The organism is Aminipila terrae (assembly GCF_010120715.1).
GTDB classification, from domain to species: domain Bacteria; phylum Bacillota; class Clostridia; order Peptostreptococcales; family Anaerovoracaceae; genus Aminipila; species Aminipila terrae.
In genome coordinates, this window is record NZ_CP047591.1 from 403,700 (window position 1) to 865,072 (window position 461,373).

The following is a 461,373-nucleotide window of genomic DNA, read 5'->3' on the forward strand; positions in this document are numbered from 1 at the left end:
GGTTTCTCAAATTCATTACCAATTACATCAAGCCAGTCGTTACTAATCTTTGGCATGATTATTTCTCCAATCTATATAAATTATAACTTTAATTTATTATACCATTTTGTTTTATGTTATAATAGTACAAACATGAATGCTAAAAGTCATAAACAGGTCATGTGCTTGAGATTCATGTTAAATTGAAAGTTTATTATATTATTAAGGATAGAAACTATATGAGTATTATCTATATATCAGAAAATGCCCACGAAATACTTTTGGACTATCTTCAGAATTCAGGGCACAAACTGGTTTTCATAAAAGACACAGGTTTAGTATATCCGGAAGTGGCTGCACATGCAGATATTTATATGTGCAAATTAGGTGCAGAACCGGAATCCCCTGTTTTCCATGCTGGGCCCCCATCACAGTCAGGTCTGGGTTATCAATATCCGGAAAATGTGAAATATAATGGGGTTTGTATGGGAAATTATTTTATTCATAATTTAAAATATACATCTCCAACTCTGCTGGAACAAATAAAGCATTCAGGTTTCCGGCCAATACAGGTCAGTCAGGGCTATACAAAATGCAATATGGTGGTTGTTAATCCCTTTTCTGCTATTACTTCTGATGAAGGAATCTATAAAAGTGTAAACCATTATTTTGATACTTCAGAATTCCTGTCTCGCCAATCTGCACCAGGTTCCTGGGCCGACAAACTTAATCTCCTTCTTGTCAGACAAGGTCATGTAAAACTGGGCAGGTTTCCCTATGGATTTCTAGGGGGAGCTTCCGGCAGAGTAGGAAATGAAATACTCTTTAATGGAAATTTAGAGGCACATCCTGATTTTGAAATAATCTCAGAATTTATAGAATCCCAAAATCTGAAAATAAAGTACTTTGAAGAATATCCTCTTGAAGATATCGGATCAATCATTGAATGGAGAGATAAATGAAAAAACACGCAATCATACCTATTTTTATCCCACATGAAGGGTGTCCCAATGACTGTGTCTTCTGTAACCAGAAAAAAATCACTGCAAGGCAGAAACCCGTTCACCCAGAAGATGTAAAAAATATTATAGAACAATATCTGACTACATTAACGGGACGAGGTCTTGAAACAATTGAAGTTGCCTTTTTCGGAGGCAGTTTTACAGGAATACCCCTTCTGGAGCAGAGTGCCTATTTAGCTGTTGCAAAGCAATTTAAGGATAATGGATTCATTGATAAGATTCATCTTTCTACCCGGCCAGATTATATAAATGAGGAAATTCTGGACAATCTAAAGTATTATGATACAGATATCATAGAACTTGGTGTTCAATCTTTTGACGATTCAGTGCTCAAAGCATCAAACCGTGGTCATAACAGTGAAATAGTCTATTCAAGCTGTGAGTTGATAAAATCATACGGTTTCCAGCTGGGAATCCAGTTAATGATTGGTCTTCCCGGAGATACGCATGAAAAGTCCCTTTACTCAGCCAGAGAAACTGTGAAAATAGGGCCATCCATTGCACGCCTTTATCCAACTATAATCATTGATGACACAGAACTTCTGGCTATGTACAGGCAGGGAGCCTATCAGCCCCTTTCTCAACAGGAAGCCGTTTTTACCACGAAAGAAATGTATAAAATATTAAACACGGCAGGAATAAATATCATTCGGGTAGGTCTTAAAAGTACGGATATTATCAGCGAAAACGGGGCCATTACGGGAGATACCTACCATCCCGCATTCAGACAGCTGGTGGAAGCAGAGATTGCCAAGGAAGTCCTTGAAGATAAATTAGTAAAGCTTTTATCTTCTTCTGAGCAATACTGCAGCAAATCTACAATGGAAAAGCAACACTTCACCTTTGAAAGTAATTCCAGATGCTTTTCAAACATGATTGGTAATAAACGCAGCAATAAAGAATACTTTTCTAGAAAATATCCCAATTTACGAATCCGTTTTGCTGAAAATACTTTACTTGCGGACAACCATTATAATGTGTTAAAATAATAAAATATTATATACAAATTTGTTAAAATTCACAATAGGAGGATTAAATATATGAAAGCAGTAGTAACAGTAATAGGGAAAGATATGGTTGGCATCCTGGCAAAAGTCAGCACTACCTGTGCAGATGCCAATGCAAATGTACTGGAAGTAACCCAGTCCGTCCTTCAGGAATATTTTGCCATGATCATGCTCATTGATATATCAAAAATGAACTGCGAATTAGATTCATTAAGAGAAAATCTGCAGAAAAATGTAACAGGCATGACCATTCACGTTATGCACGAAGATATTTTCAATTCAATGCACAGAATTTAATTTATGGGGAGGAACATGTAATGCTGAATATGACAGACATCATGGAAACCATCACCATGATACAGGATGAAAATCTGGACATTCGAACAATCACTATGGGTATCTCACTGCTTGACTGTTGCGACAGTGATATTGATAAATCATGTGAAAAAGTATATAACAAGATTTATAATTATGCTAAGGATCTTGTAAAAACAGGAGAAGATATCGAAAAGAAATATTGTATTCCAATTGTAAATAAAAGGATTTCAGTAACACCTATCGCCATGCTTGTGGGTGCATCCGGCGGAGATCCGGTAAAATACGCAAAAACGTTAGATAAAGTTGCAAAAGATGTAGGGGTCAACTTTATCGGTGGTTTTTCTGCTTTAGTCCACAAAGGTTTTTCTCCTGGGGATAAAGAGCTCATCGAAGCCATTCCAAGAGCCCTTGCCGAAACAGACTTCGTTTGCTCTTCCATAAATATTGGTTCAACAAAAGCCGGAATAAACATGGATGCTATTAAAATTATGGGTAATATAGTAAAAGCCACTGCAGAAGCAACAAAAGACAATCAATGTATTGGTGCTGCAAAACTTGTAGTCTTCTGCAATGCTCCCGAAGATAATCCTTTTATGGCTGGTGCCTTTCACGGTCCTGGAGAACCAGACTGTGTTCTAAATGTGGGAGTGTCAGGTCCGGGTGTGGTACGTGCAGCTCTTGCAAAAATGCCTGATGATGCAGATCTGACTGAAGTTGCTGATATGATAAAAAAGACTGCTTTTAAAATTACCCGAATGGGACAGCTTGTTGGTTCAGAAGCTTCAAAACGTCTTGGCGTACCTTTTGGTATTATTGATTTATCTCTTGCGCCAACTCCAGCTATCGGAGATTCTGTTGCTCATATATTAGAAGAAATCGGACTGGAGCAATGTGGTACCCACGGAACTACTGCTGCTCTGGCAATGCTTAATGATGCAGTCAAAAAAGGTGGTGTAATGGCTTCCTCCAACGTAGGTGGTCTGTCTGGAGCGTTTATTCCGGTGACTGAAGATGCAGGCATGATTGACGCTGCCAGAGCCGGAAGCCTGACTATAGAAAAACTGGAAGCCATGACCGCTGTGTGCTCTGTGGGCCTGGATATGATAGTAATTCCTGGGGATACCACTCCGGAAATAATCTCTGCTATTATCGCCGATGAAGCAGCCATAGGTATGGTAAACTCAAAAACTACTGCTGTAAGAGTGATCCCTGCTGTGGGATTAGCGGAAGGTGAAGAATTGGATTTTGGAGGTCTTTTAGGGAATGGTCCTGTTATGAAACTTCATTCCAAATCTCCTGCTAAGATGATTAACAGAGGTGGAAGAATACCTGCCCCTCTTCAAAGTTTAAAAAATTAAAAATTCAAAATAAAAATTAAAATGCTAAGGATAAAAATCCTTAGCATTTTTTAAAAAGTTAATTATTCAAGTTAACCCATAAGGAAGTCTAAAATATTCCATCCTGTGGAAGCGCCTGCCTTATATAACTCCGTATAGCCACACTGGGTGCAGCTAATTGTGATAAACTTCTTATTTTGTACATCAAATATTTTTGCGAAATTTCCTCCTGTGGCCTGAAACTGATCATGTTCATATTCGTGACATCCGCATTTAGGACATATGTATTGCTTTTTTTCCATTATTAAATCCCCCTATATATTAATATTATCATATTCATACTTACTAAATCATATTATCACATCATTCTTAAAGAATTATTAACACCAAGTTAAAATTACATGAACATACATAATATAATTAAAAGCAGTCCCGCTCTGTACTTCCTACTATAATAGCTACTGTGTTTATAATGACTGCAAACAAAATTTTGCCTCTTTTTTGTGTAAAATACTTAACCAATTCTACAAAAAATATTTCCTCAGTTATTATTTTTTTGGCATTATGTAAACTTCCCTTTGTAAAATAAAGTCGTTTTCCACAACCTATAAATCCCAGATTTTTAAACAATTCGTCACTTTTCCACATAGTTCGCAAAAATTGTATACAATTTTATCCCATAGTACCTGTGAATAACTACATTCTACACATCCTTTGATATTACTTTATTCCAGCTTTTTTTACATTTGTCAACAAGAAGTTATCCACAGGTTTACTCCCTTTGTGCGTACTATGTTTTTTCAAAAAAACTTGACATTCGACAGCAAATTTCTATCTTCATATTATATGAATTTTTCTGCAATTTCCTCAATCTTTTTCAGTCGGTGATTCATCCCGGATTTTTTCAGTGGTGGCTCCATCATATCAGCCAGTTCCTGCAATGTGGCATCAGGATTTTCCAGGCGAAGTAATGCCACTTCCTTTAATTTATCATTTAAGAAATCCAATCCCTTTTTACTGTCTATTAATTTTATAGCTTCCACTTGCTTTTCAGAGGCATTTAAGGTTTTATCCAGATTGGCACTGTCACAATTATTGATTCTGTTTGTTTTGTTACGCATTTCTTTCATTATTCTTATATCTTCAAATTTAAGTAACTGTCCATGCGCCTTTAATATATTTAAAATGTCTGCTATCTGTTCAGATTCCTTCACATATACAACATAACTTTTCTTTCTTTGTACCTGCTTTGCATGTAAATCAACAAAACTGTTAATCATTTTTTTACGTCATTTGACAAGGTCTGGGTGTTACACACAAATTCAATATGATATCCCTTTTCTGGATCACTAATGGTGCCTGCACCTAAGAATACTCCTCTTAAGTATGATTTTCTGCAGCACTTGGTTTTTATTAAACCTTCATAAATTCCGTCACTTATAAAGTTCATACCCTCTCTGACCATTAAAATTCCTGTTTCACGTAAAATCTGTTCACTACGTTCTTCTGGTCCTATATTAAGTAAATATACATGTCCTTTTTTTAATGTGGTTCCCTGTCCTATTTCAAGATTTGCATCCACATCAAAATACTCTTTTATTATTATTTTAAAATGTCTTGCCACAGCTGGATTTTCTGTAGTAATTATAATATTGAATTTACCGCCACCTGCCAGCCTTATACTTCCACACATACGAATAAAGCCTGCAATTTCTGCAAGCATGCAGCATTTTTTCTCCGGCTCCAATCGGGCCAGTTCATTTTTTGTATCAACTGAAAATGACATATTATCCCTCTAACTATAAATTTACTAAAAAAGAGCGCTGCAAACCTAAAAAAGCTTGAAGCGCCCCCATTTATGCATCTATTACTATTTCTGCTTCATTCCTAAGATTTCTCTTGCTTCAGTAGGATTTGCAACTTCTCTTCCAAGAAGCTTTGCAATTTCTACAACCTTAGCAACCATTTGTCCATTGCTCTCTGCAAGAACACCTTTTTCCATATAAAGGTTATCTTCAAAACCTACTCTTACATGTCCGCCTAAAGAAATTGTGGCAGCAGCAATGTGCCAAGCATTCTTACCAAGTCCTGTAGCAGTCCATGTTGAACCAGCAGGAAGGCTTTCTACCATAAATAACAGGTCACGAATTGTAGCAGTCATCTGAACTCCAAGTACAAAGTCAAAGTGCATTGGGTGTTCTAATAAACCTTTTTTATCTGCTTTTAATGCAGTGTCAATCATTCCCTTATCAAATACTTCTAATTCAGGCTTGATTCCTCTTTCCTGCATAATCTTTGCAAAGTTAAAGATAGTGTTGTCTGTATTTACGAAGATATCATCTCCACCAAAATTGCAAGTACCACAATCTAATGTAGCAAATTCTGGAGTTGGTACAATCTCAGTTGACTGTAATCTTTCTAAGTCAGTCATACCAACTGCTCCACCTGTTGAAGGCTGGATAATAGCATCTGGGCATTCTTTTCTGATAGCATCAACACATACCTGGAATCTATCCTTACTCTGAGTTGGAGTACCATCATCTTCTCTTACGTGAAGGTGAATTACTGAAGCACCTGCATCATAAGCAGATTTTGCTTCTCTAACAATTTCTTCCACTGTGTAAGGAACAGCAGGGTTCTGTTTTTTGGTTACTTCTGCGCCACAAATAGCAGCAGCAATTATTAATTTTTCCATAAGTATTTTTCCCTCCTAAATTAATTAATAAAAATTCAGCATAGCCAATCTCTCAGCATGAAACTAGCCACTATATAGTATACCACTAGAGGTCCCTATGCTCAATAGTTATTCGTAAACCTTGTTCTTTAAATTTTTTCGCAAAAACATTAGCCATGGTTACAGATCTGTGCTGTCCGCCTGTACATCCAAAAGCAAGATTTAAATGATATTTTCCTTCTCTGATATAGCAGGGAATCATCTCAGTTATCATTTTATCTGCATTTTCAATAAAATTCTGTGTTTCCGTAAATTTCAGCACGTAATCCTGTATTTTTTTGCTGTTCCCTGTTAATTTTTTTAAACTTGGTACATAATATGGATTTGGTATAAATCTCATATCAAAAACCATATCTGCTTCAAGAGGTATTCCATGTTTAAAACCAAAAGAAGATATGTTAATGATAAACCCAGCATCCTCTCCCTTTGTAAAAATGTCTTTAATTTCTTCCCTGAGTCTTGCAGATTTCATATTAGATGTATCAATAACAAAATCAGATATGGCTCGTATTTCCTTCAGAACCTCTCTTTCCCTTCTTAATCCGGATAAGGTTTCTCCACCTTCTGCTAAAGGATGCTGCCTCCTTGTTTCATTAAATCTTCTAATTAAAACTTCATCTGACGCTTCCAGAAACAAAACTTTAAAGTTAAGTCCCATCAACCTTAAATCCTGCAGACAGGGTTTAATTTCATCGAAGAATTCTCCTCCGCGAATATCGGTAACAAAAGCAGCTTTCTCGATAGAACTTTTTTCATTCATTGCTAAAGTAATGAAATTTCTTATTAAGGCAGGGGGCATATTATCAATGCAATAGTACCCTAAATCCTCCAGGCAGTTAGCTGCCTGAGATTTGCCTGCACCAGATAAACCTGTTATAATTACTGCTTCCATTGTAGATTTATATCCTTTCTATATTAACAATTCTGGCTAAATCAATACCAGCTTCTATAGCTCGATCCAGCCCTCCTTCAAAGTCCCCTATTCTGCTTGGATGATGAGCATCACTGCTAATGATAAATCCCACGCTGGTAAGCGCAGCAGTTTTTATTTCCTCAACAGTCAGATGATCATGCCATGTGCTGATCTCCATCAAAGTACCACGTTCAGCGCATGCTTTTGCAATTTCCAACAGATCAAAGGGACCTTTATCTCCGGGATGCGTTAATATTTTCAAATTATTCTCATAAACCGCCTTTACGGTCATTTCAGTATTCTTACGTCTAAGCTTTTTTACGGATTTTGAATCCATCAAACTTTTTTTCTTCATATGGTTGTCCAGATAGTTACTCACACAGTATCCATTTAGCACCCCATAGTGATATCCACCAATAACAAAATCATATTGTAAAAATTCATCTGGTGTTACATCCAAATAAAAGCCCTTATTTATGATATTGGCTTCAACCCCAAGACATATATCTATCTGAGGAAATTCTTTCTTTAAGGATTCAATCTGCGCCCTCATTTCTGGAACAGCTTTTCTCTTTATGCCATAAGTCAGGTGTCCTGGTCCATGGTCTGTAATGGCTACTTTATTTAATCCTCTGCTCAGAGCTGCCAGAACATTTTCTCTTATAGTGCCCTTTCCATGTGAAAACACCGTATGAGTATGTAAGTCATACGTCATTCTATACCCTTTATATACTTTAATTTCTTTATTTTCTTCCACTGCATTTCACCCCTTCTGCTTCGATCAATCTCCAAGAATTCTTACTTCAGGCTCTAATCTTACACCAAACTTTTCAAAAACAGTATTTTGTATAAGTTTCATTAATTTCAAAATATCTCCTGCAGTAGCGTCTCCATTGTTTACAATAAAACCAGCATGCATCGGTGATACTTGTGCTCCGCCAACACTTAATCCCTTCAGCCCAGAATCCTGTATCAGTTTTCCTGCATAGTACCCTTCAGGTCGTTTGAAAAAACTCCCTGCACTAGGTAAATTAACAGGCTGTTTCTGATTTCTTTTCTCCATAAGTTCTTTCATTCTTTCAGCAATGATATTCTTTTCTTCCAGTTTCAACTGAAAAGTAGCATAAATAATAATATCTCCGGTTTTCTGAAATGAACTGGTTCTGTAACCCATCAGCATTTCTTCTCTTGATATTTCATATTCCCTGCTTCCGTCTTTGGTGATTGCCTGTACTGATACAATTATATCTTTTATCTCTCCCCCATAAGCTCCTGCATTCATAAATACGCCGCCGCCAACACTTCCGGGTATACCGCTGGCAAATTCCATACCGGAAAGTCCATGTTCCATAGCCGCTTTTGCTACTGCGGTTATTTTGGCACCAGCATATGCTGTTATTTTATTTTCTTCCACTTTGACTGTATTAAAACTGTTACCCAGTTTAATAACAATTCCCTTATATCCTCCATCTTTAACAAGGATATTGGAACCATTGCCCAGCAGAATATGGGGAACTTGTTCCTCTGTCAATAAGCATAATAATTTTTTAAGTTCCACAATATTTTCCACTATTACCATTGCAGAAGCATTTCCACCGGTCCTGAAGGATGTATATTTACTCATGGAAGCATTTATGATTATCCTCTCAAAGTTCACAAATTCTTTAATTTTCAAACATAAATATTCTATATCAATCTGTTTTTCAGATTTCATTCAGTCAGTTCCTCCCCAACTCATTATAAATTATTATAAACCTGTCATCCTTACTATTTGTGCATTACACTATATAAATAGTAAATTCATATCTACAGATAAGTATATCATATTTTTCCTGTTTCTACATCGTTTTATCCTGCTGCATATTTCTTTTTTATATACATCCATTTTTTGTATGTCAAACACACTATTTTTCTATTTGAACCAAAAAAAAATATTTTTTTGGTTTTAAATCACAAAAAACCACTTGATTTTTGTAATTCACCAGCGTATAATCATCTTAAATTACGAATAATTAATGATTTTTATGTATAAATTTTAGGAGGCACACTTAATGAATAAAGAAAAAATCGTATTGGCGTACTCAGGGGGATTAGACACATCCATTATCCTGACCTGGTTAAAAGAAAACTATAATTGTGATGTTATTGCCGTCTGCTGCAATGCTGGACAGAGAGAAGATTATGAGGCTATAGAGAAAAAAGCATACGCAACAGGTGCATCAAAATCATACATTTTAGATATACAGCAGGAATTTGTCACAGATTTTATATGGCCCACTTTAAAAGCTGGCGCTATTTATGAAAATGACTATCTTCTGGGAACATCTATGGCAAGACCTCTAATGGCCAAGAAACTTGTAGAAATTGCAGAAGCAGAAGGAGCTTACATAATTGCTCATGGATGTACCGGCAAAGGAAATGACCAGGTTCGTTTTGAAACTACTATTAAAGCATTAAATCCTGCTATCCGAATCATTGCCCCTTGGAGAACCTGGAATCTGGAATCAAGAGAAGATCTAATTGAATATGCCAAGGCCCATCACATTCCAATTGCACAAACTACCGAAAAGATTTACTCAAGAGATGAGAACATCTGGCACATCAGTCATGAAGGCGGAAATCTTGAAAATCCCTGGAATGAACATAAAGATGATATTCACGTTTTAAGTGTTCCGGTGGAACAGGCACCTGACAATCCAGCTTACGTGGAAATTAGCTTTGAACAAGGTATTCCTGTGGCCGTTAATGGTGAAAAAATGACTGGTGTTAAGATCCTTGAAACATTAAACAGCCTTGGCAGTGCCAATGGAGTTGGAACCATAGATATTATAGAAAACCGTCTGGTGGGAATGAAATCCAGAGGTGTATACGAAACTCCGGGGGCACAATCCTTTATAAAGCCCACTCAACGCTGGAAAAGCTCATTCTTGACAGAGATACCATGCAATATAAAAATATAGTTGCTCAAAAATATGCCCAGCTGGTTTATGATGGATTATGGTTTACACCAGTTCGAGAAGCCATTGCAGCTTTTGTAAATTCAACGCAAAAAGATGTAACTGGTACAGTAAAAATAAAACTATACAAGGGCAGTGCTATCCCTGTTGCATCCAAATCACCTTATTCTCTTTACAGCGAAGAATTCGCAACGTTCAGTAAAGATGAAGTATACGATCAAAGTGATGCAGAAGGTTTTATCAACTTGTTCTCTCTGCCTCTGAAAATCAGAGCCATTCAAAAACAACAGCAGTCTGGCGAAGTAAAAGGCAGTGGTACTTTAGAGAAAAAAATCCTTAAGGGTGGAGATTTCATCCGCTAGTGCAAAAAAAGAACTGATGCAAATCAGTTCTTTTTTATTCTTCTTCCTCTGTAATTTGCAGAAGTACATCAAGTTTATTGTAAATACCACGCTCTACAGCCTTGTAGAATGGTTCTATCTTCCTGTGTTTTAAGTATTCCAGGATTGATGTATTATACTCCGTTTCACTTAAACGTAGCTCAAACACCGGATATCCATCTCTCAACAGGGAGTAATACATAATCAGTCTGGCCGTAGATTCACAGTTATATTCAAATGGATAAATTTCAATGATTTTATTATGTAAATATGCCGCTTTTAAAAGTTTATTACCCTCCAGTTCTTCATCTGCCCTGTATGTCCATTTTATAAACTCCTCTATTTTTTCTTTCACATCCTGCCAGTGTGGAGGATTGTAATCAAGGGTATAAAGCACTGGATTACTTTTACGCCAGAGGGTTTCCGTTACCCCGCAGCTTACATTATGAAGATCTTCCATTATTTTAAGACTGATATCACTTTTAAGGTCAATAAAATTTTCCATCACAGATAATGTGTTTATATAATTTTCAATGGCCATGTGATCATTTAAAGTAGCTTCTGCCACAACCTTACCTGCTAAAATTGGTTTAATCTGCTCCTTTTTTATGATGCTTCCATCTAAATGAAGTGAAGTGTATAATAGTTCGCACAAATCCATTTCTTTTATTTGCTTTCTTATTCCTATGCTATACGGTTTTCTGCTATCTAAAATCAAACTTTTTTTCAAAATATCTTGATACATATTAGACCTCCGCATATATAAATAAAAAAAATACTTTCTTTTGTATATATTAACACATTATGGTACAATTACATATACTTAAATATTACATATCACTAAAAAGGAGTTGCTTTTATGCTCGCATTTCAATTGCCACATTACTTTTATGATGTAAATATTATATCTGTTGCTACCAGACTGCTGCTTGCAGTAGTATTTGGCGGTATAATTGGTCTTGAGCGGGGTGCTAACAATCATCCTGCCGGATTCAGAACGCACATTCTGGTTTGCGTAGGCGCTACACTGGCCATGCTTACCAATCAGTATATAAGTCAGTACCTGACCCCGGGGGCAGACCCTGCGCGATTGGGTGCCCAGGTTATTACAGGTGTAGGTTTCCTTGGTGTTGGTACCATTTTTGTAACAGGAAAACATAAAATAAAAGGTCTTACTACCGCTGCCGGTCTTTGGGCATCCTCCTGTCTGGGTCTTGCTCTTGGGATTGGATTTTACTCTGGTGCTTCCATTGCTGGCATACTTATTTTTATCAGCCTTGCACTTCTGCCTAAAGTAGAAAACTATTTCTATCAGAATGCACGTATGATTAATTTATATGTGGAAATGGATTCACTGCAAAATTTTAAAGATTTTGTATCTAAAATAAAAAGTATGGACATTGCTGTTCTGGAAACCCATGTCAGTAGCTCCGGACCTGTTGCTTCCAGTGGCATGGCATTCCATCTTTCGATTAAACTTCCTAAAAATCTTAAATTTGCAGAAGTAAGTATGATGTTTAATGACTTTAAGGGAATGCTACTATTAGAAGAAATCTAAATTAAAATGTGAGGTGATACTGTGAATCTGACAGATGCGAAACTTAAAAACATAATCTCTTTCCTACTTAAAAACAAGAAAGAATTAATTACTTTAACGGATTACTTTGAATACCAGGATATTGAAAATGGTATGCTGAAAATACCAGATTATTTAATCAATGTGGGTATAAAAGATAAAATAATGGGTTTGAAAGATGTTCAGAATTATTTAAAAGATTACACGGTTTTATTTCAAGGTGGTTGCATCATGCTGGATTTAAAACTTCATATAAAACAGTTAGGACCCGTATCCGCCAAGTATATGTTCTCTATTAAAGATTTCAGGTTTTCAGAAGACAGCACGCGTATCTATGCCACCTTTCAGGAAGATGTTAAATCCTTAGGTAATATCATGCAGTCTATGGCGTTAAAAGCAGCTATTTCAGGGGGTACTGCACTGCAAAAGGCTGTGAAGCTTACAAATTGCGATTTTATTTTCATTGACCAGCATAACGTAATGATTGATTTAAAGAAATTTGATATGATAAAAAAAATATCTGAGCTTTTTGAAATAAATTATGTAGACAGCAGCGAAGGCTGTCTGAAGTTCAGTTTTTATTATACAGGAGGACAAAAAGGTTGAAGTTATTTGTAATAAGTGATACACATGGAGAATTAAATAAAGTATATGAGGTATATAAGACGCTTACCTCTATTGATGCCATTATTCATTTAGGGGATTATTTTCAGGATGCTGAAGAACTGAAAAGTAACCTGGGAATTGATGTTATTTCAGTAAAAGGTAATATGGATGGATCCTACAGCCAGTCGGATTTTAAAATATTAACTACAGAATGCGGCAAACTATATTTATCTCATGGACACATGGAAAACGTAAAAATGAAATACCAGAATATTTTTTACAGGGCAGAAGAAGAAGGCTGTGTTGCTGCACTTTTTGGTCATACACATAAACCTGTCTTTTCCGAATTTAACGGGATATATCTGATAAATCCCGGCAGTCTGAGTTTGCCTGCAGATGGTACAAAAGGTTCTTATGCAATTGTAAATACTTCTCCTGAAGGTATCCAGGGTTCCATTGTGTATTATGGCGGAGAGAAAAAAAATACCGCCTCAAAAACTCCTAAGGTCCAAGGCGGTTACATACGCAGCCTCTTAAATTATAGCGATAGATTTTAATTCTATTGCTATAATGTTATAAGGCTAATCATCTTCCATAATCTCTTCAATATTATTTCTGAGTTCAATAAAAACTTTTGCAATTTCAGGATCAAAGTGAGTCCCACTGGATGCTTCTATTATTTTAAAGGCCTCTTCACTATCCATAGCCTCCTTATAACATCTCTTGGATACAAGAGCATCAAATACATCTGCAACAGCCATGATTCTGGCACTTAAAGGAATGTTTTCCTGGGTCAGCCCCTGTGGATATCCATTACCATTCCATTTCTCATGATGATAGGTAGCAATGTCAAAAGCAATATCAACAAATTCCTTCTTTTCTATCTTTGCCATTGTTGAACTTATAACATTTCCTCCTTGTTCAGCATGTTTCTTCATAATTTCAAATTCTTCCTCTGTGAGTCCCCCTGGTTTTTTTAATATAATATCAGAAATACAAATCTTTCCAATGTCATGCATAGGCGCGGCCTTACACAGATTTTCTATGTATTCGTCACTAAGTATGTCTGTAAACTTTCCCTTATCTCTTAAAGACCGGGCAATTAATTCCACATACTGGCTTGTCCTTTTTATATGCCCGCCGGTGCTATCGTCCCGACCTTCAATAAGATTTGCCATGCCTATTATAACTTCCTGCTGAATAGACATCAGTTCCTGCTGCTTGTGTGCCAATTCTTCTGCCTGCTGCAGGATTTGCTTGGATTGATGTCTTACGGCATCTTCCAGATTTTTTCTGTATGCCTGTAACTCCAGTGTCCTGTTTATCCTGTTTCTTATCACTTCAGGAACAAAGGGTTTGGATATGAAATCTACTGCCCCCATCTTAAAGCACTTTGCTTCTATCTGTGGTTCCGCATTAGCTGTCAAAAAAATTATAGGTATGTTCTTCCATTTTTCATTTTGTTGTAATGCTTCCATCACTTCAAAGCCGCTCATCTGTGGCATATTAATATCCAGCAAAATTAAATCCGGGACCGCCAAAGACAGAAATTGTAATGCCTTCCTCCCCGATAATGCCGCTCCAACTCTATAATCTTTTTCTAAAATGGTCTGAGCTATCTTTATATTTGACCGATTATCATCTACAATCAGGATCATTTGCTGCATATGCCTACCTCCAGAAACAAATTAATAAGTGTACCTGTCTAATCTAATTGAAATTATAACTGCCTGAGCATTATACTTATTGCCCTTTTTGCTTCTTCATACTCAAAGTCCTCCAGTTTTTCACAAATGTCTTTAATATATGGCTTTAGCTGTTCCCCTTTATAAGTATCATAAGAAAGTTCTTTTATGATTTTTTGTGCTTCTATAATTTCAAAGTTGCTGATTTTCTCATCCAACTCCATCAATAAGTCTTTTAGTATGTCTTTTTCTATTTCCTTTTCAGGTATATCCTGTCGTATATCAATATTTTCATTGCATTTCAGATTTTTATCAAATCGTTCCAAATATCTGGCAATGTCAGAAACCACCTTCTCATATAATTTTAATAATTGTTCATGATTATGTAAGATATAAGCTTTATCATTGGACTGACCTGCACATTCCAAAAGCCTAGCCTTCTCAGACAGGACTTCAGCGCCAATCCCCAGGGATGTACTTTTTACAGCATGAACTAATGTTGTATACAGGTTCCAGTCTTCATCTTCATAAGCCTCCTGAATTTTATCCATTGACTCTCGTCCAATATTTTTATATATTTTTAAAAGTGCATGATAGTTTTCAATATCTTCGCCAGAGTAAGACAGCCCCATTCTTACATTAATATAATCTCCCAGTTGTTTTTCTAAAATAGTTTTTTCCTTGTTTAACTCTTTATTCTGATTTTCAAGTTCGGAGGTTTTATGTACTATTTCAGGAGGCAGATATTTAATTAATAAACGCTCTAACCTGCTTCCCTCAATAGGTTTGGAAATGTAATCTGAAAATCCATAATCAAGATACATTTTCTTGGCATTGGATATGGCATTTGCTGTCAATGCAATCACCGGCGCTGATTTGCACAAATTATCATTCATGGATTTCATACATTCAAAGGTCTCAACCCCGTCCAGCCCAGGCATCATATGATCCATAAAGATTATATGATACACATTCTTTGTAATCTTATCCAAACACTCTCTTCCACTCACCGCAGTATCTATTTTAAGTTCTGTATTCTTCAAAAGTCCTGTGACTACAGCAAGATTCATAACATTATCATCGACAATGAGAATTCTCCCTTCTGGAGCGATAAAACTCTCTTTATAATACTTTCTTTGCTGTATACTTTTCTCATATTGCTCCTGAAAATCTCCAATTGCCTCATGACTGACAACAGTCTGAGGTATCTTCGCAGTAAATACAGAGCCTTTTCCATAAACGCTTTTAATGATTAAGTGCCCGTTCATCATATCTAACAGACTCTTGGTTATATTCAATCCTAGCCCGTGCCTTCAATGCTGCTATTTCTCTGCGTATCTAACCGGGCAAACGATATAAACAGTAAGTTTATCTCTTCTGCTTTAATCCCTATTCCTGTATCCTCTACTTCTACAATCAATTCTATATTTTCTTTATCAATTTTATTCCATTTAATACGTAGAGTAACAGAACCACGCAAAGTATATTTCACTGCGTTGGTTAAAAGATTCCCAACTATCTGGGTGATTCTTCTTTCATCTCCATTTAATCTATGGGGAATATCCTGTGCAATATCCAGCTTTAAAGAAAGTCCTTTTTCTTCAGCCTTCTGAGCAATCATATTAACTAAATCACTAAGCATAGAACTTAACTCATAATCAATAGGGGCAATTTCCATTTTTCCTGACTCTATTTTGGAAAAATCCAGAATATCATTCACCAGTGAAAGCAGCATTTTCCCTGCATTCTGTATATTTACTGCATATTTAGCAATATTTTCGTTGGCCGTCTCCCTTAGAATCAGTTCGTCCATCCCCAGCATTGCATTAATAGGTGTTCGTATTTCGTGAGACATATTTGCCAGGAAATCCGATTTTGCCTGGGATGCAGATTCCGCCAGGCTGACAGGTTTAAGAAGTGCTTTCACTACTACAGATATACTTATGGCACTGATACAAAAACACAGCACAGCCATTATCAGTGCAAATTCAATTAACAGATTTTTAACATCCTTTGCCCATACACTCTCTGCAATAGCAATTCCCACATGCCATCCACAACATTCTACATTGCTGATAAAAAAAGCCCGTTTCTTTCCGTCATAGTCATTAATCCATAATAATTCTTTTGACTTTGTCCCTTTTTCAATCTGTCTGATTAATGGCTTATAAGGGTTTCCCTTCAAATCCTGTAAAGCAACAGGCGCATTGTTTACATATCCATATTTCTCGCTTGGATGTACTACCAGCCCATTATTGCTATCCAGTAAGAAGCCATAGGAATCTTCAGGTACTTCCATGGCATTTATAGTATGTATCATCTGGTCCACAAAAATATCAATGGCAAGAACACCCTCCAGCTTACCGTCAATAATAATTTCTCTTGAAATAGTTATAATCTGCCTTCCGGTATCTGTATCTTTATATGCTGTCTGAACAGATAACTTATGTGTACTGGTTGGAACTGTATACCATTTTCTCTTTGTATAGTCCATACTTCCATCTGGTACAAAGTCTGTGGCACATACCATATAACTGTCTGGATATTGAAAGAATAAATCATAAACAGTATTATTCATATTTGAGTTTTTTAGAATCTGATTAAAATACGAGTGTAAATAATTTCTGTCCAGGTTCTTAACTAAAATCATTGATTCCGCAACTGTATTTAAAAAAACTGCTTTTTCCCATATCCAATTATTAATCTGATTAGCATAATCAGAGGCCAAAATCGAAGCATTTTCAGTACTTTTAGCCTTTAGTTCACTTGAGGCCGCAGAATACCCAATAAATGAAGTTAAAGTTATGCAAATTAAACAGATTGAACAGATGATAATTATAAACTTCTTTTGTACACTCATACGAAACCTCTTGATGTTTTTAACATTAGTACAATTTGCCAAACATATTTTTTTTATTATACCATTAAATTACATCCAGAAATATACTTTATTATTTTTATTTAATACTTTTTTATAAAAAAGTCTGCATCAGAATTTAAGACATTTGCCATAAATTATTTTGATACAGACTTACAATTATACAAATAAAGATTTACATTTAAAATAGTTTTGTAATATCTTGTTCCAGTCTACCACATTAAACCAGTCCTCAATATAATCAGCTCTTTTATTATAATGCTTTAAATAATAAGCGTGTTCCCAAACATCTATATTTAAGATGGGGCATAGATTTAACGGAAACGGAGTATCCTGATTTGCTGTAGTAATAATCTGCAAATCTTGATTTTGGTTTAAGACCAGCCATGCATAGCCAGATCCGAATACAGATAATGCTGCATTTTTAAATCTGCTTTTAAATTCCTCAAAACTGCCAAACTGGCTGTTTATATCTAAAGCCAAATGGGCAGTTGGTTCTTTATCGTTTAAACGATTTAACTGACTAAAATAAAATTCATGGTTAAAAACTCCCCCTGCATTGTTTAATATGGGTACCCGTATACATTCAGGAAATAAATCTGCATTACAAATAAGCTGGACTAAAGTCAAGTCCTGCAATTCCGGGCAATCTTCAAGAATTTTATTTAAATTATCAATATACGTCTGTAAGTGCCTGTCATGATGCAGTTCCATAGTCTTTGCATCAATGTAAGGTTCCAATGCATCATATGGATACGGCAAAGGAGCATTCTCAAATTTGTAGTGCTGGGTTTGCTGATTCATTATCTCACCTCCCTTTCACCAAAGGTATTCTAAATTGATAGATTCATAAAAATCTTGTGACACAATTTTTCTCTTTTAAAAACTTATTATTGCTATAAGATAAATATACCTAAACCCTTTCCTATTATTTGTCAGAAATTTTTTTATTTTTATTTCAGTAAAATTTGTTTGTCTTATCTATATACATAATTTTCCTTATATGGTATCCTTTAAGAGTGTGACTATACAAGTAATTCATTTAAACTAGGAGGAAACCATGAAAAAAATTTTATCTTTATTATTAGTATTCGTTATGTGCTTATCACTGTTTTCTTGTGCCAGCACTCCAGCTCCTACAAAAGTTGCTGATACATATTTATCCGCAATAAAAACCAATAATACGGAACAGCTTTCCAAGGTTTATGCGGGAGATGCTTCTGACCTGAACTTTAAAGAAGAATATGGGGAAATGTCAGATGAAGTAAGCGAAGACTTTTTAAAATCTTTCGCAGAAAAACTTACTTCATTTGAATATAAAATTTCAAATGAAGCAATTAAGGATGATAAGGCTACAGTGGATGTAGCTATAAAAACCTATGACTTAGGGAAAGCCTTTACATCTGCGATCACTGAATATATGCAGGATGGATTTGGACTAGCCCTTTCCGGAGGTTCTGAAGAAGAACTGAATAAAATGATGCAGGATAAGTTTACCACTGCCCTTGACAATGCTACCTTTGACTATGAAAGCACTGTAAAATTGCACCTTTCAAAAACAGATAAAGGATGGGTTGTAGATAAAATTGGCCATAACTCAGAATTTGCAAATGCACTAACCGGCGGAATTGCTGACGCCAGTAAAGAATTAACCGATGCATTTCAAGACGAAGAAACTGAATAATCACACTTACGAAAAAGCCGCCCTGGTTTAAGGAGCGGCTTTTTTTGTGTTAATAAAAGTTACACTAATTGAAAGGACTAAAATCTGTTTTTATCATCATCTACTTTTTCTTTCATTTCATGTACCTTTTCTTCAGTCTTATCTAAAATATCTTCTCCCATTTCTCTGAGAGACTCTGAAGTAACTTTTCCTAAATCTTTTAATTTTACGTCACCTAAGTTCATTTTTATCACCTCAAGAGTATTATGAGCAACTCCAAAGAAAATATGTATTCTTTATGATTTTTGCCCAGAAAGTGATTTATTTTTTAACAATATACATTTTCCCCGTTTTGGGATCCTCATAAACAAAACCCTTTGAATTATAATCTTCAGACAATGTACCATTTTCTATAGCTTGATCTAAATTTTTCACCTGCATCAAATCTTCTTTTGTGATGATATCCGAAACTTTGGAAAGATCTACATTCCAGTTAAGAACCAGTGATACCATCAATCCGCATGAAAATACCAGCATGATATCTACCAGATTTGCTACCCCGTCCAAAGGATTAATTTCCTCTTTTTTTGAGCGTAAACTACGCCTGCTCCCGAGTCCACTGTTTCTGATCATCGTTAGTTACCTCCTCTAAAACACATTCCATAACTGCCTCAAAACTGATCATATAATCATCGTACCAACGTTTACGGATATTTGAAATAACAAAACAGACAGCAGCAGTAATAACCCCTACAATAGTACTGTCAAAGGCTGAAGCAAAAGACATGGACAAGGTCTGTATGTCTCCTTTTCCTAAAGCCATAACGCCAGGGCCCAGTGGGATTAAAGTTCCAAGCAGTCCGAACATTGGTCCCAGCTTAGAGACCAGATCTGTAATAGCTGTTGCTTTTTCATATCTTCCTTCTTCTGTTGCCAGAAGCCTCTGAGCCATTGCAGTCAATGAGGCCCTGGACATATCTCCGGACTCTGTCAACATAAATAAGGCTTCCTTTTGCCTTTTTATTAGAACACTGTTTTCTATTATGTCTCTAAGGTTTACAGCTCCATCTGCATGGATTTTCCTGATTAGCCCTGGAACATTTTCCCGGGCTTCAGTCTCTCCATGAAAAATTCCACTATTAGATTGCCAATCTCCCATATAGTAGCTATGATTAAAATAATTAATACAATTGAGCAAGGTATTATAAGTTTCTGTCCTACAATATGCAGGATATAGCCTAGTGATAGTTCCATTTTATAAAATCAATCCTTTTCTAATAATTTATTTTTTCTATTATGCATAGAGCTTTATTATATCATTACTGATATTCTCCGTATTCTGAATGTTTTAAGGTTACAAACTGTTCTCAATAGTTCGTGCTACTGCCTCTGCTGCTTGTCCTCTGGTGACATTGCCCTTTACGCTTATCACACCACTTGCGGTCTTGTTCTTTTGTTTTTCAATATTAAGCATGTAATTATCCAGCATTACCTTCATTTCTTTACCACTAACAAAAGCCCCAGGATGAAATTCATTTTTGTCAAGGGTAATAATTCCCTCGTGGACTGCCCATTTTTCTGCCTGATAATACCAAGGTTCACCAGTCTGCTGGAAAAAAGTTTCTCCTGAAAGATTGGCTAGCATTTGCACGAATTCTGCTCTGGTAATGAATTTATCCGGATAATACTTCTGTTCTTTATTTTCTTTTATTACATTTCGCTGTAATAACCAGTTGATATATCTTTGTTGAGAGCTTTTACCAGTGTCCGAAAATGAAGATTTAGAAGTTGCAAATACATAATTGCTGGTCTTATTGTCCATAATGGTAAATGCATTTCCCTGATCATTCCATTTTCCAAACACTACCGGTTTTTTTTCAGGATTAGTTATATATAAATTATTGCCGATGTCACATAACATGGTATCCTTTGTACTTTTACCACTAAAAGGAATATTCATGGTCATTGGATAAATAAAATCTGAAACCTCTGTCCCTCCTATTTTGGCATGGGTACTATAAATAACTTTATCTCCCGCTTCGCTTTTTTGTACTGACAAAGTAAGATTATCTCTTATCTGCTTTTCAGTACCTACAGATTCCAAAGCTTTTACAGCATTATCAATTTCACTCTGACTACTATCAATTTTTTTTAGTACTTCTACTGCCTGATCATATTTGCTTTTATTATCAGATAAGGCAAGTACAGCTTGCCTGCAGGATAAGTTATTGATTGCTGCGATTTTTTGGATTAGTGCATCTTTATTTCCCAGTTCCTTTAGGTTCTTTTGTCCCCATTTTTCATCTCCGGCTCCAATATCCGAGCCATATCCATAGAGAGAGAACTGCCAGCGGACCACATCTCCATCTGACAATTCATAATCTGAAGAACCTTTGGATGGGAATGTATTGTTTACACAATACATCCATCCGCTCCATTTCGAGTAATCGAACTCTCCTAAATAGTTTTTGTCATTTCTGCTTGTCAGACTATTTCCGACAGCCTGCTTTATATAATCCGGAATATTTATGTTACTTTCAGTATCACCAATAGCGGAAACATAAAACTGGCTTTTTATGGAACCTGTATTTTTATAAGGAATGGATTTTTTCTCTAAAACCTTCAGCAGCGCATCTGCTGCAGAAGAGCCTTTGGGAACCGTTATCTCATAGGGCTCCAGTATAAAGCCCTGTCCCAGTGAAAATTTCTCCAAATCCATAAATACCTTAATATCTGGCTGCAACTCCTCATTCTCATTATTTTTTGACACTGTTGCAACTTTTGGCTCTTTTGCTAATTTTTCTTTAATATTTTTGTCTACAAGATAATAAATCTGTGGTTCACAGTTTCCTTCCTGCAAAATCACTCTGATGATGCCCTTTTTAGGCAGGGAAGTAAAATTAACTGCAGAAGTATAATTTTCATTAATATAGACATTTGTCCTGGAATCAGTTTCTACTGCAATGCGCATTTTGGAAGACATGTCTACATCATATACGTTTTTATCCTCCTGTAGCAGGATTTTACTGTCATTCACCGTTATTGCTTTTGGGGCTTTAGTTTTATGTATTACTTCTTTATCTGATTTAGTTCCTATCACAGCATTAATTTCTGGTGACTTTTCTCCTAATGAACCTGCATCCTTAAAAACTGCATTCTGAACTTTCACGTAACTGATTTTATCAAGTTTTACAGGCAATCCATTCTCATCAACAGCCCAGGAAATATCAATAGGGTCTCCCTGAGGATCTTTATACTGATTTTCCCTGTATGGATTTGACTGCACTACATCGAATTTATCAGTAAAGATGTTTATGTGTGTGTCCCCATATCCAAAAGCCCAACTTCCTACTTTGGAATCATCGTAATCTAAGAAGATGCCTTTCACTGTGTTTTTCTGATTATTTTGAACAGCAGGGCTAGTAGTATAAGGTGAACTGGTAACCGTGCTCACCGGCTTTGGACTTGTAACTCCCTGATTATTTGTATAATTGGAAATATTCTTCCCCGTATTATAATAGGTCATCTCATAGTCCCAAATGGTTGAGTCTTTATAATGGTCGCTACCAGCGATAGCATACCATTTTTCTCCGTCCTGAGAAACCCAAACCTGCGCCGGCTCAGCAAATGCCATAGAGTTTCTGCCATCATTATTATAAGCGCTTGAATTGCCATAAACAATGAAGTCTATCCCGTAGGGGTTTTTATCGCTATTGTCAATAGCATCGTCAAAATGATAGGTAACATATCCGCCGAAGTTTCCCAATGATGCACCATTTTGCCAGGACTCTCCTATCTTTCCCTGATACTGAGTACCTGTACAGCTTCCCAGCAGGGAAAGAGGCCCCAGATAACTCAGTGTTTTATCAAAGTTTCCACCACTGAATTGTCCTGGTGCCAACCAGTATCCTGACACTGCATCAGGTAAATGATAGCCTCCTTTATCGGTTTTGGTCTGTGTAGTTTCTGCTGACTTATCACCGGTTTGCGCATAACAGAATGCCGTTGACGACAAGGAGCTTGAAATTATAAAACAAAGGAGTAAAACCCATATAAAAAGTATTCTAGGATTATATTTTTTTATCACTTTTCTTTCCTTCTTTCTATTGCTTTTTTATATGATAGAATCTTCTCATTGCGCCCATGGCGAAGATTGCACCTATTGCAATCCAGACGATGGCCATGGCAACAGGATTCTCCTTAGCAACCTTCTTTATGATTTCAAAAGCTTTTATTGGCGTTATTTTCTTTGTATCGCCATTGCCTCCTCCTTCATGTCCGCCTTTTTCCAATCCCCTGAATTTTTATTTTCCAAGCTATCCTCACTGGTCTTTTTTGCCTCGTTGCCTACAAGCACCTGAGATTGAGGCACTTCTTCATGACTGATACTTGCATACACATCTTCAGCATTTGTGGCCTCTTTTCTTCCTTCATTGGATCTGCCCCCAGAAGTAGTTCCTGCTGCAGTCCCTTTTCCATCACCTAATCCATCTACTGTACCTTGTGTTCCGGAGCCTTTTCCTATTCCATTTCCAGTTCCAGTTCCATCTCCAGTGCCTGTACCAGTTCCATTACCATCTCCGTTACCGTTACCTGTACCGTTTCCATTGCCATTTCCGGATCCGCCGCCGCTGTGATGTTTTCCTGGATTATTATCGGAAGGCTTAGGTTCAGGTTTAGGCTCTGGCTCTATAGGCTTTTCGTCCGTTTTAAAGGTAGCCGTAACTACATCATTTCCTGTGGATTTAAAGGTTTTAGAAACCGTAATATCCTCTGTTCCTCCCTTAGCATATGTAACTATAATGGATTCTAAAGTATTTTCTGTGGTCTTACCAGGCTCCTTACTGCCTTCTACTTTTGCTGGAACAGCGTTTACCGTAATAGTAGTTCCAACTGGATTGTACACTGCTTTGTCTTCACGCTTTCCATCTGACAGAGTTATAGTTCCACTGCCTTTTACTTTTCCTTCACTAATATAAATAGAAGGTTTTCCGAAAACAGGATATTTGTCGCCAGTGGTCCAGATATTGCTATGACTGCCCTGACCACCATCCAATAAGTAAGCAACCTCACCGTTTTCAAAAGCCTCTGCTGGCTTTAATTTGAAAGCCTCTTCAGCGTTGAAGGAAGAATCATAATTCTTACCAATGCCTCCGATGCCTTTTAAACTTTCATCTGATGACTTATAATAATTATTCTTTAAAATATAACAATTAAAAACTGCCTTATAATAGCCTGCAATTCCACCTATATAGCTACCATTAGATGAAATAGAAGCTCCATTCCAATAGCAATTTTTTATGGTAGGTAATAACCTGTCACTTGCTAATGAATCCTTTTTCTCACACCCAATTATTCCACCTACATAATTTCCTCCACTTATCACAGCGGTACTGTAACAATTTTCTACTGCAACACCTATAGGTGTAGAAGATACGGTATAACCTGCTCCGACGATACCACCTACATAATCGCCAGTACCAGTTACTGTCCCCCTGAATAGCATTCACGTACTTCGCAGGGCCTCATAGCTGCATATTTTGTGCCAACGAGTCCTCCTACAAAGTTCCTCCCATATACATCTGCTTCGCTTACACATTGCTTTATCTCACAGCTAGCACTTCCTGCAAGACCTCCGATATTATCCTGATCTTTTGTATAACCTACAGTAACTCCTTTTTCCACTACACAATTTTGAATAAACACTTCTGAATCAGGTTCATTCCCCATACCATTTCCTACAAATCCAGACCCTTTTAATTTAGTTCCAGCCTTTATAGTACAATTATCTATTCTAACTTGATTCGTATAAGAATCAATAAGCCCACTACTTTCAATCTGCTTCCCGAATATATCTAGATTTGTAACCTCTGCTGATGTAACATCTCCAAATATTGCCGTCCCTCCGGGAGCAATTGTAAGGGTATGTCCATTTCCATCAAAATGAGCAGAAAAAGTTCGGTAAGGATCACTACCTGATTTACGTTCTATACCAATGGGAACCCAGTCCTTTGGCAGTGTAATATCTTTTACCAGTTTAAAATACAAATCTGTGAAACGATTTTGTGCATCATTTACACAATCACGAAGTTCAAGAAGTTGATCCAAGTCCTCTATTTCCATTGGATTCTCTTCTGTTCCTCCTATGATAGCCGGCTTATCACCGTCCCAGTGTGCATAGAGTGTCTTATTTGATGTGACTGCATCCACAAAGTTCCATTTGTTTCCTGTATTTGGATCACTGTACCAGCCACGGAAATTTAAATCTTTGGTTTTTTTACCATCTTCAATAGTTATTTTCTTTGTAACCGTATATCCTTGCTCCGAAGGAGACTTTAATACTGTATTCTTTGGAATTATTACTCTATACAGCTCAGTATCTTTACCTTTTTTGCTTAATTTCCCTCCGTTTGCATCAAAAGTAATCTGCACACATCCATTGGGTACCCATCCAGCATAAATTGTTATATCATCTGCCACTTTATTGCTAAAGTTATATGGAATAAAACAGTCGTCCTTGTCTGTGTACCAACCTGCAAATTCATAACCGTTTCTTACTGGATTTACTACTGGGACCGTTGCTGCCGTATTTGGTGCAACTTTAATGAAAGATTTTGTCTGATCTTGCCAGTTACCTTCATTTGGATCGAGAGTTACTTTATAATAAAGATCCCATTTAGCATAAAGTGTTAAATCTGACTGTAAGGCACTTGAGAAATTATATAAAGTTTTGCCCTCTTTCTCTAAATACCATCCTTTAAATTCTCTTGCCCCCCAAATTGGATTCTCTGGTTTAGTAATACGTTTATATGCATCTACCCCATTTATTACTTTGGTTTTTTCAGTACTATTCCATGTTCCTCCATTAGCATCAAAAGTGATATTGAATTTTTGTCCAGCTTTTTGTGTGGAATCTATGAAATCAGTATTTATAACAACACCTATATCAGGCATTGTAAATTCAACAATACATATATGATTTTCATCTTCTGACAATTTAGTTTCAATATTTTCTCCCAGGATACTTTTAATAGTATATTTCCCCATAACATATCCACTCTTTGGTGTTATTGTAATGCTTACTTTTTTTTCTGCTTCTAAGTATTTTTTACTATCTGTGCAATCCGAAAAAGCAACCTTTCCATTTGTTTGATTAATGGAAGAAATATCTACCTTATGCAGAAGAGTTCCTGTTCCACTTGCAAATACTGGATAGTTTTTTCCGCTTGACCATACGCCACGGTTTCTTACAGTATCTTCCCTAGTATTAAGTGTATAAATAGTATCGTCTTTTTTGAAATTATCTGCGCTTATCTTTTGTGCTTTTAAATCTGAAGAAGGCACAACAAGCCCTTTTTCATTTTTTATTATTGTTTCATCAAGATAGTAACATCCTAATATATTACTATTATTTCCACCAACTATAGCTCCTATATTAGTGCCGGCTCCTCTTACGTTACCACCATAGTTAAAACAACTTTCTACATTACTTGTAGCCGTATCAGCTTTACTACCTGCTATTCCACCGGTATTGCCTGCCCCATTAACATCACCTAAACTATAACAATCTACTACAGAACTATTTGCCTCAATAAATCCGGTAATTCCACCAGTATTCATTGCTGTGCTGTAGATACTTCCCTCATTCCAACAATGATGAATATTCGCACCATAATTAGCACCTATGCATCCAAACACACCACCGGTTCCACCATTGCTTGTATCTAAAGAATTATTTACTATTTTTCCTTTATTATAGCAGTAAGTAACAGTAGTAGTTTTAGTATCCGCCGGTGAGCCTAAATCACCTGTGATACCTCCAACCTTATAGGCACCATTTCCTGTTTGTGTAATATCACCAGTATTAAAACAGTTTTTCATTTCTACCAGATTTGAATCGATTCCTCCGGCTATACCACCTAAATACTGATTATTACCATATACCTTACCTGTGTTAGTACAGTTTCTGATTGTTACATAGCTGCAGGGATTACCAAATAAACCACCTGTGTAAATTCCATTACCTGTTATAGTACCTGAATTTAAACAATTTTCTGCATTTACATAATTATTAAAAAGCCCTACAATTCCTCCAACATAAGCTTTATCTCCATTCCCTCCACTAATTTCTCCGCTATTTGAGCAGTCTTTTATATTTCCATTTTGGGCTATATTTCCTACTATGCCTCCTATATAGTTTACTCTTCCTATTATGATTCCTGCATTGGTACAATTTAAAATTGTACTTTTTTCACCCAAGTACCCGACGATACCACCTACACTTTCACCACCTGACACTTTTCCATCTACCTTAAGGTTTTCAATAGTTGCGGTACCAGCATATCCAAATAAGCCTTTGTTATCATCTAAACTGTCTATTTTATAATTGCTTACACAATAACCACCGCCATCAAATATACCATTAAATGGAGTCTGCTTTGTTCCTATTTCAATCCAGTCCTGACCTATAACATCGATATCTGAATGAAGCTTTATTGTTTTCCCACTAAAATCTTTAGGCGCAATTGATTTATTCTCCTTATCTTTTGCAAGACCGTTTACTAATAAAGCAAGTCCTCTCAGTTGGCCTTCTGTTCCAATTATATATTCTTTTGCCATTGCATCCTGTGTATACCAAGCTATATCCGGTCCTACAGAAGGAGCAAACCGATATAATATATTTAAATCTGATTGCGGATTACTAACACTGTAAATATCTCCTTCAGATTTCACTGTATTCTGTGGGTAAAATAGTGGTGCAAATACTGCATCATTTGAGGAAACTGACAGTTTCACACTCTCACTGCTTAATAAATACGTATACGATTCTCCCTTTTCTCCAGTATACACTTTATATGGTGCTCCCTGATCGGGATCTGCAATTTTTACTGAATTGCCTTCCTGAACTTCTTTTGGCGCTACACTTATACGATATACAGTATTTGTACCAAATTCTGGATAATTCTGACCCAGCTGCCATACTTTATTGTGAATTCCGTCTACTGTATCTAATAAGTAAGACATCTCCTTTTCCGTAAACTGCTGCTCCGTCATAAAATGACCAGCAGCACCTGCTATTTCCGCATCTGCAAGATAATAACTGTTCTTAACTTCTACAGCAGTTCCTGCAACAGCTATATGCTGATCTTTATTATAACAAAAACAACTTTTAACAATATTAGCTGAGCCGACCACGCCACCCTTGTGATCTTCTTTGCCAGCAATAGTTCCAAGGCAGTAGCTATCAGATACTGAGGATGTATTAACGCCTGCTATACCTCCCACAAATCCATCTACTGAATTTACATTTACACTTTTATCACATATACATTTAGATATACTTGATGCAGAATTACCGACTATACCTCCTACATTTTGCTGGCCGGCTATTGTACTATTTCCCGTTAAACTGCAATTTATTACTTCTGTACTTTGTGCATCCCCTACAATTCCGCCAACATTATTTTTACCTTTTACATTACCTTCTACTTTTAAGTCTTGTATTGTTCCCTCTGAAGTACATCCGAATAATCCTTGATTGTCCAAAACACTGTTAATACTTACGCCAGATATAGTATAATTGTTTCCATAAAAGTTACCCTTAAATGGTTTATTTGAAGTCCCTATGGGTTCATAGCCCTGAAGTTCTTTATATTGTGATAAAGTACTCAAATCTATATTATCTTCCAAATTTATTGTTTTCTGGGAAAAGTTTAAAGGGGCATAGCCTTCAATCTTACCATTTACCAGAGCCATTAACCCCCATAAATCAGTTACTGTTTTTATTGTATATTCGTCAGCATCCGGATTGTCTGTATACCACTTTATACTAGCCTCTATTCCTGTTGCCTTGTCCAGTTCAGCTTTAATTCCGCACTGATAAGTCAAATCATTCTCTAGTTTTACAACATAACTTCCATTTTCACCAGTAAGCGTTGGGGTAAACTTAAAATCCAAAAAAGGAGTTGCTGTTATTTTTATTTGACCCTTGGTAACATAGATACTGCTAATATTATTATTAGTAAAAACCTGTTCTTTTGGAATTATTACATTGTCCTTTGAATATGAAAGGTTCACTGTTTTAGAGGAATAATTCGCTATCTTTAACCTATAAATATTGTTTTCACCAAATTCAGGTCCATTAATTCCCTGTTTCCAAACTCCAACATTATTGGAGTTTTCTCCACTGGTATTAAGCTGGTAAACTACATAAGCACAGTATTGAGATTTTAACTGTGTATCAGTTAAAACCGTCCCATTTTTACCGTTCATGCCTGTCACTTTTCCAAGGGAGTAACAATTAACAATCTTAGGTGAATCTTTATCTGAAGACCCCGAAATATCCCCTACATTCTTAGACTCTTGTTTTATACTTGTGACTATGACATCACCATTACTGTAACAATCTGTTGCACTGCCAGATCCTACGATACCTCCTGCATAGCAATCTGTAGCGCTTGTTATTTGTCCTTTATTATAGCATCCCTGAACCGTTGCCTTAGTACCCCCTGCTATTCCTCCTGTCCGTAACCCACCTTTTATGGCGGCATCATTTTCACAATATTTTATATCAGCTGAAGATTCCGCCTTTCCGGCAATTCCACCTGTATACTTAGAATCGATGGGATTACCATCCTTATCTATCGTCAATTTTCCTGTAATCATTGCTTTGTTGGCGCATTTGGTAATTTGACTATTTCTTCCACCCCCAAATATTCCGCCTGTACCATTATTTCCTGTTATTTCTCCACTATTTTCGCAGGAAGCAATTGTTGTCTGGTTAACATAACCAACTATGCCACCTATATTAGTATCACCCTTCACCGCTTCTTGGTTTTTACAGTTTGTGATTTCTGTGCTCCAATTTGCATTACCAGCTATTCCCCCAATTTTATCACTTCCTGTAATCTGGGCCTTATTTACACAAGCATCGATTTTGGTGCTGGACACACTACCAACCACACCACCTACACTATTACTCCCCGTAAGTACTCCTTCGTTGCTACACTTTTTAATTATTGAGTCAGAGGAAGTGGAACCTGCTATGCCCCCAATACATCCACCACCCGTGATTTGTACTTTATTTACACAATTCTCAATCGTTGAACCACTTGCATTACCTATTATGCCTCCAACTTTGCTATTTGAATTATTTCCTGAACTGTCAATAGTACCTTCAACAATTAGATTCTTAATCACTGCTGAATCAGTATCGCCAAATAAGCCTTTATCTGTTAATTCTTTGTCTGAAACTTTAATTACTGCATTGCTGATATATAGTCCTTTAATCGTATGGTTCTGTCCATCAAATGTACCGCTGAAACAGTGATTCCATGTATCATATCCCATTGGTGTCCAATCTATATTTTGAAGATCTATATCTTTATTTAATGTAATTGTTTTTCCATCAAAACTAACTGGCGGAATAACCTCTCCCTTGCTGTCTTTTGCTACACCGTTTACCAGTTTGGCTAATCCTGTTAACTGTTTAGCATTTTCTAAAGTATAAGTAGCTGCATCTTTGTTTTCTACATACCATTTAATTTCATTTTCAGCAAGTTCACTTGGCAGTTCTCCATATCCAGCCTCTATATAAATGTTTTTATCTAATGTTACCTTATATGTTTCTCCGCTTTTTGCTAAAACATTATCTGGCCTGAAATGAAATCCCTCTTTATGCTCCTTTTCCGTAATCTGTATAGACAGCTCGCATGCAGGAGCATAAACTGTTTCAATTCCGTTGTCTTTGAAAACACCAGAATCAGAAATTTTTTCTCCATCTTTAAAATAAGTTATTGTTATATTATCTGCTGAATTATTATATAAACTAAACTTGTATAATGCTTCACTCCCAAATACAGGTAACTCTGCTCCCTGCGCCCATCTATTAGTACTTTCAGCCGTATCCCCACTAGTATTAAGCTGATATGCTATATACCCGTATTTTAACTGGGCTTCTGTACATTGTTCCTTAGAATAACAGTTGGTCACTGCTCCTTCTGGTGAAACTCCGGATACATGATCTCCTGTACCAGTAAAGCTTCCTAAAGACAAACTGTTTTTTACTTTCCCTTTTCCATTTATACCTCCAACGTAATTTACTCCACTGATGTTTCCTTTATTTAAACAATCCTGTGCAAGTCCATAATTAAGACCTGCAACTCCCCCGATAAAGTTTTTATTGCCTGAAACATCTTTATTATTAATGCATAAAGTGGTATAACCCGTCGCGCATCCAGCAATACCTCCCACATAGCTTCCTCCATCGGAAATCACTACGTTACTGGTACATCTGGTAATATCAGTACAGTTTGCATACCCAATGATTCCCCCTATATAATCACCGCTGCATTTTATACTTCCACTCACCGCCAAATCTTTTACTTCACCATTTAGCGTATATCCAAATAATCCCTGATAACTGTCGCTGGTAACGATATTTAAACCATCTAATGTATGATTTTTCCCATCAAAGGTTCCCGAAAATGGTGTTTTTTCTGTTCCGGCAGGCTTCCATCCCAGAGATAGGGTTATATCTTTTTCCAAACGTACTGTATCTTCGTCAAAATCCACAGAAACCGCTTCTCCTGTGGTATTTTTAAATTTACCATTTACTAAATCAGAGAATCTGTTAAGTTCCTCCGTTGTACTGATTGTAAAAGTACTTCCTTTTTCATATAGCTTGTTTACATCATAATCACTAATAGAAAAAGTTCCTGCACTCTCCATTAAAGTCATCATAAGTGGCTCTATGGCTGCTGTTGTTGTAGCATCTGTTACAGCACTGTCAGTGGTCACCTCAGTTTTACTATCTGTAACTGCACTTCCAGTAGTTTCGCCAGTTTTTGTGCTATCCGTTACAGCACTATCGGTAGTTTGACCTGTTTTCGTATCATCCGTGGTCTTACTATCAGTTGTTTCTCCTGTTTTCGTATCACCCGTAGCTGCACTATCGGTAGTTCCACCTGTTTTGGTATCACCCGTGGTTGTACTGTCAGGGTTTCCTCCCGATTTCGTATCACCCGTGGTTGTACTGTCAGTTGTTCCTTCTGTTTTCGTATCACCCGTGGTTATACTGTCAGTGGTTTTTCCTGCTTCCGTACCACCTGTAGCGGCACCATCCGTTATAGTGCCATCGCTGTTTTCTTTTGCTGTCGCCTGACTTTCGGAAACTGAGTTTCCTGTAGCCTGACTAACCGAATTCAACTCATCTCCTGCATAAGCAATCGCTGTAAACTGCGATATAATCATAGTCATGCAGAGAATTGCGCATAAAAAATTCTTTCTTTTTGTCAATTCAGTCTCTCCTCTCTAAAAACTTCAATAATAATAAATAAAAAAGGTCCTTTACTATAGTTTTTTACTATAATAAAGAACCTCCAGTTTTCTGGTCAGCTCTAACCATAATTACAATTTTATACTTCTCCTGACTTCTTCCAGCCGTATAGGCTTCCCATCGTTGATTATGACTTTTATCTCTCCAAAACCGATTTGATGAATAATCTTCAGCAGTTTTTGTTCCTGCTCATTTGGAATAACATTTTTCTTTTCTGCCTCTACTGACATTTCTTTTTCCTCCTGCATTTACTAACATTAGATTATTTCTCATCAATCCCACTTTTATGTTTATCCCTTATATACAGCAGTTACTGCTACATATTTTTTCTGATTAAATTCACATAAAAAAAGCTGTAGCATTATTGCTACAGCCCGTATTTCTGTATAATTTTAATCATTTGTATTACAAGAATTGCCGAATACCCGTCGGATTCTGTCTTCATTTTAAGCAGGTATTCTGGCTTACGCATTATCATCCTTACCAAGCCTTCCCAAGAAATTACTCAGTGGCTCACCCATTTATCTTTGTATGACAGGCAGGACTCCTCGTTTACAGCGGCGGGACCGCGCAGGACTTGAACCTGCTTCCCTCTTAGCTATCCGCCAAAATCCCCTTAGATTCCAGCGAACAGAACATAAAATGATCTATTAAATTTCACCACAATCATGTTATCATTGATTTTCCTCTACGTCAACACCCTGAAGAAATTTTATGTAAAATAACAGTTTAAGTTGTCGAAAAATGTTTTTACTGAACTAACTGATATAAATTCGTTTCTATTCCACCAATCTGGTTATTGTAAAAGGGACACTCTGGGCGGCCTGGGAACTGTATGTTAGATTTATCCCTCCATCACAGGTCACCAAATCTCCAACAATAGACCCATAAAAAATACCACTGTTACCATTTAGTCTTACTGTGCCTTTCGGGGCATAAAGAATTCCTGTCACATCACCACTGCCACCATTAAATGTGATATTTCCGTTCATTGAGTAAAAGCATACCGAATCTGACGCATTCATGCTTACGTTACTACCGTTAAATGTCATATCTCCAGTTGCTAATATACTTCCATTAGAATGAATCCCACTACCGTTTATAGTGAGATTTCCATTAATAAACACCGTAGAATAGACGGAAAGCATGGCATTTAGCTGCTCAGCTGACATGGTATACTGATTACTGCTAGCTTTAAAGGATGCACCAAAAACATTGATTAAAGTACTTTGATTAACCGTAGTTGCCAGAGTTAAAACATCAGAAAAATCAGGCATAGAGACATACGGAGAATTTTCTATTTTCCCTGATGAAGCATTAACCTTGGCATCAATAGTATTTACAGCAGTAACAACTCCAGTTACCGTGGCAGCATTTTTTATGCTATTATTAGAGTGAACATTGCCATCAATTATGTTCTGTCCTTTAAACTGCAATAAATCCATTTCACTACCAGAGAATAGTGCATACTTAAAAGGTCCAAAAACACTGCTGCACTCCGCTGCTGCACTTACAGACACTTTTGTATTATCTTCTCTTTTGAATATTTTTGCAAAAGTATATTCAACCGGATGGCTGGCAGTTATTCTTATCCTCTTATTTGAATTCACAAATTCTATTTGGTCAATTTCCTCTTCATCAAATCCATTTTCCTCAAAATACATAATCGACTTTTGTTTTGCCGCTACAATACTGTCTGGCAATTCCTGTGCCCCTGCAAGGCAGGCAGCATCTACTGCGCTCTGAAGCTGCTGCTTTTCTAGTGCAACTCTTCCCACATCAATTACTATTGCTGTAAAGGCCATCAGTACAGTAATAAATAATGCCACCATAATGGTAACTGAACCTTGTTCTTCTCTGTACCCACAATACTTAAAAACATTCATGAGCCATCACACTTCCATTTCATGCTCTTCAGTTTTTTTGATATCATTGGACTTACTTAGCGCTTTCAGCTTTATTTCCAACATAGCAAGATTTGAATTTGCCTCACTAAGTTTTTGTTCTACAATAATTTTTTCCATTGTAATATCAGATTTTTCATTAATAAACTGTACTATCTTTTTAGTATTCTCCTGCAATTCTTTTTCCATCAAATTGTTGGCATTTAATATCTTTTCGTTTTGTGTTTCAAGCTTTTCCACTGTTTTATTCAGGCTTTCTATGATTTGTTTTTGTAATTTAGTTTCAGCCGTTAAATCCGCTAAAGATTGCTCTTTTATGGCTGCCTGTGAATTTAAAGCAGACATCACTTCCGTCTGCATCATCAGCTGATTGGTCAAATTCTTTACATGGGCAGTTAATTCTGCAGTCTGGCCGTCAGATTGCACCGTTTTTAGATATTTAAGTTCTTCTGTTTTGTCTTCTATATTAATGGTCAGCTCTACCAGCTTATCTCTTATTTTTTGGGATTCTTGTTTTTCTGCAATAAGCATTTCTTTGGAAGCTTTTATTTCCTGACAATAATCCTCGTTCAGTTCGGTCAAGTCATTCATAGAAACCTTCAATCGCCTGATTTCATTCTCCAGTGAGATTTTGTCAAAATTGTGTTTCTTGTTTTCTTCCTCCAAAGCTATACATTTATTTTTCATAACAAGGACATCCTGCATGGTCATTTCTGAGTCTTCCTGTTGTACACATGACATAGATTCACAAAGATTTTTATACTCCAGCTCAATTTTATTTATTTGATGTTTAAGGGATTCATTGACATTATTAAGTTCCTCTTTTTCATTATATATCGTCTGTAAATTCTCATAAAAAGTATCTGCCATTGTCTGCTGCTGCTTACGTATAATGCTTAGATATTCCAAAACCGACTGTTTGGTATATCCGCCCATTCTTGTCTTTAAATATTGATTCATATCAATTTCTTCGGTTTTTAAACGTAATGTTTCAACCATACTTAGTCCATTCAACCTATCTGCCATGACAAATCACTTCCTCCTTATTTTTCTATCCTAAAAAGAATAGTGTCTCCAGCCTTTATATTAAATGCTGTGCCTTCTTTCAGCTCCAGAATATGCCTTGTTTTTTTGATATATTTTCCTATACTCCATGGTCTCAGTGTTTCAATTCCCAATACTTTAAAATTCTTTGAAAGATAAATTACGTCAATGGACATTCTCATAAAAAAGCAATGTATGGATGGAGAATTTAAAAGAAGCAATCCTTCCCCATGTCCAAGGCTTTTTTTACCCATAAGACCCAGAAAACGCTCTATAAAATTATCTGCAATACATACTTTATCTGCCAAAATAATGTTATTACAATATACAACCATAAATACACCTCACCCAAATTGCTGGAAAACCTTTAAAACAGCTGGCCCCATTAGAATAATAAATATAACAGGAAAGATAAATAAAACCATAGGGAGTAAAATTTTGATAGAAATTTTTTGTGCCCGCTCCTCAATTTTATTTCGTCTGTTCTGCCGCATTCCCGCAGCCTGAGCCCGAAGAACATTTTTAATGGATATTCCAAGCTCCCCTGCCTGTACAATTGCTCCAGTAAAAGTCCTGACTTCCCCAATTTCACACCGTTCTCCTAAAAATAAGAGAGCATCACGTCTTGATCTGCCCATGGACATTTCTCTATACGTCACAGCCAGTTCATCAATAAAGGTTCCCTCCATATTTTCAATTACATGAAAGATTGCCTGTTCAAATCCCAGCCCTGCTTCTACATTCACACTAATAAGATCTAAAACTTCAGGTAACTGCTGTTCCATAGCTTTATGCCTTTTACTTATCCTTGTAGCAAGATGAAACCTTATGGCTGCATACCCCACATAAATACCAACCGCTGCTGAAAGTAAACAATGTAAGGTATTTTGCCTGAGCAGTAAAGCTATTGCAATGAATGCCAATGAAATCCCTAAAATAACCATAATACGTATCATTTGATATTCATGTAGTTCCAACTTTAACCCAGCCCGATAAATGTTTTTTTTCAGTTTGTCATTTTTTAGATTTTTGAATAAAAGCTCTGAAGTCGAATATTTACCTATAGATTTCTTTATATTTACTATTATTGGCCGGAAAACCAGCTTCATAATTCGCTTGGAAAAAGGCAGACAGAGTTCTTCATCATGAACATAATCTCTTTGGAATCCACTGTTTATGTTCTGAAGACGTCTTTTAATCGCATTATTTTGTTCTTCATAGGGTTTTAAAACAATTATAATGCCGCAATAGATAAAAGTTCCTAATAAAACAGCAATCAAATACACCATATCATCTTCCTCAATACTCAATGTCTACAATTTTATTAATAATGACAAAACCAATCAGTTCCATTAATATAGAAACACCTATCATGATTTTCCCAATAGACGTTTCAAAGAATGACAGAAAGTATTGGGGATTTAAAATCATAAGAAGAATTATAATAAAAATTGGTAGCAATCCAATTACTATTCCTGACATCCTCCCCTGTGCAGTCAATACACGCACTTCCTGTTTAATGCGTATTCTGTCCTTAATGGTATCTGAAATTGTGTCCAGAATTTCAGATAAGTTTCCTCCCACCTGCTCTGAGGTTATTACTGCAGACACCAGTAAACCCAGATCATTATTTTGTACACGATTCACCATATGGTGCAATGCATCATTTTTATTTACACCAAAGCGCATTTCTCGCAGAGTCTTTGTGAATTCAACAGATATGGGAGGCTGCATATCATTTGCGATACTTTCCATGGATTGCTGAAATGTGAAACCTGATTTTATACAATTGCTCATAACTACCAGTGACTCTCCCAGCTGCTTATTAAATTCTGTTTGACGCTTTCTCCTGGATTTGTGTATGAACAATGGAGGAATGATAAAACCCACAATTGCAAAGCCGGCGGCGGTAACTATGCTCAGGCCAGAAAGTGAAATAATTAAAATGGGCAGGTAGGTCATAATAATCCAGATGTAAATAAACTCTGACGCCCTTAGTTTAATTCCCGACATAGCCAAATAATCACTAAATTCTTTACTGGCAATTTTAAAGTTTCTATCTTTTTTCTTCTTGTACTTTTCAATTTTTTCTTTATAAAACTGATCTTGTATACGGGAAATGGCATCCTTATTCAGATATTTATTTAATCGATTTTCAATAAATTCTCTTCCAGAATTTTTTTTTATTAAAAGAATAATAAAATAAGTGAGAATAGCTGCAAAAAAAGCAATAAAGTAAGTTAGCATAATTTCACCTCATTTCTTAAACCAGTCGTCTCTCACAAGCACTCCATTTGATACCAATTTCTCTAAGAAAGTGGGACGTATTCCCATTGAAACAAAATTACCTGTGATTTTTCCTTCTGAATCCAATCCCTGCTGTCTGAATACAAATAAATCCTGAAGAGTAATCGTATCTCCTTCCATTCCCACTACCTGAGTGATATTTATCACCTTACGGGAACCATCTTTCATTCTCGCCTGTTGAACTATTACATCAAGAGCTGAAGCGATCTGTTCCCTGATTGCTTTAACTGGTAGCTCCATCCCAGACATAAGTACCATGGTTTCAAGCCTTGACATAAGATCCCTGGGAGAGTTGGCATGTGCTGTGGTCAGAGATCCATCATGCCCTGTGTTCATAGCCTGCAGCATATCCAGAGTCTCACCGGAACGTACTTCGCCGACTATAATACGGTCAGGCCTCATACGCAACGAATTTCTTACCAATTCTCTGATAGTAATCTGACCTGCACCCTCCAGATTTGCAGGACGGCTTTCCATGGTGACTACATGATTCTGTCTTAGCTGAAGCTCTGCAGCATCTTCTATGGTAACAATTCTTTCTGTATCCGGAATATATCCAGATAAAACATTGAGTAAAGTTGTTTTTCCACTGCCTGTACCACCAGAAACAATAACATTTAATTTACCTTTCACACATGCTTCTAAAAAGGACATCATCATAGGAGATACAGATGATTTTTTTATTAAATCACTCACACTTAAAGGATTTTTGGAAAACTTTCGTATGGTTAAACTTGGACCATTCAGTACAATGGGAGGAATAACAGCATTTACTCTTGATCCGTCTGCAAGCCTTGCATCAACCATAGGGCTTGTTTCATCAATCCGTCTTCCTACAGAAGAAACAATACGGTTGATAACATTTAGTAAATGTTGATTATCTTTAAAAACAGTAGTACTTAATTCCAGCTTTCCTCTACGCTCTATGTACACGTTATACGGCCCATTGACCATTATTTCACTGATTTCTTCATCTTCCAGAAGGGGCTCTAAAGGGCCTAACCCCACAACGTTATTATAAATCTCCTTTTGAATTCGCAAGCGGTCTGACCGGGATATTCCAGATACACTTACATCAATTAATCCTTCTATTGACTTTAATAGATATTCCTCCTGATTTTCTGTAATATCATTACCCCTTGCGGCTTCATTATTGATTAATTCAATAATTTCCGTATGCACTTTTTCTTTTAAGTCAGAATAATCATCTACAAATGTTACATTTCCTTTGTTTAAACTGTTCACCTTTTCTGTAACAGCCTCCGTATGCTGCTTCATTTTCTGTTTTTCCAGTTTTTCCAGCAAACTCATAGGATTCCTTCTTTCTAAACCATTTTATTTTTTCTTTTGAACAACTTAAAATGCTTTTCTCCATCCCCTATAGCTTTTATCTTTTTATTTGAAATGGTTTCAATATCAAAATTATCTGAACCAGATAATAATGCATCTGCCACAATAGAAATTGATTGACTGAGCATACTACCAGGTGAGCTTATAACAAAAGGAACTCCACGATTTAATGCTGTAACCGCAACCATGTAATCGCTTGGGATTTTAGCCCATATAGGGCAACCTATTATGCTCTGAACATCTGCCACAGTAATGGAGCTTATGTCGACAGCCCGATTAACAATCAGCCTTACTTTATCCTTCTGCTGAAGAGAATCCATAAGGGAAAGGCTGAGTTTTGAGTTTTTCAGAATGGATATATCCAATCCTGTAACAAAAAGAATAGTGGATGAGGATTCAATGGCTGTAATTGTCACATCAGTAAAAGACGGTGGTGTATCAATAATCACATAATCATAATAATTGCGTAGCACACTTAACAGACTCTGTACCTTTTCTGCAGAAACCAGTTCAGCATATTCCGGGCTTTTTGGTGCACACAAAACATGAACACCACTGGAATGTACTGTCATATAACTCCTGACCGCATCAATGTTTGGGGTAAATACTTGTTGTACAAATTCTGCTATTGTATCTGCAGGTTCTATATCAAGAAATATATGAATATCTCCAAACTGTAAATCAAGATCAACCAGGGCAACTTTTTTACGTTTTTCTGCCAGTTTTACTGCAAGATTCGTAGCAATTGTAGTTTTCCCAAGGCCTCCTTTGGCTCCAAATACAGTCACCACTCTTGACATCCATGCGATATTTTCTTTTTCATTAAGAGAATTGATACGTATGGATTCATTATGGTAAACTGATTTAATATATTCTGCAAATTCTTTAGAAGAGGCTGGAAAATCTGTGACATTATGAGCACCTGCTCTAATTGCTTTCTGTAAGATTTCTAAATCCATGTGTTCCACCAGCAAAATAACATGGGTCCTTGGTCTATGAAAAATTATACGCTCTGTCAGGCTTAATACGTCCGTATCTCCAGCACTAAGAAACATAATAACCATATCAGGAGATACATTTTCAATTTTATTCAATGCCGGAGTCCCTCCTGATGATTCTCCAAGAATTACAATTTCCTCATCATCTATCATACTCTTTATCTCAGCCAGCTTTTTTTCCAGCTTGCTGATAACCATAACATTAATCTTCACTACTTATTCTCCTTTACCTTATATGGAAATTACTACTGTTTTATTGGCAAATTTATCAGTTTCCCATCTAATGGGGACCTTACTACAACACATAGATGACCTGTAAATTCATAATAGCCCAGATCCAACACCTGTTCTGGAGAGACCTGAAGTGTAATGGTTGAATAGGCTGCATTTTTTTCACTGGCTTTATCTTTGTTGGATAAAGCAGAATCTACTGCCAGTACTTTCACATTCTGGGCAATAAGCTTAGTAAATGCGGTTTCCTGCTGATTATACTGAGCAAGAATATCTACATGATTACCTGGTTCAATCATATATCCCACCCCGGAGACCCCGTCCACTGCAATGGTCATAGCACGCATTCCAGGCTTTAAAATATAACTTAAGCTTGCTCCAGCTGTGTCACCAGCTGTCACAATCTTGGAGGCCAAAATTTGTTCACCAGTCATAATTTCAGAATTGGCAACTTTACCAATCACCAATGATGTATCAGAAATTGCGTCGGACAAGATTGCTTCCCTGGGTAATTGAGAAACTTTTACCATAGAGTCAGTAATTGGTGTATCAGCAGGAATATCCTGTATGGCTACAACAATGCCTGCCCGATCTGTTTCGTTATGATTGCTAAGGGTATTAAAAAAAATAAAAACCAGAACTCCAGTTAATATTGCTGTTATTAATGCCAGTAATTTTGTCTTCTTCAATATTTCACCCCTCTATACAGTTTGTTCATTCTATTCTCATGGTACATTGCGAAGTAAGATTAATATAACCGCCCCCATCATCTAAGAATTTAAAAAAAGGCGTAAGTAATTGTACTCTTATGGTAAGTACCACTTTTATTTCTTCTTCTTTTGGAATTGTAATCTGTTCATTAAAATTGCTTGAATTTTTTTGTATTATAGTTTTGACTTGCTCTTCAACAGCAGATGCTCCGTCATCCTTATAATGAACGGCAGCGTATCTGGCTGCTTCGCGGCAGGTATTATTTGCAAGAATCTGATGTGAAAAGAGATACCCAAATTCACAAATACCACAGAGAAGTAATAATAGTAGAGGTAAAACCAGTGCAAATTCCACCATGGCCTGCCCCTTTTCCTTTTTAATGCGCAACCCCTTTCACCACCTCTCTGTTTATCCTTTAATTCTGATTCCATTTAAAATGTTTAAATGGCAGGACCCGTGCATATGGGTAATTCCTGCCATTATATTACAATTTATAAAAATTGTAGGGGACAAGTGTTGATTTATTCAATAAGTCCTGATTATTAAAGGCTGGCGCCAATATTAGTAAACATTGCAGCAACTTTTCCTCCTAATGGGGTCAAAGTAACGATGGCAACCACTGCAATAGCTGCAATAATCAACCCATATTCTACCATTCCCTGTCCACTCTCTTCGCTCTTTAACCATCTAAGTAAATTTTTCATATTCTTTCCTCCTTTACAATAAAAAACGTTATATTGGGATTCTTCATTTAAAGTGGATAACTGGAACTATTCCTCCTTTCCTTTTCAATCCAGTTATCAGCCAGGATATATTCATTATTTATAAGACAAGCGTATATATTTTAAAATATTACGCTAACTTACCAACCTATAATGTAAATAAGGGAACAGATTGTCCCAAACATAATAAATGGAGCAAGCGGAAAAAAACTGTACATAGTTAGCTTTTTAATAGTCATTCCTCCAAGACAGAAGGCAATTAATGCCCCGCTCATTCCAATCAAACCAATCTTTATATCTGGATATCCAAGTATCAATCCCATTGCTGCAGCCAGCTTCACATCACCTGCTCCCACTTGTTCTAAGCCAACAAGTTTTCCTGCCATAATAAACATAAATCCAACTGCAACCATACAAATAAGCGCGTATAATAAAGCCATCCATCCAAAATACAGGATTTGAAATACTGCCCCTAAAAAAAGGATAAAAAGAACTAATTCATTAGGAATCAGCCGTATTTTCAAATCAATTAAAGAAATAAGTATGGCAACTGTAAAAAGCAGCGATACTAAAAGTGTTATAAATATATTTTCTGTTTTGCTTCCTGCATAACTCCATAAAACTCCATTTAAAACCACCACTAGACCGACAGTCCTTATATCACAATTCTTAACTACAATTTCACTGTTATTTCGTAATTTTTTATAAGTTACAAAGCCATTAGATATATGTGGAATTACCATTCCAAAACTAATGCCTAAAATACCAAAAATCAAAGTCAAATAAATATTCATCATCAGCCTCCAAACATGTCACCAAGAAAAATATAATAAAAAAAAGCACGCTTCCTCTTTTTTTGTTAATTAAAAGGCGCGTGCAAGCAAAACTACCATATAGACACAAGAGTCCCTATGAACATAATAGTTTTTTAAAGTGTTTGCAACTGGCTGGCATAGTGATTCCCTCACCTTAGCCCCTATAGCTTTGCGTCATCGCCTTTCAACGACTATGCCTTTAAAAACAAATATAATATTAAATTTTTCATATCAACAATTAAGTATAATTAAATACTGCTATAAAAAAATGCCACCTTAAGTAAATTCATTAAGGGGCATTGCAGTAACTCACATCAAATAAACCTATATCAGGTATATAATCTTATTTCAAATGTTTGCAACTGGCTGGCATAGTGATTATTCTCACCTTAGCCCCTATAGCTTTGCGTCATCGCTTTTCAACGACTATGCCGAAAATACATATTAAATTATTCTTAATTATACATACTAATTTTAGTTAGTCAATAGTCCATTTTTTTCCATATATTGAATTTATGCTCCTTATAAACAAAAAAATCCTTTAAAGCCTTGAATTTCCTTAATTATCGCTTTATACATATTTATTTGCAATGACGAAATTATTTTTATTTTACGCATCTATCCATTCAAGTATATATAATTTTAAAGACATAAAAAAAACTTACACAATACTGTGTAAGTTTTCTATGGTGCGCGATGAGGGACTCACACAGTCTCGCTTCGCTCGCCTGCCGTTCTTCGCTTTTATTCCATTCCAGCTCGAACCAGTCGCTATTCAAAAGTACACTGTACTTTCTCATTTACGCTCCTGCCCTTTCGGGTTCAAGTCCCATTTTAATACATAAAAAAAATGTACATCTTTCAATGTACATTTTCTGTGGTGCGCGATGAGGGACTTGAACCCCCACGGTCGCCCGCTAGATCCTAAGTCTAGTGCGTCTGCCAATTCCGCCAATCGCGCATATTTTGGTGACTCCACCGGGAATCGAACCCGGGTTACCGCCGTGAAAGGGCGGTGTCTTGACCGCTTGACCATGGAGCCATTTTAAACCGGCGACGTCCTACTTTCCCAGGCAGCTGCCCGCCAAGTATCATCGGCGCTAAGGAGCTTAACTACTGTGTTCGAGATGGGAACAGGTGGAGCCTCCTCGCTATTGTCACCGGATTTTGTCTATTCTTTTTTTGAGAGTGTACTCTCAAAACTGGATAACATACTTTTCTATCAGTTTTATTCCTTCTTGAAACCATTTTGGTCAAGCGTTCGACCTATTAGTATCGGTCAGCTCAATACATTACTGCACTTACACCTCCGACCTATCAACGTGATAGTCTCTCACGGGTCTTACCATTTCTGGAGGAAATCTATTCTTGTGGGGGGCTTCGCACTTAGATGCTTTCAGCGCTTATCCCGTCCATACGTGGCTACCCAGCTATGCTCTTGGCAGAACAACTGGTGCACCAGAGGTATGTCCATCCCGGTCCTCTCGTACTAAGGACAGCTCCACTCAAATTTCCAACGCCCACAGCGGATAGGGACCGAACTGTCTCACGACGTTCTGAACCCAGCTCGCGTACCTCTTTAATGGGCGAACAGCCCAACCCTTGGGACCTACTTCAGCCCCAGGATGAGACGAGCCGACATCGAGGTGCCAAACACCGCCGTCGATGTGGACTCTTGGGCGGTATCAGCCTGTTATCCCCAGGGTAGCTTTTATCCGTTGAGCGATGGCCCTTCCACTCGGAACCACCGGATCACTAAGCCCGACTTTCGTCCCTGCTCGACCTGTTTGTCTCGCAGTCAAGCTCCCTTCTGCCTTTACACTCTTCGCGCGATTTCCGACCGCGCTGAGGGAACCTTTGGGCGCCTCCGTTACTCTTTAGGAGGCGACCGCCCCAGTCAAACTGCCCGCCTGACACTGTCCCAGTACCGGTTCACGGTACATGGTTAGAACTTCAACGTTACAAGAGTGGTATCCCAACGGTGGCTCCCCCAATACTGGCGTACTGGGTTCGTAGCCTCCCACCTATCCTGTACATGCAACGCCGAAATCCAATATCAAGCTGCAGTAAAGCTCCATGGGGTCTTTCCGTCCTGCTGCGGGTAACCGGCATCTTTACCGGTACTACAATTTCACCGAGTCTATTGTTGAGACAGTGCCCAGATCGTTACGCCTTTCGTGCGGGTCGGAACTTACCCGACAAGGAATTTCGCTACCTTAGGACCGTTATAGTTACGGCCGCCGTTTACTGGGGCTTAAGTTCTGTGCTTCGGTTGCCCTAACACTTCCCCTTAACCTTCCAGCACCGGGCAGGCGTCAGCCCCTATACTTCAGCTTTCGCTTTAGCAGAGACCTGTGTTTTTGGTAAACAGTCGCCTGGGCCTTTTCACTGCGGCCTGCTTTCGCAGGCACCCCTTCTCCCGAAGTTACGGGGTTATTTTGCCGAGTTCCTTAACAATAGTTCTCTCGCTCACCTTAGGATTCTCTCCTCATCTACCTGTGTCGGTTTACGGTACGGGCACCTACATTCTCACTAGCGGCTTTTCTTGACAGTGTGAAATCAGCTGCTTCGGTACTCTAATTTCCCTCCCCATCACGCCTCAGAATTGAACCGGCGGATTTGCCTGCCTGTTCTCCCTTGACGCTTAGACGCACTCAACCAACGGTGCGCTCAGCTTATCCTTCTGTGTCCCCACTTCGCTCAAACGAATTTCGGTGGTACTGGAATCTCAACCAGTTGTCCATCGCCTACAGCTCTCGCTCTCGGCTTAGGCCCCGACTAACCCTGAGTGGACGAACCTTCCTCAGGAAACCTTAGATTTTCGGTGGACAGGATTCTCACCTGCCTTACGCTACTCATGCCAACATTCTCTCTCGTATACAGTCCACCAAGACTTTCATCTCAGCTTCTGCCCGTATACGATGCTCCTCTACCAATTACATTACTGTAATTCCAAAGCTTCGGTAGTAAGTTTTAGCCCCGTTTATCTTCGGCGCAGAGCCACTCGACTAGTGAGCTATTACGCACTCTTTAAATGAGTGGCTGCTTCTAAGCCAACATCCTAGCTGTTTATGCAGCTCCACATCCTTTTCCACTTAACTTACATTTTGGGACCTTAGCTGTTGGTCTGGGCTGTTTCCCTTTCGACTATGAAACTTATCTCACATAGTCTGACTCCCAAGTATAATACTTCGGCATTCGGAGTTTGATAGTTTTCGGTAACCGGTGAAGGCCCCTAGAACATTCAGTGCTCTACCTCCGAGTATCTCAATCTTGAGGCTAGCCCTAAAGCTATTTCGAGGAGAACCAGCTATATCCGGGTTCGATTGGAATTTCACCGCTATCCACACGTCATCCCAGCCTTTTTCAACAGACATGAGTTCGGTCCTCCACGAGATTTTACTCTCGCTTCAACCTGCACATGGATAGGTCACCCGGTTTCGGGTCTACAGCATATAACTTGACGCCCTGTTCAGACTCGCTTTCGCTTCGGCTCCAGTGCTCCAGCACCTTAACCTTGCTACATACCATAACTCGTTGGCCCGTTCTACAAAAAGTACAAGGTCACTTGCGCTCCCTTTGCTTGTAAGCATAAGGTTTCAGGTTCTTTTTCACTCCCCTCCCGGGGTTCTTTTCACCTTTCCCTCACGGTACTATTCTCTATCGGTCACTAGGTAGTATTTAGGCTTGGGGGTGGGCCCCCGGCTTCCCACCGGGTTTCACGTGTCCGGTGGTACTCTGGATCCACTCTGCATTTTGTGCATTTCGTCTACAGGACTTTTACCTTCTTCGGTCTGCCTTTCCAAACAGCTTCGACTATACACGCCATACGTGATGAGTGTCCTCAACCCCATAGTAAACTATGGTTTGGCCTCTTTCCCGTTCGCTCGCCGCTACTTAGGAAATCGATGTTTCTTTCTCTTCCTCCGGGTACTTAGATGTTTCAGTTCCCCGGGTTACCTTCTCTGTGACTATTTTATTCATCACAGGATACTTACGCATTACCATAAGTGGGTTTCCCCATTCGGACATCTGCGGGTTGTCGGATGTTTGCTCCTAACCGCAGCTTATCGCAGCTTGCCACGTCCTTCTTCGGCTCCTAGTGCCAAGGCATTCACCTTATGCTCTTATTCGCTTGACCATAAGCGTTTTGCTTATCTAGCGTTAGATAAGACTTATATTTTTTAGACTTACTTGTTAATTAACTCGTAATTCTCTGGTTTCTCGGTTGAAATCGTAGTTATTTTACACCCGACATCATTCTTTTAGACATCTCTGTCCGAAAAGACTTTTGTCTTAGTTCTATAACTGTTTGTTATCTTTCGATAACCTCGATTTCGTTGTCATATTTGTGTTTTTAACACTTTCTGATATTTTGCATATTATCCAGTTTTCAAAGTACATTTAGAACCCTTTTAAAAGTTCTGGTGGGCTTGGGAGGACTCGAACCTCCGACCTCACGCTTATCAGGCGTGCGCTCTAACCACCTGAGCTACAAGCCCATATAAACTCATAGTGCAAAAGTTATAGTCTCCTTAGAAAGGAGGTGATCCAGCCGCACCTTCCGATACGGCTACCTTGTTACGACTTCACCCCAGTCATTGGTTTTGCCTTAGGCAGCCTATTTGCTGGCCAACTTTGGGCACCCCCAACTTCCATGGTGTGACGGGCGGTGTGTACAAGACCCGGGAACGCATTCACCGCAGCATTCTGATCTGCGATTACTAGCAACTCCAACTTCATGTAGGCGAGTTGCAGCCTACAATCCGAACTGGGACTGGTTTTGGAGATTTGCTCCACCTCACGGTCTTGCGTCTCTCTGTACCAGCCATTGTAGCACGTGTGTAGCCCAGAACATAAGGGGCATGATGATTTGACGTCATCCCCACCTTCCTCCGTGTTATCCACGGCAGTCTCAATAGAGTGCCCATCTTACTGCTGGCAACTATTGACAAGGGTTGCGCTCGTTGCGGGACTTAACCCAACATCTCACGACACGAGCTGACGACAACCATGCACCACCTGTCTCCTCTGCCCGAAGGAGGGACCTGTTAAAGTCCTGTCAGAGGGATGTCAAGTCCTGGTAAGGTTCTTCGCGTTGCTTCGAATTAAACCACATGCTCCGCTGCTTGTGCGGGTCCCCGTCAATTCCTTTGAGTTTCACACTTGCGTGCGTACTCCCCAGGCGGAGCACTTAATGCGTTAACTGCGGCACCGAAGCCTTGCGGCCCCGACACCTAGTGCTCATCGTTTACGGCGTGGACTACCAGGGTATCTAATCCTGTTTGCTCCCCACGCTTTCGTGCCTCAGTGTCAGTTACAGTCCAGAAAGCCGCCTTCGCCACTGGTGTTCCTCCTAATATCTACGCATTTCACCGCTACACTAGGAATTCCGCTTTCCTCTCCTGCACTCAAGTCTCACAGTTCGCAGGGCTTACAATGGTTAAGCCACTGCCTTTCACCCCACGCTTACAAGACCACCTACGCACTCTTTACGCCCAATAATTCCGGATAACGCTTGCCCCCTACGTATTACCGCGGCTGCTGGCACGTAGTTAGCCGGGGCTTCCTCAGAAGGTACCGTCATTTGTTTCTTCCCTTCCGACAGAGCTTTACGACCCAAAGGCCTTCTTCGCTCACGCGGCGTTGCTGCATCAGGCTTTCGCCCATTGTGCAATATTCCCCACTGCTGCCTCCCGTAGGAGTTTGGACCGTGTCTCAGTTCCAATGTGGCCGATTACCCTCTCAGGTCGGCTACTGATCGTTGCCTTGGTAGGCCGTTACCCTACCAACTAGCTAATCAGACGCAGGCCCATCCCTTACCGATAAATCTTTGACATCTCAAACATGTGTTTATGATGTGTTATGAGGTTTTAATCCCGGTTTCCCGAGGCTATCCCTCTGTAAGGGGCAGGTTGCCTACGCGTTACTCACCCGTCCGCCGCTTTCCATTTAATCCCTAGACCGAAGTTTCGTTCATAAATTTCTCGCTCGACTTGCATGTGTTAGGCACGCCGCCAGCGTTCATCCTGAGCCAGGATCAAACTCTTTATTAAATGGTATTTAAATCAGATTTCTCTGAATCAAATCAAGTTTGAGCTTCTGCTCGGCTGAAACGCTTCGCGTTTCGCTTCTCTATTCTTTATGCAAAACATAAATCCTAGAATTATTGTTGTTTTTTAAGAAATTGTACGTTGACTTCCAAAACAAGTTTGGTTATCTTACCAATCGTTATGATTGTTTGTACTTAGTATCGAGAACAACTTAATGTCCTCTTGACTAATTCTTTTACACTATGAAGTTTTCAAGGTTCTTGCGCTTCTGCAGTTTTCACTGTCAGCGCCGTTCCGTAAGGAACTTTTATATCATAATACTATTCCGCAAGTTTGTCAACATCTTTTTTCGTTTTTTTCAAGTTTATTCATTAATTCGAGTTTTACTATCAAAACAAAATATTGTTGATATTGTTGTCTGCTCGTAAGCAAAACTACAATATGTGGTACATTCTTTTTCAAGGATGTAACCCCTGCCTCACGGGACAGCTTATTTAGAATACCAAAATATCATCTGGCTGTCAACACTTTTTTACCTTTTTTCTTTTATTTTATTTTACATAAATATCTAATATAGGTATGTACATTTTAGAAATATATGTTATAATAGACATCGTGATTAAGAATGGCTCCATGGTCAAGCGGTCAAGACACCGCCCTCTCACGGCGGTAACTCGGGTTCGATTCCCGATGGAGTCACCAAAATTAAAGAACGTAATCAATTGATTACGTTCTTTTTATTTTAATTAATTGGGTTCTTTATAAGTCATAGCTCTTACACTATCTTTTATACCACTAGTAGTCGGGTCTACAACAACACCAAGAGTGACAAGTATATTTATAAGCAGGCTGATAATCTGCATCACAGCTTCTTCAGTAACAGACGGAGCAATTCCTAGTATTGCTAATATCTGATAGATGAATGCTACAATGCACGCGATTAAAGATACTAGTGTAGTCTTATTTTTCAAACGTAACTTCCAATTAATGGTCAACGCCTTTCGCCCCCTTAAAGTATATTTACTCATTAACCACCCTTACCTTTAAAATATTCATAAAACCATAAAAATGTTAACCCTCTATTACATTTTATTCTCTCTGGCAAATAACATAACTAGTGATTAATTAATTTTAATTATAAAGTTATTTTTCTTGTAGCAATCTTTTCACAGAAAGTGCTGTCGTGTTCAACAAAAATAATAGTTGGTGTATATTCAAGTAATAAGTTTTCAATCTGCATGCGTGAAATAACATCAATATAATTAAGCGGTTCATCCCAGATGTATAAATGGGCTTTTTCACAAAGGCTTTTTGCAATTAAAACTTTTTTCTTTTGTCCCCCACTGAAATCTGCCATATCCTTTTCAAACTGTATTCTGGAAAAGTCCAGTTTTCGGAGTATTGCCTTAAAAAGACTTTCATCCAGCTTATGCTCTTCCCCATAATCTGATAAATTTCCATGGAGAGAAGATGCATCCTGGGGAACATACGAGAGTATAAGCTGGCTTTCTTTTCTGAATTCACCTTTATATTGTAGATTTTCTCCACATATCAATTTTAAGATGCTTGATTTTCCAGAGCCATTTTTACCACATAAGGCAATTCTGTCGCCTTGGTCTATAGTAAAACTCACTTGCTGACAAGCAACCTTTTCATCGTAACATATAGAAACTTTATCAAACTCTATTAACCTTCTGGAATGAAAAGGCAACTGATGTATTTTTAAGTTATCTGGATTTTCCATATTACTAAGAAGTTTTGATTTTTCTTCTACAGCAGCTTCTCTTCTTGCTTCAATGGATTTGGAACGTTTCATCATCTTTTCGGATTTATGCCCAATATATCCTTTGTCTGGCTTTATACCTGAATTTTTTGTGCCAAACTTGGTCTTTTCCACTTTATCTGACCAGGTAGCAGTCCTTTTTGCCGCAGTCCCCAGATGTTTAATATCCTTTTTTAGCTTTTCATTTTTCATCTGTTCAAAATTATCCTGCATTTCCTTGTTCGCCCACCATGAAGAATAATTACCTCTTTGAACTTCAATATTTGTTTTATTAAATGAAAGAATATGATCAATACAATAATCCAGAAATGCTCTGTCATGGGAAACTAATATAAACCCTTCTTAGAGTTCAGATAATTGCTCACAACTTTTCTGGCTCTTATATCAAGGTGGTTCGTTGGTTCATCAATCAATAAAAAGCTGTTTGTTTTTAAAAATAAGGCTGCAATCAGGATTTTCGTCTGTTCACCATTACTCAGCGTACAAAATGGACGATATAAAACATCATCAGAAACTTCAAGTAAGGATAATTCTCGTATCAGTTCCCAGTGAACATAATCGGTACAGATATTATCAATAATTTCTAAAGTATCCATTGTATTGTCTTTTACTTCATAAGGAAAATATTCAAATTCTACATTAGCAGAAATCTTCCCACCATAATCATATTGCCCAAGAAGCAGCTTGAGAAAGGTTGTCTTTCCTTTACCGTTTCTCCCAATGAAGCCCAGTTTCCAATCCGTGTCAATTTGAAAACTGGCATTTTCGATAATATTGTCGTAGCTGCCATCATAAGCAAAAGTTAATTTAGAAATGTTTATTTGAGACATAGATATGCCCTCCTGTATTTAAATTATGAAAGCTGCAAGAAAGTTCATTTCCTGCAGCTCAAAATACAGTAAAGCACACCTATTTTCAGAAAAATAGGAAAGCTAAAGATATATTATTTATTGAGCGGAAAATATGAATAACTTTCTTGCATAAGCACAACAAAACAGGCGGTATGACATGGGGTCATATTTAGTATTTTATTATGCTTTAAATAATTAGCAAGAAAAATTACGCATCTTTTCAACTCCTCTCATTATAAATTCTATGGCGATTTTATCACATACTAAAATAAAAATCAAACAATATCCAATAATAAACAGCCTAAATTTTATTTCATAGATTCTATGATGCTGTCCACAAGGGTATCTAAGTCAGGAAGTTTATCTTCAGACATTGCTGAATTTAAAGTGAGCCTGTCATTTAATACATTTATTTTCTTCATTTCATTCTCCAGAAATTCCTGCATTAAAGTTCCAGATTTGCATGCCCAGGACCCATTCTCAACTATAGCAAATGTGCGATTCTGAAGATTTAAAGCCTTCATATCCATAAGGTAGTTATGCATTGGCGGATATATCCCTAAATTGTATGTCACTGAAGCCAAAACCACATGACTTAAGCGGAAAGTCTCTGAAATCAAATAAGAAACATGAGTTTTAGAAACATCATACATACAAACATTAGTTATACCCTTTTCCACCAATTTAGTTGCCAGTGCGTTTACAGCACTTTCCGTATTACCGTACATGGAAGCATATACTACCATTACCCCTTTTTCTTCTGGCTCATATCTGCTCCACTTATCATATTTATCAATGAAATATCCTAAATCACTTCGCCAAACAGGTCCATGGAGTGGACATATGATTTTAATATCAATTCCCGCTGCTTTCTTTAATAAAGCTTGAACGTGAGGTCCATATTTTCCTACTATATTAGTGAAGTATCTTCTTGCATCATCAATCCAGTCACGATCAAAATCCACTTCATCATTAAATAGCTTTCCATCTAAAGATCCAAAGGATCCGAAGGCATCTGCTGCAAATAGAACTCCGTTTGTAGTATCAAAAGTGACCATAGCTTCCGGCCAGTGAACCATTGGTGCTGATACAAATGTCACTGTATGCTTTCCAAAATTTTTTGTATCTCCTTCTTTAACTTCTTCGATTTTTCCGTCAATGTGGAATCCAAACTGCCTCATAAGCATAAATGCCTTTTCATTACTTATAATTTTAACTTTTGGATAGCGAAGTAATATTTCTTCTATGGAAGCACCGTGATCAGGTTCCAAATGGTTAATTACTAAATAATCTAAGTCTCTTCCATTAAGAACATGTTCTATGTTTTCCAGGAACTGTCGGCAAACTGCCCAATCCACCGTGTCAAACAGAACAGTCTGTTTGTCAAGAAGTAAATAGGAATTATAAGACACCCCTCTAGGAATCGGGTGAATATTTTCAAATAACTCAAGCCTGCGTTCATTTGCTCCAACCCAATAAAGATTATCTGTTACTTTTCTTACACAATACATTTTTTATCCTCCTCATAAAAAGAATATTTCCAACCAAATGGTCTATTAAACTTCTATAAAACTTTCTTTTTCCTCTCCACACTCAGGACATGTCCATCCTTCTGGAAGTGCATCAAAAGTGGTACCTGGGCGTACATCATTTTCCAAATCCCCAACAGCCGGGTCATATTCATATCCACAACCATTGCACACATAAGTTTTCCAGGAAGGAGTTGTCTTTTTAGGGATGGCTCTTTTCATTTTCTTCATAGGAGGTGCAGGTTTTTTAGGTTCACCGTTATCTAATGCATTGGTTAAAAGCGGCAGTATTTCCAACACGTCACCCACTATTCCATAATCACAGTTTTTAAAGATAGGTGCATTCTGGTTATTGTTAATAGCAACAATAGTAGTTGCATCTTTAATTCCCTTTAAATGCTGTCCTGCACCAGAAATTCCACAGGCAATGTAAAGATTACCATTGAATTTTTGTCCGGACATACCTACATAACGATTTAAAGGGACATATTTCAGAGTTTCGGCTACAGGACGTGAAGATCCTACAGCTGCTCCTGCCTGTAGTGCCAGTGCCTTAATAAGTTCCATATTTTCCTTATCTCCTATACCTTTTCCCGCACTGACTACTCTTTCGGCTTTTGTTATTGGAGTATCTATATCAATACCTACAGTAAAATCATATCCATCAGCCTTCAACGCTTCTACTAATGCTGTAACTTTCTCCTCTGCTGTTCCTTCTTTTAAAATGACTTTTTTACGAATACCAGTAAGAGGTCCTCTTTTTGCTCCTGCAGGCACATCTTCTTTTGGCATTTTTCCTATAATATGTGAAGCAATAACTAGTCGTTGAATTTCATTAGTGCCTTCATAAATCGTACAAATCTTTGCATCACGATATGCCCGTTCCACTTCCATCCCCTTCAGATATCCATTACCACCAAATATCTGCAGTGCATCATTTACAATTTCAAGACATCTGTCCGAAGTATACTGTTTTGCCATGGCTGATTCCATTCCATATGGTTCATGGTTTTCCTTAAGCTCTGCTGCACTATAGATTAAAAATCTTGAAGTACGAAGTTTCGTTGCCATATCTGCTAATTTAAAAGATATTGTCTGCTGCTGGCATATTGGCTTTCCAAATTGAACACGTTCTTTAGAATATTCCAAAGCACTTTCAAATGCTCCCTGGGCAATTCCTAAAGCCTGGGAAGCAATTCCGATACGTCCGCCATCAAGAGTGGACATAGCAATTTTGAATCCCTGTCCTTCTTCCCCAAGAAGATTTTCTTTCGGAATTTTAACATCATTAAATATTAATTCCGCTGTAGAAGATGAACGTATACCCATCTTGTCGTAGTGATCACCAAAGGTAAAGCCTTCCCAACCTTTCTCCACGATAAAAGCACTTATTCCTCTAGTGCCTATATCAGGAGTTGTTACTGCGAAAACCACATAAGTATCGGCTTTATCTGCATTGGTAATAAAAATTTTTCCACCGTTTAGTATGTAATAATCTCCATCCAGAACAGCAGTTGTTTCTGTTCCCCCTGCATCACTTCCTGCATTTGGCTCCGTAAGTCCAAATGCTCCTAATTTTTCTCCACTAGCCAGTGGAATTAGGTATTTCTTTTTCTGTTCTTCAGTACCATATGCAAAAATAGGCCATGAGCCCAAAGAAACATGAGCTGAAAGGATTACGCCAGTTCCGCCATCAACCCGTGAAAGTTCTTCTACTGCTATAGCATAGCTAAGTACATCCAGCCCCATGCCACCGTATTCTTTTGGATATGGAATACCAAGGATACCCATTTTACCAAGCTGTTTAACAATCTCCGTTGGAAACTGATTTTCCTTATCCAGTAGAAAAGTCTGTGGTTTCAGTTCAGTTTCAGCAAATTCCCTGATTTTTGCACGTAAGGCTTCGTGTTCTTCTGTAGTTTTAAACAACATATTCTATCCTCCCATTATATTAATTTATAATTTATAAACACTCTATCAACTAATCCAATTTTTAGCATTTTGTATACTTGACAATTTTAGTCCAGTTTGTTGGTAAAAAATTAATTCTATCCATATAAGATAAAACTAATTACTATCTTCAAACAATATTTTATAGATGCTGTAAGATTTCAGTTGTTGATTCAATGCTTCCTGTATTTTTCCTAAATTACCGTGAACCTTACATCGTTTGCCATATTTCTGTCTCCATGCGCAGTTAAAATTGACATCCATACAACTGCTTATATCTTTCTTTGTTTCTATAATCTCCATAAGGTCATATAAACTTATTTTTTTAAGTCTGCAGTAAGCTTGCAACCACCTTCTGCCCCCCTTGCTATATAAACAATTCCTGACTTATTTAACTTTTTTAAAATTTTATATACAAAATTCTGTGGGAGAATCTCCCTTTGGCATATATCTGCAGATGTCAGCTGTTGTCCATCTGCCAGTGCCCTCAGTATTCGTAAAGCATAATCCGTTTCTCTTGTAATCAGCAGATTCGTTTCCTCCTGTTAATAATAATCTTCTATATACACTATATTATTCTGGACTAATTTTGTCAAGTTTAATTTTATTAATATTGTTTAGACTATAAGCTCTATATTCCTAAAATCATTGAAATTTAAAGTTTTTACTTTACGCTCCTGCCCTTTCGGGTTCAAGTCCCATTTTAATACATAAAAAAAAATGTACATCTTTCAATGTACATTTTCTGTGGTGCGCGATGAGGGACTTGAACCCCCACGGTCGCCCGCTAGATCCTAAGTCTAGTGCGTCTGCCAATTCCGCCAATCGCGCATATTTTGGTGACTCCACCGGGAATCGAACCCGGGTTACCGCCGTGAAAGGGCGGTGTCTTGACCGCTTGACCATGGAGCCATTTAAAACCGGCGACGTCCTACTTTCCCAGGCAGCTGCCCGCCAAGTATCATCGGCGCTAAGGAGCTTAACTACTGTGTTCGAGATGGGAACAGGTGGAGCCTCCTCGCTATTGTCACCGGATTTTGTCTATTCTTTTTTTGAGAGTGTACTCTCAAAACTGGATAACATACTTTTCTATCAGTTTTATTCCTTCTTGAAACCATTTTGGTCAAGCGTTCGACCTATTAGTATCGGTCAGCTCAATACATTACTGCACTTACACCTCCGACCTATCAACGTGATAGTCTCTCACGGGTCTTACCATTTCTGGAGGAAATCTATTCTTGTGGGGGCTTCGCACTTAGATGCTTTCAGCGCTTATCCCGTCCATACGTGGCTACCCAGCTATGCTCTTGGCAGAACAACTGGTGCACCAGAGGTATGTCCATCCCGGTCCTCTCGTACTAAGGACAGCTCCACTCAAATTTCCAACGCCCACAGCGGATAGGGACCGAACTGTCTCACGACGTTCTGAACCCAGCTCGCGTACCTCTTTAATGGGCGAACAGCCCAACCCTTGGGACCTACTTCAGCCCCAGGATGAGACGAGCCGACATCGAGGTGCCAAACACCGCCGTCGATGTGGACTCTTGGGCGGTATCAGCCTGTTATCCCCAGGGTAGCTTTTATCCGTTGAGCGATGGCCCTTCCACTCGGAACCACCGGATCACTAAGCCCGACTTTCGTCCCTGCTCGACCTGTTTGTCTCGCAGTCAAGCTCCCTTCTGCCTTTACACTCTTCGCGCGATTTCCGACCGCGCTGAGGGAACCTTTGGGCGCCTCCGTTACTCTTTAGGAGGCGACCGCCCCAGTCAAACTGCCCGCCTGACACTGTCCCAGTACCGGTTCACGGTACATGGTTAGAACTTCAACGTTACAAGAGTGGTATCCCAACGGTGGCTCCCCCAATACTGGCGTACTGGGTTCGTAGCCTCCCACCTATCCTGTACATGCAACGCCGAAATCCAATATCAAGCTGCAGTAAAGCTCCATGGGGTCTTTCCGTCCTGCTGCGGGTAACCGGCATCTTTACCGGTACTACAATTTCACCGAGTCTATTGTTGAGACAGTGCCCAGATCGTTACGCCTTTCGTGCGGGTCGGAACTTACCCGACAAGGAATTTCGCTACCTTAGGACCGTTATAGTTACGGCCGCCGTTTACTGGGGCTTAAGTTCTGTGCTTCGGTTGCCCTAACACTTCCCCTTAACCTTCCAGCACCGGGCAGGCGTCAGCCCCTATACTTCAGCTTTCGCTTTAGCAGAGACCTGTGTTTTTGGTAAACAGTCGCCTGGGCCTTTTCACTGCGGCCTGCTTTCGCAGGCACCCCTTCTCCCGAAGTTACGGGGTTATTTTGCCGAGTTCCTTAACAATAGTTCTCTCGCTCACCTTAGGATTCTCTCCTCATCTACCTGTGTCGGTTTACGGTACGGGCACCTACATTCTCACTAGCGGCTTTTCTTGACAGTGTGAAATCAGCTGCTTCGGTACTTTAATTTCCCTCCCCATCACGCCTCAGAATTGAACCGGCGGATTTGCCTGCCTGTTCTCCCTTGACGCTTAGACGCACTCAACCAACGGTGCGCTCAGCTTATCCTTCTGTGTCCCCACTTCGCTCAAACGAATTTCGGTGGTACTGGAATCTCAACCAGTTGTCCATCGCCTACAGCTCTCGCTCTCGGCTTAGGCCCCGACTAACCCTGAGTGGACGAACCTTCCTCAGGAAACCTTAGATTTTCGGTGGACAGGATTCTCACCTGCCTTACGCTACTCATGCCAACATTCTCTCTCGTATACAGTCCACCAAGACTTCCATCTCAGCTTCTGCCCGTATACGATGCTCCTCTACCAATTACATTACTGTAATTCCAAAGCTTCGGTAGTAAGTTTTAGCCCCGTTTATCTTCGGCGCAGAGCCACTCGACTAGTGAGCTATTACGCACTCTTTAAATGAGTGGCTGCTTCTAAGCCAACATCCTAGCTGTTTATGCAGCTCCACATCCTTTTCCACTTAACTTACATTTTGGGACCTTAGCTGTTGGTCTGGGCTGTTTCCCTTTCGACTATGAAACTTATCTCACATAGTCTGACTCCCAAGTATAATACTTCGGCATTCGGAGTTTGATAGTTTTCGGTAACCGGTGAAGGCCCCTAGAACATTCAGTGCTCTACCTCCGAGTATCTCAATCTTGAGGCTAGCCCTAAAGCTATTTCGAGGAGAACCAGCTATATCCGGGTTCGATTGGAATTTCACCGCTATCCACACGTCATCCCAGCCTTTTTCAACAGACATGAGTTCGGTCCTCCACGAGATTTTACTCTCGCTTCAACCTGCACATGGATAGGTCACCCGGTTTCGGGTCTACAGCATATAACTTGACGCCCTGTTCAGACTCGCTTTCGCTTCGGCTCCAGTGCTCCAGCACCTTAACCTTGCTACATACCATAACTCGTTGGCCCGTTCTACAAAAAGTACAAGGTCACTTGCGCTCCCTTTGCTTGTAAGCATAAGGTTTCAGGTTCTTTTTCACTCCCCTCCCGGGGTTCTTTTCACCTTTCCCTCACGGTACTATTCTCTATCGGTCACTAGGTAGTATTTAGGCTTGGGGGGTGGGCCCCCGGCTTCCCACCGGGTTTCACGTGTCCGGTGGTACTCTGGATCCACTCTGCATTTTGTGCATTTCGTCTACAGGACTTTTACCTTCTTCGGTCTGCCTTTCCAAACAGCTTCGACTATACACGCCATACGTGATGAGTGTCCTCAACCCCATAGTAAACTATGGTTTGGCCTCTTTCCCGTTCGCTCGCCGCTACTTAGGAAATCGATGTTTCTTTCTCTTCCTCCGGGTACTTAGATGTTTCAGTTCCCCGGGTTACCTTCTCTGTGACTATTTTATTCATCACAGGATACTTACGCATTACCATAAGTGGGTTTCCCCATTCGGACATCTGCGGGTTGACGGATGTTTGCTCCTAACCGCAGCTTATCGCAGCTTGCCACGTCCTTCTTCGGCTCCTAGTGCCAAGGCATTCACCTTATGCTCTTATTCGCTTGACCATAAGCGTTTTGCTTATCTAGCGTTAGATAAGACTTATATTTTTTAGACTTACTTGTTAATTAACTCGTAATTCTCTGGTTTCTCGGTTGAAATCGTAGTTATTTTACACCCGACATCATTCTTTTAGACATCTCTGTCCGAAAAGACTTTTGTCTTAGTTCTATAACTGTTTGTTATCTTTCGATAACCTCGATTTCGTTGTCATATTTGTGTTTTTTAACACTTTCTGATATTTTGCATATTATCCAGTTTTCAAAGTACATTTAGAACCCTTTTAAAAGTTCTGGTGGAGAATAAGGGGATCGAACCCTTGACCCCCTGCGTGCAAGGCAGGTGCTCTCCCAGCTGAGCTAATTCCCCATATAAACTCATAGTGCAAAAGTGTTAGTCTCCTTAGAAAGGAGGTGATCCAGCCGCACCTTCCGATACGGCTACCTTGTTACGACTTCACCCCAGTCATTGGTTTTGCCTTAGGCAGCCTATTTGCTGGCCAACTTTGGGCACCCCCAACTTCCATGGTGTGACGGGCGGTGTGTACAAGACCCGGGAACGCATTCACCGCAGCATTCTGATCTGCGATTACTAGCAACTCCAACTTCATGTAGGCGAGTTGCAGCCTACAATCCGAACTGGGACTGGTTTTGGAGATTTGCTCCACCTCACGGTCTTGCGTCTCTCTGTACCAGCCATTGTAGCACGTGTGTAGCCCAGAACATAAGGGGCATGATGATTTGACGTCATCCCCACCTTCCTCCGTGTTATCCACGGCAGTCTCAATAGAGTGCCCATCTTACTGCTGGCAACTATTGACAAGGGTTGCGCTCGTTGCGGGACTTAACCCAACATCTCACGACACGAGCTGACGACAACCATGCACCACCTGTCTCCTCTGCCCGAAGGAGGGACCTGTTAAAGTCCTGTCAGAGGGATGTCAAGTCCTGGTAAGGTTCTTCGCGTTGCTTCGAATTAAACCACATGCTCCGCTGCTTGTGCGGGTCCCCGTCAATTCCTTTGAGTTTCACACTTGCGTGCGTACTCCCCAGGCGGAGCACTTAATGCGTTAACTGCGGCACCGAAGCCTTGCGGCCCCGACACCTAGTGCTCATCGTTTACGGCGTGGACTACCAGGGTATCTAATCCTGTTTGCTCCCCACGCTTTCGTGCCTCAGTGTCAGTTACAGTCCAGAAAGCCGCCTTCGCCACTGGTGTTCCTCCTAATATCTACGCATTTCACCGCTACACTAGGAATTCCGCTTTCCTCTCCTGCACTCAAGTCTCACAGTTCGCAGGGCTTACAATGGTTAAGCCACTGCCTTTCACCCCACGCTTACAAGACCACCTACGCACTCTTTACGCCCAATAATTCCGGATAACGCTTGCCCCCTACGTATTACCGCGGCTGCTGGCACGTAGTTAGCCGGGGCTTCCTCAGAAGGTACCGTCATTTGTTTCTTCCCTTCCGACAGAGCTTTACGACCCAAAGGCCTTCTTCGCTCACGCGGCGTTGCTGCATCAGGCTTTCGCCCATTGTGCAATATTCCCCACTGCTGCCTCCCGTAGGAGTTTGGACCGTGTCTCAGTTCCAATGTGGCCGATTACCCTCTCAGGTCGGCTACTGATCGTTGCCTTGGTAGGCCGTTACCCTACCAACTAGCTAATCAGACGCAGGCCCATCCCTTACCGATAAATCTTTGACATCTCAAACATGTGTTTATGATGTGTTATGAGGTTTTAATCCCGGTTTCCCGAGGCTATCCCTCTGTAAGGGGCAGGTTGCCTACGCGTTACTCACCCGTCCGCCGCTTTCCATTTAATCACTCCACTAAAAGCTTCGTTCATAAATTTCTCGCTCGACTTGCATGTGTTAGGCACGCCGCCAGCGTTCATCCTGAGCCAGGATCAAACTCTTTATTAAATGGTATTTAAATCAGATTTCTCTGAATCAAATCAAGTTTGAGCTTCTGCTCGGCTGAAACGCTTCGCGTTTCGCTTCTCTATTCTTTATGCAAAACATAAATCCTAGAATTATTGTTGTTTTTTTAAGAAATTGTACGTTGACTTCCAAAACAAGTTTGGTTATCTTACCAATCGTTATGATTGTTTGTACTTAGTATCGAGAACAACTTAATGTTCTCTTGACTAATTCTTTTACACTATGAAGTTTTCAAGGTTCTTACGCACCAGCCTCATTTATCAAGGAAATGAGATGTGCGTCGTTCCGTTATAAGGAACTTTTTTATCTTATCACTGTTCCGCAAACTTGTCAACATCTTTTTTCATTTTTCTACAATGTTTTAGCTGATAGTTTACTTAGATTGCCTCACGGGACAGCTTATTTAGAATACCAAAATATCACTTAACTGTCAACAACTTTTTTATGTCTTTTTCAAACTAATTTTTATAGCTAAATCTATTAAATCTTCCATGCCTATTTTAAGTATAAGGTCTATGAAATTTGTACAAAATAAGATGACTGTAAAAATTTGTTTTAGAATATCAGGAGGTACTATAATTGACTATTATCTTAATACGAACCATCGTTTTATATTTAATGGTTTTATTCGCTATTCGTATTATGGGAAAATCCGAGTTATCTAAGCTTTCCCCATTTCAACTGGTGGTGCTTTTTATGATTGCCGAATTGGCTTCATTACCTATTGAAGATACAAACCTATCTTTAATAAACGGTACTACTGCAATTTTCACTTTGCTGTTTCTTCAGGTTACAATCTCCTATTTATCACTAAAGTGCGAATGGTTCAAAAACTTTATAAGCGGTAAGCCAAGCGTTTTAATCGAAAACGGAGTAATTAATGAACTGGAATTAAAAAGACTTCGTATCAATATTAACGATTTAACAGAACAGCTCAGATTAAAAAACTCTCCATCTCTGTCCGATGTAGCTTATGCTGTAATCGAATCTAACGGGGATCTATCTGTTATACCTAAGCCTGACAAAAAACCTCTTACCCCTAGTGACATGGGTATAACAAAACCGAAAGAAATCATGCCCTTAATTTTAGTATGCGATGGGGTTCTATATAAAAATAACCTTCACAAAATCGGCTGGGATGAAGAGTATTTAAAATCCCTTTTACTTCCAATGAAGATTTTCTCCTATAAAGAAATTCTCATGGCGTTTTGCGATGAACAGAAACAATTGCATGTATACCAGCCTTCAGGAGATGGAAAGGTTTCTGTGGAGGTGATTGTATGAGATCCTTTTTAATTTCCCTTGTCTGCCTCTTTCTCTTAATTGGCACTTGGTCGGCCTATACAAATTACTCTGATGAGAAGATTCATGAATTTATAAACGCCATAGATGAAAAAATTTTAGTGGAAGTGGAAGATGGAAACTGGAAGCAGGCAACAGATAATTTTGAAGAACTTAAAGATAGTTGGCATGATTACAAAAAAACTGCCTGCTTCTTTTTTAGTACGGATAAAATCAATGAAGCTGACTATTCAATTGCCAGAACAGAATATTACATCAAATCTAAAGATGACTCTAACTCCTCTGGGGAATTATCCTGCTTAAAGGAGCAGCTAAAATTTCTCCATGAAAACGAAAGCCTTTCTTTGTCAAATCTTCTATAAAAAATATTTTTTGTTCATTGAATATGGATTGCATCTGTGTAGGAACTATGTTATATTGTCTTGAAAAGTAGAGTAAATATTGTGCGTTAAGTGTCATAAGATGGGATGTTGCTTATGAACGAAAAACAACTAGCTAGTTGATTTGCGGTACAATATTGCGTCCGCTACTACATAAAGAGACTTTTGCTCTTTTCTCTTTAATGTAGTTAACTACTTAAATTAATAGAGAAAGGAGTTTTTTTATGGAAAACGGCTCAAAACTCAGACGACTGATTATTATTGGTCTGTTTATTGCGCTAGAAGTTATTTTAACTCGGTTCTGCAGTATAAACACCCCTATATTGAGAATAGGGTTTGGATTTCTGCCAGTTGCAATGCTTGGGATAATGTTCGGACCTCTCTGGGCTGGAATTGCCTATGCGCTGGGAGATTTTATAGGAATGATGATTTTCCCCACTGGTGCATATTTCCCAGGTTTTACTCTGACAGCCTTTTTAACAGGTGCAACCTTCGGCATCTTCCTGCATAAAAAAAGCATTACTTATAAACGTGCCTTTTTTACTGCATTACTGGTATGCTGCCTATGGAACCTGTGTCTGGATTCTTACTGGCTGTACATAATGACAGGGAAGGGTATCATGGTATTATTACCTGCGAGACTTGTAAAAGTTGCCTGCGCCATACCTATACAGACACTTTTAATTCCACTGGCATGGAACAAATGTCTGAAAAGAATAGTTTAACGTAAAAAGCTTGTATTCACAGAATACAAGCTTTTATTTTATTATAGGTAAATATCTTAGCTACTGAATTATCTCATACATAGTCGCCGCGTCTTCTTTTTTACAGGATTCTGATAATACCAGTACCCTGGCTTTTATAGAGCTGTTGCCAAACTGGATATGTATGATATCCCCAGGTTTCACTTCACTTCCTGCTTTAGCTATTTTATCATTAATAGTAATGCGTTCCTGATCACATGCTTCCTTGGCAATAGTTCTTCTTTTTATCAATCTGGAATTCTTTAAAAATTTGTCAATTCTCATATGCCCTTTTCCCCTCTTTGGAATATTAAAAAAAGGTAACCATAAAGGCTACCTTTTATTTGTATATTTAAGCTTATTTGTTTACAGCGTCCTTAAGTGCCTTACCAGCTTTAAATACAGGAGCCTTTGCTGCAGCGATTTCGATAGTTTCTCCAGGCTTTCTAGGGTTTCTTCCCTGTCTTGCCTTTCTCTGACGAGTTTCAAAAGTACCAAATCCAATTAACTGTACCTTTTCGTCTTTTACTAGTGCTTCTTCAACACTTGCAACAAACGCATTTACTGCTGTTTCTGCATCTTTCTTTGTAAAACCTGTTTTCTCTGCTACGCTAGCAACTAACTCAGCTTTGTTCATGAATAAAAACCTCCTTAAATATAAACGTGACTAAAGTAACTCGAAATTATTCAGCATTATGCTTTCTTTTCTAACATCTTTGCCATATCCCACAGCTTGTCCATCTCTTCTAAAGACATGTCCTCAAGTGAAACTTTACGAGCCCTGGCAGTGTCTTCAATAAAGCCAAACCTCCTAATAAACTTTTCGGAAGTAAGATTCAACGCCTCTTCCGGGTCTACCTTTAGAAATCGGGCAACATTCACAACGGAAAAAAGCAAATCGCCTAGTTCTTCAGCAATGCTGTCCTTATCATCCCTGATATAAACCTCTACTAGTTCTTCAGTCTCTTCTCTAATTTTGTGAAAAGCGCATTCCACATCATCCCAGTCAAAACCAACTTCTGCAGCTTTGGCCTGAACTTTATAACTTCTCATCAAAGCAGGTAATGCTCTTGGAACATTTTCCAGCCTTGATTTGCAATCTGTGGTCCCCTTCTCATTTCTTTTCACATTTTCCCATTTTTCAAGGACTTTGTCAATAGTTTTAATTGTTTCTTTTAAAAAAACATGTGGATGTCTCCTCAGCATTTTCTCACATTCTCTGTTAGCAACCTTAATAAAATCAAAATTGTCGTTTTCCTCAGCTAAACTACTATGGAAGACCACTTGAAGAAGAACATCACCCAGTTCTTCTTCTAGGTTATCCAAATCCTCATTATTTATAGCTTCAACTGCTTCATAAGCCTCTTCAATCATACATTTTCTAAGGCTTTCGTGAGTTTGCTCTTTATCCCATGGACACTCTTTTCTTAAAATCCTGATAATGTCAATTAAACGTGTAACCGCCTCTCCCGCGTTTCCTGCAGTTTTGTATAAATGTCTGTATTCTTCCAAAACTTCCTGTTTCTGTTCCATTCTCTATCTCCAACTTAAATCTATCTTTTGAATTTATCTGCAATCCTGAGTAACGTTTTCCCTTTCGGTAAATTACCAATTTCTTCTCTTTTAATGGATTTAGTTACAAAAAGCATTACACAATAAACTGCTCCTGCTACGCAGACAGCACATAAAGTAGCCAGGGCATTTCCAGTAATTCCAAACAGGATGCGATGAACCAATAAAGCTGCACCTGCCATAAACAAAGTAGCAATCACAGGCTTTACATAAGTAAGCATAAAATCAAATCTGGCACCAGTGTATTTTTTCACCGCCATAACATTTAATGTTGCTGCAATCATGTATGCCGCAACGGTACCTATAGCTGCACCCTTAACATTTATCATTTCAACCCCAGTTAAAGTATACGTAATAATTACCTTTGCTATAGCTCCTATAAAAAGATTTCTCACAGGGACCATCTGCTTTCCTACACCCTGTAATACGCCAGTAAGAGTCTGTACAGTAGATAAGAAAATAACTCCAAATGCCATGATAAACAGACATGGTGCTGCACCCAGAGCGCTTGCTCTCTGCATTGGATAAAGTAATAACATAATCGGTTCCGATAAAGCCATCAGCCCAAAGGCACAGGGCAATCCAATAATAATTGCCATCCTGAGTCCCGTTTGAACATTTTCCCGAAGGAAATGCATATCCTTCTGCTTATAGGATGCCGCAACAGCCGGAACTAAACTCATGGCAACAGCCTGAGTCAGAACCTGAGGAAAATTAATAAGAGGTCCTGCCATACCGGTCAACTGTCCGTACATACTGTTAGCCGCCCCATAAGTCCAGCCTGTCTCCTGTAGTCTGCGCATAACAATACTAACATCTATCGCATTCATAATAGGCATAATAGCTGCCCCGATAGTAACTGGTATAGCTATAATAAAAATCTTGGCTAAAATGCTGCTACTCTTTTCAGTGTTACGCTTTTTAGTTCTCTGAATATTATGTTCTAAGGAACCTCTCTTGTACAAATAGACTACTACAACTGTCAGCACGCCTCCAATAGCACCTGCTGTTGCTCCAAAAGAAGCACCTGCTGCAGCATACTGCCTGCCAAACCTTACAAGGAAGTATGCAAGAGACAGACCGGCAGCAACTCTGCAAAATTGTTCTGTAACCTGGGAAACTGCTGTAGGCTTCATATCCTGCATGCCTTGGAAATATCCTCGGTAAGCTGCCTGCATAGGTACAAATAGCAGGGCTGGTGCAACGGCCATCATGGCCAGCTTTGCACCTGGATTTCCCATTGCACCCACAAGCATTTCTGCCCCAAAGAAACATATTGCAGCCGAAGTAATGCCTATACAAAAAAGCAGAATAAAAGAAACTCTGAAAACTTTATGAGCTTCATAATAATCATCAACAGCAATTCTCTCTGAAACCATTCTGGAAATAGCTATAGGAATTCCTGCAGTTGCCAGCGTTAAAAATAAAACATATATTGGGTATGCGGTCTGATAGTACCCCATACCCTCGGATCCTATTAAGTTTGCCAAAGGAATTCTAAAGAATGCCCCCAGAACTTTTATTATTATACCCGCAATCCCAAGGATTACGGCACCTTGAACAAAGGATTTTTTTGCCATTTTAAACTCCTTTATAGCTGACTTAAAATTTTCTTTGTGGCCTTGTTTGTCTCAAATATTGTCTTTTCAATATCTATAGTTGTATAAACTCCATCTTTATAAAGGACTTTTCCATCAACCACTGTCATCGAAATGTCACCGCCACATGCTGAATATACTATATTGTTTGCCATGTTATGCACAGGGGCAAAATTCGGCCTCATAATATCAAGAACAATCAGGTCTGCTTTATATCCGACAGCTAGTTTGCCGCAATCATCCCTTCCCTGGGACAGTGCACCTGCTCTTGTTGCCGCATAAAGAGTTTCCATTGGGGTAACAGCTGTAGGGTCCTGATATTTTTCCTTTGAAGCAATAGCAAAGACTTTCATTTCTTCTATAAAATTCAAGCTGTTATTGCTGGAAACACTATCTGTTCCTATAGCAACATTGATTCCTCTCCTTAGTAATTCAGGTACATTGCAGACACCACTGGATAATTTTAAATTACTGATAGGATTACTTGCCACAGTAACACCCTTTTCCTTCATTATATCCATATCCTCTGGTTCTACCCATACACAGTGAGCTGCTGTTGTTTTGGTATCTAGCAGCCCAAGGCTGTTAAAATACTGTATAGGAGTCATGCCATTGTGTCTTGCTTTACATTCTTCATGTTCTAATTTTGTTTCCGAAACATGTACATGCATATTAGCACCAATCGCCTTTGTATATGCTGCCATCTGTTGTACAGTTTTAAGATTTGAAGTATACTCGGCATGAAGACTCATATCTACTTTTATTTTACCTCCTGCCGCATTATGATAATTTCCGAATAATGCTTTCATTTCAGAAAAACTTTCCAAATCATATAAATCCGAATCCGTAAAGTTGGTCACACCTCTGCCCACATTATCTTTTGCTCCTGTCTGTTCTATGGCTTTAACCATATCTTCACAAAAATAATACATATCTGTGGTGGATACGATTCCGAATCTGAGAGATTCAGCCATAGCCAGCATAGTTCCCCAATAAACAGCATTCCCGTCTAGCTTTGCTTCAAAAGGAAAAATTCTATCATTAAGCCATGCCTGTAACGCAAGGTTTTCTCCATATCCTCTAAGCAGAGTCATAGGTGAATGAGCATGGGTATTATAAAATCCACTCATTAGAAGCTTGCCTTTTCCATTATAGCTTTCACCATAATCAATAAATGGCATCTCTTTACCAATATAATCGATTTTCTCATTTTTTATTCCTACATACATATTTTCTTGCAGCTGCATATTCTCATCTAAAATTGATATATTTGTAAAAATCATTTTGAAACCTCCTCAATTAAGTAATATTATTACATGGACATTATATTATATCACACGAGTATATCTATTTCATCCTTTTTCTTGTAATGCCTACAAATTATTGCCAACTTTTGTTAGCATGATTTTTCTTAATCTTAGTATAAATTTTCCTCAGTTACAAACAATATGAATGAAAATTTAGCAAGAATTAAAAACAACTTGCATTTTAATCCATAATAGTATTTAGGAGGAATCATTTATGAAAGCAACAGGCATAGTCAGAAGGATAGACGACCTCGGTAGAGTTGTTATACCTAAGGAAATAAGAAGAGTCCTCAGAATCCGTGAGGGAGATCCTCTCGAAATTTATACTAGCAAAGATGGCGAGGTAATATTGAAAAAATATTCTCCAATTAACGAGCTTAGCCAATTTGCAGGCGAATATGCAGAAACAGCATCTAGCGTTTTGGGGAGCACCGTTGTTGTATCAGATACGGATCAGATTATTGCTGTATCTGGTGGAATGAAAAAAGATTTGTTAGATAAAAAAATCGATCACGAACTGGATCGGCTTATTCAGAGTAAAAACAGACTAATGGAACAGGACAAAATAGTTGTACCTATTATTTCTCAGGGAGATTCCATTGGATCTATTACTATCCTGCCAAAAGACGATAAAGTATTAGGTGATGTGGAACTGAAAGCCGCTGAAATAGGGGCCACTTTCCTTGCAAGACAAATGGAAAGTTAAAAAGTGAAAACCTGGCTATAAATAATTTAAGCCAGGTTTTTTACTGTTATTCTTCTTTCATCACATCAAGTACTCTGATGGTCTCTTCAAGCTTATTGGTCTTTTCCATGGTATATCTCACCATGGGCTTCACTCCTCCATGAATAAAGATTCTCATGCCGAAACTTCTTGAAAGCCTTGCATAAGCCTGTGCCTTAAGGGGATTTTCCGGAGCAAAATCAAAAATAATCTTATTTCCATCCTCATGTATTCTCGTTATACATAATGCTTCAGCCATAGAGCGTATTCTTGAGACTTTTATTAAGTTTACCGTCTCCTTCGGAATTTCTCCAAATCTGTCTATCAATTCATCAATAATCTCTTCTTCGCCATCTACGCTATCAACAGCCGCAATCTTTTTATACATTTGCAGTTTAAGGACTTCATCTGCAATGTATCGATCTGGAATATAAGCTGTAACCTGAAGTTCAATAGATGCTTCTTCCCTGTCAGGATTTACAATTTCACCACCTAAGGCTCTTACAGCATCATCTACCAGTTTACAATAAAGTTCATAGCCAATCATCATCATATGCCCATGTTGTTCCATTCCTAAAAGGTTTCCTGCTCCTCTTATTTCCAGATCCCTCATAGCAACTTTAAATCCAGCACCAAATTCAGTAAACTCTTTAATAGCCCTCAGTCGTTTTTCTGCTACTTCTGACAGAACTTTATTTTTTTGGAACATCAGATATGCATAAGAAAGTCTGGTACTTCTTCCAACCCTTCCCCTTAACTGATATAGCTGTGCCAGGCCCAGCCTGTCAGCATCAAGCATGATGATGGTATTGGCATTTGGAATGTCTATTCCAGATTCTACAATAGTGGTAGCTACCAGCACATTACTTTCATTATTGATAAACCGAATCATAATATCTTCCAGCTCATGTTCATTCATCTGACCGTGAGCAACCTCTACTTTTGCATGGGCAACAAGCCTCTTAATCTGCGCTGCCACTTTGTTAATACCAAGCACTCTGTTAAATATCACATATACCTGTCCGTCTCTTGCCAGTTCCCTTTCAATGGCAGTTCTGATCAGTTCATCCTCCTGTTCCAGTACATAAGTCTGTACCGGGTACCTTTCTTCTGGAGGCTCCTCTATGAGGCTCATATCCTTTATACCAACTAAAGACATATGAAGAGTCCTTGGGATTGGCGTGGCAGACATAGTCAGAACATCAACGTTCTTTCTTAGTTGCTTTATAGCCTCTTTATGCTGAACCCCAAATCGTTGTTCTTCATCTATAACCAGCAGCCCTAAATTCTTAAACTGTACATCTTTAGAAAGCATTCTATGGGTACCAATAACTAAATCTACAGTACCTTTTTCTATCTGGGTTACAATCTCATCCTGCTGTCTGTCACTCCTGAATCTGCAAAGCATTTCAACTTTAAAAGGAAATTTTTCAAACCGGTCCTTCAGAGTCATATAATGCTGATTAGCCAATATGGTAGTAGGCACCAAAACAGCCGCCTGCTTTCCCTCTGCTACACATTTGAACAAAGCTCTTGCAGCCACTTCTGTTTTACCATATCCCACATCTCCACAAAGCAGTCTGTCCATGGCAATAGGCCGTTCCATATCAGATTTTATCTCACTGATGGCTCTTAACTGGTCTGAAGTCTCCTGATAAGGGAAACTATCCTCAAATTCCTTTTGCCATACCGTATCTTCCGAAAAGGCATACCCCTTCTCAATTTGCCTTGCTGCCGAAAGCTCCAACAGTTCTTTTGCCATATTAGCAATGGCTGCTTTTGCTTTTGCCTTGGTTTTTTTCCATTCACTGCCGGATAACTTATTTATCTTTGGTGTGGCACCATCTGCGCTGACGTACTTCTGAATTAAGTCCATCTGCTCTACAGGGACATAAAGCATATCTTCACCGGCATATTTTATTTTTAGATAATCCTTTTTTACATTTTGTACTACCAGCTGCTCTATACCAAGAAATTTACCAATTCCGTGGTTATCATGTACAACAAAATCCCCTTTATGCATATCAGAAAAGCTTTGTATAGCCTTTCCTTTAGGTTTACTTTTTTGACTTCTGGTTTTTCCCTGTTTCTGGTTTGTAAAAATATCTCCATCCCAGATATAACAAACCTTTTCTTCAGGAAATTCCATGCCACCTGTTATGCTGCCTTTTTTAAAGGTAATTTTTCCTGTTAATTCGTTTCGTTCTATAAATTCTGTCAGATTTTCAACTCGTTCATCCGTTGAACACACAATGGTTATCTGATAGTTTTCGTGAACATACCTTTTCAGTGCTTCTGCCAACAGGTCCATCCTGCCATTAAAAACAGGTCCCTGTTTACTTACAACATTATGGATTTCTGTAAGCTTTACATCACCTTTTATTCTCTTCTGAAAAGGGGTGAACAAATATACCAGAGGCTGTTCATATAATTTAAAGTAATCTTTTTCATCAGAAAAAGACTGGTAATCTTTTGGTATAACATAGCCAGTTTCAAGCAGCACTTCAAAATCCATTTTAAACTCTTTTATTCGCGTTTCCAGTGCCTCAATGACTCTGTCTGGATCATCAATCATAACTATCGAATTTTCCGGAAGATAATCCCACAAGTATACTGTTTCCTCGTAAAAATAGTGAATATAATTCTCTAATAACTGGATATTTGTATTATTTTCAACATATTCAAGCAATTCATTTTTTCTTTTCTCAAGTTGCTCAATTTTATGAATTTCTTCTTTACTTTTTTCCTGTTTATTATATAAGCGTTTTATATACGCAGAATATTCTTTATCAATTTTTCTGGCAGCTTTATCAAAAACCTCCTGATCATTCTGCAGGAGTTCAGCCGGAAAGATTTTTATGCTGTCTAAGTTCTTTGAGGCACGTTGGGTGTCTAAATCAAAACTTCTTATAGAATCAACTTCTATATCAAAAAGTTCTACTCTATAAGGATTTTCAGCATCTGCAGTAAAAACATCTATGATACTTCCCCTGACGCTGAATTGTCCTTTGGCATCAACCATCGGGACTCTTTCATATCCCATGGATACTAATTTTTGCTTGATTTCCTCCAGGTTTATTTCATCCCCAAGGTTTAAATTTATAATGTTGTTTTTAAAAAGATCAGCAGAAGCCATTTTTTTTAATGCAGCAGAAACCGGGGCCACAACAAAACAGTCTTCTCCCATAACCATTGCCTTTAAAATTTTCAAACGATCCAGAAGTTCATGATGTGTTTTTGCTTCATATCTAAGAAAAATTTCACCTGCATCAGGCATTACATAAACATTTTTATGCCCAAAAAAAGACAGGTCTTCCCCCAGTCGTTTTGCTTTGATTGCAGAAGAGGTAACTACTAACGTAGGTCCCACATTTTTCCCTGCAATATTAGCACCGACAGGCGCTACCCGTCCCTCTGATATTCCGGATATATTTATGATTTTATTATCATTCATTACCCTTTTCTTCTCCTACAGCTCCTTTTGTATTGTATTCATTCATCGCCTTATCTATGCCAAATTGCAAGAAACATTCTATGGCATCAGCTGTATGAACAACTGCCCTTTCAAAAACTTCTTTTTCCCCTTTTGAAAAACCACCAACAACAAAATCTTTTAAATCTGCATTTTTACTATTGCCCATGCCGATTCTTATTCTCGGAAACTGATCTGACTGTATATCATACACTACAGATCTCATACCATTATGTGTACCTGCACTTCCTTTTTTCCGAATTCGTACACTTCCTGCTGGTATATCAATATCATCATAGATAACCAGCAGATTTTCTATATTAACTTTGTAATATTCCATCACTTCACGCACAGAATTACCACTTAAATTCATATAAGTCTGTGGTTTGACCAATAAAACTTTTTGGCCGGAGATGTTTCCTTCTCCGACCAAAGCTTTATGTTTTATTTTTGTAATTTTAATTCCATGCCTGTCAGCCAGATAATCCAAGGTGATAAACCCAATATTGTGTCTTGTATTTTCATATTTCTTTCCCGGATTTCCAAGTCCAACAATCACATACATATTTTATATTTTCCTTTTACTTTTATAATTAATCAAAAAGCTTGCTGATTGAGTCATTTGTAAATATTCTCATCATAGCTTCAGCGAATAGCGGTGCTACAGAAAGTACTTTTATTTTATCTATTACTTTTTCTTCAGGAATAGGTGTAGTATTTAGAAGAACAAGTTCTTTAATAGCAGAATCGGCGATTCTTTCAATGGCTGGGCCAGAAAGAATTGGATGTGTTGCACATGCATATACTTCTTTTGCCCCAAGCCCTTTTAAAGCATTAGCAGCATTGGTAATAGTACCGGCTGTGTCAATCATGTCATCCACAAGAATGGCAGTTTTTCCGTCAATATCACCAATAATATTCATAATTTCTGACTTGTTTGGTTCCGGTCTCCTCTTATCAACGATAGCAATGGGAGCATTTAAAGGCTGTGCCATATTTCTTGCTCTTGTAACGCTGCCGTGGTCCGGAGATACGATAACCAAATCCTCAAGATTTTTTTCCTGAAAGTACTTAACTAATATTGGCATTCCCACTAAATGGTCTACTGGAATATTAAAATATCCCTGAATCTGTGCTGCATGTAAATCCATAGTCACAACTCTGTCAGCTCCTGCTGCAACAAGAAGATCCGCTACCAGTTTTGCTGTAATCGGGTCTCTCGCCTTTGCTTTTCTGTCCTGACGAGCATAACCATAATAAGGAATAACTGCATTAATTCTGCCTGCTGACGCTCTTTTCATTGCATCAATCATAATTAAGACTTCCATCAGGCTGTTATTCACAGGATTGCAAGTCGGCTGAACAATGTATGTGTCAATGCCTCTTACTGTTTCCCAGAGATTTACTGATATTTCTCCATCACTAAAGGTACTCACTGTGGCCTTGCCTAATGGTTTTCCCATTATTTTGGCAATCTCCTCAGCCAATGCCGGGTGTGAATTACCCGTAAAAATCTTAAAATCTGAAAATGCTCCGCTCTTCATTTGTTTTCTACACCTCTTTCTGTTTATTCAATAGCTTCTTTGTAATAATGTCCAATTTCTAAATAAAACCAAACTTCATTTTCTTCATAATTAATATTATTTATTTTTATTTAATAACCCTCTGCGTTCTACCCAGCCTTCAATTATTTTATCTTTAGCACGAGCCACATATAGTGACCCTTTTGGAACATTTTTTGTCACTGTACTTCCTGCTGCTACATAAGAGCCTTCTTCAACTGTCACTGGTGAAATAATATTTGTATTACAACCAATAAAAGCACCATCTCCAATCACAGAGCGATGTTTGTTCTTTCCATCATAATTTACAAATACAACCCCGCATCCCAGATTCACATCTTTTCCTACATCCGAATCACCAATATAAGTCAGATGAGAAGCCTTTGCTCCATCTCCCATGCTGGAATTTTTAACTTCAACAAAATCTCCCACCTTGCAATGACTTCCAATAGTACTGTTTGGTCTGAGATAGGCAAAGGGACCGATTTTAGTGTCACTCCCCACTGAACTTTCAGTGATAACTGAGCTCTGAATATTCGTACGGTCGCCTATGGTTGAATCCTCAATTCTGGTGTTCTGCCCAATAACGCAGTCAGTTCCGATTATAACTCTTCCCTCCATTGTAACACAAGGATAAATTACAGTCCCTGCTCCGATTTTCACCTCGGATCCTATGTAGGCAGTTTTTATATCAATAAACTTTACTCCGTTTTCCAAATGTTTTTTATTAATTTCCAGTCTTTCCTTTTCCAAATCAAGACATTCTTCAATAGTCATAATCTTACATTATCTCCTTCTGTCTTTTTCTAAAATAATTTCTGCTACTTTATAAATGTCTCCTGCTCCCATTGTAATGACTAAATCACCACTCTGGGCATTATTAATTACAAAATTGGCTATTTCATCAAAATCGCTGAAGTAATAAACATCTTTTGTAGGATTTGCTCTTTTTATCTCATTTACCAGCTCTTTTGAGCTTATTTTATATACATTTTTCTCTCTGGCAGCATAAATTTCTGCCACTACTATCTTGTCCGCTTTATCAAAGGATTCAGCAAATTCATCAAATAAGGCCAGTGTCCTTGTATACGTATGCGGCTGGAATAAACACCATAAATCTTTATGAGGTATATTTTGTGCTGCAGCTAATGTAGCTTTAATCTCTGTTGGATGATGTGCATAATCATCAACAATCTGTACATTGTCCGAAGTAATGCCGATAATGTCAAATCTGCGCTGGGTACCAGAATAACTTTCTAATGTAGATACAATATCTTCAATTTCTACCCCAAGTGAATGACAGCACGCAAAAGAAGCCAGTGCATTCAGAATATTGTGCTCTCCTGGTATAGATAATTGTATGGTACATAACCTGTTCCCGTTGTGGTTCACATAGAATTGTGGCATTCCGAAGGAATTAAAAGTTATATCAGTAACATAATAAGTGCAGTTTTCATTGTATCCAAAGGTTACTGCATTGGGTAAGTCTTTTATAATACCATTCACGAAAGGATTTGCCTCATAGGCGACAATCATCCCCTCTTCCCCTACGAGATCCGCAAACTTTTTAAAAGAACTGACGATATGGTCTATATCTTTAAAGTAATCTAAATGGTCGGAATCTATGTTAAGAATAATCTCAATTTTAGGTCTTAGATTTAAGAAACTATCCATGTATTCACAAGCTTCTGTTATGAAAAATTCGCTTTTTCCAACTTTCACGTTTCCATTAATTTCAGACAGATTCCCCCCTACCAGAATGGTAGGATCCTTCTGTGCTTTCTCCAGAATCAATGAAATCATTGATGTTGTAGTTGTCTTACCATGAGTTCCGGAAACAGCAATACTGTTTTTATACTCAGACATCAAAACACCCAATATAGTGGCTCTGGTTACAGCCGGAATATTTAACTCAGCAGCTCTTATCATTTCAGGATTATCCTGAGTAACTGCCGAAGAATATATGATTAAATCAGCCCCATCAACATTTTTTTCTCTTTGCCCCAAAAAAATATGGGCACCCTTTGCTATCAGTCTATCTGTTATTTCACTTTCTTTCATATCAGATCCTGAAACAGTATACCCTCTATCCAGTAAGATCTCAGCAATAGCACTAAGTCCTATGCCTCCGATTCCTATACAGTGTATATGATTATAATCGGATAAATTTATCACAGTTTATGCCTCCAAAATATATATTTAATGTTAAACAGGCCCTAATAAACCCATCATGGTTCATTATACCATAAATTGTGCAAAAAAATCCCACATTTTATTAAAATATTATTTGATTTTATTAGTTTATGGTATAATAGAAAATATGTATACTTTAATATATTAGGAGGGAATTCATGAAAAGAGCTGAACGTGTTGCAGCTATCATAAAAATTTTATCTGAAACCCCAAACAAATCATATAGTCTGAATTACTTTTGTAAACTGTTTGGAGCGGCAAAATCCAGTATAAGCGAAGATTTGCAAACTGCAAGGCAGACACTTCAGTCCGTAAACCTGGGAATTATACAAACTACCTCCGGAGCTGGAGGCGGAGTAAAATATATACCTTATATATCTGACCAAGACTGTGCACTTCTTCAGGAAGAATTATGTGAAAAACTCAGAGACAGCAGCAGAATTTTAGGAGGGGGTTTTTTATACACCTCTGATATTATGTTTGATTCCAATGTAGCCAGACAGGTTGCAACGGTTTTTGCCAGAAAATTTCAGGATTATAAGGCAGAATATGTTGCAACTATCGAAACAAAAGGCATTCCCATTGCTACCATGACTGCACATATGCTAAATGTTCCTATGATTGTTATCCGGCGTGAAAGTAAAATATCTGAAGGCTCTACTCTAAGTATAAATTATTTTTCCGGCTCCTCTGACAGGGTGCAAAAAATGTCTGTATCCAAACGAGCTGTGGTTCCTGGTTCAAAAGTCTTAATTATTGATGATTTTATGCGGGCAGGAGGCAGTGTAAAAGGAATTAAAGACATCTTAGGAGAATTTGATATGGAAATTGTAGGCACGGGAATAGTCATCGCTTCCACCGAACCTGATAAAAAGAAAATACAGGATTATTGTACATTACTGTATCTTGGAAAAGTGGACGAAAACACTAAGGAAATTGAGGTCTACAGTAATTGTCAGATTTTTTAAAAAATACTTATTTTTTAGTCAAAACCCCTTGTATTTTTTTGGTTGTTATTGTATAATACTGGCAAATATCTATTTTATTAAAAATGCGCAGCAGATTGTTTTGTGGCATGAAAGGATGGTGACCAGATTTGAATATTACTGATGTAAGGGTTCGTAAGGTTAATGACGATGGAAAGATGAAGGCTGTTGTTTCTGTTACCTTTGATGATGAATTTGTAGTACACGACATAAAAATCATTGAAGGCCAAAACGGATTATTTATTGCAATGCCTAGTCGAAAGATGGGTGAGGGGGACTTTAGGGATATTGCTCATCCACTTATCTCAGAAACCAGAAATAAAATTAAAGACGCAATCTTTGCCGAATATGAAAAAGTTCTGGAAGAAAAAGTTGACGTTGCACCTGTAGAGTAATCCTTCAGGGCAGGTTACATAGGTATTATACAATTTTAGATCTATCGATAGAGGAGCATTTTACAATTGTCTCCTCTTTTTCTTTTATTCATTAAACGATGCTTCCTGTATGATTTATATATTACGGTTATGGCAATTAATTTTAAATTATAAATTCTTATCCCATTACTGAATATTATGGATTGTTTTTAAGAAAATAATATTATAGTTGAGTTTTTTTATTTATTTATAGTTTAATATGGTTATAAATTTTATTTTTCCGGGTAGATATGATATTAGTTTTAAAATAGAAAGGTTTAGGCGGGTTATGAAAAGTATAATAATTATAGGCAATGGGCCTGCAGGTATTTCGGCAGCATTATATACTGTCAGAGCCGGAATTAACACAACTGTTATAGGAAGCGGACTTGGCTCTTTAGGTAAAGCTGATAAAATCGAAAACTATTATGGGTTTGAGTATCCCGTATCAGGTACCAGATTAGTAGAAAACGGTATTACCCAGGCCAAGAGACTGGGAGCAAAGATTATTAAAGAAGAAGTAGTTGCAATCAGCAGTATTAATCTAAATCCAGATTCTTCAGCAATAAGCAATGGATTTTCTGTCAGAACAGACAAACACGAGTATTTATCAGATGCTGTTATTCTAGCCACAGGAACGTCCCGTACCTCTCCTCCAATCAAGGGTTTGCAGGAACTGGAGGGAAAAGGAATCAGCTATTGTGCCATATGTGATGCCTTTTTTTACAAAGGTAAAAATGTGGCCGTCCTAGGCAGTGGCGAATATGCTTTAAATGAGGCAAAAGAACTTCTTCCCGTTGTAAATTCTGTAACGGTGCTCACCAATGGTACAGAACCTGCTGTAAACTTTCCAAAAGAAGTTAAAATTGAAAAGCAGGCTGTTGCCAGTTTCAATCCGGGACCTTCCAACCCATTACTTGGTGGAATTGGGTCACTGGAATCTGTAACTCTGAATGGTGAAGATAAAATTAAATTAGACGGTGTCTTTGTAGCTTATGGCACTGCAGGAAGTACCGCTTTAGCCAAAAAAATAGGAGCTTTCACGGAGGGGAACAAAATTATTGTAAACTCTGACATGTCCACTAATGTTCCAGGTTTATACGCTGCAGGAGATTGCATTGGCGGCCTTTTACAAATATCTAAAGCTGTAAGTGACGGTGCCATTGCTGGGACTTCTGCCATAAAATTTCTTCGTAAATAACTTCAATTTAGTGATAAAGTCACGGAATATGGGTATAAAAAGTATTATAATGGCAACATAAACTAACACATTTTGATTATTTAAAATATAAGATAAGAAGGAGAAAAAAGTATGTCAGTATTAACAGTAACAAAAGATAATTTTCAAGCAGAAGTTATGGAATCGGATAAACCAGTATTAATTGATTTCTGGGCATCCTGGTGTGGTCCATGTAAAATGGTGTCACCTATTGTAGATGAGATTGCAAAAGAAGTATCAACCGCAAAGATCTGCAAAGTAAATATTGATGAACAGCCAGAACTTGCCAGTGCTTTCAATGTAATGAGTATTCCTACTCTGGCAGTAATAAAAGAAGGTAAAGTTGTAAATGTGGCAGTAGGTGCCCGTCCAAAACAAGATATTGTTTCAATGTTAAATGATTAAGCCTGTTTTTTACGGCAGTAATAAAAAACAGAAGCCCGAAGCTTCTGTTTTTTATTTTTTTATTTTGTATAATTATCAAAATATCCCTGGATATAAACAATTGGCGTACCTTTATCCCCACTTCCTGAAGTAAGATCACATAGAGAGCCAATTAAGTCCGTTAATCTCCTTGGTGTTGTTCCCTGTGCCACCATTGAGCCGCTCAAATCACTGTCTTTATTCTTTATAAATTCTGAAATGGCATTTTTAAGAGCTTCTCCACTTAAGTCAGCAAAGTCATTATCTGCCAGATACTTGATTTTTACTTCATTTGGAGTCCCTTCAAGACCATCTGTATACCCTGGGGAAACCACTGGGTCTGCAAGCTCCCATATTTTACCTACCGGATCTTTAAATGCACCATCCCCATAAACCATTACCTCAATAGTCTTTCCTGTTTTTTCCCTGATTTCATTTTGAATGCTTTTCACAAATTCAGTGCAATCACATGGAAACAGCTTCACCGTGTCTTCCGTTGCTTTATTGGATCCAAGTAAACCATATTTTGTGTTGAATCCACTTCCTGATACGCTTTCATTCATCAGGTCATCCAAGCCTAATACCACATCTGCACCTGCATCTTTTAATCTTCTCTTGCTTCTTTCTCTTGTATGAATATCACAGGTTAAAACATTTTTGGTATAGTCCAGAATTGTTTTTGGATTGTTTGAGAAAATAATTTCTGCCTCTGCGCCTTCTTCTTCAATAAGCTGCTTGTAATAATTTACATAGTCCATCCCTGTAAAAGTATGTTTTGATTTTCCAAAAAGATTTTCAAACTGTTCCTGACTTAATACATCAGTATATGGATTAATGTTTTTTTCATCCAGTAAATCAATATCTACCAGATGATTTCCTACTTCATCGCTAGGATAGCTAAGCATCAATACAATTTTTTTAACTCCCTTTGCAATGCCCTTTAAACAAACAGAAAATCTGTTTCTGCTTAAAATGGGAAATATAACTCCTATAGTCTCTCCACCAAGTTTTTCTTTAACATCTTCTGCAATTTGAGATACCGTTGCATAATTCCCCTGGGCTCTTGCTACTACAGCTTCTGTAACAGCCAGAATATCTTTATCCCTGATTTCAAAATTATCACTTTCAGCAGCTCCAAGCAGTACCTCAACTACAATTTTTTTCAAATCATCTCCCTGTCTGATAATCGGTGCTCTTAATCCTCTGGAGACTGTACCAACTCTTCTTTCCATCAATGATGTCCTCTCTTTAACCGTATTTTTTATGTCTGTATCTATCATTTACAAATTTTTTAATGAATTTATCAGCTGACCGGCACTTATATCATAATTATTATTGTCGTCGCTGTCTTCATCCCAGGATGCAAATAACTCCTGCATGTCAAGCTGATGTCGTAATATCTGCAATCTGGCTGCCAGATATGCCTTATCCGTACCCATTTCGGAAAACGATTGGGTCCCTGATAAAAGTCCGTCTGTTTCATTATTTGAATCAGAAGAAGTACGGGTAATCTGATCAGGCAGTTTTATATCTTCTCCCATATACCCATAAATCTTTTTTATATAATTCTGGGTCTCTGCGAATGGGGGTACGCCACCATATTTAGCCACGTTTCCCGAGCCTGCATTGTATGCAGCCAGTGCCAAAGTAATATCCCCATTGTATGCTTTCAGCTTTTGGGAGATATAATTTGCTCCCCCCATAATATTTTGTTCCGGATCATATGCATCAACTACCCCTAACGCTTTAGCGGTGCCTGGCATTAACTGCATGATGCCCATTGCTCCACACTTTGATACGGCATTGGGATTAAAGCCTGATTCTGCTTTTGCCACTGCTTTTAATAATTCCACCGGAACATCATAAGTTTCTGCTGCTTTTGTAAATATATCATCTAATTTAGTATCAGAAGTTGTATTATATTTATAATCAGACGAATTTACAGCATTTGAAAGCAATCCATTTCTTTGATTGTCTGAAACGATTTTTTTCAAAGTCTGTTCAAAATCACTTCCTGTCTTGTCAGGCACAGCGAAAGGCACTGTTCCCTGATTTATTCCATCAAGATATTGATTTTTTAAATTAACTCTATCAATACTCATACCAAGCTCCTATCATTGCTTATAAATATCATATACTTTATTGTACCACATTTTCTAAATATCTCCAAATAAAAATAAAGAACTGACTTAAAGCAGTTCTTTATAGTAAGCTTAAAAAATCATTGTAATAATTCTTAAGATAAACAATGCGCTGCTTATCCACATGACAGCTGGTATTGTCCTGGCTTTACCCTGACATATTTTCATAACTGCCCAACTTAAAATACCAAACATAATACCATTTGCAATAGAGTAAGTGAAAGGCATCATGATAATCGCAATAAAGCCTCCAATAGAATCAGCCGGATCCCCATCAAAGCTCATTTTTTTGATAGAATTCATCATGAGCCAGCCTACAAACATTAAAGCCGGAGCTGTTGCAAACCCTGGTATTGCTATAAATACTGGAGAAAAGAACAAAGCAATGATAAAAAACACAGCAGTGGTAACAGAAGTTAAGCCTGTTCTTCCCCCTGTCCTACTCCAGCACAGCTCTCCATATAAGCCGTAACCGTGGAAGTGCCCAGACAAGCCCCTGCAACTGTTCCAACAGCATCTGCCATTAATGCTCTGCTGGCTTTAGGCAGTTTTCCTTCTTCATCTAAAAGATTTGCTTTATCTGCAATGCCAATCAGGCCACCAACCGTATCAAAGAGTTCCACAAATAAAAATGAAAAAACTATTACAGCAAACTGCATAAAGTTCTTTGTAATGAAACTAAAATCAAAGGCAAAAATCGCCGGCTTTGCCGGAATAAAACTTGTCCCTTTAAAATCTGGAAAAACAGAAAAATGTCCCACGTCAGGATTAACTGTATACCACCCAATATGCTGGGCAATCATACCTAATCCCCAAGTAGCCAGTATTCCCCATAATATGGGACAAATAACTTTATAGTGGTGCAACACACATATAATCAGAAAACCGGAAAAAGCCAAGGCAAATGGTGCAGAAGGAACAGACCCAAGATCTACCAGAGTAGAGCTGCTGGATATTACTATTCCTGCATTGCTTAGCCCAATTAAAGTTATAAATAGACCAATTCCAACTGTGATACCATATTTCAGGTTTTTAGGTACATCGTTTATGAGTTTTTCTCTGAATTTACAGAGTGTCAATAATATAAATACTATTCCTTCTACAAATACAGCTGCTAAAGCAATCTTCCATGGATCATTAATTCCCTGCTCTGCCAAAGGTATGCAAACAGAGTAAGTAAAATACGCATTCAGACCCATGCCCGATGCCAGTGCCACAGGATAATTCGTAAAAAATGCCATTATCAATGTGCCTATTGCTGCAGAAATAGCTGTAGCAGTAAAAACTCCGCTGCTACTCATACCAGCATCCGCCAGCATACTGGGATTGACTGCCAAAATATACGCCATAGACAGAAATGTGGTAACTCCTGCAGTGATTTCTGTTTTTATATCTGTATTATTTTCCTTTAATTTAAAAAACTTTTCCATCTTATTCCTTTCCCGTCAGATTCTCATAATAAATAAACACTATTACCGATTTTGCATGAAATAATTAAATTTGTCAATACAATAACCTGCCTTCCTATGTTATACTATTAAATTAGTATATTATTACGTACAACAGGAGGTAATAAGTTGTCCGAATTTATGAATAATATTGGTGAGATTTTTTCAGATTTTATGTCCCGCTCCATTGAAATAATGCACTACTCCTTTCAATGGATTTCGGAAAATCCCACAACAGTTGCAGACTGGTATGGAGGATTGGTAAGGTGGATTTTTCCTGTCCTAGCAATGGGTATCCTTTTGTCTGTACTTCATGACATGCTCAGAGTAAAAAACCCAGAAGAAACCTGGGGTTATCTGGTATCCCCTGAGCTTGGCAAATTTCCTATTCATCACTGGGAATGTACAGTAGGCCGTGCCCGTCACTGTGATGTGGTCATTAATTTCCCCACTATTTCCAGAACCCAGTGCTCCCTTATACGTGATGATGATGGGGATTGGAAAGTCTACAGTCTGTCAGAAAAGAATCCAACCCTTTGCAATGGACATCAGGTAAAGGATTATACTTCAGTAAAGCCTGGGGAAACTATCATGTTTGGTGGTGTCATTCTTACTTTAGAGCCAGTTTCAGAAACAGAACATGAGAAACAGCAGCAAAACAGACTGGCGCAAAGCCGTCCCGCTCCTCCCTGGAGTTCTTTTGCCATGTTGACGCTTTTTCAGATATTAACCATATTCCAGTTAGTAATAACACGGCCAGATTATGCAAATATCATCATTTTATGCTATGGGATTCTGTTAGGTTCTATGTGGGCTTATGTCATGTTCTCAAAAATAGCCAAACGAACGGGTTTCGAACCAGAGATTCTGGCATTCTTTGCATGCACACTAAACCTTGCGGTCACAGCATCTTCTGCTCCGGGCGCTCTCTTAAAGCAGACTTTTACCATCTTGTTAGGTATCGCTGTGTTTTTAGGATTAGGATGGTATCTAAGAGATTTAAAAAGAGCAGTCAAGGCAAGATATTTCATGGCTCTTGCTACCATAGGCCTTCTTTTAATTAACCTAGTATTTGGTTCTGTTATACATGGGGCTCAGAACTGGATTTCCATAGCTGGAATATCCATTCAGCCATCTGAACTTGCAAAAGTATGCTTTATTTTTGCTGGTTCAGCAACTCTGGACAGACTCTTTGTAAAAAGGAATGTATGGGGTTTTATGTTACTGTCAGGTTTTTGCTTACTTGCTCTAGCGATCATGAGTGATTTCGGAACTGCTGCAATTTTCTTTGTGGTGTTCCTTGTAATAGCATTTTTACGTTCTGGAGATTTTGCCACTTTGTCATTGATTTGTGGTGGTGCTGTGGCAGGTGGAGGTTTAGTCCTGAGATTTAAGCCTTACATTGCTTCCCGTTTCTCGGTCTGGGGCCATGCCTGGCAGAATGCAACTGGTTCTGGATATCAACAGGTTCGCACCATGTCCGCTGCTGCCAGTGGTGGTCTGATTGGTGTGGGAGCAGGTAATGGCTGGCTTCATAACATTGCTGCAGCAAATACGGACCTGGTTTTTGGCATGTTGTGTGAAGAATGGGGTCTTATCATAGCTCTGTTAGCCGTTGCCAGTATAGTAACTTTATCCATATTCGCTTTTAGAGTTACTAAAACAGGCCGTTCTGCTTTTTATACTACAGCTGCTTGTGCCGCCACCTCTCTTCTGGTATTCCAGACAATATTAAATGTATTTGGCTCGGTGGATTTATTGCCCCTGACTGGGGTTACCTTTCCCTTTATTTCCTGCGGGGGTTCCAGCATGATTAGTTCGTGGGGATTACTGGCATTTTTAAAGGCCGCTGATACCAGGCAGAATGCAAGTTTCGCTGTTAGAAGTCTTCCTAATCTGGGTGAAGATGTGACTCATTCCCAGAATACATATACTGAAGCATGTAATGAAAGCAAACAAAAACCATATAAAAAACAAACTAGTGAAGATACAATTGACTCCTTTTTAAAACAATTTGATAATATTGATTCTGAACAAAAGAATTATGATATGAAACAAAATCAAATCAATGACTTTTTAAGCCAGTTTGATCAGCTTGATGATAATGAGGAGGTAAAGAAATGAAAAAAATAACCTCTCGGACTATAGTATGCTTTTTCCTTGCTCTGGTTTTAGTTGCCGGTACAGGAGTATTTACCTTTAAATTTTTTATGGAAGGTGATACCTGGTCTGCTTTTTCAGCAAATCGCCATTTATATACCAATAACGTTTTAAATACTGGCAGAGTACTGGATGAAACAGGCAAAGTTCTGGCTGATTATGACGATTCTGATAATAAGTGGCATTATGCAGACAACATATATGTTCGTAAAGCTACACTTCATGCAGTTGGTGACTCAACAGGAATGATAGGAACAGGTGCGTTAACCCGCTTTGCTGATAAATTAACCGGCTATAATATCATTACTGGTGCAAAACCAATTTTTTCCAACGGCAGAGACTTATATCTGACCTTAAATGCTGATGTATGCCAGGCAGCATTTAAAGCACTGAATGGGCACAAAGGTACGGTTGGTGTGTATAATTACAAGACTGGAGAAATCATATGTATGGTAAGTGCCCCCACCTATGATCCTGCCTCACCACCTACTATCAAAGACGGAGACGAAAATTATGAGGGAGTCTATATGAACCGGCTGCTCTCTGCAACTTTTATCCCTGGCTCCACCTTTAAATTAATTACAGCTACAGCTGCACTAGAAAAACTGGATGGAATAGAAAGCAGAAAGTTCCACTGCAGTGGAAAGACTACCATTGACGGCCAGCTTATTACATGCCCCAGTGCACATGGAGATCTGACTATGGAACAGGCTCTTGCGGTATCCTGCAATTGTGTTTTTGGTCAACTGGCCACTGAAATTGGCAGCGACCAGTTAAATGAATATGTAAAAAAAGCCGGGCTCACTGAAAGTATGTCTATAAATGGCATTCAAACTGCAAAATCTACCTTTGATTTTGCTGCTGACGATAAAGGCAGCCTTGCATGGTCTGGCATCGGTCAAGGCAAAGACCTTGTAAATCCGTGTGCACTAATGGTTTATTCAGGAGCCATTGCCAACGGAGGTTCTGCTGCAAAGCCACAGATTATCTCACACACTGCTCTGAAAAAAGGAGTTCGGACCAGCTTATATTTAAGGCATTCCACTGGAGAACTAATTAATGAGGATACCGCATCGAAACTGGCCTCAATGATGAGAAATAATGTTATCAGTAATTATGGTCAGAGCAATTTCCCTGGCCTTAGTATAGGGGCCAAATCAGGAACAGCACAAAGTGATAATTCTGATTCTGATAATGCCTGGTTTACAGGTTTTCTTCAGGATGAAGATCACCCCTATGCTTTTGTGGTTTTAGTTGAAGGCGGTGGAAGCGGCAGCAAGGTTGCCGGAAAAGTTGCCAACACGGCATTGCAGGCAGCCGTTAAAGCCCAATAGATAAATCTTAATTAATTGACTGTTCTGCCGATATATGAATCAACAAGGATGTTACTATAAAAGAAAGGGAGTGTTCTTAAATGATTCAATCGGCAAGCAGCAAGGTCATATCCGACATAAAAGATTTAAAAAAGAGTACCATGCAAAAAAGTACTCAGCCTGCTGGTACGGTTTCCAATGGGACTGCAGAAAACGTTCTGGTACCAAAAAAAACAGATTCTTATGTGAAAGCTTCTGACTATACCAGTCTGGATCAGATTACCTATTCAAAACCTAAGAAAGATTACTCCAGTGAAGTAAATGCTTTACTGGAAGACCACGCCAGACAAATGGAGGATTTTAAAAATAATATCCTCTCCATGATTTCCAAACAGGGTGAAAAATCCAATGCAATTATTTTTGGTCTTGATTTAACTGTCAGCAACGATGAAATAGAGACTGCAAAACAGTCCGTTTCCAGTGATGGTGAATGGGGTGTAGATGCAGTTGCTGGAAGAATCATGGATATGGCGTATTCCCTTGCAGGAGGGGATAAATCAAAGCTGGAACTTTTAAAAAATGCTGTTAAGGATGGTTTTAAAGCTGCAGGTTTTAATCCCGATCATCGTGAAGACTCTCAAATGCCAGAAATTACAGGCCAGACTTATGATGAAATAATGAAGAGATTTGACGATTGGGAAAATGGCACTGATTCCAGTGCAGAAACAAAAGAATAACCCTTTATACATCCTGAATAGTGTGTGTTTTTACCATAAAAAATTGCTCCTGAGATTGGAGCAGTTTTTTTTATTTTAGGCTATGTTTTAAGATAAATGTTGAAAATTGATATTTTCTGAATAGTTGGGTATAAATTAGGGAAGCAATTTATATATAACTATGATAAATATTTAAACAATTATTATATTCTGTTGTATAATTTAGTACAGTCGCAATTGTAAAATAAAGAGAACTGGTTAACAGTGATTATATTAAATATGGGCAAGTTATTGGAGGATGTCAATGATGAATATGAATATTAATTTAAATGAATACTTTAAAAAACAGAAAAGATTTAGTGGAAATGTATTGTTATCAAAAAATAATGAAATTATATTTAATGAATCATATGGATATTCAAATAAGGAAAAAGGAATAAAAAATACACCTCAAACAAAATTCATGATTGGCTCTATGACAAAGGCAATAACTGCATTATGTATTATGCAGCTATCAGAAAAAGGTATGCTTTCAACACAACAGAATGTTGAAGATTATATTCCAGACTTCTACAAGGGCCGTGGAATTACAATTCATCATCTTCTGACTCATACTTCTGGGATACAGAACTACACAATGCTAAAAAAACAAATAAAATGGGGAGAACGTTATACACCCCAAGAAATACTGAAAATTGTAAAAGAGTATAAATTGAAATTCCCTGCTGGTGAAAAATGGTCCTACAGCAATACTAATTATCTTATTCTTGGCTTGATAATTGAAATGGTTTCTGGAATGGATTATCACCAATATGTTAAAAATTATATATTTATTCCTGCTGAAATGAATCATTCAGGTTTTATTGATGAAGAACAAAAAAATGTAGCCAATAATTATATTAAGGGTGAAAAAGGGTTCTATATGGACCCATTAATGTTCTTTGCTTGTGGTGATATTGTATCAACTGTTGGTGATTTTTATTTGCTTGATAGAGCAATTCAGGATGGTAAACTATTGAAAATCCAAACAGTAAAGGAAATGCAAAAGCCTCACTATGACGGCAAATATGTAAAATATGGATATGGATTGTTTGTAAAAAACCATTTTGATTGTAAAAGTATATGCCATGGTGGGTCAATCCCAAATGGTTACACTTCTCATTTTGAGAAATATATGGATGACCATATTACCATTGTTGTATTAAGCAATGATTTAGTAAACTACCAATTCTTATCAGTGAAAGGGGCTGGTGGTACATATATAAGTAGAGAGATTGCTTCATTAATTTATGGTAAAAAGTTAGGTACTTTAAAGAAGATATTCTAAAAGAGATTCTTAATTTAGGTAGTTACTGCACATCTTTTATAAAATGTGAATTAAGGGAAGCTTAAAATGACTTCCCTTAAAAATTATCATATTATCAACACTGCTATTAAACATAGCATAATTTTAAAGCACACAATACTGAGACAAGTACTCTTCCATTCTTTCTTTCATGGCATCATCTATAATGATTTTTCCATCAATGGTATTGTTGTGCATAGTATCTATTATTTCTCTTACGGTTACAAGAGGATAAGTTTTAATGCCGAATTCCTCTTCAATTTCCTGGATAGCAGTCTTCTGCCCCTGTCCTCTTTCCATACGATCTACAGAAATAATCAGGCCTTCTACTTTTACTGATGCCGCTGCCATAAGCTGTGGCAAGGTTTCTCTGACAGCAGTTCCAGCAGTAATAACGTCCTCAACCATTAAAACAGAGTCCCCATCCTGAAGCTTATACCCTACCATTTTGCCGCCTTCGCCGTGGTCTTTCTCCTCTTTCCTGTTAAAGCAGTAATTAATGTCTCTGTCAAAGTCCCTGGACATGGCAATGGCAGTAGCCACCGAAATAGGTATTCCCTTATAGGCTGGTCCAAATAATGCTGCAATATCTTCACTTATATTACCGTTTTTTATATTTTCTGCAATACAGCTGGCGTAAAAATGTCCCAGCTTATCTGCCTGTGCACCAGTTTTATAATTTCCAGTATTAACAAAATAAGGTGTTTTTCGCCCACTTTTCGTGGTAAAATCACCAAAGGTTAATACTCCCGATTTCACCATGAATTCAATAAATTGTTTCTTATAGCTCATGTCCATCTCCTTAAATATTTCTAATAGTTTAATTTAAATAGGTATTTTTATTATTATACCAAAAAAAGGGCCATTGCGACACAGTAAATTAAGTACAATTTATACTGTGGGCTTAGCCCTTAAATTCAGACTTATCTTATTTTTTTATTTCAAATTCCTGTATACCCATATAGCCTGGGGCGATTTCATATTTGTTAAATACAATCACAGGATTACCCTTTTTATTTACATAAAACTGCTGATTTTCTTTAATAGTCTTAAAGGCATCCTGTTCCATACCTTCACAGTTATCCCAATAAGTATTATCCGGATTTTTTGAACGCTCTGCAATCTGCTCTTTTATCTGTTTGTTTGCGATTTCTTTATAATCATTGCCCAGCAAATCTTTTAGAGTAAGGGGCTGACCAGTTGTTAAATCATAATTATAATAAAACATATCAAAGTATGCGCTTGCTAAAGTTTCCGTTTTATATACAGAAAATGACAGGATTTTATCATTAAGGCACATAACATCATAGTCAACACTTATTTCCTGCTGCATGTAATCCTCTTCCTTGCCGCCGGTTTCTAAAAATGCCTTTTTATTTTCTTCCATTATTACTTTTGTGTCATTTACTGCTGCAGTAACCTGCTTATGCACCAGTTCATTAATCCTTTGCTGAAGTTCTTTATCCTTGAGACCTTCAATTCCAGGAATTTTCATATCTGCCACATAAGAATCTGTTTCTTCATGAACCTGCTCTATAGTAAATACTTTTGCCAGACTTCCCAAAACCGGAATATCGGAAACTGTATCTGCAAAGGCTTTATTTGTGTTTACACCTAATCCAAAAGACCCTATTACTATAACTAACGCCGCTGCAACACTTCCAATTCTTTTTTTCATCTTTTTACCCCTTTTTATTTTTTCTGCTTTTTCCTGTAATAATTCTGTCTCAGCCTGATTAATTGTATTCCATACGATTTGCTGCAATTGGTCAGGAATTTCCACATCTTCATAACCTTTTTTTAATTCCAAAACTTTTTCCTCATTCAGCATCTCCAGAATCCCCCTCTCTCATTTGAAATTTCAATGATCGCAGACCCCTATAAAGCCTGCTTTTCACAGAGTTAATATTTTCTTCAAGCACTCCTGCTATTTCTGCCAGTTTCATGTCTTCGAAATAGCGCAACACAATAACTGTTTTGGTTTCAGTATCAAGTTCTTCCAGTGCTTTATGTAAAACCATATGCTCAGCTTTACTAGACAAGCTGTCCACAGCTTGGTCCGGAATATCTTCTGGTGGGACTGTAACAATACGATTGCTTCTTCTCAACTCATCCAGACAGGTGTTTACCAATATTTTATAAAACCAGGATTTTACATTGCTCTGATCTTCAATTTTTTCATAAGCCTTTATTGCCTTATAAATTGATTCCTGAACCATATCAAGTGCTGTATCCTGACTTTTTACATAACTGTAGGCCAGCCGATAGATACTGTTCTGATTTTTTTCAATAAATTCAATTAAGGCTGCATAAATTTCATTTTCTAATGTCGACATTCTTTTCTCCGCCTCCTTACACTAATATAACGGAATAGCTCAATAAAAAGTTTCAATAATTTAGAATTTATTTCTTATTATCTGATAAAAAATAGTCTTTTGAGCACCCTGCCTTTTACCAATGCATATATTAAATCAAAAAATGATTTAGAAATGAGGTTTTTGTATGTCACAAAGCATTGAAAGTCCTAAAATGCAGATTGCCAGAATCAGAAGTAATCTGAAATCCAAAACAGACATAATTAAAAATTCTAACACAAATTTTCAATACATAAACGAATTTTTTCATTCGCAAGTGGGACGCTATGTGCAGATTGACTGCTTTGTCGGGTCGGATGAAATCCTTTCAAAGTATGGGTACCTTGTGGGAGTAGGATCAGACTACATCCTGTTGCAAGATATTGAATTCAATCAAATTATTTCAATAGACTTGTGGAGTATAAAATTCATGTATGTTTATTATGATGTTGAAAAATTAGACCAGTCCATGTTTCTCTTAAAATAGGATAAAAAATGAGGAAGCATTTATTAAAAAATGCTTCCTCATTTTTTAGTTAGGTTATTCGTTCCCTTCGCCACTCCCCTGCTTTTTATAACACCAGTACCAGTCATTACAAATCAGCCCTAATGCTTCTGCATTATTTTTTCGTTCTTCTAATTCTGCGTATGTATTTGGAGGCGGAACTAAAACAGGGTTGCCAGGTTTCCAGTTAGCCGGAGTCAGTACTTTTTCTGCATCGGTAGTCTGAATAGCTGTCACCAGCCTGAATATTTCGGGGATATTTCTGCCATTTGTCAAGGGATAGGTTAATATTGCCCTGATTTTTTGATCTGGATCAATGATAAACACACTTCTCACAGTTGTCTGTGTGCTTACATCCGGAGCAATCATGCCGTATTCACGGGCAATATCTCCAATACGGTCCACCACTATTGGAAACGGTATTTGAATACCTGATATCTCATATATAGAGTTAACCCATGCAAGATGTGATGGATTACTGTCTATGCTCAATCCCAGAAGTTCTGTATTTATTTGTTTAAACTGATCATATGCCTGAGCGAATGCAACAAACTCCGAAGTACATACTGGGGTAAAATCCCCGGGATGACTAAAAAAAACAAGCCACTTTCCCTTATAATCAGACAGGCTTAAAGGTCCAAAAGTAGAATTAGCAGTAAAATCAGGTGCAGTCATACCAAGAGTCAGATTATCAGCCATTATAAAATCTATAGCCTCCTTAATATATAAAAGTAATAACCACTTATACTTTAATATGCACGCCTGCTCCAGGCTATTACATAAAAAGTATAAAAACCTGTTCATTTCATTTATTAATTTTTTATTATATACTCCTCCAAAATGTTTTTTTACTGTTAAGTTATGGTATACTGTCTAAGGCTTATCAGCTAAATATCAAACAAAAGGTGAATTAATTATGGAATCAGATTACAAATTTTTAAACAAAAAGGCCAAAAGCTGTATGAGACTTTCATCCTTTATTGGAATTACAATATTTCTTTTCATACTGGGAGTTGTCAGAGCAGTTCTTCATTTCCGAAATGTAATGCTTCCCGACTGGGTAGATTTTGTATTTGCATTCATTATCCTGCTCTGCATATTAGAGATTATTTTTGCACCCACCATCCGATATAAACGATATAAATACTATATCGATGAAGAAAAGATGATTGTTATAGAAGGGCTCTGGTTTATTACTAAGACTATTGCTCCCATAGAACGTGTTCATCAGATTGCCATTGAAAGAGGGCCTGTTGATCGTTTATATGGTCTTAGTAAAGTGGTGGCAACCACTGCCGGTGGCAATGTTACCATCAGTTTTTTAGAAGATAAGATTGCCGGGGAAATTGCGGAAAGCCTTGGAATCAGGATTGGTACTATCGTAAAAGCACAAAGGAGTGATAAAAATGCCTAAAGTCAGATGTCACTTCATTTCTGTGATTATGAATACTTTTAAAGCCATCTGGTATATTATAGCTATGTTTGTTTTCCAGTTTTTAGATGCATTAAAGGATATAAAAATGCAGTCCATTCCTTCAAAATCTGTTTTATTCGGGCTTATTATCTTTTTTGTGGTTATTATGTTTTTTTTCACTTTTAATTTATTAAAATGGTGGAAGACTAAAATATACATTGAAGGAGATACTTTTATTCTGGAAAGAAATCAACTTTCACAAAGTAAAACTACGGTGAAACTTTCCAGTATTTCCACAGTAAATTTACAGCAGAATATCTTTGAGAAAATATTTGACGTTTATACCCTTCAATTAGATATAAATTCTTCTGTTACAGCCAATAAAACTGACTTTAATTTAGTTTTTGATGATAAAACTGCTTTTGCTTTCAGAGACTACATACTTGCATCTTTGGACAAGGAAAATTCTCACGGAAATTTAGATTCAGAACAACATTCAGTTAATACAATGAATCAGAAATCAGAGACCAAACCAATCATCAGTTTCGGCTTTAAGGACGTAATGAGGCATTGTGTTTTAAGCTTTTCCTTTTTAGGGGGCATTTATGCTACAGCCATTGTTATTGTTGCAATAGGGGCGTTTTATACATCAAATGAAAAAATGCATCATGTCATCATGCCTGCGATTTTTTCCCTGCTTATTGCAGTTGTACCTTTTATTTATAAAAGTGTTACAGCGTTCCTGTTATATCATAATTTTGTACTGGAGAAAAACGGTGATAAGCTGATTGTGTCCTATGGACTATTTACAAGAAAACAGTTTACCTTACCATTAGATAAAACTAATGCTTTAATAATTAAGCAGCCTTTCCAGGCAAGATTTTTTAATCTTTGTTATGGAGAAATTATTAATGTAGGCATGGGAGATGCCGGAGAGAATCAGTCCCCTATTTTCTGCCTTCTGGTAAAATACGAGACTCTACAGTCTGTAATCAGGCAAATTGCACCCCAATTTGTTATGGAAGGAAAAGAACAAAAATCTCCAAAACCAGCCATCGTTCCAGTTTTAACAAAATGGGCACTATGGGGGATTTTATTTCTTGCAGGGTTTATTATTTTTTATAAATGGTGGATTGGACTTATTATTTTAATCTTTTTCATAATATGTGGAATCCTTTCACATGCCACAAAAGGATTAAACATAGATGAAAACAAATTGTCCATAACCACAGGTGTATTTGATAAAAGAACCATAACAACTGCCTACAGTAAACTTCAGAATGCTACTGCAAAATACGGTCCTATCAGCCGTCGTTTAGGTATAGCTCATGGAAGTGTATCTATTTTGTCTTCTTCAGCAAATCAGATCAATGATATTGGTTACTTTCCCAAGGAACAATTTGATATCATTTCCCAGCAGATAATATCTCACGACAGCATTAACTAAAGAATGAATTCCCTCCTTGGGTTTTATGAATTTATTTTGTAAAAAAAGGCATACTATTCATAAACAGGAGGGATTTTTTATGCAGGTAAATAATTTTTGGGCAGAGACTTTGAAAAGCGCCCTGCCAGTTGGAGAAAGCTTTGATATTCTCGCAAGAGAAATTCAGATTGGAGACAAAAACGCTGTTATGTTTTTTGTAGATGGTCTTGTAACAAATCAGCTGATGCCTGTTGTTATGTCTTATTTACTCAAAGTTGATTCCAATAACACCAGAAACGTTACAGATTCTAAAGAATTTATAAAAATAAACTTACCTTACCTGAGTACATCCACAGAATCAAAAGTTGAAAACATTTTAAAAGCTGTTTTTTCAGGCTTAGTAGCCATAGCTGTTGAGGGTTTAATGAGGTTATCATTATTGATGTCAGATCCTATCCAAACAGAAGTGTTGAGGAACCTACCAAGGAAAAAAGCCTCAGAGGTGCTAAAGATGGTTTTACAGAAGCTTTTATGACAAATATCGCTTTAATCCGGAGAAGAATACGTGACCCAAAGCTTATTTTTAAATCCCATACCATAGGAAATTCAACCAAAACAGATGTAAGCCTTGTATATCTCAAAGGAAAGGCAGATGAGGCTTTGGTCCAGAAAATTTCTGATAAGTTGAATTCTATTTCCATAGAAGCCATATCTGTAGCAGATCAGACTATTGCAGAGCATATTGTACAGGATCCTAGCAACAAAAGTTTCCTTGGATGGTTAAATCCCTATCCCAAAGTCAGATATACCCAGCGGCCAGATGTTGCTGCAGCGCATATTTCAGAAGGAAAAATTGCAATAATTGTTGATACCAGTCCAACTGTTATATTGCTTCCTACAGGCATATTTGATTTTTTACAGGATGTAGATGATTATTATTTTCCAGCTTTTACTGGTAACTATTTTCGTTTATTAAGAACCATTAATTTTGTAGGAATTATATTTATTACGCCCCTCTATCTGTTATTCGCACAGCAATATTTACCTGTTTATAGTGGTTTACAATTTTTTATCCCTCAGGGTCAATTTGCCATATCTTTGTTCTGGCAGTTTATATTGCTGGAGTTTGCTATAGATGGTTTAAAACTGGCTTCGCTAAATACGCCCGATTCCCTGGGAATGTCCTTATCGGTAATAGGAGCTTTAATATTAGGTCAGTTTTCAGTCTCTTCAGGCTGGTTTATCCCTCAGACCATTTTATGCATGGCCGTAGTGGCACTTGCCAGTTTCACACAGCCCAGCATCGAACTGGGATATGCTATAAAATATATGCGCATCCTCATACTTGTTGGCATTCAGATTGGAGCACGTCTTGGTGAAACATCTGTAGCCATGGATTTATTGGGCCATAACGCTATTTCTATTTGTGCAATATCCGGAGCTTTAATTGCAACTGCAGTGGATTTTATATCCATTGCCGCTACGAAAACCCTTGCTGGTACATCTTATCTGTACCCACTTATGCCTTTCAACGGTAATGCTATGAAGCATCTGCTGTTCCGTACAAAAGCATAAATCTATTTATAGCAAAAGAACCAGAACATATATTGGCCTGTACCCAAAATTGTTTCTGGTTCTTATTTTGTTTTAAATTTAACGTCTGTAAATTTAACCTTCTCTGTTTTCATTAATATTATGCATTAAAGGCCCCTCTGATATCGGCAATGGTTTTAAAACCCTGTTCCTGCATATATAGTTTAAGTTCCTGCAATATATCTACTGGAGCAGTTGGATTTACAAGAGCAGCTGTTCCCACAGAGATTATATCTGCACCTGCCATAATAAATTCAGCCGCATCTTCTCCAGTCATGATTCCTCCAAGTCCCATAATCGGTATATTAACTGCTCTTCTGACCTGATATACCATTCGTACTGCTACTGGCTTAACTGCCGGACCTGATAAACCGCCCATGATATTGGCAAGTACAGGCTTTTTTCGCTGAGTATCTATCTTCATACCAAGCAGTGTATTAATCAGTGATACACCATCGGCCCCTTCTGCTTCCACAGCCTTAGCAATTTCAGTAATGTCTGTTACATTTGGTGTCAGTTTAATAATAATGGGTTTCCTGCTGATGGCTTTTACGGCTTTTGTTACCTCTGCTGCCATTCTGGGATCTGTACCAAATCCAATGCCGCCCTTTTTTACATTGGGGCATGAAATATTAATTTCCATCATGGCTACATCTGTTTCATTAAGCATTTCTACCACAGAACAGTATTCCTCTATGGTCCTTCCTGCCACATTTGCAATAATCCTGGTGTCAAAATCTTTTAGATAAGAAATCTCTTGCTCTATAAAAGCGACAGCCCCTGGGTTTTGCAGGCCCACAGCATTTAGCATACCGCCATAAGTCTCGGCAATTCTCGGGGTAGGATTTCCTGCCCACGGTTCACTGGCTACCCCTTTAGTAATAACTGCACCAAGTTCATTGATATCATAGAATTCCCCGCTTTCTCTTGCGGAAAAAGTTCCAGAAGCTGTTGTAACAGGATTTTTCAGAGTTACACCAGCAAAATCTACGCTTAAATCCAGATTATTCATCCCAGGCAACCTCCTCTCCGAAAAATACAGGTCCATGTTTGCATACACCTCTCTGTTGTATTTCCGTACCTTGCTCCGTTTTGACTTTAACCTTGCAGGTACAACCGACACAGGCTCCATATCCGCATCCCATTCTTTCCTCTAAGGAAACCTGACATGGAATATCCTTTTCTGCACAAAAATCACTTAGTGCTCTAAGCATTACTTTTGGGCCGCAGGAGAAATATTCATCTGAACAGATATTTTTCTCTCTTATCATCTGTACGGCATTACCCTGAAATCCTGAAGTCCCATTATCCGTTGCTACATAAACTTCACTGCAATATTTTCCAAGTTCTTCAACTAAAAAGGGTTCTTCCTGGAATCCTATAGCTGCAGTCACCTGGGCGCCCTTTTCCTTCAGCTTTCTGGCTAAAAGTACCATGGGAGGAACACCAATGCCTCCTCCTACTACAGTCACTGTTTTTCCCTTATAATCATCTGTTTGGCCGCCGAATTTTTTCCCATCTATGAAATATCCATTTCCAAGGGGAGTACTTACTCTCACCTTTTCATTGGTCTTATATGCTGAAAGTTCCTTTGTGCCTTTTCCTACTACTTTATAAACAATAGTTATACTGTTTTCATCTGCATCGCAGATGCTGATTGGCCGAGGCAGTAACAGACTTTTATCCTCCAGATAAATATTTACAAACTGACCTGCTCTTATTGTTCCCATATGAGAACTGCTAATCTGCATCTTATATATATCATTTGCAATCTGATCATTGCATATAACATTCCCTGTTAATATCTTTTTCATAACTACTCCTAATACTGAAGATCTGCCTTCATGGCAAGTGCAGCATCTCTTGCCGCTTCTCCTACATTTTCTCCGTATTTGTCATTTTTCTTGTAAGCTGCTATTATTCCCCTTGAAGAATTAACAATACACCCTCTTTTATCTTTGTCGAAGAACCCTTCTAAATCGGTTCCCGTACCGCCCTGAGCTCCATATCCAGGCACTAAGAAGAAGGTGTGCGGCATCATCTTTCTTAATTTCTCACCCTGTTCTTTATGAGTCGCCCCGACTACTGCACCAATTCTACTGTAGCCCATGGTTCCCATGGACTGCATGCCCCATTCCGCAACAAGTTCTGCTACTCTTTCATAAATAGTCTTTTCATTTACGAGAATGTCCTGAAGCTGGCTGCTGGAAGGATTACTCGTCTTTACCAGTATAAATACACCTCTGTCTTTTTTATTGCATTCATCTATAAAAGGCTGGATACCATCTATCCCCAGATATGGGTTAACTGTAATCCAATCTTCTTTCCATAAATCAAACGCTTGTCCTTCTATTTCAGTGCCACCGATATGAGCCGCATAAGCTGCTGCTGTTGAAGAAATATCTCCTCTTTTTATATCACCGATTACAGCCATCCCTTTTTTGCTGGCATATTCTATGGTTTCCAGATATGCCTTAATTCCTTCTATTCCATACTTTTCATACATGGCAATCTGAGGTTTTACTGCAGGAACAATATCTTCGACGCTATCAATTATTTCTTTATTAAATTTTATAAACATCTTTCCCACAGCTTCAGGATTCTTGCCATATTTTTCGAACATTTCTGCTTTCATGGATGCTGGCATCATTTCCAGGGTTGGGTCCAGACCTACCACTGTTGGATTTTTCATAACATCAATTTTCTTCAATAATGAATCAATCATCTCTTACCTCTGTTTTCTTTCATATAACTTTTTAACTTTATCTTTTTATAAAATTTATGCGACTTATTCAGCCGCATAAACTATTCTGCCATTTACTAATGTGTATAATATTTTACCATAAACCCGCATTCCTAAGAATGGTGAATTTTTCCCCTTGGAGACAAAGTCCTCTGAATTAATTTCATATTCTTCATCTATATCTATGATAGCAAGATCTGCCGTCTTTCCGACTTCAATATTTCCTCTGTCAATGCCTAATATTTCTGCCGGCCTGCAGCTCATTTTATCAATCAGCTCCATGGCAGTCAGAATCCCGGTTTTCACAAGAAACGTATAACTCATAGCAAAAGAAGTTTCAAGTCCTACCACACCATTTAATGCTTTCTCATAGCCGCAGTTTTTTTCATCGCTGCTATGGGGTGCATGATCAGTAGCAATTACATCCAGGGTTCCATCCTGTAATGCTTTTTTTACTGCTTCCACATCCTCTTCTGTTCTTAGTGGGGGATTCATCTTCTTATTACCGTCATTACCTGTACAATTTTCATCCAAGATGAAATAATGGGGTCCCGTTTCCGCTGTAACATTTAATCCTTCAGCTTTAGCCTTTCTAATGATGTCCAGGCTTCCCTTTGTACTGATATGGCACAAATGAATGGGGGAGCCTGCTTCTTTAGCCAGCATAATATCTCTTGCAACGATTAATTCTTCCCCAATTGAAGTTCCTGCCAGGCTTCCGTCTTCCGTATGGGAGAATACCATCAGGCCGTTTGCTTTTCCTTCCAGTATTCCTTTCAGCATTAACCCTGCATTCATAACAGAACGTCCGTCTTCACTTATGGCGCAAATTCCTTTTCCCATCAGGTCTTTAGAACGGGTTTCCAAAAGAGACATTTCGTGAATCTGGGCTAAGGTTTCTCCCTTTTGTCCCTGTGTAATGCTTCCTACAGATAAAACATTTACACCGTTGGCTTCTTTCGCCTTTTCATCAATATATCTTACCACTTCCGGATTGTCTATAACAGGTTTTGTATTTGGCATGCAGCATACGGTGGTAAAACCACCTCTTGCCGCTGCCCTGCATCCAGAAAAAATGTCTTCTTTATATTCCAGTCCCGGATCCCTGAAATGTACATGAAGATCTATCAGTCCTGGTATAATCCATTTGCCTTTAGCATCTATCCTAGTAATGCCATCTGTCCCCGAGTCACTGTTTCCCCATGCTGGTATTAAACCATAGACTCCTGTTTCCGTCTCTATACAGACAATTTTTTCATCTTCTACGTAAAGATTTCCTACAGCTTGTAATCCAAAATCCGGATTAATTATAAGCCCATTCTCCACCAGAACTTTCATGAATTAATATGCTCCCTTCATGGATACAATTTCATCACAGTATTCACATCGGTACTCTCTGTTGTCAGCATCAATTAAGTGGAAAATATGTGGTGCATTTGCTTCTACTGAAGTTACACATCTTGGATTTTTACATTTAATAACGTTTGTTACTGTTTCAGGCATCTGCAATGCAATCTTTCTGACAATCTCGCCGTTCTCTATTACATTTACTGTAGCGTTTGGCTCAATTAACCCTAGTACATCTAAATTTACATCTATTACATTTTGAATCTTTACAATATCTTTTTTACCATGCTTTTTGCTGCATGCATTCATAATAAATGCAACGGTATTAGTAGTCAGATCAATATCAAGATATTCTAAAATCTTAGCACCAAGACCAGCAGTGATGTGATCAATAACGATTCCTTTTTCTATACTGTTTACTAACATATTTTCTCCTCCTAACCTTCAATTCCAAGCAGGCTCATGATAAGAGCCATTCTAACAAACATACCATTCTTGGCCTGAACAAAGTACATTGCCCTTGGATCGTCATCCACTTCAACTGCAATTTCATTTACTCTAGGAAGTGGGTGAAGGACAATCATGTTCTCCTTTGCCAGTTTCATTTTTGACTTATCTAAGATATAAGTGTCTTTTAATCTTATATAATCTTCTTCATTGAAGAATCTTTCTTTCTGTACTCTTGTCATATAAAGTACATCCAGCTTTGGCAGTGCTTCCTGCATACTTCTTACTTCTTCAAACTCAATACCATTCTTTACAAGGATTTCTTTTCTTACATATTCTGGAATCCTCAATTCTTCTGGTGAAATAAGCACGAATTTTACGTTCTTATATCTTGAAAGTGCTTTGATAAGAGAGTGGACTGTTCTGCCAAATTTCAGGTCTCCGCAACATCCTACTGTGATATTATCAAATCCCCTAAAGTCCTTCTGATTGTCAGAAGATCCGTAAGAGTCTGTGTAGGGTGCTGATGTCCTCCATCTCCTGCATTTATTACCGGCATTTCTGTACTATGGGCAGCTACTTTTGGAGCTCCTTCTTTTGGGTGTCTCATTACTGCCAGGTCTGCATAACATGCAACCGTTTTAATAGTATCTGCAATGCTTTCCCCCTTAGCCACTGAACTGGAATTAGGTTCTGAGAATCCTATAACCTGTCCCCCTAATCTCAGCATGGCTGCCTCGAAACTGAAACGTGTTCTTGTGCTTGGTTCATAAAATAAAGTAGCAAGCAGCTTACCATCGCAGGCATGTACATATTTTGAAGGTGCTTCAATGATTCTGTCAGCTAAATCAAATATTTCTTCCAGCTCCTCTAAAGAAAAGTCCATTGGTTCTAATAAATTTCTTCCTTTTAACATAATTTCAATCTCCTTTCAGGCAAAAAAAAATCTTCCACTAATGGAAGATTAAATAATACAATCATCTAAAGAAAAAGGCGCTTCTAACAAAGTTGATTTTCTGGATAATGGGAGTAAACAAATCAATTCAAAAACTGAAGGGTAAGAGGCCAGATTTTCAAATTCTTTTGTAAACTCGTAGTTCTCACTCATATATTTTTCAAAACTCATTAGCATATGTAGGGTTCCTTCCTTAATACAAATTTACAATAGAATACTAAATTTGGGTTTTTAGCAGCTGACCATCCAGCAGGTGTTACTGAAGAATCCAGATGAATTTCATACAGTATATCTCTACCATAAATTCCACAAAATCGCACTTTTCACTTTTTGGCGTGCCTAAATCTTCAATATAATACCACGCATATAAGCATGTGTCAATAGAAAATTCGGTGGCAAAACTATGTATTTTTTATTTTTGTTTTTTTAATTATATAACACATAAATTTAGTTTTTCACGAAAAGGTTCTTCCCCAGCTAGCAGATCTTCATATTGCTGGGGCCTTTTAATCTGTTTCACAGTACCATTCTTCTTAATCATTATAACCCCGGGCCTTGGTCTTCCACTAAAGTGAGAGAGATGGGTATTACTATAAGCTCCCGCATTAATAAATGCGATGAAATCACCGGCTGTTATGCTGTTAGGAAGTCGGATGCAATCAGAAGAGTCATAGGACAGTCCGCTGATTTTATATGGCATATTATGTTGCTCAGTAATTTTATTTACACATATCATCTGATCATATTCCAAATTTTTTTCAGCCTCAGCCCCAATGTTCAGACCTTCATCCAGTACTAACCAGTTTTCATTCAGATTCTTTCTATATTTTTCATTTACTATACTGGTTAAAAGGATGCCTGCAGAAGCTGCAATTTTTCTACCCGGCTCAATAATTAATTCTATGCTGTTAAAGAACTCTTTATATTCTTTTCCCGCCCATTTTTCCACCTTATCCGTATTTAATTCCTGGGATACCGCCTCTGCAATCTGCCCCATATTTTCAGATGAAATGCCTCCTCCGATATTTAAGCTTTGGGGAATAAATCCTGTGAGCTGATGCATTTTTACTGCTGTTTCAAGCATGGTAACAAAAGCCTCCCGAACAGATTCCGTTTTATATAATCCGTTCTGGATATGAAAATGATAGCCTTTTAGTTTTATGTATTTCTTATTTTTCTGAGACATTCTGATAGCTGTTCTGAGCTGTTCAAAGGTTATTCCAAATTCTGCCTCCTGTACAAGCAATTTATTCTGATTAGAGTTATAATAAGAGATTTCAGGGGCTACCATTAAAGCAATGTTCACTGGAGTATTTAAAGCCTCAGCAATTTTAACAATTCTTGTCAATTCGTAGATCGAATCTATATTAATAGATTTAACCCCGCTTTTTATGGCAAATTCAATCTCTTTAGTGGTTTTACATGCTCCCGTAAATATAATCTGCTCCCCCTCAAAGCCTGCCTGTAAACCTTTAAACAATTCTCCTCCGGAATTAACCTGCAAATTACAGCCTGCATCTCTGATAACCTGAAGATTAGCAAGAGTTGATTCACATTGAGCTGCATAATGTATACTGGTCTTATCATAGAAGGTTCTAAAGGCCACTATAACTTCGTTTACATTTTTTCTTAATTCTCTTTCTGAAAAAATATATAATGGTGAACCATATTCTTCAGCCAGTTTTGTCAAATCCCTTCCATCAAAGTATAAATGTTCTTTTTCAACTTTAAATATTTTGTTTTCAAAAATATTCATTTACAAACCTCCCAGTTAAAATAACTGTAATATAACTGCTGCCAGACTGTTTTTATAATAAAAAAAACTGCGACAAAAATCGCAGTCCGTTTTACTGTTTCACTCTATTATTCCTGCCAATTATCCATACTACCCGTGGATTGGCGTGCTCCTCATGCAGGTCTCCTGACTCGTGCCTCAACATTTCTTTTAACCTTCCCGAATGGTAATTCAGTGGTTATCTATCCTCTTCAGAATATTTCTAAAAGAAACTCTTCACTCACAGTGGCGGGTCCGCTCTGGTTTTTCACCAGATTCCCTCTTAGTCGTACTCTACTTATACGTAAAGTCGAAACATGGAAGTAATATAATTTGTTTTTTATAGTCTATCATACAGGAATTATTATTTCAAGGTATTTTAGCTAATAAAGGACAGCTGCAGAATAATTATTTTCCGCAGCTGCTTGCTTTAAAATGTTTAGAGCTAACTACAAAATTTTCTGTTATTTAACTATTTTGCTAACTTCTGAAACAGTGAAGCCATCATGGATGATGCTTCCGCTCTTGTTGCATACCCTGAAGGTTTAAAACTATACTTTCCGTCTGCTCCTTTATAACCATTTATTATGCCGCCTGTCTGCATGATTTCTATGGCTCCCCCAGCATAAGGACTGATTTTACCCTTGTCTGAAAATTCCTGTTTAAGGGCTGTCTTGGTTATTTCTTTCTTTTCAATATTTTCTAGATAGTTTTTAAGCATTACAGCCATATCCTCTCTGGATATGTTGGCATTTGGATTAAATTTGCCCTTAAATCCTTTGGAAATATTTTTTTCTGCAGCCCAGTTTACCGCTTTTGCATACCATGCATTATCTGACACATCCGTAAATACTGCACTATTGGTCACTTGGGGAGCACCAGCCTTGCTGTAAAGAATCTGTACAAATTCAGCTCTGGTTACACTTCCATTGGGATCAAAGGTAGTCTTTGTCTTGCCTTTTACTATTCCTTTATTGGCAAGATACATAACACTGTCATAGAACCATTTTCCGCTGGTCACATCTGAAAAGGCCACATTGTTATAAGTGACAGCATAATATGAAAAGTGGTTGGTTTCTCCCTTCATTGCTTTCTTTGCTTCGTCATAAGAAGCACCCTCCACCGTTTGCTGTTCTCCTTTATCACTGACATAAATAATTTTCAGGTTTTCCTTCTTCTCATTTGCTCCTAAAGAATATGGAAGATAGAAGGTCACCTTCCCATTCTTAAAATCAGTGATTGCTTTGTCGTTGGAAACGGCGGAAAGATTAAACACAGGACGGCCTGCAAGCTCTGGTATATTTGTAGTAACAGGATTTGAAGAAGCGTCAACTTTTTCAATAGCCAGCTTGATATCGCTGCCACCAGCCTCTGCAACCAACGCAGACAGGGCTTCCTGACTAAACCTCATATCCCCTGTAGGCGTAGTGATGCTTAATATACCTTTTTCCTTTACTATGTCTTTTGCAGAGGACGTTGGTAAAGTAGTAACCACTGCATCGGCTTTGTCATCTGCTTTTACCACAATCGATACTTCTGGTATTAACTCCTTGCTTGAGTTTTTCACCGCTTCCATAGCCTTTTTCAATGCTTCTGTCATGTCCTTTGAAGAAACAGCAGCTGCCGCTTTTCCGTCGCGATCTGGTTTGGCAGTAACCTGAACAGTCTCTTTAGCTGAAGCCTTTTGATCGTCGGTTTTAGTTGCTGAATTTTCATGATCCCAATTTCCCTCATAGCCAGTTTCTTTTTTATAATCATCTGTATAGAACCATAAGATTTCATCATTATTTTTTAATTTTCTTTTTGCATATCCTTGATCAGCAATCTTTCCATTTTGTCGATACATCCATCCACTATTGGGACCGTTATCAAATTCACCCAGCCATCCAACTCCAGGCCCTTTGATTTTTGAAATATAATTACCATCCGTATCATCAAAGTCAATCCCGGCATTGTATAACATCATATCGGTCAAATATTTTACTGTGGACCCTTTGGGTACTTCTACTGCCGTGGTTTTAATCCACACCTGTTCCTTATGTTTTCCTTTTTCTCCATGTTTATCATCCCCGGTCAACGTGAATGAAACCTTCAGGTTGTCCAGGTTCTCCGTGCTTTCTTTTGTCTGCCTGTTTACCTTAATTATGTATTTGTTTTGAGTTTTTTGATCCGTTGAAGTTGCTGTTATGTCGAAGCAGTTTTCTCCTTCTTTTAAGCTTATATTATCCGATATAATACCAGATTTTAATTCCACATCACTTCCGCTGATTCCACTTACTCTCATTGATATATTCGGGTTTAACGCATTAAGTTTCAATTTTATATTCTCTATGTTATTAGCAACATTAAAAGAGTATATATTATTTTCTGCCTGTTCCGCCGTTATTGCCTGATCACCTGGGGTTAAAACTATAGAGCTCAAGTCTGCATTTGTTGCAGGATCTCCGCCTCCAGTACATTTTATTACATAAATAACAGGTTCTTTCCTGCCATTTTGAAGTATGACACGAAGCATCCGACTACCGTCGGATTTTAACAAACCTGTATAATTGGCTTCACTTTGGTAAATTTCATTATTCACTGAAATATTATCTCCTGAAGCTCCCTTTACTGAAACTTTAACTGTTGCCTTTGACTGATCATTTAAGTCCATTTCATAATACTTTGTATTATTTTCTTCTATAGCTGCAACGGGAGTCAAAGCAAGTACATCTTTACCATTTATGGTTAATGAAGAAGCTTCGCTTGTTTTTCCCACTGCTTCATTATCCGTCACCGCTCTGGCTAAAGTTCCAACTTCTACAGAATTTTCTCCAAGGACTTTGTTTACAATATCTACAGCGGACTGAACACGAACATACTGAATGCTGTTTAATTTTACGGGTTTACCATCTTGATCCACAGCCCAGGACAGGTCAAAACAATCACCAATATTATTAACATGCTCTTTTGAATAAGGATTTCCTGCTTTAGCTGTAATGGTATACTCTGTCTCAGCATCTTTAGTTTCAGAACATTTATGATAATCTGCGTAACCAAAAACAGCCTTTGGTGCTATATCCTCAATGTTGTTTTCTCCTTTTTTTGCTAAAAGAACAGCATTGATTTTAGAGCCATCCTTTAAGGTAGCTTCCCTGTTCCAGTCCGTCATTAATTCATAATGCCTGGAACCAGCCAAGGTATACCAACTTTCTCCGTCTTCTGATACCAGAACATTTCCCAGCTCGGGAGCAGTACTGTTAGCATATGCAAATCCATTCCCATAAACAATAAAATCAACCCCATACGGGTTAGTTTCAGAATTCAAAATAGGTTCTTTGAATTTAAATGTTATATATCCCCCAAATCCACCAAGAGATAGATACTTATCAAACCTGGTTGTTGGCTTCAGCAGGAAGTCTGCTTCACCATTTTTTATATCCAGCCTTCCTACCTTTTTAGTTTTAATCATTCCTACGAATTGACCCACGGCCGGTTTATAGTCAACTACCTCCATGGCTGCATCTGATGGAACTGTAGTATCTTTCTTTATAAATGAAAATTCATATTTATTTTCTTTTCGTATTCCAAGATCTTCATTAGTAAATGAAGCAATAATATTCGCTTTTTCAAAATTCTCTGTTTCGTATATGTATTTTCCTTCTGGAGATTTTGATAATTCATTTTCCTCTGAAACGGTTTCCTTATACAATTTTACACCGTCATAAGTATTAAAACACAAATTAGCCTTGTCTGTATTCTGCGGCAGGTAAATCCGGTTAATAAATTCACCAGAATTCCATGATAAATTATAATAATCAGCAGGATCAACGGTTAATCCCTTAATAAAAGGATCCTGTACATTTGTATTTACACCATAGACTATAACTTTATATGTATGTCCATTTGTAAATTCAAAATTTACAATAGTGCCTTCTTTATTTGCAGTTAAATTTTTACCCTTTAAGTAAAAAGAAACGCTCATTGCGGAGGAGATTTTTTTACCTTCATCATCGTTAATCTTAATTGTTAGCCCAACATCTTTGCTATTCCAATCTGAAGAAGACATCTGAAAAGAAAAAATTTTATCACTGTCAGAAGTAGTATAAGCATGATACTCTAAACATTCTGAAGAAAATCCAGTTAAACCAGTCTCTTTCCCTGATCCATCAACTTGAAATAAAGTACCTGCCGGTTTTTCTTTTATTTTAACATTAATACTAGGTGTAGTTATAAATTTTCCTAATCCTTTTACAACACTATTATTTGCAAATGAAATAGTTGGCAAAACTGCCAAACCACCAGCCATTAGTAAAAAAATTAGTAACCAGGCTATTAATCTTCTGTGATTCATTCTTATAATGTTCAAAATAATTACCTCTTTTTTCATAATTAAAATTGGCGGAAATCAAGTGATTCCCGCCATTCCAGCTTCCGTGTTTGTTATTTCCAACGATATTCCAGTGCTTCAAAACTTAATGTAACTGATGCATCTGATGTCAGTAACTTTTCACCCATAGAAACGGTTGGATAATCATTTGTACTCTGTGGCATATTGTCTGGAGTATTAACAAAATACATCCATGAAAGACCATCATAAACGTTTTCATGAGTTGTCTCATCATATGAATAGGAATCTTCATTTATATAGTTAACTCCGTCATAAGTAGCTGATTTAAGGAAATTTCCAGTCCATTCAGCTGTTGTCAACAGTCCTGATTTTTCTGCTACAGCTTTATTTATTGCATCTTTCACTGACTGTCCAGACTGAACAGTAACCTGTATAGGTGTTGTTGTTAATACTGTCTGCACGGGGCTGGTACCCATTCTATCTACTTCCTGCACATAAATATTCACATGTACGGTACCATTTGTCTTTTCTGCTGCAAATGACACACTTGCCATAGCGAAAACCATTACCAATGCCAAAGCTACGGCAAAGATTCTTTTGTTTAATAGTTTTTTCATTTTGTCCTCCTTTGAATCACGCCTTCTCTGATAACCTTATTGTCCTCAGAAAAAAATAATAAATTATTTATTTCAAACCCCTTTTGAGGCCTAAAATCCAAATAAAAAGACTGTGGTATCTCTACCACAGTCCGTTTCTACTGTTTATATTTGCAGTTGTTTGTCACACCGCTATCAACGCTTGCCATTTTACCCTTGACACGTTTTCTTATTCATGCAGGTTTTCTGACTTGTGTTTCTGCATTCTTTTCAACCTTCCCAAATAAAACATACTCAGTGGTCATTTGCTCTCACAAATTCAGAAAAGAACTCCTCACTTACAGCGGCGGGTCCGTGCCGGACTTAAACCGGCTTCCCTTTTAACTGCCAACTTCCGTTAACAGACATGAATAACTATTAAATTATTTCCTATATCCATAATATAATATTTTATTCGAGATTTCAAAGGTGTTTTAATTACTTATTTCTACAGATTTCGACAAGTTATAATTGCATATTACTTTTTTCGTTCTTGTTCAATTATAAATAATTCTGCATTAAAACAGAAATCATTTTCGAACACTCTGCTCTTGTTGCATTTTCTTTTGGAGCAAAGTTGTACGCAGTTTTCCCACTAATGATTCCTGCCTTTTGCAGTTCTGCTACTGCTGATTCTGCATAACTTCCGATTTGATCTTTGTCAGAGAATTTCACTTCTTTATTAACTTCGCTGAGTTTTTTTTGCTCAATCTTAGTCATATATCTTGAAAGGATTACAGCCATATCCTGTCTCGTAATGCTTTCATTTGGATTAAATGATACCGTACCATCATTGTTTGAATTTCCTGTTACCAGCCCCGTCTCAGCTGCCCATGCTGCTGAGTTTGCAAACCAGACTCCTTTTTTAGCATCTTTAAATTTAGAATCATCATATTTACTTAAATCGGCCCCTGACAGGTTGGCAAGTATTTGAACAAATTCAGCCCTGGTAACCTTATCATTTGGCGCAAATCCTGCATTATTTACACCTTTTACCACATCTCTTGCTGCTAAGTATACAATCTGATCCTTTGCCCAATGTTTTGATATATCATCAAAGGAAATGTTATTATAACCTACCGCGTAATTAGAAAAATGATTGGTTGAAAAAGTCAGTATCTTTGTCTTGGAATCATATTTGCAGTCTTTAACTGTTTGTAAATTTCCACTGTCGTTTATATAATAAACAACAATTCCATTTACATTTTCACTCTCTGCTGCTGTATACGGTATTGAAACTTGTACATTATTTGCAAAATTAGAGATTTTCTTATCTCCTACCGTTAAATTAAAGTCAAAAATTGGTCTGTTGCCGACTTTCTCCTTAATTTTACTCTTACTTTCTTCTGAAATATTTCCTTCTTTAGCAATGTCTATTTTTCTTACTGACAGCTTGGCATCCCCATTGATGTTCTTTGACATAAGCTCTAAATTCTGTTTATCAAAAACAATATCTGCAAGAGGGGTTTGCACAGTTACAACATCAACCTTCTTATTTAGTTCCACCATAGAGTCTTTAGGCAGTTTGGTTTCTACCTCTTTTGCCTTATCATCTGCCTTTACCACTATCTTCACTTCTTTTTTAGCTGTAGAACCTGATTTTTCTGAGGCTTTTACAACAGCCTCTATAGCATCACTAATATCTTTTGTCTTTACTTCTGCCAATGCCTTTCCATCTTTATCTGTTGTGGCTTGCACTTCAGTTTTTCCTGTGGCTTTATCTTTTTCAGTTTCTTCCAGAGCCTTAATAGCTGATTTTCCTCCAGCTGCCTCTACTGCATCCGGATCTTTTGTCCAGTCCGTGGTATAGTACCATACGATATTATCTCCATCGTATAAATTACACTTGGTCAATGCATTAGCAGGAACTTTACCATTCACACTATAAAGCCATCCTGAATTTTTTCCTTTGTCAAACTCAGATAAACACTTGCCTGATGGGTTAGTTATAGAAGATACGTAGTTTTTATTTGATATTATATAATTAAATCCCTTTTCATTTAAAACTTTAGTAAATGCATGATATACGGTTGCATCTGACTTCACAGTAGTAGTTGTCTTAGGAATCCAGGTTCCTGCATCTGATTTTAATATAAATGACACATTAATTTCTTTATCAGACACTGGATCTTTAGGCGTTTCTTCCTTTCCCCCTGTTCCATTGGCATAGGCATCCGTTTTAGCTATTTTTGAGAAATCATACACATTGTATGGCTGACCATTTTCCATCACTTCTGATGCAGCAATCAATGCCAGAAAGCCCTGGACTGTGGCATATTCATCATACTTACCTTCAGTAACGTAAAATCCGTCATTTGAATCTAATTTATAACTCAAAAGACCATCAACTACACTTTTCCCATTTTTTATGAATCGACTGTCTGTATCAGGATTAATACCTAGTTGTGCCAGAGTGATGATAATAGAAGCATCACTGTAAGGATTCCCGTAACTTCCATTAATGTCCTGTTTCTCAGATAAGGCTAATATTATCTTGTCTATTTCAGGTTTTACATCCTCTCGGTTGTAGTATGGAGCTAATCCCTGCAATACCATTGCCGGGGTGTCTACTCCCCAACTCCAGTCCGCATTTTTTAGTTGATCAATCAAATAGTTTATATATATTATTTTTAAGTCATCAGTATTGTAGTTTCCCTGATTTAATGACAACAGCACATAAGGGGCTATTGTCGAATACCAACCCTGCTTTGCATCTTCCAGCTTAATATTTTTTAATTGACTGACCGCATCTATTTTAGTTTTGTTTACTGTCCATAGCGCTGTAGGATCACACCCAAAAGCACTCATTCCATTGATGGCGTTTGCAAACTTATTGGCATTGACAGATGCTTTTTTATCAAGAGTTGTAATATCAGAAACGGTCTTGTTGATAAATGCCTGCTTAGCATCTGGGGATACGACCTTAATTGTATCTGAAGAAGTATTTTTATAGGCACTCATTCCCACGGCTTGCCACCATGTTGCAGAAGATCCCCACCATTCAGAATTTTTAGCTGCATAAACTGATGCAATCTTGTCTTTTATTTCTTTCATCTGTGCTTCATCTTTGACAATCTTCGGATCCTTAGCTGCTTTAACTGTAATATTAAAAGATTTCGTATCTGATACACTTCCATAAGCAATATTAGCTGTTAGCTTAACTGTCTTTTTTTCACCTATGGTTTGAGTAACCGTTCCATCATTACTTATAGTGGATTGATCATTTGAGGTCCAAGTAATAGTAGTGTTGCCACTTTTCCCGTTGGCAGGTAGGTTTAAATTTTTATCTATATCATCTATTGAAGTATTTTCTCCTCCAAAATTACTAAAAGTGAGTTTCTCTTTATCTTCACGGACATATTCTTCTTTGTCTTCATTACTTACAGGATCAGTAACAATCACCTTACAGATTGGAGGAATAATATTTACCCCTTCCTTTTGAGCTGAAACATAATAAACCCCTGGATTTTCAAAGGAAATAGTAATTTTTCCATCTTTATCAGTAATCCACTCTGCACTTTCGTTAGCAGGTATATTAGCAGTACTCAGATCACCAATTAAAATTTTAGCTTGTGCAAGAGGCTTATTTACAGTCTCCTTATTCATCATTCCATTAGGTCCATTGATAATATCATTATATTTTAAAGTCAAAGACAACTCACTATTTTTATCAACAGTAACATTTTGCTTATCAAAACGTGCATAGATGTCCGTTAGATAATCATTATAAATTGTCCCTTCTATATCATCCCCCTCAAACACTGGATTCTGTCGATTTAGTACCATCTTACCATTAACAAAATAGCCAATGTCCATAGTATTGTTTCCCCAGAATCTTGAAAATACTTTATCTTCAGAAGCAACATAATCTCCTTCATAATATTTATTATGTGCTGCTACAAGTGCATCAAAGGCAGTAGCTCCTTTTGATACTGTAATAGGTACTCGTACCATACCAGTTTCACTATCTTTTGAAAATTGAAGTTGACCTTCCGCGCTTATGGTCACATAAACTGTTATCAAATCTGCACTATCTGCAAAAGCAGTCATGGGTATCGTGGTAAATGTCATAATTAATATTAATAAAAATGACATAGCCCTTTTTAGTAATTTATTTGTCTTTTTCATATGATTTTCATTTTCTCCTTCATTAACATTATTTATTTCTATAAATCATCGCGTAAGCGTTATCAAGTAGTTATTTACCTGTTTTCATCCCATAAAAAGGTAACAAAAAAACTGCAGCATTTCTGCTACAGTCCGTTTTCTCTGTAATATCCCCCTTATTGTCTGTGCCTAATATTTAAATTTCCTTATTATCAACAACAAAAACAAGAGAATTAATAATACAAAAAAACTGTAGCATATTGCTACAGTCCGTTTTTCTCTGTATGTAGTACGTTTAATAGTATAAAGAAAATACAAATATTTTCATCACTCTGCCGATTAACCGTCGGTTCGTTTCTAACATCCTATGCAGGTCTTCTGGCTCACGTATCAACGTTTCTTCCTGCCTTCCCGAAAACATTTCAGTGGCATATAGGAGAAACTACCCGTTTACAGCGGCGGTACCGCGCAGGCTTTTAACCTGCTTCCCTCTTAGCTGCATAGCTTATGGTCACCTTAGTTACAATTAACATGTTAGACATTTTAGCCTCGCAGAACATAAATGCTTTATTAAGTTTTACTATTAAATGGTAACATTAATATGTAATCATTGTCAAGATATCTTCTACATTATTCTACAAATTTCTACACAGTATCTTTATCTGATTTATCTATTGTTTTATGTAATCATTCCTGTATCAGCCCATATTTTACTTTAATTCGGTCCAGCTTTTCAAGCATGGCTTCTGCCATAATCCACAGAAAAAATACCGTTGACGTAGCATGGACCAGATCCACTGGAACTCCTCTCATATAGGCTAGTATAAACATTTCCACTGTTGGCTTTGAATAAAACATAAGAACCGACGCAGGATTTAAAATCCCCCATAAATAAAAAACGTAGCCAGGCCTCCAAAAATAGCCAGAGATATTTTATTACTTCTCAATATTCCCTTCCGGAAAAGCACCCCTGCCGTAAACCCTATTACACCGAATCCAAACATCTGCCACGGAGTCCAGGGGCCTTGTCCAAAGAAAATATTGGAGGCAAAGGCTATTAAAGCCCCTACCAGGAAACCGGTTTCACCCCCAAAGGCTACCCCCGCAATGATAACAATAGCTGCAATCGGTTTAAAATGGGGAAGCATAAAAAAGGCACATCTTCCAGCTACGCCTATAGCACAAAGTATAGAAATAACAATGAGCTCTCTTGCCTGAGGCTTTCTGTCCTCAAACATCATTACAAAGGGCAACATAGTTTCCAATATAATCAGCATGGAAATAAAATAATATTTACGGTCATTCAAATAATAGATACCAATAAAAATGGTAAGTGGTATCAGTAGTAAAATCATTGTTGCTGCTACTTTAGTTCTCTTAGAAAGCTTTCTCTCATTTAAAGCCACCTGATCACAAATGGTTTGTCTCTTTTTGGCTGCCTGTGCAGATTGCTGTTTTTTTTTCTCTAAGAACTTAAGCTTATTCTTTGATATATTCTGGCTGTTAATTTTGTCTCCTTTTGAATTTTTATACGAAGTGAATAAATCAAAGAAAGAATTCATTTGCTGATTTATTTCACAGATCTCAAGTTTTTTCTTTCCACCACAGACTTGAATGATATCATCCGCAGTAACCGCCTCCGGAACCAGATGTCTTGCCATACGGTTAGCTTCAGTAGTATAAAAACTGTTTCCGCTAAAAAACTCCCTGGGTGTTCCCTCTGTTACTATGTTTCCGTCAAAAAACATGGCACATCGGTCTGCGTACTTTGCGCAGAATTCCACGTCATGACTTACCATGATGATAGTAATGCCCTGTGCCTTTAAGCCTTTTAAAATACCCGCAAATATTTGTTTAAATTCCGCATCCAGACCTTTAGTCGGCTCATCCAGCAACAGGATTTTTGGTTTTAAAAGAAGAACCTTTGCCAGAGCTGCTCTCTGCTGCTCACCACCGGACAAGTCATAAGGATGTTGTTCTAAAAGGCTATTTAGCTGGCATAATCCAGCCACCGCATTTATTCGCTGCTCCTTTTCCTCCTTAGAAATTTGAACTGAAGAAAGCATTTCCTGTAAGTCCTTTTTCACAGACTTTTTCACAAACAGAGCCTGGGGATTCTGGGGTAGTACCCCTAAAAGGCCTCCAAATTTTTCATTATCCGGTATATCCGATAGAACTTTCCCCTCTATTTTTACAGATCCACGGTATGGTTTATTAATCCCTGACAGCAAGGATAAAGTCGTACTCTTACCGGTTCCATTTCCTCCTAAAAGAGTAAATAGTTCACCTTTTTTTACCTGGAGACTTACACCTTTCACTACATCCGGCAAGTCTTTTTCATACTTGAACCATACCTGATCCAGCTCTACCATCCATTGTTCTCTATTAGCATTCTTACTTTCTTTATCATTTTTTGATTTCTGTTCAATTAAAGGCAACAGAGGTTTACTCTCTTTAAATGTGTTTAGCCACACTCTGCCTTCTCTAACGGTAATAGGACATTCTAAATTATTAGGAACTGCTGCATAAACCTGCATAGGAACAGGCATTGCAGAAAACATTTTATGTTTCATCTTACTAAGTTCCTGCCCCACGTTCTTTGGGCAGTCATCTGCAATCACACTGCCTTCATCCATTACTATAACCCGATCGGACAAGGGTAGTACTTCTTCCAGGCGATGCTCTGTCATGATTACTGTAGTCCCCAGTTCTCGGTTGATTTTCCCTATGGTTGCCAGAAAGTCTGACGCTGCAATAGGATCCAGCTGGCTGGTAGGCTCATCTAAAATCAGTACAGAAGGCTGCATTGCCATGATTGCAGCCAGATTCAGTAACTGCTTCTGTCCACCAGACAGTTCAGATACATTTTTGTAAAACCAGGTCTGTATTCCAAAGAATGAAGCCATTTCTGCCACCCGGAGCCGAATGGTAGGTGTATCATATCCAAGACTTTCTAACCCAAAGGCCAGCTCATGCCATACCTTATCAGTAACAATCTGGTTATCTGGTGACTGCAGCACAAATCCAATTCTGGAACTTTGCATTCGCTGGTCTAAATTTTCAAGTTCTTCTCCTTCAAACAATATCTGGCCGGCCCGGACACCATGAGGTGACAAAATAGGTTTTAGCTGACGAAGTAAAGTGGTCTTACCACAACCGGAAGGTCCGCATAATGTAACAAATTCTCCTTGAGAGATGGTTAGATTAATGTCTTTTAATATCTGTTTCTGTGATTCAGGATAAGAAAAATTTAACTGTTTAATTGAGTAGCTGTCCACTGTCTTTTCTCCTGTTCATTAATAATAATTGGTACGATACATAATCCGGCATAAGCAATAAAAGGAAAATATGAAAATATTTCTAAGGGATTCCCTTTCATAGAAGGATAATATCGGAAATAGAGAATTCCAAAAATCTGACCTGCCAGTACGCAAAGTCCTAATCCTGCTATGGCCGCTAATGCCTTTTTATCTCTGGAGTCAAGATGAAATATAGAAAATGCCGTTCTTCCCGGCAGTCCATAGCCTCTGCTCCTCATGCTGTCTGCCGTCTCAATGGCATTTTCCAAGGCCCATGTCACCATAATAGATAAAATAGTTATCCCGTTTTTTGCCCGTTGTATAACGCTTCCATTAGAAACATCTCTACCAACACATTTTTGTGCATTAGATATTACTTTTATCTGGGCTTTAAACCGGGGCACAAACCTGAGTATCATAGAAAGTATCAATGACAATGCAGGAATAATCCTGCCAAATAAATATACAAATTTATCGGAAGTCATGACCTCATTGTAACAGGAAAACCAGCATATAACCGCCGCCAGCATAGTAGCTGCTGCGACTCCATATAAAATTGACTCCAGAGTCAAGGGATTTCCATTAGGCAAATAGGTTAAAATGGTAATACCCGCATGGTTAAATGCCGGATTAATAATAGCCGTTACAACCAACATAGGAAGGAGTATTAAAAAATTAAATCTTGCCGCTTTTTTACCTTTAATATAAATTGAATACCAAAATGCTGCAATCAGGGAAACCGTTAAGCAGACAGGATGCATCAATACCATAGAAAAAAATAGTACCAAGGCAAAGTATAAAAAATTTACAAAGGGATGATAAGAAGAAAATGCATCTGCATAGCATTTATTTTTCATCAAATCCGCCCCAACATCGCGGCCCAGATCACAGGTATAAACCCATTCAATCACATCTCCCTGCTTTATCTGATATCGGCTGCATCCATAATTAGGGAACCATCCATTCACTTTATACATCCATCCTGATAATTCTCCGCAATCAAACTCATAGAGATTATGTATTCCTTCTATATAAGCGGAATTATAAATTGGAGTATTGGAAAACTCCATATGTATTTTGTTCTTTTTGGTCTCTCTCTGAAGCAGATTAAATACACTTTCCCCTTCATAAAAAGTTACAGTGGTAGCAGGCATGATAACCCCGTCTTTTGGGACTAATTCCACTTTTTCTTTATTCAGATTGTTCATATTGTCCAAAATAGTCTTGCATTCAATAGACATAGTACAAGTCTTTGCATTCTTAGTCACGCTAACAGACCCTGGTTCTACTGGTACAGGTTTTCCGTCTGGTACTGGATCCGTCTGGTATTTGTCTTTTCCCGTTGATGGATCAATTGCCATTCCTTTGGATTCACTATAAGCCACATCTTTTTTATTCACTTTAACTTCTGCAGTTTTTACCGCAGGCTTTGTTGTTTCTACTGCCTTTTCAGTTTTTAAGGCTTCTTGTGTTGTAACCGTAGCGACCTTTTTTTCTGTGTCTACAGCGACCGCACCCTTGCTCACTTCATCTTGTTTCGATGCTTCTACAGTGGCTTTACTCTTTAAATCAGAGGAAGGGCTGCCTTTAGCAAACCCTCCGCCCCACAAGAATGTAATCGACAATACAGCAATGATGGCAAGTGCTGCATAGATTTTATTCTTAGTAATTTTCACAATCTTATCTCCTACATTAAATCAGCTTTACCTAACATACGATATAACATTTCTGCAATTTCACAGCGTTTAATTGGTGCTTTAGGGGAAATTGTCAAATCAGATTTGTCTAAAACATCATTGCTATAACAGAATGCTAATGCACTATTGGCCCATGAGGCTGCATCCACATAGTCCGTAAACTGTGCAAGTGTATTCTGTATGGTTGCTGCATCCATATTTGTATTCATGCCGCACAAAGCAGCCGCACGGGCTACCATGCTTGCAGCTTCCTGTCTTGTAATACTTCCATTTGGATTGAAATCTGTTGCAGATATACCACTTACAATTTTATATTTGTATGCAGTCCCTACATAGCCTGCATACCATGCCTTATCGGGCACATCTTTAAATACATTGTCAGCTTTTGGGGTAAGTCCAAGTGCCTGTACCACAATAGTTGCAAATTCTGCCCTAGTCATAGTTGCATCTGGTTCAAAAGCAGTATCGGTTTTACCGTTAATAATACTCCTGGAAGCTAAAGCTTCAATTGCTTTTTGATTTTTATGCCCCTTAATGTCTGTAAAAGTCCTGCCTTCTTTAGTAACTGGCATTGCTTTCACATCGGCATTCTTATCTTTTAATCCTGATACCGTTTTATCAGTACCAGTAGCCTGAGTTGATGCTTCCGCAGTTTTCCCATCAGTCATTCTGTACATGCTGCTTTTTCCATCTAATTGTCTCTGAACAGAAACTAACGCATAAAATCCCTGCTCTGTAGCCATTTGATTAGCACTGGTCTCTGAAAGAATGTGCTTAAATCCGTTTCCTTTTATGTTGAACTGTAATATATTTTCTACTAATGTATGTCCATTTTTTACAAATCGGCTGTCATCCACAGAAACCCCCAGTTCAGTAAGAGCCACAATAACCTGGTCCGCACTTTCAGAATTGACTGTTCCCCATGAGCTGAATCCACCGTTTTCATTTTGTAGTTTAGACAGACATGCCAGAGCTTTTTCTGTAGCTGCTTTTACATCTGTGCGATTCTGGTATTTTGCCAGTGCCTGCAATGCCATTGCAGTAATATCCGTATCTGCAATTTCATCTCCTTTAGCTGCTCCTGTAGTTCCTCCTGTCAGTGAAAAACCACCATCAGCCAGTTGCCTTTTTAATATTTCATTTACATACATGTCTCTTGTAGCCTGGACTTCAGCATCTTTGTTTTGCGGCACAGGATAGTTTTTTGAATCCAGTGCTATAAGTGCCCAAATAGGTCCATTAATGCCCTGCCATATAGTTTTATTAAAATCCCCAAGAGGAGTAAGCAGATTATACCCAGCTACATTGGCTGGATCTTTGCCAATTGCACTCAGTGCAATAATAGTTCGTGAATAATCAGAATATTTCTTGTCATGTAAAATTCCTTTACATTCTTTTACATGCTTTTCCAGTGCAGTATAATAACTGTCATAATAACTTTGAGGAACTTTATAATCACTGCGGGCAAGGGCCATTACCACCCAGTCTCCTCCTATTGATCCGGGTTGGGGATCCATTACTGTCTGCTGTAAATATTTTGCTGTCTCGGTCAATGCCTGATTAACCGAGGTTTTCTCAGTAGCCGCAAAAATACTGGTCATGTTACCAAATACCATAATCAGTACTAAGAAAATTGACAGCATGCTCTTCTTCTTTTGTTTCATTTTCCCTCTCCATTTCTTTTTTCACACAAAAAAAACTGCGGCAGCCTGTTAAAACTGCCACAGCCGTATTTCTGTGCACATTATTTATTTACACCCATGACTCGTGGGTTAAATTCTGAACTATTGCGAAGATATTCTGACTTACACTTTCAGGACTCATATCCAGCGTACATGTTTGGCCTTCCCGATTTCTCAGTGGCTGACATTGTCAAAAACATGTACTTAGTGCTTACAGCGGCGGTACCGTCCGAGACTTACACTCGATTCCCTATTACAGCTCCCTGTCCATTGGACAGAAAGAAAACACAAAAGCAACATATTAAATTATTCATGGATCAAATATCCATATCTACTTAAATATTTTATCACCAAAGCATTTCCTTGTAAATACATATGTGGCTTATTACCCTAAATGCTTCATCTTTTATTGGTCTGCTGCCTCCAGCCATCTGTCAGGATAGGCAGGATGATTTTGCTCCTGTCCATCTACCGTATAGATAGTTTCTTTCGTATAATCATCAACATAATGCATTATAATCTGATCACTATCCTTCAGTACTATCCCCTTAATTCCAGAGTTAGGATGCTGTCCGTTTATAGTAAACATCCAGCCTGAATTTGGGCTGTTATTGTCAAATTCCCCCAACCAGTAGCCTCCATATTTTAGTGGTGCTTTTACTGATTTTATATATCCCGATTCAGCGCCTTTCTGAGACAGCTTATTATCATTTACTGCCTTCATAAAAATATCATAAACCGTACTTCCTTCTGTTACCTTATAGCTTGTCGTCTTAACCCAGTTTACATATTTCTGGTGCTTATCAAAACCGTCGTGCTGGGTATCTCCAATAAGTCTGAAAGTTACGGTCATGTCACCTTTATCTGCATCCTTACCTGCTGCAGCTTTTGTAATAGCATTATTATCTTTATAAGCTTTTGCTTTGGTTTTATCAAACAGCCACCATGCACCATTCCTTCCCTGTTCAACCTCCATTACAGAAATTAAAGCTTCTGCATGCTGGTTAGACAGGCTGGGCTGTGTTATTTTCATGTTATTTAAATCAAAACCATCTTTTAAAATTGCATCGATGGCTGACTCTCCATCTTTGATAAATCTTGTATCATCCAGGAGGTTAACCCCCAAAGCAGAAAGCAGTATAACTACCTGATCTGTGGTCCAGATATTACCAAACCTTCCATCCCATTGCTGGGCTCCTGAAAGCTGTGAAATAACATTTTCCCAGTTCTGCCCGGCATAAGGGGCAGCAGACTGCATAGGCATAGACACGAAATCTGATACGGTGGTATTCTGAGGCAGATAAAAATCCGCTTTTGGGGTGAAACGCTTAATCAGTTCTTCTCTTGTGGCATACTGGCTTCCCGTCCTGAATGCATAATTGCCACTGTCCATGGCCATCAATCCGTAACAGGCTCCCATGAATTGTCCATCCTGACCAAAATTCTTATCCGATATAGTGCCAATAAAATCGAACTTTGATCCCTTTTCCTCTTCAGATTTCACAAAATCTTCCGGATTATAGCCCATAGCTGTCATAGCCATTAAGATACGGTCATATTTGGTTGATTTAAAATCATTGTTAGGTATTGCATGAGTTTCCATATAGGCACGTAATGATTCGATGTAGTGCTTACGGTAATCATCAATTTTCTGTTGTTCTTCCTTACCCACCGGATAAAATTCATTTATGTAGGCAAGATCCATCATGATCCACTCATCGCCTTTGTTGGGATCATATTCACTATCCGTATTTAATCGATTGTCTATTATATCTTTATAATAAATAAAAAGAGCTTTTTTAATCTCTGCTATTTTCTTCTGCTTTTCCTGTGCTGTAGGAGCAGAATTTCTGGAAAGGATATCCCCTGTAGCAACATACTGATTCGTTGGCAAAAGTTCATATTTTAAATTTAATTCAGGATTATTATACCGTAACTCCAGTTTATCAAAGGTTACGTTTACCTTCTTATTCATACCAGAATACGGAGAATCATACGCTGCAGACTTCACCTGATAATTCAGCGAAACATTCTTTTTATCCTGATTCTCCAGTCCAGTTAACTGAATATTACTTATTGCTGCTCCAGTAGTTCTGTCAAAGTATTTCTGATTCAGCTGGATATCCAGTCCTAAAGTGACAACTGGCTTTGCATCTTTCCCTGCAAACAATTTCAAAACAGGTTTTTCCGGGTTGTTTAAATCCCAATATTTACAATCTAGTTGTTGAGAATGCTGATCAGGGTTTTTTCCCTGGTTCACACCTGCATAACAGCAATTTTCCAGAGTTCCCTTTCCCACAGGACCCTTCAGAGAACCCTTATAACCAATATCTGCATAACAATTTTCTATTTTGCCGTTATTTTCAGCAGCAAAAGCATATACATCAGATTCTGTTTCAGATTTATTATTTACACTACCTCTAACTTCGCAGTCATAAATAATCCCTTCATTCTTTCCTGTAAGAGCGGCTATATTTTTTCTATTACTATTCTTATCAGTAATATCTCCACTAAATACAAGCTTAAGATTCTTAACACCTCCAGAAGCTTCTATCTCTTCAAAGAAGCAACAGCTTTTATTGTCTTTGTCCTGAAACTCACTGGCTGTATCATAATGCAGTCCGGAAATTGTATGTCCATTTCCATCAAACTCTCCAGAAAAACCAACATAGTCATTATTACCACACCATGATGGAGATACAACTTTCATTTTATCTCCCATAGGTTTCCATGTTTCTCCTTGTTTTCCTGATAAATCAATATCAGCCATTAACTTAATTTTTTTTCCAGCGAAACTGTTCCATTTTTCATATTCAGAAGTAAATTGCTTAAAATCTTTTAAGGAAGAAATAGTATAGGCACCTGCTGCTGAATCATAAGGTAATTTTGACTGATTTTCTACCGTTTTCACTTCAGCCGAATAAACTGCATCTGGATACAACTCATATTTATCTGCATCTTTTCCTGTTAAATATAGTGTTTTGAATTTAACCGCGGCAATGTCGGTTCCTCCGGGTCTGCATGCTTTTACATTCTGCCCTTGAATTTCTGAAGAAACAGTTTCAAAATGAACACCTACCTGATCGCCATTTTCTACATTATTCAGTTTTACTTCCTTTACAACAGCATCCTTGCTTCGATCATAAGGCTTATCTTCCATAACTGGTGATGCCATCACACTTTTTGTGAGAGGCTCCTCATGGGTTTCAAATACCCGTAAATATGGATACCCTTTATTTATTTTTGGATTCATGTTCCAGACAGAATTAAAGTTAAATCCAGGGTAAGTTGTTTTTTCCTTTAATTCCTGTGTAGTTCTTCCCTGCGCACAGTAAGCAGTATTATTTTTCCCAAATAGAGCATTATCCAGATAAATATGACTGTTTCCATATATTCCAACTTTGTTGCTGGCGGCACTTTCATTGCCAAAAAACCATCTGTCAGAGATATTCTCCGGAATATTTCCAAGAGCCAGCACATTCATCAGCTTGCCAAAGCCCTTGTCGTATGCTGCTACGGAGGTAAAGCCGCATGCAGTTCCCTTTACTGTCTTTATTCCTGACATTGGAACAAAGTCAACATCTGAATAACAGTCTTTAATGTATTGAGTGTCGGTGCATAAAGCTGTACTTGTGTTATCATAAACAAAGCCGGCTCCATCAAACAAATTTCCATACTGTATGTTTCCTGAAGTATAGCAGCGTGAAATCAGTCCCCCATTATTAAAAGCAAACATTGCGCCCTTTGCCCCACCAGAAAGTTCCATGGTGCCATCTATCCCTACATTTCGGATTTCTCCGTCAGCAGCAATGTCTCCAAAAAAACTAATCTGGTCATCCGCCTTTGTTCCGTTCATATATACATTATAAAGTTTGTATCCCTGACCATTGATTGTGCCCCTGAAAGAGGTAGCAAATGGGTGCCATACATTTGCTCTGGAACCCTTCATATCAATATCCCTGGCCATAAGGAATGTCTTTCCCTGGAACTGTTCTCCTCTTGTTGAGCAGTACTGCATCCATACCAAATCCTGAGGGGAATCCAATATATAATTGCCTTTTTCATTTATTTCCGGCTGAGGAAAGACTTTATTCACCGCTTTTTCTAAAGATGTAAGTTGTTCTTTTATTCCTTCAACGGTCTGTCCATTTCCACAGAGATACTGCTTTGCTTTGATAATTGCGTTTTTTACTTCGGGTACGTTATTTACCCCTTTATCTCCTTGAACTTGAAAAACCTTTTGAAAAAGCTTAGTCATGGATGTAGAAGTATCTGTTTTATTACACTGGGGAAACCCCACATCGGTTCCTCCATCTTTTGAAAACATAATACGTACTACATCTCCATCATTAAGAGCATTTTTGTCCACACTATTTACTTTCGTCCCATTAATTGACACAATCCATTGGGATTGCGGACCATAATCACCATTTTGGAGGAACCCGCCCTTTTCATTTTTCTGATATAATCCTGTTAAGCAAGTATCCTGCTTAATACTGGACTCTTTTATCTTAACCTTGTCTTTACCCATTAACTTCTCTATTAGAATTCCAACGGTTTCCCCCATAGAAATTTGTGCGGTCTGAGGCATTAAATAATAACTTTTATCTATGGCGGACTGTTCTATGGATATGATCGCTGTCCCTGCAGGCTTATAAAACTGCGTCTTATACATAGCATACACTTGTTTTTCTATGCTGACAGAAGTTCCATCTGGTGCTTTACCCTCAATGCGGATTTTATATGGTGCATAAGTATTCTCCATTTGAGAATCTAAAAATCCATTAATATCAATTGAAATATCCCATCTTTTTGTTTTTGCATTGTAATTTCTATAATTACCACATGAATTATTTTCTTTATCCAGCCACCCTTTAATCTGGCACTCATTTTTTAATGAATTGGATGTGCTTTGCAGATATATCTCCGGAGCAACTGGCTTTCCTTTATCATCTACAGCTCCATTGTTAATATCAACAGTAAAGTTCAGCTTGCTACTAGTGTCAAATGCCTTGCATACGAAAATCTGTCCATCCGAGAGACTGGTACCCATATGTACGGAATTCTCTTTCTTTATGGTATCTGCTGAAACAAAAGACGATGAACTGATAGTGGTAAATAGTACAGTTAGCGTTAATAAAAGTGCAAATATTTTATTTATATTTCTTTTATACATTTAATCATTTCCTCAATTTTCTCAGTTCTTTTTCAATCTCTTTCTCCTTGGATTTTTCAAGAGGTTCAAGATTTATCTGATATAAAATATTTCTGTAATTTACACATTGTCCAATCAGATTGTTATATACTTCCTTTGGTATTTCTGATTTCACCAAAGGTCTGTTAATTCTCGTGGCTTTGGTTTTCAGTGCTTTTAACTGCCTTACTGTTTCAGCATTGGGATTAACAAGTTTAAAAACACTTCCCTCTAAAAGTTCGTTATGCTTAATAAGTTTATTTCTTCTTCCGTCCAGGTAGGTTGCATTAAAAGGTTTTATTTTTTGAATGGGTTCCAGCCCTATCTGGAACAATATATTTCTCCAGGTACCACAACGTTTTTTTAACTTTTCCCTGATTTCATTCCTTATTTCCGTACGCATAGGAGGTCTTCCCAGTTCAATTGCCTTTTCACGTATACACTGAAGGAGCTTTTGTTCCTCCTCCGTTAAGTCGTCCAATTTATATACAGGCTGCCAGTTTTTCCACTGGTTATCAATACCTGCTGCATCAAGAAGCTCTGCCCATGTATCAAACTTGTATTTAAAGCTTTCAGCTATTTCTCCCATTTCATGCATATGAGGGGGTCTGCCTAATTCTTCAGCCTTCTTCCTTAGATTGCTGAGTAATTCTTTTTCAAGCTCTTTATCCATTTTGACCTTTTCATAGGTATCCCCGCATTTTCCTGCTTTTTTTGAAAGCCCTGCGGTGATCAGTGCCTTAGGCCAGTTCCCAAACCGCCTCTTTATGTATATCCTATATAACCAGTAAAGTTCTCTCTGTGCAGGAACATGCCCCAGCTCTCTGGCTTTACGTGTCAATATTTTACATAAATCCTCATCTGAGAAGCTGGAATAAACAAGTCTTCCTTTCCCAGAATTGGTCTGGGAGAATTCAAATATACGCTCTGCATTTTTAATGCCCTCATCATACTCCAGGTTTCCTGATTTAATGCCTTCGTCTACTATTTCATAAAATTCTTTTATATACTTTTCTGCTGCGCTCTCCTGATGCATTTTAGTTTCCTTTCTTACTGTTCAGACAACACTCTTTTTCCTCTGATAATTTACCACACCAATATAAAACATCAGGGTCTCTTCAAGGTTTCTGTCTGTATGTGCAGGACCTGTTCCTTTTCGTTTCTGTCAGAGGCTGCCAGTTCATGGACCAGATAGTCGGGGTTTATTCTGTCTATGACACTTTTTATCCCAGAATCCGTTACAGGCCTGTGAGTGTCTATATTCAGAATATGCTTATACCCAACACTGAACTTCTCAAAATAATCCTCTGGCAAATCAGGTGCTATGCAAAGATGTTGTTTAACATATTCGCCACTCAGGGACTGATGTAAATGAATTCCCTTTATATATCTGCACAATATATCATGTTCATCTAGCATCCTGTGAACATATTCTATTGCCTGCTGCTCACTTTTTAATTCCAGATTCGTGCACATGAGATGTCCTATATCCAGCATTATTCCTTTGTTTTTATAGTGTACTTTTTTTAGAAGCCTTTTAGTTATCTCTGGCCGTGTAAAATCCAGGCCTGCCCAGTTTAAGTTTTCCATTAACAATTTAAACTCGTATTTCTGGCCATCAAATAACAAATTAATTAATTCTGCCGATCTATCTACTACCTCTTCATCTGTATGAAGCCATTTATATGTATATCCTTCTTCTATGGAGACATCTGAAACATGGAAAACTACGTATTCCGCACCCGCACGGCTTGCCCTGTCCAAATCCTCACGCAGCATTTTTATAAGTGCCTCCCTGTTTTTTCCACCATAAAACATTTCCCAGGTTTCTGCATTTTTAAATTTATGAATTAACTCAATTTCGTTTTCATTCCAAAAATCCAACCAATCGCAAAAAAAAGCTAAATGCCAGCCCTTAATGAGAGTTTTATCTACTTTAAATTTACATTCCTGTCCCCCCATATGGCTTCGATTCCATGGCAGCCATATTTACTGCATACTTTTTCCAGCTCGCTGCTGTCTTTGTACTCCTTTAATACTTCATCTACAAGAGGCATATTTATCAGTTGAATCATATATTACTTTAATCCTTTCTACGTAAAAAAAATCCCTTAGCGAGCACTTGAAAAACTAATTCCTGTTTTACTCAACTAAGAGACTTCTGTATTTTATTTATTACAGTTTTAGTTAATACAAACAATAGCTTTCATAGTTTTCTCCCATGTAAATCCATACATTTTCTCCCATTTCTATTTTTTCATTAAACGTCAGATTTGGTACTAAAAGTTTTACACTTGTTCTTTTTCTTCCAATGACAGTGACTCCATCTGCAGTTGGAGATTTTTTAAATTCTTCGATTTTTTCTGCCAGATTAGAAATCCCTGTTTCTTTAGAAAAATTGTCCACAAATTCCTGAGTATTTGCATAAACTATATTGTCCTGATTTTTGAACCAATTAACATTCATGGCGTTCCTCCTTGTATCTAACTATATTTAATTAATATTTAAAAAGTATATTTTTAACTTTAAGTCCAAAAAAGGATGAGGGTTATAACAAATCTGCATATCTTGCAAATCTGTTACACCCTCAGGAATGAAAAGACTTCTTCATACGAATGAAAACAAACAAAAAAAACTGTAGCAAGATTGCTACAGTCCGTTTTTCTGTAATATTTATCATTCTTAAAAGCCCCTAAGGCCTATAAGCATCACCGATTACCCGTCGGCTACTCCAACAATTTATGCAGGTCTTCTGGCTTGTGTATCATTGTTCCTGTCTGCCTTCCCAGTTAGAAAACCAGTGGCTTATAGAAAGGAACTCCTCACTTACAGCGGCGGGACCGCGCAGGACTTTGACCTGCTTCCCTCTTAGCTGCATAACTTACCGCCAAATCAATTTGCATGGTTTCAGTTTGCAGAACATAAATGTTTATTCAGTTATTAGCCTAATGGTATCATCTTTAGGTAAGTTTTGTCAACCCTATACTCATTAATAAATATTTTTTATTTCAGCCAATTCATAACTTTCTATTTTGTAACCCACATTAATTCTTTTCAATAGTTACTAAATGAGTATCAGGATTACTTCCATTGTAGTTTACTTTATATCCCAATTTTTCAAAATCCCGGGCTTTCACAAACACTGTCTCAGTATCATAAATGCCATTAATCTTGATTTTTTTCCCGTCTCGGACAACATATGCTATTTTGTTTTGATTGTCCCAGCCAACCTCTTCTCCAAAGTACTCACAGATTTGTCTCAGTGGAACGTACATTTGTTTATTTAAATTCTGATATTCGCCCCAGTCATAATCTTTTTCCTGGGATAATGGAGACGCACTTTTTCTTGTATAATAAATGTCACAATAATCATAACCATCTTCCGCTGTCTCTCTGGACTTTTCCCATGAAATTTCAACTTTTTTAACCGGGTTGTATTTATCCTCTAACTTTGAAATATTTTGAGAAATAGCACTTATATCTGTCCCCTGTACAGGAAATTTCATATCTACTTTTTTTGATTCCATAGTAGATTTACTTTTTATGTAAAATAAATCCTTACTATTCGTATTCATTGAAAGGTTTTGTTCACAGGTATAAACGTTTCCAGATTTTTTAACAGTCTGATTATAGCTAAACGGTTTAATAAAGTCCAATTCACCTTTTTTATGCATATAGTCCAGCTGCGTTTTAATTGCTGCAATCTGTCCAGCCATTTCTGCCCTATCTGCATCACTGATTTTCATATTCTCTTCATCACTTTCAATACCTTGCAGTTTTTCCATATAGGATGTAAACTCCAAAAAGCTGTTAATGATATCATCTATATTGCTGCCCATATAGCCTAAACACTCTGATGCAATCTGAATCAACCTGTCACCATCTGCAGAAACACTGTACCCTCCAGGAATACTTGTTACTGTGCCTGAAGTATATCCTTTAAATATGTCTTTGATGAATTCCATTGTTTTATTGGTAAAATCTGCACTGTTATATACGCTTGAATCGAATGAACTTTCGTCTTCAAGTTCAAGTGCATCTTCAGGATTAAACAACTGGATATATTCTGACGTACCAAGTGCATTTCTTAATTCTTTTTCGTAAGCTGTGCTATAAAAATAGGAATTTTTATAATCAGTAAACAAGTCTCTTGACAGCTGATATAAATTAATAAGCATATCTCTTTCTATATAAATGCCTTCTGTGGAGCTTATGTAAAGTTTTCCCAGTTTTCCTTCCCTACCATCAATTCTGGCCTTGATATCAAGCTCATATTTACCTTCAGTGTCACTGGTTTCTCCACTTCCACTGTAAAGGAGCTCAATTTTTTTCTTTCCAGTAAATTTGCTGAAATCCTTTTCTAAATCCTCCGTTAAATATTCATCTTCCGCATATTTAGCTATAAATTCTTTTATAGCATCTGCATCGTAATAAATTTCTGCAGTCCCAGAGAACTGACATGATTTTATATTACTCATCTCTTTGCATAGATCTAAATACCCCAGTTCATTACTGGAGCATCCAAAGAAAATCACTGAGCATAACAACATACATAAAGCAATCTGAATTTTTCTTTTCATAATTTCCTCCCGTTATAACGATTCACACACTTTTAAGTAAAATAAAGACCTTTTAGGTCACGCCAAAAAGGTCTTACATTTCCACTTCTTTCACTTTTTCTTTTATGTATTGTATTTACACAATAGTATAATTTTGTAATCCATTATATCATTAAAATTTTCTCAATACCAGCATTTATTATATTTTTTCTATTGTTTATGTTTCTTACAAAACACTGTTTACTATGAAATCTATCAATTGAGGAAGTCTTTCAAAAAGATCCTTTTTATAAACTCTTTCTGTATATTTATGTAAGTCTTTTCCCCATGGTCCCACATTTAATACTGGCATGGATTGCTCTCTTATGGTATCAAGTGGTATATAATACATATCCCCCAGAAAAGCATATTATCCTGAATATAGTCTATATTCTCCTTATTTGCTGTGAACATAGCATAACTTAAATCCGAAATACCTGTGAAATAATTCTGGGTATAAATCCCGTTTCCTGTTTGCTTTCTTGCATATTTATCCAGTTCAAATATTAATTCATTAATCTCTCTGCCACTATCAAGCATGGCGTTATTGGTACTTGGATAATAGGGAGGTGCCAGAGCAATCACCACAACTGGGGATAAATCGCTATAGTATTCCAGAGTTTTTTCCATTAAATGGTACGCTCCGTCTATTCTGGTTAATTCACCCTTATCTATTTTTTCTTCAAGCTCTTTCTGAAATTCCGCTATTTCTTTTTTAAATAGTTCGCCTTTTTCTTCCAAAATTTCATTGTAGATTTCACCATAATATTTTACATTTGGCTTCCAGTCCATTTCTCCATAATCCATGTCCGTCAGGCTTCTGTATTTTTCATAGCTTAACTCCATATCTGAAATCACTTCTTTAAATGCTTCCTCACTAATGGCTTTTAATCTGTCTAAAATTTCCTTGGGTGGCTTATTAAGAGATAATACAGACATATATCCACCTGCTAAAAGGGGTAACGAAACATCATATACATCTTTTCTGTCCTTAAAATATAACCAGGCTGGTGGAGGGGTGACAGTGTTTCCTGCCTTTTCAATGAATTCTGGGTTTAATTCCGTCTTTCTTACAATAGCAGACAATAAATTAACCGGATTTAGCCCTTTATAAATTTGTCCCACATGTGCAAGTTTTCCTCTCACCAGAAAAATAGGCATAATTTTACCGACAGAACCATCATAGATGGTTATGTTATTTTCATCAATTCGGTCATGAGGTTCCACATTTAAAAGTAATACATACTCCAATCCATGCTTTTCCTTTAAGTCTCTCAGCAGGTTAACAGCTGACCTCATACCCGCAGACAGATTCTCTTCATCCGGGACACCAATCAGAAGAATATTTCCGCTAAATTCTTCCCGCAGGCTATATTCCTCAAAAAGAGACAGATGGATGCACCCTCCGCCTTTCATGTCAGAAACACCTCTGCCAAATAACCACTCACCAGAGTTTAAATCCTTCCTGGTAGCCTCATCTAATTCAACTTTTCCTTCAAGGAATAATTCTTCCAATTCAGAAGGTTTATAAGCATACTCTTTATACTTCCCAAAATCATCAATATCTACAGTATCCGTGTGATGCAGCATAACGATAGTCCTGTTTCCCTGTCCTTTTAATAAGGCCCAGGGAATCCGCCTTTTTAAACAATCCTTTTCAATATCATAAAATCCGCATAGTTCTGGATTCCTGTTCAAATATGGAATCGAATCAAACCATTTTTTAAAAAAGTTTTCATTATTCCTTTCCAGCTCTGTTCCAGTATGGGTAATTTCTTTTAGATAATTTAACAAATTTTTTTCAATTCTATCTGCTCTGTTCATTATTTTCCCCCCTTTACTCTACGCCTGATTTTCTGAGTCTCCGTTTTGTCTAAAGGCACTGCGCCCACTTGAAACAGCACATTCCGATAGCTTCCACAGGTTTTCATCAATCCATTGTAAACGGCTTCTGGCAATTCTTCCTTAATGGGAGTACGTCCCAGTTCGTTAATAATTAGTCTTAATGCCGTTAAATCTTCCTTTTCTTTTTTGTTTAGTTTAAGTACTTTATATAAACCATTACTTAAAATTTCCTTATGTTGTCTGCCTTTATTTTTTTTATCATCCAGATATGTTTCTGTAAAAGACTTTGGCTTTTCTATTGGTTTCATGCCTATCTGATATAATGTGTTACGCCATGTTTTACATTTTATTTTTAGTTGTTCTCTTACTTCCTCATCAACTTCCTTTCGGAGGGGAGATCTTCCAAGTTCAAGGGCTTTATCTTTTATTTTTTCCAGCATAGCTTTTTCTTCATCTGAAAAGTCTTCCACTAAAAAAAGCATGTGCGTATTTTTCCATTCCTGATTTATGCCCGCAGCATCAAGCACCTGATTCCAAGTATCAAACTTATATTTTAGTGCTTCAACATAATTTTGCATTTCAGTTAAGTGAGGTGGTCTATGAAGTTCATCTGCTTTTTTGCGTATCAGCTCAAGAGTTTCCTGGCATTGTTTTTCTCTTTCTTCAATAATCTTATAGCTATGCCCTCCACTGCCAGCCTTCGTAGACATAACTGCTGCTTTTAATGCTTTTGGCCAGTTTCCAAACCGATGTTTAATATACATGTGATAAACCCAGTAAACTTCTTTCTGGGTAGGCACATGATCCAACTCTTTTGCCCTGTTCCTGATATAATTGCAAAGTTCTTCATCTGAAAAGCTTTCATACAACTCTTTCCCTATTGCGGACTTTATCTTGTAAACACTCATCAGTTCCTTATGTTCTGCAGATTGTAAATCGTATTGTAATCCACCATGTGCTGCAGCATTGGATGCAAGGTTCTCCAGTTTTCTTTTATATTCGTTGATTTCATTTAATTCTATGGCCATTTTATCCCTTTTCTCATATTATATGTTTAACTTTTATATTGAACGGTGTGACAGTTCATCCTGCACAAATTTCTTTCATTTTTCAAAAATCTCAATAGATTTGCATTTACTTCATCATTTTTTTGTACTGCACGGAGCTTCCCCTCTTCGTTGGCACATTCCCCGCAAAGATCAATGCCAATTATATTTTGCTTGGGAATAATCCCATGAAGAATACTTTTCAGTTCCGTCAGTTTCATATCTCCCTGACTCCAGTTTGTTTCCAGTATATTTCTGCTCAACACATCTTTATCTATAGATATATAAACCGGATACTTTCTGTTCAATCCTTGTAATTCTAAAAAATCGTCTTTCTTTATTTGTTCATTATCAATGCAAATCAGCCTGTCTTTATATTTTCCAGTTAAGGCTTTTTTCTGTTCTTTGCTTATGCCCATTAAAATAATTTTATCAATATATGTATTGTTCTCCAGGCACTGTGCAATCCATGAGCCACAACTGAGAATGCTATAAAATGCAGGCTGCTGCATATCTGAATGATAGTCAATCACAATCAGGTTAAACTTTTCTTTTATCTTGTCTATCCAGAATTTTGTGGCATAATGGTAATTACCTGAATCAATAAAATGTAACCCTTGGGGAGACATATTTTTGATTCTTTCTCTGATAAGCTTTTCCGCTGAATCGTCACAATAACAGTTTTTTCCCTGAAGACCGGAAAAATCCAGCCATATGACATTTTCATCTTTATAAAACTTCTCGTATTTGTAAATTCCTGAAAAGTTCATAATTGTTATATAGTTTCTTTTCTCACTCATATTCAATTATAATCCCCGCATTCATCAAATAAATATATGCATCCTTTACCTTTACACCTTTCACTACTTCTATGGCTTCACGGTAAAGTTCAATCTGTTCCCTGTAAGTTTCCTTAAGATAGATAATTTCATCCGGATCATGAGGGTTATTGACCTTATTGGTTTTATAGTCCAGTAGTATGTATTCATCTCCTTCTTTAAAATAGCAGTCGATAATACCCTGTACGATTATATCTTCCCCTTTAATTTTTTTCATTAAGTTAAAGGGGGTCTCTCTATATATTTCATCTGCTTGGGCCATTCTTTTGCCTAAAGATGAGCATTGAAACTCCACTATCATTTTTGCATGTTTTCTGGCCTCATCCGCTTCTTCTTCAGTAAGCAGCTGCCTTTCTTCAAGTTCTGTAACAAAACATCGGACATAATCCAATGCCTTATTCCCCTTCTCTAAACATTCAACGTAACCTTCTCTGAAATTCCAATGTTCTAATACATTATGCATAATAGTCCCACGTTCTGATGCACTAAATCCAGTTTTAATGTCTTGTGCAAATTGAGGAACTGCCAATGCTGCTTCATAAGAAGTTTCATAATAAAGTCGTTCATATTGTTCGGGAGTGATGCTTTCTTCCGACAAAAATCCGCTTATCTTGTTAAGCTTGCTAACAGAGAATTTTGATTTTAACAATCTGGCATAGTCAAATCCATATTTGAAAGATAACTGTTTATCAATCTGGGCATAAATCTCCGCAAAACCTGCCATCTGTTCATTCTTCACCTGTTCTTTTTCTATGTTATTGAGGAATTCCCTGAGTTGCTCCCTGTTTACATGGTTTCTCACATTATCAAATGAAATTTCCTGTGCATTATGGTGATATACTGAAATACTGCTCTCTGAAATAACTGGCATAATCATATCCAGGTAACTGGATGCTCTGAATACATCCGGTCCATCCATACCAGTCTTTGCTTCCTGGTATTTCTCCAGATCCTTTACACAACCCAGTAATACAAGCTTATCCTGTGCCCTGGTCAGTGCCACATAAAGAATTCTGACCTCTTCCTCCATGTCCTCCTGTTTTCTCTTGTTGTCAATAGCCATCTGAAGTAATGTTTTTTTATAAAAATGTTTTTCTCTTTCTATGTAACGAATACCAAGTCCAATGTTTTTATGCAAATCAATTGGCTTTCTGGAATTGGCATTATTAAACCTTTTTCCCATACCCGCTACAATAACCATTGGGAACTCCAATCCCTTGCTCTTGTGAATGGTCATAATCCTGACAACATCATCATTTTCCCCTACAAGAGTTACCTGGCCCATGGGGACTTTTTTATCTTTGACAGCATCAACATAGGTAATAAAGCCGTAAAGACCTTTCATCTGGGATGATTGAAACTGAACAGCCTTATCTATTAAGGCTCTGAGATTTGCCTGTCTTTGTCTGCCCCTGGTAATGCCCCACAAAGGTAAAGTATCCAGTATCCCATAACAACTTCCAGATTAATTCATCTAGTGGCATGAATTCAGAAACCTGTTTCCACTCTGCCAGTTTTTTTAGTACGTCAATACATTTTTCTGATAAAGTGCTATGAATATGCGGATTTATGGCTGCATATCTGTAAAATGCCTCATAATAGGATGTATTCTTGCAGTTACTTCTTATCTCTGCCAGTTCTTCCACAGTAAAATCAAAAATGCAGGAATGTAATACACTTATTAAAGGAATATCCTGTCTTCTGTTATCAATAATTCTTAATAAGTTTAAAAATATCTGAATTTCAAGGGTATCAAAATATCCGTCACTGTCATTTATATGGGATGGTATATCCATCTCTGTAAGCACCTGCTGGAATTTATCCGCATAGTTTTTCTGTCCTCTCATAAGTATGACAATATCCCGCTTTGTCATAGGTCTTTCTATATTGTTCTTTGCATCAAAGATGCTTTTGCCTAAAGATTCTTTGATAAGTTTTCCAGCTATGAAAGCTTCCATTTCTGCAGACTTCAGTTCACGGATTTCTTCATCAACATCCATATCCTCCGTAATTTTCTGATCTACCAGATGTAATTCTGCCGGATAATCAAGCTCTCCCTCATAGGATACCCCTTTATACAGGGCTGCATCACCATCATAGCCTTCCATGAGTCTTGCGAATAAATCATTTACCGCTTTTATAACATTACCTTTACTTCTAAAGTTTACATTTAAGTCTATCTTCTCATCCTGTTGGTTTTCCTGTTTCTTGAAACGTTCATATTTTTCAACAAAAATTTCCGGTTCTGCCAGTCTGAATTTGTAGATACTCTGTTTTACGTCACCAACCATAAATAAGTTATTTTCACCTTTGATAGCAGCGATAAGGGTATCCTGTATAACATTGCTGTCCTGGTATTCATCAATAAAGATATATTTAAATTTATTTCTGTATTCACACGCTGCCTGTTCATTCTTTAATATTTTTAAAGCATAATGTTCTATATCATTGAAATCAATCAGTTTTTTCTCTTCTTTTTTTTGCCTGTAATGCTCACTGAACCTTTTTACCAACAGCGCCAGTGTCTTTGCATATGGATGAACTTTATTCATATCTTCAATGTACTCATGCAAAGGCCGTGAAAAATAGTTCTGCTTTATTTCCTTCAGCGCATCTTTGCATCGTTCACGGTATATTGCTGCGAACTCTTTAACTTCATCAAAGGGCTCTTTTTCATCCTTCGTGGTTACCATTCTTGCATAAGAAATTTTGCCAAGATTTTCACCAAACTTCTGAAAATTACCTGATTCAAAAGTTTCAATGGCTTCATCAATAGCTGCTAAGTCTTCCCTGCACTTTACCGCAAACTTTACTGCTCCCGCTTCTTCAAAAATTTCAATAGATTTATCGTAGTTTGTTCTGGCATAAAAAAGTTCTTTTTCTACATATTCCTTTATCTCTTTGAATAAACCGGATTGTAAAAAATTTTCTTCATCCATGGCTAAATTTTCTACACTATTTTCAAGCCATTCCCACGGTTCGGGTACACTTTGTATAGTCTGGAATACTTCCCGTATCATTTCTTTTACTGCATTTTCATTTTTGCTGGAAGCATAATTGTTCAAGAACGTTGTAAAATCAACATTATCCTTTTCAAACATTTCTTCAAACAGCTCATCCATTGCATCTGCCTGAAGTATGATCTGTTGAGCTTCATCGCAGATCTTAAAATCAGGATCAATTCCAATCACATGAAAAAATCTTCGTATAACTTCCAGTGCAAAGGCATGGAAAGTGCTGATATTGGCCTTATATATTATGTTCAACTGCCTACGCAAAAAAGCTGTATCTCCTGAATTCTTTTCAATCTCAGAGGTTACAGCCTGAACGATTTTTTCTCTCATTTCTGCTGCTGCTGCATTAGTAAAGGTGACTACCAGCATCTCATTGACAGAAACACCTTCATCTATGATTAATTGTTTAATCCTTTCAACTAAAACAGCAGTTTTACCAGAACCTGCCGCCGCCGCAACCAGCATATTTTTATTTCTAAGCCCGATGGCTTCGGCCTGCTTTTCAGTCCATTTCATATCCAACCTAACCTTTACATTTGCTTAACTTAATCTTTTTTGTTTTATTTAAGTCTCTTTTATTCTATAAAGAATTTTTGGATATTTCAACAACTAATTATATTTTTATCCTGATTCTGGGTTAAAATAAATTTTTATTACTCACTCGGTTATATATCCTTGCTGGTTCTATTTCTTTAACGATAAGATCTTTGGTCTTTTGAACAAGTTCGAACATCTCCCCTTGTTTCATGTATCCCTTCATTATATCTGCAACTCTTGGGAACAGTTCCTTCTTTTCCCCATAAAAATCAATGAGCAGCATCCAATGCTCTCCATATGCATTTTCTCCCATGACTTTCATTAACCAGGCAGCCTCAACCTCAAGACTTCTTTCAAAAAACCGTTTTAAGGCTGATGTCATTCCGCTGGGTACACTGTCTGGCATTCTCAGGCTCATTTGCCCAGTATATTCTTCTCTTCGAACATTCATTCCTGTTGCCTGGGAATCTATTATATCCATTAAATTTTTGTCCAGAACTATGTTTTCTTCATAAGGAGCAATGGCAATTCCATTTATCTCTGGTTCAGCATCGATTATAATATATTTAAGCTTGTTATAGGGTATTTGTATCAATTGCTCTTCTTTAAATCTGCCCAAATTTGACTTCTTATGTAAAAAAGCTGGAATTAATTTTTTTCCATCTGCAGTCATTAACAGAGCAAAAGTCTTCTTGTTGTTTCCATGCCCAGAAGAAACATCAGGTACCCATAGCATCGTTTCATTGAGTTCTTTATAAAATTCCATCTCCGTTTTAAGAGATCTTTCCTGTGTCAGCTTTTTAAAGAAATCCATCAGTTGTGTTTTGCTTTCCAGCATATTATCCTTCCTCCCTTTTTTCCTATATTCAAACCTCATCTTTAATATTATTAATTTATATACGATTACAAAAAAACTGTGACTAATAAAGTCACAGTTCCGTTTTTAACTGTATATGTTTTAATGGGCTCTATACATGCTAAAATTGCAGCATATAAGCAAGCCTTCACCCTTACCGAAGTATATTCAATTTATGTTTGTCTTCTGACTTATGTATCATCACCCTTTGCCAATCTTCCCAAGTTTTCACTCAGTGACTGCTCTTTCTAAAGAGCTGCGGCTCGGACTCCTCACTTACAGCGGCGGTACCGTCCCGGATTCTAACCGGAGTTCCATCTTAGCCATTAACAGCATCAACTGTTAACGGAACATAAATTACATTATTTATTAATTTCTCTTTTCCCTATTTATTTCATATTATCAACAAATTTTACCTTTGTCAATTAGAAGAGAGAAGAAACACCCTAAGTCTGATAAAACAAGCTTAAGGTGTTTAAAATGATTACTTCATATAATTTGCAATCATGGCAGTTGCTTCTGCTCTGGTTGCCTTGTTCTTTGGATTAAAGTTATATGATCCTAAGTTATTCTTCTCTCCGTTTATGATACCTGCTTTCTGCATGACCGTAACAGCATCTTTTGCATAGCTGGCTATCTCATAATCATCAGCAAACTTCAAGGCTTTATTCGTTTCTGGAAGAGTTTTCTTAGAAATACTGGCGACATATTTTGAAATCATTACAGACATATCCTGCCTTGTAATATTTGCACATGGTGAGAATTTCTCGTTTCCTGTACCACCTGCAATGCCATTTTCAACTGCCCATGCCACAGCATTTGCATACCATGCATTTTCCCATACATCTTTAAATTTTGAACCAGTGTATTTACTCAAATCAGCTCCACTCATGTTAGCAAGAATCTGTACAAACTCTGCCCTTGTTATATTGCTGTCTGGTGCAAATACTGTGTCACTTTTTCCTTTAACGATATCTCGGGCTGCCAGATATAAAATCTTGTTTTTCGCCCAATGATTAATAGTATCAGCAAATTTTATTTCATTGTAACCAATCACATAGGTGGACCAGTGATTATTTTCCATAACAAAATACTTGCTGTCATCTGTCATGTGACCATTTTTAATAATTTCAAGCTTTCCATCAGGATTTAACCAATACGCCACAACACCTTCTGCTTTTTCACCATTTCCAAGAATATATGGAAGAGTGGCAGTGGCTGTTCCACCCAGTTGAGAAACGGTCTGACTTCCGTTCCGAGCGGTAAATTCATACACGGGTCTGCCTTTTAATTTTGCCTTGACTTCATCGGTTGCAGATGATAGCTTAGCCGTAGCACTTCCTTCTTCTGCTTTTGCCACACTAATGCTCAAATCTCCTTCCACATTCTTAGTCAGGCCCTTTATAATATCTTTATCAAAAGTTATTTCACCTATGACCGTATTTAAAGTGATTGCCTCCACAAAACCATTTGACAGGGTAACTATTGAAGACTTAGGTATAATTGTTTCTATTGATGAAGCCTTACTGTCTGAATTTACGTCTATTCTCAATTCTGGTACAACTTCAGTTTTTCCGTCTTTCTGCGCACTTTTTACTTTATCCTGTAATTCTTTTAGTGCCTTGGTTATATCATCTGATTTTAAAACAGCCTTCGCTTCGTTTGTTGTATCATTCAGAGTTGCTGTGGCTGTAGTTGTAACTGTGACATTATTGGTATTTTTTTGTGTTCCTCCTGTTATAGAACCTTTACTCCCTTCTACTCCAGGAATATACCCCCAACATCACGTCCTAAATCCTTTGTATAAAGCCATTCCACATAATCATTCTGGTAGACTCGTTCCAGAGCAGCTGAATGTCCTGGGAACTTTCCGTTTACCCGATACATCCATCCACTTTGATTGCCCCTGTCAAATTCAGACAGCCCATTAATTCCTCTTATGTAAACACCATATTTAGTATTTTTGTCTACCTTTAATGATGCTCCTGTTTTTTCTAACAGACTGAAAGCCGTCTCACCGGATTCAATCTCTATTTCGGTTTTAGCGTATTTGCCACCCCATTTTTCACCTACCGGACCATCTATACTGATATATGCTTTTTTTGAAGTTGGTACAACCGGAGAATCACCATTTAAGGATTTTACCTTTACTGTAAATTGTTTCTGAGTGCTTGTCCCATTTAAATATATTTTTGCGGTCAATAGCACAATGATATCTTCTTTGGCATCCCTAGTTACTTTACCGTTCTCATTAATGGCAAACAACTTATTTGGAAGCCATGTAACAGAAGTACCAAATAATCCGTCATTGGTTAGAAGTAAATCTCCTGTGACCTCATTGCTCGAATCAATGGCCCCACCAATCTTCAATGCTTGAGCTGCATCGTATACCAAATGCTGATTTAAAGTTGAATTATCTGGTAGTTTTGAAGGGTCTTCACAATACTTAAATATTAAATAACTTCCTTCTTCCACATTATACTGGTTTAATGGCTCTGTAATCCGGATACCATCTCCATCTTCTGTTTTTTTGTAAACATACCACTGCCCTTTACCATCAGTTTTAACACCTCCCAGCTCCTGAATAGCTTTATCGCCAGCAGTAATGCTTATCTTATTTTCCAAAGCTGTCTGCTGTAACACATCCAATATAGTTCCGCTTTTGTGTACAGAAGCATTCTCTAAAATCTTGCTGTTTCCTGTTTTACCGTAAATGGATATCTCTGCAGTGCCTTTTTCTTTCAGTCCGTCAACTGCATCTTTTAAGTTAAAATAACTTTGTCCAAAATAGTAATTCTTCATTCTATCTGCATCATTTTTAACCTGTAATGCAGCCTCATAAGCATTCTTTAAAGTGTCAAAACTTTTTGTTGTATATTTACCGTCACCATCTGTCACAAGGGTTCCTGCACTTTTTATTGTTTCTTCAAATTGTTCAGGTTTAACCCCTATTCTTCTCCATACACTATCACCGTAATATACATCTCCAAATTCAATGGCTATCTGTGTATTCACATCAGTTTTCCCAGCAACCTCTTGGTTATACAGCGTATCAAGAACTCCAGTGCCATCTTTTTTCCATTCTTCGTTAGTCAAATCAAAACCTGGCACACCAGCCTTCTGCATAGCCGTAAAGCCACTTACTACGCAGCCATTGGATAATGCAATACTTCCGCCATCTACTCCACCTGTATTAAACAAGCCTTTATTTATCCCCGTTTTTTCTTGCTTTTCCTTTAATGTTGCGATGAAGTTATTTAATTCATCTGTTGTATCGGAATTTCCATTACGCATCATAGTGGTTGCCATTGGAATTAAAGACCATCCTGCAAGGTCTGGACCATACTGCAAATCACCTAGTTGACTTTTGAAAAAACCTTCTATACTATTTCTATTGTACTTATGTGCCTGTGGATCAGCTGCCGCTGCGTCTAAAGCCATAGCTGCCCAAATAGGGCTGCCCCATGCTCCCCAGCTTTTTTCATCTAGAAATTTCTGTAATTTTTCAACATAGTTTTCTCCCTGATAATTATAGGGTTATCTCCCTGAGCTAAAATCTGCAGAACAACAGCCCCATAATCTGTTCCCTGCCAAGTAGAAGAGGCTCTATGACTTTTTACATCATATAATTTAAAGTTATAATTATCAAAGTCATCGCCCAAAACGGATTTAGCTGCAAAAATATCCCAATAAGAGCTTGTCAAATCTCTGTTATGATTGTAGTAGGAGCGAAGTTGAGCAACAGCCTTATCCACCACGTCATCTGACAATTGCCTGGATACAGTCACTTGGAATTCTTTTACCTTAATAAAAGTTCCATTTGTTACAGTTGCCTTTAGTGTTAATTTTGTGTCTGTATCTCCTAAAGTTACTCTACCTTCATTTGTAATAGTCTCAAGTTTAGAAGACTCCCACACAATATTACTTCCATTTTTCCCAGTTGTAGGCAGCTCTATATCTCCTGTAACAAACAGTGGTATAGATAATGAATCATAGTCTTCTGTTCCTTTTTCATTGTTTTGGTCAGCAATTGCCAGCACTTTTACAAGAAAAGTTTTTGTCTGGGATGCTTCTCCTCGCTTAATATTAGCGGTTAACGAAACGACTGCATCCATTTGGCCTTGCTCTGGTCTGACTATATTCCCTGTGGAAGAATTGATTACATCTGAATTGGATGATTCCCATACTATAGTACTCCCGTAATACCCTTTTACAGGCAGGGAGATTTTTTCTGTTGCAATGTCTGGAAGTTTGATATTGTTGGTATCTTTCTGTACAGCCTCTGCATCAGTAAGTATGGAAGTATCATAAGTCATGGAAGCCAAAATAGACTTGCCATTCTGGTAATCTCCCATGGCCATGGCAACCCCCATGGTTGCAGGATCCCACGGCATATCATCATGTACTGGGTTTATATAAAATGCTCCATTATCTGCTCTTCCGTTACGAAGTTTGTTCCAAAGTCCGTATTCATCCACTTTATCTTTGTGACCACTGGCAACTAAAGCTGAAATATAATAGGCATATTCCTCTGTTCCATAATTTTTTGAGTTATCCAAATCATAAACGAACTTTAAAGTCTTTAAAATTCCATCTATTTCTTTTTGCGCAAATTCTTTTAACGGCTTTGTCTCCCCCTTAACGGTAATTTGCGTACCATCATTTAACCAGCGGCTGAATAGAATAATCGCAAGACTCTGATCTACCTGCCCATCAATTTCTAAAGATCCATCCCTGTCAATCTCAGCTAAAGCCCGCCCACCTTCTACATTTATATCCTGACGTTCCTCTGCATACTTGTCATCTTTTGCATCTATCATGTGCGAGAATATGTCTTCAATAGCTCCTATTCTGCCATAATGGGTTCCTGCCTGCTGCTCATTTCCCCAGTCTTTTCCCCCGAAGTAAGCCTCTAGTGCCATTGTGTTTACAACACAATTTCTTACAGGATATCCGAGTGTTGAAGAAGGATTAGAAAAACTCCCATTATCGTACTGTCCAGATATCATTTCACTAATTAAATCTGCCTGCTCTGTCAATCCTGTGCTGGGATAAACCTTTATATACTGCCTTGGATCTTTGTCCATGGCAATCCAGTCAAGCACCGCACTTGCTTCAGGGTTCCTAAAAGTTACATCATCGCTATAGTACCCACCTGTGCCATAGAACTGTGTATTGTCCGCTATACCTCCAAGCTGGGGATCATTCATTAACGAAGCCAGCGAAAATGCCTGATGGCATTTGTTAATGCCTTTGCTTGCTTTATCCAGCGGATAGCTTTTATAGTACTGTTTTAACAGTTCCATATTTTTTCCAAAAGGAAATGTTTTATCCTCTGGTTCTATATTAAAAACTTTTGTCCGGATTACCGTTGCACAGTTACCACTTTTGATGATAATTTTTAGCTGAACCGTGTTATCCGGCTCCCCCGGTTGGAGTGGATGAACCTCTTTATCTGCAGAGGAAACCACTTTTTCATTAGAGGATACTAAGGAAACAGTATCTTCTTTTTCTTTAATAAGAGCAACAATATCATCTACTGTTGCCGCAGAATCCACGGTGGTTTTTAAATCTGCCACAGTTTTAAAAACTGCTTCTTCTGCTTCTTTTCCAGCGGTACGGTCTGCCTGATTTGCTTCTGCCAGTCTTAGAAAAACTGATTTTGCGTTTGCATCACTTTCCAGTCGTTTTCCATAATCCAAAGCAATGGCAGCCATAGCAGTAGCTTCTCCATTTGCTGATGAAGCACTTGCCGTGCGCTTATACTGCCCGTCTTCCATCTGGAAACCCGCCAGTTTCTTCCACTCATCTTCACTAACCGCTTGCCCTGTTGAAAGTTTTGCAACGATATAGGCTGCCATTGTCTCACATTGAGAAGTATAAACAGTTTTTCCTGAAGCTTTTAGTGTTGCTAAAGCAGTTGCTAACTTACCAGTACCCGATTTTGCTTCTTCCGAATTGTCTAAAGAAAGTCCCTGTGTCAGCCAGAAGTTATTGTAAAAGGTAATGTTTTGAATCTTATTGCTTAGTCCCCATTGCGCTGTTCTAAAGCTATTGATTTCCCCTGCAGAAGAGTTTGAAGCAGCAAGGGCAGTAGTTGCCTTTATTTTATATTATTTAAACAAATATTTTTACCTCTATCCACTCCATATGCAGGCCAGGTATCGCCCCAATATGCATTTAGTGCTAATAAAGCCAGACCATCTGCGGCTTTAGGATTAGTATTATTTTCAATATTTGTAAAATATCCTGTTTCCCCAGACTGAGAACTCAGCAGTTCATGTATATAGTTATGCCCCTGAAAATCTGCAGGATCTCCACCTGCTGCCAGGATATCCAATATAATCTGTGCCAGCCAGGTTTGCGCATTTACTCCATTTGTCGTTTCAGATAAAGTATCCGAAGCGTTAGCTTCTCCAAATTTTAAGTCACTTATTTCACGATATTTTAAATGGTATTGCTCTTCCATCTGCGATGCTGTTTTTAAAGCCTTCATACTGGCTCTTTCGCCAACCGCAAAACGGGCTACACCTTCCATGGGTGTTGAGAGTTCTGTGTCCTGTCCCAAATTTTTATAATATGCTGTCACTTTATCCAGCTGACTTTCCAGCACGTTTCCTTCCTGTGGTGCCTCTTCTGACAGCAACTTTATTTTTTCATTTGACTTTATATCTGAATTATCTGTTTCCCCTGTTTTTTGTATATCAGTTTCTCCAGAAATTTTATTTTCATGCTCATCTTGTATCTGTTCATTTTTTTCCTTATCTGTGTCCTTATTTTCCCCAATATCTTTAGTAGCTTCTTTCTCTATATTCCCTTGTTTGATTGTTCCATCTCCACATTATCCAAAAGAACAGTATTCTGATTTTCTACAGACTCATTTTCTAGCTTACTTTCTGCAAAACTAAATCCCATACCCAACTGTGATATCAGCATTACAACAATTAATACCACTGCTATTTTTCGTTTTATCATATTCTAAAACCTTTCTAGAATTTCAATCTGATTTTTATCTTAAATTATATCTAAAAGAGACGGCAGTTATAAAAATCTGCCGTCTTCCATATTGGGATAAAATCTTAGTAATACTACTTCGTTGTAGGTCCGTCAATCTTCCAAGTGTAATCATAAGTACTGTAATCGAATCTGATTTTATCTCCCTCATGAAGCTGGATTCTGCTTAAGTATTCAGCTGCAGATGTTTCTGTACCACCAGCTGGTGTAATATATGCACTCCAGCCTGCTCCAACAGATTCACCCCACCACTGTCCATTATCATCCTTGTATTCATCATACTGATTGTAAGAGGTATAGCTTCCTACATCTTTAATATATGCACCTGGATTTCCATACTTTGGCGCTAAATCAACACCGGTAGTTACGGCTTTGTTAGGAATATAAGTTTTTGTTGCTGCAATAATAGCATCCATAACGGATGACTTTGTCCCCAAAGGATTGATTGTAGCAGAATTAAACTGATCTGCTGTAAAATAGGATTTTGTTGCCAGAGTTATGTTAATACCCATAGGTACATTTATTGGTGTACTTGTATTCCAAATGGGATTTCCCTGAGACGTAAACTGCACTTTTACATTCACCGTGTTTGTATCAGCAAATGCAGTTACGGACATGGCAAATACCATGGCAACAACTAAAACTAGCATCATGATTCTAGAGTTTAAAAACTTTTTCATCTTAAATACCTCCACTTTTAATTAAAATTTATCCTATGTTTTATCAGCCTTATTCAAACTAGCTCTGTATAGATTCCTCCCCTTTCTGTAAATTTATTTTCAAGTGTAAGAAACACCTGTTAACATTTTTCCTTTTCTTTTTAAGTCAAAATAGATTTTTATTGCTTAACCTTGTATAAATTCTGGTAGTTTCTAGCTGGTTTGTATCAAACTCAGGTGACTTCTGTATTAATTCAAATTTTTCTCCTGGTTTCATATAAGGTTTCATTATTTCTGCTACCTGAGGGAATAATTTTATTTTTTCTCCATAAAAATCAACTAACAGCATCCAATGTTCTTCACATTCAGTCTCTCCTATAGCCTTTAAAATCCAAGCAGATTCCACCTCAATACTATTGGCAAAAAACTGCTTTAAATTTCTTGTTAAGCCTTCTGGAACTTTCTCTGGTTTCCGAAGCTTAAGCTTTCCCGAGTGTTCTTCTCTCCGCAGCATCATACCCATTGTACGGGAATCAATAATTTCCATAATCTTCCTGTCTAATACAATGTTTTCTTCAAATGGGGATATGACAATACCATTTATCTCAATAGCTGAGTCAATTACCAAATATTTAAGTCTGCTATAGGGTATCTGCACAAGCTGCTCTTCTGTAAATCTGCCTAGTTTTGATTCCTTATGTAAAAAAGCAGGAATAAACTGTTTCCCGTCTCCAGTCATAAGCATTGCAAAATTCTGTCTGTTATCTTCCTGGATTTTACCCAGACTAGGTATCCACAATGTAGTTTCAGTAAGCCTCTTAAAAAACTGATTCTCACTTTCTGAAGATTTTTCATTTATCAGCTGCTTAAATAAATCAATTAACTCTGTATTTCTTTCTTCCATGTTATTCTTTCTCCTCTTCACACTTGATGTTTTCCCTTTTTATCCATTAAAAAAACTGTGACGCTTATCGTCACAGTTCCGTTTTTAACTGTATTCTAATGTACTTTAAACCGACACTAAACCACGCTTTTTTATAAGCGCGTTGTTAGCCCCCACCTTTACCGAGGTATGCTTAAAATTTATGTTTGTCTTCTGACTTGTGTATCTTCATCTTTTGCCTGCCTTCCCAAGTATACACTCAGTGGCTGCTCTTCACAAGAGCTGTGGCTCAGACTCCACACTTACAGCGGCGGTACCGTCCCGGAATCTCACCGGAGTTCCATCTTAGCTATTAACATATTTACTGTTAACAGAACATAATACATAATTTCCAAATTTTCACTTTTATTTTTTATTTCATCCTATCAACAAATTTTCCTATTGTCAATTATTTGTTTTATTGATTTCATCGTCATTTTTCTCTCTTTTTCGACCTTGATATTTACATTTTAATCCGTAAAACCATGTATTAATAGCACCTTTCCAGAATTACACGGGTAGTTTGTCTATCAATATTTTCTAATACATTTTTGTCCAGTACAATGTGTTCTTCAAAAGGAGCAATAACAATCCCGTTTATTTCTCCCCTGAATCAGCTACTAAACCTACCAGCCTTTTATATGGTATTTGTATAAGCTGTTCTCCCTTAAACCCTCGTAAACTGGATTCTCCCTGAAGAAAAGCTGGCACAAACTTCCTTCCATCTGAGGCGGTAAGCCATACCCGTTTATCTTGTTCGTTACACTTGAAATCTAGTGCTCTCGGTATCCAGAATTTAATGTCAGCCAACCTTTTAAAAATGTAGTATCTCTTGCTTCAATTTTTTCTTTAATCAACCTTACAAACAATCTGGTTAAATTTGTATATGATTCTTCCACGTTTCTTTCCTCCTTTACTCACAAAAAAACTGTGACCAATCAAGTCACAGTTCCGTTTTCAACTGTATTTTAATGTATCTTAAACTCACGCTAACCTACGCATTGCTTATGGTTATATCTTTTTCCATAAAAGCACGTTTAACTCTTATGTTTGTCTTCTGACTTGCGTATCATAATCTTTTGCCTGCCTTCCCAAGTTTCCTCAGTGACTGCCCCTTTTCAGGGCTTTGGCTAAAAACTCCTCGCTTACAGCGGCGGTACCGTCCCGGATTTTCACCGGAGTTCCATCTTGGCCATTAACAGTATATCTGCTAACGGAACATAAAATACATTATTTTTATTTATTCATTTTTACTCTAAATCATATTATCAATAAACTTTCGTTTTGTCAAATACAGGATAAAATCTTTCTGTTCACCCCAACTCTTTTTCGCAGGTATTTCTTATACTAATTTACATTTTCTAAGTAACTTAACTAAAGCTTCACCCTTTGGCAGCATACCAATTTCATTTTCTTCTATAGCTTTTATTTTTAGCAGCACCATTCCGTATGCTACCGCTCCAATACCAATGGCAACTACAGTGGACATGCTGTTACCGATAAATCCAGCCAGTCCCTTATAGGCACAAAGAACTAATACAAACATCACAAGACCTGAGATAAGCGGTTTCCATACTGATAGTTTCAAATCAAAAGTAATACCTGTCATCTTTTTAACTGCTGCAAAATTAATCATACCAATAGTAATATATCCAAGAGTGCTTCCAATAGCTGCACCTTCAACATTCAGGTCTGTTATACCCGTCAGAATAAAAGTTGAAATACATTTAACTACAAAACCTGCTGCCAGCCCCCATACTGCAATTCCAGGTTTCCCCAGCCCCTGCAGGGTTCCTGCCATGGTCTGTGCAATACATAAAAAGACAATTCCAATAGACAGGAAAAACAAACAGCCGGCAGAGCTTACTGCACTTGCTGCCTGAAGCGGATATAAAAGTTTCATGATAGGTTCTGCTAAAGCCATAAGCCCAAAGCTGCACGGAACGCCAATAATCATGGCAGTTCTCAGTCCCAGTCTGACATTTAGCTTCAGGAAAGCAGCATCCTTTATACTAGCTGCTGCTGCAATAGCAGGAACCATAGACAAAGCCATTGACAGTGCCAGAGCCATAGGAAGATTGATAACAGGCCCTACCATACCTGTCAGCTGACCATACAGAGCATTTGCTTCCCCAGCAGAAAAGCCTACAGACTGCAGCCTTCTCATAACGATTATAACATCTGCAATGTTCATAATAGGAAGTATAGATACACCAATGGTAATAGGAATAGCAATAGCAGCCAAGGTTTTTAAAATACTTCCTGCGCTTTCTTTAGTGGTATCCTGGGTTTCATTTTTTAATGGCAGTTTGGATTTCTTATATAAATAAATAATTAATAAGACCAGAACCCCTGCGATGGGACCTATGCTTGTCCCAACAGTAGCTCCTGCAGCTGCATATTCGATTCCCTTTGGTACCAGCATAATAGCTAATGCCAGGCCGATTGTGACTCTTACAGCCTGTTCCATAAGCTGCGAAGTGGCTGTAGGGGCCATTTCCTGCATGCCTTGAAAGTATCCTCTGAAAACTGCCATAATAGGCACAAAAAGCAATGCTGGTGCTATAGAAATCATAGCATAATACGCCCCTGGATTTCCAAGTGCTTTTACAATGGGTTCTGCCCCAAAGAAAAATATAGATGAAGCTACAATACCCAAAGCAAGCATCAGGATAAAAGATAGCTTAAAAACCCTGTGAGCCTCATCACTCCTGCCAATTGCTATACGCTCTGAAGTCATCTTTGATATGGCAGCGGGTGCTCCGTTAGTGGAAAATACCAGTAAAAAGACATATATAGGATAAGCTGTCTGGTAATATCCCATACCAGCATCCCCTATGATATTTCCAAGGGGATTCTGAAAACTGCCCCCATAACCTGTACTAATAATCCCGCTAAGCCTAAAATTGCGGCACCTTTTAAAAATGATTTTTACTCATCTATATGAATCTCCTCTAAGTATTATTTTTTTCATTGTCAGACGCAAATGAATCAATTATATATTATACCAAAAAAACTACTATAGTGTATATGTTTTCTTTGTGAATTTTGTTATACTAATATCAAATGTCTTTTAAACAGTGTTTTTTATAAAATATATCATAATATAACGATAAAAAGAGGTACGAAATGAATACATTTGCAAAACCAACCATGTTAATGATTTTAGACGGTTATGGAATAAATAAGAATTCCTACGGCAATGCAATCGCTGCCGCTTCAAAGCCCAATTTAGACAGAATATTTAATACCTATCCCCATACCACTTTAAAAGCCTGTGGCCTTGACGTAGGGCTTCCTGCTGGTCAGATGGGGAATTCTGAAGTGGGACACTTAAATATTGGCGCTGGAAGAATTGTCTACCAGGAGCTCACTAAAATTACGAAAGAAATTGAAGAAGGAAGTTTTTTTAAAAATCAAGTCCTGAATAATGCTATGGAGCGTGTTATGGAAAACGATTCTGCACTCCATTTGCTTGGACTTGTTTCTGACGGTGGAGTTCACAGCCACATACAGCATCTTTTTGCATTGCTGGACATGGCAAAGCAAAAAGGAGTAACTAAAGTTTATGTCCATGCTCTTTTAGATGGCAGAGATGTACCTCCAAGATGTGCAATGAATTATATCAGCCAACTGGAAGCTTATATGAAGGAAATTGGTCTGGGCAAGATTTCAGTAGTTGCCGGAAGGTATTATGGAATGGACAGAGACAAACGTTGGGAAAGAGTTGTGAAATTCTATGATGCCATGACACTGGGGGAAGGTGTAAAGTCCCAAACAGCTGTGGAAGCCATTGAGCTTGCTTACAGCAACGGTCAGAATGATGAATTTGTCCTGCCTACAGTTATTGGAGCAGGTGAATCACCAGCTACGGTAAGTGACAGGGATTCCATCATTATGTTCAATTTCAGGCCTGACCGAGCAAGGGAAATAACCAGAGCTTTTGTGAGTGATGACTTTGACGGATTTGAAAGGAAAAAGATAATAAAACAACTGCACTATGTCTGTATGACCCAGTATGATGCTGAAATGCCTAACGTATCCGTGGCATTTCCTCCACAATCTTTGAAAAACACTTTAGGAGAATATCTGGCCAAACAAAATCTGTCTCAGCTGAGAATTGCTGAAACTGAGAAATATGCACACGTGACATTCTTTTTAACGGTGGTGTAGAAGCCCCTAACAAAAATGAAGACCGTATACTCATTCCGTCACCTTCTGTTGCAACTTATGATTTGCAGCCTGAAATGAGTGCTTATAAGGTAACCGAAGCAGTTCTTGAACAAATTGAAAAGGAAAAATATGATGTGATTATTTTGAATTTTGCCAATGCAGATATGGTGGGACATACTGGAGTTTTCGAAGCAGCAGAAAAAGCTATAGAAGCAATTGATCAATGTGTATCCCAGATTGCAGACGCAATTCTTTCAAAAGGTGGACAAATACTACTCACTGCAGATCATGGAAATGCTGACTGCATGCTGAATGAAAAAGGGGAAATCGTTACAGCCCATTCACTGAATGATGTTCCGCTGGTCCATATTTCCAAAGAACCTGTTAAGTTAAAGGATGGAGGTATTTTAGCAGATATTGCTCCTACCATGCTTGACCTGATGGGAATCACCATACCAGATGAAATGACCGGGAAAAGTCTGGTTGATTAAACTTATGAAAAATGCTTACAAATTTACAATTTGTAAGCATTTTTTATCTTTATTTTTCCTGTACTTAATTTACCTTACCCTGAATTTCACCCCAAGGTTTTCTGCTATTTTTCTGCATTCCTGAATATCTTCTTCCGATATGACACCCACCACGGACATTCTAACATCTGGCACATATTTTTTTATATCTTCTGTCCACTTTAAAATAGCATCAAAGGATTCCGTTCCAAATTCAGGATGACACAAATCACAATACTTTTCGGCAGTAGGAGCGTTTAAGCTGACTGAGACTGCATCAACTACACCTTCCAGCAGATGGGCTGTTTTCTTTTTATGAATTAAATCTGCCATCCCATTGGTGTTTATCCGGATAGGCTTATCCGTAAACTCCTTTATTCCTCTGGAAATGTCTATAATCTCTTCCAGTCTTTCCGTTGGCTCACCATATCCACAAAAGATTATTTCATCAACGGTTGTCTTTTTCTCACAAATCTCTTCTTTTATTCTGGATAGAACTTCATCTGCTGAAGGTTCTCTTTCTAGCCATAGATTATCAGCATCCCCTAAATTATCAGTGTAGTTTCTAATACAGAAATTACAGCTGTTGGGACACTTATTTGTCAGATTAATATACAAACTGTCTCCATATAAATAGACGATTGTACCATTTTGCATCTTTGCTTCATCTCCTAACTTTATAGCCAAACCAGTGAACTGTGCTCGATAAATATTATTTGCTTTCCTTCAATATCTCCAATAATAATTTCCAGGTTCTCTCTACTGAAGAAATGCTCAATCTTTCTTCAACCGTATGTACACCTGTCATATCCGGTCCAATGGAAACGCAGTCTACATCTTTAATTTTCTCAGAGAAAAATCCACATTCAAGACCTGCATGGATAGCTTCTATAGCTGGCTTCTTACCATACTGTTTTTCATAAACTCTGATTACAGTCTCCCTTAGTTCAGAATCCTTTTTAAATTCCCATCCTGGGTATGCCCCTGCAAATTCAACTTTACCGCCTAAAAATTCCAGTAAAGCAACCAGTTTGTCACAAACTGCATTTCTTGCACTTTCTACAGAACTTCTGACAGAAGAGATTATATGGATGCCATCTTCAAGTACTTTAAGTATTCCCAGATTCAGGGATGTTTCTACAAGTCCCTTTATATCTGCACTCATAGCCTGAATTCCATTTGGCATATTAAGCAGCATTAAAACCACTTTTTTTACAGATTCCTTATTTAAGACTTCTGCATTGGTTTTACCAAGGTCTTCAACCTTAATGGTCATATTAGGATCACTGGTTTTGTATTCATTGTTCAGGATACCCTGATATTCTTTAACCAGGCCTTCCACTTTGGACAGGTCCTTATCTTCGACAATCAGATTCAATACAGTTTCCCTTGGGATTGCATTGTCTGCCTGGCCACCTGTAATATCAATTATATGTAAATCCATTTCTTTATTTAAACGGTATAACAATCGACCCATCAGTAAGTTGGAATTTCCACGTTCTTTATCTATCTCTGAACCGGAGTGTCCTCCAATCAACCCAGATAATACAATCTTAAGCTTTGTACCTTCTACCTTTTCGCGGTTAACCGGAAGGGTACATTCTGCGGTCACTCCTCCGGCACAGCTTACTGTAATAATGCCTTCTTCCTCAGAATCCAGATTAATTAATTTTTTGCCCTTAAGCATTGAAACGTCAATGGCTTCTGCCCCATATAGGCCAGTTTCCTCATCAACAGTAAATATTGCTTCTATTCTAGGATGTTCCAGGTTATCTGCATCCAGAATTGCAAGGCCCATGGCTATGGCAATCCCGTTATCTCCCCCAAGAGTAGTACCTACCGCATAAAGGGAATCCCCATCAACGGCAAGTTCAAGTCCGTCTTTCATAAAATCAATATTACGATCTGCTGCTTTTTCACAAACCATATCTAAATGCCCCTGAATAATCACAGCCGGAGAATTTTCATATCCCTTTGAGGCTTCTTTTATAATAATTACATTACTCAGGCTGTCCCTGTAATGTTCCAGATTATGTGCCTTTGCAAAAGCAACGCAATAGTCAGCTATCGGTTCCATATACCCTGAACCATGTGGAATACTGCACAATTCTTCAAAATACCTGAATACAATTTCAGGCTTTAAATCTTTTAATACTCCCATTTCATACCTCTCTTCCATATTAGGAACTTATAATTTTTATCAACATTTTCATTATATCATAATGTTACAAATATTAACAGTACGAGCTTTCGAACAATCTGCTGTTATTAAGACAATATTTTACTTACCCATTCAACATTAATGGCCTGATAGCCTTCTTCTGTATTTTGCTCTATTTTATCTTTCAGATTAGTCATGGTTTCTTTTATCAATTCTTCTTCAATTGGGATAAAGGTTTGTTTGCCGTCAGCAAACATAATCACAATCTGATGTTTATGATCTTTTGCCGGATAGTAGAACATACCAGCTATACTGTCTACGTCCATACCCTCATTTCCTGACTTAAACAAAATCAGCATTTTAATAATTTCAATTACCCGGTCATCCAGTTTCATGTCATGTATCATGATTTTCTCTGCCATTTCATTTACAGTACTTACGGCTCTGTAAATATATCCCTGTCTTGCCTGTATCTCAAAAGTTTCTGGAGAATCAAAGAGAATCTTGTTCATTTCATTTATAGATTCTTTATCACTGGTCAGATAAACCATTAAATGTTTTCCCATATCGTGGTACAAACACGGATATGTTATAGGAAACTTCTTTCCGCACTTTTTACAATCAAATACGAATAATTCACCGTTTAAAACTTTTTCTTTTAACTGAGGGTCTATGTCAGCAATAATACTTTGCCACCTTACATAATTCTGCTTATTACCACATTCAGGGCATTCTACTTCGTTGGTTATACATTTTGACATATTACTTTTCCTTCCTTTTTCTTCTTGCTATTTCAAGAGCATTTTTCAGCATCAGGTTTTTAAATTTTCTAATGGTTTCTTTTTCTAAATCTGGTACATTTGCCATGCTTACAATTTCAATTTTGCTGAAGTAATCTGAAGTTCTTAGTTTTTCTACTACTTTACGATAGATTACTTTGGTCACTGTCTCATTATCTTCTTGCAAGAATATAAGAAAGCTCATTCTTCCCCAGGCTTTTCCAAACTCTATGTGAACCGGACTGCTGGTTACTTTACGGATAAGTTCTTCTACACCATTTTTAAGTTCACCGCCAATAAAATCTACTATCGCACCATTTATAATATAGAAGAAACTTCCTCCAAAAACTACAGCCAGAACAAATCCAACAGGATTTCCCCAGGCTTTTCCTGTGTAATAAAACATAAGTAGTGAAAGGGGAATAAACAAAAGTCTAATCCCCTTAAATAGTATAATTTTTGAATTTGTTTTTTTATTTTTATTTTGCATATTTTTTCCCACTATTTAAATATTTTTTATTTTTCTATGCATAAACATCTTTATCCCATGAACTCTTTAAATATTTTTTAAAAGTATTTAATAATGTTGGTGTCTCATCCATAAAATAAGATCTTGCCACATTACCATTTGCATCCCAGTCGCATCCATCCCACCATACAGCAGCTTTTATACGGTCATAATTTTTTATTGTATTAAACATATTAATGACCCACTGATTTTTATCGCCTCCCATACTAGCACAGGAAAACTCTGTAATCATAAGAGGCTGCTGGAATTTTGCACAATAATCATAATAAAGACCTTCATACAATTCATCAAATTCATGCCACTTTTCTCCTGTTGAAGCATAATATGTACCCGTATTGTATGCTGTCATACCCACCACGTCTACATATTTATCTCCAGGATAATACATCATTTCATTATTCCAGTTAAAGTTCGGAAATGAAGCACAGTTTGGATTCCATATCCAGATTACATTTCTGGCTCCTGCCTTTTCAAAAAAGCTGTAAACATATTTATAAAATTCTTTATAGATAGTCGTATCTCTTGATGTGTTATAGCTGGAATATGGGCACCAGTCCCCATTCATTTCATTACCAAGCCTGAACATTACAGGATGTCCAAAATCAGCTACTACCTGTGCATAATCCTTTAAAAATTCGTCATACTGACCATCCAGTACATCATAGACCATGTTTCCATCCTGTTTCCATGTTGTCTGAAGAGTAAGTTCCAGTACTGTATTGTGGTCATAGGCAGTATCCAACCTCTGCTTAAGATTCGGATGCTTATAAGTATTATCAAATTCACTGTAGTTTAAAAGAATTGGAAATTGATAATCATAATAGTTCTGATAATAGTCAAACATTGAGTAATCGAAGCCGGCAGTAGCTGGTTCAAATATTCCCCATGTTAAATCTGCTTCATCACTAAAATACTTCTGATAAAAAGCTTTTGTTTCATCATTCCAGTTTCTATATTCAAGGTCTGTCTTCTGTGCCACACGCATATAGGCAGGTTTTGTGGGAGCAAATGTACTGAAGTTTTCAATTAAATAAGTGTATCCTCCCATGTTTGCTATAGGATCTGTTGCCTTCATAAATATGGTATAGCAATAATCTCCCTGTTGTATATCCATACAGATATAATAATTCTTATCATTTACAACCCTTGCCAATTTATTCCGATGCCATACTACAATGTTCACGTTATGACCGTTGATGTTCTGTACACCATTATAATCAGTAACATGATCATTGGTATTGCTTAGAAATTTATTGGAATAATTGATATAACCAGACTTTCCAGAGCTACCCACATATTGTTTATAAATTTCTATTCTCTTATTCGTATTCTCCAGTATAGTTCCAACACTGGAATATCGCATATCAACATTCATACCCTTGTCAATATTCATACTGTAACCATCTACGTAATTGGTAAAAAAGTCATAGGTTCCTGTGTCCGTTAAGCTGTATTGTCCAGATGTGACTGCAGCGGACTCAGCGAAAGCTGCTTCTGTAGTTCCAAAAATCATTGCAAGTAATACTAATACTGCTAGAATCTTTTTCAAGTTAATCATTCTCCTCTCAAGCTTATGTTTTTCTGTTTTCTTATTTGGGACTGTATTTCGTTGCAATCTTTTCTGCAATCTTTATTCCATCTACTGCCGCAGAAGTTATACCTCCTGCATATCCAGCACCTTCTCCTGCAGGATATAGTCCTTTAAAATTACTTTCCAGATTTTCATCTCTTATAATCCTTACAGGCGAAGAGCTTCTGGTCTCAACAGCTGTTAATATTGAATCTGGTGAATCGAACCCTTTTAATTTTTGTCCTAAAAAAGGCATAGCTTCAAGCATAGCTTTCACAGCAAAATCAGGAAGACAATTTCTTACTTTGTTGCCATTACTGGTCGCTTCTGAAAATTCTTTCCACAAAGATTTTGGTGCAAAATAATTACTTCCACCTTCAATAAACGCTCTTTTTTCATATTTTTCCTGAAATTCCACACCAGCCAATGGATCTTCTGAGCCAAAGTCTGATGTTTTTACATCTACCAAAAGTGCACTGTTTGCATATTTACTATTTCTTGCATGATAACTCATGCCATTAGTAACCACTCCTCCAGTCTGAGAAGAAGCTACAATTACTTCACCTCCCGGGCACATACAAAAGGTATATACTCCTCTGCCATTCTGGCATCTGTGTGATAATTTATAATCCGCTGCACCCAGACCGGTTTCAGCTTTACCATATTGTGCCTGATCTATCATTCTTTGTAAATGTTCAATTCGGACACCTATAGAAAATGGCTTTTGAGTCATAGAAACACCTTTGTGATTTAACATTCTAAAAGTATCCCTTGCACTGTGTCCAACAGCCAAAATTAGATTCTCAGTTTCTATCCATTCACTGCCATTTATTTGCACGGCCTGAACAGCTTCATCTGAAATTCGGATATCCGTTAATCTGGATGCAAACCGAATTTCTCCGCCATTTTCAATAATCTTTTTCCTGATGTTAATAACCACCTGACGAAGTATATCTGTGCCTATATGGGGTTTTTGCTTATATAATATTTCTTCATTGCTGCCTGCGTCAGTCAGTTCCTGGAGTACTTTATAAATTCTGTAGTCTTTTATCTGTGTAGTGAGTTTTCCGTCAGAAAAAGTTCCGGCACCACCTTCCCCAAACTGGACATTGGATTCTTCATTTAAAATGCCTTCCTGCCAGAACTTTTCTACATCTTTGACCCGTTGTTCAATACAGTTTCCTCTTTCCAGAATCAAAGGATTAAAACCCACCTCTGACAATATCAGAGCAGCAAACATTCCACAAGGGCCAAAACCAGCAATAACTGGTCTGTTTTTTATTTTTTTAGTTCCATAAGGTACAAACTTATATTGATCATCCGGGGCTTCTGTTATTTTTAATTTTGAAGCCAGTTTTGATATATCTTCATTTACAGAAAAATCAACAGTATAAACCAATTTGATATTTTTTTTATCTCTTGCATCTATTGACTCTCTTATTATTTTATAATCAGTTACAACAATATTATCCCTGCCAATTTTTTTTGATATTTTTTTGGGAATCATTGATTTATTTTCGTCCAAATTTAATTTAATCTGACTGATTCTATACATTTACTCTCCTATCACCTGATTATGCGAGAGGGAATCTGCTGCACCTCTTCCTGCTTTTATCCCTGTAAGCCATGCATGATGCAGGTTGTACCCACCGCAAGGGCCATCATAATCCAGGATTTCACCAGCAAAATAAATGCCTTCTGCCAGGGTAGATTCCATGGTCTCTGTATTTATTTCATCCAGGGGGATACCACCTCCTGTGCACTGTGCTTCTTTCCAGCCTTTTGCGCCCGTAACAGTATATCTGCTGCTCTTTAACAGCATAGCAATCTCTTCTATGCCTTCATAAGTTATATTCCCTATAGTACTGTTTTTATCTTCCAGTACATCGTCTATTATCTGTTCCCCAAGTTTCATATTTATCACAGAAGCCAGATACATGTGCGCAGGTACTCCTGCCATTAAAAATCTTCTTTCCTTTAAGAACTCAATGACTTCATCCTCTTCCATTTGTGGTAAAAAATCAATCTCTATACTGTAATTTCTAAAAGCGTCATTTAAAAGAACACTTTCATTCTCTTCTAACCTTATATACCGGCTCAGATTAAAAATACATATACCAGATAGTCCATCCTCTGTAAACTGTACTTCTCCCATCTCTTCCGCAACAGGCTTTTCATTTTTTAATAGCGTAACTTTGCCTTTCACTCTTATACCCTTTAAAGATTTTTTTATTCCATCACACTTAACTGGCATAAGAACTGGATGTAGTTTTGAAAGGGTATGTCCAAATGATTTGGCTATCCCGTATCCATCACCAGTTGTTCCGAACTGAGGGGCAGATTTACCCCCGCAGGCAATAATCACTTTTTTACATGGTATAAAAACCTTCTCACCTGCGCAGTCAATATTTATATTAAATTCCTTTGCTTCATTCCTTACGATGCTGATTACACTTAATACCTGGCAGTTGGTAAAAGTAGTAATGTTCAGCTTTTTAGCTTTCCATTTTAATAACTCCACAACTGCAGCCGCCTGTCCACTTTGAGGATACATCCGGCCATCTTCTTCCTCTTTAATCAGAATTCCGCTGTTATTTAAGAAATTTTTTACAACATCAAAACTTTCGCAGGAAATGTTGGTAATATTACATCTACCATTTCCTGTAGCAAGGATTTTTTTACCAATATCTTCTTTTTTTTCTATTATACACACTCTCAGCGTGGGGGTTTTTTCCACAATGCTGATTGCTGCTGCCAGACCAGAGGCACCGCCTCCAATAACGCATATATCATAGAAAATATCATATAATGATTTTGTACTTTTTTGATTGCTACCCATAAATCTACACCTCGTATTTTATATCATAACTTTTTTATTTTACCACAAATAAAAACCTTTTGCCATCTATTAGTTTTCATGTTATTATTATTAGGCTCTTTACAGCAGGCATGAACAGATAAATCAGTTAAGGAGTCTTTTATAATGATTAAATTTATAAAAACCGTTTTTAAACTTTTTATACTTTTTATAATATTAGTTATTGGGGCTTTTGGATATGCCAGATATATCGAGCCCTTTCAGTTAAAATCCGTAGAAATATCTCTGGAAGCTCCCGGATTAAAAATAGACGATCAAAAGAATAAATTAAAAATTGCTGTTTTTTCTGATACTCATTTTAATGATTGGTACACAGTAAAAGATTTTAAAAAAGTCATATCTGCTATTAATAAACAGTCTCCAGATATGGTTTTTTTTGCCGGTGATCTGATTGACAACTACAATTTATACAACGGCAACACGGATGAGATAGCCACCTGCCTTTCAAGAATTAAAGCACCTTCAGGAAAATTTGCTGTATATGGAAATCATGATTATGGCGGTGGTGCTGAATGGGAGTATGAAGGCATTATGAAAAAAGGCGGTTTTACCGTCCTTGCCGGTGACTATTACGCTCTCGACAACTTGAATCTGGCAATCATTGGAATAGATGACATCCTTATAGGTGGCGGTACTCCTTCTATAGCCAGCTGGGGCAGGAAGGACTATTATAATATAGTCCTGTGCCACGAACCTGATGTTGCAGACCAGATTTTGGATTATAATGTCAATCTGATGATATCGGGCCATACTCATGGGGGTCAGATTAATATCCCCGGCTATACAGCAGAGTTTCTTCCCCCTTATGGCGAAAAATATTTAAAAGGTCTATTTGAATTTAAGAACCATAACAACACAAAACTTTACGTAACTTCTGGCGTAGGTATGACCAAACTTCCATTTCGTTTTATGGCGCCGCCAGATGTAACTTTTATCACATTATATGCCAAATAATTCTTACTGAAAAACTCTAGGTTATGCCTAGAGTTTTAATATGCTTTATAAATGGGAGTGTGCCATAATGATTGCATGCTCTGCACTACTGAACACATTCTCTTGGCCTACCATATCTATAATACCCCCCGCTGCATCTCTATAAGTACTTTCGGCTGGACACTGGTAAACATTACTTCTGTCCCCTGTTCATGTAATATATTTATCAGTTCTATCATTCCCTGAACGCCAGATAGATCAATAACAGGTACACCTCTCATGGAAAGGATAAGTACTTTGGTATTTTCAAGCTCTGACAGCTGCGTTATAAGCTTATCCACTACTGCAAAGAAAATGGTTCCCGTTAAATAAGCCACGCTGATTTTATCGGATATTCTTGGTATGTTTATACCGATATGTTCTAATTTCTCCTGGTCAATTTCACTAATAGTTACATCAATATCGGTTAGTCTGACTACAATCAATACTGCAGAAAAAGCTACCCCGATAATAATGGCCTGTGTTAAGTCAAGAACAACAGTAGCTCCCATGGTAATAAAGAATTTTGCCATACCAGATTTAAATTTATGTGAAAATATGTAATGTATGTTTTCCCAGTCGTTCATCCGCCAAGCAGTTACAATAAGCACCCCTGACAGTGCAGAAAGGGGAATGGCTGACATCACTGGTGCCAGAATAAACATAGAAAGCAGTAAAACAACTGAATGCATAATGCTTGTCACTCTGGTTTCACAACCAGCCTTAATCGCCACACTGGTTCTAGCTATGGCGGCAGTTGCTGGCACGCCTCCAAACAGCGGAATCACCATATTCCCAACCCCTTGTGCCATTAGTTCTACATCCCCGTTCAGCTTTTCGTGCTTCATTTTGCCTGCCGATGCCCCGCAAAGGAGACTTTCAATCATAGCCAGGGCTGCAATAGATAATGCGGGAATAAAGAAGTCCCAGAGTTCAACAGATTTTAATGTTTCAAAAGTCAGTCTGTCCTGTAAAAATAGTGTTTTGGGAATTTCTCCTACCACTGCTACATCAAACTTTGCAAAATAATTAAATACTAGTACAAAGATAAGAGAGGCCAGGGAGGATGGAACTTTCTCATTCCATTTCCTGGGCCATATAAGCATAATAATTATAACCATAATACCTATTGCCGCAGTATACGGGTCAGGGTTAAACCCCTTAGTGAAATAGGAGAAAAATTTTGTTATTGCCAGATCTCCACTGGAAGTAACATGAAAAAAGTTATCTAACTGACCTAATGCAATTATCACAGCGATTCCTGAAGTAAACCCAGTTATTACTGATGATGGAATAAAGTAAATCATTCTGCCAAGTTTCAGGATTCCTGCAATCACTAACATAAATCCTGCCAGAAAGCATGCTATTAAAATGCCCTGCATTCCATATTTAGCAGACAGGGTAACCAATATAGCCGTCATGGCTCCAGTCGGCCCTGAAATTTGGAAAGAAGCACCCGAAAGTGCTCCTATAATCATACCACCTATTATTGCTGTAACAAGACCTGCTGCTGCAGTAGCTCCGGATCCGACCCCAAAAGCAATGGCAAGAGGCAGTGCTACCGCAGCAACTGTCATACCTGACATCAAATCCTTTACAAATCTTTTACCATTGTATCCCGCAAATTCTGTTCTTAATTCTGATGCATACGTTTTTGCTAAGTTCATTTCTAATTTTGTGTCTCCTTTTCTCTGTCGCTATGTAAAAGATGATGATGTCTTTTAACATGGGGCATAGAAATACCAAATGTCAATATATTTATTCCCTGAATCAGGAAAAAGACCCCTATTAAAATTCCTAATGCTATCCCTACAAAACTAGCATTCAGGAAAGAAAAAATTCCAGCTATAGTGCTAATTACACCTAAGCCCATAGTCCATCCCCAGGACTTATTTTCCTGTTTTTTCAAAGTCATTGATCCCACAATCCGGTTTGATCCCGAAAACAGCATCCACATACCGAAAAACATCACTATGATTAAGTCTGTTACTAATTGATTAGACAGTACTATACAACCTAAAATTATTCCCACCAGGGCATCAGACAAAACCCATCCCATGCCTTCGGGCCTTTTTTTCATTTTTATAAATGCCCCTGCTACGATAATACCATTTATAAGCATGGCAATGCCTAAAACAAAAGCCAGTGCTGCAAAAGCTACCCCCTGATTAGCTACGCACCAAAGCCCTGTCAGTATCATCATTATCCCTGAAATAATTGTTAAAATTCTCACTAATTACTACCTCCATTCCCTGTACCATTTCATGCTCCATATCTATTGTGCTGGTACTACAATTAATTCGGCCTTGTCTTTAATCTTTTCACTAAATGAGCTGACTAAATTATCTTCCGTTTTTGCCTCTCCTGATTCGCCAAGAACAACATAAGAAATGTCATTCTTATCTACCAGATCCACTAAAGTATCTAAAACGTGATTAGACCTGACCACCGTTAAATTTGCGCCATATTCCAAAGCCTTTTCATATAAATACTCTAAAGCTTCGCCCTCCTGATTATTGCCCAAGAACTTGAACTGGTAATGTGCTACATGGATAATAAATAGCTCACCATCATCATGTCCGAGAAATTCATGTCCATACTTGATTAATCGTTCGCAGGTTTTTTGCTGGGTAACGCAAACCATAACATTTTTCATTAAGAATCCCCCTTTACATCTCCCTAATATAATAAACTTTGGGTTTACTTTTCAATGGACCGTTTAACTTATCAATTATACACTAGAAATTTAAATTTTTCTAGTATAAAATGCAATTAGACGTTTATGCAAAGGAGGGAACTATGGACAGAACCATTATTCATTGTGATATGAATGGTTTTTTTGCATCAGTGGAATTGCTTGCAAGACCAGATTTAAAAAATGTCCCTATGGCGGTAAGCGGGAATCCGGACAGCAGACATGGCATCATTCTGGCTAAAAATGAACTGGCTAAAAAATATGGGGTTGTAACTGCAGAAACCATTTGGTCTGCCAAAAAAAAATGCCCTGACCTGCAGCTGGTCCGTCCCCATCATGATAAATACAAAAAATATTCTCAACTGATTAATGCTGTATATTACCGATATACAGATATGGTTGAGCCTTTTAGCATCGATGAATCCTGGCTGGATGTTTCGGGAAGTCTGAAGCTTTTTGGGAGTGGCGTTCAGATTGCTGACCTGATTCGTGAAACCGTAAAACGAGAATTAGGGCTGACACTGTCTGCGGGTGTTTCATATAATAAGATTTTTGCAAAAATGGGCAGTGATTACAAAAAACCGGATGCCACTACTTTAATAACCCGGGATAATTTTAAAGAGTTGCTCTGGCCTATGGATATTTCAGAAATGTTCTTTGTTGGTTCTGCAACGGCTGCAAAATTAAAACGAACAGGAATCTTAACTATCGGTGACCTGGCTTGTACCAATAAATATGTATTGCAGGGCCTCCTAGGAAAGCAGGGTGGTATGCTTTATGATTATGCCAACGGTCTTGACGAAAGTCCCGTTGCCCATTCTTATGAAAAGCAAAAAATTAAATCAGTTGGAAATGGTATCACTTTCAGACGGAATCTTGCGACAACTGGTGATATACAGACTGCATTAAAAGCACTATCTGACACCGTTTCCAGTCGCTTACGTGCCTATCAGATGAAAGCTTCCGGAATCAAAATAGATATTAAAGATCCTTACTTTAAAACTATTTCAAGGCAGAAACAACTAGAATCCCCAACAAACATTACGGAAGAAATATATAGCTCTGCCTATGCACTTCTAAAAGCTTCCTGGACTCTTGGCAGTCCCATTCGGCTCTTAACGGTAACGGGAATAGGTCTGGTGAATGAAAATGAATCTGAGCAGCTTAGTTTTTTTTCAAAAAATAAAGAAATCCGGGAAAAAAGTACAAGTTTAGATAAAACCATGGATGCGATTCGCAGTAAATTTGGAGGTCAGTCCATAACTTTTGGTGGAATCCTGAAAAATGATTTAGGCATAGATTTGTTAGATGAAAATGAAGAAGAACAAGAAAGGGAGAATTAAATTCTCCCTTATTTTTATTGCTTATTTATTTTTATTGTAAGATTTGCTTCTGTTATCTCTTCCTGCTCCATCTTTGCCTCTGGCAGAATCACGTCTCCTGTCTCTGCCACGGTTTCTGTCAGAATTATATCCATTTCTGCTTTTCTGACGGCTTCCGCCTTTGTTTTTTATTAAATCATTAAATTTATCCCGTTTATTCAGAGTAAAATCATTGTCCAGTTCAGACTCTTCATAATTTCTACTGTCTAAATCGCTGAATTTCATTTTAAACAATGCAGCTGCAATATCCAGAGTAGTTATATCATCGGACTCTTCAAGAATTCTTTCAATGGCTTCTGTATATTTAGAATATCCTCCGGCTGACAGCGCTGCCATCACTTCTTCTGTGGCAGACTGAAGCTTCATGGACTCAATACTTGAAATAGTAGGAGGTTTTGTTCTTGTTATTCTTGACTTTGTATATCTTTCTATATCCTTAAGTTTATAAATATCTCTACCAAATACAAAAGAGTAAGAAACCCCCTTCTTTCCGGCTCTCCCTGTTCTTCCTATTCGATGAACATAATATTCTGAATCACTTGGTATATCATAGTTGAATACAGCCTCTACATCATTTACATCAATGCCCCTTGCTGCAACGTCTGTGGCAATCAGCAGTTCAACCTGCCCTTTTCTGAACTTATTCATTACCCGGTCACGTTCACGCTGTTTCATGTCGCCATGTAATGCTTCTGATGAGTATCCTCTGGCCTGAAGGGAGGTACAAAGTTCATCTACTTTCCATTTTGTATTGCAGAAAACAATGCCCAGTTTTACATTTTTAGCATCTATCAGCCTGCACAGCAGTTCCAGTTTTGAACTTTCTCTTACCTCAATATAATACTGCTCTATTGTATCAATGGTCACTTCTTTCTGTAAAGTCACCACATGCTCCGGATTATTCATATACAAATTTGCGATTTCCAGAATTCCTTTTGGCATGGTTGCCGAAAAAAGCATGGTCTGCCTTTCCGCTGGCAGCTCCGCAAAAATGGTATCTATATCCTCTCTGAAACCCATATTAAGCATTTCATCCGCTTCATCCAGTACAGCCATCTTCAGATTCTGAAATTTCAAGGTATGCCTTCTCATGTGGTCCATGATTCTTCCAGGTGTACCAATAATAATCTGTGGTCTGCCTTTCAGAGCTATGATTTGTCTTTCAATAGACTGTCCCCCATATATCGCTAAAGATTTAATACCTTTTTTATACTTGCAAAGACTTCTGAATTCTTCCGATACCTGAATTGCCAGTTCTCTGGTGGGGCATAAAACAAGTACCTGGACTCCCTGATGTTTCGTGTCAATCATTTCCACTGCTGGGATTCCAAAAGCACAAGTCTTTCCCGTACCAGTCTGTGCCTGCCCAATCACATCATGTCCTTCCATGACTACCGGAATTGCCTTTGACTGTATTGGAGTTGCTTCTTCAAATCCCATAAAGTCCAATGCTTTTTTCATAGCATCCGACAAGTTTAATTCTTTAAAATTTAAGTTTTCCATTTATTTCCTCATTTCGTAATTAATCGCAAAATGCGATACACAATCATATTATTATATTTTTAAATTCTTCCAATGTCAAACTATTTATGTTAATTTATTTTAATTAATTATTATTTTGAGCCGATATATGTGTTATAATTATAATTTAATATTAGTAAACGCTATTTTAAAATAAATTACATTAATAAGGTATTTTGTTATGGTTAAAAAAAATGTCAAACAAAACAAACAATCAGTCTGTCTGGATTTTCGCACTATTGCAGTAAAAATATCTTTTTTTCTGTTTCTTCTTATTATAGGCGAAGCAGCCGTTTTTATGTGTTTCATGAACATAAATAATATGCTGGCTGCAGCTGCCTCTATAGCTGTAGGTATTATTATGGCCGTGACTATTACTAAAATACTTACATCTCCTCTAAAGAAAATGATACTTACAATCAATAAAAGTGATTCTGTCCATCCTATTTCTTTACAGAAAACAAATATCAGGGAACTGGATATGCTTGCCGCAACCATTGAGCGACTCAGCTCAACTACAACCGATACGGTATCCAAAATATCTGATGTATTAGATGTGGCGGGCAGGGCCATGGCCATTTATCAGGTATATGAAGATGCCGGAGAGGTTTATATTACCAGAAATCTCTTTTCTATTTTAGAAGAAACGGACACAACCCTTTACCAGACAGGGTTTATTCCTGCCAATGTATTCAAAGCCAAAATGTCCAGATTTCAACGTTATCTGATTCCTAACCATTCAACAGGAAACAGCAATGTATTTCACCTGGAGCGTGATAATAATTCTTCAAAATGGATCAGGATTACCACTATACAGGGGGACAATAAGGAACTGGGTCTGATCGAGGACATCACTGAGGAAATGCTTAAAAACACAAAAATGGAATTTGAGCGGGATTATGATATTCTTACAAGCCTGTTAAACCGAAGAGCATTTTATGCAAATGTACAGAAATCCTTTTCTAATTCCAGGGAATTGAAAATTGCTGCAATGCTTTCCATTGATTTGGATAATCTAAAATTTATCAATGATAACTGCGGACATGATTATGGAGACGAATACATCCGTTCCATGGCGAATGTAATGAATTTAACCTGCAGACCCAATACGATTCTTTCAAGATTTGGCGGTGACGAGTTTGCTATATTTATGTTTGGATATGAATCAAAAGATGAACTGAGAGCAGAAATAATAAGGCTAAATATTGCTATCAACAATAAAACTTTTAATATGCCTGATGGAACCACTACTCATTTAAGCGCTTCCATAGGTATCTCCTGGTATCCAGAAGACTCTGCCTCCTATACCCAGCTCATTAAATATGCAGACTTTGCCATGTACTCTGTAAAGAAGTCCACCAAAGGAGCTTTTGCAGATTTTGTACTCAGCGATTATGAAAAGGCTTCTTATCTGGTAGGCATGTCTGATTATCTGGGAGAGTTTATAAAGAATAAAATGTTTGAGTATACGTTTCAGCCCATTATCAGTGCTAAAACCGGGGAGATTCATGCTTATGAGGCTTTTATCCGATCTAAGCATCCCTCCATTAAAAATCCTAGGCAATTATTTGAGCTGGCCAAATCCAGAGTTGAGCTTTATGAAATAGAAAGACTCACATGGAATGAAGCACTGACTGCTTTTGAAGCATTAAACGCCAAGCCTTCCACCAAACTATTTATTAACTCCATTTCTGACCAGATTCTTAACAGCCAGGATTTGAGCAGTATCGAAAGGAATTTCTGTCATCTTCTGAAACAAGTTGTAGTTAAAGTTCATGACAATGGTCACACAAATATCGATTACACCAAAGCTAAGCTGGATTTTGTCCGACTCTGGGGAGGAGAAATTGCTATAGGCGATTATGGTACAGACTCCTATGATGAAGAAGCCTTTAGCACCCTTTCACCAAAATATTTAAAAATGGATATTTCCATAACCCAGAACCTTTCACGGGACAAAAACAGATATAAACTGGTGGAAAGTATTGTTACCTTTGCTCACCAGAGGAAAATATCTGTCATTGCAGAAGGTATTGAAAAAACAGAAGATATGTTTGCCTTAACAGATATTGGTGTTGACTACTTACAGGGTTTCCATATCTGCAAACCTGCACCTAACCCCCTTCAAGGCTGGCCATTACTACAGCACAGATTGTAAACTACAATAAGCGGAAATCAGATAAATTAATTATATAGCATAAGAAGGGGCTCTTTTCAAGAGTCCCTTCTTTGTTTTCTTTTACAAAATCCTAATAGCTAATTGACTTTTTCGGACATGAGATTACGCACTTTCCACACTGGATGCAATCTGCATGGTTTATTGCACTGCCTTTATATTTATAAGGAATGATTCCTAATGAACATTGTTTTTCACAGATTTTACAGGATACACAGTCGTCAGATACATGTAGTACCTTTTTATTTTTTCTGAGGACCGATATAAGTGATGCCAGCGTTCCCATAGGACAGAAATGACACCAGGTCCTGTGATTATAAAATAGTGAAAATGTGATACCTATAACTGTGGTTATAACAATCATTCTGTAGAAAACAAAACCGATGCCATAAAGGTCTCCCCAATTATCTCTGACTCCCAGTGTAAACATGGTCATCATGGCTGTTAAAATGAACGCCCGGAAAATGTAAGACTTAAAAAATTCAGGCACTTTCCTTTTATTACTGAATCTGGAAACCACATGATCATAGAAACTACCTCTGGGGCAGATATTGCCACACCAGTACCTGCCTTTAAATATGGCAAGAATAACAGGGGCTGCCATGCAGACACCTGCTGCAACAGCAAATCTAAAATCAAATAAGCTTAAGAATATAAAAATAAGCAATAGTATAAACGAATATTTTTTCCATAATTTCTGAAAGTTTTTTAACATTAGTTCCTCCGGTTTAATTAATCCTATATTGTTATTTCTTTACTAAGTATATCAATATAAATTTTAATATCTGTGACATTATCACATAATTAAACCAGATGCTTGCTATTCTGTATTTTTTTAACAGTCTATTCCCTTTCGTGACATAACGCCCTGACTGTAATAATGCTTAATTTCTTTTATTTCACTTACCAGATCAGCCATATCTATAATTTTTTCCGTAGCATATCTTCCAGTGAGAACCACCTCAGTCTTATCATGTTTAGATTGAACTACTGAAATAATTTCTTCTTCCGAAAGCAAATGGAAATAAAGAGCAATAGTAATTTCGTCCATTACCACAACATCATATTCCCCACTTGAAAGTGCTTTCTGGCAACAGTCCAAACCTGCCTTTGCCCTTTTTCTATCATCTTCATCCGGGTTTCTTCCAACAAGGCAGCCAGTTCCATATTGTTCAATTTTAATTTCCGGAATCAATTCCGTACATTTTGTTTCTTCATAAGCCATACCCTTGATAAATTGTCCTATGTAAACTTTTTTTCCCGACATGGCTGCTCTTAAAGCCAGTCCGAACGCAGCCGTGGTCTTTCCTTTTCCATTTCCCGTATATACCTGAATATATCCTTTTTCCAAAGTACAACCTCCTGTTCTGTATTTGAAAGAACCTCATTTATTAACACATAAGAATTAATCTTCTATATTCTGCTTTCCAATGCCTTTTCGCTGGCATTCTGGACAATACCCATACACGTCCAGTTTATGTCCTGTTATTCTAAAACCCGTGTTATTCTCAAGTACCTTTTCATAATCGTGCAGGGGGCAGTTTTCTATGGAAGTAATTTTTTTGCAGCCCATGCACACAAGGTAATGCTTATGAACTCTGTTATTATATTCAAATAAAGCCTTATTTTCATTTGTAACACTATGCTTCAAAATCAGTTCTTTATCAATTAAAGTCTCCAACGTCCTGTATACGGTGGATATATTAATGGACACATTTTTTTCTTTCAGATCACAGTATATCTGCTCTGCACTAACTGGCTGGCTGGCATCCCTTAAGAACTCCAGAATAGTAGTCCTGTGCTTTGTGTTTTTCAAGCCGCTTTCCTTTAATATATTCTCATCTATTTTATCTTTTTCCATATTTCCCCTCATTCTTGTTATGCTATAGTTTAAATGCTCTCCAGTCTTCCATCCTGAATCTTTTTATGCATATAGCGCACTCCATAACATAAAAGATAGCATAAAACCGATAGGATTACTATAGCTGCCCCAGATGCCATATTTGTAGCATAAGATATCCACAAACCAGCAAAGCAGAAAATATTTCCAAAAATAATTGCATACACCATTCTGTTCTTTAATTTATCCGAAAAATTTTCTGATACGGCAGCCGGTGCCGTCAGCAGAGACAGCACAAGGATAATGCCTACAACACGTATAAGTACCACAACAGTCATTGCCACAAGAATCAGCAGCAGATATTCCAGCAAAGCAGTTCTTATCCCAATAATTGAAGCAAATTCTTCATCAAAAAGATAGGCCTTCCAGTCATTGAATAAGGCAATAATAATAAAAACTACAGCAACAGTCAGTCCCAGCATTAAATAAAGATCCGACTTGGTTACCGACAAAATATTCCCGAAAAGATAAGAAGTCAAATCTGGTGGATACCCTTTCATCAGTGAAATAAACAGAATTCCCAGAGCCATTCCCAGAGACCAGAATAAGGCGATGACAACATCCGAACGGGCTCCCCCTTTTCTCTTAATCAGACCTATTCCTAATGCTGCTCCTACTGAAAAAGCAAAGGCTCCCAGAATTGGTTCAAAACCCAGAAGATAACCAAGTCCCACTCCTCCATAAGAAGTGTGGGCGATTCCTCCACTCATCATCACCAGTTTTTTTTCTACAATAACCACCCCAATAATACCGCAGACTATACTGGACAAAATTCCTGCACAGATAGCATTTTGTAAAAATTCATATTCTGCAATTGCATGTATCAACTTACTTTACCTCCTCACGTTGCAGGCTGTCTTTACGGAATCTGCCTCCCCAGTCAGTTCCACAGGGCATCCATAAAGATTTGTAGAAACTTTTTCTGTAAGTTCAGGTTTTCCATAATAAATTAATTCCTCATTCAGACAAACCAGTTTGCTTACCTGTGAGGATACTGCCAGCAAATCATGACTGACCAGAATGATAGTCATTTCTTTGTTTAATTCTTCAAGAAGTCTGTATATCTGATCTCTTGAACTTACATCAACACTGGCTGTGGGCTCATCCAGAATCAGAATCTTAGGATTCACCGCCAGAGCTCTGGCAATAAGCATTCTTTGGAACTCGCCTCCTGAAAGAGCAGAAATCTGTCTGTCCGCAAGATGCTCTATACCAACCCTTTCCAAGGCCTCATATGCCTTTTCCCTGTCCTCGGATCGGAACTTAAAAAAGGAGATAGTCCCTGATTTAATCTCCCTGTCAATACCACTTCCAGTACCGAAATAGGGAACCGCTTATCCATTGAAGCAAGCTGGGGCACATAGCCCATTAGTTTTCTATTTCTGGTAAGCTTTTTATCGAAAATCTCAATTTTACCGCTGTGAACAGGTATTAGTCCTAAAATAGCTTTTAGGAGAGTAGTCTTTCCTCCTCCATTTGGACCTATTATCCCTACATATTCTCCTTCAGGGATATCCAGACTGACTCCTGAAACTGCCAGTGTCTGCCCATAATACACAGTTACATTTTCTATTTTGACAGCAATCTTATTCACTGCATTACCTCCGCCATTGTTTGTGCCATTTTTTTTAGATTATTAATATAATCTCCTGATAAAGGTTGCAATTTCATGGTTTTTCCACCTATCTCCTCTGCGAAAGCCTCTGACTGGCTGCTGTCTATTTCTTCCTGATAAAAAATAACTTTAATATTTTCTTTTTTAGCAAGATCTATCATTTCTTTTAAATGCTGTATGGTAGATTCCTTTCCCTCTTCTTCTAAGGCATACATCTGCAACCCATAATCTTCTGCAATGTAACCAAATGCAGGATGATACACGATAAATTTCCTGTTCTTTACGGCCTTCAGGGAATCAGATATTTCCTTATCCAGATTGTCCAGCTGCTTTATATAGTTATCTGCATTGGCTTTGTAAATATCTTTATTTCCTTTGTCCAGTCTTCCCATTTCTTCTGCAATGGCCATTACCATAACCTTGGCTCTTTTGGGGGAAAGCCAGATATGTGGATCCCGTTCCCCTGACTCAAAAGTCCTGTCAGGATAAACTTTTGAAACTTTGTCTTCCAGATGAACAATATTTAGATTTCCGGCACTTGGTAATATATTCGCCGCTTCTGTTGGTACACCTATTGTAAAATAAACACTTGCTTTAGAGAATTTTTCCTTTTCCTGTGGTACTGGTTCATAATTTTCAGGACTGCTTCCCGGAGGAACCATAGTAATAACTTCTGCCAAATCTCCGCAAACGGCCTCAACAAAAGTTTTTTCCGGAACAATGGTTACTGCCACAATAGGTTTTGATGGTTTCACGGCCTGTCCTTCTGATTTATCTGCATTGTCCTTCTGACCGGTATTACAACCAGTAAATGCCATTAAACATGCAACAATTATGAAGCATGAAATAAATTTTAAACTTTTTCTTATTTTCATCCTATTCCCCTTAATTAAATTCCTGTACTTCAAAAATTCAGTCCTTTGTATTTTGCAAACGAGTTGCATTTGCATAAATATTATACCCCTAGCTATTTTATATTTCAAGTTAACTTTTAAGATTATCTCCAAAAAAAGGAAAAATAATAAATTGACTTATTTCTTAAGAGGGTGCACATGAAATCTTTTATTCTGTTGTTGCTACCATGAATTTCATTTTTAATTAAATTCCGGTAGGTTTTTGCAAATTTATCCTTAAGTTTTGACACTTTGTTAGCTTTTTTATTGAAATGTCTACCATAAAGTTTCAACTTTCATAAAATACGGTAGCATTTGCCAAAAATGCTACCGTAGATTTTGTTTTTTTATAATTATAAGAGCAAAAAACTTATTCTTATAATTGTGTTGTGGCACTTCGTTAAATTAAAATCTTTAGTCATAAAATCACAGCAAATTGATATTTGTTAAAAACAATAGACCATATTTAGGTTATTCTTCTCCTATTAATAATTCGGTGATCTCAGTTTGGCTGTCTAATCATCCTAATTAGCAAAAAAGGCTGCTGCAAAATATCAGTCATTTTTGCAACAGCCCCTTTGAAAGTTCCTATTTATTTAAACAGCCATATGGAATGTACGTGCAATGACTTCCCTCTGCTGTTCTTTGGATAACTTATAGAAATTAACTGCATACCCTGAAACCCGGATTGTAAGATTAGGATACTGTTCAGGGTGTACATAAGCATCCATGAGCACTTCCCTGTTCAGTACATTAACATTCAGATGATGGGCTCCCTGTGAAAAATATCCTGTCATCAGATCTGTTAAATTACTGATTCGCTGCTCGCTTGTTTTGCCCAGGGCATCAGGCACAATAGTAAAAGTGTTTGAAATTCCATCCCTGCACACATCATAAGATAGCTTTGCCACAGAATTCAGGCTGGCCAGAGCACCATTTTTCTCACGGCCACTCATAGGATTAGCCCCTGGGGCAAGGGGTTCCCCCATTCGCCTTCCATCAGGAGTATTTCCGGTTTTCTTTCCATACATGACATTTGAAGTAATGGTTAAAATGGATAAAGTGTGTACTGCATCTCTGTATAAAGAGTACTCACGCAAAGATTTATAGAATTTTTCCACCTGTTCATAGGCGATTATATCGACTCTGTCGTCATCATTCCCAAACATGGGGAATTCCCCCTCCACGATGAAATCTGTTATTAATCCGCTTTCTTCATCTCTTACACACTTGACCTTTGCATATTTTACGGCGGAAAGAGAATCCGCCAGGCAGCTCATGCCTGCTATTCCAAAGGCCATCAGTCGTCGGACTTCACTATCGTGCAACGCCATCTGGCTTTTTTCATATGCATATCTGTCATGCATAACATGGATAATATTCAAAGCATCAACATAAGTTTTAGCCAGCCATGTTCTGTAAAAATCCATTCTCTCCAGCAGACGGTCATAATCCAGGTATTCCTCTTCCCAGACAGGCATCTTGGGAGCTACCTGAATCTTCTTCAGTTCATCTGCACCGCCATTTACAGCGTAAAGCATTAGTTTAGCCAGATTTGCCCGGGCCCCGAAAAACTGCATGTCTTTCCCTACTCTCATAGCAGATACGCAGCAGGCGATGGCATAATCGTCTCCATATACTGGTCTCATGATGTCATCATTTTCATACTGTAGTGCATCGGTTTCTATGGATACCCTGGCAACGTAATTCTTCCAGTTCTTTGGAAGCTCTTTTGACCATAATACGGTCAAATTAGGCTCTGCACTTGGTTTAAGATTATATAAAGTATGTAACATACGGTAACAGGTTTTTGTGACCATATGCCTGCCATCTTCACCCATTCCTCCTACTGCTTCTGTTATCCACATAGGATCTCCACCAAACAGTTCATTATATTCAGGTGTTCGCAGATGTCTTGCGGCTCTTAATTTCATTACAAAATCATCCATGATCTCCTGTGCTTCTTCTTCCGAAAGAGTTCCTTCTTTTAAATCTCTCTCAAAATATATATCCAGGAAGGTAGACACCCTTCCAAGGCTCATGGCAGCGCCGTTTTGTTCTTTTATGGCTGCAAGATATGCGAAGTATAACCATTGTACAGCTTCTTTGGCAGATTCTGCAGGACGTGAAATATCATATCCGTATTCCATTGCCATAGTTTCCATATCTTTTAAAGCTTTTATCTGATCAGCCAGTTCCTCTAAAACCCGAATATTCTCTGCTGTAACGCTTTCTTGTTCCAGTTCTTCTTTATCAGACTTTTTCATATTTATCAGGAAATCTATTCCATATAAAGCAACTCTTCTATAATCCCTATGATGCGTCCACGGCCATATGCATCGGGAAGTCCTGTAATAATACCCGCTTTTCGTGCTGCAAGAATATCTTTCGTATAAGCATCAAACACAGCATCATTATGTGTCTTATGCTGGCTGAACTGCATTTCTATCTTCTCAGATACTTTTTCTCCATACTCGTCGCAGGCATTGTGCACCATACGCATTCCTCCAAAAGGATTGCATGCCCGTTTCAGAGGCTCATCTGTCTGGAGTCCCACTATAACCTCATCTTCCCTGCATATATAACCAGCTTTAAAAGCAGTCGGCGTTATTACCGTTTTAGTATCAATTGCATATACACCACCTTTTTGCTGTTCCCTGCGAAGGAGCTCATCAAAACGCTCCCTCATACGAAGGGTCCTTGGTGTAGGTTCTGCTAAAAAACTTTCGTCTCCATTATAAGGAATATAGTTTTTCTGAATAAAATCTCTTACATCAATCTTTTCACTCCAACTGCCTTTTTTATAACTCTTCCATTCTTTCATTTTTGCCAACTCCTTTTTTACATTTCCTTATGCCATCAAAAGCAGCTGCCAAAAAATAAAAGGGCAGCACCACTAATATGGCACTGCCCAGACGGTCGGCATTTGATCTGTTTTTGTTTCCCGGTGGTTTAGCCCACCTATTTCCGTCAGTCGCAAAAACAGTTTATATAAAATATATAGCATATAAAAAACATCTTGTCAACAAACATATTTGCCTATCAGACACTAACTTACTGCTTTAAATTTTTCCCAATGAATCCACATTATAAATCATATGTACTACATCCGCCCGGTTCAAATCAGCAAATGCTGTTCTGCCTTCATTAATATAGCCTAACTCCACTGCTTTTACATCCGAAGTCTTATATTCATATCCTTGGGTTATACCTGTAGCCCGCAGCATTACTGTACAAAAATCCAGTTTGTTTGCCTTCTTATTTGATCCATATAAGCCATTACTGATTCCCTTTACAAGCCCTTTGTCATAGCAGTAACCAACATATTGCCTGGCCCATTCCGGCACGTCAGTAAATACACATTTATCTCGATAAAATTGACCATTTGCCTCAAGTTCTGCCATGCCCCTGTGACTCTTGTAAGGATTACTGCCATCTCTGCTCTGGTCAGGCCTTCTTCCAGACGGTATCCCCTGTCATCCCCCGTAAAAAGGTCTTTTTTCTTTAATGCATCTGCTTCATATATCTGATCATTTCTATAAATTGTATGATATACGTTGTCCGCAACTCTTTCATTTGCATCATAGATATCCTTATGTCCTGTTTTTTTATAAAAAGCACTTTTACTTAATAACAGAAAATCTTCTGTAGGTTTTCCTCCAATAGGATCATCAAAAGTGATATCATTATAATACCATTTGCCATCAATTCTACATCTGCTCCACGCATGGTCCACATCATTACCAGATTTGCCTATAATGGTCTCTGCGGGAATGTCCAGTTCATCTAATATACTCTTAAAGGCATATGCATAACCCATGCATACAGCTTCTCCGTGTAAAAGAGGTCCAGTAGAAGACCATAACCACTCCTGGGTCTCTGTATCATAATCTTTAATGTATTCCGTGTTTGTAGTAATATATTTATTTACAAGCCGTACCATTTTCTTTTTTGAATCCGTCTGGCTTTTTATATCTTCAGCAATTTCTTTTGCCTTAACCCGGGCTTTTGCCACATCTGCAGCTTCCAGAACAGTTACGCCGGCTGTTAGTCTGGTAAGATAAACAATACCTGAAGTTCTGTAACCTTTTAGCTGACCTGTGGTTCCTGTTATGGAATAATCTCTGCATTCAGTCAGAAATAAATCTATATTTGAGTTATTTGCATCCGTAGCAAATTCGTCTAAAGCTACATTATCTGACTCTGTGTTCGCTGCCTGTTTTTTACCAGGGGCCACCTTCGACTCCACTTCGGCTTTAAAAGTTTCTTCACCTGACGGGATTCCCTGATTAAGCTGCCTGTCAATCTGATTCGATAATTCTACCCCCATTCTGACATATTCTAAATTGGAATTGTCCTCGTTTGCTGCCAGAGCTACACTTGGATTTCCTCCTGCCATCAGGCAGGAGGATAACATAATTGCCATAATTCTCTTTTTAATCAAAACTGTGCCCACCCTTAATCTTTTGTGAAATTATACTATGTACAGCATATTTTTTCAACCACTGAACGCCTATAAAAAAACTTCGGTACTGTGTATAAATCATTGATTACACACAGTCCAAAGTTTTTTATCCTTTTATTTACTGAACTTTAAATTCCAGCTTTTCCCCATCAGAATCAAGTAATATCTTACTTCCATCCATAATCTGCCCTTTAATAATCATGGCTGCAATTTCCGTTTCAATATGTTTTTGTAAATACCTCTTAACCGGTCTTGCCCCATAAGCAGGAGTATAGCTTTCATCTGCAATTAATCTCTTTGCATCATCAGTCAGTTCAATGGCTATATTTTTATCCTGTAACCTTTCCTTCAGGGAAATCATAGAAATATCTATAATCTTAGTAATCTGATTTTCTGTAAGTGGTGAAAATACAACAATATCATCAATTCTGTTCAGGAACTCAGGTTTAAAATATTTCTTCATTTCATCTGAAACCTGTTCTTTTACCTGATCATCTATGGTTCCGTCCTGATTGATGTTATCAATCAGATATGGACTTCCGATATTTGAAGTCATAATCACTATAGTATTTTTAAAATCAACTGTCCTTCCCTGATTATCCGTTAAGCGTCCATCATCCAGAAGCTGAAGCAAAATATTAAACACATCCGGATGTGCTTTTTCTATTTCATCAAATAGAATAACACTGTACGGTCTTCTTCTGACCGCCTCTGTAAGCTGGCCCCCTCATCATATCCCACATATCCTGGGGGAGCTCCCACTAACCTTGAAACGGAATGTTTCTCCATATATTCTGACATGTCAATCCGAATCATATTTTTTTCCGTATCAAACAAAGCTTCAGAAAGAGACTTGGCCAGTTCGGTCTTACCTACGCCAGTAGGTCCAAGAAAGATAAAGGAACCTATGGGTCTGTTGGCCGGTTTAAGTCCTGCTCTGGCCCTTAAAACAGCCTCCGAGACTACGGTTACTGCTTCTTCCTGTCCAATTACCCTCTTATGAAGGATTTCAGGCAGTTTAAGAAGCTTTTCTCTTTCAGATTCTACCAGACGGCTTACAGGGATTCCTGTCCACCCTGCTACTACTTCAGCAATTTCTTCTTCTGTAACTTCTTCCTTTAATAGCTTTCTTTCTGCCTTTTCTTTTTGGACATTTTCTGCTTCCTGAAGCTTTTTCTCCAGTTCAGGCAGAGTTCCATATTTCAATTTTGCCAGAAGTTCTAAATCATATTTTCTTTCAGCATCTTCTATCTGGTGTCTGACATCTTCAACCTGTTGTTTCACCGCCTTTAAATCTGTAATAGATTTCTTTTCATTTTCCCACTGTGCTCTCATGGAGGCATTTTCTGCCTTTAATTCAGAAAGCTCCTTTTCTAAGTTTTCCAGCCTCTGCATGGAAGCCTTGTCTTTTTCCTTTGAAAGCGCCTGTTTCTCAATCTCAAGCTGCATGATTTTCCTTGAAATTTCATCCAGCTCAGACGGAAGACTATCAATTTCAGTTCTGATTTTTGAAGCCGCTTCATCCATAAGGTCGATAGCTTTGTCTGGTAAAAATCTGTCACTGATGTACCGGTCTGAAAGCGTTGCGCAGGCAATTAACGCACCATCCGTAATTCTTACTCCATGATGTATTTCAAACCGTTCCTTTAGTCCTCTTAAAATGGAAATCGTATCTTCTACAGTTGGCTGATCAACAAGGACTTTCTGGAAACGTCTTTCCAGTGCCGCATCTTTTTCAATATACTTTCTGTACTCATCTAAAGTGGTGGCTCCGATGCAGTGCAGTTCTCCCCGTGCAAGCTTTGGTTTAAGCAGATTACCAGCATCCATGGATCCCTCCGTCTTTCCCGCACCTACTATGTTGTGGATTTCATCTATAAACAGTATAATCCGGCCTTCTGATTTTTCAACTTCATTTAAAACTGCCTTCAGCCTTTCCTCAAACTCTCCTCTGAATTTTGCTCCAGCGATCAGTGCTCCCATATCCAGAGCAAAGATTGTTTTGTCTTTCAACCCTTCAGGCACATCTCCATTTAAAATTCTTTGAGCCAGACCCTCTACAACAGCAGTCTTTCCAACACCAGGTTCACCAATCAGAACCGGATTATTCTTTGTTCTTCTGGATAGAATCTGTATGGCATGGCGGATTTCTGCATCTCTTCCAATGACTGGATCAAGTTTTCCATCCCTTGCCATTTCAACCAGGTCTCTTCCGTACTTGCTTAAAGCTTCATAGTTTTCTTCCGGATTCTGGCTTGTAACTCTCTGGTTGCCTCTTACTTTAGTAAGATTTTGCAGGAATTTTTCTTTTGTTATATCATATTTTTTAAAGATTTTTCCAGAAACCGTTTGCTTTTCTTCAAGCAATGCCAGATAAATGTGTTCCACACTTACATATTCATCTTTAAAGTTTGAAGCAATTTTTTCTGCCTCCATCAAAAGCTTACTCAAACGTTTTGTGGAATAAATGTTATCGTTACCTCCAGCCACTTTAGGCAGTTTATCCAGTTCTTGCCTTATATCTCGTATTATTTCCTCAGGATTTATCCCCATATATTGAATCAGTTTGGGAATAAGACCTTCTTGCTGCTCCATTAAAGCCAGATGTAAATGCTCTCCGTCCAGCTGCTGATGTCCCTCCTGAATTGCGATATTCTGACAATCCATTATTGCCCCTTGTGCATTTTGTGTATATTTATCAAAATTCATTAATCTTCCCTCCCTTAAATGTTTTTTCCTTATGATGTTATCTTATACCAGCAGATTCAAAAAGTAAATACTTTTTTAGCACTCACCAAGCAAGAGTGCTAACAACATCCTGCTAAGTATTGAAATTTCAAGATATTATAAGAAAAAATTTTTTTATAGGGGCACTGATTAATAAGTCTTCAGCTTACATTTTCTTTTCTCAGAATCTTTATAAATATTTCTACAATGTTCGGAGCAAACTGTCCTCCGGAATTACGCACAAGTTCTTCTATTGCTTGTTCTCTGGTAAATGCTTTTCTATACACCCTGTCATTGGTCATTGCATCAAAAGCATCGGCTACTGCCAATATTCTGCAGCATATTGGGATCTGTTCCCCCTCAAGGCCCTTGGGATACCCTTTACCGTCCCAGTGTTCATGATGAAATAAAATATAATCTGAAACCAGTGAAAGCTCCGGAGTGTTCTGAGTGATACGATACCCGATTTCAGAATGTTTTTTCATTTCATTCCATTCTTCCGGGGTTAGGGCACCAGGTTTTTTTAGTATGCTCTGATTTATTCCAACTTTACCTATATCATGTAACAAAGACAACAGGGACAATTCATTCATGGTTTTATCTGTCAGTTTTAACTCCCGGCCAATGGCCTTGCAGTAAAGTGAAAGTCTCCTTGCATGCTCTTCTGTTTCCATGCTCTTTTCATAAAGAGTAGCCAGTAATGTGTTGATAATGGCATTTCTATAACTTCTTCCCTCTAATAGTTTCTGATGGTACATCCATTCTTCTGCCTGACGGATTACACAATCAAGATTCTGATCTTTTCCAGTTCTCTCCGCACACCCTAAGGAAACACTCAGTTGTAAAGTACCTGCCCTTTTCCTCATAAATTTTTCATTTAGTTCTTTAATCATTTTCTCCGCATAATGGATATCTGAATTAGGGAAGAGCAGCAGGAATTCATCTCCCCCCAGCGAGCTGCAATATCATGTGCTCCGCAGGTTTCTTTAAAAACCTCTGATACTTTTTTCAGTAATTCATCCCCAGTCTCATGACCGAAAACGTCATTTGTAATTTTCAGTCCATTTACATCTCCCATGATGACAGAAATAGGGATACTTTTATCCATGTCCAGCCTTAGAATCTCCTCTTCAATAAAACGGCGGTTATATAGCCCGGTGAGAGCATCGTGATAACTTAGAAAAATTATTTTATTCCGTTGGGCCTTTTCCAACCTGATATCTCGAAATACCATAACCACCCCAAAGATTTCCCCATTTTCATTTTTAATTGGCGCAGCACTGTCGGCAATTGTAATCCTTTTCCCCTTTTTATTAATTAAAACGGTATGATTGACAAGGCCAATTATTTTACCTGTCTCCAAAACTTTTTTTATAGGGCTTTCTACAGGTTCGCCCGTCTCTTCGTTTTTCAGTATAAAAACATTTTCAAAATCCATTCCTCCAGCTTCTTCACTGCTCCATCCCACAATCTTCTCTGCCACTTTATTCAAAACTGTTATTTTACCATTGATGTCCGTTGTAATAACACCATCTCCAATTGACCTCAATGTTGTATCAAGCAACTCCTTTTCATGAAACAATCTTTTTCTGTATGTTTCCCGATCCGTTACATCATAAATAATAGAATAAAGCTGAGGTTCTTCCCGTTCTCCAATAGGACAGGAATACACTTCCACAAGCCTGATTTCCCCATTTCTCAAGCGGTGAGGAAAGATAAAATGCTCTTTTTTACGTTCAAAAGCAGACTTCCTTAATTTAGCTGTTTCTAATGCTGGAAGCATGTTAATTTCCTGTATATTCATTCGTAATAATTCCCACTTTTCATACCCATAAAATTCGCATGCTGCAGGATTGGCATCCAGGATTTTCCCAGTAACCGGATCAATAATCAGCATCTTAGCATTATGATCTCTGAACATGGCCTGTAGCCTGTTCAAGGTAGCGAGATGGGTTTGCTGGAGTTCTTTGTATTCCGTTATGTCTTTCCGTGAGACAATGATATATTGGTGTTCTGATGCAATAGCAATGGAGAGACTGGTTAAAAAGTTATACAATTTTCCATTGGTATATAAGGTTTCTTCTGTGATAAGGTTCTTATTTTGTGTGATTGGCCGTAAATAGAATTCGTTGAGATTTTTGCCCACATCTTCACCCCAAACCTCAATTGGCGTTTTACCTACGATGTCGTTGTTCCGCAGGCCTGTTACTTTTTCATGGGCAGCATTTAGAAAGATATAGTAAAAGTTGTCGTTTTTATATTCTGCCATGAACATGGCATCCTGAGTGCTGTTAAACACAAAATCAAGGTTATTTCTTGCATCTTCCAGCTCTTTCTTTTTTTGCACCACTTCGTTCAAAATGGCTTTTTCCTTTGTAATATCTCTTAGAATTACTGCAAACACATCTTTGTCAATCATAAAGGCGTCAAGGTGAAACCATATTTTTTTCTGATTGAAATAAACTTCTTTTTGCTCTGCTTTCTTAAATCTTCTTAATCCGTCATATAAATCATGACAGTCTAAAAGCATCTCTTTAAAAAAACTGTTTACACTTTTACCTGTCAGGTTTTTTTGATTTACTTCAAATGTAGATTCAAAACGGGGATTTAATTCAAGAAAAATGCAGTCAACTACGTTACCTTTTTGATCATAAACAAACTGATTGCAAGATAATGCATAAGGAAACTGGTGGATAAACAGATTTGACAATCTCTCCATCATTTTTAATCATCCTCTCTTTTCTTCATTTGCAAGCCATACATATTCTGTTTTAATCATTATTAACTGGGGTTAACGGTAATGCAATATAAATAGAAATTTTTACCAGATAATTGTTCTATTATTATATTCCTAAGTGCATTTCGTGTCAATAAACAGAGGACAAAGTATATTACATACATTTTTTGTATAAAAAAGGCGAAAATGATTTTCAGTCATTTTCGCCTTTTTAGACTTTATTTAATTAACTTAGTTTCTTTTAAATAGAAAATATACCCATGATTATTTTAAAACAGATTGACACCAATGGGTTCAGCACTATATCTGTAACATTGAGCATGATTAAAACCATTAAAATAAGAAAACCCTTATCATAAATTTGATAGTAAAATGCTTTGCTTCTAAGATTGAACAACTCCGTAGCAATACCAAACCCATCAAGAGGCGGTATAGGCAATAAGTTAAAAATCATCAGTACAAGATTTATCACTATAATGTTTACCAGTATCTTCTGTACAACAACACCCATATAGGAATATGCAATAAATGAGCCTGCAAAAGTAAAAAATAATTTGAAGATTCCAGCAGCTGCAATTGCAATAATAAGGTTCATGACTACACCTGCCACAGATACAATCAGTTCATCCCTTCTTGGATTTTTGAAATTTCTAGAGTCAATCTGAACAGGGATTCCCCATCCAAACCCTGCAACCATAAGGCACAGAAATCCAAAAGGATCCATGTGGGCCATAGGGTTTAATGTGACACGTCCCTGATATTTAGGGGTCATATCCCCCAGCTTATGAGCAGCAATTGCATGGCCAAACTCGTGGAACGACAGACCAATTACAATAGCTGGCAGGGACAATAGCATATTCATCAGCCAATCCAGTGGATTAGAAAATCGCCCGCTGGTAAATGACATCACTGCCATAATAAGTATTAAAATTAAAAAAGTTGGATTTACAAATCTTCGCAAAATATTATCATCCTTTCAATTATCCAAGTACAATTCAAAATTATACTTGAACATTTTATCACAAAATGCCGTTCATGCAAATAGTATATAGTATATGAAATTGTGCAAGGGGTGAATTGAAGTAATATGAAAAGGAAATGTTATTGTATGGATGTGTATACGATCAAACCAGGTGACACACTTTATTCTATTTGTAAAAGCTACGATGTATCTGTCTGTGATCTGATGATGGCAAATAAAATCAGAAATCCATACAATTTAAGAATCGGAACAAAAATCTGCATTCCTAGTGATACAGATCCTACGGAAGCCATGGAACCTACAGAGCCAGCTTGTCAGGGTACATTATACACAGTAGAAAAAGGGGATACCTTATATATGATTGCAAAAATGCACCGGGTCTCGCTAAACGCTATTATGGAGGCAAACCCTGATATTGATCCATATAACTTAAGGGCGGGGATGAAACTCTGTATTCCTAAATAAGAATACCATACTTAACCCAAGGGGCTGTTGCAAAATAGTAAATATGCCTATAGTTTACTATTTTGTAACAGCCCCATCTTTCTAGTGCATCTTATAATATGTCTGTTAAAAGCCGTGCAACTGATTCTTTGAACTTTATTTTTAAGCCTCTTTCCATATAAAGTTTTTTTGTAAGTTCATGGCAGTCTTTCATATCTTTTTCAAAAATTTTCTGCATTTTCCGAGCTTCTTTTTCGTCAAATATAAAGGCATTTGCCTCAAAATTTAATCTGAAACTCCTTACATCAAAATTGGCAGAGCCTATGGATGCCACTTCACCATCTGCCACCATAGTTTTAGCATGGAGGAATCCTTTATCGTATACAAACACTTTTGCCCCCGATTTAATTAATTCTCCCGCGTAAGCGTAAGTAGCCCAGTATACAAACATGTGATCTGGCATACATGGTATCATAAGTCTTACATCTACACCAGACTGTGCAGCCATTTTTAAACATTCCAGTATACTGTTATCCGGTACGAAATACGGAGTCTGAATATAAATATTTTTTGTTGCAGAGGTTATCACTTTCATATAACTACGTTTTATCTGTGATTTTCCTCCGTCGGGTCCGCTGGATACTATCTGGACACCAGTACATCCTTCCTTAATGATATCGCTGTAATATGCCTCAGAAAGAATTAACTTTTCTTTGGATGCGAAACGCCAGTCCATTAAAAATCTAGCGTTAATATCCTGGACACAGCCTCCTAAAACTTTAAGATGAGTATCTCTCCAGTATCCGAATTTTTTCTTCTTGCCCACATATTCTTTGCCAATATTAAATCCCCCAATATATCCTATCTCACCATCAATAACCACAATCTTTCTATGGTTCCTGTAATTTAATTTTAAGTTCAAGAATTTTAGTTTTGGGGGGAAGAAGAAAGATACATGTCCTCCTGCAGACACAAATTCCTTTATACAGGGAGTCCTTCTGGATAGCTGTCTTCCTCCCATAGCGTCGATAAGAAGTCTTACTTCGATTCCCTGTTTAACTTTTTTCGTCAGAGACTTAATCAGTATTCTCCCAATCACATCATTTTTTATAATGAAATACTGGATATTAATTGTATTCTGAGCACCTCGTATGTCATTTAAAAGCTTTCTCAACATATGCTGGCCATCTGTAAGGATTTCAATTTTGTTATCCTGAGTAAAATAGGCCTGCCCATACACCTGATTTAGCCGAATCATATCTTTCCAGTATTTGGCTGATCTTGTAGTAAAAGAATATTCCCCATCTTTCATCTCCTGAATCTGGGTTTGGAGAGAAGTATTTATAATTTCTTCCTCATATCTGGTTAATTGAAAAATTTTCTTTCTGGAAAGGTTCTGGGAAAATAAGAAATAAAACAGAATGCCCACTACTGGCAACAAAAATAGTATCATAATCCATGCTAATGTTGCCGATGGATTCTTTCTTTCCAGGAAAATAATCGTAAATGCAATGACCATATTGACAATAAATAATGCTGCTAAAAAATAGGGTATACTGCTCAGAACAAAATAAAATAAATACAATACGGTCACCCCTTTATTTATTATTATGCCTTATAAAGCCCTTTTCTTCTGCCAGTTTCTGTCCATCTTCGCTTAATACCCATTTAATAAATTCTAATTTCATCATCTGAGTGTCAGTCTGAAAGTCAGTTCCTGCAGTCTTAGTGTCCTCATAACTTGTTGCATTTTTTTCAGTTGTAACAATTGCATAAGTATAAGTAGTCAATGGATATTGAGCATATCCAATGGTTTTTTTATTAGGTTTAACGCCATTAACCGCAATCAATTTAACATCATTACTATTTTTTGACTTTGTCATGTAATAATAATAGGAATAACCGATTGCTCCCTTTTCTGATGAAACTTTCTTAATTAAACCTTCTGTGTCCGAAATCTTCATCTTGTTTGGAGCCTTCATTATCTGCTTTGCTTTAATCACGTATGTATACATACCCTGTTGTCCACCAGTATTTTCATCCCGCTGATATGCAACTATAGGTTCATTTTTACCCCCCAGTTCCTTCCAGTTGGTAATAGTTCCTGAATAAATACCATATAACTGAGGCATGGTTAATTCTTTTACCGGATTATCCTTATTAACTACGAATACAAATCCACCATTTAAAACCGGCACCGATTGCAAAGCTAATCCAGCCTTTTTAGCCATTTTCTTTTCTGCATCTTTTGGCTCAGTAGCAAAAATAACCTGCTGATCCCCTTTAATTAAACTTGTGTAAGCATCCTCAGTATTTGCAGTACTGCAATATTTTTTAGCTTCTTTATCACTTATTTTTAAAAACTTTGTTAACGCAACTGAATAATAATCTTCCACCGAGGAGATTCCACCAATGTTTATGGTTTTACTTTGTTTGACCGCTCCCTCAGTTGTTGTCTGGGTCTTCTTCTCTGTTGCCTTTTTAGCAGCCGTTTCAGACTTACTGGTTTTCTTTTCAGTCTTGCTGGTTTTCTTTGTTGACTCTTGTTTATTCAAAAAAGGAATTTTGCTTGTAACGGCAGAAACTGCATCACCTGTTGCATTCATTAATTTAGGTCCAAACTTAATTCCTGTAAATACAAGTGCTATTACAATCAGCAGAATTAATACAGGGGGCAAAAGTTTCTTTATTTTCTTTTCCCTGTCCAATTTTTTCTGTAAAGGTGTACGTGCTGCCAGTTCAGCTTTTTTCTGCATTTTTTCTGCTTGTATTTTATCCTTTTTTTCCTGTTTCTTTATTTTATTGGCCTCACTTTGCTCCTTTTTCTTTTCTTTCTGTTTAAGCTTCTTCTCTTTTGCTTTTATTTTGTTAGAAGCTTTTTTTTCCTTTTCTTTTTCTTTTTTTGAAGCTGCTTTCTCTTTATTTTTATCAGCCTGTTCTGCCCTTTTAACATCCGCCTCTGCCTTTCGCACTTTGGCATTGGCAGCCTTTTCTACCTTTTTCTTATATTGAATGGCTTTTTGCTCAGGGGTTAACTTGGGCTTTTTGTCCTTCTTTTTTTTACCTATTTTTCCAGAGGTCTCTTCCTCTATGGCATCCTTGCTGTTGTTTGACATCGTGTTACTCTCCAATTATATTAACTGCTGCAAAAATAAGTTTATGACCATCTTCTATTAATTTAGTTTCACATATGTATCCTTCTTTTAAGTTCCACACTTCAGCAGCTGGTTCTTTCTCCTTATTCAGAAATGGTATCTTTGACTTTATACTTTCAGTAATCTTAGCCAGATGTTCAGGGATATTGGCCTTATCCATCAGGGTTGGCCCATATTTTATTCCCCCTAATACTAAACCAACTAAAATAAGCAAAATCATAAGCCTGAATAATATCTTTTTTCTTTTTATTCGCCTGTCAATTTTCTTTTGTAGGGGGTGCGTGCTGCCATTTCAGCTTTCTTCTTCATCTTTTCAGCTTTTTCTTTGGCTTTTTCTTCCCGTTTCTTCGATTTCTTAGCTGCTTTCAGGGCTTTTTTCTTTTCTTTATTCTCGATTTTCTGTTCTTCTTTTTTATTATATCAGCTATCTTTTTTCTTTGATTTTTTCTTTATCTTTTACTTTTTTCTCGGCTGCTTTTTCTTTATTTACTACGGCCTGTTCAGCTCTCTTTATTTTTGCTTCTGCATTTCTGACTTTTGCAGCAGCTGCTTTTTCCACTCTTTGCTTCTTTTTTAAAGCTTTATCGTAAGAAGATGGTTTAGCTTTCGCTTTTTTATCCTTCTTTTTATCTTTCTTTTTATTCTCTTTACTCTCAGAGTTTTCTTCCTCTGTTACATCTTTTGTTGCATCCTTGCTGTTTTTGTTTAACATCATGTTACTCCCTAAAATAAAATGTTCTGTCCACTACTTCCTTTTTAAAGAAAAAAAAGTTCCTATAACACAAATTCCAGTAAATATAATAAAAGACATATGCATTGTCTTTATTAACACCTGAGGTTCTGCTTCAGATAAAGCTGTGGCTCCCATATTGATCCCCACTACAAAAGTTACAATCGCCATACTGGAAGTATGGCCTATGGTCCTCATGGTTGCCAATATAGAAGAGGCCACACTATAATCCTTTTTTCTACGCATGCCATGACTGCATTTGTATTAGGTGATGAAAAAAATGCAAAGCCAACACCAGCTACAACTAAAGCTGTAATAATACTCCATAGTGGGAATTTCTCTGATAAAAAAGAGAAAAACAATAAACATACCGAACACAGTCCCATGCCAAAGGAAGCTAACTTAAATGGCGAAATCCTGTCTGACAATTTCCCCGCATAAGGGGACAGCAACGCCATTATTACTGGCTGTGCCACTAAAATAATACCAGCAGACTGAGAATTATATCCCATGACTACCTGTAAATAAATTGACAATAAATAACTAATAGCAAAAGTTGCCCCATAGTTAAGCAACGCTGCTATATTTGAAAATGTATAAGACAGGTTATCTGAAAATAACCTTAATTCTACAATTGGATTTTTAGTCTTTAATTCGTATTTACCAAATATAATGCCTGCAACAATGCCAATGGGTAACAAAATCTTTGCAAGCATATTGGTGGAAAAAGCAGACAACCCATATAGGAAACAAACAATCATTGTAATGTAAAACACATTTCCTACAAAATCATTATCGGCTTTTTCGGCTTTTTTCTTGTCTGCAGGAAGATTCTTTGCTGCTATGATAAACACTGCAGCACTTACTGCAAAAGTCAGAATAAATATAGAACGCCAGCCAAAATAGTGGTTAAATAATCCTCCTATAACAGGCCCGGCTGAAAGTCCGATATAGGTTGATGCGGTAGAATACCCCAGAACTTTCCCCCTGGAGTTTTCAGGAAATGCACTGATAAGCATTGCTATATTTGTACTGAAAATCATTGCAGCTCCAAAACCCTGAAGTGCTCTTAAGGTTAAGATTATTTTTATATCCCAGGCAAAAGCTGACGCAAGAGAACATAATGCAAAAATAAAAATACCTGCGACTAATACTTTTTTCCTGGACGTGATATCCGCAATTCTGCCAAATGGCACTGAAAATGCTGCTGATGCCAGCATATAGGAGGTAACTATCCACCCCACTAAACAGGCACTGACACTAAATTCTGAACCAATAGCCGGAACAGATAAATTCAATGCACTTCCCGTAAATGTTGTTATAAAAGAGGTTACTATAACCACAATTAACGTGGCTCTTTGTTTTTTATCATATAAAGTATTCATGTTCATATTATGCACTTTTCATAAGAAATAATAAATTAATTTATATATTTCCCTTTAAAATCAGTAATTACCAGTTACAGAATCAATACCTTCCGTATATGCCTTGACAATAGTTCTGGCTGTTTCCTCACCCAGTAGATTGTCCCCTATTTGTGAATAATGCAGATTATCAAACCGCATTTTACCGTTTTCCACGGTGAAATGATCTGATGATCGTGTTGCTATAGCAATATCCTTATTTTCACTGGCCAACTCCTCCTGAGCTTCAGCAGAATTTGGGAAAATGGTCCTAACTTTTATGATAAATCCATATTTAAACCCATAGTCAGGACTGATTAACATTTCATGCAATCTCATATAATCGTTCTTGTATACTCCAATGTCTGTGTCCGGATCGGATTCACCCTGAGCCCAGATATAGCTTTTTATACGGGGTTCGTAACGGCTTTGGAATTTATCGTCATTGATATACCGTTGTATAATCTGCCATACTTTACTTATATATTGATAAGATTCCCCATTAAGAGGCAAAAATGTTTCCATCTTTCTGCCACTTACACCTGCATTTACCATTAAAACCTTTTCGCCAGTCAAATCATATAAGGTTTTACCAAAAGAAGCTTCCAGATTACCACGCTGCATAGCTCCATTTTCATCATTCATGGAGCAGATCTCCACTCCTCCTACCAGTTCACTGTAATGATATGCTGTCCCTGGTTTCGTTACCGTAGCCAGTTCAGGTTCGGCATAGTAATATGAAGCATTACTTTGACCCGTTATGAGATAGATATCCAGGGGTGCCTTTACGGTTCTGCTTATAACCAGTTTTTCATCGTGTTCACCGTCTGTTGCAGTAATAACTGCACCATCATCACTGACACCTACGATTTTCACATTTCCCAGTTTGTCTACCTGTGCCACTTTAGGATTGCTACTGGAAAACTTGTTGGCTGCAATTGTTTTAGGAATAAACTTATACCTGTCATCATATTGCAGTTCAAATCCCAGAGAAGCGTCTTTTATGAAATGTATCACATAATACTGGTTATCAGTATGGACTTTTGCCAGAGCATCTTTACATCCATCAGGAAATACTGCCTGTACTACATCTGCCCCTTTACACTTCAACTGTGGCACCCGGGGTCTTCCCTCCGGCAATCTTACAACCAGACTGTTATCCTCTGCTATTTCTATCCTATAATGATTATCGTCAACTTTTATTAATTCATTAATCTTATTTTCTTCAGACTTACTGCATCCTGTTATAAAAATTACTATAAAAATTAAATTAAGTAATATAAATACTAAACTCTTTGTTCTTCTGCTATTATTCATCCTATTATTCCTTTTTTCTAGTATAAACCAATTTATATTATACCAATTTTCTACAAAACAGTAAAGTCTATAGTAAAACTAATATAAAGTAAAAAAACTATTTCAATCTAACAGATTAAAACAGTTTTTTAATATTCCCTTATATATCTAAAATAACTTTCCAAATAAAGCCTCTTTATCCAGAACGAATATTTCCCCATTGATATGTACCGATTTGGCTACATGGTCAATGCAAGAACTGGAAAATGCAGAATCAAATAAACTTTTTGATTCCACAGTCTGTAAAGATTCAACCGAGTTCACTTCATCTACTAAGAGTCCCATCATTTTATTCTGCTCATTTGAAATCACCACACACATTTCCTTATATCCACTCTTATACAGGTCCTTCATATCATCCATCAGCTGTAATATTTTGGGCATAAGTTCCTGTGATGCCTGGTTCATGAGTTGTTCCTGCTTTTCGCCGCGTTTTTCTGCATCCTGCATATCTTTGCACGCAAAAACTTTTTCTGCTGTAGCATGCAGATTTTTATGAGGTTCATCTATCTTTTTTAAATCAAATAAAATCGACTGATTGTTGCTGTGATAATGATCATACCATTTTCCAAAGGCGCATTTATGGGGGTCTGTAGCCAGTTTAAACTCATCTCCTTCATGTACACACCTTTGCAGTTCCTGAACCCATCTTTCATGATCACCTTTACGCAACTCCATCATTTCACAGAATTCCTCATGTTCCTGCTCAAAAGAAATGACTCCAAGTACATTCCTTAATTCCAAAAGAGGTACCACCGCTCCTCTGAAATCAATTACTCCCCTTACGTAACTGGAATACCCGGCCATCTGTGTGGTTTCCATATCAGCCCTGAATATCCCTAAAACGTTCTGGCAGTTCACAGCAAAATTTTGTTCTCTCAATTTTACAATCAGCCATACATCTTCGTTTTCGTGTTCTTCAACAGGATTTTGTTCTAAAGTCATTTCAGTCTCCTTATTTCATCTTAGTTATATCTTTTTCCTTTTCATTTTATCAATCTATTTTTAAAAGTTCAATATTTTTACATAATTGTTCTTTAGAAAATAATCTGAACCATCTAAAACTGCCCGGTAATTTTGTATCAGACTTGCGCTTTAATATGCTATAATGTTAAAAAGTAAATTCCTTAACAGAAATACTATTTCTAAAGACATTTAAAAAATGAGGTTATGGAAAATGTTTGTAAAAAATATTGAATTTATGGCTAGTATATATGATAAATTAGATGCATTACTGATAACCAACAGAGCCGGAATTGTGGAATACTCCGCAAGATTTGATTTTCAGGATAACAGCATAAAAAATGAAGGTTATACAGGAAAAAACGTCTTGGAAGTTTATCCTTCGCTCTCAGAAGAAACCAGTAGTCACTTTCGTGTTATGAAAACAGGGTGCCCATCGTGGATGAAAGGCAGACACTGACTGATTTAAATGGTCGTTCCTTTACTTTTTTCAGTTCCACCTATCCCATCGAATATAATAACGAAATTATCGGTGCAATTGAAGGCAGCGTGTTGTTGGCTATTGATGGAATACCCCTGAAAAAGGAAAATCCTGCACAGAAAATGCATTCCAGCAAAGGGTTATACTGTCTGGATAATATCATAACAAATAACAGTAGGATGGAACTGCTAAAAGAAAAAGTCAGAAAGGCTGCTGAAAATGACTCTTCAGTCATGATTATAGGTGAAACAGGAACTGGGAAGGAACTGATTGCACAATCCCTTCACACTCATAGCAAGAGGAATGGAAAACCATTTATTTCACAGAATTGCTCTGCCATTCCCATGAATCTTTTGGAAAGCTTGTTATTCGGCGCAGTAAAAGGAAGCTATACCGGTGCAGAAGATCACAAAGGCTTGTTTGAACTGGCGGATCATGGTACCTTATTTCTGGATGAGCTTAATTCCATGGATATTTCCTTACAGGGAAAAATATTAAAAGCAATTGAAGAAAAAAAATTCAGGAGAATTGGAAGTAATAAAGAAAAAACAGTGGACGTAAGGGTTATATCAGCAATGAACCAGGAACCCATTGATCTGATTCAAAGGAATGAATTACGCAGTGATCTGTTTTACCGCCTCGGTGTGATACAAATTCATATTCCACCCCTGCGGGACCGCAGAGAGGATATCCCCTCCTGGCTAAATATTTTATTAATCAGTTTAATCAGGTAAGCAACAGAAATATCACAGGAATAAGCGATATTGTTGAAAAAACATTTATGAATTATGATTGGCCCGGCAATATCAGAGAACTCCGAAATGCTATTGAATATGCTTTCAACTTTATTTCAGGTACAACCATTACTTTAAATGATATTCCAGAATTGATTTTATATAGTAATAAGCATCTAACTAAAGAACCTGGGGACATTATGATAAATTCTGGGCATTTTGACCTGCCTTTAGCCCAGATGGTGGAGGAATATGAAAAGGAAATCATCAGAAATGCTCTGAAGACAGGCGGTAATGTAACCAATGCTGCAAGATTGCTTGGCACCAGCAGACAGGCACTCCAGTATAAAATAATGAAATATCACTTAAATTAAAATTAAAAACAAAATTTTTTGCGTTTTGCAGGCAAAGGATTTTGTTTTTTGCTTTTTTGATTAAAGTTCGTAATTTCTTGTTGAAAAGAAATTAGAAAAAACCTTGTATGTCACAGCAAAACTGGAAAATTATTTAATTATAGCTAGGATGGCACGTGAATTGCACTATTATCTGTTGTACGTACATTAACATTTGCATTTTATAGCTTAATTAAAGAAAAGAGGTGACTATATTGTCTGATAAAGGACAATTAAAAAGGCAGATAACCATGAGGCAGTTATCTAGAATTACTTTAGGTGGTGGTATTGGAACGGGACTGTTTCTGGCCAGCGGGCTTTAATAGGTGGCGCAGGCCCGGGAGGTGCACTGGTTGCATATGCAATCATAGCAGTTATCGTATATTTTTTAATGACCGGATTAGCTGAAATGACTTCCTTTATGCCAGTTTCTGGAGCATATGCAGCACAGGCTACTAAATTTGTAGACCCTGCATTTGGGTTTGCCGTTGGATGGAACAGCTGGTTTGGATGGGCAGTTACAATTGCAGTGGAATTGCAGGCAGGAGCAATCCTTATGGGATTTTGGTTCCCTGCTGTGCCAAGTATTGTGTGGAGCGCATCCCTGTTAGCAGTGTTGCTGACTATTAACCTGATTGGAGCTAAAGGTTATGGTGAAACAGAATACTGGCTGTCATCTATTAAGGTGGGCTCTGTAATCATAATTATCATTGTTGGATTCTTAATGATATTTGGAATTCTGGGTGGTCAGGCCACAGGCACCTATAACCTCACTGTTGGTGAGGCGCCTTTTGTTGGTGGAATTTCTGGGATGTTTTCTGTATTTCTAGTAGCAGGATTTGCTTTCATCGGATCAGAAATGTTTGCAATTACTGCGGGTGAAGTGGAAAATGCAGAACAAAATATACCCAAGGCTGTGAAACAGATTATATGGCGTCTTATTATTTTTTATATTGTAGCTACTTTTGTTTTAAGTACAGTGATTCCTTATGATAATCCAAATTTATTAAATAGTAGTGTTGACAATGTAGCAATAAGTCCATTTACGATCCTTCTGTCAAAATCTGGTATTCCTTTTGCTGCCCATCTTATGAATGCTATTGTACTGGTTGCAGTACTGTCGGTGACAAATTCGGGACTTTTCTTAACTTCCAGAATGCTGTTTGCCATGGCAAATTCACGCAAAGCCCCTAAATTATTTGCAAAGACAAATAACAAAGGAGTACCGGTTGCTGCAATCCTGTGTTCTGCTGTATTCGGGTGCTTATGCTTCCTGAGCTCCTTCGTTGGATCAGGAAAGATTTATTTAACACTGTTGAATATGTCTGCTCTGAATGGGTTTTTAATGTGGCTTGTTATTACAATTTGTTATTACCGATTCAGAAGAGGCTATATCATTCAGGGATATAAACTGGAAAACCTTACTTATACAGCAAAGTGGTTTCCATCAGGTCCGATTTTTGCCATGTGCGCCATTGGCATTATTGTAATCGGCCAGGATATCGTACTCTTTACAGGAGATACCATCGACTGGTTCTCAGTTATTTCAATTAATTTATGTCTGGTATTATTTGTTGTACCATATTTTATTTATAAGATTAAATACAAAACAAAAATGATACCTTTAGATAAAATTGATTATTTAAATAAAGAAAGTGTATTCTAAAATTATAATAAAATGGAGGTAATGAAATGTTAGAAAAAGATCAATTTGCAAAAGACAGTGGAGCATGGTGTAATTTAAATCACCCGGAAATGTCTGAAAAAGAGTCAGACTTAGTTATTTTTGGGATTCCATTTGACAAAGGAGTCAGTTATCGTGCAGGAGCATCAAAAGGGCCTTCCGTGTTAAGGGAAAATACGTTTTGCTCAACCCCATATACCGAGCAATTTGAAAGTTTTGCCCGTTTAAATGTACACGATGCGGGAGACTTCAAGGGCAACAACAGAGACGAACTATTTGAAGAGATTACAGATTATGTATGCCATCTGGTAAAAAATAATATCTTTTTTACTGCTGTGGGAGGAGATCACTCTGTAACCATTCCCATTGAAGCTGGCATAGACAGAGCTTTAGATGAGCAATTCGGCATCATTCATATTGATGCACATTTTGATTTGTGTGACACTCTTAATGGAGATTTCCTCTCCCACGGTTCTGTTGAAAGAAGAGCTTTGGATTTAAAAAATATTTCAGGTACTGATAATTTGTACTTCGTAGGCATACGATCCATTGAACCAGATGAATTCGCATTTAAAGAAAAAAATCATATTAATGTGCAAAGTGCATTCAACTGCCATAAGCTTAGTATTGAAAAAGTTGCAGAGGATGTTGTGGCTAAAATGAGCAAATTTAATAAAGTGTACATAACCCTTGATATTGACTGCCTTGACCCTGCCTTTGCTGCAGGAACTGGAACTCCTCAGTTTGGCGGCCTTTACAGCAGGCAACTCCTTGAATTGCTTGACATTTTATTTAACAAACTCAATATCATTGCATTTGATGTTGTTGAAGTGGCCCCAGAATTGGATCCATCTTTAACTTCCATGTTTGCAGCACGGAGAATCATAACAGAATGCTGGGGACACTATGCAAGAAAAATAGGTAAAATAGGAGAATAAAAATATATCTCCAAAAGCCAGCGTCTCAGGATGCTGGCTTTAATTATGTTTTGATTTAAAAATTTGCCAAATAACATATTGACGTTTTTCGATTTAATGCATATAATAACCATATAATTGATACAAATGAGGGGTGGATGAATTGGGTAACGTATACCAGGAAAATGCAAAGGTATTTAAAGCTTTTTGCGATGAAAACCGTTTAATGATATTAGAGTTATTGCAAAGTGGTGAAAAGTGTGCCTGCAGATTACTGGAGGATTTACATATCAGCCAGTCAACCCTATCCCACCATATGCGTATTTTATGTGATTCAGGGATTGTGCAGGGCCGTAAGGAAGGCAAATGGATACACTATTCCATCAATATCCAAGGTAGTGAACATGCAAAGTACTACTGAATCAACTTACTAAAATAAATGGAAATAGCAGTGATTGCTGTTGATAGTAAGGCCATCTTTTTATGATGGCTTTTCATCAAAACAACATATCGATAATTTTAGAAATATCAATGTATAAAAGAGGGGATTTTATGAAAATAATTGAAAGTATCTGGCTTTTTTTTCAGAATCAAATACTGGGAATGAAATGGATTAACAGCCTTATAGGGAAAGGCCTTTCTGCTTTAGGCTTTGACCTTGACAAAACATTAGGTGGCAGTTTGCAGTTTTTTATTTATGATACGATTAAGATTTTTATCTTATTATCGATTCTTATTTACATCATTTCATATATTCAGAGCTACTTTCCACCAGAGCGTACTAAAAGGATTATAAGTCGGTTTCATGGAATTACAGCAAATATGCTTGCTGCTTTACTTGGTACCATAACTCCTTTCTGCTCCTGTTCTTCCATTCCTCTTTTTATTGGGTTTAGCAGTGCAGGACTTCCTGTTGGAGTTACATTTTCCTTTCTCATTTCTTCACCAATGGTTGATCTTGGTTCACTGGTTTTACTTATGAGCATATTTGGAACCAGAATTGCTCTCGCTTATGTGGTAATTGGACTTATCATTGCTGTAATCGGAGGCACACTCATTGAAAAATTTGGCATGGATAAATATGTGGAGGAGTTTATTAAATCTGCCGGAAATGTAGACATTGACAGCCCAGAACTCACAAAAAAGGAACGTCGTATATATGCTAAAGAACAAGTTCTAGCAACTGTAAAAAAAGTAGCCCCATATATTTTCATTGGCGTAGGTATTGGAGCTGTCATTCATAATGCTATTCCTCAGGTATGGATTGAAACGATACTTGGCAGCAATAATCCGTTTTCTGTTATTCTGGCTACTATTGTAGGAATTCCAATGTATGCGGATATTTTTGGAACCATTCCAGTGGCAGAAAGCTTGTTTGCAAAAGGTGCCGGCCTGGGAACAATTCTTTCATTTATGATGGCGGTTACTACATTATCATTACCATCTATGATTATGCTTCGTAAAGCAGTAAAACCTAAGTTGCTGCTGGTATTTGTAAGCATTGTATCAGTTGGTATTATTCTTAATGGTTATTTCTTTAATGCATTTTCATTTTTATTTGTTTAAGGAGGATTTAATGATGGGATTGTTTGGTTTTGGTAAAAACAAGGAAGTTAAAAATAATTGTGATTGTGGTTGCTCTTCTGACAGGCACAAAGTATCTGCAGAAGATAGCAGCTGTTGCTGTGGTGGTGATTGCAATGCAGAAACAATGGCTGCCGCAGAAATCAAAAAAACAGCAGGTTCATCTGTTAAGGTTCTTGGCAGCGGATGTGCAAAATGTAATCAGCTCGAAACTGCAACAAAGGAGGCTCTTGAAGAACTTGGCATGGATACTTCCATTGACCATGTGACTGACTTTGTACAAATTGCTTCATATGGAGTAATGACTACCCCTGCCCTTGTAATAGACGGAAAGGTGGTGTCCTTTGGAAAGGTGTTAAAAAAGGATGATGTTATTAATATTTTAAAGAAGGTCAGAGTTTAACGAAGAACCGTGCAGTAACAGATGAGTCAGGAAGTGATTATTCATATTACAAAAAAGCATAGGCCATATAAAATGGATATATGCTTTTTTTGTTTTGTTGGCTGTTATTACTTTCTCTTTAAATTCCCAATTGATTTAGTAATTATGATTTCATTTGTTTACTTTTTCCTAAATATAGAGTATCCTATTTGAAAAATATACGATTTAGGAGGCTTTTAAATATGGATTTGTATACAAAAGTTGACGAGAAGTTGAAAGAATTAGGGATTACTTTTGAAATAGTGGAACATGAACCTGCATTAACTACAGAACAAGCAGACAGCTTTATCGAAGGAATTGAAGGTGTTAGAACAAAAACAATGTTTTTAACAAATAAGAAGAAAACAGCCTTCTATCTTCTAATTATGGATGATAAGAAAAGACTAGATATGAATCAGTTTAAGGAAATTGTAGGCGAAAAGCAGGTCAAAATGGCATCTTCAGATAGCTTATTTCAAAAAATGATGCTTCCTCCTGGAGTTGTCTCACCATTTGGCCTTCAAAACAACGAAGACCATGATATAAAGGTATATTTTGATAAGGAAATAATGCCAGAGAAAAGAATGAGTTTCCACCCAAATACAAATAAAAAAACAATTTTCATTGAATCTCCAGATCTAGTAAAGTATTTAAAAGCTATTGGTTACGAAGCAAATATTATCCAACTGAATGCTCCTGAAGATGTTGATTGAGAATAAATAATTAAATCCCAAAAGCATATTCCTTTTTAAAAGGAGTACGCTTTTTATAATGGTTATTATAAATTTTACCATCCATTAAAAATTATAAACAATAATAAAAAAGATACTATATCCGTAAATACAGTATCTTTTTAGGATTTAACCTATATAAATAATAACGTGCTTTTTTTAGTGGTTATAATATTATGCAAATAAAGTAGTCTTTTCCTTCATCACTGATTTTCTGAAGGGACTTCTGCACTTTACCTCTGATGTGGTCAGGAACATTTGACAATTTATTCTCCATCTGTTCTGTAACCATTTCCTGCAGGGATTTTCCGAATATATTAGTTTCCCAGATTTTTGATGGTTCACTTTCAAATTCAGTAAGTAAGTATTTGACCAGGTCTTCAGACTGCTTTTCTGTTCCCACAATCGGAGAAATTTCCGTTGAAATATTAGTTTTAATAATATGAAGGGACGGTGCTTTTGCTCTCAGACAAACACCATATTTGTTTCCTTGCTTAAATATCTCCGGTTCATCCAGAACCATTTCTGACAGTTTAGGCTGAACGATTCCGTATCCGCTTTCTTCCACCTGTACCATGGCATCTTTCAATTTATCATATGCCTTTTTAGAAGCTGCAAACTCTTTCAAAAGTTCAAAGAATTCATAGTCATTTTTAACTGGCTGTTCCATCATCTCTTCAACAACTTTATAGAACAGACCACTTACCATTTCAACCTGGACATCTATATCTCCAGTTCCAAGATCCATATTTGTAATGGTAATTCCTGAAATCAACTGTCCATCTTCCAGGGTACCAATGGACTGTTTTACCTGTTCAACATTATCCAGTTCCTTAATCCAATCCTTAATTCCAGATATAATTGCCGCTTTAATCCAATGCTCTTTCGTAAGTCCTTCCACAAATCCTGGGAAATAGAAATTAATCTGTGAAGCCGGGAATTGCATCAATGCGTCTGTAAGAATCTCCTTTACAGTAGCTTCACTCATTTTAGCACAGTTTACTGCTCTGGCATGCACATTAAACTTGTTTTTTAGTTTTTCCACTACTTCACTGGCTGCTTTACCTGATGGTTCAGTACTGTTTACAATTACAACAAACGGTTTTTTCAGTTCCTTTAGCTCTCTTATAATCCGTTCTTCTGCCCCCAGATAGGCTTCTCTGTCTATATCTCCTATAGTTCCATCTGTTGTTACAGCAATACCTATAGTCGAATGGTCCCGTATTACTTTTCTGGTTCCTACCTCTGCTGCTTCTTCAAAAGGCATTTTATTAGCACTCCAAGGGTACTTACCATGCGTGCTTTACCTTCTTCAATATGCCCAAGTGCTCCAGGTACCATATATCCAACACAGTCTACCATACGCATCTTAAAATTCATGTTTCCTTCCAACTGAAAAGGAACTGCCTCCGCAGGTACAAACTTAGGTTCTGTAGTTGTAATGGTTTTACCAGCACCACTCTGTGGCAATTCATCTTGCAACCGCTCTTTTACATATGTGTTATCAATGTTAGGCACTACAAGCAAATCCATGAATCTTTTAATGAAAGTTGATTTACCGGTTCTGACAGGACCTACAATGCCAACATAAATGTCGCCCTGCGTCCTTTCCCAAATACTTTCATATATGTTCAAATTCTCCATAAAAAATACCCCTTCCGTACAATACTGATACAATATATGAGAGGGGTATCCAAGTTATTCTATTTTATTTTGTGATTCCTTCCATTCCCATTACTTTTTTAGCTTATCTTATATTTCTAATTCTTCCTTTTTGCTGTGAACCTTATTTAAAGCAATAAGCCCTAAAAATTCCTGAATAATGTTGGCTGCTAAAAATGAGGTGATTTGATTAGGGTCATAGGCAGGAATCACTTCAACCAGGTCAAATCCAACAAAGTTTATTTTTTTAGTCTCCCTGAGCAAATATAAGGTTTCACTACTTGTAAACCCACAAACTTCCATGGTTCCTGTCCCCGGTGCATATGCTGGATCAACAAAATCAATATCAAAAGTTAAAAAAGCTTTTTTCTCTCCAACTCTTTCTCTAATCTGTTTTCCCACACTTTCAAGCCCCTGCTCTCGTATCATATCTGCAGTAATCACTTTAAATCCGATATCTTTAAATGTTTTAAAGTTACTTCTTATTCCAACTTGTATAGAATGGCTTGTATCAATCAGCCCCTCTTCCCATGCCCGCCTGAAGGAAGTGGCATGACTGTACTTTTCCCCCAGATAAGAATCAATCGTGTCCATATGTGCATCAAATTGTACAAGCGCAACAGGTCCATGTTTTTTTGCCACTGCTCTTAGTTCAGCTAATGTAATAGAATGATCTCCCCCTATTGAAATTGGTATCACATTATCATCCACGATAGGTTGCATCCCTTGCTCTATTTTTTCATAAGATTCTTCTATATATCCCGGTACAATATTAATATCTCCTAAATCAACCCCTGATAGTATATCTGGTATATTTAATCCGAAACCTGAATGATAAGACCTGATAGTCACTGACATATCCCTTATAGCTGCTGGTGCAAATCTGGAGCCTGTCCGAAAAGTGCTGGCAGTATCAAAGGGAATTCCAATAATCGCAAAATCAACGTCCTTTGTTGTCTGTATGTTTGGCAATCTCATGAAAGTCTTAATTCCTGTAAAACGAGGCCCATTTAAAGAGCTGATGGGCTTATAACAAACCATTTGTTACCTCCTATCCTATTTTTCTATGAAATATAACATCCTTTTTTTCTGTACTTTTATGAAGCAGTTTCTGCATGACTGGTCCGCTTATTAATGTAGTAATAACTGCCATAGTTATTAATGCCACAAAAATTTCTTCGTTAATAAAGTGGTATTCGAAAGCAACCGATGCTAAAATAATTTCCATTGCCCCCCGCACGTTCATAGCAAATGCCACAATTAAAGAATTTATAAAAGAAATCCTGCAAATCCTTGCACCAATAAAAGCTCCGCTTACTTTACCTATACAAGCTACAGATAAAACTATAATTATCAAGAACCAATTTAAGTTAGAAATAAAATTTATCTTAAGACCCACTGAGACAAAATAAATTGGCACAAAAAAACTATTGGTAAACTTTCTTATGCTATCGAATCCTTCTACAGACTTTGGATCTAATCTGAGAGTGAAAACGGATCCTATTAAAAATGCTCCAAACATAGCATTAATACCTAAAAACTGGCTGATTGCAGATGCAAATAGTATTAACATAACCAGGGCTGCTGTGCAATGACTCTTTGTCGGAAAAACTTTTATAAAACCTGACAGTCTTTCAGGCTTGCTTATATAATAAACAACACCAATAAGCAGAATGAAGCACAAAATCAATCCAATCGTACAGCTCATGCTTTTGGAAACACATAAATCAGAATTCATATCTCTTAAAATAAGGGAAAACAGAACCCAGCCTAAAAAGTCATTAATAGTCGCTGCTGACAAGATCAAATTACCTAATTTGGTATTTAATAGTTCCAAATGCATTAATATCCTTGCAATCACCGGAAGGGCTGATATGGAAACGGCTATACCTATGAAAAGAGTAAGCTTGTCCCTGTTTATTAGTTGTAGACCCCATATATCTGGAAAAATTCTTACAACTCCAATCCCCATAAAAAAAGGGATTAGTATACTAAACAGGCTAATAGTAACTACATTTCTTATCTGTTTTTTTAATAAAACCAGATTCATCTCCAGTCCCACGGTAAACAGGAAAAAAATTTGTCCCAATTTGATAATTGTTTCTAACCCAATGGAGCATTTACTACTGGATAAAAATAAATAACTGTAGCAGAAAGGGAAAATGCTGCCTAAAATTGTGGGACCCAATATAATTCCTCCAAGAAGCTCACCCACTACAGTTGGAAAACCCAGCTTGTCCGTTATTTTTGTACACGTCAGTGCAGTAAGAATCATTATGCAAATCTGCAAGCAAAGTCTTATAATATTGCTCTCATTCAAAATAGTTCACCTGTTAAAGTCCTTTCTGCAGGAATACTCATATAAGCTTCTTCACAGAAGCCCAAATAAGTCCCAGTTTATTTACAATACCTTTCTCTGCAACAAAAAGACTAATTATCAATAAGATACCACCTAAATAAGCTTTCACAGTTAAGCTTTCACCCAGAAACAGGTTAGCTGCAACAGCATTATATGCTGGTTCAAAAGCAAAGATAATTCCAACATATTCAGGGGTCGTATATTGCTGTGCTTTCATTTGAACGATAAACGCGCAGGCAGTATTTAAAATTCCATATGCTAGCAACGCCTCCCAGGCAATCTGGGTTTGAGGAAATTCCAGATGACCCGTAAAAGCAGTAACGATGAAAGACAATAAAGCAACCACGCCAATCTGAATGATACCTATTGCAATGGCATCAACCTTTTCAATGACTTTATCCGTATACATAATTTGAAAAGCAATAAAAAGGGCGCATAAGAGGCATAGGGCATCACCAGTATTTAAGCTCATACCAGCGCTGAAGGTCAGTAATGCTACACCAACCACTGCCATAATGCAGCTGACAATTATATTTAATTCAGGTTTCTGCTTAAATAAAACAAAAGAAATAATGGGAATCATTATAACAGATAAACTAACTAAAAAACCCGCATTTGATGCAGATGTCTTATATCCTCCAAATGTTGCACCCAGATAAGCAACAAATAAAATGAGACCAATTATGATTCCGTGTTTTATTGTTTCAAAATCCAGATTTCTGAATTTCTTAATAAACACAACAAATGGAATGATAAAACCAATTCCGAAACGTAATGTCATTAAGCTCATTTCATTTATTTCTTCTGCGCATACCTTTAGCCAAACAAAAGAAAATCCCCATATAAAGACAATTATCATTAGCGACAGATTTGCTATTCCCTTTTTTCCAATCATTTAATTGCCTCCTCTATCTTATTGAATAAACTAATTTACCATCAATAAATGTACTCACTACGTTACTTCTTGCATCCATTGGGTCCCCGTCAAAAACCAGGATATCCGCATCCTTTCCCAGAGACAAACTTCCCACTTTATGGTCAATGCCTGCTATCTCTGCAGGGTAAATGGTAACCGCCTTTAATGCTTCTTTTTCTGGCAATCCATATCGGGAAGCAACGATAGCGCTTAAAAGCAAAAAGTTTACAGGCATACATGGGTGATCACTCATAATAGCAAATTTCAAACCGGCATCATAGAAAGCTTTAGGAGTAAAAACAGACTGGTTTTTAAGCTCATCTTTTCCTCTGGCTATTAATAAGGGACCAACAACAATGGGAACTTCAGCATCTTTTAACTGCTGGGCAACCCGAAGTCCTTCTGTGCAATGTTCCAATGAAATAGCAATATTAAATTCTTTAGCTATTCGCAGGGCTGTACATATGTCATCTGATCTATGTGCATGAATTTTCAAAGGTAACTTCTTATCCATTACTGAAAGCAAGCTTTCTAAACGAAAATCATATAAAGTGTCATCCTTTTCTTTCTTTTTTTTATATATCTTGGTTTCTATTAAAGTCTGCCTTAGTAAGGCTGCAATACCCATCCTGGTAGCTGGTGCTTTATCCTTAGCTCTGTACATATTTTTAGTGTTTTCTCCAAGAGCGGCTTTAACGGCTACAGTCTTTTTTATAATCATCTGATCAACACAATCCCCAGGTGAAGTCTTAATTGCAGTACATTGTCCTCCTATGACGTTGGCACTTCCAGGGCAGACAACCACAGATGTCACTCCGGAACTTCTGGCGTCCTCAAAGCCTCTGTCAAAGATATTGATGGCATCTAAAACATGTAGCTGTGGCTGTATTGCTCCACAAATTTCATTTGAGTCACTGTTGCTTTTCGAAGCAGAATCGTTTATCATTCCCAAATGAGTGTGACAGTCTACAAGACCAGGCAGCAGATACTTCCCTTTTACATCAATTGTATTGACAACATCATAATCATATTCCTTCATATCGCCAATATTCATAATTTTTCCATTCTCTACAATAATGAAACCATCTTTAAAGTCTTCACCATCCATCGTTAAAATATGACCATTTACAATTGAATTCATTACATTACACCTTCCCTTTACACTTCTACGAACATAATAATTTTCCAATCGTTTCAGCGGGGTTAATACCAGTTGCATCATATAATCCTCGGAAAAGTGGACAGATGTTAACTTCCAGAACATTGTACCCTTCATCACTGTCAATGATATCTACCCCTGCCACGTCTGCATCGATTGCTTTTGCTGCCTGAATAGCTAACTCTGCAAGTTCGCAATTCATTTTCATTTTCCGTGCAGTTCCTCCGTTACAAATGTTTGTCTTCCAGTTATTTTCTGAGGCTTCCCTGCGTATGCTCCCAATCACCTCGTTTCCAACAACAAAAACCCTGTAATCAAAATAGCCTTTTTCGTCTTTTTTATGTATAAACTCCTGTATATAAAATGGTACATTACAATTTGACAAAACTGTAATGATTTCAACAGCTTCTTCAAAACAACAGGCTCTGCTGACTCCCTCTCCTCTGCCCCCGGATATAGGCTTAAAAACGATTGGATATTTAAAATCTTTGATCTGATCAATAATATCCTTAGCATGGTTCGTGTATGAACATATGGTCTTGGGATGGCGAATATTCATCTTTGCTAAAAGCATACTTGTATACCACTTGTTTTGCCCATATTGAATAGCCCGAGAATTATTTATAACCTTTTCCCCTCGTAGCTCCAAATCTTTTAAAATAATAAGCCCACTTTGAAGAACTGGCCTTTCAACCCGCCCAAGAATGGACTTATACCTTGCTTCCTTCTGATATATCTCTTCCAGATTCAATATAGTCTTTCTTGGATCAATAAGGTCTGCTTCATACCCGTTCCGCTCTATTGATGCCAGTATCTGACCCATTTCCCAATGATCATAATTCATGCTGACGATTCCAATTTTCCTGCTCATTTATCTTTCACCTATCCTCTCATAACTGATTTGTGAGTCAATTTCCTCCACAATCTTTTCTGACAGAACCCTGATGTTTTCCACATAACCAGGAGAAAGTACCAGATAATTGTTATCTACCTTGAAATCCAGTTTGTCCATGCCTTCCTCACAATTCATTTTCCGAATGGCATACCTGTGTTTGCAGATTTGATCAGATACTACAATTAAATCCACTCCATTTTGTGCAATATTAGTGATAAGACTTTTCTCCTCGTTCTCACCCACAGGCATGCCCGATCTTCTACCCTCAATTCCTGCCATTACTCCATCGTATACCATCGTACGAATGTCAAAATAATATTGATTTGAATCACTTGATTGAAATTTGGCAGCTTCTATTTTCTGCTGCACGATATATCCACCCTCAACCAGAGAAATCTCATTAATCTTTCTATAAATTTCCTCTTTCTTCTCTTGGTATTTTATCAGGAGAAAACCTTTTCCCCCATAAAGACAGTTTGGTTTTACAATGCAATCTTCCTTCTTTTTTTGAAAAAAGAATATACAATCCAGAATTTCTTTTCTGCTAGTTGCCTTATAAGTTTCCGGCACACGCAGGATTGGGAAAGAGCTTTCCAGAGACCTGACGATATTTAAAATTTTAAACTTATCATTGGCAACATTTCTGACATACAGGTCATTTATTGTGTTTAAGGATAAATTTAATGGCGGAAAGCTGAAATTACGTCTGTAGATTAAATCCGGCTTCATGCCTGTGTCTTTTACCAAGAGTTGCCCATCATTAATAAGGAACTCTTCCGGTGTATATATTTCTGCAGAAAACCCATTATCATTCAAGAGTGCTTTAATGTATTGGATTTCATTTTCTATACCACTCTCTTGTCCCTTTTTTTTACAAATAATTGCTATATGCTTTCCTTCATTTATATTTCTTCTAAAGCAGGATAGAAAGATTTTGCTATGTTGCTTATTAAGGTCTGTTATTGTATTTCCAGATGCTCTGTCTCTTTCAACAATTTCTCTTTTTTTTTCTATAAAATATGGTGCAAATGTATTATCATTAACTTCAAGGAAGTTAAAAAAACCGTTCTGATCAATCATATAATCCACTGAAGCATATTTAAAAAAACGAATATACTTTTTCTCCATATTCTTTGTCTCCTTTTTTACAAAGTTAATATCCATTTGGCTGATAAACGTCCACACTTAAAGGGGTTCCCTTTTCTTTTTCGTTTATTAGAACCAGATCCATAGCAATATCTTCATTGTTTGTAAGATAAACTCTTGTTTTGTGATAGTAGTCTTTCATCTCTTTCAGGTACCGCCCCAGCATCATGTCCTTTACCTTATCATCATTATTTATGCTGATATATTTTGCATTCAGATTAAAAACGGATGCGGGCCTCCAAACTCTTGCAAATATGCCATTATCCTTGTTCTCAAATCCAGTCTGTGCCAGAGGACTGCCAAGTTTTAACACAAAAGAATGTCTCAGGGTAAGCATAGGTTTTACAAATCGGTTTTTCCCATTCTTTTCGATTAGTTTAATGGACATTGCCAGATCCTCAATACTTTCTGTTGGATAATTGTGAAACATAAGCGTTTTGCTGATGATTCCATTTGTTGCAGCCTGATGATAAATACGCTGAGCATCTCTGATATTTGTACCTTTACACATTGAATCCAGAACCTTCTGTGAACCTGTCTCCTGCCCCCATTCAACAGCTCTGCATCCTGACTTATACATCTGCCTGAAAATATCTGTATTATACCCTTCATCAAGCCTGCTCATTTGCATCCATCGGACATTTAAAGATCGTTTGAGGATTTCTGCAGCTATTTGCTGATCATATTCTGGGGAAATGGCTTCATCTACAAATATAAATAAGTTGGTATTGTATTTTTGTGATTGTTTCTCCATCTCGTCAATTACTTTGGATACTTCTTTCTGTCTAAACTTTAATCCATAGGAATTCCAGTGCATGCAAAACTGACATTTTGACCATTCACAACCTTTAGAAGTCAGTAATTGAATAGCAGGTGTCAGATATAAATCCATAGGGAATCCTTCGTAATCAGCTTCATCCCATTCCTCGGAACATTGTTCAAATAACTCATTTATCTTGATTCCCTCTCTGGTTCTGTAAATCAAAGCAGGAATGTCTGTATAGTCCTGATCCTCTGTCTTAAGTTTATTGATGAGTTTTCCAATTGTATACTCCCCTTCTGCATAGGAAGCAAAATCAATAGCCTTATTTTCTTCCAGATACTTGTCTTTATTTAGAGAAACATCTGATCCCCCCACAAGAATATATCCATCATATTTTTCTCTGAGTTTCTCCATAAACCACAAGCTGAAGGTTCTTTGAACTTCCATAATTGATATTCCTACCATGAAAGGAGAATTAAATATAATTTTATCAATAATTACTTTATATTTATTTTTTAGGTATTCTTCCACCTGATTTTTTTCAAAAAAACTGCAATAATAAACAGTTGTTTTAAAATATAATTTTAATTCTCCACTGATTGAAAAAATCAATTGACAAATATCAGCTTCCTTATGCTCTTTAAAAAAATCAAAATTTCGTTGCTGCATTTTCTCTTTTATTTTCTCCACACTAAAAAAACCATACTTTTTCTTTACATCCCGAAGAAGAGTGTAAAATGCTTTTAAGGTGAGATAAGTTTCCCTGTTATTGAAATTTGTACTCAAAAAAATTGGAATAATAGTCTCATATAGCTGACTTAAGTTGTATTTTGTAAGCAGTTCGTTTTGAAAAACCATATTGTAGTCATGTTGTTTTACCGTGTATCCGTGTTTTTTTAAGTTTGAAGTTAAAACCGGTAAACTCAAGGAAGGTCGGTCAATAGCACGTACTGGCAGGGATAATAATTCAATATCTAATTTTTCCATTAAATAATCCTCCTCTTTTACACTACTTAATTTTACATTGGCAGTTCCATAAGATTTTTTGCACTGCATGTTTTCACGTTGAGAAGCCCGCATCCGGTACAACACCTAACCTGCTCACAGCTGATACAATCATTGTCCTTATGGAAGGTTTCTTCAAAGCCTGCATAATAGCAGAAAGTGTTTTGATCATTCTTTACTTTAAATTCATATACTCCTGCACCACAACTATTTAAAATGACACAGGAAGCCCCCCTTAGGCTGCTGTATTCTTTCTCCTTCAGCAGAAATGTAACTAATCCACACATCACATCTAAAATATCAAATATATTTTCATTCTCATGAATATGCTCAACAAGCTTTCGTTTTTCTTCACTACTCAGTTCTAATCGTGGATGTACCTGAATAATTGGTCTTTTTACATCATCAGCAGTATTATAGGTATATAACAATCTTCCTAATAGCAGAATATCCTCCAGGTAGGAAATATCCTCCTCAAGAAGCAGAATTGCATTTACATCCAGATAATGCTTCATACATATTTTTTCCTTCTCATATATAAGCTTTGCATTTTGTCTCAGGGAATCAACATTCCCCTTTCTCTCAAGATGCTTCTCCGTTAAGGTGATAAAGATTTTAATACCTGGTCTATACAAATCTACATCCTGGATGACTCCTGCTAATCGTTCATTTAAATACGAATATGGTATAAATACAGAGATTAATGGATAACTTTTTTCATAACCCACCTTCATTAGCTGCAGTTCTTTTATTAGTTCCGTCAGATTCTCCTCCAGCCTGTCGTATTCCTCCTTTATGACCAGCTTAATCTGCAAGACGGAGCACTCAATTGGACTGCCTAAAAGTTTCCTGATCTGGGCTATAGTTTTACTTACTGATAGCTCCTGATCCACTTCTATCCAAAAACGCTTAGACAGGCTGCATTCCGCATTTATAAACTTCACATTACTCATTATCATTTCTCCCCTCTTTCAAATCACATAACAATAAATCAAACGTTACATTTTCATTAAATGCTATAAAAATACGGTGTGTATCACAATATTTTTTCATTCTTTTCAAATAAACCCCAATTATCTGCTTTTTTTCAATATCAGAGTTATTTCTTGTGAGATACTTTGCATTAATACTGTATTCTGAATTTGGATACCATACCTTATCAAAGTACTTTAGCTGGCCATTCTCCTGAAACACCTGATCATAAAGGGGTGACCCTACCTGCAGAACCAGTTGTTGTTTCAGCGTCAGCATTGGTATTGCAAAACCACAATGAACATTTTTCTCAACAAAACAGATAGTTTTTATTACATCTTCAACGGATTCACCAGGATAATTATGCCATGTCAATATTTTGTTTTTAATACCAGCAAGAGCTGCATAAATAAGTATTTCCTGCGCTTTAGCCACGGTGATTCCCTTGTTCATTTTTTCAAGTACTTTATCAGAGGCCGATTCCAGTCCCCATTCTATTACCCGTGCACCTCCTTTATAAAATTGTTCTAATGTCTCCCGATCAAACTCATCATCCAGTCTGCCAAATGCCATCCATAAAAAGGGCAGCTTTTCTTCCTGAATGATTTTGGATATTTCAACACCCTGATGCCTGGTCATTGTTTCATCTGCAAAATGAAAAATTTTAATTTTATATTTCGCATACATAAATTTCATTTCAGCCACAATATCCCGTGCATTCCTTTTGTTATAGTCTTCTTTGAAAGAAGTTCTGTGAGCGCAGAAACTGCACTTTTTCCACGGGCAGTTTGTAGATCCCATGATAGGAAATACAGGTGCAAGATACTTGTCCAAAGGAAGCCCGTCATAATCAGGAAAAGAAAAGGAATAATTATCTGCCAGATATTTTTGATTTTTATTTGAAATAATTTTCCCAGATGAATCTCTATAAACTAGACGAGGTATATTTTCTAAACTATCCTTGCCTTTTAATGACTTAACCAATTGAAGTAAAGCTTCTTCGCCTTCACCAGAAATAACAAAATCAATATACTGATTATTTTTTAGAAATAATTCCTGAAATTTTGTTGGCTGAGAACCTCCGAATACAATGCTTCCTGTAAATTTAAATGTGGACTTTATTTCATTTGACAGCCATAAGGAGAAACTGTTCTGTGTAGTAATAACAGAAAAGCCTATGATTAGTGGATTAATTGTAATGATACGGGTAATTTCTTGTGTTATTAGATTTTGCAACTTTTTACTGAATATAAATTGTGAAGATGTGTTAAAGATATAAGGAACGATTGAAAACAAGAAATCAAGATGTTTAGATATCCGAAATATTATTTTAGCGTCTTCCATAAAGCTTTCATCAAGCAGTTTTTTATTTCTCCTTGCCTGTAAATCTTTTTTTACTTTTTCTAATTTTTTAAACCCATTTTCCTGCCTGACATTACTTAATAATTGGTAAAACTCTCTTACTTGAATGTAATCATCTTTACAATGAAAATTTTCCATCAGCAGCAGCGGTAATGTTTCCGTATACAGTTCCCAAAGATAAGGTTCAGTCAGTACTTCATCTTTAATCAATAGATTTAGATCCGTCTGTATGACATCCACATGATGTGCTCTGAGAAATCCAGTTAATTGTGGTAATGCTAACGCAGGATAATCGATTACTTTACTGCAGCAGGAAAGCAATAAAATGTCTGTATTTTTTTTCAAATTTTATACACTCCTTTCTCTTTAAAAAAACAGATTACACTTCCTATAACTTTTCTTCTCAACAATAAAGATGTCTTTATGTACAAAACGATTTATATTTTTTTTAAAGAATACTGTAAAACTTCAATCTATTACGTCTAAATCCCTGTAAATATGCCTGTATTCTTCAAGCGCCCTGTGTAGGCGTGATTTTACCGTACTAACTTTTAAATCCAGATTCTGAGATATTTCCCGTGGTTTTATATTCATCACATATCTCATCCATATTAATCGTTGGGATTCCGCTTCTAATGTGCGGAAGGCTCGTATGACCAAATCATATTCGTATTTTAATATGACAAAATCCAGCGTATCTCTGGAAGTACCTATAAATTCGGTATTTTTCCCATAATCATCGCTATACAGTTTGCAGGTGCAGCTTCGTTGTGCTTTGCGATAGTATTGCATTGCAACACTATATGCAATTTTTCTTATCCATGGTTCAGCACTTTCAATATTTTTTAGCTGTTTCATTTTTTCTAATACAATAAACCATGTTTCCTGCTCTAAATCGTCCACCAGCCATGAATCGCCTGTAATTTTATATAAGTATTTGTGAATCATACTTGTATGAATAGAGAAACTATTCAGGAATAATTCGTTTCTTGTTTCAATACTTTCTACCATTTTGTATATCCCTCCTAACAACACAAAATCCTTATCATCACAAAGAAGACATTAATCTTCTATTTCTTTATTATGTAGATGCAATAAATTAGAAATCGTTGCAAAAAAATATATTTTTACAATAATTTGTGACTTTTTTGATGCATTTTGACGACGAACCCCAAATAATCATATTACTTTTTTAAAAGAAATTTTAAAAATATTTCTACACAGCAAAATACCCCTTTCACATACTGCACGGTACGTGAAAGGGGTATTCCGGTTATTCTATTTTATTTTGTGATTTCTACTATTCCATGGATTTTTTTACCTCATCCATAAGCTTCTGCATCTGTGGCAGTGCTCCAGTGATTGTATCATAGGATACACAGTAAGCCATTCTTACATAGCCAGGGCATGCAAAAGAACTTCCCGGCACAATCAGGACCCTCTGCTCTTTAGCCATCTCACAGAACTCTGCTTCATCCTCAATAGGTGATTTAACAAACAAGTAAAAAGCACCTTCCGGTTTGATGCACTCATAGCCCATTTGGATCAGTCCGTTATATAAGGTTTCCCGGTTCTTGTTGTAAACATTTACATCCACAGAAGAATTAATGCATCTTGCAACCGCCCTTTGCATGATTGATGGCGCATTTACATACCCAAGGATTCTATTTGCTGTGGTTGCAGCACTTACTATGTTTTCAAAATCAGAAAGTTCATCTGGCATAACCAGATATCCAATTCTTTCTCCTGGGAGAGACAGGGATTTACTGTAAGAATATCCTACGATGGTATTCTTATAGTATTTGGTAATATAGGGAACTACTGCCCGTCGTAAGCCAGTTCTCTATAAGGTTCATCTGCAATCAGATAAATATCTGTTCCAAATTCTTTTTCTTTCGAAGTTAAAATGCCAGCAATTTTCTTTATAGTGTCTTCTGAATAAATCACTCCGGTGGGATTGTTTGGGGAGTTAATGATGATTGCTTTAGTCTTTGGTGTAATGTTTTCTTCCAGCTTATTTAAATCCGGCTGGAAGGTAGGGATATTGGGTGGAATAACTACAAGTTCTGCACCATAATTTGCCGCATAGCTTCTATATTCGCCAAAATAAGGGGCAAAGGTAATCACTTCATCTTGAGGATCAATGAGAGTCTTCAGGGTTACATTCAGGCCTCCTGCAGCTCCCACAGTCATCAATATATTTTTTTCAGTGAATTGTGTCCCATGAAGTTTATTTAAATGTTGCGCTATAGTATTCCTTACATCTTCATAACCGGCATTATTCATGTACCCATGAACAAATGTGGGTTCTTCAGACTCCAAAATATCAATCAGAGACTGCTTTATTTCATCAGGTGGTTCCACATTGGGATTTCCCAAACTAAAATCATATACATTTTCCTTTCCATATATCTTAGCCAGCCTGGCCCCTTCTTCAAACATCGCCCTGATAGCAGAACTTCCCTTTACATATCCTTCCATACTCTTTGCAATCATTTCTTATAACCTCCTTTTACGGGTGCACATATTCTTTAGCCTCTTCCTGCCCGTTAACAAGTCTTAAGGCTCCTAAAGCCAACGCTTCCATTTCAAATTCTCCCGGAACTACTTCCACAGGGGCAATAAATTTCACTCTTTCTGATATCAGATGAATTAACTCTTTAGAATAAGCCATACCGCCTGTTAATATAATGCAGTCATAGTTTCCACAAAGAACAGCCGACAATTTTCCTATTGCCTTAGCAATCTGATAGGCCTGTGCCTGAAACAGAAGTTCTGCCTGCTGATTTTCATCAGCAATCATATCCATAACATCTCTTAAATCCTGAGTTCCCAAATAAGCTTTCAGGCCTCCATTGCCCCTTAATTTTTTTATCATTTGTTTTTTTGTATATTTACCGGAATAACATAAATCTACCATATAAAGCATGGGGATGCTCCCGGCTCTTTCCGGTGCAAAAGGGCCTTCATCATCTCGTATACAATCAACTATTTTCCCTTTGTGATGTACACTCAGGCTGATGCCTCCCCCCAGATGCGCCGCTATAATATTCATGTCTTCATATTTTTTGCCATACTTTTCTGCTATTTTCTTTGATACAGCTCTCATGTTCAGCACATGGCATATACTTTGTTTTCTGACTTCCGGCAAGCCTGTTATCTTGGCAACTTCTTCTAATTCATCAGAAGTGACAGAATCATAAATATATGCAGGAATACCTAAAGGCAATGCAATATCATGAGCAAGCAGAGCTCCCAGGTTTGAAGCGTGAGGGGAAGCAAGCCCTTCATGGAAAGTATCCAGCATGGCTTTATTCACTACATAGCCCCCAGCTTTCATATTTGGCAGCATACCACCTCTTCCAACTATGGCAGCCAGATTACTTACATCTATATTCTCTTCCTTAAGCACAGACATTATTAAATTTTTTCTGAATTCAAACTGATCCAGAACATCATCAAATACCTCCAGCTCTTTAGCTGTATGGGATATTGACTTTTCAAATACTTTAATTTCATCTTCATACAAAGCAATTTTAGTGGATGTTGATCCCGGGTTAATAGCTAAAATTCTGTAACTCATACTCTTCTTCCTCCTTTTTACTCGGACGCCGCAGCTGCCAATACGATGGAAAAATACTTTTCTTCCGAACTGGCGCCTCTGGATACGAGGACAATAGGAACTTTTGCTCCTACAATAATCCCTGCCATTCTGGCTCCTGCGCTGTAAATCAGTGACTTAGCCAGAATGTTGCCGGTTGTCATGTCAGGTGTCAGAAGAATATCAGTATCCTCTGTTACAGGGCTTTCATACCCCTTTATTTTTGCGGCTTCTTTGCTTATCATTAAATCGTAAGAAATCGGTCCTTCAACGATGCAACCCTTTAGGGTCCCTTCCTGATTCATCTTTTTCAGGTCTGCTGCATCAACCGATTCCCTGAACTTAGGATTTACTGTTTCCGTTGCTGTAAGTACTGCAACCTTTGGTGTTTCGTACCCTAATTTTTTCAATACACTTACTGCATTTTCGGTGATTTTCACTTTCTGCTGCAAGTCCGGATAAGGAACCATACCTCCGTCTGTAATAACAATCAGCTTATGAAAGCCGGGTACTTCAAACACGCCCACATGAGACAGGACTTCAGATTCCTTTACTCCATGCTCTGTATTCACTACCTGTTTCAGCAAATCCGCTGTCTGGATTTTACCTTTCATGATAAATTCTGCTTTTCTTTTGTGAACCATTTCAACTGCCAGCCAGGCAGCTTCCATATCATCCTTTATATCAATAATTTCTGCTTCCAGAAAAGAAAAACCTTCTTTTTTAATAATGCTTTGAATTCTGGTCTTATCCCCAATTAAAACTGGCATTATAATTCCATTTTCGTAAGCCCTATTAATTCCTTCCAATGTATGCTCATCATGAGCAGCCACTACCACTACTTTTCTCTTTTGAGGATTCTTCTGAACAATTTGAATTAACTCATCAAAATTTTTCATTAAATCATCTCCTCAAATTCAAATGCTGAAAAACTCTTTACCATCTAAATGTTCTATATAGAGTTTTTCCAATTTTTTAAAGATTATAGCCTGTATCAAAGGCTTTTAGATTCAGTTCTTCAAAACCTTTTTTTACATTATTTTGAATAGCCTTCTTCCAATCTACTCCTTCTACATTCATTGCTTTTACTAATGCTCCCAGTAAAACAATATTCATAGCTTTACTGTTTCCAAGGTTCTCTGCAATTTCAGCAGCCTTTATAACCAGAACAGCAACATTTTCAGACAGTTCTTCTAAAATCCCCTGAGGATACTCTGCCTGGCCCATTAAAATAGGTACAGAAGGAATTTCAAAGTCATTTATTACCATCTTTCCGTCTTTTCTCAGATATTCAATCCACCTCAGTGCTTCCATTTTTTCAAAGGCTACGATAACATCAGCTTCACCTTTTCCAACGATAGGTGAGTATACTTTTTTTCCATATCGGATTTGTGTACTTACATTTCCGCCTCGCTGTGACATTCCGTGAATTTCTGACATTTTTACATCATATCCGGCTTCAACCAGACCCTCTGACAGGATTTTGCTGGCTAAAATAGTGCCCTGTCCGCCAACACCTACTAATAGAATATTTTTCACTTCACTCATGCCTATACCTCCTCAATTGCGTTAAATGGACAAACCTGTTTGCAGACAGCACAGCCTGTGCAGGATACCTTATCGATTTCAATGTTATCCCCTGAATGGATAGCAGGACATCCAACCCCTACACACAACTTACATTTTTTGCACTTATCCTGATTAATTGAACATTTTTTTGGAGATAAATCAAATTCCTTTTTATCCTGCGGACTAAACTTCTTTAATATACACGGCCATTTTGTAATAATAACTGTAGGTTCATCCTTAGCCATGGCTTCATCCAGAGCTTTATTTACTTCATCAAGTTTATTTGGATTTACGATATAAATATTTTCTTCTTTCATACCAATAGCCTGACAAAGTTTTGGAATGTCTACTTCTTCCGTTCCTTCGCCCATGAGAGTATATCCTGTACCAGGATTCTGCTGATGTCCTGTCATACCAGTGATACGATTATCCAATATAACAGAAGTATTACATCCTTTGTTATAAACTACATCCATCAGACTGTTAATGCCTGAATGGAAAAATGTTGAATCACCAATTACAGATACTACCTTTAAATCATGATTCCCTGTTTTCCTTAATGCCTGGGCAGCCCCATGTCCTGAGCTGATACTTCCCCCCATGCAGAAACAAGTATCAATAGCAGAAAGTGGAGGTGCGGAGCCTAGTGTATAACAGCCAATGTCTCCAGTGATCATTACATTCTTTTTCTTGCTCAACGCATAGAAGAAGCCTCGGTGAGGGCATCCTGCACAAAGGGTAGGTGGTCTTACAACAGCCTCCTGACTTACTTTAATACCTTCTTCTCTTTCACCAAAAACAGCTTTTCTGACGATATCAGGATTCAGCTCATCATATTCAGGTATCACTTCCTTGCCTATAAATTGGATTCCTGCCATCTTTAGGTGATTTTCTATGTATGGGTCCATTTCTTCTATGACATAAATCTTTTTTACCTTACCAGCAAATTGTTTAATAAGATCCATAGGCATAGGGAAAGTCATTCCTAATTTCAAATAGGAAACTTCGTCCCCGAAAACTTCTCTGGCATATTGATAAGAGACTCCTGAAGTAATAATACCAATTTCATCTCCGTTGTATTCCGGTTTGTTTATTTCTGCAGTATTTGCATAAGCTTCCATAGCTTTCAGCCTCTGCACCAGATTTTTTCTCATGACTTTTCCATTAGCAGGAGTTGCCACAAATTTCTTAATGTTTTTTTCGTATGGAATAACTGGCATTTCCACTCGATCACCCAGCTCAACCAGACCCTTGCTGTGACAGACTCTGGTAGTCATCCTCAGTAAAACTGGTGTATCAAATATTTCTGAAAGCTCAAGGCCTAATCGCATAAAATCTTTCGATTCCTGACTATCAGACGGTTCCAGCATCAAAACTCTTGCAGCTGCTGCATAGTTTCGATTATCCTGTTCATTTTGAGAACTGTGCATGCCCGGATCGTCTGCTGAGACTAATACGCATCCACCGGTCACTCCTGTATAAGCAAATGTAAACAACGGATCTGCAGCAACATTTACTCCAACATGCTTCATAGCCGCCATAGATCTGACTCCAGCAACAGAAGCTCCAATAGCTGCTTCCATGGCAACTTTTTCATTGGGAGCCCATTCGCAATAAATATCATCCTTATAGTTTACTATGTTTTCCAGTATTTCGGTACTTGGAGTTCCCGGATAAGCAGATGCAAAAACAAGTCCGCCCTCATAGGCTCCTCTTGCAACTGCTTCATTTCCTGTCATAATGGTTTTCATAATCAGCCTCCTTAAAAATTTGAAAGTTAAGTCTGCATAATTATAATCTAATTATAGCAAATCCTAAATTTTCTTATTATATAATATACGTTCTGATTTTCAAATACAACCCTACTCAAATAGTTGTGTGAAATTTTAGAAAAATGTATATTCAAACATATTTTTTTGTATTTTTGTGTGGTTATTCACAAAATATATATTTAAAAAAATTCCCCTCTCATGGATACTGACTAGTATATGAAAAGGGGTCTTTTTATTTAACTAATCGTCTTAAGCTTCAATGATACCCTTCAAATTAAATTGTTTTCCCTGAGTTATTTTCACATTAACAATCTGTCCTACCAGTTCTTCACTTCCCGGGAAGTTTACAAGTTTTCCCGATTCAGTCCTTCCTGCCAGGGTATCTTCACCCTTCTTACTGGTGCTTGGCCCTTCTACCAAAACCTTCTGAATAGTTCCTTCATAGGTTTTATTTATTTCCCCTGAGATCTCATTGATTCTTTCCAGAAGCCTGTTAAACCTGTCATGCTTCACTTCCTCCGGAACCTGTTCCTCATAATTCTCTGCGGGAGTTCCTTTTCGGATGGAGTAAATAAAAGTAAAAGCAGAATCGTATCTGACTTTTTCAATTAAATCCATGGTTTCCATGAAATCTTCTTCTGTTTCTCCAGGGAATCCCACAATTAAATCCGTGGTAATGGCCATGTCTGGTACGGCAGTTCTTAGTTTATCAATAAGCACTAAGTAATCTGCTTTAGTATATTTGCGGTTCATTCTCTTAAGTATGTTATCACTTCCTGCTTGTACCGGAAGATGTATGGAATTACAAAGCTTGTCACAATCTTTGAATGCCTGAATCAGTTTATCTGACAAATCTTTTGGATGAGAAGTCATAAACTTCATTCTTTCCAGGCCTTCTATTTCATTTAGAGCATAAATCAAATCAGCGAAGTCCATACCATTTTCTTCAGAAGCACAATATCCGTCCTCATATTTGCTTACCCCATAGGAGTTTACATTCTGACCAAGCAAGGTGATTTCTTTGGCTCCTGTTGCAACCAGTTCTTTTACCTCTTTAATGATTTCTTCAGGTCTTCTGCTTCTTTCCCTGCCTCTGGTGTATGGAACAATGCAATAAGTGCAGAAGTTGTTACATCCATACATGATATTAACTAATGCCTTAAAATCATAAAGCCTCTTAGCAGGCAAGCCCTCAACAATGGCTCCCCCATCCTGCCAGACGTCCACAATTTTCTTTCTTTCATTGATAACATTATCAAGTAACTGGGGAAACTGGTGGATATTGTGAGTTCCAAATACCAAGTCTACCCATGGATATTTACTTTTCACCTGGTCAATGATATGCTGCTGCTGCATCATGCATCCGCACACACAGGCAACAAACTCCGGGTTTGCTTCTTTTATCTTCTTCAATTGTCCTAATGTACCAAAAAATCTATTGTCTGCATTTTCTCTGACACTGCAGGTATTTATTATAACAATGTCCGCATTATTTTTTTCTTCTTCTGGTTCAAAACCTTTTTCATTCAGCATTCCAGCCATGGTTTCAGAGTCATGCTCATTCATCTGACAGCCGAAAGTGATGATGTGATATTTTCTCTTATTGTTATCTTTACTCAAAAGTAACTCCTCCAAAACGTTAATTATTGTATTATATCACTAAAAAGCATATATTTTCAAGTGGTGAGATTGTATACAATGGATTAACTTAATGAAATTGCCCTATTTAATTCTTTTTGTTAAAAGTGAAATAATCAGTCACTTTTTTACCTTGTTTTACATAGTATGTACTAAGAAACATAAGGAGGTGCTATTATGTGTCATCCTTGTTGCTGGTGGTGTTGTTTCTGCGGATGCAACTGTAATCGCTGCTGTAGATGCTGTTGCTGCAGGTGCCGTAGGTGCTGTTGCAGATGCTGCAGGTGCTGCAGATAGTATAGGCCAGGCAAATATAAATATAACGCCCACATAACTGTGGGCGATTTTTTATTTATTATTCATTTGACTTTCGGTTAAGAAAGTATTGGCTTATCAAAAAAAATACACCCCGAAATCAGATATTTTATCTAATCTGAGGTGTAGTTGATTAAAAGAGTATGCATGCTGCTATAATGTGCGGCTTCTGTCATTAACTTAAGTTAGTCACTTAATCAAATCAAACTTTAATTTCAATCCACTCTAATCATTTCCATAAACTTCTTTATGGGCTTTTGCTTTACACTGTTCAACATAAACATTGTAAGCCTGAAATGCATCATTATAAGAAGCATTGTTCATGTCTAATAAGTATTCACGCATAATTTTATTTTCATCATCAAGGCTGTATTTTTCATGGATGTACTGAATGGATAGTGTGTTATATTTAGCCTGTTTTTCTTCTGCTGTTTGCGGTGCATGAGTATCCTTAGACCATTCACCATTTTTGTAAATATCACCTATGCCAAAGCTATCAGATTGCTCTACTATAATGTACTGTTCACCTAACATATTAACTGCCATTTGCATGCTTTCAAAAACCGCTATGTTTTCACATATTTTTGTCTGTTTATCAATTAATGCTATATTCATACATACCTCCTACGCATAGTATCCGATAACTACAACACCTGAACCTCCTGTGCCACCAGCACCACCTAAAGCACTTGACACATTAGAATTTGATACTCCACCACCTCCACCAGCACCGCCTCCTGTAGTAGCAGTCCCGTTAGCCCCAGGTGAAGCAGGAGTATAGGCAGAGCCAGCACCGCCATTGCCAGCATTGGAGTTACCACCAAGACCACCAGTAGTACCCCCGTGACTACCGCCTCCGCCTCCGCCTCCACCAAAAACTCTTCCATAAAATGTTGGATAATCTTTCTGGGTATTTATTCCTGGATTTCTGTCTGAACTGCCACCACCTCCTGTAAAATTGGCAGAACTACCTCCGTTCGCACCTGGAAGTGAAGCGTTACTTGAGCCTACACCACCGCCTCCGTTTCCGTTTCCTCCGTTACCATTTGCATAGCCACCTTTTCCACCGTAAACGGTAAAATAGCCAAATGATGTATTGCCCCCATCACTGCCATTAGAGGCCATGTAACTTGAAAAACTACCGAAACCGCCAGGATTGCCGGCAGTTCCTCCAGCTCCAACCACAACATTAAAACTTTGACCTGGAGTAACTGGAATCTTTGGGAAGAAGTAGCATTCACCGCCGCCCCCACCTCCACCGGCTTGGCCATAGCTACCTCCACCTCCGCCTCCACCTCCGCCACACAAGAATACATCGATAACGTTAACTCCTGCAGGAACCGTATAAGTGCCTGATGATGCTAAAACTGTTAAGTCTTTTTGTATGTTTTTTATACGTTGCAGAGTTTTGTCTACACTAGCATCAGTTGAGGATATCCCATATAAGTTTCTAGTGGTTTCAGTGATATAAACATTTTCAGCCGATTTATTTGTTTTAATTTGGTTTTGTAAGTTCATATCCGTTTGACTACGTATCTGTTCCTCTGAAGTAATTCGTGTACTTAATGCTTCATCTGCATCTGTGCGCCTATCCGTTTCCCAGCTTAATGATTTATTTATCTGAGTAACATTCTCTTTATTTTCATTTATCGCTTCTGCAACTGTTTTAGAATCGGTACTAGACATTTGTATTTTAGTTGCATCCGTAATTGGAGTTCCTATGTACATTTTACTTAAATTTTTGTCATTTATTTTGATAGACATTTCTACCTCCTTCTTAATTTTCATTTATTCCAATAAAAATCAATCGTCTTACATTAATCCCAAATCAGATAGTTTCTTTTCAATAAGTGTAAGCTGTCCCATGGTAACCATCAATCTTTCTTCAGTTACTTCTGGTTCTGTAGAAGTTGCAGGAGTAATTATCACTGGCTCCATTTTCATACCAACTCTCAGGGAGTAGTTGTCATAGACATGCTCTGTTGGAGTTTCCACTGTCTTACCAGCTGTATCTGTAGTCATTGCAGTATCTTTTACTGTAATCTTCTTGGTTTTATCTGCATCTGCAAACAAACTATCTAATTGATCAAAAGGATAATCTCCCTTCTTGAAAACAAATTCAAGGCTGTCCCTGTTTGTTCCTTGGAAATATGTATTTTTTCCATTTATACATATAATATTTAACTCTGTATTATCATTTAATTTAATTGATTTACTCATAATTTAACACCTCTTCCTTATTAACTTAGCTTAATTGTCTTTATGTATATGGTTGATTGTGAATTTAATGCCGCATATGACTCAAAGCCTAAATAATATTGACCAGTAATTGCAGATATATCTAGTATCATAGTGATTGTTCGTACAGTAGTGTTGTCTGAGATGTATGCAAGTTTTACTGGGGTTATTTTTGCTATAGTAGTTCCGGCTCCCACATCTTTGCTATTTAACAAGGCAAATCCAAAGTCTGTACGGCCACTCTGAACAACTGCATCAAAAGTAACACTTAAAGAATTAAATGCTGTTACATCTACTTTATTTGCAGTGCCGATTTCAATTTCATTACCATCACTACCTGAACTATACCAGTTACTTACAAGCGTCATATATGAAGTATCTAATGCTAATGAGCCAACTTCACTATGGCGTACATAATACAGTCCCCAACCACCAGTTTTATCAATGTAGGTATTACCTGCATCATACAGCTCACCTGCCCATTTTTTAAACACTTTTCGATTAACTCCACCAACACTCCTATACTGCTCTTTTATTTCTCTATTTACACCACTAATGCCCCTAAATTGTTGTTTAATCTCACGGTTTACACCGCCTACACCTCTATATATTGTCATAGTTAATCACCTCACTATGCATATACTTGGTGCTGGCAGCCTTCAGCAAGAGCAGATGATGGGGCAGCGGTTGAAACTGTGATGTTATGCTCGCCATAAATTTTGTATTCACCTACACTGTATCTACCAACACGTATTAAATCATGCAAAGCAGTAGATGTAGGATTTATTAGCATATATCCATAATCAATTTCCGAAAGATAGTTTCTAAACAATGCTTGGCGATTAGCATTAAAGAATTGAGTAATTTGAGTAGTAATAATATCTTTTACGCTTAAACCACCAATCAATGTTCCCCCAGTTATAGGTAGTGGTGAATGTGGAACCCATGTAATTACTGAATTAGCTAGTCCATTATCGCCAACGAAATAACCAAGTTCTAAAGCACTTATATTTACAACGCTTGCAGCACCATTCTTCTTACGTTTCCACGAGCCATCCGTATCTAAATATGCATTTACTACAATACGAACTCCATCAATAGTACGACATATAGTAGCACCATCAAATTCTATCTGTTCTGATTCAGTCTTTCCCACTGGTATTCCCGGAGTCTTTAATACTCCTGTCATCTGCACGCTGCCATCTTTTTTTAGTAACGAGCTTTCTATCCCAGCAATCGACTTTGCATTCTGACTTGCTTTGGTATCTACAGCATCTATGGCCTTTTCAACATTTTTTTCTGCTGTAAGCCCCAGCTTAGCTGATAGAGTTTCACTGATAGCCACATTACCTGCACTGGAATCATATGAGTCGACAATCCCATAGAGTTTATTGGCATCCACTGTTCCCGCTTTCTGCATGTCCTTATATTGGTTTTCCGTCACTACGGTTATTCCTGCACCATCGGCAGCTTCATTGATTGCCTGTACCAAAGTTTCTTTATGTTCTGTGGTAAGGGTCGTTAAATCTCCGATTTTTCCATTTAGTATTTTCCCCTGAGCTGCAGCTAGCGCTTTTTTTGAATCATCTGAGAACAAACTGTTCACTGGCAGTATTTGCTCGTCTATGACATCCATGTTTTTATTGAGAACGTTTATATCTGCAAGCTCATTTTCAGCAGGCTTTACTAAATTATAATTTTTTGTATTAGTTGCCATTAAATCACCTCTCTTGTTTTCAATGCTTCCCAAGTTCCTTTTTTTATCTGTGACCAGGCTGCCGCTTTTACTTCGCCCCAGGTTGTGTAGGTATATTCTAAGCTATACGTCATATGGGCAGGCTTTATTGCATCGATAGTACTTTTAAATGTCTGCACATTCTTAGGAATGCCCCTTACACTTACAAATTTAACAACGAAGGAATAATTCGCATTATCTTCAATCACTTCAATTTCAGCATTTGTATAAGCCTTAGCAGTATTTTTAATCATCTCAATGGTACAGTTTCCTGTCCCCCGCAACTTGGATTTTATAAATTCTCTGCGCTCATCATAAGGTTTGGAAAAGTCTGTGTTGATATTCAGTTCCTTTTCCCATGCCTCTAGCCCCCAGGTTGCTGTATCAATAAACATCTGATCCTGTAAATCTGAAATGGCGTTATTATTGGTATTTAATTCATTTTCATAGACCTTTAACAAGGAAGAAAATATTTTACTTTTACCATAATAACCTGGTAGATATTTCAATAGCATCAGGACAACACCACCATTCCCACTACAGGCAGTTCAACATCCGTCAAAGTAATATTTACTGTACCTTTGTTTACCTGTAGATTTGAATAGTCCGTTACACCTGAAACACCATACAACAAACTCCCTATCTTGGCATAGCTGACATACTTATGTGTCAGAGCAATCTCTTTGAAATATTCGGTCAGTACCTTTTCAAATTCGCTTTTAACCTGCCCCAGTTCTATACCATTTGCCAAAACCACGGAAGCGGTTACATCAATAGCTTTTTCCTGGACACTTTCAACGGTTACCGTAGCACCTACAGGTCTTTGGGTTTCAATATATTCTGCTGCATCTTTAATTAACTTTGCATCGGCTGCTCTTTTATTGCGATTGCAAATGACTACCTTAACAGTTCCTGCCCCATTCCAGGTAGGAAATACCTTTGCACTTCCTACACCTGTTACAGATTTAGCCCACTGTTCATAATGTGCAGCATTTCCTGAGGTGGCAGGCGTGTTAATTTTCTCATAGTAGCGCTGTCTTAAGCTTTCATCCGTCTCTGTGTCATATCCCCCCCGGCAGGTGCTGAGTTTGTCACAGAATGAATACCTTCGATGGTTATGGGGAAGTATTTAATGGTATTTGCCGCCACATTCCCCACCGTTCCATTTTCGCTGCACTCTACGATCACTTCAGCACTGCCGCTTTCGTTTAGTATTACACTTTCTCTGGTTTGAAAATTTATCAGCTCCGTTGCTACCAGGCTGCCTTTTGCCATTGTTGCTCCCTTAGTCCCAGTCAGGGTCACCTGTCCCACTGCTTTAGTAGCTGGTTTCCGTATTATCCCAAGTTCCCCGCATTTTAAGTCTAGATAGCTTCCACTGGCTGTAGCAGCAAAGGCATTGTTTAAAATGGAATCCTGTCCTATATATGATTGTTCAAGTTCTATGGCAACAGGAGATATGGCATCAAAAAAGAAACTGCCTTCTGATTTATCAAAATCATTACTTATTCCTGCAAGCATTCTTGTTCTCAATTCTTCTTTTGTTAGACTCATATGGTTATTTCACCTCCTGTCGTTCCGTAAATTGTTTCTGCTGTAAAACTGCAATTAAGCGTTCTTCCATTTTTCTTGAAATTAAAAGTATGTACTGCTGTAATGTCTACATTTTTCAGAAGGGCTTCTTTAATTTCCCGCTCTATTTCTATTTCTGCAAAAACTGCGGGGTAATCACCACTTATGAAATCCTTAAGACTAACCCCATACTCTCCTGATTCGTAAATCTTAAACCGATTTTTTTCAGTGAAAAGGATTTTTTTAATCCAGACCTTTACAGCCTCAATACCTTCACATTCCACTACTTTTCCGTCAACCACAGTAAAATCGCCACTGTCAAAATCAAATAGGAATGATTTCCCCATTTTAGTCCGTGCATTCTCCTGTGTTGTTATAAATTCTTTTACTTCTGGAAACATTAAATATCACCCACTTTATCTATTACGAAATAAGTTGAATTATCTCTGGTTGGGATAACAATCACCCGATTGCCTTTCTGAAGCAAGTCCTCAACAGAGTGCACATGTTCACCATGAGTTTCGATACTGGCACTAGTAGTTACATAAGTATTTATTAAATGTTTAGCAAGAACCAGTCTGGATTTATCCAAAATAAATCCATTTACTGTTATTTTTATATCCGGCAATTCTGTCAGAACTTTTCCAACACAGATGTCTTGTACAGAAGGGTTCTCTCTGGATTTAAACAGGATTGCCAGTTCCGTTAATGCATCCATTTTATACCTCCTCCAGTTGCAGACTTGTGGTATGTATTTTACCTATACTGTGCCGTGCAGACTTAATCTTATACTTTCCTACTAAATTAGTAACTGGTTCATTTAATACTAATATTCTCCCAGCTCTTAAATCAAAATGTCCCAATACTTCAACACTTCCTTCAAATGAAACTTTACATAATTCCTTTAATTTGTTCTGAGCAATATTTCTTCCCTGTGCAATATCCTTGTCTTCCATGCTGATGGTTTCACGTAATAATCCATATCTTTTTACCATCCAATCACTTTTAGCTTCCGCAATTGTTTTAATCTTTTCATCTGTTCCCACATAAATTACTATGCTGTTTTTCATATCTTCCATGCTCGCTTTTTTTGAAGGATTACTTATGGTTTCGTTGATATCCACCATAGGCAGGTTGTCTGCGACTTTTACTTTTACATTTATCTGAAGTTCTGTATCTTTAAAGATCCAGAGTTTTCCTTCATTCATCTCCATAACATACTTCACACCTGTAGCATTGGTCACTTCTTCAATAATATCCTTAAGTACCTGAGCAACCTCTTTATCATAATAAATCTTTTTTATTATAGTAGGCATATCTGCCACTGTTCCCACGGTTACCCCCAGTTCCAGGAGAAGTGATTTTATTGCAGCATCTGCTCGGACTCCATTGAATTGTTTGATTATTTTTGACTTATTTAGATAAAATGCGAAATCAAAACAGGTAAAGGATTGCGTTTTTTCACTTCTGGATTTAGAAATAATTATGCCTATGAAGACTTCTTTTTTCCCTTCATCAAATAATTTAACAAAGTCACCAGTATCCACACTAAAGTTTGGATAATATTGCATGTCAGAATAAGCAATTTCAAAGTCCAACTGATCCCCTAAAGTATCCAGACTACTATTTAAAGTCACATTTCCTACCATAGAACTAATATCATACTCTTCTACAGAACCAATATCATGCTTTTTCACTGTTAAAATCATTTTTTTTCACCTGTATAAATCTGAATTCCTTAAACTCTATGGAATAATTAATATCTTTTTTCCCTGCTTTCTGACCATATTCAAAAGACTCAATGGTAACTGGCATATTGATTGGTGTTTCAGAAATAATCAATCTGAAAGGAATCCTCCTATCTCGCATCATTTCTATTTCTTTTACGAATTCCCATCCAAACATAGAGCAATTCTTTGAGTAAATCACTTTTTGTGCTGGAAATATACTGGAAAAACTTAAGGTTTTAAGACCCATCGTTCCAATGAGGGTAATCTCTTTTGTGCTTATGGTCTGATAAGACTCATTTTGACTGGGGGATTGAATGGTGAATTCCGGAGGAAGTACTGGAATCTGAATGACCTTTTCTCTGTTATTAATACTTAAAAATATATCCATATTTCCTCCTATAAATTTGCAAGTGCCAGTTTTAACTTGGGAACAATTTCATTAACCACTTCGTTTGCGGTTACACCTTTCGTGGTGATGTATATGTTTCCAATACTTACGCTTCCACTATTCATCATCCGCTCACTCTTATCAGCTGGAATGACTCTTGAGCCATTCGGTAAATCTACAATTTCACCGCCACGCTCGTTGATATAAGTCAATCCACCTTTCCAATAGGATGTTCCTAATGCTTTATGGGCTTTGGTACCCTTCTGTACAGTACCGGAGTGAGGCTCTGCATTAGTGCCCTGTTTTCCTTTAGTTTCTTTATGCCCTTTCTCACCTGTACCCTTTGATGACTCATCATACTCTTGAATTAATTTAGTCACACCTTTAATTGGATGCCTTAGGAATTCAATTATGGCCCCCCAGTGTTCTCGAATACCAGAGGCCATATTTTTAAAAAATCCAACCACAGAATCTTTTATATTTTTAAACTTTGAAAATAAAGCTTTACCTAAACTGGCTGCCGCAGCTTTTATTTTATCCCAGTACACAATTAGTCCTACTATTGCAGCAATCAGTAAGCCTATACCCACTATAATCCAGATTATTGGGCATCCTAAAAGTGTAAGATTAAAGAGACTTTGTGCCACTGTCAGAATTCCCATGATAGTAATAACAGTAGTAATAACTGCTGCAACTAAATTTATAATTCCTATTAGTCCCGCAATTGCACCTATAAAACCTATTACAAATATTATGCCATCTTGATGTTTACTGATGAACTGAGCAATGTTCTGAAAAAATGTGGAGACTTTTTCGATTCCAGTGACTATGGCCTTAGCTATTGAATCTATAACGCCTTTAATCATTGGTTGATTATCAGAAAACCATTTTGCAAACTTAGCTAAATAAGGTAAAAGCATTGTTCCTATCTGTTCTTTTAAGTCTCCAAATAGATTTTGTGCCCGCTGAATAGCGCCCACGTCTGTTCCTGCTATTTTGGCGTTAGCCTCTCCCACATTGTTACTAATTATTTTTGCAAGCATTGCAGCTCGTTCTTCCTTAGTCCCGTATCTTATTACTCTGCCCTCAGCTTCGCTAAAAGCTAAACCTGCGGCTTTCAGCCCTTCAGTTTGCCCATTTAATCCTTCTCCCATTAAATCGGCTACTTCAACTGCATCGTCAGAAGTACCATTAAGCCCTTTTTGTGCAACTAAAAGGTTATTCATTGCAGGAATTAAGGATTTTATATTTTTGGTATTTCCTGCATAGCTAGCCAGTTGCTGTGCTCCTGCCATCTGAACCTCATCACTGACTACACCATTTTGCTGTTGAGCAGAAGTAAGCTTTAAAATTGAATCAATCTGCTCTTTTGTGGCTTTATTCTTTAACTTTAATGTATTAGCAAAACTTAATTCCGTTGCTTGCTGAGCCTGTGCTGCACTTATACTTTCTTTTGCAAAGCCAGCAACATCTCCAGCATGATCTTTTATAAAGCCTTTAACCTTTCCAAATGCTGATTTTGAATTACCTTTCTTTTCTCCATCTTTATCATCAGAAGTAGTATTTTTATACTTATTCTTTATGTTTTTTATATCGCTTGTAACCTGACTCAAAGTTTTGCTTATTTTCCCTTTAACGTTTACAGTGGTAGTTATCGTTTTATTCTTTAACTTATTTATTTTTAAGATGACTTCACCCAGAGTTTTGCTTATTCTGTCTTTAACATTCACTGTAGTAGTTATCGTTTTATTCTTTAACTTATTCGCTTTTACAATAACTTCATTCAGGGTTTTGGTTATCTTGTCTTTGACATTCACTGTGGTTGTTATGGTCTTATTCTTTAATTTATTAACCTTGGCTATTATCTGATCTAATTGCTTAATTGTTTTCTCGCTTACTTTTATACCTGAATCACCACTTTGTTGAGGCATTTTTATCCCTCCTTTGCTTTTTATTTTCCAAATAAGGCCTGATATTTTTCACTTTCTTCTCGCCAATACTTTTCTTTTGCAATTCCATACATTACCCTCTCATAAGGATCTGCATTGATGAGTTCTTCAAGTGATATACCTCTTGCCAGGAAGAAGGTTACTATTTCATATAAGTAATCATCTTCCTTTATGAGTTTTTTATTTCTTCACCTACATTGGCAATCCCTGAAAACTCAAAAAGCTCTTCACCAATAGTTAAAATTTCCGATAAATCAAAAATGGCATCTACTGTATCATAAGGATCTTTTATTTCCAGTTCTTTTTGCAATTCTCCATCCTGTAACGTTTCGCAGGTTCTGTAAATTAATTTTTTATATGCTGTGGTAATGGTCCTTGTATCAGCAGTTGTACCAATATCATCCATTACACTAAGCATTACTTCATCACTGGGCTTTTTAAAGATCAGAGATTTGCCAATTGACTTCACTTCAATCTCTTTAAATTTATGCAAGCTTTCTTCTTTTTGCTTTTTCTTTGCAATCAAATCCTTAAATGTTGCTTTTTTCATGTTTCCCTCCAATTAAGGCTCTAACTTTATTAACTCATTAAATTAGAGCCTTTTACAAAATTTATCAGATTGTTCTAAATTGTTTCCAGTACATCATAGTCACTGAATTTGAAAGGTATTTCTTCCTCAACCAGTGCTTTGCCCTCAATCTTGGCAAGCATCATTTCTGTAATGATCACATTACCCAGTGAAACTCTTTCTGACTTTCCCGTTGAATTATCCTTTAGCTGAGTAACTATATTAATATCTGGTAATTCTCCTGTTTTGTAAGTGTTCTTTACCAGACTTAAAACAGTACTGTCGATTTTATGCAGTACCAGAGTACCTTCACCAGCCCACCCTGTATAGGCGTGGTGTGTTGTGTAATCTCCCACAAAATTTACTTCTTCAAAATTGCCTGTGATTTTAGCCTCAATACTTTTTACCTGTGCTAATAGTTTACCGTTAAGCCACACATTTCCATTACATCCGCTTAAAACTCTATTCTGATTAATCATAAAGCCACCTCCTATGCTAAATTAATATTAAACTGCAGATTTTCCATGGCACCAAGAATCTTTATATCTCCATACAGATATACTGTTCTCTTATATGCGTTGTTTTTTACCTGCTGTTCTGTCCAAGTTTCTGCTTCTGACTTGCCTGTTCCTACCCAGGCTAATCTCTGTGATTCCACATCCACATCTACTTTATTTTCATAGCTGCTGTCCAGAATGTCCTGATTTGCAAGCTGTTTAAAATAACTGTTTACGGAACTGATCAGAAGGATCTGATTGTCATAATTGTTTTTGTAGTTTCCCAGGTACTCATGCTTAAATACACTTGAGATGTCATCCTGAATTAAATCCATGGCCTCTACAACATCTATGTATTTCATATCTTCTGTTGCAGTCTTCCCATCCGTTGTTGTCATGGAATTAACACCCAGAGCAATCTGAACACTGTCGAGATCATTTATTAAAACAAATTTACCTGCGCCCACTGCTGCCTGATTATCTGCCACTTCTTCAACCTTTGTCAGATTTGCACACTTAAAGTATGTAGTTCCTCTTTTTACATTGCAGCTTGCTAAAATACCAATTAATGAAGGGCAATATTTTTCTCCTGATACTTTTCCTCTTGTATCAGCAAAGGTTACTGAATCATTGCTGAAATTTACTAAATGCTTGCAATCTGTAACGGCAGCCTTATATACAACAGCTTTGTAAGTCTTTTCTTCCTGCTCCTTGGACTTAATCCAGCTAGCAAGAGTAGTCCATTCTTCAGCCACACCGCTGGCAATAGTAATCCAGCCTGTTTTTACATTCTTCTCAATCATGGCAAGAGCGTCTGCAATTTTTCCACCAGTTTTGTCTACTCTTACTACAACCACTTTATTTAGTGAAAAATTGAAAATATCCTTGATATACTGGAAATTTTCGTCTGAATATTTTACTTTATCCTTTTCTACTGAAAGAATGGAACTATATTCCTTTACTCCAATGGTTTTATCTGTATCGTCTTTTACGATTAGTACAGCTATTCCTCTTTCACTACGTTCAATTAGTGAACCGGCAAGCTGCTTAAATGTTACTTCAATGTTAGGTAATTTAATCATTTACTTCCTCCTTAAATTTTAAACTTTCCATAGTCTCACTGGAATCCGTGTCTGGCATTAACTCCGCTATATACAATTCAAAACTGATTTTTAAGTTTCCGTCTTTTAAGTCGGAATCCAGGTTCAAAACAGGTATGTAAATATTTTCTACATACATATCTTCCAGCAGGATAGTTTCAAGTAGTTCCTGCATTTTGCTGTTATCTGTTTTACATTTGTACATATCTTTAGCAAAGAAAGTTACATTAATAGTAAAAGTTTTTTCTCTGCAATTTGAGTTCAGCTTTACAACTTTCAAGTTCTCAACAGCTACTTTTATGCTAGGCCTTATTAAACTCTCAGTGTTATCCTCAAATATCAAGGGTACACTTTCAAATTCAGTTCCGGCCATTGCCTTTTTCATTTTTTCATTTATAGCTGTATTGATTTGTAATATTGTTAATATATTAATCCACCTCCTTACCACACTCCTCTTTCCATAGATTACTAGCAATCTTCTGTACATTTATAAGGTTAACATACTAATTTCGGGATTTTCGGCGACTTAAGCCAGTAAAAAGTTTTTTTAGCACTTATTATAAGAAGCCCCTTTTCCAAATAAAAAGGCGGTATTTCATAAGTCATAAATCCATGACTTTAAATACCGCCTTCCATGCCCTGTTCTAGTTAGGCCTGTTATATGTAAGCGCCCTCGGGCTGTCACTTGTTCCTTCCGTAGTTGGGTCTACCAATACGCCCAGTGTTACTAAAAGGTTTAATATCACACTAATAGCCTGTATAATCTCATCCTGTGAAACAGGTATCGTGATACCCAGTATTCCAAGAATCTGATATACTAAAGTAACGATACATGCCATCAATGCTGCAAATGTCGTTTTATTTTTTATTCTGAGTTTCCAGTTAATCTTCATAATAATGCTCACTTTCCTTTATTTCATCTATCCTGCGATGAGCTGATTTTACAGACTGCTCCACTACAACCATTCGCTCTATCAGCCCATTATGTTTATCCTGCTTTTTCTCAAGATTATTCAATTTTGTGAGGACTACACCTCCAAAGCTGCCAAGTGATACAGCATATACAATCATCTGTATCCAAAATTCTGTCCCCATATATCAGCCCCTACTTTATTATTAACATTCAAATTTACTCATTATCAGGATATATTTCCCGGATATAGGACTTTGCCATGACTATTAATACAGATAACTCGTTTGCTATCTCAGAACCCTCTGCTGAATACATCATCCATTTCTTATTTGCTTCATTGACTGTAAGAGCTTCCTCTTTCCACAAGATTAATGGGGTTTGATCCGCTTTGTATCGCATAGTCTCATAAGCATGCTCCCGTCTTTGCTGTGGAAGTTCTGCGGGAATACATTCTTTCTTACTCCAAATACCATCTTTGTATATGTCACCTATACCATAATTCTCTGTTTGTTCTGCTATAATATATTGCTCTCCAAACAGCTCTACGGCTTTTTGTATATCTTCAAATACAGCTATGTTTTCACAGCTATTTGTTTCTTTATTAATTAATGCTATATTCATTTTTTCACCTCCAATATCCTATCATTATAACTTCGCTACTTCCATTTCCGCCAGCACCGACAACTTCAGGAGATTGCCATCTTGATGCGCCACCTCCGCCGCCTCCGCCACGATTAGGCAATGCATTATAACCATCTGGATGATCCCAGTAACCCCCAGGGCCACTACCACTGCCACCAAAATTGCTCTGTGGATATTGGGCTGATCGCCTGCAAAGTTACCATTACCTCCACCTGACCCATAAAAGAGATTGTCAAGGGGTATCTATAGTCCCTTTTTCTTCCAGATTGTCCAAATACTTTTCTGCCCAGTGTGTCTCCTTTTTCTCCATCTTTGTTTCCTCTTCATTCCAGGATATTCCTAAATACTGTAATATTCCTTTGGCATCTGCATCCGAGCACTTTTCTCTGAATGCATCTTCCTTCAATTTTACAAGTTCTTCTCTGTTAGTATAAAATCCATGTTCAACCAGAACTGCCGGGCACACTGTTTTCACAACAATGCCTGCTACAACCTTTGCATCTTTAAGTCCTCTGTCCCGGAGTATCTACACCATGTCTTTCTAAATGTCCTTTACTTCTGGTTGCTACATCATAATTAAATTCATATTCAAAGAATGTTTGATTAAAACTTCTTTTTCTGGGAGTCAAACTGCAATGTTCCCAATTTATGCAAACTTTCATATTTTCTATTCCTCATTAATATTTGTTTTATAAGCTTAGCACCAAAATAATTAACATAGTAATATCATTATACTTTCGTTTATACAGTTAAACTTACCCTCTACGTTTCTATAAAAAATATATATTATTAATTTTACAGGTAACATTATGTGAGTATCCTGAACTTTTGCCTCCTGATGATTTAATTTCTAAATATACATCTACAAAATCGTAATCTCTAACACTAGCAGGCATGGGCAAAACTAAACTTTGATTAATAACATTTGAGTTAAACTCCTTTGACTCTGCATGGGAGATATTAATTACTTGTCCCGCAACCAGCAATTTTAGATTTGCCTCCAATTTCATCCATGGACCTGACATAGAATCTCCAGTTATACTTGAATCAAATTGTATGTTTATACTTGAATTTTGACTTAACAAATTAAGCATAAAAGGTTTAACGCAGTAACATGTTTTCGAGTCGTTAGAACTTCCTGGATTCCATCCTCCACTCTTTAATTCGAAGGCACTGGTTAACACTTTTTCATTTTTGTCTGTAAAAAAGTATGTTACAACATCAAATAGTCTTTCTCCAGATTGAAAAAAGTTCCAATGTTTATATACTTTAATTAATTTATTAAGGATAGAGTCTACATTTCCTGCATTATATGCTGCTAACGTATCTATTGATGCTCCTACCTTATTTAAAATTATCTGCAATGCCTTCTCCACATTCCCACTATCCGCCGACAGTCCATATAAGTTTCTTACTGTTTCGGAGATTTTTATTTCTGCTGCCTGCACATCTGTTCTCGGTGCCTGATTCAAAAGCACATTGCTGATATGTTCGGCACGTTCATCGGTTACACTGGCTATGACAGACTGATTGGCATTAATCCTTACCTGTGCCAGCGGTATCTGGTAAATATCCTCTGTCTGCATGATATCTACGGGTTTTGGATCAGCTGCTGGGATTCCCTTTAACACTCTTATGTAAATATTTCTTTCTGCAATATTTAACTCTGCCACTACCCTGTCTATTCGTGGATTTTGTGTACCCACATCAAATTCAAGAGTCTGCTCATTTTCAAGGAATCCGGTTCTGCCGTTAATGATGATTCCTCCCGGCTTCACTACACAGCTCATGGCAGAAAGGTTTACAACCTGCAACTCATTAGTCAGCAGATCTGAACCTTGTACCAATATCCCATTGGAAAAATAGGCTCTGACCAAATCAGCCAGATCTTTAGAATGAGCCACTCTGTCGTATTCTTCCTGACCTGTTTTCGGATTTGTTATCACTTCAGAATCAAAAGGCATTGCCTTCAGACTAAAATTATTCATATCATTTTGCCCCCTTTGTTACTAATTTCATTGTTTCATAAATATCCGGAATATCTTCTCCCAGCTTCACAGACAGCTTGTACCCGTTTACATCCCAGCTTTCTGTGGCACTTGAGATTCTTAAGTTTACTGAAAAACCAATATTTTCATCAGCGCAATTCACAATATCTCCTAAATAAAAGTCCTTGCCAAATTGCCTGTTACTCAATAAATACAATTCACAGTCCACCACTTCATTTGCAACCATTTTTCTCAGGGCTGCCTTTGCAGCAGATTCAAGCATAGCAATGTAACTGGTTTCCGGCAGTGTAACATCATCAATCTTGCTTGGGATTTGCCCTGACAAATCTAAGAACCGTTCCTTTCTCATGGTGCCCGTCTCGTTTCCAATGCTTATAGTGATGTCTTTTCCATCACCTTTAACATAAATATAGTTGCATACATTAGTAATGCTTTTGGTGTACTGCACTTCAAGCAGATTATCCCGGTCTCTGCTTAAAACCATAGGTGGAACATTGTTCTCCACGAATTCAATAATCTGAACCTTATAATTCCAGCCATTATCATAATAGATATTTTCTTTGCACCAGTTAATCCCCGGCTCTTTACCTGGGCCAAAGGTGGCCGTAAGGTCAATTATGGCAGCATATTCCGTATAAACTGCAATATTTTCTTCTTCCGGAAGTTCTCCCTGTGCCAGACAGAATTGGTATTGGTCAGACATCTTCGGAACATAAAGAGCGTTAAATCTCTGCATGCCATTAGTTTTTCCAACAGAAAGGGTATGCCCCCCTTCTGCATCTGAGAATCCATATCCCAATACAGAATCTGTAGGATTGTCACAAAAAATATCCAGAAAATATACATGCTGATTGTTGAGACTTACCTCCTGATAGAGGTAGCCTGCCTTTCGATAAAAATACACCCACTCAAATTTGGTTTTCTCCTCATCTAAATAGTTTTTGTATCGGTCTTTCAGCTTGGTTTTTTTGAACTTTCCCTTTTCACAAGACAAAATATCCATACCCAGATAATTAGTACCACCGTCTATCTGTTGCCAACCTTTTAAGTCACGGTCAAATTGTCCATTTGTTAGAATATCAACAGCTTTGTGTGTTTCTATAAAGGTTTTGGTATTTTTTTCTTCTGTCCTGTTTACGCCTTTATAGGTATCAAAGATGAATTTCTTTTCCTCTTCATCCATTCTGAGATTAAAGCCAATCATTGCCTTCTGACAAATTTTTTTAATTTCTTCCAAAAGTAATTCATTAGCTCCTGCATAGCTGTCTACACCTTCATCTGCCTCTGCACGAGTACCCAAAGCTAAATTGGGAACTTTTCTCCCAACTTCACTGCATGACACTGCATTATCGTTTACCAACTTTTGAACCATTTCAGCTGGCTGTATAGATTCAAAAGCATAGCTGCCTAAAGCTACTCTTCTTTCCAGGAGAACTTCTGTCATCCTTCCTTTAATTACAAGAGATTCAATACCTTCATCGTCAATGACGGTATTGATGAATTCAACAAGACCGCTATGCCTATTGTCCTGTGGGTTCTGAATGATACGGTCCGTCAGAAGTAAATCAAAATTTTCCATTCCGCAATGTAGTTCAAAGGAACCCACATCGTTGTAAACCGTTGTCCAGCTGAAAAAAGTGTATACGTCAACGATACCCACTCTCTCAAGCAGCTGATTTAAAACAAAGATATCCATTATTCCTCCACCTCCAGATATAAAGGTGTAAATTTTATAACATTATTCAAATTAGATTCATTTCTTGCTGCAGAAATTAAAATATCATTGGCTCCAGTGTTTAACGACAGACTCATGGTTGATTTTCTGGTCACATTATTTAAAATATCCGTCCTGCTGTTCCCACGGATGAATGAAGCGTACTTGTTCCCCGATATAGTTGAAACTTCAACGATATCACCTTTTTCCATATTTATAATTACTTCTATGAATTTACCGGTTATGTTATTTGTGATTTTGGGATTTTTTACTTCCCCCTCATCCGCAATAAACCGCACCAGAAATCCTGTTTCTATGTCTCCGTCATTGACTATGTTCTGAATAGAATCCTGTGATATCTGCCCAAAGCAAATACCTTTTGATGCAGGTATAATCATGGGAAAAATCGGTACGGACCGGGCACTTGAATAATAGACAACCTCTTCGTTCCTTCTCTTAAAAACAGGCTCAAATGCCGTGCATTGAATCAGAAACTCACAGAAGTTACTTCCATTTCTCAACCGTTCATTGGAATAAGATACTGAAGCATTTGCCCGGACAGATATTTTATAGTTTCCACATTCTATAATCAGCGTATGATTAGGATTGATTATCCTGTTCAGTTCTCTCTTTTTTAAAGGAATACTTTTCCCAAAACCAAATACGGCGCCCTTTATGCTGATGCTTCTTGTGTCCAGTTTAGTTGACATAACTTTTGTACCAATTAAATTAATATACGGTGTGGTCTTTTGTATGGCAGGAGCCTGTCCAAAGTCTGCCTGCCCAAGTACATATCCTCTGTTATCTGTTCCTATTTTAATGGTTTTATCCAGTTCAATATTGTGTAATATAATTTCTGTAATCATAACATCACCTTAAAATCCCAACATTAATGCCCGTTGAGCATTTTTCATCTGCTTTGCACTTTCTAAAGGCGTCAGCGGTTTAGGGCTGTAAAAATTATAAGTATCTCCCCCTCGAGTTCCTACTTTATTTGCAATCTCATCCGCAAGACTTCCTGTTCGATCGTTACCTAGAGGAGTTACTGTTGCAACTCCCAAATTTAAAGTCAGAAGTTCCGGGCCATTCTCTCCTACCAAAGCAGTTCCATTGGTTATGGACCCACCTGTAGCCATACCCGATACTTTTTTCTTCTTACCTTTCTTGTCGTCCCCTGAATCCCAGAAAGCCAGTTTTTTAAACCAGTCTACTGCTTCCTTTATTTTTTCTATTAAGGTGCCTATTGGATCCATGATAAAATCAAGAGCTCCCTTTATTACTTTTTTTATAGTACCCCAGATTTTTGTTACAGCATCTCTGAAGCCTTCATTCTTTTTCCATAAATATACAATTCCTGCTGCAAGAGCTGCCACTGCTGCTATAACAATACCTATAGGATTAGCCTCCATGACTAAATTCAGTGCTGCCTGAGCGATACCCACTTCTTCCGCTGCTTTTTTAAATTTCATAAAAGCACTAATTAATCCCTGCACAATGGCCACCACATTTAATGTTGCCAGACCTGCTCCAATTGCCACAATACAGGCAACGATTACTTCCTGGTTTTCATTGACCCACTCTAAGATATTGTTCAGGATATCCTGGGCATCCTGAAGGTAAGGCAGCAGTTCAGCCGCAATAGCCGCACCTATATCAAAGAATATCTGTCCTCCGGTTTCTTTTAAAGAATCCATAGATTCCTTAAATTCATTGGCAGCCTCCACCGTGTCACCAGATAAAATCAGTCCAGCGTCTTCTGCCTGGGAAGCCAGTCCCTGCAACGCTTCCGATCCGCCAGAAATCAGTGGTTCCAAATCTTCTGCAGATGTGCCGAAGATATCCATTGCCAAGGCATTTCTTTCTGTTTCATCGGAAACTTGTCCCAAGGCATCAATGATTTCATAAAACGTCTCAGTAGAATCTTTTACATCCCCAGTCATGCTGTCTTTCATATTGACTCCCAGCTTTTTAAAGGATTCCTGCAGCTGTTCATTATCAGAACCTGTGGAGTTCATGTTATCACTTAATGTTTTTAAAGAACTACTGACACTGTCGAATGGAACCCCCATGGACCCGGATGCACATTTTAGTTTTTCAATATCCTCAACAGCCATACCGGTACTCTCAGATAATGAAACAATTTTCTGTGCCGTTTCACTGGCTTTTATGGTCATTTCGCCTAATGATCCTGCCAGATCTTTTGCTATACTCAAACTGGCAGTGCGGACGTTTTTATTAAATTCTTCATTGCCAAGCAGATTCAGTTTCTCTTTGCCTGACTCTGCAGAATCCTCCAGATCTTTTAAAGATTCCTTTAGCTGAGATATTTCTTCTTCAATTGCCTTATATTTATTGGCGATTTCCACGCCCATATCCATTTTTGCTCTTGTGATTTCTGCTGCTTGCTGTAATTTGATCATGCTGTCTTTCGTTATGTCTATCTGCATATTGAGCAATTCCTGCTTCTGTACCATCAACTGAGCATTTTCAGAATCGGCTTTTAATAATCTTTCTATTTTCTGCATTTCTTCCTGCAGTTTTTTGCTGTTTTTATTTGCTTCTTCTAACATTCTATTAATGGGGGTGATATCACCAACCCCTATATTTGATTCTTTTGTATTGTCAGCCAATTAATTCACCCCCAAAAATTTTAGTACCTGGTCATCATCTAATTCTTCTATCTCATCATAGACCTGGTCATCATTCAGCCTCTCCGTAAAAATATCTACGATTTCACCTACAGTAATATCCTTCAATTCTTCAAGAGATATTCCCATCTGCAGACACCGTAATAAAAAAAGTGCTGTTGTTAACTGCCGGTTACCTGACTTAGTTTTTTTTTAGATTCTGCTATAGCCATTTCATTTTGAAGCCACAAAGACAAAACTTCTGGGAGAATTTCATAGATGGAAAATGTCCCAAAACTGCTCAGCCACTCTTCAATTTTTCCAATGGATTCGTCTGCATGATATGCCATTGTATATGCTATATTCTCAAACACCTCAAGGTCGATGGTTTCAAACTCAGTTCCCTTTTCCAGCTTATTCTGATATGCAGATTTCAGCTTCATCATATCCTGCATGATGTCCCTTTTAAACATAACACGGTATAGCCTGAGCACATAAGCACTGGCTCTGAACTTAACAGGCCTGCCTTCCACAATGATTTCTTTTGTCAGTGCCTGCATTACTTGCCACTCTCCTCAGTAAAAAGCTGTACATTCTTATACCAGTCTTCGTATGCTGCGGGATTTTCTGATTTTCTGCAGTATGCAAAACTGAATTTGCTGCCAAATGGCTTGGAAACAGTGATAGGTACTGTCTGTGCTTCTGGCGTTGTCCCTGACTTTGGACTTAAGGTTGGTCTTCCAGCAGTGCATCTGTAATATGCACAGCGTATTGGCTCACTATCCCCATTGATTTCAAACAGCAGTGCAAAAGGTGCACCAGCTGCCGTAGCATCTTCAGCAATTAAACCTTTAGCATCTTTTTTGTATCCTAAGAATTTAGTCTTAAACTGATCATCGATTAGTGCCATGGCTAATTCCAAGGTATAGCCATCATTGGCATAAGCAGCATAATAGTTTGGGTTATTATCTGCCTGAAATTTTACTTCTGTATTTGTGGGAGTAGCTGTCATAGAAACTGCACCCAGTGCTGCAAAAGGTATTTCATACTTACTTACTCCTTCTGCCTCCTTTAATTCTGCAAAATGGACATTAGATAGTCCAAACTGTACTTTGTTACTCATAATCATTTTTCCTTTCTTTTTTTGTTTTTGATTTTATCTTGATCAATCCACCTGTGTGTTTTAGCGCTAAATTATTTTCTTTCCCCTCTCTTATCTACGATTTTAACAATTGTTTTCGAGATTTTCGGTAGCCTTTAAAAATGTATTGTGTTTTTGTCTGGGATAGCTTTCATCGAACTCTCCAATAGAAAACGCAATTTGCTGCCAGGTTAAACCGTTTATGTATCTTAATCTTAATATCTGCCTCATTTTACTGTCCTCGACAGAATCAATAAACCTATTGATCTTCTTAATTTCATGCCAGCACTTTTCCATATTAAGAGATATAAGCTCTTTTAAATCTAATATCTCAGACTTGCAACCTGAAACTTCTTTATCTAAACTCAATGGAATTCCAGCAACTCTCACAGACTTTCCCTGCAAAACAGATTCCAGTTCTCCCAATCTGTTCTGCTGCTGCTCAATCTCTCTGTTTAAGTCATAAAGCTGGCTTAATTCTTTTTTTGTCACAAATTCACCTTCTTTACTCATTCGTAATCATCTCAGAAAAAAGATAACTTACACTTTGTTTTAACCGTTTGGATATGTAATAAGCCTCTTTTATAGTAAATGCTGTTTTTCTGTTTAGCTTATTGCATATACTTTTTTCACTTAAATGAAGTTCATTTGCAAGCATTTTTGGTGTGATCCCCTGTTTGCACATTTGATAATGTAAATTAAGATACATGTAATCTCCCCTTTCTTTTACCACACATGGTGAATTTAGTTTTACTGTAAATGATATATGGTTAATTTGTCAACTATTTTTTACTCCATGTGGTAAATTTCTTCTTGATTTTTACTTGTTGCTCTGTTATTGTTTTGATAAAGAGAGGTGAACAGAATGAATTTTTTGGAAAAATTGAACTATCTTATGGATATCAATAACATCAATAAGCATATTCTTTCGAAAGAAAGCGGTATCCCATACTCCACAATCGATAATTTCTATAAAAAAGGCTATGAAAAAGCCAAATTACCTACTATGCAAAAACTTGCCAAATATTTTGATACTACTGTAGATTATTTGATTATGGATGAAATAACAGATGTGAACTACGGAAAGACTTACGGTTTCCAAATCTCATTTGACGAGATGAATTATTTAGAAAAATACCGTGCTCTCAGCGAACACGGCAAACAGGTTGTAGACCTTGTATTGAATTTAGAATATGACTATTGTAAGGCAGATAAAACCTCTGGTAAGCCTGCTGTCTGATTACAGCAAAGATTAAACGATTATAACAGTTCTTTTTATTTCATAAGATATTTTACTTTTCTGGCCATAAAAAATACTCTCCTTGTAATTTAATAATTACAAGGAGAGCTCTTCATACATATTCGTTCTGACATTATTTAAAAGGTGATTTCACTTTTTTTATCTCTGGTCATTAACTGGTTTACAGCGTCTCTTGCATCAATTTTGTTATTGATTACTCCGTAAATTCCCTCGGTAATAGGCATTTCCACCCCTTCTCTTTTAGCAAGCTCATATGCAGCTTCAGTAGTATACATTCCTTCCACAACCATTCCAACTTTTTCCGTTGCTTCTTTTGGATTCATACCTTCCCCAATCATGATGCCGCATCGTCTGTTTCTTGAATGCATGCTTGTACAGGTTACAATTAAATCTCCTATGCCAGTAAGTCCGGAGAATGTGTGCACATCTGCACCAAGTTTTACTCCAAGTCTCGCTATTTCTGTGATTCCTCTGGTCATCATGGCAGCCTTGGCATTATCCCCATAACCCATGCCATCTGATATACCGGCACCTAAGGCAATGATATTTTTTAACGCACCCCCAAGTTCAACACCGATTACATCACTGTTAGTATAAACTCTGAATTTTTCAGTCATAAAGATATCCTGAACATATTCCGCCAGCTTGATATCGGATGAAGCAACTACTACTGTAGTAGGCATGCCCAGACCAACTTCTTCTGCATGGGAAGGTCCTGATAATGCCACATATTTCATATTTGCCATCTTGTCATGGGCAATTTCTGACATTCTTTTCAGGGTTTTCTGTTCTATGCCTTTTGCAACATTTACAACAATCATATCCTGACTGATATAAGGCAATGCACTGTCAAGAGCACTTCTGAAATGCTGGGCCGGTGCAGAAAATAAAACCATTCTGGCATCTTCCATGGCCGCTTGTATGGTATCTGCCGGTTGTAGTTTATCAGAAAATTTAATCCCTGGAAGATATCTTACATTTTCCTTGTGTTCTTTTAATTCCTGGAGATGTTCTTTATTAATATCCCAGATTTTTACTTCATGGCCCTTATTACTTAAAGTAATGGCAAGTGCTGTACCCCAGCTTCCTGCTCCGATTACTGCAATCTTTTTAAAATCCATGCCTAAGCCTCCTATTTTTTAAAACTGATTTTAGACTCTTCCCCTTTTACTAATCTTGATATATTGGCGTTGTGCTTATAAAGAACAATCAATGCCATAAGTAATCCCCAGCCTAAATATCTGGGGTCATAATAATTTGCAATAAAGGGAAATGCTATGGCTGCTATCACAGAGCCTAGTGAAACCATCCTGCTTATAGCTACAACCACAATAACGATTCCCAGTTCAGCCAGTCCTAAGAAAGGCGAAATTGCCATTAGTACGCCAAAAGCTGTGGCAACACCTTTACCACCTTTAAATCCGAAAGTCACAGGCCATATATGTCCGGAGAAAACGGCAAGGCCGCAAATCATAGCCGTATACGGTGCGAATTCTGGAGGTAAAAAAAAGGCAGCAGCCAATTTTCCAAGAAGTACTGCAAACACTCCCTTAAAAATATCAATCAGCAATGTAGCGACGGCGGCCTTCTTTCCAAGAACCCTGAGAACATTGGTAGTTCCTGCATTACCGCTGCCCTCTTTCTTTATGTCTATGCCATGCAACCTTCCAATGAGAATTGCAGGCGAAATATTACCCATAAAATAGGCTATAATCCCCGCAATTATCATTACGGCAATAGCCATTCCTTCACTTGAAGTCAGCATTATTGTATTCCTTTCAGTCTGTTCTTAAAATCAATAGTAAGTGCCTATTCTTCCTTTTCACCCTTTTCACGGAATACAAACTTAATTGAAGTTCCTTTAAATCCATAAGCATCCCTGATTCGGTTTTCAATGTATCTTGCATAAGAGAAATGCATTAAATCTCTTTTGTTTATCTGGAAAGAGAAAAGAGGAGGTTTTACACCCACCTGAGTAGCATAATAAATCTTCAGGTGCTTTCCTTTATCTGATGGAGGCGGCTGAAGCATGGTTGCATCCGCTATCAGGCTGTTCAGCTGTCCGGTAGGAACTCTCATAGCCCTTGTCTCTGCTATACCCTTTGCCATAACCATTACATTGTCCACTCTTTGCCCTGTTAAAACAGAAATAAATACTATAGGGGCATAAGCCATAAATGGCAGTTCTTTCATGATATCTTTTTCAAAGTTTTTCATGGTATGATTGTCTTTTTCAATTAAGTCCCATTTATTTACAACCACCATAATCCCCTTGCCTGCTTCATGGGCTACTCCTGCAATCTTTTTATCCTGTTCTGTTACGCCTTCTACTGCATCAATCATGAGCATACACACATCACACCGTTCAATGGCAGCAACGGCTCTGATAACACTATAGCGCTCAATATTTTCTGTAACTTTACTCTTTCTTCTGATTCCCGCTGTATCAATAAGGATAAATTCTTCACCTTCCCATTCAAAAGGTGTATCAATGGAATCTCTTGTAGTTCCGGCAACGTTAGAAACAATCACCCTGTTTTCGCCTACCAGCTTATTGATAATGGAGGACTTGCCTACATTTGGCTTTCCTATAACCGCAATCTTGGTTATATCTTCATCATCTGTCAATTCGCCCTCAGGAAAATTTTCCACTATTCGGTCCAATACCTCTCCCAGTCCAAGCATATTTGCCGATGAAATAGCTATTACTTCACCAAGCCCCAGCTCGTAAAAATCATAGAAATGATCTGGTAGATTTTTAGGATTATCGATTTTATTTGCTACTACAAGAACTGGCTTTCCTGTTCTCCTCAGCATACCGGCTACTTCTGTATCAGCATGAGTAAGCCCATCCTTACCATCCACCATAAACAAAATAATATCAGAAGTATCCATGGCAATCTCAGCCTGCTCTCTCATCTGTGACAGTATCACATCACTGGTATTTGGTTCAATACCACCTGTATCAATCAGAGCAAAGTGAGTACCACACCATTCTGCTTCTGCATAAATCCTGTCACGGGTAACTCCTGGAGTATCCTCTACGATAGAAACTCTCCTGCCCACAACTCGGTTAAAAAATGTAGATTTTCCTACATTAGGTCTGCCTACTACGGCAACTAACGGTTTACTCATTAAACAATCCTCCTGCAAATTCCGCCGGATCAAACTCTTTCAGGTCATTCATACCTTCACCTATGCCAATAAATTTCACTGGCATGTTAAATTCATCAGCTATGGTTATAACAATACCACCTTTTGCAGTTCCGTCAAGCTTCGTTAGTACGATCCCTGTAATATCTGTAATTTCGCCAAATTCTTTTGCCTGTGAAACAGCATTTTTTCCTGTGGTTGCATCAAGCACCAGCAAGGTTTCCCTTGCTGCCTCCGGATATTCTCTTCCAATTATTTTATTCATTTTTTCAAGTTCAACCATCAGGTTCTTTTTAGTCTGAATTCTTCCGGCCGTATCACAAATCAGAATATCTGTTTTTTTAGCCTTGGCCGACTGGATAGCATCAAATATAACTGCTGACGGATCAGCCCCTTCATGATGGCTGATAACGTTTACACCAACCCGCTCTCCCCAAAGTTCCAGCTGCTCTCCTGCTGCTGCCCTGAAGGTATCTGCTGCAGCAAGAAGTACGGATTTTCCGTCCTGCTTAAACTTATTTGCCAGCTTACCTATGGAAGTGGTTTTACCACCTCCGTTGACACCTATCATAAGAATGACCAGCGGAGTCTCCTGACATATCTGGTGATTTTCTCCTTTATCAATGAGCCCTTCCACAATGCTGGCGATTCTCTCTTTAACCTGCTGTTCAGTGGTTAAGCCCTGTTTTCTCACATCTTCTCTGAGCTGTCCAATAATCTTCATGGTAGTGTCCATGCCGATATCAGAAGTAATCAGGACTTCTTCCAGTTCCTCAAGCAATTCTTCATCGACCGTTCTTCCTAAGAAAACCTCTGAAATCTTCTCAGACAGCTTACCGAAAAATGACTTTTTTGGCTTATCAAATAGCATTTACTTCTCCTTCTTTTTTATAAATATCTTACTAAACTTATTTATTCCAAATCAATTTTGTCTCCTAATTTAAGGGACAATACTCTTGAAATTCCTTGTTCCGGCATGGTAACACCATAAAGAACATCCGCATGTTCCATGGTAGCCTTCTGATGGGTTACTAATGCAAACTGTATATTATCAAAATTTTTTAAGTACCCTGCAAACCGCTCGATATTTGCATCATCAAGGGCTGCTTCCACCTCATCCAGTATACAGAATGGCGTTGGCTTGGCCTTAAGTACCGCAAACATTAAAGCTATGGCAGTCATGGTTTTTTCCCCACCGGACATGAGGTTTATGTTCTGGAGCTTTTTACCTGGAGGCTGGGCAATAATCTCTATGCCGCAGTCAAGGGGTTTTATTTCATCCTCCAGTCTGAGCATAGCCTGTCCACCACCAAACAGTTCCTGAAAGACCTTTTCAAAGTTTTCTACAATCAGATCGAAACTCTCTTTAAATTTAATACGGATAGTCTTGTCCATATCATCAATAATCTGTTTCAGAGAGTTCATTGCTCCCAGAATATCGGCTCTCTGACCAGACAGGAATTCATATCTCTCACTAACGGTCTCATATTCTCTGATGGCTCCGATATTCACTTCACCCAGGGATTTAATCTTAGTTTTTATTTCTCTGCTGGATTTGACCGCTTCATTCATATTAAATTCCTTTTTTCTGAATTCAATAGCCTGTATATAAGAAACCTCAAATTCATCCCAAAGTTTGTTCTTATATGAATCCAGCTGGGTATCATTTTTAGCTTTTTTAATTTCCAGTTCATATTTCTGTGACTGGCAGGCATTCACTTTTTCTTCAATGGAATCTCTGGACACAGACTTTTCATTTAACTGCTTTGTAAGTTCAGTCCTCTCCTGGGTGATTTCTTCTATATAGTTTTCCAAAGAAGCTCTGTCTGCTTCCTTTTCCTTGATAGAAACTCCACTCGTTGCTGCATTTAGTAACAGTTCTCTGTCTTCTCTTAGTTTTTCAAGGGAAGACTGTCTGATTCCAACATCATTGTTTATTTCCTGAATGGTAAGCTTTATCCTGCTTACCAAAGCATCTACATTGGTTTTTTCATTTTCACAGGTAGTAACCTGAATTCTTGCCTTTGTAATGCTTTCATTGCCCTCTTCAGCCTTTTCCCTGAATTCTTCCAGCTCTGCCATGTGCTTTTCAATGTCATCCTCTAAAGCTTTTATCTGGTTATTTCCATCCTGAATCTCCGAGTTTAACTTTGTAATCATATTCCCAGCAGACTGTTCTTCACTCTGTATACTTTCCAGTTCTTTATGTCTCTTATTTTCACCTTCTGCCAGATCCTTGATATTTCCAGCAAAAACTGAAATCCGATTCTCTGCTGACAGTAAATTCAGTTCAGTTTCCCTGTGTTGTTTCTCCAGTTCCTGAATCTCAGCTGAATAATCAACAATATTATTTTTAACCTCTGAAAGTTCCAAAGTCAGTTTGTCCCTTTGTTCTTCTGCCTTATCCAGCTTTTCCTGCAAAGCAGTTACTTCTCCTTTTCTTTCCAGAAGATTTGCTGTGTTATTTTTAAAAGAACCACCTGTAATGGCTCCTCCAGAATTAATAACTTCACCCTCCAGAGTAACAAACCGAAGTCCTCCAGAAACCTGCTTGGAAAGTTTCACTGCGTTCTGAAGAGTATCTACTATGACGACTCTTCCCAGCAGATACTCCATAACATTCTTATACTTCCGGTCAAATTCTATACAATCGACGCCAAGTCCTTTAAATCCGGCAGCATTTCTCAAACTGTTATCGTAATTATAGGAACTGCTCCTGACAGATTCTATTGGAAGCAGTGTCAGACGACCTGCTTTGTTTGCTTTAAGTGCTTTAATGATGTTTTGTGCATCATCATCTGACTGACAGACAATATTCTGCATGGACGCCCCTAAAGCTGTTTCAATTGCTACTTCAAAGCCCTGAGGAACATCAATCAGGTCTGCTACAACCCCATGCACTCCTCTGAACCCGTTTTTCATTACATACTTTACCGCATAATTATAGCCTTCGTAGTTGCTTTCCATTTCTTCAATGGTCTTTTTACGCGCGGAAAGCTGCCCTATGGAAATTCGTATGTCCTCAGTTTTTCTGGTTAAATCCTTTTCCTTTAAAACTGCTGATTGATATGTTTCTTTTAATTGTCTTGATTTTTCTGCAATACTCTGCAGGCTTATTTTCAGAGAATCTCTTTCTTCTACTGCTTCTTTTTGTACTGCTATAATATCATCATTCTGGTTTTCAGCGGAATCTTTCTCCGATAATAAAAGTTCTTTTCGTCTGTCTAAAGTACTTTTCAGATTTTCAAGGCTGTTAATCTCACTTTTTTTTGCACTGATATCGCTATGAATTTTAAACAGATTGTTTTTGTCATTATCAATTTTAGCCGAAACAGCAGACTGCTCAGATATCAGTTTGGAATACGTATCAATTTTTTCTTTTAGCTGACTATTTAAGTCCGACATCTTTATATCTATGTCATTTTTGGTTTTTATCAGTTCCTGCAGATTTTGCTGTTCTTTTTCCAGTTTATGATCAAGATTTTCCAGTTCACTGTTCAATCTGATTTCTTCTTTTTCCATGGAGGCAAGTTTTTCATCTTTCAGCTTTCCTTCATTTACAAGCAGGTTTATCTCCTCAATGCTCTTTACCAGTTTATTTCTTGCTTCATTGTTCAAAGCCTCCAGAGCTTCACTTTTGGTTCTGGATTCTGTCAGTTCTTTATCTAAATTTATTCTTTCTTCTTTTAAATTATCAATACGGATTGCCAGCTCAGAAATATCATCCTTTAAATATTCATTCTTTAATTCCAGATTTTCAATATTTTTTAAAGTTATATTAATTTCAAGTTCTTTATACTGATCCCGCAAGGTCAGATACTCTTTAGCCTTTTGGCTGTCTTCCTTCAGTCCATCAATTCTGCCTTCAATCTCACTAACTATGTCATTTACTCTTTCAAGATTTACATTGGTTGCTTCCAGCTTTCTTTCGGCCTCTGCTTTTTTACTCCTGTATTTTACAATTCCAGCTGCTTCTTCAAAGATTTCCCGTCTGCTTTCAGGTTTATTGCTGACGATATCTGCAATCTTACCCTGACCAATTAATGAGTATCCATCAACACCAATACCCGTATCCATGATGAGCTCACGGATATCCTTCAGTCTGCACTGATTATTGTTAATGTAATACTCACTTTCTCCGGATCGGAACACTCTTCTTGTTATAGCCACTTCACTATAGTCAATAGGCAGAATCCCTGTTGAATTGTCAATGACCAGTACGACCTCCGCCATGCCTCTGGATTTACGGTTGGCAGTTCCGGCAAAGATGACATCTTCCATTTTGCCTCCCCGTAAAGTTTTGGGACTCTGCTCTCCAAGGACCCACCTGAGAGCATCACTGATATTGCTTTTGCCACTGCCATTAGGACCTACTATGCAGGTGATACCATGGTTAAACTCTATGGAAACCGGTTCGGCAAATGACTTAAAGCCATGCATATCTATTCTTTTAAAATACATTTGTCTCCACCACTTTCTAAAGCATATCTGGCAGCATTTTGCTCTGCTTCTTTCTTGCTCTTTCCCACACCTTCTCCTAGTTGTTTTCCCTCTGCAAAAAGAGAGACGTAAAAGGTTTTATCATGGTCAGGACCGTCTTCTTTATCCACGTGATAATGAATTTTTATATCTCCATTAGCCTGGAGATTTTCCTGAAGTTCTGTTTTATAATCTTTAATAAGTTTACCTGAAATTGCATTTTCAATCGTATCTGCGAAAGTTCTGAGTATAAAGCTCTTTGCTTCATCAAAGCCGCCGTCCAGGAAAATAGCTGCCATAACAGCTTCCATGGCATCTGCAAGAATAGACTCCCGTTCTCTGCCTCCCATGTTTTCTTCGCCTTTTCCCATTCTCAGGAATTTACCAATGCACAATTTTCTTCCCTGCTCTGCCAGAGATTTTTCACAGACTATAGAAGCCCTGATTTTTGTTAATTTTCCCTCACTGACATGGGTAAGCTTTTTGTATAAAGTTTCACTAATAATGGCATCAAAAAATGCATCTCCTAAAAATTCCAGACGTTCATTATCTTTTCCGCATCTCCCATTTTTTTCCTGTACAAAAGAGCTATGAGTCAATGCTTTCTCCAGATAATCAGAATCTTTAAACTCATAGTTAATATTCTTTTGAAATTCAACGTTATTCACTTATTTTTATCTCCTCAAGTTCTAATACAGAATCTAAGATGGTCTGTACCACATTTTGTTCAGCATAAGGAATCCCTTTTAAAATTGTATTCTTAACTGCGTTGGCATTGGATGCACCGTGCATTTTAACAATAGGCCCTTTAACTCCCAGAATAGGAGCCCCGCCATATTCCGAATAATCAAATTCACTTTTCAGGCCCTTCAACTTATCATATAACAAAGCAGAACCCAGCTTTGCCTTAAAACCTGAGGTCAGTTTCTGCTTTAACTGTTTTAATACAGAAAGAGCCATACCTTCAGTAAGCTTTAATATAACATTTCCCACAAATCCGTCACAAACTACAACATCACTGGTACCAAAGGGAACATCACGGGCTTCAACGTTTCCCACAAAATTTAAGCTGCTTCTTGTAAGTAATTCATGAGCTGCTCTGGTAACAGTGGTCCCTTTTGTTTCCTCTGCCCCGATATTTACCAGCCCCACTGTAGGATTCTTTCTTCCCAGGACTTTTTCCATATAAATACTTCCCATAGTGGCGAACTCTAAAAGATTATCTGGTTTACATTCTGAATTAGCTCCTGCATCTACTAAAAGAGAAGCCTGTCCACCAAGTATAGGGTATATACTGGCCAAAGCTGGTCTGTCTATACCCTGTATTCTGCCCAATATAAATAAGCCCCTGCCATCAAGGCGCCGGAATTTCCTGCGGAAATGAATAAATCTCCTTTTCCTTCCTTTACCATAGTTATTCCTTTTACCAAGGAAGAATCTTTTTTAGTCCTTACAGCTTTCACAGGAGCATCACAATTGTCTATGACATCACTTGCATGTTCTATAATGATCTGTTTTTTATCATATTTATATTTTTTTAGCTCAGCCGCTATTTTTTTCTCATCACCTACAATTACAATAGTATGAGTTATTTCTTTTGCTGCTTCAACGGCACCTTTCACAATCTCCAAAGGAGCATTATCTCCACCCATTCCATCTAAAAGTATTCTCATTTTTTATTTCCTCCGTTCATACGGTTTTTTAGTTATATATAAATAATATGTCTTTTCTACTACTGTCCAATTCATAGAATTTGGCACTATATTATACCATAAATTCTAAGTTAATAAAAATATTATTTTTATATTTTACCCTATGCGGCAGGATTTATTTACTTACTATTCCTCAATTTTCAGTATGGATACCTCATAAGCTATGCGGTTTATGATATTTCCATCTGCATCTCTTTTTTTATACTCTCTGCTTTGTATTCTTCCAATAATGGATAGCTTGGTTCCAACTTCAAGTCCACCTGCATAAGTGGCATTACGTCCCCATGCGATACAAGGAATGTAATCGGATTTATTATACATCCTGTTCACTGCAAGCATTATATCACAAAGTTCACGGCCTAAAGGTGAAGTTCTTCTGATTGGAGGTTTACACAAAAAACCGTCCAGGTATATGTAATTTTCGTCATTATCATAATCATTTTCACTTTCAGAAATCATGCTGATTCCTCTTGCAAAAACCACTATATTCAGTCTGCTTTTACCTTCATTTTCTTCATTATAGGTTCTGATCTGCCCCTCTACTTTTACCCTAATACCAGCATTAATACTAATGTCCCATATAAGCCTTTCTGAAATAACTATTTTTATTTCATCCTGGTATCCGCTTTTTCTTCCTACGCCTACCTCAAACAAGTAAAAACTTTCCCCATAAGATTTGTGGCTGAATTTTAATTCAGTCAGAACAACACCCTGAAGCACCGCCTTATTTGTTTCGCATCTGTTTTCGTCTAACACAGTACCTTGAAGCTGAACGTTTTCCATTTACTTTTCCCCCTTATTTCTAATGCAGCACTAAACTTTGCTATTCTACATTTTATTAAATTGACTGATATTTATTCGCAAAATTCAATTACTGGAGAAAAAATAAGAATATTAATATTAATCTATTTGTTATTAAAAAATATGGGCCAAATAAAATAGTATAAAAAAACCGAAAAGTTGCTTTACAAATAGTAATCACTCCTCGGCTTTTATGGTATTTCTCAATCTTTAGTTTTAATCTACCTGTATTTTTTGCAGATTCAGAAGCAAGCTTTTAGCTGGCTACTATTTTATAAAAAATGAAACAGTCTATAGATTCATTGTTTTGACTGGTGCGACATATTCCAACATTACTTCCAGTACCTAATGCATCAACAAAAATATGAATTGAAGAATAACTCCCATCCTTTTCCTTCTGTGAAAATACAAGTTCATAACCACTATCAGGATCATTCTCGTCGTCCATGAATGTATTTTCCAGTTTCCAACCGACTTCAGTAAACTCCTTATTAAGTTCTAACATTAACGCTTTTGGTTTTTTATCATCATAATACGTAACAAGCTCTGAACCATTAGGTGATTTTATCTTTACCGTATATTGATCATCTTCGTGGGGAGCTATGGACCAAGTTGCTGGATACTTATAAGTCAGCTCATTTGGCGCTTTATAGGTTTTCCAATTAGATGTGTCTGCATAATAAATGGAAATTCCTTTGGTTTCATCATCGTAGTTCACAAGGGCTCCTAAATTTTCACTGACAAATCGCAGCGGAATAAACAGTCGTCCTTCCTTATTAACTGCAGGAACGTCCATCTTAACAATTTGTCCATTCACCAGTCCATTTAAGGAGCCTACCGTTACTATCACCTCAACCCCTGAAAGACTTAATTTGGCTTGTTTAGTGGCCGCATCCCAGGAAACCTTTGCTCCCAGAGATTCGCCTAAAAATCGAAATGGTACCATGGTCCTTCCTCCGCTCACGTAAGCGGACTGATCCATTGTTACCGGCTTCGTATTTACTGTTGCGATATTTTCTCCTATAACCAGATTGACTTCCTTGTAAAAATCGTATATTTGTGTTTCTGCAAAACAATAATTAACATTAAAGAGCAGTATTAAAACAATAGCGAGTAGATATTTGCTTTTTTTTATATTCATGGTTTCCTCCTAAAGGTTATTATATTAGTTCCACACTGTTAATAGATTTTAAAATTGTTATTCCATTAGTTCCTCCTTTTTTCACACACTAAACGCACTCCTTCAGCTAATCCCCTTAACACAAAAAAGGCGGCTGCAACAAAAAATTGTTACAGCCGTATTTCTATATTTTATAGAAAGGATACATAGTAAACTTACCCCCTATGTTTTATACGCTTTTCCAATGTCTTGCCGATTACCCGTCGGATTCCAGTATACAGAACATAAATGTCATATTTAAGTTAATCGTATTATATTATACGCTTAACTCTTAATCGTCAGGTTTTATAGTTTTCGTCTTTTTATCTTATTTTTCGACATTTAACGACATTTATAATCTGTAGACACATAGGTAAATTAATTAAGAACGCACCTGTTTTATTTATGCTTATTGCCGTGGCTTTTTCATGCCAGAATGTGCGTACTACATTGCAGCATTATCCTTTATATATAAATCTGTTATTTTCAGTTGTTTCAAATAATTCAATACATTAAAAGAAATGGAATCCATTTTATCAGTATCTGAAATACTTATATTCAGGATGTAGATTTCATTCATATAAATGATAAACTTAACAAATGCATCAACAATTCTTACGTTTGGAAGGGAAGTATGCAAAGTGCATTTATCTGTATAAAGCTTTTCATATCCAAGGCCAACTTCTAACTGAATAAAATTTAAGTCGTCAAGATAACATTTATTTAATCCAAAGATATATTTTCGATCACCTTTTAGAATAATCTTTCTGATGATATCAGAAACGCAGAAATAGTCTATATTTTCTATACACTGTACTTCTATTTCAAGTTTTTGCTTCTTAAACCCACCCTTATCCTGGCTTCCACTCATAACAGCCATCGGTTTTTCCATCAGTTTATTATATAGAAGTTTCAACTCATTGCTGGGAGAAATATTTAAATCACTCCTTAATGCAGCCTCAAATTTTTTATAACAGTTTATGGCTTCATTCCGTTTCTCCAGGTTTAAGTAGGCATTAAGCAGTTTTTGTACAATCTTTTCATTGTAGGGTTCAATGCTGACTAATTCATTTAAGATTTTAATACATTCCTCAAACTTATTATACCTTTCAGATTTCTCTGCTATTGCGTTGAGTAAATCCACATATTTATTCTGATAAACAATTCTCTCCAGGATGATTTTTTCATTAAATTCATCACAATTTTTTAAATAAATTCCCTCTAGGAAATCCCCCTGAACAATTGCTTATAGCTATATAAATCTTCTATGGACTGTTCTTCCCCCCTGCATTCAAACTTCATGAGCTTGAGCATATCCGATTCAAAAGCATACTTAGCATTTAAATGACAATAGTCTTTGGTGGATAGAATCAAATCTTCCCCACATTCATCTGCATGAATAACCTTCTTAATGTTCCAGAGATTGTAACGCAGATTATACCTGGCTGCTTCATCATCACTGTCTGCCCACAGATAAGATATCAGTTTTTCCCTACTGATTCCATTTTTGATGTTGAGCATTAAAAGACTAATAAGAGCAACCCCTTTATTGCTCAATTTATGCTCTAAATTTTTTTCTCCATATTTAAACTCTACCCTTCCCATCAGATTTATAATCAGTTCAGTCATGATCGTTCACTCCCAGGCATAATTCATTTGTATGGTATAAAATACAGCCGGATTTAATGGTGGTTGCTACACCCACATCCTTTATTTTTTCTCTTGGTACTTTCATAATATCTTTATTCAAAATCACTATATCTGCCAGTTTGCCAACTTCCAGGCTGCCTTTTGTTTTTTCTTCAAAAACTGCATATGCCCCATTGATTGTAAACATTCGGATTGCTTCCATGATGTCCACTCTGTGATCTGCCACAGGATGATTCACTGCCGAGTGTATACCCAGTGTTGGTCCTATAGGGGTTACATCACTTTCAGAACTTCCACAGATAATCACTCCGCTATCGGTAATTTCTCTGAACGGATTTGACTCTTGATAATGCTGGCCGATTCTCACCTCATACATTTTACCTTTTCCTCCCCACAAATATTCATAGGTAGGCTGCATGGAAAACACAAGTCCCAGTTCTCTGGCCCTTAAAACTTGACTGTCATTTACCAGTTCCGCGTGTTCAAGCCGATGCCTGAGCCCTGTGTTTCCTGTAATATTCAGAGCATGTTCATGGGCCCTGATTGCTAGCTCAATAGCCCTGCCCCTATCACATGAAGTGAGGTTTGTATTCGCTTTTTATAGCATTCCACTAAAAATTCATTTAAATCCTCCTGAGTAAAATACAGTTCTCCCATATTCTCAGGGTCATCCGCATAAGGAAAATATAATGCAGCACTTCTGGATCCCAGCGTTCCATCTATAAATGGGTTTAATCCCATCCTTGATAATCGTAACTCCTTTATCCTCTTAATATCTGAAGTCTGGTAATATAAATTAACGTCAATGGGGAAAGTATCTCTATAATCATATATCAGTTCTGCATCTTTATTGCAGAATAAGAAACCTCCCTCCATGGTGTCAATGGTAGTTATTCCATGTTTAATTGCACTGTCCAGTACACCTTTCACCGCATCCAGCCGGTATGCATTGGATATGCTTTTCAAAATATTTTCCCTAAGCATAACGTTAGCCTGCTGTTTAAAGATTCCTGTAGGCATGGCCTTGCTGTCCAGTTCTATTCCACCCAGTGTAAAGGGTATTTTGTAATATAAAATACCATAAGTATTCAGTGCACTTACATGAAATTCACTGCTGGTAACCCAGACAGGTACATCATTGCAGAATTTATCCAGCACCGTCCTGTCTGGGAAACACTTTTCCTTTAAATTATAAGGATATAACCTCTTTGCATGTATAGGCTGTTCCGGCGTTAGTTTAGCCTGCTCCCTGATTAAATCTCCCACATCATCAAAAGATGTAGCCTCCGATAAATCTAAACTCAGGGAATTAAGACCTGTCTGAACCAGGTGGAAGTGGCTGTCATAAAATCCTGGAAGAACAGTATTTCCTTTGGCATCCATTATACGGTCAATACTGTCAAATATTATTTTATATTCCTCTTTGTAACCCAGTCCGGAAATATTGTTATCCGTTATGGCCACCCAATCATAAATATTATCATTGGCTACGCATAGACATTTTCCATTTATTATCAATAGATCTGCATGCATTCTCTTTTCCTGCTTTCTAAATTAATTTTACAAACGGGTCAGGTCAACTTATGTAATGTTTAACGTCAATATCTTTACAGCATTATAGCTTAATTCAGGAACACTTTCAATGGCCTGCATAGGGCCTGGAATTCTAATGAACTAACGCCTTTTTATTTTCACCCTCTGGAATATTTAATCACTCCGTTTACTATTGTCATTTCTACCTGGATATCTTTAATCTGTTCTTCAGGAATTTCATAAATATTTTTATCCAATACCACCATATCTGCATATTTTCCCACTGAAAGAGTCCCTCTCTCGTTCTCCTGAAATGCTGCATACGCTCCTTCTATGGTGAAACTTTTTATGGTTTCATCTACTGAAAGGCAGTTTTCAGGATACCAGGCAGGATCCTGATCATTTTCAGGATTTTTCCCAGTCACTGCACAATAAATATTGGGAATGATATCAAACTTTTCAACCGGGCAGTCTGAACCACCGCTTAAGTGCATATTCCTGTCTGCATATGCCCTCCAGTTATAGCTTGTTTTACCAAGGTCCCGGCCTACTCTGGCATTTATGATTTGTCTGTCATACCGGATAAAAATCGGCTGTGCGTAAATCAGTAAATTCAACTTCCTTATGCGCTCAATTAGCTCCATGTCTGTAATCTGACAGTGTACAATTCCATGCCTTGAATCTATTCTGGGGAATTCCAGCATTATTTTTTCAAAACTGTTTACTGCCATTTCTATAGCTGCATCCCCAATGCAATGAATTGCTATCTGCATGCCGTTCTCATGACCCATTTTTATCATTCTGGTCAAACTCTCCTGATCATACAATGCCACTCCCCGGGTGCTGGGATCATCACAGTAAGGGTTTCTCAAATAAGCAGTCCTGGCTCCCAGAGATCCATCATTTAGTAACTTCAATGGACCGATTTTATAAAATCCGGACTCATAGCCAGTCTTATAACCTTTATCAAGAAAAGCCTGAAGTTTTTCCGGTGTCCGCAAAAGGCACTGTTGGTATATTCTGATAGGGAGCCGACCTTCAGCAGCCAGTTCTTTATACGCGGTTATAATTAAATCAAGGGTGTCACCGGTAAAGGTTTCAAAGTCATCTGTCTGCAGGGCAGTAATTCCTTTTGAAGCTGCGTCCATACAGGCATCTATTATTCTATTCTTAAGATCTTCAATTTCAGGTGCACCCAAATTATTCCATATAATATTTTGTGCACTTTCTCTTAAGATTCCATTTGCCTGGCCCTTCTCATCGGTCTCTACAATACCATTGGAAAACGCAGGTATATTCTCTGACAGTCCAAGTATCTCTATAGCCTTTGAGTTTATAACCGTAGCATGATAACAGGTCCTTGTTATGGCAATGGGAATATCTTTGGAGATTTTATCCAGATCATCTCTTGTAGGGAAAACTGGCACCTCCCAATAGTCCTGGTTCCATCCGCATCCCAGCAGCCACTGATTGCCTTCAGTCAATCTCTCAAGTCCCATCTGGCATAAGGAAATGACATCCTCAATAGATTTTGCCTGTGATAATTCTACTTTACGTTTTGTATTGGCATAATAAATCAAATGCAGATGACTGTCAGAGAATCCTGGTAAAACAAATTTTCCCTTTAAATCAACTTTTCTTGTATCTGAATCTCCTAAAGAAAGAATTTCTTCATTGCTGCCTGTTCTTGCAATAATACCATTTTTAACTGCCACGGCTTCAGCTTCTGGCCTTACCTTATCCATTGTTTTAATTTTTCCATTGTAAAAAATAGTGTCCATTTCAACCCCCTTGATATTTTGATTTATAGTAGTATGCTTTCCAGGAAATGATATATTGTCTCTGATGTTTTAACAATTGAATCAATGGATGCATATTCGTCGCTGCTATGCAGTCCCTTTCCATCTGCTCCGAAAATTACAGCAGGGGCATTCAACCTGGAACCCAGATAATTAAAATCTCCGATACTTTGCAAATAGCCAATACTCATTTTTTTTGCACATACTTGTTCAGCTGTCTGAATGAATTTTTCCACGTAGACATTTGTCCTTTCAACGGTATAAGGTAAAAAGCCTTTTGACCCTTCCGATGGAGCTTCTCTGAAATTGATTTTATATTCACAATGAATACCGGATCTCTCTATGGCATTTTCAATTTCCCGTTGTATGGTACCTTCATTTTCGTTTCTTACTATGTGCCAGAAAAGTTTTATCTTTGCATAATCCGGGACGCTGCATGCACCCCCGTCACTTTCAATACCAACTACACATAGCACGCCTTTCCCCAGAAGCTTATCCTCTACGTATTGTATTTCACCTAAAGCACATACAACTTTAGCCGCTTCGTCTGCTGCGTTGGTTCCTTTCTCTGGTACTGCAGCATGTGCAGATTTCCCGAAGATTTCAATTTCCAGTCCATATCCCCCTCTTGCTCCCAGGCAAATAGCAGGATAAGGCATTTCTATAAATGCAGCACTTGGTTCTGCAATAATTGAAAAATCAACGCCTTTAAGCAATCCATCTTCAATAAGTGCATTGGTACCCAATCCATAAGGGCCTTCCTCATCAGAAACTAATGTAGTGATTAATTTACCTTTAAAACTTTTATAATTTTCAGAGAACTTTTTTACTGCAAGCATGATGGCACAACAGCCGGATTTCATGTCAAGGGCACCCAAACCGTAAATATTTTCTTCTTCTATCCATCCTTCATATGGATTTACGCTCCAGCCCTTACAAAGGTTCACCGTATCCAGATGACCATTCAAGCATATGGTAGGGCCTTTTGAATCACCCTGCATGATTAAAACTACATTTTTTCCTTTAAACTTTGTGATTTTATTGTCTTCATATGTATGGATGTAAGAATCCAACTGATTTCTATGAAACCAGCCGTCAACGAATGACATAATTTCATCTTCCTGAAAATATGGACTTTTTATGGAAATTAAATCTTTCATTAATTCGATGGTTTCTTTTTTTAAGACTTCATAAGAATTGTTGTTTTGTATATTCATTTTTTGTTCCTCTTTACTCTTCATTCTCCTCTGTCTTTATAAAAGAAGTATTATTTATATTTGCTTCAAGGAAAGATTCATATTTAACAGGAATTATTTTGCCCTTCTTATAAACAATAAATCCGACTATAAAGTAAATGACAATCATTGGTGCCCCTATATAAAATGTCAGCCTTGTGGACTCACTTACTGCAGTAACAATAGCAATGAAGATTAAGAAAATAAGTCCTAAAACTGTAGCGGTTGGATAGGCTTTTGATTTAAATTTCAGATTTTCTACTTTTCCCTCATGTTTAACAAGCCATTTACGGAAACAATAGTGAGATAGCAGGATACCAAACCATGTTAACAGTGTGTTAAAACCAGCTATAGAAACAATCCACACGAAAACCTTATCTGGTGAAGCAAAGTTTGTTGCCAGCGAAACCAGACCAATAGCCATTGTCATTAATATGGCCGGGGCAGGTATTCCTCTGCTGTTTACTCTGCCAAAGATTTTTGGTGCTTTCCCTTCCTGTGAAAGTGCCATCAGCATTCGGCTTGCTACATATACTACAGAATTCGTACAGGATGCCAGTGAGGTGAGAATAACAATATTCATCGCAACAGCTGCTGCCTGGAATCCGGCCAGCTTAAATACACCTGCATATCCGTTATTCATAACACTTACCTGATCAAACGGCACAACTAAACTCATTACGGTTACAGATCCTACATAAAACAGTACAATTCTGAAAAATACAGTTTTAATAGCAGATGGTACGTTTTTTTCTGGATTTTCAGTTTCACCAGCAGCAATGGTAACTGTTTCTACCCCAAGGTAAGACCAGATAACACCGGCAGCGGTTAAAATAACTGCAGAGAACCCAAAAGGCGCCATAGTATGGGAATTCCAGTTCTCAAATCCAATAAAGCCCTGTTTTCCTACAATTCCTAAAATCATCAGGATACCTACAACAATAAAGATGATTACTGTGACAACTTTAATGCTGGCAAACCAGAATTCAGCTTCTCCATAAGCTTTTACTGTAAACAGGTTTAAAGCCAGAACAATACATCCGATGATAAGACACCATATAAATGGCGGAACGCTTGGAAAGAACTGCTGTAGGATAACAGCACCTCCCACCAGCTCTGCCCCAATGGAAATGGAGGCATTAATCCATACATTCCAGCCCACTGCAAACCCAAAGACCGGATGAACAAACAAACCTGCAAAAGTGGCATAAGCCCCCGATGTAGGTAAAAATGTTGACATTTCACCAACACCATTCATAAGAACATATACTAGAATACCGATAATAAGATAGGCAAGAGGTCCGCCAAAAGCTCCAGCATTTTGGATATTATATCCGGATGTCAGAAACAACCCTGTTCCGATTGTTCCGCCGATAGCGATCATGTTTAAATGTCGCTTTTTGAGTCCTCTTTTTACGTGATTATTGTTGTTTTCTTCACTCATTGTTATCTTCCTTTCTCTTTAATTTCGTTGCAGGACAACATTTTTACTCAGTATATACTGCCTGCAATTCTGATTTTATCCATCATAGCATTCTGCTGTTTATATTTAGGTTTAAATTTGTCTGATTTATTAGAAAATATATGTTTAATATTTTAACCAAAAAATATTTTAAAACAAAGTGTTTATCCACAAAAAAACCATTCAGGTATTGCCTGAATGGTTTTCATAATTTTATGTTTTATAACTTTGATAAGTTTTTATACTTATTTAAATTCATTTTTCAGAATGGAATAATACAATCTGTCTATGTATTCCCCTTCCTGATAGAAAAAGTCCCTTAATGTTCCTTCATAAGTCAGTCCGCATTTTTCAATAACCTTCCGTGAAGGTGTATTGGTGGATTTATGACAAATCTGCACTTTATGCAAATTAATTTTATCAAATCCGTAGCTGATTACAGCCTTTGTTGCTTCAGTAGCAAGACCCTTTCTCTGAAAAAGGCTTCCAATACAATATTCTATTTCTCCAAAATGATTTTTACTGTCCACTAAAAAATACGCAATCTGGCCTATACACTCATTTGTTTCTTTTAAAATAACCGCCCATCTGTAATAATTTTCTTTTTCATAAGAACTAATATATTTATTGAGTAATTCTTTTACTTCTTGTTTTGTAGTATAAACTGGCTCTGCATACATAAACTGGACATCAGGGTCACTAACCCAGTATTTCAGCATATCTTCATCATCTGAATACAAAAAACGTCTTAGACTTAGCCTTTCTGTTTCAATTTTACAAGTACCAACATGAGTTAACATCTTATACCTCTTTCATCATCAGTGTTTTAGCGTTCCTCAACTGCTTTTCTTAACTGGTCCAACGCCTGTTTCAGAATGACCCTCGGACAGGCAGCATTTATTCTCATAAACCCTTCTAAAGATCTGGAAAATGTATTGCCACTGTTTAAGCCCAACTTTGCTTTTTTTATCATAAATTCATTTAATCCATCCTGAGACATATTTAATTTCCTGCAGTCAAGCCAGCCAAGATAGGTGCTTTCTGGAATGCAAAATTTTATATCTGGAATATTTTCCCTTAAATATTCGTCAATAAACAGCATATTTTTTTCTAAATATAAAATCAGCTGTGAAAGCCATTCTTCTCCATATCTGTATGCTGCTTCTGTGGCAACCAGGCTGAAGCAGTTATTTCGGAGAATATCCATACCCTTCCATACATAATCAAACTTCTGTTTCAGTTCATCATTTGGAAAAATGGCAATAGAAGCCTGCAATCCGGCCAAATTAAATGTCTTAGATGCTGCAAGACAAGTTATAATGTGTTTTCCTGCATGGTCACAGGCATGCACTGTAGGAGTAAATTTATTTCCCCATAAAATTAAGTCAGAATGGATTTCATCAGCTATTATGGTTACCCCATACTTTATGCAAAGTTCTACAACCTTCTTAAGTTCCTCTCTGCTCCACACTCTGCCTACAGGATTGTGAGGATTACAAAAAATGAACAGCCTAGGTCTCATAGCCAGTTTAGTTTCCAGATCCTGAAAGTCTATGGTGTATTTACCCTCTTTTTCTACCAAGGGATTTTCCAGCACTCTTCTTCCCCAGTTTTCAACTACATCATAAAACTCCGAATAAACTGGAGTCTGTATGAGAACGTAATCCGTACTGTCCGTCAGTTCTCGTACCAACACTGACATAGAAGGAACTACTCCCGGACTGAAGCTTATCAAAGATTTATCAATGGTACGGTTATTTCTCTTTTCCTGCCAGTTACAAATGGCCTCATAGTAGGAATCTGGCCGGTATGTATACCCAAATATGCCCTGCCTGGCACGTTCTTCCAGAGCATCAATAATGGGCTGTGCTGTTTTAAAATCCATGTCAGCAATCCAAAGGGGCAGTAAATCATCTGTGCCAAATTTCTTTTTCCTTTCGTCATATTTAGCAGAAAAATTATTGCTTCGATTTACAACCTCATCAAAATTATATTTCACTCCACTCCTCCTTAAGTCAAATATACTTCCTACAGAACTAAATCTTCATCCATTACTTCACCAATTGCTACTATATTTGTATCTCCAGTTAAGTAAAGATTCTCTACCTTACTTTCATTTAGTTCCACATGAACGGATAATATACCTCCTGGAACATGTAAATTAACAGGTTTGCCTTTGTCAATAACCCCTTTTAAAGAAAGGACGACTGCTGTAGACCCCGACCCGGTTCCGCAGGCTAAAGTAAAGTCTTCAACACCACGTTCAAAAGTTTTTAATCTTACGTCGTTTTCCTTCATTATTTCATAAAAGTTCACATTTACTCCCTTAGGGAAATCATGGTAATATCTGATTTTCCTCCCTAGTTGGAACAACTTTTTCTCATCAAAATCACAAAGTCCGTTTATTTTCACAACTGCATGGGGCAGGCCCGGATTTCCCAGTTCAATATATGAATATTCATATGCTGTCCCATCAATACTTAAAGTTTCATCCAGCTTTATTATTTCCGGATTGTTTAAACGGATTTTATATTTTCTTTTATTTATTCTCCATGCCGGCACATCTCCTGCAAGAGTTTCAATAACCATGGATCCTCCTGCAATTTTATTTTCGTAAGCATATCTGGCTATACACCTTGCACCATTACCACACATTTCTCCCAGGGTTCCGTCGGAATTATAGAATCGCATTTGAAAATCCCCGGCGTGCTGTGGTTTATCTACAACCATCAAAGCATCTCCTCCTACCGATATTCTTCTTGTGCACACCCGCTTTGCGATTTCAGGGAATTTTTCTACAGGAATATTCAACTCTATATTGTTTACAATAATAAAATCGTTTCCAGTGCCTTGCATCTTAGCAAATTTCATAACATTCCTCCATGTAACAGTTACTATTTATTTATATAATGCTGTTTTGCATACTGAAGCAGTACAGCTGGTTTTTGTGCCCGTTCTGCACTGTCTTCTGCTCCAAGTACAATAGCAATCACTCTTTCAGTTTTATTTTTATGCTGAACTGGCATTGTAGTTATTATACAGCAACCTGCCCTGTTTGTAGTACCCGTTTTAAGCCCGTCAACCCCATCCACATTAAATAATAGCCGGTTGGTGTTTTCTCCCTGAAAATTTAAGCTGTTTACGCTAATTGATGTTTTTCTGGTTATATCCAGTATATCCGGATACTTATTTACTGTATACCTGCACAGTTCAAACAAATCCATGGCGTTCATCCGGTTCTGAAGTTTAGCAGAGAAAATATTTGAAGTATAGAGTGGTAATCCATGTGGGTTGTAGAACTCTGCGCTATCCAGCTTTAATTCTTTAGCCTTACTATTCATCAGCTTTGTAAATTCAGTCTCAGACCCACTTAAATGCTCTGATAAGGCCGTTGCAGATTCATTACTTGAAACAATGAGCAGCGTATTCATTAAGTCTCTTAATTTAATACTCTGGCCTGCTTTCATAGGAATTACTCCGTCTTCTGACAAAGATACTGCCTCTGCGGTTTTAGATATAACTACATCATCATCCCAGGATATCTGTTTCTTATCAATTGCTTCCCTGATTAAAAGATATGTCATTATTTTAGTAGTGCTTGCGATAGCCACCTTATTATCTGCATTGTTAGCGTAAATAATCTCACCTGTGGTTGCATTTCCGAGAACTGAACCGTGGAGAAAATCAAAATAGCCGCTGGCAGCTGTCTTTTGAAATTCTACATCAAAGTCCTTTTTAGTATCTACAATAATCGTCTTATTTGAACTGCAAACCGTTGCATTCACATTAAATATTTGCATCAGGTCTGTAAATTTAAAATATGTATTCCCCTGAATACTATATACCGTATATTGCACCTTTTTATTATCCACATAAAGCTCTGGGACAGAAGAATCTGCCCACTCTGTACTTCTGTTTCCCGGCTGATTTTCACCGCCTATGGCAACATAGGGCTGCCCCTTCAAGATACATACAGCCTGTTTATCCTTATCATACGAAATATTAAACTGTTTTGCACTTCCGTTTATTGCATTTGCAAAATCTCTTATACAAATAAAATTATTCCCTTCATAAGAAGCGCTATATGCCCTCATGTTTACCTCTTTACCATCAATCTGAGCCTTTATCATGATTGGAGTGGCCATGTCTGCAGCCAGTGAAACAGAAGTTACTCCTGCACTCATTGTAAAAATGATAATCATGGCTAACAATATGCTTAAAATTTTCTTTTTCATAATGTTTACCTCTTTAATAATTTAAGAAATAACTTTATTACAAGAACTTTATTCTAACCTTAAAGTTCTACATAACATTCTCTTTCGATCATATCTTCATAGCTCTGCTTTTTAATTATTTCTGCAGATTTTCCATCTTTAACAAGTACAACACCAGGTATAGGGTTTTTATTGTAATTACTCGCCATGGAATATCCATAAGCACCTGTGGTCAATACAGCCAGAATATCTCCTTGTTCTGCTCTGGCAAATTTACCATCTTTAATTAAAACATCTCCAGTTTCACAGCACTTACCACACACTGTTACCACATCATCAGCCGGCATATCCATTTTATTTGCAATTACCCCTTTGTATTCTGCCTGATACAGGGCTGGTCTGATATTATCTGTCATACCACCGTCGATTGACACATATTTCCGGATACCTTTTATTTCTTTAATACTTCCAACCTTATACAAAGTAATTCCGGCTTCCGCCACCATACTTCTTCCTGGTTCGATTACTACTGCAGGTCTCTCCATGCCCAACTGATTGAAAAACTCAGTTATTTTTTCCATAACTGGCTTTACAAAGTACTCATAGGGTTTTCTCTGTTCATCTGTATAAGTTACACCAAAACCACCCCCTATATTTAATTCTGTAATATCATAATCAAATTTTTCTTTAGTTTTTTTAACTAATTGTAAGGTCGTTTCCAGGGCTAGCAAATGTGAGCAGTTATCAAACAGTTGTGAACCCACATGAAAATGAATTCCTTTGAAATTGACGAAAGGACTATTAATTGCTGCTTCAACAGCAGGATAAATAACATCTGCATCAAGAGGTATCCCGAATTTAGAATCCTTTTTGCCTGTAGTAATATAATTGTGGGTATGACTGTCAACCCCAGGTGTAATTCGATAAAGAACATTTATCTTTTTATTTTTTTGCTTACAGATTTCTTCAATCATATGTAATTCCTGAAGTCCATCAATAATAATTCTGCCAATGCCATATTCAATAGCTAATTCTAATTCCTCTCTCAGCTTATTGTTTCCATTAAACTCAATCCTCTCTGCTGGAAATCCGGCTTTAATTGCCGTAAATAATTCTCCACCTGAAACAACGTCCATGCAAAATCCTTCCCTCTCCATGATTTTACACATGGCAATGGAACAAAATGCTTTTGTAGCATAAGCAACTCTGGTATTTTCATACTTATCAGGAAAGCACTCTTTTATTTCATTACACTCTTTCAAAATAGCATTTTCGGAGTACACATAAAGTGGTGTGCCATACTTTTCCGCCAGTTCTACGGTACTGCATCCATCAAAATACATAACATTGCCTTTTATTTCTGTAATCATCGATTCCCTCCCCAGATATCTCTATTTCCTTTACTGTACTTAATTTTCATTAAATTACCATACTTTTGTAAACAATACCATATTAAGCAAATATGGTGCCAATTATATTTAAGCCACCTATATCTAAGCCACTCACCATATACTGCAATATATCTGCATATTTTTAACATTACAAAAACAGATTACTGACTTATGCCATTATCATTTTGAAATTTACGTCCTGATTTCAGGAATAGAGCTTTTTTCAGGGTATTATTTGTTTCTGAAAGAGCACTCCCGATTTGGCACATTTTTTGCTTAATATTAATGTAGAATACTATAAGAGAATTTATAATCCTATGGGTACGTCTTATTAAAAAATAATAAGAGAAAGGAAATGTAATTATGGACAACATTCTAAAAGAAATTAACACCATTCCAGGCCATATAGGTTTTTATTACAAAAATATGGTAACGGATGAATGTATCAGCTTTAATGAAAATCACCATTATATACCTGCCAGTGTAATCAAGCTTCCAATTGTTATGGAGATTTTCCGTCTGTCAGCAAAAGGCAAAGTGAGTTTGGATTCAAAGCTTTTAGTTAAAGATGAAGATAAAATGCCAAGCTGCGGTGCATTAAATTCTTTTACAGGAGAACTTTGGGTAGATATCCGGACCCTATGTAACTTAATGATTACCATCAGTGATAACACAGCAACCAATGTACTTATTTCATATTTTGGAACAGATACGTTAAATGAAGGTTTTCAATCCATTGGGCTTACAGAAACCCGGGTTAACAGACGTCTGTTTGATGCAGAAGCTTCTGAGAAAGGAATTCAGAATGTTATCACCCCTGCAGAAATCGGGATGCTTTTAGAAAGGCTTTACAGAAATGAATTTGTAAATCAGCAGGTTTCAGAAGATATAAAAGAAATCCTGTTCAGGCAGCAGATTAAACATAAAATCAAAGAACTGCTGCCAGTTGGAACCAAAGTGGGAAGTAAGACTGGAGACGATGATAATATTTCAAATGATGTTGGAATTGTTTATGCTAAGCAGCCTTTTGTGGTCTGCTTTATATCAAATGAAACAGTTCCAAGTCTGTTTAATCCCTTTATCAGAAAAACTTCTCTGGAACTTTTTAACAGGTGCAATAAATAATCATTATTTATTTTATATACTCTCTGGGAGGCCTTGCTGTTATTCTTACCACAATTTCATTTTTATTCGTTTCTGCAAGCTTTGATGCCTCTTCAATGGTCATGGAGTTATTTGTTCCATCTCCATATATGATGGCAGTGTCTCCCTCTTTTACATCCGGAACTTTAGAGAAGTCTGCCATGCACTGGTCCATGCAGATAACTCCAATTACAGGACATTTAACTCCTTTAACTGTGACATACCCCCTGTCCCGCATATTCCGTGGGTATCCATCTGCATAACCGAAGGGAAGCGTTCCAATCACCATATCTTCCGGCGCTTTCCACAAATAATCATATCCTACACCTTCGCCTTTTGAAACCTGGCGTAACTGAGAAATTTTTGTGGTAAATGTCATGGCCTGTTTTACATCTACAAATCCTTTATGAAATCCCTTAAGTCCATAAATTAATGCTCCTGGCCTGATCATGTTCATACGATAATCCGGATAATCCACTGCAGAAATACTGTCTGTTATGTGTTTAAACTTAAAATGCATCCCTTCCTTTTCAAGTTCTGATATGATGTTTATAAATTTCTTATATTGTTTTTCATTTTCTTCATCACTGACTAATGCCAGATGAGTAAAAATCCCTTCAATTTCTATTTCTTCAATGGCACATATTCTTTTTAACTCTGCCAGATCCTCTGTTCCCAATCTGTGAAAGCCCGTATCTATCTTTATATGTACTTTTGCTTTTTTTCTGGATTTCCTGCTTTCCTCTGCAATAATCCTGGCCTGAGATTCTGAAAAAATAGTTTGGGTAATATTTTCCTCAACAACCAGATGCAGAAGTCTGTCGGGAGTGTGCCCCAATATAAAAATCGGATATTCCCTATAAGCCTTTCTTATTTCCAAGGCTTCTGTCATAGTAGCCACTGCCAGATAAGAAGCTCCATGCTCTATTAGTGTGGGAGCGATACTGACTGCACCATGGCCGTATGCGTTTGCCTTCACTACAGCCATTACAGCCACGTCATCACCCACCATCTGACAAATTTTATCCATGTTTGTGGCGATGGTTTTTAAATTTATTTGTACTACCGTATCTCTTAGCATTTCTGCCTCCCATGTTCAATCTTAAACATTACTTAGTCTGTTGAAACAATTCCAGCACGCCAAATACCTCCATAAGCATTCCGGTTCTTATACACTCCTCACTGGGATTAAACATTTCATTGTGCAGTGTCTGATAATTGTTCTCATTTGTGTCCAGGCAGCCGATATTAAAATACACCGCCCGGACAGCTTCTGAAAAGTAGGAAAAATCATCTGCCCCCAGACTTGGTTCCTGCAAAAAATGAATCTGGTCTTTTGAAAAAACTTTTTTAGCTGCTGATTCAATCATATCCTCTACTTCATCATCATTAATAAGAGCGGGAAAACTGTCAGTGAAAAGCACTTCTGCTGTGGCCCCGAACCCCCGAGCAACATTTTCAGCCATTTCCTTCACCCTGCTTTTTATAAAGCTTTTGGTATCACTGTCTAATGCCCTGATTATGCCGGAAAATACAGTTTCCTTTGCCAGTACATTATTCTTAGTTCCTCCATGAATCTGCCCTACTGTTATCACTGCCGGATTGGTAGGAGATATGTTTCTTGTTATAATGCTTTGAAGGTTACAGACCACACTTGATGCTGCTGCAATAGAGTCTATGCCATTTTCAGGATGAGCCCCATGACATGCCGAGCCCTCTATTGTTATTTCAAATTCCGTAGAAGCGGCATTCATTTTTCCTCTTTTGAATTGTATTTTTCCTGCTTCAAGCTCTGGTGAAACATGAAGTCCAATCACAACATCTACTCTGGGATTTTCTAAACATCCCTCTTCAATCATGGCTTTTGCACCACCAATAGTCTCTTCTGCCGGTTCAAAAAAGAATTTTATATTTCCCGGAATCTGGTCTTCCATTTCTTTGAAAACCTTTGCCGTCCCCATCAATACCGCCATATGTATATCATGTCCGCATGCATGCATTATTCCTGGTATTTTTGATTTAAAAGGAATCTGAACCCTTTCCTCTATGGGAAGGGCATCCATATCAGCCCTTATGCCTATAGTGAAAAAACGTTGCCCCTTTATGGGTTTTCCCTTCCCTCTGACTACTGCCACCACGCCATGCCCTCCAATTCCGGTTGCATGTTCGATTTCATATTGGGACAGGAAGCTACTTATTAACCGGGAGGTATTGATTTCTTTCTGTGACAGTTCAGGCTGGGAATGCAGTAATCTTCTTATTTGTACTGCTTCCTCAAAAACTTCTTCAATTCTTTCATTGATTTTCATTTTCTTCACCTTTATATCTCATAATCCATATACGGTACCGGATTTATGGTTTTATCATAAAAGTGCCACCATTCTCCCTCATATGCAGTAAAGCCTGCACTCTCCATAACACTTTTCATATAACTTGCATTTTTTCTGCCTTCTTTGGAAATATCCGGACAGGAAAGGGACGCCTTTGGGGAAAAATCATCAAATTGACTTGGCATGATAAGATCTGTCCCATTCATATCTGTTAAGGTTATATCTACACACAGCCCATTCATGTGATTTGTCTTAAATTCCTTTATATGGATCATATCAGGGGGTTTTGCCACAAAATTGTTATCCGGCAAAATACTCCAGAACTTTGCCTGTGCACTTACTGGTCTGTATGCATCCCATATTTTTACTCGGTACCCATCTTTATAAAAAATATCTTTCGCTTTAATTAAAAGCTTCGCCGTGTTTTTATGTATATAACACTCCCCTGACTTATATATTTTTTCTTTTGTGAAATTATCAGCTGAAGCATATTTTAAATCGATAATAAAATTCCCATCTAAATCTAACAATCTGACTAAATCCCCTTTATAACACATGGTTGCTCCTTTTTTCTTGTTTAATATTCTACTTGATGCTATATTTAGTTTAGCAAATATTATGCCAATTGGGTTATATATGGTATGGTTTTTGCTTAAGCTTAGTGTATCATAATAATATTGAAAAGGAGAAGTAATTATGAAAATAATTGATATGCATTGTGACACTTTATTAGAGTGCTATAGAAATTCCAGTCATATGCTCTCAAACAATGCTGGCCACATCAGTGTGGATAAGTTGCTGCAGGGTAATGCTTTAGCACAGTTTTTTGCTATTTTTATCTCACCTGAAGAAAAAGCTTCCATGGACCCCTATGACATTTTTAACAAAGTATATGAAACTTATAAAACTCAACTTGAATTAAATTCCGATTACATAAAACCCGCTTTATGCGCCCAGGACATTATTTCCAACTCTGAAGATTCCAAGATTTCATCTATTCTTGCTGTAGAGGATGGTGTCATTCTGGAAGATAAAATTGAAAGGGTACAGGAAGTTTTTGACAAGGGGGTCAGATTGATAACTTTAACCTGGAATTTTGAAAATTCAATAGGATATCCCTGCAGTGATGATCCTGAAGAACACAGCCTGGGACTGAAAGCTTTTGGTATAGATGTAGTGGCAGAAATGAATCGGCTTGGTATGCTGATTGATGTTTCTCACCTTTCCGAAGGCGGGTTTTACGATGTAGCAAAACACAGCAGGAAACCATTTGTTGCTTCTCACTCCTGTGCCAGAGCTTTATGCAATCACAGAAGAAATCTGACGGATGATCAATTAAAAGTTTTAGGAAATCAGGGAGGCCTTGTGGGCGTAAACTTCTATTCTGCTTTTCTTAAAGAAGATTCAGAATACGCAACCATTGGGCAGATTGTTGAGCATGTGAAATATATGGTTAATAAAGCAGGTATGGAATCCGTAGGCCTTGGTTCTGACTTTGACGGAATTGACTGTGAACTGGAATTCAGTGATTACGCAAGCTATCCACTTCTTTTAGATGCCTTATCAAAACATTTTACAGAAGACCAGTTAGATATGATTTGCAATGGAAACGCATTTCGTGTATTAAAGGAAAATTTAGGCAAATAGAGTGATTATATTTTAAGGGGCTGTTGCAAAAGGTAACAGCCCCTTTATTTATTCTAATTAGGAAGATTACACAGCCAAATTCAGAATAGGAGAGTGAAAAACATAAATATGCTCTATTATTTTTAATAAATGCGAATTTGTGGGGATTTTATGACTAAAGATTTTAATTTGACGAAGTGCCACAACGCAATGATAAGAGAATAAGTGTTTTGCTCTTGAAATGATAAAAAAACAAAATCCTCGGTAGCATTTTGGGCAAAAGCTACCATATTTTATGAAATTTGAAACTATATGGTATCTATTTCAATAAAAAGTCTAACAAAGTGTTAAAATTAACGGGTAAAGATGCAAAAAGCTACCGAGATTGAAGTAAAAATGATAATCTCGGTAGCTTTAACAGTATAAAAGTTTTCATATTCTCCCTCCTAAGCAACAAGCCATTTTATTATTTCGCTTGTCTGCCTAGTAGAGCACATCTCACCATTGTGCAACAACTTTTTATGTACTTTTAAATTTTAATGACTTTTAAAAATAGCTACCACAAGAGACAGGGTCTGAGTTGCAAAAGCCAGTGTATACAATGCCATACAGGTATAAATCACAGAAACCCACTTCCACCTTTTACCATGTCCTGGAAGAGTTGTAAAGTCTTTTTGTATTTTAATATTCTTCTCTTTTAGCACTTTATAAAACTTATCCACTCCCACAGGAGATATTACACCCCATCTAAAGAAAGGCAGAAAAAAAACAGGTTCCTTTTTTGCTGCCTCATATAAATAAATCCCCTTTTTAGTAAGATGAGCCTTTTCTATTGTATTCAGATTTACCCTTAATTCTTTTCGAAGTAACTTGTTATGATAAATCATTCTGTCCTCATCAAATTCACTAAAAAACAGCTTATATGCAGTAAAAAGGAAGATACATATGCATAAATATACCAGGTACAGTACGACTGTAGCAACTAAATTAATCTTTGTGCCATAATCATTTAGGTTATAAATAATAACCTGCATTAACAGGGCAAACCTGGTTACAATTAAAAATCCTAATAGCAATATAAAAACCTGTTTAGACATGGCAGAATAATAATATCGTATTTTTTCCATTTCTATTCAACTCCTTTCCAGCTTTCAAGGACAAGTATATGCTAACATATTGCAAAAAATCAATAATAAAATTTTATCACCATTTTTAAAGTATTCATTTACCACATTGGATTTGTCCTGATTTCAGGAATACAGTCCTTCAATCAGGACCTTATTCTTTGTTTTATTCTTTGTTTTGTTACTTTATTTGAATAAAGTAATGTTACTTTATATATTTTATTGCAGTGACAGGCTTAGATATTTTCTTTCTAAAGTGGCACACATCTTGCATATTTATTAAAGTATGAAAATTCGTTATATTAGTTTTTTCAATTTAATTAAAGGAGGTCATTTACTATGATGAATTACATTTGGACTGGTCTTGTGGCCATCTCCATTATCGCAGGAGTTGTCACTGGTAGTATCAGTGAAGTACAGGAAGCTTTATTTTCATTTGCCAATACGGCAGTTGAAATTGTCATCGGACTTATTGGAGTTATGGTGTTTTTTACAGGCCTGATGTCAGTTATGCAGGAAGCTGGTCTTTGTGAAAAGCTGGGTAAGGTTTTAGGCCCTGTAATGACGAAGCTTTTCCCTGAAGTTCCAGCTAACCATCCAGCTATGACATCAATGGCACTTTATTTTGCAGCTAACATTTTAGGTATCGGTAATGCAGCAACGCCTTTTGGATTAAAAGCCATGGCAGATTTGCAAACATTAAACAAAACCAAACACATCGCCACGGATGCCCAGTGTATGCTTCTGGCAATAGCCACAACTTCTATAACGCTAATTCCTATAACTGCGTTGGCATTACGTTCTGCAGTTCAGGTCCAGGGAGCTGCCGAAGTAGTTGGCCCTATTATGTTGGCAACGACCATCTCAACAGCTACGGGAATTACCGCAACCCTTTTGTTAAAGAGAACAAAACGTTTTAAGCTTGACTGTATTATTGAAAGAGAAAAAGCTGCAGGTACACTTGAAATTAATGAACATTATATTGGTAACGATCCAATTAAGCTATAACATCAAATAGTATCAAGGAGGAAAATTCTTATGACTGGAGTACTTAATACCATATCTACATATGCGATTCCATTGGTTTTATTATTAATCCCAATATACGCTCTAAAAAAGGGCGTTAAGGTATATTCCGTTTTTACAGAAGGTGCCAAAGAGGGACTGAACGTAGCTATTATGATTATCCCTTACTTAGTATGTATGCTTGCTGCTATAGGTATGTTCCGTGCATCTGGAGCTATGGACTGGCTGGCAGCTCTCATCAATCCAATAACTAGTTTAATTGGTCTGCCTGGTGAAGTTTTACCAATGGGGATTATGAGATCTTTCTCCGGAGGTGGTGCTGAAGGTATGATGAGTGACCTGTTAAAAACTTACGGAACACAGAGCCAGATTGGAAGAATTGCTTCTGTGGCTCTTGGTTCAACTGAAACAACATTCTATATTATAGCTGTATACTTTGGTGCTGTAGGTATTACAAACGTAAGACACTCCGTTATAGCAGGCCTTTTAGGAGATTTAGCATCTTTAATTGCTTCAGCTGTTATCGTAAATGTTATGTGGTACTAAAAATAAAAATTAAATTATATAATGTTTTATATAATTTTAAAGAAAGGAAATTTTAAATGAAATATCCTGAAAAATTAGCACCCGGTGCCACTATCGGACTGGTCTGCACCAGTTCTGCCATATCAAGGGAACGGGAAGCACAATGTACAGAGGCAATCAGACAGCTTGGCTATAAAGTCAAGACAGCAGATAATCTTTCACAAAACCTTGCAGGTTATATGGCTGGAGATGGAGAAACAAGAGCAACATGGATTAACTGTATGTTTGCTGACCCAGAGGTTGACGCAATTTTTTGTATAAGGGGGGGAGATGGAGGAAGCCGCACCATTGAATATCTCGACCTGAAAACCATAAAGGCTAATCCCAAAATCTTTGTAGGATATAGTGATGTTACAAGCTTCCATCTTATTTTCAATCAGATATGTGGTTTTGTTACTTTTCATGGGCCTATGGTGTCTTCAAATATGGTGGATTCTTTTGATGATGAATCAAGAGCCAGTCTGTTTCAGGCATTAAATGCGGATGCTCCATATGAATTCAAGAACCCGGATGGATATGACTTGAAAGTCCTTCAGGAGGGGGAAGGAGAAGGTACTCTTGTAGGGGGCAATTTTGCACTTTTAGGAGCTTCCATGGGTACTCCTTATGAAGTAAATACCAAAGGTAAAATCCTTTTTATTGAAGAAATTGGTGAGACCATGAGCCGTATCGACAGGCTGGTCTATCAGTTGAAAAACTCGTGTAAGTTAAAAGAGTGCGCGGGTATTTTACTGGGCCAGTTTACCCGTTGTCCCAATAAAGATATGCCTGAATATACGGAACTGAATATTTTCAAAGATGCTCTTGCCGATCTGAATATTCCCGTTATGTATAATATTCAGGCTGGACATGGGCAGCCTAATATGACCCTTCCCCTGGGTGCACATTGCATCATAAGTACTAAAACTAAAACCATATGTTTTGACCAAATAAAAAGATAAGATATACAAAAGAGGCATGTCAGTTTAAAAATTTTCTGGAATGCCTCTTTCTTATGTGCTATTCTATTTTTAATTACTTTATTCCATAGCGTTTTAGCTTGTCATAAAAAACTGATTTGGATATGCCTAATTCCTCCATAATTTTTTGCTTGTCCCCGGAGTATTCCTTTAACGCATTTTTCAAGATTTCCTTTTCTGCCTGCTGCACTCTTTTCTTAAAATTCATTACTGTCTGGGGCTGGATTTCCATGATATTTATATGTTCAGGATAAATAAGGTTAGAATCACATAGTGTGATTGCCCGTTCAATAACATTTTCCAGTTCCCGAACATTACCAGGCCAATTGTAATGCATTATTTTATTTAATGCCTGACCAGAAAATAATTTAGGTTCCAGGTTATATCTGTTGCAGATTTTGTTTAGAATTTTATTGATAAGAAGATATAAATCTGATTTTCTTTCTCTCAACGGAGGAACATGAATAGGAAATACATTAATTCTATAATACAAATCCTGTCTGAAAGTACCATTAGCTACTGCCTTCTGCAAATTCTGATTTGTAGCTGTAATAATCCTGATATCTACATAAGTTGGTTTTGTGGCACCTACTCGGTAAATGACTTTATTCTGCATGACATAAAGAAGTTTGACCTGCATTTCCATGGGTAAATCGGCTATTTCATCCAGAAAAATAGTTCCTCCATTTGCCTGTTCAAAATAACCTGTTTTTCCTGAGGATAAAGCCCCAGTAAAGGCACCGCCTACATATCCAAACAGTTCACTCTCTATTAAGTTGGGTGCTATTGCGTTACAGTTTACCTCTACAAAAGGTGCTTTTTTATTGTACAGATGGTGTATTTCATATGCCAGCTGGGATTTGCCTGTACCACTTTCTCCAGTAATAAGAACATTAAACTTAGTTTTTGATGATTTGTATGCTAAAAATTTTACTTCCTTCATAAGCATACTGTTTCCTACAAAATTTTCAAAAGCATCAGCTGATATGTCCATATATAATTTATTAAAATTGTGACTTTTTTTCTCCATTTCCATGATAATTTCATTTCTGTCCTGAAGAAGTTCTTCCATTTTTGACAGATCTCTTATTTTTAACACAACGCCATCCACTCCGTTCTCATTTCCTACAGGATAAATGGAACAACGAACCGGTCTTTTATTTAGTTCATAATCCGTACTGCATATTCCACCACTATTACCCACAAGAATTTCATCTATTTCTTTAAATAAATCATTATATTCGAAGATGTCTTCAATGGTGGCTCCTATAACTTCCAGTTCATTTCCAGAGGTTCCCTTAGCCAGATAGTGTGCCCCCGTCAGAACTTCTTTTAAAGACTCTTTTCTTACTGTATATCCCTTTTCCTGAAAAAACTTAACCTGTCCCGTTTTACCATCCACAATGACCATATGCCCCACGGAATTCAGATACATGATATCGTAATTTATATTATTTACGGTGATACGCATGAGACTTTCTTTAGCAAGAATCATTGCTGAAACAGAGAACCCCAGATAAAGTTCACTCAATTCAAATTGTGGCGTTATGCTGTTTCCCCGTATGTATTTATAAACGGGCTTCATTTCAGAATTTTTATATACACCTATTGCCAGCAAAGCATCTCCTGTTTTTATATTTTTATCTTTGATATTGATCAGGGCCAAATCTTCAGGTTTTAAATCTCCATCATCATTCCCAATAAGATTATCTGCAATGATGACAATATCACCATCTTCTACAGTGCCTGCAGGATGTGAAGCAGCATTTTTAAATATTACTCCTGTTATCTCTTTTGCTTTATGATTAAATACCTGAAATCTTCTTTTTTTATCAATATAAATCATACCTTCATCAATACTATCAGCAATTTCGTGGAATATTTTTCTTCTCTTCAATTTTACAACCTCCGTAGTCCTATACTAATATATTACCATAGGACTACGGAATATTACAAAACTTTACTTAAAAACTCTTTAGTCCTTTGATTTTGTGTACGATTAAAAATTTGTTCCGGTGTACCCTGTTCCATGATTACTCCTTCATCCATAAATAATATCCGGTCTGCAACCTCTCTTGCAAATCCCATCTCGTGGGTTACGATGACCATAGTCATTCCCTTATCTGCCAACCCCCTCATAACTTCAAGAACTTCTCCCACCATTTCTGGATCAAGGGCTGATGTAGGCTCATCAAACAGCATTACTTCCGGATTCATGGCAAGAGCCCGGGCAATTGCCACACGCTGTTTCTGCCCTCCGGAAAGGGCACTGGGATAAACCTGGGCTTTATCGGCAAGACCTACTCTCACAAGCAGTTCAGTGGCAGTTTTCTCTGCATCACTTTTAGCCATTCCCATCACATTTACAGGAGCTAGCGTAACATTCTCAATGGTCTTCATATGGGGAACAGATTAAAGTTCTGAAAAACCATTCCCAGCTTCTGACGCATTGCATTGAGATTTACTCCTCTTTTATTAATCTGCTGACCGTCTATATATATTTCCCCAGATGTGGGTTCTTCCAGCAGGTTCAGGCATCTTAAGAAGGTACTTTTTCCAGAACCTGAAGGACCAATCACGCATACTACTTCACCTTCTTTTATTTTTACATCTATATTTTTCAAAACCTGCAACGTTCCATAATTTTTAGTGAGATTATTAACTTCTATCACTTTGTGCCATTCTCCTTTCCATATACACTACAATTCTTGAAAGAGGAATTGTAAGACTCAGATATACAAATGCTGTTCCCAGATAAGCCGGCCATGATTGAAATGTTACTGATGACCAAAGCGTACTTTTTCGGGTTATTTCTGTAATGGTAATGACGGATAATACAGCTGTTTCTTTGATTAATGCTACAAATTCATTTCCCAAAGCTGGTAGGATAATTTTAAATGCCTGAGGAATTATTACCAGCTTCATTGATTGGAAATGCGTCATTCCAAGAGATCTGGAAGCCTCCAGCTGACCCTTATCTACAGCCTGCAGTCCAGAACGAATGATTTCTGCCACATATGCAGAACTGTTAATTCCACATACAAGCATTCCGGCTATAATAGGATAGTCCCACCTAAACTGGATTCCATGATTCTGAAGGATCATGGGTACACCATAGTACAAAATCAGTGCCTGTACAAGAAGAGGAGTTCCTCTCAGAAGTTCCACATACACTATTGCAGGCAGATTAATAATTTTATGTCTTGACAATTTGCATAGTGCCACGAAAAGGCCAAGGGTTATACCGATTATTACCGCTACCAGTGTAATCTGCAACGTTGCCCCGATACCGCTATATGCCACTTTTATCCCCATTAAATAGTTATTCAAATATAATTCCTCCTGTTATTTATTCCTATAATGAAAAGCAAGTTTGCCACTAAGACAAACCTGCTTACTCTTTAGTCAAACCATTTACTATAAAGCTTATCGAATGTTCCGTTTTCTTTTATGTGTTTCATTCCTGTATTAATTTTATCCAGGAGTTCTTTATTTCCTTTTTTAACTGCTATTCCATAAGATTCTGCATTTAAAACGTCACCTACAATTTCTACAGTTCCAGGTTTAGCAGTCATATAAGCTTTTGTTACCGGAAGATCATTGATCAGCGCATCAATGGTTCCATTCTGCAGGTCCATCATTGCAACATCTAATCCATCATATATTTTAGCTTCTTTTATTTTTCCAGCCTTTTTAAGTTCATTACACTTATCTGCTCCGGTTGTTCCAATCTGTCCACCAACTTTCATATCTGGTGTTAAATCTTTAATGCCCTTTATGGTTTTATTTCCAGCTTTGACTGCAACCACAAGCCCTGAATCATAATACGTATCCGAAAAATCCACCTGTTTTCTTCTATCTTCACTTGCATTCATTCCTGATGCTATGATATCAATATTTCCTGATTGTAAAGCTGGTATTAAACCTCCAAAGGACAGGTTTGTCCATTCCAGTTTAAATCCCTGATCAGCTGCAATAGCTTCCATCATATCCACATCAAATCCAGTAAGTTCACCTGTTTTACTGTCGGTTGTATCAAATGGCGGAAAAGTAGGTTCCATAGCTACTTTATATGCCGATTGCTTCTGACCACATGCTGCAAATGAAAAGACCATAACCATTATCAAAGCAGATACTGCAATTTTTTTCATATTTTTCATCTGACTACCTCCCTGTGTCAATTAAAATAAAATTTATATAGAGTATATTGCATAATTATACATGTATAGTTATGCATGTTCAAGTGTTTTTTTGCGTATATCTAAAGTTGAAATTTTCTGAAAATATTCTATTTTCAAGGCATCTATCTCTGCACAAAAAAATAAAAGCATGTATAAACACACGCTTTTACTCTTTTTATTTAATAACCTACAAAAAAACTTGCATACTATTTTAACGTTTTTAGTTCTTGTGGTTCAGTAAACTCTAAAGGATTCTGATCTATCCATCCCAAAGCTTCTCTGGCACATTCTTTATAAAGATCATGTTTGCCAAGTTTTGCCAGAGTACCTTCTTTTTTCGTGTTCTTTCCAAGTTCAGGAGCAAAGATTCTATAAATTGCTGCCTGGAATTTTTCATTAAGCTTAACAATCTCAATAACAGCTTCTTTGCCATTCTTCATGAGCACATTCACCGTACCGTCATCTAAGGTATCAAATTTTTCAATATTTTTATATTCCTTCATCCATATCACTTCCTTTCCCTTGTACTATTCATTATATCACAATTTACAGAATTTTCAAGCTTTGCATTAAGGTAGAATATGCTGCTTATGTTTATAAAAGTTTCATCCATTCTATATTAAAAAAGATCTTCCCAATAAAAGCTGTCTACCTTTAATTGAGAAGATCTTAATTTCCTATTTATTGTTTACATTGTTTTCCTGCATGATCCATCTGGTAATTTTCATAGTAAATCAACTGCCCCACTGGAACAATCTTAAATCCTTGATCCTGCAGACTCTTTAAAACTAATGGCAGATACTCCCCTACATGTTCTGCATTATTGTGAAACAAAATGATATCTCCTGACTTCACATTTCTCGTCACTCTTTCTACAATCTGCTGTGTAGAAATGTCTTTCCAGTCCAGACTGTCAACAGACCACTGTATTACTTTATATCCCTGACTTTCACATGTTTGTATAACATGATTATCATAAGCTCCATAAGGAGGTCTGAACAATATAGTTTTCTGCCCCGTAATTTTTTGGATTGCATCTGAGGTGTCTTTTAATTCGCTGGCAATCTTTTCCGAAGTCAGCCCAGTCATATCCGGATGAGTGGCAGAATGATTTCCTATCTCATGCCCTCGTTTCTGTATTTCCTCTACATCCTTGGGGTATTTCTCAGCCCAGAACTTAACAAGAAAAAAAGTCGCTTTGACTTTATACTTGTCAAGATTGTCTAGAATCGCCATGGTTTTATCGTCACCCCATGCTGCATCAAAGCTGATAGCTACCTTCTTTTCAGCAGTCTGCACACTATATATAGGCAGTTTCCGATCCTGATTCATAACTGCACTAACATCAATTGCCTGATAAATCCATATGGCTGCGGCTATAACAATCAGCGCCGCAAATATTCTTGAAAGTATTTTCATTGACAGTATCCTCCGATTTAAAATCTGATACTACCATAATATGCAGACAAATATTAATTCATTCGATTTTATATTTAGTTTGCTAACTATGCTAAATCCAATCTCATAACTTCCGGATGACATTTTGTTCCAAACTGAGGACAAGTAAGGCAATCAAAAACTTTAGGCGCCTCCTCCTTGTCAATGGTGATAAATCCCTGTTTTCTAAAAAATTCAGGAGCTCTTGCTACCAGAAAAATTTTTTTGCCGCCCATATTTTGTACTTCTGCAATTGCTTTTTCTAAAATAATCCTGCCAACCTCCATCTTTCTGTACTCTGGTTCCACCGCAATCCCATCTATTACGAATTCACCTTTATACTTTGCCAGAGTCAGCCCTGCTATTAAATGCTCTTCTTTACCATGTGTTATTTTCCAGTTTTTGACAACTCCCTCTGGCATTGGTTCACCTGAATCTAATTCCAGATCATTTTTAATATATAGCGTTTTTAATGCTTCATAGTCATTTGTCTGAGACATTTTTAATGTTATTCCATTTCCATGCATGACATTATACCTCCTTATATAAATATTTACTAGCCATTGAAAACAGCTTCTACAATGGTACCGCCACCAACTACTACATCCCCTTTATAAAAGACCGCCGCCTGCCCTGGTGTGATAGCTCTCTGCTTTTCATCAAATTCCACTTTAATATTTCCATTATCCACAGGGTATAACACTGCACCAACTTCTTTCATGGAATATCTGGCCTTAACCGTTACTCTCAGAGGCTCCTTCAGTGTCTCAATGGCTATCAGATTAATATCTTCCACAAGCATTCCATCAGCAAAAAGCTCTTCATTGCTTCCAAGCATTACTGTGTTTCTTTTTTATTCTTTGATAAGACATATACCGGTTTTCCAAAAGTTTGTCCCAATCCTTTTCTTTGTCCTACGGTATAATGAATAAGGCCCTGATGCCTTCCGATTTCCTTACCTGATTTATCAATAAAGTGCCCTGGCTCAGACCGGATGCCCATAACGTTTTGTAAAAATCCTGCATAATCTCCATCCTTTACAAAACATATATCCTGACTGTCTTTCTTCTTTGCATTTACAAAGCCCTGCTTTTCTGCAATTTCCCTGATTTCACTTTTAGTCATAGTACCTAACGGAAAGATTGTTCTTGACAGCTCCTCCTGTGTTAGCGTATAAAGGACATAACTTTGATCCTTTGCCACATCTGCACCTTTTTTCAAAAGATATCTGCCAGAATCCGGATCCTTTTCAATCTGCGCATAATGACCAGTGGCTATATAATCAAATTCTAAGAACCTGGCTCTTTCAAGCATTCTGCTAAACTTGATATACCGGTTGCAGTCTATGCAGGGATTTGGAGTTCGTCCCTCTTCATAACTTGTTGCAAACTTTTTTACTACATCTTCCATGAACCACTCACTGTAATTAAATACATAGTGTCTGCATCCCAACTTGGCGGCCACGCTTCTTGCATCCTGCACATCAGATAAGGAGCAGCATGTTTTTTCTTTGTCCTCAATTCCAATATCTTCATTATCAAAAAGCTTCAGTGTCACACCACTCACCTCATATCCCTGCTGTTGCAATAGAAATACAGATACCGAGCTGTCTACACCTCCACTCATACCTACTAAAACTTTCGCCATAAATATTCTCCTATTTAAAGAATTGGCAGACCCGAAAAGTTCTGCCAATCATATCATTTGTTAGTTATATCACCAGAAAGGTCCCTTCATGTCTTGGTATAATGTTGAGATTCTCAGCTTCTTTGGTAATACAGAAAAATGTAATGGGAATTTTTCTCCCTTTTCCCCATCTACATCGGTAGAAACATCTTTTGGGGATTCAATTAATAAATCATCGGTCTTAAAGTAAATAACATTCTTATTTTCCTGGTGATTTCCCTGTAAAATGCTTAAAAGCAGTGGTCCAAATTCCAGGACTGGCATTTCCTTAAACAGCATTACATCAAGTAATCCATCGTTTATTTCTGAATTGGGTGAAATTTTCTTAAACCCTCCTGCTGATCTTCCGTTCATAACAAGCATAAAATACATATTTTCCTCCCCGGAAAATTCGTTACTAGTTAATTTCACAGGTATGGGCCTGAGATTTGTAACTTCGGTCAACCCTTTCAGATAATATGACAGAATTCCTAAAGTATTTTTCAGATTTGGATCGGTTTTCTGGCTTACATCTACCAGCATCCCCATAGCCGCCACGTTTATAAAATACTTGTTGTTTACTTTGCCTACATCTGCATAAGTAAACTTTCCTCCAAGAGCAATGTCGAGCATTTCATTAATATCATGAGGCAAATCAAAGTAATATGCAAAATCATTTGCTGTCCCTGCAGGCATAACCGTAAGGGGTAGTTCAATATTATTTCTCAGCATAGCATTTACACAAATATTTATAGTACCATCTCCGCCTGCTGCGATAACCTGGTTAAACTTACTCTGGTCCATATATTTAAAAATATTATCCAGAGCTTCTCCATGAGCGGCTCTGACAGGTTCAATTATATACCCCGCATTTTGGAATCTGCCAATAATCAGATCTAAATTATTTTTAAACATCCCATTTCCTGAATGAGGATTATAGAATAGTAATACTCTTTTTCTTTCTGTGCCTTTGCTGTTCATCTTAAACCTCCAAACTTATCCCTGTGAAATTATCCTAATTATCTTTTAATAAACTCCTGATTCGTCCAATCAGGTAAAGAGAGCCTGCGAACATAACAGCATCATATTCTTTTTTATGTTCTAAAGCATATTTACAGGCTTCAACTGGATTTTCAATTGTAATACAGTTTTTTCCTCTTTCCTGCAAAGCCCTGGTTAATTCCATAGCCGGACACTTTCGAGGATTATCAGGTTCAGTAATAACAAAATCATCTGCCATCTTTGTAAAACTGTCCAGTATTTTGCTTATATCCTTATCCCCCAGCATTCCAGTGACGAAAAGCAATTTTTTTTCAGGCAGCAAGTCTTCTGTAGTTTTACGTAAGGCTGCTGCTCCATCTTCATTATGTGCTCCATCTATTATAACATAAGGTTCTTTACCCATAACCTCAAATCTTCCATTTTGTCTGGCTTTTTTCAATCCAGCATATAAACGGCTTCTTTCTACTTTTATAATTTCAGCCTTTCTGAGAAGTTCCAGTGTAACAAGAGCTGTGAGAACATTTTGTACCTGATGTTTTCCCACCATACTTATTTCAACTTCAGAATAATCTGTACTGTAAATGTTAGTATCCATTTTATATCCGTCTATACTTTTTTCTGTAACGGCATACTTAATTTTTGCCACATCATGGAGCACGCAATTTTTTCGTATGCTTTTCTGGCTATGACTTTAGCCGCTTCTGGTCTTTCTACATTTATTATAACAGGTACGCCTTCTTTTATGATTCCAGCTTTTTCTGCGGCTATTTCTTCTATAGTATCTCCCAGTCTGTCCATATGATCAAAAGAAATAGAAGTTATGACGCAAGCCAGAGGCTTTTCAATAATATTGGTTGAATCTCCTTTTCCACCCAGTCCCACTTCAAGCACCACAAAATCAGCGTTCTTCATATTAAAATATACAAATGCCACCGCTGTTATCACTTCAAATTCTGTTGGGGAATCTAGTCCCTTTGAAAGCATTATATCTATCTTTTCAAGTACAATATTGGTACATTTTTCAAGATCTTCATCAGAGATCAACTGATGGTCAAATTCTATTCTTTCATTAAATACCTCTAGAAACGGAGAGGTAAACAGCCCAACTTTATAGCCATTTCCTTGTAAGGCTTCATAAATATATTTACAGACAGAACCCTTTCCATTGGTTCCTGCTACATGGATATATTTTAAATTCTTTTCCGGATTACCTAAAAGTTCCATAAGAGTGGCCATTCTTTCAAGCCCAAGCCTGCTGCCAAAGCGTTCAAATTCTTTAAATTTATTAATCGTATTCTTTTTATCCATTTATTCTCCCATAACAACCACAATACCCCCAATAAGTATAAAACCTAATGGGGGTGTAAATTTTTAATTTGTATTTTATTTTACAGCTTTTTTTCCACAAGTGCAAGTCTTGCTGTTACTTTTGCAAGCATATCTTCATACTTTACCTGCTTTTCTTTTTCTTCATTAATTACCTTTTCTGGTGCTTTTGCCACAAAGCCCTGATTGTTAAGTTTTCCAACAACTCTCTTCACTTCTCCCTCAAGCCTTGCCTTTTCCTTGGTAAGCCTTTCAAATTCTGCCTTATAATCAAGCAGATCATCCAATGGGATAAACAATTCAACACCGCCCATCACAGCTGACATAACTTCTTCTGGTACCTCAGATTTGTTTTCTGTAAAGTTTATCTCTGTAATGTTTGCCAGGGCCTTGATATATCTTTCTCCAGCTTTAATAAACTCTAAATCCCTGCCCTTTGAAAGAATAATTGCCCTAAGCTTTCTGCTTGGTGCTGCTTCAGCTTCAGCTCTGATATTTCTTATATTCCTGATTGCCTCCATAGCCATATCAAGCTTTTTTACTTCTTCTTCGAAAGTAAGTGAACTGTCAAATACCGGCCAGTTCTCTTTTATCAGGAAGCCTTGCGGATTTCCTGCTGCCTCTGCATTTGATTTTTCCTTATCTGTTTTTGGAAGGAAGCTCCAGATTTCTTCTGTAATAAACGGCATAAATGGGTGAAGAAGTCTCAGCATATCCTTTAAAACGCGAACAAGCACATATCTTGCAACCTTTTTATCTTCCTCATCTTCTCCATATAATCTGCCCTTTACCAGTTCTATATACCAGTCACAGTATTCATTCCAGATTACTTCGTAAACTCTCTGTCCTGCCAGTGAAAGATCAAATTTATCCATGGATCCTGTAACATACTGTACTGCATCATTAACTCTTGCTATAATCCATTTATCTTCATCTTTCAGGGACAGCTTATCCAGTCCCTGGCATCCACAGGCCATTTCCCTGAAATTGCCTTCTTCGTCCTGTAGATTCATAATAACAAATCTGGAAGCGTTCCAAAGCTTGTTGGCAAAGTTTCTTGATGATTCCAGTTTGTCTTCCTTAAAGCGCATGTCATTTCCCGGAGTTATACCAGTCATAAGCATAAATCTAAGTGCATCAGCACCACACTGGTCAATAATTTCCAGAGGATCAATTCCATTTCCTAAAGACTTACTCATCTTACGGCCTTCCGCATCCCTTACAAGGCCATGAACATAAACATATTTAAATGGTGATTCTCCCGTTACTTCCAGGGCAGAAAATACCATTCGAACCACCCAGAAGAAAATGATATCATAGCCGGTCACAAGTACATCCGTTGGATAGAAATATTCCAGTTCAGGAGTTTTTTCAGGCCAGCCCAAAGTTGAGAATGGCCACAATGCAGAGGAGAACCATGTGTCGAGTACATCTTCGTCCTGTCTTATCTTCGTGCTTCCACATTTTGGACACTTATCAGGTGCTGTTCTTGCAACGGTCATTTCTCCGCAATCTTCGCAATAATAAGCAGGAATTCTGTGTCCCCACCAAAGCTGTCTGGAAATACACCAGTCTCTGATGTTCTCCAGCCAGTGCAGATATATTTTTTCAAATCTCTCTGGTACGTGCTCCAGCTTTCCATTTTTAGCTACTTCAATAGCAGGTTTTGCAAGTTCTTCCATTTTTACAAACCATTGATCGGAAAGCATAGGTTCTATAACCGTATGACATCTGTAGCATTCTCCTGAAGGAATAACTTTTTCTTCTGTCTTTACTAAGAATCCTGCAGCTTCAAGATCAGCGACCCAGGCTTTTCTACACTCAAACCTGTCCATGCCCTCATACTTGCCTGCCAGCTCATTCATAGTGGCATTATCATTAATACAGGAAGGTCTTGCCAGGTTGTGTCTTTCTCCCACTTCAAAGTCGTTAGGGTCATGAGCCGGAGTAATCTTTACAGCCCCAGTTCCTTTTTCAGGATCTGGGTACATATCCGCTATAACAGGAATTTCTTTTCCCACAAGAGGAAGAATCACTTTCTTCCCTACCATATCTTTATATCTCTCATCATCTGGATGTACAGCTATGGCTTCATCTGCAAACATGGTTTCAGGTCTTGAAGTAGCTACTACAATACCTTCGCCTCCATCAGCAGCAGGATATTTGAAGTACCAGTATTTACCGTTTTTGTCTTCATGCTCTACTTCTGCATCAGAAAGTGAAGTTCCACATTCAGGGCACCAGTTAATCAGTCTGTTTCCTCTGTATATAAGTCCTTTTTCATAAAGCCTTACAAACATTTCATTTACTGCTTTATTACAGCCTTCATCCATGGTAAAACGTTCTTTTTCCCAATCACAGGAATCTCCCAGCTTACGGCATTGTTTTGTGATTCTTCCACCGTATTCTTCTTTCCATGCCCATGCACGCTTTAAAAATTCTTCTCTGCCTAGTTCCTCTTTTTCTTTGCCTTCTTCTTTTCTTATTTTATCAACCACTTTAACTTCTGTAGCAATACTGGCATGGTCTGAACCCGGCAGCCATAAAGAGCTGTAACCCTGCATTCTCTTCCATCTTGTAAGCACATCCTGAAGAGTCTGGTCCAGTGCATGTCCCATGTGTAGCTGTCCTGTAATATTAGGCGGCGGCATTACAATTGTAAAAGGTTTTTTATCCTTATCTACTTCTGCCCTGAATGCGCCCTTTTTTTCCCATTCATTATATATTCTGTCTTCAAAATCTTTTGGGTTATAATTTTTTGCCAGATTTTTTTCCATAACTTCTTCTCCTTTATTTATAATGTCTGCCTCAATATGGCATTAAAAAACCGCCCTTTGGGCAAGTTACTGCCAAAGGACGGATAAAATTCCGCGGTACCACCTTTGTTCCACACACGATTAAGTATGCAGCACTCATTTAGTATAAAACCATATTTTCCACTGTTCAAAACGAACAGAACGTTAAGCAACCTTCAAAACACGCTTTCTTTGAAATCTTACAGCCGGGGATTTCATTCTCTAACGTCAATCCATAAAATAAATTACGACCTTGACTAAGTGCGAACCTTTTTTACTCCTCTATTTATAGTTTTAATATTTAATTCTATTTAATTAGTTTATAACATTTCCGTCAATTGTCAAGCCAAAAATTTAAACCTCCCGAATCGGGTCCTTTCAGTGCCTCCATTTTAATGGTCATAATAATTGAAATTTCAAGCATTTATCGTAAAATCCCCATTGCTTTTCAATTCATTAACGTATATAATAAATTGTAGTTTTCAACCACATTTATAATTATTTTTTGTAATATGATTACATGATTTTAATCATAATTAAGATAGGTATCCATTATGTATAGATTTTCATTATTCAGAAAAATTTTATGCTTTGCTGCCCTGATTATACTTATAGTCTCTACTTTATCACCTTCCTATGCTGATGAAGTAAAAAAAAGTCCCATTAAAGTAGGCTTTTTTGAACTTGATGGTTTTAATGATGTAGACCAGGATGGAAATCTAAGCGGATATGGTTATGAATATCTTATGGAAATCTCCAAATATACAGGATGGAAATACAACTTCATTTATTACACAGAAGATAAAAATGGCAAACACCGGTTAACCTACTATGAAGCCTTGGATTTGCTAAAACAAGGCAAAATAGATATCATGGGCAGTATGCGTAAAACGCCGGAAAGATCTGATTTATACCTGTATCCAATTTTTCCCTATAATATAAATTACAGTTGTCTTAGTGCAGCTTCTGACAATACTAAATATACCTGTTCAGATTTTTCCTCTCTTGACGGAGTGGTAATCGGTACCTTTAGAGGTAGTTCAAGAGATGATGAAATTAAAGCCTTTTTAAAAGAGAATGGGGTAAAAAATTATTCTTTGAAAGCCTATGACACCATGAAACAGCTAAAAAAAGCACTGCTTAAAACTCATACTATAGATCTGATTTATGCAAATAATTTCAGGTCCATAGAAAATGAACGTGTTCTTGTCAGATTGAATCCTTCTCCCTATTATTTTGCAATGTCAAAAAACAATAGGGAGAATCTGGATGCATTGTCTTCTGCAGTGGAACAGATTGAAGTCAATCGTCCTTTATTTTCAAAGAAATTATTAACTAAGTATTTTCAGGATTCTTATTCATCCCAATTAAAACTTTCTCCTGAAGAATTACAATATATCAAATCCAATCCAGTGGTCAGAGTGGCTTATGACCCTTATTTCGCACCCTTTGAATACTATGATAAGTCAAGTGGGAGGGTTTGCGGTATTTCAGCAGACTTATTGAGACTCATCAGTAAGCAGACTGGACTGAAATTTTCTTATGCGCCCACAACTTCATATGATTCTGCCCTGAAAAATGCTAAAAAGAATCATATCCAGCTTATCGCCACTTTTGGTTCAGATTATAAATGGGCTGAAAAACATCATTCCAGATTGACCACTTCTTATTTAGATCTGCCAGTTAGTGCTATATACAACAAAAAGGTAAAAAATTATAATGACAAGTCCCTTTCCGTAGCGGTGGAAAAGGGATACTTTTTAACAGAAAAACTCAAACGTGAAAAGCTGTATACCCATTATATTTACTATGATACTTTGGAAGAATGTATCAATGCTGTAGACAAAGGCGATGCAGATATTACTTTTGCCTCAACTTACAGTGCGGATTATTTTTTATCCCATTCCTATTACTCTAACTTAAAAATGTTTACCACCTATGATTTAAATTATGAGATTTCACTGGCTGTTACTAATACCAGTGACGATTTACTTTATAGTATCATAAATAAGTCACTGGCCAATATACCAAGACGCAGCTTCGATGATATTTTCTACAAGAATATCTTATTTTATAAAGAAAATGCCTCTTTATCAGATTATATTACTTTACACCCCTATGAGTTTATGGCGGCAGGATCCATATTAGGAGCCCTTCTGCTTGCTGGTCTGGTTTCATTAAGAACAGCGAAGCATAATGCAAAACAGGAAAAATATCTGAATGATGAAAGAATTAATCTGGCGCTTATGCATACTAATATCAGCTTATGGGACTATGACTTTAAAAATAAGCTTTTAATACAACCCTCTGGCTCAAAAAAATATTTGGTCCGAACCAGTTGATTTACGGGGTTCCTGAGGTACTGGTGAATACTGGTTATGTACACGAGAACAGCAAAGACTCTTTTTGTCAGTTATTTTATAAAATACAGGGCTCCGAATCCATTGTTTCAGGAGTTTTTCAAATACGCCTTGCTGATTCTAAAGTTGAGTATGAGGATTATATATGGATGAGAATCACACTTACGAAAGTCTTTGATGAAAACAGCGTACCAATCCGCGTTTTAGGAGTGTCAGAAGATATAACTGAAGAAATGTCTTTTAAAGAAAAGGCCACGAAAGATTCTCTTACCAATCTCCTGAACCGTGCTGCTTTCAGACAATACACCATGCAGTATCTGGCTGAACATATGGATGATGAATCGGGAGCTATGTTTTTAATTGATATCGATAATTTTAAACATGTAAATGACCAGCACGGCCACGTATCTGGAGATGAACTGTTGCTTAATATAGCTAATATTCTGACCTCACACTTTAGATCAGAAGACTTGATCTGCAGACTGGGTGGAGATGAATTTACCGTTTTCATGAAACATGTTCATGATATAGAAGAAGTCAGAAAAAAAGCAAAACTACTATCAGAAGCTTTGATCTTTAATTCAGATAAACTTTTCTCAACCTGCTCTATTGGCATTGTGATGAAAAAAGTAAACTCTACTTATGAAGATTTATACTGGTACGCAGATCGTGCCATGTATCAGGCTAAGCAACAAGGCAAAAACCAGTGGTATTTAATTCCCTGACAAATAAATGACTTTCATAAAACAGAGACTCTGGCTTAGGTATTTTCCTATGTCAGAGTCTTATTTTTATCTTATTGGCTTATAAGCCTAAAAAGCATTCCACTATACTGTCTATAGTAGCTTCTTTAGAGATATGAATCTCCATTCCATATTTTCTTGCTTCTTCTGCTGTCTTTTCACCAATACATACGGCTTTTACATCAGAAAAATTGGATAACCCACAAGAAGCTGCAAATCCTCTGACCGTAGATGCACTGGTAAAGGCTACATAATCCGCTTCTTCTGAAGCAAACTCTATTAACGTTCCATGGGAGTTTCCAGATTCAGCCTTCTCATTGCTTTCCGCTTCAAAGGTATCATACACAGCTACATCTGTAAACTTAATGGAAGCTTCTTCAAGAGGTGTCGTCACTTCATCTGTTCCAATCCTGGCTCTTGGAATTAAAATTTCAGGCTTCCTTCCAATTTTGGATCCTAACTCTGCAGATCTGGCTGCAATCAGTTCTCCCAAAGCTCTGCCACTATAAACGGCAGGCATCAGGTCAACCAGAATCCCCATCTTTTCTATTGCATCTCGGGTAGCAGTTCCTATAGCGGCGAATCTGATACTTCCTAAATCTCTTATATCTTTTTTCATTTCCCGCAGCTTGTTGAAAAAGGCTGTTACCCCTACTGGACTGGTAAATGCAATATAATCAAATCTTCGTATATCATGAATAGCGTCTTCCAGGGGTTTATTGTTCTTGATTTCTTTCGTTTCAATAGCAGGCATAAGCATGATTTCAGCCCCCAGCATGGACAGTTTGTCTGCTAGTGAGGAGTCCCTGTCCTTTGGCCTTGTGATAGCTATCTTTAATCCTCCAAGAGGTCTGTCTTCTGCCCAGTGAAACTCTTTTTCCAAAGCACACACTTTTCCTACAACAATGATGGCAGGAGTCTTAATTCCAGCCTTTTCTGCATCTTTCGTTAAATTGGTAACATCCGAAACCACTCTTCGCTGATGTGCAGAAGTACCTCTTTCCAAAACAGCAGCAGGCATATCTGGTTCTATTCCAGCCTCCAGTAATCCCTGGCATATCTTTGGCATAGCACTGATACCCATAAGAAATACAAACGTACCTCCCAGCTTAACAAGTGAATGATAATCTATTTCTGCCTCTTCTTTTTTCTTTGTATGCCCCGTTATAATATGGAGCGAAGATACAAAATCCCGATGGGTAACAGGAATACCATTGTAGGCAGGCACAGAAACTGCCGAAGTAATACCTGGTACAATTTCAAAAGGAATGCCGTTTTTACAAAGCAGTTCCAGTTCTTCACCGCCCCGTCCAAAAACAAATGGGTCTCCGCCCTTCAAACGTACTACTCTTTTCCCTTTTAAAGCCTCTCTTAAAAGAATCTGGTTAATTTCGTGCTGGGGAACAGCATGATTGCCAGAAACTTTCCCTACAAAAATCAATTCTGCCTGGTCAGGAATCATTCCCAGAACACCCTGTCCTACTAATTTATCGTAAACAACTACATCTGCCTGGTCTAAAACTTTTTTACCTTTTATTGTAAACAACCCAGCATCTCCAGGTCCTGCTCCTACCAGCCATACTTTTCCATTTTTACAGTCTCTCATCATTTTATTTACCATCCTTTAACTGCTTAGCTAATTCCACGGCAAGGTTTTCCCCGTCTCCAGTTTTTCCTGATATTTTTCCCTTATGGTACTGTTTGGTGTCTTCATTATAGTAAAGGCCTCTTATTAAAATTTCATCACCAGATATTTCAGCGAACGCTCCAATGGGAGAACTGCATCCTCCATCTAAATAGCTAACAAATGCCCGTTCTGTCTTTGCACAGATTTCAGAAGACTTATCATTTAAACAATCTAAGAAAGAATAATCTTCTCCTTTTCTTCCCTGAACAGCTATAATCCCCTGTCCTGCCGGAGGTATTATTTCATCTGCTGTAAACACTCTGCTAATACGTTTTTCCAGACCTAACCTGGATATACCTGCATATGCCAGTATAATCGAGCCATACTGGCCACTGTCAAGCTTTGATAACCTGGTCTGCAAATTTCCTCTGACACTTTCCACTTTCCAGTCCGGATAGAGTTCTTTAACTTGGAGTTCTCTTCTTAAACTGGAAGTTCCCAAAGGAAGTTCTTCATTGGCAGACTGTGCCCCCTCCGGATAAACTAATACGTCTAAGGGATTTTCTCTTTTTGAAAAAGCTACCAGGGGAAGTTCCTGTGAAATTTCCATGGGCAAATCCTTAAGGCTATGTACGGAGATATCAATTCTGCCTTCCATCAAAGCTTTATCCAATTCTTTTACAAACAAGCCTTTTCCACCAATTTTATCTAGTCTTTTATCCAGAATCAGATCTCCTGTGGTTTTCATGGTTACAAGTTCCAGTTGAATTTCAGGATGCGCCTCTGCTATCTGATTCATTATAAGCCTGGACTGAGCCACAGCCAGCTTGCTGTCCCTGCTCCCTACAATTATTTTCCCTCTGGCCATTTTTCTCTCCTTTTTAATCCATATCTCTTAATGCTTTTTTAATAACCTCCGAGCCTTTTTTAGCAAGGCTATGGCTTTTGCCTTGAGCGGTAATTCCAGTAACCAGATTTCCCTGTATAACCACACCTGGAAAATAAAAATCACACTCTTCCTTCTTATCAGCCACATTTACCAGAATGCCTCTGTTTTTACACTGTATTCCAATGCTCTCATTAACCTCCCTGCTATTTGTTGCTGCTAAAACCATATGGGCTCCATTAACATCTTCCATATCAAATTCCTTTTCAAGAAGTTCTATAGATCTGTTTAGCCCTGCTTTTTCATCTATATTAACATATTCGTTAATCATCTGTTTTATTTCCTCAGGAATTTCCTTAGCCACAATTCTTACATTACATGAAAATTGAAGCAAAGTCCTGATTCGTCTGCTGGCGATTTTTCCGGCACCAATAATTGCAATATTTCTATCCTTAATATTTATAAACATAGGAAACCAGTCTGCCAATTCCGGCATGGCTAAATCCCTGTTAATTTCTTGTATAACCTGAGGGAGAGACATTCCACAATCCTGTTCTCCTCTTCCCACAACGATTAATGTAGCGCCTGCATTCTGGGCGGCCTGATATTTTTCATAAGCGCCCCCTTCGGTGCCTGTGTCTTTAGTAACCATGTAAGTACAGTTGAGTTGCTTTAACATTGCTACATTTAACTCACAGGAAAAGGGCCCCTGCATACAAATCAAGTGCCTGCCAGAAAATCCAAGTTCATTGCAACTTGCCAAAACCGGTTCCATGGGAAGTACTCTTGCATAAAGCCTTTCCTGATAATTCCTAACTTCCGTATATCTGGCCAGTTCTTTGCTGCCAGTTGTCAGAAGCACATTCCCTTCAGTCGTATTTAAATACCTGATTACTGCATCTGTATTCTCCACAAACACACAATCCGATCCAAATTGGGTTTTTTCCCTGAGTAATCGGATATATTTTATATTTGTTTGATGACAAGCTTCTTTTATATTGTCCGTTACAAGGGTTGCATAGGGATGTGTGGCATCAATGACCATATCAAATCCCCTTGCCATCAGTTGCTGCATTCCTTCTACGGTCAGTCTGCCTGTGTTAATTTCAAGGTTTTCCCCAGGTTCCTGTTCCAGTATTTCTTTTCCATATTCAGTAGCTACACAGGCACATACAGATACTTTTTTCATGTCCAGAAGTGTTTCAATTAACAATCTGCCTTCTGTAGTCCCAGCAAACACCAAAATATTCATGGCTGCCCTCCTGTTATCTAATGTTTAAGAGTTTCCCTGGATGCTGACCTGTGTAATGCTTCCAGGCATTCCTCCCAAAGTTCCTGTGGTAACTGTTCACGAAGACCATACAGCAATTTAGATGTAGCCTTTTTTACAGACGCCTCTGCTGCTTCAACAGAGTTCTCTGAATCATATTCCTCCATTTCAGAAGACTTGCTTATAAATCTCTGCACGGTGTCCTCTGATACCATGTCTACAATCTCTTTAATCTTCGGAATATAATGTCTGAATTCAAACCATCTGTTAATTTCTTCCTGGTACTCTCCCAGAATATCCATGGCCAGCTGGACCTGCTCTTCATTTTCTTCCCTGGTTCCTCCGCTGTTCATGGAATCTATATCGTACAATTTAACATGGGGCATTTTGCCTATTTCAGGATCAATATCTCTTGGAACAGCTAAATCAAATAGATAATATTTTCTGTCTGCCTCCGAATCTGTTTTGCCACTGATATACGGTTGCTTCAAAAGTTCCTTTACATCTTCCAGACGGAGAGTATAATGGGGACTTAAGGTTGCGCTCACTATAACCTGTTTCCCGCTAACCTGAGCAATCCGGTCATCATATGGAACCATTTGGCATTTTTCCGGAACGATGGATTCCTGCTCATCATTTCCATGCATTTTTCTTCGCAATGTCATAGAAACGGATGCCCCACATGAAGCCAGCATATTAACTACAAGCTTTCCCATTTGCCCATTTCCAATAACCAGGCAGGGAACTTCCTTTAAATCGCCTAACGCCGATTTTAAAATATCAATGGTATCACTTGCTGATGAGCGATTAACAGTGCACATATGTACCTCTGTCTTTACACGTTTCCCTGCAGCCAGTGCTGTTTGAAACACCTTTTCCAGAGCCATGTCTGCGCAGCCACATTCTCTGGATAGTTGTAATGCTTCCCTTACCTGTGATATAATCTGATCTTCTCCAAATATCTTAGAATCAAAACCGCAAACCAGTTTAAGAAGGTGGTCCACCGCCTGACTGCCGTCACGCTCTACAAAATATTCTCCATACAGGCTGGCATCTATTTTTTTAATCTGACAAAGCATGTCATAAGGGTTTACCGTATTCAGTTTTTTGTTATCGCACTGACTAATCCAAAGTTCTGTCCGATTGCAAGTGGAAAGAAGGATACAGCCCTTTAGTCTGAACCGTTCTTTAATCTCTTTAACAGCTTCTTTTACTCCAGCTTTTGTAAAAGAAAATGTCTCTCTGTAATCAAGGGAAGCTTTGCTATGATCGATGCCTACCATTTTAATGCGCATTCTGATTCGCCTTTCAAAACTTATGTTTCTAATGTTAAGTAGAATTATTTTTTGTCTCTGACAATAAGTACGGAAAAATAACTGGCATTTTCATCAATTTCATCTATATTTGTAAATACACGTTCCCCTTCCATCCCACAACGTTCAACCATTTTAACACTGGGAGGATTATCTATGGAATTGATATATTCTTTCAGTTTACCTATAGATTTTCCACTCTTCATGAGAACTTTCGTCCCCTTCATATGTAACGCTTCTTCTGTACCATCATAAGAAGCCGGTATAATGTGCAGTTCCTCTTCTGCCTCTGTCAGGCTGTCATTCAGCCTTGCTGAAACCGCGCAGAAAGAAGGAATTCCCGGAACAATTTCCGTCTCATATCCTGCATCCCTGACCCTGTTATGAACATATGCATACGTAGAATAAATGGTAGGGTCCCCTAAAGTGAGAAACACAACATTCTTTCCTTCATCAATCCATTTTTTTACCTGCTCTGCTGCAGCGTCATGGCTTGCTTTCAGTTTTTCTTTATCTCTCGTCATAGGCATATCCAGCTCAACAATGCATTTCTTATCTAAATCGGGAATAGCTCCCTTTGCTATTGTATATGCTACATTTATGCTTTGACCAGACTTTGGAACCGCAATTATGTCGCACTCCTCTATTAGTCTTACTGCCTTTAACGTCATGAGTTCCGGATCCCCGGGACCAACACCTAACCCGTATAACTTTGCCATCTATATCCTCCGCATTTTATTATTATTCGCTATTTTCCTTTATTTTTCAACATTAATCGTCTATTCACAATCTACTGTATGTTCCAAATAAATTTGCTGTATTCCCTTAAATTCTCCAATTCCCCTTAAAATGCAGGATACCTTATATCCGGCTTTGTTAAACAGTACTTTCCATGAGTCTTCCTCATCACCAGCCATATCATTGACCGCATGATCCCCTGCTACTACCATAAATGGCATAAGTACCACTTCTTTAGGATTATATTTTTTTACATGTTTCAGAACAAGCTCCACATCTGGATATCCTTCCACTGTCCCTACAAAAACATTCTCATACCCCAGTGATTTAAATCTGTAGTCCAGGGCGGCATAAGCAGCATCTGCAAAATGACCTGTTCCATGACCCATAAGTATTAAAGCCTTATTTTCACAATCTCCTTTTTTGGCTTTAGTCATGTCCAGTTCCGGCACTTCTGCCATGATAGCATGACAAACTTTATCGTAGTCTTGGGAAGTGGTTAATAGAGCCGATCCAACCCGAATAGTGTCAAAACTTGTAGTAAATGGTTCTATTTGTTCCATCATCTTGTCATATTCATCACCATTAATAATATGTGTAGGCTGTATCAATACATCCTCAAATCCATCTGTGGCCAGCCTTTCCATGGCCTCTGTGACATTATCAATATGAATATGGTCCCGGTTTTTAAGTACTTTCATAATGATACTGCTAGTAAATGCTCTTCTTAGTTCCCGGTCCGGATACGCTTTACTGATAAATTTTTCAATTTCACCAATAGTTTTATCTCTAGTTTCTTTATGGCTAGTGCCAAAACTTACTATTAATAGTGCTTTTTTCATTCATGTAACCTTTCTATGCTGCGATATTCAGCATACCTACTACCCTTTTCCATCTTAATTCTGCTTCTACCTGTGAAGCTGCAAAATTACTATCATAACTAAAAAAAATCGCCATCCTGAAATCAGAACAGCGTAATACGGGAGCTGACAATAAGCCCCTCTTATTACACCTATTCATCGTCCGTAAAAAAAGTGTAATTTCTGTTGCAGTCAATAAAACTAAACAGAATCCGATACTTTAGGCAGGTCTTCTGACTCTGGAATCCACATTGTACTTTCCCTTCCCATTTTTACACAGTGGCATATTAAGTACAACTCCTCCATTACAGCGGCGTGACCGCGTGGGCTTTTACCCAACTTCCCTATTCTCCCGGCAGGAATTCCCGGGCACCTACAGTATTTCAATTGTCTCATATATTGTAACACTAAAATAGGGGGTGGTACAACCCCCTAAATGCATTCTCATAGTTATTCTGTTGTTAACATTTACGTAATTCTATTTATATATTGAAGAATTTTGCTGCATCATCCAGTGTCTTTTTTATCTCCAGTTCTGTATGAGCATTGGAAATGAACATGGCCTCAAACTGGGCAGGTGCAAAATAACTTCCATTATTGAGCATGTGCTGGAAATATTTTGCGTATTGCTTTAAATCGGACTTTCTGGCAGATATATAGTCTGTTACAGGCCCCCCTGTAAAAAATAAGGTGCCAATCGATCCTATATGGTTTACCGTGCAGTCTGCCTTTGCTGTTTTCACTATCTCTGCAAGTCCGCCATATAACTTTTCCCCTAAAGTATTTATATGCTCATAGATATCTGGGTTTTCTTTTAAATTAGTAAGCTGCATAATGCCTGCTGCCATTGCAACAGGATTTCCGCTCAGGGTGCCTGCCTGATAAACCTTTCCTACTGGTGCTACACATTCCATGATTTCTCGCTTGCCACCATAAGCCCCTACAGGCATGCCGCCCCCGATAATCTTTCCGAAAGTAGCCATATCAGGGGTCACTCCGAACAATTCCTGCGCCCCGCCTGGTGCTAATCTGAATCCGGTGATTACTTCATCAAAAATCAGTACAGTTTTGTTTATATCACAAATCTCCCGAAGCTGCTTCAGAAAACCGTCTTTGGGAAGAACTACTCCCATATTGGCAGCTACAGGTTCAATGATAACAGCTGCAATATCATCTCTATACTCCTGGAATAGTTTTTCCACACTGTCCATATCATTATACTTTGCCGTAAGAGTATCTTTAGCACAATTTTCTGTAACGCCTGCACTGTCAGGGGAACCGCCCTCCGCAATAAGGGCAGAACCTGCTTTCACCAAAAGTCCGTCACTATGTCCATGGTAGCAGCCTTCAAATTTGATAATCTTACTTCTTCCTGTATATCCTCTTGCAGTACGCAGAGCAGACATGGTAGCTTCCGTACCAGAATTGACCATTCTTACCATTTCAAAACATGGAACCATTTCACAGACTAGCTTCGCCATGGTTATTTCTCTTTCAGTAGCCGCACCAAAGCTCAGACCATTTAAAATTGTTTCCTGTACTGCTTTTAAAACTCCCGGATTATTATTTCCAAGAATCATTGGTCCCCACGAACCAATATAATCTATATATTTATTGCCATCTGCATCGTAAATAAACTGTGCATCCGCTTTTTCTATAAACCTGGGGGTCGTACCCACAGCCTGAAAAGCTCTTGCAGGACTGTTTACTCCTCCGGGTATATACTTTTTCGCTTCTGTAAATAAACGTTCTGATTTATCTGTCTTGCTGTTCAACATTTATATTTCCTCCGTTATCATCAAAGGGCGCTTTTCATCTTATCCAATTCTTCCACTTTGAACCATCTGTGCAATTTCTTTTGCAAAGTAAGTAATAAGCATATCTGCCCCTGCTCTGTAGATGCTGGTAGTAGTTTCTGCAATAATGGCATCCTCATCTACCATTCCAGCCAGGCCGGCAGCTTTAATCATGGCATATTCGCCACTGACACTATAAGCTGCTACTGGAACATCGACATGATCTCTGACTTCTCTTATAATATCTAAGTAAGACAGGGCCGGTTTTACCATAACAATATCTGCTCCTTCTTCAATATCCAGGAAAACTTCTTTCAGAGCTTCTCTTCTATTGTGATAATCCATCTGATAGGTCTTTCGGTTCCCCTTAAAATTGTCGGAACCTGCAGCCTCTCTGAAAGGCCCGTAAAATGCAGATGCATACTTTGCCGCATAAGACATAATCGGGGTGTCTTCATAACCTGCTTCGTCTAAAGCTTCCCTAATGGCCAGCACTCTGCCATCCATCATATCAGAAGGGGCAACCATATTAGCTCCGGCCCTGACTTGAGATACAGCAGTCTTTGCTAATAAAGGAAGCGTTTTATCATTGTCCACAGTATCGCCCTTGATTATGCCACAATGTCCATGAGAAGTATATTCGCACATACATACATCACCAATATAATACAAGTCTGGGAAATCCTTTTTAGCTGCCCTTAAAGCCTCCTGAACAATACCATGATCATCATAGGCTCCGCTTCCACATTCATCTTTGTTAGCTGGTGCTCCAAAAAGAATGATGTTCCTCACTCCAGCTTTTGAAACAAGTTCAAGTTCTTCACCCATAGTATCTATACTATAGCGTTTCTGCCCAGGCATAGTGGTAATTTCAGTTCTGATATTCTTTCCTTCTTCTACAAAAATAGGGTAAATTAAAGAATCCTTTGATATTCTGGTTTCTCTTGTCATGTTTCTGACTCTTTCATCCAGTCTCAACCTTCTGGGCCTTGCTAACATATCCATAATCTGCTCTCCTTTTCCTAGAAAAAACGACCCATCGTTTAGATTAAGGCCGCTCTTCCCAATTTGCTGTTATATATACCAAAATTTAGATTGTTTTCTTTGCCGCATCGATTACATGCATCATAAGCAGGCTTGTAGTTACTCTGCCAACTCCTCCGGGTACCGGAGTAATGGCCTTTACAATGTTTTCTGCCGCCTGGAAATCTACATCACCACAAAGCTTCCCATCATCTGCCATATTTATGCCCACATCAATAATTACCTGATTCTCATTGAGATAGTCTGCACCGATTGTTTTAGCCTGTCCTGCCGATACAATTAATACATCGGCACTTTTGCAGATTTCTTTCATATTCTCTGTTTTTGTATGACAAATAATCGGTGTCCCATTTCTTTCCAGTACCATCATAGCAGCAGGTCTGCCTACTACCAGACTTCTTCCTATAACCACAACCTTTTTTCCAGTTATATCAATCCCATAGTGATCCAGAATCTCTATGCAGGCTCTCGGCGTACACGGTGGATATCCCAAATCGGTCCCTGTATAAACTCCTGCCATGGACTGGTCGGTAATACCGTCCACATCCTTGCAGGCCAGTAAAGCCTTACGGATAGTATTATCATCTATATGTTCTGGCAACGGCCTGAATAATATCACTCCATGAACGGTTAAATCAAGATTAATAGCGGCCATAACATTTAGTAACTGTTCCTGGGTAATGCTTTCTTTAAACAGATACTTTTTAACATCCACACCAATGGATTCTGCACATTTGATAGCGCCTTTTTCATAGGATATATCTTCTACCTTATCCCCTATCCTTATGATTCCCAGTGTAGGGGTTATACCTTTCTCTTTCAAAAAAGACACTTCTGCTCTAAGTTTTTCGTTTATAGCGTCAACTACTTCTCTGCCATTTAAAATTTGTGCCATAAATTACTCTACTCCTTTGTTAATTCTGCAGTTACACTGCTATATATTTCATCTGCCATTATTTCATAGCGGTTTAATAAATTCTTTGCTTCTTTGTTAATATGGGACGCATATACCCTGTCTTTCATGGCCTTCGTATTAATAAAAACATTCAGACTAGCTCCCTGTAATGCCGCTTTGCAGCAAACAGCTCCCACCCCGGCGTCACTTACCGCCAAAGCACTGCCTTTTTCTGCAAATTCTTTATGAAGCTCAATAGCATCTCCACATTTATGCATGATTTCTAGGGGTACTGAACAGGCTTCTTTTAAAGCGGCTTCCATAACCCTGTCCTTCTCTGCTCTTTCTGCTTCAGTATCTTTGGGCATGCTGTAAGCTTTAGCTAAAGGTTCAAACACTTCTGCATCTCTGTCCACAAGTATAAGCAGCTCTTTCTGGATTTTGTCCGCCTTTTGTTTTAAATGGCACATCTGTTCCTGAACGTCTGCATATTTTTTCTTACCTATGGTCAGAGAAGCCACCATATTTCCCAGAGCGGCACCTATTGCACCTACTAATGCAGATGCACCGCCTCCTCCGGGTACTGCCTCTTTACTTGCAAGTACTGTTACAAAATCTTCACATGAACCTTTAACAAAATTCATATCATCTATTCCTTTCTAGAACAAACCTGAAATTCTTCCAGTATTGTCCACGTCAATCTTTTCTGCTGCCGGAACTTTAGGCAATCCTGGCATGGTCATAATATCCCCTGTTAAGGCAACAATGAAACCGGCTCCTGCGGATACCTTTAAGTTTCTTACCGTTAATATGAATCCTTTTGGAGCACCCAATAATTTTGCATCATCTGAAAAACTATATTGCGTCTTTGCCACACAAATTGGAATATTTCCAAATCCAAGCTGTTCCAGCTGAGCCATCTGTTTCTTTGCATTAGGAGTAAATGCAACCCCATCCGCATGATAAATTTTAGTGGCAATAGCATTTAGTTTTTCTTCAATACTCATATCAAGAGAGTAGCTGTATGAGAAATCATTTGGCTGTTCACACAGTTTTACAACCTCTTCAGCCAGAGTCTTACCGCCTTCACCGCCCTTGGCCCACACTTCACTCAGCGCAACTTTTACCCCAAGCTCTCTGCATTTTTCTTCAACCAAAGCAAGTTCTGCAGTTGTATCCGTAGGGAAGGCATTGATTGCAACTACTGCCGGCAATTTAAACACCTTGGTAATATTTTCAACATGCTGCAATAAATTAGGCAGTCCCTTTTCAAGAGCATCAAGATTTTCTTGATTCAAATCTGCTTTTGCAACCCCACCGTGATGTTTTAAAGCACGAACTGTAGCAACGATAACTACTGCAGAAGGCTTAATATTGGCAGCTCTGCATTTTATATCCAGGAATTTCTCCGCTCCCAGGTCTGCTCCGAAGCCGGCCTCAGTAACCACATAATCTGCCAGTTTAAGAGCCATTCTTGTAGCCATAATCGAATTACATCCATGGGCAATATTAGCGAAAGGTCCCCCATGAATAAATGCAGGATTATGTTCCAGGGTTTGTACCAGATTAGGTTTTAATGCATCTTTAAGCAGTGCACCAATGGCTCCCTGAGCTTTTAAATCACCTGCCGTAACTGGTTTATCATCATAAGAGTACCCTACTATAATTCTCTTCACTCGGTCTTTAAGATCATCAATGTCTTTAGACATACACAGGATAGCCATGATTTCACTGGCTACCGTTATATCAAAACCATCTTCTCTTGGAGATCCATTGGGTTTTCCTCCCAAGCCGTCCACTACAAATCTCAGTTGTCGGTCATTCATATCCACGCAACGTTTCCAGGTGATTTTTCTGGGATCAATATTCAGCTCATTTCCCTGTTGTATATGATTATCCAGCATTGCTGCTAAAAGATTATTTGCAGCACCTATGGCATGCATATCTCCCGTAAAATGAAGGTTAATATCTTCCATTGGAACTACCTGGGCATAACCACCACCGGCAGCTCCACCCTTTACCCCGAAAACAGGGCCAAGCGATGGCTCTCTTAAAGCAACAAGGACATTCTTATTGATTTTCTTAAGTCCATCAGCTAATCCAACGGTTGTGGTTGTTTTTCCCTCTCCTGCAGGAGTTGGAGAAATAGCTGTCACTAAAATCAATTTGCCATCTGGTACATCTGCTTTGTCATTTAAAATATTATAGTCAACTTTAGCTTTATATTTCCCATAAAGCTCCAGATACTTGTCATCCACTCCGGCAACTTTGGCAATTTCATCAATGTGAAGCGCCTCTGTTTCTTGTGCAATCTGAATGTCACTCTTAAATTCCATATTAGGCCCTAACCTTTCTCATAATCTGCAATTATAAATTCTCATTTGCCAATACCTGATTTCTTACTTTAATAGCTTACCTTCTCCTAAAAAACTTGTCAACAATTAACAGAATATTTAAATGGGAAAAATTAATGTTCTAAGGCAAAATTTTCTTTAGAAAAGTCTTTCTATGTATTTCGCAAATTCCTGCTTTATCTATGCCTTCATAATGTGCTTTGGTTCCATATCCTTTATTTTTTTCAAAAGCATAATCAGTATACTTCTCAGCATATTCAATCATCATCCGGTCTCTTGTTACTTTTGCCAGAATAGAGGCTGCAGCAATAGACACGCTATTGGCATCCCCTTTTATAATACCGGTCTGAGGGATATCTACATCTTTCAGAGTCAGGGCATCAATCAATATATGTTCTATGCCCTTTTCCTTTCGTTTCCTCAGCTTTTCATCGGCTTTTAAAATAGCTTCCTTCATAGCCCGTTTCGTGGCTTCTAATATGTTAATATCGTCAATTATGTGATTATCCACCATGCCTATAGCATAAACTATGGCTTTTTCTTTTATTTTTTCAAATAATTCATTTCTTTTTTTCTCTGACAGTTTTTTAGAATCGTCCACTCCCAGTACATCAAAATCTTTTGGGAGCACAACACAAGCTGTAACCACAGGGCCTGCCAGAGGCCCTCTTCCTACTTCATCCACCCCCGCTATAAAGCAAATATCTTTTTTGTACAGGCCGTCCTCATAGCTTTTCATCTCAGCAAGCTTTTCTTTCAGTAATGCATTTTTTTCTTCTTCGTTCATTATTCCTCACAACGCTCCAAAGTAATTTTTCCTATTGTTCCTGCTCTGAATTCGTCAAGAACAGTTCTTGCAGTTCGTTCATAGTCTGTTCTTTTTCCTGACAATATAAATCCTCTTTTTACAGCAATAGCCTCCATGGTATCTAATGGCATTAGCCCAAGCTCTATAAGTTTGTATCTTTCCATTAATTTCTCCGGGTACTCTTCCTGCAATACGCCAATCAGTTCAAGGGCTAAAGAGGCCAGATCCATGGTTTCATCTCTGATAGATCCGCAAAAGGCTAAATTTAACCCAACCTCAGGATCTTCAAATTTTGGCCATAAAATACCCGGCGTATCTAAAAGCTGCATTCCGTTAGCCAGAGTCAGCCATTGCTTTCCTCTTGTAACTCCCGGACGATCCCCTGTTTTAGCGCTCTTTTTGCCTAAAAGCCTGTTTATTAATGAGGATTTCCCTACATTGGGTACCCCCACAATCATCATCCTTAAAGTTCTTTTTCTGGACAACTCTTCATTTCTGGCATCCTGATATTTGGTAAGCAGGCTTAACAGACTGGATACACCACTTCCATTCATACAGTTCATAGGCACTACAAAATGCCCTTCTTCTTTAAACAGTCTTGTCCATCGGTCATTTTCCCTGTTATCAGCCAGATCCATTTTATTTAAAATAATTACTCTCTGTTTTCCGCCTATCAAGTCATTGATGATAGGATTTCTGCTGGAAACCGGTATTCTCGCGTCAATTACTTCAATAACCAGATCTACCATTTTAAGATTTGCCTGTATTAATTCTCTTGTTTTTTTCATATGCCCTGGATACCAGTTTATATTTTCAATCATGTTTTCACCTCTAAAATGCAATATTTTTATTACATTATTTACTTACCTGTTATTATTATCAATATTTCTAAAAAAATAAGAGACCCCGGAAAGGGATCCCTCAATTTTCACTATTCGTGCTTGCTCTTAATTCTAGCAGCCTTACCAGTTCTTTCTCTCATGTAGTTAAGCTTAGCTCTTCTTACATCGCCTCTCTTAACAACTTCAACCTTATCAATCTTTGGTGAGTTAATAGGGAATGTCTTTTCCACTCCTACGCCAGAAGCAATTCTTCTAACGGTGAAAGTTTGGCTGATACCGCCGTTCTGCTTCTTTAAAACAAAACCTTCGAATATCTGAACTCTTTCTCTGTTACCTTCCTTAATCTTGATGTGCACCTTTACAGTATCACCAACATTAAACTGAGGAATATCGCTTCTTGTGTATTCCTGTGCAATTGCCTGCATTACATTCATTGTTATTTCCTCCTTCCTTCCCAAGACGCTCATGGCAAACTTTAAAGTAAATCCCTTTAAAGTAATATTTGTATTTCAACATTTTATAATGTCCAGAGGACCGTCCGTAATAACCTTATCTACTATATCATAAAGTACTTTTTATTGCAAGTACTTTTTACGCTACAAAAGCCTTTAGAATCATTTGTCTAAAAGGTTTTATGCCCTTGGATGTGTTCTGTCATATACATCTTTTATACGGTTTTTAGTTACAGATAAATATATCTGTGTAGCTGTTATATCCTCATGCCCCATTAATTCCTGTAAGGACTTTAAATCTGCCCCATTCTGGATCATATGAACAGCAAAGGAATTTCTGAGAGTCTGAGGGGTAATTTTACTGTCAATTCCTGCTTGTCCTGCATATTCTTTTAAAATCTTCCATAAGCCCTGTCTGGTTAATTTTTCACCAAAATAATTTACAAACAAAGCTTCCTCCGGATGATTTTCATCCTTGTTTTTTATAAGTTTATCCCTTACTTCAAATATGTAATTTTCAACTGCCGCCCTAGCTGGCCTTCCCATTGGAATGATTCTGGCTTTTCCATGTTCGCCGTTGCAAGTGATAAACCCTAACCTTAAATTTATATCTCCAACCTTTGCTTCTATCACTTCACTGACTCTGATTCCAGTAGCATACATGAGTTCCAGTAGGGCTTTATCCCTCTGGCCTTTTATAGAGTCATCCGGTAGTGCCAGCAATTTATCCACCTCTTCAATGGTCAGATATTCCAGCTCTTTTCTTTCTATTTTAGGAGACTTTATGTTCACAACGGGATTTTCTTTTACATATCCTTTAGCCATCATAAAATTGTAAAAGGCCCTTAAAGAAGCCACTTTTCTGTTTACAGTGGCTGAAGATTTCCCATCATTTTTTAGTTTCAGAACGAAGGATACAATCTCCGTATTTGAGCCATCAACCAATTTACCTGTGTTTTTCTCCTCTAAAAATCTGCTATACTCTGAGATATCTCTACAATAAGCCTGTAAAGAGTTTTCAGACATCCTGCGTTCAGTGGTTAAATATTTTTTAAACTGCTCTAAATAATCGTTCATTTTTTTCTCCAATAATTTTCTCTGATTTAATTAGTATACTCTAGGGGAACATGGTTTACAATAATAATTTACATTAAATTTGTACTATTTTTCTTTTAAACAGCATATCCTTTTATCATAACTACCGTTGTTTATGAGGATACAAACATGAGAAAAACATTTTTTACCAATACAATTGAAGGGCTTTCCTTTTCCAAAGAATGCACAACATTGCTATTCTTTGTGTTTATTTTCGGCATTTCCACAGGTGTATTTTTTGAAGTTATGATGAATACAGATATTAAATCAGACATGCAATATTACCTGCAGAATCTGCTTCGGTCACCTATTGATGCAAATGCGGTTTCTGGCAACTCGTTTGCCACTTTAATCTGTTCAATCATTATAAATATGCTTGCTATCATTTTTATAGCTTTATCTGGCTTCACAAGGTTCTCCTATCCAGCATCTTCCATCATATTATTTGTCAAAGGTTTATCTTTAGGCTATTGTTGCTCTTTAATACTTGAAACCTTAGCCCTGAAAGGTATATTTGTCATCGTATTATCACTTTTTCCTCAAAATACGTTGCTGATTCCAACAATTTTCATATCAGCCAATATTGCTATTACCAAATCTTCAACCCTAAGATACAAAAAAAATAAAGGTATAGTCAGAAGATTTAATACTTCAGATGCTCCATACCTTTATGCGAATATATTCTTATGCGTGTTGGTCATTGCCAGCTGCATTATTCAGAGTATATTTTTACCTGCCGCTGCAAAGCTCATTTGATTTCAGTTTTAACTTTGCCCATGCCTGCATGATGGCGATGGCTGTTTTTCCATCTTCAATTTCACCGTTTACAGCCATTTTAAACAGTTGGTCCAGATCCATTTCAAATATGTCCAGTGCTTCATTTTCATCAAAATCAGTTTCTCCTGGAACTAGCTCCGTACAAAGATAAATATACAGTGCTTCTTTAGAATATCCTACTGAAGGATAAAATTTAGTTAAATATTCTATTTTCCCAGCAGAATAACCAGTTTCTTCTTTCAGTTCCCGCACAGCCGTACTATACGGTTCTTCCCCTTTTTCTATTTTCCCTGCAGGAATCTCCATAATAACTTTCTCAATGGGTTTTCGAAATTGTCTGACCATGATTACTTTTCCATCATCTTTTACAGCAATCATAGCTACGCCGCCATTGTGCTCCACTATTTCTCTGTACGAAGTACGTCCATTTATAACCTGTACTTTATCTTTTCTCAAATTTAAAATGGCACCTTCATAAATCATTTCACTGGATAATGTTTTTTCCTCAAAAGTCATACTGTTTCACCTCTTATTTACTCATTAATCTGGATTTATCTACAGCAGCCTGAAATCCTGCTTCTACCAACTCTGAAAAACCTTTTTCCTGTAAAGTCTTTACAGCTTCAATAGTAGTTCCTCCTGGAGAACAGACATTGATTCTAAGCTGAACCGGATCTACGCCCGTTTCCAGCACCATCTTTGCTGCCCCAAGAACGGATTGTGCTGCAAATATAGTGGCCTGTTCTTTATTCATTCCATTCTTTACTGCCGCCTCTGCCAAAGCATCAATATACATATATGTATATGCAGGGCTGCTTCCACTGACTCCAATCACACAATGAATAAGCTGCTCTTCAACCTCTTCAGCTTTCCCTATAGATTGAAAAATATCAAAAACAGAAACAAACTGTTCGTCATCTACATTTTTATTTCGGCTTACTGAAGTCATGGCTTCATTTACCATGGCCGGGGTGTTTGGCATAACTCTTACAATTTTTGCCTCTTTACCTACAAAGCCTGAAATACTTTCTATTGTAACTCCAGCAGCCATAGATACCAGAATTTTATCGCTGCTGTATTTTTCTGCTACCTGAGGCATTATCTCTGGGAACATATTGGGCTTAACTCCTAGCATGATTACGTTACAGGCATCCATCAGTTCTGAAATATTCTGGCATGGGTTAACACCAAGTTCAGTGCAAAGTTTTTCTAGTTTGTCCAAGTCTCTGCCACAAACAAAAACATCCTTATGCTGAATCCTGCCTGACGCCAGATACCCTCTGAGTATAGCGCCCCCCATGTTTCCTGCTCCTATAAAACCAAGTTTCATATTAATCCACCTTCCCGAAGAAAACGGTTCCGGTCTCTTCACCACAAGAAGCATTCTTAATAATATCCAGCTTTTTGCCATTCAGCAATATCATTGGTATTCCGTACTTATTTACTCTTCTTGCGGCCTCAATCTTGCAGGTGATACCGCCTGTACCGAAGCTGCTTTTTCCCTTTACGTCTATGTTTTGAAGCAGTTCATTGATGTCATGGATTTCTTCAATGAGCTTTGCATCTTTATAGGATTTAGGGTCTTTGTTAAAAACTCCATCTATATCACTTAATATAATAAGCGTATCTGCATTCCAGAGGCTTGCAGTAAGTGCGCTTAAAGTGTCATTATCTCCTATTTTTATTTCATCTACACTTACACTGTCATTTTCATTTATAATTGGCACTACGCCTTCATCAATCAGTGTAAATAAAGCGTTTCTGATATTTAAATTTCTTGTATGTTCTTCAAAGTCTTCTTTCGTAAGAAGAATTTGTCCTACATGCAGACCATAATCGCTAAAATACTGCTTATACGCCATCATCAGTTCTACCTGTCCAATAGCACACAAAGCCTGCTTATAGTTAATATCTCCTCTTCTGCTCCATTTATTTATTGCACCTATGCCACAGATTCTGGCACCGGAAGATACTACCACAACTTGCTTTCCCTGCTGAATCAATCCATTTACCTGTTCAACAAAGTTTTGTATGGCCGTTTTATTTACATTACCATGGTCATCAGACAACACATTGCTTCCCAGTTTAATAACAATTTTTTTACTATCATTTATTACTTCACTTATCGCACTCATATTTACTCCCGTCCTGTAAGGTTTATAAAATCTATCCTGCTATAAAAAGCAAAATAAAGTCTTACCATATTAAAAATATTGATTATCTTTCATATGACCTAATATTATACACCTTTTTTTGCCTGATTTAAATAGTTAATCAGTAAATAGATAAAACATATAGCGCTCTACCCCATATGTTTCTGGAGAAACAGCGGAATACTTTCGGTAAAGAATGCGTTAAACGTGTCTATTGTTTTATTTAAATCTTCTGGTAAAACTCCTAACGCCTGCTGTATGGCAATTCCATCCACAGCAGCTACCAGAATGGAAGCCACACTTTTTTCATATTCATTATTTTCTATTTGGAATGCCTCTTCAAATAAGTGGGCCGTATTCTTTATAATTTCAGAATAATTATTCAGGTATTTATTCTTTATAGGACGTTCTCTGGCGATAACATCACTGAGTAAAAGGATATGAAGTTTTTGTTCATCTATCTTAGACAATCTTTTCGATACTTCTGAAACGATCTCTGAAAGCAGCTCTTTTCCCTTTTTAGGAATTTCATCCTTTACACCACCTACCATCTTGTGTGTAAATTGAAGGGACTGCTTCATTACATCAAACATAATCTCATCTTTATTTTTATAATGATGATAAAGTGAACCTGTAGTCAGACCCGCTTTTAATGCAATTTTCCGGACCGTGGTTTCTTCAATTGAGCTTTCCTTTAAAACTTCAATAGCAGCATCAATTATCCGTTGTTTTCTTTTATTCACTTCACCCATGATTTTTCCCTCATTTTTACTAATTTATAACTTTATACTAGCATAAAAGTATTTAACTTTCTATAAGAATAAAACCATTTGGCATTTTAACTGTTTTATTTCCAAACAAAGTAAGGGGCAGACCTTATTGATCCACCCCCTTACTAACACTTTAAAAATTTATGCTGCCATATCTTTAACATCCTTATATTCTTTGCATTCTACATATAATTCCCCTGTATATGGATTTCTCTTTGTCTTTTTTACTTTGTAAATCATATAAATTATGACTGCAACATTACTTGCCAGTGCAAATATTCCCCAGAAAGTGTATAGCCCTGAGTTATATGTAGATTTTACCACAAACATTCCTTCATCCTGAAAAGCCGGAAAGGTCTGCGCAAACATACACCAAATTGCCAGGGTCTGGGCTCTGTGCTGAAGCCATGCCCCTTACCAAGAGTGAATGCACAAAGGGTAGGAGCAAATAATAAAGCAAATCCTGCATACCATGAATGGGTAGGAATACAGTTATAAGTATACGTGAAATTCCATATATCATATGCAATAATCCAGAACCAGAGCATATCAGGCCATAACATGTCCCGGCTCCCATCCTTATCTGTTTTTTTACGTATAACAATTCCAAACCATCCCGTTATTGCAATAATATTAAGCAACCCGGCTATTCCATTCATATAGTTCCATGGTCCGCCCATTACCCCGCAACTTCTCCTTCTATTGGTCCTGAATTAGTAAGCCAGTAGTTCATGCCAACTTCAAAGTCCCTTGTGACGGCTTCTAAAATGTTTATAGCCAGTATCAAAGGTGGAAAGCAAAGGGCTATTTTATTATCTGCCAGTCTCCATGTAATCTGCCCTGTTATCTTGTCTTTTTTCTCAATATGTCTGATACACCAGAACCCGATACACCCCGCTGTGGCAGAATAAACCTTTGCCAGGTGGAACCAGTCCGTATACGTTTTTTCTTTTAAAGCAGTTGCCCAGATGATACTCAGGCAAACTGGCAAAATAATAAAACTGAAAAAACCTGCCCACTTCCATCTTCGTGCAAACTCATTAAATAAGAACAAACCTGCAAAAACCACGAACCACATTCCCCATGCAGAGAAAAAAGTTGCTCCCTCTGCATAATTAAAAGTAAACATACAATCCCCTCCTCTTTAGCACGCAATAATTTCTTTAATTTTAAATTCTCTTCCACATAAGATTTCCCAATGATTACTTCCGCACTTTGGGCATTTTTTATGGTTTTCAAGAATATTAAAAACTTTGCTGCACTGTTTGCAAATTCCATTTCCAGGAATCATCTCAATTCTCAATTTTGTATACTCCAATAAAGTTCCATCAATTGCAGCAGGATAGCAATCCTGAATATATCTGGGAACAACCGGAGATAATTCTCCAATCTGAAGAATCAACGTATCAATCTGTGTTATTCCGTTTCTCTTTGCAAAATTTTCAACTGTTTTTACAATTTCAATTAAAATACCAAGCTCATGCATCTAATCACCCATTATGATTTAATGTCAGCAACTATTAGTTTTTACGGTTATACCCCAAAAACCTTTTAGCCTTTTTAATCGCAATTCTTCCTTTCCTCTTTAACATGTGTCTCATAACAATCGGTTTTATATCCTGAAATGCTGCACCCTCTCCATCATATTTCCTGACAAGAGAAATGGCTTCAAATTTACATTTTGTGGTACAGACCCCACAGCCTACGCATAAAAATTCATCTACAATGGTAGCTCCACAGCTTAAGCAGCGTTCTGTTTCCTTCTTTACCTGTTGTTCTGTAAAGGTTCCCCGTACATCCCGGAAGGTCTCTTTTGATTTGGTTTCAGCCACAGGACTGGATTTTTGTCTTGGCATATAATCGTATCCACTAAAATCCACATTTTCTTTATCCAGCGATTTAAAGTTTCTTCTACTCCTTCCAATAGTTAAACTCTGCCCTGGATGAACATAGCGATGTATGGAAATTGCTGCCTGTTTGCCAGCAGCTATGGCATCTATAGCAAATCTTGGACCTGTAACTGCATCTCCGCCAGCAAAAACATCTGGTTCTCCACTCTGAAAAGTAAACGAATCAACCTTTATGGTTTTATTGGGATTTAATTCAATATTGGAATCTTCAATTAAACTTCCCCACTGGATAGACTGCCCCACAGAAACAAGCACATGATCTGCTTCAATAAAAATGGTTTTTGTTTCATCGTAGGAAGGGCTGAATCTCCCTTTTTCATCGAATACAGAGATACATTTTCTAAATTCCACCCCACAGACTCGGCCATTTTCTGTCACAATGCGTTTTGGACCCCAGGAATTATTTATAGAAATATCCTCCTTAAGAGTTTCTTCAATTTCTTCGTCCAGTGCAGGCATTTCTCCACGACTCTCAAGACAGAACATGCTGACTTTAGAATCTGTTACTCTTGCTGCAACTCTTGCCACATCAATGGCAACATTTCCTCCTCCGATAACAATCACTTTACCCTTTAGTTCTACATTTTGACCTAAATTTATGTTACGTAAAAAATCTACTCCTGCAGCAACGCCTTCTGCATCTTCACCTTCTATACCCAGCTGCCTTCCCTGTTGGGCCCTAGTGCCAGATAAAATGCCTGGAATCCCTGTTCACGCAGTTCATTCAGGCTTATATCCCTGCCAACTTCAACACCCGTCTTAAATTCCACTTTTAAGTGTTGTAAAATATCAATTTCCGCCTTAACCACATCTTTTTCTAATCTAAAGGATGGGATCCCAAGGGCCAGCATTCCTCCCGCAACATTTTGCTTTTCAAATACTGTTACATGATAGCCATCCAATGCTAAGAAATACGCGCAAGATAATCCTGCCGGTCCCCCACCGATAACAGCAATCTTATTTCCATAATTGTGATGTACTTCGGGTATGTACCGCATATCCAGATTTAAGTCCTGCTCTGCAATAAATTTTTTAATATCATCTATGGCAATGGGGTCGTCAAAATCACCTCTGGTACATGCAGCTTCACATTTTCTTGGGCAAATCCGGCCACATACTGCAGGAAACGGGTTTTCCTGCTTTATCAATTTTAAGGCTTCTGTATATCTGCCCTGAGAGGCTAGTTTTATATAGCCTGGGATTGCAATGTGGGCAGGACATTCTGTTTTGCAGGGTGCGGTTCCTGTATTTACAACCTCCTGTCGGTTGTATCGGTAACCCGGATTCCAATGCTCTGAACCCCACTCCGTATCATAGGGTAGCGCCGTCCGTTCTGGTTCTTTAACGGGTATTTTAGTACAGATTTTCTGACCTAACCGTAAAGCATTAACCTGACAGCCTTCCACACACTCACCACAGCCTACACATTTTGTCTTGTCTACATGGGAAACATAATTCGAACGTACCATGTCCGGATTTAAAAACATTTCTGCTGTTCTTAAAGACAGACAGGAACATCCACAGCAATTACAAATAGCATGGGTTTTTCCTGAACCATCTGTATTGGGAATTTGATGAACCAGTCCGTTTTCTTCTGCTTTTCTGATAACCTCAAAAGCTTCTTCCCTTGATATTTTTCTGCCTCTTCCCGTGCGAATGTAATATTCTGCAGCATGCCCCATCTGGATGCACATATCTTCTTTTAAATGACCACACCCTTCCCCCATAATTTCTCTTACCGTACGGCAGGAACAATCTGAGACGGAAAATATATCATTTTCATTGAGATACTTTGAGACCTCTTCATAAGATGCCCTTCTGGATTCTCCATCGATGGCTTTTTCTATAGGAATAACACGCATCAGCCCAATCCCCACGGGGAAATTTCCAGCAGTAGCCGGCCCTCTTACTCTTCCGTATTCTTCAAATGCCTCAGCAATCTGTGGATACTTTCTTACATTTTCCTTATTGTTCGTCATCATTTCCATAATCCCGGGAACCCAGGTGTCATGCCAGTATTTGTCAACCCCATCAATTACATTAACAAAGCAAACCCCGTCAACGGCCAGCTTCCACAAAGCCTTTTCCGCTTCTGCAGTTGATTTACCACTCTTTGCTCCGATTTCTTCTGCACTCATAGGTTTACGAAACTCCAAGTGGAGTGCAATTTCAGCCATTTCATCCGTAACTACAGGCTCCAGTATTTTATACTCTGGGTCGTCTACTGTTATCCCATGTTTAGACCCCATTTTTTTCCTGCTGATTTTATTGGCAAGTTGTAAAACCTTTTCGCTTGTCATCTGCTTTCCTCCTGATTTTAATTAAAGTACTACTCCTGATTCCATTTTTCACTTCACTTCTAATCCATTGCAGCCATTCTTCCACACCTTCGCCAGTTCTGGCCGAAATAGGTATAATTTTAATGGCTGGGTTTATTTTTTGTACCTGATGCTTTACCGCATCTATATTAAAATCAAAATAGTCCATTACATCAATTTTATTAATAAGTAAAACATCAACAATTGAAAACATTAAAGGATATTTCAAAGGTTTGTCGTCTCCTTCTGGAACGCTTAAAATCATGGCATTTTTACAGGCGCCAGTATCGAACTCTGCCGGACAGACCAGGTTCCCTACATTTTCTAATATGGCAAAATCAATATCCTGAGTACTTAGTTCTGCCAACCCTTGTTTTGTCATACCTGCATCAAGATGACACATTCCTCCTGTATGTAATTGAATTACTTTCACTCCCGCTTCAGCAACTGCACATGCGTCTACATCCGAATCAATATCCGCTTCCAATACTCCAATTGTCATTTCATTTTTTAAGGCTTCTATTGTCTTTATTACAGTAGTAGTTTTTCCTGAACCTGGGGATGACATTAAATTCAGCAAAAATGTTTTCTCTTTCTTTAGCCGATCTCTTAGCAAGTCTGCTTGTTTGTTGTTGTTATCAAAAACATTTTGCTTGATTTCAATAACTTTAAAGGCACTCATAGCATGTTTCCTCCTATCTTCACCATAAGCTAAAATAAAATTTATAATTCTGATTCTGACATTAAGGCTAAAAATATGGCTACATTAATTATTATTAAAACATAACGCTTGTTATGTTTTTTATTCATCATAACATGTACTTAATTTTTTGTCTACAATTACTCAAATAATTCTAAAAATTAAAAAAAATCATCCAGACACTGCTCCAAAAAACAAAAACGAGCAAAAATTCAAAAGATTTTTTGCTCGTTTTTTATAACTTCATTATTTATATTTATTTTCCAAACTGCTCTATAAATTCATCATAAGTACAAACTCTGTCAACAATACTTCCATCTTCCTGGATTTCGATTATTCTATTGGCAATAGTCTGAATAAATTCATGGTCATGTGATGCGAATAACAGATTGCCCTTAAAATCAATTAATCCATTATTAAGTGCAGTAATTGATTCCAGGTCCAAATGATTTGTCGGCTGATCAAGCACTAGGATATTTGAGCCAAACAACATCATTCTTGAAAGCATACATCTGACTTTTTCTCCTCCGGATAAAACCTTAACTGGTTTGTATACATCATCTCCAGAGAAAAGCATTCTTCCTAAGAATCCTCTAAGGAACGTTTCTGTTGTCTCCGTTGTGAACTGTCCCAGCCACTTAATAATTCCTAAATCACAGTCATCGAAAAATTCACCGTTTTCCCTTGGGAAATAAGACTGAGAAGTGCTTACGCCCCACTTAAATGTACCTTCATCTGGTTCAATTTCTTCCATTAAAATCTTAAACAGTGTAGTATTTGCAATTTCATTTTCACCTACAAAGGCTATTTTATCTCCCTTATTTAATCTGAAAGAAACATTATCAAGTACTTTTACCCCATCAATGGTCTTTGAGATACCTTCTACGGTTAAAAGTTCCTTGCCAGCTTCTCTATCCATTTGGAACCCAACATAAGGGTATCGTCTGGAGGAAGCAGGTATTTCATCAACGGTCAATTTCTCAATCAGCTTTCTTCTTGATGTTGCCTGTTTTGACTTAGATTTATTGGCTGAGAATCTCTGAATGAAGCTCTGCAATTCTTTAATTTTATCCTCATTCTTTTTGTTCTGGTCTTTTATCATTCTTTGTACTAACTGGGAGGATTCATACCAGAATTCATAGTTACCTACATACATCTTAATTTTACCATAGTCTACATCCACGATATTAGTACATACCGTGTTTAAGAAATGTCTGTCATGGGATACTACAAGCATAGTTCCGGGATATTCCAGAAGGAAATCTTCAAGCCAGTTAATGGCTACGATGTCAAGACCGTTAGTAGGTTCGTCCAATAAAATGATTTCAGGTTTTCCAAATAACGCCTGGGCTAACAGAACTTTAACCTTTTCTTTTTCAGTAAGAGAACTCATTTCATTATAAAGAATATCTATTGAAAGTCCCAGACCCTGAATCAATCTTCCTGCATCTGATTCAGCTTCCCATCCATCAAGCTCTGCAAATTCACCTTCCAGTTCTGAAGCCTTAATCCCGTCTTCATCTGTAAAATCTTCTTTTGCATAGAGGGCATCCTTTTCCTGCATAATCTGATATAATCTTGGATTTCCCTGAATAATAGTATCCAGAACATTAAAATCATCAAATGCAAAGTGATCCTGTTTCAGTACTGACATTCTCATATCCTTGCCAATACTAACATTTCCTGTGGTAGGGTCTAAATCCCCTGATAAGATTCTTAAAAAAGTTGATTTTCCAGCCCCATTGGCACCGATAATACCATAACAATTTCCTGGCGTAAACTTTAAGTCTACATCTTTAAAAAGTGTAGTTCCGCTAAAATTCATACTAACATTTGTAACATTTATCATATTTTAATTGTACCTCCATTTAACTGATTAAAGATTGTATCTGTCTGATTCTTTAATTCATTTACTTATCACATCTATCTATAAAATATTTATACACAATAATTAAGAGCCACCAATGTAGCTCTTAATTATATTAAGTCATATAAACATACTTTTATAGTATATCATCTCAAGCCTTAAATTTCAATACAAATATGAATTTTCCTGTCTTTTCTATGTTTTTGTATAGTTGACTAAATCTACTAACTATACATTCCATTCTGCGACAAATAGTCATAAAGCTTCTTACCATGTTCCTGTTCTTCCTTTTGTATGTGGTTCAAGGTGTTTCTCACATTCTCATCTTTAAACTCAAATATACAGGTATTATAAGTGGATGATACATGTTTTTCTGTTCCCAGAGCATCGGTGCAAAGATATTCGTCATTCTTTCTTTGTTCCTGTCCAACTGATTGCTGAGCTGAATTTTGCTGTGATGCTGCCTGAAGGTTAGGCTTCTGACTTCCTCCCATATTTGTACTTGGAGCTGTGCCGTTTATCATCTGGGTAATTGTATCATAGTGATTCTGTTCAGTCTGCCCAATACTGGTGAATACGTTTTTCAGCTGGGGGTCACAAGCCTCTGACGCGTATTTATTATATTTGTCTATACAAAGTTTTTCCTCCGACTTTAAATCATTTAAAAGCATCGTTTCTTTTTCTGTTAAAATCATTTTTAAACTCCTCTCTGAATCAATCTCACATTTTAATATCCTTTATTGAGACCATTAATCTTCAAAAATAGTATGTCTCCGTTCAAGAAATATATTCTAAGTTTGTAAAGAAATATATAAAAGAAAAGCCACAGGTATTTATTCTACCTGTGGCTAACTTAAATCTTTATTTGTTTTTTATGTACCCTCCTATTTTAACGTGGCTCAATAATTAATTTAATTGCAGTCCTTTCTTCCCCCTCAATTTGTATATCTGTAAATGCTGGTACACAAACCAAGTCTACGCCTCCTGGTGCTACAAACCCTCTGGCAATTGCAACAGCCTTTATAGCCTGATTCAAAGCTCCAGCCCCTATGGCCTGTATCTCCGCATCTCCCTTTTCCCTTAATACACCTGCAAGTGCACCTGCTACAGAATTGGGATTTGATTTTGCTGACACTTTTAAAACTTCCATTACTCGTATCCTCCTAAATAATAATTTGTATTACCCCTTTGGTTTGGGCTAAGCTATTGTTTATGCTTTTATTATATAGGTAATAAAACCCAATTTATATATAAAGTGAACGTCAAAATATATTTTTTTATAGTTTTTTGCGACGAAGTCTTGCATATTACGACAAATTTAGGTATAATAACCTCGTGGTTATCCCCCTGATAACCTCATTAATCTCTAATCCCAATACCCCTTTTGAACAAAATAGACTGCACCCCTGCGGTCTATTTTGTTTTTTGTAAAAGAAAATAATATGAATTTATGATATAATAAGCCTTAAAGAATTAGCAAAAACAAACGCAGGATGGTGATTACAACGTACATAATTGAGAATGATTATATAGATAATAAGTATATGAAATATCAGTCACGTCTTTTAGATTTCTACATTGGTAATACAAAAAATAAAACAATAGGAGTCATGGACATTGAAACTACAGGTTTGTCTCCTCAAAACAGCTATTTTATTCTGGGAGGACTCCTTATATATACAGAATCCGGTGTAGCTGTAAAACAATACTTTGCTGAATCTATAGAAGAAGAAAGAGAAACACTTATTGCCTTTCTTAAGGATTTAAGAACTTTAGATATTATGATCACGTATAATGGCAAACATTTTGATTTAAAGTTTTTAAAATATAGAATGTGTGCATTAGGTGTCTGTGAGGACTATCAGTTCCCTTATAATTTAGATTTGTATCTTTTACTGAATGGGCATTCTCCTCTTCGGAAATTACTTCCCAATCTAAAGCAGAAAACTGTTGAAACCTTCATGGGACTCTGGTCCTCCAGAAAGGATGAAATTTCGGGTGCTGAAAGTGTGGAAATGTACAGGCAGTTTTTGACCACGGGAAACAGTGAACTCCGCCGTTTGATTATGCTTCATAACAGTGATGATGTGCTCCAGCTTTCACAGCTTCTTCCGATCTTAGAGAAATCGGACATACATAAAGCCTTTTTTTCATTAGGCTTTCCCATAAATAATTTACATATTTCAAAGATTTCTTTTGATTCTAAGGAACTCAAGATTTGCGGGCATCAGAAAAATCCACTTTCTTATACAGCTTATGCCCTTGACCATTGTTCCTGTATTTTAGATTTTGACAGATATTCTGAAGAATTTTATATAAATCTGCCCATAATAAGAAAGTCTGGATTAGTAATTGTTGATACAAACGCCTTTGAAAAAGATTTTTCTGATTTACAGAAATACGATACCTTTAACAATGGTTTTGCTGTATTGAAACAAGGAAACTCCATAAATTATAGGGAGACTAATCACTTTGTGAAATTATTAATGGAACGAATCCTGGAGGTCATACCATTATGAAAACCATTTCAAGGTTAAATGAAGTTTATAAAAATGCAAAAGAAATACCTTTCGATGATACATCCAAATTTGTATTTTTCAGTGATACTCACCGAGGGGACGACAGTATTGCCGATGAATTTGGTAAAAACAAACATATTTTTTATCATGCACTGAATTATTACAACCAGAACGATTTTACATATGTAGAAGTCGGTGATGGGGATGAACTTTGGGAAAATTCAAACTTTGAGCATATAAGAAATAGTCACTTTTCCGTATTTAATAAGCTTAAAGAGTTTTATGATGCGGGCAGAATGTATATCATTTTTGGCAATCACAACATGAATATGAAATCACCGGTCTGGGTGGAAAAAAATATGTATCAGGTTTATGATGAATACCTTGGTGAAAAAGTTGATCTATTTCCAGGGTTAAAAGTTTACGAAGCTTTCCGCTTTAAACATAAAAAAACACATCAGGAGCTTTTTGTTGTACACGGACATCAGGGAGATCTGATTAATGATCAGCTGGCTTTTATCTCACATTTCATTATCAGGTTCTTCTGGCATTTTATGCATTTAATCGGTGTAAAATATGCTGCCAGTCCTGCTAAAAGCAGGCGTAAAATGCATAAAGTCGAAAAAAATTACACCAAATGGAACTCCCAAAATGATACAATTATAATATGTGGACATACTCATCGGCCAAAATTTCCCGATCCAGGAGAACCGGCTTATTTTAATGTGGGCTGTGGTATGCACCCACGGGGTATTACCTGTCTTGAACTAATCTATGGTAAATTCATTTTGGTCACCTGGAGGGTACACTCTAAAAAAGATGGCACATTATTTATAAAGCGTACAGCTCTAAAAGGCCCTATACCTCTTAGAGCTTATGCAAAAGTAAAAACAACAGAAATAAAACAGGAGTAATAATTATGATTGATTATAATAAATTGGCTTACAGCGCTAAGACCGCCAGTTTTAAAATGGCTACACTGAATGAAGCTCTTCGGAATAATGCTTTAAAGGCTATTTCAAAAGCATTACAGGAAAATAAAGAGCTTATTTTTAAAGAAAATGCTGATGATATGACTAAAGCTATTTCAGACAATTTAGCACAGCCTATTATAAACAGATTAAAATTTGATGAACATAAGCTGCAGGATATTTTAAATGGCATCCATAGCCTTTTATCCCTTCCCGATCCACTCTTTAGAAAACTTCTTGTACGTGAACTGGATGAAGGCCTGACTTTAGAAAAGACCACCTGCCCCATTGGAGTTATAGGAGTCATATTTGAATCCCGGCCAGATGCACTTATTCAGATTTCCACATTATGCATTAAGAGCGGGAACTGTTCTATTTTAAAAGGTGGAAGTGAGGCAGCAAAAACAAATAAGGTATTATTTGAGATAATTAAATCAGCAGGGCTCTCAGCAGGGCTTCCTGACAATTTTATTACCTTGGTCGAAACCCGTGCAGGAATCGACGAACTAATCAAATGTCATGAGTCTATTGATCTATTGATTCCCAGAGGGTCGAATGCGTTTGTTCAGCACATTATGGCTAACTCCAAAATTCCTGTTATGGGCCACGCTGACGGTATTTGCCACATTTTTGTGGACAAAGATGCAGATATAAAAAAGGCTGTTAGAATTATTGCTGATGCCAAAACTCAATATGTGGCCGCCTGCAATACTGTAGAAACACTTTTAGTACATCAGGATATTGCTGAAGAATTTTTACCTGTTTTGCAGGACACCTTAAAATTAAAGCATGTTTTAATAAAGGGCTGTGATGATACCAGAAAAATCATTTCATGCGAACCTTCTACAGAGGAAGACTTTAAAACCGAATATCTGGATTATATACTCTGCATAAAGCTGGTAAGCCATATCGATGATGCAATAAAGCATATAAACAAATACGGTTCCCACCATACAGATTGTATCGTAACAGAAAATAAGGCATCTGTGGATCAGTTTATGAATTTTGTAGATTCCGCTGGTGTATATCAGAACTGCTCTACAAGGTTCGCAGATGGCTTCAGATATGGATTTGGAGCAGAAGTGGGTATAAGCACCAGTAAACTTCACGCCAGAGGGCCAGTTGGCCTTGATGGTCTGGTAACTTACAAATATAAACTCTTTGGTGATGGGCACATTGTTTCTGATTATGCAGAAGGGAAAAAAAGCTTTCACTTTAAGGACAAATAAGTTAAAATGACTATAATAGTTATAATTAAGTAAATTATGGAAATGGAGTAAGTTATGAAAACAATTGCAAGAGTAAACCTTATGTTATCAATATTGAATGTATGCCTTGGCACTGCTATGATTGTGCTTTCTGCCATTACAGCAATTAAATTCTCAAAAAAGAAAATTGATCGGATTTAGCATTATTTTTATTATTTAAGGGTATGAGTGATTTTATGGATTATAAACGCGCAATATCAGTACGGCACTCTTGTCGAAGCTATTTACCTGATACCATCGATTCCTCTATTGTTAAAAAGCTTCAAGCGTCAATTACTGATTATAATCTTTTGTCTGGATTAAATATTCAGCTGATTTTAAATAATGGAGATGCCTTTGGCAATTTCTCCAAAAGTTACGGTATGTTTTCCGGTGTTAACAATTATATAGCCATGATTGGCAGAGCTAATGGTATTCATGAAAAAGAAAAGATCGGATACTATGGGGAAAAATTAGTTCTCGAAGCAACAGAATATGGTCTTGGTACCTGCTGGGTTGCAGGCACTTTTGATAAAACTGCCTGCAGTTGTATCTTAGGCCCCCGGGAAGAAATATATTGTGTTATTTCAATCGGATATCCCGCTGCCAAAAAAAGTTTCAAAGATAAACTTATAAACAGCGTAATGCATACAAAAAAGAAGCCTGTTGAAGACTTCTTTGATACCAGAGGCAATGTACCAGATTGGTTCCTGGAAGGAATAAAAGCTGTTCAATCAGCGCCTTCTGCCTTAAACAAGCAACCTGTCAAATTCGCATATACGGATGAATCTTCTGATGCTCTTCCTTCGGTCCGGGCATGGATTACTTCTAACAGCAGCGGTGTTGAACAAATTGATTTAGGAATTGCCAAACTTCATTTTGAACTAGGTGCTTCAGATGTAGAATGGGAATGGGAAGATTAATTAATCCAATTCAACAGAATCTGATATGTAATATTTCCAGCCTTTTTTGGTGCAGTATTTTTGAATTTGCTTTTCAAGTTTTTTATCACTTGTATATTCCAGTAAATAAATTGCTGCACCTGCTTGATTCATTTTATTTAAATAAGAAATAAAATATTCTTTCTCTTCATTGGAACTATATCCAAGTCGCTTTTTTTCAAAATCTATACTTGAAAATACGGTCTCCTGATTTATACCAGTTAGTATCTTGTTTAAGTTCTTATTTTCTCCATAATATTTACTAATAAAAGAATCTCCCCCATTTATAATTACGTCTAAACCACTATCCTTTAATTGGCTCAAAATATCCACCAGACCTTTATAGATTTTATCTTGCTTATATAAATAATAAACATCACAATTATCAATAAAGAACCCATCCACTCCTTTTTCCTCATATTCATCTGCAAGCCCACAGATTAGCTTCTGCCACTGTTTCTGTGAAACATCAATCCATTGTTCCTCTTCCCAGTTTTTATATTTTCCAAGAGTGTATTTTGAATACTCCTTATAATACGGTCTGAAATTCTCCAGTGATCCAATGTTTAAATAGGTATAGACTGTATGTCCAGCTTGTTTAAGCCGGTCAATATCTTCTTTGTTGAAATAAGCAGCATCTATTACAACAGTCTTATAGTCTTTTAACTCTTCCATTTTCTGATTATCGACACTTAAAAAAACACCATATTCTTTTTGGTCATACTGGAGAAATCCATCATTTGCAGAAAAAAAGCACAATATGCATACTATTAATATTAATATAATTACGAAGTTTCTCATGAATTAAATCCTTAATTACTATTTGGTAAAATTAGCCTATTTATTGTATATTACCATAAATGGATTAATTTTTAAACAATTACAATTTTAAATTAATCTTTATTTGAACATAAAAAAAGAAGCTACAAAGTAACTTCTATATAAGTCTGCTTCGACAGACTTTAAGTTTAAGAGGATTACAACTGCTTTGCAGTTGCATAAGTTCAAGCCACGTTCTTAAAAATGAAAAAACAGTCCTTTTTTCAAGAACTGCTTTCACTTAAACCGGCGACGTCCTACTTTCCCAGGCAGCTGCCCGCCAAGTATCATCGGCGCTAAGGAGCTTAACTACTGTGTTCGAGATGGGAACAGGTGGAGCCTCCTCGCTATTGTCACCGGATTTTGTCTATTCTTTTTTTGAGAGTGTACTCTCAAAACTGGATAACATACTTTTCTATCAGTTTTATTCCTTCTTGAAACCATTTTGGTCAAGCGTTCGACCTATTAGTATCGGTCAGCTCAATACATTACTGCACTTACACCTCCGACCTATCAACGTGATAGTCTCTCACGGGTCTTACCATTTCTGGAGGAAATCTATTCTTGTGGGGGGCTTCGCACTTAGATGCTTTCAGCGCTTATCCCGTCCATACGTGGCTACCCAGCTATGCTCTTGGCAGAACAACTGGTGCACCAGAGGTATGTCCATCCCGGTCCTCTCGTACTAAGGACAGCTCCACTCAAATTTCCAACGCCCACAGCGGATAGGGACCGAACTGTCTCACGACGTTCTGAACCCAGCTCGCGTACCTCTTTAATGGGCGAACAGCCCAACCCTTGGGACCTACTTCAGCCCCAGGATGAGACGAGCCGACATCGAGGTGCCAAACACCGCCGTCGATGTGGACTCTTGGGCGGTATCAGCCTGTTATCCCCAGGGTAGCTTTTATCCGTTGAGCGATGGCCCTTCCACTCGGAACCACCGGATCACTAAGCCCGACTTTCGTCCCTGCTCGACCTGTTTGTCTCGCAGTCAAGCTCCCTTCTGCCTTTACACTCTTCGCGCGATTTCCGACCGCGCTGAGGGAACCTTTGGGCGCCTCCGTTACTCTTTAGGAGGCGACCGCCCCAGTCAAACTGCCCGCCTGACACTGTCCCAGTACCGGTTCACGGTACATGGTTAGAACTTCAACGTTACAAGAGTGGTATCCCAACGGTGGCTCCCCCAATACTGGCGTACTGGGTTCGTAGCCTCCCACCTATCCTGTACATGCAACGCCGAAATCCAATATCAAGCTGCAGTAAAGCTCCATGGGGTCTTTCCGTCCTGCTGCGGGTAACCGGCATCTTTACCGGTACTACAATTTCACCGAGTCTATTGTTGAGACAGTGCCCAGATCGTTACGCCTTTCGTGCGGGTCGGAACTTACCCGACAAGGAATTTCGCTACCTTAGGACCGTTATAGTTACGGCCGCCGTTTACTGGGGCTTAAGTTCTGTGCTTCGGTTGCCCTAACACTTCCCCTTAACCTTCCAGCACCGGGCAGGCGTCAGCCCCTATACTTCAGCTTTCGCTTTAGCAGAGACCTGTGTTTTTGGTAAACAGTCGCCTGGGCCTTTTCACTGCGGCCTGCTTTCGCAGGCACCCCTTCTCCCGAAGTTACGGGGTTATTTTGCCGAGTTCCTTAACAATAGTTCTCTCGCTCACCTTAGGATTCTCTCCTCATCTACCTGTGTCGGTTTACGGTACGGGCACCTACATTCTCACTAGCGGCTTTTCTTGACAGTGTGAAATCAGCTGCTTCGGTACTTTAATTTCCCTCCCCATCACGCCTCAGAATTGAACCGGCGGATTTGCCTGCCTGTTCTCCCTTGACGCTTAGACGCACTCAACCAACGGTGCGCTCAGCTTATCCTTCTGTGTCCCCACTTCGCTCAAACGAATTTCGGTGGTACTGGAATCTCAACCAGTTGTCCATCGCCTACAGCTCTCGCTCTCGGCTTAGGCCCCGACTAACCCTGAGTGGACGAACCTTCCTCAGGAAACCTTAGATTTTCGGTGGACAGGATTCTCACCTGCCTTACGCTACTCATGCCAACATTCTCTCTCGTATACAGTCCACCAAGACTTCCATCTCAGCTTCTGCCCGTATACGATGCTCCTCTACCAATTACATTACTGTAATTCCAAAGCTTCGGTAGTAAGTTTTAGCCCCGTTTATCTTCGGCGCAGAGCCACTCGACTAGTGAGCTATTACGCACTCTTTAAATGAGTGGCTGCTTCTAAGCCAACATCCTAGCTGTTTATGCAGCTCCACATCCTTTTCCACTTAACTTACATTTTGGGACCTTAGCTGTTGGTCTGGGCTGTTTCCCTTTCGACTATGAAACTTATCTCACATAGTCTGACTCCCAAGTATAATACTTCGGCATTCGGAGTTTGATAGTTTTCGGTAACCGGTGAAGGCCCCTAGAACATTCAGTGCTCTACCTCCGAGTATCTCAATCTTGAGGCTAGCCCTAAAGCTATTTCGAGGAGAACCAGCTATATCCGGGTTCGATTGGAATTTCACCGCTATCCACACGTCATCCCAGCCTTTTTCAACAGACATGAGTTCGGTCCTCCACGAGATTTTACTCTCGCTTCAACCTGCACATGGATAGGTCACCCGGTTTCGGGTCTACAGCATATAACTTGACGCCCTGTTCAGACTCGCTTTCGCTTCGGCTCCAGTGCTCCAGCACCTTAACCTTGCTACATACCATAACTCGTTGGCCCGTTCTACAAAAAGTACAAGGTCACTTGCGCTCCCTTTGCTTGTAAGCATAAGGTTTCAGGTTCTTTTTCACTCCCCTCCCGGGGTTCTTTTCACCTTTCCCTCACGGTACTATTCTCTATCGGTCACTAGGTAGTATTTAGGCTTGGGGGTGGGCCCCCGGCTTCCCACCGGGTTTCACGTGTCCGGTGGTACTCTGGATCCACTCTGCATTTTGTGCATTTCGTCTACAGGACTTTTACCTTCTTCGGTCTGCCTTTCCAAACAGCTTCGACTATACACGCCATACGTGATGAGTGTCCTCAACCCCATAGTAAACTATGGTTTGGCCTCTTTCCCGTTCGCTCGCCGCTACTTAGGAAATCGATGTTTCTTTCTCTTCCTCCGGGTACTTAGATGTTTCAGTTCCCCGGGTTACCTTCTCTGTGACTATTTTATTCATCACAGGATACTTACGCATTACCATAAGTGGGTTTCCCCATTCGGACATCTGCGGGTTGACGGATGTTTGCTCCTAACCGCAGCTTATCGCAGCTTGCCACGTCCTTCTTCGGCTCCTAGTGCCAAGGCATTCACCTTATGCTCTTATTCGCTTGACCATAAGCGTTTTGCTTATCTAGCGTTAGATAAGACTTATATTTTTTAGACTTACTTGTTAATTAACTCGTAATTCTCTGGTTTCTCGGTTGAAATCGTAGTTATTTTACACCCGACATCATTCTTTTAGACATCTCTGTCCGAAAAGACTTTTGTCTTAGTTCTATAACTGTTTGTTATCTTTCGATAACCTCGATTTCGTTGTCATATTTGTGTTTTTTAACACTTTCTGATATTTTGCATATTATCCAGTTTTCAAAGTACATTTAGAACCCTTTTAAAAGTTCTGGTGGGCTTGGGAGGACTCGAACCTCCGACCTCACGCTTATCAGGCGTGCGCTCTAACCACCTGAGCTACAAGCCCATATAAACTCATAGTGCAAAAGTTATAGTCTCCTTAGAAAGGAGGTGATCCAGCCGCACCTTCCGATACGGCTACCTTGTTACGACTTCACCCCAGTCATTGGTTTTGCCTTAGGCAGCCTATTTGCTGGCCAACTTTGGGCACCCCCAACTTCCATGGTGTGACGGGCGGTGTGTACAAGACCCGGGAACGCATTCACCGCAGCATTCTGATCTGCGATTACTAGCAACTCCAACTTCATGTAGGCGAGTTGCAGCCTACAATCCGAACTGGGACTGGTTTTGGAGATTTGCTCCACCTCACGGTCTTGCGTCTCTCTGTACCAGCCATTGTAGCACGTGTGTAGCCCAGAACATAAGGGGCATGATGATTTGACGTCATCCCCACCTTCCTCCGTGTTATCCACGGCAGTCTCAATAGAGTGCCCATCTTACTGCTGGCAACTATTGACAAGGGTTGCGCTCGTTGCGGGACTTAACCCAACATCTCACGACACGAGCTGACGACAACCATGCACCACCTGTCTCCTCTGCCCGAAGGAGGGACCTGTTAAAGTCCTGTCAGAGGGATGTCAAGTCCTGGTAAGGTTCTTCGCGTTGCTTCGAATTAAACCACATGCTCCGCTGCTTGTGCGGGTCCCCGTCAATTCCTTTGAGTTTCACACTTGCGTGCGTACTCCCCAGGCGGAGCACTTAATGCGTTAACTGCGGCACCGAAGCCTTGCGACCCCGACACCTAGTGCTCATCGTTTACGGCGTGGACTACCAGGGTATCTAATCCTGTTTGCTCCCCACGCTTTCGTGCCTCAGTGTCAGTTACAGTCCAGAAAGCCGCCTTCGCCACTGGTGTTCCTCCTAATATCTACGCATTTCACCGCTACACTAGGAATTCCGCTTTCCTCTCCTGCACTCAAGTCTCACAGTTCGCAGGGCTTACAATGGTTAAGCCACTGCCTTTCACCCCACGCTTACAAGACCACCTACGCACTCTTTACGCCCAATAATTCCGGATAACGCTTGCCCCCTACGTATTACCGCGGCTGCTGGCACGTAGTTAGCCGGGGCTTCCTCAGAAGGTACCGTCATTTGTTTCTTCCCTTCCGACAGAGCTTTACGACCCAAAGGCCTTCTTCGCTCACGCGGCGTTGCTGCATCAGGCTTTCGCCCATTGTGCAATATTCCCCACTGCTGCCTCCCGTAGGAGTTTGGACCGTGTCTCAGTTCCAATGTGGCCGATTACCCTCTCAGGTCGGCTACTGATCGTTGCCTTGGTAGGCCGTTACCCTACCAACTAGCTAATCAGACGCAGGCCCATCCCTTACCGATAAATCTTTGACATCTCAAACATGTGTTTATGATGTGTTATGAGGTTTTAATCCCGGTTTCCCGAGGCTATCCCTCTGTAAGGGGCAGGTTGCCTACGCGTTACTCACCCGTCCGCCGCTTTCCATTTAATCCCTAGACCGAAGTTTCGTTCATAAATTTCTCGCTCGACTTGCATGTGTTAGGCACGCCGCCAGCGTTCATCCTGAGCCAGGATCAAACTCTTTATTAAATGGTATTTAAATCAGATTTCTCTGAATCAAATCAAGTTTGAGCTTCTGCTCGGCTGAAACGCTTCGCGTTTCGCTTCTCTATTCTTTATGCAAAACATAAATCCTAGAATTATTGTTGTTTTTTAAGAAATTGTACGTTGACTTCCAAAACAAGTTTGGTTATCTTACCAATCGTTATGATTGTTTGTACTTAGTATCGAGAACAACTTAATGTCCTCTTGACTAATTCTTTTACACTATGAAGTTTTCAAGGTTCTTACGCTTCTGCAGTTTTCACTGTCAGCGCCGTTCCGTAAGGAACTTTTATATCATAATACTATTCCGCAAGTTTGTCAACATCTTTTTTCGTTTTTTTCAAGTTTATTCATTAATTCGATTTTTACCATCAAAACAAAATATTGTTGATATTGTTGTCTGCTCGTAAGCAAAACTACAATATGTGGTACATTCTTTTTCAAGGATGTAACCCCTGCCTCACGGGACAGCTTATTTAGAATACCAAAATATCATTCACATGTCAACACTTTTTTTACCTTTTTTCAACATAATATTAAAATTTTATTTTATAATGTCCTTTTTAAAAAATGACTACCTATTTATATATATGTTTTTTTATCTAACTAAAAAAGCGACCCCAGGGGGTCGCCTTTTTCTGTTTAACTACTTAAGTTTATTTTTCCTTTACACTTGGAAGAATAGTTTCAACTTCAGCATGTGGTCTTGGGATTACATGTACTGAAATTAATTCGCCAACTCTCTGAGCAGCTGCTGCACCTGCATCTGTAGCAGCCTTTACTGCTCCTACATCTCCTCTTACCATTACAGTTACCAGTCCGCCACCTACGAATTCTTTTCCGATTAATGTTACGTTTGCTGCCTTTACCATAGCATCTGCAGCTTCAATTGAACCAACTAAACCCTTTGTTTCGATCATACCTAATGCATCATATTTCATTTTAAAATCCTCCTAAAATTAATATTAATTTTAATTTATTTTTGTATTTTATTCAATAACTATTTAACACTTTTATTTTACGATAGTGATTTTTGCAGATGAGCCTAAGCCCATTGCATTCGCTTCTTCTGTGTCCAGATGGCACTCAAGGGCAGAAGCATCATTTGCTCTTACGGCAACATTGCTGTACATACCACCTTTTGGCCCTTCTACTTTAATGCAGACAGTCTGTCCATCCTGCACCCCAAAATGCTGTGCATCTTTTGGTGTCATATGAATATGTCTCTGAGCTACAATCAGGCCTTCTTTCGTCTGTACGGATCCTCTCGGACCGATAACAGTAACTCCCGGTGTTCCTGAAAGATCACCTGAAAGTCTTGCCTGAGATGGAGCTCCAAGCTTGAAACAGTCTCCTGTCAATACTTCAACCTGGGTCTTGCTTCGTACAGGTCCAAGTACCCTTACCTTCTCAATTGCACCCTTGGGACCGCAGATTGTTACGGTCTCCTTGCATGCATACTGACCTGGCTGTGACAAATCTTTCATCTTTGTCAGCTGGTATCCTTCTCCGAATAAAGCATTTAAATCTGCCTGTGAAAGGTGGATGTGTCTGTTTGAAACACCTACTGGAATTTCATTTGAGTTTTGTTGAGGTTCCGCAGATACGCTTCCTTGTACTGCTTCCAGTAAAAGCTTTAATACAGCTTCACATTTATCCATACTAGTTAGCCCCTTTCATTGCACTTACTAACTGGTTAACCAGACTCATTAAGTCTTCCTGATTTAATTCATGTTCTTTAGCAGGCTCTGTACAGCATCCATTATTTAATGCAGCACCCATTGCAGCATACTGAGCTGGGCTAAATGCTCCAGGACCAGTACAACATCCGCCACCTACACTGTTTGGAACATTTGTGCAGTTTCCTGATAATTCAGGATGGTTAAATGTAGGATCATCAGCTGCTAAAGTGGAGCAGTCTTTTAATCCATATGCCACTCTCTTGATGTTTACAAGGTGCATTGGTGTTACATTTTCTGAAGTTGCACTTCCGCCCCATGTACCACATCCTAATGTAAATGCAGGCATCAGTCCGGTGCTGGCACCAGTACCGCCCATGCTTCCTCCTGTATTTACAAGAATACGTGATGCCGGCTTTGCAGCAAACTTCATTACCATGTCTCTGTCTTCTGTATGAAGACTCATGGTATGTCCAATACCGTTCTGAAGCAGTGCAATACTCAGTTCGCAGGCTTCATGCCAGTCTTTAACTGTATAGAAAGCAAGTACGGAAGTCAGCTTTTCATAGGAAAGGGGATATCCTTCACCTACTCCTCCCTGTTCACCAATCAGCACTCTTGTGCCTGCCGGAATTGAAATGCCTGCTCCTTCTGCAATTACATCTGCAGATCTTCCAACAAACTTGGCATTCATGCTGTGACCATTCTTAAATAACAGCTTGCAGACCTTTGCAGTTTCTTCTGCTGTCATAAAATAGCCACCCTGATTCTTAAATTCAGCTACTACGGCATCTCTGTTGCACTCTTCGCAGATGATGGACTGTTCTGATGCACAGATTGTTCCGTTATCAAATGTTTTGCTGGCCATAATGTTCTTTACAGCCTGCTGTACATTTGCTGTTCTTTCAATGTATGCAGGTGAATTTCCGGCTCCTACTCCAAGGGCTGGCTTTCCAGCACTATATGCTGCCTTTACCATTCCAGGACCGCCTGTTGCTATGATGATTGCCACTTCCTTGGCATGCATCAGTTCATCTGTTGCTGCCATGGAAGGCATGGAAATGCATCCGATACAGTTTTCAGGAGCGCCGGCTTCCAAAGCTGCCTGATACATTAGTTCTGCAGCCTTTATTGTGCACTTTGCTGCGGAAGGATGCGGTGAAAATACGATGGCATTTCTTGCCTTTAAAGCAATCATGGCCTTATAGATTACGGTTGATGTGGGGTTTGTTGATGGGATAATACCCATAACCAGACCTACCGGATCTGCCACCTCAATAATCTTATTTACTACATCTTCCTGAATCACACCAACAGTTTTCATGTCTTTGATTGCGTTGTACAGAATAGTTGCCGCCATATGGTTCTTGTAAGTTTTATCTGCAACCTTACCAAACCCTGTTTCTTCTACAGCCATCTGGGCCAGGCATACTGCATTTTCCTCCGCTACCCGAACCATATTTCTCAGAATTTTATCAATCTGCTCTCCTGTGTAAGTAGCAAGCTTGTCTGTTGCCACTTTACCAAGACGTGCAAGATTTCTCACTTCCTGTACTGAACGTAAATCATAATCAAAATTTTCCATCTTGTGATTCCTCCTTTCTTTTCTTCCTCAGTATATATTGTTTAGTCATCTGTAAGTTTAGTTCTTCCCGTAGTATTTCTTAAATTCTTCCATCAGGATATTCTTATCTGCCTTGGAGATTACTCTTCCTGCAATTCCGAATTCCTTAAACTCACGGGCAAGATTTCTCAGTTTTGTTACTTTCATTTTGTCTAAAACTTCCAGCATCTTTTCCATGCCGCTTTCTTTTACCATTTTATCCAGGTCTTCTTTGTGTATCTCAGTAAGATCAGTATCTTCATTTTCTGTCTGGGAAGCAGGAGTTACTGCAGCTTCAGCTTTTGGCTGTACTTCTTCCCTGTTTTCCATCACAGTTTCTACTTTCTCCTCCGGCCCGGATACTTCTTCAGCAGCTACTATTTTATCTTTTTTTTTTGAAGTTGGATAAATCACTGCTCTTCCAACTTCTTCATGTGGTCTTGGGATTACGTGTACTGATATCAGTTCACCGATTCTCATAGCTGCTGCTGCTCCCGCATCGGTTGCTGCTTTTACTGCTCCTACGTCTCCTTCTATGATAATCGTAACAAGACCGCCCTTTACAAAGACTCTGTCCACCAGCTGTACGTTTGCTGCCTTCAGCATGGCATCCGCACTTTCTATGGCTGCTACAAGTCCTTTTGTTTCTATAAATCCAAGTGCCTGCATCTGCATTTACATATCCTCCTTACTTCCGGTTCTGCCTTTTAGTACGTCGCATAAAATGCTTTCATCTTATTCGGTGAACCAAAGGCTACTTTCGCACCATTCGGGAAGAATACAGAATCTCCCGGCTGTGCTGTATATACCTTGCCGTTTACTGTTACTGTCAGTGTTCCTTCGATGATATGGTACAGCTCTTCACATGCACACTCCCAGTCGAACTGACAGTTTTCAATGGTTATGAACCCTGCATTCATGGAGCAGCCGTCCTCTTTATTGATAATCTCCTGATAAAATACTTTATCGGAAGGATTTCCTGTATCCAGTGCTTCATACTGTACGGTGTTTCCACGGACAATTTTCAGTCCGCAGGCATCATGCTCTGCTGTGTAAGGCTTCCCGCTGCATGCTGCTGTATCCAGCACTCCCTGCAGCAGACCTTTATCTGCTAAAGCCTTTAGTACTGTGTAAATCATATTTGTATCAATCTCACCTTCACAGGCTTTTGCTGGTTCTGCAGCTGGTGCCGGAGCCGGTGCTTCACAGGCAGCTGGTGCTGCGCAGCATACTGGAGCCGGTGCCTCTGTAGAAAATTCAACTCCACAGGATCTTGCTGCATCCTTTGCTGATGGAGTTACCAGTGTGTCTTCATCAATATAGAACACTTTCTGCCCCTGTTTTGCCAGGGTCTCAACATCTTTTGCACAAATCAATCTTTTCATTTGGCTTCACACCCTTTCATATTTCAAAGTTCTTACTTATTTAGAACAAAGATGGTATCAGTCTGTCTGATGGGGAAGGAATTACTTCCGCATTAACCAGTAGACCTTTATTCTCTGCAATATTTTTTCCTGCTTCAGCTCCTGTTTCCACAGCTGCAACATCTCCGGTGAAGGTAAAGAAGGCTTTTCCTCCTAAACCATTTCCCAAACGAAGTTCCAGTGGTTCCAGTTCTGCAGACTTTAAAATTGCATCAGCAGCAATGACCATGGTGGACATTGAGAAAGATTCTATAATACCAAGTGCTTGGATCCTTTCAGGCATTGTTGCCCCAGTAATAGCTGGGAACACCTGAGGATGAACGTTTGGTATAATAATAGAATCCACCCAGAATTCTCCTGCTACTCTTTCTCCAATCTGTACTGAATCTTCAACAGCAGCAACATCTCCATGAACGATTGCTATATATTTGCCCGGGCAAGTAGTCGTAGCCGTTACAATTTCTACTTCTGAAATTTTTACCATCTGGTCTGCTGCGTAAATACCACGTGCAATACTTGTAAACTCTACCATTCCTATTGCGTTCGCCATATTAATCCCTCCTTATTGCAATATAGTCATTTCCGCATTCTGTTACTGTTCCGGAAATACTTGCATGAATTGTAGCTCCCAGACTTTCTTCCGGAATTTTACCGATTAACTGTCCTGCCTGTACGTGTTCTCCAACCGCTACTACAGGAACTGCAGGTGCTCCTACATGTTGTCTTGTGGCAATATGCACTGTTTCCGGAGTTATGGAAGTGTCTGTCATCGGTGCTGGTTTGTCAAAATCGTGTAATCCAATTCTTGCAATAAGTCTCTTGCTTGGAACTAATCGATGTTCACGTGCGTTACGTGCTTCAAATACTTCCTTATTTGGTTTATATCGTAATCCCTGTTCTGCTAACTTTTCTCTAAAGAAATTATTAGCGAATTTTGGATATAACCCGATTGGACAAGCGAACAATTCGCATAAGTTACACTGGCAGCATAACTGACCTACCTTCTGAGCTTCCAAATCATTTGGTGCATTTGAATTTGCCGCATACATTAAGGATCTCATCATTTTATGCGGCTGTGTAGCATGTCCCAAAAGATATCTTGGACACATGTCCGTACACATCCTGCACTGTTCACAGGAAGCTCTGTTTATTCTCTTTGCCTGTTCTTTTGATGCGCTTTTTCTTCTGATCAGCGGATGGGTCTTCTTCAGGATTACAAAGCCTTTATTCTTCTTTGTTATATATCCCCCGATTTCCGTCATCACAGGCCCCATCATAGGACCTCCGTCTATTACCGCATAATCATCAAAATTTTCTATGCCACTTAGCTTTAAAACATCCATTATCGGGGTTCCCACCGGTACCTTTACCGTCATACGGTTTGGTACATCTCCTGCTATGGTGACATATTTTTCTGTTACTGCTTTTCCCATGGATGCATAGTAGATATTTAATGCTGTTTCTGAGTTTACTACCACACATCCTACCTGGATTGGTATACCGGCTTCCGGTACCACCCTTCCTGTTAATTCATATACTAATACCTGTTCATCCCCTGCCGGGTAGATGTCCGGAAGAACTCCCACTTCTACATATTCTTCCAGCTTTAATGCCTTAATCCTATCCTCAAGGATAGTAATTACTTCTTTATGCTTTCCTTTAACTCCTATTATGGCTTTTTTTGCACTGACCTGTCTGCCTGCTGCTTCAAAGCCTTTTATTATCTCATCGGGAAACATTGCCATCAACTGCTGGTCCACTCTTAAAAGTGGTTCACACTCAGCTCCGTTAAGAAGTATATATTCCGCTTTTGATGCTAACTTTGCATGAGTAGGAAATCCTGCCCCGCCTGCACCAATTATGCCGGCTTCTTTTACCATATCAAGAAGACTCATTTTAATACCTCCCGAAATCATCCAAAATTGCAATCTTCATCAATGATTCCGACAACAACTGCATCTACTGGAATATTATCATCGCCTAACATTCTTCTGGCAGATGACCCCTGACAGACTATAACTCTGTCACCTATGCCAGCACTGATAATATCAACTACCACCATGCGCTGTCCTTCACATCCTCCGCCTATTACTTCTGCTAGCATGAACTTTAATCCATTTAATGAATCTGCTTTTCTTGTTGCCCATACATTGTCAATAAGTCTTGCTGTTAACATAAATCTTTCCCTTCTTCCAATTTGCGTTTTATCTCATGGATTGCATCCTCCACAGACGCTGTATCGCCGAAAATCGCAATCAAAATCATATTTTGCGGGCAGCTTCCTCTAATGTCTTCGACCGTAACACCAACTGCCTTTTCAGCAACATCTGCTGCGCAAATCATTTCAATCATTCTCCCCTGCACCAAGCCTACCGCATCTGCATCTTCGTAATCGTTTTTATTGTTTGATCCCATACGACGTTTAAGAATATCCATGGTACCTTTGGAAGGAGATTTAATAATTCGAAATTCCATATTACAACACCCTCTCTAATCAATGTTTTCCTGTTTACAGCTAAATGCTGTACCCAAACATCGGATTCTTTGGTTTATGGGTAAAGATACCTGTTTGTTTTCTTTATGATGTTTTCCATATCAGTCAGCCTGTAATTTGAGGCTGTTAATCTTGACTCTACATCATAAAATTTTAATACGCTGGCTTATAATTAAAGAAATTTTTACTACCGGTTTTAGTCCCGGCGAAATTTCTTTGTGTTTTTCAACTCGCTTTTTATAGATCTGCTTCTGCAAAATCCATTTCATACGCACCTGATATAACCAGGGAAAAGTGCGTGAGACTTAATTCATCACTACACTATTTTGCATTTTAAGTACTGCGTTGACTGCTGTTGGTTTATCCAGTAAATCTGTAAGTTCAAAGCCAGCCGCCTGAACTACATCTTTAATTACTTCTCTGGCATTCCTTTCCTCCAACAGCTGAACAAATCATCTGGGATAAAGCATTAATAATTCTATTCACTTTACCTGTAATTTCTTCACACAACTTCGTTTCACTTTCATTGCCTTCGTATACTTCCATAACAACTGGTTCTACTTCCCGCAACGCACATCGTAACTTATGCAGGTTTAAAATTTCTTTGCCTTTCTCAAGTTGCATATGGAATTCTGTTATTTCAAAACAATCCTCAATATCTTTACAGAAATTGTCTCCATTCATTCCACTGCATTCCTGGCAGCATACGATTTCACCCAAGCCCTTACCTTCTGCAAACGCTCTGACACCAGCAAATTGTTTGCCCAAGTTGATAACACTCTGAGCTAAAAATACATCTTTGCTTAATAGCTCCTGACCAGTTGAAAGGAATAATGCTTCCATAGACTTCATTTTACAATAAAGTTTCTTATGTTTCCAGTCTATCTGCTTCTCCTGCAAAGCTTCTGGCTTTTTTGCTTCTGCTTCTGCATTTGTTACATCTTCACTGGTTGTAACAACAAATTTCCTTATAAACGGCTGGTCATCAAACATATTAATGCCCCGATCCGCTAAAAACTGGCGTGCTCCAGGTGTAAGTCTTGTTCCTGGTTCCATTTCATAGGTGGTAAAAGGTTCTCTTCGATATAAATCCCGCAGATCTTCTTCGGTTATGAATTTCATATTTGTCCCCCTTTACTTATCATTATTAAATATATATGCCTTTAAAGCATCGATACCTATTCCCTCAGGAATACTTATCTTAAAATAGGGTTCTGGAACACCTATCTGCTTTAACTGCCTTAAACACACTCGCTCATTTTCTGGTTTCAAATCACACTTGGTTATTACGCCAATTACCGGACATGTAAACACCCGGGCAAAACCCGGCGAATAAATCTCAACGGGATTTGACTGATCTACCAGCAGTAATATATGTGATGCAGCATTTTGTGCAGTAGCAATTAAATGCTTATACATCCAAGGGATGGCCACATATGAACTTGGTACATCAATAGTTTTTTCTCCATAAATGGTGTCCTGTGTTTTTTTTAATGGACCATTGTAATCATTCAGTTCATTTACCAGTGTTGTCTTTCCGCAATGCGTAGGACCTATCACCATAACACGTTTTTTCCTCATGTTTTTGTAATAGGAACTGTTGTAAAGCCAAGCAAGTCACATAAGGTTTCAGTTACAGCCTCAAGTGCTGTCGTAACACTTTGCACATCACCACTGATAACAACTGAGCCGGTGAAACGATCCAGAAACCCAATTTCTACATCTGCCATCTTAGTAGCAACGTCTGCTGCAATGATAGCTGTTTCATAAGGTGACAGAGTGAGGATGCCAATGGCTCCTCTGTCATCTATCCCTAAACGCTCATATATATCAGGCATGGGCGAAGCAATCACATGAGCAATTGTGACCTGCTTACCAGGTACCGATTCCTGTATGATACGCTCTGTAGCTTTTTCAATAGCTGTTCCCATAAAACTTACCTTTCAATTCTGTTCGAATAATCCTTCACCATTAATGACGAATAACAGAAACAGGGAAATCATATTTTTTGATCCATCCTTCAATTCTGTCCAAATCTTCATCACTCAAGCTTGGATCTCCTTTAATAGGATATTCTTTACCAAGCTGATTATACTTATTTACACCTAACTTATGATATGGAAGTAAATCGATACCCTTAAAGTTTTTCTGATCACGATAAGGCATTAGGAATTCAATAACCTGACTGATTTCTTCCTCGCTGTCATTTATTCCTTTTAGCATAGGCATTCTGACTTGCACATTATATCTTCTATGAAGAAGTTCTTTTAAATTAGTTAAAATCTGCTCATTACGAACCCCTGTCAGTTCAAAGTGTTTGTCAGAATTCATCTGCTTAATATCGTATAGGAATAAATCCGTGAACTCAGCAATCTTTAATATATTTTCTAATTTAGTATATCCACAGGTCTCAATAGCAGTATTTATTCCTTCCTGCTTACAGGCCTGCAATAAACTGGTTGCGGCCTCTGTCTGCATGGTTACTTCACCACCACCCAAAGTCACTCCGCCTCCGGAAACTTCGTAGAAGGTTTTATCTTCTAAAATAATTTCCAGCAATTCTGAAATTGTTTTAACTTCCCCTACAATTGTAAGTGCATTAGCATTACAAACTTCTACACATTTTTGGCATCCAAGACAATCAATGTTATGTTGTACCTCATGCTTTTGGTTATCCTCTGAGATAGTGTGTATCCCAACTGGACAAGCAGAAACACAAGCACCGCAATTAGTACACGAGTTGCTTTTGAACATTACTTGAAATTTCTTTTCTAATCCTTCAGGATTTGCGCACCATTTGCAGCGGAGCGGACATCCCTTAAAAAACACCAGCGTTCTTATTCCAGGACCATCATACATATTGTATTTTTGTATATTGAAAATCGTTGCTTTTCTTTCAATAATACCTGTATTTGTATTGTTCATACTATTCAATCTCCAGTTTGATATATCTTGGTCTTTAAATAGATAATTTATTGCTGCCTGCAGCCTTACGGCTCAAAGTTGGCTATTACTGCAGACAGCAGATTTATTAATTTAAAGTCAATATAATTTATAGTTTAGAAATGTGTCAGCATAGTTCTGCTGATAATTTCATCCTGAACATCTTTGCATAATTCTACGAAGAATGCACTGTAACCTGCTACACGAACAACCAGGTCACGATACTGTTCTGGGTGCTTCTGAGCTTCAATCAATGTCTTGTTATCAAGATAGTTGAACTGCATTTCACCATTACCCATTGCACAAGCTGCACGAAGTAATGCAATGATACCAGCTTCACCTTCCGGTGTATCAAGAAGACCTGCCATCAGCTTAAAGTTGTGAACCATACCAATATTCATGTTATCACATGCCAGTTTTGAAACTGACTTGATGATAGCTGTAGGTCCCTTGTAGTCAGCACCCTGAGTAGGGCTGATACCATCTGATAATGGTGACCAAGCTGCACGGCCATTTGCTGATGCACCTAACAATTGTCCAAATGGAGTATTGTTAGAAATTGATAAAGTACCATGACTTAATACTGAATATAATGTCTTATAGTTACGGTGATCCATTTCAGTAAAGTTAATTAAATCAGCAGCAATTAAATCTGCATAATCATCATCATTACCATACTTAGGAGCAGCAAGACAATCAGCCTTAACCTGGTCATATCCAGCAAAGTCAGCCTTTAATGCTGTATTTAATTGTTCCAGTGTATATTTCTTGTCATCAAATACTAATTTCTTAATAGCAGCCATTGAGTCCGCATAAGTAGCAAGACCAGACCATACAACACCAGGTCCGAAGTTATACATAGCTCCACCAGCAGATACATCCTTAGCCTTGTCCATACAGCCTTCATACATGATAGACATTAATGGCTTTGGTGCTAATTCTCTGTGCACACGCTGTGAAATAACTGTAGCAACGCTTGTCCACTTCGTTACATACTGAATCATTCTCTTAACTGCAGCATCAAATTCTTCATAAGTCTTATACTGACTAATATCGCCATAATCTGGGCAAACCTGCTTTTCATACCAAAGTGGAACACCATGGTTCAGAACAAGTTCAATACAGATTGGCCACTGTGTATAAGCTGTTGAAGTCCACTGATACAGACGACCTGATTTCTGAGGTTCTACACAACCCATCAGGCAGTAGTCTCTTGCATCTTCAATTGAAACACCCTTTGCAAGCATCATCTTGATATGAGTATCATCAAAGTGGCAAGCAGGGAATCCCATTCCTGAACGTACTACATCAACAATCTTCTTCATATATTTCTGTGGAGAAGCCTTATGAATACGGCATGCAAGTGATGGCTGATAAATTCTTACGTGTCTAACAGCATCCATTAACAAATAAGTTAAATCATTTGTTGCATCCTGTCCATCACGAGTAACACCACCAACACACATATTTACGAATGGCTGGTAACCAGCAAAGAATTTAGAAGCTCCTTCACTTGTAACCCACATCATCTCTGATAACTTAATCAGCATACAACCCGCAAGGTCAAATGCTTCGTAATCTGTCATACGTCCTGACTCAATATCAGCCTTATAGAAAGGATACATATACTGGTCAGCACGTCCAATTGACATACCAGTCTGGTTTTCTTCTACTACTAATAAAGATTCAATAGTAAACATGGACTGAATAGCTTCCCAGAACGTTTCAGGCTTATGAGCAGGAACTCTTGCATTTACTTCTGAAATCTTCTGTAACTCTGCTTTACGCTTAGGATCTGTTTCCTTAGCAGCCAGTTCAGCGGCATATTCTGACATACGCTTAGCGTAAATCATAACACCTTCAGTTGTATCAATAATAGATTTATAGAAATAAATCTTTTCAATATCTTCAGGATTTTCATAATCTAATTTAGCCAGATGATCATTTGCTTCCTTCTGAATATCTAACATACCCTTATGCATAAGAATTACATCATATCCAGGGTTAGAGTCTCCACCACCGTTTGTTGCGTGGTAAGAGCAGTCTGAAACAAACGATTCACCGGAAAGTTCCCAAACACCAGCTTCTCTATATTGGTCTTCACAGTATTCGTCAACAGACTTTCCTGCCCAGTATGGGAACAATTCTTCACGCATGATCTTCTTGTCTTCTTCTGAAACATAGAATGGGTCCTGATCACGGGTGCCGATTGTATCGATTTCATCAAGCATCCATCTCCATGCAATATCAGGTGAAAAAGCTCCGGCACGAGGAGCACCACAAGGAGCGCCTACAATCAATTCATTGTCCTGAATTACTAATGGAGCAGTTTCACAACAGTACTTAAAGCACTTAGCACGAAGCATAATCTTAGGCATACCAGGATTTTCTTTCGCAATCTTGGTAACCGCTTTTGCACGGAAAGTTGTAATAGTTGGTACCTGCTTTAAATAGTTTTCCTTTAATAATTTATGTCTCTGTGTCATTCCATTTGGAATTCCAGTTCCATTATCATTAGCGGCAACTGTTTCTCTGTACACAAATGTATCATTCTTTGTAATTTCACTGGAAACGCCTTCAAACATCTTCATGATAGCTGCGCGTTCCTCTGCAGACATGCTTTTGGTAGCTTCTGCAAATTTTTCTGAAAATTCACGAATATCCAAAATTTGTACCTCTCATTCTTTTTTATTTTGTCAGATTCATTGGTCTGATTTTAGCTGTATATATTGCTATTGAATTGCTTCTATAGCCTTTTTTAAAATGCTATGGAGCATTTGTATATTCTCAGAATCTTTCTCTTCCTTAGATGTTAATCCATATGAGGAATTGTTTTCTTCTGCTAATACACCCCTTGTTATTTCTTCTGTTTTTCGCACTCCATATCCAACTTTGCGGACGTAGATTAAATTCATAGGCGAAACATTGTCGGAGGTCATACCTTCTCCAGCGGATCCGCTGCCTAAAGTCATAGCAGGGAATAAATTAGTTGTAGCACCCATACTGCCAAAAACAGCCGGTGTATTAACAAGTACTCTGCCTACTGGCTTTTTTAAAGCAAACTGACGGATTACATCTTCGTCGTTTGAATGAATGACCAAAGTGTGTCCATGCCTCTCACTTAGTAAGAGTTCAATACACTTTTCACAAGCATGCATCCAGTCATCTTCAATATAGTAAGCTAAAACGGGACACAGCTTTTCTTTTGAGTAAGGATTATTTTCAGAAACATATTTTTGTTCTGAAATCAATATTTTCACACTGTCAGGGACGTAGAAGCCTGCTTTTTTAGCCAATTGCTGAGCTGTTTTACCAAACATTTCAGAATCTGCACTTCCGTCAAAACGGAAAAATAAAGCACCAAGTCTTTTGGCTTCATCTTCCGACATAAAATAAGCACCATTATTTTGCAACTCTGTTTTAACCTGTGTTGCGATACAGCTGTCCACAACAATAGATTGTTCAGCTGCTGATACTATACCATTGTCAAAAGTTTTGCTGGCAATAATGTCACATACTGCCTGTCTTATATCAGCAGTACGTTCAATAAATGCCGGACCATTCCCATTTCCTCCATAAATAACTGGTTTACCTGCCTGATATGCTTCTTTCAGCATTGCGGGAACACCCGTATTCATAATTAAAGAGGTTGCTTTATGATTCATCAGCTCAATAGTACCACTAGGAGTCACTGTATGCAAGTATGCAAGTGCTCCTTCTGGAAGGCCATAGCCTTCAGCTGCACGAATCAAAATGTCAAGAGTTTTTGCAATAGTTTTCTTTGCTCTAGGGTGAGGCGAAAATATAATCGCATTTCCTGATTTAATTGCTATTAACGCTTTATAAATTGTAGTGGATACCGGACTTGTTGCAGGACATAGCGCAACAACAACGCCCATTGGTACCCCTACATCCATAGTTCTTTTCTGTTTGTCTTCATTGATAATGCCTACACAACGCATGCCTCTTAGTCTTGTTCTTAAATAGTCACAGGCAAATTTATTTTTAATGCATTTGTCCTGCCAGTTGCCATAATCAGTTTCGTCACAAGACATTTTGGCAAGTTCGCTGATGTGCTTATCAATTTCTTCCGCCATGCGTTCAACAATCTCGTCTAATTTTTCCTGAGGAAAAGTTGCAAGTTTTTTTTGTGCCTCGCGTGCATTCTCCGCAAGAATTCGAGATTCTTGTATGGAGAGCAAATCATTATCAATAATATTCATTTATGACTCTCCTTTTCGTCAAAATTCTAACTTTCTGATTTAACAGTAGATTATTAACCAAGTAATTTTTCAAGTGAATAACGGGCAATAATCTTTTCAAGATCCTGATGTGGTCTTGCGATAACGACTGAACTGTAAAGATTACCATCTTCCATTTCTGTTACAGCCTTTACACCAGCAGCTACAGCAGTCTTGCATGCTCCTACATCTCCTCTTACTAACACTGAGATGTAACCAGATGCTGTATTTTCGTATCCTACCAGCTCAACGTCTGCTGCCTTACACATTGCATCCGCCGCTTCTAAAACGAAAACCAAACCAAATGTTTCAACTAAGCCTAAAGCTTCAAAATTTGCCATCTGTGTAGTTCCTTTCTTATAAATAATATTTAACTAAGCATCAATATCGTGTACAGATACGATATCGCCTACCGCCGAAATCGGACGAGGCATAACATTCTTTGCAGTTAGTTTGCCTATTGCAGAAGCAGCTTCAGCACCAGCCTCAACAGCAGCTTTTACAGCAGCAACGTCACCTTTAACCAAAATTGTAACTAATGTTGATCCGATGTTTTCATAAGCAACCAGCTCAACATCAGCAGCTTTGAGCATTTTATCTGCTCCCTCTAGCGCAGGTACCATTCCTAAAGTCTCAATTAAACCTAACGCCTGTTCTCCATAATATCTCACGGAAAAATCCTCCTCTCACATTTATCCTTAGGGCATAAATACATTGCCCTAAGGATATTTTAACAATTAACCAATTATTTATTTATTTAATATAAGTATTAATTGTGTCTGCACCTTCTTTATGTGCGTGATAATAAACTCTCAGTTCACCTTTTGGATCAAGATCATATCTTGTTTCTTCTAACAAACCATTGGCTTCACCTGTCATAATTGCTTCAATTACAGCAGGTTTTCTCAAAGCTTTAAAGCTGCCATACTGGCCTTTCAGAGCTTCAATTACATCATCAGCACATGCTTCTTTTACAGTTGTAAAATACTTTAATATTGCATAGTTAAGTGGTCTCATTTTATTAGTCCTCCTTCTTTCTGAATAAATCCATTGGGTTCATAGCGATTACCAGGATACCAAGTACCATAACTATAGCAGCAGCCCATGCAATTGGAGGTAATCCCATACCTTTTTGTCCGTCAAATACGCCTAAAACAATCCAGATAAAGAACGGACCCCAGAAGGAATATGCGCCATTACAAGCCATACCCAGAGCAGCACCGCACATGCTGTTTCCTTTATACCATAAGCTATATGCATATACAGATGCAAAACCGCTGATAATAAAGAAAATTAATGAAGGCATATCTGTTACTACGTTGCCAATTAATTCTCCAGCAAGGCCAACTCCACCACCGGAAAGAATACCCCAAAGTGGAACTAAAATAATTAAGTTTGTAAGACCTGATGTACACTGTCTGATTGTGATACCGATTTCATAGTCAATCATGGAAGTACCATAACCAGCTACACAACCTTCAATACCCCAGCCTAGTGCTGCGATAAATGCGATAATCATACCCAATGCTCTTCCAGCCGGAGCATCTCCAGTCATACTTGTTGATGCAATCATCATACTAGCTGCAAAGCAGATAGCGATACCACCCATCATACGAGCATTTAATTCCTGTTTAAATAAAATTCTTCCTAATATAGCACCGATTGCAGGGCAAAGAGCAGTAATAGGAATAATGATTGATCCTGCCATCTGTAGTGATACAACATAAGCTGTACTTGCAATAGGTCCACCAATTAGAGCAGCTACTATCATAACTGCACCTGGCTTAGTTTTTATAGTTCTAAAGAAGTCACCTAATTTACCTTTAATAGCAGCAATAAGGATACACCAGATACCACTGATTGTGTCATTTAGTGCACTGCCCAAAGCTCCCAGCATGTATATCATAACAAATGATGAAAGAACAGTTCCTCCTACAGTAACACCTGCATACAAATTGTTTGCCCATACACCTTTGGCCATACCTAGTGTCATAAATGCGGAATACAGTCCATAACACATACCTGATAAAATTGCAACTGTAATACCTTTTTTAAAAAAACTGGATGATAACTTTTTTTTCGCAGCAACGACTTGCGCGTTAGCTGCTCCTGAAACTTCGTTCATAAAAATAAAACTCCTTTCACTAAAACGCATTCATACGTTTCTTAATGTATTATCATTAAATAAAAATTTATAATGACCTTTATTTTCGACCGGATTTGTCATTTTTATATTTTTTACTACATTTATTACAATTGCAGTTTTATTATGCCCATATGTCCAATTATTATAGCTTTATTATATTCCGACATTAGTCTTTCCTATGCTTTATAGCTTGATTATAATCCTTGCCCTATGGGGGAATGTCAACAGATATTTTGTCAGTATTTTTTTGTTGTTAAAACACTTTCGTATAATACAAATTCGTTTAACTTTTGTGGGTTCTTTGATTTTCAAACCAATTTTTAGACAAAAAAATACGCAAACGTTCCCCTTAGGGTAACGTTTGCGTATTATTAAAGATAATCAGAAATTTTAAAATGCAAATAGATCATTTACACAAGCAACTTAGTTATTTTACTCTGCTTATTATAATTGAAGCCTGTGCTCTTGTTGCTGTATCCTTAGGTCCAAGTACAGTTGCAGATTGTCCCATGATTATTTTCTGGTTAAATGCCCAACGCATAGGGTTATGGGCATAAGATGATGTTTTAGACCAGTCATCAAAGTTCTGAATTGCCATACCTTCAATATTTGAAACATCTTTGCCGGTTGCCTTTGCATAATTGTAAAGAATTGTAACCATTTGTTCTCTAGTTATAGAATCATTAGGACTGAAATTTGTTGCTGTTGTACCACTTACAATTCCCATTTTCTTTGCCCATACTACAGCTTTTGCATAAGAAGAATCTGTTGCAACATCCTTAAAAATTTCTGTGCTTTCAACTGATTTCTCACCGCTCAATTCATATAGCTTTTGAACAAACTGGCCTCTGGACACTGCTATATTTGATGTAGCGAAATCATCTACCCATATTGGATTGGTTACTGCATAGTGTCCAGCTCCGTCCACAGCAACAAAGCTGTACCACAAGTTCTTCGTTCCATCGTTCTTCATGTCATAAGTAAACTGAACGGGTTCTTCTGTATTGTAATCATATGAAGCCACAATCTTACCCATACTGTAAACATCGATTCTCTTTAACGTATTAACTGCCTGTACAGTTGATTTAAAGGTATATGCATTTCCTTTTGCAACGTTATATGTTTCCCCAAACATTACACTGTCATCCAGGGTAAACAGAGGTCCCATAGTTGCATAAGCGTGGCCTGAAGTTAAAGCGGCAAGATACTTATCACCAGTTACATCTCCATTGATATGGGCGTACATTCTGATAATGCCTGGATATAATCCGGATTTAACATCATGCTGGTCTGAGCCTGCACTTAAAAACTTTTTCTGTCCTTTATTCCAGTAAACATTCATAGCATCAGCAAGAGCCCTTGCATCCATGTTCTTGGAATCCGCCAGATTTATTGTTGACTGAAGTTCTATCAGATCAAAATCATCTGTACCCTTGTCGTGACCGCCAATAACCCCATCTCTGTTTAAAAAGAATCCATAATCTGTATAAGGATGATTTACTACGACTACCGCATTCATCTGATGACCCTTAGCGATAATCTCACCTGGTTTTAATGAAGCATTGATTGGAGTAGCTTCTGTTGCCGCCTTTGAATAATCTACATTCAAAATACCCCAGTGTCCCCATCCAGGAGAAACCTCAAGGCTTGGTACCACAGGTCTTCCGGCTGCTGCTGCCAGTTTCACCATTTCTGCATCATTTTGAACCGAATCATGATCAGAAACCAGATTAAAATCCAGTTTTGCACATAATTGCGCAATAAACAGTTTATCAATAGGAGTTGCACCATCACCTATGCTTGAATGCTGATGGTTATCCATGTTGTACCAGTTCTTTAATCTTGGGTTTATGATTTCTTTTATTACTAAATCTTTCTCATTAACGTATTTTTCACCAGCAGATATTTTAACATCATTGATGGTTACTTTTTTAGATTCATAATCTGCACCATATGCTGCTGTAAAAGAGAATGTACCTGCTGGAACATCAAAATCAGCTACATATTCACCATTTACCAGATTTGTAAAATATACAGAGCTTCCCAGCATCTTAATATCTGTTGGTGCACTGGATTTAATTTCAATTCTTGCAGGGATATTTTTACCTGTCTGGTCTTTCACTTTAAGTGTTGCATGGGCACCAGCCTGTAGTGCAAAAGCCAGGATATTATTATCTGCTTTTCCGTCTTTTACTACCACACTCTGTGCATTTGATGGCGTACATCCCAGTGACTCAGCATGAATTTTGTAGCTTCCATCAGGAAGTTTGAAACTATATTCACCTTTAGCATTTGTCATGGCCCATGCCAAAGGTGCAGATTCAACTTTAACAACAGTTTTATCATCACTTGCTACGTAAGATCCACTTTTATAAATAATAACAAAAGCATTTTCTACAGGTTTTCCAGTGCTGTCTAATACTTTACCAGAAACAGTATCTGCCTTCATTGCAAATTTTTCTATATCACGTTCTATGATAGGTGTTGTTGAAGCTGTGTCAGAAACAAGCATTTCACCATTAAATGTAACAGTTTGACCGCCTGCAACAGTTACTCTCTTATAAACATCTTTGTAACCGGATGAGCCCTTATATGTATCTGCGTCATCAAGGGATACGGATACGCAGTATGATGAATTATAGGATTCCTTTCCATATGTAGCCACAAAATTTGCTAATGGCTCGTTGACTCTTGGATCATTTCCTATACGAATACCAGTGGCCTTCGTATCCGGATACCAACCAAAAGGCCCATACATATTGGAGGCTAATGTTGAAATGGAATACCCTGCATTCATGGCCTCATAGGATTGATTTCCAGCAGGATTATTCATGGTAGTTACCATTTTAATGTAATCTTTTCCATCTTCCAGTATATACTTAATGGTTACGTCAAGAGGTTTATCATGTCCCTCTTTGTAATATCTTGTCTTTGAAACTACTTCAATGTTAGTGGCATTAATTTTATAAGTGACTTTTACATCATCATTTAGCAAATCCTTGCCCTTATATGCATCGGTTGCAGTCCAATAATTATTTAAAAATTCCACGTCATTAACTAAATCTGTTCCAAAAAGTGGTTTTCCATCACTGGTTTTACCTTTAATCTTTGCAACATCCAGAATGCTTCCCTTTGTCATGTTCCAGTAATTTGATGATCCTACTGCAAAAGATGCTGCAATTTTACTATTATAAATAGTGATGTCTTTTGCATCATTTGCCATTCCCTGATCAATTGGGGTGGTTCCTTTTACAACGCCTCCTTCAGCAGCAAATGCCGGAGTCGCAAAAAGTAACATTGCCCCCAGTAACCCTAGTGTCAACATTAAGCCTACTCTAAATTTCATTGTAATCCTCCTTGTTTTATTAATAAAAAGCTTCAACAAACTAATTATAATCATTGCCCTACAGGGCAATGTCAATAATGGTGTTATCAGATTCTTTTAATAATTGTAAATTTTCTATGTGATATATTGCTATAACGTATTATAGCGTTAAAATTACTTAATATTGCCAGTTTAACCTCATATAATCCTTGTAACTATCCAAATATCCCTTAAAGACGTTTTAATAATTTAAAAGTCATTTTCTTGCGCAATTTAAGGAGGAATGTAGTTGTTTTTTGTTCAAAAAAAAATAAAACATTCCCTTTAGGGTAATGTTTTATTTTTAAATTAAATATAATTATTGCAAACAGATTTAGTCCCTCGTTACCTGAATCATTATTTCGGTAACAAATTGATCTTCATTTCGTGTAGTCCAATAATCTGTCACATACCTTTCGTAGCATTCTTCTGTACAGTTATAGCCATGGCTTTCAGCCCAGTCAAAAATTTTCTGATAAGATTCATGGATATTGGTATGACTGCCTATATGATAACATGAAGCGACCATATATCCACCCATTTTTGTCACCTGGTCTTCTTTATATTCCAGAATTGGTTTTTGCATAATTTTAACTTTTTTGCAGGTACCCTCCATCTTCTCTCTAAAAGATGGGAAATTCAGGACAACAGGACCGGTTATTTCATTATTTATACTTTCCAGATAGTTTGTCCAGTCTATATTAATAATAGATTCTCTGTAATTATACTCAAAGTCCTGCTCCATGAAACAGTAGATAGTAGAATCTATATACTTTACAGCAACCTCATGTACATCATTCTCAATTACCAGCTGTGCCTCTAAGATAAGATCATACCAATCCTTTACGGAGGTATAGCTATTGTGTATATTGGCTTCTAATTCTTTCAGTTCATCAATTTTACGTCTGAACTGCCTTTCAATAATGCCATAAGTATTTCCCTCAAAAAGTTCGCGCATTTCTTCCAGTTTAAAACCCATTTGCTTATAATACTTTATAACTGGTAAAGATAACAAAGTGGTCCTGTTATAAAATCTATAATTATTGTCATCGCAGACTTTGTCAGGAGATATTATACCTATCTTGTCATAAAATCTTAGTGCCTTTTTGGATATATTACAAATTTTACTGACTTCACCTATGGAATAGTACTCTTTTTCCTCCATAAATCCAACCTCCCACAAATTTTTAATGTTATTAGTATATACCAAATATCCATGGATTCACAAGTAAATTTTTATGTATACACGGAGCACTAAAATAACAATTTTGTTGTTTAATTTCGTGCTTCAAATGTCATTACATTGTCTATAAGCGATTCCATATTAAGTGCCGATTAATTGGATTTGTAAATTGAAATACTTCCGTCTTTATCAATATGAATATAATCTGGAATGCATTCCGCTGTTCCAAACCACATCCCTTGTTTTCCTGCTTCAGGATTCCATTTATGATATAATCCAAAGTCATTAAAATCCAAATAAGAATCTGTTGTTACTTGGGATACCCTCACGTTTTCCAGTTTTGCCCCTTTAGACTGTGAAAAGCAGTTACCTCCATCAAAAACTTTTGACATAGCCATGGATACCACCGCTTTGGCGGAGGCTTTATCAAAATCTGTTCGGTCTGAAGGCTTTCTTGCAACCTCATTGCCATCCAGCTCAACCACCATATCCGTCCTATCTTTTGATATATTCTGTGCATATAGTTTAAGGTGATGCTTTGACCCCTGTTCTAAATATGAGTTGCTGCCAGAAAGCCAGGAGCCGCCCTGCCTCATAAATACTGTCCATTTATTATATCCAGGATGTGCTGCATCCTCTATGAATTGAAAACCGCCCTCAACATTTCCTTGGTCATTATTCCAGTCTAAACCAAAATAAACATAAGGACAGTCACCTTTTTCTGCGATATTCACATAGGGAAGTGTTACATCTGCCTCTATTCCATCAAATCCCTCAAAATTAAGCTGCTGTCGGGAAAAAATACCAGTTGTTCCACCGTTTATATTCCAAGGTGTCAGTTCATTGGAAACAACTGTTCCCATGCTGCCCTGCCAATCAACCGTATATCCCAGAGATTCCATAACCACCCGAAGGGGAAGGTATATCCTTCCATTCTTTAATATAGCAGAACAATCCGCCTTAATTTGCTTATCGTTTACATAAATATATTTCTGGTTAACCGTAACTTTTATGGTATTATAACCTTTACTGAGTATGGCCGTCTTTTCCTCCTGATTCCAGGATACCTGGCAGCCTATGGCATCAAGACAGGCTCTTAAAGGCATCATTGCACGGCCTTCCTGACTAATATAAGGGAACCCTGTTTCAGAGCTAAATACTATATCTTTTCCATTTACCTGGAACCTGGGAGCATACATTGCATCTGCCCAGACGAAGTTTGATAAAGCCATACTTAATATGACTACACTCAATAAAATTCTTTTTTTCATCCTATAGTTCCTCTTTGCTTAAATACACTAATCTCTCTATTGTTCAAGCACTTCCAATAGATTGTTTGTGGGTGGCAGACAGCTGTGATTTTTGCAGACATAGAATGTAGTCTTTCCATTTATCAGACTATATTCATCCGTCTCCCCCTCCAGAATGCGCACAGTTGTATTTAGTTTTACCTTTCCCCGTAATTTTTTTAAATCATCCTTATCTGCTAAAACACACGTAATATTTTCCAATGGATTCATATGCATCCATAAAGCCATCAGAAAAAAACTGAATCCTGCAGGATAATCTTTTGCAGAATAAGACATGAATTCAAGCTGACGCTTTGCCTTTTCCTGAAAACCTGAGTCACCTGTTATCTGAGAAATTTTAACCAGATTATAAGCCATAACAGAGTTGCCACTGGGTATAGCTCCGTCATAGGTTTCTTTAGGCGTTATAATCAGTTTCTGGTTTTCCTCTCCATATAAATAAAATCCTCCATTTTCCATATCATAAAAATCTTCAACCGTTTTTTGACAAATGTTAACCGCTTTATTCAGATAATGGCAGTCCAATGTTGCCCCGTATAACTCTAGCAATGCAAAAATATAGAATGCATAGTCATCCAGAAAGCCCTTAGATGAATGGATGCCATCACGATAGCTTACGAAAAGCGTATTATTGTCCTGCATTTTTTCTGTTATAAAACCTTCCGCTTTCTGAGCAGCCACAAGGTATTGTTCTTCGTCAAAAACCTGGTACATCATTGTAAAAGCTGCAATCATCAAAGCATTCCATGAAGTTAGGATTTTATCATCCAAATGAAGTCGTGTTCGTGATTTTCTATACTCATAAAGTTGTGGGATATCTTGCTGGAACCTGTCTTCAAGATTTGTGTTGCCCAACAGATTAGGAATATTCCTTCCTTCAAAGTTTCCTTTTGGAGTGATTCCATAATAGCTATTAAACGACTTGCCCCTTTCTTCTCCCAGAATCTTAATGATTTCATCATAATCAAATACGTAATATTTCCCTTCAACTCCCTCGCTGTCAGCATCCTGGGCGCAGTAAAATCCTCCCTCAGGGCTCGTCATTTCCCTCATAATATATTGCGCCGTTTTCTTTGCAATGTCTCTGTAAATGGTCTTATTTGTTAACCCGAAGGCCTGCACATAGCTCATCATCAAAAGTGCATTGTCATATAGCATTTTTTCAAAGTGAGGAACCAGGAAGTATTTATCCGTAGAGTATCTTGAAAAGCCATAACCCACATGATCAAACAGACCTCCTTTATACATTTGAATCAGTGTTGTTTCAACCATTTGGAGTACACGCTTATCACGGCTGGTCTCATAATAAGTCATTAAAAACAATAGATTGTGCGGCATAGGAAATTTAGGAGCATTGCCAAACCCCCATTATTTTTATCAAAGCCACTTTCAAACAATTCAACTGCTTTTTCAATTAAGGTAGCGTCTACAGTTCCGTTTTGTTTAGCTGTAACACTTAACTGTCTGACTATTTCTTCTGATGCATCCAGCAACTTGCGTTTATTGTTTGTCCAATTCTCATGTATTGTTTTAAGTAAATCTATAAACCCTATCATACCATAACTAGACTCTATAGGGAAATAGGTTCCTGCAAAGAAAGGTTTTTGTTCATGATTCATAAAGATACTGGTAGGCCACCCACCGCTTCCAGTAAATGCCTGACACACTGCCATGTAAATGCTGTCAATGTCAGGGCGTTCTTCTTTGTCTACCTTTATGGCAATAAAGTGTTCATTCAGTATGGAAGCTACCTGCTCATTTTCAAAGCTTTCGTGTGCCATCACATGGCACCAGTGACAGGTACTATACCCAATGCTTAAAAATATTGGTTTGTCTTCCTCTTCTGCTCGTTTGAAAGCTGCTTCTCCCCATGGATACCAGTTAACCGGATTGTAGGCATGCTGAAGAAGATAAGGAGATTTTTCATTTATTAGTAAATTGGGAGTTTTTTGATTCATTTCAATACCAACTTTCTTTTCACTATTTTGATAAATATTGTGCCCGCTTTTTTTAAGGATAGTAAAAAAGATTAGGAATTCACCTAATCTTTTACATTCTTATTAAAATATTTATTATCAAAATATCTGATATGATTGTTTAATAATTCCACTGGTCTTTTTTATTATAAAGCTGGCTATTCATTAACTACGCAGTTTCTCTCCTTTATCGGTTGATATATGTCAAGTTCACAGTAATTGTCATTTGATAAGCTTGTGTCTATATATTCAAATCTAAATTTAGCAGCAGATTGAAAGCCAGAATTGGTAATCCAATTTCGGTATAAATGAACCAATAGGCGCCCTACTTGTCTGCCTTTTATATCATCTGGCCGAAAAAAGCCAACAAATCGAAATACTACATATTTGTGAGCAGGAATCGAGATACCTGTTATTCCTTCCTGTAGCGAACTCAAATCTGGTACTTCAACTGAAGGTACATAATAGATATATCCGTCTTTATGCCCGCTCCAGTCTGTATATCCATAGTACACCTTATCTTTAATAGCATTCTCTATACGATTTTTATCATGATAAAAGAATTGCCGTCCGTAAAAATTAGCCATATTGTCTCCAGAACGACTAAATATTTTATATTGACTTCCTGCAATATAAAATTTCTGCCTAAAGACATAGAATGGACGATACGTAATGGAGTTATTCACTGATAAAATGTCATTGATATTGATTTTTTCGGTTATGTTAATAGATACTTGCTCAGACCGAACTTTAAATGGCGTATAACCGAACCGTTTTTTAAATGCTCTGATATAGGACTGTTCATGGTCAAACCCATAATCCATTGCAATGTCAATCATTCTCATATTACTATTCACAAGTTCATTTATACTAGAAGATAGCTTACGAGATTGTACATATTCAATTATGGACTCCCCGGTTAGGGACTTAAACATCCTATGCATATAGTATTTTGAGACGCCGATTTCTCCAGAGATATCGTCAAGGCTTATTTTCTCGCCGATGTTTCTTTCAATATAGTTTATGCAAGCCACAATCATTTCTTTTGAATCTATCATAAAAATCACCTAAAAAAGCAAGTTTAGTTCATTTTCTATAGATTATAAGGGGTATTCTTTATTTTGTAAACATGATTATTAGATAACAAGGAGGTCTCCAATATGAATAGACGAGTAGTTATAACCGGCATAGGAGCAATAACGCCCTTCGGTAATGGCGCATTAAAATTATGGCAAGCAGTTAGAGAAGGTAAGTCCGGTATAAGCTTGATAGAAAGGGTTGATGTATCCAATCTTCCTGTTAAAGTTGCCGGTGAGATAAAAAATTTTGATCCTAACGAATTCATTGATAAAAAAGATGCAAAAAGAATGGACAAATTCTCACAATATGCACTAGCTGCAGCACAGTTAGCTATTGAACATGCCCATTTAGATTTTAAAAAAATAAATAGGGAAAAAGTCGGTATCATTGTTGGTTCTGGGGTCGGTGGTATAGAAACTATTGAAAACCAGTATCAAGTGTTATCAGAAAGAGGAGCCGGAAGAATCAGCCCTTTCTTTGTTCCTATGATGATATCCAATATTGCCTCTAGCTTAATCGCTATCAAATATGGCATAAAGGGGTTTACAGAGTGTGTTGTAACTGCTTGTGCTTCCTCTACAAATGCCATCGGTGATGCATATAAAATAATTCAACAAAATAAGGCTGACATTATGATAGCAGGAGGTTCAGAAGCTCCCATTACTAAATTATCATTAGCAGGCTTCTGTGCGAATAAAACATTGAGTAAAAATGATGATCCTGATACTGCTAGTAAACCTTTTGATTTGGAAAGGAGTGGATTTGTCATGGGTGAAGGCTCAGGAATACTGGTACTTGAAGAAATGGAGCATGCCATTAGCCGAGGTGCTAGCATTATTGCAGAAGTAGTGGGTTACGGCTGTACCAATGATGCTTACCACATTACCGGTGTTGCAGAAGGTGGAGAAGGAGCCGCCCGATGTATGAAACTTGCACTTGAAGATGCCAGTATCAAAGCTGAAGAAATCGGGTATATTAACGCTCATGGTACATCAACAGTTGTAAACGACAAAAATGAAACATCCGCAATGAAGTCCGTATTCGGTGAATATGCTTATCAATTACCGATAAGCTCAACAAAATCTATGACAGGACATCTGCTTGGCGCATCAGGTTCCATTGAATCAATTATAATGGCATGTGCACTCAAAGAAAAGTTCCTACCTCCTACCATAAACTATTCTAAACCTGACCCGGAATGTGACCTTTACTATATTCCAAACCAAGGAATATCTGCTGATATAACTTATGCTATGAGTAACTCCTTTGGATTCGGTGGACATAATGCAACTCTGATATTAAAGTCTATAAAATAGCATATCTTGATTCTTAGCTAAAAGGGAGAACATTAATCTATAATGTTTCTCCCTTTACTAATTATTATTGAACAAAACTATAATTCGAGATTATAGATTGCTCTTAAATAATTTGTCACAAATTGATTCTGCCATCTGGCGTACTCTTTGGTGTTCATCATTAAGGGCATTCAGAATGTAATGTTTATATAATTGGGGATCATTATTTCCCATGAAACACAATACATCCACTTTCCATTTCCAAAGTTCTTCAGGGGATAGGTAAAAGAATTTTGGTTGAACCTTTTCTCTATATAGTTCTTCTGACATATTCAAAATATTCTCTGGACGCATTAATGGGGCCAGTTCTGAAAGCCCGGGAAAATCCTCTTTTCCCTTCCATTTCCCTTTATTCATAGGACATACATCTTGGCAAATATCGCAACCATAAATACATAATCCGAATTTTTCACTCAAAGGCTCCTTAGGTAAATTTCTTCCTCCAAAAGTAGTTAAAAACGAAATGCAGTCCATAGGCTGCAAAGCATAGGGGGCAGCCAATGCTCTTGTGGGGCAAGCTGAGATGCACTGCATACATCCATTTGGACATGATGGTATCTCTGTATTTTCAATTTGTTCCATTTCACGGTCTACCAAAAATCCCTCAAGATGTACCCATGAACCAGACTCAGTATAAAAAAAGTTATTTTTACGTACCACACCAATACCGGCTTGCATGGCCGCCCATCGCAATCCAACAATTCCAAAACGTCGGTTTGTAGCCACCTGCAATCCTAACGATTGCAGATACTGTTCCATAGCAATACTTTGCTGATATTCCACCGATTTAAAATTCATTCGGTTATCAAATAAATAAGCTTTTGCAATACGCTGTTGAACTTCATCCGGAACTTTATATTGGCTGTATTTTACAGCCAATATAATGATGGATTTTGCCCATGGATATTCTTTCTGAACATGAAGCAGTCGTTCTTGGTTCTGATAAAATGGCTTAGATGCCGGAACTTTATCCATACGCTCTTGGAATTTTTCATGGTACCCGTCCATCATTCGAATGGGAATAATTCCGCATTTTTCATAACCCAAGGAATAGGCTTTTCTTTGAATCTGCTCTTTCATAATCTCCTCAACCTCTTTTCCACAACTATTATAGTTTACGTGTATATACACTATTAAAGTTTAAAAAATTAAGGCACCAAGGCCTCAATTTTAGAAAGCAAAGTTGTAAAAGTAAGGATATTTTCTTTGCCTAGATATTCCTCTAAAAAACGCTGCGCTTTTTGCCAAAGCTCTTCCGCATCCTTATAGGTTTCAATTCCTTTACTAGTTAACTTAAGTTGCCTGTTTCGAGTACCCTCCGCCGAGATATCTTCCACAAGTCCGATTTTCTCTAAAGGTTTAAGATTTCTCACAAGCGTAGTTCTATCTAATCTCATGATTAAAGATAAGTCACTTACATTTATTGGCCCAAAGTAATTTAAATGTTTAATAATTGAAAATTGACTTACACTTAAATTACTTGGTTTAAGGAAATCGTCATAAACTTCTGTAATCGCGTGAGAGGCTCTTCTCATATTAAGACAGTTACAAGGGGATGGCTTTTTTTCATAAGTTTTTTTATCCATAATAACGCCTTTCTTTTAGTGTATCTACACTATTAATAATATCTCTTTTTCTTTCTTTGTCAATATATTATTTCTTTTTCTCTATAAACTCTTTAGAATATCCACTTATGACTCGTGCACTTCGTGTACTTAAATTTCATAGGTACCATACCCACTTTTTATAGGGATAGTAAAAAAGATTAGGAATTCACCTAATCTTATCTACATTTATGTAAGTTGAATATTTATTTGATAATGAGATTCCTCTTATTTACCTGGGTGTTTTACACATATTTTAAGAAACCCTGTCTTCGTAGTTCCACCTTTATCACAGCTAACATGTTATGTGCAGGTGAGTATGTTTTTAGTATTTTATTTTTTTCTATTATTAAGCTTATGTAAATCAATATTGGTAGATTATATGTATTCAGAATAGAGCGACCTTCTTCTATTTCCTGCTCTATCATATCTTTTAATTTCTCTTTTTTGGCATAATACTTTTTCATTTTATATCTGTCATCTAACACATTCATAAAGACTTCTTTGTCTGACAGGTCGGGATGTACTTGTTTTATCTCCACGTATGTGGACAAGGTCTGATTAAGTATTATTCTCCAGTTTTCCAACCCCGTTAATTTTATTAATAATATAAATACTAATAAAATTCCAATCATACAGGCAGCTCCAATTATACAGCTCGCTTCATACATAAGACATCCCCTCCAACAATATTTTATTAGTTACACACCTAATCACATTATTGCATTAAGTCTCCAAAAAGTAAATTAAAATATAGTGTTCCAAGGCAATGTTTAGTGAATATTCTCTACTATCTGTATGTTCATACCATCGGGATCTTTGATAAAGAAATATTTCACATGTGGATTGGGCTGGACAGGGCCGTTTACTATAGTTATTTCCTTCTCTTTCACCATGTCCAGTGCCTCATCAAGGGAGTCAACCTCAAATCCCCAGGAGATATCATCTCCCACATTTGTTTTACCCATGGTTCCATCACATATAAGTTCAATTTTTGTATCACTATTGCCTAAAAATGCAATCTCTGTATCCGGTCCTGCACTAAATTTCCTTACAACTTCCAGACCGATTATTTCTGTGTAAAATGCAATTGATTTTTCCATGTTTTTAACCTGTAAAGTACTCCAGCAAAATTTCATAAATATCCTCCTGTTTAACCTATTAATAAAATCTTTTAACTTATTTGTATGAACTATTTTTTTAAGGAATGGTTATTCTTCTAAATATTTTATGATACCACCCCATAGACCATTTTTAGGTAAGCCCTCAGTTTTATCATCTTTATGGACCTCTGCCATTTGTTTTGCTCTATTAATACTAAACCCATCTTTAATAACGGCAGATTTCATCATACCTGGGTTCAGAGCTCCGCAAGGGCACCCATAAATACATTTAAGACACCATATACACTTAAATCCAAATTTTATTTTATCATTTTGTATACTTATATTTTTTTCAGGACAATTTTTTATACATAAGCCACATTTGTTACAGCTATCAGATGCCTTTATAGATGAACCAAAGATTTTTGCACCGAAATGTTCCATCTTTCCTGCTGCCGCAAAAAATCTGTCCTGAATTTTAGGTTGAGCAAAATTACTACGCTGGGATAAAATATCAGAAATGATTGTATTTATCTTTGATGGCAGTATATTAATCAGCCTTACTGCTAGTTGGTCAGGAGTTGGGGCCCCGAAATTGGAAGGCATAACAATCATCTTTTCATAAATTACATCATAGCCTTTTCTTTTTAAAAGCTTTCTACTTCTAACCGTACAGGCAGTATTGGGAGATACATCCCCTCCCCTGAAACCGGGATAATAGCAACAGATGTCTTATTCGTACCAGGTAATTTTTTTATCCACTTTTCAACAATATCAGCCAGACTAAATGCATATACAGGGGAAAGAATCATCAGTAAATCCGTCTGACCTATACCGGGGGAATCACATGAAATTTTAATTTTCTTAATGTCCATGCCAGTTTCGGCAAGTTGTTCATGTAAGCAGTCCGCAACGGTTTCTGTACAGCCCGTTCCTGAAAAAAATGCAATTGTTATGGTTCTATATTGTGTATTTGCGTTTTCCATATTATTTTCACATTCCTCCTGCTGGCTAAAAAAGTCCATTATGGCTCTCACTTCCTTTTTACAAAATAGATCCTTAAGGTATGCTTATAAATTCAGAATACTAGATTTTTATCTTTTTGTATAGTAATTAATTACTTCAGTATAAAGTAATTAATTACTTTTTCCCTGGGTAAGTTAAAAACTTTTGATTCAGATATTCTGTGAATTCCGTTACACAATCTGGCAAATAGGTATTTTCTTTATAAATCAGATCTATTCTGGATTCGATGAAGCAATCCTCAATGGGCTTGCAGATAATCTCAGAATCAGTAAGCATATCTGTGACAGAAGCTGGTACCAATCCGATACCTGCCCCTTGACCAGCCAGAGCAGTCAGAGTCCTGGCATCATCACACACGCACTTAAAATAAACAGGTATCCTGGCGTTTTCAAACTGACTCTTTATCACTTTTTCCCAGCGTCTGTATAAAATAATTGGAAGAGCCGAAAGATCTTTCAGGCTTACAGTTGCTCTGCTGTCCGGAAACAGGGATGGCAGTCCTATGGACACAAGTGCTTCAGACTTTAGTGGTTTTATCTCCATATCCATCGCGGTATACGGTGTTCGGATCACAGCTATATGCAGAATGTCAGAGCGGATCTTATCAATCAGCTCGTATGTGTTTGCTTCGTACACCTCAAATCTGACTCCCGGATGCTGTTTCATAAAGTCTGCAATCCACGCTGTACCCATTGAACAAACCACTGAAGATACAATGCCGATTCGAATTGTCCCAGCCTCTTCAGCTGCACACTCACGCATTTCCTCCTGTGTAATCCTGCTGATCTCCAGCAGGACAGTGGCTTTATCGTAGAGCTTCTTCCCTGCATCGGTTAACTGTATTTGTCGTTGTCCCCTTCTAAACAGAATACATCCGAATTCATCCTCCAGTAATTTTATCTGGGCACTTAGGGGTGGCTGGGAAACAAACAGTTTTTTGGCTGCACCATTGATAGTCCCTTCTTCTACAATTGTGACAAAATAGTGTAATTGCTTTAAATTCATAGGTCCTCCATACAATAAATATATAACAGTTATATTATATAAGTATACTTTTCTGCAAACTATATGTTTTTCATATACTTGATTATGATATAATAAAAAGAAAAAAAAATCAATTACAGGGGGCTTAATTTTGAAAAAACTATTGATTTATTTAAAAAATTATAAAAAAGAAAGCATTCTGGGTCCGCTTTTTAAATTGTTGGAAGCAACCTTTGAATTGTTTGTCCCCCTAGTGGTGGCTGCAGTTATTGACCACGGGATTATGCGGGGAGATATAAATTATATCACTTATATGTTTCTAATTTTGATAGGACTTGGAATTCTGGGGGTTTTAAGTTCCATTACCGCTCAATATTATGCGGCTAAAGCATCCACCGGGTTTGGAAAGGAACTTCGGCATGCACTGTTTTTTCATATTCAGGGATTGTCCTATTCCGAAATGGATGCCCTTGGCACCTCAACCATGATTACCAGAATGACAAGCGATATGAATCAGGTACAGTCTGGCGTTAATATGACCTTGCGTTTGTTGCTTCGTTCACCTTTTATCGTATTTGGTGCCATGATTATGGCCTTTACCATTGACTTTCGATCCGGACTCCTATTTGCTGCAGCCATTTTTATACTGTCTGTTGTAGTTCTGGGCATCATGCTCTGGTGTATTCCCTTATACAAAAAGACACAGGCAAAACTGGACCTGGTTCTCCGTATGGTACGGGAAAATCTTACCGGGGTACGGGTTATCCGAGCTTTTTGCCTGGAAGAGGAGGAAACACGAAAATTTCAGTGCAGAAATGAGGAACTGGCCAAAGCTCAGAAATACGTGGGTCGTATCTCATCCCTGATGAATCCGTTAACGTACATAATCATCAATATATTCATTGTTTTTCTCATCTGGGCCAGTGCAATACGCGTAGATACAGGCATTATCACCCAGGGGGCAGTTGTTGCTCTGTATAACTACATGTCACAGATTCTTGTAGAACTTATTAAGCTTGCAAACCTCATTATCACAATCAATAAATCCGTGGCGTGCGGAAACCGGATTCAGGATGTTTTTGAGGTTTCATCCAGCCTTACTCTGAAAGATTATATGCCGGCAATAAACCCAAGTGATTATATTATTGAGTTCTGCCATGTAAATCTTTGTTATAGCAATGCAGGAGGCAATGCATTGGCTGATATTGATTTTAAAGTCAGACCGGGGGAGATTATCGGTATCATTGGGGGGACAGGCTCCGGAAAAACCTCTCTGGTGAATATGATTCCACGATTTTACGATGCCACAGAAGGAAAAATCCTCTTAGATGGGGTCAATATAAAGGATTATCCTCTGAAAGTCCTGAGAGACAAAATAGGAGTCGTCCCTCAGCAGGCAGTGCTTTTTAAAGGTACCATTCGGGATAATATAAAGTGGGGAAGACAAAATGCCACAGATGAAGAAATATTCCAAGCCCTGTCCCTGGCACAAGCCAAAGAAGTAGTGGATAGTAAAGGCGGTTTGGATTATATGATTGAACAGAATGGGAAGAATCTGTCCGGTGGTCAGAAACAACGCTTCACCATTGCCAGAGCGCTGGTGAAAAATCCTGACTTACTTATCCTGGATGACAGTGCCTCTGCACTGGATTTTTCCACAGATGCTGCCCTTCGGAAGGCTCTTGCTGAAATGGAAATCCGTCCAACCATGTTCATCGTTTCACAGCGTACATCCTCTATCCAGCATTGTGACAGAATTATTGTAATGGAGGATGGTTGCATTGCAGGCATTGGAACTAGTGAAGACCTGCTGCACTCATGCCAGGTATATCGGGAAATTTATGAGTCACAATTCACAAGGGAGAATTAGAATTTCATGAAAGATTTAAGAAAAACAGATAAATTCAGGAAGAATACTTTAATAAAAGTCCTGCATCACATCAGGCATTACTGGATGTTTTTAATTTCATCCATCCTTTTAGCAGCAATAACCGTAGCACTGACCCTCTATGTGCCTATACTCATTGGCAACACTATTGACCTGATTTTGGGAAAAGGACAGGTTAATTTCTCGGGTATCTTTCATTTGCTTACAAAAATTACCATTGTTGTATGCTCTACTTCACTTTTGCAATGGCTTATGAACATCATCAACAACAAAATAGCCTTCCATGTCATACGTGATATTCGCAAGGAAGCATTTGAAAAAATTGAAACTTTGCCTCTAAAATATATTGATTCTCATGCTTATGGTGAAATTGTCAGCAGAATTATTTCCGATGTTGACCAGTTTACTGATGGCTTATTGCTTGGATTCACACAGCTGTTTACAGGTATTATTACCATATTGGGTACGCTGTTTTTCATGTTCTCCTTAAATTGGAAAATTGCTCTTTTAGTAGTGGTTCTTACGCCGCTTTCCTTGTTGGTAGCCAGGTTTATAGCAAGAAAGACCTACCGCATGTTCTGGCTTCAGTCAGAAGCCAGAGGTGAACAGACTGCTTTGATTGATGAGATGATTAATAATCAGAAAGTTGTGCAGGCCTTTTCACACGAACCGGAAGTAATAGAACAGTTTGATGAAATTAATAACCGTCTTGCTGACTATTCCTTTCGTGCAACATTTTTTTCTTCCATTACAAACCCTGCTACCCGTTTCATCAACAGTATAGTCTATGCTGGAGTGGGACTTGTAGGAGCCTTAAGTTGTATTACCTCTGGGGGGACATTTACAGTGGGCCAGCTCTCATGCTTTTTAAGCTATGCCAGCCAGTATACCAAACCTTTCAATGAAATTTCCGGAGTGATAACAGAACTTCAAAATGCACTGGCATGTGCAGCCAGGGTATTTGAGCTCATGGAAGAAGAATCCCAGGTTGGGGAAAAGATTGACGCCACAGTCCTTAAAAATATTGAAGGAAATGTGTCCATAAAAAATGCAGACTTTTCCTATGCCCCTGATAAAAAACTCATTGAAAACCTGAACCTTACCGTAACCTCTGGACAGCGTATTGCCATAGTAGGACCGACTGGATGCGGCAAAACCACAATCATCAATCTGCTCATGCGTTTTTATGATGTGGACAGTGGCAGCATTCAAGTGGAGGAAAATGATATTCGGGAGGTAACCCGCAAAAGTCTCCGGAGCAGCTATGGCATGGTCCTTCAGGAAACCTGGCTAAAGGCCGGAAGTATCCGGGAAAATATCATCATGGGCAGCCCTGAGGCTACAGATGAAGAAGTCATTGCAGCAGCTAAAGCCTCTCATGCGCACAATTTCATTATGAACCTGCCTCACGGTTACGATACTATAATCAATGAGGATGGAGGAAGCCTTTCCCAAGGGCAAAAACAGCTTTTATGCATTACCCGTGTGATGCTGTGTCTCCCTCCTATACTAATCCTGGACGAAGCAACTTCATCCATCGATACCCGTACAGAGTTAAAAATACAAGAAGCCTTTGCCCTCCTTATGCAGGGAAGAACCAGCTTTATTGTGGCACATCGACTGTCAACTATCAGGGACGCAGATATTATCCTTGTTATGAAAAATGGTCGTGTTATTGAACAGGGTAATCATGAAGAACTTTTAAAAAAGAATGGGTTCTATACATCACTCTACAACAGCCAGTTTGAGGTATAGCATCCACCATGATCAGATTCATAAATCGAAGCAATTGCAAAATATGTTCTATGGTTTTTAACAAAAACCAAATTTGGCTGGGATTTTATGACTAAAGATTTTAATTACGAAGTGCCACAATGAAATTATAAGAGAATAAGTATTTTGCTCTTATAATTATAAAAAACAAAACCCACGGTAGCATTTTGGGCAAATGCTACCGTATTTTATGAAAGTTGAAACTTTATTGGTAGCCATTTCAAAAAAAGGCTTGGAATGTGTCAAAACTAATAGGTAAAGATGCAAAAAGCTACCGAGATTTAAGTAAAAATGATAATCATGGCAGCACCAACAGATAGACAATAAAAATGGAATTTTATTTCACTTTTCTACCTGGAAGAGAGCTTATCACTTTGCAACAGCCCTTATATTTAAATACTTATTTCACCAGTAGCAAGAGTAACTGCAAATCCTCCGACTTTTACTTTTTCTCTGCCATCCTCCAACACAATCTGTGTTGCTATCCGTGAGGGCCTCCCCATTTTTTCTCCCTGTATGACCGTGTTAATATGATCTTTTTTAACAATCCCCAAATCATAGAGATAGTAAGCTAAAGCCCCATTTGATGTTCCTGTAGCGGCTTCCTCGTCAATATCATATAAAGGGGCAAAGTTTCTCGCATGAATATTTCCGTCCCTGGCCTTTAATGTAAAGGCATGAACCCCCACCACTCCATACTGCTTTGATAATTCAGTAAGAGCTTTAAAGTCAGGATTAATCTTTTCCAGTTCATCTTCATTCCGAACAGGCATCATAATATCGATTAATCCCGTTGACACCTTTTTGGGAAGCAGTTCTATGTCTGGATATTCATCACTCCTGCCCTGGTTTTCTGAATCCAGACCCATAATAGCATATAATGCTTTTGTTGCCTCTCCTGCTGGAATCGTTTCAAAGATTTCAGGATCTCCCATATCCATCAGAATTGAACTGTCATTTACAACAATATTCAGTTCACCTGCTAAGGTCTCATTTATGTAGGTTTTACCCGGTTTAATCATTCCTTCCCTGAGTAATGTATAAAAGGAACCGATTGTTGCATGTCCGCACAGGTCAACTTCTGCTGCAGGGGTAAAATATCTGACATTAAACCGTTCACTACCTAATATCTTTATAAATGCAGTTTCAGAATATCTAAGTTCCGCTGCGGTTTTAACCATCACGTCATCTGAAGGAAAATCCCTTCCACTGGGAAGAATAACCACCCCAGCAGGATTCCCTCCAAATATCTGATCCGTAAAAGCATCCACAATACTAAATTTCACTGTACTCACCCTTTCCAATTAAATAAATTCAAAATACGTTCCTAATCCACTCTTTCTGGCAGTATCATATACCTTCACTGCGGTGACATTATCCTGTATTCCCATTCCTGTAGTGTCAAATATAGTTATTTCTTCATCACTTTCTCTTCCGGTTTTTTCCCCTGCTAAAAGCTGACCAATTTCCCCATAAATATCGTTCTCTTTTATAATTCCGGAGATAATGGCGTTTCTGGTTTCACCTCTGCTAATGCATTGTGCAACACTGTCGTTTACGACTTTTGCCCCTTTGAATATTTCAGGGTCCCACTCATTTTTTCCCGCCATATCTGCGCCTACTGCTACAATGTGCATGCCTGGCTTCACTAAAGATTTGTCTACCAGATACTTCTTTGATGGGGTTGTGGAGATAGCAATATCCACATTTTTCATAGCTTCTTCCGGAGTACCGCAAATGATCACTGCTGCGTTGGTATTTTTTCTACATCTTCTTTATACTGAGGCAGTTCTTCTTTATATTCACTAAAAACCCGTATCTCCTGAATATCCATCACCTGGCACAAAGCATATACCTGCATTCTTGCCTGTCCCCTGCTCCGAAAACTGCCACGGTCTTTGAGTCTTTCCGAGCCAGTAGTTTGGACGAAATGGCCCCAGCTGCGCCAGTTCTGATTCCCGTAATCAGACTGCCATCCATCACACAAAGAGGAGCTCCATTTTTTCCATCAAATAACAGTATTGTGCCTATCATAGTAGGAAGGTCATTGTTTTTTCCATTGTCATAAAAGCCCGAAGCAATCTTCACGGAAATCCTTTCATTTAACTTGTTATAGCAGGATTTAATATCCGTTTCCCCGTTGTTTTCGGGCATTTCCATAGATACGATATCTGGCTGTTGTACTTTTCCTGCATTATATGAAATGTAACCTTCTTCAACAGCATGGATAACCTCTTCCATAGATAACGCCTGTTCTACATCTTTTAAACTGAGTAATAAAGTTTTCATACCTACCTCCTTATTGTCCAGGTAAGCCTGCCTGGGCAAGCTTACCTGAACTTTAACAAATCACTAGACAAATTTTTCTTCAATTAGAAACTCCTCAAATTTAGCCAGGCTTTCTGGTACTCCTTTACGTCCATAACCCATTCTGAAATATTCACCTTCCATGTCATAAATATCAGAAGGTAACAACAATACACCTTTTTTGTCAACTGCAAGCTGACAAAATTCTTTAACTGGCATATCAATCAGCAGTTTATGAAAGGCAACTGGTCCACAGGTTATTGCTTTTTTCTCAAACAAATTTGGATACTTATCAAAAAATTTATCAACTAATTTTAAATTATCTTTAATTATATTTTTGCTTCTCTCTAATAGCTGGTCACTATGTCTTAATGCTACTTTAGATAGAAATTCGGATGGAGCCGAATCACAGATGCTCATATAGTGTTTGAATTTAACTACCTTTTCTAACGTTTCATGATCCTTTGTTACCAACCAGCCTACTCTGAGTCCTGCAAGGCCATAGGCTTTGGACATTACACCCAAAGACACACATTTATGGTAATAGTCAGCCATCCATTCTCTCTTTTCACCATCCAGCTCTAATCCTTTATATACTTCGTCAGAGAACAGATAAATATCATGTTTCTTACAAATATCACATAACTGCTTTATCTCCTCATTTGTAAAGGTATATCCTGTAGGATTGTTAGGAGAATTAACAGCAATTACTTTCGTATTGGGTTTTATTAGTGCTTCAAGGGCATCAAAATCTACCACCCATTTTTCCCCATCATCCTTTATATACCATTTTGAAAATTCACAATTTGGAACGGAATTGGCTACTTCATACGCTGACTGGTAGTTTGGATACATGGCAATCATGTGATCCCCTTCATTAAGCATTACATTCATATAACCGAAGATAGCTTCCTGGGCCCCATGAAAAACCAGTACATCCTCTGTAGTCATATCTTTATATAGTCCAGCAATTAACTCCCTCAGCTCAGGGTCTCCCCAGGTTTCAGTATAGCCCAGCCACTGATTTAAATAGGCCTCTTCGGCGCCCTTCTCCATGTCCAGTAATTCCCTGGTGGACATGGATTCGCAGTCTGATTGCGTTAGTAAATAAGGTGCGGTAAATTCATAAATTCCAAAGTAACATTCAAGTTTAAAATCATTAATTTTCATTTTTCATCCTCCGTTTTTTAGATTTTTTAATATGCGCAAATTATTATTTTTCAGGGCCCTTCTTTGGTATTTGACTAGATAATAACACGCTTTTTTCATATAAAACACAACCAATTAAAAAAATAAAACCAACCAACTTTATTTCACTTCATCCGTTTAGTTGAATAAAAAACATGAACCTGTTATAATCGGGCTATAACAGGTTACTTCTTTGAACAGGAGGATAAAATGAATTTTATTTTAGATGATAGTTTAGCGAATCTGGGTATTCATGACATTGTAATCGCCATTGTCCATGGGGTGGACCCAGCTGCTGTGTTAACAGATGAATTTCTAGAAACCTTAGAATGCAGAGAAAAAAAAGCACTGGCTCTTACACCAGATGAACTGGATCAGGATCCGGTCATTTCTGGTTATAAAGATTTAGTGCAAAAGGTGGGCAGAAGCCAAAAGAAAAATCCTCCAACTGCAGAAGCTTTAATAAAAAACATTCAGAGAAGAGGATCAATGCCTAGAATTAATAGTATTGTTGATATTTATAATACAGAAACACTAAATTCCTATCTTTCAATTGGCGCTCATGACTTAGAGAAGATTAAATTTCCAATTGAATTTACTATTTCCAAAAGAGAAGATATCTTCTATCCCATTATGGCCCCTGAAAAAAAGGTTGCAGATTATGATTATCTATATCGTGACCAGCAGGGTATCCTGGCGTATTTGGACTGTCGGGATTCTGAACTTTATAAAATCGGCGAGGAAACAAAGAACGTGCTATTTGTCATACAGGGTAATGAAAATACTTCTGCACTCTACCGCCAGGAGGCTTTAGAACGTATCTGCAAGAGTCTCAAAGAAATAATGCCTATGTTGGAATATAGCATACAGGTAATATCCATATAAGTTTACCTCTGTGTTTTTACTATTAAGTAAACGGCTGTGCAGGAAGCCTTTGCTCCGGGACTTTCAGCACAGCCGTTTATAAGATATTCTTTTAAATAATCTATCTAAATTTTAATGATTTGACGTTGCATATACACACCTACCTGCAGGGCTGTAGGTCATATCATATCCAAAGGCTTCAAGCACCGCGCGGGCAGGGATATACGTCCTTCCATCTTTTATCACTGCCACAGTGTCCATGGTTAAGTTCTTATCATTCACAGAATACTTTTCACTGCCTATATTTATTTTAATGTGTGTGCCCTTAAGATCGGCATCCACCGACTCTGTTTTACCTTTTGCATCATTACTGTAGCTCACATTGGCACCAATGGATTCCAATAATTTGCGTACAGGCACAAGGGTTCTGTTGTTTTCATCTATAAAGGGCATGCCCATTCCGTCTTTTGGATTGAATACTAAGGGCTTGTTGTCCATTACAACCCAGATATAATTGTTTATCTGCTCCTGATCCAGCTGGCCCATGGCATGAAGAGTGTCATCTATCATGGAAACAACGCTGGTATCATCATAGGTATCTTCATTTACATCGAACAACATGACCCCTCCAGCTTTCCTCATAGCAATCATTGTTTTTTCGCGAAGGGTATTAAGGCCATTATAGGTTGATTTCAGGGGCTCTGTATCTACAAAGTCTGTATATGCATATTGTCTGTTCATTTCCACCAGAAATCTATACTGCTGCCAGCTGGGCCTTGCGTAAAGAGGCATGCCCAGTACCAGTTTTTCTGCAGGTATATTTCTATAGGTTTTCCAATAGTTAATCGTTGTATTTGCATACCATATAGGACTATGATTTGGATCAGTGCTCAAATCGTAACACATCAGGCTGATAAAATCAAAGCAGCTCAGAGTTTTATCTGTCACTCCGGCTAAAGCTTCCCACACGTTTTTACCATCCGTACTCCCTGTACCTGGTAATGCCGTAGATAATCCCTTACCCATTGGTTTAAGCTTTTCAGACAACTGCACAACGGTCTTTTCATAATCTGCACTACTACTGTATCTTGGATACTCCCAGTCCAGTTCAACCCCATCAAACCCATACTGCTGTACCACAGCCATTATGCTATCTACAAAAGTCTTTCTTAAGTTGTCATCTGCCCCTATTTTCTCAAACACGGGGAACAAAGGTGTTCCATCTTTTTCTCTATAACCACCTACAGAAACAAATACTTTAGTCCCTGTACTATGGCATTTTTCAATCAGCAGCTTTATTTCTTCCGGTTCTTCAAATGGTTTACATGTACCATCCTCTTTAGGTATTAAAAAGCCATACATGATATGAGTGAGTTTATCGGATTGTAACTTCTCAACTGGTACATCAAACCATTCACCGCAGTAATAGCCGATAACTTTAAAATCCTCTGATTTCCTGTCTGATACTGTAACTGCAGTATTCTCCTTATTATTTTCACCCCCATAACTGACAACAGGTATGGGCATGACTACCACCATGATAACCACAAGCACTGTACAGATAAACGCGTTTTTTATCTGCTGCAATTTCTTTACTCCTATTTTCTGGTATACGTTTCTCTTCTTCATAATACTTTCCCCTATTAAGCTTTATTACCTTTCAAATACTTTTGATCCAAAGGCTCCACATACTACTTAATATACTAAATTAAAGCAGCGGAAAGTGCAAACAAATCTGAAAAATTATCCCAATTATTAGTTTTCTTCTGAAAAAATAATAGTATGTGCCAGACAGGCATTTTTTTCTCTTTCTCTGAGTATTTCAAAAAACTGCTCCTGGGTCATTTCACCACATTTTATTTTATAAGGATAATAATAATATAGAATGCCAGGAACGGATATATTAAGTAATGTCATTATGTTAGGACATCCTGAAGGGCCCATGGTTATCTTCATGGCATTTTGGGAAAAACTATGGTCCACTTTTAAGCCTACAAGTCTGTCAGCTATTTCTTCAATTAATATACATTCTTTAGCTGGATTTCTGTAAAATTTTATGTTTGCATCAACAATCAGCATTTGATCCATATCTATTTCTAATATGACAGAAATATCATGGGGTTCATCTATTAAATGTGATTCTGCAATCCATAAATTCTTTCCTTCTTCCTTTTCATAGTAATTTACCTTAAAATTTCGTTCAGCAGCTAATTTCATAAACCTTTCTCCTTCTAACTTAGTTTAATTATATTATATTTATGCATATACTCAGTACTGACTATATGCATAAAATAAAAAGGGTTATAATCCCCTTTCCATTTCTTTTAACCATTTTAATTCTGCCTGTAAATGATAAATATGATGATTAAAAATTGCTATAGTTCCTGCCTTGCCATTGTCAGGTATTATTTTAAGTGCTTCATCCCGATGATTCATCACACCATCCAGTTTCTTTTCCAGTTTCAAAATTGCGTTATGAATTGAATCTAGAAACTCGTTTTCATTGATTTTATCCTGAAAAAAATGATACCATCAAAAGGAAGTTCTAATTTTAGTTCTTCTGCCTGCATCTTTTTCAAGAGTCCATCAAAATACTTTTCTCCCTCTGCAGTGATACTATATACAGTTTTTTCAGGCCGGTTTCCATCTTTCTGGCAGGCGGCTGATATGTATCCATTTTGGTTGAGTTTATCCAGATGATAATAGATGGCAGGCAGTTTAATGTGAGCGAAATCAGAAATCTGCTCCTCCACCTTTTGCATTAACATATACCCATGCTGTGGCCCATATCGAAGTAAAAGCCCTAAAATATAAAACTGGATTTTCAACTATAACACCCCTTTTACTCAGTACTGACTATTATAGTAACATTATAAAGCATATAATCTATTTGTCAATATAATTGGAGTAATTATCAAATAAGTACCCTCCCTTGATCTTCTTCAATAAACCTTACCAAATATTCATTAAATTTCTCAAGCTGATCGTAAAACAGGAAATGACCACATGACTCAAGGGTATAAGAGTTGCATCTGGAATACTTTCTTTTTGAGTTTCTGCCAATGGAAAGAGACACACCTCATCATTGACACCATGAAGAATCAACGTAGGTACTTTAATTGTGGTCAGGTCCTGAAACAGACCTTCTTCATCCAGCCACGTATTGGCAATGGCTGCCGTAGCCCAGCTTGCTGCCTGGAGACCTAAATCAAATATCCAGTCAGAAAGTGAAGGGGTAACATAATTGTGAAATATCATATTTCCAAAGTTTCGAAGCATATCAGGACGATTATGATACGTGCCCTGTATTATATCCAGAACTGCCTGTTTTGGTAAACCATATGGAAAATAAGGCCGCTGAATCAAGCTTGGAGCTGCTGCAGCAAAAAGAGCCAGCTTTGACACACCGTACCCCTGGTGCCTGGCCATATAGCGTATTGCAATGGCCCCACCTGTAGAATGGCCTGCCAATGTAAAATTCTCCAGCTTCAATGCATTTACCACTGCCCGCACATCGTCTGATAACTGGTTATAATCATACCCGCTCCATGGCCTGGACGAAAGTCCAAATCCTCGAATATCCATACCTACGCACCGATATCCCATCTTTGGAAGTTGATTGTACTGATATTCAAAAAGATTGTGATTCCCAGGCCATCCATGTATGAATAAAATAGCCTCTTTTCCTGTGGGATTGATATCTTCCACATAAATGTACACATTCGGTTCCACATTTACATAGTATTCCACTTTAAATTCCCTCCTAAATTGTATTATTTATATAGAATACTCAAGGGGGAGCTAATTGTGCCATTTATTCAATTTAGATCATTGCTATTTCTTTAATATTTTTATTGATACTTTCCTCTCCAGATTTTTTTACATCCTCACCCTTTAAACTTTTTATTTCAATCTTGCTTTCAAGTCTATTGTCCTCATTCAGTGATTTTAACCGATCAACCCTGTCATTTTCTTTTTCATATCCATTGTGAGTATTAATTGCACTATCTACCTTTTTAATCAGAGCCTGCCATTGTTTTTCAGACATCATCATATTCTTTTCATTATCATTTTCTTGTTCTTTTTTAATCTTTTCCTTCATTTTTGCTTTCCAGTTTAATACTTCTTTATCAAATGCAGTTGTCTGTTCATTGCTGTTATATTTTATACCTGTTTTTTTTGATGATAAATCAATATTGTAGTTTTTATTTAGTGTTGTTATTTCCATAATAATATTCTCCTTACATTATTAAGCCAGCGTTAACAGATGATTACTTAATTCCAATCCTTCCCGCAATATAAATTCAATAGTAGCTTTCTCTTTTATTATCGGCAGATATCTGGGAATAATTAGTAAATTCTCCCTAAACAATTTTATTCAAGCTTTAAACCTTTTAAAAATTTATTATGAAAGTAAATAAACTTATTGTGAGAAAAAGCAATACATTGGTTGCTTTAAAAATCATATAATGATAATATATAAAAATAAAAGGATTACCGCTTTTCGTATGGCGGTCTGTCCTAACCGTAAATGATTAGTAAAGAGCCGTCTGGACCGAAAAGGAATAGGCGGTTTTTACTATTTACGAGAATATATTAACAAACAAAGTGTTATAGCTCCAACTACAAATAACCCTAAAGAGCTAAAAGCTCCAATGGCTTCATATGTAATCATATAGTATCGACCCCCTTAAAAATAGGAAGTGACTAAACCGCCAAACGGTAATCCTGAATAAATTATATCTTAAAGATTCAATATATACAATATTTTACTGTTAAATATTTCCTATCATTGCGGCATATTATTTATAATATATTCGGAGTTTCATTTACTCCTTCACCAAAACAAAAGAAGCCGATAACAATCGACTTCTTTTGTTTTATGTCATTTGTGCAATTTAGATGCAGGGCATTATTATTCTCATTCTGTGTACGATTTTTCATTATATAACTGCTCATTTTTTTCTTATCTGAAACCGTATGTAGTTAAAAAACATCTGGGTGTATATATAGAGATAAATTAAGCCGACTCCTATAATTAGGTATTCACAAGGAAATTTTGATTTCTCTACTGTATGATCAATTCTAAGACGAAGTGCATAGGAGCTGGCTTTACGCAAGTGCCAAGGAGAAGATACTATTACAGCTGTTTTCAATTTTTTATCTTTCATAATTTTCTCTGAGTTTACCAAGTTCTCATATGTACCTTTTGCCAGTTTCTCAAGTGTTATATTGTATTCAGGTACTCCTAATGAAAGCAAAGCATGTGCCATAACCTCTGCTTCACAGTAGCTGTTAGCTACTGCGGCACCATTACAAATAATGTTGTCCGAAACACCTTTATGGTATAATTCAGCAGCTTTTCTTATTCGTTCACGCAAAATCGGTGACACCGTTCCGTCGTTTTTAGCAGGATAACCGAGTACAATTATAACATCTCTTTTTTGCCCATCGTTATTCAATGCCTTCTTAAAATGAGTACAGACTATCACATTTATAACAACAAAGCACAGAAATACAAAAAACAAAATATACATTATAAACACTTACATCCTCCTTTTTATTGGACATATATGCAAAAGGCCTAATCTTTTATTTGGCTCTGCGTTATATCAATAATAATACAAAAATCCCAACTTAGCATACTATTAGAAGCAAAATAATAAAAGGATTAGAACCGTGATGGCTCAAATCCTTTTACTATCTTTAAAATTTGGTGCGGATAACAGGATTCGAACCTGCATGTCTGTTCAACACACGGACCTGAACCGTGCGCGTCTGCCAATTCCGCCATATCCGCATATTCTTTTAGAAGATTTACTCAAATAAAAGAGCAAACCAACATTTATATTTTATTCTCCTTTTCCTCTGATGTCAATTAAAATTTGTTATTTAAACTTACAAATTTGCAAATTATATATTATATTTCTAAAAAACGATAAAAATTCTCTTCTATACTTTTTTCTGCAAAATCTGCTGATATATTTTTTGACCCTGCGATTGCCTCTATAGCCCCTCTCAACATGGCGGGTATGTCTGCTGCCTTCGTCTTTCTACCCACTGCCCATTCTACAGCGCTTATTCCATCTGTCTCTACAAGGATTCTGCCTAAAGGTACTGAACTAATAATGTTTTTTACAGCATTATTGATTGTATAGTTTGGTCCCACCGTAAAATAGCAGTCCTGCACTATAAAGTTCTCCAGATATTGTTCACAGGAATACCAGTGAACTAATTTTTTAACTGAATAGTGCCTAAGGATTTCCCCTATTTCCCTTTCTTGTCCCTTGGTATGCAGGATAACAGGTTTCCCCAGCTTTTCTGCCAGATTAAGCTGCTGCATAAAAAGTTCCCTTTGTAATGTTAAATCACAGGTGCACCAAACACTGTCCATGCCAATCTCACCAACAGCGTGAGCTTTTTTATAATACGCTTCCATTGCATTTACTTCCCTCTGAATATGGCCTTGTATCTGCTTATAATCAGCGCTGTTGGATTCATCGGAATAATGGCAGAACTCATGGGTACTCCAGGGATGTATACCAAAAGAGGTAAAAATTCCGCCTATCTTAGATAGTTCATCAAATTCAGCGGGACAGGCTGCATTAGCCAAGACTACTAACTTCTTTTCTTCTATACACTGTTTGAAATCATCAAATTCAGCGGGATTCCGCTCCTCAATGCCGATTCCCAGACTGCTTCTGTTATCTATATGTGTATGGCTGTCGATAATCACTTTGGTTCAATTCCTTTCAATATCCGATAAATTTCTTTACGGACTTCATGCTGTTCAAAAAGCCATTCTTTATTACGCTCATTGGTTTTTATAACAATTTCCTTTTTCACAGAAGCGGGTTTTCCTGACAAAACAATTACACGGTCAGATAAATAAATGGCTTCATCTATATCATGTGTCACCAGAACTATGGTTCTACCCAGCTCTTTTCTGATATCCAGAAGCCAGTCCTGCATATCTCCTCTGGTGATCACATCAAGAGCACCAAAAGGTTCGTCTAAGAGTAATATATCTGCCTTACAAAGAGCAGTCCTTAAAAAGGCCGCCCTTTGTCTCATACCACCGGAAAGTTCATCCGGATATTTATTTTCATAACCAGCAAGACCGAATTTATCAAAGTTTTTCAGAGCCTGCTCCCTTGCATTCCTTAAATCTCCGTGGATTCTGCCGTATAGACATACATTGTCCATAATGTTCTTCCATGGGAATAATAAATCCTGCTGGGGCATATAGGCAAAATGTCCTGAAATCCTATCATTCAAGACCCCATCGATAAGAACACAACCTGTATCAGCCTTTATGAGCCCGGCCATAATATTGAGCAAGGTTGATTTTCCACAGCCTGAAGGTCCTAATATACTTACAAATTCACCTTCTGCTGCCTCCATATTCATTTTTTCCAAAATTGTTTCGCCCTTGAAAGAGCAGCTTACATCTGTAACCTTTAACTTCATAAATCCGACCTTCTTTTAACTAAATCCCTTGTTTCAATGAATTACTTTGGCAGATATTCATTGGTATAACATTCTGCCGCCGGAATTCTCTTCTTTATCAGTCCATTTTCCAGCATAAAATCAGTATAATTATCCCAGACAGAATCCTTCATTGTTCCCCAGGTATTGCTGTCCTCACTATATTTTCCAGCCAGATACTCCTGAGATTCTTTCAGCATCCCCAAATCATAGGAATCAGCATACTTATGCAGAATTTCTGCTGCTGCATCTGGATTTTTCATAGCATATTCATACCCTTTTGTTGTTGCTGCCAGAAAAGCTTTTACCATCTCCGGATCTTTTTTAAGTGTGCTGTTATTAGCTATGATTACCGGTGTATAGTAATCCAGTCTGGGATCCAGTTTCCTCAATTCCATATAATTTACATCAATCCCCTGTCTCTTGGCACCAATTCCGTCCCATGCCCAGAACATCCATATAACATCAATATTTTTCTTTAATGCATCATAATTTACGTTATCGGATGTAACCATTTTTAATTTGCTGAAATCTGCACCGTACTTTTCCATTACTGCATGAATAACCGCTTCTTCACCAGGAGAACCCCATCCGGAATAAGTCTTGCCCTCAAAGTCTTTTGGAGATGTAATATTTTTGCCCACATAGGACGCAAAACCGGAAGTGTTGTGCTGGATAACCGTAGCAATAGCCTTAATAGGAAGTGGATCTTCGGATGCCAGGGCATACGTAACATCCTCCTGATAGCTGACACCGAAATCTCCTTTTCCTGCTGCAATTAAAGTCGGTGTCACACCATCCGTAGGCTCAATTATTTTAACGTTCAATCCTGCTTTTTATAAAAACCCAGTTCTTTTGCTGCATACAGTCCAGTATGGTTTGTATTTGGAACATAATCCAAAATCACTGTAACATCCCGGAGTTTCTTCTCTTTGCCAGCAGTCTCCTGCTTATTTCCATTGCAGGCAGCCAGTGACATAATCAAAGTCAGAATCAATCCCAAAGCCAATAATCTTTTTTTCATTTTCCTTCTCCTTAATTCTTCCGTAAATTCGGCATCAATATATACTGTAATAATTTAACACAGCCATTCATAAATAAGCTGAGCAAAACAATAACAACAACACAGGCGAACACTTTATCTAACATATATCCGTTTTTTAATCTCAGCATGTAATATCCAAGGCCACTGTCTGAAGAAAGCCATTCCCCAACCACAGCTCCAGTAATGCTATAGGTTGCTGCAACTTTAAGACCAGAAAACAGGGACGGCGCAGCTGCAGGGATCTTAACCATGCTGTATGTCCTTAAGCTTCCTGCTCCAAAGAGCCTGGCCAGATTTATCTGATTGATATCTACCTGCTTCATTCCATCAGCAAAGTTTATGACAATGGGAAAAAAGCACATTAGCACAACAATCAGAATTTTAGGAGCCATACCAAAGCCCAGATAAATGATAAAAATGGGAGCCAGTACAATAACCGGAACAGTCTGGCTTACCACCATAATAGGATAAGTAGCTGTGCGGAACAGTTCAAATTTATCCATTACAATAGCCAGAATTATGCCGGCTATTACTGCTATCACAAGCCCTATAGCCGTTTCTTTCAAGGTTATCATTCCATGCATAAAAAGCATGTTTCTCTCTGCAATTAAGGCATAAAATATCTTGGATGGTGCCGGTAAAATGTATAAAGGAATCCCGGATATGCGCACTGCCATTTCCCAAATACCCAGGATTATTATAAATACTACAGTGGGGACGTATATTTTTCTATTATCAACTTTTCTCATATTGATTTTCCTAACTAATTAACTAAAAAGAGTGTTTCTCACGGAAACACTCTCAAAAATCTCATATATGAATAGACATTTTATTATAAAAGCTTTCCTATCGGCGGTACTAACCACATCAGGTTCAAAGGGTTCAGCATAATGCAATCTCAGCTCGGTAAAAACCTTGCACCCCCAGCATTCTTATTTTATTTTCATTAAGAGTCTACACCAAACGGCTTTGGTTGTAAAGGGATTTAATTAGTTAAATACACCTTTTTTCTCCATATCCGTTATCTGCTCCTGTGTAAAACCAAGTTTTTTCATTACTTCGTGGGTATGATGTCCTATAGGATAGCCTCCATGTAAATACTCTACAGGGCACTGGGAAAGTTTCACAGCAGTACCCAGCTGTTTTACCTTTTTCCCTCCTGAAAGAGGAACCTCAACTTCAACAACCATATTTCTTGCTTTGAGCTGTTCATCTTTTATCAAGGCTTCATCCAGATTAAGAACGGGCTCTACGCATACATCTTTGTCCTTAAAAACTTCTTCCCACTCCTTCAGGGTCTTTTCCTTTATTATATTTTTAATATCAGCTTTTACGTCCTCAATGTTCTCAGGCCAGATGCTCCCCTCTGCATACTCCGGCTTTTCTATGCAGATACAGAAGTTCTTCCAGAATTGTGGTTCCAGACAGCCCACACTCAGATGTCTTCCATCCTTTGTTTCATAGAAATCATACATACATCCGCCATTGAGCCTTCCTTCCTCCCGCTCAGGTTCCTTACCAGTGGCAAGAAAACCAGCTCCGTCCATGGAATTGAACGGAATTAATCCATCATACATGGATACATCTATGTACTGCCCTTTTCCAGTATTGCTTCTGTAATGAACAGCTGCCAGAATCCCAATAACAGAATTCATGGACCCTACTGCCACATCTGCTATCTGCATATTGGTGAGAACAGGCCCCGTGTTTTTTCTTCCGGCCAGTGCCATGTTTCCGCTCCTGGCAAGATAGTTTATATCATGTCCGGCTCTCATTTTTAAGGGACCCGTCTGTCCATATCCTGTAAGCGAACAGTAAATGATTTTTGGATTTACTGCTTTTAATGCTTCATAACCAAGCCCCAGTTTTTCCATTACGCCGGGTCTGAACTGCTCCATTATGATATCATATTCCATAATTAATTTTTTTACGACTTCTAAGGACTGAGGTTCCTTAAGATTCAGCGATATGGTCTTTTTATTTCTGCCAAGCCAGGCCTGATTTACGGATACCTGAGTATCTTCTATAAAAGGCGGATAATCTGTAACGATATCCGCCTTACTCTTTGAGCTTACTTTTAAAACCTCTGCACCCATATCCGCCAACATGAGTGTGGCAAATGGCCCTGGCAGCAATGTAGAAAAATCTAATATTTTCAAACCATCTAATGCGCCCATACTATTCTCCTAAATTTTTATATTCGCACAAATTATCACTTATTCACATTCTACGGGAGTTAATTCTCCAGTAACTGAATCCATTATAAATCCTCGGATTCTTACATCTTTAGGAATCAACGGATGATGCTTTAAAATATCCAGAGTGTTTCTCACAGAGTTTTCTACGCAGTCAAAACCTCCCAGCCATGTGTCAAAATCTACGCCACAGTAATGTAACAGATTAATATGCTCTTCGGATATGTTTCTTTCTTTCAGTTTCTTAATCATTTTCTGTGCATCCATACTTTGTGCACCACAGTCTGTGTGGCCAATGACCATGACATCCTCCACCTGTAAGTCCAGGATAGCCACAAGCAAGCTACGCACCGCACTTCCGAAAGGATGGGATACCACTCCTCCGGCATTTTTAATAATCTTAGCATCTCCGTTTTTTAACCCTAAAGCAGCAGGAAGTAATTCCAGCAGGCGGGTATCCATACAGGTTAAGATGGCCAGCTTTTTATCCGGATATTTATTGGTGATATATTTCTCATAACCTTTGTTGGCTACAAATTTTTTGTTAAATTCCACGATATCATTAATCATTTCTTTTCTCCTCCATTTCCTATTTCCCTTCTTCTCTTTTTACGTATACTGTTGGTCAGTATGACCACTATAGAAAATACCACAAATGCAGGCATTACCCAGTCCAGATAAGCATCATCCTGTGACAGAACGTCTGTCCAAAGCTGATCTACGAACAAATTGGTTTTTTCCGATAAGTTAACAAATGCCTGAGTATGCTTTAAATCTTCCACTGGTGGGTATAAGTCCTTATCGTTTCGTATTTCATCATCCAGAAGTTTGACAGCTTCGGTATTGGGTGATGAATACATAATAAATTTTGCATTGTCTGCTGCAACCTGAGGCTCATTTAGAAAGTTAATATACATTTCTGCTGCTTCTTTATTATTTGCATCCGATGGAATACATACCGCATCATAATAAATATTTGTATTGTCCGGTATGTAAACTTTCAAATCCGGATTGACTTTCTTCATTACATAGTAGTCCCCTATATAATAAGGTGCAATAGCCGCTTCGTTTCCCTGCATTTTGTCAAAAATCTGATCCATAACATAAGCCTGAACCAAAGGTTTCTGCTGTTTTAGCACTTCTGCAGCCTGTTCCAGTTCCTTTTTATTCTCCGTATTTATACTGTATCCTAATTTTTCAAGAGCCAGTGCAAAGGCATCTCTGGAATTTTTAAACATGAGTATTTTGTCAGCATATTCAGGATTCCATAATTCATTGATACTGCTTATTTTATGCCCTATTAATTTCTCATTATATATGATGCAGACACGTCCCCACATGTATGGGACGGAATACTGGTTTTCAGGATCGTACTCCGGGTTTAAAAACTCTTTACCAATGTATTTAAAATTAGGAATATTGTCATAGTTAAGAGGCTGTATCATTTTTTCCTGTATCAGTCTTGATACCATATAGTCAGAAGGAAATATAACATCATAGGAATTGGCTCCGCTCTTTAATTTTGCGTACATTCCCTCATTTGTTTCATAGTTGGAATAATTGACCTTAATCCCTGTGAGTTTTTCAAACTCAGCATTAGTGTCCATCATCCCATCTTCACCGGTTGAAATATATTCTCCCCAGTTATACACATTTATTTCAATGTCTTTTCCCTTAAATCTGCTGTAATACTGTTCATCATACTTCTGAACATTTTTTGCCTTGTAATTGGTTTCTGCTGCTGCTGTTAAAGGTGAAATAAAAAGGAGCACTCCCATAATCATAACAAGACTCATAGCTGCAATATTTTTCAAACTTTTTTTATGTATCATTATTGCGCAGCACCATCCTTCCCTTTAAGGCTGACCTGTTTTAATTTTTTCTCATTTCTGCGTTCCAGTAAATTTACAATCACTAAAACTGCCAGAACCGCTATAAAAATCATAGTGGATAAAGCGTTTATCTCTGGGCTGACACGTTTCTTTGTCATAGCATAAATCATAACGGATAAGGTCTGGTGCTTGGCCCCGGTAGTAAAATAGGACACCACGAAATCGTCCATGGAAAAAGTCAGCGCCATTAGAAACCCAGCCATTATCCCGGGCCTGATTTCATGGATGGTTACCTTCAGAAATGCCTGTAAAGGATTACAACCCAAATCCATAGCTGCCTCCACCAGTGAATGGTCCAGCTGGCGAAGCTTCGGCAGAACATTCAATATGATATAAGGAACATTAAAGGTTATATGAGCCAAAATTAAGGTAGTCCAGCCAAATTGAAAATCAATTCCCATTGTGGCAAACCATTTTTTTGCTGTAACGAATAAAAGCATAAATGACACACCTGTGATAATTTCAGGATTTATAATAGGAACATAGGTTAAATTCATTACAACGGATTTCAGTTTTGCATCCATCTTTTCCAGCCCAAAAGCTGCTGCTGTCCCCATTACCGTAGCAATCACTGATGAAACAAGTGCTACAACAATAGTCGTCCAAAGGGCATCCATCACAGCTGCATCACTGAATAACTGTACAAACCACTTTGTGGTAAACCCTGTAAAAGTTCTTCCTTTCGTGTCATTGAACGAAAAGATAATCAAGATCATAATAGGCAGATATAAAAACGCCAGAAACACCCCGATATATGTTTTTGAATACCATTTCACAGTAGTCTTTCCTCCACTCCTTCATCATCCAGAAATCCTGATACACTCATGCACATCAGAACCAACAACATCAGTACTAACGAAATCGCTGAACCTAAATTAGGATTGTATGCATTTCCTAAGAACTGCATTTCAATAATATCTCCTATAAGCTGATTGTGTCCGCCTCCCAGCATTTGGGATATGATAAAGGTACTTACAGCAGGCACAAAAACCATCATTACACCAGTTTTAATACCGGGCTTGCTCAAAGGAAACACAATCTTGGTAAATACCTCTCCCGGACCAGCCCCTAAGTCCTGGGCTGCCTCAATCACATCATTCTGGATTTTTACCATGACGGAATGAAGGGGCAGAATCATAAAGGGAATATAATTATAAATCATACCTAATACAACTGCTCCCTGGGTATTAATCATTTGTAAATGTCCCAAGCCAATAAAACTTAATATATTGTTTATCACACCGTTATTTTCCAAAAGAGTCATCCATGCATAAGTTCTAAGCAGGAAGTTCATCCACATAGGCAGCATCAGGAGCATGAGTAAGGTCCTGCTGCCTACACCTTTCATTCTGGACATAAGATAAGCCATAGGATACCCGATAACCAGACAAAGTACTGTTGAAATTGCTGCCAGCCAGATGGATTTTACAAATACAGATGAATATCGGCCTGCCTGCACTAAATTTTGCATGCTTAAGCTGCCCTGCATGTCCGTAAAGGCAAAATACATAATCAATCCAAGAGGAACAGCAATAAAGACTACTGTCCACATCAGATATGGATAAGCTGCCTGTCTTGAATTCATTTCTTTTCCTCCATTTTTCTCATTACATGTATATCATTTGGAGTAAGGGTCATCCCTATCATTTCTCCAACTTGCTGACTGTCTGTAGAATGGATGAGCCAGTTAAATCCGTGTCCGCTTACGGTGATTTCATAGTGGACTCCTTTAAATATAATATCTTCTACTCTTCCAGTTATTTTTCCCTGTTCGATAGGAACCACATCTATATCTTCCGGCCTTACAACAACATCAACAGCTTCCATAGGTGTAAAACCGGCATCTTCGCATTGGAAAAGAACCCCTGCAAACTCAACCAGGTAATCTTTATGCATCACCCCACTGATAATATTGCTTTCTCCGATAAAATCTGCTACAAAAGCATTTGCGGGCTCATTGTAAATGTCCTGAGGAGTCCCGCTCTGTAATATCTTCCCATTTCTCATAACGATGACCCGGTCTGACATGGTTAATGCCTCTTCCTGATCATGAGTAACATACACAAATGTAATCTTTAATGCCTGCTGAATCCGTTTCAGCTCAATCTGCATATCTTTTCTTAGTTTTAAATCAAGTGCTCCCAAGGGTTCGTCCAGTAGCAATACTTTCGGCTCATTGATCAGTGCTCTGGCAATGGCAACTCTCTGCTGCTGTCCTCCTGACAGCTGGTTTATGTTTCTGTTTTCGAAACCGGATAGATTCACAAGTTCCAACATGTTTTGAACCTTTTTATGAATCTGGTCTGCCGGCATTTTCTTTAATCTAAGTCCAAATGCCACATTTTCAAACACGTTTAAGTGTGGAAATAATGCATACCTTTGGAATACTGTATTGACATGACGCTGATAAGGCGGCAGCCCGTTTATACGTTTTCCATCAAAGAAAACATCACCTGCAACAGGATTCACGAATCCTCCTATGATTCTTAGGGTTGTGGTTTTACCACAGCCTGATGGGCCTAAAAAGGTTATAAACTCTTCATTTCTTATGTCAAGATTTAAGTTGTCTATAACTCGTTCTCCATCATATTCCGCTGCTATATTCTGCAAGCTGACAATAATGTCATTCATCATTATTCTTCCTCCGAAAATTAGTACAGTAGTTACTCCAAATTGATATTATATCATGATGCAATATTTACTTCAATTAAGGTATACACTTTTTTTCATGCAATTAAAATCTTTCTGTTTTTTCGTTCATAATAATATATATTGTAGGATAAACGTTCCTCTTTAGATACCTGCTCTTCATTGACGTTTCTGACAAGTTCTTTCAGCCATAGCTTATCTTCTGGCCTTGAAGGCAGTACAATCACTTCATGGATGGAGGATGGCAGAATATATAGATCCGAATCTAACTTTTGTGACAGGCTGTACAATTCCTCTTCATAGGTTATACATACGGCTCCATTCATTCCAATATCGTTGGAAATCACATATAAATCCGACTCTTCTTTTATACCCTGTTCCAGCATTTCACTAACTATATCGTCCAGCTTTTTTACTTTTATTGGCAACAGCTTTTTTGTATTTTGTCTGGCAGTTTCATAAAGCTCCTCTTCATTAATCTTTAACAGCTTCATAAAGTCATAATCAACCAGTATAGTTCCCAACTGATTATCTTCTGATGAAACCATACACCTGTAAATGATAGATAAATCTAAAAAATCTTTATGTGGGGATTTTTTCACAAGTTCCCGGTTCTCTTCAGTATTAATCAGGATCATAATAAGTGTGTGGCTGAACTTGGATATACCCTCTTTAAATTCCTCTTTTTTAACATTAATCTCTTCCTCCTATTATTTACATTTTTATATATATTTTACATTATATTCCATTTAAATTGTTTTACAAGTCTCTTTTAAAAAAGTAGTCCGTATTTAATAAATTTTTTTAATGGTATATGCAAAAGAGTTGCATATACCATTTATCTGAAGTAAACTTCGTGTTTGTACTTGACATTTCTTTATTTTCATAGTAACATGAAGCAAACTTCTGGTGAAGCAAGCTTCACTGTTCGGGAGGGAATCATGAGAACAAAAGTGAAAGAATTAAGAAACAAAGCAAATCTGACACAACAGCAGTTAGCAGACTTAGTTTATGTTTCATCAAGAACCATCATTTCTATTGAAAAAGAACAGTACAGTCCTTCCCTTATGCTGGCTTATCGAATGGCAGAGGTGTTTGAAACAACAGTGGAAGATTTATGTTGCCTGAAAGATAATAAAGAATTGGAGGATAAACAGCGTGAAGATTTATGACAAAAAGAAACTTGTATACGGAATTATGTCTCTACTCTTAGGCTTAACTCTACTGGCATTTGGATTTTTAAAAGGATTTGATGCGAAAAGCATTATTCTATGCATTTTAATGTTGCTGATTGGTGCCGGTGAGTTCTTTATCAGTATCAATAAAGAAACCGCAAAAAAGGAACACATTGAAGAATTCGATGAACGGAATCGGCTTATTTTGCTTACATCTACCAGCAGAGCTTTTCACATAGCAAAAAATATCAACTTTGTTTTGATGCTTTTCTTTCTGATTGTAGGAGCAAAACATGAGGCCCAGCTCATTATGGGTGTCGGAATGGGTTTTGCGTTTTCTTTTTCTGTGATGATGTTTACAGATATTTTTTCCAGCTTCTATTATGAAAAACACATGTGAGGGAGAAATAAGAATGACTCAGACACATATTTTTTCATTTCAAAAACCAGAATTTCATATGCACGATTGTTATGTAACCGATGTGTCATTATCTGAACAATCTCTGGTTTTTGAATTAGAGCACGGGATATATATTTTAAAAAATAAAGATTATATCCGAACAGGTCCTGCAAAATTGGTTTTTGCTAAACTTTCTAATCTAGAATGTGAAATTCAGTATCTCCGTGATAATCACAGAGAATGTGTTGATACCGATGTATTAGAAAAAGATTTAGAAAGCGGATATATTGACATGATATATGAAATGTACAATGAATCCGTTGCCCACTTTGAAGGAATTTTGATTCAAGGCACAGCGTGGAAAACAGTTGAAATGAATATTTTCTTCCATGAGCTTACTATTTTTTATGAAGAAAGAGAATTAAGCGCAGATGAATAATAAAACATCAATGAAGCATCTATTTAAAATGAGCGTGACGAGCAAATAAACACACGCTCCAAAAGTCATGAACTGGAATTTGTGATAGCCCCAACACAGATATTGACTGTAATGCGCTTGATTAAAGGAAATGCCGCATGGAAGCTGAGTGTTGACCGCTTTATGACCATTGTAGACAGGTATACCGATATACAGAAGCTAACGCCCGAAATCGTGCGTGAATTTGTAGAAAAGATTGTTGTACATGAACGTTCCGAACCGCACAAAAAGAAAAATTATACCCAGCAGGTTGATGTCTATTTCAACTTTGTGGGCAAGGTTTAGGGTAAGAGAAAAGCCGTAGGACTTGATATTCTACGGCAAATCTTAAAAACTGAAAACATCCTTATTGACATGGGGCATATTCACCGCCGCCGTTTTTATAATCTGATATTTATGCACTTTTACCTGGTTTAATACTTGTTCAGTTCTTCCTGGGTGGTTGTTCCAATTAGTTTGTAATACTTATCTAAAGCTTTGGAATCATATTGGGACGAATCCATTCCCCTCAGCATTCCAGTCAGGCCCTTTAACATAAGTTCTAAGTATTGAGGGTATTCCTCCTTATTTTTATCAATAAACCTGATTATATCTTCTGGTGTTCTTGCCTCCCTGAGAAATTCAACATACATCAGGGTAAAGTTATATTTTTCATAATCAGAAGCATCATTAAAGCAAACAGGGACGTTATTTCCATATCTTACTTCTATCAATGTATCTATTTTGTTAAATTTCTTAGCAAACTTTTCTGCCTTGTCCTTACTATCAAATTGTGCAAATTCAAAAAACCTTTTTTCCTGCTCATCTTTTAAGATTCTGTATTTTTGCCCCTTTAATTTTTCTTCTAACTGGGCGAAACTTTCACCGTCTTTAAAGGAATAAGAGCGCACAGAATAAATATCATGAAAAGTATAGTTTTCATTTTTGGTTATTTCAATGACAATCTGTCCCGGATTCTTGTATTCACTGACTTGAACATTGGAATAATCCTCAATCTCCACCACATACCTTACCATAGAATCATCCAGAGTCATAAGTTTATATACGGATTTTATAAATGCGCTTTCCCCTTCAGACCGTTTATAGTCTGATAAAAGGGTCACATCCGTTGTACCCGGTAATGCTACAGTGATACTCTGTGGATCTTTCTGATAGGTGGCACTATACCGGCTGGCCTTTTCACTGTTTGCAAAATTTATAATAAGCTGTTCTTTTCCCTCCTGTTTTTTTAAGAAGATCTCTCCCTTTGCATTGGTGACAGTTTGCCCACCTGATACTTCTGCTTTATTTACCTGAAATATTTGTACTAATGTTCCAAGAACGGGTACAGCCCTCATCGAATCTGCAAAAGCTGGAGAGACATTTATGCCCGCAGTAAAAACGCCTATACCAATTATAAAAACTGCTGCTGTTTTCAGCATATTCTTTTTTACATTATTTCTTTTTTCCATTTTTATTTTTCCTTTTTTTATTCCCGTTAAAATTGCCTCATCTAGTTCTGATGGAATAGAAATCTGCTCCTTAAACTCTTTCATAATCCAAATGTCCTTTCAAAATTCCCATAGCCCTGTAGTAGTTTGTTTTTATAGTACTTTCCGGCTTATTCAGCACTTCTCCTATTTGTTTGAAAGTCATATCTTCGTAGAATTTCAGAAGAATTATGCTTTTGTATTTCATGTCCAGCAAATCCAATGCCTTGACTAAGTCATAGTAACTCTCATCTAACCCCCCAGGGGCAATAACCTGTTCATCATGATTCATCTGAACATACTTTTTGTTCTTTCTCAATGTACTTATGGCTGTATTTATTAAGATTCTTACAAACCAGGTATTAAAGAACTCAGGATTTTTCAAACTTTTTATATTTGTATACGCCCTGCAGGTTGCTTCCTGTATAACATCTAAGGCATCCTGCTCATTTTTTACATAGCTGAAAGCTATTTTATAAAAATTTTCTTTTTTTCTCATTAAAAGATCTAAAAATTTCTCATCTGTAATTTGCTGCATTGTACGTACTTTGCTCCTCCTTTCCATAATTAGATAAATCAAGTCTATAAATAGTTTTAAATTTTTCAAAAAAACACTGTATCAAAACAAAAGGATTATTCTGATACAGTGTTTTTTATATTGTATTCTATTTATTTGTTAAAGTTCATGATGCTTTGGCTTGTTATATAAATATGCAGCAATAACTACAGTGACAGGTACTGCAAACAATATTCCTGTACTTCCTATAATCCCCTGAAGAACTTCTACTATAATCATTTCCATATTAAACAGATAAAGGGGATCTTTGTTGGAGGCAACAAGCAACAGAACCGTAGCAAGAGATCCACCAATATATGCCAGAATCAAAGTATTAGTCATGGTACCTATGGCATCTTTACCAATGTTCATGCCTGACTTAATCATCTTTTTAGCTGACTTATCCTCCATTGTTTCTGAAAGTTCGTTCATGGCAGAAGCAATGGACATGGCCACATCCATTACCGCTCCAAGAGAGCCTATTACAATGCTGCCCCACACAATGGCCCTCAAATCTAAAGGATGTCCACTATTGACATACATTAAAAATAAACAGTCTTCATCTACAATCCCAGTAATTCCCAAAACATGATTGGTAATAAGGGCAAGAATCCCGGCTACCGCCAGTCCCCCTATATTTCCCAGTACCGCACAAAACGTCTTTATATTCACTCCGTTTAAAAATGTCAGACTCATTAAAATGATAAATATGGAAATAATAATAGTGGATAAATATATATTCTGCCCACTTAAAATACCCGGAATATATACCATAAATACTGCTGCTGCCGTAAAAAGAAGAGATACGATGGTAGCAACACCTTTGGATCTTCCTATGAAAATAATAAGGCCCACAAACAGCAGGAAAATTACAATCATGTAATTGATTCTGTTGTAGTCAATAAACATCCATGATTCGTGTGAGTTTGACGGATCTGCCGCATAAGAAATAACGATGTTATCTCCTTTTTCAACGGTTTTAGGCTGCACCGCATACATGTAATCAATGTATTGAAGCATGGTGCGGACTTTTCCTTTATACGGGCCACTGGTAAATTGTGCTTTAAAATAGACACTTTTACTGGATACGGAAGAAGCACCATTATCCAGACTCACCTGGCCAACCTTTACATCTTCAAGACCAAGCACTTTTGCCCTGTAAAACTTGTCACTGGTTGTAAGCAGTTGCGCTTTCGATACATTTGCTCCTATATATACAAATAATGTAGACAAAATTGTTATAATTATTAATGTAATTACTTTTTTCGTAAAAAACTTTCTCATTCCTCAAACCCCCTTCGCCCTTTGATAAATTTGCAATATCTCCTGCCATAATTCATTACTTTAATACCTGTGCATTTTTTCTATCTTATATTCTCTGATTTGATTATATTCATAAAGCAAATGGAAGCAACTACACATCCAATACCCATCAGTTTCATCATGCTGCTTGCCTCATGCAGTACTGCAAGCCCAATAAATGCAGCCACAACGGTCTCCACCGAAGCAATGACCGAAACTCTTGAAGCCTCCAGTCCTTTTGCCAGGCCCTTCATATAAAAGAAATAGGAACCCACTGTAGGAATCAGCCCAAACCCAATAGCCGCTGCTACAAAATATGGATTTATCAGGTTTGTGATACCTTCCCATGGCTGCATAACAATCCCAAGAAATAAACATCCAAAGAAAAAGCTATAAAAAGAAATGGTCAGGGAATCATAGTTTTTCATAGACGTCTTCCCTAATATAGTCATCATTGCATAAAGAAAACCTGCCGTAACCCCCATAGCTGCTCCATATACAGAAAAATGAACGGATGTAAAATCACCCCCGGTTACTGTAAGAGTGCAGCCTATAACATTTAAGGACAAAGCTGCTACTTTTATCCAACCTATCTTTTCTTTAAAAAATAGCTTCGACATGATGCATACAAAGATTGGTGCGGTATATAAAAGTACCGATGCAGTGGCAACTCCCACGTTCTTTATAGCTTCATTATAAGAAAGATTAAACAGACCCTGAGAGAATACACCTAATGCTAAGCACATCAGAATCCCCTTTTTATCAATTTTAAACAGTTCTCTGCCTTTCATGGCATACATGATAGGAATAAGCAGGATAAATCCTGTCCCAATCCGCAGAAAGGCAATCAGGGCCGAACCGGCACCTAAAGATTTTAATATGGTTACAAATAAGCCAATACTTCCCCACAACATGCCTGCGACTAATATCATAAGATAACCTGTTTTTTGTTGTAAATTGTGTGTCTGTCTTTCCATGATTTAATCTCTTTTCTAAAAAATGCTCTTTTGCGATTATAGCACAAATTGATCTATTTTACGATACACTTCATTTTTTTCCACTTGAGTTTATCATTACATACTATTCTTTTTCTGATTGTTTGTTTCTGTAGTTTTACTATGGAATGGGGTCTCAAAGTGATTTATCTGCAATATACTATATTAGTTCAAGAGAAGGAGGATTTCACATGGCTCATATTAATCAGCTACCCGAATATAACTTAACTCCAGGGCAGTTAAACCTGTTATTCCGGTTAAGAATGATTTGGAGAGACATAGCAACTTGGATGAGAGCTTATTTAGTTTATGTGTTCCTGGATGCAGATCCAGAGCTTATACAATCTGCTAAAGAAAAACTGATGGAGCTGCCTATCACCTATGCAAATATTTTCAGACTATACTTCGGAGACGCTATGGCAGACCAGCATGCCATTCTAATGTCAAATTATATCAATCTGTTAATATCTCTTATTGATGCAACCAAAAGTGGAGATACCGACGCCGTAAATAATTACAAGGAACAAATCAATCAAAATATTCAAGACAGAGTAAACTTACTTACAGGGGTTAATCCTTTCTGGGAAAAAAATACCCTGACCAATTTACTGACTAGCTTTAATGATAGGACCATCAATGAGATAAATACATTTGCCAATAAAAACTATAGAAGCAATACGGATGTATTTAACAGCCTGTTGTCATTCTCAGATAGGATGGGAGACTTTTTCGCAGAAGGCTTGCTGAATTATTTTACTTTCAGCTCAAGAGAGCCAAGGACGCCATAAGAATTTCTTGTGAATGGCATTTGCTAAGTGTAAAAAGGATACCCCTTACTTTGTATGTAAGAGGTATCCTTTTGGCGTTATTTATGAATTTGTTTATAAAATTAAATTGAGACTATTTTATTAATTTCCCCTACTTTCTTGAGTTTTTGGATTAAATATCAATTTTGAATAAATTGGAGAAATTAGTTGACACCCCAACTTTATTATAATAGATTTTATTCAAAGAAAGGGGATTTTAAAAAATGGGTGTGAATGTTTATTGTGGTAAGAAGATAAAGATGAAAAAAAAATGGATTTTATTAATTATAATTATTATTTGTTTATTTTTTATATTTTTTATTGTAAATAATGAAACAATTAAAAAGGGTATAAACAAAGAAAATCTAAATCCACATTCAAATGAAGAAAAGTATATGCCCTCTTTAAAATTATTATATGAGGGTAAAATGAATGGTATTGAATTTGGGATCGGAACTAAGTATGATAAAATCATAACTCAATGGGGTAAACCTGAAGAATATAATGATTCTTTCATGGGCGGAATATTATTAAAATATGGCGATACCTATTTTCTAGTAAGCGACAACCAAGTAACAGGAATTTATTATACTGGTAACAATAAAATATATGGGGTTCAAATTGGTATGGAGCTAGAACAGGTGGAGGAAATATTAGGGAGTCCAAATGATTTATACACTTCACAGTATAGCGAGTTGTATATTAACGAACCTTTAATTCTTAAATATAAAGCCGACAAATATATAGTTAATTTTGAGATTAATACAGAAAATAAAAAAGTTAATTCTATTGCTATCTTTCAAGATTTAGAAAAATAGTTTTAAAAGCCAAGAGGCTACCGTACTTTTTTAGTACGGTAGCCTGTTTTTTCCTTTAGCAATTATTAATATATTAATTACTGAATGATTTACTGTACGATGAATAATAATCAACGATTGAATCTCCTAAAAATCCAAAATGCGTACCTTGAACTTCATATTGTGCTGGAAATTGATTAGGCGGTGTAACATATTGAACCGAAACTGATGATGCATTGTTAGCATTATTGGAAGTCAACGCTAATTTTGTTCCATTCATGTATGTAGTAATGCTGCAGTAAACGTTATCAACTTTCTTACTTGTAGTAGTCTTTCCTGAGCTTATTACGCTATATGTTGCTCCTGAAGTTGATTTTTGCAAAGAACAACTTCCAGAAACAGTATAAGAAGCTCTGTTTAGCTCCTTCATTGAATTTGCTTGTATTTCATTTAAATTAATATCAATTATTGTAGTTTCACCATTTTCATGTAAGAAACCAACTTTCGCAGTTTGTAAATCGTTATTAATTAAAAAGAGCGGTTTAAAATCCTCATCTTTATGATATTTTTCTTCTATTTGTCCAATGTAATATAATCTTATGAATTTTTGACCTACTTCCTGTGGAATATTTGGAAACATTCCATTTGAAACCGCAGACAGCTCTGAAACATCAAACTTGATCCAGTCTTCTGATTTAATTTCATTTTCTCCAATAATTTTATTATGTGCATCCTCCGTAATTTTCTCTACTTGCATGGTTAACGATTCCTGCGTATCTGTGGCATGAACTGTAATTGTTGGAATAAATAGCACCATTAGTGCTAACATAGTAACCCCTAAAAATTTAAATCTCATTTTAATCTCCTCCTCTTTAAAATAATTTTTTCTTTTGTTATGTCCTCTTTTTATACTCCTTTCTATATAATTATAAATACATACTAACATACCCATTAGTCTTATTATGTCGAATTTTAGACATAATGTTTTTTCTGTTTTATTTGTTAAGTTTTTTCCTTTAATTGTGTTTATAATCGTTCATCAACTCTACTTCCGATTCGCTAAAAAAAGGATACCCCTTACTTTGCAGGTAGAGGTATCCTTTTTCGTTGTTTATAAATTTGCTTATAAATTAGCCCAGAATCTTCTTTAAGTCTTCTTCCGGAGTGCTGATTGGAGAGATATTAAAATTCTCAACCAGGAAGTTTAGCACGTTAGGTGAAACAAAAGCTGGAAGTGTTGGTCCCAGGTAAATATTCTTTATACCCAGGTACAGTAATGTCAGCAAGATGCATACTGCTTTCTGTTCATACCAGGAAAGCACCATGGATAGCGGCAGTTCATTCACGCTACATCCAAAAGCTTCTGACAAGGCTACAGCAACCTTGATTGCACTGTAAGCATCATTACACTGTCCCATATCCATGATTCTTGGAAGTCCACCGATTTCTCCGATATTTAAATCATTAAATCGGAATTTTCCGCAAGCCACTGTAAGGATAACGGTATCCTCTGGAGTCTGTCTTACAAATTCTGTGTAGTAATTTCTGCCAGGTTTTGCACCATCACATCCTCCTACCAGGAAGAAATGTTTGATAGCTCCAGCTTTTACGGCATCAATCACTTTATCAGCTACGGAAAGCACAGTACCATGACCAAATCCTGTAGTCACCTCTTTACCGCCGTTTATTCCAGTGAATTCAGTGTCCTCAGAAAAACCACCCAGTTCCAGGGCTTTTTCTATAACCATAGTGAAGTCTTTGTTTTCTCCAATATGGACCAGCTCAGGATAAGAAACTACTTCTGTTGTAAAGACTCTGTCAGCATAGCTACTCTTTACTGGCATCAGGCAGTTGGTTGTAAACAGGATTGGAGCAGGAAGATTGTCGAACTCCTTCTGCTGATTCTGCCATGCAGTTCCGAAATTTCCTTTTAAATGCGGATATTCTTTCAACAAAGGATACCCATGTGCAGGAAGCATTTCTCCGTGAGTATAGATATTAATTCCTTTTCCCTTTGTCTGTTCCAGTAACTGTTTCAGGTCATACAAATCATGGCCTGAAATAACGATAAACGGTCCTTTTTCTACCTTCAGAGGAACAACGGTAGGTACTGGTGTTCCATAGGTTTCTGTATTTGCTTTATCCAGTAATGCCATACATTTTAAGTTTATTTCTCCTACTTCCAGAACCACAGGAAGCAGCTGTTCCATATTCCAGTCCTCTCCAATAACGAAAAGCCCTTTATAGAAAAATGCGTTTACCTCTTCATCTTTGTATCCAAGCACCATAGCATGGTAAGCATACGCTGCAACACCACGGATTCCAAATAAGATAAGGGATTTCAGTGAACGGATGTCTTCGTTGTCATCCCAAAGTTTCTTCATATCATAATTATCGTTACGGCCGCAAACTGACCCACATCCGGAACAGTTGGGCACGATTCTTTCTTTTTCTTTTTCAACTTTTACAATTAGTTCTTTAATGGTTTCGTCATTAAAGCTTACATTTGTTACCGTTGTAAATAAACCTTCTATCATAAGTTTTGTTGCAGCTTCTGTTGGTGAATTACCATCACATGCTCTGGCAAGCCCAATCAAAGCACCTGTCAGTTCGTCCTGTAAATTAGCAGTGTTTGCTGTTTTTCCACATACACCTGCATTTCCTGTACAGCCTGCACATGCTGCTGTCTGTTCACACTGATAACAAAACATTTTGTTTTCCATAACATACCTCTCCTTCATTGATTAAAATATTTATTACTCATATTTGTGTTTTAACTTATATACGAATTATAAAGAAAAGATAAGAATGGTTCTGTTGTTTTTACAACAAACAGGAAATATTTATTTTTTTATTTTAAAATTATTAAAAACTTTATTTAAAATATATAGAATGCCGGACAATCCATATCCTGCAACTAAGTTGATTTCAAATAGGATTCCACTGCCAATGTGCAGTGCATACAACAATGAAACTCCCACGATGATTGCTGCAAAACTGGAACCTACAATGATTCTTGTTCTTTTATCATTTTCCTCAAACGCATCTTTTAAGATTGCCTCCACGATGCCCCATGATGCAGCAACAATAACAATTGTTAGAAAGATATCCAGATAAGAAACCGGAACATTCCAGTTAACTTGCTGACTAGCTATTGCCGTTCGTATGGTTTCTGCAGAAAAGAAAATCATTTTAATCAGGACCAATATTGATAGGGATAAAAAAACGGTTTCAAATATTTCGGATATTTTTTCTTTTTTGCAACCAGGCTCCATTTCAGCTATAATATCATCACAAAACTTTTTGTAATCTGATCCAATAGCCTGGCTCATACTCTCACCCCTTTCTCTTGCAGACACCACTATGTCCAGTATATCCTGACGAACCAGTTCCTGATTTATCTCACTCAGTCGTGACCCTCTGAGATATGCTACAATCTGAGTCATATCCTTATTTTCATTTTCAGTCATCAGTTGTTCTTCTAATTGATTATTTCTTTTTCTTAATTCATCTGCATTCATTTCTCTTTTCCCCCATTAAATAAAGCATTTACAATGTCTTCAAGCTCGTTCCAGTTATTTTCGAACTCCTTTAAGCTTTCTGTTCCCAAAGGCGTTATGCTGTAATATTTCCGTTTTGGACCTATATCGGATTCTACCATTCTGGATTGAATCTGCCCCTTATTGTCCAGTCTTAGCAGTAAAGGATAAATTGTACCTTCAACGATTTCCGTGAAACCATACTCTCGCAGTTCCTGCACAATCTGATACCCGTAAGTTTCATTTTTGGATACAACCTGCAGAACACAGCCTTCCAGCACACCTTTTAACATTTGTGATGGTACCATTTTCTTCCTCCTTATCTATATTGCATTGCATAGTAGTTAGGTACATTGTATTGCAAAGTAGTCAAGATGTCAAGCGCTTCATAGCGAACTGCTAAGTCAACTAAAAAACTACTAACCTAATTTTTACGGTTAGTAGTTCTATAGATTTTTACTAAACAGACTATGTCTGCTTTAGCAGATTGCGCAGATTTTTATGGTTATACGGTCGTTTCACTTAATAATACTTTTATATATTCTATGGGAACTGCCATGCGCTTGGCCGTTTGTTCAACTGTCAGACCGCTGTCCACAAATCTTTTCGCAACCACAGCCATATTTTCTCCAACTTCAATAATATGCTTATCCAAGTCATAGAAGCGGACTACCCGCTGTCCCCATGCATGTTCTTTGAGATAATGAACATATTCCACACCGAAAGCTTTTAACCGATCCATAAAGTTGTCTATATCGTCTTCTTCAAAATATAGTTCCGCATCATTATTCCCATACAAAACCTCTTGTTCCTCCTTTTGAATAAAATCTTGCCAGCTTTCAGCCGTCTGTAAGGCAAAACCTCCTGTCAGAGTTACATTAGCACCTAAATCTGCAATGACTTCCTGATTCAGTAAATCATGATAAAATTTCTTTGATTGTTCTATATTTTTTACTGCAATCAAAGTACACACATATTTCATTGAAATTTCCTCCCATAATATCCTTCAAATACTCTTATCCAATTACCCTCAAGATGAAAACCTATTCTCACCTTTATCCATTATGACCGTTATTTTAATGCAATATAGATATCGATATCCGCATTTTCAGGATCTGAATTCAGATACTCTTCAAAATCCCCGGTAAAACTTCGGTCTAAATCCATTTTCCAGATTTCCTCCCATGATTCTGCAACAGCAGTCTCCATATTTCCATGAACAGAGAATTTTGCATATTTTCCTGCTGGTATGACCTTTACAGCCAGTCCTTTATTTTCTGCCTTTGACACTTCATTCCCAGCTGTTACACAGTAACTCTCTCCCTGGTAATCTGAATATAATCCAATAGCATACTCATTGACTTTATTTTTTATTGATTCGTTAATTCCCTCATAGTACAACTTCTCCCAAAGTCCTCCAATAATTTCAGTCATCTTTGGATCACTGTTTGATGTAACCGCACTTAACCCTACAATAATCTTTTCCTTTAATGTTACTACCTCATAATTCATTTTATATAACCTCCGATTAAATTTAATGTACATTTTGCACACCTTTTGATTAACTAATGAGGTCATTATAGATAGCATAATATGACAACTATACGTCATATTATAAATAAAACTTTAACATATTTTGCAATTTTTTTCTAACCTCGTTTCTAACCTCCTCTGGTTCCAGTACTTCACATTCATCACCAAAAGAAGCCACGTAACTGAATACCCATTGTCCTTTTGGGAACATGGTTTCCGCAATATAATACCCCTCCTCTGACAGCTGGAATTTAGAAAATTCATCATAAACCCGGTAGGCCATCTTTGAGGAAAGCTTTAATTTCAGATTAAAATAGTCTTCCTTAAAAATATTATCTTCGGAAAATATTTTAGCTGGTGTAGCAAGGTTAAAACCTTCTTCCAGGATGTTCAGTTCTTTTATTCTTCTTAATTTAAAAAAACGGTAATCCTTTCTTTCAACGCAGTATCCATATAGATACCAGCTTTGTGCTTTAAACCCCAGTTTCAGGGGATACACTTTCCGCAGTGTTTCTTCTCTCTTTCCACTGGCATACAAAAACTCCGCAGTCTTTCGATTTAAAATTGCTTGTTTTAGGCTGTCAAAAGTTTCATTTTCTTTATCTTCATGGGACCAGGAGCTAAAATCAATTTCAATCCAGTCTGCATTACCTTTTCCAAAAAAACTGCTTAGCTTTTGCAATGCAGTATCTTTTTCCTCGGGTTTAACGGAATTAACTGCATACAGGGAGGCCAAAATGTCTGCTTTTTCCTGATCCGTCAGCACCGTTTTATTCAGCACAAAACCAGGTAGAAGAGATATCCCCCTCCTTTACCCTTACTCATATAAACAGGCACTCCTACGGAAGAAAGTACCTCAACATCACGGTAAATGGTTCGCACTGAAACTTCTAGTTTTTCGGATAAGGCAGACGCAGTAATGCTCTTTCTGTCCAGCAATATATAAATAATTTGAAATAAACGGTTAATTTGCATACTTATACCTCATATAATTATTTAAAGGGGGTGTTTTTTTGAATACTAAATCATGGACTATAGCCGGAATAATATTTACTTTGATATTCGGAACTCTGCTGCATTTTACTTACACCTGGTCAAGTGGCAATCCGCTTGTGGCTGTTTTCAGTGCCGTAAATGAAAGTACCTGGGAACACTTAAAGCTGCTTTTTACCCCAATGTTTTTATTTGCCGTCCTGGAATATTTTGCTTACGGCTATGAACTGCCAAACTTCATTCCAGCAAAGTTTTTGTCTATTCTTCTTGGAATGTTAACTATTATAACAGTATTTTACACCTACACCGGTATACTGGGGGAAAATTTTCTTTTAGCTGATATTGGGACTTTCATTCTAGGTGTCCTTGTAGCCTATTTCTTTAATTATAAAATGCTTCAGACTGACTATTTTTCTTCCAGTATGGCTGTTTTACTGGGGTTAGTGGGACTTTTGATTCTGTTAGTCTGCTTTTTTGTATTTACCTTCAATCCACCTCATCTGCCACTTTTTCAGGACCCCAATTCTTTGTCTTATGGAATATAAACCTGGTTAAAATATATGGCAGCTTTAACAGCTGCCATATTTCATCTTATATAGTTAATAGTCCTTTAAATCGGTGGATATTTGGACAAAGGCAGGAAATAATATACCAGATTGCTGACCCACTTGTCTGGCACAATCGGAACAATCATTTCTATGAACAATCTTAAAGGAGCTTGTATCCCTCCCATTAATGAAAAATATAATAAAAACAAAATGATTAGTGCATTTATGCAGACTACCAAGCTCTTTAAAATTTTGTTTTTAAAGAAAAAACAAACCAATATGGAACCATAAAATCCTGACCACAAGTAATCATATGGATTCAATACATCGCTTATGCTGAACAAGGTAAAGGTTTTGATTACTAAAGCCGGTAAAATAAGGGCTACGATTAAACTAATACCCTTCAACAACTTATTATTCCGCAGTTTATCCATGTCTATTTTTTTATGATGTGCTCCACTCCCCTCATATTTCCACCATAGAGTTTCTCCCTGGTCAATCTGGGTAAATCCGCATCGTTCCAATATACGTTGGGAAGCATAACCATCCAGATCCGTCTCAGCAATTACATAAGATACCCCAGGCTGTTTCATTGCCCACTGGCACATGGCTTTAACGGCTTCGGTCATATAACCCTTGTGTTCAAATTCTTTTCCAAGGCCATAACCTATTTCCACCTGTGCCTTTTCATCAGGAATGTCCTTAAAATCGGCAGAACCTACTACAACCCGGTCACTTTTACGAATTAAAAACCAAAAGCTGTGAAAGAAATAATTTTCCTGGTCACTCTCTGTAACTTCCAGCTGGTCTCTGACTATATCAAGAAAAAAGCCCTCCATGGGTTCTGCCTTGTAACTGCAAGCCAGACTTTTTTCCAGTGCAGGAATATCTTCAACCCATAATCTGAGTTGTTCTGTATTTAATGGAATAATCTCTAACCTTTCTGTCTCTATAACCATTTTGCCCCTTTCGTTCTTCTAATCATGAATAAACCAATCATAAAATAACTATATTTTCCATCTGTAATTATATCATACAAACAGCAATTAGATATTATAATCAAGAATTTACTATTACATTTTACTTTTTAATATTATATTTTTATTGACTCTGACCTTACGTAATAGTTTATGATATATTTTATCAGGAGGAGGATTAAAAAATGATGACTGTTAATGAAGTGAGCAAACTGGCAGGCGTGAGCGTACGCACCCTGCATTACTACGATACAATTGGCCTGCTGCATCCAAGTGAAGTAACCGGTTCCGGATACCGTTTATATGATTATGCTGCTTTAGAGCGGCTTCAACAAATATTATTGTTCCGGGAACTGGAATTTTCATTGAAAGAAATCAAGCAGATATTAGATAGTCCGGACTTTGACAAAAATAAAGCATTGGAACAGCAGATTACAATGCTTCATCTAAAAAAAGACCACCTTAATAACTTAATCAGCCTCGCTCTTGAAATAAAAATAAAGGAGTAAGCACCATGAATTTTGACGCTTTTAGTACAGAAGAATTAGATAAATATGCTGAAGAAGCTAAAGCCAGCTGGGGCATACTGAATCTTATAAAGAATTTAAAGAAAAAACAGCAAGATATTCACAAAAAGATTGGAGAAATATAAACCTGATGTTGATGCAGAATTTTATTGAATTCGGCAAACTTTTAGAAGAATCTCCTGAATCACATGCAGCACAGGTGCAAGTCAGAAAATTGCAGGACACCATTACTGAAAATTATTATCATTGCACAAAAGAGATATTGGCGGGTCTTGGACAAATGTATTCTTTAGACGGACGTTTCATAGAAAACATAGATAAGACTGGAGGCCCGGGTACAGCGGAATTTGCTGGAAAAGCCATTGCCTATTATTGCACTCATTAACTATGGGAAAGGAGTTGTTGCAAAATGACTGATATTTTGCAACAGCCCTTTTTATACTAATTAGGATGATTAGACAGCCAAACTCAGACCACCAAATTCCGAATAGGAAGTGAGACAACGCAATTATAAGAGAATAAGTTTTTTGCTCGTATAATCATAAAAAAACAAAAAATACGGTAGCATTTTGGGCAAAAACTACCGTATTTTATGAAAGTTGAAACTTTATGGTAGCCATTTCAATGAAAAAGCTAACAATGTATCAAAACTAACGGGTAAAGATGCAAAAAGCTACCGAGATTTAAGTAAAAATGATAATCACGGTAGCATCAACAGTATAAAAGATTTCATGTACTCCCTTCTAGTAACAAGTCATTTTATTATTTCACTTGTCTACCTAGAAGAAAGCATACCATTTTGCAACAGCCCCTTCATTATTTTAATATAATTTATCCAATATATCATCAGAAATTTTAAATGTATGCTCCTCTGCTGGGAAACTTCCATCCTGAGTTTCACGAATGTATTCTGAAAAAGCTTCCTTCATCTGTTCTCCCAGATTGGCATACTGTTTAACAAACTTAGGTTTAAATCCACCGTACATGGATAGCATATCCTGATAAACAAGCACCTGCCCGTCACACCCATTTCCTGCTCCAATCCCAATAGTAGGAATTTCTAATTTTGCGGAAATCAGTGCTGCCAGTTTCGCAGGCACACACTCCAGCACTACTGCAAAAGCCCCTGCTTCCTGCACAGCCAAAGCTTCCTGCAAAATTCTCCTGGCTGCTTCTTCATCTTTTCCCTGTACCTTAAATCCCCCAAAAGCATTGACCGATTGAGGAGTCAGGCCCAGATGAGCCATAACAGGAATGGAAGCCTTTACAATGGCTTCTATCTGTGGGCAAACCTCAAGTCCACCTTCCAGCTTTACGCACTGTGCTCCCCCTTCTTTTACCAGCTTCCCGGCATTGACAACCGCATCATAAACGGAGGTCTGATAAGACATAAATGGCATATCCGCCACTACAAAAGTTTCAGTGCAGCCTCTGGTTACAGCCTTTGTATGATGTATCATGTCTTCCATGGTTACCGATAAAGTATCCGGGTATCCCAGCATAACCATACCCAGAGAATCGCCTACTAATATGCAGTTTATTCCTGACTGGTCCATAAGTTTTGCCGTAGAATAATCATAAGCAGTCAGCATAGTTATTTTTTGTTTGTTGTTCTTTTGTTCCTGCAATGTAGCCACTGTATTTTTCATTTCAATAGTACCTCCATGTCACTATAATCCCTATCTTTGTTCTTACTTCTTGCAATGGATATAAGATGCATTGAAAGAGCTTTGTATATCTCTTTTTGTTCTTCTGTTAATGCATTTATATGTTTGCCCACAGTCTGAATATCATTTCTTTCCACCGGACCCGTCAGTGCAGCTTCCGTTCCCACCTTAATGACCTGATTCATGTTTCCAGACAGAAGCGGTGCTAAGGCCCTCAGAGCTTCACTTTGAGAAAATCCACAATCCATCATCATCTGGATACTGATGTCAACAAGTCCTGTCACAAGATTACTTGCAAAAACTGCTGCTGCATGATAAACAACCTTGTCCTGTGCCTGGATTTGTACAACATCATTTCCCAGTTGTCTGATGAATTGAGTCATAATATGTATGTTAGACTGTTCTCCTTCAATTGTAAAAATAGCTTGTTTGAGTTTTTGGTAAGAAGTCAGCTTATCACTGACCGCAAAGAGTGGATGGATAGAATAACCATATGCGTTACATTGATTAATACCTGAAAAAATGGCTGACGTTAGCGAGCCACTACAATGACAAACAAATTTCTCTTTTATTGGTAACCCTTTTAGTTTTTCCCAGACGGTTGAGATTGCGTCATCATTCACAGTGACAAAAATCATCTCACTATCTTCTACTAAATTTTCCATGTTACTGTATTGTTTTGAACTTGTAAAGTCCGCAGCTTCTTTAGCTGCCAATGTAGCTTTGTCATAATAACCTATAACATTTACTTTTTTCTGATCTGAGCATTGCAAAATATGCTTTCCCAGGGAAACGCCTACTTTTCCTGCTCCAATAAATCCTATTTTCAAATAATCACCTCCTTTTTAAGGAGATACTGAGTCTGATTTCCTGATATCAGCCCATCTATGGAATATTAACTAAAACCATAGCCTGTGATTACTCAACATCAGATTTTTATTTGTTCATTTTTTTTAGGTATAGTTTCTTCTGAATACCATCCGCTTTTTATCATATATAACTTAAAAGCATTTGTAAATATGTTCCCATAAAAAAATGAGAGTGAATTTACTCCTCTCACATTTTTTTCTTAAATATCCATAAACAAATCGATACGATTATGATACTCAGTACGATAACCATTGGATAGCCATATATCCAGTTTAATTCAGGCATATGGGTAAAATTCATTCCATACCATCCTACAAGTAAAGTCAGTGGAAGGAAAATAATTGTTACCATAGTCAGCACTTTCATGACATCATTTTGCCGAATGCCGATTTCAGACTGATAAACCTCCTGCACCTGCATGGCATATTCTCTGAGTACCTGAGTCTCCCCCTGCAGTCTGGCAACACGATCTGCAAATATACGGAAAGTTGCTATATCGTCTTTTCCAAAAAAGTCCATCTCATTATCAAATAAGCTTTCTCCTAAATCAGTCAGCTGACTGTAGTAGCGATACATGCGGGAAATTTCTTTTTTCAGACCCAGCATCCGGTAATTAAAATCCTCCACCTCACGTTTTAAAATCGCTTCCTCCATCTTGGTAATGTCCTTTTCAATTTCCGCTAAATATACAACATCCTCTTCAATCAAAGATACCAGAAAATCATATAGAAAGCGTTCTACTGTATATCCTTTTCGGAGTTTCCCTGAGGTGATTCTTTCAATACTTTTTTTCACCAATCCGGTATCATCGATAAAAATCAGCTTATTTTCCAGAATATAAAAAGCAAAACTTATATTTTGACTTTTCTCCCTCTTGCGGGGTATATGAAAAGTTCCAAACAGAAAATCCGCATAACTTTCTAATTTACAAAAACGGATATTATCCCGATTTTGCTCCAGCAGGTAACTTGCCCGTATTTTCACTGCCTGCTCCCAATCAGTACTGGTAAACAGCGCCACTCCATCCTGCTTTTTCTCCCAGTCTTCAATAGTGGTTTCTTCCATTATGTCGTTTTCAATCTTATAATACATACATTTTCTCCTGCTGGCTGAAATAATTATTATTAGGGTTTCTTTTTTATATGAGTATTATAACCTAAAATTTCACAGAAGAAAATTGATTTATCACTTAACGGCAGTGTATGAACTTTCTATCATTGCGGCATAATAATTTAAAAGGAGAAACAATTATGATATATAATGATACAATTGAATTACTAAAGGAATGTAATGCTGGAATAAAAATGGCAATTGCTTCTATAGATGAAATCCTGGATAATGTGCATGACTCAAGGTTAAAACAAATATTAAATGCGTGCAAAATGGATCATGAAATTTTAGAAAAAGAAACTACGATACTTCTTGATAATTTTAATGATAGTGGAAAGGAACCTAATCCTGTAGCAAAAACCATGTCCTGGATCAAAACTAATGTAAAACTTTCTTTTGATGAAAGTGATCAGGCTGTTGCTGACTTAATTACGGATGGCTGCAATATGGGCGTAAAATCCCTTAACAAATTTTTAAATAAGTATAAAGCTGCTGAAGCGAATGCACGAATTTTAGTAAAAAAGCTTATTAGTTTAGAAGAAAAGCTTGCAGATGATATTAAGAGTTATCTGTAGAAATCTCTTTGTATAGTACAAGGCAGTTTGTTATATTCCGCCTTGTACTTTATTACACAAATTTCCTAATTCAATACAAGTGGCGCAACCAATATGAATTGGCTCTGTTCTATTAAATCCGTTAATCTAAATTGGTTATTTTAAATTTTTTTCTTTTTGCATAGTCTAAAAGATAAGCTTTATCTCCTCTGCAGCTGTTATAATAGCAGATAATTCTGCTGCTGTGATCTACCATATATTTATTTCTCTCCACCAAGCAGTCTTCCTTATATTGTTTATCAATAAGAATGACACTATCACACTGAGATAGTGTACTGTAGTACATTTCTCTGTCCTCTTCTTTCCAATTTCTCGCCTGCTCTTCATAAGGAACAATGGCAATTAATTTTACACGTTTTGGATTTTGCATATTAATTACTTTTTTCCTTAGAAGTACTAAATTTGCACACATAAGTTCAAATCCGTAAAGAGCACCAAAATAGAATGTATCCACATTATTTTCAATAGCATTATTTATTTCTTTATACATTCTCAGCTTTAACTCCTGAAGTTTTATTTCGTTTTCCGGCAACTTTGAACTACAATTTCCAATAAAGCAAATAGATTTATTATTCCTTCTCATATCTATGTCCCCCTTATTACCATACTCCATCCCCATTGTAACGAATAAACTCTATTTTAAGTGATTTTCACTTATCACCTCCTAACCCAGAATCATTATATAATATGGCAATAAACAAAAACTAAACCACTGGATTGTATTTTGGGGATTAGTGCTTCCTAATTTCCTGCATAAAAAAATGAAAGCATTTTTGTAATTTCTTACGCTGTACTTTCATTCTTTATTTTATATATTTCTTTAAATTCTACTTACTAACCCTTCGTTTCTTACTACTTCTCACTGCAAAGTCTCCATATCCTTCGTCACAGTTCTTCAATAACTCAAAAATCCATTTAGGCGGCTTTGTGCAGAATTCTTTTCCTAACATCTGTTTGTAATTCTTAAGCATTCTCACAGCTAGTCTTTTATTTCCGGTTACCATGCACATTTGAATCAATTGCTCATAGGCATTATCGTCACAATCATTTATTGATATAATTTTTAGCAGAATATCAATTGCTTTCTCAAAGTTATTATCATTGTTACACGATTCTAAAATAGAATAAAGGATTTTTTCAACTTCTATATCCATCCACTCTTTTACAAAGTTACACCATTCATAGTACTTGTTATTTAAATACCCCAATTGGTATTTTTTTATCAGCAGGTCTATATTTTCAAAGTCCATTTTATTTCCTTTTGTCTGGTTTAGTGCATCAATAAATTCCCAATAATCACTTATCACTTTATTTTTATTAATTTCATAAACACCGTATCTTTTAACTATTACATCCTCCAGATTGTATAATTTCAATTCAGATCTTATATTATAACAGGTAACATGCAGATTTTTAGCCGCATGGTCATAACTCATATCAGGCCATAAATCTTCAATTAATTTTTCCCTGGACACTGCCTTATTCTGTTCAACCAGATATATAATCAGTTCTTCACATTTTGATGTGCGCCATTTAATGCCTTCCTGAGTTTCACGTTGTACATAACAGCCCACACTTCCAAAGCTGTTTACATACAGCATGTTGTCCACATCTTCATTCAACTGCTTTTTATTTTTTCGTTTTATACTAATATTTATAATGTTTGAAATATCCTCACAGGTAACTGGCTTTAATAGATATCCTGACGCATATACATGAAATGCCTGAAGCGCAAAAGATTCATGGGCTGTAATAAATATAATCTCAACTTCAGGGTTTATAGACAAAATTTTTTCAGCCAGTTCAATTCCGTTCATATCCGGCATCTCTATGTCTAAAAAAATCAGATCTACAGAATTGTTTTCTATAAACCCCAGCGCATCTCCAGATACAGTAAAACTATCCAATAGTTCAATTCTTTTTTCATTTTCTATTAATCTTGAAAAACGATTTAAAGAAGCCAGTTCATCATCAATTGCAATTGCCCTATACGTCATAATAGTTACCCCCTTATATAAAACACTACACTAGTACCATTCCCTGATGTAATATACTCCAAATTTGAATCGCAAAAGGTTTTTAATCTGGTGTTTACATTGTAAATACCAATACTTCCATCTTTAACAGGTTTTTTTAAAAGATTGGCAATAGTCTCTTCAGAGAGTCCCTCACCATTATCTTCAATTTTGATTTTCAGTATGTTGTCCTTCTTTTTCTTTATTGAAATAGTAATCATATATTGTTTTGTACTGGATTTAATTACATGTTTAATGACATTTTCAGCTAAAATCTGGATGCTCAACGGCGGAATAAAGAATCCATCAGTATTATCCATGTCATAATTTATTGCTAAATTGTTAAATCGGCTTGCTTCAATTCCAAGATAGGCTTTTGTTATGGCTATTTCTTTTTCGAGAGGTATTAACTTGTCGGTATTAGAAAAATTCAGTGTCCCTCTTAAGAAATTTGCTATGGCAATAACAAGGTCCGAGGCCCGTACGGGATCTGTTTCACATAAATTCACTAAAGAATTCAGTGCGTTAAAGAGAAAATGCGGCTTAATCTGCGCATTAAGAAAAGCCATCTCATAACTCTGTTTAGACTCACTTAAAGATTTTATATTCAATAATGAAACAATCCTGGCTTTTAGTTCATCTGGATGAATGGGTTTCTGGATTATATCATTGGCACCTGCATTCAAAGCTAAATGAATGAATTTTTCACTGACTGGAGAAGTTAAAATCAATATGGGCAGCTCAATCATGCTAAATTGTTCACGAATCATTTTACATCTGTCAAAGCTTAAAGCATTGGTTATCACTAAATTTATAATAACCAGATCAATCTGGGAATAATTGTTCTTTATATTTAAAGCTTCATCGCTCAATGATTGTAAGACTATATGATAATTTTCTCTTGACAATACATGAAAAAGAAAATTTAAATTATCTTTATCGTCATCAATGATTAATATGGTTTGGGAACCATTTTGATTGTTTTGTGTGAAATTAATATCAATCTCTCTGCCGATTTTCTGATTGCAATTATTTTCAGAGGAATCAACGGTTGTAGACTCTTTTATTGCAGCCAGAGGTAAATACAGACATGTTTTTTTGAAGTTCCGATTTGAGTAACATTTTATACTGCCACCAAGCCCATCCACTAATTTTTTTGTTAAACCTAAACCCATTTCACTAAAACTATATGGAAAAGCATCATTCATACTTATAAACTGTTCGTCTAAAGCTTGCTTGATGTCTGGGCTTAAAGTATCATTACCCGATGTTGATACAACCAGCTCAATACAATTAATTTTTGGAACCAGAATTATATTAATATCCCCAGCATATAAATTAAGTAATGCGCTGTCAAAAATGCTTAGTATTATGTAAATTAATTTGTCTGAGTCTCCTTTGACAAATACATTCTGGTCAGGAACCTTTAAATAGATATTACACTTTACTTCAGAATAGATAAAACCATATACATTTACTATCCCTTCCAACAAATTTTTGATTTCGACTTCTTTTGAACTTTTTTCATTTTCACCATCATCTACCTTTACAATATCATTTATAGTAGTTGTTACTCTGCTTAGTCTTTCCAGTGAATCCATAAGAAATTTTAATTTATGCAGGCTCTCAAATGAGATTCTATCCTTTTCATCTTCTAAAATAAGCTTTAAAAAACTGCACATCATGAGAAACTGGGATTTAAATTCCCTGGATGTTTTTATAATTAATTCTTCTCTGAGTGTATTCACTTGATTAAGCTCTTCTGTCATCAACTCTACCAGTTGATGGTCTACTTTTTGTCTTTTAATTGTTAAAAATGCTCTTGCTAAAATAAACTGAAATGCAGCAAAGATAATAACATAATAATTATAATAGCCTGCAAAATAAAAATGCGGTGAATAACTTATTAACCCAAGCAATACTGAAAATAGACTCATTGCATATAACACTGTCTCTGAATTCCGTCTAAATGCAGTAAATACTATGCCCTGCAAAATATAAAAAAGAATAAACATGCACCCAAAAGATGCATAATAACTAATTAAATTAATGGTATAGGTTGAAAAATACAAACAAAGTACAGCTAGTATTGCAACAGAAGTTTCTATAGTGCCAACTATGTATTTATTGTAAACCGGTGGCATGATAGACACCATATATACTATAAAAAATAGTATACAAGTTAAAATTGCAATAGAATGTATCCTTTGAAAATCTAAATAGGATAAATACGGCATTATTCTATACAATAAATCTTCTCCATTTGTTGAAAACAACACTATTGATGAAAACCCATAAAGGCCACAATATAAGAAATTCAGGTTTCTGTTTATAAAAAATCCACCTAGCAAAGTAGCAGCAATAATAAATACCATGGAGATTATTATGGTTTCAATTAGTATATAGTCTTCCTGTACTGCCAGAATCTGTGATTGAGTGCCAAAGTAAACAGGTTTGATTATTCCGCCCAATTTAACTGAATGATAATTTGAAACCCAAATTGCTAAATCCAATACCGGTTCATTGTTTTGGAAAAATACTGAATAGCTTTTACTCTTTGGCTCATAATCAGTAATATCTTTTCCTACGATACCATCCTTTGAAATTTCCTTTCCATTAACAAAAATCCTATGTGCTACTTTGATATCATTTACTTTTAGCCCCAGTAGCTGAGATTCCTGCTTAGGATTCATGAGGATTTTCAGATGAAATGTCCCATACCCAAAAGCACTTTTTTTATCTGAAGAAATCCTTCCTTTCCAGTTGTCTGGTACATAAAATGGAACAAATTCGTTTTCCTTACTGAAATTCTTTGTAAACTGGTTAGGATAAAATTCCCACACTCCGTCCAGATTAATGGGTTTAGACTCTACAGCAATGTCATAGGCTCTTAAATCTATTACCCCATTCTCTACGACGATATGATTACCTTCAGAAGCTTTACTGCATCCTATAACATAAATGTACACTATAATAATAAATACTATAAAGCTGATTATAGGAACTACTACTTTTTTCCCCATATAAAATTTAGTCACCTTCCCACTAGAACTTCAATTGTAAAATCCTTTACTCTTTAACAGCACAACTAATACTTTTTCTGTTATATATTCCTTTTAATTATAGTCCACCTGAGAGAATATTCCAATAATTTCAGCTAAATTGATGCCTTTTTAATCTTTCAAAACATCTTAAGAAAACAAAAAATTTTCGTTTTCTATAAGGTCAACACATATATTGACAATGTTCCTATCATAAATATTTCCAGCTCCTTCCTTAATTTCATCAATTGCTACAGACATGCCTAAAGCCTGCCGGTATGGTCTGAAAGAATTTATAGCTTCCACAGTATCGGCTACTGCTATGATTTTAGCCTCCATACAAATCTGATCACCAATAATCCCTGGGGATATCCACTGCCATCAATCCTTTCATGATGCTGGTAAACGATTTCTGCAATATCAGCCAGGGATTGTTCCTTGCTAAGAAGATTATACCCTACCTCTGCATGAAGATTAATAAATTGCTTTTCTACATCCTTAATTATACCAGGTCTTGTCAGTAATTCGCTGGGAACATAAATTTTACCTATGTCGTGTATTGTAGCTGCAAGTTTTATCCTCTGGAGGAATTCCTTGTCCGATGGCTTTACTTTTTTTGCAATTTCATAGGCCAGCTGACATACCCGTTTCTGATGCCCTGCTGTATAGGGATCTTTCACTTCGAGGGCATTGGCTAAAATGTGTATAATTGACTCTTGTGTCCTTAAAAGCTTATGATAGCTTTTCTTTAATTCTTTTTCAGTATTTAATCTTCCTAAACACATAGAAATAGTTGTGGCTGCAAATGCCAGATACTCATTGTCTTCTTTGTCATATACATAATCATCCTTATAAAAAAAGCAACAAAAGCAACCCATCACCTGTCCATTTTTATTTTTTAATGGTACCCCTAATATATTTAAGACTTCTTCATTTTCTTCCTCTATTTTGTAAACATTTTCTTCAAAATTCTGGTTCTTCTGTATAGGCTGCTTTACTTCATAAGATATAGCCTGATTGTGAATCCTTTCAAAATCCTGTTTATGTTTCAGATAAATATCATTTCGATTAACCACAATTGGTTTGGTGTCTTTATTCCTTTCTATTAATTGTATTGATAATCCCACAGGACTATAATGCTCATGAATTATTGACCTCAATGCTTTGTAAAACTCTCTTATATTTTCCATTTTGCTGGCTGCTTCATTGATTTTCTTCAATGCATATTGTACTTTTATATTTCTTTCTATTTTCTTTTGTACTTCCAATTGCTCTGTAATGTCTATAAAAATTTGAAGAATAACACGTTTTTTCTTATATATAAATTCACTTTCAAAGGTACGCACAATGCTATACTTTTCATGATTTTTTAGTATTTTTATCTCTTTATTCTGAGGAACATCTGCATACCGATTACAACATTCTGTATCAGTATAATTGAAAAAAATATCTGCTGAGTTTTTACCAATTAGTTCTTTTCTACTTAAGCTGCAAAGATTCAGACAATATTTGTTTATGGCTAAAATTTTTCTGCTGTTATAATCAAATATAATTGCAGGAATAGGTATTGCCATTAAAATTTCACTGATGCTATTCACATTCATATCAATTAGAGCCAACTTTTCCATAATTATAAATTCGCCTCCTATTTACATTTAGTTTCTTTTACTAGATTCACATAATTTGTAATCATCATGGCAGCCTCTGCTCTGGTAGCCAGTCCTTTTGGATTAAGTGAATTACTCCCATTCCCACTGATTATTTCTTGCTGATAAGCCCATGTAAATGCCTGCTTTGCATAATCTGATATATCGAAGGCATCTTTAAATGATGCTATACCATTATAATCTGTAACCACAGGAGAACCCGCATATCTCCAAAGAATAGAAACTAACTGTTCACGTGTAATATTATTATTTGGAGCAAAGATATTGTTTCCATATCCTGTAACGATTTCTTTATTTTGTGCCCATGCAACAGCATTGGCATAATACTGTCCTTTCGTCACATCTTTAAAATCACTGTCAAAGGTTTCCTCAGAGCCATCCAATCTATATAGTATGGCTGCAATCATTCCACGATTGGTGCCTAAATCTGGTGAAAATGCAGAAGCATCTGTACCCCCCATTATATTATTCTGATTAAGGATTGCCACGCTCTTATAGAACCAGTCTGATTTTGCCACATCGGTAAATGGATTAACCCAGCTTTCCACATTAATGTTTAACTTATGGTCCTTCGTTTCTTTATCAATTATGATTTTATCGCTGGTTGATGTACTTCCTGAAGAAGAACTTCCGCCACTGTGGCTACTTCCACCACTGCTGCTTGAATCCGTTACATACTGTGCATATAAGGTCATATCTGATGTTACATATGGAATTGTTGCACCTGCAGCATATTTGATTCCACTTCCATCTGACTTGGTGTTCCAGCTGTTAAACTTACTGCCCGTCGGTGCTGTCAGTCCTGTTCCATCTGCTAATGCAGATGAAGCTTGTCCATCTGCTACCTGTATTGAGGTTACAGTTCCTGTTCCTCCGTTTGCATCAAAGCTTATGGTATGAGTTACCTGCGGTATATCCACATACTGTGCATACAGCGTCACATTTGTTGTCACATTTACAACCGTTGCTCCTGCTGTATACTTAGTCCCGCTTCCGTCTGCCTTTGTGTTCCAGCTGTCAAACTTCTTGCCTTTTGGTGCAGTCAAGCTGCTTCCATCAGGTAATGCTGAAGATGCCTGTCCATCTGCTACCTGCTGTGAAGAAACGCCTCCGGTTCCTTCGTTTGCATCAAAGCTTATGGTATGAATTACCTGCGGTATATCCACATACTGTGCATACAAGGTCATATCGGATGTTACATTTCCAACGGTTGCTCCTACAGCATATTTGATTCCGCTTCCATCTGCCTTCGTGTTCCAGCTGTCAAACTTCTTCCCTTTTGGCGCAGTCAAGCTGCTTCCATCAGGTAATGCTGAAGATGCCTGTCCATCTGCTACCTGCAATGAAGGAACGCCTCCGGTGCCTCCGTTTAAATCAAAGGTAATTGTTCGAGTTACTTGCGGTATATCCACATACTGTGCATACAGCGTCACATTTGTTGTCACATTTACAACCGTTGCTCCTGCTGTATACTTAGTCCCGCTTCCGTCTGATGCTGTATTCCAGCTGTCAAACTTCTTGCCTTTTGGTGCTGTCAGCCCTGTTCCATCTGGTAATACGGATGAGGCTTGTCCATCTGCTACCTGTATTGAGGTTACAGTTCCTGTTCCTCCGTTTGCATCAAAGCTTATGGTATGAATTACCTGCGGTATATCCACATACTGTGCATACAGCGTCACATTTGTTGTCACATTTACAACCGTTGCTCCTGCTGTATACTTAGTCCCGCTTCCGTCTGATGCTGTATTCCAGCTGTCAAACTTCTTGCCTTTTGGTGCTGTTAGTCCTGCTCCATCTGGTAATGCTGCGGAAGTCTGTCCATCTACTATTTGTAACGAAGAAATACTTCCTGTCCCTCCATTTGCATTAAATCTTATGGTACGGATTACCTGTGGTGTATTGTCCACATACTGTGCATATAAGTACATACTTGTTGTTACATTTGTAAGGATTGTTCCTGCTGCATACTTGGTTCCTGTTCCATCTAATGCTGTGTTCCAACTGTCAAACTTCTTGCCTTTTGGTGCTTTAAATCCACTTCCATCTGGAAAGGCTGGAGTAGACTGTCCCTCAGATATTCGCCATGATAAATAACATACAAAACTGCTCTTAAAAAAAACTATAGACTTAATTTTACTAATATAACATGCATATAGGGTCACATCTGCTGTTACATTTGGTATTGTTGATCCTGCTACATACATTGTTCCAGTTCCATCTGCTTTCGTGTTCCAGAGGTGAAACTTCATATCTGTTGGTGCGGTAAATCCACTTCCATCTGGTAGTGCTGAAGAAGTCTGTCCCTCAGTTACCTGCAATGAAGGTACATTTCCTGTTCCTCCGTTTGGATTAAAGCTGATTGTATATTTGGGCATATCCACATATTGTGCATATAAGGTCGTATCCGCCGTCACATTTGCAATTGTTGCACCTGCTGCATACTTTATCCCTGTTCCATCTGGCTTGGTATTCCAACTGTCAAACAGTTTTGTTGCTGGTGCTGTCAATCTGGTTCCATCTGGTAATGCTAAGGAAGGTTGCCCTTCTGTTACATGCCATGAAGAGAAGTTTCCTATACCTCCATTTACATCAAAGCGGACGGTATACATTTTGGTTAAAGGCTCATAAAATCTCACATAATCAACCTTCATAACTGTATTATCTGCTTCTGATGGTATTAACTCACCTGCATATTCAGGAAATACTGCTAAAGATAAATATATATTCATAGGTGCTATTTCATATGGTAAACTTTTTCTTTTTCTAACATTACAATCGTTTAAAAAAACCTGATATGTATCCTGATTCTGTTCTGCTTCCCACGCAGAATCAACATCATTAGGTCTAAGATATGCAGTATATTTATTCATCTTGTCTGCCAGGTTCGTAGCAGCATAATATTTAAAAGTATCAACAATTCTTTTACTGCCTTTCATTCTAAGTAAGTTGATTTGAAGTTCATTGGGATAGTGTCCCTCAGGAAAATCAGGTTCACAATGACCATACTTTTCATCAGCAGGTACATTTGTAAAAGCCCAAAAGCTCTGATTTAATCCTGAAGCTCTTGCATACTGGTAGGAGCATTCATACACCCCATACTTAAAACTCTCTTTACTAAATATATTACCTGCTGTCCATGTATGCGGATGATCTTTTTGATCCAAATAATCATATTTAGACAAATGTTCATTTCTGGCATAAATCAAAAGCTGTCCATCTTTAACTTCTACATTTTCAGGCACACGTACTTGATAGGTCATTGGATTTCCCAAATATCTGAGTGCACAATCTGATATCCACTTTTTTGTAAGATTAGAATCACGACCATTTTTTGCAACATAGTCAAATTCATCATTGAATTTTAAGTTGTATTTAACTAAAATGGCATCGGACATAGTTTCCTTTCCTACTTTTCCTTTGATAGAAACAGGTGTAATTCCAACTCGGATATATTTTCCGGCATCCTCCTTTTTTACTAAATAAGTAGGCTTGTCAGAGCCTTCTATCGCCATAAGAGTTCCTTTTGCTGTTGTTGAAGCATACCACTGATATTTAGTTGCATTAGTATCTTCCTCTACCTTTCCCGTACCCAATCCACACCCATAAGTATATTTTGTTTGTATTTCACCTCCTATTGCAGCCCCTTCCAAACCTTCTGCTAATACTACCTGTCCGTCAAATTTTATATCAGTAATGACTGGAATCACAGCACCATTAATGTTATTAGAGCCTCCAGACATATCTTCAGCATATACATTTCCACTACAAAGCATGGTAATGATTAGCAACATTGAAATCAGTACCCTAGACATGCCAAATTTCATTTTCTTGATGCTAATACTCATTTATCCCCCTTAAAAATGAAAGACTTAAAATCCCTGTTTTTTTGATAAAATAATGTATTCACATTTAAAATACCAGCCAAACAGGGATTTTCTAATTTATAAATGTATCTTGTTATTTATACTTAACCCCTTTTAAATTTAATTTTTATCCTTAGATTTTATGTAAAATCCCCCTTAAGCTTTTACTTTTCAGCATAGCTAGTTATCATCATGGCAACCTCTGCTCTTGTGGCCAGCCCTTTTGGATCAAGGGAATTATCACCCTTGCCACTGATTATTTTCTGCTGATAAGCCCATGCAAATGCCTGCTTTGCATAATCTGATATATCGAAGGCATCTTTAAATGATGCTATACCATTATAATCTGTAACCACAGGAGAACCCGCATATCTCCAAAGAATAGAAACTAACTGTTCACGTGTAATATTATTATTTGGAGCAAAGATATTGTTTCCATATCCTGTAACGATTCCTTTATTTTGTGCCCATGCAACAGCATTTGCATAATACTGGTCTTTTGTTACATCTGTAAAGGAACTGTCAAAGGTTTCCTTAGAGCCATTCAATCTATACAGTATGGTAGCAATCATTCCTCGATTTGTACCTAAATTTGGTGAAAATGCAGAAGCATCTGTACCCCCCATTATATTATTCTGATTAAGGATTGCCACGCTCTTATAGAACCAGTCTGATTTTGCCACATCTGTAAATGGATTAACCCAGCTTTCCACATTAAGATTTAACTTACCTGGTGTAGCACTGACATACTTAGTAATTACATAATCTGAACAAGAACTTTGCTGTACCGTAAATATACCATTACTGTCTACTGTGGATTTTTGTTTAAATTCAAGCTTTCCGGTCTGAGGGTTATAATAGTTATAGTTTAATGTCTGTCCACTGTATGCTTTTCCTAAGTTAATGTCTATAGTTGCTTTTGCTGGCAATTGTCCACTATAGTTGAAATGAAGAGACTGGATAAAACTGTCACCTGCTGCCTTCTTTATAGTATCTTTTAAAGTTCCTGTAGCAAAAGATACACCAAAATCATATTCCGTTTTACCTGAAACCTCCTGCATTGTTCCCTTTTTGAAGGTCATCGTAACATCATTTTGTTTAATTATGATGTTATTATCTTTATTGCTGGCAATAACATCTTTTATCTGAACTGCCGTAACCTTGGCACTTGAACTGCTAAAGTTTATGACTGCTTCTTTTGAGTCTTTATCTGTTACGATTTTGATAGTAGTGGATGCACTCGTTGAAGAAGAACCTCCTCCACTGTGGCTGCTTCCACCCCCGCTGCTGGAATCGGTTACATACTGTGCATACAGAGTCATATCAGCTGTCACATTTGCAACTGTTGCTCCTGCTGCATACTTGGTTCCTGTTCCGTCTGCCTTCGTGTTCCAGCTGTCGAACTTCTTACCTGTAGGTGCTGTCAGCCCTGTTCCTTCTGGCAATGCGGAAGAAGTCTGTCCATCTGCTACCTGCAATGAAGTTACACTTCCTGTTCCTCCGTTTACATCAAAGCTGATGGTATGGGTTACCTGCGGTGTATCTTCTACATACTGTGCATACAGAGTCATATCAGCTGTCACATTTGCAACTGTTGCTCCTGCTGCATACTTGGTTCCTGTTCCGTCTGCCTTCGTGTTCCAGCTGTCGAACTTCTTACCTGTAGGTGCTGTCAGCCCTGTTCCTTCTGGCAATGCGGAAGAAGTCTGTCCATCTGCTACCTGCAATGAAGTTACAGTTCCTGTTCCTCCGTTTACATCAAAGCTGATGGTATGGGTTACCTGCGGTGTATCTTCTACATACTGTGCATACAGGGTCATATCAGCTGTCACATTTGCAACTGTTGCTCCTTCTGCATACTTGGTTCCTGTTCCGTCTGCCTTCGTGTTCCAGCTGTCGAACTTCTTACCTGTAGGTGCTGTCAGCCCTGTTCCTGCTGGCAATGCGGAAGAAGTCTGTCCATCTGCTACCTGCAATGAAGTTACACTTCCTGTTCCTCCGTTTACATCAAAGCTGATGGTATGGGTTACCTGCGGTGTATCTTCTACATACTGTGCATACAGAGTCATATCAGCTGTCACATTTGCAACTGTTGCTCCTGCTGCATACTTAGTTCCTGTTCCGTCTGCTTTCGTGTTCCAGCTGTCGAACTTCTTGCCTGTTGGGGCTGTCAGTCCTGTTCCTGCTGGCAATGCGGATGATGCCTGTCCATCTGCTACCTGCATTGAGGTTACACTTCCTGTTCCTCCGTTTACATCAAAGCTGATGGTATGGGTTACCTGCGGTGTATCTTCTACATACTGTGCATACAGAGTCATATCAGCTGTCACATTTGCAACTGTTGCTCCTGCTGCATACTTAGTTCCTGTTCCGTCTGCTTTCGTGTTCCAGCTGTCGAACTTCTTGCCTGTTGGTACCGTCAGCCCACTTCCATCTGGCAATGCGGAAGAAGTCTGTCCATCTGCTACCTGCAATGAAGTTACACTTCCTGTTCCTCCGTTTACATCAAAGCTGATGGTATGGGTTACCTGCGGTGTATCTTCTACATACTGTGCATACAGAGTCATATCAGCTGTCACATTTGCAACTGTTGCTCCTGCTGCATACTTAGTTCCTGTTCCGTCTGCTTTCGTGTTCCAGCTGTCGAACTTCTTGCCTGTTGGGGCTGTCAGTCCTATTCCTGCTGGCAATGCGGATGATGCCTGTCCATCTGCTACCTGCAATGAAGTTACACTTCCTGTTCCTCCGTTTACATCAAAGCTGATGGTATGGGTTACCTGCGGTGTATCTTCTACATACTGTGCATACAGAGTCATATCAGCTGTCACATTTGCAACTGTTGCTCCTGCTGCATACTTAGTTCCTGTTCCGTCTGCTTTCGTGTTCCAGCTGTCGAACTTCTTGCCTGTTGGTACCGTCAGCCCACTTCCATCTGGCAATGCGGAAGAAGTCTGTCCATCTGCTACCTGTAATGAAGTTACACTTCCGGTTCCTCCGTTGGCATCAAAGCTGATGGTATGGGTTACCTGCGGTGTATCTTCTACATACTGTGCATACAGAGTCATATCAGCTGTCACATTTGCAACTGTTGCTCCTGCTGCATACTTAGTTCCTGTTCCGTCTGCTTTCGTGTTCCAGCTGTCGAACTTCTTGCCTGTTGGGGCTGTCAGCCCACTTCCATCTGGCAATGCGGAAGAAGTCTGTCCGTCTGCTACCTGCATTGAAGAAACGCTTCCTGTTCCTCCGTTTACATCAAAGCTGATGGTATGAGTTACCTGCGGTGTATCTTCTACATACTGTGCATATAAGGTCATATCAGCTGTTACATTTGCAACCGTTGCTCCTGCTGCATACTTAGTTCCTGTTCCGTCTGCTTTCGTGTTCCAGCTGTCGAACTTCTTACCTGTTGGGGCTGTCAGCCCTGTTCCTGCTGGCAATGCGGAAGAAGTCTGTCCATCTGCTACCTGCATTGAGGTTACAGTTCCGGTTCCTCCGTTGGCATCAAAGCTGATGGTATGATTGGTCTGCGCCGCTACTACTTGAATAGATATAGAATTTACACTTGGATTATATTCCGTATAATCAGTAGTTAATGCAGGTTTTTCATTTATTTCAGTAGTATCGTTACCCATGAAAGAAAATTGATATACGCCTGGGGTAGCACCTGATTTAACTGGAATAAAAAATGTTACTATATCCACAGAGTTATCTGCTCCTCCACAATCATCTTTCATAAAAACGTTTGTTGGAGTTTCAGCCGCATAAGAAAATCGATCATTTCCGGATCCAACTGAAGGGTTAACCGGATTGTACGGGTATACAAGATCATTTCCTGACGTTAATAAATTTTCTGAAGAAAGAGTTGCATTATAGGTTGGTGTCCCAAATACACTTCCATTCATTACAAAAAATGCAGTTGCATATGATATTCCAGTTCCTCCTATTAATGAAATATTATTTGTACCATTTATTGCTAAAGTAATCTTAACTGTACCTCCTACAGTAACTACTGGCGTATCTGTTTTTAATTCCAGCTTTAAGTCCTCTTTAGCGGCATGTGCTTCTATAGGAAAATAGACCAAATTCATAATAAGCAGTGCTATTAGAAAAAGCCCTATTTTACTTAAATAGTCTCTGCCCCTTTTTTTCATACTTATTCCTCCTTTTACAAAGTTATTATCATCTTCCAAATTATTTATTTTTCACTTCTTCTTTTATGTTCCTTTACATCTCCTTTCAAAATAAACAATCGTTCATCAAAAAATCCCCTTATATGACGAATTTATTTCTATTATGCAAAATGATACCTAAACAAAATCTAAACATTTACACTATTCTGAATCTTATCGTCAAACTATTCCTCACTAAGCTAATTTAAAGATCTCTGATAATCTTTGTTTTATTGAACGATACGAGCTTTACCTGTAACATGATTTTTCACACTTGCAGTATCTATTGTAGTTATAGTATTGCTCTTATTAATGTCAGCACTATAAAGAATAATAGGATTTGTTATCCTGTTTTTACCTATCACGTGGTTTTTGATGCCTGCTGTATCTAATGTGGTTATGGTTCCGCTGCAGTTTACATCCCCTCTGATTACAACATAATATGTCTTTACAAGATTACCTGAAGTGTCATACAGCTCTATCTTAAAATTCGTTCCCACTATAGCACTTGAGTCATTGGAAGCAACCTCTGTATATGTTCCGGAAGCAGTTTCCCATTTATAGGTTTTAACTGTACCATTTGTCACATTAAAGTATGACATAACCTGATTTACTTTTTCTGCCAGAGGGTTCAGTCCTTCAATTAAGTTATAGATGGTTCCGTCTTTTGTATATTCTGTAAATCTTAAATTAGGGCTTGTGGCAGACCCGCCTATAACAAAGCCTGGAACTACCGGCTGATACCCATCGATAATGATTTGCAGTGGGTCGCTTATATTTCCTGCTGCATCCTTTACCTGAACGTACAAATACTTAGTTCCAGCTGACAAACCTGTCAGAGAAATGGTATTCATAGCACCGGATGGAGTTCCTGCTCCGCTTGTATCGATGCCCGGTGCTCCGCTCACACTGTCAAATACCTTATAGTAATAAGTTCCTGTTTCATTTGACATAAATGCGGCAGTAGCCTTGTCATCTGAAATACGGGTTTTAGTAACCTCTGACAAAACAGGTTTGGTTGTATCTGGTTCTTGAAATGCTGGGATACGTATTTTGTATGGTGCGGCTGCATTACCCGCCTTATCCTTTGCATAGATATATACATCCTTTGCTCCCGTTGTTAAATCTTTAATCTCATCATATGCTAATTGATTTATGCTACATGCTGAATAAGTAATTACAGCTGGCGGGACTGGTGTGACACCTTCATCAACTACAACCTTATCCCAATAAACAAATTCATTCGGTTGGAATCTTATGGCAGCTATTGTTCCGCCTTCCAATCTGTAGGCTGTGCCAAGAGATAAGACAGGCGGCTGGTCATCCACAGTCTGCCAAATGGTACCTTTTGCTGCTGAACTCTCAGCTCCATTTAGATCTTTAACTACAAAATAGATATCCTTATCTCCCTCTGTTAAGTTATCAATTGTAAATTCTTTTAATTGGGCAGCTTCAACGCTTATTCCTGCACCCGATATATCAATAACAGGCACAGAATCTCCATGGTTTACAATACTGTAATACAAATTACCACTGGCTGTTGAAGTTAATTTCACATATGCCGTAGTTGGAGAATTACGCATTGCTACCAGATCATTTATGGCCGGCACCTGATATGGTTCAACATAAACAGAGAGTACTTTACTTAAATTTCCTGCTTTGTCTTTTGCTACAATACAAACGGTCCTTGCTTCAGACGTGTTTAAGTATACATTAAATGTATTTAATCCTGCCTGATACAGTTTGCCTGCTCCGGTAGTGTTGATAAGACTTAAATCAGTAATAGCAGAAGTAGTAACCAGATAGTAATAGCTTCCGGCCTCACTGCTGTCAAAAGTTATATCTGCATATGCAGGGGCTGTTCTCTTAACATTATTCTGGGTAAGAGCTGGTGGGGTTGTATCCGCTGCTGCATCAATATCCACCTTCCATATTGTGCTTAAATTTCCTGCCTTATCCTTTAGCTGCAGGTACAAATCCTTTGCTCCTGCTGTCAGCCCTGAAACAGCAATGGTATTTACACTCTTGATACAAGCCGTCCCCGTTCCCCCTGTATTTATCACAGGAGCTGCCTGATTATCCTCGACTACAGCATAATAACTGCTTCCTGCTTCACTGGAAGTAAAGGTAACCCTTGCCGCCGTGTCTGAGCTGCGTCCTGCAGTACAGTCTGATATAACCGGATTCACCGTATCATTTAAATCCACTTTCTGAACTGCTGATACATTTCCCGCAACATCTTTGACACAGAGGTAAAGGTCTAAATTCCCTGCCGTTAATCCACTTGGTGTAAAGACATTTTCTCCCGTTGTGCAGTTAAAGGCAGCTGTACTGGTAAGGGTGGCTGCCGTAGGTGCCGCAGCTCCGTCTGCCATCAATTTATAGTAGTACTTTCCAGTTTCATTTACTGTAAATCGGACACTTGCATCCACATCGGAGGACCGGATGGCTGAAAGGCTGGTAATAACCGGAGGTGTCGTATCCGCCATGGCAGGAATATCGTATTTTGCAACCTGGCTTTTATTTCCTGCCACGTCCTTAACCGTTATATAAAGATCCTTTTCCCCATCGGTCAAAGGGATATTAGCCTCCGCTCCAAATGCATTCCAGAAAATTCCTGTTCCTGATGTATCTATATCTGGTACTGGAGCTCCATCGTCCACAAGGGTATAATACAAATATCCTGGTTCATTTGCATTAATCTTTATTACTCCGCTGGTACTACTGATACGTGAGGCCGTACCAAAACTAATAACTGGTGCAACAGAATCTATATATTTTGCAATTTTTGTTACATACGAATTAGAATCAGTAGCTTTATATTGATTACCAAAAACGAGTAACTGTCCGTTAATTACCCGGAGTGCTCCTATGAATGCACCATTTTGATCATAGTTAATTCCCTGCTGCTTCGTAGGACTTCCTCCTATCCAGGTAAGATTTGTACCATCAAATGCTGCCACATAGGTCTGAAACTGAGCAACACCAAACCAGTAAAACAAATTGGTTGAAATATATAATTTTCCGTTATACTCTACTGCATTCTTTATATTCGAGCACAGATAAATAGCCGGAGGTGGTCCAAAGTTTGTCTTTCCTCCGTTATAGGTCACCTGTACCCACTGATCACTTTGAGTATCATATTTTATACAAAGAATACCATCGTCTTTCACCTGAAACCCATATAATTCGTTATTATATACAGCTATGGTAAACTGCCTGATTGGATTACCGCCAATATATTTCCATGAGGTACCATCAAATTTTTTTACTCTTGTCAGATACAAGCCTTGATCATATTTAGTCACACGGGAATAGAGGGCATCTTTCGTCTTTACAACTTGAACCCACATATTTCCTGTATGTGATTCTAGAGGTATCCCTCCATCCGCCTCATTCCATTTATCCTGTTCATCATCATATACCAAAGCTCTAAAATTACTTTCTTTACTCTCTATGGACTTAAATATCAGATACAATTTGTCCTTAAAAACGATTAATCTATGTGTATCGATACTATCAGTTGAGCTTAAATTTATTCCATAGGGCTCACTGTATCCCACTTGCTTCCAGCCAGTCCCAGTATAACTCTTAACCTTTAGTCTGCCGGAACCAGCTAAATTTTCAATAAATGCCACATAGATCTTATCTTTGTAGAAAACCATACTTTCTGAATTCCCATCAAAGGATACGATATCATTATTGATATAGTCCCACCCAGAACCGTTATATTTTTGTATTCTTACTTTATTTGCATCTCCTGTATAATCATTTTGAAGAGCATACATTTCCCCGTTATGCTCCACTATATCCGTGATACCTGCCTTATTTGAATCATATGCCTTGATTCCATCATAATCATAGGTGAAATTGGAGCTTCCGGGATCATAGACCGTACTTTCTTCTGCGTATACTGCACTATATGGCATCAATGTGATAATCATGGTTATTCCTAAAATAAAAGAAATAACTTTTTTAAATGACTTTTCTTTCATAAATATTTACGCCCCTTCCGTAAAAATCCATCAATCTGTCTTCTTCAGATAACTGGAATCTAAAATAAAAAATGATTTCATGTTACTCCTTTCATATGCATTTGTAATTTGTTCATATGGTATTCATTTAAAGAATTTATCTTAATTATGCGAAATACCCCTAAACAAAATCTAAACATTTTGACAATTTTGAATATTTTTCTTCTTTGTTTACTAATTTTTTATTCATCCTTATTCTTTAATAATTTTTTCTACAAAAAAAGATACCAGATTTATAATTCCAACCTCTGAACTATAATCCCGGCATCTCTTGAATTTTCTATGATTCTATTTATTCATGCTTTTTTTCACTCAGGTCTTCCCGTATATCGTACGCTCTGGTGTAATCTTTGGTAATCAGATTCTTTAAAACTTCCGACCTGTGATTATCCAGAAAACGTACAATCTGATAAACATCAATCCATATTTCACTATTGCACTCTTTTTGTGATTCATCAAAAACAAGCTGCATACCAAAATGAAGATGTGTCTGATTGATGTTATTGGTATTTTCTTTGGTACTGTATCCGGTTCTTCCCATATAGCCGATGACGTCACCGGCCTTCACTTCTGCTCCTTCTTCCAGTCCCAGCTTATAAGGGAAATTTTTTCTCAAATGTGCATAGTAGTAATATCGTTTTTTGTCCAGAGAACGTATACCGATACGCCATCCTCCATATTGATTCCATCCCAGAGCTTCAACGGTACCCCTTCGACTGCTATTATAGGAGTGCCTACCTGGCCCATCAGGTCATTTCCCAGATGATTTCTTGAAAATCCGTAGGAACGACTTTGGCCAAAATCATCATAATGATTATAGTAATAATTTTTTGCAATAGGAGAAAAAGCCTTTAACCCGTACCGTTTTTCCCAATGGTTTCCCCTTCCATCCTCATTTGGTACCTGGATTTCATATGACCCAGCGAATCCGGAAAGGACAGCATTGAAGGCTTCAAAATAATAAGGGTAATATTTCATATCCTTTGTGAGTTCTTCCATAGTTTTGCCTTCTCTGAGTTTGTCTGCAATTTCATCTAACTGTTTATCTTTATAGGACTTAAAATTATTTCCGTTCTTTGCAGCCAGGTAAGATAACATCTCAATCCAGTCTAATTTCACCTCTTCACCCTGTGACTCAATATCCAGTTTCAGTGCCTTTTTCATAGCTTCAGAGGGAACATTAAAATCTACCCATTTTATATAATCCTTCCCCTTTTCATTGGTTCCTATAGCATCTTCATTATTAAAATGGGAGAAACCAAGGTGGCCACCCATAATCACGGTCAGGGTAAGTAATAGTACCAGACTAAATCTGATTAGTGTTCTTTTTTTAACCATAAGCAGCATCAGACAATATACCTCCATAGTCACAAACAACCTTCAAGAGGTTGAAATATACAATATTAATATATATATTGCAATCTCCGTCCAATCATTACATTTTACCCACAAAAAATGTAGCTTCGTTCCTCTGCACTTCCTTATTTTATTTAATAGGAAATCTAACCATATTTCTATTAAATAAAATAACTGCCCTAAGAATTAACTTAGGACAGTTATCATGTTACATGGCTGAATCAGTGTATAACTTCTTCTGCGTAAGTATTATTCACCACTTCATTGTAAGGTGCTTTTTTTGTCAGTTCTCCTGCCTGGGTCATAACTTCCTGCAGCAGATTGTATGGCTCCTCTTTCAGAATTGGATCAGGTGCCCACACTCCAATGTTCTTATACCTTTCCACAACAGTTGTTAAAAGCTTCATGTCCGTATCCGGGAATGAAGGGGCAACAGCCTCTGCGATTTCTTGGGCACTATGACTCTGAACCCATTGCTGCCCTTTATAGATAGCAGATACAAATCGCTTAATCATATCTTCATGTTCCTTTATGAAACTTTGCTTAGCGAAATACGCAGTATATGGGATTTCTCCACTTTCTTCCCCTATAGAAGCTACTATGTAGCCTTTTCCCTGTGATTCTAGCATGGAGGCCGTAGGTTCAAACAGGGTAACGTAATCTCCTGTTCCACTGGTAAAAGCCCCGGCCATCAGGGCAAACTGAATACTGTTATCCAGCGTTGTGTCTTTTGCAGGGTCTATACCGTTTTTACGCATAACGTATTCTAACGTCATGTAAGGGACTCCCCCTTTTCTTCCCGGCAATACCACTTTCCCTCGGATTTTATCCCAATCAAAATTATCATCCTTTTCACGACCTACAAGAAATGATCCATCTCTCTGTGTCAGCTGAGCAAATACCTGAGTATGGTCTTCTTTTCCCTCGTTGTACACATAGATAGATGCTTCCGGACCTGCAAAACCAATATCCACATTATCGGATAGTACTGCTGACATAACTTTGTCGGCTCCCTGCCCGTTAGACAGTTCTATCTGGATTCCCTCGTCTTCAAAAAATCCCAGGTTCATGGCTACATATTGAGGGGCGTAAAAGATAGAGTGTGTCACTTCGCAAACAGTGACCTTGTAATTTTCTTCTGATTTAGAACCACATCCACCTAAAAGAGTAATCACTAAAACTAAAGATAAAATAATGCACCCTGTTGACTTATATTTTTTCATACTTTAAACTCCTTTCAATTTATTAAAAAGTTCACCTTTATATTTAATGTCCATACAGTTTCAGTACCAGATTCTGAAGCAGCACCACTGCCTCATACATGATTGCTGCAACCACAGCCAGAATAATGACACTGGCCATAACAAGATCCAACTGGAACACCTGACCTCCATAAACGATTAAATAGCCAAGGCCGGCTTTTGATACTAAGAATTCCCCGGCTATAACGCCTACTAAAGACAATCCTATATTAATTTTCAGAGAATTAAATAGTGTTGATATATTATAAGGGAAGACTATCTTAGTAAAAATCTGCATCTTTGTTGCACCAAAGGTGGACACCATCTTTACATATTCTTTGTCTGTATGCTGGAAGCCATTTAGCATTTCAAGCACGGTAACAATAAGAGATATGGCCAGGGCCATAAATATAATGGCTTCCGTGCCTGCTCCCACTATGATGATTATCACAGGCCCCAAAGCTATTTTAGGCAGACTGTTTAATACTACAAGATAGGGCTCACTGATTTTTGCTATGAAACTGCTCCACCAGAGAATAATAGCAAGTATAGTGCCAGTGATTACCCCCAGTACGAAACCTACCAGTGTTTCATACACGGTAACACCAATGTGCATCACCAGTCCGTTTTGCGACATTTTAATGTAAGTATTTAAAATCCTTGAAGGCTGACTTAGTATAAAACTGTCAATAAGCCCTACCCGGGCAGAAATCTCCCAGATTGCTGTCAAAAACACCAGAATTCCAATTTGCCAGAAAAGAATCATCTGTTTTCTGTGTCTCTGTTTTTTTAGAAATAAAATTCTTTCTTTAGAAGGCATCTGTTCATTCATTTCCGCACAGCTCCTTCCATATATAATCAAAGTATTTGCCAAACTTAGGGCTGTTTCTGCAATTTAGCGGATTTCTGTTTTCCATTTCAAAATCTATATTTAAAACTTCTTTTACCACCGCTGGTCTGTCGCTTAAAATAACAATCTTGTCACCCATACTTATCCCCTCGGGTATATCATGGGTGACCATAATAGTAGTGACCTGCTCCTGCTTCAATATGCCGTAAACATCGTTTGTAACCGTTAATCTGGTTTGATAATCAAGAGCAGAAAATGCCTCATCTAATAATAAAATATCTGGGTTAATTGCAAGGGTTCTGATCAGGGCAACCCTCTGCCTCATTCCCCCAGATAATTGTGACGGGTATTTATCTTTAAATTCATACAGTCCATAGGTCTTTAAGAGTTTTATAACTCTTGCCTCATTTTCTCTATTTACACTTTTTTGTATTTCCAGGCCTAACATTACATTTTTATAAATGGTTCTCCATTCCAGTAAGTTATCTTTTTGCAACATATATCCAATATGGGTTGTTATCCCTTCAATTTTTTCTCCATTCACATATATTTCACCTGCTGTGGGCTTTATGAGCCCTGCAATAATAGAAAGCAAAGTGGACTTGCCGCATCCGCTGGGGCCCACTATGCTGACAAACTCACCCTTTTCAACATGAAAGCTTATATTCTCCAGTGCTGTTATTTCACCATTTAATGCCTGATATTTTTCCTCTATATTCCGTACCTCTAATACTGCCAAAAACATCACCTCATTATTTTCAAACTATATACCTTCATTGTATGTGATTTTAAACAAAATGGTGAATCCGCAACACCCGAAATAATTCCTGCAAACCTTAATAAAATCCTGTATTTTACGCAGAATAGCAGAATACAAGAAAAGAAAAAAGGAGGTCTTATTATGAACGACCAGAAAAACACTATGGATGCATCCCTTGCAAGAAATACCCTGGATGAAATACCAACACCTGCAAGCGATGCCAAGAGGATTACAGCACTAGTTAAACACAGTGGACGTGTAACAGGATATCAATTATCTGATGACAGCATTCTGTCTAAAGAAGAATGTATCGATCTGGCAAGACGGGGTGGTATCATGGGAGTTGGCGTTGCACATCGAGGCGATACTGAGTATTTAAAATCGATTCCTGATGGTTCTGAAAATAACAATCTAAGCACATTGCCTACTATTCACTAGCACCAAAGACTCAAGAAAGCCCCATGAACAAAATTGTCCATGGGGCTTCTGGATTTTCTATATTCTCAGGATTTATCATATCTGAAGGGCCATTTGGCTTTTTTCTATTAGAAATTTATATCTTCTCCATAGTAACATGCTTTCAGTAGTTTTTCCATTTCCTCCTGAGTAGGGATTCTTGGGTTTGAACCTGTACATGCATCACCTATGGCTAGTTCTGCAACTCTTGAAAGTTTTTCCATAAATTCTTCTTCCTTTATGATACCATCTTCATATTTTTTAATACAGCATGGTATATCAAGGGACTCATTCATAGCTTTAATTTCTTTAACCAGAGCATCGATCAATTCTTCATCACTGCCTGCATTTAATCCCATAAATCTGGCAATATCCGCATATCTTTTAGCAGCATCTGCATTTTTAGCATTAAATTGAATGACTCTTGGTAAATACATAGCGTTTGCACATCCATGAACAATATGTCCACCACTATAGGCCGCTCCCGTTTTATGAGCCATGGAATGTACGATACCCAGTAAAGCATTCGAAAATGCCATTCCAGCCAGGCATTGGGCATTATGCATTCTTTCTTTGGCTTCCTTATCACCGTCATAGGATTTCTTTAAGAACTCATGAACCATTTTAATGGCATGAAGTGCAAGTGGATCTGTATAATCACAGTGAAGAGTAGACACATAAGCTTCAATGGCATGTGTCATGGCATCCATTCCTGTATATGCTATTAATTTAGGTGGCATAGTTTCAGCAAGTTCAGGATCTACAATGGCTACATCAGGAGTGATATTAAAGTCAGCCAGAGGGTACTTTATGCCCTTTTCATAATCAGTGATAACACTGAAAGCTGTAACTTCTGTTGCTGTTCCAGAGGTTGAAGGTATTGCACAAAACTTTGCCTTCGTTCTTAGCTCTGGGAAATTGAAAGGAGTAATCAGATCTTCAAAAGTAGTTTCCGGATATTCATAAAATGCCCACATTGCTTTTGCAGCGTCAATTGGTGAGCCGCCTCCCATGGACACAATCCAGTCAGGCTGAAATTTTTTCATTGCTTCAGCTCCGCGCATAACAGTATCTACGCTGGGATCTGGTTCAACATTTTCAAACAGTTCTACTTCCATTCCGGCTTCTTTTAAGAACCCTACTGCTTTGTCCAAAAACCCAAAGCGCTTCATAGAACCGCCTCCCACAACCAGAAAGGCTTTTTGACCTTTTAAATTTTTTAATTCAGATAAAGAACCGCTTCCATGATAAATATCTCTTGGTAATGTAAATCTTCCCATTTTAACTTCCTCCTGTGTGTTAAAATTTTAACAATATTTTATAAAACTAGCCTTCATCGTAATTTCATTATATATTTCTAATATTTACATTGCAACACATATTAAAATAAAAAAATCTGATATTTTTGCTAAGAAAATTTATCCATTTCAGTTGTTGACATCCTGGTCTATAAGTTATAGAATAAGAAAGCTAATCGGTCTATAAGTTATAGACTAATCAGTGAACAAAAGGGGTTTCATATATTTTAAAATGAAGGAGGTAAACAAATGAGCAGTTATAAACTGACTAAAACCGAATCCAAATTTGCAGATTTAATTTGGCAAAATGAGCCTGTCAGTTCAGGGGAACTGGCAAGAATATGCGAAAAGGAAATGAACTGGAAAAAATCAACCACATATACCGTTTTAAAAAAATTATGTGAAAAAGGCATTTTTAAAAATGAGAATGCCTTGGTCACATCCTGTTTTAAAAAAGAAGAATTCTACGCAAAACAAAGCAGATATTTTGTTGAAGATTTTTTTGGAGGTTCTCTTCCCAAGTTTCTTACTGCTTTTATCGGCGGGAATAAACTTAGTATCAAGCAGGCCGAAGATCTGAAAAAACTCATTGATGAATATAAGGAGGATTAAAAATGAACGAACTGTTTTTTTCTGTTTTACACATGAGTATGACAGCAAGTTATGTGATTCTTTTTATCATGATTCTCCGTCTGCCATTAAAAAGAGTTCCCAAAAATATTTCTTACGCATTGTGGAGTATTGCGGCATTTCGTCTTCTTTGCCCGTTTTCTTTTAAAAGTATTATAAGTTTTATACCCTCTGGGGCAGACAAAATACCTCAATACATCATACAGAGTCAAAGTCCCCACATAAACAGCAATGCTATTAATACCGTTACCCAGAAAGCAGCTATGGCATCCGCAGCAGATTATGGCGTATCACCTGTACAAACTTTTTTTAATTCCTGGGGCTGGCAGATCTGGGTCACAGGTATGGTCTTAATGCTGATTTACAGTATTTTTTGTATATTAATACTAAAAAACCGTTTAAAAGATTCCAACCACTTACAATTAAATATTTATGAAGCGTACAACATAAAGACTCCTTTTGTACTGGGAATAGTGAATCCTAAGATTTATCTGCCTGCGGGATTAACAGAAGGTGAAAAAAGATATATTATCGAACACGAAAAAACACATATTGCACGCCTTGACCATATGGTAAAGCTCTTTGCTTTTATAATATTGAGTATCCATTGGTTTAATCCTTTAGTCTGGATAAGTTTTCTTCTTATGGGCACGGATATGGAACTATCCTGCGATGAAAGAGTAATCCAGAAGATGGGAGTAGGGGTAAAAAAGGAATATTCTACATCCCTTTTGTCCCTTGCCACCAATCATCGTATCATAAATGGCAGTCCTCTTGCCTTTGGTGAAAGGAATGTGAAAGGCAGAATCAAAAATGTTTTGAATTATAAGAAACCTGTTCCCTGGATTATTGCTATTTCAATTATAATTGTATGCATCATAGGTGCCGGTCTTCTTGCTGACCCTAAAGCAGAAGCTTTAAGTAACATTAAACCTCTGGGTGAAAGCACATCCAATTTGGAACAAAGCATTTCCAACGCGTTGTTGAGCCATTATAAAACCGAATTTAACAGTCCGTGGTATGAAGTTGCATCTGAAGGACATGTGACTCTTGGTACAGAAGACAAAGGTGGTCTGACAAATGTTTACTTACTGGAACAATATTATGAGTTTAGCTTTGAAAATGGCGATTTAACTGTAAGTAGTGGGCATGGCTCAAATGTGGCTGTGCTTTCCTTTAAGAAAGATAAAAATGGAAAGTACATTTACCATGGATTTAAGGCACCTCTCACTGATGAAGAATATTATTCTTTTATTAAGAATTCATTTTCTTCTGCTGCCCTGGACAAATTAAATACAACTGACAGGGAAAAAAGCAAATCAGACTTAGATTCGCAATGTGAAGCTTACGCCAGCGCCTATCTAAAGAAAATTGGCAGAAGTGCTGACATCGATATTTATGCAAAAGAAAAACAAAGACCGGCTATTAACTCAGAAGTTTCTAATTTTTTATTTAAAAATTATAAGGACTATCCTTATTGGATAGGTACACGGGAAACGGTTGAAAAGGGTACCCGGTATATATACGAAACTGGATGGAAAGATCAAGGCAAGCTAAATGGTATTATAACTTTTACCAAAAAGAGAGATAATGGAGATATCATCAAAACAATTAAGATTCAAATTCAGGATAATAAGATATTGCCAATCAGTAATACTTAATTTAAAATCAAGGAAATATAACAGTACATAGAAAGGATTAAAAATGAAAAAATGTAAAATAGTACTCATATTAGCTTTAATACTTAGTTTATGCTTAGCTGGCTGTAGTCAAAACAAATCATCTTCTGATGAAACTAAAAAAGAAGTGCAAAAAAAGGAAACCAAAAAGGTTGAAGCGATGTATGAATTAAAATCAGAAACATTTAAAGATAAAGATGTAGTTATCAATTATCCACAGCTCATCAATCTATCAGACACTACTGCCCAGGATAAAATAAATAAGATAATTAAAGATCAAGCATTTTTAACTTATAATGATGTCTTAAAGCAAGGGGAAGAGTTTTCATATGAGTTGAAATATGATGTTAAGTACTGCAGTCCGGAATTGTTAAGTATAAGGTTTAATGGATATATTAACTTTATTCAGTCTGCTCACCCGAGTAATTTTGTTCAAACTCTGAACATAAACATTAAAGACCAAAAAACAGTAAAATTAAATGACATCGTCAATATAAATGAAGGATTTGTTGACCTATTTAAAAAAGGAAAATATTTATCACCTTATCCGGATCAGCCACCGGAATTGATGGAATCTATTAACAGTTTCCTGAAAGAAACAGACACAAAAGGCTGGATAGAGCTTTTAAAGACCTCTGATTCTCTTGACATAAATAACGGAGGCCAATACTCCTATTTTACAAAAGACGGTTTAGTAATCGTTGTCAGTGTTCCTCACTTCATGGGAGATTTTGCGGAGTTCCAGATAAATTACAAGGATCTTTCTGATTATAAAAAAACTGATAATGAAGTATGGCAATTCCTCAATGAAAAATAGTTAATTCATAATAAAAAAGCCAATCCTTATCTGTGCTGATGCAGTAATGGGGATTGGCTTTTTATTTCGGTTACATTATATTAATTTGTCTTTGACCCATAGCCCATGCTGGCTGCAGTAATAATAGAGCTTTCCTCTGTTCATTCTTGGGAAACGCACTTCTGGGCTTTGTTCCGGATACAATTTAATTAAAAGGACCCGGTCATAAGAAATATACGCCACGAAACCGATAAAATGTTCCTTTGTCATTTCATGATTAAAAGTGATATAAAAATCATTTTCCACTTCCTCTATGGTTAAGCCGTGATTATCATCCGCTGGTTTTGGCACAAGACCTGCCAGCTTCCGTCCACAACAGTAAACCTCACCCTCTCCAGTGGCAGTCAATATATTACCGCAATTTGGGCATACATAAAACTTTAATTTTTTCATATTTCCTCCATCTGCATCATTAGGTTCTAAATTGCCCAATAATATTTTTTCAATATTAACCTCTAATACCTTGGAAAGTTCACGGAGCAGTGATACATCCGGACAGCCCATTCCACGCTCCCATTTTGAGATTGCTTTATCGCTGATATTCATTACATCAGCCAGCTGCTTTTGGGTCATTCCCTTTTCTTTTCGTAAACTCAGTATCAATTCTCCGACTTTATTGCAATCCATGTTGCCCACCCCCATTTATATAGAATACTTGTTGATAAAAACTTTTTCAATCAACGCTCCGTAGAGTTGATTATTTATAGCAGCTGATTGGCTGTATTTAAATCATTGAGTATCTGATTCAAAGTCTGCTTTCTTGTTTCCTGTAGTTCCAGCACCTTATTCATCTTATCCCGGGCCTGCTCAAAAGACTTATTTTCCCTGTCTGCTTTACTATCGGCAATATATTGCTTAAGGCCATCACCTTTTATCCCTTTGAGACTTTTCTTACTGTTTTTTATAATAGAAAGAACAGTTTTTAAATCGGCTGCTTTTGACTGGGTTATAGCAGTCTTGTTAGAAGCTAATTGGGATACCTTTGCCTGTATAGAAGCAGTCACACTGGCGACCTGCTGCTTAAGCTGAATAATCTCATCCTTGTTTTGCCTGATTTGGTCATTCAAAACAACTATTTCTTCTTTTATTCCCTTGTCCGGATTTTTATTTGCACCTGCATAAGCTGTCTGAATAACACTTAAAGCCAAGATACAAATACAAAATATATATACTATTTTTTTCATAGCTAATTTTCCTTTCTGTATCAATCATAGAATATTATCTCTACTCCATAGAATTAATTTCCTTTACCAGACCGTCCACTTCATCCGAGAGCTGGTTAACCATTTCCTGCTTTTCAGAATCAGATAAATTGTTTTCAGATTTTGCAATGACCGTTACCACATTTTTTTTAGCAGCCTCCTGATTGTCACCGCTTTCAGGCTCTTTTTTCTGGATAGGACTACTGCCTGCTTGTTCCTTCTGGGGTTCAGACACCTTTTTATCTTCTTTTTGCTCTTTACTCTTTTCTGATTCATCCTGGGATTTATCAGGTGATTCTACCTTCTTCTCACCCCCGGACACATCTTTTATTTCTGCTGATTTATGGTCTGATTTATTGCAGCCTGCCCCTAGTATGATTACAAGCAATATCAACAGAAGATACATCAAAAATTTTCTATTCTTCATCTGTATTGCACCCTATCCTTCCACTTTGTTCACTGTAAAGCTAATATTTGTACCTTGTCCCTCTTTACTCTGTGCCCATATATTTCCTCCACTGAGTACCACCAGATTTTTAACAATGGAAAGACCTAATCCACTACTTTCCCTTTCTGAACTGTGCTCTTTGTTGGAACGGTAAAATTTATCAAATATAAAAGGCAAATCCTGCTGGGGAATCCCAATTCCTGTATCGGTTATAGAGATTACAACTAAATGCTTTCTTTCTGCAGCAGAAATACTTATACTTCCATGTGTTTTTGAAAACTTAACTGCATTGTTTAATAAGTTTATCAGAATCTGCATCAGTCTCTCTCTATCCATAGCTATCTTTAGTTTTGTTTCTACTTGTGTTTTTACTTTAATATGCTTTTCCTCTGTCTTATCTTTTACCAGGAGTATTGCCTCTGAAACAATTTCATAAAGATTAATTTCTTCGATTTTAAGTTCCACAACCCCTGACTGGATTTTAGCCATGTCAAGAAGGTCCGAAGTCAGATGTTCTAAACGTTTCGTTTCTCCATGTATAATCTTTAAATACTCTGTGGATTCTTTCATAGGAATAATCCCATCTAACATTCCCTGGACAAATCCTCCTATAGAAGTCAGGGGAGTTCTCAATTCATGAGAAACATTGGCAATAAATTCTCTTCTCACCTGATCGTTCATCTCAAGCTGCTCTTTCATGTTGTTAAAAGAATGGGCCAGCATTCCCAGTTCATCTTTAGAATGAACCATAACTGGGGCTGTTCTTTCACCCTTTGCAATAGTTCTTGCTGCTATTTCAACCTGTTCAATAGGTTTGGATATTCTTCTGGAATTAATAAAAATAAAAGGAACGCTCATTAAAAAAATAATTCCTCCGCAAGTCCATAAAATCAGATTCATCCTCATGATATTTTGATTTATATTATAAATAGGGCAAAACATCAGTATTGCCCCTTTAATTTCTGCGTTAATTTTAAGGGGATACCCCATATATGCCACATAGGTCTCCAGTTTCTCAGAGTACTGGTTTTTACGAAATATCTGATTACCCTTTAGAATTTCAGATAAATCATTATATACAAACTTATCCGTAAATCCCTGAAATTTTAAATTTTTCTCCTTGGAAAAGCTTTCTTTGTCTATCTGAATCACGTAAATCATGGCATCTGCACTATAACTCATACCGTTTATAACTGCATTTAATTCTTCCTGGGACATGGCACCCTTTGCATATTTTTCCGTTAAAATTCCTATTCTTTTAGCCATAGACTGAAAGCTCTCTTTTTTTTCCTCCATAACAATGGTCTTATACATAAAGGAAATCGCAGAGGTAAGAATCACTATAATCATAAGTACTACTATAAAGTAGGTAATTAAAAGTCTTGAAAAAATGCTCTTCATTATTCATTTACCTCCAGCTTATAGCCTACTCCCCATACTGTTTTGATTTCCCAGACCTTTGACTCACTGTTCAGTTTTTCTCTTAAACATTTAATATGTACATCCACAGTTCGTGTATCTCCCTGGTAAGAATAGTCCCATATTTTTTCCAATAGCTGTTCTCTGGTAAATACAATGTTCTTATTTATCAGCATAAAATATAACAGCTGGGTTTCTTTCGGTTTCAGATTAATCATCTGATTATTTATTCTGACCTCATACTTATTAATATCCACCATAAGGTCGTCCACCATTATCGATTTGTTTATTTGTTTGCAATCACTGGGAGCAGCGTTTTTTAGTCTTGCCTTTACCCTTGCCACAAGCTCTTTGGGTTCAAAGGGTTTTACTAAATAATCATCCGCTCCCGCTTCGAATCCATTTATTTTATCATCAATCATATCCCTTGCAGTGACCATGATAATGGGTATGTTTTTTTCCATCTTTATTAAACGACAAACTTCCCAGCCATTTATGGCAGGGAGCATTAAATCTAAAATTACTAAATTATAATCTTCTTTATTTATCTTATCAAGAGCAGAGCTCCCATCATGGCAGCAGGCCGTTAAATAGCCTGCGTTGCCAAGATAGAGCTCCATTAATTTACAAATATTCTTATCATCATCTACTATTAATATTCTCTGGGTTCCCATCTGCTCTCTTTTCTACTTTAGTAAAACTACTGCTCTGTTTCTGCGCTGTCAGTATCTTTACTCTGTTTGATTTTTTCTTTGGCCTCTGCTTTATTTGCTTTCACTTCTGTTCTAAGTTGGGCATTCTGCGCTTTCGTTGCTTCTCTGTTGGCTTTCATCTCTGTTCTAAGGTCTGCATTTTGCGCTTTCGTTGCTTCTCTTATCTCTTTAATTTCTGCTTTCAAAGCTGCTTTTTCTGTCTTTGCAGTCTCCAGGGCTGCTTTATTTTCTGTTTTCTTTGCTTTTACAAGTTCCTTAATCTGTTCTTTAGTCAGCCCATCTGTATTGATGCTATATTTAGCTGCTGCTGCACTAATTCTCTCCATAGCGGCTTTTTGTATGGCAGCTTTCATTTCTTCCAGAGTCATTCCCTCAACGTTTACACCAAGTCTGGCAGCTCGCAGGGTCATCATATCTTTCTTCATATCCTGAAGTTTAGCTTTCATTTCTGCTATCTTGCTTTTATTATCATTCACTGCAGGACTGTTATTAACATCTTCTGTAGTCTGATTCTGAATAGCACCATCTGTCGTTGTATCTGCTGCGTCAATGTTTTCCAACTGCTGAACATTATCTGCATTTTCTATAGCTTGTGTATCTTCAGCAATCTGGATTGCTTCATCAGCACTTTTTACCTGATCAACAGTATCTGTCTGCACTGTCTGGGTTTCCTTTTGAACATCTGATGTATCATCAGATTCAGCTGCGAAGGCATTTGCTGCACCTCCAGCTACCAATGCCATTGCTACCATTAAACCAATCATTTTTTTACTCTTCTTATTCATTTCCGTTTTCTCCTTTCTTCAACCTGTAAAACATATCTTCACTTGGTATAATCAAAGGATAACGGTTAAATATGAATAAAAAACAGTTAAAATGTAAACAGATTGTAAACAGTCAGCCATATTTTCTGTTCATTCTAATTGTAAGTATTATACCATAAGCTAAATAAAACATAACCAATAAAAATATATTGGTTCAGCATCTTGACAGATTAGGTCTATAATGATAGACTCTCCATATCAAGTCTATTGTTATAGACCTAATAGGAGGCAAGAAATGTCAGAAGAACTGAAGCTTTGTGAAAGTGATTACCGTTTAGCATGTATCATCTGGGAAAATGAACCGCTGGGCTCTGGAGACCTTGTAAAACTCTGCCAGAAGAATCTTGGATGGAAAAAATCTACTACCTATACCGTCTTAAAAAAACTTTGTGACCGGGGTTTCTTTAAAAATGAAGATGCGCTGGTCACCTCATTAATAGAAAAAGAACAGGTTCAAAAATATGAAAGTGAGCAGTTTATAGACCGAACATTTGGTGGTTCACTTCCTGGTTTTATTGCTGCATTCATGAACGACAAAACCATAAGTAAGCAGGAAGCTGAAGAATTAAAGAAGCTGATTGACAGCTATCGGGAGGTATAGAATGGAAGGGTTCCTGGAAAATCTGTTTTTACATATTTTAAATATGAGCATTACAGCCAGCTATATCACGCTTTTCGTCATCCTTGCCAGATTTCTGCTTAAGAAATCCCCAAAGATTTTTTCTTATGCCTTGTGGAGTGTTGTTCTGTTTCGTCTTATATGCCCTTTTTCCTTTACCTCTGTTTTTAGTTTTCTACATGTATTTGGCATGGGTAGCGGAAAGATGGAATATATTCCTTCTGAGATTGGAACAATGGCTCTGCCACAGGTTAACACGGGAATTAAATCCATGGATTCAACCATTAATTCATCCCTTCCGGCAGCTTTGCCTGAGGCAAGTTATAACCCCATGCAGATTATTATATTTGTCCTGTCTGTTCTCTGGGTTATAGGAGTGGCAGCTATATTTGTTTACAGTATAATATCTTACGTAAAGTTGAAGCATAAAGTGTGTACTGCTATCCGGATTGAAAATAACGTATATGAAACCGGGAGCATTTCATCTCCTTTTGTTCTGGGCATCATAAAACCTAAGATCTATTTACCAGCAGATATAGACCAAAAACAACGTACTTATATTCTAATGCATGAACAGACCCATATAAATAGAAGGGATCATCTGATAAAGCCCCTGGCCTTTCTGTCTCTATGCCTTCACTGGTTTAATCCCCTTGTCTGGATTAGTTTTGTGTTGATGACCAAAGATATGGAGATGTCCTGTGATGAAAGCGTTTTAAAAAAACTCGGCACAAATATAAAGAAAGATTATTCTTCTTCGCTTTTATCTATGGCTCTGAACAATCATAGAATAAATGCCATACCACTGGCTTTTGGGGAAAGTAATGTTAAAATGCGAATTAAAAATATACTGGATTATAAAAAGCCCGGAATCTTTCTGATGGTTATGCTTGCCGCCTTCTGCACTATTGTCATCTTTGTGTGCATATCAAATCCAAAAGAAACAGACATACCTGCAACAGTCAATCCCATCCAGACTGCTGATCAGCTCTATGAAAACAGAACCCCGTATCTGGGTAACAACAGCAAAGTCATCACATTACTTGACACATTGCCCTTACCTGAAGGGATTACCCGTAGTGAAGTTCAGCTCAACACATCAACTAAGCCTTATAGTGCCACTATCCATTACTCCACTAAAAATGACTCTCTTGTAACGGATAAAAAGGACTTTTTTAAAATTTCTGCATTATTAATGGCCACCGTGGATAATATGGATTCAATTACTCATATAGGCCATTGGAGCAATCCTGCCCTTTCTTCCAGTCAGTTTTATTACAGTTTTACACGGTCGGAAATAGAGACCGTATTGAGATGTGATGTACGGGAGTATGGGAAGAGTCCAAAAGACCTTTCAAAATTAATGGAAAGATTAGATCAGATTAACCTGTCAGAAAAAAGTCAGACAGAGCTTGTACCTTTACAGGCACAATGGACGGCAAAGCAAAGCCTTGGAGCAGATATGGCTGTTCTGGATTATGCCTCAGATACCACTGTAATTTTTCATGGATATTTTGGGCTTTATGTATACGACTTAAATACTTTGCAGATTGTTCGCAGTCTTGATTTAAAAGCCTTGAAATGTGACGCAACACAGGGAGATAATTATTGTGAAGTTTCCGTAAGCGAGGATGGAAGCACGGTACAGCTACATCCCGTGAGCAGCAAAAAAATGTTTGTTTATACGGTATCAGATAATAACCTGGTTGAGATACCCTATAAACCTCTGAATAATCCATTTAAAGGTTCATTGGTGCCTGTGGAAAAGGTGATACATTCAGATACTGGAAAATATAGTTATAATGCTGTTGACTTTAAAAATGGCGAGTACGGACTTCTTTATACTCCCGATGGAACAATTGGAACCCTCACCTATATGAGAGCTGACATGTTATATTCATTATTTAAAGTTAATTGATAGGATTATATAAAAAGAATAGAATGCCAGATAAACTGGGGGTTCCCCTGTTTTATCCGGCATTTTTGATTAAATAAATATTTGACATTGTAAAAAGCTATCCTATTATCACCCGGTTCCGTCCTGTGGATTTAGCTTTTAATAAGCCATTATCAACACGTGAAACAAACTGTTCTATGCTGTCATTAATTACATATTCCCCAATTCCCAGGCTTATGGTAACAGGGTGATTTTTTATTCCAAAATCATTTTGTTCTACTGCCTTTCTGAGACTTTCTGCTATTTCTTCCGTTCTTTCCAGGGGTAACTCCGGCAAAAGAATGATAAATTCTTCTCCTCCCCATCGGAATACTTTATCCTGCTCCCTTAAACTGCTTTTTACGATTGCAGTTATTTCTTTTAATATGCGGTCTCCCTCTCTATGTCCGAAAGTATCATTTACCTTCTTAAAAAAGTCTATGTCAAACATAATGATGCAAAAGGATATCCCTGAATTTTCTTTTTTCTCAATGGACATTTTAACGAAGTATTCAAATTTCCTCCTGTTGTATGCTCCTGTGAGCATATCAAAGGTAGCCATTTCTTCTAATCTTTTATTGGCGTATTTAAGTTCCTCAATATATTTTTTTAATTCTTCTTCATGACTTTTCTTTTCTGAAATATCTCTTGTAACTCCAATATAACCCATTAATTTATCATTGTTAATAATGGGTTTTACAGAAACTTCTACCCATATTAAACTTCCGTCTTTGCACACAAACTGAACATCATATAATATGATTTTTTTCAAATTTTCTGTGCCTGTAAACCTTTCTCTCCATTTTTGTGCAACATAATTCTTTGATTCTGGGGTAAGAAAATCCAGCATGCACCGGCCAACTAGTTCCTCTGCCTTATAACCAGCTGTTTCTTCTGAAGCCTCACTGACGAAAGTAAAGACTAAACTGGCATCCATTTCCCAAATAATATCTTTAATGTTTTCCAGTACATATTTATATCGATTATATTCCTTTATATTATACATGATTATTACCCCAACATTATTTTTCAATTGCTATATGCACATTATATATCCTTGCATAATTTTATCAAATCAATTCCTTTAATAAAATAAAGTTTTTAAAATATTTCTTTTTTTCTATTGACAAAAATAAAAGCCGGAGGTATTCTTTATTTAAAGTTAGCACTCACTATTATAGAGTGCTAACAAAAGTTATATAATATATTTCATATATCAAAAGGAGGAGTCAATATGTTTGGATTAACACCTTTAAACAGAAATCAGCTTCAGAAGCGAGACGGGCACGATTTTATAGACTTCTACAATATGTTAGATGACTTTTTCAGTGACAATCCGTTCAGTCTTAGAAATCCTGGCAGCCAAGCCTTTAAGCTGGACGTAAAAGATCAGGGAAATGCCTATCTTGTAGAAGCAGAAATGCCTGGCACAAAAAAAGAAGAAATTAAACTGGATTATCAAAATGATTACCTAATCATCAAAGTAGAAAAAAATGAAGAAATAAATGAAGAAAAAGAGAATTTTCTTCACAGAGAACGCAGAAGCAGTTCCATGCAGCGTTCTGTTTATCTAAAAGATATAGATGTGGCTACTGTGGAAGCAAAACTGGAAGATGGTATATTGAAGATTTCTCTTCCAAAAATTGAACAGCCTTCTAACAAACTGCAAATAGAAATAAAATAGTAACATCAATAAAATGGGGAGTTAATGAAAAACTCCCCATTTTTTCCTCTGCAAATTAAAATAGTCAGATTTTTCCTGATCAAAGGAAGCCGAATATTTATCCAGAAAACCGTGATGTGCATTTATCCTGAGTATTTCAGTATTTTGTTTTTTCAACAACTCTTTACATACAAAATCCACATCAAAAGAATCCATTTCCGCAAACATCAGATAAGTTTTGCACTTAGGTTCTAAATGTAGATAGTCTCTTATTCTGGAGCCATAGCAGGCTACAACTGCATCACAATATGAACTTTGGCAGCATCGCCATGCAATAGTAGCGCCAATGCTGAATCCTATAACAACTACCCTTTCATAGGATTCTTTCAACTCTTTTATTAAATCGAGAATATCTCTATAGACCTCAAACCCAATCTCACTAGTAAAATAGGAGTATGCTTCTGCAGCTTCCCCGTAGTGAAAGTGGCTTTCCTTTTTCAGTAAGTCGGGGCAGTAAACATCAGCCCCCTCCTGATGGTATTGAAGACAGATATTTCTAATAAAATCATTTATGCCATAAATCTCATGCAAAACAATGCACGCCATCTGATTATGATTTATATATTTCAGCATTTTATCAAATTCCTTATATAATTACTTTTATAATTATTTTTTCCAGGCCGGCAGCTTTTCCATCATACCTCTAGCTGCATTTTCTCCGGCAGCTTTATCCAAGCCCTGAGTTCTGACAATAAAATCAGTCATGCCTTCCAGTTTTTCATCGTAAGACTGCATAGAACCATCTGGTCTGGCACAGTACCTGCAATAGTCCTTACTCTCATCACCCATTGCAAAATCTTCTTTTGCCTTCATAGGCATACCACATGCAATACACATTTTCATCTTTCTTATCCTCCTTTTTATAAAGAAATTAAATTCATAAAGTGTTGAACCCATTCTTCTCCGTATCTTGAAATGACAGATCCTTCCGGTGCAAATAAATCCCTGTTTGCCAGATAATAATGTATAAGCCCCAGCCATGTATTAAACATAAGATTTAAAGGCATCCTTTTGATAATATGTTTTTCCATTTCTCTTTCCGCAACCTGTGTCAGATGAAAGGACACAGCAGACTGTATCATAATCAGGGTATTTTTTGTATCTTCATGAAGCAGCGGGGTTTCTGAAATCAACCTTATGTAAAAGTTTTCGTACTCACTGATTCCCTTCAAATGAACCTGGAGAATTTCTCTCATCCCACACGCACCTTGGGCCAGTTCATGCATTCGCTCGGAGACTCTTATACCAAATTCCTCTATCACGGCATCTAGCAAATCCTCTCTTGTGGGGAAATGTGCAAATATAGTGCCGTGGGAAACTCCTGCTGCTTTTGCCACAGAGGCAGTTGGGGTATTAATCAGTCCTCCCTTTGAAAACTGTTCAAAAGCTGCATGGATAATAATTTGTCTGGTCTTGGCTTTTTGTTCATCTCTCTTGCTCATTATTTGTTGACTCCTAACTCATTGAGTGTATACTCATTATAATTCGCCCCGTTATATTTGTCAAATACAAATTTACAAATTGTTAAATCTTTCGGCTTATAACCAAAAACCCTTTAAATATACCAGATTTTATATTTAAAGGGCTCTTCGTTTTTACTTATTATTTTTATAAATTTTCTGTACTCTCTCAGGCAAATCACTTTGCTTTACTTCTTCCCAATGAGTAACCCCCCGGAAAGTTGCATGAAAGAGCTTCACGTAGGCGCCAGCTTTTAACTCTTTACCCGTGGTAAAATCCAGGCTCTTTTCCTTTCCTTTTTCGTCATAACAAGATAACTTATATTCGTATCTGTTATCTCCATTTAATTCTACTTTATCATTATTAATGGTTGTATAATATACAGTCTTCCCGCTTGGATTATCTGGATCCAGTTTATCTGAATCAAAAGACATAATAAAATAAGCACTGATTACTAGTATTATGACCCCAATTACTAATAGAAATTTTTTCAAAACGCTGTTCCCTCCCTTTTTTTATTGTTATTCTTGCGTTCTGATGATATTTTAATAGTAAAACCTTGACTAAATCTGACATTTATATTACAAAAATCTTAATTACTTAAATTCCGCTAATAACCTTTGTTAACGCTAAAATTATTTTTCAAAATGTTGTAACATAACCAGATTACATTAGTCTTATATAGGAAAGGCGGTGAGAATGTGACGGAATTTGAAGAAATATACTCCAAATATTTTAAGGATGTATATAGATATGTTCTATGTCTTTCTAAGAATGAAAATATTGCAGAAGATATAACCCAGGAAACCTTTTTCAAAGCTTTAAAAAGCATTGACAGTTTCAAGGGAAACTGTAAGATGAGTGTCTGGCTTTGTCAAATAGCAAAGAATGCATACTTTTCATATTTAAGGAAAGAAAAAATCAATTTCGAAAACATAGATGATATAGGAGATTATTCTGACTCTGGTTTTGAACAATTATTAGCCGGCAATGAAGGTGCATTTGAAATTCATAAATTGCTCCATAATTTAGAGGAACCTTATAAAGAGGTCTTCACCCTGCGTTTTTTTGGGGATTTATCCTTTTTAAAAATAGCCGAGCTGTTTGGGAAAACAGAAAGTTGGTCAAGAGTCACCTATCATCGTGCAAGAATAAAGTTAAAGGAGAAGTTGAAATGAAATTATCATGTGAAGTCATTAAAGATCTGCTGCCATTGTATTATGACAAAGTGTGTAGTAAAGAAAGCGCTTTGTTAGTTGAAGAACATTTAGCTGACTGTCCTCAGTGCAGAGATGAGTTGCAAAAACTTAATATGCATTTAGAAAGTCCGACTATTTCAAATCAGGAGGTAAAATTTATGGAAAATATTTCAGAGAAGTGGAAAAAAGATAAGCGAGTTTCGTTTACAAGAGGTTCCATGTTAATTTCAGCATTAGCAGCTCTCATTTGTTTTGTTTCTTATAATTTGATTGGTTCAAAACTTTTGCCAGATGGGACCCTGGTTGAGCCCTTTGCTTTGATACCAATTGGATATCTGTTTATTTTATTGTTCATCATTTCATTGATATTCAATCTTCTTTTTTTACTAATAGCCAAACTCAAAAAGAATAATAAAAAAAGCTGAATCTGAAAATCAACTTTAGATTCAGCAGGAGTTATAGCTTATATCACTGGGGAAGGGTAATAATAAAACTGCTTCCCTTGCCCAGTTGGGTTTTTACTTCTATGTGCCCATTATGTGCATCAACAATAGCCTTTACTACGGATAAGCCAATACCCGATCCGCCTGTATTCCGACTACGTGATTTATCAGCCCGGTATAAATGTTCAAAGATATTGGGCAGTTCTTCCTGGGCTATTCCCTCACCCGTATCTGAAACGATAAGTTCTGCTTTATCCAAATATCTATTGGCTGTAATCTGTATGTCTCCGCCCTCATCTGTATATTTTATGGCATTGGAGAGAAGATTTATAATTACCTGAACAATCTTGTCTTTATCCGCATAAATTTCACAAGATTTTGTACTCACTTTCAGTTGAAGCTTCAGGCTGTCCAGTTCCGGCTGAAAGTTTAAAACCACCTGATGAACCAGATCCTGTAAATCGAACTTGGTTTTATCAAGCAGCAGACTTTCATTTTCAATTTTCACAATTTTATCAATGTCTGATAACATTCTGGTAAGCCTTAAAATCTCTGTCCTACAGCTTTCCAGCCTTTCAGGTGTTGTTTCCAGTACTCCATCAATCATGGCTTCCAAGTTAGACTGCAGGGAGGCTAATGGAGTCCGGAATTCGTGGGCGTAATCTTTTGCCATTTGCTTTTTAGAATGCTGCTGTCTCTGTAAGGAATCAGCCAACCTGTTTACACTTTGAATTAACTGGTTAAGCTCAATTGTCCCTGAAGAAAAAGTTAACCTTTCTGTATAGTTTCCTTCTTCAATCTGCCTTGTTTTATCAATTACTTTTTTTATTGGTCTGGACATTCTGTTAGCCATATAGAAGCCAAAAACTGCTGCAATAATTAAAAATAACATGCCAACGGTAATAAAAACTCTATTAAGAACCTTTATAAACTGAACATCTTCGTCATTATAGAAATAAGGTCCATAATAGCCAAGGGTGACCGTTGCTACCTTAACATTATTTTTTATTACATCATAGTGCTTTTCAACATATTCTCCCTTGAAATTTGGATATATTCTGGCCATATTTGAGCGCATGCTGTCCAGCATATTATCACAAATCCGGCTGTCTAATGTACTCATACAAAATATCTGGTTGTCTTTTGTATCGGACACCATCAGAACCAGTCCCTGGGCCAGTGCCGTATTCCCAAGATTTCTCAGCATACTTTCACTTGGGAATTCCCCGTTTTTTCCAAATTCATCTGTCACCAGATAAACAATATCCTGATTCTTTTTGTCCTGGGTATTTATAACATAAGTTTGAAACTTTTTTTCCAGTAAGTAGTTGGATGCAAATAACAGGGAAGTAACCAGAAACAGGGAAAGCAAAACATAGGATATGGTTAATTTAACTTTCAGACTTAAATTCATATCTTCCTCTTTCTAAATTGATGATTATGAGATTCCACCAAATTTATAGCCAAGCCCCCGGACCGTCAGAATATACCTTGGATTTGCCGTGTCATCCTCAATTTTACTCCTTAGATTTTTTATATGTGAATCAATGGTCCTCTCAAACCCCTCATAATCTGTTCCTAGAACAACCCCAATAAGTTCTTCCCGTGTAAACGTTTTTTTGGGGTACTTAATCAGTACACATAGTAGTTTGAACTCAATGGGAGTCAGACTGATCTCCATGCCGGATTTCTTTACAGTGTGATTATTCAGGTCTATTTCTAAATCATTATCATTCCAGCTCATTGTATGAAACAGAGGTGATACCCCCTGATCAGTGCGTCTCAATAAGCTGCTGATTCTGGCCATTAATTCTCTGGGACTGAAAGGTTTTGTCACATAATCATCTGCTCCAATATTTAAGCCCGTTATCATTTCCTCTTCGCTGACCTTAGCCGTAAGCATGATAATGGGAACTCTGGAGTTTCTTCTTATGGTTTTGCATACTTCTTCACCAGATATTTTTGGTAACATCAAATCCAAAATTACCAGATCCGGGCTAACATTATGAAACAATGTAAGGGCTTTCTCTCCATCATAGGCAACAAAGGGATTATAGCCACTTTTTTTCAGATAAGCCATTACCGCTTCAACTATCTTGGGCTCATCTTCCACAATCAGTACCTTTTTCTTCTCTTCACTCATCTTTGATCCCTCCATACCTACAATATAGCATATAATTATCTGTGATTACAGATTATATTCCGCAACATCCCATGGAACCAGAATTACTTGCTTTGGTGGCTGCTGCTCCTGCAACTTTGCCTGTATCTGCATTCTCAATATCATCCACCACTGTAATACTGCTGTTTATCATACCCATCCAGCAACTGTATCCAAAAGTGCCGGTTTTAGTCGGAGTAAATTCGATTAGATTTTCCCCTGTCTTCAATTCTTTCTTAATGTTGTACTCTGGAATGATTATTTCACGATTACATCCATTCAAATCATTTGAATCAACATTTATTGTCCACTTTACAGGTATTCCCTCCTGTACTGCAATAGGGGCATACCGTCCTCCCTTCAGACTGGTTGTTACCTGCTGCTTTTCACCTGAAACTGTACTGATACTCACATTATTTCCGCTAGCAGCAGAAACAGAAGGAATCGTAATACCTGTAAAAGCCATCCCTCTGTTCAGCATAACCAGCCCTAATACAATTACTAGTACTGCACTGCATTTTACCATATTTCTAGCAAACCTGGAACTAAGCATGGAGCCCAGCACTCCAAACCCCAGCAGCAGTGGAACTGTCCCTAAACTAAACATAAACATAGATAAAGCTCCGCTTAAAAAGCTGCCAGTGCCAAGGGCATATAGCTGCATGGCCTGCAAAGGCCCGCAGGGCATTAATCCATTTAGGAGTCCAACAATAAAGGGACCTTTATTGGTTTTTGTTCTGTATATTTTATTGGCAAATATTTTAGGCATATGAGGATTGAGTTTTCTCATCCAGGGAAACAAGTCCAGCATGTTCAGCCCCATAATCACCATAAAAGTCCCTGCCAAAACAGTAATAAAAGCACTCCCCATGCTGGAAAGGCTGAATACAGATCCCAGCGCACCAACAATACCACCTATTATGGTATAAGACACCACTCTTCCTGCATTATAAAGCAGACCGGGTACAGCTTTAGCAAGATTACTTTTACCCCCCTGATCAGATTTATGCGATATACACAAGGATAAATTAATACCTCCACACATGGCAATGCAGTGAAGGGAGGATAAAAGGCCTACAAGTAACAGTAAGCCATATCCCATGTTTGGACTGATTTCAGGTATAAAATTAAAACCCACTGTATTTTTAACTATGAGATACATTCCAAAGATAATAATCACCATGATGATCTGCTGGTTATAAGAACCCTTTGTTGTTTCCTTACGAGATTCATCCCCATTTGCCTCCACATCATACCCAAGCTTCTTTATTATCTTTATGACATCTTCCCCTTTAATTTTCTCTGAATCATAGGTAACTGATATACTTCCCTTTACATAGCTTGCCAGGACTTCCTGAACACCTTCAGTGTTTTTCAGTTTATTTTCAATTTTGGTTTCACAGCCTGTACAAGTCATTCCGCCTACCTTAAATATTTTTTTAATCATCCTTTTTCCCATTTCTCATTCCTCCTTTTTTCTGAAATCGTACGGCCACTTACGGTTAACCTGCTATTTTATATCAAAAGGTTTTAAAAACTTCTTTACTTTGATTGGTTTGCCGCTATCGTCTTTTGTTTCAACATCCGCATATTTCCAACCTTCTACTTTATCCGGATTGACCCCTGCATTGATAAATATTTCTGGATTTACTACAAAAACAATATCCTTATCATTTGTACCCATATCTTTTGCCCATTCAAATTTATTTCCGTCGCCCAAATCCACCCCATAGTGATCTAATGCTTCATGGTATCCAATGGATTTTCTGTAATTTTCTACTAACTTATTAAAAGATGCAGAAGGAGTAGGCTTTCCTGAATATTTCAATTCATCATTTCCCAACTCTGTCCCCAACATGATTTTGTCTTCCAAAAATATTCCTTTCGGCAGTTTACTTACATCTAACCCGGCATTAATAAATGGCTTCGCATCAAATTCAATCATGATATCATGCATTGGACTCTTGCTGTAATCTTTACTCCATATAAACCTCGCTGATTCATCTGGAGCACTTAAGGACCAGCCTCCATTTATTTCATCCTCTTTAATTTCATTTGGCATTGCTTCCAATACTGACTTAAATGAAGTCTTTGCCACCTTACCCACAACATCGGATTGACTACAGGCGGAAAGGGAAATAATCAATGTAATTGAAAGTGCCATAATCAGTATTTTATATTTCATATATCTCATATCTAAATTCTCCTTTTACTTGTGGGGTTTAAACCCCTTTAATCTGAGTGCATTAGTCAAAACGGAAACAGAGCTTAAGGACATAGCTGCTGCTGCGAAAATAGGATTTAAAGTCGGCCCTCCAAAAACATATAAAATACCTGCTGCCACTGGAATTCCCAGCACATTATAACCAAAAGCCCAGAACAGATTTTGCCTGATATTTCTGATTGTACTTTTACTTAATTCAATTGCAGTTGGAACATCCATCAAATCACTTTTCATTAATACAATATCTGCAGATTCCATAGCTACATCTGTGCCTGAACCAATAGCTATTCCAATATCAGCTTGTACCAGGGCCGGTGCATCATTGATGCCGTCTCCTACCATGGATACGATTCGTCCCTCAGACTGCAGTTTTTTAACTTCATTGGATTTGTCCTGAGGTAATACCTCTGCTAACACCCGGTCGATTCCCACCTGTCTGGCAATGGCCTCTGCAGTTCTCTGGTTATCTCCTGTAATCATAGCTACTTCTATCCCCATCCCATGAAGTCGTTCTATGGCTCTGGCGCTGCTTTCCTTGACCACATCTGCAACCGCTATGATTCCTGCTATTTCATTTTCCATAGCAATGTACATAGGTGTTTTTCCTTCTGAAGCTAGTTGGTCTGATTCCATTTCCAAATTGGACAGGGAAATATCCTGGTTAATCATGAGCTTTTTATTTCCCAAAATCACTTTTTTACTATTTACAGAAACTTCTATTCCATATCCGGGTAAAGCCTTAAAACTATCTAGTTTCAGCATGTGGAGATTCTCTTTTTTTGCTCCACGAACAATAGCTTCCCCTAGAGGATGTTCGGATCCTTTTTCCGCAGAGGCAGCGAGCTGCAATAATTCTCTCCTGGTAAACTGCCCAGCTGTTACGATATCCGTTACTTCCGGTTTTCCCTCGGTTATGGTGCCTGTTTTATCAAAGACAATGGTATTTATTTTGTGTGTAGACTCCAGGGCTTCTCCCCCTTTAATCAAAATGCCGTATTCCGCTCCTTTGCCGGTTCCCACCATGATAGCAGTAGGAGTAGCAAGCCCCAGTGCACATGGACAGGCGATGACAAGAACGGAAATAAAGATGGTCAGTGCAAATACCGCAGTTTGTCCGGTAATCAGCCATGCTGCAGATGCTATAAGGGCAATAGAAAATACGATTGGCACAAAATATCCTGAAACAATATCTGCCATTTTTGCAATAGGAGCCTTTGTCCCCTGAGCGTCCTCTACCAGTTTTATAATCTGCGCCAGTGCAGTATCACTTCCCACTTTGGTAGCCTGGAACTGAATAGAACCATTTATATTAAGACTGGCGGCAAAGACCTTATCCCCTTCTTTTTTTTCTATTGGTATACTTTCACCCGTGAGCATGGATTCATCAATGGAGGTATATCCCTCCAATACAACTCCATCTACAGGTATTTTCTCCCCAGGTCTTACCAGAATAACATCCCCTGCATCTACGTCTTCAATGGGTAATACGACTTCTTTCCCATTCTGTATGACAATGGCTGTTTTGGGAGCAAGCTCCATTAATTTTTTAATAGCTTCTGAAGTCTTTCCTTTTGAAACAGCTTCAAGAGATTTTCCTAATAAAATCAATGTGATAATAACTCCTGCCGTTTCAAAGTACAAATCTTCCATATAACTGAAGTCACCCATGGCAATCCGGTAAGTTGAATATAGACTGTATATCACTGCCGCAGAGGTTCCCATGGCAATCAATGAGTCCATATTGGGACTCCTGCTTAAAGCAGCTTTAAATCCTACAGAATAAAATTTGTGTCCTGCAATTAATATAGGCAGCAGTAATGCAATTTGAGTAAATGCATAATTTAAGGGATATTGCATGGGCTTTAAAAGGGTGGGTATAGGAAACCGCAGCCACCAGATCATAGCTCCCATAGCCAGATACAGAAGCGGTATACAACACACTGCAGAAATCATGAATTTCCTCCACAAAATCCTTATTTCCTTGTCTTTTCGTATTTTATCCTCATCTGTAGTAGTCCTTTTCTGCAATTCTAAAGCTTCATAACCAGCTTTTACTATGGCACTCTTTATATCTTCCAGGCAGACCTTTTCCGGGTCATAATCTGTGACAAGCTTTTCTGATGCAAAATTTACTGATACAGCAGAAACCCCCTCCAGTCTGGAGACAACTTTTTCTATTCTGTTTGCACAAGCTGCACACGTCATACCCACAATCTGAAGTTTTTCTTTTTGCATAAACTTTTTCCTTTCTTTCGTTTCTTTATTAAGGCATTTATACTACTTCATATCCTGCATCATAAATGACCTCTGCTAAAACTTTTTCTGTTACTGTATCCTCGTCATATTCAACGATTACAGTTTTTTCATTCAAATAGACCTCTGTGAAAAGTACCCCCTCCAGTTCATTCAGAGCACTTTTCACAGCCTTTTCACAGTGACTGCAAGACATTCCTGCTACATTTAACTTTTTCGTTATTATTGACATAATATTTCTCTCCTTACTATCACATAGTGCCGGATTTTTTTCCTTGCACCAGATTCTAAACTTTATAATTTACTGTTCACATACTATCAATCCCTTATGAAGATATTATGGAGATTTAAAAAAATAAAGATCCATTCACTTACTTTCAGTTGATGGTCCATTAAAGAGTTATTCATTTGACATATTCTGACGGGTAGTTTATTTTAAATACGTTATGTTATAATCAAGTCAGTTTAAAAATTTTAAAAATAAGACCCTTTAAAATTAAAGGTATACATATAGGAAATAACCAGAGGAGTATCCATGAGCATATTTAGTAATATAAACTTAATAACAATTTTAATAATAGGTATCTTTGTAATGCCTTTGCTTACGGGCCTGTTGCACCCCATTTCAAGCAATAGAATACAGAATTCCTTCCTGTCCATATTGAACAGTATTATTTTCATAATGGGCATTATTCTTTCATTTCACCTGGCAAGTGGCATTTTTTCCGGGAAGCAGGAGGGGTTCCCTGGGCTCATATATCAGCTTGTGCCTTCTGCACAAAACTGGCTTCTTCGTTACAGGCACGATATTGCAGCTTACATAATTGTCCTGTTTATTCTGCTTTCCATAATTGTCTGGCTTCTTGAAATTATATCAATTCCGTTATTCAGATATGGAATTGTTCCTTTGGCAGACAAACTGTCAGCTGGATTTAGCACCATGAGTAGCAGCTTGAAGCGTTTGCTTAGCGTAGGCTGGCAGCTGCCAAAGTCTGTTTGCATGGTACTGATTTTTGCTTTGCTGCTTAACTTTTATGCCAACTATATTAATAATCCCAATGCAGATAAATATATCAATCAATCTGCTGCCTATCAGGCTATTAATAAAAGCGTACTTCATCCCCTGTTAAATACAAATATGGTGAAAAAACTTCCTGTTCTTTTTAATGACTCTTTTAAGAAGGCTCAGGATGACTTTGTTGCCAATAACAATGACAGCAGTAATCCAAACTATTGGAAAGTGCCAGTTATAAAATATTTTAACGGAGTTACTCTTGACGAAGCCGTTAAATCAAATGCTGAAATAGACCAGAAGGCAAAAGACATTATCGGAACGGAAAAGGATGCAAAGAAAAAGGCTTATCTCCTATATGACTGGATAAGCCAGAACATCCAATATGATAAAAATAAAGCAGCAGTCATTGTACAGAATGCTTCCCATGTGGACTCAGGTTCTATCGTTACTTTTGCCCAAAGAGAAGGGATATGCTTTGACTATTCATGCCTATATGTGTCCATGTGTCAGGCGGCAGGATTAAAAGTACGATTTGTAACAGGACTGGCTTATAATGGCTCTGAGTGGGGGATCATGCCTGGAATCAGGTATATTATCCAGAAGAGAAAAGGTGGATTAATGTGGATACAACCTTTGGAAATTCGGGATATGACTATTTTGATAACTCGGATTTTTCTGCTAACCACAAGTATGATGTAGTTCAGGGAGAATGGTAAAGAGTAAATTTATCTTATAAAAAAATTGCGGAGCAGTTCTCCGCAATTTTTATTTTTACCAGTATTTCTATCTGGCCACAGCACAGATAGTATTATTCTCTCCTGAAAAAGGACTGCCACATACATCATCAAAAAACTGTACTTTATTAAACCCTGCTTGTTTTAATTCCTTTAATAATGAATCCTTACTGAAAATCTGATTCCACATGTTATAACAATGACACTCATTTTCAGTAACTACAATGTATTGTTCCAGAAAAACCTGGTCGGCCTCATAATAAATATTCCGTTTAAGACATACATAAGGCAAAGGACTCCAAAACCCACTGTCACAGTATTCTATTTTTTGATTTTCTCCCCATAAAGATAACTGCGATTTTGTAAATCCATCAAATAATAAAATTCCACCAGGCTTTAATGCTTTTTTAATTTTACAAAGCAGCATATGTCTGTCTTCAGGGTTCAGCACACCGAAATCACAATAAATTAAAGTTACTATATCAAATTGTTCCTGATAATCCAGATTTAAATAATTTTCACACAGATATTCTATCTCTTTATTTCTCGATTCTGCTGCCTGTTTTGCATAATTTATAGATCTCCTTGAGAAATCTATGCCAGTTACCCTAAATCCATGATCCTTAAACAATTCTGCATAAATTCCAGGTCCACAGCCTAAGTCCAGCAGTTTTTTGCCAGGAGCACTTTCAACCAATGCAGCAATCCATGAAGCAGATTGCTGAATAACACGGTGTTTTCTTGAAGCACCGTCAAAATCAGGGTTTAAATGGGCTTCCAGCATATTTTGAGAGATATATTGGTCATCCCAAAACTCAGATGAACTGGGAGCATAAAGCAGTGGTTTCTCTTTTAAATAATCCAATATTTTTTATACATAACTCACCTTTTTTTCAATTAATTATCCTATATCAATATACTCTGATTTCCAAATCTTATCAAGATGACTTCTCCTATCTGGAATTTTATCTAATTATTTTTATAACCAATAATTTCTAATAAAACTGACATACTAACTAGTGAAATCACTTTTATACGAATATGAACCAGGAGGTTATTATGTCAGAAAAAATTTCTAAAAACATGGCGGAACGGGTCAGTTTTCATGATTCAGTAGAAGAAATGCTGATTAGAATAAAAGAGGACGGTCTTTCCAGCGTATTCTCAAGATGGGATCCGCAAGATAAAATACGCTGCAACTTTTGTCTCCAGGGACTAAGCTGCCAGCTGTGTACTCAGGGTCCTTGCAGAATCAGTGAAAAATCTGGAGCTGACAAAGGCGTCTGTGGCATTGGTCCGGATGCCATGGCTATGAGGAACCTGCTCATGAGAAATATCATGGGAGCCGCCACTTATGCCCATCATGCTTATGAGGCATTCAGAACACTGAAAGCCACAGGAGAAGGAAAAACATCCTTTACGATTAAAGATGAAAAGAAGCTTAAATGGATGTGCGAAAAAGTATCAATCGATACAACACAGGATATCCATGTACTTGCCGTGCAATTAGCTGAGTTTCTTGACAAAGAAATGAAAATTACACCAGATGAAAAGAGTGTAATGGTTGAAGTTTTTGCACCGGAAAAAAGAAAACCGATCTGGAGGGATTTAAATATTTACCCTTCCGGAGTGGAACATGAAGTGGAGGTTTCAATTGCAAGCTGCCTGACCAATGTGGATGGTGACTATGTTTCTCTGGCCAAAAAGGCTCTACGATTAGGTCTTTCTACTATTTATACTGCTCAAATCGGCCTTGAAATGGCGCAGGATATTTTATTCGGTACCCCAATGCCTCATGAAGTTGATGTGGACCTGGGTATTATGGATCCAGACTATGTAAATATTGCCTTTAATGGTCATCAGCCCTGGGTTGGAGTTGCAGCCCTTCAGAAAGCTAAAATGCAGGAATATCAGGACATGGCTAAACGAGCAGGTGCTAAAGGCATCCACATAGTAGGTTCCATAGAAACCGGTCAGGAATTACTTCAGAGGTTTGAAGTAGATGATGTTTTTGTAGGATTAATGGGGGACTGGTTATCCATTGAACCATTCCTTGCAACAGGAACAGTTGATGCACTGGTTATGGAAGAAAACTGCTCCCCACCTGCAATCGATGAGTATGCAGAGAAATACCAGGTGGCACTGGTCAGTGTAAGTACTATCATTGGAGTGCCTGGAGTAAAACACCAGATGCCGTACTACCCTGCCAAAGTAGATCAAATGGCAGAACAGTGTATTCAGATAGCTATTGAGAATTTCAAGAGAAGACATGATAAAATCAAACCTTTGGTACCTCAGCATAAGACAAAGGCTATTGCTGGATTTTCAACGGAAGCAGTACTGGGGGCCATTGGCAATGATTTAGATACCCTTGTTGATGTCATTGCAAAAGGTCATATTAAAGGAATTGTGGCATTAGCAAGCTGTTCTACCTTAAGAAACGGCCCTCAGGATTGGAATACTGTAAATATCACTAAGGAATTAATTAAAGGGGATATTTTAGTTGTTGCAGGAGGCTGCGGAAATCATGCTCTGGAAGTTGCCGGCTTATGTAATTTAGATGCAATCAAACTGGCAGGTGAAGGCTTGCAATCCGTATGTAAAGCCTTAAATATTCCTCCAGTGCTGAGCTTTGGTACTTGTACAGATACGGGAAGAATCTCTATGTTAGTTACTGCACTGGCGGATCACTTAAAAGTTGATATACCAGATCTTCCAATAGCTGTTACTGCACCGGAATGGATGGAACAGAAAGCCACTATTGATGGATTATTTGCAGTGGCCTACGGTGCCTATACTCATCTATCTCCTACACCGTTTGTAACAGGTGCACCAAACTTAGTAAAACTTGTTACGCAGGATGTGGAAAGTCTAACTGGAGGTAAAATTGCCTTAGGAGATGACCCTGTTGAAGCCGCAAAAGATATCAAAGCTCATATCTTAAAGAAAAGACTGGAAATGGGTTTAAAATAATATAAATTATGTTAACATTAAAAATAGTGGTTAAATTTAATTTAGCCACTATTTTTTATATTTATAGACTACAAAATATAAAGTAGAATTTGATGTTTTACCATGATAGAATATATATATTTAAAATTATTTTTCCATTAATCTAGCCAAATATATTGATATTAGGGGTGATAATCATAAGACACATACCAAATATTCTTTCAACATTCCGGATAATATTTTCGGTCTTATTGCTTTTTATAAAGCCTTTATCCCTTTTATTTTTCACCACTTATATGTTATGTGGTATAAGTGATATATTAGATGGATATATTGCCAGAAAGCTGAAATGCAATAGCTCTTTTGGTGCTGCTTTGGACAGTATGGCAGATTTAGTCCTTACTTTCATTTTATTGATTATCTTTATTCCTATTTTTCCCTGGTCAAAATGGATGCTGTACTGGATTGGTGCAATAGCCTCCATAAAACTGTTATCTCTCACTATTGGAATGATAAAATATCATACTTTTACTGCGCTTCATACTTATGCAAATAAGGCAACTGGCCTTACCCTGTTTTGTTCTCCATTACTGTATAGTCTCTTTGGTTTACAACTAACTGCATCGTTAGCATGTATTACAGCAAGTGCAGCTGCTATGGAGGAACTAGGCATTATAACTATTTCAAAAGAATTGCAGCGGAACAGTAAAAGTATAATCTATCTAATGGGCTCTAAAAAACAAAAAATATAACGTCTTAAATGTTCATTACTACATAGAAGTCTGATTTTTTATCAATCTTTTCTTGTTCCTCCTGAATGTAGATTTTGCTGCCATATATATTACTGAATATAAAATAATGATGGCAATTCCTGCAATCAGTCCCGATATCTGATCTGGAATAAAGGGCATGCTCAGTATAATAATCACCATACTGATTAACGCAATCCACGAAGTATAAGGGAATCCAGGCATCCGGCATTCTCCTTTTGGCGGGCAGCCGAATTTCTTGCGTAAACGTAAATGACTGGCAATAATAACTGCATAAGTAAACAACAATGCAAATCCACCAGAACTTATTAAAAAAAGATAAACCTTAGGGAATACAAGCCCTATAGCCAGTCCCATTAACATGGCCACCCCGGAGAAAAAAATTCCTCTGTAAGGGACCTCTGTTGTATCTTTCAATATTTTTGGTGCATGTCCTTCATCTACAAGAGAACGCATCATTCTGCCAATTCCAAACATAGCCGCCAGCATGGTAGAAATGATGGCTGTTATCATAACCAGATTTAATACTGTACTTGCCCATCCGATTCCCTGGTTATTCAATGCAGCAACCATTGGACTTACTTCTTCATTTATATCCGTTGAAGGAATAAGTGGCAAAATCAGAGCAATAGAAAGGATGTAAAACCCTACCAGGCAAAATACTGTGTAGTTAATAGCTTTTGGAACAATTTTTCTTGGATTGTCTGTTTCCGATGAAGCTAACCCGATAACCTCGAAACCAGCATAAGCAAACATGACAACCAGCATGCTTCCTGCAATTCCCTTTATTCCTCCTGGCATAAAGGGTTCACTGGTCATTTGCCCTATTCCCACAGGAGGGCTCTTAACAAACACGCCAGAAATAAGCAGGAATGCTAGAACGATAAAAGAAGCAATAGCAAATAGCTTTACTGCTGCAAGTCCACTTTCCAATTTGCTTAACTTGTCTGCACCGAGTAAATTGAGAAGTGTAACACCAATTATAATGCTACTGCCCAACGTAGGTATGGATATGTTTGTAAACCATCTGCCCACCAAAATAGACACAGCAGTTGCCTCACTGGACATGGCCAGTACCATTCCCGTCCAGTACACCCATCCCACAACGAAACCAGTTCCCGGTCCAAAGGCTTCTGCTGCAAAGGTCCGGAATGACCCGGAATGGGGATTGGCCACTGTGAGTTCTGATAAAGCTGCCAGTATAAGATACACTAATATACCGCCTAAAATATATGAAATTAAAACGGAGGGCCCTGCTGCATTAATAGCAACTGAAGATCCCACGAAGAAAGAACCGCCTACCACCGTACCTAATGCCATCATAGTGAGCTGCCATGCAGACAACCCTTTAGAGTCCTTTTCCATAATACCCCTGCTTTCAATTAAAAATATCTTTTGTTAGTATCCCCCGACTTAAAGATATTATGGATTTTTTTTAACTTATGATTTAATCGGTTGTATCTTTTTCTTCTTTGGTTTTGGAACAGGGATGACTGGTTCCAACAATCTTATGATTTCCTTACTAAATTCAGCATTGTCGATATCCAGTACATAATGTTCTTTGGCCCCTTCATAAGGGAAATCTCTTTCTGCATCCTTCATCTGCTCACTGATACAATCAAGAATTTTTACAAAAACTGTATTATCACAAACCAGCAGAATCGGTTTATCGTTTATATAAACCATGTACTCCCCAAACATTTTACGGTATCTTACCGCCCCCACACCAGCGATTTGTTCACAAATATATTCGACAAAATCAACACTCGTAGCCATATTACACCACCCACCTTATTATTTTACCAATTAAAATCAATTATTTTGAAATAAACTCTGTGCTTCTTAATTATTCATTTTAACATCTTATATTGGCATTTTGAATCAACATTTAAAAATAAAAGTAGTGGCTATGGAAAATGATATTTCTATTCTAGATAGACAAGATAAGTTGGCTTTATTGCTTATACGATTGTTGCTACCGTGATTATGCTTTTTATTTAATTCCCGGTAGCTTTTTGTATCTTTACCCATTAGTTTTGACACATTGTTAGCTTTTTTATTGAAATAGCTACCATAAAGTTTCAGCTTTCATAAAATACGGTAGCATTTGACAAAAATGCTACCGTAGATTTTGTTTTTTATAATTATAAGAGCAAAAAACTTATTCTCTTATAATTTCGTTGTCCCACACTTCGTTAAATTATATTTATGTTTTTCACTCTCCTATTCAGAATTTGGTGGCCTGAGTTTGGCTGTCTAATCATCCTGATTTGCATAAAAAAAAGGAGCTGTTGCAAAATATCAGTCATTTTGCAGCAGCTTCTTTGAAAAATACATTTAACTTTAATTGCGCAATTCATTAGTCCACACACTTTAGACTATTATTCAGTTGTCTTATTCTTTTTCTTATAATAAATATCATACCCAATCCACATTATAGCGAATGCCGGTACAAAAGCAAACAGTTGTCCCATATTGCCCGGTAAGAACACAAAGGACAGCATCATTGCCAGATTGGTAAATAAACCGATATACGACATATATGGGAACCCGAACATCTTGAATTTTAAATCTTCCAGCTGTCCACCAGATGCAATATACTGCTTTCTGAATCGTATCTGGGAAAGACAGATGCATGCCCAGTTTATCATGCCGGCTAGGCTGGATATGGATAATAACACCAATGCAATTACTGCAGGCTGATAAACAGAGGTTAATTGGTATAAGCAAACAATAATCATAGTAAAAATTAAAGCATTCCTAGGTACTCCGCTCTTGGTTACTTTAGCAAGAGCCTTTGGTGCCTGACCTTCATTTGCCATACCGAATAATAATCTCATGCAAGAGTAAAGCAATGAATTACCGCAAGATAATGCTGCAGTGATAACGACAAAGTTCATCACATCGGATGCAAATCCAAAGCCTGCATTCTGCAGAGTCAGAACAAATGGGCTTTCTTGAAATTCAACACCAACAAAGCTCTTCCATGGTAAAGTCAGTACTAATATAAATATAGAACCTACATAGAAAATTAACGTTCTATATGCTGTGTTATTTATAGATTTCTTTAACTGTTGTTCTGGCTGTGAGCTTTCCCCAGCAGTCAATCCGATAATTTCCGTACCATTATAGGAAAATGCAACGGTAATAAATGCTGTTGCAATTGCTGCAAAGGATGTTGGGAATAAAGAGCCGTCCACTACAAGATTGCCAAACCCTACCTGAGTTGCTCCTCCTGTACCTAGAATTCCCGTTATTTCACATATACCGATTATAATAAACAACAGAATAGCTACTACCTTAATACTGCAAAACCAGAATTCGGCTTCTCCGAAGAACTTAACTGCAAATATATTCAAAGCTACGAATATAACTGCAAATATCGTTCCCCATACCCAGACCGGTACAATTTCAGGACTTACCCACTTCGCCATCATTTGCCCTGAAATAACCAGTTCAAATGGAATAGAAATTGCGAAATTCAGCCAGTAAAACCACCCTACGCTAAAACCTGCTCCAGGTGAAATGAATTTGGTAGCATAAGCTTGGAATGAACCTGCCACCGGCATAAATACTGCCATTTCTCCTAAACATCTCATAGTAATAAACATAATTACGCCTGTAAGAGCATAAACAAGAACTGCACCCAGGGGACCTGCCTGGGAAATTGAATAGCCAGAGCCTACAAACAAACCGGTTCCGATTACTCCACCAATAGAAATCATGAATAAGTGCCGGCCCTTTAAGTCTCGTTTTAACTTTGAGCCTTTTTCTTCAAGGTCTTTTTTGATTTCAAATACATCATCTTTGCTAATTTGATTCTCCATCTTATTCCACATCTCCTTCTAAAATTTAATATACTTAATGCCTTGCAACAATTAAAGTAAAATGTATTTAATTCCAGCGTATCTATGAAATAACAGCTTTCCCATAAAAGAAATCTTTCAGTTCATTTAGCTGCTCCCAGTCCAATATATTCCATTTTAGTATCATTATACACCAAACATATGTTTAATCAAACAATTTCGAGCAGGTATTTTTACTATTTTTAACAAAATGATATTTGGCATATAACCAGTTTTTATTTTAAAAACCTGGTTCTATCTCATTAAATCAAAGTTTTTGTTCTATATTTCTTATTCCCATTTAAAAAAACGAATAGAAATACTTATGCAAACTATTGCAAAAACAATCATAATGATAATGGAATAGACTACTTCAGCAGCTGGTATTCCTAGAGATGCGGCTTTCAGCATTTTTATCCCCTGAGTGAGAGGAAGGAAATCAGCTGCTCTCTTTAGAGCAGCAGGCATCACCTCATATGGTAAAGTTGCTCCTGAAAAAATCAGCATAGGAAAGTATAAAACACTTGCAATCACACTGGCACTTTTCAAATCTCTGGCAACCCCTCCTACCATCATACCTATACTGAATATAGACAGCATAACCAGCAAATATGCTCCCATAAACTGCAGCCATGAGCCAGCAAAATGAAACTCGAAAAACACCTTTGCAGAAATATAAACCAAAATCAGAGAAGCGATTGAATAAAACGCATAAATGGCAACCTGCACAGATAAAATCATCACTGGACTTATAGGAGTAACTTTAAAACGTTTCAGGATTTTCCTGTTTCGATAATCCGATATAACCAATGGAAGCCCCATGACTCCCCCTGCACATATGGCAATTGTGGCCACAGCTCCAAAGGACTGCTGTAAAAAGGTATACGCTGCTCCATTGAAAGCAGGCTTATTACCATATATTATACCAAGAATAACCACCACAACCACCGGCATACACAAGGCAAATATAACCATATCCATACCTCGGAAAGACAACTTAAGTTCCGTTCTGAACAAAGTACTAAACGTTTTCATTTACAGATTCCTCCTCTCCTGTATACCAAAGATACGCCTCTTCTAATTTTTCATAAGGACTGGCGGCAATAGCTTCTTTTACTGTGCCACAGAATATGAAACTACCATCTTTTAAGATACCTATTCTGTCACATAAGTTTTCTACTTCGTCCATGAAATGTGAAGTTAAAAGAATGGTTAAGCCTTTGACTTTTAATTGAGATAAGCTGTTCCATACCATCCGTCTTGCTTTTGTGTCAAGACCAGTTGTCAATTCATCTAAAAATACCACATCTGGATCTGGAATAAGTGCCAGTACAATGAATAATCTTTGTTTTTGTCCCCCAGACAGCTCACTGACCATACTTTCTGCTTTATCATCCAGGTCAAATTGTTTTAATAGCCTTTCATAATCAGCAGTTTTTTTATAAAGACAATAAGTTTCCTGGCAAAGCTCCCTAACCGTTATTTTATCCTGATAGTTGGCTTCCTGGAACTGCACGCCTACCTTTTCAAAGAGTGTTTTCCTGTCAGCATGGGGATTCATTCCTAAAATAGATACCGTTCCTTTTTCTGCTTTTCTGGTACCCAGTAAGCATTCAATAGCAGTGCTTTTCCCCGCACCATTTGCACCCAGTAAGCCAAATACCTCCCCATGATATACTGTAAACCCCAGATTCTGAATCACAGGTTTATCACCATAAGATTTTGTTAGATTATCTACCTCTATAATTTTTTTCATTTTACCCTCCTGTTTTCTCTTTAAAAAAAGAATACCACCGGAGCATAGTCTGGTGGTTAAATGGAGAGTTTACTTATATTGTTTTTTTAATTTTCTCAACCGGATCATTACATCACATGCATAAATTTCCGCATCCTGCAGTGAAGTCAGCAATCTGTCACATACGGAAATAATATCGTCATCCTTCCTGGGTGTATTAATTACTTCTCTGATGTCAACATCTGGATCACTTGAAATAGCCGACAGCATTCTTAAAATTGCTGCATGGGAATAGTTGGCACACCGCAGAGAACGGATAATTTTAAGACGCTTAATATCATCATGGTTATAAATCCTGTAACCATTCTGCCTTCGTTTCACTTTAATCAGACCATTTAATTCCCAATTTCTTAAAGTATCTATTGTGACCTGTAAATATTCAGCGGCCTGTTTTCTGGTAAAATATACCTGAGTATCTTCTTTCTCCGGTGAACCAGATAAAATCTGTTCTGCAATCTTAATTGCTTCTTCTGCATTTTGTTTTTCCTTTAGAATCTGAGCCAGATAACTCTCTGTAGTATATAAGGCTTTATCAAAGTTTTTTTCGGCTGAAGCCTTAATAATGTCAACAGCTTTTTTTCTCAATCCATTTTGCAGTACCTCAACCTTTAAAGCAGCCCTTGCCAATTGAAACTGCTCAATATGTAAATCTGTAAATATACGATACCCGTTATCTTCCCGTTCCGGCTTAGTTATTAACTGACATTTTTCGTAAAGCCGTACAGTATTGGGATGAATACCAATTATCTTTGCTACTTCTGCTGTTTTATAGTTTTTATTCATTCTAACTCCGCCCTCCTGAATTTTATCATACCATAAAATTAAAGTCTGGTGATATACTGGATAGTTTTAATCTGATAGAAATTGTCAGACTTTTTTACCAGATTTTGTGCACTGCTCAAAAAATAACCAGCATGGTATACTTGCATTAACAAAAAAAGGAGGAATCACCATGAAAAAACGTATTTTGCAAACAGTTATACTTATTTTATCGCTTATTCTTCTAACCGTATTCGGCAGCTCATTAGACAGTTTTACCTATGCGGCAAAGCCTGATCGAACAGCACCATCTGCACCTGCCAATTTAAAGGCGATTTCTGTTTCGGACACGTCTGTAACCCTTTCCTGGAGTGCATCCACAGACAATGTGGGGGTAACAGCTTATGATATATATCGTAACAATATATATCTTGCTTCCACATCCATGACGTCATATACCGCAAATGGCTTAAATCCTTCGTCTAACTATCAGTTTTATGTAAAAGCAAAAGATGCAAAAGGAAATATATCAAACTCCAGTAACATTATTTCATTATCAACAACATCAAATGCAACACCACCTTCTCAGCCCTTATCAAAAAAATAATTGGATACTATGCAGCATGGGCAGCTTATTCCGGTTATTATCCAAATCAAATTGATTCGGGTAAGCTTACACACATTAATTATGCCTTTGCAAATATCAGTTCTGACTTAAAAATCACCTTGGGATATCCAGATATTGACCAAAACAATATCAAGCTTTTGAATTCTTTAAAACAGACAAACCCTAACTTGAAAACATTAATTTCCGTTGGAGGATGGAGCTGGTCCGGAAAATTCTCTGATGCTGCCCTGACTGATGCTTCCAGAACTGCATTTGCAGACAGCTGTGTAGCCTTTATCACTCAATATGGTTTTGATGGTGTAGATCTAGACTGGGAATATCCTGTCAGTGGTGGCCTCACTACTAATTCAAATCGTCCTGAGGACAAACAAAACTTTACACTGCTACTTCAGAAAATCAGAGAAAAACTAGATACACGGGGTACTCTGGATAATAAGCATTATCTACTTACCATTGCTGGTGGTGCTGGCAGCAATTATGTGAATAACGTAGAGCTCTACAAGTTAGCTCAGTATTTAGATTACGCCAATATTATGACCTATGATTTACATGGAACCTGGGATACCTATACAGACCTTCACGCTCCCCTCTATGTGAGTAGTGATTCTTCCCCACAGTATAAGTCAAGCGTGGATTCTTGCGTAAATGAATGGTTAAACGCTTCTTTTCCAGCAGACAAGCTGGTACTTGGCATCCCATTTTACGGATATATCTATTCTTCCGTGAATAATCAGA

419 protein-coding genes, 9 tRNA genes, 9 rRNA genes, 17 pseudogenes and 15 riboswitches (2 of these 469 only partly in view) are annotated in these 461,373 nt (G+C 37.5%); of the genes and pseudogenes, 83 read left to right on the plus strand and 371 right to left on the minus strand.

Going from position 1 to position 461,373, the window contains the following annotated elements:
* Positions 1–56, minus strand: a pseudogene (locus Ami3637_RS01890) (uracil-DNA glycosylase); it reaches 621 nt to the left of the window's first position.
* A 162-nt stretch (positions 57–218) separates the two neighbouring features.
* Here Ami3637_RS01890 and Ami3637_RS01895 point away from each other — a divergent pair.
* Genes Ami3637_RS01895 through Ami3637_RS01910 form a run of 4 tightly spaced genes read left to right on the plus strand, consistent with a single transcriptional unit; the run spans position 219 to position 3,684 of the window.
* Positions 219–941, plus strand: coding sequence for a DUF6873 family GME fold protein (locus Ami3637_RS01895; protein WP_162361089.1), 723 nt, complete (start codon positions 219–221; stop codon positions 939–941).
* Complete coding sequence (locus Ami3637_RS01900; protein WP_162361090.1) at positions 938–1,990, plus strand: elongator complex protein 3; 1,053 nt, start codon at positions 938–940, stop codon at positions 1,988–1,990. Before Ami3637_RS01895 ends, Ami3637_RS01900 begins: the two co-directional genes overlap by 4 nt.
* A gap of 51 nt (positions 1,991–2,041) precedes the next feature.
* Positions 2,042–2,305 (plus strand): ACT domain-containing protein, encoded by a 264-nt coding sequence (locus Ami3637_RS01905; RefSeq protein WP_162361091.1) that lies wholly within the window; start codon positions 2,042–2,044, stop codon positions 2,303–2,305.
* Between the two features lie 20 nt (positions 2,306–2,325).
* Positions 2,326–3,684 carry a PFL family protein gene (locus Ami3637_RS01910; RefSeq protein WP_162361092.1) on the plus strand — a complete coding sequence of 453 codons (1,359 nt, stop codon included), beginning with the start codon at positions 2,326–2,328 and terminating at the stop codon, positions 3,682–3,684.
* 71 nt (positions 3,685–3,755) lie between these two features.
* Here the strand turns inward: Ami3637_RS01910 and Ami3637_RS01915 are convergent, their stop codons facing one another.
* From Ami3637_RS01915 to murB, 7 genes and pseudogenes are all read right to left on the minus strand, one after another.
* Entirely contained in the window at positions 3,756–3,965 is a 210-nt protein-coding gene (locus Ami3637_RS01915) for a zinc ribbon domain-containing protein (RefSeq protein WP_162361093.1), read from the minus strand.
* 118 nt (positions 3,966–4,083) lie between these two features.
* Positions 4,084–4,311, minus strand: coding sequence for a hypothetical protein (locus Ami3637_RS01920; RefSeq protein WP_162361094.1), 228 nt, complete (start codon positions 4,309–4,311; stop codon positions 4,084–4,086).
* Between the two features lie 259 nt (positions 4,312–4,570).
* Positions 4,571–5,449 (minus strand): annotated as a pseudogene (whiA, locus tag Ami3637_RS01925) (DNA-binding protein WhiA); the annotation flags it as partial.
* Between the two features lie 84 nt (positions 5,450–5,533).
* On the minus strand, positions 5,534–6,358 hold the full coding sequence (kce, locus tag Ami3637_RS01930) for a 3-keto-5-aminohexanoate cleavage enzyme (protein WP_162361095.1): 825 nt from the start codon (positions 6,356–6,358) through the stop codon (positions 5,534–5,536).
* A gap of 85 nt (positions 6,359–6,443) precedes the next feature.
* The gene (gene rapZ / locus Ami3637_RS01935; RefSeq protein ID WP_162361096.1) at positions 6,444–7,289 is read right to left on the minus strand and encodes an RNase adapter RapZ; all 846 of its coding nucleotides are present in this window, start codon (positions 7,287–7,289) and stop codon (positions 6,444–6,446) included.
* Between the two features lie 7 nt (positions 7,290–7,296).
* Positions 7,297–8,067 carry a PHP domain-containing protein gene (locus Ami3637_RS01940; RefSeq protein ID WP_162361097.1) on the minus strand — a complete coding sequence of 257 codons (771 nt, stop codon included), beginning with the start codon at positions 8,065–8,067 and terminating at the stop codon, positions 7,297–7,299.
* 24 nt (positions 8,068–8,091) lie between these two features.
* Complete coding sequence (gene murB / locus Ami3637_RS01945) at positions 8,092–9,024, minus strand: UDP-N-acetylmuramate dehydrogenase (RefSeq protein ID WP_162361098.1); 933 nt, start codon at positions 9,022–9,024, stop codon at positions 8,092–8,094.
* Between the two features lie 337 nt (positions 9,025–9,361).
* Between murB and Ami3637_RS01950 the strand changes: the two are divergent.
* Positions 9,362–10,629 (plus strand): annotated as a pseudogene (locus tag Ami3637_RS01950) (argininosuccinate synthase).
* Positions 10,630–10,663: 34 nt separating this feature from the next.
* On the opposite strand, the gene Ami3637_RS01955 reads toward Ami3637_RS01950, so the two are convergent.
* A complete protein-coding gene (locus tag Ami3637_RS01955; protein WP_162361099.1) occupies positions 10,664–11,392 on the minus strand; it encodes a Fic family protein in 729 nt (242 codons plus the stop codon).
* Positions 11,393–11,506: 114 nt separating this feature from the next.
* Here Ami3637_RS01955 and Ami3637_RS01960 point away from each other — a divergent pair, with 114 nt between their 5' ends.
* The 3 genes from Ami3637_RS01960 to Ami3637_RS01970 are packed head-to-tail and all read left to right on the plus strand — an operon-like array spanning position 11,507 to position 13,386.
* Positions 11,507–12,205, plus strand: coding sequence for an MgtC/SapB family protein (locus Ami3637_RS01960; protein ID WP_162361100.1), 699 nt, complete (start codon positions 11,507–11,509; stop codon positions 12,203–12,205).
* Positions 12,206–12,226: 21 nt separating this feature from the next.
* On the plus strand, positions 12,227–12,829 hold the full coding sequence (locus Ami3637_RS01965) for a hypothetical protein (RefSeq protein WP_162361101.1): 603 nt from the start codon (positions 12,227–12,229) through the stop codon (positions 12,827–12,829).
* Positions 12,826–13,386, plus strand: coding sequence for a YfcE family phosphodiesterase (locus tag Ami3637_RS01970; protein WP_162361102.1), 561 nt, complete (start codon positions 12,826–12,828; stop codon positions 13,384–13,386). Before Ami3637_RS01965 ends, Ami3637_RS01970 begins: the two co-directional genes overlap by 4 nt.
* 24 nt (positions 13,387–13,410) lie before the next feature.
* Here the strand turns inward: Ami3637_RS01970 and Ami3637_RS01975 are convergent, their stop codons facing one another.
* From Ami3637_RS01975 to Ami3637_RS01990, 4 genes are all read right to left on the minus strand, one after another.
* Positions 13,411–14,496 (minus strand): HD domain-containing phosphohydrolase, encoded by a 1,086-nt coding sequence (locus tag Ami3637_RS01975; RefSeq protein ID WP_162361103.1) that lies wholly within the window; start codon positions 14,494–14,496, stop codon positions 13,411–13,413.
* Between the two features lie 53 nt (positions 14,497–14,549).
* The gene (locus Ami3637_RS01980; protein WP_162361104.1) at positions 14,550–15,812 is read right to left on the minus strand and encodes a response regulator; all 1,263 of its coding nucleotides are present in this window, start codon (positions 15,810–15,812) and stop codon (positions 14,550–14,552) included.
* 2 nt (positions 15,813–15,814) lie between these two features.
* Positions 15,815–17,374: a sensor histidine kinase gene (locus Ami3637_RS01985; protein WP_162361105.1), complete on the minus strand. Its 1,560-nt coding sequence runs from the start codon at positions 17,372–17,374 to the stop codon at positions 15,815–15,817.
* A 177-nt stretch (positions 17,375–17,551) separates the two neighbouring features.
* Positions 17,552–18,196, minus strand: coding sequence for a superoxide dismutase (locus tag Ami3637_RS01990; protein ID WP_162361106.1), 645 nt, complete (start codon positions 18,194–18,196; stop codon positions 17,552–17,554).
* 256 nt (positions 18,197–18,452) lie between these two features.
* On the opposite strand from Ami3637_RS01990, the gene Ami3637_RS01995 reads away from it, so the two are divergent.
* Positions 18,453–19,076, plus strand: coding sequence for a DUF4878 domain-containing protein (locus tag Ami3637_RS01995; RefSeq protein ID WP_162361107.1), 624 nt, complete (start codon positions 18,453–18,455; stop codon positions 19,074–19,076).
* Between the two features lie 77 nt (positions 19,077–19,153).
* Here the strand turns inward: Ami3637_RS01995 and Ami3637_RS02000 are convergent, their stop codons facing one another.
* From Ami3637_RS02000 to Ami3637_RS02125, 25 genes are all read right to left on the minus strand, one after another.
* A complete protein-coding gene (locus Ami3637_RS02000; RefSeq protein WP_162361108.1) occupies positions 19,154–19,300 on the minus strand; it encodes a hypothetical protein in 147 nt (48 codons plus the stop codon).
* A 76-nt stretch (positions 19,301–19,376) separates the two neighbouring features.
* A complete protein-coding gene (locus tag Ami3637_RS02005) occupies positions 19,377–19,688 on the minus strand; it encodes a DUF2149 domain-containing protein (protein WP_243158075.1) in 312 nt (103 codons plus the stop codon).
* Entirely contained in the window at positions 19,654–20,214 is a 561-nt protein-coding gene (locus Ami3637_RS02010; RefSeq protein ID WP_243158076.1) for a MotA/TolQ/ExbB proton channel family protein, read from the minus strand. The genes Ami3637_RS02005 and Ami3637_RS02010 overlap by 35 nt, the downstream gene beginning before the upstream one ends.
* Before the next feature lie 195 nt (positions 20,215–20,409).
* Positions 20,410–23,142, minus strand: a complete 2,733-nt coding sequence (locus Ami3637_RS02015) for an S-layer homology domain-containing protein (RefSeq protein WP_162361109.1) — start codon at positions 23,140–23,142, stop codon at positions 20,410–20,412.
* Between the two features lie 16 nt (positions 23,143–23,158).
* Positions 23,159–23,347 carry a hypothetical protein gene (locus Ami3637_RS02020; RefSeq protein ID WP_162361110.1) on the minus strand — a complete coding sequence of 63 codons (189 nt, stop codon included), beginning with the start codon at positions 23,345–23,347 and terminating at the stop codon, positions 23,159–23,161.
* A complete protein-coding gene (locus Ami3637_RS02025) occupies positions 23,296–24,561 on the minus strand; it encodes a hypothetical protein (protein ID WP_162360749.1) in 1,266 nt (421 codons plus the stop codon). Before Ami3637_RS02025 ends, Ami3637_RS02020 begins: the two co-directional genes overlap by 52 nt.
* Positions 24,540–32,351 (minus strand): InlB B-repeat-containing protein, encoded by a 7,812-nt coding sequence (locus tag Ami3637_RS02030; protein ID WP_162361111.1) that lies wholly within the window; start codon positions 32,349–32,351, stop codon positions 24,540–24,542. The genes Ami3637_RS02025 and Ami3637_RS02030 overlap by 22 nt, the downstream gene beginning before the upstream one ends.
* Positions 32,352–32,462: 111 nt before the next feature.
* Positions 32,463–32,621 (minus strand): DUF2292 domain-containing protein, encoded by a 159-nt coding sequence (locus tag Ami3637_RS02035; RefSeq protein ID WP_162361112.1) that lies wholly within the window; start codon positions 32,619–32,621, stop codon positions 32,463–32,465.
* Positions 32,622–32,823: 202 nt separating this feature from the next.
* Positions 32,824–33,047, minus strand: a riboswitch (cobalamin riboswitch).
* 123 nt (positions 33,048–33,170) lie between these two features.
* The gene (locus Ami3637_RS02040) at positions 33,171–34,277 is read right to left on the minus strand and encodes a Tad domain-containing protein (RefSeq protein WP_162361113.1); all 1,107 of its coding nucleotides are present in this window, start codon (positions 34,275–34,277) and stop codon (positions 33,171–33,173) included.
* A gap of 6 nt (positions 34,278–34,283) precedes the next feature.
* Positions 34,284–35,321 carry a coiled-coil domain-containing protein gene (locus Ami3637_RS02045; RefSeq protein ID WP_162361114.1) on the minus strand — a complete coding sequence of 346 codons (1,038 nt, stop codon included), beginning with the start codon at positions 35,319–35,321 and terminating at the stop codon, positions 34,284–34,286.
* Positions 35,322–35,338: 17 nt separating this feature from the next.
* The gene (locus tag Ami3637_RS02050; RefSeq protein ID WP_162361115.1) at positions 35,339–35,674 is read right to left on the minus strand and encodes a DUF192 domain-containing protein; all 336 of its coding nucleotides are present in this window, start codon (positions 35,672–35,674) and stop codon (positions 35,339–35,341) included.
* Between the two features lie 9 nt (positions 35,675–35,683).
* Entirely contained in the window at positions 35,684–36,628 is a 945-nt protein-coding gene (locus tag Ami3637_RS02055; protein WP_162361116.1) for a type II secretion system F family protein, read from the minus strand.
* 10 nt (positions 36,629–36,638) lie between these two features.
* Positions 36,639–37,586, minus strand: a complete 948-nt coding sequence (locus Ami3637_RS02060; protein WP_162361117.1) for a type II secretion system F family protein — start codon at positions 37,584–37,586, stop codon at positions 36,639–36,641.
* A 9-nt stretch (positions 37,587–37,595) separates the two neighbouring features.
* Positions 37,596–38,957: a CpaF family protein gene (locus Ami3637_RS02065; protein WP_162361118.1), complete on the minus strand. Its 1,362-nt coding sequence runs from the start codon at positions 38,955–38,957 to the stop codon at positions 37,596–37,598.
* 14 nt (positions 38,958–38,971) lie between these two features.
* Entirely contained in the window at positions 38,972–40,207 is a 1,236-nt protein-coding gene (locus tag Ami3637_RS02070; protein ID WP_162361119.1) for an AAA family ATPase, read from the minus strand.
* 32 nt (positions 40,208–40,239) lie between these two features.
* Positions 40,240–40,914 carry a Flp pilus assembly protein CpaB gene (gene cpaB / locus Ami3637_RS02075; RefSeq protein WP_162361120.1) on the minus strand — a complete coding sequence of 225 codons (675 nt, stop codon included), beginning with the start codon at positions 40,912–40,914 and terminating at the stop codon, positions 40,240–40,242.
* 25 nt (positions 40,915–40,939) lie between these two features.
* Positions 40,940–41,323, minus strand: coding sequence for a TadE family protein (locus tag Ami3637_RS02080; protein ID WP_202931077.1), 384 nt, complete (start codon positions 41,321–41,323; stop codon positions 40,940–40,942).
* 155 nt (positions 41,324–41,478) lie between these two features.
* A complete protein-coding gene (locus Ami3637_RS02085) occupies positions 41,479–41,640 on the minus strand; it encodes a Flp family type IVb pilin (RefSeq protein WP_162361121.1) in 162 nt (53 codons plus the stop codon).
* A 158-nt stretch (positions 41,641–41,798) separates the two neighbouring features.
* On the minus strand, positions 41,799–42,452 hold the full coding sequence (locus Ami3637_RS02090; protein WP_162361122.1) for a prepilin peptidase: 654 nt from the start codon (positions 42,450–42,452) through the stop codon (positions 41,799–41,801).
* 141 nt (positions 42,453–42,593) lie between these two features.
* Positions 42,594–42,681: riboswitch (cyclic di-GMP riboswitch) on the minus strand.
* A gap of 146 nt (positions 42,682–42,827) precedes the next feature.
* Positions 42,828–42,916, minus strand: a riboswitch (cyclic di-GMP riboswitch).
* A gap of 435 nt (positions 42,917–43,351) precedes the next feature.
* Positions 43,352–43,434, minus strand: a tRNA-Leu gene (locus Ami3637_RS02095).
* A 6-nt stretch (positions 43,435–43,440) separates the two neighbouring features.
* Positions 43,441–43,515 (minus strand) — tRNA-Glu (locus Ami3637_RS02100).
* A 6-nt stretch (positions 43,516–43,521) separates the two neighbouring features.
* Positions 43,522–43,638, minus strand: a 5S ribosomal RNA gene (gene rrf, locus Ami3637_RS02105).
* 84 nt (positions 43,639–43,722) lie between these two features.
* Positions 43,723–46,614 (minus strand): 23S ribosomal RNA (locus Ami3637_RS02110).
* A gap of 284 nt (positions 46,615–46,898) precedes the next feature.
* Positions 46,899–46,975, minus strand: a tRNA-Ile gene (locus tag Ami3637_RS02120).
* 37 nt (positions 46,976–47,012) lie between these two features.
* A 16S ribosomal RNA gene (locus Ami3637_RS02125) occupies positions 47,013–48,529 on the minus strand.
* The 16S, 23S and 5S rRNA genes sit together here with 3 tRNA genes alongside, the layout of an rRNA operon.
* Positions 48,530–49,153: 624 nt before the next feature.
* Here Ami3637_RS02125 and Ami3637_RS02130 point away from each other — a divergent pair.
* Positions 49,154–49,228, plus strand: a tRNA-Glu gene (locus Ami3637_RS02130).
* 44 nt (positions 49,229–49,272) lie between these two features.
* On the opposite strand, the gene Ami3637_RS02135 is transcribed toward Ami3637_RS02130, so the two are convergent.
* The 12 genes and pseudogenes from Ami3637_RS02135 to Ami3637_RS02190 all read right to left on the minus strand — a co-directional run bounded on the left by Ami3637_RS02135 (position 49,273) and on the right by Ami3637_RS02190 (position 60,566).
* On the minus strand, positions 49,273–49,554 hold the full coding sequence (locus tag Ami3637_RS02135; protein WP_162361123.1) for a phage holin: 282 nt from the start codon (positions 49,552–49,554) through the stop codon (positions 49,273–49,275).
* A 107-nt stretch (positions 49,555–49,661) separates the two neighbouring features.
* Positions 49,662–51,139, minus strand: a pseudogene (abc-f, locus tag Ami3637_RS18890) (ribosomal protection-like ABC-F family protein).
* A gap of 329 nt (positions 51,140–51,468) precedes the next feature.
* Positions 51,469–52,671, minus strand: coding sequence for an FprA family A-type flavoprotein (locus Ami3637_RS02145; RefSeq protein ID WP_162361124.1), 1,203 nt, complete (start codon positions 52,669–52,671; stop codon positions 51,469–51,471).
* Between the two features lie 45 nt (positions 52,672–52,716).
* Positions 52,717–54,621, minus strand: coding sequence for an acyl-CoA dehydrogenase family protein (locus Ami3637_RS19220; protein WP_162361125.1), 1,905 nt, complete (start codon positions 54,619–54,621; stop codon positions 52,717–52,719).
* A 135-nt stretch (positions 54,622–54,756) separates the two neighbouring features.
* The gene (locus tag Ami3637_RS17195) at positions 54,757–54,942 is read right to left on the minus strand and encodes a hypothetical protein (RefSeq protein ID WP_243158078.1); all 186 of its coding nucleotides are present in this window, start codon (positions 54,940–54,942) and stop codon (positions 54,757–54,759) included.
* 14 nt (positions 54,943–54,956) lie between these two features.
* Positions 54,957–55,169: an RrF2 family transcriptional regulator gene (locus tag Ami3637_RS19035; protein WP_408609060.1), complete on the minus strand. Its 213-nt coding sequence runs from the start codon at positions 55,167–55,169 to the stop codon at positions 54,957–54,959.
* Between the two features lie 218 nt (positions 55,170–55,387).
* A tRNA-Leu gene (locus tag Ami3637_RS02160) sits at positions 55,388–55,470 on the minus strand.
* Positions 55,471–55,476: 6 nt separating this feature from the next.
* Positions 55,477–55,551 (minus strand) — tRNA-Glu (locus Ami3637_RS02165).
* A 6-nt stretch (positions 55,552–55,557) separates the two neighbouring features.
* Positions 55,558–55,674, minus strand: a 5S ribosomal RNA gene (gene rrf, locus Ami3637_RS02170).
* 84 nt (positions 55,675–55,758) lie between these two features.
* A 23S ribosomal RNA gene (locus tag Ami3637_RS02175) occupies positions 55,759–58,650 on the minus strand.
* Positions 58,651–58,935: 285 nt separating this feature from the next.
* A tRNA-Ala gene (locus tag Ami3637_RS02185) sits at positions 58,936–59,011 on the minus strand.
* Positions 59,012–59,048: 37 nt separating this feature from the next.
* Positions 59,049–60,566 (minus strand): 16S ribosomal RNA (locus Ami3637_RS02190).
* A 597-nt stretch (positions 60,567–61,163) separates the two neighbouring features.
* On the opposite strand from Ami3637_RS02190, the gene Ami3637_RS02195 reads away from it, so the two are divergent.
* From Ami3637_RS02195 to Ami3637_RS02205, 3 genes are all read left to right on the plus strand, one after another.
* Complete coding sequence (locus tag Ami3637_RS02195; RefSeq protein ID WP_162361126.1) at positions 61,164–61,868, plus strand: DUF421 domain-containing protein; 705 nt, start codon at positions 61,164–61,166, stop codon at positions 61,866–61,868.
* Positions 61,865–62,248 (plus strand): DUF4363 family protein, encoded by a 384-nt coding sequence (locus tag Ami3637_RS02200; RefSeq protein WP_162361127.1) that lies wholly within the window; start codon positions 61,865–61,867, stop codon positions 62,246–62,248. The genes Ami3637_RS02195 and Ami3637_RS02200 overlap by 4 nt, the downstream gene beginning before the upstream one ends.
* A 66-nt stretch (positions 62,249–62,314) precedes the next feature.
* Positions 62,315–62,417, plus strand: a riboswitch (THF riboswitch).
* A 73-nt stretch (positions 62,418–62,490) separates the two neighbouring features.
* Positions 62,491–62,991 (plus strand): folate family ECF transporter S component, encoded by a 501-nt coding sequence (locus Ami3637_RS02205; protein WP_162361128.1) that lies wholly within the window; start codon positions 62,491–62,493, stop codon positions 62,989–62,991.
* Between the two features lie 60 nt (positions 62,992–63,051).
* On the opposite strand, the gene Ami3637_RS02210 is transcribed toward Ami3637_RS02205, so the two are convergent.
* The 5 genes from Ami3637_RS02210 to Ami3637_RS02230 all read right to left on the minus strand — a co-directional run bounded on the left by Ami3637_RS02210 (position 63,052) and on the right by Ami3637_RS02230 (position 67,462).
* The gene (locus Ami3637_RS02210; RefSeq protein WP_162361129.1) at positions 63,052–63,294 is read right to left on the minus strand and encodes an RNA-binding S4 domain-containing protein; all 243 of its coding nucleotides are present in this window, start codon (positions 63,292–63,294) and stop codon (positions 63,052–63,054) included.
* 73 nt (positions 63,295–63,367) lie between these two features.
* On the minus strand, positions 63,368–63,646 hold the full coding sequence (locus Ami3637_RS02215) for an HU family DNA-binding protein (protein ID WP_128745175.1): 279 nt from the start codon (positions 63,644–63,646) through the stop codon (positions 63,368–63,370).
* 56 nt (positions 63,647–63,702) lie between these two features.
* Positions 63,703–64,542 (minus strand): nucleoside triphosphate pyrophosphohydrolase, encoded by an 840-nt coding sequence (gene mazG, locus Ami3637_RS02220; RefSeq protein WP_162361130.1) that lies wholly within the window; start codon positions 64,540–64,542, stop codon positions 63,703–63,705.
* A gap of 20 nt (positions 64,543–64,562) precedes the next feature.
* Positions 64,563–66,161, minus strand: coding sequence for a putative polysaccharide biosynthesis protein (locus tag Ami3637_RS02225; protein ID WP_162361131.1), 1,599 nt, complete (start codon positions 66,159–66,161; stop codon positions 64,563–64,565).
* Between the two features lie 11 nt (positions 66,162–66,172).
* On the minus strand, positions 66,173–67,462 hold the full coding sequence (locus Ami3637_RS02230; RefSeq protein ID WP_162361132.1) for an amidohydrolase: 1,290 nt from the start codon (positions 67,460–67,462) through the stop codon (positions 66,173–66,175).
* Positions 67,463–67,700: 238 nt separating this feature from the next.
* Here Ami3637_RS02230 and Ami3637_RS02235 point away from each other — a divergent pair, with 238 nt between their 5' ends.
* On the plus strand, positions 67,701–68,192 hold the full coding sequence (locus tag Ami3637_RS02235) for a stage V sporulation T C-terminal domain-containing protein (RefSeq protein ID WP_162361133.1): 492 nt from the start codon (positions 67,701–67,703) through the stop codon (positions 68,190–68,192).
* Positions 68,193–68,238: 46 nt separating this feature from the next.
* On the opposite strand, the gene mfd is transcribed toward Ami3637_RS02235, so the two are convergent.
* From mfd to murC, 5 genes are all read right to left on the minus strand, one after another.
* On the minus strand, positions 68,239–71,664 hold the full coding sequence (gene mfd / locus Ami3637_RS02240) for a transcription-repair coupling factor (RefSeq protein WP_162361134.1): 3,426 nt from the start codon (positions 71,662–71,664) through the stop codon (positions 68,239–68,241).
* Positions 71,657–72,247 (minus strand): aminoacyl-tRNA hydrolase, encoded by a 591-nt coding sequence (gene pth / locus Ami3637_RS02245; protein ID WP_162361135.1) that lies wholly within the window; start codon positions 72,245–72,247, stop codon positions 71,657–71,659. Before pth ends, mfd begins: the two co-directional genes overlap by 8 nt.
* 28 nt (positions 72,248–72,275) lie before the next feature.
* A complete protein-coding gene (locus Ami3637_RS02250) occupies positions 72,276–73,226 on the minus strand; it encodes a ribose-phosphate diphosphokinase (RefSeq protein ID WP_162361136.1) in 951 nt (316 codons plus the stop codon).
* A 96-nt stretch (positions 73,227–73,322) separates the two neighbouring features.
* On the minus strand, positions 73,323–74,021 hold the full coding sequence (locus Ami3637_RS02255; protein WP_162361137.1) for a DapH/DapD/GlmU-related protein: 699 nt from the start codon (positions 74,019–74,021) through the stop codon (positions 73,323–73,325).
* Between the two features lie 9 nt (positions 74,022–74,030).
* Complete coding sequence (murC, locus tag Ami3637_RS02260) at positions 74,031–75,419, minus strand: UDP-N-acetylmuramate--L-alanine ligase (RefSeq protein WP_162361138.1); 1,389 nt, start codon at positions 75,417–75,419, stop codon at positions 74,031–74,033.
* A gap of 176 nt (positions 75,420–75,595) precedes the next feature.
* On the opposite strand from murC, the gene purR reads away from it, so the two are divergent.
* The 4 genes from purR (at position 75,596) to trxA (ending at position 78,460) form a co-directional block, all read left to right on the plus strand.
* The gene (purR, locus tag Ami3637_RS02265) at positions 75,596–76,405 is read left to right on the plus strand and encodes a pur operon repressor (protein ID WP_162361139.1); all 810 of its coding nucleotides are present in this window, start codon (positions 75,596–75,598) and stop codon (positions 76,403–76,405) included.
* A gap of 128 nt (positions 76,406–76,533) precedes the next feature.
* A complete protein-coding gene (gene spoVG / locus Ami3637_RS02270; protein ID WP_162361140.1) occupies positions 76,534–76,818 on the plus strand; it encodes a septation regulator SpoVG in 285 nt (94 codons plus the stop codon).
* Positions 76,819–77,125: 307 nt separating this feature from the next.
* Entirely contained in the window at positions 77,126–78,037 is a 912-nt protein-coding gene (locus Ami3637_RS02275) for an NAD(P)/FAD-dependent oxidoreductase (protein WP_162361141.1), read from the plus strand.
* Between the two features lie 111 nt (positions 78,038–78,148).
* Positions 78,149–78,460, plus strand: a complete 312-nt coding sequence (gene trxA / locus Ami3637_RS02280; RefSeq protein ID WP_162361142.1) for a thioredoxin — start codon at positions 78,149–78,151, stop codon at positions 78,458–78,460.
* Positions 78,461–78,519: 59 nt separating this feature from the next.
* Here trxA and Ami3637_RS02285 read toward each other — a convergent pair whose 3' ends face one another.
* The 4 genes from Ami3637_RS02285 to Ami3637_RS02295 all read right to left on the minus strand — a co-directional run bounded on the left by Ami3637_RS02285 (position 78,520) and on the right by Ami3637_RS02295 (position 82,049).
* Positions 78,520–79,710 (minus strand): coenzyme F420-0:L-glutamate ligase, encoded by a 1,191-nt coding sequence (locus Ami3637_RS02285; RefSeq protein ID WP_162363636.1) that lies wholly within the window; start codon positions 79,708–79,710, stop codon positions 78,520–78,522.
* A gap of 48 nt (positions 79,711–79,758) precedes the next feature.
* Positions 79,759–80,580, minus strand: coding sequence for a lytic transglycosylase domain-containing protein (locus Ami3637_RS02290; protein ID WP_162361143.1), 822 nt, complete (start codon positions 80,578–80,580; stop codon positions 79,759–79,761).
* A gap of 111 nt (positions 80,581–80,691) precedes the next feature.
* Positions 80,692–81,018, minus strand: a complete 327-nt coding sequence (locus Ami3637_RS18145; RefSeq protein WP_330586782.1) for a hypothetical protein — start codon at positions 81,016–81,018, stop codon at positions 80,692–80,694.
* 17 nt (positions 81,019–81,035) lie between these two features.
* Positions 81,036–82,049, minus strand: a complete 1,014-nt coding sequence (locus Ami3637_RS02295; protein ID WP_330586783.1) for an NCS2 family permease — start codon at positions 82,047–82,049, stop codon at positions 81,036–81,038.
* 159 nt (positions 82,050–82,208) lie between these two features.
* Between Ami3637_RS02295 and Ami3637_RS02300 the strand changes: the two genes are divergently transcribed.
* From Ami3637_RS02300 to Ami3637_RS02315, 4 genes are all read left to right on the plus strand, one after another.
* Entirely contained in the window at positions 82,209–84,191 is a 1,983-nt protein-coding gene (locus tag Ami3637_RS02300; protein WP_162361144.1) for an FtsW/RodA/SpoVE family cell cycle protein, read from the plus strand.
* Positions 84,188–85,561 (plus strand): penicillin-binding transpeptidase domain-containing protein, encoded by a 1,374-nt coding sequence (locus tag Ami3637_RS02305; protein WP_162361145.1) that lies wholly within the window; start codon positions 84,188–84,190, stop codon positions 85,559–85,561. The genes Ami3637_RS02300 and Ami3637_RS02305 overlap by 4 nt, the downstream gene beginning before the upstream one ends.
* Before the next feature lie 80 nt (positions 85,562–85,641).
* A complete protein-coding gene (locus Ami3637_RS02310; RefSeq protein ID WP_162361146.1) occupies positions 85,642–86,277 on the plus strand; it encodes a hypothetical protein in 636 nt (211 codons plus the stop codon).
* Positions 86,278–86,560: 283 nt separating this feature from the next.
* A complete protein-coding gene (locus Ami3637_RS02315) occupies positions 86,561–87,583 on the plus strand; it encodes a serine hydrolase domain-containing protein (protein ID WP_243158079.1) in 1,023 nt (340 codons plus the stop codon).
* A 123-nt stretch (positions 87,584–87,706) separates the two neighbouring features.
* Here the strand turns inward: Ami3637_RS02315 and pyrE are convergent, their stop codons facing one another.
* The 3 genes from pyrE to Ami3637_RS02330 all read right to left on the minus strand — a co-directional run bounded on the left by pyrE (position 87,707) and on the right by Ami3637_RS02330 (position 89,937).
* The gene (gene pyrE / locus Ami3637_RS02320) at positions 87,707–88,393 is read right to left on the minus strand and encodes an orotate phosphoribosyltransferase (protein ID WP_162361147.1); all 687 of its coding nucleotides are present in this window, start codon (positions 88,391–88,393) and stop codon (positions 87,707–87,709) included.
* Positions 88,394–88,529: 136 nt separating this feature from the next.
* On the minus strand, positions 88,530–89,432 hold the full coding sequence (locus tag Ami3637_RS02325) for a DUF3298 and DUF4163 domain-containing protein (protein ID WP_162361148.1): 903 nt from the start codon (positions 89,430–89,432) through the stop codon (positions 88,530–88,532).
* Positions 89,422–89,937 (minus strand): RNA polymerase sigma factor, encoded by a 516-nt coding sequence (locus tag Ami3637_RS02330; RefSeq protein WP_162361149.1) that lies wholly within the window; start codon positions 89,935–89,937, stop codon positions 89,422–89,424. The genes Ami3637_RS02325 and Ami3637_RS02330 overlap by 11 nt, the downstream gene beginning before the upstream one ends.
* Positions 89,938–90,103: 166 nt before the next feature.
* On the opposite strand from Ami3637_RS02330, the gene Ami3637_RS02335 reads away from it, so the two are divergent.
* Positions 90,104–90,442, plus strand: a complete 339-nt coding sequence (locus Ami3637_RS02335; RefSeq protein ID WP_162361150.1) for a hypothetical protein — start codon at positions 90,104–90,106, stop codon at positions 90,440–90,442.
* A 54-nt stretch (positions 90,443–90,496) separates the two neighbouring features.
* Here the strand turns inward: Ami3637_RS02335 and Ami3637_RS02340 are convergent, their stop codons facing one another.
* Entirely contained in the window at positions 90,497–91,159 is a 663-nt protein-coding gene (locus tag Ami3637_RS02340) for a peroxiredoxin (protein ID WP_162361151.1), read from the minus strand.
* A gap of 217 nt (positions 91,160–91,376) precedes the next feature.
* On the opposite strand from Ami3637_RS02340, the gene Ami3637_RS02345 reads away from it, so the two are divergent.
* From Ami3637_RS02345 to Ami3637_RS02355, 3 genes and pseudogenes are all read left to right on the plus strand, one after another.
* Complete coding sequence (locus Ami3637_RS02345) at positions 91,377–91,874, plus strand: PH domain-containing protein (protein ID WP_162361152.1); 498 nt, start codon at positions 91,377–91,379, stop codon at positions 91,872–91,874.
* Positions 91,875–91,902: 28 nt separating this feature from the next.
* Positions 91,903–93,321, plus strand: coding sequence for a PH domain-containing protein (locus tag Ami3637_RS02350; protein WP_162361153.1), 1,419 nt, complete (start codon positions 91,903–91,905; stop codon positions 93,319–93,321).
* A 187-nt stretch (positions 93,322–93,508) separates the two neighbouring features.
* Positions 93,509–94,875: pseudogene (locus tag Ami3637_RS02355) on the plus strand (spore germination protein).
* Between the two features lie 118 nt (positions 94,876–94,993).
* On the opposite strand, the gene Ami3637_RS02360 reads toward Ami3637_RS02355, so the two are convergent.
* The 37 genes and pseudogenes from Ami3637_RS02360 to Ami3637_RS02535 all read right to left on the minus strand — a co-directional run bounded on the left by Ami3637_RS02360 (position 94,994) and on the right by Ami3637_RS02535 (position 147,362).
* The gene (locus Ami3637_RS02360) at positions 94,994–95,905 is read right to left on the minus strand and encodes a dihydroorotate dehydrogenase (protein WP_202931078.1); all 912 of its coding nucleotides are present in this window, start codon (positions 95,903–95,905) and stop codon (positions 94,994–94,996) included.
* Positions 95,898–96,707, minus strand: a complete 810-nt coding sequence (locus tag Ami3637_RS02365; RefSeq protein WP_162361154.1) for a dihydroorotate dehydrogenase electron transfer subunit — start codon at positions 96,705–96,707, stop codon at positions 95,898–95,900. Before Ami3637_RS02365 ends, Ami3637_RS02360 begins: the two co-directional genes overlap by 8 nt.
* A gap of 8 nt (positions 96,708–96,715) precedes the next feature.
* Positions 96,716–97,618 (minus strand): orotidine-5'-phosphate decarboxylase, encoded by a 903-nt coding sequence (gene pyrF, locus Ami3637_RS02370; protein WP_202931079.1) that lies wholly within the window; start codon positions 97,616–97,618, stop codon positions 96,716–96,718.
* A 63-nt stretch (positions 97,619–97,681) separates the two neighbouring features.
* Entirely contained in the window at positions 97,682–98,974 is a 1,293-nt protein-coding gene (locus tag Ami3637_RS02375; protein WP_162361155.1) for a dihydroorotase, read from the minus strand.
* A 3-nt stretch (positions 98,975–98,977) separates the two neighbouring features.
* Complete coding sequence (locus tag Ami3637_RS02380) at positions 98,978–99,409, minus strand: aspartate carbamoyltransferase regulatory subunit (protein WP_162361156.1); 432 nt, start codon at positions 99,407–99,409, stop codon at positions 98,978–98,980.
* A gap of 11 nt (positions 99,410–99,420) precedes the next feature.
* Positions 99,421–100,346 (minus strand): annotated as a pseudogene (pyrB, locus tag Ami3637_RS18895) (aspartate carbamoyltransferase).
* A 48-nt stretch (positions 100,347–100,394) separates the two neighbouring features.
* Positions 100,395–100,562 (minus strand): hypothetical protein, encoded by a 168-nt coding sequence (locus tag Ami3637_RS02390; protein ID WP_162361157.1) that lies wholly within the window; start codon positions 100,560–100,562, stop codon positions 100,395–100,397.
* A 253-nt stretch (positions 100,563–100,815) separates the two neighbouring features.
* Positions 100,816–102,141 (minus strand): diaminopimelate decarboxylase family protein, encoded by a 1,326-nt coding sequence (locus Ami3637_RS02395; RefSeq protein ID WP_162361158.1) that lies wholly within the window; start codon positions 102,139–102,141, stop codon positions 100,816–100,818.
* A gap of 138 nt (positions 102,142–102,279) precedes the next feature.
* Positions 102,280–102,495: riboswitch (cobalamin riboswitch) on the minus strand.
* A 136-nt stretch (positions 102,496–102,631) separates the two neighbouring features.
* Positions 102,632–106,507: an S-layer homology domain-containing protein gene (locus Ami3637_RS02400; RefSeq protein WP_162361159.1), complete on the minus strand. Its 3,876-nt coding sequence runs from the start codon at positions 106,505–106,507 to the stop codon at positions 102,632–102,634.
* 74 nt (positions 106,508–106,581) lie between these two features.
* Positions 106,582–107,106, minus strand: a complete 525-nt coding sequence (locus tag Ami3637_RS02405) for a hypothetical protein (RefSeq protein WP_162361160.1) — start codon at positions 107,104–107,106, stop codon at positions 106,582–106,584.
* Positions 107,107–107,304: 198 nt separating this feature from the next.
* A riboswitch (cobalamin riboswitch) is annotated at positions 107,305–107,510 on the minus strand.
* Between the two features lie 115 nt (positions 107,511–107,625).
* Positions 107,626–111,252 (minus strand): S-layer homology domain-containing protein, encoded by a 3,627-nt coding sequence (locus Ami3637_RS02410; protein ID WP_162361161.1) that lies wholly within the window; start codon positions 111,250–111,252, stop codon positions 107,626–107,628.
* Between the two features lie 330 nt (positions 111,253–111,582).
* Positions 111,583–111,765: riboswitch (cobalamin riboswitch) on the minus strand.
* Between the two features lie 153 nt (positions 111,766–111,918).
* On the minus strand, positions 111,919–112,089 hold the full coding sequence (locus Ami3637_RS17205; protein ID WP_243158080.1) for a hypothetical protein: 171 nt from the start codon (positions 112,087–112,089) through the stop codon (positions 111,919–111,921).
* A gap of 17 nt (positions 112,090–112,106) precedes the next feature.
* On the minus strand, positions 112,107–114,509 hold the full coding sequence (locus tag Ami3637_RS02420) for an energy-coupling factor transporter ATPase (protein WP_330586785.1): 2,403 nt from the start codon (positions 114,507–114,509) through the stop codon (positions 112,107–112,109).
* Positions 114,482–116,206 (minus strand): DUF4430 domain-containing protein, encoded by a 1,725-nt coding sequence (locus Ami3637_RS18160; RefSeq protein ID WP_330586786.1) that lies wholly within the window; start codon positions 116,204–116,206, stop codon positions 114,482–114,484. The genes Ami3637_RS02420 and Ami3637_RS18160 overlap by 28 nt, the downstream gene beginning before the upstream one ends.
* Before the next feature lie 11 nt (positions 116,207–116,217).
* The gene (locus tag Ami3637_RS02430; RefSeq protein WP_162361162.1) at positions 116,218–117,891 is read right to left on the minus strand and encodes an S-layer homology domain-containing protein; all 1,674 of its coding nucleotides are present in this window, start codon (positions 117,889–117,891) and stop codon (positions 116,218–116,220) included.
* 109 nt (positions 117,892–118,000) lie between these two features.
* A riboswitch (cobalamin riboswitch) is annotated at positions 118,001–118,215 on the minus strand.
* A 100-nt stretch (positions 118,216–118,315) separates the two neighbouring features.
* Positions 118,316–123,085: a DUF4430 domain-containing protein gene (locus Ami3637_RS02435; RefSeq protein WP_162361163.1), complete on the minus strand. Its 4,770-nt coding sequence runs from the start codon at positions 123,083–123,085 to the stop codon at positions 118,316–118,318.
* Between the two features lie 4 nt (positions 123,086–123,089).
* Positions 123,090–124,139, minus strand: a complete 1,050-nt coding sequence (locus tag Ami3637_RS02440; RefSeq protein WP_162361164.1) for a homing endonuclease associated repeat-containing protein — start codon at positions 124,137–124,139, stop codon at positions 123,090–123,092.
* Between the two features lie 71 nt (positions 124,140–124,210).
* Positions 124,211–124,987 carry a TIM barrel protein gene (locus Ami3637_RS02445; RefSeq protein ID WP_162361165.1) on the minus strand — a complete coding sequence of 259 codons (777 nt, stop codon included), beginning with the start codon at positions 124,985–124,987 and terminating at the stop codon, positions 124,211–124,213.
* 47 nt (positions 124,988–125,034) lie between these two features.
* Positions 125,035–125,178: a hypothetical protein gene (locus Ami3637_RS02450; RefSeq protein ID WP_162361166.1), complete on the minus strand. Its 144-nt coding sequence runs from the start codon at positions 125,176–125,178 to the stop codon at positions 125,035–125,037.
* A 112-nt stretch (positions 125,179–125,290) separates the two neighbouring features.
* Positions 125,291–125,569, minus strand: a complete 279-nt coding sequence (locus Ami3637_RS02455; RefSeq protein ID WP_162361167.1) for a hypothetical protein — start codon at positions 125,567–125,569, stop codon at positions 125,291–125,293.
* Between the two features lie 259 nt (positions 125,570–125,828).
* Positions 125,829–125,998, minus strand: a riboswitch (cobalamin riboswitch).
* Positions 125,999–126,147: 149 nt separating this feature from the next.
* Positions 126,148–127,683: a stalk domain-containing protein gene (locus Ami3637_RS02460; protein WP_162361168.1), complete on the minus strand. Its 1,536-nt coding sequence runs from the start codon at positions 127,681–127,683 to the stop codon at positions 126,148–126,150.
* A 205-nt stretch (positions 127,684–127,888) separates the two neighbouring features.
* Positions 127,889–128,053 carry a hypothetical protein gene (locus tag Ami3637_RS02465; protein ID WP_162361169.1) on the minus strand — a complete coding sequence of 55 codons (165 nt, stop codon included), beginning with the start codon at positions 128,051–128,053 and terminating at the stop codon, positions 127,889–127,891.
* Positions 128,026–129,525 carry a M20/M25/M40 family metallo-hydrolase gene (locus Ami3637_RS02470; RefSeq protein WP_162361170.1) on the minus strand — a complete coding sequence of 500 codons (1,500 nt, stop codon included), beginning with the start codon at positions 129,523–129,525 and terminating at the stop codon, positions 128,026–128,028. The genes Ami3637_RS02465 and Ami3637_RS02470 overlap by 28 nt, the downstream gene beginning before the upstream one ends.
* Complete coding sequence (locus Ami3637_RS02475) at positions 129,525–130,574, minus strand: homing endonuclease associated repeat-containing protein (protein WP_162361171.1); 1,050 nt, start codon at positions 130,572–130,574, stop codon at positions 129,525–129,527. The genes Ami3637_RS02470 and Ami3637_RS02475 overlap by 1 nt, the downstream gene beginning before the upstream one ends.
* Positions 130,575–130,600: 26 nt before the next feature.
* The gene (locus Ami3637_RS02480) at positions 130,601–131,392 is read right to left on the minus strand and encodes an arginase family protein (RefSeq protein ID WP_243158147.1); all 792 of its coding nucleotides are present in this window, start codon (positions 131,390–131,392) and stop codon (positions 130,601–130,603) included.
* Positions 131,385–132,776 (minus strand): 3'-5' exonuclease, encoded by a 1,392-nt coding sequence (locus Ami3637_RS02485; RefSeq protein WP_162361173.1) that lies wholly within the window; start codon positions 132,774–132,776, stop codon positions 131,385–131,387. The genes Ami3637_RS02480 and Ami3637_RS02485 overlap by 8 nt, the downstream gene beginning before the upstream one ends.
* 25 nt (positions 132,777–132,801) lie before the next feature.
* Positions 132,802–134,961 (minus strand): UvrD-helicase domain-containing protein, encoded by a 2,160-nt coding sequence (locus tag Ami3637_RS02490; RefSeq protein ID WP_162361174.1) that lies wholly within the window; start codon positions 134,959–134,961, stop codon positions 132,802–132,804.
* Between the two features lie 121 nt (positions 134,962–135,082).
* Positions 135,083–135,820, minus strand: a complete 738-nt coding sequence (locus Ami3637_RS02495; protein WP_162361175.1) for an enhanced serine sensitivity protein SseB C-terminal domain-containing protein — start codon at positions 135,818–135,820, stop codon at positions 135,083–135,085.
* 177 nt (positions 135,821–135,997) lie between these two features.
* A riboswitch (cobalamin riboswitch) is annotated at positions 135,998–136,209 on the minus strand.
* A gap of 113 nt (positions 136,210–136,322) precedes the next feature.
* The gene (locus Ami3637_RS02500) at positions 136,323–137,390 is read right to left on the minus strand and encodes an S-layer homology domain-containing protein (protein WP_162361176.1); all 1,068 of its coding nucleotides are present in this window, start codon (positions 137,388–137,390) and stop codon (positions 136,323–136,325) included.
* A gap of 206 nt (positions 137,391–137,596) precedes the next feature.
* Complete coding sequence (locus tag Ami3637_RS02505) at positions 137,597–139,279, minus strand: DUF4430 domain-containing protein (protein WP_162361177.1); 1,683 nt, start codon at positions 139,277–139,279, stop codon at positions 137,597–137,599.
* Positions 139,280–139,323: 44 nt separating this feature from the next.
* The gene (locus Ami3637_RS02510) at positions 139,324–141,699 is read right to left on the minus strand and encodes an immunoglobulin-like domain-containing protein (protein WP_162361178.1); all 2,376 of its coding nucleotides are present in this window, start codon (positions 141,697–141,699) and stop codon (positions 139,324–139,326) included.
* Positions 141,700–141,941: 242 nt separating this feature from the next.
* Positions 141,942–142,484 carry a hypothetical protein gene (locus Ami3637_RS02515; protein ID WP_162361179.1) on the minus strand — a complete coding sequence of 181 codons (543 nt, stop codon included), beginning with the start codon at positions 142,482–142,484 and terminating at the stop codon, positions 141,942–141,944.
* Between the two features lie 161 nt (positions 142,485–142,645).
* A complete protein-coding gene (locus Ami3637_RS02520) occupies positions 142,646–142,813 on the minus strand; it encodes a hypothetical protein (RefSeq protein ID WP_162361180.1) in 168 nt (55 codons plus the stop codon).
* A gap of 113 nt (positions 142,814–142,926) precedes the next feature.
* The gene (locus Ami3637_RS02525) at positions 142,927–143,532 is read right to left on the minus strand and encodes a hypothetical protein (RefSeq protein ID WP_162361181.1); all 606 of its coding nucleotides are present in this window, start codon (positions 143,530–143,532) and stop codon (positions 142,927–142,929) included.
* A gap of 145 nt (positions 143,533–143,677) precedes the next feature.
* Complete coding sequence (locus tag Ami3637_RS02530; RefSeq protein WP_162361182.1) at positions 143,678–144,415, minus strand: enhanced serine sensitivity protein SseB C-terminal domain-containing protein; 738 nt, start codon at positions 144,413–144,415, stop codon at positions 143,678–143,680.
* A 165-nt stretch (positions 144,416–144,580) separates the two neighbouring features.
* Positions 144,581–144,790: riboswitch (cobalamin riboswitch) on the minus strand.
* Between the two features lie 416 nt (positions 144,791–145,206).
* Positions 145,207–145,332, minus strand: a complete 126-nt coding sequence (locus tag Ami3637_RS17790) for a hypothetical protein (RefSeq protein ID WP_279286683.1) — start codon at positions 145,330–145,332, stop codon at positions 145,207–145,209.
* A gap of 131 nt (positions 145,333–145,463) precedes the next feature.
* Positions 145,464–145,672, minus strand: a riboswitch (cobalamin riboswitch).
* A 103-nt stretch (positions 145,673–145,775) separates the two neighbouring features.
* Positions 145,776–147,362, minus strand: a complete 1,587-nt coding sequence (locus Ami3637_RS02535; RefSeq protein ID WP_330586904.1) for a polysaccharide biosynthesis protein — start codon at positions 147,360–147,362, stop codon at positions 145,776–145,778.
* Between the two features lie 200 nt (positions 147,363–147,562).
* Between Ami3637_RS02535 and gpmI the strand changes: the two are divergent.
* Positions 147,563–149,097, plus strand: a pseudogene (gene gpmI, locus Ami3637_RS02540) (2,3-bisphosphoglycerate-independent phosphoglycerate mutase).
* 69 nt (positions 149,098–149,166) lie between these two features.
* On the opposite strand, the gene Ami3637_RS02545 reads toward gpmI, so the two are convergent.
* The 7 genes from Ami3637_RS02545 to Ami3637_RS02575 form a co-directional block, all read right to left on the minus strand.
* Positions 149,167–149,802 (minus strand): TIGR04100 family radical SAM protein, encoded by a 636-nt coding sequence (locus tag Ami3637_RS02545; protein WP_243158081.1) that lies wholly within the window; start codon positions 149,800–149,802, stop codon positions 149,167–149,169.
* Positions 149,803–149,827: 25 nt separating this feature from the next.
* On the minus strand, positions 149,828–151,276 hold the full coding sequence (locus tag Ami3637_RS02550) for an aminoacyl-histidine dipeptidase (protein WP_162361184.1): 1,449 nt from the start codon (positions 151,274–151,276) through the stop codon (positions 149,828–149,830).
* A gap of 107 nt (positions 151,277–151,383) precedes the next feature.
* Positions 151,384–152,037, minus strand: a complete 654-nt coding sequence (locus Ami3637_RS02555) for a CpXC domain-containing protein (RefSeq protein WP_162361185.1) — start codon at positions 152,035–152,037, stop codon at positions 151,384–151,386.
* A 1-nt stretch (position 152,038) separates the two neighbouring features.
* Positions 152,039–152,461, minus strand: coding sequence for a hypothetical protein (locus Ami3637_RS02560; RefSeq protein WP_162361186.1), 423 nt, complete (start codon positions 152,459–152,461; stop codon positions 152,039–152,041).
* A 118-nt stretch (positions 152,462–152,579) separates the two neighbouring features.
* Positions 152,580–154,133 (minus strand): glycoside hydrolase family 26 protein, encoded by a 1,554-nt coding sequence (locus Ami3637_RS02565; protein WP_162361187.1) that lies wholly within the window; start codon positions 154,131–154,133, stop codon positions 152,580–152,582.
* Between the two features lie 40 nt (positions 154,134–154,173).
* Positions 154,174–155,709, minus strand: a complete 1,536-nt coding sequence (locus tag Ami3637_RS02570) for an NAD(P)/FAD-dependent oxidoreductase (RefSeq protein WP_162361188.1) — start codon at positions 155,707–155,709, stop codon at positions 154,174–154,176.
* Complete coding sequence (locus Ami3637_RS02575; protein WP_162361189.1) at positions 155,710–156,993, minus strand: aminoacetone oxidase family FAD-binding enzyme; 1,284 nt, start codon at positions 156,991–156,993, stop codon at positions 155,710–155,712.
* A 144-nt stretch (positions 156,994–157,137) separates the two neighbouring features.
* Between Ami3637_RS02575 and Ami3637_RS02580 the strand changes: the two genes are divergently transcribed.
* Positions 157,138–157,986: a metallophosphoesterase gene (locus Ami3637_RS02580; protein ID WP_162361190.1), complete on the plus strand. Its 849-nt coding sequence runs from the start codon at positions 157,138–157,140 to the stop codon at positions 157,984–157,986.
* 116 nt (positions 157,987–158,102) lie between these two features.
* On the opposite strand, the gene Ami3637_RS02585 is transcribed toward Ami3637_RS02580, so the two are convergent.
* From Ami3637_RS02585 to Ami3637_RS02595, 3 genes are read right to left on the minus strand one after another with little or no spacing between them, the layout of a single operon-like run.
* Positions 158,103–159,671: a SulP family inorganic anion transporter gene (locus Ami3637_RS02585; RefSeq protein WP_243158082.1), complete on the minus strand. Its 1,569-nt coding sequence runs from the start codon at positions 159,669–159,671 to the stop codon at positions 158,103–158,105.
* Between the two features lie 2 nt (positions 159,672–159,673).
* Positions 159,674–160,237, minus strand: a complete 564-nt coding sequence (locus tag Ami3637_RS02590; RefSeq protein WP_162361191.1) for an HdeD family acid-resistance protein — start codon at positions 160,235–160,237, stop codon at positions 159,674–159,676.
* Between the two features lie 42 nt (positions 160,238–160,279).
* Positions 160,280–160,648: a universal stress protein gene (locus Ami3637_RS02595; RefSeq protein WP_162361192.1), complete on the minus strand. Its 369-nt coding sequence runs from the start codon at positions 160,646–160,648 to the stop codon at positions 160,280–160,282.
* 155 nt (positions 160,649–160,803) lie between these two features.
* Here Ami3637_RS02595 and dinB point away from each other — a divergent pair, with 155 nt between their 5' ends.
* Positions 160,804–162,042, plus strand: a complete 1,239-nt coding sequence (gene dinB, locus Ami3637_RS02600) for a DNA polymerase IV (protein WP_162361193.1) — start codon at positions 160,804–160,806, stop codon at positions 162,040–162,042.
* Between the two features lie 21 nt (positions 162,043–162,063).
* Here the strand turns inward: dinB and Ami3637_RS02605 are convergent, their stop codons facing one another.
* On the minus strand, positions 162,064–163,584 hold the full coding sequence (locus tag Ami3637_RS02605) for a DEAD/DEAH box helicase (protein WP_162361194.1): 1,521 nt from the start codon (positions 163,582–163,584) through the stop codon (positions 162,064–162,066).
* Positions 163,585–163,909: 325 nt separating this feature from the next.
* On the opposite strand from Ami3637_RS02605, the gene Ami3637_RS02610 reads away from it, so the two are divergent.
* Complete coding sequence (locus Ami3637_RS02610; protein ID WP_162361195.1) at positions 163,910–165,760, plus strand: EAL domain-containing protein; 1,851 nt, start codon at positions 163,910–163,912, stop codon at positions 165,758–165,760.
* 91 nt (positions 165,761–165,851) lie between these two features.
* Here Ami3637_RS02610 and Ami3637_RS02615 read toward each other — a convergent pair whose 3' ends face one another.
* The 16 genes and pseudogenes from Ami3637_RS02615 to Ami3637_RS02670 all read right to left on the minus strand — a co-directional run bounded on the left by Ami3637_RS02615 (position 165,852) and on the right by Ami3637_RS02670 (position 181,076).
* The gene (locus tag Ami3637_RS02615; RefSeq protein ID WP_162361196.1) at positions 165,852–166,493 is read right to left on the minus strand and encodes a 4Fe-4S binding protein; all 642 of its coding nucleotides are present in this window, start codon (positions 166,491–166,493) and stop codon (positions 165,852–165,854) included.
* Positions 166,494–166,613: 120 nt separating this feature from the next.
* Complete coding sequence (locus tag Ami3637_RS02620) at positions 166,614–167,129, minus strand: cob(I)yrinic acid a,c-diamide adenosyltransferase (RefSeq protein WP_162361197.1); 516 nt, start codon at positions 167,127–167,129, stop codon at positions 166,614–166,616.
* A gap of 54 nt (positions 167,130–167,183) precedes the next feature.
* The gene (locus tag Ami3637_RS02625) at positions 167,184–167,639 is read right to left on the minus strand and encodes a Fur family transcriptional regulator (RefSeq protein ID WP_162361198.1); all 456 of its coding nucleotides are present in this window, start codon (positions 167,637–167,639) and stop codon (positions 167,184–167,186) included.
* Positions 167,640–167,668: 29 nt separating this feature from the next.
* Positions 167,669–168,505, minus strand: coding sequence for a metal ABC transporter permease (locus Ami3637_RS02630; protein ID WP_162361199.1), 837 nt, complete (start codon positions 168,503–168,505; stop codon positions 167,669–167,671).
* 6 nt (positions 168,506–168,511) lie between these two features.
* Positions 168,512–168,904, minus strand: coding sequence for a metal ABC transporter ATP-binding protein (locus Ami3637_RS17795; protein WP_279286684.1), 393 nt, complete (start codon positions 168,902–168,904; stop codon positions 168,512–168,514).
* Positions 168,886–169,272, minus strand: coding sequence for a metal ABC transporter ATP-binding protein (locus Ami3637_RS17800; protein WP_279286685.1), 387 nt, complete (start codon positions 169,270–169,272; stop codon positions 168,886–168,888). The genes Ami3637_RS17795 and Ami3637_RS17800 overlap by 19 nt, the downstream gene beginning before the upstream one ends.
* Complete coding sequence (locus Ami3637_RS02640; RefSeq protein WP_243158083.1) at positions 169,269–170,168, minus strand: metal ABC transporter solute-binding protein, Zn/Mn family; 900 nt, start codon at positions 170,166–170,168, stop codon at positions 169,269–169,271. The genes Ami3637_RS17800 and Ami3637_RS02640 overlap by 4 nt, the downstream gene beginning before the upstream one ends.
* 614 nt (positions 170,169–170,782) lie before the next feature.
* On the minus strand, positions 170,783–171,217 hold the full coding sequence (locus Ami3637_RS19040; RefSeq protein ID WP_330586905.1) for a glycine radical domain-containing protein: 435 nt from the start codon (positions 171,215–171,217) through the stop codon (positions 170,783–170,785).
* A 51-nt stretch (positions 171,218–171,268) separates the two neighbouring features.
* Positions 171,269–173,010: pseudogene (locus Ami3637_RS18900) on the minus strand (pyruvate formate lyase family protein); the annotation flags it as partial.
* A gap of 78 nt (positions 173,011–173,088) precedes the next feature.
* A riboswitch (ZMP/ZTP riboswitch) is annotated at positions 173,089–173,174 on the minus strand.
* 74 nt (positions 173,175–173,248) lie between these two features.
* Entirely contained in the window at positions 173,249–173,533 is a 285-nt protein-coding gene (locus tag Ami3637_RS02650; RefSeq protein WP_162361200.1) for an S-layer homology domain-containing protein, read from the minus strand.
* Positions 173,479–174,630 (minus strand): transglutaminase domain-containing protein, encoded by a 1,152-nt coding sequence (locus tag Ami3637_RS02655; protein WP_162361201.1) that lies wholly within the window; start codon positions 174,628–174,630, stop codon positions 173,479–173,481. Before Ami3637_RS02655 ends, Ami3637_RS02650 begins: the two co-directional genes overlap by 55 nt.
* Before the next feature lie 139 nt (positions 174,631–174,769).
* Entirely contained in the window at positions 174,770–175,114 is a 345-nt protein-coding gene (locus Ami3637_RS19045; protein ID WP_408609061.1) for a hypothetical protein, read from the minus strand.
* Positions 175,115–175,126: 12 nt separating this feature from the next.
* Positions 175,127–177,360, minus strand: a pseudogene (locus Ami3637_RS02660) (ATP-dependent Clp protease ATP-binding subunit); the annotation flags it as partial.
* A gap of 179 nt (positions 177,361–177,539) precedes the next feature.
* Entirely contained in the window at positions 177,540–178,271 is a 732-nt protein-coding gene (locus Ami3637_RS17220) for an HD-GYP domain-containing protein (protein WP_243158084.1), read from the minus strand.
* On the minus strand, positions 178,268–180,100 hold the full coding sequence (locus Ami3637_RS02665; protein WP_243158085.1) for a PAS domain S-box protein: 1,833 nt from the start codon (positions 180,098–180,100) through the stop codon (positions 178,268–178,270). Before Ami3637_RS02665 ends, Ami3637_RS17220 begins: the two co-directional genes overlap by 4 nt.
* 256 nt (positions 180,101–180,356) lie before the next feature.
* Complete coding sequence (locus Ami3637_RS02670) at positions 180,357–181,076, minus strand: site-2 protease family protein (RefSeq protein ID WP_162361202.1); 720 nt, start codon at positions 181,074–181,076, stop codon at positions 180,357–180,359.
* A gap of 147 nt (positions 181,077–181,223) precedes the next feature.
* Here Ami3637_RS02670 and Ami3637_RS02675 point away from each other — a divergent pair, with 147 nt between their 5' ends.
* Entirely contained in the window at positions 181,224–181,562 is a 339-nt protein-coding gene (locus Ami3637_RS02675; RefSeq protein ID WP_162361203.1) for a LysM peptidoglycan-binding domain-containing protein, read from the plus strand.
* Between the two features lie 91 nt (positions 181,563–181,653).
* Here the strand turns inward: Ami3637_RS02675 and cls are convergent, their stop codons facing one another.
* From cls to Ami3637_RS02710, 8 genes are all read right to left on the minus strand, one after another.
* Complete coding sequence (gene cls, locus Ami3637_RS02680) at positions 181,654–183,126, minus strand: cardiolipin synthase (RefSeq protein ID WP_243158086.1); 1,473 nt, start codon at positions 183,124–183,126, stop codon at positions 181,654–181,656.
* 13 nt (positions 183,127–183,139) lie between these two features.
* Entirely contained in the window at positions 183,140–184,657 is a 1,518-nt protein-coding gene (locus Ami3637_RS02685) for a PstS family phosphate ABC transporter substrate-binding protein (RefSeq protein WP_162361204.1), read from the minus strand.
* Positions 184,658–184,661: 4 nt separating this feature from the next.
* A complete protein-coding gene (locus tag Ami3637_RS02690) occupies positions 184,662–184,916 on the minus strand; it encodes a hypothetical protein (RefSeq protein ID WP_162361205.1) in 255 nt (84 codons plus the stop codon).
* Between the two features lie 204 nt (positions 184,917–185,120).
* A complete protein-coding gene (locus Ami3637_RS02695; protein ID WP_162361206.1) occupies positions 185,121–185,411 on the minus strand; it encodes a hypothetical protein in 291 nt (96 codons plus the stop codon).
* A gap of 30 nt (positions 185,412–185,441) precedes the next feature.
* The gene (locus Ami3637_RS17225) at positions 185,442–185,624 is read right to left on the minus strand and encodes a hypothetical protein (protein WP_243158087.1); all 183 of its coding nucleotides are present in this window, start codon (positions 185,622–185,624) and stop codon (positions 185,442–185,444) included.
* Positions 185,621–186,811 (minus strand): MFS transporter, encoded by a 1,191-nt coding sequence (locus Ami3637_RS02700; protein WP_243158088.1) that lies wholly within the window; start codon positions 186,809–186,811, stop codon positions 185,621–185,623. The genes Ami3637_RS17225 and Ami3637_RS02700 overlap by 4 nt, the downstream gene beginning before the upstream one ends.
* 60 nt (positions 186,812–186,871) lie before the next feature.
* Positions 186,872–188,146 (minus strand): sialate O-acetylesterase, encoded by a 1,275-nt coding sequence (locus Ami3637_RS02705; protein WP_162361207.1) that lies wholly within the window; start codon positions 188,144–188,146, stop codon positions 186,872–186,874.
* A gap of 147 nt (positions 188,147–188,293) precedes the next feature.
* Positions 188,294–189,130 carry a chemotaxis protein CheW gene (locus Ami3637_RS02710; protein ID WP_162361208.1) on the minus strand — a complete coding sequence of 279 codons (837 nt, stop codon included), beginning with the start codon at positions 189,128–189,130 and terminating at the stop codon, positions 188,294–188,296.
* A 232-nt stretch (positions 189,131–189,362) separates the two neighbouring features.
* Here Ami3637_RS02710 and Ami3637_RS17230 point away from each other — a divergent pair, with 232 nt between their 5' ends.
* From Ami3637_RS17230 to Ami3637_RS02745, 9 genes are all read left to right on the plus strand, one after another.
* Positions 189,363–189,608, plus strand: coding sequence for a hypothetical protein (locus Ami3637_RS17230; RefSeq protein ID WP_243158089.1), 246 nt, complete (start codon positions 189,363–189,365; stop codon positions 189,606–189,608).
* Entirely contained in the window at positions 189,587–190,363 is a 777-nt protein-coding gene (locus tag Ami3637_RS17235) for a sigma 54-interacting transcriptional regulator (protein ID WP_243158090.1), read from the plus strand. Before Ami3637_RS17230 ends, Ami3637_RS17235 begins: the two co-directional genes overlap by 22 nt.
* Before the next feature lie 11 nt (positions 190,364–190,374).
* The gene (locus Ami3637_RS17240; RefSeq protein ID WP_456298127.1) at positions 190,375–190,737 is read left to right on the plus strand and encodes an AAA-type ATPase lid domain-containing protein; all 363 of its coding nucleotides are present in this window, start codon (positions 190,375–190,377) and stop codon (positions 190,735–190,737) included.
* Between the two features lie 340 nt (positions 190,738–191,077).
* Positions 191,078–192,421, plus strand: a complete 1,344-nt coding sequence (locus Ami3637_RS02720; RefSeq protein WP_330586906.1) for an amino acid permease — start codon at positions 191,078–191,080, stop codon at positions 192,419–192,421.
* A gap of 26 nt (positions 192,422–192,447) precedes the next feature.
* A complete protein-coding gene (gene speB, locus Ami3637_RS02725; protein ID WP_162361209.1) occupies positions 192,448–193,377 on the plus strand; it encodes an agmatinase in 930 nt (309 codons plus the stop codon).
* A 142-nt stretch (positions 193,378–193,519) separates the two neighbouring features.
* Positions 193,520–193,777, plus strand: coding sequence for an ArsR/SmtB family transcription factor (locus Ami3637_RS02730; protein WP_162361210.1), 258 nt, complete (start codon positions 193,520–193,522; stop codon positions 193,775–193,777).
* A 131-nt stretch (positions 193,778–193,908) separates the two neighbouring features.
* A complete protein-coding gene (locus Ami3637_RS02735; RefSeq protein WP_162361211.1) occupies positions 193,909–194,922 on the plus strand; it encodes a permease in 1,014 nt (337 codons plus the stop codon).
* Positions 194,923–194,932: 10 nt separating this feature from the next.
* Complete coding sequence (locus tag Ami3637_RS02740; RefSeq protein WP_330586788.1) at positions 194,933–195,343, plus strand: thioredoxin family protein; 411 nt, start codon at positions 194,933–194,935, stop codon at positions 195,341–195,343.
* A 221-nt stretch (positions 195,344–195,564) separates the two neighbouring features.
* Complete coding sequence (locus Ami3637_RS02745; RefSeq protein WP_162361212.1) at positions 195,565–196,074, plus strand: prolyl-tRNA synthetase associated domain-containing protein; 510 nt, start codon at positions 195,565–195,567, stop codon at positions 196,072–196,074.
* A gap of 184 nt (positions 196,075–196,258) precedes the next feature.
* On the opposite strand, the gene Ami3637_RS02750 is transcribed toward Ami3637_RS02745, so the two are convergent.
* The 19 genes and pseudogenes from Ami3637_RS02750 to miaB all read right to left on the minus strand — a co-directional run bounded on the left by Ami3637_RS02750 (position 196,259) and on the right by miaB (position 216,893).
* Positions 196,259–197,080 (minus strand): stage IV sporulation protein A, encoded by an 822-nt coding sequence (locus tag Ami3637_RS02750; RefSeq protein ID WP_408609062.1) that lies wholly within the window; start codon positions 197,078–197,080, stop codon positions 196,259–196,261.
* Positions 197,081–197,086: 6 nt separating this feature from the next.
* Positions 197,087–197,736, minus strand: a pseudogene (locus Ami3637_RS19050) (stage IV sporulation protein A); the annotation flags it as partial.
* A gap of 108 nt (positions 197,737–197,844) precedes the next feature.
* A complete protein-coding gene (speB, locus tag Ami3637_RS02755) occupies positions 197,845–198,795 on the minus strand; it encodes an agmatinase (RefSeq protein WP_162361213.1) in 951 nt (316 codons plus the stop codon).
* A 10-nt stretch (positions 198,796–198,805) separates the two neighbouring features.
* The gene (locus Ami3637_RS02760; RefSeq protein ID WP_162361214.1) at positions 198,806–200,074 is read right to left on the minus strand and encodes a cation:proton antiporter; all 1,269 of its coding nucleotides are present in this window, start codon (positions 200,072–200,074) and stop codon (positions 198,806–198,808) included.
* A 37-nt stretch (positions 200,075–200,111) separates the two neighbouring features.
* A complete protein-coding gene (locus Ami3637_RS02765; RefSeq protein WP_162361215.1) occupies positions 200,112–201,008 on the minus strand; it encodes a DMT family transporter in 897 nt (298 codons plus the stop codon).
* Between the two features lie 13 nt (positions 201,009–201,021).
* Positions 201,022–202,170, minus strand: coding sequence for an amidohydrolase (locus Ami3637_RS02770; protein WP_162361216.1), 1,149 nt, complete (start codon positions 202,168–202,170; stop codon positions 201,022–201,024).
* A 25-nt stretch (positions 202,171–202,195) separates the two neighbouring features.
* Positions 202,196–203,059, minus strand: a complete 864-nt coding sequence (locus Ami3637_RS02775; protein WP_162361217.1) for an ATP-grasp domain-containing protein — start codon at positions 203,057–203,059, stop codon at positions 202,196–202,198.
* Positions 203,060–204,211, minus strand: coding sequence for a hypothetical protein (locus Ami3637_RS02780; protein WP_162361218.1), 1,152 nt, complete (start codon positions 204,209–204,211; stop codon positions 203,060–203,062).
* Positions 204,212–204,236: 25 nt separating this feature from the next.
* Positions 204,237–205,979 carry a B12-binding domain-containing radical SAM protein gene (locus Ami3637_RS02785; protein WP_162361219.1) on the minus strand — a complete coding sequence of 581 codons (1,743 nt, stop codon included), beginning with the start codon at positions 205,977–205,979 and terminating at the stop codon, positions 204,237–204,239.
* A 32-nt stretch (positions 205,980–206,011) separates the two neighbouring features.
* Complete coding sequence (locus Ami3637_RS02790; protein ID WP_162361220.1) at positions 206,012–206,950, minus strand: hypothetical protein; 939 nt, start codon at positions 206,948–206,950, stop codon at positions 206,012–206,014.
* Positions 206,943–208,676, minus strand: coding sequence for a B12-binding domain-containing radical SAM protein (locus Ami3637_RS02795; RefSeq protein ID WP_162361221.1), 1,734 nt, complete (start codon positions 208,674–208,676; stop codon positions 206,943–206,945). Before Ami3637_RS02795 ends, Ami3637_RS02790 begins: the two co-directional genes overlap by 8 nt.
* Positions 208,677–208,799: 123 nt before the next feature.
* A complete protein-coding gene (locus Ami3637_RS02800; RefSeq protein ID WP_162361222.1) occupies positions 208,800–209,342 on the minus strand; it encodes an RNA polymerase sigma factor in 543 nt (180 codons plus the stop codon).
* A 289-nt stretch (positions 209,343–209,631) separates the two neighbouring features.
* Positions 209,632–210,141 carry an aminotransferase class I/II-fold pyridoxal phosphate-dependent enzyme gene (locus Ami3637_RS18185; RefSeq protein ID WP_330586907.1) on the minus strand — a complete coding sequence of 170 codons (510 nt, stop codon included), beginning with the start codon at positions 210,139–210,141 and terminating at the stop codon, positions 209,632–209,634.
* Positions 210,142–210,149: 8 nt separating this feature from the next.
* Positions 210,150–210,827, minus strand: coding sequence for an aminotransferase class I/II-fold pyridoxal phosphate-dependent enzyme (locus tag Ami3637_RS18190; RefSeq protein ID WP_330586789.1), 678 nt, complete (start codon positions 210,825–210,827; stop codon positions 210,150–210,152).
* Positions 210,828–210,843: 16 nt separating this feature from the next.
* A complete protein-coding gene (gene buk / locus Ami3637_RS02810; RefSeq protein ID WP_162361223.1) occupies positions 210,844–211,914 on the minus strand; it encodes a butyrate kinase in 1,071 nt (356 codons plus the stop codon).
* 17 nt (positions 211,915–211,931) lie between these two features.
* Complete coding sequence (locus tag Ami3637_RS02815; protein WP_162361224.1) at positions 211,932–212,831, minus strand: bifunctional enoyl-CoA hydratase/phosphate acetyltransferase; 900 nt, start codon at positions 212,829–212,831, stop codon at positions 211,932–211,934.
* A gap of 76 nt (positions 212,832–212,907) precedes the next feature.
* Entirely contained in the window at positions 212,908–213,480 is a 573-nt protein-coding gene (locus Ami3637_RS02820) for an indolepyruvate oxidoreductase subunit beta (RefSeq protein WP_162361225.1), read from the minus strand.
* 2 nt (positions 213,481–213,482) lie between these two features.
* Complete coding sequence (gene iorA / locus Ami3637_RS02825) at positions 213,483–215,252, minus strand: indolepyruvate ferredoxin oxidoreductase subunit alpha (protein ID WP_162361226.1); 1,770 nt, start codon at positions 215,250–215,252, stop codon at positions 213,483–213,485.
* 270 nt (positions 215,253–215,522) lie between these two features.
* Entirely contained in the window at positions 215,523–216,893 is a 1,371-nt protein-coding gene (gene miaB / locus Ami3637_RS02830) for a tRNA (N6-isopentenyl adenosine(37)-C2)-methylthiotransferase MiaB (protein WP_330586790.1), read from the minus strand.
* A 151-nt stretch (positions 216,894–217,044) separates the two neighbouring features.
* Between miaB and Ami3637_RS02835 the strand changes: the two genes are divergently transcribed.
* Entirely contained in the window at positions 217,045–217,245 is a 201-nt protein-coding gene (locus tag Ami3637_RS02835) for a hypothetical protein (protein ID WP_162361227.1), read from the plus strand.
* Positions 217,246–217,451: 206 nt separating this feature from the next.
* On the opposite strand, the gene Ami3637_RS02840 is transcribed toward Ami3637_RS02835, so the two are convergent.
* From Ami3637_RS02840 to Ami3637_RS02985, 30 genes and pseudogenes are all read right to left on the minus strand, one after another.
* Positions 217,452–217,841, minus strand: a complete 390-nt coding sequence (locus Ami3637_RS02840) for a hypothetical protein (RefSeq protein ID WP_162361228.1) — start codon at positions 217,839–217,841, stop codon at positions 217,452–217,454.
* A gap of 9 nt (positions 217,842–217,850) precedes the next feature.
* Positions 217,851–218,990 (minus strand): glycine-rich domain-containing protein, encoded by a 1,140-nt coding sequence (locus tag Ami3637_RS17055; RefSeq protein WP_202931081.1) that lies wholly within the window; start codon positions 218,988–218,990, stop codon positions 217,851–217,853.
* Between the two features lie 48 nt (positions 218,991–219,038).
* Positions 219,039–219,446 (minus strand): hypothetical protein, encoded by a 408-nt coding sequence (locus tag Ami3637_RS02850; RefSeq protein ID WP_162361229.1) that lies wholly within the window; start codon positions 219,444–219,446, stop codon positions 219,039–219,041.
* A 20-nt stretch (positions 219,447–219,466) separates the two neighbouring features.
* On the minus strand, positions 219,467–220,081 hold the full coding sequence (locus Ami3637_RS02855; protein ID WP_162361230.1) for a hypothetical protein: 615 nt from the start codon (positions 220,079–220,081) through the stop codon (positions 219,467–219,469).
* 14 nt (positions 220,082–220,095) lie between these two features.
* Positions 220,096–221,181 carry a hypothetical protein gene (locus Ami3637_RS02860; RefSeq protein WP_162361231.1) on the minus strand — a complete coding sequence of 362 codons (1,086 nt, stop codon included), beginning with the start codon at positions 221,179–221,181 and terminating at the stop codon, positions 220,096–220,098.
* Entirely contained in the window at positions 221,181–221,708 is a 528-nt protein-coding gene (locus Ami3637_RS02865; RefSeq protein ID WP_162361232.1) for a YmfQ family protein, read from the minus strand. The genes Ami3637_RS02860 and Ami3637_RS02865 overlap by 1 nt, the downstream gene beginning before the upstream one ends.
* A gap of 5 nt (positions 221,709–221,713) precedes the next feature.
* Positions 221,714–222,753 (minus strand): annotated as a pseudogene (locus tag Ami3637_RS17245) (baseplate J/gp47 family protein).
* A complete protein-coding gene (locus Ami3637_RS02880) occupies positions 222,750–223,172 on the minus strand; it encodes a DUF2634 domain-containing protein (protein WP_162361234.1) in 423 nt (140 codons plus the stop codon). Before Ami3637_RS02880 ends, Ami3637_RS17245 begins: the two are co-directional and overlap by 4 nt.
* Positions 223,172–223,489 (minus strand): DUF2577 family protein, encoded by a 318-nt coding sequence (locus Ami3637_RS02885; protein ID WP_162361235.1) that lies wholly within the window; start codon positions 223,487–223,489, stop codon positions 223,172–223,174. Before Ami3637_RS02885 ends, Ami3637_RS02880 begins: the two co-directional genes overlap by 1 nt.
* Before the next feature lies 1 nt (position 223,490).
* A complete protein-coding gene (locus Ami3637_RS02890; protein ID WP_162361236.1) occupies positions 223,491–224,480 on the minus strand; it encodes an XkdQ/YqbQ family protein in 990 nt (329 codons plus the stop codon).
* Positions 224,455–224,889: a phage baseplate protein gene (locus Ami3637_RS02895; protein ID WP_162361237.1), complete on the minus strand. Its 435-nt coding sequence runs from the start codon at positions 224,887–224,889 to the stop codon at positions 224,455–224,457. The genes Ami3637_RS02890 and Ami3637_RS02895 overlap by 26 nt, the downstream gene beginning before the upstream one ends.
* Before the next feature lie 8 nt (positions 224,890–224,897).
* The gene (locus Ami3637_RS02900) at positions 224,898–226,820 is read right to left on the minus strand and encodes a phage tail tape measure protein (protein WP_162361238.1); all 1,923 of its coding nucleotides are present in this window, start codon (positions 226,818–226,820) and stop codon (positions 224,898–224,900) included.
* 187 nt (positions 226,821–227,007) lie between these two features.
* Positions 227,008–227,388: a hypothetical protein gene (locus Ami3637_RS02905; protein WP_162361239.1), complete on the minus strand. Its 381-nt coding sequence runs from the start codon at positions 227,386–227,388 to the stop codon at positions 227,008–227,010.
* 74 nt (positions 227,389–227,462) lie between these two features.
* Positions 227,463–227,885 carry a phage tail tube protein gene (locus tag Ami3637_RS02910; protein ID WP_162361240.1) on the minus strand — a complete coding sequence of 141 codons (423 nt, stop codon included), beginning with the start codon at positions 227,883–227,885 and terminating at the stop codon, positions 227,463–227,465.
* A gap of 11 nt (positions 227,886–227,896) precedes the next feature.
* Positions 227,897–228,985: a phage tail sheath C-terminal domain-containing protein gene (locus Ami3637_RS02915; RefSeq protein WP_162361241.1), complete on the minus strand. Its 1,089-nt coding sequence runs from the start codon at positions 228,983–228,985 to the stop codon at positions 227,897–227,899.
* Positions 228,978–229,490, minus strand: coding sequence for a phage tail terminator family protein (locus Ami3637_RS02920; RefSeq protein WP_162361242.1), 513 nt, complete (start codon positions 229,488–229,490; stop codon positions 228,978–228,980). Before Ami3637_RS02920 ends, Ami3637_RS02915 begins: the two co-directional genes overlap by 8 nt.
* A gap of 157 nt (positions 229,491–229,647) precedes the next feature.
* On the minus strand, positions 229,648–229,896 hold the full coding sequence (locus tag Ami3637_RS02925) for a phage holin (RefSeq protein WP_162361243.1): 249 nt from the start codon (positions 229,894–229,896) through the stop codon (positions 229,648–229,650).
* Complete coding sequence (locus tag Ami3637_RS02930) at positions 229,886–230,098, minus strand: hypothetical protein (protein ID WP_162361244.1); 213 nt, start codon at positions 230,096–230,098, stop codon at positions 229,886–229,888. Before Ami3637_RS02930 ends, Ami3637_RS02925 begins: the two co-directional genes overlap by 11 nt.
* 34 nt (positions 230,099–230,132) lie before the next feature.
* Positions 230,133–230,537 carry a hypothetical protein gene (locus Ami3637_RS02935; RefSeq protein ID WP_162361245.1) on the minus strand — a complete coding sequence of 135 codons (405 nt, stop codon included), beginning with the start codon at positions 230,535–230,537 and terminating at the stop codon, positions 230,133–230,135.
* Between the two features lie 253 nt (positions 230,538–230,790).
* The gene (locus tag Ami3637_RS02940) at positions 230,791–231,033 is read right to left on the minus strand and encodes an N-acetylmuramoyl-L-alanine amidase (RefSeq protein ID WP_243158092.1); all 243 of its coding nucleotides are present in this window, start codon (positions 231,031–231,033) and stop codon (positions 230,791–230,793) included.
* Positions 231,034–231,061: 28 nt separating this feature from the next.
* Positions 231,062–231,220 carry a hypothetical protein gene (locus tag Ami3637_RS02945; RefSeq protein WP_162361246.1) on the minus strand — a complete coding sequence of 53 codons (159 nt, stop codon included), beginning with the start codon at positions 231,218–231,220 and terminating at the stop codon, positions 231,062–231,064.
* 108 nt (positions 231,221–231,328) lie between these two features.
* Positions 231,329–232,546: a hypothetical protein gene (locus tag Ami3637_RS02950; protein WP_162361247.1), complete on the minus strand. Its 1,218-nt coding sequence runs from the start codon at positions 232,544–232,546 to the stop codon at positions 231,329–231,331.
* Position 232,547: 1 nt separating this feature from the next.
* Positions 232,548–234,263, minus strand: coding sequence for a Gp37-like protein (locus Ami3637_RS02955; RefSeq protein WP_162361248.1), 1,716 nt, complete (start codon positions 234,261–234,263; stop codon positions 232,548–232,550).
* Positions 234,263–235,147 (minus strand): phage tail family protein, encoded by an 885-nt coding sequence (locus Ami3637_RS02960; protein WP_162361249.1) that lies wholly within the window; start codon positions 235,145–235,147, stop codon positions 234,263–234,265. The genes Ami3637_RS02955 and Ami3637_RS02960 overlap by 1 nt, the downstream gene beginning before the upstream one ends.
* A gap of 9 nt (positions 235,148–235,156) precedes the next feature.
* Positions 235,157–236,911 (minus strand): phage tail tape measure protein, encoded by a 1,755-nt coding sequence (locus tag Ami3637_RS02965; protein WP_162361250.1) that lies wholly within the window; start codon positions 236,909–236,911, stop codon positions 235,157–235,159.
* Positions 236,912–237,058 carry a hypothetical protein gene (locus Ami3637_RS17060; RefSeq protein WP_202931082.1) on the minus strand — a complete coding sequence of 49 codons (147 nt, stop codon included), beginning with the start codon at positions 237,056–237,058 and terminating at the stop codon, positions 236,912–236,914.
* Between the two features lie 32 nt (positions 237,059–237,090).
* Positions 237,091–237,468, minus strand: a complete 378-nt coding sequence (locus tag Ami3637_RS02970; protein ID WP_162361251.1) for a hypothetical protein — start codon at positions 237,466–237,468, stop codon at positions 237,091–237,093.
* On the minus strand, positions 237,468–238,031 hold the full coding sequence (locus tag Ami3637_RS02975; RefSeq protein WP_162361252.1) for a major tail protein: 564 nt from the start codon (positions 238,029–238,031) through the stop codon (positions 237,468–237,470). Before Ami3637_RS02975 ends, Ami3637_RS02970 begins: the two co-directional genes overlap by 1 nt.
* Positions 238,032–238,133: 102 nt before the next feature.
* Positions 238,134–238,541 (minus strand): DUF1492 domain-containing protein, encoded by a 408-nt coding sequence (locus Ami3637_RS02980; protein WP_162361253.1) that lies wholly within the window; start codon positions 238,539–238,541, stop codon positions 238,134–238,136.
* A gap of 13 nt (positions 238,542–238,554) precedes the next feature.
* Positions 238,555–238,734, minus strand: a complete 180-nt coding sequence (locus Ami3637_RS02985; RefSeq protein ID WP_162361254.1) for a hypothetical protein — start codon at positions 238,732–238,734, stop codon at positions 238,555–238,557.
* Between the two features lie 180 nt (positions 238,735–238,914).
* On the opposite strand from Ami3637_RS02985, the gene Ami3637_RS02990 reads away from it, so the two are divergent.
* Positions 238,915–239,289, plus strand: a complete 375-nt coding sequence (locus Ami3637_RS02990) for a helix-turn-helix domain-containing protein (RefSeq protein ID WP_162361255.1) — start codon at positions 238,915–238,917, stop codon at positions 239,287–239,289.
* Between the two features lie 137 nt (positions 239,290–239,426).
* Here the strand turns inward: Ami3637_RS02990 and Ami3637_RS02995 are convergent, their stop codons facing one another.
* The 20 genes and pseudogenes from Ami3637_RS02995 to lysA form a co-directional block, all read right to left on the minus strand.
* Positions 239,427–240,431 (minus strand): NAD(P)H-dependent glycerol-3-phosphate dehydrogenase, encoded by a 1,005-nt coding sequence (locus Ami3637_RS02995; protein ID WP_162361256.1) that lies wholly within the window; start codon positions 240,429–240,431, stop codon positions 239,427–239,429.
* Positions 240,432–240,442: 11 nt separating this feature from the next.
* Complete coding sequence (gene plsY, locus Ami3637_RS03000) at positions 240,443–241,075, minus strand: glycerol-3-phosphate 1-O-acyltransferase PlsY (protein WP_162361257.1); 633 nt, start codon at positions 241,073–241,075, stop codon at positions 240,443–240,445.
* 44 nt (positions 241,076–241,119) lie between these two features.
* Positions 241,120–242,445 carry a ribosome biogenesis GTPase Der gene (gene der / locus Ami3637_RS03005; RefSeq protein WP_162361258.1) on the minus strand — a complete coding sequence of 442 codons (1,326 nt, stop codon included), beginning with the start codon at positions 242,443–242,445 and terminating at the stop codon, positions 241,120–241,122.
* Positions 242,438–243,334, minus strand: coding sequence for a signal recognition particle-docking protein FtsY (ftsY, locus tag Ami3637_RS03010; protein WP_162361259.1), 897 nt, complete (start codon positions 243,332–243,334; stop codon positions 242,438–242,440). Before ftsY ends, der begins: the two co-directional genes overlap by 8 nt.
* Before the next feature lie 41 nt (positions 243,335–243,375).
* A complete protein-coding gene (gene smc, locus Ami3637_RS03015; protein WP_162361260.1) occupies positions 243,376–246,924 on the minus strand; it encodes a chromosome segregation protein SMC in 3,549 nt (1,182 codons plus the stop codon).
* The gene (gene rnc / locus Ami3637_RS03020; protein ID WP_162361261.1) at positions 246,906–247,610 is read right to left on the minus strand and encodes a ribonuclease III; all 705 of its coding nucleotides are present in this window, start codon (positions 247,608–247,610) and stop codon (positions 246,906–246,908) included. The genes smc and rnc overlap by 19 nt, the downstream gene beginning before the upstream one ends.
* Positions 247,603–248,615 (minus strand): annotated as a pseudogene (plsX, locus tag Ami3637_RS03025) (phosphate acyltransferase PlsX). The gene rnc and the pseudogene plsX overlap by 8 nt, the downstream one beginning before the upstream one ends.
* 165 nt (positions 248,616–248,780) lie before the next feature.
* On the minus strand, positions 248,781–249,437 hold the full coding sequence (locus tag Ami3637_RS03030) for a single-stranded DNA-binding protein (RefSeq protein WP_162361262.1): 657 nt from the start codon (positions 249,435–249,437) through the stop codon (positions 248,781–248,783).
* A 274-nt stretch (positions 249,438–249,711) separates the two neighbouring features.
* Positions 249,712–250,596, minus strand: a complete 885-nt coding sequence (locus Ami3637_RS03035; protein ID WP_162361263.1) for a copper amine oxidase N-terminal domain-containing protein — start codon at positions 250,594–250,596, stop codon at positions 249,712–249,714.
* A gap of 463 nt (positions 250,597–251,059) precedes the next feature.
* Entirely contained in the window at positions 251,060–251,857 is a 798-nt protein-coding gene (locus Ami3637_RS03040) for a BTAD domain-containing putative transcriptional regulator (RefSeq protein ID WP_330586908.1), read from the minus strand.
* Positions 251,836–252,243, minus strand: coding sequence for a hypothetical protein (locus Ami3637_RS03045; RefSeq protein ID WP_162361265.1), 408 nt, complete (start codon positions 252,241–252,243; stop codon positions 251,836–251,838). The genes Ami3637_RS03040 and Ami3637_RS03045 overlap by 22 nt, the downstream gene beginning before the upstream one ends.
* Positions 252,236–253,797, minus strand: a pseudogene (locus Ami3637_RS19055) (amidohydrolase). The gene Ami3637_RS03045 and the pseudogene Ami3637_RS19055 overlap by 8 nt, the downstream one beginning before the upstream one ends.
* A gap of 158 nt (positions 253,798–253,955) precedes the next feature.
* Positions 253,956–255,578 carry an amidohydrolase gene (locus tag Ami3637_RS03055; RefSeq protein ID WP_162361266.1) on the minus strand — a complete coding sequence of 541 codons (1,623 nt, stop codon included), beginning with the start codon at positions 255,576–255,578 and terminating at the stop codon, positions 253,956–253,958.
* Between the two features lie 23 nt (positions 255,579–255,601).
* Complete coding sequence (locus Ami3637_RS03060) at positions 255,602–256,813, minus strand: M20 family metallopeptidase (RefSeq protein WP_162361267.1); 1,212 nt, start codon at positions 256,811–256,813, stop codon at positions 255,602–255,604.
* A 13-nt stretch (positions 256,814–256,826) separates the two neighbouring features.
* Positions 256,827–258,275, minus strand: a complete 1,449-nt coding sequence (locus Ami3637_RS03065; protein ID WP_162361268.1) for an amino acid permease — start codon at positions 258,273–258,275, stop codon at positions 256,827–256,829.
* A gap of 263 nt (positions 258,276–258,538) precedes the next feature.
* Positions 258,539–259,093: a GNAT family N-acetyltransferase gene (locus Ami3637_RS03070; protein ID WP_162361269.1), complete on the minus strand. Its 555-nt coding sequence runs from the start codon at positions 259,091–259,093 to the stop codon at positions 258,539–258,541.
* A gap of 26 nt (positions 259,094–259,119) precedes the next feature.
* On the minus strand, positions 259,120–260,292 hold the full coding sequence (locus Ami3637_RS03075; protein WP_162361270.1) for a MalY/PatB family protein: 1,173 nt from the start codon (positions 260,290–260,292) through the stop codon (positions 259,120–259,122).
* Between the two features lie 29 nt (positions 260,293–260,321).
* Complete coding sequence (gene dapF / locus Ami3637_RS03080) at positions 260,322–261,164, minus strand: diaminopimelate epimerase (RefSeq protein ID WP_162361271.1); 843 nt, start codon at positions 261,162–261,164, stop codon at positions 260,322–260,324.
* Between the two features lie 23 nt (positions 261,165–261,187).
* Entirely contained in the window at positions 261,188–262,528 is a 1,341-nt protein-coding gene (locus Ami3637_RS03085; protein WP_162361272.1) for a D-alanyl-D-alanine carboxypeptidase family protein, read from the minus strand.
* A 59-nt stretch (positions 262,529–262,587) separates the two neighbouring features.
* A complete protein-coding gene (lysA, locus tag Ami3637_RS03090; protein WP_162361273.1) occupies positions 262,588–263,877 on the minus strand; it encodes a diaminopimelate decarboxylase in 1,290 nt (429 codons plus the stop codon).
* A gap of 384 nt (positions 263,878–264,261) precedes the next feature.
* Between lysA and Ami3637_RS03095 the strand changes: the two genes are divergently transcribed.
* Entirely contained in the window at positions 264,262–265,023 is a 762-nt protein-coding gene (locus Ami3637_RS03095; RefSeq protein WP_162361274.1) for a serine hydrolase, read from the plus strand.
* Positions 265,024–265,030: 7 nt separating this feature from the next.
* On the opposite strand, the gene alr is transcribed toward Ami3637_RS03095, so the two are convergent.
* Genes alr through Ami3637_RS03110 form a run of 3 tightly spaced genes read right to left on the minus strand, consistent with a single transcriptional unit; the run spans position 265,031 to position 267,928 of the window.
* The gene (gene alr / locus Ami3637_RS03100; protein ID WP_162361275.1) at positions 265,031–266,122 is read right to left on the minus strand and encodes an alanine racemase; all 1,092 of its coding nucleotides are present in this window, start codon (positions 266,120–266,122) and stop codon (positions 265,031–265,033) included.
* A 28-nt stretch (positions 266,123–266,150) separates the two neighbouring features.
* Positions 266,151–267,350: a M20 metallopeptidase family protein gene (locus Ami3637_RS03105; protein WP_162361276.1), complete on the minus strand. Its 1,200-nt coding sequence runs from the start codon at positions 267,348–267,350 to the stop codon at positions 266,151–266,153.
* A gap of 11 nt (positions 267,351–267,361) precedes the next feature.
* A complete protein-coding gene (locus Ami3637_RS03110; protein ID WP_162361277.1) occupies positions 267,362–267,928 on the minus strand; it encodes a M15 family metallopeptidase in 567 nt (188 codons plus the stop codon).
* Positions 267,929–268,067: 139 nt separating this feature from the next.
* Here Ami3637_RS03110 and Ami3637_RS03115 point away from each other — a divergent pair, with 139 nt between their 5' ends.
* Positions 268,068–269,018 (plus strand): dipeptidase, encoded by a 951-nt coding sequence (locus tag Ami3637_RS03115; protein ID WP_162361278.1) that lies wholly within the window; start codon positions 268,068–268,070, stop codon positions 269,016–269,018.
* 515 nt (positions 269,019–269,533) lie between these two features.
* Here Ami3637_RS03115 and Ami3637_RS03120 read toward each other — a convergent pair.
* A complete protein-coding gene (locus Ami3637_RS03120) occupies positions 269,534–270,124 on the minus strand; it encodes a hypothetical protein (RefSeq protein WP_162361279.1) in 591 nt (196 codons plus the stop codon).
* 336 nt (positions 270,125–270,460) lie between these two features.
* Between Ami3637_RS03120 and Ami3637_RS03125 the strand changes: the two genes are divergently transcribed.
* Genes Ami3637_RS03125 through Ami3637_RS03135 form a run of 3 tightly spaced genes read left to right on the plus strand, consistent with a single transcriptional unit; the run spans position 270,461 to position 272,673 of the window.
* Positions 270,461–271,129, plus strand: a complete 669-nt coding sequence (locus tag Ami3637_RS03125) for a nucleoside recognition domain-containing protein (RefSeq protein WP_162361280.1) — start codon at positions 270,461–270,463, stop codon at positions 271,127–271,129.
* A gap of 30 nt (positions 271,130–271,159) precedes the next feature.
* Positions 271,160–271,693, plus strand: coding sequence for a spore maturation protein (locus Ami3637_RS03130; protein ID WP_162361281.1), 534 nt, complete (start codon positions 271,160–271,162; stop codon positions 271,691–271,693).
* Positions 271,694–271,749: 56 nt separating this feature from the next.
* A complete protein-coding gene (locus Ami3637_RS03135; protein WP_162361282.1) occupies positions 271,750–272,673 on the plus strand; it encodes a S66 peptidase family protein in 924 nt (307 codons plus the stop codon).
* A gap of 73 nt (positions 272,674–272,746) precedes the next feature.
* Here Ami3637_RS03135 and Ami3637_RS03140 read toward each other — a convergent pair whose 3' ends face one another.
* The 13 genes and pseudogenes from Ami3637_RS03140 to Ami3637_RS03195 all read right to left on the minus strand — a co-directional run bounded on the left by Ami3637_RS03140 (position 272,747) and on the right by Ami3637_RS03195 (position 285,079).
* Positions 272,747–274,588 (minus strand): sigma-54 interaction domain-containing protein, encoded by a 1,842-nt coding sequence (locus Ami3637_RS03140; protein WP_162361283.1) that lies wholly within the window; start codon positions 274,586–274,588, stop codon positions 272,747–272,749.
* Between the two features lie 53 nt (positions 274,589–274,641).
* A pseudogene (locus Ami3637_RS03145) lies at positions 274,642–275,363 on the minus strand (amino acid ABC transporter ATP-binding protein).
* On the minus strand, positions 275,350–276,021 hold the full coding sequence (locus Ami3637_RS03150) for an amino acid ABC transporter permease (protein ID WP_243158093.1): 672 nt from the start codon (positions 276,019–276,021) through the stop codon (positions 275,350–275,352). Before Ami3637_RS03150 ends, Ami3637_RS03145 begins: the two are co-directional and overlap by 14 nt.
* A 71-nt stretch (positions 276,022–276,092) precedes the next feature.
* On the minus strand, positions 276,093–276,851 hold the full coding sequence (locus tag Ami3637_RS03155) for a basic amino acid ABC transporter substrate-binding protein (RefSeq protein ID WP_162361284.1): 759 nt from the start codon (positions 276,849–276,851) through the stop codon (positions 276,093–276,095).
* A gap of 227 nt (positions 276,852–277,078) precedes the next feature.
* Positions 277,079–277,375, minus strand: coding sequence for a hypothetical protein (locus Ami3637_RS03160; protein WP_162361285.1), 297 nt, complete (start codon positions 277,373–277,375; stop codon positions 277,079–277,081).
* 178 nt (positions 277,376–277,553) lie between these two features.
* Positions 277,554–278,291, minus strand: a complete 738-nt coding sequence (locus Ami3637_RS03165) for a polysaccharide deacetylase family protein (RefSeq protein WP_162361286.1) — start codon at positions 278,289–278,291, stop codon at positions 277,554–277,556.
* An 86-nt stretch (positions 278,292–278,377) separates the two neighbouring features.
* Entirely contained in the window at positions 278,378–278,836 is a 459-nt protein-coding gene (locus Ami3637_RS03170) for a GNAT family N-acetyltransferase (protein ID WP_162361287.1), read from the minus strand.
* Between the two features lie 29 nt (positions 278,837–278,865).
* Positions 278,866–279,147 carry an aminomethyltransferase beta-barrel domain-containing protein gene (locus Ami3637_RS18200; protein ID WP_330586794.1) on the minus strand — a complete coding sequence of 94 codons (282 nt, stop codon included), beginning with the start codon at positions 279,145–279,147 and terminating at the stop codon, positions 278,866–278,868.
* Entirely contained in the window at positions 279,147–279,956 is an 810-nt protein-coding gene (gene mnmA / locus Ami3637_RS03175; RefSeq protein WP_330586795.1) for a tRNA 2-thiouridine(34) synthase MnmA, read from the minus strand. The genes Ami3637_RS18200 and mnmA overlap by 1 nt, the downstream gene beginning before the upstream one ends.
* Positions 279,957–280,025: 69 nt before the next feature.
* Entirely contained in the window at positions 280,026–280,955 is a 930-nt protein-coding gene (locus Ami3637_RS03180) for a YegS/Rv2252/BmrU family lipid kinase (protein WP_162361288.1), read from the minus strand.
* A gap of 34 nt (positions 280,956–280,989) precedes the next feature.
* Positions 280,990–281,622 (minus strand): glutamate ligase domain-containing protein, encoded by a 633-nt coding sequence (locus Ami3637_RS03185; protein WP_162361289.1) that lies wholly within the window; start codon positions 281,620–281,622, stop codon positions 280,990–280,992.
* Positions 281,583–282,284 carry a bifunctional folylpolyglutamate synthase/dihydrofolate synthase gene (locus Ami3637_RS03190; protein ID WP_162361290.1) on the minus strand — a complete coding sequence of 234 codons (702 nt, stop codon included), beginning with the start codon at positions 282,282–282,284 and terminating at the stop codon, positions 281,583–281,585. The genes Ami3637_RS03185 and Ami3637_RS03190 overlap by 40 nt, the downstream gene beginning before the upstream one ends.
* A gap of 80 nt (positions 282,285–282,364) precedes the next feature.
* A complete protein-coding gene (locus tag Ami3637_RS03195; RefSeq protein ID WP_162361291.1) occupies positions 282,365–285,079 on the minus strand; it encodes a valine--tRNA ligase in 2,715 nt (904 codons plus the stop codon).
* Positions 285,080–285,651: 572 nt separating this feature from the next.
* Between Ami3637_RS03195 and Ami3637_RS03200 the strand changes: the two genes are divergently transcribed.
* Together Ami3637_RS03200 and Ami3637_RS03205 are read left to right on the plus strand one after the other, a co-directional pair.
* The gene (locus tag Ami3637_RS03200) at positions 285,652–287,439 is read left to right on the plus strand and encodes a transporter substrate-binding domain-containing protein (protein WP_162361292.1); all 1,788 of its coding nucleotides are present in this window, start codon (positions 285,652–285,654) and stop codon (positions 287,437–287,439) included.
* Between the two features lie 23 nt (positions 287,440–287,462).
* Complete coding sequence (locus Ami3637_RS03205) at positions 287,463–288,182, plus strand: GGDEF domain-containing protein (protein ID WP_162361293.1); 720 nt, start codon at positions 287,463–287,465, stop codon at positions 288,180–288,182.
* Between the two features lie 79 nt (positions 288,183–288,261).
* Here the strand turns inward: Ami3637_RS03205 and cobA are convergent, their stop codons facing one another.
* The 16 genes from cobA to Ami3637_RS03285 all read right to left on the minus strand — a co-directional run bounded on the left by cobA (position 288,262) and on the right by Ami3637_RS03285 (position 304,162).
* Positions 288,262–289,809: a uroporphyrinogen-III C-methyltransferase gene (gene cobA, locus Ami3637_RS03210; RefSeq protein ID WP_243158094.1), complete on the minus strand. Its 1,548-nt coding sequence runs from the start codon at positions 289,807–289,809 to the stop codon at positions 288,262–288,264.
* 1 nt (position 289,810) lies between these two features.
* Positions 289,811–290,695: a hydroxymethylbilane synthase gene (gene hemC / locus Ami3637_RS03215; RefSeq protein WP_162361294.1), complete on the minus strand. Its 885-nt coding sequence runs from the start codon at positions 290,693–290,695 to the stop codon at positions 289,811–289,813.
* Between the two features lie 13 nt (positions 290,696–290,708).
* Positions 290,709–291,965, minus strand: a complete 1,257-nt coding sequence (cobK, locus tag Ami3637_RS03220) for a precorrin-6A reductase (RefSeq protein ID WP_162361295.1) — start codon at positions 291,963–291,965, stop codon at positions 290,709–290,711.
* Between the two features lie 17 nt (positions 291,966–291,982).
* Entirely contained in the window at positions 291,983–293,278 is a 1,296-nt protein-coding gene (hemA, locus tag Ami3637_RS03225; protein WP_162361296.1) for a glutamyl-tRNA reductase, read from the minus strand.
* A gap of 44 nt (positions 293,279–293,322) precedes the next feature.
* Positions 293,323–294,015, minus strand: coding sequence for a precorrin-2 C(20)-methyltransferase (gene cobI, locus Ami3637_RS03230; RefSeq protein WP_162361297.1), 693 nt, complete (start codon positions 294,013–294,015; stop codon positions 293,323–293,325).
* A 60-nt stretch (positions 294,016–294,075) separates the two neighbouring features.
* A complete protein-coding gene (locus Ami3637_RS03235; RefSeq protein WP_162361298.1) occupies positions 294,076–294,876 on the minus strand; it encodes a sirohydrochlorin cobaltochelatase in 801 nt (266 codons plus the stop codon).
* Between the two features lie 13 nt (positions 294,877–294,889).
* Positions 294,890–295,054, minus strand: coding sequence for a hypothetical protein (locus Ami3637_RS03240; protein ID WP_162361299.1), 165 nt, complete (start codon positions 295,052–295,054; stop codon positions 294,890–294,892).
* Between the two features lie 46 nt (positions 295,055–295,100).
* Positions 295,101–295,286: riboswitch (cobalamin riboswitch) on the minus strand.
* Between the two features lie 90 nt (positions 295,287–295,376).
* Entirely contained in the window at positions 295,377–296,672 is a 1,296-nt protein-coding gene (gene hemL, locus Ami3637_RS03245; RefSeq protein WP_162361300.1) for a glutamate-1-semialdehyde 2,1-aminomutase, read from the minus strand.
* A gap of 39 nt (positions 296,673–296,711) precedes the next feature.
* Positions 296,712–297,689: a porphobilinogen synthase gene (hemB, locus tag Ami3637_RS03250; protein ID WP_334297046.1), complete on the minus strand. Its 978-nt coding sequence runs from the start codon at positions 297,687–297,689 to the stop codon at positions 296,712–296,714.
* 91 nt (positions 297,690–297,780) lie between these two features.
* Complete coding sequence (locus tag Ami3637_RS03255; protein ID WP_162361302.1) at positions 297,781–298,629, minus strand: bifunctional 5,10-methylenetetrahydrofolate dehydrogenase/5,10-methenyltetrahydrofolate cyclohydrolase; 849 nt, start codon at positions 298,627–298,629, stop codon at positions 297,781–297,783.
* Between the two features lie 8 nt (positions 298,630–298,637).
* Entirely contained in the window at positions 298,638–299,273 is a 636-nt protein-coding gene (locus Ami3637_RS03260) for a cyclodeaminase/cyclohydrolase family protein (RefSeq protein ID WP_162361303.1), read from the minus strand.
* A 15-nt stretch (positions 299,274–299,288) separates the two neighbouring features.
* Positions 299,289–300,965 carry a formate--tetrahydrofolate ligase gene (locus tag Ami3637_RS03265; RefSeq protein ID WP_162361304.1) on the minus strand — a complete coding sequence of 559 codons (1,677 nt, stop codon included), beginning with the start codon at positions 300,963–300,965 and terminating at the stop codon, positions 299,289–299,291.
* A 139-nt stretch (positions 300,966–301,104) separates the two neighbouring features.
* Complete coding sequence (locus tag Ami3637_RS03270; protein ID WP_162361305.1) at positions 301,105–301,770, minus strand: ribonuclease HII; 666 nt, start codon at positions 301,768–301,770, stop codon at positions 301,105–301,107.
* Entirely contained in the window at positions 301,770–302,612 is an 843-nt protein-coding gene (gene ylqF / locus Ami3637_RS03275; protein WP_162361306.1) for a ribosome biogenesis GTPase YlqF, read from the minus strand. Before ylqF ends, Ami3637_RS03270 begins: the two co-directional genes overlap by 1 nt.
* A 110-nt stretch (positions 302,613–302,722) precedes the next feature.
* Positions 302,723–303,067, minus strand: coding sequence for a 50S ribosomal protein L19 (gene rplS, locus Ami3637_RS03280; RefSeq protein ID WP_162361307.1), 345 nt, complete (start codon positions 303,065–303,067; stop codon positions 302,723–302,725).
* Between the two features lie 198 nt (positions 303,068–303,265).
* Entirely contained in the window at positions 303,266–304,162 is an 897-nt protein-coding gene (locus tag Ami3637_RS03285; RefSeq protein WP_162361308.1) for a site-specific tyrosine recombinase, read from the minus strand.
* 147 nt (positions 304,163–304,309) lie between these two features.
* Between Ami3637_RS03285 and Ami3637_RS03290 the strand changes: the two genes are divergently transcribed.
* Positions 304,310–304,936: a stage II sporulation protein M gene (locus Ami3637_RS03290; protein ID WP_162361309.1), complete on the plus strand. Its 627-nt coding sequence runs from the start codon at positions 304,310–304,312 to the stop codon at positions 304,934–304,936.
* Here Ami3637_RS03290 and Ami3637_RS03295 read toward each other — a convergent pair.
* The 13 genes and pseudogenes from Ami3637_RS03295 to Ami3637_RS03345 form a co-directional block, all read right to left on the minus strand.
* Positions 304,910–305,473 carry an NUDIX domain-containing protein gene (locus tag Ami3637_RS03295; RefSeq protein ID WP_162361310.1) on the minus strand — a complete coding sequence of 188 codons (564 nt, stop codon included), beginning with the start codon at positions 305,471–305,473 and terminating at the stop codon, positions 304,910–304,912. The two genes, Ami3637_RS03290 and Ami3637_RS03295, sit on opposite strands and share 27 nt — an antisense overlap.
* Positions 305,474–305,486: 13 nt before the next feature.
* Positions 305,487–306,287 (minus strand): pyrroline-5-carboxylate reductase, encoded by an 801-nt coding sequence (gene proC / locus Ami3637_RS03300; RefSeq protein ID WP_162361311.1) that lies wholly within the window; start codon positions 306,285–306,287, stop codon positions 305,487–305,489.
* A gap of 1 nt (position 306,288) precedes the next feature.
* Positions 306,289–307,092, minus strand: a complete 804-nt coding sequence (proB, locus tag Ami3637_RS03305) for a glutamate 5-kinase (protein ID WP_162361312.1) — start codon at positions 307,090–307,092, stop codon at positions 306,289–306,291.
* A gap of 167 nt (positions 307,093–307,259) precedes the next feature.
* The gene (locus Ami3637_RS03310; protein WP_162361313.1) at positions 307,260–307,862 is read right to left on the minus strand and encodes a TetR/AcrR family transcriptional regulator; all 603 of its coding nucleotides are present in this window, start codon (positions 307,860–307,862) and stop codon (positions 307,260–307,262) included.
* A 159-nt stretch (positions 307,863–308,021) separates the two neighbouring features.
* Positions 308,022–308,560, minus strand: a pseudogene (locus tag Ami3637_RS18210) (DUF5692 family protein).
* Positions 308,560–309,009 carry a DUF5692 family protein gene (locus Ami3637_RS18215; protein ID WP_330586798.1) on the minus strand — a complete coding sequence of 150 codons (450 nt, stop codon included), beginning with the start codon at positions 309,007–309,009 and terminating at the stop codon, positions 308,560–308,562. Before Ami3637_RS18215 ends, Ami3637_RS18210 begins: the two are co-directional and overlap by 1 nt.
* Positions 309,010–309,024: 15 nt before the next feature.
* Positions 309,025–309,366, minus strand: a complete 342-nt coding sequence (locus Ami3637_RS03320) for a hydrogenase maturation nickel metallochaperone HypA/HybF (RefSeq protein WP_162361314.1) — start codon at positions 309,364–309,366, stop codon at positions 309,025–309,027.
* A gap of 34 nt (positions 309,367–309,400) precedes the next feature.
* Positions 309,401–310,495: an FAD-dependent oxidoreductase gene (locus tag Ami3637_RS18220; RefSeq protein ID WP_330586909.1), complete on the minus strand. Its 1,095-nt coding sequence runs from the start codon at positions 310,493–310,495 to the stop codon at positions 309,401–309,403.
* Complete coding sequence (locus tag Ami3637_RS18225) at positions 310,441–312,090, minus strand: FAD-dependent oxidoreductase (RefSeq protein ID WP_330586799.1); 1,650 nt, start codon at positions 312,088–312,090, stop codon at positions 310,441–310,443. The genes Ami3637_RS18220 and Ami3637_RS18225 overlap by 55 nt, the downstream gene beginning before the upstream one ends.
* Entirely contained in the window at positions 312,056–312,790 is a 735-nt protein-coding gene (gene hypB, locus Ami3637_RS03330; RefSeq protein WP_162361315.1) for a hydrogenase nickel incorporation protein HypB, read from the minus strand. The genes Ami3637_RS18225 and hypB overlap by 35 nt, the downstream gene beginning before the upstream one ends.
* Positions 312,791–313,064: 274 nt before the next feature.
* Positions 313,065–314,657: an ABC-F family ATP-binding cassette domain-containing protein gene (locus Ami3637_RS03335; RefSeq protein ID WP_162361316.1), complete on the minus strand. Its 1,593-nt coding sequence runs from the start codon at positions 314,655–314,657 to the stop codon at positions 313,065–313,067.
* Positions 314,658–314,899: 242 nt separating this feature from the next.
* Entirely contained in the window at positions 314,900–315,370 is a 471-nt protein-coding gene (locus tag Ami3637_RS03340) for a spore coat protein (RefSeq protein WP_162361317.1), read from the minus strand.
* A gap of 194 nt (positions 315,371–315,564) precedes the next feature.
* Entirely contained in the window at positions 315,565–315,825 is a 261-nt protein-coding gene (locus Ami3637_RS03345; RefSeq protein ID WP_162361318.1) for a stage V sporulation protein S, read from the minus strand.
* A gap of 394 nt (positions 315,826–316,219) precedes the next feature.
* On the opposite strand from Ami3637_RS03345, the gene Ami3637_RS03350 reads away from it, so the two are divergent.
* The 5 genes from Ami3637_RS03350 to Ami3637_RS03365 are packed head-to-tail and all read left to right on the plus strand — an operon-like array spanning position 316,220 to position 320,335.
* Positions 316,220–317,194 carry a ribonuclease H-like domain-containing protein gene (locus Ami3637_RS03350; RefSeq protein ID WP_162361319.1) on the plus strand — a complete coding sequence of 325 codons (975 nt, stop codon included), beginning with the start codon at positions 316,220–316,222 and terminating at the stop codon, positions 317,192–317,194.
* On the plus strand, positions 317,191–318,108 hold the full coding sequence (locus Ami3637_RS03355) for a metallophosphoesterase (protein WP_162361320.1): 918 nt from the start codon (positions 317,191–317,193) through the stop codon (positions 318,106–318,108). The genes Ami3637_RS03350 and Ami3637_RS03355 overlap by 4 nt, the downstream gene beginning before the upstream one ends.
* A gap of 5 nt (positions 318,109–318,113) precedes the next feature.
* On the plus strand, positions 318,114–319,394 hold the full coding sequence (locus tag Ami3637_RS03360) for a glutamate-5-semialdehyde dehydrogenase (RefSeq protein ID WP_202931084.1): 1,281 nt from the start codon (positions 318,114–318,116) through the stop codon (positions 319,392–319,394).
* 54 nt (positions 319,395–319,448) lie between these two features.
* Entirely contained in the window at positions 319,449–319,574 is a 126-nt protein-coding gene (locus tag Ami3637_RS17810; RefSeq protein ID WP_279286689.1) for a hypothetical protein, read from the plus strand.
* A gap of 35 nt (positions 319,575–319,609) precedes the next feature.
* On the plus strand, positions 319,610–320,335 hold the full coding sequence (locus Ami3637_RS03365; protein WP_162361321.1) for a nitroreductase family protein: 726 nt from the start codon (positions 319,610–319,612) through the stop codon (positions 320,333–320,335).
* Here Ami3637_RS03365 and Ami3637_RS03370 read toward each other — a convergent pair whose 3' ends face one another.
* The 31 genes and pseudogenes from Ami3637_RS03370 to Ami3637_RS03515 form a co-directional block, all read right to left on the minus strand.
* Positions 320,336–321,154 (minus strand): endo alpha-1,4 polygalactosaminidase, encoded by an 819-nt coding sequence (locus Ami3637_RS03370; protein ID WP_162361322.1) that lies wholly within the window; start codon positions 321,152–321,154, stop codon positions 320,336–320,338.
* Between the two features lie 262 nt (positions 321,155–321,416).
* Positions 321,417–321,533, minus strand: a 5S ribosomal RNA gene (rrf, locus tag Ami3637_RS03375).
* Positions 321,534–321,617: 84 nt separating this feature from the next.
* Positions 321,618–324,509: ribosomal RNA gene (locus tag Ami3637_RS03380) — 23S ribosomal RNA — on the minus strand.
* Positions 324,510–324,794: 285 nt separating this feature from the next.
* Positions 324,795–324,871: transfer RNA gene (locus tag Ami3637_RS03390), tRNA-Ile, on the minus strand.
* 37 nt (positions 324,872–324,908) lie between these two features.
* Positions 324,909–326,425: ribosomal RNA gene (locus tag Ami3637_RS03395) — 16S ribosomal RNA — on the minus strand.
* Positions 326,426–327,096: 671 nt separating this feature from the next.
* A complete protein-coding gene (gene eutM, locus Ami3637_RS03400) occupies positions 327,097–327,381 on the minus strand; it encodes an ethanolamine utilization microcompartment protein EutM (RefSeq protein ID WP_162361323.1) in 285 nt (94 codons plus the stop codon).
* Positions 327,382–327,453: 72 nt separating this feature from the next.
* Positions 327,454–328,101, minus strand: a complete 648-nt coding sequence (locus Ami3637_RS03405; protein ID WP_162361324.1) for a phosphate propanoyltransferase — start codon at positions 328,099–328,101, stop codon at positions 327,454–327,456.
* Position 328,102: 1 nt separating this feature from the next.
* A complete protein-coding gene (locus tag Ami3637_RS03410; protein ID WP_162361325.1) occupies positions 328,103–329,704 on the minus strand; it encodes an acetaldehyde dehydrogenase (acetylating) in 1,602 nt (533 codons plus the stop codon).
* A 441-nt stretch (positions 329,705–330,145) separates the two neighbouring features.
* Positions 330,146–330,397: pseudogene (locus Ami3637_RS18905) on the minus strand (BMC domain-containing protein); the annotation flags it as partial.
* Positions 330,398–330,429: 32 nt separating this feature from the next.
* Complete coding sequence (locus Ami3637_RS03420) at positions 330,430–331,107, minus strand: cupin domain-containing protein (protein WP_162361326.1); 678 nt, start codon at positions 331,105–331,107, stop codon at positions 330,430–330,432.
* Positions 331,108–331,147: 40 nt separating this feature from the next.
* The gene (locus Ami3637_RS03425; protein WP_162361327.1) at positions 331,148–331,696 is read right to left on the minus strand and encodes a BMC domain-containing protein; all 549 of its coding nucleotides are present in this window, start codon (positions 331,694–331,696) and stop codon (positions 331,148–331,150) included.
* 1 nt (position 331,697) lies between these two features.
* On the minus strand, positions 331,698–333,041 hold the full coding sequence (locus Ami3637_RS03430) for a 4Fe-4S dicluster domain-containing protein (RefSeq protein WP_162361328.1): 1,344 nt from the start codon (positions 333,039–333,041) through the stop codon (positions 331,698–331,700).
* A gap of 17 nt (positions 333,042–333,058) precedes the next feature.
* Complete coding sequence (locus Ami3637_RS03435; protein WP_162361329.1) at positions 333,059–333,322, minus strand: EutN/CcmL family microcompartment protein; 264 nt, start codon at positions 333,320–333,322, stop codon at positions 333,059–333,061.
* The gene (locus Ami3637_RS03440; RefSeq protein WP_162361330.1) at positions 333,316–333,621 is read right to left on the minus strand and encodes a BMC domain-containing protein; all 306 of its coding nucleotides are present in this window, start codon (positions 333,619–333,621) and stop codon (positions 333,316–333,318) included. The genes Ami3637_RS03435 and Ami3637_RS03440 overlap by 7 nt, the downstream gene beginning before the upstream one ends.
* A gap of 324 nt (positions 333,622–333,945) precedes the next feature.
* The gene (locus tag Ami3637_RS18230; RefSeq protein ID WP_330586800.1) at positions 333,946–334,080 is read right to left on the minus strand and encodes a hypothetical protein; all 135 of its coding nucleotides are present in this window, start codon (positions 334,078–334,080) and stop codon (positions 333,946–333,948) included.
* Complete coding sequence (locus Ami3637_RS03445) at positions 334,049–334,762, minus strand: ethanolamine utilization protein (protein WP_162361331.1); 714 nt, start codon at positions 334,760–334,762, stop codon at positions 334,049–334,051. Before Ami3637_RS03445 ends, Ami3637_RS18230 begins: the two co-directional genes overlap by 32 nt.
* A gap of 12 nt (positions 334,763–334,774) precedes the next feature.
* On the minus strand, positions 334,775–335,203 hold the full coding sequence (locus Ami3637_RS03450) for a EutP/PduV family microcompartment system protein (RefSeq protein WP_330586802.1): 429 nt from the start codon (positions 335,201–335,203) through the stop codon (positions 334,775–334,777).
* Positions 335,204–335,217: 14 nt separating this feature from the next.
* Positions 335,218–335,571, minus strand: a complete 354-nt coding sequence (locus tag Ami3637_RS03455; protein ID WP_162361333.1) for a BMC domain-containing protein — start codon at positions 335,569–335,571, stop codon at positions 335,218–335,220.
* A gap of 40 nt (positions 335,572–335,611) precedes the next feature.
* Positions 335,612–336,565 carry a choline TMA-lyase-activating enzyme gene (gene cutD / locus Ami3637_RS03460; protein WP_162361334.1) on the minus strand — a complete coding sequence of 318 codons (954 nt, stop codon included), beginning with the start codon at positions 336,563–336,565 and terminating at the stop codon, positions 335,612–335,614.
* A gap of 134 nt (positions 336,566–336,699) precedes the next feature.
* Positions 336,700–339,249, minus strand: a complete 2,550-nt coding sequence (cutC, locus tag Ami3637_RS03465) for a choline trimethylamine-lyase (RefSeq protein WP_162361335.1) — start codon at positions 339,247–339,249, stop codon at positions 336,700–336,702.
* A 66-nt stretch (positions 339,250–339,315) separates the two neighbouring features.
* Entirely contained in the window at positions 339,316–340,806 is a 1,491-nt protein-coding gene (locus Ami3637_RS03470) for an aldehyde dehydrogenase family protein (protein WP_162361336.1), read from the minus strand.
* Between the two features lie 53 nt (positions 340,807–340,859).
* On the minus strand, positions 340,860–341,165 hold the full coding sequence (locus Ami3637_RS03475) for a BMC domain-containing protein (RefSeq protein ID WP_162361337.1): 306 nt from the start codon (positions 341,163–341,165) through the stop codon (positions 340,860–340,862).
* Positions 341,166–341,198: 33 nt separating this feature from the next.
* Entirely contained in the window at positions 341,199–341,495 is a 297-nt protein-coding gene (locus Ami3637_RS03480) for a BMC domain-containing protein (protein WP_162361338.1), read from the minus strand.
* Positions 341,496–341,577: 82 nt separating this feature from the next.
* A complete protein-coding gene (locus Ami3637_RS03485) occupies positions 341,578–341,841 on the minus strand; it encodes a hypothetical protein (RefSeq protein ID WP_162361339.1) in 264 nt (87 codons plus the stop codon).
* A 4-nt stretch (positions 341,842–341,845) separates the two neighbouring features.
* Positions 341,846–342,949, minus strand: coding sequence for a hypothetical protein (locus tag Ami3637_RS03490; protein ID WP_162361340.1), 1,104 nt, complete (start codon positions 342,947–342,949; stop codon positions 341,846–341,848).
* Positions 342,950–343,397: 448 nt separating this feature from the next.
* Positions 343,398–346,316, minus strand: coding sequence for a CehA/McbA family metallohydrolase (locus tag Ami3637_RS03495; protein ID WP_162361341.1), 2,919 nt, complete (start codon positions 346,314–346,316; stop codon positions 343,398–343,400).
* A gap of 352 nt (positions 346,317–346,668) precedes the next feature.
* On the minus strand, positions 346,669–347,499 hold the full coding sequence (locus tag Ami3637_RS03500) for a MerR family transcriptional regulator (RefSeq protein ID WP_162361342.1): 831 nt from the start codon (positions 347,497–347,499) through the stop codon (positions 346,669–346,671).
* A gap of 170 nt (positions 347,500–347,669) precedes the next feature.
* Positions 347,670–348,788, minus strand: a complete 1,119-nt coding sequence (locus Ami3637_RS03505; RefSeq protein ID WP_162361343.1) for a stalk domain-containing protein — start codon at positions 348,786–348,788, stop codon at positions 347,670–347,672.
* Positions 348,789–348,824: 36 nt separating this feature from the next.
* A complete protein-coding gene (locus Ami3637_RS03510) occupies positions 348,825–350,165 on the minus strand; it encodes a thioredoxin domain-containing protein (RefSeq protein WP_330586803.1) in 1,341 nt (446 codons plus the stop codon).
* Complete coding sequence (locus tag Ami3637_RS18235; protein WP_330586804.1) at positions 350,141–350,785, minus strand: thioredoxin domain-containing protein; 645 nt, start codon at positions 350,783–350,785, stop codon at positions 350,141–350,143. The genes Ami3637_RS03510 and Ami3637_RS18235 overlap by 25 nt, the downstream gene beginning before the upstream one ends.
* Positions 350,786–350,961: 176 nt before the next feature.
* Positions 350,962–351,861, minus strand: a complete 900-nt coding sequence (locus tag Ami3637_RS03515) for an AraC family transcriptional regulator (protein ID WP_162361344.1) — start codon at positions 351,859–351,861, stop codon at positions 350,962–350,964.
* Between the two features lie 102 nt (positions 351,862–351,963).
* Here Ami3637_RS03515 and fabF point away from each other — a divergent pair, with 102 nt between their 5' ends.
* On the plus strand, positions 351,964–353,199 hold the full coding sequence (gene fabF, locus Ami3637_RS03520) for a beta-ketoacyl-ACP synthase II (RefSeq protein WP_162361345.1): 1,236 nt from the start codon (positions 351,964–351,966) through the stop codon (positions 353,197–353,199).
* Positions 353,200–353,289: 90 nt separating this feature from the next.
* On the opposite strand, the gene Ami3637_RS03525 is transcribed toward fabF, so the two are convergent.
* From Ami3637_RS03525 to Ami3637_RS03555, 7 genes are all read right to left on the minus strand, one after another.
* Entirely contained in the window at positions 353,290–354,318 is a 1,029-nt protein-coding gene (locus tag Ami3637_RS03525) for an epoxyqueuosine reductase (RefSeq protein ID WP_162361346.1), read from the minus strand.
* Positions 354,319–354,386: 68 nt separating this feature from the next.
* Positions 354,387–354,824 (minus strand): MarR family winged helix-turn-helix transcriptional regulator, encoded by a 438-nt coding sequence (locus Ami3637_RS03530; RefSeq protein ID WP_162361347.1) that lies wholly within the window; start codon positions 354,822–354,824, stop codon positions 354,387–354,389.
* Positions 354,825–355,087: 263 nt separating this feature from the next.
* Positions 355,088–355,513, minus strand: a complete 426-nt coding sequence (locus Ami3637_RS03535; RefSeq protein ID WP_162361348.1) for a hypothetical protein — start codon at positions 355,511–355,513, stop codon at positions 355,088–355,090.
* Positions 355,514–355,615: 102 nt separating this feature from the next.
* A complete protein-coding gene (locus Ami3637_RS03540; protein WP_162361349.1) occupies positions 355,616–355,981 on the minus strand; it encodes a VOC family protein in 366 nt (121 codons plus the stop codon).
* Positions 355,982–356,053: 72 nt separating this feature from the next.
* Positions 356,054–356,560: a 4Fe-4S dicluster domain-containing protein gene (locus tag Ami3637_RS03545; protein WP_162361350.1), complete on the minus strand. Its 507-nt coding sequence runs from the start codon at positions 356,558–356,560 to the stop codon at positions 356,054–356,056.
* A 32-nt stretch (positions 356,561–356,592) separates the two neighbouring features.
* The gene (locus Ami3637_RS03550; protein ID WP_162361351.1) at positions 356,593–356,931 is read right to left on the minus strand and encodes a flavodoxin family protein; all 339 of its coding nucleotides are present in this window, start codon (positions 356,929–356,931) and stop codon (positions 356,593–356,595) included.
* A gap of 154 nt (positions 356,932–357,085) precedes the next feature.
* Complete coding sequence (locus tag Ami3637_RS03555) at positions 357,086–357,976, minus strand: LysR family transcriptional regulator (protein ID WP_162361352.1); 891 nt, start codon at positions 357,974–357,976, stop codon at positions 357,086–357,088.
* Positions 357,977–358,106: 130 nt separating this feature from the next.
* On the opposite strand from Ami3637_RS03555, the gene Ami3637_RS03560 reads away from it, so the two are divergent.
* Entirely contained in the window at positions 358,107–359,825 is a 1,719-nt protein-coding gene (locus tag Ami3637_RS03560) for an ABC transporter ATP-binding protein (RefSeq protein WP_162361353.1), read from the plus strand.
* A 6-nt stretch (positions 359,826–359,831) separates the two neighbouring features.
* The gene (locus Ami3637_RS03565; RefSeq protein WP_162361354.1) at positions 359,832–361,598 is read left to right on the plus strand and encodes an ABC transporter ATP-binding protein; all 1,767 of its coding nucleotides are present in this window, start codon (positions 359,832–359,834) and stop codon (positions 361,596–361,598) included.
* Positions 361,599–362,008: 410 nt separating this feature from the next.
* Here Ami3637_RS03565 and Ami3637_RS03570 read toward each other — a convergent pair whose 3' ends face one another.
* From Ami3637_RS03570 to Ami3637_RS03580, 4 genes are all read right to left on the minus strand, one after another.
* The gene (locus Ami3637_RS03570; protein ID WP_162361355.1) at positions 362,009–362,902 is read right to left on the minus strand and encodes a PhzF family phenazine biosynthesis protein; all 894 of its coding nucleotides are present in this window, start codon (positions 362,900–362,902) and stop codon (positions 362,009–362,011) included.
* 18 nt (positions 362,903–362,920) lie between these two features.
* Entirely contained in the window at positions 362,921–363,361 is a 441-nt protein-coding gene (locus Ami3637_RS17820) for an ornithine cyclodeaminase family protein (protein ID WP_279286690.1), read from the minus strand.
* A gap of 88 nt (positions 363,362–363,449) precedes the next feature.
* Positions 363,450–363,905 (minus strand): ornithine cyclodeaminase family protein, encoded by a 456-nt coding sequence (locus Ami3637_RS17825; RefSeq protein WP_279286691.1) that lies wholly within the window; start codon positions 363,903–363,905, stop codon positions 363,450–363,452.
* 63 nt (positions 363,906–363,968) lie between these two features.
* A complete protein-coding gene (locus Ami3637_RS03580) occupies positions 363,969–365,093 on the minus strand; it encodes an aminotransferase class I/II-fold pyridoxal phosphate-dependent enzyme (protein ID WP_162361356.1) in 1,125 nt (374 codons plus the stop codon).
* Positions 365,094–365,321: 228 nt separating this feature from the next.
* Between Ami3637_RS03580 and Ami3637_RS03585 the strand changes: the two genes are divergently transcribed.
* Positions 365,322–365,996, plus strand: a complete 675-nt coding sequence (locus Ami3637_RS03585; protein WP_162361357.1) for a B3/B4 domain-containing protein — start codon at positions 365,322–365,324, stop codon at positions 365,994–365,996.
* A gap of 111 nt (positions 365,997–366,107) precedes the next feature.
* Here the strand turns inward: Ami3637_RS03585 and Ami3637_RS03590 are convergent, their stop codons facing one another.
* From Ami3637_RS03590 to Ami3637_RS03680, 21 genes are all read right to left on the minus strand, one after another.
* Positions 366,108–367,604: a glycosyl hydrolase family 18 protein gene (locus Ami3637_RS03590; RefSeq protein WP_162361358.1), complete on the minus strand. Its 1,497-nt coding sequence runs from the start codon at positions 367,602–367,604 to the stop codon at positions 366,108–366,110.
* A gap of 126 nt (positions 367,605–367,730) precedes the next feature.
* Positions 367,731–368,192, minus strand: coding sequence for a DUF2889 domain-containing protein (locus Ami3637_RS03595; RefSeq protein ID WP_162361359.1), 462 nt, complete (start codon positions 368,190–368,192; stop codon positions 367,731–367,733).
* A gap of 84 nt (positions 368,193–368,276) precedes the next feature.
* Positions 368,277–368,441, minus strand: coding sequence for a hypothetical protein (locus Ami3637_RS17260; RefSeq protein WP_243158095.1), 165 nt, complete (start codon positions 368,439–368,441; stop codon positions 368,277–368,279).
* Between the two features lie 20 nt (positions 368,442–368,461).
* A complete protein-coding gene (locus Ami3637_RS17265) occupies positions 368,462–368,803 on the minus strand; it encodes a PadR family transcriptional regulator (RefSeq protein ID WP_243158096.1) in 342 nt (113 codons plus the stop codon).
* Between the two features lie 124 nt (positions 368,804–368,927).
* The gene (locus tag Ami3637_RS03605; protein WP_330586805.1) at positions 368,928–369,725 is read right to left on the minus strand and encodes an alpha/beta fold hydrolase; all 798 of its coding nucleotides are present in this window, start codon (positions 369,723–369,725) and stop codon (positions 368,928–368,930) included.
* Positions 369,726–369,798: 73 nt separating this feature from the next.
* The gene (locus Ami3637_RS03610) at positions 369,799–370,203 is read right to left on the minus strand and encodes a hypothetical protein (RefSeq protein WP_162361360.1); all 405 of its coding nucleotides are present in this window, start codon (positions 370,201–370,203) and stop codon (positions 369,799–369,801) included.
* Between the two features lie 578 nt (positions 370,204–370,781).
* Positions 370,782–370,919 (minus strand): hypothetical protein, encoded by a 138-nt coding sequence (locus Ami3637_RS03615; protein WP_162361361.1) that lies wholly within the window; start codon positions 370,917–370,919, stop codon positions 370,782–370,784.
* A gap of 11 nt (positions 370,920–370,930) precedes the next feature.
* Positions 370,931–371,512: a YdcF family protein gene (locus Ami3637_RS03620; protein ID WP_243158153.1), complete on the minus strand. Its 582-nt coding sequence runs from the start codon at positions 371,510–371,512 to the stop codon at positions 370,931–370,933.
* A gap of 177 nt (positions 371,513–371,689) precedes the next feature.
* A tRNA-Leu gene (locus Ami3637_RS03625) sits at positions 371,690–371,775 on the minus strand.
* A gap of 120 nt (positions 371,776–371,895) precedes the next feature.
* Complete coding sequence (locus tag Ami3637_RS03630; protein ID WP_162361363.1) at positions 371,896–372,711, minus strand: TatD family hydrolase; 816 nt, start codon at positions 372,709–372,711, stop codon at positions 371,896–371,898.
* On the minus strand, positions 372,708–373,445 hold the full coding sequence (locus Ami3637_RS03635) for an ABC transporter ATP-binding protein (protein ID WP_162361364.1): 738 nt from the start codon (positions 373,443–373,445) through the stop codon (positions 372,708–372,710). The genes Ami3637_RS03630 and Ami3637_RS03635 overlap by 4 nt, the downstream gene beginning before the upstream one ends.
* 41 nt (positions 373,446–373,486) lie before the next feature.
* Positions 373,487–374,290, minus strand: coding sequence for an ABC transporter substrate-binding protein (locus Ami3637_RS03640; RefSeq protein WP_330586806.1), 804 nt, complete (start codon positions 374,288–374,290; stop codon positions 373,487–373,489).
* The gene (locus tag Ami3637_RS18240) at positions 374,287–374,487 is read right to left on the minus strand and encodes a hypothetical protein (RefSeq protein ID WP_330586807.1); all 201 of its coding nucleotides are present in this window, start codon (positions 374,485–374,487) and stop codon (positions 374,287–374,289) included. Before Ami3637_RS18240 ends, Ami3637_RS03640 begins: the two co-directional genes overlap by 4 nt.
* A gap of 11 nt (positions 374,488–374,498) precedes the next feature.
* Positions 374,499–375,257: an ABC transporter permease gene (locus Ami3637_RS03645; RefSeq protein ID WP_162361365.1), complete on the minus strand. Its 759-nt coding sequence runs from the start codon at positions 375,255–375,257 to the stop codon at positions 374,499–374,501.
* 77 nt (positions 375,258–375,334) lie between these two features.
* Positions 375,335–375,443, minus strand: a riboswitch (TPP riboswitch).
* 54 nt (positions 375,444–375,497) lie between these two features.
* Positions 375,498–376,685, minus strand: a complete 1,188-nt coding sequence (locus tag Ami3637_RS03650; protein ID WP_162361366.1) for a CaiB/BaiF CoA transferase family protein — start codon at positions 376,683–376,685, stop codon at positions 375,498–375,500.
* 39 nt (positions 376,686–376,724) lie between these two features.
* Positions 376,725–377,273 carry a beta-class carbonic anhydrase gene (locus tag Ami3637_RS03655; protein WP_162361367.1) on the minus strand — a complete coding sequence of 183 codons (549 nt, stop codon included), beginning with the start codon at positions 377,271–377,273 and terminating at the stop codon, positions 376,725–376,727.
* Positions 377,270–378,535, minus strand: coding sequence for an ABC transporter substrate-binding protein (locus tag Ami3637_RS03660; protein WP_162361368.1), 1,266 nt, complete (start codon positions 378,533–378,535; stop codon positions 377,270–377,272). The genes Ami3637_RS03655 and Ami3637_RS03660 overlap by 4 nt, the downstream gene beginning before the upstream one ends.
* Positions 378,535–379,371: an ABC transporter permease gene (locus tag Ami3637_RS03665; RefSeq protein WP_243158097.1), complete on the minus strand. Its 837-nt coding sequence runs from the start codon at positions 379,369–379,371 to the stop codon at positions 378,535–378,537. Before Ami3637_RS03665 ends, Ami3637_RS03660 begins: the two co-directional genes overlap by 1 nt.
* Positions 379,368–380,180, minus strand: a complete 813-nt coding sequence (locus Ami3637_RS03670; RefSeq protein ID WP_162361369.1) for an ABC transporter permease — start codon at positions 380,178–380,180, stop codon at positions 379,368–379,370. Before Ami3637_RS03670 ends, Ami3637_RS03665 begins: the two co-directional genes overlap by 4 nt.
* The gene (potA, locus tag Ami3637_RS03675; protein ID WP_334297047.1) at positions 380,177–381,226 is read right to left on the minus strand and encodes a spermidine/putrescine ABC transporter ATP-binding protein; all 1,050 of its coding nucleotides are present in this window, start codon (positions 381,224–381,226) and stop codon (positions 380,177–380,179) included. The genes Ami3637_RS03670 and potA overlap by 4 nt, the downstream gene beginning before the upstream one ends.
* Positions 381,227–381,321: 95 nt before the next feature.
* Positions 381,322–381,942, minus strand: a complete 621-nt coding sequence (locus Ami3637_RS03680) for a DUF5688 family protein (protein ID WP_330586910.1) — start codon at positions 381,940–381,942, stop codon at positions 381,322–381,324.
* 243 nt (positions 381,943–382,185) lie between these two features.
* Here Ami3637_RS03680 and Ami3637_RS03685 point away from each other — a divergent pair, with 243 nt between their 5' ends.
* The 4 genes from Ami3637_RS03685 to Ami3637_RS03700 all read left to right on the plus strand — a co-directional run bounded on the left by Ami3637_RS03685 (position 382,186) and on the right by Ami3637_RS03700 (position 383,582).
* Positions 382,186–382,416: a helix-turn-helix transcriptional regulator gene (locus Ami3637_RS03685; protein ID WP_162361372.1), complete on the plus strand. Its 231-nt coding sequence runs from the start codon at positions 382,186–382,188 to the stop codon at positions 382,414–382,416.
* Positions 382,403–382,819 (plus strand): DUF2178 domain-containing protein, encoded by a 417-nt coding sequence (locus tag Ami3637_RS03690; protein WP_162361373.1) that lies wholly within the window; start codon positions 382,403–382,405, stop codon positions 382,817–382,819. Before Ami3637_RS03685 ends, Ami3637_RS03690 begins: the two co-directional genes overlap by 14 nt.
* Positions 382,820–382,832: 13 nt before the next feature.
* Entirely contained in the window at positions 382,833–383,258 is a 426-nt protein-coding gene (locus tag Ami3637_RS03695) for a hypothetical protein (protein WP_162361374.1), read from the plus strand.
* Between the two features lie 81 nt (positions 383,259–383,339).
* Positions 383,340–383,582 carry a DUF4368 domain-containing protein gene (locus Ami3637_RS03700; RefSeq protein ID WP_243158098.1) on the plus strand — a complete coding sequence of 81 codons (243 nt, stop codon included), beginning with the start codon at positions 383,340–383,342 and terminating at the stop codon, positions 383,580–383,582.
* Positions 383,583–383,710: 128 nt separating this feature from the next.
* Here the strand turns inward: Ami3637_RS03700 and Ami3637_RS03705 are convergent, their stop codons facing one another.
* The 4 genes from Ami3637_RS03705 to Ami3637_RS03720 form a co-directional block, all read right to left on the minus strand.
* A complete protein-coding gene (locus tag Ami3637_RS03705) occupies positions 383,711–384,832 on the minus strand; it encodes a hypothetical protein (RefSeq protein WP_162361375.1) in 1,122 nt (373 codons plus the stop codon).
* Positions 384,819–385,265, minus strand: a complete 447-nt coding sequence (locus Ami3637_RS03710; RefSeq protein ID WP_162361376.1) for a sigma-70 family RNA polymerase sigma factor — start codon at positions 385,263–385,265, stop codon at positions 384,819–384,821. Before Ami3637_RS03710 ends, Ami3637_RS03705 begins: the two co-directional genes overlap by 14 nt.
* A 177-nt stretch (positions 385,266–385,442) precedes the next feature.
* Positions 385,443–386,606, minus strand: coding sequence for a YibE/F family protein (locus Ami3637_RS03715; protein ID WP_162361377.1), 1,164 nt, complete (start codon positions 386,604–386,606; stop codon positions 385,443–385,445).
* A gap of 80 nt (positions 386,607–386,686) precedes the next feature.
* Positions 386,687–387,601 (minus strand): DMT family transporter, encoded by a 915-nt coding sequence (locus Ami3637_RS03720; RefSeq protein ID WP_162361378.1) that lies wholly within the window; start codon positions 387,599–387,601, stop codon positions 386,687–386,689.
* Between the two features lie 209 nt (positions 387,602–387,810).
* Here Ami3637_RS03720 and Ami3637_RS03725 point away from each other — a divergent pair, with 209 nt between their 5' ends.
* Both Ami3637_RS03725 and Ami3637_RS03730 read left to right on the plus strand, forming a co-directional pair.
* Positions 387,811–388,407, plus strand: a complete 597-nt coding sequence (locus tag Ami3637_RS03725) for a hypothetical protein (protein ID WP_162361379.1) — start codon at positions 387,811–387,813, stop codon at positions 388,405–388,407.
* 242 nt (positions 388,408–388,649) lie between these two features.
* Complete coding sequence (locus tag Ami3637_RS03730; RefSeq protein ID WP_162361380.1) at positions 388,650–389,243, plus strand: DUF4309 domain-containing protein; 594 nt, start codon at positions 388,650–388,652, stop codon at positions 389,241–389,243.
* A gap of 73 nt (positions 389,244–389,316) precedes the next feature.
* Here the strand turns inward: Ami3637_RS03730 and Ami3637_RS03735 are convergent, their stop codons facing one another.
* From Ami3637_RS03735 to Ami3637_RS18245, 8 genes are all read right to left on the minus strand, one after another.
* Complete coding sequence (locus Ami3637_RS03735) at positions 389,317–390,078, minus strand: hypothetical protein (protein ID WP_162361381.1); 762 nt, start codon at positions 390,076–390,078, stop codon at positions 389,317–389,319.
* Positions 390,079–390,352: 274 nt separating this feature from the next.
* Positions 390,353–391,945 carry a hydroxylamine reductase gene (gene hcp / locus Ami3637_RS03740; RefSeq protein WP_202931085.1) on the minus strand — a complete coding sequence of 531 codons (1,593 nt, stop codon included), beginning with the start codon at positions 391,943–391,945 and terminating at the stop codon, positions 390,353–390,355.
* Between the two features lie 120 nt (positions 391,946–392,065).
* Positions 392,066–392,743 (minus strand): DUF1129 domain-containing protein, encoded by a 678-nt coding sequence (locus tag Ami3637_RS03745; RefSeq protein WP_162361382.1) that lies wholly within the window; start codon positions 392,741–392,743, stop codon positions 392,066–392,068.
* Positions 392,740–393,069 (minus strand): PadR family transcriptional regulator, encoded by a 330-nt coding sequence (locus Ami3637_RS03750; RefSeq protein ID WP_162361383.1) that lies wholly within the window; start codon positions 393,067–393,069, stop codon positions 392,740–392,742. Before Ami3637_RS03750 ends, Ami3637_RS03745 begins: the two co-directional genes overlap by 4 nt.
* Before the next feature lie 197 nt (positions 393,070–393,266).
* Complete coding sequence (locus Ami3637_RS03755) at positions 393,267–393,743, minus strand: VOC family protein (RefSeq protein ID WP_162361384.1); 477 nt, start codon at positions 393,741–393,743, stop codon at positions 393,267–393,269.
* Positions 393,744–393,832: 89 nt separating this feature from the next.
* A complete protein-coding gene (locus Ami3637_RS03760; protein WP_162361385.1) occupies positions 393,833–394,273 on the minus strand; it encodes a GyrI-like domain-containing protein in 441 nt (146 codons plus the stop codon).
* A gap of 100 nt (positions 394,274–394,373) precedes the next feature.
* Positions 394,374–395,075, minus strand: a complete 702-nt coding sequence (locus Ami3637_RS03765) for a helix-turn-helix transcriptional regulator (RefSeq protein ID WP_330586808.1) — start codon at positions 395,073–395,075, stop codon at positions 394,374–394,376.
* Entirely contained in the window at positions 395,069–395,269 is a 201-nt protein-coding gene (locus tag Ami3637_RS18245; protein ID WP_330586809.1) for a helix-turn-helix transcriptional regulator, read from the minus strand. Before Ami3637_RS18245 ends, Ami3637_RS03765 begins: the two co-directional genes overlap by 7 nt.
* Before the next feature lie 38 nt (positions 395,270–395,307).
* Here Ami3637_RS18245 and Ami3637_RS03770 point away from each other — a divergent pair, with 38 nt between their 5' ends.
* Complete coding sequence (locus Ami3637_RS03770) at positions 395,308–395,832, plus strand: DUF6512 family protein (protein WP_162361386.1); 525 nt, start codon at positions 395,308–395,310, stop codon at positions 395,830–395,832.
* Between the two features lie 65 nt (positions 395,833–395,897).
* On the opposite strand, the gene Ami3637_RS18250 is transcribed toward Ami3637_RS03770, so the two are convergent.
* Positions 395,898–396,794 (minus strand): GNAT family N-acetyltransferase, encoded by an 897-nt coding sequence (locus Ami3637_RS18250; protein WP_162361387.1) that lies wholly within the window; start codon positions 396,792–396,794, stop codon positions 395,898–395,900.
* A 203-nt stretch (positions 396,795–396,997) separates the two neighbouring features.
* Between Ami3637_RS18250 and Ami3637_RS18255 the strand changes: the two genes are divergently transcribed.
* Positions 396,998–397,321: a MerR family transcriptional regulator gene (locus Ami3637_RS18255; protein ID WP_330586810.1), complete on the plus strand. Its 324-nt coding sequence runs from the start codon at positions 396,998–397,000 to the stop codon at positions 397,319–397,321.
* Positions 397,322–397,388: 67 nt separating this feature from the next.
* On the plus strand, positions 397,389–397,724 hold the full coding sequence (locus Ami3637_RS18260; RefSeq protein ID WP_330586912.1) for a TipAS antibiotic-recognition domain-containing protein: 336 nt from the start codon (positions 397,389–397,391) through the stop codon (positions 397,722–397,724).
* Positions 397,725–398,160: 436 nt separating this feature from the next.
* Here the strand turns inward: Ami3637_RS18260 and panB are convergent, their stop codons facing one another.
* The 3 genes from panB to Ami3637_RS03795 all read right to left on the minus strand — a co-directional run bounded on the left by panB (position 398,161) and on the right by Ami3637_RS03795 (position 400,968).
* On the minus strand, positions 398,161–398,988 hold the full coding sequence (panB, locus tag Ami3637_RS03785; protein WP_162361388.1) for a 3-methyl-2-oxobutanoate hydroxymethyltransferase: 828 nt from the start codon (positions 398,986–398,988) through the stop codon (positions 398,161–398,163).
* Positions 398,985–399,836, minus strand: a complete 852-nt coding sequence (locus Ami3637_RS03790; protein WP_162361389.1) for a Rossmann-like and DUF2520 domain-containing protein — start codon at positions 399,834–399,836, stop codon at positions 398,985–398,987. Before Ami3637_RS03790 ends, panB begins: the two co-directional genes overlap by 4 nt.
* Positions 399,837–400,062: 226 nt before the next feature.
* Entirely contained in the window at positions 400,063–400,968 is a 906-nt protein-coding gene (locus Ami3637_RS03795) for a magnesium transporter CorA family protein (protein WP_162361390.1), read from the minus strand.
* 158 nt (positions 400,969–401,126) lie between these two features.
* On the opposite strand from Ami3637_RS03795, the gene Ami3637_RS03800 reads away from it, so the two are divergent.
* A complete protein-coding gene (locus Ami3637_RS03800; protein ID WP_162361391.1) occupies positions 401,127–401,561 on the plus strand; it encodes a hypothetical protein in 435 nt (144 codons plus the stop codon).
* A gap of 121 nt (positions 401,562–401,682) precedes the next feature.
* Here Ami3637_RS03800 and Ami3637_RS03805 read toward each other — a convergent pair whose 3' ends face one another.
* The 12 genes and pseudogenes from Ami3637_RS03805 to Ami3637_RS03860 form a co-directional block, all read right to left on the minus strand.
* Complete coding sequence (locus tag Ami3637_RS03805) at positions 401,683–402,183, minus strand: SLOG family protein (protein ID WP_162361392.1); 501 nt, start codon at positions 402,181–402,183, stop codon at positions 401,683–401,685.
* 244 nt (positions 402,184–402,427) lie between these two features.
* Positions 402,428–403,597, minus strand: a complete 1,170-nt coding sequence (locus Ami3637_RS03810) for a response regulator (protein ID WP_162361393.1) — start codon at positions 403,595–403,597, stop codon at positions 402,428–402,430.
* A 5-nt stretch (positions 403,598–403,602) separates the two neighbouring features.
* Positions 403,603–406,638: a histidine kinase gene (locus Ami3637_RS03815; RefSeq protein ID WP_162361394.1), complete on the minus strand. Its 3,036-nt coding sequence runs from the start codon at positions 406,636–406,638 to the stop codon at positions 403,603–403,605.
* A gap of 168 nt (positions 406,639–406,806) precedes the next feature.
* Positions 406,807–408,284, minus strand: a pseudogene (locus tag Ami3637_RS03825) (HD domain-containing phosphohydrolase).
* Positions 408,285–408,301: 17 nt separating this feature from the next.
* Entirely contained in the window at positions 408,302–412,168 is a 3,867-nt protein-coding gene (locus Ami3637_RS03830) for an InlB B-repeat-containing protein (protein ID WP_162361397.1), read from the minus strand.
* A 182-nt stretch (positions 412,169–412,350) separates the two neighbouring features.
* Positions 412,351–416,337 (minus strand): InlB B-repeat-containing protein, encoded by a 3,987-nt coding sequence (locus tag Ami3637_RS03835; protein WP_162361398.1) that lies wholly within the window; start codon positions 416,335–416,337, stop codon positions 412,351–412,353.
* Positions 416,338–416,585: 248 nt separating this feature from the next.
* Positions 416,586–420,350 (minus strand): dockerin type I repeat-containing protein, encoded by a 3,765-nt coding sequence (locus Ami3637_RS03840; protein ID WP_162361399.1) that lies wholly within the window; start codon positions 420,348–420,350, stop codon positions 416,586–416,588.
* A 331-nt stretch (positions 420,351–420,681) separates the two neighbouring features.
* The gene (locus tag Ami3637_RS18265; protein WP_330586914.1) at positions 420,682–421,083 is read right to left on the minus strand and encodes a M23 family metallopeptidase; all 402 of its coding nucleotides are present in this window, start codon (positions 421,081–421,083) and stop codon (positions 420,682–420,684) included.
* Complete coding sequence (locus Ami3637_RS18270; protein ID WP_330586811.1) at positions 421,002–421,760, minus strand: hypothetical protein; 759 nt, start codon at positions 421,758–421,760, stop codon at positions 421,002–421,004. The genes Ami3637_RS18265 and Ami3637_RS18270 overlap by 82 nt, the downstream gene beginning before the upstream one ends.
* A gap of 206 nt (positions 421,761–421,966) precedes the next feature.
* A complete protein-coding gene (locus Ami3637_RS03850; RefSeq protein WP_162361400.1) occupies positions 421,967–422,968 on the minus strand; it encodes an ABC transporter substrate-binding protein in 1,002 nt (333 codons plus the stop codon).
* 43 nt (positions 422,969–423,011) lie between these two features.
* Positions 423,012–423,818, minus strand: coding sequence for an ABC transporter permease (locus Ami3637_RS03855; RefSeq protein WP_162361401.1), 807 nt, complete (start codon positions 423,816–423,818; stop codon positions 423,012–423,014).
* The gene (locus tag Ami3637_RS03860; protein WP_408609056.1) at positions 423,811–424,575 is read right to left on the minus strand and encodes an ABC transporter ATP-binding protein; all 765 of its coding nucleotides are present in this window, start codon (positions 424,573–424,575) and stop codon (positions 423,811–423,813) included. The genes Ami3637_RS03855 and Ami3637_RS03860 overlap by 8 nt, the downstream gene beginning before the upstream one ends.
* A gap of 162 nt (positions 424,576–424,737) precedes the next feature.
* Between Ami3637_RS03860 and Ami3637_RS03865 the strand changes: the two genes are divergently transcribed.
* Positions 424,738–425,034, plus strand: a complete 297-nt coding sequence (locus tag Ami3637_RS03865) for a DUF3892 domain-containing protein (RefSeq protein WP_162361402.1) — start codon at positions 424,738–424,740, stop codon at positions 425,032–425,034.
* 107 nt (positions 425,035–425,141) lie between these two features.
* On the opposite strand, the gene Ami3637_RS03870 is transcribed toward Ami3637_RS03865, so the two are convergent.
* The gene (locus Ami3637_RS03870) at positions 425,142–426,332 is read right to left on the minus strand and encodes an iron-containing alcohol dehydrogenase (RefSeq protein ID WP_162361403.1); all 1,191 of its coding nucleotides are present in this window, start codon (positions 426,330–426,332) and stop codon (positions 425,142–425,144) included.
* A gap of 267 nt (positions 426,333–426,599) precedes the next feature.
* Between Ami3637_RS03870 and Ami3637_RS03875 the strand changes: the two genes are divergently transcribed.
* The 3 genes from Ami3637_RS03875 to Ami3637_RS03885 are packed head-to-tail and all read left to right on the plus strand — an operon-like array spanning position 426,600 to position 429,476.
* Positions 426,600–426,962: a BlaI/MecI/CopY family transcriptional regulator gene (locus Ami3637_RS03875; RefSeq protein WP_162361404.1), complete on the plus strand. Its 363-nt coding sequence runs from the start codon at positions 426,600–426,602 to the stop codon at positions 426,960–426,962.
* Positions 426,963–426,964: 2 nt separating this feature from the next.
* Positions 426,965–428,641: a M56 family metallopeptidase gene (locus Ami3637_RS03880; RefSeq protein ID WP_162361405.1), complete on the plus strand. Its 1,677-nt coding sequence runs from the start codon at positions 426,965–426,967 to the stop codon at positions 428,639–428,641.
* Between the two features lie 43 nt (positions 428,642–428,684).
* Positions 428,685–429,476 carry a PdaC/SigV domain-containing protein gene (locus Ami3637_RS03885; protein ID WP_162361406.1) on the plus strand — a complete coding sequence of 264 codons (792 nt, stop codon included), beginning with the start codon at positions 428,685–428,687 and terminating at the stop codon, positions 429,474–429,476.
* 75 nt (positions 429,477–429,551) lie between these two features.
* Here the strand turns inward: Ami3637_RS03885 and Ami3637_RS03890 are convergent, their stop codons facing one another.
* From Ami3637_RS03890 to Ami3637_RS03915, 6 genes are all read right to left on the minus strand, one after another.
* Positions 429,552–430,142: a helix-turn-helix domain-containing protein gene (locus Ami3637_RS03890; RefSeq protein WP_162361407.1), complete on the minus strand. Its 591-nt coding sequence runs from the start codon at positions 430,140–430,142 to the stop codon at positions 429,552–429,554.
* A 74-nt stretch (positions 430,143–430,216) separates the two neighbouring features.
* A complete protein-coding gene (locus Ami3637_RS03895) occupies positions 430,217–430,699 on the minus strand; it encodes a hypothetical protein (RefSeq protein WP_162361408.1) in 483 nt (160 codons plus the stop codon).
* Between the two features lie 40 nt (positions 430,700–430,739).
* Positions 430,740–431,144, minus strand: a complete 405-nt coding sequence (locus Ami3637_RS03900) for a hypothetical protein (RefSeq protein WP_162361409.1) — start codon at positions 431,142–431,144, stop codon at positions 430,740–430,742.
* Between the two features lie 12 nt (positions 431,145–431,156).
* Positions 431,157–432,566 (minus strand): sensor histidine kinase, encoded by a 1,410-nt coding sequence (locus tag Ami3637_RS03905; RefSeq protein ID WP_162361410.1) that lies wholly within the window; start codon positions 432,564–432,566, stop codon positions 431,157–431,159.
* A complete protein-coding gene (locus Ami3637_RS03910; RefSeq protein WP_162361411.1) occupies positions 432,566–433,258 on the minus strand; it encodes a response regulator transcription factor in 693 nt (230 codons plus the stop codon). Before Ami3637_RS03910 ends, Ami3637_RS03905 begins: the two co-directional genes overlap by 1 nt.
* A gap of 26 nt (positions 433,259–433,284) precedes the next feature.
* Positions 433,285–434,082, minus strand: coding sequence for a hypothetical protein (locus Ami3637_RS03915; RefSeq protein ID WP_162361412.1), 798 nt, complete (start codon positions 434,080–434,082; stop codon positions 433,285–433,287).
* 274 nt (positions 434,083–434,356) lie between these two features.
* Here Ami3637_RS03915 and Ami3637_RS03920 point away from each other — a divergent pair, with 274 nt between their 5' ends.
* Complete coding sequence (locus Ami3637_RS03920) at positions 434,357–434,722, plus strand: BlaI/MecI/CopY family transcriptional regulator (RefSeq protein ID WP_162361413.1); 366 nt, start codon at positions 434,357–434,359, stop codon at positions 434,720–434,722.
* 1 nt (position 434,723) lies between these two features.
* Entirely contained in the window at positions 434,724–436,658 is a 1,935-nt protein-coding gene (locus Ami3637_RS03925; protein WP_162361414.1) for a M56 family metallopeptidase, read from the plus strand.
* Positions 436,659–436,755: 97 nt separating this feature from the next.
* Here the strand turns inward: Ami3637_RS03925 and Ami3637_RS03930 are convergent, their stop codons facing one another.
* A complete protein-coding gene (locus Ami3637_RS03930; protein WP_162361415.1) occupies positions 436,756–437,682 on the minus strand; it encodes a sensor domain-containing diguanylate cyclase in 927 nt (308 codons plus the stop codon).
* Positions 437,683–437,910: 228 nt separating this feature from the next.
* On the opposite strand from Ami3637_RS03930, the gene Ami3637_RS03935 reads away from it, so the two are divergent.
* A complete protein-coding gene (locus Ami3637_RS03935; protein ID WP_162361416.1) occupies positions 437,911–438,360 on the plus strand; it encodes an Hsp20/alpha crystallin family protein in 450 nt (149 codons plus the stop codon).
* 21 nt (positions 438,361–438,381) lie between these two features.
* Here the strand turns inward: Ami3637_RS03935 and Ami3637_RS03940 are convergent, their stop codons facing one another.
* The 4 genes from Ami3637_RS03940 to Ami3637_RS03955 form a co-directional block, all read right to left on the minus strand.
* Positions 438,382–438,972, minus strand: a complete 591-nt coding sequence (locus Ami3637_RS03940) for a dienelactone hydrolase family protein (protein WP_162361417.1) — start codon at positions 438,970–438,972, stop codon at positions 438,382–438,384.
* A 33-nt stretch (positions 438,973–439,005) separates the two neighbouring features.
* Positions 439,006–439,242: a zinc ribbon domain-containing protein gene (locus Ami3637_RS03945; protein WP_162361418.1), complete on the minus strand. Its 237-nt coding sequence runs from the start codon at positions 439,240–439,242 to the stop codon at positions 439,006–439,008.
* 17 nt (positions 439,243–439,259) lie between these two features.
* A complete protein-coding gene (locus Ami3637_RS03950; RefSeq protein ID WP_162361419.1) occupies positions 439,260–439,841 on the minus strand; it encodes a TetR/AcrR family transcriptional regulator in 582 nt (193 codons plus the stop codon).
* Between the two features lie 153 nt (positions 439,842–439,994).
* On the minus strand, positions 439,995–440,354 hold the full coding sequence (locus tag Ami3637_RS03955) for a YxeA family protein (RefSeq protein ID WP_162361420.1): 360 nt from the start codon (positions 440,352–440,354) through the stop codon (positions 439,995–439,997).
* Between the two features lie 207 nt (positions 440,355–440,561).
* Here Ami3637_RS03955 and Ami3637_RS03960 point away from each other — a divergent pair, with 207 nt between their 5' ends.
* Positions 440,562–441,038 (plus strand): RNA polymerase sigma factor, encoded by a 477-nt coding sequence (locus Ami3637_RS03960; protein WP_162361421.1) that lies wholly within the window; start codon positions 440,562–440,564, stop codon positions 441,036–441,038.
* Complete coding sequence (locus Ami3637_RS03965; RefSeq protein ID WP_162361422.1) at positions 441,035–441,484, plus strand: DUF3955 domain-containing protein; 450 nt, start codon at positions 441,035–441,037, stop codon at positions 441,482–441,484. Before Ami3637_RS03960 ends, Ami3637_RS03965 begins: the two co-directional genes overlap by 4 nt.
* Positions 441,485–441,527: 43 nt before the next feature.
* On the opposite strand, the gene Ami3637_RS03970 is transcribed toward Ami3637_RS03965, so the two are convergent.
* From Ami3637_RS03970 to Ami3637_RS19225, 6 genes are read right to left on the minus strand one after another with little or no spacing between them, the layout of a single operon-like run.
* Positions 441,528–442,916: a sensor histidine kinase gene (locus tag Ami3637_RS03970; protein WP_162361423.1), complete on the minus strand. Its 1,389-nt coding sequence runs from the start codon at positions 442,914–442,916 to the stop codon at positions 441,528–441,530.
* A 24-nt stretch (positions 442,917–442,940) separates the two neighbouring features.
* On the minus strand, positions 442,941–443,645 hold the full coding sequence (locus Ami3637_RS03975) for a response regulator transcription factor (RefSeq protein WP_162361424.1): 705 nt from the start codon (positions 443,643–443,645) through the stop codon (positions 442,941–442,943).
* Positions 443,646–443,697: 52 nt separating this feature from the next.
* The gene (locus Ami3637_RS03980; RefSeq protein ID WP_162361425.1) at positions 443,698–445,122 is read right to left on the minus strand and encodes an urease accessory protein UreH domain-containing protein; all 1,425 of its coding nucleotides are present in this window, start codon (positions 445,120–445,122) and stop codon (positions 443,698–443,700) included.
* Between the two features lie 51 nt (positions 445,123–445,173).
* Complete coding sequence (locus Ami3637_RS03985; RefSeq protein WP_202931086.1) at positions 445,174–445,857, minus strand: hypothetical protein; 684 nt, start codon at positions 445,855–445,857, stop codon at positions 445,174–445,176.
* A gap of 15 nt (positions 445,858–445,872) precedes the next feature.
* Positions 445,873–448,122 (minus strand): heavy metal translocating P-type ATPase, encoded by a 2,250-nt coding sequence (locus Ami3637_RS03990; RefSeq protein ID WP_162361426.1) that lies wholly within the window; start codon positions 448,120–448,122, stop codon positions 445,873–445,875.
* A 37-nt stretch (positions 448,123–448,159) separates the two neighbouring features.
* On the minus strand, positions 448,160–448,372 hold the full coding sequence (locus Ami3637_RS19225) for a copper ion binding protein (RefSeq protein ID WP_202931087.1): 213 nt from the start codon (positions 448,370–448,372) through the stop codon (positions 448,160–448,162).
* A 303-nt stretch (positions 448,373–448,675) separates the two neighbouring features.
* Between Ami3637_RS19225 and Ami3637_RS04000 the strand changes: the two genes are divergently transcribed.
* The gene (locus tag Ami3637_RS04000; RefSeq protein WP_162361427.1) at positions 448,676–449,854 is read left to right on the plus strand and encodes a transglutaminase-like domain-containing protein; all 1,179 of its coding nucleotides are present in this window, start codon (positions 448,676–448,678) and stop codon (positions 449,852–449,854) included.
* 84 nt (positions 449,855–449,938) lie between these two features.
* On the opposite strand, the gene Ami3637_RS04005 is transcribed toward Ami3637_RS04000, so the two are convergent.
* On the minus strand, positions 449,939–450,754 hold the full coding sequence (locus tag Ami3637_RS04005) for a class I SAM-dependent methyltransferase (RefSeq protein ID WP_243158099.1): 816 nt from the start codon (positions 450,752–450,754) through the stop codon (positions 449,939–449,941).
* A gap of 194 nt (positions 450,755–450,948) precedes the next feature.
* On the opposite strand from Ami3637_RS04005, the gene cooS reads away from it, so the two are divergent.
* Positions 450,949–452,862 carry an anaerobic carbon-monoxide dehydrogenase catalytic subunit gene (cooS, locus tag Ami3637_RS04010; protein ID WP_162361428.1) on the plus strand — a complete coding sequence of 638 codons (1,914 nt, stop codon included), beginning with the start codon at positions 450,949–450,951 and terminating at the stop codon, positions 452,860–452,862.
* Positions 452,863–453,029: 167 nt separating this feature from the next.
* Positions 453,030–453,593 (plus strand): CDP-alcohol phosphatidyltransferase family protein, encoded by a 564-nt coding sequence (locus Ami3637_RS04015; RefSeq protein WP_243158100.1) that lies wholly within the window; start codon positions 453,030–453,032, stop codon positions 453,591–453,593.
* Positions 453,594–453,611: 18 nt separating this feature from the next.
* On the opposite strand, the gene Ami3637_RS04020 is transcribed toward Ami3637_RS04015, so the two are convergent.
* The 6 genes from Ami3637_RS04020 to Ami3637_RS04045 all read right to left on the minus strand — a co-directional run bounded on the left by Ami3637_RS04020 (position 453,612) and on the right by Ami3637_RS04045 (position 460,034).
* On the minus strand, positions 453,612–454,976 hold the full coding sequence (locus Ami3637_RS04020; protein WP_162361429.1) for an amino acid permease: 1,365 nt from the start codon (positions 454,974–454,976) through the stop codon (positions 453,612–453,614).
* 75 nt (positions 454,977–455,051) lie between these two features.
* Complete coding sequence (locus tag Ami3637_RS04025; RefSeq protein ID WP_162361430.1) at positions 455,052–455,387, minus strand: TfoX/Sxy family protein; 336 nt, start codon at positions 455,385–455,387, stop codon at positions 455,052–455,054.
* A 605-nt stretch (positions 455,388–455,992) separates the two neighbouring features.
* Positions 455,993–457,438, minus strand: a complete 1,446-nt coding sequence (locus Ami3637_RS04030) for an amino acid permease (protein ID WP_162361431.1) — start codon at positions 457,436–457,438, stop codon at positions 455,993–455,995.
* Positions 457,439–457,747: 309 nt separating this feature from the next.
* A complete protein-coding gene (locus Ami3637_RS04035; protein ID WP_162361432.1) occupies positions 457,748–458,491 on the minus strand; it encodes an ABC transporter permease in 744 nt (247 codons plus the stop codon).
* Positions 458,478–459,212: an ABC transporter ATP-binding protein gene (locus Ami3637_RS04040; protein ID WP_162361433.1), complete on the minus strand. Its 735-nt coding sequence runs from the start codon at positions 459,210–459,212 to the stop codon at positions 458,478–458,480. The genes Ami3637_RS04035 and Ami3637_RS04040 overlap by 14 nt, the downstream gene beginning before the upstream one ends.
* A 69-nt stretch (positions 459,213–459,281) precedes the next feature.
* Positions 459,282–460,034, minus strand: a complete 753-nt coding sequence (locus Ami3637_RS04045; RefSeq protein ID WP_162361434.1) for a MerR family transcriptional regulator — start codon at positions 460,032–460,034, stop codon at positions 459,282–459,284.
* Between the two features lie 169 nt (positions 460,035–460,203).
* Between Ami3637_RS04045 and Ami3637_RS04050 the strand changes: the two genes are divergently transcribed.
* Entirely contained in the window at positions 460,204–460,617 is a 414-nt protein-coding gene (locus Ami3637_RS04050; RefSeq protein WP_162361435.1) for a fibronectin type III domain-containing protein, read from the plus strand.
* A 50-nt stretch (positions 460,618–460,667) separates the two neighbouring features.
* Positions 460,668–461,373: the 5' portion of a glycoside hydrolase family 18 protein gene (locus tag Ami3637_RS04055; protein WP_243158154.1), read on the plus strand. The gene runs 284 nt beyond the window's last position; 706 of the gene's 990 nt are visible here — the first part of the coding sequence; the start codon lies at positions 460,668–460,670; the stop codon falls past the right edge of the window.

Excerpts from the sequence above, each read along its gene's own strand:
- Ami3637_RS01895 (WP_162361089.1), top strand. The coding sequence starts at position 219 with ATGAGTATTATCTATATATCAGAAAATGCCCACGAAATACTTTTGGAC.
- Ami3637_RS01900 (WP_162361090.1), top strand. The coding sequence starts at position 938 with ATGAAAAAACACGCAATCATACCTATTTTTATCCCACATGAAGGGTGT.
- Ami3637_RS01905 (WP_162361091.1), top strand. The coding sequence starts at position 2,042 with ATGAAAGCAGTAGTAACAGTAATAGGGAAAGATATGGTTGGCATCCTG.
- Ami3637_RS01910 (WP_162361092.1), top strand. The coding sequence starts at position 2,326 with ATGCTGAATATGACAGACATCATGGAAACCATCACCATGATACAGGAT.
- Ami3637_RS01915 (WP_162361093.1), bottom strand. The coding sequence starts at position 3,965 with ATGGAAAAAAAGCAATACATATGTCCTAAATGCGGATGTCACGAATAT.
- Ami3637_RS01920 (WP_162361094.1), bottom strand. The coding sequence starts at position 4,311 with ATGTGGAAAAGTGACGAATTGTTTAAAAATCTGGGATTTATAGGTTGT.
- kce (WP_162361095.1), bottom strand. The coding sequence starts at position 6,358 with ATGGAAAAATTAATAATTGCTGCTGCTATTTGTGGCGCAGAAGTAACC.
- rapZ (WP_162361096.1), bottom strand. The coding sequence starts at position 7,289 with ATGGAAGCAGTAATTATAACAGGTTTATCTGGTGCAGGCAAATCTCAG.
- murB (WP_162361098.1), bottom strand. The coding sequence starts at position 9,024 with ATGAAATCTGAAAAACAGATTGATATAGAATATTTATGTTTGAAAATT.
- Ami3637_RS01955 (WP_162361099.1), bottom strand. The coding sequence starts at position 11,392 with ATGTATCAAGATATTTTGAAAAAAAGTTTGATTTTAGATAGCAGAAAA.
- Ami3637_RS01960 (WP_162361100.1), top strand. The coding sequence starts at position 11,507 with ATGCTCGCATTTCAATTGCCACATTACTTTTATGATGTAAATATTATA.
- Ami3637_RS01975 (WP_162361103.1), bottom strand. The coding sequence starts at position 14,496 with ATGCAGCAAATGATCCTGATTGTAGATGATAATCGGTCAAATATAAAG.
- Ami3637_RS01985 (WP_162361105.1), bottom strand. The coding sequence starts at position 17,374 with ATGAGTGTACAAAAGAAGTTTATAATTATCATCTGTTCAATCTGTTTA.
- Ami3637_RS01990 (WP_162361106.1), bottom strand. The coding sequence starts at position 18,196 with ATGAATCAGCAAACCCAGCACTACAAATTTGAGAATGCTCCTTTGCCG.
- Ami3637_RS01995 (WP_162361107.1), top strand. The coding sequence starts at position 18,453 with ATGAAAAAAATTTTATCTTTATTATTAGTATTCGTTATGTGCTTATCA.
- Ami3637_RS02000 (WP_162361108.1), bottom strand. The coding sequence starts at position 19,300 with ATGAACTTAGGTGACGTAAAATTAAAAGATTTAGGAAAAGTTACTTCA.
- Ami3637_RS02005 (WP_243158075.1), bottom strand. The coding sequence starts at position 19,688 with ATGATCAGAAACAGTGGACTCGGGAGCAGGCGTAGTTTACGCTCAAAA.
- Ami3637_RS02010 (WP_243158076.1), bottom strand. The coding sequence starts at position 20,214 with ATGGGAGATTGGCAATCTAATAGTGGAATTTTTCATGGAGAGACTGAA.
- Ami3637_RS02025 (WP_162360749.1), bottom strand. The coding sequence starts at position 24,561 with ATGCTATTCAGGGGGACAGTAACTGGTACTGGCGATTATGTAGGTGGT.
- Ami3637_RS02035 (WP_162361112.1), bottom strand. The coding sequence starts at position 32,621 with ATGTCAGTAGAGGCAGAAAAGAAAAATGTTATTCCAAATGAGCAGGAA.
- Ami3637_RS02040 (WP_162361113.1), bottom strand. The coding sequence starts at position 34,277 with ATGAATGTTTTTAAGTATTGTGGGTACAGAGAAGAACAAGGTTCAGTT.
- Ami3637_RS02045 (WP_162361114.1), bottom strand. The coding sequence starts at position 35,321 with ATGGCAGATAGGTTGAATGGACTAAGTATGGTTGAAACATTACGTTTA.
- Ami3637_RS02050 (WP_162361115.1), bottom strand. The coding sequence starts at position 35,674 with ATGGTTGTATATTGTAATAACATTATTTTGGCAGATAAAGTATGTATT.
- Ami3637_RS02055 (WP_162361116.1), bottom strand. The coding sequence starts at position 36,628 with ATGGTGTATTTGATTGCTGTTTTATTAGGAACTTTTATCTATTGCGGC.
- Ami3637_RS02060 (WP_162361117.1), bottom strand. The coding sequence starts at position 37,586 with ATGCTAACTTACTTTATTGCTTTTTTTGCAGCTATTCTCACTTATTTT.
- Ami3637_RS02065 (WP_162361118.1), bottom strand. The coding sequence starts at position 38,957 with ATGAGTTTGCTGGAAAAACTGGAAAAACAGAAAATGAAGCAGCATACG.
- Ami3637_RS02085 (WP_162361121.1), bottom strand. The coding sequence starts at position 41,640 with ATGAAAAATTTACTTAGATGGTTAAAGAGCGAAGAGAGTGGACAGGGA.
- Ami3637_RS02090 (WP_162361122.1), bottom strand. The coding sequence starts at position 42,452 with ATGAATATTTATTTGACTTTGATTTTTGGTATTTTAGGCATTAGTTTT.
- Ami3637_RS02135 (WP_162361123.1), bottom strand. The coding sequence starts at position 49,554 with ATGAGTAAATATACTTTAAGGGGGCGAAAGGCGTTGACCATTAATTGG.
- Ami3637_RS02145 (WP_162361124.1), bottom strand. The coding sequence starts at position 52,671 with ATGTATTGTGTAAGAAAAGTAACAGATAATCTTTATTGGGTTGGAGCA.
- Ami3637_RS19220 (WP_162361125.1), bottom strand. The coding sequence starts at position 54,621 with ATGTTGTTTAAAACTACAGAAGAACACGAAGCCTTACGTGCAAAAATC.
- Ami3637_RS17195 (WP_243158078.1), bottom strand. The coding sequence starts at position 54,942 with ATGGAGATTATAGAAACAAAGAAAGATATAAGCAGTTGTATGGATGTC.
- Ami3637_RS02200 (WP_162361127.1), top strand. The coding sequence starts at position 61,865 with ATGAGATCCTTTTTAATTTCCCTTGTCTGCCTCTTTCTCTTAATTGGC.
- Ami3637_RS02205 (WP_162361128.1), top strand. The coding sequence starts at position 62,491 with ATGGAAAACGGCTCAAAACTCAGACGACTGATTATTATTGGTCTGTTT.
- Ami3637_RS02210 (WP_162361129.1), bottom strand. The coding sequence starts at position 63,294 with ATGAGAATTGACAAATTTTTAAAGAATTCCAGATTGATAAAAAGAAGA.
- Ami3637_RS02215 (WP_128745175.1), bottom strand. The coding sequence starts at position 63,646 with ATGAACAAAGCTGAGTTAGTTGCTAGCGTAGCAGAGAAAACAGGTTTT.
- mazG (WP_162361130.1), bottom strand. The coding sequence starts at position 64,542 with ATGGAACAGAAACAGGAAGTTTTGGAAGAATACAGACATTTATACAAA.
- Ami3637_RS02225 (WP_162361131.1), bottom strand. The coding sequence starts at position 66,161 with ATGGCAAAAAAATCCTTTGTTCAAGGTGCCGTAATCCTTGGGATTGCG.
- Ami3637_RS02230 (WP_162361132.1), bottom strand. The coding sequence starts at position 67,462 with ATGATTTTTACAAATATATCAATTTTAGATGAGAATATGCAGCTGCAA.
- Ami3637_RS02235 (WP_162361133.1), top strand. The coding sequence starts at position 67,701 with ATGAAAGCAACAGGCATAGTCAGAAGGATAGACGACCTCGGTAGAGTT.
- mfd (WP_162361134.1), bottom strand. The coding sequence starts at position 71,664 with ATGAATGATAATAAAATCATAAATATATCCGGAATATCAGAGGGACGG.
- pth (WP_162361135.1), bottom strand. The coding sequence starts at position 72,247 with ATGTATGTGATTGTTGGACTTGGAAATCCGGGAAAGAAATATGAAAAT.
- Ami3637_RS02250 (WP_162361136.1), bottom strand. The coding sequence starts at position 73,226 with ATGAAGAGCGGAGCATTTTCAGATTTTAAGATTTTTACGGGTAATTCA.
- Ami3637_RS02255 (WP_162361137.1), bottom strand. The coding sequence starts at position 74,021 with ATGACTATTGAAGAATGTCTTGATTTGGAAAAGGAAAGACTGGAAATT.
- purR (WP_162361139.1), top strand. The coding sequence starts at position 75,596 with ATGAAAAGAGCTGAACGTGTTGCAGCTATCATAAAAATTTTATCTGAA.
- Ami3637_RS02275 (WP_162361141.1), top strand. The coding sequence starts at position 77,126 with ATGAAAAGTATAATAATTATAGGCAATGGGCCTGCAGGTATTTCGGCA.
- trxA (WP_162361142.1), top strand. The coding sequence starts at position 78,149 with ATGTCAGTATTAACAGTAACAAAAGATAATTTTCAAGCAGAAGTTATG.
- Ami3637_RS02285 (WP_162363636.1), bottom strand. The coding sequence starts at position 79,710 with ATGGAAAGAAGAGTTGGTACAGTCTCCAGAGGATTAAGAGCACCGATT.
- Ami3637_RS02290 (WP_162361143.1), bottom strand. The coding sequence starts at position 80,580 with ATGAGTATTGATAGAGTTAATTTAAAAAATCAATATCTTGATGGAATA.
- Ami3637_RS02295 (WP_330586783.1), bottom strand. The coding sequence starts at position 82,049 with ATGGAAAAGTTTTTTAAATTAAAGGAAAATAATACAGATATAAAAACA.
- Ami3637_RS02300 (WP_162361144.1), top strand. The coding sequence starts at position 82,209 with ATGAATAATATTGGTGAGATTTTTTCAGATTTTATGTCCCGCTCCATT.
- Ami3637_RS02305 (WP_162361145.1), top strand. The coding sequence starts at position 84,188 with ATGAAAAAAATAACCTCTCGGACTATAGTATGCTTTTTCCTTGCTCTG.
- Ami3637_RS02310 (WP_162361146.1), top strand. The coding sequence starts at position 85,642 with ATGATTCAATCGGCAAGCAGCAAGGTCATATCCGACATAAAAGATTTA.
- Ami3637_RS02315 (WP_243158079.1), top strand. The coding sequence starts at position 86,561 with ATGATGAATATGAATATTAATTTAAATGAATACTTTAAAAAACAGAAA.
- pyrE (WP_162361147.1), bottom strand. The coding sequence starts at position 88,393 with ATGAGCTATAAGAAACAATTTATTGAATTCATGGTGAAATCGGGAGTA.
- Ami3637_RS02325 (WP_162361148.1), bottom strand. The coding sequence starts at position 89,432 with ATGCTGAATGAGGAAAAAGTTTTGGAATTAAAAAAAGGTTATGAAGAT.
- Ami3637_RS02330 (WP_162361149.1), bottom strand. The coding sequence starts at position 89,937 with ATGTCGACATTAGAAAATGAAATTTATGCAGCCTTAATTGAATTTATT.
- Ami3637_RS02335 (WP_162361150.1), top strand. The coding sequence starts at position 90,104 with ATGTCACAAAGCATTGAAAGTCCTAAAATGCAGATTGCCAGAATCAGA.
- Ami3637_RS02340 (WP_162361151.1), bottom strand. The coding sequence starts at position 91,159 with ATGGCTGATAATCTGACTCTTGGTATGACTGCACCTGATTTTACTGCT.
- Ami3637_RS02345 (WP_162361152.1), top strand. The coding sequence starts at position 91,377 with ATGGAATCAGATTACAAATTTTTAAACAAAAAGGCCAAAAGCTGTATG.
- Ami3637_RS02350 (WP_162361153.1), top strand. The coding sequence starts at position 91,903 with ATGAATACTTTTAAAGCCATCTGGTATATTATAGCTATGTTTGTTTTC.
- Ami3637_RS02360 (WP_202931078.1), bottom strand. The coding sequence starts at position 95,905 with ATGAATAATCTGGATTTAAGCGTAGATTTTGCTGGTGTAACTCTGAAA.
- Ami3637_RS02365 (WP_162361154.1), bottom strand. The coding sequence starts at position 96,707 with ATGAAAAAGATATTAACAGGGAATGTTATATGCAATGATCAGATTGCA.
- pyrF (WP_202931079.1), bottom strand. The coding sequence starts at position 97,618 with ATGATTGATTCATTATTGAAGAAAATTGATGTTATGAAAAATCCAACA.
- Ami3637_RS02375 (WP_162361155.1), bottom strand. The coding sequence starts at position 98,974 with ATGAAAGTTCTGGTGGAGAATGGGCTTATAATTAATCCGGATTTTGGA.
- Ami3637_RS02380 (WP_162361156.1), bottom strand. The coding sequence starts at position 99,409 with ATGTTAGTAAACAGTATAGAAAAAGGAATCGTTATTGATCACATCACT.
- Ami3637_RS02390 (WP_162361157.1), bottom strand. The coding sequence starts at position 100,562 with ATGCTAATGAGTTTTGAAAAATATATGAGTGAGAACTACGAGTTTACA.
- Ami3637_RS02395 (WP_162361158.1), bottom strand. The coding sequence starts at position 102,141 with ATGAATATTTTTGAAAACAAAATATTTAAAGTTGAAAAAGAACATTTA.
- Ami3637_RS02405 (WP_162361160.1), bottom strand. The coding sequence starts at position 107,106 with ATGAAAAAACTATTAAACAAAAGAATCTTTGCCGTAGCTTTGGCATTG.
- Ami3637_RS02410 (WP_162361161.1), bottom strand. The coding sequence starts at position 111,252 with ATGAAAAAGACAAATAAATTACTAAAAAGGGCTATGTCATTTTTATTA.
- Ami3637_RS17205 (WP_243158080.1), bottom strand. The coding sequence starts at position 112,089 with ATGTTTTATTCAAAGCCAACAGTGGAAATGTTTATACTAGCCTATATG.
- Ami3637_RS02430 (WP_162361162.1), bottom strand. The coding sequence starts at position 117,891 with ATGAAACAAAAGAAGAAGAGCATGCTGTCAATTTTCTTAGTACTGATT.
- Ami3637_RS02435 (WP_162361163.1), bottom strand. The coding sequence starts at position 123,085 with ATGTATAAAAGAAATATAAATAAAATATTTGCACTTTTATTAACGCTA.
- Ami3637_RS02440 (WP_162361164.1), bottom strand. The coding sequence starts at position 124,139 with ATGCATCAGGAGAGCGCAGCAGAAAAGTATATAAAAGAATTTTATGAA.
- Ami3637_RS02450 (WP_162361166.1), bottom strand. The coding sequence starts at position 125,178 with ATGATTCAACTGATAAATATGCCTCTTGTAGATGAAGTATTAAAGGAG.
- Ami3637_RS02455 (WP_162361167.1), bottom strand. The coding sequence starts at position 125,569 with ATGAATGTTAATTGGTTCAAAAATCAGGACAATATAGTTTATGCAAAT.
- Ami3637_RS02460 (WP_162361168.1), bottom strand. The coding sequence starts at position 127,683 with ATGAAAAGAAAAATTCAGATTGCTTTATGTATGTTGTTATGCTCAGTG.
- Ami3637_RS02465 (WP_162361169.1), bottom strand. The coding sequence starts at position 128,053 with ATGTATTATATACCACTTGATACCATAAGAGAGCAATCCATGCCAGTA.
- Ami3637_RS02470 (WP_162361170.1), bottom strand. The coding sequence starts at position 129,525 with ATGAACAGAGCAGATAGAATTGAAAAAAATTTGTTAAATTATCTAAAA.
- Ami3637_RS02475 (WP_162361171.1), bottom strand. The coding sequence starts at position 130,574 with ATGGCCATAGAATTAAATGAAATCAACGAATATAAAAGAAAACTGGAG.
- Ami3637_RS02480 (WP_243158147.1), bottom strand. The coding sequence starts at position 131,392 with ATGAGTGAGAAAAGAAACTATATAACAATTATGAACTTTTCAGGAATT.
- Ami3637_RS02485 (WP_162361173.1), bottom strand. The coding sequence starts at position 132,776 with ATGAAAGGTCTTTACGGCTTTATTACCTATGTTGATGCTGTCAAAGAT.
- Ami3637_RS02490 (WP_162361174.1), bottom strand. The coding sequence starts at position 134,961 with ATGAAATGGACTGAAAAGCAGGCCGAAGCCATCGGGCTTAGAAATAAA.
- Ami3637_RS02495 (WP_162361175.1), bottom strand. The coding sequence starts at position 135,820 with ATGCTGGAAAGCAAAACACAACTGATGGATTTCTTTAAAAAGCTGACA.
- Ami3637_RS02505 (WP_162361177.1), bottom strand. The coding sequence starts at position 139,279 with ATGGCTTTAGACGCAGCGGCAGCTGATCCACAGGCACATAAGTACAAT.
- Ami3637_RS02510 (WP_162361178.1), bottom strand. The coding sequence starts at position 141,699 with ATGGCAGCCTATATCGTTGCAAAACTTTCAACAGGGCAAGCGGTTAGT.
- Ami3637_RS02520 (WP_162361180.1), bottom strand. The coding sequence starts at position 142,813 with ATGATAAAACGAAAAATAGCAGTGGTATTAATTGTTGTAATGCTGATA.
- Ami3637_RS02525 (WP_162361181.1), bottom strand. The coding sequence starts at position 143,532 with ATGAAAAAGTTTTTAAACTCTAGAATCATGATGCTAGTTTTAGTTGTT.
- Ami3637_RS02530 (WP_162361182.1), bottom strand. The coding sequence starts at position 144,415 with ATGGAAGAAAGAAATACAGAGTTAATTGATTTATTTAAGCAGCTGATA.
- Ami3637_RS02550 (WP_162361184.1), bottom strand. The coding sequence starts at position 151,276 with ATGGGAGTATTAAAAGATTTAAAGCCTGAAATTGTATTCAGGTATTTT.
- Ami3637_RS02555 (WP_162361185.1), bottom strand. The coding sequence starts at position 152,037 with ATGTCAAAATGTATAACCAACGAAGTAGAATGCCCTGAATGTGGTAAT.
- Ami3637_RS02560 (WP_162361186.1), bottom strand. The coding sequence starts at position 152,461 with ATGTTTTATTACACAGGAAAAGCCTGGGGAAATCCTGTTGGATTTGTT.
- Ami3637_RS02570 (WP_162361188.1), bottom strand. The coding sequence starts at position 155,709 with ATGTATAGAATCAGTCAGATTAAATTAAATTTGGACGAAAATAAATCA.
- Ami3637_RS02575 (WP_162361189.1), bottom strand. The coding sequence starts at position 156,993 with ATGGGTAGCAATCAAAAAAGTACAAAATCATTATATGATATTTTCTAT.
- Ami3637_RS02580 (WP_162361190.1), top strand. The coding sequence starts at position 157,138 with ATGATTAAATTTATAAAAACCGTTTTTAAACTTTTTATACTTTTTATA.
- Ami3637_RS02585 (WP_243158082.1), bottom strand. The coding sequence starts at position 159,671 with ATGAACTTAGCAAAAACGTATGCATCAGAATTAAGAACAGAATTTGCG.
- Ami3637_RS02595 (WP_162361192.1), bottom strand. The coding sequence starts at position 160,648 with ATGGTTTGCGTTACCCAGCAAAAAACCTGCGAACGATTAATCAAGTAT.
- dinB (WP_162361193.1), top strand. The coding sequence starts at position 160,804 with ATGGACAGAACCATTATTCATTGTGATATGAATGGTTTTTTTGCATCA.
- Ami3637_RS02605 (WP_162361194.1), bottom strand. The coding sequence starts at position 163,584 with ATGGAAAACTTAAATTTTAAAGAATTAAACTTGTCGGATGCTATGAAA.
- Ami3637_RS02610 (WP_162361195.1), top strand. The coding sequence starts at position 163,910 with ATGAACATAAATAATATGCTGGCTGCAGCTGCCTCTATAGCTGTAGGT.
- Ami3637_RS02615 (WP_162361196.1), bottom strand. The coding sequence starts at position 166,493 with ATGTTAAAAAACTTTCAGAAATTATGGAAAAAATATTCGTTTATACTA.
- Ami3637_RS02625 (WP_162361198.1), bottom strand. The coding sequence starts at position 167,639 with ATGGAAAAAGATAAAATAGATGAGAATATATTAAAGGAAAGCGGCTTG.
- Ami3637_RS02640 (WP_243158083.1), bottom strand. The coding sequence starts at position 170,168 with ATGAAAATAAGAAAAAGTTTAAAATTTATTTCATGCTTCATAATTGTT.
- Ami3637_RS19040 (WP_330586905.1), bottom strand. The coding sequence starts at position 171,217 with ATGTATGGAAAGAAAACCGGAAATACTCCTGATGGAAGGCGAATGGGG.
- Ami3637_RS19045 (WP_408609061.1), bottom strand. The coding sequence starts at position 175,114 with ATGAAGAAATATTTTAAACCTGAGTTCCTGAACAGAATTGATGATATT.
- Ami3637_RS17220 (WP_243158084.1), bottom strand. The coding sequence starts at position 178,271 with ATGATTAAAGAACTAAATGAAAAATTTATGAGGAAAAGGGCAGGTACT.
- Ami3637_RS02665 (WP_243158085.1), bottom strand. The coding sequence starts at position 180,100 with ATGATGGAGAGATTGTCAAATCTGTTTATCCACCAGTTTCCTTATGCA.
- Ami3637_RS02675 (WP_162361203.1), top strand. The coding sequence starts at position 181,224 with ATGGATGTGTATACGATCAAACCAGGTGACACACTTTATTCTATTTGT.
- Ami3637_RS02685 (WP_162361204.1), bottom strand. The coding sequence starts at position 184,657 with ATGTCAAACAACAGCAAGGATGCCATAGAGGAAGAGACCTCTGGAAAA.
- Ami3637_RS02690 (WP_162361205.1), bottom strand. The coding sequence starts at position 184,916 with ATGATTTTGCTTATTTTAGTTGGTTTAGTATTAGGGGGAATAAAATAT.
- Ami3637_RS02695 (WP_162361206.1), bottom strand. The coding sequence starts at position 185,411 with ATGATGTTAAACAAAAACAGCAAGGATGCAACAAAAGATGTAACAGAG.
- Ami3637_RS17225 (WP_243158087.1), bottom strand. The coding sequence starts at position 185,624 with ATGAGGACCATAGGCCATACTTCCAGTATGGCGATTGTAACTTTTGTA.
- Ami3637_RS02700 (WP_243158088.1), bottom strand. The coding sequence starts at position 186,811 with ATGAATACTTTATATGATAAAAAACAAAGAGCCACGTTAATTGTGGTT.
- Ami3637_RS02705 (WP_162361207.1), bottom strand. The coding sequence starts at position 188,146 with ATGAATAATAGCAGAAGAACAAAGAGTTTAGTATTTATATTACTTAAT.
- Ami3637_RS02710 (WP_162361208.1), bottom strand. The coding sequence starts at position 189,130 with ATGACTTTAGAACAAAATCCTGTTGAAGAACACGAAAACGAAGATGTA.
- Ami3637_RS17230 (WP_243158089.1), top strand. The coding sequence starts at position 189,363 with ATGTTTGTAAAAAATATTGAATTTATGGCTAGTATATATGATAAATTA.
- speB (WP_162361209.1), top strand. The coding sequence starts at position 192,448 with ATGTTAGAAAAAGATCAATTTGCAAAAGACAGTGGAGCATGGTGTAAT.
- Ami3637_RS02735 (WP_162361211.1), top strand. The coding sequence starts at position 193,909 with ATGAAAATAATTGAAAGTATCTGGCTTTTTTTTCAGAATCAAATACTG.
- Ami3637_RS02740 (WP_330586788.1), top strand. The coding sequence starts at position 194,933 with ATGATGGGATTGTTTGGTTTTGGTAAAAACAAGGAAGTTAAAAATAAT.
- Ami3637_RS02745 (WP_162361212.1), top strand. The coding sequence starts at position 195,565 with ATGGATTTGTATACAAAAGTTGACGAGAAGTTGAAAGAATTAGGGATT.
- Ami3637_RS02750 (WP_408609062.1), bottom strand. The coding sequence starts at position 197,080 with ATGAGTGAAGCTACTGTAAAGGAGATTCTTACAGACGCATTGATGCAA.
- speB (WP_162361213.1), bottom strand. The coding sequence starts at position 198,795 with ATGGTTTGTTATAAGCCCATCAGCTCTTTAAATGGGCCTCGTTTTACA.
- Ami3637_RS02765 (WP_162361215.1), bottom strand. The coding sequence starts at position 201,008 with ATGATTGGAAAAAAGGGAATAGCAAATCTGTCGCTAATGATAATTGTC.
- Ami3637_RS02770 (WP_162361216.1), bottom strand. The coding sequence starts at position 202,170 with ATGAATTCAATTGTAAATGGTCATATTTTAACGATGGATGGTGAAGAC.
- Ami3637_RS02775 (WP_162361217.1), bottom strand. The coding sequence starts at position 203,059 with ATGAGCAGGAAAATTGGAATCGTCAGCATGAATTATGATCATTGGGAA.
- Ami3637_RS02780 (WP_162361218.1), bottom strand. The coding sequence starts at position 204,211 with ATGGAGAAAAAGTATATTCGTTTTTTTAAATATGCTTCAGTGGATTAT.
- Ami3637_RS02785 (WP_162361219.1), bottom strand. The coding sequence starts at position 205,979 with ATGGAAAAATTAGATATTGAATTATTATCCCTGCCAGTACGTGCTATT.
- Ami3637_RS02790 (WP_162361220.1), bottom strand. The coding sequence starts at position 206,950 with ATGAGTAATGTGAAGTTTATAAATGCGGAATGCAGCCTGTCTAAGCGT.
- Ami3637_RS02800 (WP_162361222.1), bottom strand. The coding sequence starts at position 209,342 with ATGGTAGAAAGTATTGAAACAAGAAACGAATTATTCCTGAATAGTTTC.
- Ami3637_RS18190 (WP_330586789.1), bottom strand. The coding sequence starts at position 210,827 with ATGATTGCAAAGAGTATGGAAGGATATGTAAAGGGAAGTTCTGCTATC.
- buk (WP_162361223.1), bottom strand. The coding sequence starts at position 211,914 with ATGAGTTACAGAATTTTAGCTATTAACCCGGGATCAACATCCACTAAA.
- Ami3637_RS02815 (WP_162361224.1), bottom strand. The coding sequence starts at position 212,831 with ATGAAAAATTTTGATGAGTTAATTCAAATTGTTCAGAAGAATCCTCAA.
- Ami3637_RS02820 (WP_162361225.1), bottom strand. The coding sequence starts at position 213,480 with ATGAGTGAAGTGAAAAATATTCTATTAGTAGGTGTTGGCGGACAGGGC.
- iorA (WP_162361226.1), bottom strand. The coding sequence starts at position 215,252 with ATGAAAACCATTATGACAGGAAATGAAGCAGTTGCAAGAGGAGCCTAT.
- Ami3637_RS02840 (WP_162361228.1), bottom strand. The coding sequence starts at position 217,841 with ATGAATATAGCATTAATTGATAAACAGACAAAAATATGTGAAAACATA.
- Ami3637_RS17055 (WP_202931081.1), bottom strand. The coding sequence starts at position 218,990 with ATGTCTATCAAAATAAATGACAAAAATTTAAGTAAAATGTACATAGGA.
- Ami3637_RS02850 (WP_162361229.1), bottom strand. The coding sequence starts at position 219,446 with ATGAGTAAATCAATTAAATTAAATGATAATACAGAGTTAAATATTATA.
- Ami3637_RS02855 (WP_162361230.1), bottom strand. The coding sequence starts at position 220,081 with ATGACAATATATAGAGGTGTAGGCGGTGTAAACCGTGAGATTAAACAA.
- Ami3637_RS02860 (WP_162361231.1), bottom strand. The coding sequence starts at position 221,181 with ATGGCAACTAATACAAAAAATTATAATTTAGTAAAGCCTGCTGAAAAT.
- Ami3637_RS02880 (WP_162361234.1), bottom strand. The coding sequence starts at position 223,172 with ATGTTTCCAGAAGTAAAAGAATTTATAACAACACAGGAGAATGCACGG.
- Ami3637_RS02885 (WP_162361235.1), bottom strand. The coding sequence starts at position 223,489 with ATGGATGCATTAACGGAACTGGCAATCCTGTTTAAATCCAGAGAGAAC.
- Ami3637_RS02890 (WP_162361236.1), bottom strand. The coding sequence starts at position 224,480 with ATGATTTTAACAGTGAAAAAGCATGATATTGGTTCTGTAGAAGAGTAT.
- Ami3637_RS02895 (WP_162361237.1), bottom strand. The coding sequence starts at position 224,889 with ATGGATATATTTTTAAGTATTAATAACAGAGAAAAGGTCATTCAGATT.
- Ami3637_RS02900 (WP_162361238.1), bottom strand. The coding sequence starts at position 226,820 with ATGCCTCAACAAAGTGGTGATTCAGGTATAAAAGTAAGCGAGAAAACA.
- Ami3637_RS02905 (WP_162361239.1), bottom strand. The coding sequence starts at position 227,388 with ATGAAAAAAGCAACATTTAAGGATTTGATTGCAAAGAAAAAGCAAAAA.
- Ami3637_RS02910 (WP_162361240.1), bottom strand. The coding sequence starts at position 227,885 with ATGATTAATCAGAATAGAGTTTTAAGCGGATGTAATGGAAATGTGTGG.
- Ami3637_RS02915 (WP_162361241.1), bottom strand. The coding sequence starts at position 228,985 with ATGATTAAATTACCTAACATTGAAGTAACATTTAAGCAGCTTGCCGGT.
- Ami3637_RS02920 (WP_162361242.1), bottom strand. The coding sequence starts at position 229,490 with ATGTACAGAAGATTGCTAGTAATCTATGGAAAGAGGAGTGTGGTAAGG.
- Ami3637_RS02925 (WP_162361243.1), bottom strand. The coding sequence starts at position 229,896 with ATGAAGATTAACTGGAAACTCAGAATAAAAAATAAAACGACATTTGCA.
- Ami3637_RS02930 (WP_162361244.1), bottom strand. The coding sequence starts at position 230,098 with ATGGGGACAGAATTTTGGATACAGATGATTGTATATGCTGTATCACTT.
- Ami3637_RS02935 (WP_162361245.1), bottom strand. The coding sequence starts at position 230,537 with ATGAATATAGCATTAATTAATAAAGAAACAAATAGCTGTGAAAACATA.
- Ami3637_RS02945 (WP_162361246.1), bottom strand. The coding sequence starts at position 231,220 with ATGAAAGTTTGCATAAATTGGGAACATTGCAGTTTGACTCCCAGAAAA.
- Ami3637_RS02950 (WP_162361247.1), bottom strand. The coding sequence starts at position 232,546 with ATGAATAATTTTAGTCTGAAGGCAATGCCTTTTGATTCTGAAGTGATA.
- Ami3637_RS02955 (WP_162361248.1), bottom strand. The coding sequence starts at position 234,263 with ATGGATATCTTTGTTTTAAATCAGCTGCTTGAGAGAGTGGGTATCGTT.
- Ami3637_RS02960 (WP_162361249.1), bottom strand. The coding sequence starts at position 235,147 with ATGATTACAGAAATTATATTACACAATATTGAACTGGATAAAACCATT.
- Ami3637_RS17060 (WP_202931082.1), bottom strand. The coding sequence starts at position 237,058 with ATGGGAATATCTCTTGAAGAATTGAAGGATATTACTGTAGGTGAAATC.
- Ami3637_RS02970 (WP_162361251.1), bottom strand. The coding sequence starts at position 237,468 with ATGCAGGCACTGACAAAAGAAATCATTGTGGAAGGCAGGCCTGTTAAG.
- Ami3637_RS02975 (WP_162361252.1), bottom strand. The coding sequence starts at position 238,031 with ATGAGTAACAAAGTACAGTTTGGACTATCTAATGTCCATTTTGCAGAA.
- Ami3637_RS02985 (WP_162361254.1), bottom strand. The coding sequence starts at position 238,734 with ATGTGCAAACAGGGGATCACACCAAAAATGCTTGCAAATGAACTTCAT.
- Ami3637_RS02990 (WP_162361255.1), top strand. The coding sequence starts at position 238,915 with ATGAATTTTTTGGAAAAATTGAACTATCTTATGGATATCAATAACATC.
- Ami3637_RS02995 (WP_162361256.1), bottom strand. The coding sequence starts at position 240,431 with ATGGATTTTAAAAAGATTGCAGTAATCGGAGCAGGAAGCTGGGGTACA.
- plsY (WP_162361257.1), bottom strand. The coding sequence starts at position 241,075 with ATGCTGACTTCAAGTGAAGGAATGGCTATTGCCGTAATGATAATTGCG.
- der (WP_162361258.1), bottom strand. The coding sequence starts at position 242,445 with ATGAGTAAACCGTTAGTTGCCGTAGTAGGCAGACCTAATGTAGGAAAA.
- ftsY (WP_162361259.1), bottom strand. The coding sequence starts at position 243,334 with ATGCTATTTGATAAGCCAAAAAAGTCATTTTTCGGTAAGCTGTCTGAG.
- smc (WP_162361260.1), bottom strand. The coding sequence starts at position 246,924 with ATGTATTTTAAAAGAATAGATATGCATGGCTTTAAGTCATTTGCCGAA.
- Ami3637_RS03030 (WP_162361262.1), bottom strand. The coding sequence starts at position 249,437 with ATGGAAAACGTTCAGCTTCAAGGTACTGTGTTAGACGAAAACAGATGC.
- Ami3637_RS03035 (WP_162361263.1), bottom strand. The coding sequence starts at position 250,596 with ATGAATATAAAAAAAAGCAAATATCTACTCGCTATTGTTTTAATACTG.
- Ami3637_RS03045 (WP_162361265.1), bottom strand. The coding sequence starts at position 252,243 with ATGACTGAACTGATTATAAATCTGATGGGAAGGGTAGAGTTTAAATAT.
- Ami3637_RS03055 (WP_162361266.1), bottom strand. The coding sequence starts at position 255,578 with ATGGACACTATTTTTTACAATGGAAAAATTAAAACAATGGATAAGGTA.
- Ami3637_RS03060 (WP_162361267.1), bottom strand. The coding sequence starts at position 256,813 with ATGAATATACAAAACAACAATTCTTATGAAGTCTTAAAAAAAGAAACC.
- Ami3637_RS03065 (WP_162361268.1), bottom strand. The coding sequence starts at position 258,275 with ATGAGTGAAGAAAACAACAATAATCACGTAAAAAGAGGACTCAAAAAG.
- Ami3637_RS03070 (WP_162361269.1), bottom strand. The coding sequence starts at position 259,093 with ATGTTAACTCATGTTGGTACTTGTAAAATTGAAACAGAAAGGCTAAGT.
- dapF (WP_162361271.1), bottom strand. The coding sequence starts at position 261,164 with ATGAAATTTGCTAAGATGCAAGGCACTGGAAACGATTTTATTATTGTA.
- Ami3637_RS03085 (WP_162361272.1), bottom strand. The coding sequence starts at position 262,528 with ATGAAAAAGAAAATTTTAAGCATATTGTTAGCCATGATTATCATTTTT.
- lysA (WP_162361273.1), bottom strand. The coding sequence starts at position 263,877 with ATGATTACAGAAATAAAAGGCAATGTTATGTATTTTGATGGATGCAGT.
- Ami3637_RS03095 (WP_162361274.1), top strand. The coding sequence starts at position 264,262 with ATGGACAACATTCTAAAAGAAATTAACACCATTCCAGGCCATATAGGT.
- alr (WP_162361275.1), bottom strand. The coding sequence starts at position 266,122 with ATGCTAAGAGATACGGTAGTACAAATAAATTTAAAAACCATCGCCACA.
- Ami3637_RS03105 (WP_162361276.1), bottom strand. The coding sequence starts at position 267,350 with ATGAAAATCAATGAAAGAATTGAAGAAGTTTTTGAGGAAGCAGTACAA.
- Ami3637_RS03110 (WP_162361277.1), bottom strand. The coding sequence starts at position 267,928 with ATGTGTTATAAAGGGGATTTAGTCAGATTGTTAGATTTAGATGGGAAT.
- Ami3637_RS03115 (WP_162361278.1), top strand. The coding sequence starts at position 268,068 with ATGAAAATAATTGATATGCATTGTGACACTTTATTAGAGTGCTATAGA.
- Ami3637_RS03120 (WP_162361279.1), bottom strand. The coding sequence starts at position 270,124 with ATGGAAAAAATACGATATTATTATTCTGCCATGTCTAAACAGGTTTTT.
- Ami3637_RS03125 (WP_162361280.1), top strand. The coding sequence starts at position 270,461 with ATGATGAATTACATTTGGACTGGTCTTGTGGCCATCTCCATTATCGCA.
- Ami3637_RS03130 (WP_162361281.1), top strand. The coding sequence starts at position 271,160 with ATGACTGGAGTACTTAATACCATATCTACATATGCGATTCCATTGGTT.
- Ami3637_RS03135 (WP_162361282.1), top strand. The coding sequence starts at position 271,750 with ATGAAATATCCTGAAAAATTAGCACCCGGTGCCACTATCGGACTGGTC.
- Ami3637_RS03155 (WP_162361284.1), bottom strand. The coding sequence starts at position 276,851 with ATGAAAAATATGAAAAAAATTGCAGTATCTGCTTTGATAATGGTTATG.
- Ami3637_RS03160 (WP_162361285.1), bottom strand. The coding sequence starts at position 277,375 with ATGAAGGAATATAAAAATATTGAAAAATTTGATACCTTAGATGACGGT.
- Ami3637_RS03165 (WP_162361286.1), bottom strand. The coding sequence starts at position 278,291 with ATGAAAATACTTTCAAGAATATTTGCGGCGCTGATTGTTATAGCCGCA.
- Ami3637_RS03170 (WP_162361287.1), bottom strand. The coding sequence starts at position 278,836 with ATGCATGGAAATGGAATAACATTAAAAATGTCTCAGACAAATGACTAT.
- Ami3637_RS18200 (WP_330586794.1), bottom strand. The coding sequence starts at position 279,147 with ATGCTTGGAAGCAATGAAGAGCTTTTTGCTGATGGAATGCTTGTGGAA.
- mnmA (WP_330586795.1), bottom strand. The coding sequence starts at position 279,956 with ATGGCGAAAGTTTTAGTAGGTATGAGTGGAGGTGTAGACAGCTCGGTA.
- Ami3637_RS03180 (WP_162361288.1), bottom strand. The coding sequence starts at position 280,955 with ATGAACAGCAAAGGCACAGAAAGAAAAAGAGTATTACTATTCTATAAT.
- Ami3637_RS03190 (WP_162361290.1), bottom strand. The coding sequence starts at position 282,284 with ATGGATAAAAAGAATACGATTAATAAATTTAAAGAATTTGAACGCTTT.
- Ami3637_RS03195 (WP_162361291.1), bottom strand. The coding sequence starts at position 285,079 with ATGGAAAAAAATCTGGCAAAAAATTATAACCCAAAAGATTTTGAAGAC.
- Ami3637_RS03200 (WP_162361292.1), top strand. The coding sequence starts at position 285,652 with ATGTATAGATTTTCATTATTCAGAAAAATTTTATGCTTTGCTGCCCTG.
- cobA (WP_243158094.1), bottom strand. The coding sequence starts at position 289,809 with ATGATGAGAGACTGTAAAAATGGAAAAGTATGGCTGGTAGGAGCAGGA.
- hemC (WP_162361294.1), bottom strand. The coding sequence starts at position 290,695 with ATGGCCAGAGGGAAAATAATTGTAGGGAGCAGGGACAGCAAGCTGGCT.
- cobK (WP_162361295.1), bottom strand. The coding sequence starts at position 291,965 with ATGAATATTTTGGTGTTTGCTGGGACTACAGAAGGCAGATTGTTAATT.
- hemA (WP_162361296.1), bottom strand. The coding sequence starts at position 293,278 with ATGCGCATTAAAATGGTAGGCATCGATCATAGCAAAGCTTCCCTTGAT.
- cobI (WP_162361297.1), bottom strand. The coding sequence starts at position 294,015 with ATGGCAAAGTTATACGGGTTAGGTGTTGGTCCCGGGGATCCGGAACTC.
- Ami3637_RS03235 (WP_162361298.1), bottom strand. The coding sequence starts at position 294,876 with ATGAAAAAAGCACTATTAATAGTAAGTTTTGGCACTAGCCATAAAGAA.
- Ami3637_RS03240 (WP_162361299.1), bottom strand. The coding sequence starts at position 295,054 with ATGAATAGGTGTAATAAGAGGGGCTTATTGTCAGCTCCCGTATTACGC.
- hemL (WP_162361300.1), bottom strand. The coding sequence starts at position 296,672 with ATGTTGAACAGCAAGACAGATAAATCAGAACGTTTATTTACAGAAGCG.
- hemB (WP_334297046.1), bottom strand. The coding sequence starts at position 297,689 with ATGTTAGCAAGGCCCAGAAGGTTGAGACTGGATGAAAGAGTCAGAAAC.
- Ami3637_RS03255 (WP_162361302.1), bottom strand. The coding sequence starts at position 298,629 with ATGGCACAAATTTTAAATGGCAGAGAAGTAGTTGACGCTATAAACGAA.
- Ami3637_RS03260 (WP_162361303.1), bottom strand. The coding sequence starts at position 299,273 with ATGAATTTTGTTAAAGGTTCATGTGAAGATTTTGTAACAGTACTTGCA.
- Ami3637_RS03265 (WP_162361304.1), bottom strand. The coding sequence starts at position 300,965 with ATGGAATTTAAGAGTGACATTCAGATTGCACAAGAAACAGAGGCGCTT.
- Ami3637_RS03270 (WP_162361305.1), bottom strand. The coding sequence starts at position 301,770 with ATGAACGAAGAAGAAAAAAATGCATTACTGAAAGAAAAGCTTGCTGAG.
- ylqF (WP_162361306.1), bottom strand. The coding sequence starts at position 302,612 with ATGATTGAAAATATAAACTGGTATCCAGGGCATATGAAAAAAACAAGA.
- rplS (WP_162361307.1), bottom strand. The coding sequence starts at position 303,067 with ATGAATGTAATGCAGGCAATTGCACAGGAATACACAAGAAGCGATATT.
- Ami3637_RS03285 (WP_162361308.1), bottom strand. The coding sequence starts at position 304,162 with ATGAACGATTATTTAGAGCAGTTTAAAAAATATTTAACCACTGAACGC.
- Ami3637_RS03290 (WP_162361309.1), top strand. The coding sequence starts at position 304,310 with ATGAGAAAAACATTTTTTACCAATACAATTGAAGGGCTTTCCTTTTCC.
- Ami3637_RS03295 (WP_162361310.1), bottom strand. The coding sequence starts at position 305,473 with ATGACTTTTGAGGAAAAAACATTATCCAGTGAAATGATTTATGAAGGT.
- proC (WP_162361311.1), bottom strand. The coding sequence starts at position 306,287 with ATGAAACTTGGTTTTATAGGAGCAGGAAACATGGGGGGCGCTATACTC.
- proB (WP_162361312.1), bottom strand. The coding sequence starts at position 307,092 with ATGAGTGCGATAAGTGAAGTAATAAATGATAGTAAAAAAATTGTTATT.
- Ami3637_RS03310 (WP_162361313.1), bottom strand. The coding sequence starts at position 307,862 with ATGGGTGAAGTGAATAAAAGAAAACAACGGATAATTGATGCTGCTATT.
- Ami3637_RS18215 (WP_330586798.1), bottom strand. The coding sequence starts at position 309,009 with ATGTTTACTTTTAATTATGCAGAGGGAGCAACTTTTTTCTCTGCATGG.
- Ami3637_RS03320 (WP_162361314.1), bottom strand. The coding sequence starts at position 309,366 with ATGCATGAGCTTGGTATTTTAATTGAAATTGTAAAAACAGTTGAAAAT.
- Ami3637_RS18225 (WP_330586799.1), bottom strand. The coding sequence starts at position 312,090 with ATGACAAGCGAAAAGGTTTTACAACTTGCCAATAAAATCAGCAGGAAA.
- hypB (WP_162361315.1), bottom strand. The coding sequence starts at position 312,790 with ATGAGTGCCTTTAAAGTTATTGAAATCAAGCAAAATGTTTTTGATAAC.
- Ami3637_RS03335 (WP_162361316.1), bottom strand. The coding sequence starts at position 314,657 with ATGATAAATGTTACAAATGTTAGTATGAATTTTAGCGGAACTACACTT.
- Ami3637_RS03340 (WP_162361317.1), bottom strand. The coding sequence starts at position 315,370 with ATGATTTTAACAGAAAAAGAAACGATGCTTTTAAATGATTTAAAGTCG.
- Ami3637_RS03345 (WP_162361318.1), bottom strand. The coding sequence starts at position 315,825 with ATGGAAGTTTTAAAAGTGTCAGCAAAATCAAATCCCAATTCTGTAGCA.
- Ami3637_RS03350 (WP_162361319.1), top strand. The coding sequence starts at position 316,220 with ATGAAATATCAGTCACGTCTTTTAGATTTCTACATTGGTAATACAAAA.
- Ami3637_RS03355 (WP_162361320.1), top strand. The coding sequence starts at position 317,191 with ATGAAAACCATTTCAAGGTTAAATGAAGTTTATAAAAATGCAAAAGAA.
- Ami3637_RS03360 (WP_202931084.1), top strand. The coding sequence starts at position 318,114 with ATGATTGATTATAATAAATTGGCTTACAGCGCTAAGACCGCCAGTTTT.
- Ami3637_RS17810 (WP_279286689.1), top strand. The coding sequence starts at position 319,449 with ATGAAAACAATTGCAAGAGTAAACCTTATGTTATCAATATTGAATGTA.
- Ami3637_RS03365 (WP_162361321.1), top strand. The coding sequence starts at position 319,610 with ATGGATTATAAACGCGCAATATCAGTACGGCACTCTTGTCGAAGCTAT.
- Ami3637_RS03370 (WP_162361322.1), bottom strand. The coding sequence starts at position 321,154 with ATGAGAAACTTCGTAATTATATTAATATTAATAGTATGCATATTGTGC.
- eutM (WP_162361323.1), bottom strand. The coding sequence starts at position 327,381 with ATGAAATATGATGCATTAGGTATGATCGAAACAAAGGGTTTAGTTGGT.
- Ami3637_RS03405 (WP_162361324.1), bottom strand. The coding sequence starts at position 328,101 with ATGGATAAATGTGAAGCTGTATTAAAGCTTTTACTGGAAGCAGTACAA.
- Ami3637_RS03410 (WP_162361325.1), bottom strand. The coding sequence starts at position 329,704 with ATGGAAAATTTTGATTATGATTTACGTTCAGTACAGGAAGTGAGAAAT.
- Ami3637_RS03420 (WP_162361326.1), bottom strand. The coding sequence starts at position 331,107 with ATGAAAAGATTGATTTGTGCAAAAGATGTTGAGACCCTGGCAAAACAG.
- Ami3637_RS03425 (WP_162361327.1), bottom strand. The coding sequence starts at position 331,696 with ATGGCGAACGCAATAGGAATGGTAGAGTTTACAAGTATTGCACGTGGT.
- Ami3637_RS03430 (WP_162361328.1), bottom strand. The coding sequence starts at position 333,041 with ATGAGTCTTCTTGATATGGTAAAAGAAGCCGGCATAATTGGTGCAGGC.
- Ami3637_RS03435 (WP_162361329.1), bottom strand. The coding sequence starts at position 333,322 with ATGTTAACAGCAAGACTTATTGACAATGTATGGGCAACAAGAAAAGCA.
- Ami3637_RS03440 (WP_162361330.1), bottom strand. The coding sequence starts at position 333,621 with ATGGAATTTCGAATTATTAAATCTCCTTCCAAAGGTACCATGGATATT.
- Ami3637_RS03445 (WP_162361331.1), bottom strand. The coding sequence starts at position 334,762 with ATGAAATTCATAACCGAAGAAGATCTGCGGGATTTATATCGAAGAGAA.
- Ami3637_RS03450 (WP_330586802.1), bottom strand. The coding sequence starts at position 335,203 with ATGGTGATAGGTCCTACGCATTGCGGAAAGACAACACTGGTAAATGAA.
- Ami3637_RS03455 (WP_162361333.1), bottom strand. The coding sequence starts at position 335,571 with ATGGGAACAGCTATTGAAAAAGCTACAGAGCGTATCATACAGGAATCG.
- cutD (WP_162361334.1), bottom strand. The coding sequence starts at position 336,565 with ATGAACAATACAAATACAGGTATTATTGAAAGAAAAGCAACGATTTTC.
- Ami3637_RS03470 (WP_162361336.1), bottom strand. The coding sequence starts at position 340,806 with ATGAATATTATTGATAATGATTTGCTCTCCATACAAGAATCTCGAATT.
- Ami3637_RS03475 (WP_162361337.1), bottom strand. The coding sequence starts at position 341,165 with ATGGCAAATTTTGAAGCTTTAGGCTTAGTTGAAACATTTGGTTTGGTT.
- Ami3637_RS03485 (WP_162361339.1), bottom strand. The coding sequence starts at position 341,841 with ATGAGACCACTTAACTATGCAATATTAAAGTATTTTACAACTGTAAAA.
- Ami3637_RS03490 (WP_162361340.1), bottom strand. The coding sequence starts at position 342,949 with ATGAACGAAGTTTCAGGAGCAGCTAACGCGCAAGTCGTTGCTGCGAAA.
- Ami3637_RS03495 (WP_162361341.1), bottom strand. The coding sequence starts at position 346,316 with ATGAAATTTAGAGTAGGCTTAATGTTGACACTAGGGTTACTGGGGGCA.
- Ami3637_RS03500 (WP_162361342.1), bottom strand. The coding sequence starts at position 347,499 with ATGGAGGAAAAAGAGTACTATTCCATAGGTGAAGTCAGTAAAATTTGT.
- Ami3637_RS03505 (WP_162361343.1), bottom strand. The coding sequence starts at position 348,788 with ATGAAAAAAAGAATTTTATTGAGTGTAGTCATATTAAGTATGGCTTTA.
- Ami3637_RS03510 (WP_330586803.1), bottom strand. The coding sequence starts at position 350,165 with ATGCCGCACAATCTATTGTTTTTAATGACTTATTATGAGACCAGCCGT.
- Ami3637_RS18235 (WP_330586804.1), bottom strand. The coding sequence starts at position 350,785 with ATGAATCAAAAAACTCCCAATTTACTAATAAATGAAAAATCTCCTTAT.
- Ami3637_RS03515 (WP_162361344.1), bottom strand. The coding sequence starts at position 351,861 with ATGATAGATTCAAAAGAAATGATTGTGGCTTGCATAAACTATATTGAA.
- fabF (WP_162361345.1), top strand. The coding sequence starts at position 351,964 with ATGAATAGACGAGTAGTTATAACCGGCATAGGAGCAATAACGCCCTTC.
- Ami3637_RS03525 (WP_162361346.1), bottom strand. The coding sequence starts at position 354,318 with ATGAAAGAGCAGATTCAAAGAAAAGCCTATTCCTTGGGTTATGAAAAA.
- Ami3637_RS03530 (WP_162361347.1), bottom strand. The coding sequence starts at position 354,824 with ATGGATAAAAAAACTTATGAAAAAAAGCCATCCCCTTGTAACTGTCTT.
- Ami3637_RS03535 (WP_162361348.1), bottom strand. The coding sequence starts at position 355,513 with ATGTATGAAGCGAGCTGTATAATTGGAGCTGCCTGTATGATTGGAATT.
- Ami3637_RS03540 (WP_162361349.1), bottom strand. The coding sequence starts at position 355,981 with ATGAAATTTTGCTGGAGTACTTTACAGGTTAAAAACATGGAAAAATCA.
- Ami3637_RS03545 (WP_162361350.1), bottom strand. The coding sequence starts at position 356,560 with ATGATTGTTATGCCTTCCAATTTCGGGGCCCCAACTCCTGACCAACTA.
- Ami3637_RS03550 (WP_162361351.1), bottom strand. The coding sequence starts at position 356,931 with ATGGAAAACGCAAATACACAATATAGAACCATAACAATTGCATTTTTT.
- Ami3637_RS03555 (WP_162361352.1), bottom strand. The coding sequence starts at position 357,976 with ATGAATTTAAAGCAATTACACTATTTTGTCACAATTGTAGAAGAAGGG.
- Ami3637_RS03565 (WP_162361354.1), top strand. The coding sequence starts at position 359,832 with ATGAAAGATTTAAGAAAAACAGATAAATTCAGGAAGAATACTTTAATA.
- Ami3637_RS17825 (WP_279286691.1), bottom strand. The coding sequence starts at position 363,905 with ATGAAAACTTTATTACTCAGTTTAAAAGATGTAGAACAGGCGTTATCT.
- Ami3637_RS03580 (WP_162361356.1), bottom strand. The coding sequence starts at position 365,093 with ATGAAAATTAATGATTTTAAACTTGAATGTTACTTTGGAATTTATGAA.
- Ami3637_RS03585 (WP_162361357.1), top strand. The coding sequence starts at position 365,322 with ATGAATTTTATTTTAGATGATAGTTTAGCGAATCTGGGTATTCATGAC.
- Ami3637_RS03590 (WP_162361358.1), bottom strand. The coding sequence starts at position 367,604 with ATGAAGAAGAGAAACGTATACCAGAAAATAGGAGTAAAGAAATTGCAG.
- Ami3637_RS03595 (WP_162361359.1), bottom strand. The coding sequence starts at position 368,192 with ATGAAATTAGCTGCTGAACGAAATTTTAAGGTAAATTACTATGAAAAG.
- Ami3637_RS03610 (WP_162361360.1), bottom strand. The coding sequence starts at position 370,203 with ATGGAAATAACAACACTAAATAAAAACTACAATATTGATTTATCATCA.
- Ami3637_RS03615 (WP_162361361.1), bottom strand. The coding sequence starts at position 370,919 with ATGAAAAATCGTACACAGAATGAGAATAATAATGCCCTGCATCTAAAT.
- Ami3637_RS03620 (WP_243158153.1), bottom strand. The coding sequence starts at position 371,512 with ATGTATATTTTGTTTTTTGTATTTCTGTGCTTTGTTGTTATAAATGTG.
- Ami3637_RS03635 (WP_162361364.1), bottom strand. The coding sequence starts at position 373,445 with ATGAAGTTAAAGGTTACAGATGTAAGCTGCTCTTTCAAGGGCGAAACA.
- Ami3637_RS18240 (WP_330586807.1), bottom strand. The coding sequence starts at position 374,487 with ATGAAAAAAAGATTATTGGCTTTGGGATTGATTCTGACTTTGATTATG.
- Ami3637_RS03645 (WP_162361365.1), bottom strand. The coding sequence starts at position 375,257 with ATGAGAAAAGTTGATAATAGAAAAATATACGTCCCCACTGTAGTATTT.
- Ami3637_RS03650 (WP_162361366.1), bottom strand. The coding sequence starts at position 376,685 with ATGGGCGCATTAGATGGTTTGAAAATATTAGATTTTTCTACATTGCTG.
- Ami3637_RS03655 (WP_162361367.1), bottom strand. The coding sequence starts at position 377,273 with ATGATTAATGATATCGTGGAATTTAACAAAAAATTTGTAGCCAACAAA.
- Ami3637_RS03660 (WP_162361368.1), bottom strand. The coding sequence starts at position 378,535 with ATGATACATAAAAAAAGTTTGAAAAATATTGCAGCTATGAGTCTTGTT.
- Ami3637_RS03670 (WP_162361369.1), bottom strand. The coding sequence starts at position 380,180 with ATGAATTCAAGACAGGCAGCTTATCCATATCTGATGTGGACAGTAGTC.
- potA (WP_334297047.1), bottom strand. The coding sequence starts at position 381,226 with ATGAATGACATTATTGTCAGCTTGCAGAATATAGCAGCGGAATATGAT.
- Ami3637_RS03685 (WP_162361372.1), top strand. The coding sequence starts at position 382,186 with ATGAGAACAAAAGTGAAAGAATTAAGAAACAAAGCAAATCTGACACAA.
- Ami3637_RS03695 (WP_162361374.1), top strand. The coding sequence starts at position 382,833 with ATGACTCAGACACATATTTTTTCATTTCAAAAACCAGAATTTCATATG.
- Ami3637_RS03705 (WP_162361375.1), bottom strand. The coding sequence starts at position 384,832 with ATGAAAGAGTTTAAGGAGCAGATTTCTATTCCATCAGAACTAGATGAG.
- Ami3637_RS03710 (WP_162361376.1), bottom strand. The coding sequence starts at position 385,265 with ATGAGAAAAAAAGAAAATTTTTATAAAATAGCTTTCAGCTATGTAAAA.
- Ami3637_RS03715 (WP_162361377.1), bottom strand. The coding sequence starts at position 386,606 with ATGAGAAAGTTTTTTACGAAAAAAGTAATTACATTAATAATTATAACA.
- Ami3637_RS03720 (WP_162361378.1), bottom strand. The coding sequence starts at position 387,601 with ATGGAAAGACAGACACACAATTTACAACAAAAAACAGGTTATCTTATG.
- Ami3637_RS03725 (WP_162361379.1), top strand. The coding sequence starts at position 387,811 with ATGGCTCATATTAATCAGCTACCCGAATATAACTTAACTCCAGGGCAG.
- Ami3637_RS03730 (WP_162361380.1), top strand. The coding sequence starts at position 388,650 with ATGGGTGTGAATGTTTATTGTGGTAAGAAGATAAAGATGAAAAAAAAA.
- Ami3637_RS03735 (WP_162361381.1), bottom strand. The coding sequence starts at position 390,078 with ATGAGATTTAAATTTTTAGGGGTTACTATGTTAGCACTAATGGTGCTA.
- hcp (WP_202931085.1), bottom strand. The coding sequence starts at position 391,945 with ATGGAAAACAAAATGTTTTGTTATCAGTGTGAACAGACAGCAGCATGT.
- Ami3637_RS03745 (WP_162361382.1), bottom strand. The coding sequence starts at position 392,743 with ATGAATGCAGATGAATTAAGAAAAAGAAATAATCAATTAGAAGAACAA.
- Ami3637_RS03750 (WP_162361383.1), bottom strand. The coding sequence starts at position 393,069 with ATGGTACCATCACAAATGTTAAAAGGTGTGCTGGAAGGCTGTGTTCTG.
- Ami3637_RS03755 (WP_162361384.1), bottom strand. The coding sequence starts at position 393,743 with ATGAAATATGTGTGTACTTTGATTGCAGTAAAAAATATAGAACAATCA.
- Ami3637_RS03760 (WP_162361385.1), bottom strand. The coding sequence starts at position 394,273 with ATGAATTATGAGGTAGTAACATTAAAGGAAAAGATTATTGTAGGGTTA.
- Ami3637_RS18245 (WP_330586809.1), bottom strand. The coding sequence starts at position 395,269 with ATGCAAATTAACCGTTTATTTCAAATTATTTATATATTGCTGGACAGA.
- Ami3637_RS18250 (WP_162361387.1), bottom strand. The coding sequence starts at position 396,794 with ATGGTTATAGAGACAGAAAGGTTAGAGATTATTCCATTAAATACAGAA.
- Ami3637_RS18255 (WP_330586810.1), top strand. The coding sequence starts at position 396,998 with ATGATGACTGTTAATGAAGTGAGCAAACTGGCAGGCGTGAGCGTACGC.
- panB (WP_162361388.1), bottom strand. The coding sequence starts at position 398,988 with ATGAAAAATACAGTGGCTACATTGCAGGAACAAAAGAACAACAAACAA.
- Ami3637_RS03795 (WP_162361390.1), bottom strand. The coding sequence starts at position 400,968 with ATGTATTATAAGATTGAAAACGACATAATGGAAGAAACCACTATTGAA.
- Ami3637_RS03800 (WP_162361391.1), top strand. The coding sequence starts at position 401,127 with ATGATATATAATGATACAATTGAATTACTAAAGGAATGTAATGCTGGA.
- Ami3637_RS03805 (WP_162361392.1), bottom strand. The coding sequence starts at position 402,183 with ATGAGAAGGAATAATAAATCTATTTGCTTTATTGGAAATTGTAGTTCA.
- Ami3637_RS03810 (WP_162361393.1), bottom strand. The coding sequence starts at position 403,597 with ATGACGTATAGGGCAATTGCAATTGATGATGAACTGGCTTCTTTAAAT.
- Ami3637_RS03815 (WP_162361394.1), bottom strand. The coding sequence starts at position 406,638 with ATGGGGAAAAAAGTAGTAGTTCCTATAATCAGCTTTATAGTATTTATT.
- Ami3637_RS03830 (WP_162361397.1), bottom strand. The coding sequence starts at position 412,168 with ATGAGTATTAGCATCAAGAAAATGAAATTTGGCATGTCTAGGGTACTG.
- Ami3637_RS03835 (WP_162361398.1), bottom strand. The coding sequence starts at position 416,337 with ATGAAAAAAAGGGGCAGAGACTATTTAAGTAAAATAGGGCTTTTTCTA.
- Ami3637_RS03840 (WP_162361399.1), bottom strand. The coding sequence starts at position 420,350 with ATGAAAGAAAAGTCATTTAAAAAAGTTATTTCTTTTATTTTAGGAATA.
- Ami3637_RS03850 (WP_162361400.1), bottom strand. The coding sequence starts at position 422,968 with ATGAAAAAATATAAGTCAACAGGGTGCATTATTTTATCTTTAGTTTTA.
- Ami3637_RS03855 (WP_162361401.1), bottom strand. The coding sequence starts at position 423,818 with ATGAATGAACAGATGCCTTCTAAAGAAAGAATTTTATTTCTAAAAAAA.
- Ami3637_RS03865 (WP_162361402.1), top strand. The coding sequence starts at position 424,738 with ATGAACGACCAGAAAAACACTATGGATGCATCCCTTGCAAGAAATACC.
- Ami3637_RS03870 (WP_162361403.1), bottom strand. The coding sequence starts at position 426,332 with ATGGGAAGATTTACATTACCAAGAGATATTTATCATGGAAGCGGTTCT.
- Ami3637_RS03875 (WP_162361404.1), top strand. The coding sequence starts at position 426,600 with ATGAGCAGTTATAAACTGACTAAAACCGAATCCAAATTTGCAGATTTA.
- Ami3637_RS03880 (WP_162361405.1), top strand. The coding sequence starts at position 426,965 with ATGAACGAACTGTTTTTTTCTGTTTTACACATGAGTATGACAGCAAGT.
- Ami3637_RS03885 (WP_162361406.1), top strand. The coding sequence starts at position 428,685 with ATGAAAAAATGTAAAATAGTACTCATATTAGCTTTAATACTTAGTTTA.
- Ami3637_RS03890 (WP_162361407.1), bottom strand. The coding sequence starts at position 430,142 with ATGGATTGCAATAAAGTCGGAGAATTGATACTGAGTTTACGAAAAGAA.
- Ami3637_RS03895 (WP_162361408.1), bottom strand. The coding sequence starts at position 430,699 with ATGAAAAAAATAGTATATATATTTTGTATTTGTATCTTGGCTTTAAGT.
- Ami3637_RS03900 (WP_162361409.1), bottom strand. The coding sequence starts at position 431,144 with ATGAAGAATAGAAAATTTTTGATGTATCTTCTGTTGATATTGCTTGTA.
- Ami3637_RS03905 (WP_162361410.1), bottom strand. The coding sequence starts at position 432,566 with ATGAAGAGCATTTTTTCAAGACTTTTAATTACCTACTTTATAGTAGTA.
- Ami3637_RS03910 (WP_162361411.1), bottom strand. The coding sequence starts at position 433,258 with ATGGGAACCCAGAGAATATTAATAGTAGATGATGATAAGAATATTTGT.
- Ami3637_RS03915 (WP_162361412.1), bottom strand. The coding sequence starts at position 434,082 with ATGAATAAGAAGAGTAAAAAAATGATTGGTTTAATGGTAGCAATGGCA.
- Ami3637_RS03920 (WP_162361413.1), top strand. The coding sequence starts at position 434,357 with ATGTCAGAAGAACTGAAGCTTTGTGAAAGTGATTACCGTTTAGCATGT.
- Ami3637_RS03925 (WP_162361414.1), top strand. The coding sequence starts at position 434,724 with ATGGAAGGGTTCCTGGAAAATCTGTTTTTACATATTTTAAATATGAGC.
- Ami3637_RS03930 (WP_162361415.1), bottom strand. The coding sequence starts at position 437,682 with ATGTATAATATAAAGGAATATAATCGATATAAATATGTACTGGAAAAC.
- Ami3637_RS03935 (WP_162361416.1), top strand. The coding sequence starts at position 437,911 with ATGTTTGGATTAACACCTTTAAACAGAAATCAGCTTCAGAAGCGAGAC.
- Ami3637_RS03940 (WP_162361417.1), bottom strand. The coding sequence starts at position 438,972 with ATGCTGAAATATATAAATCATAATCAGATGGCGTGCATTGTTTTGCAT.
- Ami3637_RS03945 (WP_162361418.1), bottom strand. The coding sequence starts at position 439,242 with ATGAAAATGTGTATTGCATGTGGTATGCCTATGAAGGCAAAAGAAGAT.
- Ami3637_RS03950 (WP_162361419.1), bottom strand. The coding sequence starts at position 439,841 with ATGAGCAAGAGAGATGAACAAAAAGCCAAGACCAGACAAATTATTATC.
- Ami3637_RS03965 (WP_162361422.1), top strand. The coding sequence starts at position 441,035 with ATGAAATTATCATGTGAAGTCATTAAAGATCTGCTGCCATTGTATTAT.
- Ami3637_RS03970 (WP_162361423.1), bottom strand. The coding sequence starts at position 442,916 with ATGAATTTAAGTCTGAAAGTTAAATTAACCATATCCTATGTTTTGCTT.
- Ami3637_RS03975 (WP_162361424.1), bottom strand. The coding sequence starts at position 443,645 with ATGAGTGAAGAGAAGAAAAAGGTACTGATTGTGGAAGATGAGCCCAAG.
- Ami3637_RS03980 (WP_162361425.1), bottom strand. The coding sequence starts at position 445,122 with ATGGGAAAAAGGATGATTAAAAAAATATTTAAGGTAGGCGGAATGACT.
- Ami3637_RS03985 (WP_202931086.1), bottom strand. The coding sequence starts at position 445,857 with ATGAGATATATGAAATATAAAATACTGATTATGGCACTTTCAATTACA.
- Ami3637_RS03990 (WP_162361426.1), bottom strand. The coding sequence starts at position 448,122 with ATGCAAAAAGAAAAACTTCAGATTGTGGGTATGACGTGTGCAGCTTGT.
- Ami3637_RS19225 (WP_202931087.1), bottom strand. The coding sequence starts at position 448,372 with ATGTCAATAATAACGAAAAAGTTAAATGTAGCAGGAATGTCTTGCAGT.
- Ami3637_RS04000 (WP_162361427.1), top strand. The coding sequence starts at position 448,676 with ATGAGCATATTTAGTAATATAAACTTAATAACAATTTTAATAATAGGT.
- cooS (WP_162361428.1), top strand. The coding sequence starts at position 450,949 with ATGTCAGAAAAAATTTCTAAAAACATGGCGGAACGGGTCAGTTTTCAT.
- Ami3637_RS04020 (WP_162361429.1), bottom strand. The coding sequence starts at position 454,976 with ATGGAAAAGGACTCTAAAGGGTTGTCTGCATGGCAGCTCACTATGATG.
- Ami3637_RS04025 (WP_162361430.1), bottom strand. The coding sequence starts at position 455,387 with ATGGCTACGAGTGTTGATTTTGTCGAATATATTTGTGAACAAATCGCT.
- Ami3637_RS04030 (WP_162361431.1), bottom strand. The coding sequence starts at position 457,438 with ATGGAGAATCAAATTAGCAAAGATGATGTATTTGAAATCAAAAAAGAC.
- Ami3637_RS04035 (WP_162361432.1), bottom strand. The coding sequence starts at position 458,491 with ATGAAAACGTTTAGTACTTTGTTCAGAACGGAACTTAAGTTGTCTTTC.
- Ami3637_RS04040 (WP_162361433.1), bottom strand. The coding sequence starts at position 459,212 with ATGAAAAAAATTATAGAGGTAGATAATCTAACAAAATCTTATGGTGAT.
- Ami3637_RS04045 (WP_162361434.1), bottom strand. The coding sequence starts at position 460,034 with ATGAATAAAAACTATAAAACAGCAGAAGTAGCAAAGATAATTGGTATT.
- Ami3637_RS04050 (WP_162361435.1), top strand. The coding sequence starts at position 460,204 with ATGAAAAAACGTATTTTGCAAACAGTTATACTTATTTTATCGCTTATT.